This window comes from Niallia oryzisoli (genome assembly GCF_036670025.1).
Classification (GTDB): Bacteria; Bacillota; Bacilli; order Bacillales; family Cytobacillaceae; genus Bacillus_BD; species Bacillus_BD oryzisoli.
In genome coordinates, this window is the sequence record NZ_CP137640.1 from 1,280,857 (window position 1) to 1,742,229 (window position 461,373).

Below are 461,373 nucleotides of genomic sequence, written 5' to 3' on the forward strand. Positions count from 1 at the left end.
CCTTCTGCAGTTACCAAAACGATCAATTCTACATCGACCTAATAGAAAAGTAACGCATTAAAGCGGCGGGGGACAGTCCCCCGCTGCTTTAACGCATTGGGGGACTGTCCCCCAATGGTTTAACACTTTAATGCGGGGCTCCTGGATGGCTGAAGATGGCTAGTTTGGATAGGGTTTTGCCGATCCAGGGGATTCGGTTGAGTTCGTCTTTTTGCAGTAATCCTAGTAGAAGAGTAAACAGGGTATAGATTAGTGTGATTTCTATGGCGGTAAGCAAGACTTTAATTGCAAGCGGCTGTCCGGCAGGCAGATGCTGAATCATCCAGTAGCCGGCAGCACCGGAAATCCCCATAACAAAAAATGTTTTCAAATAGTCCCGTACATAGAAGGTAAAGGAAACCTTTTTCAAGACAGTCGCAAAGTGAAGCATGGTTACAAGTACGAAGCCGACGAGCAGTCCAATCGCAACACCGTAAATTCCGAAGGCCGTCTGGCTTGCCAGAGCAAAAATGACGGCTGTTTTCACAACAGCACCTATTAAACTGTTAATCATGGCTGCTCTCGCTAAATTGAGTGCTTGAAGAGTTGCCTGCAGCGGCCCCTGGTAATAATACAAAATGAAAAACGGCGCCATCAGTTTAATGAATCCTGAACCGCTTTCCGAACCGTATAAAACGCTCATTAACGGGTCGGCAAGTACATACAAAATAACAACAGCAAGTCCACCTGATAAAAAAACAAAACGAAGTGCCTGCTGTAATCGATATTCAACCAGTTTCATATTATTTTTTGAATGTGCTTCACTGATAGCAGGAACTAACGATGTGGCTAATGATTGGGTTACAAACGATGGAAGCATTAATAACGGGAGCGCAAATCCAGTTAAAGAACCATATTGTTCCGTGGCCGCCATGGCCGCCACTCCTGCCAAGGCAAGGCTGTGTGAAACAACAATTGGTTCAAAAAACCATGACAGCGATCCTATCATTCTACTGCCCATTGTTGGAACGGCAATGCTCATCAGCTCTTGAAACGTCTTTTTTCCGGATCTAACATAAGTGAAAAATTGTTTCCGAACCGGAAATTTTTTTTTCAATTTAAAGCTAGTTACAAGATAAAACAATGAGGCAAGCTCGCCAATCACGGCTGAAAACATGGCTCCTGCCGCAGCATACTCAATTCCGTAGGGAAGAAAAGTTTTTGTTAAAAAAGCAATTAACGCAATCCGGATAATTTGTTCAATCATTTGCGATAAGGCAACAGGTCTCATATTCTGTTTCCCTTGAAAGTAACCCCTGATAACGGATGAAATAGCGATAATCGGGACAACAGGAGCAATCGCTAATAGAGGATACAGCGTTCTTGAATCGGTTAAAAGCGTATCAGCCAATAACGGAGCTGTTATTAACAATATTGGTGTAAAAATAGCCGAAAGCGTAATAGTTGTGGCTAAGGACACGACCAGGATTTTTTTTACCTTTGCTTTGTCCCCGGCCGCTTCTGCCTCGGCAACATGTTTGGAAATCGCGACGGGAAGACCGAATTGCGTAATGGTAATGGCAAGAATAAAGGTCGGAACCGCCATCATATAAAGTCCAACACCTTCTGCTCCGATAAAGCGGGCAATAACAATGCGATTAATAAATCCTAATACCCGTGTAATAAGCCCTGCTACTAATAAGATCAGCGTCCCTTTTATAAACTTTGACATTGTATTCCCTACCTTCTCAAAAAAGGTTTTATCATATACAATTAACTATATGCACAGACATGGACAAAGCATGACTATGAATTCCAGATGAAATCGTGAGGAGGGGCTAATAATGGAAGTTAGCCATGAATATGATCGTTTTCGCAGCAAGGTTGGACCAGCATTGAAAAGTAAGCAGGAGGAATTTCTTCTTTTAGGGTATGAAGGTGTGTCAGAGGAAGAAATTTGGCAATTTTTAGTTAAGAAAAAGTGGAAAAAGGGAAATATTGAAATAAAGCTGTATGAAATGGTTCAAAGTATTCTTTCACTAAAAATTGGGGAATTTATGAATTATAGTGCTGTTGAGGCGTTAAGAGACGCAGAGTTTACACTTGATAATGAAGAAGAACTCTTAGAATTGTTAAAATAGTGTAAAAGTATCCGGCATTTGTTAATTCTTTATGTCTTAACACCGTATAAAATTGACAGTCCTTCAAAACTGTTTCATAATATTTTATTTGAAGGGATACCCCATTTTGGACAAAAAATGGGCTAGTTTTTTGAAGTGTGATCGCTGTAGTTGACGCTGCGATCAGCAGATTAGCTTTTTGTGATCTGCCGGCTTTAGATTTAAGGAGGAGCTATACATAATGGTAAAAAGAAGTCGGATTGTTGCCTTTTTAATTTTTATCGTTGTCATGGGCGCTGTAATGGGGGCAACAACAAAGGACATAGTCAGTAACATTAAGCTCGGGCTCGACCTTCAAGGCGGATTTGAAGTTCTTTATGAAGTAAAGCCAGCGAAAGAGGGCCAAAAGATTGACCAGAAAGCTCTTACCAGTACTGTAGAGGCGTTGGATCGTCGTGTTAACGTACTTGGTGTCAGTGAGCCGAACATCCAGATTGAAGGAGATAACCGGATTCGTGTTCAACTTGCTGGTGTTGAGGACCAAAACCAAGCACGGGAAATTCTATCTACAGAAGCCAATTTAACCTTTCGGGATGCCAATGACCGCGTTTTGATGGATGGTACCGACCTTGCTGAAGGCGGGGCCCAACAAACATTTGACGAGAATGGAAAACCGATTGTATCTCTAAAATTGAAAAGCGCAGAAAAGTTTAAAAATGTCACCCAAGAGATTGTCAATATGGGTGCACCAAATAACGTTTTAGCGATTTGGCTGGACTTTGAAGAAGGTGTAGATTCTTATAAAACAGAAATCACAAAGCCTGATCCGAAGTTTGTTTCTGCTCCAAGAGTAAGTGAAGTATTTAACCAGGATACTGTTTCCATCGTCGGCAGTTTTACTATCGAAGAAGCGAAAAGCCTGGCTGATATTTTAAATGCTGGGGCACTTCCTGTTAAGCTTGATGAAATCTATTCAACCTCGGTTGGTGCTCAATTTGGGGAACAAGCTTTACAAGAAACTGTTATTGCCGGCCTGCTCGGGGTAGCAGCTGTATTCCTCTTTATGATTCTGTATTATCGTTTGCCAGGTTTTGTTGCCACCATTACACTAACTGTGTATATGTTCATCACATTATTGATTTTTGATTGGATGAATGTGGTGCTGACGTTACCGGGTATTGCTGCTCTTATTCTCGGTGTCGGGACAGCTGTTGATGCGAATATCATTACGGCAGAACGGATTAGAGAAGAAATAAGAGTAGGAAAATCGATCAAATCAGCGTTTAAAGCAGGTAATACAAACTCTCTGTCAACGGTTACCGATGCAAACCTTACCCTCCTATTAGCTGCTGTTGTGCTGTTCTTTTATGGAACAGGTACGGTAAAAGGCTTTGCAACCAGTTTAATTATTGGTACATTAGGCAGCTTTATTACCAATGTATATTTATCAAGATGGCTGTTAGGATTGTTTGTTAATAGCGGTTTATATGATCGTAAGCCTGGTTGGTTTGGTGTGAAAAAAAGCGCGATCCATGATCTGAAGGATAATGTTGATACGCTCGACTTAACAACAAAATTTGATCGGTTTGATTTTGTAAAAGGGCGCAAAAAGTTCTTTGCTATTTCCGGTTCGCTGCTTGTTATTGGAATTATTGTTTTGGCGGTGCTTAAGCTAAATTTAGCGATTGATTTCACACAAGGAACACGTGTAGAAGTGTTAGCCAATAAGCCATTAACGACTGAAATGTTTGCGGCTGAATTGAAAAAGATGGACTTGCCTACAGATGACATTGTTATTTCAGGTGAAGATAAAAATATCGGGGTATCGCGGTTCAGTGATGTCCTTTCACAAAAGGAAATTGCTGATTTGAAATTACATTTGAAAGAGGCATTTGGTTCGGAACCGAATGTTAGCAGTGTTACACCGACAGTAGGAAAAGAGATTGCTAAAAACGCTCTAATTGGTTTATTGATTACGTCTCTTGGCTTAATCGTCTTTGTAACATTCCGTTTTGAATTACCAATGGCTGTATCGGCTGTCATTGCTTTATTATTTGCTGCATTCTTTATCATTCCGTTCTTTAGTATAACAAGAATGGAAGTTGACTTAACCTTTATTGCCGCATTATTAACGGTTGTTGGTTATGCGATAAATGATACAATTGTTACCTTCGACCGAATGAGGGAAAACATGCAGAAAAGACGCCGAATTAAAACGTTTGAGGATATTGTTGAAATTGCCAATACAAGCGTTCGTCAAACGCTCGGTCGATCTATTAATACTGTATTAATGGTAGTCCTTACAGTTGTAGCATTAATGATCTTTGGTAGTGAATCGATACGATCCTTCTCTGTCGCATTAACGATAGGACTGTTAGTTGGTACGTACTCTTCCATCTTCATTGCGGTTCCGCTTTGGGTTGAGTGGAAGAAGAGAGAATTGAAAAAGAAAGGTGTGATTAACACGTATAAAGAAAAACGTGTTCGCACCGACGAGCCTCAAGTATAATAAAAAAACTGCAGGATTTTTCCTGCGGTTTTTATTTTTATAATAGGTTAGCTTTGTATATTTTGCTAGTGGTCTAGCTCCAGTGCCTAGCCAATCCGTCAAGAAGGTTAAAGAACAACCTTCATGCCGGCTCGTCTTATGCTATGCCTGAGGCTGCGCAGGCGCTTCCGCTTTCCGTATTTTCCTTCGTTTCCCATTCAACCCATACTCTTTCATTGATTCCTTTTCCACTGTTTTGTATAATAAATGAGCTAAGGGGTGAACGTATGTTACAGTCAAAAACACGTTGGATTGTTCGATCTTCAAAAAAAGAAAAAGTCACCCAGCTGGTGGAAGAAATCAATGTGACGCCACTGGTTGCATCGCTACTTGTGAACAGAGGACTTGAAAATCCTGAGGAAGCAAGGGCTTTTTTATTTAGTGAAAAACAGGAATTCCATGATCCATTTCTCTTTTTGGATATGGACAAAGCCGTAAATAGAATTAAACAAGCGATAGAGGCAAACGAAGCGATCATGATTTTTGGCGATTATGACGCAGATGGTGTTACAAGTACAACAATTATGATGAAAACGCTACAGAAGCTTGGGGCAAATGTGCAATTTTACATACCAAATCGTTTCACGGAAGGGTATGGGCCTAATGAAGGTGCGTTCAGGTATGCACATGAAATCGGAATCGGTCTTATTATTACTGTTGATACAGGTATTGCCGCTCTTAATGAAGCAAGGGTAGCCAAAGAGCTTGGAATGGATTTAATTATTACAGATCACCATGAACCAGGACCGGAGCTGCCTGATGCCTTTGCGATTATTCATCCGAAAAGAGAAGGAAGTACGTATCCTTTTCAAGAGCTTTGCGGGGCCGGCGTTGCCTTTAAAATGGCCCATGCCTTATTAGGGGAGGTTCCTCAACAATTATTGCAGTTTGCTGCAATTGGCACGATTGCCGATCTTGTTCCCTTAAAGGATGAAAATAGACTTATTACCCAAAGGGGATTGAATATAATAAGAAATACGGATAGTGTTGGGTTAAAAGCTCTTTTTAAGCTTGCTAGTGTTGAACCGGATTCAACAAATGAGGAAACAATCGGCTTCAGCATTGCCCCGCGGATCAATGCTGCAGGGAGACTTGACAGTGCAGATCCAGCGGTTTATTTAATGCTTACAGATGATCCTTATGAGGCAGAAACTTTAGCGGAGGATATCGAGCAATTAAATAAAGATAGAAAAGAATTGGTTAACAGCATTACAGAAGAAGCTGTCCAGATGGTTGAACAACAATATCCAATTGAGGAGAACAGCTTTCTTATTGTCGGGAAGGAAGGCTGGAATGCGGGGGTCATCGGAATTGTCGCCTCAAGGCTTGTTGAAAAATACTACCGTCCGACTATTTGTTTAAGCTATGATCAGGAAAAGGGACTTGCGAAAGGCTCAGCTCGAAGTATTGCTGGGTTTGATCTATTTAAAAATTTGTCCACCTGCCGTGATATTTTACCACATTTTGGAGGGCACACTAGTGCTGCAGGTATGACGTTAAATATCAGTGATGTAGATGAGCTGCGGCGACGTATGAATCAGCTTGCCAATGAGCAGTTAACAGAAGAGGATTTAATCCCTATTACGTATATTGATACAGAGGTTTCTGTTCATGATATCCAGCTAAATTCCATTGAAGAAATGAATAAATTAGCACCATACGGAATGGAAAATCCCAAGCCTAAAGTGCTTATTAAAGAAGCAAATATTGGCAGTATTCGAAAGATCGGTTCGGAGCAAAATCATTTAAAATTGACTTTAGAGCATGAAGGAATTTCTTTAGACGGAGTGGGCTTCGGTCTCGGCGAAGTTTGTGATCATATTTCACCAGCTTCCAAGCTGTCTGTCATAGGGGAATTATCGATTAATGAATGGAATAATCGCAAAAAGCCGCAAATCTTTTTACAGGATCTTTCCGTCTCCTCATGGCAGCTCTTTGATTACCGTGGTGCCAAAAAGATACTAGGAATAGCAGACACCTTGCCGCCTGAAAAGACAAAATGGATTGTTTTCCGTCAGGAATATGCTTTAAGACTACAAAAATCAATTGACGATGCTGATGTTTTTTGTATTTCTTCAAACTCTGAAGCAGAAGAGATTCAGCTTGACCAGTGCCATGTTGTATTAGTTGACTTACCGCCTTCAAAGGAAATCCTTAACCGGCTGCTGTCAGGAAAAAAAGTGGCAAGAATTTATGCCCATTTATTCAAAGCAGAAAGTGACTTTTTCTCAACGATTCCAACTAGAGAGCATTTTAAATGGTTTTATGCGTTAATTGCTAAAAAAGGGCCATTTGATTTGAAACGAAATAGTGATGCCATTGCAAAGCATAAGGGATGGACAATAGAAACAATTGATTTTATGTCAAAGGTGTTTTTTGAACTCGATTTTGTTACAATGGAAAATGGACTGATTTCATTGAACAAGGGTTTAGTTAAGCGGGATTTAGCAGATTCCAGATCGTATCAGCAAAAACTGGCTCAATATGAGCTGGAAAAGGATTTGTTATATTCGTCGTTTCAACAGTTAAAAGACTGGTTTGATCAATTAATTCATGAAACGGTGAAATTTGAGGAGGCTTTATAAAAAATGGACTTAAAAAAATATATTACCGTCGTAGAGGATTGGCCTAAGCCTGGAATAAGCTTTAAAGATATTACGACTTTAATGGATAACGGCGAAGCATATAAATATGCAACAGATCAAATTGTTCAATATGCTCGTGATAAAGAAATTGATATTGTGGTAGGTCCTGAAGCCCGCGGTTTTATCATTGGCTGTCCTGTTGCGTATTCTCTTGGTGTTGGTTTTGCACCGGTTCGTAAAGAGGGGAAGCTGCCGCGTGAAACGGTTAAAGTTGACTATGGTTTAGAATACGGAAAGGATGTTCTTACGATTCATAAGGATGCGATTAAACCTGGTCAAAGAATCCTGATTACGGATGATTTGCTTGCAACTGGCGGAACGATCCTAGCTACGATTCAATTAGTTGAGCAGCTTGGCGGTATTGTGGCCGGTATCGCTTTTCTAATTGAGTTAAGTGATTTAGGCGGACGTGAAAAGTTAAAAAATCATGATATTCTTACATTGATGTCCTATTAGAGAGTGGGAGCGCTTACAGAATAAGCGCTCTTTTCCTATATTTGTATTCTTTATTTAATTAAACTGAAAAATAACATACATTCTCTTTACATCTCATCATTTTTTTTCGATAATAATAACAATCATTTTATTTTATACTTCATATTAGTTATAGATGGATTTTTAAATACATTTACTTAAAAAGGTGATTTTATGGCGAACGATCAAGTATTAACCGCCGAACAAGTCATCGATAGAACAAGGGGATATTTAGACGATGAGGATGTAGAGTTGGTTCGAAGGGCGTATGAATTTGCCAAACATGCACATCGTTTACAATACAGAAAATCAGGTGAGCCGTATATTATTCATCCAATCCAGGTCGCAGGAATCCTTGCAGACTTAGAAATGGATCCTTCTACGGTAGCAGCTGGCTTCCTCCACGACGTTGTTGAAGATACAGAAGCTTCTCTACAAGATATAAAAGAAGCCTTTAGCGATGAAGTGGCCATGCTCGTCGATGGTGTTACAAAGCTCGGTAAAATTAAATATAAATCTCACGAGGAACAACAGGCAGAGAATCATCGGAAGATGTTTGTGGCCATGGCACAAGATATTCGCGTTATTATGATTAAATTGGCAGATAGGCTTCATAATATGCGGACATTAAAGCATTTGCCAGCAGAAAAACAACGTCGTATTGCCAATGAAACATTGGAAATCTTTGCTCCATTAGCGAATCGACTGGGAATTTCTACGATCAAATGGGAGCTTGAAGATACTGCTTTACGGTATTTAAATCCGCAGCAATATTATCGTATTGTTAACCTTATGAAAAAGAAACGGGCGGAACGTGAGCAATATTTAGACGAAGTCATTGTGGAGCTGCAAAAGCACATGGAAGAGGTAGGCATTAAAGCGGAAATGTCCGGCCGTCCAAAGCATATTTACAGCATCTATCGTAAAATGGCCCGACAAAACAAACAATTTAATGAAATCTATGATTTACTAGCGATTCGGATTGTAGTCAATTCGATTAAAGACTGCTATGCTGTGTTAGGTATTATTCATACGTGCTGGAAACCAATGCCGGGCCGATTTAAAGATTATATTGCGATGCCGAAACCGAATATGTACCAATCATTGCATACAACGGTAATTGGTCCTAAGGGTGACCCGCTTGAAGTACAAATTCGTACCGTTGAGATGCATCGAATTGCTGAATTTGGGATTGCGGCACACTGGGCTTATAAAGAAGGAAAAACATTACAGGAAAATTCAACCTTTGAAGATAAATTGACATGGTTCCGTGAAATTCTTGAATTTCAGGACGATACAATAAATGCCGAAGAATTTATGGAGTCGTTGAAAGTTGACTTGTTTTCTGATATGGTATTTGTTTTTACGCCAAAGGGTGATGTCATTGAGCTCCCGGCGGGTTCGGTACCAATTGATTTTGCTTACCGAATTCATTCCGAAATTGGAAATAAAACAATCGGAGCGAAAGTGAATGGGAAGATGGTTACTCTCGATTATAAATTGAAAACGGGAGATATATTAGAAATTTTGACATCCAAACATTCCTATGGGCCAAGTCAGGATTGGTTGAAGCTTGCCCAAACATCACAGGCAAAGAATAAAATCAGGGCCTTCTTTAAGAAACAAAGAAGAGAAGAAAATATTATTAAAGGCCGTGAGCAGGTGGAAAAAGAAATCAAGCTTATGGAGTTTGATTTAAAGGAAATTTTAACACCTGAAAATGTTAAACGTGTCGTTGAAAAGTTTAATTTTTCCAATGAAGAGGATATGTATGCAGCAGTAGGCTATAATGGCATAACGGCTTTGCAGGTAGCCAATCGGTTAACGGAAAAATGGCGTAAAAAACGTGATCAGGAACAGGTGGCCAATCTTACTAATGCTGTTTCGGAATTAAAAACCTTTCCGACAAAGAAAAAACGGGAATCAGGTGTCCGCGTAGAAGGAATCGACAATCTATTAATTCGTCTTTCACGCTGCTGTAATCCAGTCCCTGGTGACGAAATTGTTGGCTTTATTACAAAGGGCAGAGGAGTTTCGGTTCATCGTAAGGATTGTCCAAATATCGTGACGGATGATGCCAAGGAAAGGCTCATACCGGTTGAATGGGAATCAGGTTTAAACGACAAGAAGGAATACAATGTGGAAATTGAAATTACTGGTTTTGACAGAAGAGGTCTTCTTAACGAAGTTCTTCAGGCTGTTAATGAATCAAAGACAGATATTTCAACGGTATCCGGCCGGACAGACCGCAATAAAATGGTGACGATTACGATGTCCATTTCTATCCACAATGTAAGCCATTTACAAAAAGTAGTAGACCGGATTAAGCAAATTCCTGATCTTTATGCTGTGCGAAGAATCATGAATTAAGGTGGAAAAGATGCGAGTTGTAGTACAAAGAAGTAAAGAAGCAAGTGTGACAGTAAATGAACAGGTTGTCGGGAAAATAGAAAACGGTCTCGTGTTGCTTGTTGGTGTTACACATCAGGATACAGAAGAAGATGCAGCTTATTTAGCTGATAAAATTGTAAACTTAAGAATTTTTGAAGATGAAAATAATAAAATGAATCTTTCCTTATTAGATAAGGGAGGAAGTATTTTATCGGTCTCGCAGTTTACTTTATATGGAGATTGCCGTAAAGGAAGAAGACCTAATTTTATGGATGCGGCAAAGCCGGACCATGCCTTAACGTTATATCTTCGTTTTAATGAGCTGTTAAAGGAAAAAGGAGTCCAGGTTGAAACAGGGGAGTTTGGTGCCATGATGGATGTTTCTCTTGTCAATGATGGTCCTGTGACATTAATTTTGGAAAGCTAAAAAAGAGAGCAAAGCTGCTCTCTTTTTTTGTTAATTTTCTTTAAAATATCTGGCAAGTCCTTCATAAATTCCTGTTGCTGCCGATTCCTGATATTGGTTTGATTGGACTTGTAATTCCTCACGTGGATTGCTTAAATATCCTAATTCAATTAAAACTGCTTTTTTATTATTTTCACGGATGACATAGTAGTCGCCAAAGCGAGTTCCGCGGTCTTTCATCTCGGTTTCATCAATAATGGCTGAGTGAATGTTGATGGCGAGTTCTTTTTGCCAAGGATAATAATAATAGGTTGTTAATCCTCGGACGCTTTCATTTTTACTGCTGTCATAATGGAGGCTGATAAAAGCATCTGCATTTTGCTCATTTGCCACGTTGACACGGTACGGCAGATTTAAATACTTGTCCCGCTGCCTTGTTAATGTGACATCTGCACCAGCTGCTTTTAGCTTGTCAAATAAATGGCGGGCGGTTTCTAATGTAAGTTCTTTTTCCAATGTACCTTTTGTACCTGTTGTCCCATCATCTTTTCCGCCATGGCCAGGATCGATCACGATTTTTTTGTTTTTTAAGTATTGTTCCCAATCTGTATTCGTCTCTTGATTGATTGTTGTTTCATTCATTTCTTTTTCATTTTCTTTTTCTTCTTCTTCGGCAGAAACAACCCAGCTGGCCACATAACCCATTTGTCCGTCTGATAATTGAATTTCATACCAGTCATTTTCAAAGCGATTCACTTTAAAAGTATCGCCTTTATTTGCCCGTACAAGAATGGTTGATTGTGTATTTGGATTTTTTCTTATATTGGTCCCGTTATGTAAAATCGTTAATGTTGAATTTTCCAGCGTTTGTTCAGTTCCATTACTTTGCTCTTCTTCGTCTGACGTTTGAATATATTCCTCTGAAACCCAACCAATTTGTTCAGCATATTGAATCTCAACCCAATTGTCACGCTCAGATAGAATGGTTACCACTGTACCTTGGTCAAGCTTACCAACAATTGCTGCATCTAATGATGGAGCAGTGCGGAAATTTAAGGAATTAACGTTTATAAGTCCTGTATTTGCTGACTTCTCATTTTCTTGTTTTTCGTCTGTGGTTGATGAGGAGTCCCCATCAATTTTTGCAATAAGGTAATTAGCGACCCAGCCTTTCTTATCATTATCCAGCAGTATTTGCGACCATTCATCTTCCTCTTTCACAATAGAATAAACCTCACCATTATTTAAGGTGGCCACAACTTCATATTCAAGGCCCGGACCACTTCTGACATTTAGATTATCCGCTCCGACCGTGATGGTTTTACCTGCCGCTTCTGTGATGGTTATCGCTTCAAACCATGGAAAACAGAGAGCGATGCAGATAAGAAAGATCAATTTCTTCTTTTGCAAATTCAGTTCCCTCCCTTTGTTCTATTCGGGATATATTCTGTGTTTTATTCCCTTTGTTTGTTGTTCCTTACAAACTGAACATTCCTGCATGAAAAATTACTTCTATTTTAACAGCCAATATCCCTTCTCTAGTATCGGATTATTTCAGTCTTTTTTTAGTTTTTTCTGAAGAAATTATCTCATTTTATGAAATTATAAAAGCTAATTTGGGAAAGCTATCTAAAGAAGTGAAATGACATACAAAAATAGAAACTTAGTAAGGGTGGATGACGATGCGGCACGGAGATAAGGGAATGTCAGCTCTTTCAGGGGACAACCAATTGAATGGTGTAGATTTTCATGATCTGACGCAAAAAGAACAGAATGCTCAAACAGTTGAATTCGCTTCTGAATTTGGGTTATCTCCACAGGATGTCAAAAAGTTAAAAAAGCAAATGGAAAGAAATTAACTACAACTATTGACAATTTTCGAGAAGCTTCGTAATATTATGTAGATAATGTGAATATTGCCGTAGACGAAGAAAAGTAATTTAGCCCCACATGAATAGAGAGGAAACACCGCAGGCTGAAAGTGTTTCTGCATGCTGACTAAATGAAGAACACTTCCGAGGCTTCGCGCTGAACGAGAAAAACTATTTCTTTAGTAGGTGATGAACGTATACAGGCGTTAACGGAAAAAGTGTGAAGTAATGCATACATATTGCTTCAAATTAGGGTGGTACCACGGGAATTTATGCTCTCGTCCCTTGTATAAATCATACAAGGAGACGGGAGCTTTTTTATTATAAAATTTTTTTGCAACAGCCTATTATAACATTTCACATATAGGTTTATTAATTTTGCATACAAGGAGGTTTCGTAGGTTTATGTCGATCCAGATACCTAGAGGAACTCAGGATATACTGCCGGGAGAAGTAGAAAAGTGGCAGTTAATCGAAAAAAAAGCACGTGAGCTTTGTGAGAAGTTTCAATACAGAGAAATTCGAACTCCAATATTTGAACACACTGAGCTGTTTACAAGAGGAGTCGGCGAAACAACAGATGTCGTTCAGAAGGAAATGTATACATTTGAGGACCGTGGTGGACGTAGTTTGACATTAAGGCCTGAAGGAACAGCCGCTGCGGTTCGTTCGTTTGTAGAGCATAAAATGTACGGTGATCCAAATCAGCCTGTTAAATTATATTATATGGGACCGATGTTCCGCTATGAAAGACCACAGGCAGGACGTTTTCGCCAGTTTGTTCAGTTTGGTGTTGAAGCCCTTGGAAGTAAAGATCCGGCCATTGATGCAGAAGTCATTGCACTGGCTATGTCCATCTATAACAGTCTAGGGCTTAGAAAATTAAAGCTGATTATTAACAGCCTTGGTGATAAAGAAAGCCGTCTGGCACACCGCAGTGCACTGATCCAGCATTTCGAGCCGCGAATCAGCGAGTTTTGCCGGGATTGTCAAAATCGTTTGGAAAAAAATCCAATGCGGATTCTTGATTGTAAGCAAGACCGTGATCATGAGCTTATGAAATCAGCTCCTTCTATCATTGATTATCTAAATGAAGAATCAAAAGAATACTTTGAGAAAGTTCAACAGTATTTGACTGATTTGAATATTCCTTTTACGGTTGATCCTAATCTTGTCAGGGGACTTGATTATTATAATCATACGGCATTTGAAATCATGAGTGATGCAGAAGGATTCGGTGCCATTACAACCCTATGCGGCGGCGGAAGGTACAATGGGCTGACAGAAGAGATCGGGGGTCCTGAAACACCGGGAATCGGTTTCGCCTTCAGTATTGAACGATTCATTGCTGCCTTAAAAGCAGAAGAAGTCGATCTTCCGCTTAACAAAGGAATTGATTGCTTCCTCGTTTCTTTAGGTGATGAAGCAAAGGACTATACCGTTGGGCTTTTGCAAAAGCTCCGTTTGGCAGGTTTTTCAGCCGAAAGGGATTATTTAGACCGAAAAATCAAAGCGCAAATGAAAGCAGCTGACCGCTTACATGCAAAGTTTGTTGCTATATTGGGTGATAACGAGCTAAAGGAAAAGCGGATTCTTGTAAAGAGAATGGAAACTGGGGAACAGTGGGAAATGGATTTAGAAAACTTTGTGGAGAAATTCCAAGAATTACAGTAATAGGAGGAAAAGGGAAAATGTTTGGAAGAACTTATTTTTGTGGCGAAGTGCCGGAAAGTGCAATTGGAGAAAAAGTAAACTTAAAGGGCTGGGTACAAAGACGCCGTGATCTTGGCGGAGTTATTTTTATCCATTTACGTGACCGGACTGGAATTGTACAAGTAGTATTTAATCCGGAAACTTCAAAGGAAGCATTGGAAGTTGCGGAAAAAGTCCGCAGTGAATATGTTGTTGATGTAGTAGGTACTGTTATTGCAAGGGATGAATCTACTTTTAACCCTAATTTAAGTACTGGTAAAATTGAAGTTCAAGTTGAACAAATGACGATTATTAATGAATCGAAGACACCGCCGTTTATGATTGAAGATGATGTGGAAGTTTCAGAGGATGTCCGCTTAAAATATCGTTATCTTGATTTAAGAAGACCGGTTATGTTTAATACTTTAAAAATGCGTCACCAAGTAACAAAAGTCATGCGTGATTTTCTAGACAGTGAAGGATTCCTTGATATTGAGACACCGATTTTAACAAAAAGTACTCCAGAGGGTGCGAGAGATTATCTTGTACCAAGCCGTGTCCATCCAGGCGAGTTTTATGCGCTGCCGCAGTCACCACAGCTTTTCAAGCAGATGTTAATGGTCAGCGGTGTTGAACGCTATTACCAAATTGCCCGCTGTTTCCGTGATGAGGATCTTCGTGCAGACCGTCAGCCTGAATTTACACAATTGGATATTGAGACGAGCTTCATGAGTGCTGAAGACATTCAAACCATGATTGAGAACATGATGCAAAGAATTATGAAGGAAGTAAAAGGAATTGATATCTCAGTACCATTCCCGCGTATTCCATATGATGAGGCAATGGGCAGCTATGGTTCAGATAAACCTGATACAAGATTTGAGCTAAAGCTTACAGATCTATCTGAAGTTTTTCAAAGCTCTAATTTTAAAGTTTTTGCCGGAGCTGTTTCAACAGGCGGACAGGTAAAAGCAATTAATGTTAAAAAGGGTGCTTCCAACTATTCAAGAAAAGATATTGATGGACTTACAGAATTTGCTGCAAGATATGGAGCAAAAGGACTTGCTTGGCTTAAAGCAGAAGACGACGGCTTGAAGGGTCCGATTGTTAAATTCTTTAGCGAAGAAGAATTAGCTGCGGTTAACCGTATTTTAGCAGTTGAAAAAGATGATTTAATTCTATTTGTTGCAGATAAGAAAAAAGTTGTAGCAGATGCTCTTGGTGCGCTGCGTGTTAAAATTGCCAAGGATCTAAATTTAATTGACGAAAGTAAATTCAACTTCCTTTGGGTTACAGATTGGCCATTACTTGAGTATGATGAAGACACCGGCCGTTATTCTGCAGCACACCATCCGTTTACGATGCCTGCTAGAGAAGATATTGATCTGCTTGAGAGTGAGCCAAGCAAGGTACGTGCTCAAGCCTACGATATTGTCTTAAACGGATATGAGCTTGGTGGTGGTTCACTAAGAATTTTTGAAAGAGATGTTCAAAATAAAATGTTCAAGGCTTTAGGTTTCACAGAGGAAGAAGCGAACGAGCAGTTTGGATTTTTACTTGATGCGTTTGACTATGGAACACCTCCGCATGGCGGAATTGCCTTAGGTCTAGACCGCATGGTGATGCTGTTAACGGGCAGAAATAATTTACGCGATACAATTGCATTCCCTAAAACTGCTAGCGCAAGCGATTTATTAACAAATGCACCTTCAGAAGTAAGTCCTGCACAATTGCTTGAATTACAGCTTGCATCAACAGTCATTAAATGACAAAAAGAGCTGTTTTCGTATTCTTGAATGCTTAAAAGCAATATGCTATCATAAAAATAAGAAAAGAGTCCTGATGTGTCCGATGTAAAACCTATCGTTTGACCGAACATTTTACCTTTGGGAGTTCGGAGTTTCCAATTAGCGTACATGCCTTACCTAAGGACTTACATTCGTAAAGTTCTTACTCGGGACTTACAATAACTGGAATAGAACACCCACCTGCTAAGTGCGGGTTCAAACAAAGGCTTAAAAGCGACGGCATAATTGGGGCTCTTCTCATACATATGAAGTAAAAACCATGTCTGATTGACGTGGTTTTTTTGATGAAATTTAGTCAATAATTCTTCTCAGCATACTTGTTATAAAAAGACAGTATGTTATAGTCTTAAACAGGAAATCTAAAAGTAATCGAAGTTGCAAATGGAGTTGGTATAATGTTACATCAATTTTCTCGTAATGAATTAGCAATTGGTAAAGAAGGGTTAGAAAAGCTAAAGAACAGTACTGTGGCCGTTCTTGGAATTGGCGGTGTCGGTTCCTTTTCTGCCGAAGCGCTTGCCCGTTCCGGAGTAGGCAAGCTAGTACTTATTGATAAAGATGTTGTTGATATTACAAATGTGAATCGTCAGGTCATCGCTTTACTTTCTACCGTTGGAAGACCTAAAGCAGAATTAATGAAAGAAAGGATAGCCGATATTAATCCCGATTGCGAAGTAATTGATTTGAAAATGTTCTATACAGAAGAAACATATGAAGAAATTTTTGCCTATAATCTTGATTTTGTCATCGATGCTTCTGATACTATATCTTATAAAATTCATTTAATGAAAGAATGTTTGAATAGAAACATCCCGATTATTTCAAGCATGGGTGCAGCGAATAAAATGGATCCAACCCGTTTCCAGATTGCTGATATTTCGAAGACACATACTGATCCAATCGCAAAAGTCATTCGGACAAGATTAAGAAAAGAAGGGATTAGAAAAGGAATTCCTGTTGTATTTTCAGATGAAAGTCCGATTGTCATCAGGGAGGATGTTCGAAAAGTGGTTGGAAAAGACGACGCAGAAATCCGCAAGGCAAAAATGCCGCCATCCTCCAATGCATTTGTTCCGTCCGTTGCAGGCCTTATCATGGCTAGTTACGTTGTTAGAGAGCTGCTGAGTGACATCAAAATCAGTACGGTAAAAGACGCTTAAATGGGGCGTCTTTTTTATGTGACCAATAATGATGACGTGGAAAATGGAATTAAGCTTTATGGCTGAAAAATGGTTTTTAACCTGTAGGCATTGGGAGGAGTTTATAATGACTGGAATTGTTAAGTTGAATAAAGTAACAAAGGTAATTAAAAACAGGACGATTATTGATTCTATCAGCTTTGAGGTACATAAGGGAGAAGTTTTCGGTTTTTTAGGACCAAATGGCGCGGGTAAGACAACGACCATTCGCATGATGGTTGGTCTAATCGGTATATCAGAAGGTGATATTGAAATCGCAGGCAAAAGTATTACAAACGATTTTGAACAGGCTGTAAGTCATATTGGAGCTATTATAGAAAACCCAGAAATGTATAAATTTCTTACAGGCTATCAGAATTTACTGCATTATGCCCGCATGTCAAACGGAATTAATAAAAAGAAAATATTTGAGATAGTTGAATTAGTTGGTTTGACTGAACGAATACATGATAAGGTAAAAACCTATTCCTTAGGAATGAGACAACGACTGGGCCTAGCCCAGTGTCTTTTACATGAACCGGATGTATTAATTCTTGATGAACCGACAAATGGCCTGGACCCCGCTGGAATAAGAGAGATTCGCGATCATCTTCGATATCTGGCCAAAGAAAAAAATATGGCTGTTATCGTATCGAGTCATTTGTTATTAGAAATGGAAATGATGTGTGACCGCATCGCGATCATTCAACATGGAAAGCTAATTGATGTCCAGCGAGTTCAAAATTTCTTGGAAGGTTCAGATCATGTTGTTGTCTTTGAAACGGCTGATTCAGTAAAAGCCATACAGGTTATTTCGGGCTCTTATCCTACCATTCATATAAAACAGTTGGAAAATGAAATCCATTTATTAATTTCAAAAGAACAGATACCCGGCATTGTTAGGTTGCTGGTTGAAAACCATATTGATATCTTTCGGGTTCAGGAAGTGACAAAAACATTAGAAGATCGCTTTTTGGAAATAACAAGAGAAAAGGCGGACCGTATTCATGTTTAATTTAATCAAAAATGAGTGGATGAAAATTTTCCAACAAAAAGGGACCTATGTCATGATTGGTCTCCTGCTCTTTATGGTTTTGGTAACAGGCGCATTTATTAAATACCAGGAACGCGGCGGATCTGTTCCGGATAATCAGAACTGGGAGCAGGGCTTGCTATTAGAAAATGACAGTATGAGGAAACAGCTAGAAGAGATGGGAGATGCGGTGCCGAAAAACACCATTCTTCCTTATGAAAGACAGATTGCTTTGAATGAATATAGAATTAAAAATCAGATTTCACCGAATGAAGAATATTCGCTTTGGAGCTTCGTAAATGACACTACATTTATGATTGAATTTGCAGGTTTGTTCACAATAATTATTGCGGCTGGAATTATTGCAAGTGAATTTAACTGGGGGACTATTAAGCTCCTTTTGATACGACCTATTAAACGTGCGAAAATACTGGCTGCTAAATTTATGACGGTTCTGTTATTTGGATTTTTAATGCTTTTCATCTTATTTAGTTTCTCAGCATTGTTAGGAGCGCTTTTATTCGGATTACCAGAACATCCAACCCCCTATTTAAACTACTATGAAGGGGTGGTTACAGAACAAAGCATGCCCTTGCATTTATTTATTATCTTTATTTTGCAATCTACAAGTATGTTTATGCTTTCAACAATGGCATTTATGATATCAGCGGTTTTCCGCAATAATTCACTTGCCATTGGATTATCGCTTTTTTTCATGTTTACAGGCAGACAGGCAACAGAATTAATTGCCTTGAAATTTTCATGGGCAAAATTTTTATTATTTGCTAACACTGATTTAATGCAATATTACACAGGCACACCGATGGTGGAAGGTATGTCACTTCCATTTTCAGTATTCATGTTACTGATTTATTTTATTCTATTTCTTTATTTAGCGTATATTGTTTTCAAAAAGCGTGATGTTTCTGCTTAACAAATGGGATTGTCCGTCTGAAAAGTACAAATAGCTTGAAAAGGTGCTTTGTAAGTGCCTGACACCATACTTTAGTCTATAATGAAAGCAGAAATGTACTGGGGGTTTTGGGATTGAATGGAGAACCGCTTGCCTTTCGAATGCGTCCGACTACAGTCGAAGAAGTAATCGGGCAAAAGGAGATAATCGGGAAAAATACAAGTTTATATAAAATGATTAAAAACGGTTATGTACCTTCGATGCTGTTATACGGGGAGCCTGGAATTGGGAAGACCTCACTTGCCTTTGCCATAGCAGGTACAACTAAGCTCCCTTTTGTGGCTTTAAACGCTACAACCTCGGGAAAAAAGGATGTAGAAGAGGTTGTTCAAGAAGCACGATTAACGGGAAAACTGATTCTCTTTTTAGATGAAATCCATCGGTTTAATAAAGCGCAGCAGGATTATCTTCTCCCGCACGTAGAGAATGGAACCATAGTCTTAATTGGGGCAACAACGGAAAATCCCTTTCATGATGTGAATCCGGCGATTCGCAGCCGCTGTGGGCAAATTCTGCAATTGACAAGACTTTCAAAGGAAGATATTAAAGAACTGATCAAAAGGGCATTAGCAGATGACCAAAGGGGACTTGGAAATCTATCGATTGACATTACGGATAAGCAGATCGAAGATATTGCTGAAGGCGCGGCAGGAGATGCCAGAAAATCACTTACGATGCTTGAATCCATCGTTTATTCCTCTGATATCATTGAGAATACATATAAGATTCAAAATGATACCATCGATAGAATGATCAAAAAAGCCGGTGTGTACGGAGATAAAAAAGGCTCTCACTATTATAATTTATTATCTAGTTTACAAAAAAGCATCCGTGGCAGTGATGTGAATGCAGCCCTCTATTACTTGGCTCATTTATTAGAAACGGGTGATTTAGTATCGGTTAATAGAAGATTGCTTGTGATTGCCTATGAGGATATCGGACTTGCCAATCCAGCTGTCGGCGGCCGTGTATTAGCGGCCGTAACAGCTTCTGAACGTCTAGGCATGCCGGAAGCGAGAATACCGCTGGCAGCGGCTGTTGTTGAAATGTGTTTATCCACTAAATCAAATTCTGCTTATAAAGCATTGGATGCAGCGATAGAAGGAATACGATCTGGAAAAGTAGGGGAAATACCTAAACATTTACGGGATGCCCATTATTCAGGTGCAAAGGTACTTGGGCATGTTGGTTATCAATATCCACATGACTATCCAATCGGAACCTTTGGCGGCTGGGTGAATCAGGAATATTTACCGTCTAATTTAAAAGGTACTAAATATTACCACCCGGTTGAAGCAGGGGAAGAAAAACGATTTGCTGCGATTTATGAAAGGCTGGAGGAATTTAAAAAAGGGAAATAGGCAGATCTGAAGGCGATCCTATCTGCCTCAGGCGAAAGCCTGCAAGTAACCCGGATATTATGATATAATAGATTAAGTTTATCTATATAGTATGTTTAATCCATCGGATTTTTTATTGATATGTATTTAGAAGAATTCATCCATATACTTATCCATCTTAACGAATTGAATTGAGAGAGGTGTTAAGAAATGAAAATTTCTACAAAGGGCCGCTACGGTTTGACAATTATGATTGAATTGGCCAAAAAATATGGTGATGGACCAGTATCGTTAAAATCGATTGCACAGGCAAATGATTTATCTGAACATTATTTAGAACAGTTGATTGCTCCGCTCAGGAACGCTGGTTTAGTAAAAAGTATCCGCGGTGCTTACGGGGGTTACATTTTAGCCGATGATCCGTCTAACATTACTTCAGGAGATATTATTCGTGTTCTCGAAGGACCGATTACACCTGTTGAAGGAATTGAGGATGAAGAACCGGTAAAACGGGCATTATGGATAAGAATAAGGGACGCAGTAAAAGATGTCCTTGATAATACGACGATTCAGGATTTAGCCAATCATAAAGATGAAGGTGAAATTGACTCCTATATGTTTTATATTTAATCCATAGCGGATCAAGATAAGAAGGTGAAAGATTTGGAACGGATTTATGTCGATCATGCGGCGACGACTCCCATGCATCCGGCAGTCATTGAAAAAATGACAGTAACGATGGCACAGTATTTCGGTAATCCCTCAAGTATTCATTCCTATGGCCGTGAAGCGCGGAAAATTGTTGATGAAGCAAGGCTTGGAATTGCCCGAAGCATTGGAGCCATGGAAACAGAGCTGATTTTTACAAGCGGCGGAACGGAAGCTGATAATAATGCTATTTTTGGAGCTGCTGAGGCGAATAAGGAAAAAGGTAAACATATTATTACAACAGCCATTGAACATCATGCTGTTTTACATGCTTGTGAAGAATTGGGAAAAAGAGGCTATGAGGTGACGTATTTACCTGTTGATGAAACTGGTGTAATATCGGTAAAGGATTTTCAAGATTCATTACGAGATGATACCATTCTCGTCACGATTATGTATGGGAATAATGAAGTAGGAACCATCCAGCCGATTGCCGAAATTGGTCAAATTCTTTCATCACATCAGGCTGTGTTTCATACCGATGCTGTCCAGGCTTACGGAATGGAAAAGATTGATGTCAATGAGCTGCAGGTGGATTTATTAAGCGCATCTGCTCATAAGATAAACGGACCGAAGGGTATTGGATTTCTTTATATAAAAAATGGAGTTAAGCTCGCTCCGCGTACTTTTGGTGGAGAGCAGGAAAGAAAGAGACGTGCAGGTACAGAGAATGTTCCAGCAATCATTGGTTTCTTTGAGGCTGTCAAACTGATGGAGGAGGACAGAGAAAATCGAAGAAATCAGTATAGACTATATAAAGAGACACTAATTGAAGTACTAAGAACAAATGATATTGAATGTACGATTAATGGAACACTTGAAACAGCATTACCGCATGTTCTAAACATCAGCTTTCCGGATACAAATGTAGAGGCGCTGCTTGTTAACCTTGATTTGGCTGGAATTGCTGCATCAAGCGGTTCTGCCTGTACTGCCGGTGCAGTAGAGCCTTCGCATGTTCTTGTTAGTATGTTTGGGAAAGAATCGGCTAAATTGACGAACTCAATTCGCTTTAGCTTTGGAATTTCAAACACTGTTGACCAAATCAAGAAGGTCGGCGGCGAAATGGCGAAAATCGTACAAAGATTAATGAATAAGTGAGGGAGAATTGTTGAAGGAACCAAAAGACACACGTGTAGTGGTTGGGATGTCAGGTGGTGTAGATTCATCTGTTGCGGCCCTATTGTTAAAGCAGCAGGGATATGATGTCATTGGAATTTTTATGAAAAACTGGGATGATACAGACGAGTTTGGGGTTTGTACAGCGACGGAGGATTATGAAGATGTCATTCGGGTCTGCAACCAAATTGGGATTCCTTACTATGCGGTAAATTTCGAAAAACAATACTGGGATAAGGTATTTACCTATTTTCTCGATGAATATAAAGCAGGAAGAACACCAAATCCTGATGTCATGTGCAATAAAGAAATAAAGTTTAAGGCCTTTTTAGAGCATGCGATGAACCTGGGAGCAGATTATTTAGCAACCGGCCATTATGCACGGGTAGAATATCGCGACGGAGAATATAAGATGCTCCGCGGTGTTGACGATAATAAAGATCAAACTTATTTTCTAAATCAATTAACGCAAGAACAGCTTTCAAAGGTGATGTTCCCAATAGGCGGGATTGAAAAAGCAAAGGTAAGAGAGATTGCAAAAGAAGCAGGACTGGCTACAGCAGCAAAAAAGGATAGTACAGGAATTTGCTTTATTGGGGAGCGAAATTTTAAAACATTCCTAAGTCAATATTTACCTGCTCAGCCCGGGAATATGGAAACCTTTGATGGAAAAGTAGTTGGAAAGCACGAAGGTCTAATGTACTATACAATCGGACAACGTCATGGACTTGGGATTGGCGGAGCAGGTGAACCTTGGTTTGCGATCGGTAAGGATTTAAAACGAAACGTTCTATATGTTGGACAAAGCTTTCATAATGAGAAACTATACTCAACGTCCATCATTGCAGCAAATGTAAGCTGGGTATCAAATAGAGAAAAGCCGGCAAGCTTTGAATGCACAGCAAAATTCCGATACCGCCAGCCTGATAATCAAGTCACAGTAGAATTATTAGATGATCAAAAGGTAAAAGTCGTGTTCAAGGAACCGATTCGTGCGGTTACACCTGGACAAGCAGTTGTTTTTTACAATGGTGATGAATGTCTTGGCGGCGCAACGATTGATGAAGTATTTAAACATGCTGAAAAACTCACATATGTAGGGTAATAAAAAAGCTCTCATAGAAGGTGTCAGGTATCTACAGGGTGACTGTGATGCATGGCACCTTTTTTGATGGTTCCAGTTCTTATCAAGTGATAAAGTATGCTATACTTTTTTATTGAACAAGACGAACGGAGTGAATAATTTGGATAAAAATCAGCTGGGAATTCAATATATGCAGGAAGGCAAATGGGAGGATGCGGCAAAGGTTTTCATGGAGGCAATTGAAGAGACTCCTAATGAACCAGTATCATATATAAACTTTGGTAATCTTCTCGCTGCTGTTGGAGAAACCGAAAGAGCGCTGCAATTTTTTCAAAAGGCGATTGAATTAGATGAAAATGCAGCTGCAGCCTATTACAGTGCAGGTAATGTCTATTACGAGAATGAGCAATTTGGAGAGGCAAAGTCAATGTTTGAAACAGCGATGAAAAGAGGCTTGGATTCATCCGATAACTTTTTTATGCTGGGCATGTCCCTGATCGCGTTGGAACAGCCGTTGATGGCTCTTCCCTATTTTCAAAGATGCACGGAATTAAATGAACAGGATGCTGAAGGGTTTTTTCAGTACGGCCTCTGTCTAGCAAATCAACAATATATAAATGAAGCGATTAAACAATTTGAAAAATGTATTGAGATTGATCAACAGCATGCAGATGCTTTTTATAATTTGGGTGTGGCATATGGTTTTCAGGAAAATGGCGAAAAAGCATTAGAAATGTTTGAAAAGGCCTTGCAAATCCAGCCGGATCATCTTTTAGCAGGAAACGGAAAACGTTTAATTGAAGAGGCTGGTCAATAATTGGACCGGTATGAAGTCAAAGATGGTTAGGGGGGAACTCAAAAGGTGGAAAAGCAAGACTCACTTGATTTATATGCTGAACAGGGAAAGTTTATCAAAGGGAAACCGATTGTAACAATTTTTCATAACGAACAAAATTTATACACGGTTCTCAGGATCAGAGTCGAAGAGACAAATGAAAATTATGATGATAAAGAAGCTGTTGTTACCGGCTATTTTCCGAAAATCCATGAACAGGAAGTTTATATTTTTTACGGAGAGATGAAGGAGCATCAAAAATTTGGCCTTCAGTTTCATGCCAGCCATTTTCGCAAAGACATACCGCAAACAAAACAAGGGGTTGTCAACTACCTTTCAAGTGAACTCTTTAAAGGGATTGGAAAGAAAACAGCTGAGAAAATCGTTGATACGCTTGGAGAAAATGCGATTACACGGATATTAAATCATCCTTCCCTCCTAGACCAAGTTCCCAAACTCCCGCCTGACAAAGCAAAGGACTTATATGACACACTGATGGAGCATCAAGGGCTTGAGCAGGCAATGATCGCATTAAACCAATATGGCTTCGGTCCTCAATTATCGATGAAAATCTATCAGGTTTACAAGGAATTAACGATAGAAGTTATCCAAACAAATCCGTATAAGCTGGTTGAAGATGTTGAGGGGATTGGCTTTGCTCGTGCTGATGAACTTGGTCACCAGCAAGGCATTACAGGTAGTCATCCAGACCGTATTAAAGCAGGCTGCCTTTATATATTAGAGCAGGAATGTATGCAAAACGGTCATGTGTTTGTTGATGCTGAGCACCTCTTAGTCAGTGTACAAAAGCTTCTTGAGGAAAATAAACGGAATCAAATTGAATTTGCCGATATAACCCGTGAACTATTGAAGCTAGAAGAAGAAGGAAAAATTATCGTCGAAAACAAAAGATTTTACTTGCCTTCCCTTTATTTTTCTGAAAAAGGACTTGTTACAAGTATTAAGAAGCTGCTCGAGCAAACGGAGTATGCTGATCAATTTCCTGAATCAGAGTTCTTGCTGGCACTTGGCAATTTAGAAGAACGAATTGGTGTACAGTACGCACCGACGCAAAAAGATGCGATTCAAACTGCTCTGATGTCTCCGTTGTTATTATTAACGGGAGGACCCGGGACTGGTAAAACGACTGTTATTAAGGGGATTGTGGAATTATACGCTGAGCTTCATGGCTGCTCACTTGATCCAAAGGATTACAAAAAAGAAGAGCCTTTTCCCTTTCTGCTGGCGGCGCCAACCGGTCGGGCAGCGAAACGGATGACAGAATCGACCGGACTTCCGGCAGTGACGATCCATCGATTGCTAGGGTGGAATGGTAGTGAGGGTTTTGATCATCATGAAGACAACCCGTTAGAAGGGAAAATTCTGATAGTCGATGAAACGTCAATGGTTGATATATGGCTTGCTAACCGGTTATTTAAAGCATTACCGGAGCATATCCAGGTCATACTTGTCGGCGATGAGGACCAGCTTCCTTCTGTCGGTCCGGGACAGGTATTACGGGACCTGCTTCAATCGAATGTGATTCCAACGATCAGATTAACGGATATTTATCGCCAGGCCGAAGGTTCCTCCATCATTGAGCTGGCTCATGAAATCAAAAAAGGAAAGCTGCCAAAAGATGTCAGCATGCAACAGGCGGATCGTTCCTTTTTTCGCTGTCATACCGGACAGATTGCTAATGTGATTGAAAAAGTTGTCTTAAATGCCAAGAAAAAAGGATACACGCCAAGAGATATTCAGGTATTGGCACCGATGTATAAAGGGCCTGCAGGAATTGACCGCTTGAACGAAATGCTTCAGGAAATTTTAAATGGAAATCCTGATGGTTCTCGCAAAGAACTGGTCTTTGGAAACACTAAGTATCGGGTCGGGGATAAAGTCCTTCAGCTTGTCAATCAACCCGATAAGCACGTTTTTAACGGTGATATGGGTGAAGTAGTGTCTGTTTTTTATGCAAAAGAAAATACGGAAAAGCAGGATATGGTTGTTGTTTCCTTTGAGGGTGTTGAAATAACCTACACAAGGCAGGATTTAAATCAAATTACGCTTGCATATTGCTGCTCGGTTCATAAATCACAGGGAAGCGAGTTCCCAATTGTCATTTTACCAATTGTAAAAAGTTATTATCGTATGCTGCAGCGAAATTTAATCTATACTGCCATTACAAGGAGCAAACAATTTTTAATCCTCTGCGGTGAAGAAGAAGCGCTGCGCCTTGGGGTTGAGCGGGCTGACGAACAGTCCCGGCAAACGACATTAGCTGAAAAACTGCAGGAAGAACTGCAAGAACTAAAACCAAAAGCAGGATCCATAGTGGAAGATCTTCAAACTGAGGAATTAACGTATGAAGAAATGATGATGAATGTTGATCCAATGATCGGAATGGAGAATGTTAACCCTTATCAATTTATGTAGGAAAAAGAGCATCCAGTGGTTGCTCTTTTTTGTTCCAATCATAAAATAACATTTCATTTTCTTCATGGAAAACGTTTCTTCTTATGATTTATTGATATCAGAACATAATATGAATGTTCGGGAGGGTGGGATTATCTTTGCGGACATTTTCATTATTAAAGGGACTTCCTGTGTTTGAACTAAAAACTGGTTCAAAAATAGGGGAAATATGTGACTTAAATATATCCAATGACGGTATGGTTAGAGCGTTACTGATTAAAAAAGGCGTTTTCTTAAAAAAAACATATAAAATCAATGTGAAGGATGTATCTTCTTTTGGCTTTGACGGGGTTATGATTGAAGACCGAAACATTCTGGAACCATTAACGGAACCAAAGGAATACACGTTTGAAAACCAGGGGCGATTGCTAGGCAGAATGATGATGACAAGTGAAGGAGAACGCCTTGGTTTCTTAGAAGATGTATATTTTTTGGAAGAAGCGGGAACGATTATAGGGTATGAATTATCGGATGGCTTCTTTTCAGACATCATGGAAGGAAAACGTGTAGTTAAAGCAGATAAACCGCCTGCGATTGGGAAGGATGCCATCATAGTGAATGTGAAATAACTGTGAGGTGTTCCTATGTTTAAATGTCCTAATTGTCAGAGTAAAGATATCGGTAAAATTGGTATAAACCAATATTACTGTTGGAATTGTTTTATTGAGCTAACTCTTTCAAACGGTTTGATCCTGACCCATCAGGTTGAAGAAGATGGTTCTTTAAGTTCACTTGATGATTTGTTTGATGAAGATGAACGTCGGTTTATCCTATAAAATTTGAGGTGAATCTAATGAATAAAGTGATAACTTCCATGCTTGCAGTGAGTGCTGGAGTAGCCGCTTATAATTATGTGCAAAAAAATAACCTCATTTCGAACCGGCAAATGCGGAAAATGAAAAAAAACCTAAAAACCTTATTCTAATCACAAGGGATAACCTCTAGAGGTTATCCCTTGTTCACATGTCTTAGGCATAGGTGGAAATTATTCAGTCAATAGGTATAAAAAATGTTTTTGCCTTCACAATAAGTAAAGGAGGCGATAAGCGTTGAATATCTCTTTAAAATGGTATTACCGTTTAGGTTTTTTGCTCCTTTTTATGATTGTGTTGTTTATTTTTATTAAATTACAGCCTATATGGCTTCCTATCCTTGAAGTAATCTTTAAGATTTTATTTCCGTTTATCGTTGCAGCATTTATAACCTATCTGCTTCATCCGATTATTGAAAGAATTCATGAGGGAGGATTTCATAGAGGGCTGGCTGTTTTTATTATCTATTTTCTTTTTTTTGGCGGCGTTGGTTTTGCCGTTTATAAAGGGCTCCCTGAATTTATCAAACAGCTGAAGGATCTAGCTGAGAGTGTTCCCGAGCTGACAAATCAATATATGAATTTTGTTGATTATATCCAAAAGAAAACAGCTGCCTGGCCCGACGGAATTCAACAAAGGGTTAATGAAGGAATTGTTTCAATTGAGCAAAGCCTTGCAGCTATCCTTACAAATGTGATTAATAGGATCCTTGAGCTTGTCAGTTCCTTTTTTACGATTGCCATTATTCCCTTTATTTCTTTTTATATGTTAAAGGATTATGCATTGATAAAAAGAGCAGTATGGTATTTAACACCAAGGAAATGGCGGCAGGGAGGAGTCTTATTACTAAGGGATATTGATAAATCCCTTGGCAGTTATATAAGGGGCCAGACACTTGTCTGTGTTGTGATTGGCACCATATCTTCTCTATTGTTTTGGTTTTTTCATATGAATTACCCTTTATTACTAGGGCTAATTATTGGAATTACAAATGTGATTCCGTATTTTGGTCCTGTTATCGGTGCGATTCCGGCTGTTATCATTGCCTCCATGATTTCAGTAAAAATGATGATCATTACCGTCTGTATTATTTTTTCAATGCAATTTTTAGAAGGAAATATTTTGTCACCGCTGATTGTTGGAAAAAGCTTGCATATGCATCCGCTTATCATTATGCTTGCCCTTTTTGCCGGTGGTGAAATTGGAGGAATTCCCGGCATGATTTTATCTGTTCCGATTCTTGCTGTTCTGAAGGTAGGTTTACTTCATACAAAAAAATACTTTGGTAAAAAGAATACAGTCGATCTTTTCAAACAAAAAGAAACGAGAGAAGAGGTATAAGAATCATTTCCTACGTTCAAATATTGACAAGCTTTTGAGAATATCGCATAATGCGTAATATAATCATACTTACATAAACGAACATGAAGAAGGAACGAGTATGTTATAGCCCATCTAAACGTGATCAACACAAAAGAGAGGAGCTTTCAAGGCTGAGAGAAGCTCTAGATGAAGAATAACAGAACGCTAATCCTGAATGCAGCTAATCACTGCCGTAATGCCGCGTTAAGGTGATATTGAGAGATGAATGGATTGTTTGTTTCATTCATAATCAGGGTGGTACCGCGAGTGAGCTTCTCGTCCCTGCTTAGGGAAGAGGGCTTTTTTTGTGCAAAAATTCAAACTTGTTCACTTTATGATAATAACAGGAGGTTTATAAATTGAGAAAACATACAGGTTCAGAAATTCGTCAGATGTTTTTAGAGTTTTTTAAGGAAAAAGGTCATGCAATAGAACCAAGTGCGTCGCTTGTTCCTCATGAAGATCCTTCATTATTATGGATCAACAGCGGTGTGGCAACATTAAAGAAATACTTTGATGGTCGTGTTGTTCCTGAAAATCCGCGTATTACAAATGCACAAAAGTCGATTCGAACAAATGATATTGAAAATGTTGGAAAAACTGCACGCCACCATACTTTTTTTGAAATGCTTGGTAACTTTTCAATTGGTGATTATTTTAAAGAAGAAGCCATTGAATGGGCTTGGGAGTTTCTAACAGATGAGAAATGGATTGGATTTGAAAAGGAAAAGCTTTCAGTTACGATTCATCCTGAAGATGTAGAAGCATTCGAACTTTGGAATCGTAAAATTGGGATTCCGGAAGAGCGGATTATTCGTTTAGAAGGGAACTTTTGGGATATCGGGGAAGGTCCGAGTGGTCCTAATACAGAAATCTTTTATGACCGCGGTCCTGAGTTTGGTAATGATCCACAAGATCCAGAGTTGTATCCTGGCGGAGAAAATGATCGTTATTTAGAAGTGTGGAATCTTGTGTTTTCTGAATTCAATCATAATCCAGATGGCACATACACACCGCTGCCAAAGAAAAATATTGATACAGGTATGGGACTTGAACGTATTACGTCACTCGTGCAAAATGTCGAAACAAACTTTGATACGGATTTATTTATCCCAATCATTCGAGCAACAGAGGAAATTTCAGGTGCACAATATGGAAAAGAGAAGGAAACAGATGTAGCTTTTAAGGTCATTGCTGACCATATCAGAACCGTTGCGTTTGCAATTGGTGATGGTGCGATTCCATCGAATGAAGGCCGGGGCTATGTTTTAAGACGCTTATTAAGAAGAGCTGTCCGTTATGCAAAACAAATTGGCATCAATCGTCCTTTTATGTTTGAGCTGGTGGCTGTTGTCGGTGAAATTATGGCAGATTTCTATCCAACGGTAAAAGAAAAACGTGCTTTTATTGAAAAAGTTATCAAAAACGAGGAAGAACGGTTCCATGAAACACTTCATGAAGGATTGGCCATCTTAGCTGAGGTGATCAAAAGGGAAAAAGAAAAGGGAAGCAGCAAAATTTCCGGTGCCGATGTATTCCGTCTATATGACACATATGGTTTCCCTGTTGAACTAACAGAAGAATATGCTGAAGAAGAAGGCATGACTGTAGATCATGAAGGTTTTGAAAATGAAATGGAACAGCAGCGTGAGCGTGCACGTTCTGCGCGTCAGGATGTTGATTCCATGCAGGTTCAAAGCGGGGTTTTAAGTGATATTAGGAACGAAAGTAAATTTGAAGGATATGAACAGCTTCAGTTAGAAGCAGCCGTGATCGTGTTGTTAAAGAACGGCCAGCTCACAGAAGAAGTTCAATCCGGTGATGAATTCCAATTTATCCTTGATCAAACGCCTTTCTATGCAGAAAGCGGCGGTCAAATTGCCGACAGAGGATACCTGACAGCAGCAGGAATTAAGGCTGACGTTCTTGATGTTCAAAAAGCACCGAATGGCCAGAACCTTCATCGTGCCGTTTTAACGGAGGGGACACTCAAAGTTAATACAAAGGTTCTGGCATCCGTCAATGAAGAGAATCGGGCAAAGGTCATCAAAAATCATACGGCGACACATCTGCTGCATCAGGCTCTTAAGGATGTGCTTGGCACACATGTTAATCAGGCTGGTTCATTGGTAGAGCCGGATCGATTGCGCTTTGACTTTTCTCATTTTGGCCAGGTGCAACCTGAAGAATTGGAAAAAGTAGAAGAAATCGTTAATGAGCAAATTTGGAAGAGTATTGAAGTTGATATAAGTTATAAAGGAATTAATGAAGCCAAAGCAATGGGAGCAATGGCGCTGTTTGGCGAAAAATACGGGGATATTGTCCGTGTCGTAAAAGTGGGCGATTTCAGTCTTGAGCTTTGCGGTGGCTGCCATGTTTCAAACACTTCCGTTATTGGATTATTTAAAATCGTATCAGAAAGTGGAATTGGTGCAGGAATACGCCGAATTGAGGCAGTAACAGGTGAAGGCGCCTATAGTCTCATGAATAATCAAATCAATCTATTAAAAGATGCAGCTGCAAAATTAAAAACTAATTTAAAAGAAGTGCCTGCCAGAATTGAAATTTTACAGCATGAAATGAAACAACTGCAGCGTGAAAATGAATCTTTAGCAACAAAATTGGGCAATATTGAAGCGGGAAGTCTTGTATCAAAAGTGAAGGATATTAATGGGGTCCCTGTATTAGTCGCAAAAGTTCAAGGAACAGATATGAATAATCTTCGTAATATGGCAGACGATTTGAAGCAAAAGCTTGGATCGGGAATTGTTGTTCTTGGCAGTCCGGCTGAAGGGAAGGTAAATTTAATTGCTGGAGTAACGAAGGATTTAATGGAAAAAGGTTTCCATGCTGGCAAATTAATTAAGGAAGTTGCCTCAAGATGTGGCGGAGGCGGCGGTGGTCGTCCGGATATGGCACAAGCAGGCGGTAAGGACCCGGCAAAATTAGATGCAGCCTTAGAATATGTAGAAGAATGGGTGAAATCCGTTTGATATTGTCAAAAAGTAGTGTAAAATATATACAACTACGATCATAATTGGTATATGGAAAGGTACTGGAATGAATGTGATTATGTTTGTTTTTTCCTCTACAAAAAGTGAGGTGTAAATAATGAGCTCATTTGATCAAACAATGAGATTCAATTTTCCTGAAGAACCGGTTGAACATAATGTCAAGGAAGTGCTTCTTCAAGTATATGAAGCATTACAGGAAAAAGGATATAATCCGATTAATCAAATTGTCGGTTACCTGTTATCCGGCGATCCCGCATATATTCCAAGACATCGCGATGCGCGGAATATGATACGTAAACTTGAACGGGATGAAATTATTGAAGAACTAATGAAATCCTATTTAAAAGAAAACAAAGCATAGGACATGCAGTAAAATCACTTTTCAATGTATCGTTTGTTTTAGCTTAGAAACTGACAAGGCTCTTTTGGAAGGATGAATGCCTTGTTTTATGAAAAATTGTACTTATAAATGGTAAAATGCTTTTTGAATAGGAAAATGGTATTCATCACATTTCTAATAGGAATAAGGATGTATCCATCATGTGAGGGAATATGTATGCGAATGATGGGCTTAGATGTTGGTTCTAAAACGGTTGGTGTAGCATTAAGTGATGCACTTGGCTGGACCGCACAAGGGTTGACAACAATAGCAATAAACGAAGCTGAAGGGGAATATGGCTTCAATGAAGTGGAAAAGATTATTAAAGAAAATGAAATTAGTACGATTGTCGTTGGATTGCCCAAGAATATGAATGGAACTATTGGCCCGCGTGGTGAAGCAAGTCAATTTTATGCTGATGAGCTAAATAAACGCTTTGGGATCCCAGTCATTCTTTGGGATGAAAGGCTGACAACCGTTGCAGCGGAGAGAGTGCTGCTCGAAGCAGATGTCAGCCGCAAAAAAAGAAAAAAAGTAATTGATAAAATGGCAGCTGCTATGATCCTTCAAGGATATTTAGATAGTATAAATTAATGAGGTGATAAATATGAACCACGGTGAAAATAATATTACAATAGTGGATGAGGAAGGAAACGAGCAGTTATGTGAAGTGCTTTTTACATTTGACTCTGAAGAGTTTGGTAAATCTTATGTTCTTTATTATCCAATTGGTGCAGATGACGATGACGAGGAAATTGAAATCCACGCATCTTCCTTTACGCCAAATGAAAACAATGAAGATGGCGAATTAATGCCAATTGAAACCGATGAAGAATGGGATTTAATCGAAGAAATGCTCAACACATTCATGGACGAGCAAGACGAAGAAGAATAAATTTTAAAAAACAGATCTGCCCATTCAGGTTGGTCTGTTTTTTTATTCGTAGAAGAAATGAACTTTTTTTACGGGCATTTAAAAATATAGTATAATAATTCGAGAAATATTTAAAACGAATGAACGGAGGGGGATGAATGAAGAAAAAGGAGAAAAGTGACGAAAATTCAAGTATGCTAAATGAACTATTGGAACGTCAAAATGAAGCAAAGGTAGTTCGTAAAGTAGTTGCAATTATATCCGTTTCTATTTTCTTAATTGCTATTGTTTTGTTCGGCGGAGGTTATTTATATATCCATTCTGCATTAAAGCCAGTAGATCCGGACAGTAAAGAAGAAATAAAGGTTGAAATTCCAATTGGTTCAGGTATTACGAATATTTCACAAATATTAGAGGATAACGGGATCATTAAAGACGCCCGTCTATTTAAATACTATGTGAAGTTTAAAAATGAATCCGGCTTTATGGCTGGTGAATACGTCATGACTCCTGCAATGACCTTGCCACAAATCGTGAATAGCTTAAAAACTGGCAAAGTCATGCAGAAAGCTGTATTTAAAATGACCATTCCTGAAGGTAAGAAACTGACTGAAATTGCGGAGATTATTGCTAAAAGTACAAATGATAAGCCTGAAGCTATATTAGCCACATTAAATGATCGAACTTTTATTGAAACTTTACAAGCTCAATATCCCGACTTATTAACGAATGAAATATTGGACCCGCAAATTAAATATCCGCTTGAAGGATATTTATTTCCAGCAACTTATCCATTTTACAGGAAAGATCCCACGATTGAAGAAATCATTCATGTGATGCTCACGAAAACAAAGTCAGTTGTAGATGAATATAGGATTGAAATGGAAGAGAAGCAATTGACTGTTCATCAGTTACTGACAATGGCTTCTTTGATTGAAGAAGAAGCGACCGAAAAAGTTGATAGAGATCAAATTTCAAGTGTGTTTTATAACCGAATTGATGCTAAAATGCCTTTACAAACTGACCCAACAGTACTATATGCCAAAGGGGAGCATCAGGAAAAGGTATATTACAGTGATCTAGAAATCGATGATCCGTATAATACGTATATACATCCAGGATTGACGCCAGGTCCGATTGCGAATGCCGGAATATCCTCAATTAAGGCGGCGTTGGAACCAGCTGATACTGACTTTTTATACTTCTTGGCAACACCTGGGGGTGATGTGTTATTCTCCAAAACACTTGCCGAGCATAACGAGAAAAAGGCAGAACATATTAAATAAAGGAAGTAGTTTCTAGTATAAAAATGTGAACGGGGAGTTAGTATTACTGGCATTTCCCGTTCATTTGTGATAAAATAGTTCAAGTGTTTTAAAAAACATTTTTTAAGTAGCGTCAACACAGTTATGCAGGTACTCCTGCTAATCGTTAAAATCCGAGTTCCTCGGTTAACGTCATCTCTGTGAAACGCTATTTTTTCTTGTTTCACAGATTGAGGTGGGAATAATATGAAAAACGATAAGTTACATGCCTATATAGAAAAATTAATTCCGGAACGTCCGGAATTTTTCATAAATATGGAGAACTACGCAGCTGAAAACAATGTCCCTATCATGGAATTAGCCGGCATGGAGGCAATGATCCAATTTCTTCGCATGGTCCAGCCGAAAAAGATTCTTGAGGTAGGTACAGCAATTGGCTATTCAGCATTGCGGATGGCTCATGCCCTTCCAAAAGCAGAGATTACTACAATTGAAAGGGACCAAGAGCGTGCAGCGTTAGCAAAACAGTATATTGAGCAGTTTGGGAAAAAAGAGCAAATACGTATTATTCTTGGAGATGCTCTTGAAGTTGAAGCGGATGTTGCTTCATTTGCTCCGTATGATGTGATTTTTATTGATGCCGCTAAAGGCCAGTACAAGCGGTTTTTTGAGTTGTATTCAGGCTATCTGACCGAGTCGGGGATCATTGTTACAGATAATGTTTTGTTTAAGGGCTTGGTTGCGGAAGAAATGATTGAAAGTAAACGAATAGCTAGTCTTGTAAAGAAGATCAAGCAATTCAATGAATGGCTGATGAATCATTCTGATTATCATACAGTTATTTTACCCGTTGGAGACGGTGTAGCAATTAGTAAGAAGAGGTGAAGAGCGTGAAAAAACCAGAATTACTCGTAACACCAGCAGATGTTAAGCAGATTCTTCCATTAATTGAAGCAGGAGCAGATGCATTTGTTATTGGTGAACAAAGATATGGACTGCGTTTAGCAGGAGAATTTTCCCGTGAGCAAGTAGAAGAGGCGATCCAAATTGCTCATGAAAAAGGTAAAAAAGTATATGTGGCGATGAATGCTTTATTTCACAATGAAAAAGTACCTGAACTTGCCGGCTATCTTCAGTTTTTACAAAATGCGGGCGCAGATGCTGCCATCTTTGGCGATCCGGCTGTATTAATGGCGGCAAGAGAAGCTGCTCCCGATCTAAAGCTTCACTGGAGTACGGAAACATTAGGAACGAATTGGTACACGTGTAACTATTGGGGACGTAAAGGTGCAAAAAGAGCCGTTCTAGCGAAGGAAATAAACCTAGATGCCATTCTGGAAATAAAAGAAAAGGCCGAGGTTGAAATTGAAGTCCAGGTTCATGGCATGCTTACGATGTTCCAATCGAAACGTTCACTCCTTGGCAATTACTTTGAGTATCAAGGAAAGCAAATGGAGATCGAAAATCACAAGCTGGAAAAAAATATGTTCCTGCATGATAAAGAACGTGAAAATAAATATCCTATTTTTGAGGATGAAAATGGAACACATATTATGAGTCCAAATGATATGTGTGTGATTGATGAATTACAGGATATGATCGAAGCAGGGGTAGATTCATTTAAGATCGATGGGATTCTTCATGACCCGGCCTATGTGGTAGAAGTAACGAAGCTGTACCGTCAGGCTATCGATACCTGTGCTGAGGATCCTGATGCATATGAGGATATAAAGACCGACTTGCTCGAGAAAATTGAAGAAATTCAACCGGCACACCGCCCGTTAGACACAGGCTTCTTCTTTAAAGAGACGGTTTATTAAACGAAAAGGCCGGCTAAGGACGCAACGTCCTGTTGCAACACCGGCACTCACACATCCTATACTTCGTGGAGCCGCCTTGCCCATGGACATTTTAAGACCCGAGTCTCTAGGCGGCGGAACTGGATCATATACAGCAGAAAATTAGAAAGGGGAATACTATGTCTATTACGAAACAGCCTATTTCACAAATAGTGAACGGTAAACGTATCATTGTTAAAAAACCGGAACTATTAGCACCTGCTGGTAATCTTGAAAAGTTAAAAATCGCCGTACACTACGGTGCGGATGCAGTGTTTATTGGAGGGCAGGAATACGGTCTTCGCTCTAACGCAGATAACTTTACCTTCGAAGAAATGAAGGAAGGCGTGGAATTTGCGAAAAAATATGGTGCTAAGATTTATGTAACAACGAATATTATTGCCCACAATGAAAATATCGACGGGCTTGAGGAATATATGCTTGGTTTAAAGGAAGCGGGAGTGCATGGCATTATTGTTGCGGACCCATTAATTATTGAAACGTGCCAGCGTTTAGCACCAGAAATTGAAGTGCATTTAAGTACACAGCAATCCTTATCAAACTGGAAGGCCGTTCAATTTTGGAAGGAAGAGGGTCTTCAGCGTGTGGTTCTAGCCCGTGAAACAAGTGCAGAAGAAATTCGCGAAATGAAAGAAAAGGTTGATATTGAAATTGAAACCTTTGTACACGGTGCTATGTGTATCGCTTATTCCGGACGCTGTACATTAAGTAACCATATGACAGCACGTGATTCCAATAGAGGCGGTTGTTGTCAATCCTGTCGTTGGGACTATGATCTTTATCAATTGAACAATGGTGAAGAAGTCGCTTTATTTAATGAAGAAGATGCACCATTTGCGATGAGTCCAAAAGATTTAAATTTAATTCAATCGATTCCAAAGATGATTGAGTTAGGTATTGACAGCTTGAAGGTTGAAGGACGAATGAAGTCGATTCACTATATTGCAACAGTTGTGAGTGTTTATCGTAAAGTCATTGATACTTACTGTGCTGACCCGGATCATTTTGTGATACAGGAAGAATGGCTTAAGGAATTAGAAAAATGTGCAAATAGGGAAACAGCTCCTGCATTTTTTGAAGGAGTTCCAGGGTATAAAGAGCAGATGTTTGGAAATCATAGCAAAAAGACAAGTTATGATTTTGCCGGACTTGTTTTAGACTATAATTCAGAAACAAGGATCGTGACATTGCAGCAGCGCAACCACTTCAAACCAGGCCAAGAGGTAGAATTCTTTGGACCTGAAATTGAGAATTTTACACAAGTAATTGATAAAATATGGGATGAAGATGGCAATGAGCTTGATGCTGCCCGTCATCCGCTGCAAATTGTTCAATTTAAAGTTGATAAGCCGGTATATCCAAATAATATGATGCGTAAAGAACTGTAAAAAGAATTATAAGAGAAACAGCCCTATTTTGAAGAAATTAAGCTAAAATAATTCAAACATTGTTGCATAAAAATCGTTTTTATGCAACAATAGCGTAAATAATTATTACCTTTTATTCATAAACAAAAAATGCGCGTTCTATTAAGGACGCGCATGTATATATTTTATTCACATAAAAGGTATGTGCACTTATTAACTTCATTCAGCATAAGTCTTCTAATTCTATAAGTGGGGATGAATGCAAAAAGATTGTTAATCTCACTGGGTTCAAAATTTGGCTGAATGAAGTTAAGCCTCCGGCGGATGCCTCGGATTTTTTAAAGGTAATTTATCGAGCGAGCTCGATAAAAATCCGGGCGCAAATTCGACGGGCGAATTTGATAATGGGATAACACAATCTAATGGGGGTTGTGAACACTAGAAGGAGTGAAAGGTTTTGGCAGTAGAAAAAGAATTTCCAATGACACAAGCTGGTAAAGAAAAGCTTGAGCAAGAGTTAGAACAATTGAAAACGGTTAAACGAAAAGAAGTAGTTGAAAGGATAAAAATTGCCCGCAGTTTCGGTGATTTATCCGAGAACTCTGAATATGATTCTGCAAAAGAAGAACAGGCATTTGTTGAAGGCCGTATTACGACAATTGAAAATATGATCCGTAATGCAAAAATTATTGGGGAAGACGAATTGAATAGTGATACTGTTCAATTAGGAAGCTCTGTTACCTTTATTGAACTTCCAGACGGTGACGAAGAGACCTATACAATCGTAGGAAGCGCTGAAGCAGATCCGTTTGAAGGAAAAATCTCAAACGATTCCCCGATTGCCAAAAGCTTACTTGGTCGTAAAGTAGGAGATCAAGTATCTGTTCAGACTCCTGGAGGAGAAATGAACGTAAAAATCGTTACAATTAAATAATTCTGAAAAAATTGTTTATAATGAACGCACCTCGTCAACACTTTTGACGAGGTGTTGTTTATTATGTGGAGAAGAAGAGCCATCATCATGGTATGTCTCTGCTTGCTTTGCTTTGCCTTATTAATTGGCCGGTTAATGCAATTGCAGCTTTTTGAGACTGAGCATTTTTCCAAGCATGGCATCAATTTATTAGAGGAAAGTGTTTCACAAAGATCACAGTCCATTGTGATTGATAGCGGCAGAGGGGGATTTCTGGATAAAAACGGAAAGGATTTAACGCATCAAAAAATACCTGTTCTCATTCTTTTTCCTTTTTTAGCAAAAATCGATTGGGATGTTCAAAAGGTTGCTTCGATTGTGGGAGTTTCCTCCGTTGAATTATTAAATGCAGTCGAAGAGGCGAAAGAGCCTTTTGCCTATGGAAATTCGGAACCTTTGCGTCTAACAAAAGCCCAAATGAAAAAAATTAATCAGCTGCAAATTCCTGGTGTGTTTGCGGTTGAGAAAAAATTTGCGAATGATGGCAATCCTGCTGCGCATGTTATTGGGATTACTGGTGAGAATGAAACATTACTCCGATCACGCTATCCGGATAAAAAAATCTCTCCTAAAACCTCGATTGGGTTAACAGGACTGCAGAAGAGTTTTGATGAATTTCTCTTACCTGAAGGAGAAGCGAAGCTTGTTTATCATGTGGATGCGAGCGGGGGCCCATTATTCGGTATTAATGTGAAATATGTTGAGCCTGCTAACCCTTTTTATCCGATTAATATTAGAACAACGCTTGATTCACAATTACAGGAGACAGCAGAAGAATTAGCGGATAAACATGGGATTAAAAAGGGCGGACTGGTTCTCTTGGATATCAAGACAAATTCCATTCTATCGATGGTGTCTCGTCCAAAAATCAATAAAAAGGATCCGTTTAATGAAAAAGTAAGCGGAACAGATAATCTGATGTTAAAGCAGCAAATAACAGGCTCTGTGTTTAAAACGGTTGTTGCAGCGGCAGCCATTGAGAATCGGCTGGATGATCCTGCAAGGCTGTTTGATTGCAGCAGGAAAATCAATGGGGATGTTGATCAACACTATCAATACGGTCAATTAAATATGACCGAGAGCTTTGCTAAAAGCTGTAATAATACATTTGCTACCTTAGCGAAGGAGCTGCAGGCAAAGAATCCGAATATCCTTGAGGAATATGCAAAGAAACTGTCATTTATTGGTTCATCAGGCTGGGAAGGGGATATTTATCATTATGAAGATTTTAAACAGCTTCCTAATGAAGACAATGGAAGGGTGTTTTTGTCTGAAGAAGCAAGAACAGATCAAAACTATGTAGGGCTGACCGGAATTGGACAGCATGAGGTCCGGGCAACGCCTCTTGCTGTTGCGAATATGATGGCGACGATAGCAAGGGGCGGTAAAAAGGAAATGGTCCGCGCAGCATCAGCTATTGAATATAAAAATGGGACATCTTTACTATCTTTTAAAGAGAAGGAACAGGAAGGGGAAAGAATTTCGTCATATACTGCAGCAAAACTACAAAGACTCTTACGAGAAGTGGTGACCCATGAAGAAGGAACGGGTCGATGGTTTCAGAACTTACCTTATGCGGTGGCTGGTAAATCTGGAACCGGTGAGACAGGAAAATTTATGGGTGATAAGCAGCTTCATAATAAATGGTTCGCAGGTTATTTTCCATATGAAAATCCCCATTATGCTCTCGTAGTCGTGAATTTTGATGTACTTGAAAATGAAGGAGGCGTGAACCTTCTTTTTGCAGATATGGTAAAATCAATTTATGAATATGATCAAAAAATACAAGAGTGAAACCTTTGGACCTTTTTTTCATTTTCATCCTATGATATAGTTGTAGCTGTTTTAAAGAGATATATCCAGCACTAGTTCCGGTCACGACTTGTTACATGATAGATAAAGCTTTTTTGGGAGAGGAGAATAAACAATGAAAGAGCCTTTTAATGACAAATCTCGTTCGCTGGTCCGATCGAAAAGACGAAAAACGAATCTTATTTTAAATAGTTTAATTATCATTGTTTTATTATTAATTATATTTGTTTCCGTTAGGATTTTCTTTGGAAATGATGAAACGGCTGGTGAGAAGAAGACCCTTGCAGGGGCAGACAGCAGCATCATTAAAGACCGTTCAGAAACTGTAAGTGTGGATAAAGAAGCAGATAAAGTGCGCGCGGGTGAAAATGAACAAGACCGTGAAAAAACAAGTGCTGAAGAAGATGAATCATCCGAGCAGAACAAAAAAGATAAGCAAACCGATGGGGACGAAGATCAAACAGAGAAAGATAAAGCTTCAGACGAAGAAAAAGACAAAGCGGATAAAGAAAAAGATAAAAAGGATGCTGAAGACCAGGAGGTTGTTACTGAAGGAGGCAGCGGCCCTGATGTAAATAAAACGATTGTAAATCCCGCCTGGGAACCTCTAGAGACATCACAAGCAAATCCAAATCCAAATGAATACGGCGGACAAAATTGGAATGAAATGGTTCAAGCGATTACGTATGCAACAGGTATTGATGAAAGCAATATGACGATTCTATTTCTAGGGAATAATGGTCCAAATAAATCAGTCGGTACAATACTTCAAAAGGACACAAAACAAAAATACCGCGTTTATATTGATTGGGTGGAAGGCTCCGGATGGCAGCCGACGTTGGTAGAAGAATTAAATGGATAAATTACAAAAAGATAGAGGGAGACTATTTCTCCCTCTATCTTTTTGTGTATTTATCTTATTTTGCTTTATAGTGAACAACAGCAGAGTAATAGGTTCTGCCATTTTCATCAACATGCATTTGATGGGAAACAGAATGAACCTTTAGTAAAATCGCTTTATTTACTTCGATTTGAGTATTCACTTTTTTCTCAAGCGTTTTAATGTCATGTGCTTCATAAAATTCAACTTTGTCTTCAATGAAATCAAGCTGGAAATTCATTAACATGCATCCTTTCTACTATATTTATTTTCATTCCTAATCAAATATAAAATTATACTATACTTAGCAGGTAAGGTGTATGTTTTGAAAACAAAGCAATTTGCTGTATACTTTTAAGAATGGAATCGTGTGTCATCATATCATGATACTGGATAATAAGAAGTGAAAGAGGTATTAGAATGAAAATAGCTATTATTGGAGCGATGGAAGAGGAAGTAACAATTCTAAGAGATAAAATTGAAGATCAAAGGGTTGAGGTCATCGCGGGATCTGAATTTACTTTTGGAGTTATGGATGGTGTTGAAGTGATATTACTTCGTTCAGGGATTGGAAAAGTAAATGCTGCTATGTCCACAACCATTTTACTTGAAAAATTCTCACCAGACTATGTGATTAATACAGGATCTGCTGGCGGGTATGATCCAAATTTAAATATTGGTGATATTGTGATCTCAACAGAGGTACGTCACCATGACGTCGATGTTACGGTGTTCGGATATGAATACGGACAAGTACCGCGCTTGCCAGCTGCTTTTGAGGCGGATAAGGAGCTTATTAAGATTGCACAAGAAGGGGCAAAAGAAATCAACGGGATTCAAACTGCCACAGGCCTAATTGCAACAGGAGATTCCTTTATGAATGATCCTGAACGGGTTGAATTTGTTCGTGGTAAGTTTTCTGATTTAAAGGCTGTAGAGATGGAAGCGGCAGCGATTGCACAAGTAGCCCATCAATTCGGTGTACCTTTCGTCATCATTCGTTCCCTGTCAGATATTGCTGGAAAAGAATCAAATATTTCCTTTGATCAGTTTTTAGAAAAGGCTGCTTTGAATTCAGCAAGCCTCGTCATAAACATGGTACATTTATTAAATAATAGATAATCGAATGTATTGATAAAAGGAGACCGACAACATGCAGTCTCCTTCGTTATTTCTAAAATTTACATCATCTATTTCTTGTCTCTATATGTTACAGTTATTTAGTAGTTAACTAGAATAATAAGCAGACAGAGCAGGTGATGATATGCAAAAGGCTAAAGAATATTATGAGAAAATGGTTGATTATAAACAGTACGCAAAAGTTTTGCTTGCGATCAGTGCTTTCTTTTATTTAGGTGTGTTAATCCCAACGCTGGAAAAAAATCAAATGGAAGTAATGCTGATGATGATCATCACGACTGTTTTTCTTGCGGGTGCTGTTTTGTTCTTACTGCGTTCAAAAAGCTATTATAAAAAACTGCTTGAAACGGAAGAAGGGCAGGATTTTTTAATAAAGAAATAATTTAACGTCCAAATACGGGCGTTTTTTTAATGTGATTAATTCCTTAAAAGCAAATCTACATGTGCTTTGTAAGGGCTTCCAAAATGTAACAAAACTTTCACAACGCTGACCGTTAAACGATTTTAAATGTGGTAAATTCAAACTATACAAACTTACCATCAGGAGTGTGAGAAATGTTTATTATGGTCATGTCTTTTATTATTGTCGGAGCAATTGGATGTATTATTTCTGCTGAAGTAAGTGCGGATTAAATGAAAAAGGCATTAACTGAAACTAGGGTTAATGCCTATTCCATTCTCTTTCGTTTTTCCTTTTCAGCACGGTAGAATTCGTGGAACATTTTCATAAGCGCCCTTTTTTCAATTCTAGAAACATAGCTTCTTGATATACCAAGCTCCTTCGCAATTTCTCTCTGTGTTTTTTCCTTTTGTAAATCAAGACCGAAGCGGCCGACAATTACTTCCTTTTCACGATCATCTAAAACATCGATATACTCTTTTACTTTTTCAAGCTCCATGTTTAACTGAATGGTATCAATGACATCCTCTGATTCAGATTTTAAAACATCAATAAGTGAAATTTCATTGCCTTCTTTATCCTGTCCAATTGGGTCATGGAGTGAGACATCCTTCTTCGTCTTTTTTAACGCCCGCAAATGCATTAGAATTTCATTTTCGATACATCTGGCAGCATAAGTTGCAAGTTTAGTTCCTTTGCCATCTGAGTAGCTTTCGATGGCTTTAATTAATCCAATCGTTCCAATGGAAATCAAATCCTCTGCATCTTCACCAGTATTTTCAAACTTCTTCACTATATGGGCAACTAATCGCAGGTTATGCTCTATCAGAATATTGCGGGCATTCGAATCGCCTTCTGCCATCAATTGTAAGTACTTTCTTTCATCAGCAGCAGATAGTGGTTGAGGAAAGGCGTTATTTTTAACATAGGAGACGAGAAAGACAATTTCCTTCAATAAATAAGCAATTGCAGTCATAATCCCGGACATGGCGCCACCTCCGCTTATTTAGGTATGAGACTAATGCCTGTAACAAATACTTATGTGATAGGAAGGGTTTATTTGTCTGTCCAGCCAAAATATTTTCAATTAGACCTGTACATTGGTCTTTTTTGTAGTGGTAAATGCCAGGTTAGATAGGGTCCATTGGAAATAAAAATGAAGCTCATACCGTTTCAGTACGAGCTTTTTATGATGGTTCAACGTTAATCTCTTAAAATCAATTACCTCAGTATTACATCTTTTTTAAACGGAAAGTACTAACCATAAGAAAAGAAAGAACAATGATCAAAAATAGAAAAAATTGTGGTGGCAAATAAGGGAGGGCTAAAAAGCTAAACGTTGCCAAGCAACCTGCAGCGGTAATCGGTAATCCGGTAAAATAGCTGTGATTATTAGAAATGTTAAAACGAGCAAGCCTAAATGCACCACAGGCAATATAAAATACAGTAAAGAAGGTACCAGGTGCACCGAATTCATATAAAATACCTTGATACAAAAGTAGTGCGGGAGCAACTCCAAATGATATAATATCACTCATAGAATCTAACTGTTCCCCAAGCTCCGACTCAATATTTAATTTTCTAGCTGTCATCCCATCAAAACGGTCTAAAAGCGCAGCGATAAAAATGAGCAGCAGACTTAGATGTAATTCGCCTCTAATAGTAGAAATAATGGCGAATCCGCCCAGTGTTAAATTGCCAAGCGTAAGGATATTGGCTGTTTGGGTTTTTAATTTTTTTATCGTCTGATCAAAGACATGTGATAAAAACATTCTCCTCACTCCTTTCACTTGAAATGGGAAAACACATCGTAAAGCTATTATATAATTGTAAAGTGTTTAGGGCTGTTAGTAAAGATTAAATGCGCTCTTTTGGAGGTTAAGATATTGATTCAAATCATCTATCGCTTATTGATTGAACTAACGAATAGAAAGACGACGTCGTTATGGCTGGCTAAATTTTCGAGGTCGAAAATGAGCAAGTTTTTGATTCCATCATTTTCAAGAGTGTATAAAATTAATCAGCTTGAAATGGAGAAACCAATCCATGAATATCAATCATTACATGAGTTTTTTACAAGAAAATTAAAAACAGATGCCCGGACGATTTTTCAAGAAAGATTGTCTGTGATCAGTCCTGTTGATGCTACAATTGAAGATATAGGTGAAGTGGCATTGAATCAGAGTATTTATGTTAAAGGAAAGGAATATTCAATTTCGGAGATGCTGGGCGGCACGGACAAAGCGCAAAAATATCTTAATGGAACTTATATCATTTTTTACTTGAGCCCTAGGGATTATCATCGGATACACAGTCCCATTTCTGGGAAAGTGATCGAGCAAAGAACAATCGGAACAAAATCCTATCCTGTTAATAAGTATGGCTTAAAATATGGAAAAAGACCGCTTTCGAAAAATTATCGTATTATCACCGAAATGTATTATAATGGTGTATCGATGGCATTGGTTAAGGTTGGGGCTATGTTTATTAACTCAATTGAAGTGTTGAACACAAATGATGAAGTTGAGAAAGGTTCTGAAATTGCCTACTTTTCCTTTGGTTCAACTGTTGTGCTTTTGTTTGAGGAGGATACCTTTACACCAGCTTTAAACAGTGTCCCGTGTCCGGCAAGAGTAGGTGAATGTATCGGTTATCTAAAACAGACTTCAAACCGGTAAAAAAGAAAAACCCCAATTAGGGGGATTGATTAAGAAGAAGATACTTTGGTTCTACTGTTAAGGGAGCGTCGGTGAATTTCCGCTTCAATTAAGCGGATAAAATCTGGACTTAAGTTTAATTCTATGGCTTTGTGATAGGATTCAATCAGCAGCTCATCTGATAATTTAAACATGTCAGAATTCACCTCCATTTTTCCTGCTAACGATGAAGAATTCATAAATCGTTCAGCAAGGTTTTCGGATATTAATAAAAAATATTATTTAGACGTTCTAACCGCTCCTGTATAAGTCATATAGTATAAGTTACATTGCTTGTATACATACTCTAACAGAATTTAATGTTAAGAACAATCGTTCTCTTATCCACATATGTAAGTGGATAACTTGTTATTAAGTTGTTAATAAATAGAAATAATACGCTTAAATAGCTGTTAAAATTGTGAATAAAGTTATCCACAATTTCACGTGCTGTTGAAAGGTGTCGAACAATTTTACTCATAACCGTCCATTTACATGAAAAAAATAGAAAATTTTTTTGAACAAATGTTTAAAATTGGTTATGATGGAACGGTGAAAAATGGGAAGCAGAGAGAATAACAACAAAGTATAAATAAAAGTATGATCAAATGGGTTATCGATAATGGGGTGTAAATTCGTGTTAAAGCAATTCTTGCCTAACCAGCATGTAAAAAGTATTCTGGATATTCACCCGGAAGACTTAATAAAAAGAGGGATTAAAGCTATTATTACCGATCTTGACAATACGCTTGTTGAATGGGACCGCCCGCAGGCAACACCAAATGTCATCAAATGGTTTGAAGAAATGAAAAAGCATAATATTAAAGTGACCATTGTATCAAATAATAATGAAACAAGGGTTAAGGCGTTTTCAGATCCGCTTAATATAAAGTTTATTTATCGTGCAAGAAAGCCGCTGGCAAAATCCTTTCATAAAGCGGCAGAATTAATGAATGTAAAAAAAGAAGAAACGGTCGTGATCGGTGACCAGCTGCTAACCGATGTTCTTGGTGGTAATTTGGGAGGTTTTCATACCATATTAGTTGTACCGGTTGCACAAACAGACGGGGTGGCAACAAAATTTAATCGATTAGTGGAAAGACAAATTTTAAACTGGTTTAGAAAAAAAGGCATGCTGCAATGGGAGGAATAAATCATTTGAGTGAACAATATTCATGTGTCGGATGCGGGGTGCAGATTCAAACGGAAAATCCAGTTGAATTAGGTTATACACCAGCATCCGCTTTACAAAAGGAACCAATTATTTGTCAACGATGTTTTCGTTTAAAACATTATAATGAAATACAGGATGTAAGTTTAACAGACGATGACTTTTTACGGATCTTAAATGAAATCGGTAAAAGTGATGCTTTGATTGTCAAAATCGTTGATATTTTTGATTTTAATGGAAGTTGGCTTCCTGGACTTCATCGTTTTACAGGTAAAAATAAAGTACTGTTGATTGGTAATAAAGTGGACCTGATTCCGAAATCAGTTAAGCCTAATAAATTGATTAACTGGATGAAGCATGAGGCAAAACAGCTTGGATTGCAGCCGGCAGAAGTGTTTTTAGTAAGTGCGGCAAAAGGGCTTTATATGAAAGAAGTTGCCCAAGCGATTGATGAATACAGAGAAGGTAAGAATGTTTATATTGTCGGCTGTACAAATGTCGGCAAATCGACGTTTATTAATCGTATTATTAAAGAAGTGACAGGCGAGGCTGATGTTATTACAACCTCACATTTTCCTGGGACAACACTTGATATTATTGAAATCCCACTTTCAGATGGACAAGTGTTAGTTGACACACCTGGAATCATCAATCACCATCAAATGGCCCATTTTGTGGACAAACGCGATTTGAAGGTGATAACACCTAAAAAAGAGATCAAACCAAAAGTGTATCAATTAAATGAAGGTCAAACCTTATTTTTTGGCGGACTAGGCCGTTTTGATTATATTAAAGGTGGACGCAGGTCATTTTCATGTCATTTTTCTAATGATTTAATGATTCACCGAACAAAAATAGAAAATGCTGATGATTTATATAAGAGACAAGCAGGTGAATTGTTAACACCGCCGAATAAAGATGAACTGGAATCATTTCCTGAGCTAGTTCGGCATGAGTTCACGGTTAAGGAAGGGAAGACAGATATTGTTTTTTCCGGACTTGGATGGGTTACGATACATGAGCCGGGAGCGGTAGTCGCAGCATACGTTCCAAAAGGGGTTCACGCGCTCATAAGAAAAGCTTTAATATAGAAAAAAGAGAAAGTTTTACGTTGGGGGAGAGGGTATTGTGAAAAAAATATACGGGGTAATTGGCGATCCAATCGCACATTCCATGTCACCAGTCATGCAAAATGATTGTTTTCAACGCAATGACATCAATGCAGAGTATTTTGCTTTTCATGTACTAAAAGAATCTCTATCTGATGCGGTTAAGGGGTTTAAGGCTATTCATTTATCTGGCTTTAATGTAACCATTCCACATAAAACGACGATTATGCCATTCTTAGACGAGATTGATCCGCTTGCACAAGCAATTGGAGCCGTGAATACGGTTGTAAACGATGATGGCAGATTTATTGGGTATAATACAGATGGAAGTGGTTTTTTAGAAGCCTTAAGGAAAGAAATTCCGTCTTTTATTGATAAAAATATGCTGTTAATCGGGGCTGGCGGAGCAGCGAGAGCGATTTACTATACGATGGCACATGAAGGTGTTCCGTCTATTGACATCGCAAACCGGACACCGGAAAAGGCTGAGTATCTCGTGCAAAATTGTCCGTATCCAGTAGAATCAACTGTCTTAAGTATACAAGGGGCAGAAGAAAATATAGCTAAATATGATTTAATCGTGCAAACAACTTCAATCGGAATGCATCCTAATGATGACCGTTCTCCAATATGTCTTGATGGCTTGAAAAAGGATGCATTTGTTAGTGATATCATTTATACACCGCTTGAAACAAAGTTATTGCAAGATGCGAAACAAAAGGGTGCTCGGACGCAAAACGGTGTTCCGATGTTTGCTTATCAGGGTGCACTTGCATTTGAAAAGTGGACTGGAGTTCTGCCGGATACCGAAAGAATGCAGTCGATCGTATTGAAACAATTGGGAGGAAAGTCATGTTAACAGGTAAACAAAAACGATTTTTGCGCTCTAAAGCTCATCATTTAAATCCAATCTTTCAAGTGGGAAAGGGCGGGGTAAATGAGAATATGATTAAGCAGATTCGTGAGGCTTTGGAGGCCCGTGAACTGTTAAAGGTAAGTGTTCTGCAAAATTGTGATGAGGATAGAGATGAAGTGGCAGAAGCGATTTCAAAGGGAGCGGATGCCGAGCTTGTACAAATCATTGGAAACACGATTGTTTTATATAAGGAGTCAATTGAAAATAAGCAGCTTATACTGCCATAAAAATATTTATTTGAGGATGATTTTCTCTGAAAAAAATAGGGATTTTAGGAGGCACATTTAATCCTCCTCATTTAGGCCATCTAATTATTGCAAATGAAGTACAATTACAATTAAATTTTGATGAAATATGGTTTATGCCGAATCAAGAACCGCCCCATAAAGAGACATTAAATGGAGTAAGCGGGCTTCATCGATCGGAAATGATTCAGCGAGCAATTGCCGGGAATCCGAATTTTAAACTGCAAACGATTGAACTTGAACGTCCCGGCAGGTCCTATACATTTGATACGATGAAGCTTTTAACACAAAGGTATGATCATCGCTTTTATTTCATTATTGGTGCCGACATGATCGAGTATTTGCCAAAATGGTATAAGATTGAGGAATTAGTTAAATTAGTTACTTTTGTTGGTGTTAACAGACCCGAATATGACAAACAAACGAATTATCCCATTATTTATGTGGATGTTCCGAATATAGAAATTTCATCTTTAATGATTAGAAATCGGGTAAAAGATAGAAAGAATATTCGTTACTTTGTTCGAGATTCGGTAATGGAATATATTGAGGAGAATCGGTTATATGGAACGTGAAGCAGCACTTGAGATTGTCCAAAAGCAGCTCACTCCCCATCGATATCAGCATACATTGGGTGTAATGGAGACTGCTGTTTTATTAGCAAAAAAATACGGGGTAGATGAAAAAAAAGCTGAGCTTGCTGCGATTTTTCATGATTATGCAAAATTTCGCGATAAAGAGGAAATGAAATCCATTATTGTTGAGCAAAAGATGGATCCAGAACTGCTTGAATATAACGGTGAGCTTTGGCATGCACCGGTAGGGGCTTACTTAGCAGAGAAAGAGGCGGGTGTGACAGATCCTGAAATTCTTGATGCAATTCGCTACCATACATCAGGACGTCCCAAAATGACAAAACTGGAAAAGGTTATCTATCTTGCTGATTATATTGAACCAGGAAGACATTTTCCAGGTGTAGAGGATGTAAGGGAAATAGCCAATCAAGATTTAAATCAAGCCTTAATCGAAGCGATTAAAAATACGATTGTTTTTTTAATGAAAAAAAATCAGCGTATTTTTCCTCTTACATTTCTTACTTATAATGATTTAGTCAAAAAGGAGGATTGATTCTATGAACGAACGTGAACTATTAGAGGTGGCTGTAAAAGCAGCCGATGATAAAAGAGCCGAGGATATTGTGGTTTTAAATATGAAAGGAATCTCGCTTGTAGCTGATTATTTTGTGATTTGTCATGGGAATTCAGATAAACAGGTTCAGGCGATTGCCAGAGAAATGAAGGAAAAAGTAGAGGAAAAGGGTTTATCCATTAAACGAGTCGAGGGCTTTGACGAAGCGAAATGGATTCTCGTTGATCTTGGTGATGTGGTTGCTCATATTTTCCATCGAGATGAAAGAAGCTACTATAATCTTGAACGTCTATGGGGAGATGCGCCAATTGAACAGATACAGAGTGAGCTCAATCAATGACATATGGAAAGTTTGCTTATCTTTATGATGAATTAATGAAGGATGTCCCTTATCAAGAATGGGTTCAATTTATTAACGGACAGGCCTTAATGTATGGAATAAAAGGAAAGAAACTGCTCGATTTAGCGTGTGGTACAGGAGAATTATCTATTAAGCTTGCAGAAGAAGGGTATGACGTTACAGGTGTTGACCTTTCTGCGGATATGCTTGCTGTTGCAAATGAAAAGGCTGTTCAAAAAGGTTTCTCACTGTTTTTTGTCGAGCAGGATATGGCACAGCTTGAAGAATTGGAACCATTTGATATGATCGGCATTTTTTGTGATTCACTCAATTATTTAGAAACAGAAGGGGAAGTTATTCAGACCTTTGAAAGGGTGCTTCAACATCTAAAGCCGGGAGGACTGTTTCTATTTGATGTTCATTCGATTTATAAAATAAATTCTTTATTTATTGATCAAACATACGCGTATAATGGAGAAGATGTAAGTTATATTTGGCAATGCTTTGAGGGAGAACATCCGAACAGTGTTGAACATGAATTAACTTTTTTTCAATTGGATCCTCATACGGATCAGTATAATCGATTCGATGAACTTCATATGCAGCGAACCTTCTCTATCGATCAATATGAAAAATGGCTATCAAAAATAGGCTTTGAACTTCTTAATATTTCAGCAGATTTTCACAATTCAAAGCCCAAAAAAGAGTCGGAAAGAATTTTCTTTACAGTAAGAAAACCGAATTCATTCTAATACAAAAAAGCTACCTGCGTGATTGGTGACGATCATGTTTAAATTTTGGCCGCAGATCTCGCAGGTACTTTTCTAATTCATTACAATTCCCTTCGAATAAATCATAAAATTAGAAGGGAATGCTCTTACTTTCGCGAATTATTTAATAGTGTATTGATTCCTTAATTCTGCTATGTCATCCTCAAATTTCAAATGTGTTGCCTGAAAGACGTGTTCAAACACATCACCTAGTTCATTTTCGAGGACTTTTATTCCTTCTCCTGTTATACCTCCTTTTACGCAAACCTTTTTCTGCAGTGTAGGCAATGTGTAGTGCCCTTGACGAAGTAATTCTCCCAGTCCAATTAACATTTCACTCGCCAAAATAGTTGCTTTATCTTGATCGATTTTTGTTTCATGCACAGCTGCCTGAATAAAACGCTGTGTTAAATAACTGAAAAAAGCGGGTCCACAACTGACAATATCTGAGGCAACTCGCGTAATATCCTCGGAAATCTCAATTGGTGTAGAAATATGATTAAAAAGTTCAATAATAGACTCTTTCCATACATGTGTGCATTTTTGTCCAAAGGATACTAATGTAACACCGGCAAGGGCCCTGTTTGTAATACTCGGTATGACTCTTGCAACTGAACAAGGAAGTACTGATTCCAGCTGTTCAACATTAATTGGGCTTGTAATGGAAATAACGCATTTTTCCTTTGTTAAATACGGTTGAAGCCTCTTTGTTACAGGATAAACATCATGTGGTTTTACGCAGATAAAAATTAAATTGCACATTTTCCCTATCTTTTCAATGTCCTTCGTTATTCGTATTTCCGGGTATTGTTGTTTAATGGAAAAAGCCTTTGAAATGGTTCTATTTGTAATCATTATGGAGGAAGGGGAAACGGCCTTTCCATCCACTAATGCTTCTGTTAAGATTCTCCCCATATTTCCTGTTCCAATGATCCCGACATCCATTGTACCACCCCTCCTTTACAGACCCACTCTCATATCATGCTATGTGTAAAGCCTTGGATTTATGCTTATTCAAAGAAACCATTATTTTTTATGCGGAAAGGAATGGTTGCCATGAAGGATTGGCTAAAAGAAAATAAAATGTATTTATTGATTGTCATGTTGGTGGTCATAACGGTTGGAATTTATTTTATCTTCCCTTCGGAAAAGGAACAATCCGAAAATGGGTTAAATGATGGTTGGATGCAAAGTAAAAATGATGATCTTTCAGAAGAAAAGGGGAATGATTCAGAAAAAGGCGAGACAAAGGTGGAACAGGAAAAAATTTTAATTGATGTAAAAGGTGCTGTAACCTCCCCTGGAGTATATGAAGCCTATTCTGGAGATCGTGTTCAAGATGTCATTAATCAAGCTGGGGGACTGATGGAAACAGCTGATCAAAAAAACGTTAATTTTGCGATGAGGGTTGTTGATGAAATGGTATTATATATACCTATGATAGGTGAAGATAATCAGGCGACAACGGAAGTACAAAGCAGTTTTACCACCGGTGGCGCAGCATCGGGAAAAACGCTTGTTAACCTTAATACAGCTTCCGATACTGAATTAGAAACATTACCTGGAGTAGGGCCGGCGAAAGCAGCCGCAATCATGGAGTATCGTGAAACAAATGGCCGTTTTCGTTCCATTGAGGAGTTAATGGAGATCAGTGGGATTGGCGAAAAAACGTTTGAAAAGCTTAAAGAGTATATCACCGTTAACTAGGATAGTACAAGTGAATCAGTCGTGATACAATTAAAGGACGATATATCGTTTTTTAAAGGAGAAGGACGTTCATGACAATGAAAAGAAAAAGCTGGGATGACTATTTTTTGGATATTGCAGAAGAGGTCGGGACACGCTCAACATGTCCAAGGCTTCATGTCGGATGTGTGATTGTTAAGGATAAACATATTGCATCTACAGGTTATAATGGCTCCATTCATGGTCATGATCACTGTGAAGATGTAGGTTGTTTAATTAACGAGCAGGGAAGATGTATCCGCACACTTCATGCAGAAGAAAATGCTGTTCTACATGCGGATAGAGTCCTGCTAAAAGGTGCAACGGCTTATGTAACACATGAACCGTGTGAAAAATGCGCTAAAACCCTTGCGCAGTCAGGAATAGCTAGAATTGTTTATAGAGATGCCTATCCAAATAAATGGAATGAAATTTTTTTAAAGGATATTGAAGTGGTACATTTGCCGAGAACGGAAATGTAGGTTTACTTGTTATGTACGGAGAGGAGTTGCTTATCTATATTTAAGGATCAAGGAATAAAGTAACCCGCTCCGTGTATCAGAGGAGTCCTGGTATATGAATAATAATGGAATATTTTATGCAGCTGCTGCCTTTTTAGGGATTATGGCTTCACTGCAGAGTCTCCCTATGTTAATGATTATATTTGGTTTGTATTTAATCTTTCTAATTAAAAACAAGAAGTATCGATTCGTACACATGACAGTTATTATTTGTTTATTTTTCGCCTTATTCATCAGAACAGAAATGGAACTTGCTAATAATAAATCCAATTTAACAGGAAAAGAACAACGTTTTGAACTCTTCTTTCATGAAATTGGAAAAATTGATGGTGATCGCCTGACGATAAGGGTGCTAGATCGGAAAAGATCAGAAACCCTCGTTGTAAAATATCGGATTCAATCAGAGAAAGAGAAACACATACTAACTCAAGAATTAACCCCCGGAATGGTCTGCTACGTAGAAGGACAACTTAAGGAGCCTTCTGTTTCTACAAATGAAAATGCCTTCGATTATAAAAACTATTTAAAGCAAAATCACATCTATTGGATTCTCGAGCCTGAACAATTAAGCTTAAATACATGTAGTAAGAATTCTACGTTATTAACTGCATTAAGAAAAATTCGTGCAGAGGGTATCCGGTATTTACAATCCAATTTTCCAGAGGAAACAGTACCATTAGCTGCGGCCCTGCTTTTCGGTACCAGTGACTTGCTTTCATCTGACACAATGGATCATTATCGGGACCTCGGTCTTGTCCATTTATTAGCTATTTCAGGTCTCCACATTGCGATTATTGTAGCAATTGTCAACTACTTGCTTCTCCGAATTGGAATTACGAGAGAAAAAAGCCTCTTACTTATAATCATTTGTCTACCTATCTATTGCATTTTAACAGGTGCTTCTCCTTCGGTTAACCGTTCTGTCCTAATGACCATGCTGATACTTATTGGAAAAAGATGGGGAAGAAACAATCATTTTAATCCATTGGATGTCATCAGTCTGACATTTCTTCTTTATCTGCTTGTTTCTCCATTCGCTATTTTTAACATTGGTTTTCAGCTCTCCTTTTTAGTGACCTTTACTTTACTTATTTCATCAGTATATATCCTGCAAAGGTACGAACATTCTGTTTCCCTTTTACTGTCTACTTCACTTCTTTCTATGGTTGTTACTGCTCCGCTGCTCTTGTATTTCTTTTTTGAGTTCTCGATTATTACCCTTCTTGTTAACCTGCTTTATATTCCCCTTTTTAATTTCATTTTACTCCCGTATGTATTATTTGGGTTTGTGCTCCATTTACTTTTCGGAAGCCTTGTGAACCCGTTGTTGATTCCTCTAAATAGCCTGATTTCATTTACGAGTCAAGTAACGGAGAAAATCTCCAGTCTGCCATGGAATACAATTATTTTAGGGCGTCCTGCTTTGCCGTTGCTTTTTTTATATGTTTGGGGTCTTTTCTTATTTTTTGTCCTGTGGGAAAAGGAAGTATCTTTAAAAAGGCAATTTCTGCTTTTTTTGCTGCCTTGTTTCCTCTTTTTTGGACAATTTGTCGTGACAAACTATTCCTCTTATGGGGAGGTAACTTTTTTGGATGTCGGGCAGGGAGATTCTATCTATATTAGGCTGCCATACGGTAAGGGGAATTATTTAATCGATACGGGAGGGAATCGGCCGTTTGAAAAAGAGCCATGGCAGGTAAGAGATGGTTTTGAAGTAGGAGAGGACACGGTCGTCCCTTTTTTAAAAAGTAAGGGAGTAACTACGATTGATAAGCTGATATTGACGCATGGTGATACAGACCATGCAGGCGGTGCAAAAGCGGTTATGAAAGAGCTGCAGGTTCATGAATTAGTACTGCCAGATGTAAAAGAAAAGAGCGAATTAGAGGCTGAACTGATACAAACAGCACTTCGAAAAAACACAGCAGTCCGGTATGCTCATGACGGTGACAGCTGGCAGGCAGGTGAAAACCATTTTTATATCCTTTCTCCAACGAAGAAAAGTACTATGAGCGCTAATAATGGTTCCCTTGTCTTGTATACAGTACTTGGTGATATTTCCTGGCTGTTTACGGGTGATCTTGAAAAGGAGGGAGAAGCGAGGCTGATTGAGAAATATCCCCAGTTGTCAGTGGATGTATTGAAGGTTGGTCATCATGGAAGCAAATCATCAACAACGGAGACATTTCTTGACCACATAACACCCAAAATAGCCGTCATTTCTGTAGGCGAGCAAAATTCCTTTCGCCACCCGCACCGTGACGTAATTGAAAGATTAGAAAAAAGAAAAATAATTATTGTAAGAACAGATCTAAATGGGGCCATAACATACACATTCAAAAAAGAGGCAGGCACCTTTTCTGTTCATCATCCATAGGATATACCATAATTAAAAGAGACTACAGAATGTAGTCTCTAAATTGGAAGCTATGTAAAATTAGGATCCAATAAATTGAATAACAGTTGCGATAATAAATAATGTTGCGAAAAATCCAAACGAAACAATAAAACCTACCCCAGAATCGACAGCATCATTACGTTTACTTTGTACATTTTGTTCAAATTCGTTCACAATTTTCCCCCCCTAATATTCTGATAATAGTATAAGCGATTGGAAAGAAAAAATCTACTCCTCAATGAATCCGCTTCCTTAACTGACAACAGTTGTCATTAATATATGAAATTCTTCAGGTCAAAATATAGATAACGTGATACCGTCAAGCATTTATGTTACCTAGGACGTAAATGACTGGCGTTTATTATAGATTTGGAATTGGTGCTTTCCTTTAGTGCCAATTCCTTGGATTACTTGTCAAATCCCCTCGTCTTCTTTACGATAGATATAAACGAAAGACGTATTTGATCGGAGCGAGGAAGATGATATTTGAATTATGGAAGTCAATAAAAAGAAAAGAGTTTGCTCTTGTTTATTTATTATTTGGGAAAGAGTCCTTTCTCATTAATGAAACAAGACAGCTTCTTATCAATCACGTGCTTCATGAAGACGAGGCGGAATTTAATTTATCCACTTATGACCTTAGTGAAACACCAGTTGAACTAGCAATTGAAGATGCTGAAACATTTCCATTTATGGGTGATAGAAAGCTGATTTTTTTACATAATCCGCAGTTTTTAACAGCTGAGAAGACAAAGGAAAAGGTTGAACATAATCTGGCAAGGCTTGAGGCATATATTAAAGAGCCTGCACCATATTCGATTGTTGTATTTGTAGCACCTTATGAAAAATTGGATGAACGAAAAAAGCTGACGAAAGAACTTAAGAAGAGCGCTGTTACGTTTGAAGCAAATAAATTATCCGAGGCTGAACTAAAAAATTGGATTCGTTCAAGAGCTGAATATAATGGAGTGACGATCGAGCCTGAGGCAATAGAACTGATGTTGACACTTGTCGGGACAAATTTATTTATGCTTACAAGCGAAATAGATAAGATCTCATTATACATCGGGAAAGGCTTAACCATTGATGCGAAGACGGTTGATCTCCTTGTTGCGCGTTCTTTAGAGCAGAATATCTTTACGTTAGTAGATAAAATAGTCTCGCGAAAAATTGAAGATGCTTTACGGATTTATTATGATCTATTAAAACTGAATGAAGAACCGATTAAAATTTTGGCTGTTATTACAAACCAATTCCGCTTGATTTATCAAGTAAAGGAATTGGCAAAACGGGGTTATGGACAAAAACAGATTGCCACTCATATTAAAATCCATCCTTTCCGCGTGAAACTGGCAGCAGGCCAGGCACAAAGGTTTTCTGAAGAAGAACTAACCCGGATTATGAAACAATTGGCGGAAGCGGATTACCAAATGAAAACAGGAAAAATGAATAAAGAATTGTTGATCGAATTGTTTTTGCTTAAGTTAAAATAATTGAAATAAAAAAGCTGTCCCCAAGGGGGAACAGCCTTTTTATTTCAATTATGCATTTAAAGAGTTCATCTTTTTCATTAAACGAGATTTCTTTCTCGCAGCAGCATTTTTATGGATAAGACCTTTAGCAGCTGCTTTGTCTAACTTACGTGCAGCATCTGCGTAAGTGCCTGTTGCTGCAGTAGCATCGTTATTCACAACTGCTGCTTCAACCTTTTTCACAGCAGTACGCATATCAGATTTAACCATATTGTTTTGCGCATTTCTTTTTTCAGTTGTTTTTACACGTTTGATTGCAGATTTAATATTTGGCATTCGGTTCACCTCCTAAGAAAAGCATCGAGATTATATGAACTCGATTTTACATTCAATAACCCATTTGCAACAAAAGATATTTTATCAAATACAGGTTAAGAATGCAATACTCCTAATATATTTTGCGATAGTTTCCTTCCTGCTAAATAATGTTATTGCCCAACTTTGAGTCATTAGTAAATGTATTTTGAATGATTTCCATTTTTTCGGTAAAGATAATAAATAAATGATTAGGGGGGATTGTTTTGAATGAATCTATTGATTTAAGTCAATATTCTGTTCGTACAGATCTTGCCATTGAAGCCAGGGAGATGGTCCTTAGTGAAAAAAATGTCAGTGAACAAGAGAATCTTTCCCAAATAAAAGGCGTTATTATTAAGGAAAAAGAAGAAAATGATATAAAAATTTCCCTTGTTGAGGTTACCGAGGAAGGCGAGAAGGTAATAGGTAAAAAAGAAGGAAAGTATTTAACAATCGAAGTGGTAGGAATTCGACAAAGTGATACGGAACTGCAAAAAAAGGTAGAGGAAGTTTTTGCAAGAGAATTCTCGCATTTTCTAAAGCAAAGCGGGATTAAGGAGGACGCCTCCTGTTTGATTGTTGGACTTGGTAACTGGAATGTTACACCTGATGCTTTAGGACCGCAGGTGTGTGAAAATGTTCTCGTTACAAGGCATCTCTATCAGCTCCAACCAGAAAGTGTGGAAGAGGGATTTCGCCCTGTTAGTGCTATTGCTCCAGGTGTTATGGGACTGACCGGGATCGAAACAAGCGATATTATTTTTGGTGTGGTGGAAAAGACGAAACCTGATTTTGTTATTGCCATTGATGCATTAGCATCAAGATCAATTGAAAGAGTGAATTCTACGATTCAAATCTCTGATACGGGTATCCATCCCGGATCAGGGGTAGGAAATAAACGTAAGGAGTTAAGTAAAGAAACGTTAGGAATTCCAACTTTTGCTATTGGTGTTCCCACCGTTGTAGATGCTGTATCGATTACAAGTGATACGATTGATTTTATTCTAAAACATTTTGGTAAAGAGCTCCGTGAAGGGAACCGTCCATCACGTGCATTAGCACCAGCGGGTATGACATTTGGAAAACGTAAGAAGCTGACAGAGGAAGATTTACCTGAGGAGCAGCAGCGAAAAACCTTTTTAGGAATGGTTGGAACATTGGAAGATGAAGAAAAGCGGAAATTAATCTATGAGGTATTGGCACCTCTAGGTCATAATCTGATGGTGACACCAAAAGAGGTGGATGTGTTTATTGAGGATATGGCTAACTTATTGGCAAATGGACTGAATGCCAGTCTACATAGCTCAATCGACCAAGGAAATGCAGGCTTCTATACGAGATAAAGGGTTTTCAGTTCTCAATATTAAACACCAACCGCCACAAAATGTGGCGGTTTTTAGTCAATTTTCAACACAAAATACTTCTGCTTTCATGGTGCTATCAAGCTGCAGCGCCTAGCCCCTCGAGGTCTTAAGCCGTGGCGACAAGAAGGTTAAAGAACAACCTTCATGTCACCCCGTCTTAAGCTTGTCGGGGCTGGACAAGGCGCTTCCGCTCATAAATTTTCGTTCTACCTTTTCTAGCAAGTACATATGAATTAGTAGACTTGCTTGGAAGAGGTGGAACAAGTGAAATTTGTAAAATCAGACCAGATGGTGGTTACCGTTAAAGGGACTAGTTTATTAAAAGTGATAATCGGCTTCGCAGGGTTTCTTCTATTGATTTTTGTGATTAGCGGTTTGTTAACGGCATTAAAACCAGAGTACCGGCCGGCATCATCATCTGTCCATTCTGCTGCAACGAATATAACAGGGGATATGCTCTATCATTTAATTGGCTGGGAAAATCATTATTTCTTGCAAGGATTACCGGATTCCAGTCCAACTCCCAAGCTAACTCAATACCTTTTCAAGCTTTCAACCAATGTGAACCTTGATGACCCTCGAAGTTTACTAGGAAGAGAACTTCCGGCCTTCTATTTATTTGATACAGAAATACTAGTAGCCGGTGAAGGTACTAATTATACAAATATGCCGATAGAATCAGGGCCGCCGCTCGAAGTACTGCAGGCTGAGAAGGAAGCTGCTTTGCAGAATACAGAAGGGATTGGCGGACAGTCCGGGAATGAACCGGATGCACCTCCTCATACCACCGGAGACAGGAAAGTAGTCTATGTGTACTTTACTCATAATCGCGAATCCTTTCTGCCGCACTTAAAAGGTGTTACAGACCCGAATTTGGCTTTTCATTCTCAATTAAATGTGACCAATATTGGGGATAAGCTTAAAGAAGAGCTGGAGGCAAGAGGAATTGGTACCGTGGTCGATAAAACAGACGTACAGGCAAATTTATCTAGTAAAGGGTTAACCTATGCACAATCCTATCAGGAATCTAGAGCCATTGTGGAGGCGGCTGTTACAGGGAACCGTGATTTAACGTATTTAATTGATATTCATCGAGATTCCCGCAGAAAAAAGGATACGACCATTGAGCTTAATGGAAAGTCGTATGCAAAGCTGGCTTTTATTATCGGCGGAGAACATGCAAATTACGAAAAAAATCGTGCTTTTGCTAATGAACTCCAAGGCATGCTTGATCAAAAATATAATGGTTTAAGCAGAGGCGTATTTACAAAAAAAGGTGCCGGAACAAATGGAAAGTTTAATCAGGACTTATCTGAGAAGGCTATTCTCGTAGAAATTGGCGGTGTCGATAATACCTTTGAGGAACTAAATAATTCAGCTGTAGTGTTGGCTGATGTCATTAGTGAATATTACTGGCAGGCAGAAAAGGTTGATGGATCGAATCAAAGTCCAGCAAATGAAGGCTAGAAAGAGAGTGACCGGTTATGAAAATGTTTATGCTAAAATCGATGCTGATAGCAGCTCTGATGTTTGTTTCCGTTTTATTCGGAATGCAGCAGGCTAATGTCGGAATCCAGCATATGAAGGGATATTCTAATGATCAATTCAAAGGAGCTTTTACACTTGAGGAAAGCGGTGACGGTGAATTAGAGGCATCCATTCTTGGAAATGATGTCTCTAGTCATGATTTAGAGCAAAAGAAAAAAGAGCTGGAAGAAATGAAAGCTTTTAATTTTTTCTCTTCATTAGGAAAAAGTCTAGCAGATGCTCTTTCACATGTAACGGAAAAAATCATTCAACTACTAACCGGTCTTATTACAGGTGAGAAATAATCAAGCGGAAACAATCAATTAATAGAGTGCAAGACCATCATTGAATCTTCGTTATCCTGCTGTTATAATCAAAAATAGTGTAAATGTGGAAGTATAGTAGGAGTGAACGATATGAACAGAGAAGATAGACTAAAAAGGCAAGAAAAAATTCGTAATTTTTCCATCATCGCTCATATCGACCATGGGAAATCGACATTAGCAGATCGAATTTTAGAAAAAACGAATGCACTAACGAAACGTGAAATGAAGGATCAGCTCCTTGATTCTATGGATTTGGAAAGAGAAAGAGGAATTACGATTAAACTAAATTCCGTCCAGCTTAAATACCAAGCAAAGGATGGAGAAATTTATACCTTTCATTTAATAGACACTCCTGGACATGTAGACTTTACTTATGAAGTGTCCCGCAGTCTTGCAGCATGTGAAGGTGCTGTGCTTGTAGTAGATGCAGCGCAGGGAATCGAAGCGCAAACGTTAGCAAATGTTTATTTAGCGCTAGATAATGATTTAGAAATTGTCCCGGTCATCAATAAAATTGATTTACCAAGTGCAGATCCTGAGCGGGTTAGACAGGAAATTGAAGATGTAATTGGACTTGATGCATCTGAGGCGGTACTAGCGTCTGCAAAAGCAGGCATTGGTATTGAAGAAATTCTTGAACAAATAGTAGAAAAAGTGCCTGCACCAAGTGGGGATCCAGAAGCTCCTCTAAAGGCACTTATTTTTGATTCTTTATATGATGCGTATCGTGGGGTTGTTGTTTATATTCGTGTCGTTGACGGTACTGTCAAAGTCGGCGACAAAATCAGAATGATGGCAACCAACAAAGAGTTTGAAGTAACAGAGGTTGGTGTTTACAATCCACGAGCGTGTGCTGTTGATGAATTGACAGTTGGTGATGTCGGATATTTGGCAGCCTCTATTAAAAATGTTGGTGACACTCGAGTCGGGGATACGATTACAAATGCAAAAAATGGGGCAACTGAGTCATTACCAGGGTACAGAAAGCTAAACCCAATGGTATATTGCGGATTATACCCGATCGATAATGCCCGCTTTAATGATTTGCGTGAAGCACTTGAAAAGCTTCAATTAAATGATTCAGCGCTTCAATTTGAACCGGAAACGTCACAGGCACTTGGCTTTGGATTCCGCTGTGGGTTTTTAGGACTCTTGCATATGGAAATTATTCAAGAACGGATTGAACGTGAGTTTAAAATTGACTTAATTACAACTGCTCCAAGTGTTATATACGAAGTGATTATGACAGACGGTTCAAATGTAAAGGTAAGTAATCCATCTGAAATGCCGGAGCCGCAAAAAATTGACAGAATTGAAGAGCCGTATGTTAAAGCTACCATGATGGCACCAAATGATTATGTTGGTACAATTATGGAACTTTGTCAAGGTAAGCGAGGCAACTTCATGAATATGGAGTATATGGATGAATCCCGTGTTGCTATCATCTATGAAATCCCGCTTTCTGAAATTGTTTATGATTTCTTTGATCAGCTAAAATCAAGTACAAAGGGATATGCTTCGTTTGATTATGAATTAATTGGCTATAAACCGTCTAAGCTTGTTAAAATGGACATCCTTTTAAATGGTGAAAAAGTTGATGCATTAAGCTTCATCGTTCATAAAGACTTTGCTTATGACCGTGGGAAGGTTATTGTCGAGAAGCTGAAGGAACTAATCCCGCGTCAGCAGTTTGAAGTACCGGTTCAAGCTGCAGTTGGACAGAAAATTATTGCCAGAACAAACATCAAATCAATTGGTAAAAACGTCCTGGCAAAATGTTATGGTGGAGATATTTCCCGTAAACGTAAGCTTTTAGAAAAGCAAAAAGAAGGGAAAAAACGCATGAAGCAAGTTGGATCTGTTGAAGTTCCGCAGGAGGCCTTTATGGCAGTACTGAAAATGGATGATGGTAACAATCCAAAGAAATAACTTCTTGCAAGGTTAAATAAACAGCATATACGGAAAAAGAGGTTAGCTGTTCTTCTCTAGGTTAAGAGCAGCTTAGCCTCTTTTTCATATGATATGGAGGGAACATTATGATTCATGCTGCCTATGTCCATATTCCTTTTTGTGAGCACATTTGTCATTATTGTGATTTTAATAAGGTATTTTTAAAAGGACAGCCTGTAGACGACTACTTATCAGCACTTGAAAAAGAAATAAAACTGACGCTATCAAAGACACCAACAAAGTCCTTAAATTCCATCTTTGTCGGCGGGGGAACTCCAACAGCTTTAAGCGAAAAACAGCTTGAAAGATTATGCAGTATGATTCAGCATCATTTACCTTTCACTAATGAAGCAGAATATACCTTTGAGGCTAATCCTGGCGATTTAACAGAGGATAAACTAAAGGTTCTTTTTGATTTAGGAGTAAATCGACTCAGTTTCGGTGTTCAGTCATTTAATGATGAGCTTCTCAAAAGGATAGGCAGGACTCATAAAGCTGAAGATGTATTTCGTTCAGTTGAAGCAGCAAAAAGAATTGGGTTCCATAATATTAGCATAGATTTAATATATGGATTACCAGGTCAAACAATTGAGGATTTTAATCAAACAATAGAGGCTTCATTTTTATTGGAAACAACCCACTTTTCAGGGTACTCGCTCATTATTGAACCAAAAACGATCTTTTATCAATTGCATAATAAAGGGAAGCTGCCGCTTCCTGATGAAGATGACGAAGCGGCAATGTATGACCTGCTAATGAATCAAATGGAGAAGCACGGATATCAGCAATATGAAATCAGTAACTTTTCGAAAAAGGGATACGAAAGCCGTCATAATTTAACCTATTGGAATAATGAGCATTACTATGGTTTTGGCGCAGGTGCTCATAGTTATATAAATGGGGTGCGCCGCTCCAATTACGGCCCATTAAAAAAATATATGACTCCACTTGAAAACCATCAATTTCCTATAATGGATGAGTCTAAATTAAGTGAAAAAGAAATGTGGGAAGAAGAAATGTTTCTTGGCTTACGAAAAATAAAAGGTGTTTCCATTGAGCACTTTATTGAAAAATTTGGTAAGAGCCCGCATGTCATTTTTGAAGATGTAATAAATGAATTGGTGAAGAAAGAATTAATTCTTGTAAAAGATGAATATATATCGCTAACAAAAAAAGGCTTATTTTTAGGGAATGAGGTATTTCAAGCGTTTTTATTAAATTAGAAGGTAAAAAAGCGATTTCATACATCATTTCATGGTTGTATTTATATTGACATTCTGGCCCTACATTTGATATTTTAATATTAGATTTAGCACTCGGTAATCATGAGTGCTAACAGAGGTGATGAATATGTTAACGGATCGACAGCTGCTTATTCTGCAAGTGATCGTTGATGATTTCATCCAATACGCCCAACCGGTTGGATCTAGAAGCTTGGCAAAAAAGGATGAGATATCTTTCAGTTCTGCCACAATCCGTAATGAAATGGCAGATTTAGAAGAACTGGGATTTATTGAAAAAACTCATACATCTTCCGGTAGAATACCGTCTGAACAAGGATATCGATATTATGTCGATCATTTACTTTCACCGCAGAAATTAAATTTTCAAGATATCCATAAAGTAAAGTCGATTTTTGCCGAACGCATATATGAAATGGAAAAAATCGTGCAAAAATCAGCGAAAATCTTATCTGATCTCACAAATTATACTGCTATTGTGCTTGGGCCTGCTGTAAGGGAAAATAAATTGCGTAGAATTCAAATTATACCATTGAACCAAGATACAGCAGTGGCCATTATTGTTACAGATACAGGTCATGTGGAAAATAAAATATTCCAATTACCTGAAGCGATGAATGCCAGTGATCTTGAGAAAACTGTGAATATTTTAAATGAGCGCTTGGCAGGAGTGCCGCTGGACAGCTTAAATAATAAATTGTTCAAGGAAGTCGCCGACCTGCTTCGCCAGCACATTGAAAACTATGATATTATGCTGAATATCATTGGTGATTCTCTTCAGGTTTCACATAATGAAAAGCTATTCTTCAGCGGGAAAACGAATATGTTAAGCCAGCCAGAGTTTCATGATATTGAGAAGGTTCGCAATCTGCTTGATTTAATTGAGCAGGAAACAGATTTTTATGACATTATTCGTAAGAACCCACGTGGAATTCATGTAAAAATCGGCCGTGAAAATGTAAACTCGGCTTTGGAGGATTGCAGCTTTATAACAGCTTCCTATTCTATCGGAAAAGAACAGTTGGGCTCCATTGCTATTCTTGGACCGACAAGAATGGAATATTCCAGGGTTATTAGTTTAATGCAATTATTATCCCATGACTTATCTGCCGTCTTAACTAAGCTGTATCAAATGAAATAGACGTGGAAATATTGTTAAGGGTGGAAGAAACCATTTCCATCCCTTTCAATATGTTATCCTATATAAATATTAAAGATAAATGCGCGTGACAAATTGTTCTCGCATATCATTTAAGGGAGGTGACAATGGTGTCAGAAAAAGAATTAAATCAAGAAGAATCAACTGTAAAAACTGCTGACAATTCAGCTGATGTTGAAGCAGTTGAAGAGGTTTTTGCTGAAGAGCCTCCGAAAGAAGAAGATAATAGTGAACAGCTTTTGCAAACAGAACTTGATGAACTGAAAAAGCAAAATGCTCAGTTGCAGACGAAACTGGAGGAAGCGGAAAATCGAATTCTTCGTATGCAAGCAGACTTTGAAAATGCTCGTCGCCGTGCAAGGCTTGATCTTGAGGCGAGTGAAAAATATAAAGCTCAAAGCTTGATAACTGATTTATTGCCTGCTATCGATAATTTCGAAAGAGCGCTTAGCATGGAAGCAGATAATGAACAGGCTAAATCGTTATTACAAGGGATGGAAATGGTCTACAGAAGTTTGCTTGATGCTCTTAAAAGTGCAGGTGCTGAGCATATAGAAGCGGTTGGAAAAGAGTTTGATCCTCACCTTCATCAAGCTGTTATGCAAGTGGAAGATGAAAACTTTGGTTCTAACATTGTAGTGGACGAATTTCAAAAAGGTTATATTTTAAAGGACAGGGTGATCCGTCCTTCAATGGTTAAAGTAAATCAGTAACCTACATATCGATTGGGAGGAAAGGAATATGAGCAAAATTATTGGTATTGACTTAGGTACAACAAACTCCTGTGTTGCCGTCATGGAGGGTGGAGAACCAAAAGTTATTCCAAATCCAGAAGGTAACCGGACTACACCATCTGTTGTGGCATTTAAAAATGGTGAACGTCAAGTTGGGGAAGTAGCTAAACGTCAGGCAATCACAAATCCAAATACAATTATTTCAATTAAACGTCATATGGGAACAAGTTTTAAGGTGGAAGTAGAAGGGAAAGAGTACAGTCCACAGGAAATCTCAGCTATTATCCTGCAAAATTTAAAAGCAACTGCAGAAGCTTATCTTGGTGAAGAAGTAACAAAAGCAGTTATTACCGTTCCTGCTTATTTTAATGATGCAGAACGTCAAGCAACAAAAGATGCTGGTAAAATTGCCGGCCTTGAAGTTGAACGTATTATTAACGAACCAACTGCTGCAGCACTAGCTTATGGTCTTGATAAGACAGATGAAGATCAAACAATCCTTGTTTTTGACTTAGGTGGCGGTACTTTCGACGTATCTATCCTTGAACTTGGTGACGGAGTATTCGAAGTAAAAGCGACTGCTGGTGACAACCGTCTTGGCGGTGACGACTTTGACCAAGTAATTATCGATTATTTAGTTGATCAATTCCGTAAGGAAAACGGTATCGATCTTTCAAAAGATAAAATGGCCGTACAGCGTTTGAAAGATGCTGCGGAAAAGGCGAAAAAAGATTTATCAGGTGTAACAAGCACACAAATCTCATTGCCATTCATTACAGCTGGTGAAGCAGGTCCATTACACTTGGAAGTAACGTTAACACGAGCTAAATTTGATGAGCTTACTGCACACCTTGTCGAACGTACAATGGGACCAACTCGTCAAGCACTAAGTGATGCGGGTCTTTCAACGTCAGAAATTGACAAAGTTATCCTTGTTGGTGGATCTACACGTATTCCTGCTGTGCAAGAAGCAATCAAGAAAGCAACAGGAAAAGAACCGCATAAAGGTGTAAACCCTGACGAAGTAGTAGCAATGGGTGCAGCTGTTCAGGGCGGTGTTATCACAGGTGATGTGAAGGATGTTGTACTACTTGATGTAACACCACTATCACTTGGTATCGAAACAATGGGCGGCGTGTTCACGAAGCTGATTGATCGAAATACAACCATTCCTACTTCAAAATCACAGGTATTCTCAACTGCTGCTGATAACCAAACAGCTGTTGATATCCATGTGTTACAAGGTGAACGTCCAATGGCTGCCGATAACAAAACGCTTGGACGTTTCCAATTAAGTGATATACCGCCAGCACCAAGAGGAATTCCGCAAATTGAAGTATCATTTGATATTGATAAAAACGGTATTGTTAATGTTCGTGCAAAAGACCTTGGTACAAATAAAGAACAAACCATTACGATTAAGTCTTCTACTGGTTTAACAGATGAAGAAATCGAAAAAATGGTTAAAGAAGCTGAGTTGAATGCTGAAGCTGATAAGAAGCGTAAAGAGGAAGTAGAGCTTCGCAACGAAGCAGATCAGCTTGTTTTCCAAACAGAAAAAACGTTAAAAGATCTTGAAGGTAAAGTAGACGAAGCAGAAGTTCAAAAAGCTAATACAGCTAAAGATGAACTAAAAGCTGCTATTGAGAAAAATGATCTTGATGAAATTCGTGCCAAGAAGGATGCCTTACAAGAGGTTGTTCAAAACCTTTCTGTAAAACTATATGAAGAAGCTGCAAAACAAGCTCAAGCTGCACAGGGAGCTGAGGGCGCAAACGGTCCTAAAGGCGATGATGTAGTAGATGCAGAATTCGAAGAAGTTAAAGACGATAAATAATTAGAAGACTCTCCCTAGCCGCCCTAGAACGGCTGGGAATAGGTCTGTTAACAAAAAAGCAAATTTTTAATATGATGAAATAAAAGTCAAAGTCAGGTCTCACTTGGCTTTGACTTTTATTTTACTCTAAAATTAATTGCGATAACCTATATAGAAATGCTACAATAATTTTTATGTGAAAACTCGGGGAGTGGCAATAATGGATAAAAGGGATTACTATGAGGTACTTGGCGTAAGCAAAAGTGCATCAAAGGATGAAATCAAAAAAGCATATCGAAAGCTTTCAAAACAATATCATCCGGATATTAACAAAGAACCAGATGCGGAAGAGAAATTTAAAGAAGTAAAAGAAGCATATGAAGTATTGAGTGATGATCAAAAACGCTCCCACTATGACCAGTTTGGTCATACCGATCCAAACCAAGGTTTTGGCGGCTTTGGCGGCGGTGGAGATTTCGGTGGTTTCGGCGGTTTTGAAGATATTTTCAGTACCTTCTTTGGCGGCGGAGGTACACGGCGCCGTGATCCGAATGCACCAAGACAGGGTGCAGATTTACAATATACAATGACGTTGGATTTTGAAGAGGCAGTATTCGGTAAAGAAACAGAAATTGATATTCCGCGCGAAGAAAATTGTGAAACATGTAATGGGACTGGTGCCAAAAAAGGAACACAGCCTGAAACATGTTCACATTGTCATGGAACGGGTCAATTAAATATTGAACAGAATACACCTTTTGGCAGAATTGTCAATCGCCGTGTATGTAATTATTGTCATGGTACAGGTAAAGAAATTAAGCACAAATGCTCAACCTGTGGCGGTACAGGGAAAGTGAAGAAACGCCGTAAGATTGCGATCAAAATTCCTGCAGGGATTGATGACGGCCAGCAATTACGCGTTTCTGGACAGGGTGAACCTGGTACTAACGGCGGCCCGGCAGGTGACTTATATGTTGTCTTCCAAATCCGATCACATGAGTTTTTTGAACGTGATGGGGATGATGTATATTGCGAAATGCCGATTACCTTTGCGCAGGCAGCACTTGGTGATGAAATTGAAGTGCCAACGCTGCATGGAAAAGTAAAGCTTAAAGTGCCTAGCGGGACACAGACAGGCACAAAGTTCCGTTTGCGGGGAAAAGGAGTACCGAATGTGCGTGGACGCGGCACAGGAGACCAGCATATCATTGTCAAGGTTATTACGCCAACGAAGTTAACTGAGAAGCAAAAGCAATTGCTGCAAGAATTTGCTGAAATCTCAGGAGGCGTGCCAAAAGATGATCAAGAGGAAGGCTTTTTTGGAAAAGTAAGAAGAGCGTTCAAGGGTGAATAACAATTAGGAGTTGGGTAGAGTTGAAATGGTCAGAAATCAGTATTCATACAACAAACGAAGCAATTGAACCGATTTCCAATATCCTGCATGAAGCAGGGGCTAGCGGTGTGGTCATAGAAGACCCAGTAGAACTTGTGAAAGAAAGGGAAGATCGATTCGGCGAAATCTACCAACTTAATCCGAAAGATTACCCGGAAGAAGGCGTTATTATTAAAGCTTATCTGCCGATAAACAGTTTTTTAGGCGAAACAGTTGAAGAAATCAAAGAGGCAATTAATAACCTGATCATTTACAATATTGATATCGGAAAAAATAGTGTTTCTCTTTCTGAGGTTCATGAAGAAGAATGGGCGACTGCTTGGAAAAAGTATTATCATCCGGTGAAAATTTCTAAACATTTTACGATTGTTCCGACATGGGAAGACTATACACCCGTAACTAGTGACGAGCTCATCATTGAATTGGACCCAGGTATGGCATTTGGTACAGGGACACATCCAACGACTGTAATGAGTATTCAAGCGTTAGAGCAGACAGTCAAAAAAGGTGACAAGGTTATTGATGTTGGTACCGGATCAGGTGTATTAAGTATTGCTGCCGCCCTGTTAGGAGCCCAAAAGGTAACTGCTTTAGACTTAGATGAAGTTGCAGTTCAATCGGCGAGATTAAATTTAAAGCTGAATAAAGTACAAGAGGTTGCAGAGGTTCAGCAAAATAATTTACTTGAAGGAATCGACATAAAAGCAGATGTGATTGTAGCCAATATTCTAGCTGAAGTGATTTTGCGCTTTACAGACGACGCTTATAAATGTGTAAAAGAGGGCGGCTATTTTATCACCGCCGGGATTATCCAACAAAAAAAGGACCAAGTGAAAAGTTCCATTGAAGAGGCCGGATTTGAAATAGAAGAAACTCTTTATATGGAGGACTGGGTCGCATTTATTGCCAAAAAAAAATAAAGGTACAGAAAAGGGCAAAGTGTTAATTTCCACACGCCCTTTTTAATTGTGATGCGGTAAGATAATCTAGTTGCGCAGGGGTTGACTTAGCCGCTTCCATTTTATTTAAGGGATGGTGCTTAGATGCAGCGTTATTTTGCTTCTTATTCTCCAGAAAATCATTGTTTTATTATTACGGGTGAGGATTGTCATCATATTTCCAAAGTAATGAGGATGAAAGAAAAGGATGAAATCCTCTGCGTCAGCGAAGATCAAAAAACAGCTGTTTGTTCAATTGCAGAAATTTCCACTGACCAAGTAATTGCTGACGTTATACAATGGAAGGAAGAGTCGGTTGAACTGCCTGTCCAAGTAACAATCGTGAGCGGCCTGCCTAAAGGGGATAAGTTTGAATGGATCATTCAAAAGGGAACCGAACTGGGTGCATCAAAGTTTATCCCTTTTACTGCAGATCGTTCTGTCGTAAAATGGGATGGTAAAAAAGCTGATAAAAAAATAATCAGATGGCAAAAAATTGCAAAAGAAGCTGCTGAGCAATCTCATCGAACGGTAATCCCCGAGATTACACAGCCTGTCAATCTATCGTCACTACTAAAATATGCAGAAGGTTATGATGTGAAATTAGTGGCCTATGAAGAAGAGGCAAGACTCGGGGAGGTAAAGGTACTTGTTTCTAGTTTAAACGAACTGGAAAAGGGGGGATCCTTACTTGTTCTATTTGGACCTGAAGGCGGTTTATCCACTGGGGAAGTCGAAAAACTGATTGCGGGCGGCTTTCGTCCTTGCGGGCTGGGACCAAGAATCTTACGGACGGAAACAGCTCCGTTGTACCTATTATCCGCAGTGTCATATCATTTAGAATTATTGAGGTGAATTATACATGCAGACAGTTGCATTTCATACACTTGGCTGTAAGGTAAACCACTATGAAACAGAAGCCATTTGGCAGTTATTTAAACAAGAAGGCTATGAACGCGTAGATTTCGAATCAAGATCAGATGTATATATTATTAATACATGTACAGTAACGAATACTGGAGATAAGAAAAGCCGACAAGTGATCCGCAGGGCCATCAGAAAAAATCCTGATGCTGTGATTTGTGTTACAGGCTGCTATGCACAAACGTCTCCGGCTGAAATTATGGCCATCCCTGGTGTAGACATCGTGATTGGAACACAGGACCGTGTGAAAATGCTTGACTATATTAACCAGTATAAAGAAGTACGTCAGCCGATTAATGCAGTAGGAAATATTATGAAAAGTCGTGTCTACGAAGAATTAGATGTGCCATCTTTTACGGATCGTACACGTGCATCATTGAAAATCCAAGAAGGCTGTAATAATTTCTGTACGTTCTGTATTATTCCATGGGCAAGAGGTTTAATGCGTTCACGTGATCCGAAGGAAGTTATTCATCAGGCCCAGCAGCTTGTTGATGCCGGCTATAAAGAGATCGTGTTAACCGGAATCCATACTGGCGGGTATGGGGCAGATTTAAAGGATTATAATCTCGCCATGCTGTTACGTGATTTAGAAGCAAATGTCAAAGGTTTAAAACGTCTTAGAATTTCTTCAATTGAGGCAAGCCAAATAACCGATGAAGTAATTGAAGTCATTAAGCAATCGAATGTAATTGTCAGACATTTGCATATTCCACTTCAATCTGGTTCAGATACAGTTTTAAAAAGAATGAGAAGAAAGTATACAATGGCTTCGTTTGCAGAAAGATTAAGAAAATTAAGGGTAATTATGCCTGACTTAGCTGTTACATCTGATGTAATTGTAGGTTTCCCAGGTGAAACGGAAGAGGAATTTATGGAGACCTATAATTTTATCAAGGAACATCAATTTTCTGAACTCCATGTCTTTCCGTATTCAAAACGGACAGGTACTCCTGCAGCTAGAATGGAAGACCAGGTTGATGAAGAAGTGAAAAACGAGCGTGTTCACCGTCTTATAGCCTTGTCTGATCAGTTGGCAAAGGAATACGCTTCTAAATTTGAAGGGCAAGTATTGGAAGTTATTCCTGAAGAGGAATTTAAAGAGGCAGCAGGTAATGGTTTATATGTCGGTTATACCGATAATTATTTAAAGGTTGTTTTCCCAGCTACAGAAGAGATGGTCGGAGAAATTGTAAAAGTTAAAATCGATAAAGCAGGCTATCCACACAATGAAGGGCAATTTGTCAGGGTCATTGAGAATTCTGAGCTGAAAAATGAGGCAGTATAATAGTTATCAGAAGAAAGTAATCGGGAAAACTGATAATTGAAATCGACTTTAGGGGCCTCCTAAAAGGGCCTAAATTTGATGAAAAATAAACAATCGATACAAGTCGAGACGAATTACAGTTGACCTTGTTTCTCTGATATATTATAATTGCAAAGTACATGGGATTTCCATGGATTGATGTAAGTGTGTTGTGCTCGGAGGGAGGGAAAGAGAATGTCTAAAACTGTCGTTCGTAAAAACGAATCGCTTGAAGATGCTCTTCGACGCTTCAAACGTACTGTTTCTAAATCAGGTACTATACAAGAAGCTAGAAAGCGCGAATTTTATGAAAAACCTAGCGTAAAACGTAAGAAGAAGTCTGAAGCTGCAAGAAAACGCAAGTTTTAAGAGAGGGTGTAATTCATGAATCTTCTCGAACGTTTAAATTCCGATATAAAACAGGCGATGAAAAATAAAGAAAAAGATAAGCTTACGACTATTCGTATGATAAAAGCTTCCATTCAAAATGAAGCTATCAAGCTAGGGTCTGAGCTGTCTGAAGAAGAAGAATTAACTGTCCTTTCACGTGAAGTTAAACAACGCAAGGACTCCCTCCATGAATTTGAAAAGGCTGGTCGTGAAGATCTCGCAGAAAAAATTCGTACTGAATTGCAGTACGTAGAATTATATATGCCTGAGCAGCTATCTGAAGAGGAAGTGACTGAAATTGTCAAACAAGCTATTTCAGAAACGGGTGCTTCATCAAAAGCAGAAATGGGAAAAGTGATGTCAGCGGTAATGCCGAAAGTAAAAGGCAAAGCAGATGGCTCACTTGTAAATAAACTTGTACAACAACACCTTTCATAACAAACAATTTACATTATGATGTTTAAAAGACTGCAGTTATCTGCAGTCTTTTTAATTGTTACAATACATATTAAGAATATGAAACTTTTATGAGTATAAATCGTAAATATCCTTAGGGTGTTTTGCTGGAGGGGGTGGAGTATGTTAAGACGTTTTGCTGGTTATATATGCAGCATACCTGTTTTTTATCTACTTTCTTTTCCAACAGGTGTTAGTGCTTCTATGATGAAAGGGGATGGTCAAACAAGTTATAGCTTTTTGGAACAGCTTGCCTTATTTATCACCCATCCAATTGTCATAACGATACTATTAACAATTGGATTTTTAGGATTTGTAGTTGAATTGTTTACACCAAGAATTGGTCTTCCTGGTATTGTTGGCACTTCTGCGTTTCTGTTGTTTTTTTATGGACATTTAGTGACCGGTTTGGCAAATGTTAGCGCGCTAATCTTATTTGCAGTTGGAATTGTTCTTATTTTATTAGAATTGGTTTTACCGGGGGGAATTATCGGGATTTTTGGATTTGGTGCGTTTCTGGCGAGTTTTTTTCTCGCGGGGGAGAATTTTGTCTATACCGGTATTTCCTTACTCATTGCATTCATGATTTCTATTCTAGCCTGTGTGGTTATGATAAAGGTGTATGATAAGAAAATGAAATTTTTTAAAAAGTTAATTCTAAATGATTCAACAAGTACAGAGCTTGGGTATGTTTCAAATAAAAATCGAACAGAACTTATTGGTGTCATTGGCACTGCATTAACCGACCTTCGTCCTTCAGGGACTGTTACGGTCGGAGATGAACGAATTGATGTGGTGTCTGAAGGCGGATTTATCACTAAAGGTTCACAGGTAAAGATTATAAAAGTTGAGGGCTCTAGAGTTGTCGTTAGGGAATTTGTGAAAAAAGAGAATGAATAAAGGAGGATTATTATGGCATTAACAGCAGGATCGGCCATTTTAATTGTAGCCGTTGTAATTGGGGTTATCTTATTGGCGGTGTTATTTACATTTGTTCCCGTTATGCTGTGGATTTCAGCTCTTGCTGCTGGAGTAAGAGTCAGTATTTTCACATTAATTGGGATGCGGTTAAGAAGAGTTATTCCAAGCCGGGTCATTAACCCATTAATTAAAGCCCATAAGGCTGGAATAAATGTAACAACTAATCAACTTGAGAGTCATTACTTAGCAGGCGGTAATGTTGACAGAGTGGTTAACGCTCTAATTGCGGCACACCGTGCGAATATTGAGCTTATGTTTGAACGTTGTGCAGCGATTGACTTAGCGGGCAGAGATGTATTAGAGGCGGTACAAATGAGTGTTAACCCGAAAGTTATTGAGACTCCGTTTATTGCCGGAATGGCGATGAATGGGATTGAAGTAAAAGCGAAGGCGAGAATAACGGTCCGGGCAAATATCGATCGACTTGTCGGAGGTGCAGGAGAAGAAACCATTATTGCCCGTGTAGGGGAAGGGGTTATTTCGACCATTGGTTCGTCGGAACATCATACGAAAGTATTGGAAAATCCTGATATGATATCGCAAACAGTCTTGGCAAAAGGTCTGGATTCCGGAACAGCATTTGAAATCTTATCGATTGATATTGCGGATGTTGATATCGGTAAAAACATTGGCGCACATCTGCAAATGGAGCAGGCTGATGCTGACAAAAATATTGCCCAGGCAAAAGCTGAAGAACGCCGGGCTATGGCGGTTGCGAAGGAGCAGGAAATGAGAGCCCGGGTTGAAGAGATGAGGGCTAAGGTTGTTGAATCTGAAGCAACTGTTCCACTTGCCATGGCAGAGGCGCTTCGTTCAGGTAATTTAGGGGTTATGGATTATATGAATCTGCAAAACATTACTGCTGATACGGATATGAGGGAATCAATCGGAAAGATGACAGGTCCTAAAGATAATCCTACTAAAAAGAAATAGGACTGGACTAGATGAAGCAGCAGAAAGGGGGTTTCTTCATTGGAAATACTCTTTGACAATCCTTTTATCGTCATCATCTTAATTGCAGTCATATTTTCTTTGTTTAAAAACAAGAAAAAAGCAGCTCAAGATCAAAAGCGAAATATGGGCTACCCAACGGCAAAGAAACCGGTAAGGTCAAGCAGTCCGTTTGATGAGATGAAAGATATCTTTAAGGAAGTTACACGAACTCTATCGGAAGAGAGTCAGACACCGATGAAAAAGAATGAAGAAATGCATCGGGAAAAAAATGAAAATGAGGCTCATCCATTAAAAGATACATTCAAGCAAAAGAATGTTGTGACGGAAAATAATAAAGGGATCACAACGGGAACACCGCACGTACCTGCCCCGCAGTCGATAAGCATGGAGAAAAAGGAGAATGGCATGAAAATTGATGAATCCACACTAGTGGATGCCGTTGTCTGGGCTGAAATATTGGGCCCGCCCCGTGCAAAGAATCCATATCAAAAACGTAAACCTGGAAGTTAGTCCTCTTAACAAAAAAAGGTGCTAGAACTCTGTTTCATTTCATACATATGAGATGAAAGGGGGTTCTTTTTTTATGGCGAAAAAGTGGGGACAATACCTCCGCAATTGGGTAACAAAGAATATGGAGCTTCCTCAGGATGTCATGATGGATTTACCCCGGATTACGATGATTGGACATATACATATCTATATTGAAAACCATCGTGGATTAATTACTTTTTCAGATAAAGAGCTTAGACTGCTTTTAAAACAAGGGCAGCTATTAATAAAAGGAAAAGCATTTGTCATCAAGGCAATCATGCCCGAAGAGATATTATTGGAAGGAAAAATAGATCAAGTCATTTATCTTCAAGAATAAAAGCGGAGGCGCAAATAAAGCGGGGGCACGTGTTTAGTGCCTCCTTTATCGCAAGTAAATTTTGGGGAGGACAGGCATGAAGAACCGATGGATCATTTTTTTTTCTGGAATTATCACGGTAAAGATAAGCGGAAAAGGCCTCGAACGATTACTAAATACATTAATTAGAAATGGTTTGTTTATCTGGCAGGTCAGGCGCCAAGGCGTTGAGTCGATTACGTTTAAAATGAAATTAAGTGATGTGAAGGAATTTAGAAAGTATATAAGAGGCAGCGGCTGTAAAGTAACATTCTATAAAAGAGAAGGTTTTCCTTTTCTCCTGAAAAGGCTGCTGCATAACAGCGGATTTCTTGCGGGTTCGATTCTGTTTGTACTTGTCATTTTACTTCTTTCTAATATGATCTGGGGCATACAAGTAAAAGGTGCGGATCCGGCGACCGAATACAAGATTCATAAAGAATTAGATAAAATGGGCGTCAAGGTCGGCAAGCTTCAATTTTTCGTTGATAATGTTGAATCCATTCAGCGCCAATTAACGGACAATGTTGAGGAAATTACATGGGTCGGCGTTGAATTACAAGGGACAACCTATCATCTTCAGGTAGTGGAGAAAAACGAGCCAAAACAACCAGAATACCTAAGCCCACAAAATCTAGTTGCGAATAAAAAAGCCGTTATTGTTGACATGTTCGTTGAAGAAGGGCAAGCAGTAGTAGACATTCATGATAGTGTTGAGGAAGGGCAGTTACTTGTTTCGGGATTAATTGGGAAGGAAGGTCAAAATGTACAAGTACCTGCAAAAGGGAAGGTTTGGGGAGAAACGTGGTACAGGTCCGATGTTGAGCTGCCATTAAAAAGTACCTTTCAGGTTTTCAACGGCAATGAGAAACGGAAATATTATCTTAAAATTGCCGACTTTAGAATTCCCATCTGGGGCTTTGGTAAAATAGAGTACAAAGAATATGAGACAGAATCAAATGAAAAGGCCATCCAATTTTTAAAATGGAAGCTTCCGCTTTCCTTTATTAATGAGACACATCGTGATAAAGAAGTAGAAACAAGAATTTATTCGAAGGAAGAGGCCTTTCAAGTTGCAAAAGAAATGGCAAAACTAGATATAAAAAATCGTTTATCAGAGGATTCGAAGATAAAGGGAGAAAAAATTTTGCACCAATCATTAGACAATGGTAAAGTATCCTTATCAATACATTTCCAAATTATCGAAAATATAGCAGAAGGACAACCAATTATCCAAGGAGAGTCAGAATGACAGAAGAGCTAAAAACCATGAATGTTCAATTAAAGAATTCTAATGAAGCAATTGCCTTAATCGGAAATGCGGATGCGAATCTTAAAGTAATAGAACAAGAACTCGATGTGTCCATCATTACAAGAGGTGAAACAGTTTATGTTTCCGGTGATCTTAAACATGTAGAGCTGGTAAGTAATATCCTCGAGGCATTATTGTATGTAATACGAAAAGGAATTAGTATTAGCCAGCGGGATGTTACATATGCGATACAAATGGCAGAAAAAGGTACGCTCGATTATTTTAAGGATTTATTTGAAGAAGAAATTGCGAAAAATGCAAAAGGTAAATCAATACGGGTAAAAACGCTCGGGCAGCGTCACTATATTTCAGCAATGAAGAAATTTGATCTTGTCTTTGGTATTGGACCTGCCGGGACAGGTAAAACGTATTTAGCTGTTGTTATGGCTGTCAATGCACTAAAAAGCGGACAAGTGAAAAGGATTATTTTAACACGGCCGGCAGTAGAGGCAGGTGAAAGCCTGGGATTTTTACCAGGTGATTTAAAAGAAAAAGTGGATCCTTATTTAAGACCATTATATGATGCTTTGCATGACGTTCTTGGAACAGAGCATACGCAAAGGTTAATGGAACGGGGGATTATTGAAATTGCCCCCCTTGCATACATGAGAGGTAGAACTCTTGATGATGCCTATGTGATTTTAGATGAAGCGCAAAATACAACAATGGCCCAAATGAAGATGTTCTTAACGCGTCTTGGGTTTGGTTCGAAAATGGTGATCACGGGTGATAAAACCCAGATTGATCTTCCTAAAGGTGTGACTTCAGGGTTAAAGACTGCCGAAGAAGTGCTTCATGATATATCCGCTCTGCAATTTATTTATCTTGAACAAAGTGATGTTGTTCGTCATCCGCTTGTAGCAAAGATCATTAAGGCATACGAGCACAAAGAATAAACCAGGTCTAATGCAAAAGATCGACTATTAAACATGCCGTTCGGATAACCGGACGGCTATTTTTTCCACTAAAAGGTAATAAAGTAACAAATACAGCTTATTATAGGATAATAATGGATAAAATGATTAATAATTCCATTGTTTATCCTATATGATTTTAGAAACAGGTGAAAGCGGAGTAAAAAACTGTTATCATTTTTACATATAGTCATAGATAATAATGGATATGGATGCAAAGGAGGAACAAAGAAAACAATGCAGCAACAATTAATCAAAGTCAGAAATTTATTGAATATGAAGTTTTTCCGGATCCTCTTGTTTGTATTACTTGGAGTTGTCCTTTACATATCTATGTACAGCAATGTTAAACCAGAGAAGTTAGATATTCGTTTATTTTCAATCGCAAATCAAACCATTCGCTCTCCTATCACCATTGAGGATAAAGAAAGTACCGAGGCGAAGAAAAAAGAAGCGGAAGAGCAAGTTCAAGATGTATATGTATTAAATAAGTCGATATCAGAAAATCGCATGGATCTTATTACATCGATATTTGATTCGGCTGTAGAAGTCAACAATGAAATAAAGAAAGAGCAGAAAGAAGGTCTGTATGATTCAGATAATCTGCCTTCTAAAGATGAGAAATTAAAAAGATTGAAGGAAAAACTGACGGCTGATGTGACGAAGGATATACCTGATTCGGTTCTAACCAGTCTTGTGGAATCTTCTAAAGATGAATTAATAATTGCAAGGGACCTTTCGATTACGGCGATCAATATGATTATGAATGATCGGATTCCTACACATGAAGTGGAAAATGCAAAGAAAAAGCTTGAAGAAGAATTAAAATATACTGATCTAAACCTTGAATTAAAAAACGCTGCCACCCAGCTCGGAAGATATGCAATCATTCCAAATGAATTCTATGACCCAGAAGCGACGGAAGAAATGCGTCAGCAGGCGGTAGAAAATGTAGAGCCGGTTAAAATACTGGAGGGGCAGATTATCGTTGAAGAAAACCAATTGATTAATCGAGATGTTTATCGCCAGCTTGATCTTGTTGGCATGCTTGATAATGATCGATCAATTGCACCTTTTCTTGGATTGGCTCTTCTTATTATGGTTTTCTTAACCGCATTATATTTTTATTTTTACAGTCATCTCGAGGAAAAAGAGGAACAAAAGCAAACGTATTTATTGCTATTCAGTATGATATTTTTATTGTCTATTTTTCTAATGAAGATGGTAAGTTTACTTCATGTTCTTGAATTTGCTGATATTGCGTTTATATTCCCTGCAGCCATGGGTGCTTTATTAATAAAAATATTAATTGATGAAAAGCTTGCCATCGTGGTCACGATTATTATGGCCATTTGTGGAAGTATTATGTTTAATGAAGGGGTAACAGGCTCGTTAAATGCGTCCATTGGCATCTATATTCTTTGCAGCTGCCTCGCAGGCATCATGTTTTTAAGCAACCAGCGGCGCTCGAATATCTTTAAGGCAGGTTTATTTGTTGCAGCTGCAAATGTAGTTGTCATATTATCGCTTGTATTTTTAAGAAATGGACAATACGACCTACAGGATTATATTGTAACGGTCGTAATCGGCTTGATCTCTGGTATTTTATCTGCCGTACTGACAATCGGTTTGCTCCCATTCTGTGAAGCGGGTTTTGGAATCTTGTCTACGATGCGGTTGATCGAGCTTTCGAATCCGAATCATCCCTTGTTAAAAAAAATCCTTACAGAAACACCGGGAACATACCATCACAGTGTCATGGTTGCTAATCTTGCTGAAAGTGCCTGTGAAACAATTGGTGCAAATGGTTTGCTTGCAAGGGTGGGTGCCTATTATCATGATATCGGTAAAACAAAAAGACCGCAGTTTTTTATTGAAAATCAGTTAAATATTGAAAATCCACATGACCGCATCCCGCCAAATATGAGTAAAAATATTATTATTGCCCATGCAACAGATGGTGCGGAAATGCTCAAACATCATCGAATGCCTAAGGAAATTGTTGATATTGCTGAACAGCATCACGGCACAACGCTATTAAAGTATTTCTATCATAAGGTAAAGCAAAGCGGTGCTGATGTAAATGAAGAAGAATATCGGTATCCGGGTCCGAAAGCACAGACAAAGGAATCAGCGATTGTTGGGATAGCTGATAGTGTTGAGGCTGCAGTACGCTCGATGTCACAGCCGACACCCGAACAAATTGAAGAACTCGTCAGAAAAATTATTTCTGATAGACTTCAGGATAACCAATTTAATGAATGTGATCTTACCCTGAAGGAATTGGATAAGGTCGCTAATGCATTATGTGAAACGCTAAAAGGGATCTTCCATTCTAGGATTGAATATCCCGAAATGACAAAGCAGAAGGTGAAGCATGCATGAGTATTATGATTGATTTTATTGATGAAACAAACGAACTGTCAGAAAAGGAACTTGAAATGATCGAGAGGCTGCTCTTTTTTGCAGCCGAAAAGGAAAATGTGGAGGAAAATAGTGAGTTGTCCGTTACTTTTGTAACGAACGATCGGATACAGGAAATTAACCGTGAGTATCGAGATAAGGATCGTCCAACGGATGTAATTTCATTTGCGATGGAGGAGCTTGGTGAAGGGGAAATTCCATTAGTCGGGGGCGATATGCCGCGAGTCTTAGGAGATATTATTATTTCAGTAGCAAAAGCGAAAGAACAGGCAGATGAATATGGACATTCTTTTATCAGGGAGCTTGGCTTTCTGGCAGTACATGGATTCCTGCATCTTTTAGGGTATGATCATGAGATAGAAGCTGATGAGAAAAAAATGTTCTCAAGGCAAAAGGAACTCTTAGATGAATTCGGACTTCAACGATAAACGAAGAGGGACTTTGGTACGGTCATTCGCTTTTGCCATTGAAGGAATCATCCATTCCTTAAAATATGAACGAAATATAAAAATTCATCTTGCCGTAGCATTGGCCGTTATAATACTTGGATTTTTATACCGTGTTTCGAGTTTTGAGTGGCTGGTGATTATTCTGGTAATAGGCGGAATGCTTTCATTTGAACTGATGAATACCGCGGTTGAAAGAGTAGTGGATCTTGTAACATCAGAGCATCATCCACTTGCAAAACAGGCAAAGGATATTGCTGCCGGAGCTGTGTTTATTTACGCTGCGATATCAGTTGTGGCAGGTTGCATCATTTTTTTACCGAAGATGTTATAACGCGGGCTTACTAACGAATGTTTCATTCGCAGCCTGCGTTTTTTTATGTATTAATAGTAAAGTATGATGGAAGCTTGTTTTTAGAAAATTCCAATTGTTTAACAGTGAAATCCTGATAAACGATGAAATTTTAAAATAAATAGGGTAAAATAATAAGAAGCGGTGGTCTTCAGAACTAAGGTTGATAATGGTGAAGATTGAAGAATTAATGGCAGAAGCAGAAACAATTAAGGATATGGTAATTACACAACCTCTCAATTTCCTTCATGAGCTGCGCTGTTAACAACTGAGTGGGTCAATTCAGCCAATATCGCAAGAAGAATCACTGTCAGGAGCATTATCTTCGGAGGACTTACATGAATAGAGAAACGAAAGAACAAGTATTTAAATCAGGATTTATATCCATCATTGGAAGACCAAATGTAGGAAAATCCACATTTATTAATCGGGTTATCGGTCAAAAAATTGCCATTATGAGTGATAAACCACAGACAACAAGAAACAAAGTACAAGGTGTTCTAACAACGAATGATACACAATACATTTTTATTGATACACCTGGAATCCATAAACCAAAGCATAAATTAGGCGATTTTATGATGAAGGTGGCTCAAAATACACTTAAAGAAGTCGACTTGATTCTTTTTATGGTAAATGCAGAGGAAGGATTTGGCCGCGGTGAGGAGTTTATATTGGAAAAGTTTCAATCCGTAAAAACTCCAATATTTTTGATTATTAATAAAATTGACCGCATTCATCCTGATAAGCTGTTAACAGTGATTGAATCATATAAGGAAAAATATCAATTTGCTGAGATTATTCCGATTTCAGCTCTTGAAGGAAATAATGTTGAAACATTATTAGAGCAGGTAAAGAATTATCTTCCTGAAGGCCCGATGTATTATCCGGCCGATCAAGTGACAGACCATCCGGAAAGATTTATTGTCGCTGAACTTATCAGGGAAAAGGCCTTGCATCTCACGAGAGAAGAGATTCCGCATTCTCTTGCGGTTGTCATTGATAAAATCGAAGGAAGACAGAATCAGGATCTGGTTCATGTAATGGCAACGATTATTGTTGAACGAGACTCGCAAAAGGGTATCATCATTGGGAAGCAAGGAAAAATGCTGAAGGAGATTGGAAAACGGGCAAGAGTGGATATCGAAAATTTACTTGGATCAAAAGTGTTTTTAGAATTATGGGTGAAAGTTCAAAAAGACTGGCGAAATAAAGCTTCACAGCTGCGTGACTATGGATTTAGAGAAGATGAATATTAAAAATGAGCCCTAACTAAATTATTAATCGATTGCTTGGAGTATTCTTCCTTTTGATTTACAAAATTTTCGTCTAATGATTCTAGGAAAGACAGGCAATTATAATTATAAGGATTGGAATTAATAAATAATAGCTAGTCCAACAATGGAAAGGTGGGTTTTCAATGTTAGATTTTACTTGGAAAGTTTTTTCGCAAACAGGTAATATTGACACATATCTTCTTTTTAAGGAATTAGAAAAGGAGAACCTAGAAATACCCGGAAGTCAGGACGATGAGCTAGTTGAATTAGATTTTCCAATTATGTAAGTTTGTCTCATTATTGGGATGGTGTACAAATGCTGCAAAAATGCGAAGGAATTGTCCTTCGAACAACTGATTATGGTGAAACAAATAAAATTGTGACACTTTATACACGTGAATGGGGAAAGATAGGCGTGATGGCAAACGGAGCCAAAAAACCAAAAAGTAGGCTGGCTGCCATCACCCAGCCCTTTACATATGGCTATTTTTTAGTACAGAATGGCCGCGGACTAGGAAGCCTGCAGCAAGGAGAAATGATTGCTTCTTTACGTTCCATTAAAGAGGATATTTTTCTGACTGCTTATGCTAGTTTCATAGTTGAATTAACGGATAAGTGCACGGATGAAAAGAAGACAAACCCATATTTATTTGAACTTTTGTACCAAGTCTTGAATTATATAAATGAAGGATACGATCCGGATATCATTAAGAATATTTATGAAATGAAAATGCTAAACAGTATAGGGTTATATCCAACCTTAAATCACTGTGCCATTTGCGGCAGCAAGGAAGGAAAGTTTTCCTTTTCAATCAGAGAAGGTGGAATTCTTTGTCACCGTTGTCTTGATAAGGATCCTTATCATCTTAAAATATCAGCTTCAACCGTGAAGCTGCTCTTAACTTTTTATTATCTGGACATAAGCCGCCTTGGTAATATCTCTGTTAAATCAGAAACAAAAATAGAACTAAAGAAAGTCATTGATAGTTATTATGACGAGTATTCCGGCTTATACCTCAAATCAAAAAAATTTCTTGATCAGCTTGACCATCTGAAAGTTGACAACTGATTGTGTTTCCGCTATGATTCATCTTAGAAAATCATTCATAAATTGGTTGCTGTGATGGAAAGGAGTACTTAACTCTCCTCTATTTAAGCGAATTCGGGACAGTGAAAGCCGAATATAGACAGTTAAGGAAGGGCATTCCTGAGCAACATTATGTGTCTTTGACACAAATTAAAGTGGCTTACCAAAGGTGAGCAAATAGGGTGGAACCGCGGGTTAAACTCTCGTCCCTATGCTAATTCCAGCATAGAGACGAGAGTTTTTTGTGTTGGGATAAATATCAATTATTTTTGGAGGTGTCCAATGAATATTCAAAACATGATATTAACGTTGCAAAAGCATTGGTCTGAACAAGGGTGCATTTTAATGCAGGCATATGATGTGGAAAAGGGAGCAGGAACAATGAGTCCATACACATTCCTGCGTGCAATTGGTCCGGAGCCATGGAATGTGGCATATGTGGAGCCATCACGCCGCCCGGCAGACGGTCGATATGGGGAAAACCCAAATCGTCTTTATCAGCATCATCAGTTTCAAGTGATTATGAAACCTTCACCCGACAATATTCAAGAACTTTATTTAGATTCTTTAAAAGCGCTTGGCATTGACCCTTTAAAGCATGACATCCGCTTTGTCGAAGATAACTGGGAAAACCCATCACTTGGATGTGCAGGACTAGGTTGGGAGGTTTGGCTTGATGGTATGGAAATTACGCAATTTACTTATTTCCAGCAAGTAGGAGGTCTAGATTGTAAACCTGTTTCTGTTGAAATCACCTATGGCATCGAACGGCTGGCATCCTACATACAGGATAAGGAAAATGTTTTCGACCTTGAATGGACAGATGGATTTACGGTTCGTGATATTTTTGGCCAGCCTGAATATGAACATTCAAAATATACATTTGAAACATCTGATCAAGAGATGTTATTTAACTTATTTAACATTTACGAAAAAGAAGCCCATCGGCAAATGGAAGAGGGACTTGTTCATCCGGCATATGATTATGTACTGAAATGCTCCCATACATTTAATTTGCTTGATGCAAGAGGTGCTATTTCTGTAACTGAAAGAACCGGTTATTTGGCACGCTGCCGCAGTCTCGCTCGTAAAATTGCTAAAACCTTTTATGAAGAACGTGAAAAGCTTGGTTTTCCAATCTTAAAGGCAAAGGAGGAAAATGGTCGTGACTAAAGATATTTTGCTTGAAATTGGTTTAGAGGAAATGCCTGCTCGTGTTGTGACAAATTCAATGAATCAGCTGGCAGAAAAAGTTCAATCATGGCTTGACACAAAACAAATTCAGTACCGAGAACTTAAAGCATTCTCAACACCGCGCCGTTTGACCGTTCTTGTCAAGGAAGTTGATGAGGCGCAAGCGGATATCCATGAGGAAGCAAAAGGTCCGGCAAAAAAAATTGCCCAAAATGAAGCAGGTGAATGGACAAAGGCTGCGATTGGATTCAGCCGAGGTCAAGGGATGACGGTTGAAGATATTTATTTCAAAGAAATAAATGGGGTAGAATATGCTCATGTCAAAAAATTTATCGAGGGGCAGGAGACGTTTACTTTACTGCCAGAATTAAAGGATATTATTTTGAGTCTAACCTTCCCAAAAAATATGCGTTGGGCAGACCATGATCTTCGTTATATTAGACCAATAAAATGGATAGCTGCGTTATTTGGTCAAGAGGTCATACCTTTTACGATCACTAATGTAGAAACAGCACGCCACAGTCAAGGGCACCGTTTTCTTGGTAATGAACTAGAATTTGCATCTCCTGCTGATTATGAGCAGGCAATGGCTCAGCAATATGTAGTAGCAGACCCTTTGAAACGGAAACAAACCATCCTTGACCAATTGAAAAAACTTGAAGAAGAAAATAACTGGGAGATTCCTGTCGATCCAGATCTGCTTGAAGAAGTGAATAATCTGGTGGAATATCCGACAACATTATATGGGAAATTCGAAGAAGAATTTTTAGAACTCCCAGAAGAAGTATTAATTACTTCGATGAAGGAGCATCAGCGTTATTTTCCAGTCAAATCTAAAACAGGTAAACTTCTTCCTTATTTTGTGACTGTTCGTAACGGTGGAGCAGAGTTTCTGGAAAACGTTGCTAGAGGGAATGAAAAAGTTCTTCGTGCAAGGCTTTCTGATGCAGCATTCTTTTACCGTGAAGATCAAAAAATGGAAATTGATCATGCTTTAAATAAATTGAAATCAATTGTTTACCATGATGAAATTGGTACTTTAGCGGAAAAGGTTACACGCGTGCGCCGCTTGACTAATATTCTAAGCGATAAGCTTGGGTTTAAGGCTGATCAAAAGACAAATGCTGATCGTGCTGCTGAAATCTGCAAGTTTGATTTAGTAACCAATATGGTATATGAATTCCCAGAATTACAAGGTTTTATGGGTGAGAAGTATGCTCGTCAAAAAGGGGAAACAGAAGCTGTCTCCGTTGCAATCAATGAGCATTATATGCCTCGTAACGCCGAGGATCATGTACCGTCAACGGAAGTAGGTGCGATGCTAGCGATTGCTGAAAAAGTGGACACGATTTCATCCTTTTTTGCTATCGGCTTAATTCCGAGCGGTTCACAGGATCCATATGCTTTAAGAAGACAGGCAACAGGGGTTGTTCAAATCCTGCTGCAAAAGAATTGGCAAATGGGTCTGGAAGAAATACTTTCACAATCACTCACATTACTTCAAGAAGACGGAGTATTAAAAGAAGGGCTTGAACACATCCAACAAGAATTGATCTCTTTCTTTAAGCTTCGGTTAAAACATTTGCTCCAGGAAAAAGGCATCCGCTATGATTTAATAGATGCTGTATTGGGCAATGACATTGGTGTAGTAAGCTCGCTTATTACTAGAGCCGAGGTCCTTGAAGAAAAGAGAACAGAACCTGATTTTAAAGAAAATATTGAAGCTTTAAGCAGGGTATTAAATATTGCTTCAAAGGCTGACGATATTGGTGAAATTCAAACACCTTTATTTGAAAATCAGGATGAACAAAAATTATATGAAAAATATTTGGCTGTAATAAAACAATTAGATAGCAGCATTTCAGAAGCTGAATATTTTGCTGCCCTTGTTTCATTAAGACCTGAGATTAACCAATACTTCGAGCATACAATGGTCATGGCTGAAGATGAGGCGGTCAAACAAAATCGTCTCAGTCAAATGGGAAAACTCTCTCAGCTTATTAAAAAGTTTGCCAATGTGAATGAAATAATCGTGAAGTAATAGATATTCTTGATCTTGACATATTAGGAAATGCAAAGTGAAGAGCCTATTAGGCTCTTCTATCTTTGTAAATATATTTATTGAACATAGCCTATAATGAGAAAATGATGTATTTACTTTTCATTTTTAGAAAAAAGTATATAATAATTATGTAATAGTATAACATTATTCTTGATCAACTGGGCATGATAGGTGGTGTGAACAATAGAACTTAATAAACGTCAAGAACAAATATTAGAAATTGTTAAAGAAAATGGTCCGATTACGGGAGAACATATTGCAGATCATTTAAATTTAACGAGAGCAACTTTAAGACCTGATCTGGCTATCTTAACTATGGCGGGTTATTTAGATGCAAGACCCCGAGTAGGTTATTTTTACACCGGCAAAACAGGTGTACAGCTTCTTACGGAGAATTTACAAAAGTTATTTGTAAAGGATTATCAATCTATTCCAGTCGTCATCAATGAGAATGTATCTGTCTATGATGCCATTGTAACGATGTTTTTAGAGGATGTAGGCACATTATTTGTCGTGGATCAGCATTCATTGCTGGTTGGCGTATTGTCGAGGAAGGATTTATTAAGGGCAAGTATCGGCAAGCAAGAATTATCAAGTCTGCCTGTTAATATCATTATGACTAGAATGCCCAATATTGCGATGTGCTTCCGTGATGATCTATTAATTGAAGTAGCGAAAACATTAATCGAAAGGCAAATTGATGCCATGCCAGTTGTGAAAGAAGTAGACAATGGTTTTGAAGTAATCGGAAGAGTTACGAAAACAAATATTGCCAAAGCTTTAGTTGCTTTAGCTGAGGATCGTTAGGTCATACTATACCTAACTGATATAAAAGAGGGGATGAAAAATGGATGAGCAAAATGCCGGTCATCTATGTGGTATCCGACTCAGTGGGGGAAACGGCTGAACTCGTCACAAAAGCTGCTCTAAGTCAATTTAACGGCAGTGATATCACAATTAAACGTTTTCCATTTGTGGAAGATGTATCAAACGTTGACGATGTCATCGCTTTAACCAAATCTGAAAATGGTATGATTGTTTTTACACTTGTCAGACCAGAAATTCGAAAATACATGCGAGAGGCTTCCGCAAAAGCAGAAATTGGGGCCTATGACATTTTTGGGCCTCTTATCGATCAGATACAAATAAAAACGGGAAAAACACCTTTATTTGAACCAGGTCTCATTCATAAGCTGGATGAAGAGTATTTTAAAAAAGTAGAAGCGATTGAGTTTGCGGTCAAATATGATGATGGCCGGGATCCTAGAGGGATTATGAAAGCAGATTTAGTACTTATTGGTGTATCAAGGACATCAAAGACTCCTTTATCACAATATTTAGCCCATAGAAGATTAAAAGTGGCTAACGTTCCCATTGTTCCAGAAGTTGACCCTCCTGATGAATTATTTAAAATTTCTCCAATGAAATGTTTTGGATTAAAGATTAGACCAGAAAAACTAAATGGAATTCGCAGAGAACGATTGCGGTCTTTAGGATTAAATGACAATGCGACATATGCTAATATGGATAGAATTAAGGATGAATTGCAATATTTTCAAAAACTAGTCGATCAAATTGGATGTCCTGTAATAGATGTCACAGATAAAGCGGTAGAAGAAACTGCCAATATTATTCATAATATGTATCAAAAAAATTATCTTCAAAAATAGCACATATTTTTATGTGCTATTTTTGAGTTTTTTTATAAAAAACTAATGCAATTATCATGCTCTTATACTATAATAAAAAATTGTGATAAAATATGTGACTTTTAGGTTTAGACTTTCACTTCAAGGAATAAACTATTTAGGGTGAGAAGTCAAGTCTGCTGTCTGAAAAAATTCGACAAGTTGTCTTCAGAAAAGTTATTTCTTGAAAGAAGGAATATGCGGAGTGATGTAGAATAATTAGTACATTAGGAAAATCAGTCATTTTTTTGACACTGAAATGATGATAAAACAATTTTTTAAAAGAATTATCGGAGATTTTGTCTAAAATTGCAGGAATTTAATAATTTTTGACGAATACCTCATAAAGTAAATGGAGGTGTTCACATGTCGGATCGAATTGCCGAAGAAAAGCTTAACCAGATTAGGCAGGCATCGGATATTGTGGATGTCATCAGCGAGTTTGTACAGTTAAAAAAACAGGGTCGAAATTATATAGGTCTATGTCCATTTCATAATGAAAATTCTCCATCATTTTCCGTTTCGGTTGATAAACAAGTTTATCATTGTTTTGGTTGTGGTGCAGGAGGTAATGTATTTTCTTTTTTAATGCAGATTGAAGGTCTTTCTTTTCAGGAAGCCGCAGTAAAACTTGCAAAAAATGCGAATATTGATCTTGGAACGAACATATCTACATTAAGCAAACCTAATCATCATTCCAATGAAGCAATGCAAATGATTGAAGCTCATAATTTATTACGTAAATTTTATCATCATTTGCTTGTAAATACAAAAGAGGGTCAGCATGCGCTGGAATATTTGCTCGAAAGAGGTTTTACGTCTGAGTCCATTGGAAAGTTTCAAATTGGTTATGCACTTGATTCATGGGATTTTGATTTTAAATTTTTAACCAATAAAAACTTTCAACCCGCATTGATGGAAAAGGCAGGACTGATTATTAAAAGGGAGCAGGATGGAAGTTATTTCGACCGGTTTAGAGATCGAATCATGTTTCCTATCTTTGACAGAAATGGAGAAACGATTGCTTTTTCCGGGAGATCTTTAGGGGCACATAAGCCTAAATATTTAAACAGTCCCGAGACAGCGATCTTTAATAAAAGTAAAATTTTATATAATTACCATCTGGCAAGGCCCACCATGAGAAAGCTGCAGCAAGCCATTTTATTTGAAGGGTTCGCAGACGTCATAGCTGCGGATCGATCTGGCGTTGAAAACGGTATAGCCACGATGGGAACATCATTAACAGAAGAACATGTTTCCATTCTAAAGAAAAATATTCAAACCGTAACCCTTTGCTATGACTCAGATTCCGCTGGGATTGAGGCTGCGTTCAGAGCGGGTAATATGCTTCATAATGCAAATTTACAGGTGAATGTAGCGATCATGCCAGATGGGATGGATCCTGATGAATACGTAAAAACCTACGGAGAAGAAAAATTTCGGAATGATATCATTCATTCAAGTATGACCTTAATGAGCTTTAAAATGCTCTATTACCGAAAAGGGAAAAATCTGCAAAATGAAGGAGATCGGCTCCTTTATATAGAAAAAGTATTACAGGAGGTCAGCCGTCTTGATAAGGCTGTTGAAAAAGATCTCTATATACGTCAGCTTGCAGATGAGTTTAATTTGTCTCTTGAAGCGTTAAAAGAGCAAGAAAGACAGTACTATTCTAAGAGTTCCCATCAAAAAGAGCATCATCCAAACAATAGTAATGCTATACCAAAACCGCCGGTAATTCCAAGGAATGTAGAGAGAATAAAACCTGCTTTCCATAATGCGGAAAGGTTTCTGATTGCACATATGCTGCGAAGTATTGATGTAACCTATAAGGTACAGGAACTGATGAAAGGAAATACCTTTAATATTGATGAACACCAGGCAATCATAACCTATTTATACGGTTTTTATGAACAAAATCATCAGCCTGATCTGAATGCATTTCTCGATTATATCAATGACGAGAAGCTGCGAAGAATTGTTGTTGATATTGAAATGATGCCAATAAATGAAGAAATTACTGATCAGGAATTAAATGATTATATCAAACAGGTGTTGAAATATCAAAAAATGTTAAAGATAAAGGAAAAAGAGGCTGAACTGAGAGAAGCAGACCGTCTTAAGGATATTACTAAGGCTGTTGCTCTTTTGGCAGAGATTCAACAAATTCGTAAAACTTTATAATGGTTTCATTGATTTTTGGAAGGAGGGGGACAAATGGCTGAAAAATCGGCTCGTTCAAAAGAGGTTGAATCAGAATTGACCCTAGAGCAGGTGAAAGAACAGTTAACATTATTAGGAAAAAAGACAGGTGTCCTTGCCTATGATGATATTGCAGAAAAATTGGCTACTTTTGAGTTAGATTCCCATCAAATGGATGAATTTTATGAACTCCTTGGTGACAATGGGGTTGAACTCGTTGGTGATAACGAGGAAGAAGATCCGAATATTAAGGATTTATCAAAAAATGAAGAAGAATTTGATTTAAATGATTTAAGTGTTCCCCCTGGAGTCAAAATAAATGACCCTGTACGTATGTATTTAAAGGAAATAGGCCGAGTAGATCTTTTATCCGCTGAGGAAGAGGTAAACTTAGCTTTAAGAATTGAACAGGGTGATGAAGAAGCGAAAAGACGTTTAGCCGAAGCAAATCTGCGTCTTGTTGTTAGTATTGCAAAACGATATGTCGGCCGTGGAATGCTGTTTTTAGATTTAATCCAAGAAGGAAATATGGGCTTAATTAAAGCAGTAGAGAAATTTGACTATCGAAAAGGATTTAAATTCAGTACGTATGCAACTTGGTGGATTAGGCAGGCTATAACAAGAGCCATTGCAGATCAGGCAAGAACAATCCGGATTCCAGTCCATATGGTAGAAACGATCAATAAACTTGTTCGTGTACAAAGGCAATTACTGCAAGACTTAGGACGTGAACCGACACCAGAGGAAATCGGTGAAGATATGGATCTGCCGCCGGAAAAAGTAAGAGAAATTTTAAAAATTGCTCAAGAGCCTGTTTCACTTGAAACACCGATCGGTGAAGAGGATGATTCACATCTTGGAGATTTCATTGAAGATCATGAGGCTACTTCTCCATCGGAACATGCTGCATATGAGTTGTTAAAAGAGCAGCTGGAAGATGTATTGGATACGTTGACAGATCGTGAAGAAAATGTTTTACGTCTTCGTTTTGGTCTTGACGATGGCCGTACACGCACACTAGAAGAAGTAGGTAAGGTATTTGGTGTAACACGTGAACGTATTCGTCAAATTGAAGCAAAAGCATTAAGAAAACTAAGACATCCAAGCAGAAGCAAAAGATTGAAAGACTTTTTAGAATAGGCTAGCCATAAAATAGTTTACTTCTTACAATAGAAGTGAACTATTTTTTTGCAATACTGACAATAGGATGTGAGCCGATGCAGGAAAGCAGGAAACAAATTATTATTAACGAAATTACATATTGGAAGAAGAATCGACTGCTTCCCGAACACTATTGTGATTTTTTGTTAGCCCTATACACAGAGGGAAATGGAGCACAGGAAAAAAATAAAAAATCACAATGGTTTAAAAAAGAATTATTATTGCTTCTATTTATCCCTATTATTATGGTTTTATTTTATTTTACTGAATTATCTCTCATTTTGCAATTGGTCTTCGCCATCATTTTAATATTAATTGGAATTTATCTAATATTCTATTTTAGGAAAACAGGGTTATTATTTCAAATTCCATTAATTGTGACCGCACTTATATTGTTATTTGTTTCTGTTAAAATAACGTTAACCTTATTTCCTGATACCTTAATCGTTCTTTATACCGTTTTAGGATTTAATTGTATCTTGTGGCTTGCAGGCGGCTGGAAGTTTAAACAACTGCATTTTACACTGTCAGGCATACTGGGGATTGTGTTTTTATGCATTTTTCTTTTTAGCAATAAATTCTTTTAAATCATTACATCCTTTTTTAAAACATAAAATTGAAATGGAGAGTATAAATTCATTGCATTTGGGGGGATGGTAATGAATTTTGATTTGACGTCCGAGCAGGCCATGATAAAAAAGATGATAAAGGAATTTGCAGATGAGGAGGTAGCGCCTGGTGCACTTGAAAGGGACCGGCAAAAAAAGTTTCCGCTTGACGTGTTTCAGAAATTATCAAAGCTTGGAATGATGGGACTGTCTTTTCCAGAAAAGTATGGCGGAGCAGGTGCTGATACAATTAGTTTTGCCATCGTGACAGAAGAACTAAGCCGTGCCTGCGGGTCAACGGGAATCACCTATTCAGCTCATATATCTTTAGGAGGCGCTCCTATTTTTTATTTTGGCACGGAGGAACAAAAACAAAAGTATCTGCTTCCGATATGTACAGGAGAAAGCTTCGGTGCATTTGGATTGACTGAGCCAGAAGCAGGCTCTGATGCGGGTGGAACCAAGACAAGTGCTATTGAACAGAATGGAGAATTTATTATTAATGGGTATAAATGCTTTATTACTAATGCAAGCTATGCCAAATTTGTAGCAATTACGGCAGTAACCGGAAAAAGTGATGCTAAAAAAGAAATAAGTGCAATCATTGTTCCAACAAATTCTCCTGGTTTTACCATCGTTGATTCTTATGAAAAAATGGGGCTGCATGCTTCGAATACAACCGAGCTCATCCTTGAGGACGTTCATGTAGCGACAGAACAGCTGCTTGGAAGAAAAGGGGAGGGCTTTAAGCAATTTTTAGCAACACTCGATGGCGGTCGGATTGGAATTGGGGCAATGGCTGTCGGCATTGCTCAGGCTGCATATGATAAAGCTTTAAGCTATGCAAAAGAAAGAAAGCAATTTGGGCAGTCTATAAGCTCATTTCAAGCCATCCAGTTTAAACTGGCAGAAATGGCTATGAAAATTGAATTAGCGCGGAACAGTGTTTATAAAGCAGCGTGGTTGAAGGATGCAGGCAGGCCATTTGCCAAAGAAGCGGCCATGTGTAAATTATATGCTTCAAAAATCTGCATGGAAGTCACAGACCAAGCAGTTCAAATCCATGGAGGTTATGGTTATATGAAGGATTATCATGTTGAAAGATATATGCGGGATGCAAAATTAACTGAAATAGGCGAAGGGACTTCAGAGATTCAGCATCTGGTGATTGCAAGGGCAATTGGCTGTTAAACAGTCCAAAAAGAATGTTTCTTCGCAACTGACTGCGAATCTTCATCCAATTGGATGAAGATTAGTTTTTTTTAGAAACTAAATGTGACAAAGTTTGATATAAGGGCTTTTACTTCTTAAGGATTTCGAGTAAAATAGGAATTGTTTAAATATATTAATTAGTTAAAAAGTTTCTACATAGGGGAGGGTATTGTTATGAAACGGAATCCGATTATACCTTTTGCGATTATTATGGTTGTCGGAGTATTAGCCATGTTTATTCTTTCATTCAAAGGCGTTGGAGATTCAAAAGAATTAGCAGCAGAGCTTGAAGGCGGCGGCGAGGCAAAAACAGAAGAAGTAGCTGCTAACCCGGAAGACATTTATAAGCAAAGCTGTGTAAGCTGTCACGGTGATCAATACCAAGGAGGAGTGGGGCCTTCCTTAAAAGGTGTTGGCGACAGACTATCTAAAGACCAAATCGCGGATGTTGTAACAAATGGTAGAGGTGCTATGCCTCCAGGCCTAGTACCAGCAGAAAAAGCCGGCGAAATGGCTGATTGGTTAGCGGGTCTTAAATAAGAAAACGTATTCAAAGAAAAGCGGAAGCGCCTTCGGAACATAAAGAACATGTTCCTGCAAAGAAATTTCAAGGAAGCTTTCCTTGGTGCTAAAGCAAAAAAAGCATAAGACAAGCCTGCTGGAAAGGTGTTCTTTACCTTTCTGGAAGGATTGGCTTATGACTCGAGGTACTAGGCGCTGTAGCTAGATAGTTACCTAATTTTACAAAAAATTTCTTGTCCTTTGCATATGCAAAGGACTTTTTTTATACTTAACAGGAAAGATATAATATATGTTCGTTGTAAAATGAATAAATGAAGGTTAAGTGGTGAAGGAATGAATAGCGAAAAATTATCATACCGTTTAGAAACTGTGACAAAATACATACCGCAAGATCATAGATTAGCCGATATAGGTTCTGATCATGCCTATCTGCCCTGCTATGCAGTTCAAAAAGGGATCGTACCATGGGCAGTGGCTGGAGAAGTAGTAGAAGGTCCCTATCAGTCAGCTAAAAGACAAGTTGATGAAGAAGGATTAACAGATAAGATCTCAGTACGAAAAGGAGACGGACTAGAGGTCATCGAACAGGAAGAGGTAGATTGTGTAACGATCGCAGGTATGGGAGGAGCACTGATTGCCAGTATCCTTGAAAAAGGGAAGGAAAAGTTAGCGCATGTTAAAAGGCTTATTCTTCAGCCGAATATTAGTGCTATTACGATCCGAACCTGGTTATTGGAGAATGGCTGGGGTCTGATAGCCGAAGAAATTATAGAGGAAGATGGGAAAATATACGAAATCCTTGTCGCTGAACAAGGTAATGAAAAGATGACCTATCAAAATCATCTTGAAAAAGGTTTATTGTTTGGTCCTTTTTTATTGCGGGAACATAATCCGGTTTTTCGAAAAAAATGGACAGCCGAGAAGAAAAACTGGTTAACCATAGTCAGTAAGCTTGAACAGGCTTCAGATACAGCAGAAAATAGGGAGAAGAAAGCGGAACTTATAAGAAAAATAGAGCTGGCAGAGGAGGTTTTAGAGCATGAAAAAGGTTAATGGTCATGAGATTATTCAATTATTTGAGGCATTTGCTCCAAAGCCATTAGCGATGGAGGGAGATAAAATAGGTTTGCAAATCGGCCGGTTAAACAAACCTGTTAGACGTGTTATGATCGCCCTTGATGTCCTTGAGGAAGTGGTGGATGAAGCAATTGAAAAAGAGGTTGACCTGATCATTGCTCACCATCCGCTGATTTATAGACCACTACAAAACATTACGACTGATAAACTTCCAGGCAGAATGATTGAAAAGCTGTTGAAACACGAAATTGCTGTATATGCTGCGCATACAAATCTTGATGTGGCAAAAGGCGGGGTAAACGATTTATTAGCAGAAGCACTGCAGTTGTCAAATACGCAAGTACTTGCTCCGACCTATGAAGTTAAGTTGAAAAAATTAGTTGTCTTTGTACCAAATCTGGATAGCGGCAAAGTGAAAGCTGCACTTGGTAATGCTGGAGCAGGAGCAATCGGAAACTATAGTCATTGTTTGTACACTTCATCAGGAATCGGTCAGTTTCTTCCAAATGAGACTGCCAATCCTCATATTGGACAAAATGGTGTACTTGAAGAAGTAAACGAAGAGAGAATTGAAACTATTTTTCCAGATTATTTGGAAAGAAAAGTAGTCCAGGCTATGCTTAAGGCGCATCCGTATGAGGAGGTTGCCTACGATATTTACCCGTTAGAAAACAAAGGAGAAATCCTCGGCCTTGGCAGAATTGGTGAAATAGAAGAAACAACATTAGGGGAATTTGCTCAGTTTGTAAAACAAGCCCTTGATGTGCCTGCGCTTCGTGTTGTTGGTGATTTATCAGCGAAAGTGAAAAAAATAGCAGTGCTTGGTGGAGATGGAAATAAGTATATTTCATCAGCGAAATTTAAAGGTGCTGATGTCTATATCACTGGTGATTTATACTATCATGTTGCACATGATGCGATGATGATGGGCTTAAATGTCATTGATCCCGGACACAATGTAGAGAAAGTAATGAAACAGGGTGTATCCCGTTATTTAACAAAGAAATGTCAGGAAAAAGGCTATGATGTATCTATTTTTCCGTCTGAGAAGGTCACTGAGCCCTTTCAGTTTATCTAATAGTAAAAAAAACGGCGGTATGGGTGGGTCCATATCGCCGCTTTTTTATCAATGATGCTAGTTTTGTTTTACTTTAGGTAAGATCTTATTTAACGGTATTTTATTTTCTTTTACCCAGGTAGAAGGATTTGCTGAGTCAAAGTTTTCTAAAAATGTAATGACTTCTTTTGTAATTGGAGTAGGTGTAGAGGCACCTGCTGTGACAGCCACTGTTTTTGCATCCATAATCCAATCAAGTTCAAGCTCAGTAATATCGGCAATGCGATAGGCCGTTGTATGGGCTATATCTTCTGAAACTTGAGCAAGACGATTCGAATTGTTGCTGCGCGGGTCTCCGACGACAATGAGGACATCGGCTTCTCCAGCTTGGTCAGCAACAGCTTCCTGTCTTATTTGTGTAGCAAGACAGATTTCATTAAGAAATTCTGCGTGAGGAAATTTTTCTTTTATTTTGTCCATCACATGTTTTACATCCCATTGACTCATGGTTGTCTGATTTGTCACAATAATTTTTTCTGCATCAAGAGTTAAACTCTCTACATCCTGTTCATTTTCAACTAAATGAACAATGTGGGGAGCAATTCCAACGGCTCCTTCCGGTTCAGGATGATTTCTTTTTCCAATATAAATTACAGTATAGCCTTCCTTTTCCTTTTGGCGGATTAAATCATGTGTTTTCGTTACATCCGGACAAGTGGCATCAATGGTGACAAGACCTTTTTGTTTGGCAAGTTCCCTTACTTCTGGTGAGACGCCGTGTGCCGTAAAAATGACTGTCCCGCTGTCTACTTTTTCAAGAATTTCCTTGCGGTTTTTACCGTCTAATGTAATGATGCCTTCTTCTTCAAATGCATCTGTAATATGTTTATTATGGACAATCATGCCCAGTATATAGATAGGGCGTGGTAATGATTTATCTAATGCTGCATTACGGGCTATTACCATAGCATCAACTACACCATAACAGTAACCGCGTGGAGCAATTTTTATTACGTTCATCTCCGATCCTCCCAGAAAGCTCTTTTTCATTCATTATAGTCAACAATAATAATTATAGCAAAACCAAAATCAAACAGTTAGTATAGGCAAAATAAAAAAGAATGCTGCAGCCAGCATTCTTATATATACAGTTTTGGTGTTGACGGCAATGGTGTACGATCGGCTGATTTCTCTTGCTTTTCCGTGTCTAAAGCCAAATCCATTTTATCTTCATGATCTTTAGTATCATGATCTTTAGTTGGTTTGGTTTTATTTGGTTCGGTTTCTGAATTTTCCGGGGCATCTTTTAATCCGCGATAAAGTTTCCATAATGCTGGAAGGTTTTTGACAATCGGACCGTATTGTTGAACAAGGGGGCCCACTTGTGAGGCAGTATTTAAGACCTTTTGTGTATTGGATAACACGCTAGTTAACGAAGAAGGGTTTGCCAGTGCTCTAAGAAATGACCCTCCGCCGCCAGCCTGCCCCGGACTCATTGCACTGAGTAAATTTCTACTACCGAGTATATTTCTACTACCGAGTAAATTTCTACCATTGACTCCAGCTTGTGTTCCTCTTCCAAGCAGTCTCGATAGTAATCCCCCTCCCCCTCTTTGCTGCATCTGTGGATACGTACCCATCATTGATCGAAAAGGCGGCCTACCGTAAGGATTAAAATTGTGGGGGGGCATCCCTGTTTGCATTGGAAAACGATATCTAGGCATCATATTGCAGTGCCTCCCTTCTGATCTTCATAACACGAAGATCCTTTCCATTTAGATAGTTCTTTAAAACCCTTATATCCTATTCAGGGATGCTGATTTTTGATTGGGATAAATGCGGAGTTGGAACTAGATAACTAATGGTGGTCATTCTTGTCGAAATTGATTATAATATAATGATGGTCATAATAGGCTATTTTGACAGCATTTTGGTAATAATGAATGATGATAGCCCTTAATTTAAAGGAGTTAAAAGATGAATGAGACAAAATTTGAGCGTTTCAACTTGAAACCGTTTATTATAGAAGCTGTAAAAGAACTTGGCTTTTATGAGCCGACTGAAATTCAAGAAAGAATTATCCCTACTGTATTAAAACATGAAAGTGCAATCGGTCAATCGCAAACAGGGACAGGTAAGACACATGCGTATGTACTGCCGGTTATTCATAGTATTGATCCGGCACGTCAGGAGGTTCAGGCCATTTTTACTGCACCGACAAGGGAATTGGCCTCACAAATCTATCAAGAAACATTAAAAATTGTTCAGCATAGTCCCGAGGGTCAGGAAATATCTGTCCGTTTATTCATTGGCGGTACGGATAAGCAGAGAACTATAGAAAAGTTAAAGACACAGCCGCAAATTGTTATTGGTACTCCAGGAAGAATTAGTGATTTAGTAAAAGAGCAGGCATTAGTTGTACATACTGCCACTATGCTTGTAATTGATGAAGCAGACATTATGCTTGATATGGGATTTCTCACGGATGTAGATTACATTGCTGCAAGGATGCCGCAGAATTTACAAATGCTGATTTTCTCTGCCACCATTCCGGAAAAGCTAAAGCCATTTATGAAGAAGTATTTGGAAAATCCAAAATATATTCATATTGAGCCAAAGCAGGTGACAGCTGCTAAAATTGAGCATTATTTGCTACCGGCAAGGCACCGCAATAAGCTTGTATTGGTTCATCAGGCATTGCTTCATTTTAATCCGTATTTAGCGATTGTTTTTACAAATACAAAGAAAAAAGCAGATGAGGTTGCGGATGGGTTAATGGCCAAAGGTTTAAAGGTAGGCCGAATTCATGGAGATTTAGCACCGCGTGAGCGGAAAAAAATGATGAAGCAAATTATGGATTTAGAGTATCAATACATCGTTGCGACTGATTTAGCAGCGCGCGGCATTGATATTCAAGGGATAAGCCATGTGATTAACTATGAGCTTCCGTCGGATCTTGACTTTTATATCCATCGGGTGGGAAGGACAGCTCGAGCCGGCTATTCCGGTATTGCTCTAACGATTTACGAGGATTCCGATGAGGATGCGCTAAACCGTTTAGAGAAAATGGGCATTGAATTTAAAAATGTAGATTTTCAACATAAAGAATGGGTTGAATTGGAAGACCGAAACAAGCGGAAAAAGCGAAAAAAGCAAGTGGATGAAATCGATTTAAAAGCAAAATCTCTATTCCAAAAGCCGAAAAAGGTAAAGCCTGGCTATAAAAAGAAAATCCAGCATGAAACAGAAAACTTTAAGAAGAGACAAAAGAGAATACAGAAGAAAAAGTAAGAGCAAGGGGAGAGCGAAATGTTAAAAATTGGTTCTCATGTATCAATGAGTGGAAAGAAGATGCTTTTGGCTGCGAGTGAAGAAGCTGTATCGTACGGCTCTAATACGTTTATGATCTATACTGGTGCACCGCAAAATACAAGAAGAAAAAAACTAGAAGACTTAAATATAGAAGCCGGGAGAAAACATATGGAGGAAAATGGCATACATGAAATTATTGTACATGCTCCATATATTATTAATATTGGGAATGCGGTAAATCCAGCTACATTCGAACTTGGTGTGAACTTTTTGCGGACAGAAATTGAGCGTACCGAGGCAATCGGGGCTGCTCAAATTGTTCTGCATCCGGGTGCTCACGTCAAGGAAGGAGCAGAAGTAGGAATTAAGAAAATCATCGAAGGCTTAAATGAAGTGCTAACGGGAAATGAAAACGTCCAAATTGCACTTGAAACAATGGCCGGAAAAGGCTCTGAGTGTGGCAGATCTTTTGAAGAATTAGCGATGATCATTGATGGGGTTACACATAATGATAAGCTTTCTATCTGTTTTGATACTTGCCATACGCATGATGCTGGCTATAACATTATTGAGGATTTTGATGGAGTATTGAACGATTTTGATCATATTATTGGAATTGATCGATTAAAGGTGCTTCATATTAATGACAGTAAAAATGAACAGGGGTCAAGAAAAGACCGTCATGAAAATATTGGTTATGGTCATATTGGCTTTAAAGCATTAAATTATGTTGTTCACCATCCTCAGTTAACAGAAGTACCAAAAATTCTCGAAACTCCATTTGTCGGTGATGATAAGGATAATAAAAAACCGCCATATAAGCATGAAATCGCGATGCTGCGGAATAAAACCTTCAATGAAAATTTACTCCGTGATATTGTAAATGAAGCCTAAAAAAAGCGGCCAGGCACGAGACTTCTTGTGCCTGGTCTTATTTATTTCATTAACTCTAACAGCAGACGATTTACTTCCTTGGCTGTCTCCACGCCCGCTGTTCTAGCAATTTCTTTAATAAGAATAGCTCGCTCTTTGTCATCAAATATATTCACTTGCCTGCCTCTTAAGTATTTAGCAATTTGGGCAGCTTGTGACTCGGATATTGAGATTTTAAATATATTTGCATATCTCAATAATTCCTCTTTTGTAATGGTATTTATTTTATGATTGATGATGTTAGCAAAAATCTTCATGTCATCACTCCTCTATTGATAAAATATGTTTAGCGTGAAGGAAGCGTGACAGCAAGATACTATGGAAAGTAAAGAGATTTCGGCTTTACTTTTAATCGCAGTTCTTGTATACTCTAAATCGGAATGATTTCGGAATTCGGGTGATGAAATTGAGTAAGGAGTTAATTATTCAGATTAGCGGACTTTCATACCGCTATGAAAAGGAATATGTTTTAGAGGATATAAATCTTTCTGTTCAAAAAGGTTCTTTTCTTGGAATTGTCGGGCCGAATGGTTCCGGAAAATCTACCTTGTTAAAGCTCATACTAGGGCTTTTAAAAACACAGCAAGGTGAGATTAAACTGTTTAATGAGGAGATCAGCCGGTTTAAAGAATGGGAGCGGATAGGCTTTGTTTCACAAAAAGCAAACTCATTCAATACAGGTTTCCCTGCTACTGTCTATGAAGTCGTTAAAAGCGGGTTGACGAAAAAAATCGGCTTATTTCATCATTTTAAAAAGGAAGATCAGCAAACCATTCTAGAAGCGGTCGATTCAGTAGGGCTTCTTCCTTTTTTAAAGCGAAATATCGGCGAACTGTCAGGAGGCCAGCAGCAGCGGGTGTTCATTGCCAGATCCCTTGTCAGCAAACCGGAACTCTTAATTCTAGATGAACCGACTGTTGGTGTTGATGCACAAAATGTCCGTTCTTTTTATGACATGCTCGGTGATTTAAATAAAAGGCTCGGTATTACCTTAATGCTGGTAACACATGATATTGGAACGATTACGGATAAAGTGACGCATGTAGCTTGTTTAAATAAACATCTGCATTTTCATGGCAATACTCATGAATTTGAAGAACAAAATAAAAATGGCTTGGCGGCATTTTATGGTTATGACCTCCATTTATTAACACATGAACATGCTCATGGACATGAACATGGAGGTAGATAGTCATGATTGCAGGTATGTTTCAATATGAATTTTTACAAAATGCCTTTCTTACGGGAATCATTATTGGCATTATTGCCCCGCTTATTGGTGTATTTGTTGTGGTCAGAAGGCTCTCATTAATTGCAGATGCTCTTAGCCATGTTACACTTGCGGGGATCGCAGCAAGTCTTTTGCTTGAAAAAAAGTTTTTGCCTGCCGGGTCCTTAAGCCCGATCTATATGGGAATGGTATTTTCCGTTGCAGGCTCTTTGTTTATTGAAAAGCTGAGAACGGTTTACAAGCAGTATCAAGAATTGGCTATACCGATTATTCTATCAGGCGGTATCGGGTTAAGTGTTATTTTTATTTCTCTTGCGGATGGGTTTAATACAGATCTTTTCAGTTATTTATTTGGAAGTGTTTCAGCGGTCAGCAGAGCTGATTTATGGCTGATCTTTATCATAAGCATATTTGTTGTTGCCATTATTTTTCTATTATACAAGGAATTATTTTTAATTTCTTTCGATGAGGAACATGCAAAAGCTTCTGGACTTCCAACGAAAGGACTGCATTTAATTTTTATTATTATGGTTGCGCTTGTAATAGCAGCATCGATGAGAGTGGTTGGAGTACTGCTTGTGTCAGCGCTGATGACTTTACCTGTTGCTGCAGCGATTCGCATCGCCAAAGGCTTTAAACAGACGATATTCTATTCCATTCTATTCGGTGAAATTTCGGTTGTAGGCGGATTATTCATCTCGTATTATCTTGACTTGGCTCCTGGTGGAACGATTGTTATGATCTCGATCATAATCTTGATTCTGTCCATTTTAGTAAAAAAGTGGATGGTATAAAGTATAGTATAAAGGGGGAGAAGCAGGATGAATGTTGATCAAGCGATGACGATATTGAAGGATAAGGGCTATAAGCATACAGGCAAAAGAGAAGAAATGCTCCAGTTATTTGCTGATCACAATAAATATTTAACAGCAAAGGATGTTTTGGATAAACTTAAAGATCAATATCCAAGTTTAAGCTTTGACACCATTTATCGTAATTTATCACTTTTTGTTGAATTAGGAATAGTTGAAATGACAGAGCTGTCAGGGGAAAAGCACTTTCGTCTAACCTGTTCCCATCATCATCATCATCACCATTTTATTTGTCTGGATTGTGGGAAAACGAAGGAAATTGAAACTTGCCCCATGAATATTCTTACAGATAATTTAAAAGGGTATGATATATCTGGTCATAAATTTGAAATATACGGCCGTTGTCCGGATTGTTTAGCAGGAGTCCAAGTGTAAAAAAAGGGTTTGTCCATGGGACAGCTCCTTTTTTTTATGTCTGAATAAACCAGTAGAGTCAAACATTGTTATAGTGAAAATGTTGTTTCAGTACACAATAATAAATGTCTTATCGATGAAATCCTGTTAAAGGGTAATTAGATGAGGCAGTCCAAGCTTTGAAAATGGACAACAAAGCATGAAGAGAGCGGGGGATCATAATGGCAGATCTAGACCCAAAAGATGTAGAGAAACAAAAAGAACAAAATGACGGCCAGCTGTATGGTGTAGATAATTTTGGAGAACAGAACTATCGGGAAGAAACAGCGGCTGAAATTGCAGCACCGACACCGATAAGGGTAAACCAGCGCACAAATGAGCAAAATAATGCTCAAACAAAAGAAGGCGGTACAGGCATTGGTTTAGCTGCAATTGCTCTGTCCATCTTATCATTGTTCGTGTTTCCGGTTCTATTTGGGGCTGTAGGTATTGTTCTTGGTTTTATTGCTCGTGCTAGAGGAGCAAAAACGGGTACTTGGGCGATTACCATTGGAGCTATTTCTCTTATTCTCGGGATGTTCATCCTCCCGTTTTTCTGATAAAGCGGTTAGCGCCTGATAATAAAAAAGAAGAAGCCTTATACAATTTGTACGAGGCTTCTTCTTTTATATCCAAATTACATTTTCTGCTCTAGTGCTTGTTTAGCAAAATATTCCTCTGCAATTTGATCGATTTCTTTTTTTAATTCCTCTACAAGTTCAGCTTCCGGAACCTTTCGGACAATTTCCCCTTTACGGAATAACAAACCTTCTCCGCGTGCGCCGGCGATACCGATATCAGCCTCACGAGCTTCTCCTGGACCGTTAACAGCACAGCCAAGAACAGCCACTTTAATCGGGGCTTTAATTTTTTGAATGTATTCTTCTACTTCATTTGCAATACTGATTAAATCAATCTCAATTCTTCCACAGGTTGGACAAGAAATAAGTGTTGCAGCATTTGAAGATAGACCAAATACTTTTAACAATTCTCTGGCAACTTTTACTTCTTCGACAGGATCGGCACTTAATGAAATTCGGAGTGTATTCCCAATCCCTTTGCTTAAAATTGCCCCTAACCCGGCAGCACTTTTGATTGTACCGGCGAATAATGTTCCTGATTCAGTAATACCAAGGTGAAGTGGGTAATTAAATGCTTTAGCCGCCTTTTCATAGGCTTCAATCGCTAGCGGAACATCGGATGCTTTCATTGACACGATAATATCATGAAAGTCTAAATCCTCGAGAATTTTGATATGATGGAGAGCACTCTCAACCATACCGTCAGCAGTAGGATAGCCGTATTTATCTAAAATTCTCTTTTCCAGTGAACCCGCATTTACTCCAATGCGAATTGGGATCCCTTTCGCTTTTGCTGCATTTACAACAGCTTCAACCTTTTCGCGTTTGCCGATATTACCAGGGTTGATACGGATCTTGTCTGCGCCGCCTTCAATGGCCTTTAAGGCAAGCTTGTAGTCAAAATGAATATCAACCACAAGAGGAATATGGATGCGTTTTTTTATTTCTGAAATGGCATTTGCTGCTCTTTCGTCTGGACATGCTACCCGTACAATTTGACAGCCTGCTTCTTCAAGCCGGTGAATTTGGGCCACTGTTGCTTCAACATCATGTGTTTTTGTTGTCGTCATACTTTGGATAAATAACTCATTACTTCCGCCGATCGTTAAGTTTCCAACTTTTACGGGCCGGGTTTTCGTTCGATGTATGATTTCACTCAATGGTGATTCGCTCCTTTAATAAATATTCATTCCTAAATAACATATTGGTTATGAATGGAGATTAGATTTTGAAAATAAAGTGTGGGGCTTTAAAAGATACCGCAGCCGCCACTCATTATTTTACAAGACTATTTTTATTGTAGCAATGAACATGGGAAATTGACAAGGAAGTTGATGGGAAGAATCTTTCCAGAACATGCTGATAAAGTTATTGTTCTTTCGGGTATGTTGGAAATTTATAGACCTTTCCTTGTTGAATCTCCTGGGGAGAAACACCATTGTTTAACTCTTTAAAATCAGCTATTACTTCTGTTATTGGCACTGAAATAGAATCATTAAGATGATTTTCAAGGATAGATATAACTGTGTCACCTGCACCCACTTTTTCTTCAAAGTAAGGCCGAGCTTCTTCCCGGCTCGATTCCGAATCTGTGCTCATTTTGGAAACAGCTGTTTCCTTTATCATATTTGCAGGAAGAGTACCTTGGCTTAAGTCATAGTAGACGGAATATAAGATAATAATGGCAATGATTACTCCGACTAACCGCTTCACATTTCTTCCTCCCAGCTATTATTTAATACCATTTGTATGCTTATCCAAGATCTAATAGAACAAATGTATCCGTTTAGGAAAATATACCTAAATTAATAAAATCCTTACTATTCTTTTACAAAAATTTAATAGTATTTTGTGATAATGAGGAAAGAAGAACTAGCAGGAGGTTATTTTGTGGGTAACAACATGAGAGGATTTCATAAATTAAATAGGTCCCCAATAAACTTTAAACGATTATATGATGACATATCATCTAAATTTACATTACAGACAAGATTGTTATTCGTTTTTCTAAGCCTATTAATCCTTACTGATTCAACAGTTTCATACATATCATATATAAAATCAAAAGAAACAACGATTTATTTAATGGAAGAACGTTTGAAGAAAGAGGTAACGAATGTTTATGATTTAGCACAGAGTTTAATGCTCTTATACGTAGGAGATAATGAGAAGTTTATTTCAGAAATGAATAGGATGATAAAAAAACATGAAGCAAGTCTTGCTAAGGATGGTCTGCACGGAGATTATTTTCTTATTACAGATAAGGGTGCAGAACCTTTCATGATTAGTCGCAATACCTCAATTAAATTTAACAAACAGACAATAAATTTAATTAATAATAAAAAAGACGGAATTATTCATGATAATGTAAATGGTGAGATGTACTCTATTTCTTTTAAGGAAGTACAGGAGTTAAAAGGAATATATACAATAGCCATTCCTCAAAAACAATATTTGCAAAACCTGAATGAAATGGCACGAGACATCATATTGGTTTCCGTTATTAGCGTAATTGTGACGTCGTTTATCATTATCTTATTAGTAAGGGGTCTAACTCTTCCGCTATCCAACCTGCGTGAAGTAATGAAAAAGGTGAGTGAAGGAAATTTAGAGAATCACGTTGAGGCGAAGACAACAATACCTGAGATTACATCACTTGTTAAGAGTTTTAATGCCATGATCTCTCAAATGCAGGGATTGTTAGTTAATATAGCTTCGACAACAAATGATTTAACGAAAACAGGTGAAAAACTTAAAGTAACATCTAGTGAAGTAATAGAAGAAAATGAACAATTATTTTCGGCGATTCGTATCGTTAAAGCAGGGGCAGAACAAACGGTAAGCAGTTCAGAGGATAGTATTGAAAAGTTTCAGAACATGAAAGAATCCACTAATCAAATATTTGACCGCATGAATAGGATGATTCAAAAAGCAGCAAGTATGAATGAAAGTGCAATGGAAGGAGACCGGAATATTGGTGAAATGGTACGTGCAATTGAAGGTTTTAAATTAGAGTTTAAAGATATCTCAGAAACCGTACGATCTGTTAAGGTTCATTCTAAATCTATTGCTAGTGTTGTTACCATAATTGAGCAAATAGCAGAGCAAACCAAACTATTAGCATTAAATGCTGCCATTGAGGCTGCAAGAGCTGGAGAAGCTGGAAAAGGCTTTGCAGTAGTGGCTCATGAGGTTAGAAAATTAGCTGATCAATCATCTTTAGCCACTAAGGAAATTTCAAAAACTATTGAGACAATGGAGGTAATTTCTTTTAAAGCAGCAAATGATTTTGATGAAATGTTAATTAATTTAGAATCAAAATTTATTACTGTAGAAGAAAGTAGAAAATCGTTTGATGTTTTAATGAGAGAAATTGAAGAGGTTAGTGGTATGATAGAAAACAGTCAAAAACAGCTTTCTTTACTAAATGAGACACTTCCGACAATGGAATCGGCTACAGAGAATTTTGTTTCTATTTCTCAGCAAACTTATGAAAGTTCAGAGCATATGTTAAATGCCTCAGAGCTGCAGCAGGCCAAAGTCAAAATGAATCAGGAAGAAGGAAATAGACTGATAGAGTTGTCAAATTTACTAAAAAGACTGACAAATGAATTCCAGTTTAATAGTTAAGTATGATATATATTATTGATTTTTCTGGGGCATGTAAGCTATACTTTGGATAATGTACAGAACTGGAAGAGGGGAGACAAGTGGCAAACAATTGGTCGGAGGAAAATCTTATCTCGATACGGGAAAGAGCTTACTTGCACCTGAAAGATCTTATTCTTGAAGGGGAATTAAAAACAGGAGATCGGTTAGTAGAAAGAGAATTGGCAGAAAAGTTAAATATTAGCCGTACACCAATACGTGAAGCTTTGTTTCGCTTAGAATCACTTGGCTTTGTAAAAACAGTTCCCCGAAAAGGTGTAATTGTTGCAGATATTACTGAAAAAGAAATACTAGAGGTATTTACCATTCTTTCTTCTTTAGAGGTCTTAGCGGCAAAATTAGCAGTACAAAAATTAGACGAAGAGACAAAACAGAGATTCCAAGCCAGTATCGAAAAAGTAGAAAACTACTTGAAAGATAACAACAGTACGGATTATTCTGCCCTACATAATGAATTGAATGACCTTTTATATCGTTCTGCTAAAAATACGAAGCTTTTTGAAATGTTAAGTGGATTATCAGATTATATTCGGGCTTTTGCTAAGACCGGATATCGTAAAGAAGGAAGACCAGAACAGTCCATGAAGGAACATATCGAAATTATGAAGGCGATCATAAATCAAGAAACAGAAATGGCGGAATATCTCACAAAAATCCATATTGAAAATTCTAAAAAAGCGTATATTGATGCAGTTAATCGTGATAAAAATGATTAACAAATAAAAAAGAAGAGTCTACCTCTTCTTTTTTTGTTTTGAAACATACGTTGGAAAAATATATGTAAGAAAATCTTCCAGGAAAACATACAGGTTATTCCTATTGTCGTATACTTAAAGAAATTAATTTTATGTATGACAAATTCTTTCATAAAAAGAAAAGGGTATAAGAATCACCTGGAGGGAGGGAGAGGTGACTCTCATACGTTAAAAAAATACTTAGTAAAAATAATATCAAATATAGGGTTTTGTGACAACAGATAATTTTCAAAATATTTAATTTATAAAATTTTCAAAATTGTTGTACAATACATTAATTTAATGATATATTATTTTCAATACGTCTATAGTGAAAAGGAGGATGGTCGATACATTTACAATAAATGTTGGGAGGAGCGTGAAATGGAAAGAGGGGGAATGGCAAATAGCCGATTTTCAAAGGATCTTATTTTTTATTATTGGTATACAAAATACGAAATGGTAAATACAAAAATAAAGATCTTTGAAAAGTAGTTAGCAATTATAAAATTTGACTTTGGAGGGAATATATGGAACTAACTTTAGCACATTGGTTGTATGTAGTGGTCACGGTTTCTGTTATATTGACAATGCTATTAAGAAAAGGCGTTGTTCTACCAACACTCATTGGAACTTTCATAGTTGCTGCAACTTACAATGGCAGTATAATCTCTGGCTTTCAAGCAGTTTTTAACGCTAATCTAGTAGCAGCTAAAGAGCTTTTTAATATATTCCTAATTATCTCAATCATGATTGCGCTACTTAATTCATTAAAAGACTTAGGAGCAGACAATAAAATGGTAGCTCCTTTACAGAAGATCATGGTGAATGGTCATGTATCCTATATCATTTTAATGGCGGTAACCTATATTATATCGCTCTTTTTCTGGCCAACTCCAGCTGTTCCGTTAGTCTGTGCTTTATTAGTACCGGCAGCAGTAAAGGCAGGTTTACCAGTTATGACTGCAGCAATGGTTGTTTGTATCTCTGGTCAAGGGATGGCCTTATCATCTGACTATATTATGCAGGTTGCTCCAATGATTAGTGCAAAGGCTGCAGGTATTGAAACAGCTGCAGTATCTGATAAAGTTTTAATTCTTTCTTTAATAACAGGATTCAGTGCACTTGTAATCGTTTACTTAAAAGAACGCAAAGGAATTAAATCAACTTCTAAGACAGAAGTTACGACTACGCAAGAAGGACAAGCCTTTTTGGATGCTGCAAATGAAATGGCTGCAACAATTGAAGATGGCCCGAAACTGACTAAAGATAAACAAAGATGGGGAAGCCTGTTTGCTGTTCTTGTACCGTTATCAATGCTGGCTATTATGATTTTTATGTTCCAAGCTAAAGTAAGCGGCGGTTCCGGGTTAGAAGGTGGAAATGGTGCTGCCTTAATCGGCGGGGTAGCCGTGATCCTATTGATTTTGGCTACCATTGCATTTAACCGCTTACATGCATTTGAAAAAATTAGTGAGCATTTGACAGAAGGATTTTTGTTTTCATTCAGAGCTATGGCACCTGTTATTCCAATCGCTGGTTATTTCTTTATGGGAAGCTCAGACTTTTCACCGGCTATCCTTTCCTTAGGTGAAAATGAGCCTGTACCTGGATTCCTTTTTGATTTGATTCAGGCAGGACAAGATTATATTCCGCAAAGTCCATTTATTGCTGGATTTGGGATATTAATAATTGGGTTAATTACTGGTATTGACGGATCAGGCTTTGCAGGACTGCCGTTGACAGGCGCTTTATCCGGTGCATTGGCGAACGGCGGAATTGATGCTGCCACACTTGCTGCTATTGGTCAAATGGGTTCTGTGTGGTCTGGCGGAGGTACAATTATTGCTTGGTCGTCACTTGTTGCAATTGCAGGATTTCTTCAGGTATCTCCAATGGAGCTGGCAAGAAAGAATTTTATTCCCGTCATAATTGGACTAAGTATTGCGACAGTGGCAGCGGTTCTAATATGGTAAAAAAAACAGGGATATTCCCTGTTTTTTTGCCATATTCAAGTATGCTTTTGGAAGAATGAATCATAAGGAAAAATAAAATTGAGGAAGTGAAGGGATGCAACAGATAAGAGTAGGATTAGTAGGAATTGGGCGATTAGGCACCTCTCTTGTTAAACAATGGGATCAAATGAAGAAAGCAATTGGTGTTTATCATCCAGATACATTAAAGCTTGACCAATTTTGCCAGTCATATGAAAATAGTTATCCGATTAATAAAAGGGAACTTGAGAACTTGGATGTTATCATTCTTGCTCTTTCTGCAGCAGGCATCATCCCTTTTATTTCATCTCTCTTGGCAGAGGATATATCTTTAGGAAATACTAAAATTGTGAATATGGCAACAGCCTTATCGACAATAGAGATATGTAAAAAGTTTCCTTTATTGAATGTTTATGGTGTTAAATATATGGGACACTCAAGGGATCTTTTGGAAAACGGTGATGGGCTTTTTATTTCAGAGACAAGTCTGCCTACACAAATCGAGGAATACTTTTCAAGCATTGGTAGAATTAAACTCGATACTGAGGAACGATTGATTGAAGTAAATACATTGGCAACTTATTATGCAGCAAAAGCTGCAATCGAATTGGAATCAATTTTTGCCAAAAAAGCCTTGGACCCGGAGTATGCTGCAAGAGCATTAACATCAATTGCCCCTGAAGTGATCCGTTCCTACAGTAACGGGACACTTGGACATTTTGCTAAGGAGATTGTAAAGGAATTGCAAGGCACAAAAGCAGAATAATTGGAGAGAGGCTATGATAAAAGAAAACCCGGAGAAAACAAAAATTTTTCTCCGGGTTTTTTGGCGAGTCAGATGAACATTTCCAAAATAATTAGATAAACCATCGCAAAACCTACATAAAGACCTGTAAAACCAAGATTCCAATTGGAAACTTTAAATGAACTTTCCTTAATGATGTTAGACATAAGTCCCATTGTTGCATTGTATGGTCCAACTAAGAATGAGCCTACAGCACCAATTAACATGGCAACGGTTACGATATAGGGTGAAATCCCAAGCACACTTGGATTAAGTGCACCTGCCACTAAAGAAAGACTAACTGCTGGATGAAGGCCTATAAAGGCAAGACCTATAGGTATCAAAGGCAGCAATAGTAAGAAGAATTCTGCACCCATAACATTTATCATGTTAAGAGTCTGCTCATTAATAAACTCATTTGTATGAGAGAATTGTATTGTTGAAATCAAAAAGCCGGCTGATAAGAAAATAAAAAATTGATCTTTCATACTGACTGTAAAGGATTTAAAATGATCAATCAGCTGCGTAAAAAAGTCACTGCCTCTCCTTAATAATAATGCCCAGATCAACGAAAATGGAATAACCAATAAAGATACAAGAATGATAAAAGAATAATCAAAGTATGCATCTAATGTCGATATGACAATGATAAATAGAACGATAGCGAGTAAAATCTGCAGAACCCTAAATGGGGAATCCTTAAGACTGCTCTCCTTCGCGGCAGCCAATTCAGGGGTAGTGACTGCTTCTTCGTCTTCTATTTTCTTCGTTGATTTTTGTCTGCCTAATAACCAATCCAATAATAGTCCAAATATGCTTAACGGTAAGACATATGGAAGAATGGAAAGCCAACTCACCTTTGTCATTCCAACAACAATCCCTACAATAGGAGTGACCGGAGCCCACAGCAATGGCATCGCAAATCCTCGTGTTATGGCCCTGCTCAAAAAGCGGTTTTCCTGTTTAATGGGAAAGCTCTCCAAAGCTGGTCTTATAGAATAATAAGCCATTGGCAGTGTTGCCAGATTCATAAAGATACTAAAGAAGTATGATATACCAGACGTTAACATATATAGTTTTCCAGTGGTTTTTACCTTTTTATGAATGACCGTTTTGATACTCTCACTATACTCACCTAGTTTAATGGGGATCCCTAAAATAGGTACCAATGAAAATAGTGTTAGTAAATCGAGCATAGAACCAAATGAAGAGATATAATGGGTCCAGTCTGCGCCGCTAGTCCAGAGCAAAAATAATCCCAGTAATAAAAAAATACTTCCTAATATTCTTACGAACCGTTTGACTATTCCAAGTGTACTTAGAACAATCACTAGACATAGTATAGATATATACGGGTTGATACCTAGTTGCGGGAGCAGAGTTGATAGTAAATAAAGCAGTATAGCGGATAAGAATAATAATCTTAACATGACATCACCCTAACCTTTTTAAAATGGATTCAATCGGTTTATGGTATACCAAACGTCTGATTTTTCGTTAATTATAAATAAAATAACCATAAATTTAGGTATTTGGTATACAATCTGTTTAAAACATTGTATAATCAAATTGTAGAAATAATAATGAATTTCCGGAGGTAAGAATTATGTTTAACTATCTATTTGGATCTCAGAAAGCCGTTGCAAAGACTGAAAAGAAATTAGCCATTCTTAGAAAATTATTAAAGTTTTAACATATATGCCTATTATAACCGTCACTCTTGCAGGACGGTTTATTTTTTTGTTTGTTTGGTTTAATATCTCCCTTTTTCTTAACAAAATATTAATCCCGGAGAGATATATACTCTCTCCGGGATTAATATGAAATAATCATCATACATTGGCATTTTCAGATTTGATTAATTTAGAATGCTGAGAATCCTCGCTATTACCAGAAGCTTTAACAATTTCATTTAATTCTTCACGTGCTTCTTCAATTGTTGGGAATGTTTCAAAAAATTTCACATGGATGTTGTTCACATATTCTTTGCCGTCGTATTTCTCATATAATTTGATTTTCGCATTGTCATCGACGATCTTAGCAATCGTGTAGGTAGCCTTCAGACTGTCAAAAAAGTAAAATTGGTACGATTCAATGATTTCTAGAGCATCGTTCTCCAGTACAGTTTGGAAAGTATCTTTGTTCGTCAGAACAGTATATTTTTCCATTCATCTATCACTCCCTTTAAAGAATAAATTGTATGTCGACTCTAAGTTGAAAGTGTTAACAGGTATTTTGTTGCAATTGGAATATTGTATACCAAATTGCTTGTTTATAAGTTTAAATCATGATAGAAAAATATTCAACATAATTTTCTAAATTTTTAAATAACATTATGTGCATGTTGTTTTTGCTTTTCTATAAATGTTTTAGTATAATTAATTTAGTTTTCGAAAAACTTAGAAAATACAGTAAAGGGGCGATTGTATGCCAAAGGTTATTCTTCATGTAGACGGAACAATTGTTGAACAAGAAGTGAAAGATAATGCTAACTTAGTAGTTTTAGCCGGAACACGTCAGTTTCCACAATTGAAATATGGTTGTGGGATGGGAAGATGTACAAAATGCGTATGCCAGGTTATTGATGGAGCTGATGGGGTAACACCACCGAATTGGAAGGAAGAGAAGATGCTTGGTGACAAATTAAATGAAGGCTATCGTTTAACATGTCAAATGACTGTACAGAAAAATATTGAAATTTCTCAGGAAAATATCAAAATAGATCCCCCTAAAAAGAAATTATCACCAACCATTTAGTCATATTTTTAAGGTATACAAAATACCTTATTGGAGATCAAGAAAAACGTATGCTAGAAAATTGACTTATGAATAAATTAAAAGCAGGTGATTATATGGCTTGTTATGATCTAACAGCTATGACATGGGAAGAAGTTAAGGAAGCATTACAAACTGTTACATTTGCAATTATCCCGATTGGTGCACATGAACAGCATGGTCCGCATATGGTTGAAAGCTGCGATGCCGTACTGGCGGATAGAATGGCAAAAAGACTAGGAGAAAGAATGTATCCCTATGCGCTTGTATCTCCAACGATAAATATGGGAGTTTCACAGCATCATTTAAATTTTCCTGGTACCATTTCACTGCAGCCTACTACATTGATTGCAATTCTTAGAGATATGATCACATCATTAAAACACCATGGGGTAGAAAAGTTTTTACTATTAAATTCGCATGGCGGTAATCAATCAACATTGAATGTAGCATCATTAATGCTGTCAGATGAATTAAATGTTGAAGTATATTATGCAAAAACAACTGCGTCTGCCAAAAATGCCATCGGCAGTCTGGTTGAGTCAAAACTATTTGGTCACAGCTGTGAACGTGAAGTATCAGAAGCATTATATTTAGCACCTGAACTCGTTCGCAAGGATAAAATAGTAAAAGGAGCTATCCAGGAAGAGGGCAGATGGAAGCAATTACGGCCAGGAAAAGCAATTCAAGGATTTTATGCCTATGAAGAAATGACGAAAAATGGGTGTATTGGTGACGCGACAAATGCCAGCTTAGAAATTGGAGAACAAATAGTAGAAGAAGCATTGGATAACTTAGCAAAGGAATTATATACGTTATTAAATATTGAGGTTGATGTATATAATTAACCTGCCTAATATAGAAATAATAAAAATTTTTAAAAAATTTAGAAAACACTATTTACAAATGGTTAAGCATAGTTTAATATCTAGTTAACGGTATACCAAATACCAAAATAAAAATAAAAGATAGACTACATAAATAACAAGATCATAACCCTTTTATTTTTAAAGTATTTGGTATACAAAATATCAAATGCCAAATTATAAAAATTTAAACTTGGTAAACAATTAAGGAGGAAATTATAATGACTAAATTATTATCAAAAGACGAGTTTCGTAAAGAATTAGAGGATGCTATTAAAGGTAATCACAGTCAAAAGGCTCCATTCACAGTTGCTTGGGCTGAAGGGAAATTAGAAAGAAAGCACTTTGCAAAATGGGCTGAAAACCACTATCACTATGTAGGACCTTTCGCAAACTACTTAGCTTATATCTATCATAATACTCCAGACATTCCTGAGTATGAGTCAGCAAAAGACTTCACATTACAAAATATGTATGAAGAAGAAATCGCTGCAGACCGTCATACAGACCTGCTAATCCGTTTTGCTGAAGCTTGTGGTACAACTCGTGAACGAGTTCAAGATCCGAAAAACATGGCAGCTACAACATTAGGTCTTCAAAGCTGGTGCTATTCAGTTGCTGCCCGTGAACACTTTGTTGTAGCAACTGCAGCGTTAGTTGTAGGATTAGAATCTCAAGTACCTGATATCTACCGTAAGCAAACTCCAGCACTACGTGAGCAATACGGATTCACAGATGAAGAAATCGAATTCTTTGACCTTCACATCGTATCTGATGAAATCCATGGTGAACGCGGTTATAAAATCGTTCTTGACCATGCTAACACACCAGAATTACAACAACGCTGTATCGAAATTGTACGTGTAGGTGCAAACATGAGAAGAATGTACATGGATGGTTTATGGAGAGAATATCTAGAGCAAGATCTTGGAAGTTTAGTAGAAACAAAGTAATAAAGTAATGACTATAGAAGGGGAGTACACCCTCCTCTTCTTGGCCGTCAAATATAATCTTGGAAAGCAAGATTTAACATGACGGCCCATTTTTTTAAGAAGGTTAAAAGATAAATTATAGGAAACAGGTGATAGAGTGCTTACAACAAAAGTAGAAACATATAGCAATTATATAAATGGTGAATGGACGGAATCTGTAAGTCAAAAAACATTTACCAATATCAATCCAGCTAATAAAGAAGAAATTGTGGGGATTTTTCAAGCCTCTAACGAAGAAGATGTAAAGCAGGCTATTGATGCAGCTATCGAAGCTTTTCCAGCTTGGGCTCAAACAGCTCCCTCTAAACGGGCAGCCATCTTGAATAAAGCTGCAGCTATCCTTGAAGAAAATGCTGACGCTCTTGCCAGCGAATTAACAAGAGAAGAAGGTAAGCATGTTAATGATGCAAAGAATGAAGTCATTCGCTCGGCACAAACATTACGGTTTTATGCGGTCGAAGGGCAAAGCTTTACAGGTGAAACCTTTCCAAATGATGATCCAAATATGAAAGTTTCAACTGAGAGAGAACCACTTGGAGTTATCAGTGTCATTACTCCTTGGAATTTTCCTATTTCGATTCCTTCTCGTAAGATCGCTCCAGCTTTAATCACAGGAAATACTGTTGTTTTTAAACCTTCATCAGATACCCCTCTAATAGCTGTACGCCTTGTTGAGGCATTACATAATGCAGGTATACCAAAAGGCGTTATTAATCTAGTAACAGGGAAGGCTTCTGATGTGGGAGATTTGTTAGTCACTCATCCAGCGATTAAGGCGGTAACGTTTACAGGTTCAACAGCAGCAGGTGAAGACATTCATCAAAAATCTTCCTTTACAACTAGAACACAGATGGAATTAGGCGGTAAAAACCCGATTATTGTCATGGATGATGCAGATGTTGAGCAGGCAGCAACTTTGACTGTTAATGGCGGATTTTCATTAACAGGTCAGGCATGTACCGGAACAAGCCGTGTTATTGTTATGAAGGAAGTAAAAGATGCTTATGTTGAAAAATTAATTGAAAAAACGAAAGCGTTAAAAATTGGCAATGGCTTTGAAAACGGTGTGAAAATTGGCCCGTTAGCAAATGAAAAGCAGCTGAAAAATGTATTGAATTATATTGAAATCGGCAAAGAAGACGGTGCAACTCTTTGTTTTGGCGGCGGGCAGCTGACAAATGGAGAGTATGAAAAAGGATATTTTGTCGAGCCGGCAATTTTTACAGATGTTCGTCCTAGCATGAGAATTGCAAAAGAAGAGATCTTCGGTCCAGTTATTGCGATTATTGAAGTAAATTCGTATGAAGAAGCTATTGAGGTAGCGAATGATGTGGAATACGGCTTATCTGCTTCCATCATTACAAATAATCTAAAAACAGCACATCAGTTCACAAAGGATATACAGGCTGGAACAGTTAAAGTAAATCGTACTACAACAGGAAATCTTATGAACGCTCCATTTGGCGGTTTGAAAAAATCAAGTACGTCAACATTCCGTGAATCAGGCAGAGTTGGATTGGAATTTTTCACACAAGTAAAAACAGTTTATGTTGGTTACTAATTAACAAAACAGATAGAGGAGAATATAAATGAAGACATCTTTAAAACTAGAGTTAGAAGAAGCAAAAGTAATGATTGAAGCAGCTAAACAGAAATCTGAAGAAATCAATGTATTAGAAACGATTGCGATTGTTGACGATGGCGGATATGTCATTGCTTTAGAAAGAATGAATGGTGCCCGTATTACAGGTCCGGAAATTGCGATCGCGAAGGCGTTTACTGCTGCTGGACATAAGCGTTCTACACATTTATTTAATAAAGAGCCAAATGGACCTGCATTGCCTGGTAATGAAGCATTTGGAATTCAGCATATGCTTGATGGAAAATTTGCCATTTTTGTCGGAGGCTTCCCAATCGTAGTAAACGGTGAAGTAGTGGGAGGAATCGGTATTAGCGGCGGAAATGGTGAACAAGATACTGCAGTAGGTACAGCTGCTTTAAAAGCTTTACAGGAGTTAGTTGCAAGTAAGGGCTATGAAGTCATTACGGATGCGGATATAAAGAAATAAGAATAGCTGGGACCTCATTCATTCTATCTTTTATGGTGAAATGAGGTCTTTATTAAATAGATCATTAGAATGATAGTCACTTATTTTAAGAAAAGAGGAGATTGAGGTTGAATCCTTACGTTGAATTAGCCATTGGATTTGCCCGTACAGGTGTTACGGGATATGGAGGAGGACCTTCAACAATCCCATTAATTGAATACGAGGCTGTAAAAAAATATAAATGGATGACAGAAGAGGAGTTTGGTGAAGTTTTGGCTTTAGCTAATACGTTACCAGGACCAATTGCTACAAAAATGGCCGCATATATCGGTTACAAAGTAAATGGAAGTCTTGGGGCGATTGTGGCCATTCTGACTCATATTTTGCCATCTATCATTGCATTAATTGGATTATTAGGTGTACTTTATTCATTTCGTCATTCTCCAATTGTTAGTGGTATGGTTCTAGGTGTTACCCCTGTCATTGGCTTTATGCTTGCTGAAATGGCTTATCGATTCTACGAAAAAGGTCATAAAGGCTTGGGATTGTCAAAAATGATTATCTTTACAATCATTTCCTTTGTCACTATGCAAATCATAGGCCTTCACCCGGGGATCCTTATTGCAGCTTTCTTACTATCTGCCTTTTTCATTGCGCGCCAGAAGAAAAAAGCCGTTCAGAAAACAGAGATTATTATTGAAAGAAAGGAAAAAAGCTTATGATATATTGGGATCTGTTTTGGTCATTCACCATCGCAAATTTATTGGGTTATGGCGGGGGTCCTGCAACGATACCGTTAATTCAAAATGAAGTAGTAAATAATTATGACTGGATGACAATGTCTGAATTTGGCGATTTGCTGGCCATTGCAAATGCCTTACCAGGTCCAATTGCAACAAAGCTTGCTGGTTTTATTGGATATGAGATTGGCGGAGTATTAGGATCCATTGTTGCACTTGCAGGCACAATTTTACCATCAGCAGTTGCCGTAGTTATTCTATTTAAGTTTGTCGATTTATTTAAAGATTCACCAGAAGTGAAACTGATGACAAAATCAGTTCAGCCTATTATTGCAGTGCTACTTGCAGTAATGGCCTATCAATTCTTTTTAACCGCTTTTGAAAACAGTGGAATTATTCATCTATTATTATTAACTGTGCTTAGCTTTTTAACATTAAGCAAGTGGAAGATTCATCCCTCTTTAGTGATTGTTGGAGCACTATTCTATGGTGGTGTGTTTCTATCATAAAGAGGAGTTGTTCAGCAGGTAAAAAGGAGGGGAGTGAATGGAAGCTCAATGGAAGGAAAACAACCTCCTTTCAGTTCGAGAACATGCCTATTTGTATCTAAAGGATTTAATTCTTGAAGGTACATACAAGGCTGGAGACAGGCTAATTGAAAGAGAGCTTGCTGCGAAGTTAAATATAAGCCGGACACCCATAAGGGAAGCACTATTTCGCTTAGAGTCTCAAGGGTATGTCAAAACGGTTCCAAGAAAAGGTGTTGTGGTATCTAATATCTCTAAAGAACAAGTAATTGAGGTGTTTACGATTTTATCTTCTTTAGAAGTACTTGCAGTAAAGTTAGCTGCGCAGCGAATGGATAAAAAAACCCAACAAGTCTTGGATTTAAAAGTTCAAGAGCTTATGGAAATTCAAGAAAAAAATGAAGATAATTTTAATCTTGAACATATTCAAATGAACCATTTGATTAATAAAGCTTCAAAAAGTCCGAAACTGTTTGAAATCCTCTCCGGTCTTATTGACTATATTCATATGTCTGCAAATATGGGATATGAAACGCCGGGTAGAAGAAAAGAATCTTTAAAAGAGCATATTAACATCATGACGGCATTGCGTAATCAAGAAGCAGAAATGGCAGAATATCTAATGAAAATTCATATAGAAAATTCAAAAAAAGCCTATATCATTTATATGGATCAATTAAAAGAAAGACTTAAAAAGTAGTTAAATCGTTCGGTCGAATATTTCGAAAATTCAAAGTAAGTATTTTAATTGATAAGTAGGAGGAAATGACATTATGCCAAAAATTAACTTTACGACAAGCAATAAGATAATTGAAGTACCAGAGAATTCCAGTGTTTTACGAATGTCCCTTCGTTATGATGGCGAGCTGCCAAATCGATGCGGGGGAGGAATTTGCGGTAACTGTGTTTGTAAAATTGAAGAAGGTGCTGAGTTTTTAGATCAAGTTAAAGTTCAGGAAAGACGAAAATTAGGTGATGAACTGCTGGAACAAGGATATCGTTTAGGCTGTCAGACGTTTGTAACGAATGGAGACATTAGTATTTCTTGGGATGAAGAAATAAGACAAACGGTTATAAAAAGAAAACCGGATAAATTGAAGGCAAAAGTACCTGCAGGAGAGTAAAAAAAGAAACTCATCCCAGATTCTATTTTTGGGGTGAGTTTCTTTTTAGCTTTTATCCATTATTTTTATTAGATGGGATTTCCTTGATAGCGAGCATTAGCATCATAATAGCCACAAACCAGTGGATGATAAAACCGTTTGGAACAATCGTCCGCAAGCTGTCCATGATAATAAAGAAAATAGTTGGTAGGGTTACACTGTAGGCTGCTAATCGGAATAATTGACTATAATGAATGGTTTTTCCGGTTAAGTTTCTTAAGGCCAGACCAAAGAGTGCAAGAACGGTTATTTCAATAAACTTCATGGCAGCTGACATAAGATAAATGACCGTCAAAGAAATGGGAATCACTAATGGTAAGATCGAATCTAATGAGTGAATCAGTGATAAAAGATCATCTCTTGTTACTGTAGTATCACCAAGCATGGAATACGGAAATGATTGTGTTTGACCGGTAATATTATAGGCAAATTCATTTTTTAAGAAATAAATCGTATTTTCGGAACGTGATACATCAGCTTGATCAAGAGTATCGGTACTGTCAAAAATAATTGTCATATCCCTATTATTTAAAGTAATAGGTGTATTTCGCTCCATGTTCAATTCACCATGTTCAATTGTAAATGATGGAACTTCACTTTCTATTGTATTTTGAATCGCGCCTAATCCTGTCGTAATAGAAGTACTAAAGTAGTAAAAGCTTGGCAGTACAGATAGCAGGGTTAGGAAAAAGACATATAAAATGGTTTTTCCAATCCCCTGTTTTCGAAAGGCTGCTATGTCTTTTGGCGAGTAAAGACTTACGAAAAGCTGTTTTAATATATTCATTTGGCACACCCCTACAAAAATTCACTTCCTATTGTAACCTTCTCCTACTAAATTGTACAATTTAATGAAAAAATGGGAAAATAATGAGATAAAATGGTCTCTTTAATCGTATACAAATAGCAAGTAAATATTTTGCAGGAGGTTATCGGGTGGATTATCTATATTGGGGATTAATTATCCTTTTATTTATTGTAGCATTTGTCGGGCTGATTTATCCTGTCATACCAAGTGTTTTATTCATATTTGCAGGTTTTCTCTTGTACGGATTTTTGTTTTCATTCGATGCTTTTAATTGGATGTTTTGGCTTATTCAAGTCCTGTTTGTGCTATTGCTGTTCGGGGCAGATTATATTGCCAATATGATTGGAGTTAAAAAATTCGGCGGGTCAAAAGCAGGGGTTTGGGGGAGTACGATTGGATTGCTAGTAGGACCTTTCATTATTCCGTTTTTTGGAATAATTCTTGGACCATTTATTGGTGCAATTATTGCAGAGCTGATTGTACATAAAACCAATATAAAAGAAGCGGTGAAAATAGGTTTTGGATCTGTTATAGGGTTTATCAGCAGTGTGGTAACGAAAGGAATAATCCAGCTTGTGATGATTCTATATTTTATCTGGGTCATATGACGAGGGTGTTTTTGTACACCCTCGTCTTATGTTTAAAATTAAATGGACTAGTTAATCCCGCAAATTTCTTTGCTGCAGTGCTGGCAATCTACTTCATGTCTTAAATAAGATATTTTTTTAACCGTAAATCGTTGATTCTCGTAAGTCAGTACATCCTTTTCACGGAGTTCCTTCAGCATTCTTTGAATGACCTCTCGTGTGCCAAATGTTAAATTGGCTAATTCTTGATGGGTAATGGGCAAATCAATCAGAATTCCGTTCTCAGTTACGATACCGTAGTTGTTGCATAATCGAATCAGAATAGAGTATAGACCGCCTTTTTTTCCATTCATGATTAAATCCTGACATTTTATCATTGATTTAATATATCGAACACTAAGCCAATTGGTTAAAGCACCTAATACATCCGGTTCTCTTAAAGCATATTCTTCGAGCTGGGATTTTTTTATCACCAGCATTTCGCAGTTTGATAATGTTTTTGCGAAAAAATGATAGGTAGGCTTTTTTTTGAATAATTCATACTCAATAATTAACTCTTCTCCGCTTAATATTTTAAGTATAAATTCCTTTCCTTTTACATGAACTCGTCCCACAGAAACGCTTCCATTTAATAATAAGTAAATATTCTCAACTTCTTCTTTTTCCTGAAATAAGTAGGAACCTGCAGAAAATCTTTGTAGCGGCTCTTTGTCAATAAAATACTGAATTAATAAACTATAAAGGGAAATGTTTAATTCCTTTACCTCAAACATGACTGCTACACCCCTTTTTTTATCTAATTTGATTAAATCAAAAAAACGGGTATGGTTCAATAAGTTATTGGAAAATAATAGGATGTATTATGTGGAAGATATGACTAATATCGTTGACAGCTTGCTGATGGGGCTATTCATGACATTTTTTCGAATTTTTGCCTAAAGAATATTATGGTTAAATAATATTGAAGGAGAAATCATTCTAATGAATAGAAAAAGAAGTTTGCGTTAAAAATGAATGCGTATTATTTGATTAAAATTAGATAAATTTGTTAATCTAATTATAGTGCTTTAGTGTTTATGAAATATTTTTGAATAAAAACTAAAGACAAATAAAAATAAGCGATATTTGGAGGAATTAATAATGGCATTCGAATTACCACAATTACCTTATGCATATGATGCTCTTGAGCCTCATATTGACAAAGAAACAATGAATATTCACCACACAAAACACCATAACACATATGTTACAAACTTAAATAATGCTTTGGAAGGAAACACTGAGCTTCTTTCTAAGTCTGTAGAAGAAGTTATTTCTAATTTAGATGCTGTTCCTGAAGCAGCTCGTACAGCTGTACGTAATAATGGCGGCGGTCATGCAAACCATTCTTTATTCTGGCAAATCCTTTCACCAAATGGCGGCGGGGAGCCAACTGGTGCACTTGCTGATGCAATTAACAGCAAATTTGGCAGCTATGAAAGCTTTAAAGATGAATTTGCTAAAGCAGCAACAACTCGTTTTGGTTCAGGCTGGGCTTGGCTTGTTGTAAACAATGGCAGCCTTGAAGTAACTAGCACACCAAACCAAGACTCTCCATTAATGGAAGGTAAAACTCCTCTTCTTGGACTTGATGTTTGGGAGCATGCTTACTACTTAAAATATCAAAACCGTCGTCCTGAATATATTAATGCATTCTTCAATGTTATTAATTGGGAAGAAGTTACAAAACGTTACGAAGCGGCAAAATAATAAAATGTTAATCTAATGTGGAAAGACCGGCAGAAAGAAAAATTCTGTTGGTCTTTCTTTGTTTTTTGCATAACACGAGCCATTTTGTAAAAACTACCCTTGAGATACAAAAGGGAGTTTTTCTATGAATACATTTAAAAAACATTTGATTGGTGATATCGACTTAACGAAGGATTTAACCCTTCTACTGCTCATTGGAGGCCTATATTCCTTGAGTGTAGCCTTGTCCAATACATTTGTGAATATCTTTCTCTGGAAGCAGACAGGAAAGCTGCTTGATATTGGATTATATAACTTGGCTGTAACAGTAGCGCAGCCATTTACATTTATTCTTGCCGGCAGATGGGCAAAAAAGATAGACAGAGTGATCGTGTTAAGGATCGGAGTCATCTTTCTCGCCCTTTTTTATTTAAGTGTTCTAGCATTTGGGGCATCGGCTTCAAAGTATTTATTGATTCTTGGTGCATTGCTGGGAATAGGGTATGGATTCTATTGGCTTGCCTTTAACGTGCTGACGTTTGAAATTACTGAGCCTGAAACGAGAGACTTTTTTAATGGCTTTCTTGGAATTCTTACATCTGCTGGTGGAATGATTGGACCGTTTGCAGCCGGATTTATCATTTCGAAGCTAGAAAAAGTCAGCGGCTATTCAATCGTTTTTGGAATTTCATTAGGTTTATTTGCTTTGGCTGTAGTTTTAAGCTTTTCATTAAAAAGAAGACCTGCTAATGGAAAGTATTACTTTAAAAGGATTTTATCAGAGCGTAAACATAATCTGAATTGGAAAATGGTTACGAATGCGCATTTTTTCCAAGGACTTCGTGAAGGCATATTTGCTTTTATGATTTCAGTGCTTGTCTTTCTATCAACCGGTACTGAAATGGCATTAGGTACATATGGTCTTATTAATTCGGGTGTGTCCTTTCTCGCTTATTTTGCTGTCTCAAGGTTAATAAAAAAAGAACTGCGTTTAAAATCCATTCTACTTGGAGGATTGACTTTGTACGCTTCGCTTTTTCTAATAGCCTTTGATGCTACATATACAAAATTACTGATTTATGCTGCTGTCATTGCGATAGCCTATCCGCTTCTGCTCGTACCATACCTTTCTATAACATATGATGTGATTGGAAGCGGATGGAAGGCTGCTGAGATGAGAATAGAGTACATAGTTGTTCGAGAGATCTTTCTTAATTCAGGAAGAATAGTTTCGATCCTGCTGTTTCTTTTTATGGTAAAGACGATGGATGCAAAAGAAGGTCTGCCTATACTCTTTCTTGCTTTAGGGGCAGGGCATACATTGATTTATTTGTTTATTAGGCGTGTTCGAATAAACTTGCCGCAAAGAAAACAAAAAGAGGCTTAAGACCTCTTTTTTTTATGTAGTTAGAATTAATTACCTCAAAAGATATAGGTTTTTTAGTGGTATTCTAATCGTTTTTCTTTTACTATATAGAATGATGAGTATGGATTAGTAGAGGAAGTGTGTTTCAGATTGAATAATAAAAAGAAGAAAAAGAAAAAGACCCAAGTACCCTTTCGGCTGAATATGCTATTTTTTTTCGTATTTTTACTTTTCTCTGTCTTAATCCTCCGTCTTGGAGTTGTTCAAATTGTCTACGGAGAGGATTATAAACGTGAAATTGAACGAACGGAGGATGTAACCGTTAATAATCCGGTTCCAAGGGGAAAAATGTTCGATACAAACGGAAAAATTGTCGTCGATAACGTGCCGGAAAATGCAATTACCTATACAAATAACGGAGCAAGTCAAAAGGAAATGCTCGAAGTCGCAGAAAGACTGGCTAAATTAATTCATAAAGACGCAGACAAAGTCACAGAAAGAGATATGAAAGATTATTGGATTGTACAAAATCCTAAAGAAGCGGAAAAAAAGGTTACTGAAAAAGAACTAGAACAACTGAAAGTAAAATATGAAGATGATGAATATGATAAGAAAGTTTATCAATTGACGCTTGATCGTATTACGGAAAAGGATTTAAATAGCCTGACAGAAGAAGACATTGAAATTATTGCGATTTACCGGGAATTTGTGAGCGGTTATAAATTTACGCCCCAAATTGTCAAAAATAAAGATGTCACACCAGAGGAGTTTGCCGTTGTAAGTGAAAATCTTCAGCTTCTTCCCGGTGTTGATACGACAACGGATTGGGAACGTTCCTATGCTTATAGTGATACATTACGCTCTGTTCTCGGAGGTGTGACAACATCTGATAAAGGTCTGCCGGCCGAGGAAATTGATTATTATCTTTCAAGAGACTACAGTCGAAATGACCGTGTCGGGACAAGTTATCTTGAAAAGCAATATGAAGATGTTCTGCACGGACAAAAAGCAAAAGTGAAAAATATCACTGATCAATCAGGTGAAATCGTTAGTACCGAAGTGATTTCAGAGGGTCAAAGAGGGAAAGACCTTGTCTTAACGATTGACATGGATTTACAGTTAGCAGTTGAAAAAATTATTGAAGAAGAGCTTTGGTCAGCGAAATCATACCCTGGAACCAATTTATTGGACCGCGCATATGTGGTGTTAATGGATCCAAATACAGGTGAAATTAAATCGTTGGCAGGGAAGAAAATTGTAAGAAATGCGGAGACAGGTAAAACTGAAATGCAGGATGATGCCCTCGGAACATTTACAACCACCTATAATGTTGGTTCTGCAGTGAAAGGGGCAACTGTATTAACAGGTTTTCAAACAGGTGTCATTACGCCGGGCTCAAGTTTTTATGATGCTCCGCTTTATATTGCCGGAACACCGCCGAAGAAATCTTGGAAAACCTTCGGTTCCATCAATGATGTCAACGCCTTAAAATATTCATCAAACGTTTATATGTTTCTTACAGCAATCAAAATAGGTGAAGGACGTTATGTTCCACATGGTTCTTTGCCGATAAATACAGAGGCCTTTAATACGATTCGTCAGCACTTTGCCCAATTTGGGCTTGGAGTTAGAACGGGGATTGATTTACCTGGTGAACAGAATGGGTTTAAGGGTACAAGTACATTACCAGGTCACTTAATGGACCTTTCTATTGGTCAATATGATACGTATTCAGCAATGCAGCTTGCCCAATATGTATCAACGATTGCAAACGGAGGCAGCCGCATGGAACCTCATATGGTACGCGAGATTCGTGAACCGCAGCTTGATAACGAGCTTGGAAAGATTGTGCAGGAAATCCAGCCAAAGGTATTAAACCGCTTGGATTTAGAAGATGGCTGGATTGATCGTGTCCAGCTTGGCTTTAAAAAAGTAATGCAGGAGTCGGGTGGAACGGCAAACGGCTTTTTCGGGGGGAAATCTTATTCACCTGCAGGTAAAACGGGAACTGCCGAGTCATTCTATGACGGTCCGCTAAAAAATTACAAGATGGCATCAGTAATGAACTTGAGCCTTGTCGGGTATGCACCGTCAGACAGCCCTGAGATTGCCATGTCTGTCATCGTTCCTTGGGCATATACGGGCGGGACTGATAATAGATCTAATTTGAAGATTGGTGAAAGAGTGATGGATGCCTATTTTGAATTAAAGGCACAGCGTGCTGCCGGAGTAACAATTGAGCAGGAAACTGAGTCAGAAACAAGCGAGGAAGCAGATCAAACAAATAATCAGTAATAAATCGTAAAAAAATCCTGCCAGATGGATGGCAGGATTTTTTTTGTGCAAAATAAGAAAGTATCTATCCGATCAGCAGGGAAGGATGCGACTTTCAAAAATTGAAGATTAAAAAGCAGTCCAACTTCGACAAATTTATACAAGTTTCTTCGAATTTACAAAAGCTTAACAATTCATTAAAACCTCATTTACAGAAAACCTTTAATGTATTACTTGTGAGACAAACAAAAAAACCAAGAACAATTAGGGGGAAATACAAAAATGAAAAGCTTTAAGTACATAGCGCTAACAGCTGCTATATCTGGTGCACTAGCATTAACAGCATGTGGTCCGCAAAACAGTGGAACAGAATCAGAAGGCAACAACAAGACAACTGAACAAGCAAGTGAAGGTAAACAATTTGAAGGTACTGTAAATGTTGATGGATCTTCAACTGTTTTCCCAATTATGGAGGCTGTTGCAGAAGAATATAATGTCGTTCAGCCTGGAATGAAAGTATCTGTTGCATCATCTGGTACTGGCGGCGGCTTTAAAGCGTTCATTGCAGGGGAAACTGATATCAGTAACGCATCCCGACCAATTAAAGATGAAGAAAAAGCCCAGCTCGAAGAAGCTGGAATTGAATATACTGAATTTGAAATCGCAAAAGATGGTTTATCAATCGTTGTAAATAAGGAAAACGACTGGGTTGATTCTTTAACAGTTGATGAGCTGAAGAAAATGTGGCTTGAAGATGGAACTGTAAAAAAATGGTCTGATATTCGTGAAGGCTGGCCTGAAGAAGAAATCAAATTCTACTCACCTGGTACTGATTCAGGAACATTTGATTACTTTGATGAAGTAATTTTAGAAGAAAAGCCGCTTGTTGAAAAAGCTACTCTTTCTGAAGACGATAATGTTCTTGTCCAAGGTGTTACAGGTGATAAAAATGCAATCGGCTACTTTGGCTATGCTTACTATGCTGAAAACAAAGATAAATTAAAGGTTGTTCCAATTGATGGCGGTAATGGACCTGTTGAACCTACAAATGAAACAGTTGAAAGCGGAGATTATGCACCATTATCACGTCCACTATACATCTATGTTAAAAATGAATCAGTGAAAAAAGAAGAAATTTATGATTTCGTTAAATTCACGTTAGAAAATGCTGGAGAACTTTCAGAAGATGTTGGTTATGTAAAGCTACCTTCATATGATGAAGCTTTATCAACACTAGAAGGTTTAAAATAAAGGATTTTTAAGATTTGCAATATCAAAAGATGTGAATCCGCTCGGTGATAATGGTTCCTATCCCGAGCGAATCACTTCTTGTTATTGTCCTGAGAAGCGTTTTTAAAGTGCTTCTCATATTGTCGTGTGGATGAAAGGGGTTTTCATTTTGGCTACTAAAGATAATCATGCGTTGTCTGTCCAAGAAATGATTGTGGAAAAAAGAAAAAAAAGAAAGGCATTTTCGATGGACAGAATTATGCCTGTTGTACTATTACTTACTGCCTGTGTATCGGTACTAACTACACTTGGTATTTTATTTACACTTTTATTCGAAACTTTTATTTTCTTTGATCGAGTACCAATTGGTGAATTTTTGACTGCACAAAAGTGGTATCCTTTCTCGAATCCAGGTTCATTTGGGGTTTTGCCTCTTATTTCTGGTACTTTAAAGGTTACGATTATTGCGGTTATCGTTGCTGTTCCAATCGGGCTTGCAACGGCCATCTATTTAAGTGAATATGCATCAGAGAGAGCACGCCGTATTATTAAACCAATAATGGAGGTTCTTGCTGGTGTTCCAACCATTGTATATGGGTTTTTTGCTTTAACGTTTGTAACACCTATTTTACGTGAAATATTTCCGTCACTAGAAATATTCAATGCTTTAAGCCCGGGGATTGTCATTGGGATTATGATAACTCCAACGATTGCCTCTCTTTCAGAGGATGCCATGTCTTCTGTACCACAGGCAATGCGAGAAGGAGCATTGGGGTTAGGATCAACTAAACTAGAAGTTGCTTTTAAAGTCGTACTTCCTGCAGCTATTTCTGGAATTGTCGCATCCATTGTATTAGGTGTTTCCCGTGCCATTGGCGAAACAATGATTGTTGCAGTTGCTGGCGGATCAACACCTAATTTAAGCTGGGACATTACAAGCTCCATTCAAACGATGACAGCTTATATTGTTCAGGTTAGCCAAGGGGATGCTGGTTACGGTACAACGATTTATTACAGTATTTATGCAGTTGGATTTACACTTTTCCTATTTACGTTAGTGATGAACCTGCTAGCTCAATATGTCTCTCGCCGTTTCAAGGAGGAATATTAAGATGAAGTTAGTCGACCATGAGATCGTTAAACAAAAAATGAAGACAAGAATTTATAAGAACGTAGTTTTCAAAGGAATATTTCTCCTTGCAACGCTGTTTGGATTACTTGTTTTAGGAATACTGTTATATCGAGTGATTTCACAAGGGGCAGGCTATTTAGATTGGCAATTTCTGAACAGCTTACCGTCAAGAAAGCCTGAAGAAGCCGGAATTTACACGGCCTTAAATGGAACGATATGGTTAATGTTTGTCGTTGCTCCTGTCTCTCTTATCCTAGGAGTTGGTACAGCGATTTATTTAGAGGAGTATGCGAAAAAGAATCGTTTTACAACGTTTATCCAAATTAATATTTCCAATCTTGCTGGTGTTCCTTCAATTGTATTTGGTTTATTAGGATTAACTATATTTGTCCGTGCACTTGCATTAGGAACAAGTGTATTATCAGCTGGATTGACAATGAGTTTATTGATACTCCCTGTCATTATTGTCGCTGCACAAGAAGCGGTACGTGCCGTTCCAAAACAACTTCGTGAGGCTTCCTATGGAATGGGGGCAACAAAATGGCAAACCATCGTTCGGGTTGTTATGCCTGCTGCTATTCCGGGAATTTTAACGGGTGCTATTTTGGCTTTGTCCCGTGCAATTGGTGAAACAGCTCCATTAGTTGTATTAGGACTGCCGCTTTTCCTTGCCTTTTTACCAAATTCATTTTTGGATACTTTAACTGTCTTACCGATGCAGATCTATAACTGGACGAGTCGCCCGCAGGTGGAGTTTCAGGCACTTGCTGCTGCAGCCATTCTCGTTTTATTGGTTTTATTAATAGTGATGAACTCAATTGCTGTCATAATACGTAATAAATTTCAAAAAAGAATGTAATTTTTTTAATGGATGAAGTAACAGGATGAAGGAGGATTTCATATGAATATTACGATTGAAAGAGCAGAGAACGCACCTGGTGTGAAGGAGGACAACAAGATTAAACAGGTTGTATATAAAACAAGTCAATTAAATCTATGGTACGGAGATAACCATGCGCTTAAAAATATTGATCTTGATATTATGGAAAATGAAGTAACAGCGATTATTGGTCCTTCAGGCTGCGGGAAATCAACCTATATTAAAACACTGAATCGAATGATCGAATTAATACCGATTGTCAGAACATCAGGAGAAATCAACTATCGGGGTCGAAATATTTTTGATAAAACATATGAAGTAGAAGAGTTACGGACAAAAGTAGGAATGGTGTTCCAAAAACCAAATCCATTTCCAAAATCAATCTATGAAAATGTAGCATATGGACCAAAGATTCATGGAATTCGTGACAAAAAAATTCTTGACCAAATTGTTGAAAAGAGCTTAAGAGGAGCAGCTATTTGGGATGAGGTTAAGGACCGTTTAAAAGAAAATGCATATGGTCTTTCCGGCGGTCAGCAGCAGCGTCTATGTATAGCCCGCTGTCTAGCGATTGAACCAGATGTCATTTTAATGGATGAACCGACTTCAGCACTTGACCCAATCTCTACGTTAAAGGTGGAGGAGCTGGTACAGGAATTGAAAAAGCAGTTTAGTATTATTATTGTGACACATAATATGCAGCAGGCTGCTCGTATTTCTGATAAAACGGCCTTTTTCTTAAATGGTGAAGTAGTTGAATTTGATGAAACTAATAAGATTTTCTCTACACCTTCTGATAAGCGGACGGAAGATTATATTACAGGTCGTTTTGGATAAGGATAGATGTACAGACGTTGCTTAAGGTCAGCTGCAACGTCTGTGTTTTCTTATTCATAGAAAAATTTTTAATAATTAACAGTCTATTACACACAATAAAAGTGATTGGATCGGGGGAGAAAGTGAAAGTGAAGGGAGCTAATGAAGTGGTAGTACGTGGGAAATTCGAGGATGATTTAAAAGAATTACAGAATAAGTTAGTTGAACTAGTAAAGTTTGCAGATAATGCTCTTGCGCTCTCTATTGAGGCATTGGAAACACACAATATTGATCTTGCTTTGGAAATCATGGATGATGATACAAAAGCTGATATTCTTTATGAGGAAATAAATGAATTTGCGATCCTGTTAATTACGAAGCAGCAGCCTGTCGCAATTGATTTACGCCGAATTATTATTGCGATTAAAATCGCAACGGATATTGAACGGATTGCTGATTTTGCCGTAAATATTGCCAAATCTACAATTAGAATTGGGCAGGAACAACATGTCAAACCAATTATCCATCTGAAAAAGATGTATGAAATCACAGCTGTTATGTTAAAGGAAGGTTTAGATGCCTATAAAGAAGAAAATACGCAGCTAGCAAAAAAAGTTGCTGAAATGGATGATGAAGTAGATTCATTATATGGTGAAACCATTCAGGAGTTACTAAAATTAAGCGGTGAAAAGCCAGAAAATCTTCCGCAGATTTCACAGTTGCTTTTTATTTGCCGTTTCTTAGAAAGAGCGGCCGATCATATTACAAATGTGGCGGAATATGTGTTTTACTTAGTAAAAGGCAAACATTATGACCTTAATAATTAAAAAAATTAGGAGCAGCTTTAGCTGCTCCTAATCTTTTATCGAGCTGTCATCTATTCTTCATTTGTCTCTGCTTTTGCTTTCTTTTGTAGTTCGTTATATTCTGCTGCTGGGATGATAACATATCCCGATTTTTCTAATAGAGCCTTGGCATTTTTGGTTGTGATGGACTGCTGCGATTCCTTCTGGAAAAAGGATACGGATCCGATTATGCAGACAGTCATAAATATTCCAAAGGCGAATGGTCGTACACTTTGTTTATTTCATAATTTTCGCTTCTCGAATCCATATTCCATTAATATTGCCTGTACTTCCTTAACTGGTAATGATGATTGCCTTGCAATCTGCTCAATGGGTGTCCCTTGCCCTGCCAGGGACTTTACTTGATTTTTAATGATTTCATGAACTGCTGTATGGTCTGATTCGATTTTTGAAAGAGAAGGTGATAGTTCAATATCATTTACAAGTAGTTCTTCTTCTAATATCTTTAATTTCTTTTTTATGTGATACATTTCTTGAAGCTGATGCATATTCAGCTGATCAATTTCTTCTCGTAGCTGTTTATAGGGATCCTTTAGAAAAAAAGACAGGAAAAATAGGAAAAGTGAGACAAAAAATAAACTAATTAATAATGTACTCATTCTATCACCTCTTTCTTATAGCTGCATAACCCTCATTTTAACATTATCTTTGACAAAATCCGACATTTTATTATTTGATTAATTGAAATATGGGTCTGTTGGAGCATTTTAACAAAACCGTTTGTTGTCGGCAGTCATAATATCTGATACCATTAAACAAAATAGTAATTATATTCTGATATTTAATGAATAAGTTCTTTTTTAAAAGAGGTGCGCCATGATAGAAGAAATAATGAAACTAAGAAAAGAAGGTCTTTCTTTTCGCAAAATAGCTGATGAATTAAATACAACAGTTGGAAAAGTACAGTATCAATGGAGAAAGTATCAAAAAAATGAACAAGCAAAAATTGCTGCACCAAGAAAACAACCTAAATTATTTATGAAAACTGCTCTTCAAACACGTTATTTAAATAAAGATAAACTGTGGTTTGAAGAAAAGGAACATCTTACATTATGGAGGTTGTCAGAGAATATATTGTTTGTGTTTTGGCGGTTATTTGATTTGAAAAAGGATCTTGTATCCAGCTATTTCAATAAGCCCTTAAACAGTTTTCAAAAGGTATTGAAGATATATGATGTTACCAATATATTATTTAATGGAAGTAATGCCCATTATACTCAAGAGGTGATGCTTTCCGAAGGACAAACTGTATCATTACTTAAGAAGCTTCGGCTGAATCGTTGTTACATTGTAGAATTAGGCATCCTAGTGTCAGGACATAAATTTTTTCCATTACTTCGTTCTAACCCTGTTCATATTCCTAAAGGTAGTGGGGATCAAGGGCAATTGGAGAATGAATCAGATAGAAAAGAAATAGATTCATTCCCGGAATGGATAGAGCATGTCAGTACGTATAGTTATTACGAAAGTATTTTAAATAAGGATGATATGTCATGAGTAACCCTTTTATACCTAGGACTGTTAATAATGATTTTTTATTTCAATATGATTTGAGTGAGAATCAAGAGACACAAGCTCGCCTAATTTCTATAACTGATACAATCATTCGGTTACTTACGGAGGAAGCCAAAGTGTTTACGAAGTTGATTCAAGAGTGGATGAAGTTATCAGCTTTGTTAACAAAACAGCCTGTTGCTGAAAGCTATGTTACCCATTGGCGGTGGATGAATTCTCTTTTGTCCGAAAGTATTGAGAGCACAATGGACAGAAATCGGGACTATGCAAGCCGGCAAAATGCTGATCCTAGTGCTGAGAGCGGGAGAGAAAAACCGGAACATCTAAAAATTCTGTTCTTATCATGGGAATTTCCCCCACATATCGTCGGCGGTTTATCACGTCATGTTCATGGTTTAACCAAAAGCTTAACTAAGAATGGTCATGAAATTCATGTAATTACTGCAGGCACAGACCATTTACCAGTGTTGGAAACAATGGATGGTGTGATCATTCATCGGGTAAAACCGCTGTGTGTAAATGAAAAGGACTTTCTTCTCTGGATAGGTGGATTAAATATCGCGATAGCAGAGAAAGCGGTTGCGCTGGCATCAGAAAAGTCTTTTGATTGTATTCATTCGCATGATTGGCTTGTCGGTGCGGCTGCCATTTCATTAAAGAAGCATCTGGCTCTTCCTTTAGTTACAACCATCCATGCTACTGAATATGGTCGAAATAACGGTATCTATACTGAGATGCAGCGATTTATTCATGAAAAGGAAAAGCAGCTTGTGGAACAATCTGATCAACTCATCGTTTGCAGTGATTTTATGAAAGAAGAAGTACATAAGCTTTTTAAACCAGCTAATCAAAAGATTGTAATCATTCCAAATGGAATTGATGATGAAATGGAAATAGGAAATGCACAAAGGGATTATTTAGCCGACATTGAAGTGGACCCTGACCAAAGGGTGATTTTTTCAATCGGGAGAATGGTGAAGGAAAAAGGATTTGATACGCTGATTGATGCAGCGGCTGTCTTAAAGGGAAAAGGAATACCTGTCCTTTTTATTATTGCCGGTAAAGGTCCGATGCTTGAGGTTTATCGTCGTAAAGTATGTGAGATGAACTTAACAGATACGGTACAATTTATTGGTTTTATTGAAGATGAAAAACGCAATCGATTGTTAGATCTTGCTGAAATGGCTGTTTTTCCAAGTTTGTATGAGCCATTTGGAATTGTGGCTTTAGAAGCGATGCAGGCTGGGAAGCCGACAATTGTATCGAATACGGGAGGATTAAAAGGCATCGTTCGGCATTTAGAGACAGGTATACTAATCGAACCAGCTAATAGCGATGATGTAGCTGCACAAATCACCCATCTATTAATGAATCCTGACTTAGCGAATGATATCGGCAGAAATGCGAAAAAGGCAGTCCAAAGTCAATTCAGCTGGAACGTGGCGGCAGAAGAAACAGGACAATTATATAATAAAGTATTCAATACCAGAAAACACCAATAATAAAGCTCCGGCTTTTTAAAATCACACTAGCATTTCCCAATGAAAAATGATATTATAGAAAAGTCGTATGAACGAACGAGCTTTATATAGTTTGGAGGGAAATTAACATGCGTGTAAATATTACGTTAGCTTGCACTGAGTGTGGAGACCGTAACTATATTTCAAAAAAGAATAAACGGAATAATCCAGATCGTCTTGAGCTGAAAAAATATTGCCCAAGAGAAAAGCGTACAACAACACATCGCGAAACAAAATAAGCAGCGGGATTTCCTGCTGCTTTTTTGTTATAATTTTACATATTTCTTCTCTGATGAGAAAGGAAGAAAAGTATGATTGAAAAGAATGTATTGCGTAAGGAAATCAAAAAAAAATTACAAGCGATACCAAAGTCACTTTATGAGCATTACTCCTATCAGATTGCGCAGTCGCTTTATCAGGATGCATTATGGAAGTCAGCTCACATGATCGGTATTACGATTTCCAATCCACCTGAAGTTGATACATATCAAATCATCCGTAAAGCATGGGATGAAGGCAAAACGATTGTTATTCCTAAATGTGAGCCAAAAGAAAAACGGATGGAATTTCGCATCTTAGAGCGTTTCAATCAGTTAGAGTCAGTATATTTTAGCTTGTTTGAGCCGATTGAAGCCAAAACAAAAAGAGTAGTTCCAAGTGAAATAGACCTGTTAATCGTACCGGGCCTTGCATTTACAAAAGACGGCTATCGATTAGGTGTGGGGGGAGGATACTATGATCGCTTCCTGCAGCTATATAAAGGAAAGACCTTGTCGCTTGCCTTTCAAGAGCAAATGGTAGACGGTCTGCCAACAGAGTCTCATGATCTCCCGGTCGAGAAAATCATAACGAATGAAGGGAGTCATTTTACTTCATGACGCTCGTTATTGTGTTAATCATTTTAGCAACAGTTATTTTAGGTTATTTCTCTAAATTATTAACCTTTTCGGGTACTGTTGCTGCATTTGTAGTCGGGTCTCTGATTACATTAGGTTTTGGAGCAAAAGGATTGGTTGTCCTCGGCTTGTTCTTTGGGAGTTCAAGTCTATGGTCCAAAGTAAAAAGTTCCAAGAAAGAAAGAGCAGAAGAGCTGCTTGTTAAAGGTTCGCAGCGGGATTGGCAGCAGGTAATCGCCAATGGGGGGCTTGCGGCAATATCGAGTGCTTTGTACTACTTTACGAATGAATTCTTTTGGTTAGTTGGATTTTGTATTTGCCTTGCCGCCTCTAATTCTGATACATGGGCATCTGAAATTGGTTCAATGAGCAAAGGAAGACCGGTTTGCGTTAAAACATTTAAACAAGTGGCCCGAGGAACCTCTGGTGCCGTCAGCCTTCTAGGTACATTTGCAGCAGCGGCAGGTTCCTTTTTAATTGCCTTCGGAGCGTTTACCCTTTTTCACTTGCAGGTGAATGAATTCCTATTTATTTTTATTCTCGGCTTTTGCGGGAATCTCATTGATACTTTACTTGGGGCGTTTGTTCAAGCGGGGTATCAATGCTCTCATTGCGGCTTAAAAACGGAAAAGAAAATCCACTGCGGGCAGCCGACAAAACTGATTAAAGGTTACACGATTTTGAATAATGATGTTGTTAATTTTCTCTCTGTCTTTTTTATTTTAATAATCAGTATGTTATTAGGGAAAGCGATTTAAGGTATTGATTGGCAGTTATTTTTTTTCTCTATTTCCATGGAATAATCGTCCGCCTTTTATCTCACAATAGTGAAAGGAGGGATGAAGATGGGTAGAATTTTATCAATAGTACTAATAGGAATGGGCGGATATTATTTATTTCAAAAACGTTTTCGAGTCATTAATGCCGTCCTCGGGAATTCGATGATGCGGAGATTTTTTGTCAGGTCGCTCATGAATATTCCCGCTATTCGAAATCGTATGATGGGTTCTGTATTTTCGCAGAGTCCAAAACCGATCTAAATAAATATTTTTAATAAGAATAAGACCCCTTTGGGTCTTTTTTTCGTATAAGGATTAAAGTAGAATCGCTTTACAAAGTGGTTACAAATTGCCTATAGTAAAATTAAACTAGTACAGGCAACAAAGAAAGAAGGGGGAAATTTGAGTTTTCAAGAAGAATTTATATTCTGGAGACTTGCGAATTACTTCATAAGTGAGCATGAATACAGAATTATCCAGCTTTCAAAAAGTCAAAAAGAGCTTTGGCTTGAGAAAATGGAAAATAAAAAAGCGCAGGTCATTCGGATATTGCATTATAATCTGGACTGGAGCAATTGGATGCAGCGGGATATTCAACATACCCTAGCAAATGGTGAAAGCATCCGCAAGCAGCTGCATAAAAGATCACTAGATGTTTTAAATATATATGTAACACCGTATCCGCCCGTTGATGATTATGAATATTATATTGGTAAGCCGTTGCTATATCCAAAGGGAGAAAAGACGGCAGTTACATCTCTTATTTGCGACCGGCAAAATCAAATGAAAGCAATCGAAGAAATGATGAATGAATCCATTCCAGTCATCTTGAAGGAAGAATATGAAGAACAAGACATTGCAGTTGAAAAACAAGCCGCTTTATCTACAGCAAGAAAAAAGGTCCTGTCTGAAAAAGAGTTATTTGAAAATGGAAAACCGCGTTTTACATATTTATTTATTGCTGTTCAAATTATTATGTTCTTGCTTATGGAGGCTGCAGGCGGGAGTACTGATTCATCCGTATTAATTCAATTTGGAGCTAAAGCCAATTGGCTGATATTGGAGGGAGAATGGTGGCGCCTTTTTACGCCAATCTTCTTACATATTGGTATTTTACACCTTGTGATGAATACCTTTGCTTTATATTATCTTGGATTAACAGTCGAAAGATTATTTGGAAACTGCCGTTTCTTGTTCATTTATTTATTTGCCGGTTTTTTCGGCTCGTTGGCGAGTCTCCTATTTAGTCAAAATATTTCAGCTGGAGCCAGCGGTGCGATATTCGGCTGTTTTGGTGCTCTTTTATATTTTGGAACGGCCTTTCCGAAACTGTTTTTTCGAACTATGGGGACGAATATCCTTGTTGTCATAGCCATTAATTTAGCTTTTGGCTTTTCAATGTCCGGAATTGATAATGCAGGTCATATCGGCGGTCTAATCGGTGGATTTCTTGCAGCGGCAATGGTTCATTTACCAAAGCAAAAAAGAATACTGGTTCAGGTATCTGCCTTTTTAGTCAGTTCAGCACTTATATTTGGTCTATTTCAGTATAGTATTGCTAACGAAGGTAAATTAATTGATGAGCAATCTGCACTTGTTATCGCGCAGGATTATGTTGAAAAGGAAGATTATGATAGAGCATATACGTTTTTACAAGAGTATGAAAGTCAAAATGAAAGCACAGCCAATACCCTTTTCCTTTTATCTTATATTGAGATAAAAACAGAGCGGATTGAAGAAGCGAAGCAGCACTTACACCAAGTCATTGAAATGAAATCAGATTTTCACGAGGCCCTTTATAATTTATCTCTTATTTATTTAAGCGAGAAGAATTATTTACTGGCAAAACAGTATGCTGAGGAAGCGCTAGACATCCAACCGAAAAATAATGAATATAATAAGCTGCTCACACAAATTAATGAGCTGGAATCTGCTGCCTCAGAATCATAGTTTCCCCGTTTTTCAACTCACTAATGACAAACAAATGTGATTGATCCTTTGCAATTAAAATTAAGGGGATGGTGCTGCCGCTTGGGTCTGCAGTAGTACCGTCCATCTTTTGTATACCAAGGAAATAATTTTTGTAAATTCCCTCCCATAAACGACCTAATATCTTTTTTGTTTCTCGTTCACTGAAACCTGGGAGTGATGAATCTTCAAATTGATACATATCCGTTAAAGGGAATATTGCGTAATGTTTTTGGTTAATGTTATAGGTTTTTTCAGCTTTTAAAAGGGAATGCTTTAAACGTTTCTCAATCATTTGATCAATCACATACTTCCATTCCTTTTCTTCCTTTCCGATTGGCTGGCGGAAGGAATGAAGCGGTGTGAATTTTGAATGAAGTACATATAACTCATCATGCGTCATTTTTTGTGTACTGGTAATTTTATCATTACTATGAATTTCAGCGTGGTGAAAGCTAATTGCCTGAAAATAGGCACTATTTTGCTCGGGGACTTTTTTCTCTAATTGAATTTTTTCCTCCTTTTGTTTCCACTCCATGCCGATTTTTTCCTTTAACCGTCCATTGACATACAATAGGCTTATATCCTGTCTTAAATAGGCTTTGCGATCTAGAACGGAACTGGCATTCCAAAGGATTGTATATCCATTATTGGTGTCACCTGTTAAGGCAAGGGATGTCACTGCTGATTGAAAGGATGCATCCCGGTCGGGTGGGAAATATGTAAAGCTTTCTTCTGTTTTGGCAGCATTATTAAGCACACTAATGGTGATGATCGTAAGGATAATCATTGCTAACAGGTGTATAATTTTATTCAAGCCGCTAGGCCTCCTTATCTATTTCAGCTTTTCTTAAGTTTAGACAGGTTGTCCGCTTCAAATATATTCGTAAGTCATTGGAAAGATGACAATATTCGAGAGTGAAATCTAGCGGTCTTTACATGCTTGAGAGGTCACTCTTTTTGCTTTATACTGATGCTATATTAATAAGATGGGGAATAGAATATGAAAACGATTTATGATATCCAACAATATTTAAAGAAGTTTGGTACGATTATTTATATTGGTGAACGGATTGCAGATCTTGAGCTGATGGAAGCAGAGATTCATGAACTATATCGCGCTCAATTAATGGATACACGTGATTATCAGTCAGCAGTACTGTTGTTACGGCATGAAATACAGCTGTTAAAGGAACAACATAAGAAATAGGCTTGGAGGCTGAATCGATGACGGAAAAATGGTTAGTTGGTGTTGATATTGGTGGCACTACAATAAAAATCGCTTTTATCAATGCTGATGGTGAAATCATAGAGAAATGGGAGATCCCAACTGATAATAGCAATGAAGGCAACAATATTATAGAAGATATTGCAAATAGCATTGAACAAAAACGGTCAGCCTTAGGCGTAGCTCTGCAGGACATAAAAGGTATCGGGGTTGGTGCTCCGGGACCGGCAAATCTTGAAACAGGTAGAATAGAGTATGCTACAAATTTAAGCTGGCCTGATGACTATCCATTAAAGGAATTGCTTGAAGCGAAAATAGATCTTCCGATTATGATTAATAACGATGCAAATTGTGCTGCGCTTGGTGAGATGTGGAAGGGAGCTGGGAATGGAGAAAGGGAGCTGGTATGTGTCACATTAGGTACAGGTGTCGGCGGAGGAATCATAACCCATGGTGAAATCGTCCAAGGTGTAAAAGGTGCTGCAGGGGAAATTGGCCATATTACTTCAATACCAAACGGCGGCGTACCTTGCAATTGCGGGAAAACAGGGTGCTTAGAAACGATTGCTTCTGCGACTGGAATCGTCCGTCTCGCCATGAATCATATCAATAAGGCAATGGTTGAAGAGGATGAGCTTTCAGGACTATATAAAGAAAACGGTAAAATTACAGCTAAAAATGTGTTTGACTTAGCGAGAAATGGTGACAAGGCAGCACAGGCAATTATTGCTGAAGTTTCTTTTCATTTAGGTTTTGCTTTAGCCAATATCGCTAATACATTAAATCCTAGTAAAATTGTTATCGGAGGTGGAGTATCAAAAGCAGGGGAAGTATTAATGACACCGGTGGAAAGTCATTTTAAAAAATACGCTTTTCCAAATGTGGCAAAATCAACTACATTAGTTTCTGCAATATTAGGGAATGATGCGGGTGTTATCGGGGCTGCATGGTTGATTAAATCCGTGGGGAATTGACAAGATTAGTCAATTCCCATTTTTTATAAATGATGGTGGGTATAATTCTATTACATTTACATATGTATGATGTGATGGAAAGGAGGAAAGCTGGTGAAGGTCAATATTCGTTCTGGTGATACATTATGGTACTATAGCAGCTTATTTATGATTCCATTGCCATTGATTATTGATTCCAATCCCAGCCTCAATGTTTCGCAATTGCAGGTTGGCCAGGAAATTCAGATTCCTGGTTTTACGAACCAACCCTATACTATTAAAAGGGGCGACTCTTTTTGGAGGCTGGCAACTGCGCGGAATATTTCATTAGATGCATTGCTGCTTTTAAATCAAAATATAAATCCGAGCAGTCTGCAGATTGGTCAAACAATCTATCTGCCTGCACGTGTAACAACTCCTACTATGAGACGTAATGTAAGATATGACTCTGCTCAATTAATAAAAGATATTCAAACGTTAAAAACACAATTCCCATTTATTCAGGTTCGAACCATTGGGAGGAGTGTGGAGGGAAAGCCTATTCAAGAAATCAGGCTTGGCAAAGGAACAAAAAAAGTCCATTTTGACGGTTCCTTTCATGCGAATGAATGGATTACCACCCCAATCTTAATGGCGTTATTAAATACATTTTTATTATCTTTGACGAATAATCAGCCTATTCGAGGACTTTTAACAAATCCCCTGTATCAGTCAGTAAATCTGTCAATTGTTCCAATGGTTAATCCTGATGGGGTTGACTTAGTTCTGAACGGACCGCCGCCGGCATTACGGGGAGAATTAATTGCTATGAATAACGGAAGTACTGATTTTAACGACTGGAAGGCAAATATAAGAGGAGTTGATTTAAATAATCAATTCCCGGCTAATTGGGAAATAGAGAAGGAGAGAAAGGAACCAAAAGCACCTGCACCAAGAGATTATCCTGGAGATGAACCGCTGACCGAGCCTGAAACAAAAGTGATGGCAGCATTAGCTAGAAACAGTCAGTTCGACCGGCTGCTTGCTTTCCACACACAGGGAAAGGAATTTTATTGGGGATATGAAGGGCTTGAGCCGCCTGAATCAAGGATTCTGGCAGCAGAGTTTGAGCGCGTTAGTGGATACAAAGCAGTCCAATTTATCGATAGTCATGCTGGTTATAAAGACTGGTTTATTCAAGAATTTCGAAAACCAGGGTTTACAATTGAACTAGGATCTGGGGTAAATCCGCTCCCATTGTCACAATTCAATGAAATTTATGAGGATGTACTTGGAATTTTCCTTGCCAGCCTGTATATTTAAAAAGATGGATTATTTGGTAATTTTTACTTAAATAAACGAAACTGATTCATTCATGAAATACCTCCATACTAAATGTGTTTATTCGTTTGCAAAACATATGGAGGTATTTTAATTTTTTAAAGTTAACGGTAAAGGTGGTGTGGAAAAAATATTGAAGAGGAAGGCCTTTTTTTTGTGTCTATTATTTGTTTCCACACTATTAGTCATTGGATGTGAAAAAAGAGATTCAAGTTCACAAGCGATAAAGAATAAGAAGCAGCCGGAAGATGAACAGTCTCATGTCACCATAGAGGATGTAAAAAACCATCTTCCTATTTTATTGAAAGAAGGGGAATTTGATAAGGTGTATGGCTGGATAAATAATGAGACCATCGTCTATACAACCAACATAGAGAATCGATCAAATATCTATGCATATCATTTGAAAACAGGGACAAGTACGTTACTATTAAAAGTGGAGTCTATGATTGATTCTGTTCATATCAGTCATTCAGGGAATTATCTATTGATTCGCTCCTCATCAGAAGCCTCTCCCGGCAAAATTACTGTCATAACAAATAAAGGCAAGGAAGTTTTCACTACAGTAATAAAAAATTCCTTTGATGCTGCAATTGAATGGAATCCATATGATGAAGATAAAGTACTGATTTCAAGCTTTACTGCTGATTGGCAGGACCGTACTTTTATGCTATCCATCAAAAATCAAAAAATGACTGAAATAGAAGTGCAAAATCCCTTTTCCTACTGGTTAAAGAAGGACAAACTCATCTCTTTAAATTTGGATCAGAAGGATCAATCGAATGTTACAGATGTAATCGTGAAGGACTTATCCACAGGAAATGAAACCAGTCTCTTGTCGGATGTTTTCGAATTGGATTCCTTTCAAAATAATTTACTTACAATTAAAGCTGATAGGGAACAATTAAATTACATAACCTATACTTTTTATGATCTTCAATTAAATCAGGTTGGTTCGCTAACCATGCCTGGCATAACTAGTTCTTTAGATTGGCTTATTCCTTATTATGATTTTAACGAGCAGAAGAGAACTTTTTTATCCTTTCAGCCATTAAAAAGTGGTGCTGCGGATTCCTATAAAGAAGGCTTTCAGTTGATTCAATATAGACTTGAAGACGACACAAAAACCGTTATGATAAATGGATTGGAAAATGAACCGATAAGCTGTAATCAAGAGGGAAACCTATGTTTATACGGCTACTACTTTGAAAAGCTGTTAGATATGAAAAATAAAAACATCATTCAGTTAGTTTCGAATGGTGAGTAAATGGAGTGTTGAAAAATGGCAATAATAGATGTAACAGTTATTCCAGTAGGTACGAAAACAGCAAGCGTTAGTGCCTATGTGGCAGATATTCATCGGGTATTAAAAAAATATGAAGAAACAGGAAAAATACGCTATCAATTAACACCGATGAACACCATTATTGAGGGCGATTTACCATTATTGTTTGAAGTGATTCAGGCGATGCATGAAGTTCCATTTGAAAAAGGTCTTGTCCGAGTGTGTACTAATATTCGCATAGATGATCGTCGTGATATTGAACGCAAAATGGAAGAAAAAGTAGAAAGAGTCCAAAATCTGTTGGAAAAGTAAGCATGGAAAGTCCTTGCGTGAAGAAAAAAAGCACCGCTGTATCGGTGCTTTTTGTTTTCCATATTAGTGTGTAGCAGGAAAACCACTATTAATAAGAGTCATAACAGCAAACCAGCCAAAGACAGCGAAGCTTCCAACTGCGAATAGTGCACCAAGCAGGTTTTTGTTTTTTAGTGAGCTAACGGAACCAATAGCAGCAAGAATTGATACTAATGCAAAAATAATGACAGTACCCATCAAAAAGCCCCCCTTTGTTTGAGTGTTTAGTTCATCAGCATTTGAAAAAATAAGCGCTTTCTTGTACTAGAATAATATGGAATACAAATGCAAACTTACTCCTAATATTTTATAATTTTTCTGAATGTTTGTCGAGGTGAAATAAAGGACTTTTCACAATAGTGCATCAATAGTATTTTCAAATAGTTAGTTTTTATTTCATATATAGTGTAAAATAATTTTTGAATCTATTTGAATAGGGGGAAATCGATTTATGGAATGGATACAAATGCCGCTTGGACCGATTCAGACAAATTGTTATGTGTTAATTAAGGAAGATTCAACATGTCTTATTGTTGATCCCGGCAACGAGGGGGATAAGCTGATTGGTTTTCTTCGCGAACGTAATTTAAAGCCGGAAGCCATCGTGCTGACACATGCTCATTATGACCATATTGGAGCTGTGGATAGTATTAGGGATGAATATCAAATTCCGGCTTATGTTCATGTTAATGAAAAGGAATGGCTGTCTACGCCATCTTTAAATTTAGGAAACGTCATCGCTCGTGATCCTGATTTTACATTTAGCGGTGAGCAGGAATTAACGATTGGTACATACACATTCGAGCTTTTTGAAACCCCGGGACATTCCCCTGGAAGTGTAACACTGTATTTCAAGGACGCAGGACTTGCATTAGTAGGTGATGCTTTATTTAATGGCAGCATCGGCCGAACAGATTTACCGGGCAGTAATCATCAGGATTTGATGAACAGTCTACATGAAAAAATATTACGCTTACCTGAAGAAACAACCGTTCTACCTGGGCATGGTCCTGTTACAACAATTGGAAAAGAGATGGATTCTAATCCTTTTCTGAACGGATTTTAAGAAAAAGAAAAACCCTTCTCTTTTGAGAAGGGTTTTTCTGGGGGATATTCGAATTCTAGTAATGGGAGGTTATTGTTAAACTACTACTACTAATATAAACAATATAATAAGTTTAACACCTTGTCAATAGTGTTAAATATGAATTAGGAGATATGATGCGTAAATTTCTTATCGATTATATTAACGAAAAACCATTGAAAATGATCTCGTATGATGAATACATAAATCTTGTCCTGTATCACCCTCGTTTCGGCTATTATATGAAAGAGTGCGAAAAAATTGGCCGGAGCGGTGACTTTATTACATCTAGTAATATTTCTAATATAATGGGCAGAACCTTTGCCAAATGGTTTGCCAGTCTAGTAAAAGAACGATCCATTACCCCCCATTTTTGTGAAATTGGAGCTGGAAATGGGCGGTTTGCCCAAGCATTTTTACAGGAGTGGTATGCTTCAGATTATCCGAAGCTTACCTATACGATTATCGAAAAAAGCCCTTATCATATTCAATTGCAAAAGGAAAAGTTCGAAAAGGAGTGGAATGTTCAGCACGTTGATGATTTTGCTAATCTGAAGGATTTTCAAGGAATGCTTTTTTCAAATGAGCTATTTGATGCACTGCCTGTACATGTCGTTACAAAACAGCAAGGCAGTTTGTTTGAAGTAATGATAGCCGCTGATAATGGAAAACTGATTGAAACAGTCTGCCCGCTTTCCAATCAAAAAATCTCTTTATTTATAAGGGAGCATAACGTAATGATTCCTGAGGGTCATCGAATCGAGATTCCGCTGCATATGGAGAAGATTTTTTCAGAGATGGAAAAGTCCTTTACTAAAGGGATGATTGTAACGATTGATTATGGCTATACAAACGAAGAATGGCAGGAACCAATCAGAAAAGATGGAAGCTTAAGGGGATATTACCAGCACAAGCTTATCCGGAATGTGCTTGAATATCCTGGTGAAATGGACATTACCAGTCATATTCATTGGGATGCACTCGTAAATATCAGCAAGAAGTTTGGCATTCGCACGATTGAAAAAAAACGTCAAGATGAGTTTCTGCTTTCGATTGGGATATTAGATCAGCTGGAAAGCCATCAGGATCCCAATCCGTTTTCAGAAGTGAATAAGCGAAACCGAGCGATCCGAAGTCTCATCATGCCATCTGGCATAAGCCCGTCCTTTGATGTATTAGTACAAATAAAAGCGTAGCCGGCTTGACCAGGGGCGACAAGCTTAAGCTGGGACGGGGAGAAGGTTGTTCTTTAACCTTCTCATCGTCACAGCTTAAGACCTTGAGCCCCTAGCCGGCGGAGCTGGATAAAATAAAAGCGTAGCCGGCTTGACCAGGGGCGACAAGCTTAAGCTGGGATGGGGAGAAGGTTGTTCTTTAACCTTCTCATCGTCACAACTTAAGACCTCGAGCCCCTAGCCGGCGGAGCTGGATAAAATAAAAGCGTAGCCGACTTGACTGGAGCTGAAGAAAAATGAAACGGTTACAAAATAAAAAAGCGATCCGAAGGGCCGCTTTTTTATTTTGGATACTTATTAATGTCCACCTGCACCAGGTATCATCATGAAGGTTGTCCAGTATGTAAAACCGATGAAAAAGACTGTTAAGTAAGCTCCAAAAATGTAAATATACATACGCTCAGTAAGTTTTAAATAGCTGAGAAGCAGAAAGAACCCTGTTTGACCGAAGAAGATTAAGGACGTCGTATACATATCTCCTAAATAAAACATAACTGCAAAAATGCCCGTCCAAAAGCCTAATACTCGATACATTCGTTCCAACTGTATCCCTCCCTTTGCTGTGAGTTTCATCACTATTATAATGAAGTATTCTGAAAAAGTAAATAACTCTTTATATTTAAAAAGAAATAAAGTAAAACTTTTCTGAACTTTTGCTATAATCGATCATAGATCTTTCTTGAAGCACTTAGAAAGAATAAAAAGGCAATCAAAAAAGATTGCCATTATTATTTATGTTGTGAGAAATTATCCAATAATATTGGCATTATAGCTGCATGCCTCACAGCCTGCAATTAAATTATCTTCTTCAACTAATTCAATTTCTTTAAATAAAGCCTCAAACATCCCTTTTAAAAATTGGGCATGCATTTGGCAGATATTTTCCATATGTTCTACAGCCACTTCTTTAAATGGACAGTTAAAGATTTGAAAATATACCTTTGTCTTATCTTCATTTGGTTGGAAATCCGGCGAAAGTCCAGCCAGTGAAGATGCATTTTGAATAATATTCAGCTTTTGATCAAAGGATAGATTATCAACACTTTGCATGTTTTTTGATAATTCCTGTTCAATTAATTCAAGACCAAATCGTTTTCCCGTTTCGTAGAGAGCCTTTTGTCCAGCCTCTCCTAGTGAAGCCATTGTCTCCATCGTAATTTTTGATAAAAGCTGATAGTCCCGGTATGGAAAATGAAGTTGAATAACATCATTTGATAGGCGGTAAAGTCTGCTTGGTCTTCCGCCCTTACCTGTTTTTTTCGTTTCAGAGACAAGCATGTTGACATCTTCCAGCTTTGTTAAATGAAGTCTGGCAACATTTGGGTGGATATTAAAGTTATCAGCAATTTCCTGTACTGTTACTTCTTGATGTCTTCTCGTAATATATTGATAAATATAGTAACGAGTTGGATCGGATAATACATTTGTAATTTTTAATGTTTGTTCCACAGAAGTTCACCTCTACTGCTTACTTTATTCTATTATAATACCCGCCGAAATAGGTTAACACTATATTCACTATAAGTTTAGAAAATGTTCACATTTAAATGGCCTGTAAATCTAATTATGAATAATTTGTGATAATGTAAAAATTTTTATGTAATAACATTATGATCGTGCAGGAGAAAACAAAAAAGAAAGCGAATCTTACAATTAGAAAAAAGAAAGGCGGTGTCTGCCATTGAGTTTAATTGAAAGGCTGGCTGACCGAATTATTACGGAAGCTGTTAGAAGCCACGCAACCGATGTCCACATTATCCCCCGAAGAAATGATACTCTCGTACAGCTAAGAATCTCAAACAGATTAATTCCCAAAATTCAACTTCCCAAAGAAGAATGTGACCGATTAATATCCCACTTTAAATTTACTGCATCAATGGATATTGGCGAAAGAAGAAGACCCCAAAGCGGTGCTTGTTCATTTATGATAGATGGACAAATGATTGGTCTTAGGTTATCAACCCTCCCGGCTAGTCAAAATGAAAGTCTGGTGATTCGAATTCTTCCTCAGCAAGAAACTGTACCTTCCTTTCAAATCTCACTGTTTCCTTCCATGACAAGAAAATTATTAGCTTTATTAAAACACTCCCACGGACTGATTATCCTAACCGGGCCGACCGGAAGCGGTAAAACCTCCACCTTATATGCCTTATTAAATGAAACCTCACATCTCTATAATCGAAATATCATCACATTAGAAGACCCGATTGAAAAGGAAAATGACTTAGTACTTCAGGTTCAGGTTAACGAAAAAGCTGGTGTTACATATACAACCGGTTTAAAGGCAATCCTGAGACATGATCCCGATATTATAATGGTTGGTGAGATTCGAGATGCTGAAACTGCTAAGATTGCTGTAAGGGCAGCTCTTACAGGACATTTAGTTTTGACAACGATGCATACGAGGGATTCGAAGGGAGCTATATACAGGCTTATTGAGTTTGGTGTTAACTGGCAGGAGATTGAGCAGACGCTAGTCGCAATAACAGCTCAGCGATTAGTGGAATTGACATGCCCATTTTGTTCCAGTCACTGCACACCATCCTGTTTTGGGTATGAACGTCCGAAAAGAGCAAGTGTATTTGAACTTTTGTCTGGAAGAGACTTAAGAGCGGCCTTGGGGGAGGCACGCGGAGAGGACAGTAAGTTCTGTTACAAAACATTACGGGAAGAAATTCGTAAAGGAATTGCTTTAGGATATATTAAGGAAAGTGAATTTGCTAGGTGGGTATTTACAGATGAAGCGGAGTAAATGGTCCTTTGAAGAGCAGGCAAGCTTTTTAAAAATGATAGGAGAGCTATTAATAAGGGGCTATCCGCTTGCAGAAGCGTTGGATTCAGTCACATATCATCTGCCGAAAAATCGAAAATTAGAGATTCTGGAATGTCATTACGGCTTGAAGGAAGGGAACCCATTTTATTTAATGCTGCAAAAACTGAATTTTAATGAACATGTCATTGGTTATGTATATTTTGCTGAACAACACGGCAGTTTAGCAATGGCTTTTCTTGAAGCAAGTAAAATGATGCAAAGAAGAGCAAAGGATTTTTCTAGGATAAAAAAACTCATTTCTTATCCACTTTTTCTCGTGTTAACGACAATCTTGTTATTCTTCTTTGTCCAGAAATATTTGCTGCCACAATTCTCTTCTTTATTTACCTCGATGAAATTAAAGGCGAATTTTTTTACAAAAGCCATTTATACTGCCGGTGAAGCCTTACCGCTTCTCGTTCTTCTCTTCATCCTCATTCTTATTCTCGCTTTGCTTTATTATTTTCTCGCATTCAAAAAACTGACATTGATTGAGCAGAAACAGCAAATCATGAGAATCCCCATTGCAGCAAGTCTGTTTCGGTTATTTTATTCCCATTATTTTTCTGTTCAATTAGGTTTTTTGCTTGAAGGAGGATTGTCAATAAATGAATCGCTATCATTGTTTGAACAAAATGAAGACCAGCCTTTTTATAGAGAGGTCGGAATGGAAATGGCAAGGCAATTAAAGACAGGAGAAAAATTAGAGGATATACTCAGTAACTATTGTTTTTTTGAGAGAGAATTAGCCTTAGTTGTTAAGCATGGACAGGATAATGGTAAGCTTCCCCAGGAGTTACTATTTTTTGCTGTTCAATGTATGAACAGTTTGGAGGATCGTGTAGAAAGCTTAATGAAAAAGATCCAGCCTGTGTTATACGGTTTCATTGGTTTATTAATCATTTCTATGTACTTAGCCGTTTTATTGCCAATGTTTCATTTAATGAATGAAATTTAACGCATTCGAGAGGAGATCTATCCTATGATGAAAAATCAAAAAGGCTTTACGTTAATTGAAATGATGATTGTGCTATTAGTGATCTCAATTTTACTCATGATTACGATACCAAATGTCACAAAAAATAATTCCAATATTAATGAAAAGGGCTGTGAAGCATACTTAAAAATGGTCCAAGGTCAAGTACAGGCATATAAATTGGAGAAAAGTACCTTTCCAACTGCGCAGCAGCTCTATGATGAAAAGTATATAGTAGATAAACAATGCCCGCTTGGAAAGGATGTTGTCATCTCATCCGACGGTGTCGTCTCTCTAGCTGGTCAATAAGACTATGAATAATCAACAAGGTTTTACATTAATAGAAATGCTACTCGTATTATCTATTTTTATCTTGATTTCTTCAATTTCATCCATTCTCTTACGTCCCCAATATTTATGGTATGAAAAGGAGCGTTTCTTTTCCCAATTTAAAGCAGATATACTCTATTCCCAGCAGTACGCGATTTCGCATCAAAAACAGCTATTGGTCTACATTTATCCAAAGGAGAAGCGGTATGTAGTTATAGAAAAATTAACAGATATATCGGTCATTGATCGTATAGTTCCTAAATCTATTGAAATTGAAAAAGGATCACTAGCAGTTCAAGGTGTTCCTCATATGACCTTTGAAATCTCTTCAAATGGAAAATTGAATCGATTCGGCACATTTTATTTTCTGGTCGATCGTGAGCGCTACAAAATTACCTTTCAAATTGGAGCGGGACGATTTTATGTGGTTAAAGAATAAGGGTTTTTATATGGCGGAGTTAATTATAAGTCTTTCTGGATGGATGATCATTTCAACTGGCTTTGTTCCGATGTACATTCAACTACATAATCAGCTGATCCAGTTGGAGGAGAAATCAGCAGCCTTGCATCTTTTTTATGAATATCTCCAAACAGTAACCGTTGAAGATGCCAACATGGAGAATATTGTCATGACAAAAGAGGATAAACCATTTTCAATAGAATGGTTAGGGGTTGACAAAAAGGAGGTAATGATACGCTATGAGGATGTATTTGGGAAAGTGGTCGAAATACGTGAAACCGTGCCATAATAATGGTTTTACATTCATTGAAATGATTTTTGCATTCTCCATCTTTCTTTTGATCGTTTCGTTATTTCCTTTAGTTTTCCAATTGTTATCGCAAAATGGTTTTGTAGAAGAAAGATTACAGCGGATGGAATGGGAAGTGTTTAGTGCACAAGTGAAACAAGAAGTACGGATGTGTGATAGTTTAAAAATTGAAAATAACCGAATGATGCTAAAAAAAGACAAAGAGAGCATTATGTATGAAAAATACGGAACATCGATTAGAAGAAAAGTAGATTTAAAGGGGCACGAAATCATGCTGCAAAACATCCAAACGGTAACATTTGAAGAAGTGATAAAAGGGGTGCGGATTTCTGTAGTCGATCAATATAACCAGGGTGAATCGATTACGGTTCGAACAGCCGTAGACGAGGAAGGATTATATGGTCCGTAACCAAAGCGGCTTTACGTATCCTCTAACTTTATGCATGCTGATTCTTTTTTCTACCATGTTGATGATTTATATGGAACAACTTGGCGTAGAAAAAAGAATGCTGACTGAAACGGAAACCGTATTAAAACAAGACTATTATTTAGTAAGTACACTGAACACATTAGAAGAATCTCTCGCAGCACAAGGGAAGACAGGCAGTACTGGTATCATTGAATTCTATGATGGGGAGGTACAGTACGTCATCACTGAACTTACTGATAGTCTTTGGGAAATCAAGGTTCATCTTCAGACAGGGATTGATAATCGTGAGTTCTTTGGTGCTGCTTATTATGATGCTGATTTAAAGAAAATCATTAAGTGGGTAGAAAAAAACTAAACAAAAGGGGCGAAATTCAATATTCTTGGTTTGAAAAAGAATGTTTCGGATATACTTACTCTTAGAAAAGCTTCAGATTCCAGTTGTCAAAACAATTGAAGCGAAAGTTCAAGTTCTGCTTTTTTAAGGCTTGAACAAGTTTTAAGAGGTGTATGTAAATGAAAACAAATGATTATGTAAAATATGTAACACAAACAGTTGTCCAATATATTGACCAGCCAAAGGATGAACGCAGGAAACTTCGCCAAGAAAAGAAGGATAAAAGAGCAACCTTTATGTACAGATGGTTTGGCATTATTCCATATGTATTAATGTTAAAGCTAAGAGAAAGAAAAGTACAAAAATCACAAAAAGTGCGAGAAGCAGACTGATCTGCTTCTCGTTGTTTGTCCGGATGATTGATTAGCTTTTAAGATAGAATATGCCGCCGTTAATGATCGAAATGTTGACTTTTGGTTCGTATTGTTCCTTTAATGCCTGCTTTTCAATTTCGTAGCTTTCCCCTTTCTCTTCAGAATCCTTGTAGAAATGCTCCAGCAAATTCAAATCTTCTTGCCATCTCTGTCTGGCGTCATCTGCCCATGTATGATTTTCAGCTTCTAAATTAGAAATAAGATAGTTTTCGATTCGCTTTAAACCGCTTTTGGGCATTATGAGCGGGGAAAGTGTAAATGAATAATCCGGTATTTTTGGTGTTAACTCAAGCTTTAGTAATTTATTGTGAAAATTTTCGCTTATTTGTCCGTTAATTAACTGCAAGCCGATTGATTGAAATACATCCTTTTTTCGATCACATTGATAGGAGACCTTTACATTCAAACAAATCCATGGCTTTAATGGTGTTTGTTGTCCAGTTATGGTCGGAACCTTCTCATACAGGCGGATAAAGCTTGCCAGTTTTTTTGTTGATTGAAATATTTGATGAAGCCGGGGCGAGCCAAAATGAATGGTTTCGCCTTTTAAATTGTCAGGTACTCGATTTGGATCTGTGATCAAGGTCAGGCACATCGGATTTGGTGCTCCACCGGTTTTTTCTAGGTAGTGCCAGTAAAAAGGACGATTCATGAGCTCTTTATCAAGGTCAATTGTTAATTGCACAGTCATATGCCCAGCTTGATTTTCTTTAATCTCACAATCGTTGGCAAGAAAATACCGCTCTAAAAATTTATGAATTTCCTGTTGCTGCATGCTGCACACCACCTTTCATCTCTTGAGCAAATTGAATCATAGAGGTAAGATTATCCATTTTTATTTTCATTTCGCCCTCCGATGATGAGTAGTTGAAAATATCAATTAGATGGTCCTCTACATTACCAAACTCTAGTCTTGATAAAATGTCGTCAAGTTCGCCGATTACTTTTTCGAAAAGATGAATTTTTTCATATAACAACTTCAGTACATGCTCTTCAACTGTGTTTTTAATCGCAAAGTTATAGATTTTTACATCCTTTTCTTGTCCGAGACGATGAATCCTACCAATCCGCTGCTCAAGTCTCATTGGATTCCAAGGCAGATCAAAGTTGATAATATGATGACAAAACTGCAGGTTGATTCCTTCTCCGCCGGCTTCTGTAGCAATCAGTACTTGGGCATTGTTTTTAAATAATTCTCTCATCCAGTCCTTCTTCCCTCGTTTAAAGCCGCCTCTAAATGGGACGGAGGTAATGCCGTGCTGCTTAAGAAACCATTGTAAATAAAGCTGTGTCGCCCGGTATTCTGTGAAAATAATGACCTTGTCATTGATCGCTTTAATCAGTTCAATGGCTTTTTCCGCTTTTGAATTTGACTGGACTTCTTCAACCTTTCTTATCAAGTACTGGATCTGTTCCTGAAAGGCTGGAGAAACATTTTCTTCTTTTTGCAGCATATTTTTCAAGGTAAAAAAGACGGCTTCTCTGCTGCTGCAGGCCTCTCTCTGTAAAGTCATAATGGAAAATTGACTTTTATTTATGGAGTTTCCGCCTAATAAACAGATAGCTTCATAGAGAGCCCTTTCTTGCTCTGAAAATTCAATCGGCACTGTTTCAACTATCCGTTTTGTCCATTCAATTCCAGTATCTGCACGTCGATTTCGAATCATTACTTTATTAACAAGTTCCTTTAAATGCTGATCATCATCTAATGAACGGGAATCCTTTTTATATTTCTCGTAAAAATCTGTTGCACTGCCAAGATGGCCTGGTTTCAATAATGAAACGAGGTTGAAAATTTCACTTATCCGATTTTGAATCGGAGTGGCCGTTAACAACAGACAAAATTTCTTCTTTAAATTCTGAACGAACTCATAGTTTTTTGTTTTATTATTCTTTAATTTGTGGGCTTCATCAATAATGATGAGATCATAATCCAACTCGTTAATAATTTCCCGGTGCGGGGAACGTTTCGCTGTATCAATTGATGAAATCACAACATCACATTGCTCCCAAACATAGCTTTTCCTTTGAGCAACCGCGGGAATATAAAATTTGTTATTCAGTTCCATGGCCCATTGAGAAACAAGGGAGGCAGGAACTAAAATCAGTACTTTTTTAACAAGACCCCTGATCATGTATTCTTTTAATATTAATCCTGCTTCAATAGTCTTTCCAAGACCAACTTCATCAGCTAAAATGGCTTTACCATTCATGTTTTCAACGACCTGTTTCGCGACTTCGAGTTGATGTGGAAGCGGTGTTAAATGGGATAAATGCTTTGGTGCGAGCAGCCCTTCAAATTCCGGTATGACGGTATGTTGTTCCACCTCAACAGCCAATTTATATAATTCCCAATTACCCCAGGGTCCGTCATGATTCATCCGGGTGATAAATTCATCTTGCCATGAATAATCAAACTCTATTTGCACCGTCATCGTTAACACTCCTCAAAAATGGTATTGCTGAAATCAGTTCGACATGGTAGGCTATGTATATAAATTGAAGGTTTAGAAATTTCCTATAGTAAAATTAATTTTAATTATGGATAGTATGACCAAGTTTAAAAATTTTATAAATGCGGATGATAATAAGGGGAGAGACTACGAATGTAGCGCCGAAGGAGCAAACATGGAAATGTGAATCTCTCAGGCAAAAGAACTCTTATTTGACGCATCTCTGGAGAGTGCTTATTCTAAAGCCGCCCAAGAGGAAAACCTTTACAGGTAAACTTTCAGGTTCCAGGACAGAGACCCCTCTATTTTCTTCATAGGGGAGGCTCTGTCTTTTTTTGTTTTTTAGTTAAAACAGGAAGATTTTATCTTTTACCCGAAAGTAATTGAATTTCCTATTATGATAAGAAAGATAATAATTATTGCTTTTAATAAACAGCGTTTTGAGGAAGGAGCATATAAAGATGGCTGAATTAAAACGAACACCTCTTTTTGATGTCTATAAAGAATATGGGGCGAAAACAATCGATTTCGGCGGATGGGAGCTACCGGTTCAATTTTCCAGCATTAAGGAAGAACATAAAGCTGTACGAACAAAAGCAGGTTTATTTGATGTTTCTCATATGGGTGAGATTACGGTCAAGGGACCTGGAAGTCTTAACTACTTACAAAAAATGATGACGAATGACATCAGTAAAATAAAAAATGGTACTGCTCAATATACAGCCATGTGTTATGAAAATGGCGGTACTGTGGATGATTTACTTGTATATAAGCTTGAAGAAAATGATTATTTGCTAGTTGTAAACGCTTCTAACATTGAAAAAGACTATAAATGGCTAGAGGATCATCTTGAAAATGATGTGACAGTTGAAAATATTTCAAATCAAATGGCTCAGCTTGCTTTGCAGGGACCACTTTCGGAAAAGATTCTCTCATCATTGATCTCCGATGTAAATTTATCTGAGATCCGACCGTTTGGTATTCAAAATAAGGTCATGATTTTGGGTAAACAGACGTTGATTTCGCGAACAGGTTATACCGGTGAAGATGGGTTTGAAATATATTGTAATTCTGAGGATGCACAAGAGCTATGGCGTGCTATTTTAGATGCCGGGAGTGAGTATGGTATTCTTCCAATTGGTTTAGGAGCACGTGATACACTTCGCTTTGAAGCAAAGCTTGCCTTATATGGTCAGGAGCTTTCTCCAGACATTACACCGCTCGAAGCAGGCATAGGTTTTGCCGTTAAACTGGATAAAGAAATTGATTTTATTGGCAAGGCTGCACTACAGAAGCAAAAGGAACAAGGAGTTCCGAGAAGGCTGGTTGGGATAGAAATGATCGATAGAGGGATTCCGCGCCATGGTTATCGAGTTTTTGCGGGTGAAAACGAAATCGGGATGATTACAACCGGTACACAGTCTCCTACATTAAAAAGAAATATTGGTCTCGCACTTTTACAAACAGATTACGGAAAACTTGACAATGAAGTATTGGTTGAAATTCGCGGAAAAAAATTAAAAGCAAAAATTGTGAAAACACCTTTCTATAAAAGAGCGAATTAACAAGTCTGGAGGAGAGAAGGATGAAGCATCGCTATTTACCAATGACAGATAAGGATAGAAAAGCAATGTTAGAAGCTGTTGGAGCGGCTTCTGTTGATGAATTGTTTAGTGATATACCTGAACAGGTTCGTTTTAAGGGAGAGTATCAAATTAAAAAGGCAAAGTCAGAATCAGCGCTCTTAAAAGAACTGACTCAATTAGCAGCTAAAAATGCTGATTTACGGACGAATACCTCGTTCCTTGGTGCCGGTGTTTATGATCATTATATTCCGGTCATTGTTGACCATGTGATCTCACGTTCTGAGTTTTATACTGCCTATACACCCTATCAGCCGGAAATTTCCCAAGGTGAATTGCAGGCCATTTTTGAATTTCAGACAATGATTTGCGAGTTAACCGGCATGGATGTGGCTAACTCTTCTATGTACGACGGCGGGACAGCATTGGCAGAAGCAGCTATGTTAGCTGCCGGTCATACGCGCCGCAAAAAGGTATTAGTTTCCAGCGCCGTACATCCAGAGTCAAAAGAGGTTTTGAATACTTATGCAAAAGGACAGAGACTTGAGGTAGTTGAAATTCCATATAAAAATGGAGTAACAGATGTGGCCGCTTTACAAGAATTAATGAATGAAGATGTAGCCGCTGTGATTGTCCAATACCCTAATTTCTTTGGCGGTATTGAACCATTAAAAGAAATCGAGCAACTGACACATAAAGAGAAATCATTGCTTGTTGTTTCAAGTAGTCCGCTTGCATTAGGAATATTAACACCACCTGGTCAATTTGGTGCTGACATTGTTGTTGGCGATACACAGGTGTTTGGCATCCCGACTGCTTTTGGCGGACCTCACTGCGGATATTTTGCTGTAACGAGTAAGCTTATGAGGAAAATTCCTGGGCGCTTAGTTGGGCAAACGGTGGATGAAGAAGGCCGCCGGGGCTTTGTCTTGACTTTACAGGCACGTGAGCAGCATATCCGCCGTGATAAAGCAACATCCAATATATGCTCTAATCAGGCACTGAATGCTTTGGCATCGTCGGTTGCAATGACAGCTCTTGGAAAAAAAGGAATAAGAGAAATGGCTGCAGCTAATATTCAAAAAGCAAACTATGCTAAAAATATGCTGAAGGCACAAGGAGCAGAGATTGTATTTGAAGTCCCGACATTTAATGAATTTGTCGTGAAATTTTCAAAGCCGGTTAAGGAAGTGAACCAGCAGCTGTTAGCTAAAAACATCATTGGCGGTTATGATTTGGGTCGTGATTTCCCTGAGTTGGCTAATCATATGCTGGTTGCCGTTACGGAGTTGAGAACAAAGGATGAAATTGATACTTTTGTGACAGAATTGGGGGATTATCATGAATAAACAAGATCAACCGTTAATTTTTGAAAGCAGTACACCCGGTAGAATTGGTTATAGTCTTCCTGAATTCGATGTTCCGGAGGTTGAATTACAGGAATTAATACCAGAAGGTTATATTCGCGCAAATGAGCCGGAGCTGCCAGAAGTTTCAGAGCTGGATATTATGCGTCACTATACAGCGTTATCAAGAAGAAACCATGGTCTTGATTCAGGCTTCTATCCGCTTGGATCTTGTACGATGAAATATAATCCAAAAATAAATGAGTCCGTTGCCCGTATGAATGGGTTTGCTCATGTACATCCATTGCAAGACGAAACTTCAGTTCAAGGGGCACTAGAGCTGATGTATGATCTACAGGAGCATCTTGTTGAAATTACCGGTATGGATGCCGTAACACTACAATCAGCGGCAGGAGCCCACGGTGAATGGACTGGGCTAATGTTGATTCGTGCTTTTCATGAAGCCAATGGGGATTTTGGTCGTGTAAAAGTGATTGTTCCTGATTCAGCACATGGAACAAATCCTGCTTCTGCGGTCGTGGCAGGATTTGAAACGGTGACAGTTAAATCTAATGATGAGGGACTTGTTGATTTAGATGATTTAAGAAGAGTGGTAGGGGACGATACAGCAGCACTGATGCTGACAAATCCAAATACACTTGGTTTATTTGAAGAAAACATTGTTGAAATGGCCGATATTGTGCATAGTGCCGGTGGAAAGCTTTATTATGACGGAGCAAACTTAAATGCTGTCTTATCAAAAGCACGCCCTGGCGATATGGGCTTTGATGTTGTTCATTTAAACCTGCATAAAACATTTACAGGGCCGCATGGCGGTGGTGGTCCGGGTTCAGGTCCTGTCGGTGTTAAGCAAGAGCTAATTCCGTTTTTACCAAAGCCGGTGGTTACAAAGGCAGGAGAGCAATATGTGCTTGATTATGATCGACCGCAATCTATTGGCCGCGTAAAGCCTTACTATGGAAATTTCGGAATTAATGTCCGGGCTTACACGTATATTCGTTCAATGGGTCCCGATGGATTAAAAGCTGTTACAGAAAATGCAGTGTTGAATGCGAATTATATGATGAGGAGATTAGCTCCATACTATGATCTTCCATATGATAAGCATTGTAAGCATGAGTTTGTCTTAAGCGGCAGACGTCAGAAGAAGCTGGGTGTACGTACTCTTGATATCGCTAAACGTCTCTTAGATTTCGGCTACCATCCGCCGACGATTTATTTCCCTCTCAATGTTGAGGAATGTATTATGATTGAGCCGACAGAAACTGAATCAAAAGAAACGTTAGACAGTTTCATTGATGCAATGATTCAAATCGCAAAGGAAGCAGAAACCACCCCTGAAATTGTCCAGGAGGCACCGCATACTACTGTTATCAGCAGATTAGATGAAACATTAGCTGCTCGTAAGCCGGTCCTTCGTTATCAGAAAGAAGAGTAAATAATTTAAGGCTGACTCTTTAAACCAGAGTCAGCCTTATTTATGGTTATATAGTAATTGATTATTTTGTTTTGATTCTTCCAGTCCATTTTTTAAATCCGCCCTGTAGATGGGAAAGATCTTTATAGCCCTTTTTGTACAGTAATTGGGCTGCACGAGCACTTCTTGTCCCATTTTGGCAATAAAGATATACTGGCTTGTCCGGACGTAATTCTTTCAAACGCATTTTTAGTTGTGAAAGAGGAATATTTCTAGCACCTAATATATGGCCATTATCAAATTCATTTGGCTCACGCACATCAATTAATTGTGCTTTTCGGTACCCTTCACGGAACTGCTCCTCCGTTAATGTTTTTAATATCTTGCGCTGCTGAAGCCAATTGTAGCCGATATAAATAAGAGTAGCAGCAATAAGAATGAGTAGGACATAGATTGTATCCAAAGTGTTATCTCCTTTCAAGCTAAGCTATGCAATATATCTCACACTAACGGGCAGTATATCCACTCTAATGATAGGAAAAGTGGAAGATAACTGCCCGTAATAGGTTTGATAAAGGTTTTAACTTATTGTATAAGGCAGTATAATTCTACCCCATCCATAAAAGTTTCTTTTATCATTATATAGTTGTTTCATTATCCTAGTAAAGGAGAATACAAAAAAATTTAACATACAATTCCCTTTGTTTTTAATGGTAATTTTGTTAGACTAAATAGGTTGAAAAAAAGATAGAATGGTGGCGAACTATGGAGGAAGTATGGAGATTTATTGATTCAGGCAATGAATCTGCCTCTTTTAATATGGCGCTTGATGAGGCATTGCTTGAATGGAACAGCAAAGGTGAAATCCCTCCGGTCATTCGATTTTATGGTTGGAATCCAGCAACTCTTTCTATTGGATATTTTCAAAAAGTCGAGAAGGAAATAAATATAGAAGCAGTAAGAGAGCAAAAACTCGGTTTTGTACGTCGTCCGACAGGCGGCAGGGGTGTACTGCACGAGCATGAGCTTACTTATAGTGTAATCGTACCCGAATCACACCCGAAAATGCCGCATTCCGTTACGGAGGCTTACCGGGTTATTTCGGAGGGGATTTTAAAAGGATTCCATCATCTTGGATTAGAGGCTTATTTTGCGGTGCCGAAAACTTCGGAAGAACGTGATTCATTAAAAAATCCTCGGTCTGCTGTATGTTTTGATGCACCAAGCTGGTATGAGCTTGTTGTCGAAGGCCGAAAAGTCGCCGGCAGTGCACAAACAAGACAGCGGGGAGTAATTCTTCAGCATGGTTCGATTTTGCTTGACCTGGATGAAGATAAACTGTTTAGTCTGTTTAAATACCCAAATGATCGTGTGAAGGAACGGATGCAGAAAGCATTTAAAAGCAAGGCTGTGGCAATAAATGATATAAGTCCTGTGCGAATTACACTTGAAGAGGCAAAGAAAGCTTTTAAAGCAGGTTTTGCAGAGGGGTTAAATATTTGTCTCGAGCCATACGAACTGACTGAAGCTGAAATGAATTATGTGAAAAAAATTGCTTCTGAGCGCTATGAAAATGATGAGTGGAATTTTATGAGATAGGGAGGGACCTGCGTACTTGCAAGTCCCTCTTAAGTGGTAAAAAAAGGTATTTGTGGATTCCTTTTCATCAAAGAAGTGCAAGTCTTGAATTAAGGCGAAATTTATCGTATTTAGGCAGTAATTTAACTAAAACTCTATTATTCTCTCTTTTCTCTTTTGTTTTGTGTTTGACAAAATAAGTGTGACTTGACCTAAAATCAATATGTTGTGGCATTGAAAATATTTATGACACTATATATTGATTTTGTAAGTGTCGTATGATAAGTTTAGAGTACTTTGTAATAATAATGCTAACAAGAGATTCAATTGGTTGATAGCAACTAGAACTAACATTGAATCTATTTTTAAGGAGTTGTATATATGTCTGTTGCCCTTGGAAAGAAAATGAATTTGGATGCAGAACGATTAAACAAAGACATTGAACTTTTTCCGCAAGTTCATCCAGTTACCCCGGATATGAAAATTACACACAAAGGGGTCTCCCGTCTTGTCATGCTTGATCGTTATACGTTCAAGGATACCGAGAAGATTACATTAGCTAGTGGAGACTTTGTTGTCCTCACCATTAAAGAAGATCCTAAATTTCCTGCACGTGGTCTAGGCTATATTCTTGATATTGATTGGGAAAAGAAAATGGCCCGAGTATTGGTAGAAGAAGAATTCAGAGGGGTTCTTGATGATTCTGAAGAGGCAAAGACAGGAATTATCAGACGTCCATTAGATGTGATTGAGAAGCCTCTAGAAGTCTATTACGAGCAAATTGCGAAGCGTAACGCAACAGGGCTAGCTTCAGTTGAAAAAACAGAAGAAAAACAAAAAGAATGGTTTGAAAAGTTTTATAACGAATTAGTGAACTTAAACTTCATTCCGGCAGGCCGTGTGTTATACGGAGCGGGTGCTGGAACAGATGTGACGTATTTTAACTGCTACGTTATGCCATTTGTTCAAGATTCACGCGGCGGTATTTCAGAACACCGTACGAAGGTAATGGAAATCATGAGCCGCGGCGGTGGTGTAGGAACAAATGGTTCAACCCTTAGACCACGCAACACGCTGGCAAAAGGTGTAAACGGCAAATCCTCCGGTTCTGTATCATGGTTAGATGATATTGCGAAATTGACTCATTTAGTTGAGCAAGGCGGGTCACGTAGAGGGGCCCAAATGATCATGCTGGCGGACTGGCATCCAGACATTATGGAATTTATTATCTCGAAAATGCAAAACCCGCGCATTTTACGTTTCTTAATTGAAAATAGTGAAGATGAGAAAATTAAGAAGCTAGCAAAAGACAAACTTAAATTTACCCGCTTAACAGAGCAGGAAAAAGCAATGTATCAAGGAATTATCAATTATAAAAATATTCCTGGTTACGGTGGTTTCAGTGAAAGCATTATTGCATATGCAGAAGAAACACTAGCAGAGGGCGGAACCTACTCCGTTAATAATCCTGAGTTCTTAACAGGAGCAAATATCTCTGTATGTTTGACGAAGGAATTCATGGAAGCTGTTGAAAACGATACTGAATATGAGCTTCGTTTCCCTGATACGGAAAGCTACAACGCTGAAGAAATGAAAATCTACAATGAACAATGGCATAAAGTAGGCGATGTTCGCGAGTGGGAAAAGCTTGGTCATAAAGTTCGTACTTATAAAAAGATCAAGGCAAAAGAGCTTTGGAATCTAATCAATATCTGTGCAACCTACTCTGCAGAGCCAGGCATTTTCTTCATTGATAATGCTAATGATATGACAAATGCACAAGCCTATGGTCAAAAAGTAGTTGCAACAAATCCGTGTGGTAGAGTAGCTTAGTTTGCCTCACGTTAAAAATTGCGGAATAAAGCGGGAAGGCTGAGATGCTAATCCGAACCGAAGGCTGACAGTAAAATGTTAGTCAGGGGCAACGCATAGGTGGTGAACCTCTAATTTAGAGAATATAATCCACCCACGAGGCCGCAACATTTCGTTTAAAGGAAATGAAAATATATGCTGATCTTGCAGGAATTCAACTGTAAGAACTAGAGGATAAAAAGCCTCTAGGATAACAATAATGGAACAACCTCTTGCGCCATATTCTGTTTGTAACCTTGCAGCGGTTAACCTAGCAGAAATGGCTGATAAAGAAACAAAAAAGGTTAACTTTGAAAAGTTAAAAAGAACAGTTGAAGTAGGCGTACGCATGCAGGACAACGTTATCGATGCGACACCATATTTCCTAGAAGAAAATAAAAAGCAAGCACTAGGTGAACGCCGTGTTGGACTTGGTGTCATGGGTCTACATGACTTGCTGATTTACTGTGAAACAGAATATGGTTCTGAAGCAGGAAACAAGCTTGTTGATGAAGTATTTGAGACGATTGCCACAACAGCTTATCGTGCGTCAGTTGAGCTTGCCAAAGAAAAAGGCAGCTTCCCATTCTTAACTAGCGAAAAAGAAGATGAAACTAATCGTTTACGTCAAGCGTTCATTGATACAGGCTATATGAAGAAAATGCCTGAAGACATCAGAGAGTCTATTCTAGAGCACGGAATTCGTAATTCTCACTTACTAACTGTTGCACCTAAATAATTTGGGCTTTTATGTGGTGACACATAATCGAAACCTCTTTAATTGCTGGGACACCCTAAAGCTGTTTCAACCACAACGTAATTGGTGACAATAAGCGTGATGGTTCGAAAATGAAACAGATATAACAATGGGCAATCAGCAGGCAAGTTATCTTATTTAGTAGGAATAAGATAAAAGCTTCAACGACTAGAGCGGCAGCTCGTACCTCGCAAGCGATTGGCGAGGGAAATAGGAGGGCACTCTCCTGAGTGTTTGATATAGTCTATCCTTGTGTGAAAGCACAAGCAGCTTATAAAGCGGTATAAAGAGTAGCGTCTTTATATGAATAAAAGAGACAGGATCTACTGGTACAATGGTGGGAGTTTCAACAGGACTTGAACCTTACTTCTCCTTCTCATATTTCAGAAGCGGAAGATTGGGTAAATTTATTGAAGTAAAAGCGGATATTGTTCAGGACTATTTAGCGGAGCACCCTGAAGCAGATCAGGATAATCTGCCACATTGGTTCGTCACAGCCATGGAGCTTGATCCAGAAGCACATGCTGATGTACAATGTGTCATCCAGCGCTGGATTGACAGTTCTATCAGTAAAACGGTTAATGCACCAAAAGGATATAGCGTTGAACAAGTAGAAAAAGTTTACGAGCGTTTATACCGTGGCGGTGCAAAAGGTGGAACAGTATATGTAGACGGTTCCCGTGATGCACAAGTGCTAACATTAAAAGCAGAAGAAAATACCTTCGAGCATACACATGAACATAAAAAAGATAAGCCAAAGCAGCATGTTGTATTACTTGATACAATCAATGACTTGCGCTCAACATCTGTAACGATTGGATCAGAGGTTGGCGATACTTGTCCAGTCTGCCGCCAAGGTACAGTAGAAGAAATCGGCGGCTGTAACACTTGTACAAACTGTAATGCACAATTAAAGTGCGGTTTATAATATGATTTAATATGAAAAAGGGCGGAAATAATCCGTCCTTTTTCTTTTTTTAATTGTCCATGGTACTATCCATACCAACTCCAGATTAAAGATATATTAATAAATTCACAAATAGGAGTGGCTGATATGTATATAGATGGTGTCTTTTCTGGAGGAGGTATTAGGGGAATTGCATTAATTGGTGCGATCGAAGAAATTGAAAAAAGAGGATACCAATTCGCCCGGGTTGCCGGTGCAAGTGCGGGAGCGATTATTGCCGCACTTACCGCAGCGGGGTATAAAAGCAAAGAAATATTTACCCTTATTGATGATATGGACTTAACCATGCTGCTAGATGAACGTAAATCCTTTCTCCCATTTTCCTTAACCAAATGGGTTGCATTATATTGGACACTTGGATTATATAAAGGCGATGCACTTGAAGAATGGCTGGAAGAGATGTTAGCAAGAAAAGGATTAAGAACGTTTTCCGACTTACCGCATCAGAAATTACGAATCGTTGCCTCTGATATAACAAATGGCCGGCTTATGGTTATTCCTGATGACTTAAATCAATACGGCCTTGACCCTAAATCCTTTTCAATTGCGAGGGCCGTCCGCATGAGCTGCAGTATCCCTTATTTTTTCGAACCCGTACGATTAAAGGTCGACAGGGAAACCATTATTATCGTAGACGGCGGTGTATTAAGTAATTTCCCGATCTGGCTTTTTGAGAATGAACATAATCAAAGAGAACGGCCGATTATTGGGATCAAGCTTAGTCCCAAAACGGATGAAATGCCGAAAAACAAAATTGAAAATGCAATCCAGCTATTCAAAGCGCTGTTCGAAACGATGAAGGATGCGCATGATGCACGCCATATATCGAGTAAACAAGAAAAAGACATTATCTTTATTCCTTCTACCGGCGTTTTTGCTACCGAATTTGCTTTAACAGATGAAATGAAGCAAGAGCTTTTCGAGCAGGGGAGAGAATGTGCGATTAAATTTTTCAACTCTTGGAAATATGATCGAAGGTTTAAAGTTTTGTAGAACACAAAAAAACCAAGTCTCAAAAGAATGAGGCTCGGTTTTTCTTTTTCCCTTTTTTACCTTCAATTACTGTCAACTTAGGGTTAGAGTGATTTTTTCTGGCCCTCAATTTTTTGATGGATGTTAAATTGTTTGTTTTTTTCTTTTGCTGACTAGGTTCCTTCTGGTTATGTCTTTTAACTGATCTTTTTGCAGCTTTAACAAAGGCTCGTTGCTCACGTTTAGCAGGGCTTGGTTTGTAAAAGCGCCTTATCAGAAAGAAAATGACAGCTCCAATCACGAGCATGACAGCGATTCCTTGGAAAAAACCGGCAGGATTTGTATAGAGTTTTGATGCCACCCCAATGACCGCCAAAATAATTAACCCGAAAACAATAGAAAACGAAATCCGATTTTTCAAGAAAGCCACCTCCCTATGAGCATGATGAGCATTTTTTCCAATTTTTAAACACATTTTATATAGAAAACACAATATTTATACTAATAATTCTGATTTATTTGGTTATCTCCTTATTATATAAGAATATTCGGAATAAACAACTAAAAATCCTTTAAAAAAATGAAGTTTTAATCCATTTTTTTGAGGTATATCAAAAGAGATAAAAGCAAAGATTCATAATATATATGATATTAATAAATCAGGGGTTTGTGAGTAGATTAAACCTATTTTCTAACTATATTTTACATCAAAATTTCTAAAACTGCCATTATCTGCTTTGATTCAAAATTATTTCTAATTACATCTATAGGATTCGAAGAAAATAATATATAAGTATAATAAAAGTCTTTATATCATGGATATTTTATTCCCAAAAGATGTAAGGATTACAGTGTATGGGACATACTAATGATGGAGGTGTTATCAATGGCTGAAGAAAAATTAGCAAGAGAGGAAATGAAAGAAAAACCAATGTCGTTTATGACCCTTGTTGTTTTAACAGGCTTAATTGGCGGTATTTTTTTTGGTTGTTTAGCATATTTGGCGTACATCTTTAATTTTACTGAAATCCCGCCGCGTGTCCTATTAGAACCTTGGGCATTAGGAGACTGGAAAAGGGGTTGGCTGGGTACGGTCATTGCCATTATATTGATTGGCGTTATTTCGATTGTTGCAGCACTTCTTTATTACGCTACGTTGAGAAAGTTCAACAATATGTGGGCGGGAATTGCTTATGGACTAGTGCTATTTCTCCTTGTCTTTTTTGTGTTAAATCCCATTTTTCCTGGGATTCGTCCGTTTAATCAAATTGATTTAAACACAATTATTACTTCTATATGTTTGTATGTTTTATTCGGTTTATTTGTAGGCTATACGATTTCCTATGAGGAAAATGAAATTAAGAGCAGTAAAAAGGAAGAAGAGGCAACGACAACTTAATCCTTCCATATTGTGAAAGAAACACCTTATGGTAAAATGTTTATAGTAAAAATAACAATGAGGGTGTCCTTTAAGATGTCCGGCATCCACGCCTGCATTTTAAGACACCTTCGTACGTTAAAGGAGAGGATCAATTGGAAAAATTAGAAAAGCTCCGTGCCGCGATTGAAATTCAAGGATTAGACGGCATATTAATTACCAGCACCTATAACAGGCGTTATGTTTCTAATTTTACTGGGACTGCTGGCGTTGTATTGATAAGTCTTGATAGAGCTATTTTTATTACCGATTTTCGTTATGTTGTGCAAGCGTCAAAGCAGTGTGAGGGCTTTGAGATTGTCCAGCAGAAGAAAAGTATCCCTGAGGAAATAGCAAGCCAGGCAGCTTCACTGGGGATTAAAAAGCTTGGATTTGAACAAGACTATGTTACATACTCGGATTTTAAAGTATATGAATCAGTGATTCAGGCTGAGTTGTTGCCGGTTTCAGGTATAATAGAAAAATTACGCTTGATTAAGACGGAAGCAGAGATTAAGATATTAAAGGAAGCAGCCGAGATTGCGGATGCAGCATTTACTCATATTTTACAATTTATTCATCCAGGAGTTTCTGAGCTTGAGGTTTCGAATGAATTGGAGTTCTTTATGAGAAAAGCAGGCGCTACGTCATCTTCTTTTGATACTATTGTCGCTTCAGGTTATCGTTCTGCCCTTCCACACGGTGTGGCATCAGATAAAATTATTGAAACAGGTGATCTTGTTACATTAGATTTTGGTGCTTATTATCATGGATATGTCTCGGATATTACACGTACAATAGCAGTTGGAGAACCTGAAGCTAAATTAAAGGAAATATATGATATTGTTTTAAAAGCACAAAAACGTGGTGTTGCTGGTATAAAGCCGGGAATGAGCGGAAAAGAAGCAGATGCTTTAACAAGGGATTATATTACGAAAAAAGGATACGGAGAGTATTTTGGTCATTCCACCGGCCATGGAATCGGATTGGAAGTGCATGAAGGTCCCGCTCTGTCGTTAAAGTCAGATCTAATTCTTGAACCGAATATGGTCGTGACGGTTGAACCGGGAATATATATTCCTGGATTAGGCGGTGTCCGGATTGAAGACGATACCGTTATCACATCAAAAGGGAATGAAACGCTGACCCATTCAGAAAAAGAACTCATTGTACTTTAACTTCATTCAGCAGAACTTCCCCATTTCAATAAGTGTGGGGTATCTGCGAATAGGCTATCTAATTCAGTATGGGTTCACTCCCTGCTGAATGAAGTTAAGCCTCCGGCGGATGCCTCGGATTTTTTAGATGAAATTTATCGAGCAAGCTCGATAAAAATCCGGGCGCAAATTCGCGGGGGCGAATTTGATTATTTAGGAGGATTTTTTTATATGATTTCAGTTAACGATTTTCGTACAGGCTTAACGATTGAAGTAGACGGAGGAATCTGGCGTGTCCTTGATTTCCAACACGTTAAACCAGGTAAAGGTGCAGCGTTTGTTCGTTCAAAGCTTCGTAATTTACGTACAGGGGCTATCCAGGAAAAAACGTTCCGTGCAGGTGAAAAAGTAGCTAGAGCACAAATTGATAACCGTAGAATGCAGTACCTATATGCAAATGGTGATCAACATGTATTCATGGACCAAGAGTCATATGACCAAATTGAGTTATCAGCTGCAGCAATTGACTATGAATTAAAATTCTTAAAAGAAAACATGGAAGTACACATTATGTTATACCAAGGTGAGACTCTCGGTGTTGAACTTCCAAACACAGTTGAATTAGAAGTAACGGAAACCGAACCAGGAATTAAAGGTGATACTGCTTCAGGCGGTACAAAGCCTGCAACACTTGAAACAGGTCTTACTGTACAAGTACCGTTCTTTGTTAACCAAGGAGATCGATTAATCATCAACACAACTGATGGAAGCTATGTTTCAAGAGCTTAATCATATTTAAATAGAAGAACACAAAAAGCAACGGCCTAAAAAGGCTGTTGCTTTTTTTATGTTCTTCAAAATAAAAATGTTTTCTCCTTCTCCCTAAAAAAAGAACTCTTATAAAACAAGGTCATATTGCGGCCAAGCAGGCATACATTTTAATGAGTGCCATTCATTCAAGAAAAAGAGGAGGAAAGTCAAAGTGGAAGCAGTTCTATCCTTTTTACCTAAAAATATCTCCAATCAAATAAAGCAAATCCCTCCTTTCGAAATGAAAGAAATTGAAGAAATTCGTGTCCGGGTTAATCGGCCTTTGGAAATATCCGCAAGAGGTACTGCGCGGTTCTTTTCCTATATTGTCCAGCCGGACGATGCTGTTCATTTACTAAATAAAATTAGTCATTTCTCCTTATATGCCCTCGAAGAGGAACTAAAACGCGGGTTTATTACCATTGAGGGAGGCCATCGGGTTGGACTGGCAGGTAAGGTTGTGCTTGAATCAGGCAGAGTAAAAGCGATTAAAGATATTTCATCCTTTAATATTCGGATTGCGAATGAAAAGATTGGTATTGCTGACAAGCTAATAAAAGACATCTATACAGGGAACTGGCTTCATACCATGATTATTGGTCCTCCGCAAACAGGCAAAACAACGATGTTAAGGGATATTGCCCGCATCATTTCTAGCGGTGATGCAAATGGCAGGTTTAAAGCATCGAAGGTCGGAATTGTCGATGAACGTTCGGAGATCGCCGGATGTGTTGCAGGGATTCCGCAAATGTCCTTTGGACCCAGGGTTGATGTGTTGGACGCTTGTCCGAAAGCAGAGGGAATGATGATGATGATCCGCTCAATGAGTCCAGATGTACTCATTGTGGATGAGATTGGCAGGAAAGAGGATACAGAAGCCATTCTAGAGGCAGTTAATGCCGGGATCAAGCTTATGATGACGACACATGGTGACTCATTTGATGAGATTAAGAAACGTCCAACGTTAAAAGCCATTTTACAAGAAGGGATATTTCAACGCTTTATAATCCTAAGTCGAAATGACGGACCTGGCACCATTACAAGTATTATGGATCAAGATGGCAGGGAGTTAAGGTCAAAAGTGAGAGTGAACTGATGTGATAAAAATAATCGGTGCGATCTTGATTATTTTTGCAACGACTTGGACAGGGTTTGAAGCGGCTAAACAATTATCGGAAAGACCCAGGCAGCTTCGCGTTTTAAAAACAGCATTGCAATCATTAGAGGCAGAAATTATGTATGGCCATACTCCTCTTCATGAGGCTTCAAAGAGATTAGCAGCACAGCTCCCAGGCCCATTAAATCAATTTTTTTCGAGATTTGCTCATAAATTGACTGAATCAGAAACGATTGTCCGAGATGCCTGGGAAGGAAGCTTGAAGGAGGTTTGGGGTCAAACAGCATTTAAGAAAAATGAATTTGAAATTATGAAGCAATTTGGAGAAACGCTCGGGCGACATGATCGGATCTCCCAGCAGAAACAAATTTTGCTCACTTTGACCCACCTGGAAAGAGAAGAAAGTGAAGCACGCGAAAAACAAACCAGGTATGAAAAAATGGTCAAAAGTATTGGATTTCTAGCAGGTCTATTACTAAGCATTTTATTAATGTAGCTAATGAGGGGGAAATACGATGGGTCTTGAGGTTGATATTATTTTTAAAATTGCCGGGGTTGGGATTGTCGTTGCTTTTTTACACACAATCCTTGACCAGGTTGGAAAAAAGGAATATGCCCAATGGGTTACATTGTTTGGTTTTATCTACATTTTATTTATGGTTGCATCGATTGTGGACGATCTTTTTCAAAAAATTAAATCGGTCTTTCTATTTCAAGGATAGAGGGGGGATCTGCGATTGAGATTTTTCAAATAATTGGAATTGCGCTTGTAGCCACCTTCCTTGCTTTAATTATAAAAGAACAGAAACCGAATATTGCTTTTTTACTGATTGTTTTTACTGGATGTGCGATTTTCTTATTTTTAGTCGATCAAATTTATGCGATTATCTCCATGATCGAGAAGATGGCCCTCAATGCTGGAGTCAATTCTATCTATGTAGAAACGATATTAAAAATTATCGGAATCGCTTATATTGCAGAATTTGCCTCCCAAATCTCGAAGGATGCCGGGCAAGGGTCAATTGCTTCAAAAATCGAGCTGGGAGGAAAGATTTTGATATTAGCAATGGCGATCCCGATTTTGACAGTATTGGTTGAAACCATCATTAGTTTGATCCCGAATTAATTTACTGCTTAAGAGAGAAATGAATGTCACCACTGTTTTCTTTGGAGGTTGAGCGTATAGGAACCCCAAGCATTTCTTGAGAGGTGAAAGCAATGAAGCAGCGGTTATCTATTATTCTCCTATTCTATGTTGTCGCGTCCTTTCTCCTCATCCCTAGTGTACAAGCATCACCACAGGAAGAGAATCCAATGGTAGAGTCAGGAATTCAGGACATGGTTGATACCCAATTGGAATCATTAAATTTGGATGAATTGAAAGGCTTTTGGGAGGACATTATGGATGAGTACGGAGGATTTTTGCCAGAAAGTCAAAAAGGAAGTCTTTATGATTTCGTAAAAGGTGAAAAAGAATTTTCATTTAAAGAATGGTTCAACGGTGCTTTGAAATATACATTTCATGAGTTTCTTGCTAATGGAAAGCTTCTTGGAACTCTTGTGATGCTGACTGTTTTTAGTATGTTTTTACAGTCATTACAAAATGCTTTTGAAAGTGGGACCATCAGTAAAGTAGCCTATGCCGTTATTTTCATGGTGTTAGTCATCATAGCTTTGAACAGCTTTCATGTCGCAGTTACCTATGCACTCGAGGCAATTCAGACGATGACCAGTTTTATTATGGCTTTAATCCCTTTGTTACTTGCATTAATTGCTGCTTCAGGGGGGCTTGTATCCGCGGCCTTTTTTCACCCAATTATCTTGTTTTTAATGAATATGAGCGGAGTCTTTATTCAATATATTGTATTGCCATTATTATTTCTTGCAACGCTATTAAGTGTTGTCAGTGCCTTAAGTGATCAGTACAAAGTAACACAGTTGGCCAACCTGCTGCGAAATGGAAGCATTGCCCTCTTAGGTTTATTTTTCACGATATTTCTTGGGGTCATTTCTGTCCAAGGTGCTTCCGCAGCCGTTACAGACGGCATTGCTCTAAGGACCGCAAAATTTATCACCGGCAATTTTATTCCGGTCATTGGCAGGATGTTTACTGATGCAACAGATACAGTACTGAGTGCTTCCGTATTATTAAAAAATACAGTTGGAATAGCCGGTGTTGCGATTTTACTGATTATTGTTGCTTTTCCAGCCTTAAAGATATTGATCGTTGCGCTTATTTATCAATTTGCTGCAGCGATCCTGCAGCCACTAGGCGGGGGCCCTATCATTAAGTGTCTCGATATTATCGGGAAAAGCATCATTTATGTGTTTGCCGCTCTTTCAATTGTATCCCTTATGTTCTTTTTAAGTATTACAGTGATTGTTGCTGCCGGGAATTTAACCATTATGGTTAGGTAGGGAGGTGCTGCATGGAATTTATTAAAGAATGGGTAACGAATATTATTTTATTTGTACTATTTGCCATGATGATTGACATGCTGCTCCCAAATTCGAAGTTTCAAAAATATACGAAAATGGTTATTGGTTTATTGTTAATTGCGATCATTTTAACACCTATTTTTAAATTAATCTCACAGGACTTCGAGGCAACGATGGCTTCCATCCCGGAATGGGAAGATACGGGTGAGAACAATATAAAAAATTTAATAGATTCACAGAAAAATGAAATACAAGCCTCACAAGATGCATATATTTTAAAACAAATGGCTGTCCAGTTGAAAGAGGACGCAGAGGAGGAGTTGATGGATCAACACGGGTTAGTGATTACAGATCTTAATTTATTAGTAGATGAAGATGATCAACGCCCTTTCCCTGAGAATCTACAAAAGGTAGTCATACAGCTGCAGGAACCAAGTGAAGCAACAGAAGCAATTGAAGCGGTGAAAACTGTGGAAATTAATACAGATGAACCGCCTGTACCGAAAACAAAAGCAGAAAATAACAAAAAAATAATCCGGCTCCTTTCAGAAAAATGGAGTATTGATGACAAATTAATTGAGCTTCAGATAGAAAGGGGGGGCAAGTCAGCGGAATGAAACAGGAAAAAGGACCTTTCTCATGGTTGAAAAAGCAGTTCTCAAAAGAAGAACAGGGTGAGAATAAAAAGGGAAAGTATCCCTATTTAGTTCTGGTTGTTTTATTTGGTGCAGGCATCATGCTTGTTGGAAATTTTTTTATAAACGATGGAACAACACGAAAGGAATTGCCGGCGTTTAATAACAATGAAGAGCAAAAAGAGGACGTTGAAACATTTGGTCAAAGCAAATCAGCTAGTAATAGTATGATAGAAGAATATGAACAAGCCTATGAGACTCGAATAAAAGAGGCTTTAGATGCGATTGTTGGTGTCAGTGATGTTACCGTTGTCGTTAACGTAGACTCAACAGAGGAGAAGGTTCTAGAAACAAATACTAAAACACAGACACAGGTGACAGATGAAACGGATCGTGAAGGCGGGAAGAGAAAAGTGGAGGATACTTCAACGGATGAACAGCTTGTCATCATCCAGGATGGTGAAAAGGAAGTTCCGATTGTAATAGAAACGAAAAAACCGGAGATTCGCGGTGTCCTTGTGGTTGCAAAAGGTGCTGAGAATATCCAAGTGAAAAAATGGATCAAAGAGGCTGTAACGAGGTCACTGGACGTGCCGGAACATCGGGTGTCAGTGTTACCGAAAAAGACGAAGGGGGATTCGTAAATGTTATTAAAGAAACAAACGGTATGGTTATTAACAATGCTAAGCTTAGTGGTAGTCTTATCCGTCTATTATCTCACATCACCAGAGCAGCAGCAGAATGAATTAGCGGCCATTGAGGAGAAGAAGAGTACGGAGGAGACAAATAAGAATAATGCAGACGATGCAGTTTCCAGTGGTGCAAAAGAGGATGCTGAAATTATCACAAATGCTGCCGGTGATGAGGCATTTGAAACACTTCGTATGCAGCTGCAGGATGAACGCAGTCAAATGAAAGAAGATTTAACGAAAAGAATTGCTTCCACTGATCTCCCAGTTGAGGACCGCAGCGAGGCAAAAGAGCAAATGGATGAGTTAAATGAGATTGCACAGAAGGAATTATTGCTTGAAACCTTAATTAAATCGATGAATTATGAAGATGTTCTTGTCCGTGCTGATGGTGATCAAGTAAATATTACAGTTAAAGCTGAAAAACAATCGAGAGCAGAAGCAAATAAAATCATTCAAACAGTTAGAAGTGAATTGGGTCCTCTTCATGCTGTTGTCGAGTTTCAAACGGCTAAATAACTAATTTATGGAAAAGAGGGAAAGTATAGAACTTTCCCTCTTTTTTGAATTTTTTAGAGGAAGTTGGCAATAAATGTCGAAAATAAAGTGAAGACCATAAAATGTTGTTTTTTTATCAGCTCTTATCGTATGATATTAGTATCTGGTTACATATGGCTGCTTAAGAAATTTATGGTCTGCCTAAAATGGGCGATAATTAAAACAGGGGGCATTTTAACATGTTAAAGGTGCAAGAAATCAGAGAATTAATCAAACTAATTGATCACTCTAAGATTGAGGAATTTAGTTTTGAACACGATGGCTCCAAAATTAAAATGAAAAAGAATACGGGCGGGTCAGTTAGCGTAGTTAAAACGATAGAACAATCTGTAGAAAAACCAGTAGCAGAGGTTGTGCAAAAGCCTGTTGTTCAAGAAGTACCGGTTGAAAAAACGGTAGCAGTACAAACACAAGCTCAACCGGAAGCAGAAGTTGAAGCTGCAACTGATTTACATAAAATTACGTCACCAATGGTAGGTACCTTCTATGAATCACCAACACCTGATGCAGATGCTTATGTAAAAATAGGTTCAAAGGTCTCAAAAGATTCGATTGTTTGTATTGTTGAAGCCATGAAGTTATTTAATGAAATTGAAGCAGAAGTGGAAGGCGAAATTGTAGAAGTACTAGTGAAAAATGGACAGTTGGTAGAATTTGGTCAACCGTTGTTCCTAGTGAAGCCTGAATAAGGAGTTGCACAAAAATTATGATAAAGAAATTGTTGATTGCAAACCGAGGAGAAATAGCGGTAAGAATTATTCGTGCTTGTCGTGAACTAGGGATCGAATCAGTAGCTGTCTATTCGGAAGCGGATAAAGAAGCACTGCATGTTCAACTGGCGGACGAAGCCTATTGTATTGGACCGACTCCCTCAAAAGACAGTTATCTTAATGTGACGAACATTATTAGTGTTGCGAATAAAACCGGCTGTGATGCCATTCATCCCGGATATGGATTTTTAGCAGAAAATGCGGATTTTGCTGAATTATGCCGTGATTGTAATATTATCTTTGTTGGACCAACCCCAGAAGCCATTTCTAAAATGGGGACAAAAGATGTTGCCCGTGAAACAATGAGAGAAGCGGGTGTTCCAATCGTTCCTGGTTCTCAAGGAATAATCAATACGGTTGATGAAGCAATTGAACTTGCCAATCAAATTGAGTATCCTGTGATTATAAAAGCGACTGCCGGCGGAGGCGGAAAAGGTATCCGCGTTGCACGTAATGAAAACGAGTTAGTCAAGGGTATCAACATAACACAGCAAGAAGCTATGACTGCTTTCGGAAACCCTGGTGTTTACCTTGAAAAATATATAGAAGATTTTCGGCACGTAGAAATACAGGTATTAGCTGATAATTATGGAAATGTGATTCATTTAGGTGAAAGAGACTGCTCCATTCAAAGAAGACTGCAAAAGCTCCTTGAAGAAACTCCATCACCAGCATTAGATGGAGAAATTCGTGAAGAAATGGGAAATGCAGCGAAAAAAGCTGCAAAGGCAGTTGATTATACAGGTGCAGGCACGGTAGAATTTATTTATGATTACCGCAATCGCAGGTTTTATTTTATGGAGATGAATACACGAATTCAGGTAGAGCATCCCGTTACTGAAATGGTAACTGGTACGGATTTAATTAGGGAACAAATTTTAGTAGCTTCCGGTGAAAAGTTAAGTCTAACGCAAGAAGATGTGGAATTTAATGGATGGTCTATAGAATGCCGGGTGAATGCAGAAAACCCTGAAAAGAACTTTATGCCTTCACCAGGGAAGATTAATATGTATCTAGCACCTGGTGGATTAGGTGTACGTGTTGATTCAGCAGCCTATCCAGGGTATTCGATTCCTCCGTACTATGATTCAATGATTGCAAAAGTTATCACATATGGAAAAACTCGCGAGGAAGCCATTGCCAGAATGAAACGAGCTTTGAGTGAATTTGTAATCGAAGGCGTTCATACGACGATTCCATTCCATCTTAAATTGCTAAACCATGAAAATTTCGTGAACGGCGAGTTTAATACAAAGTTCTTGGAATTACATGATGTGATGAAATCAGTGTAATAATAGGAGGTACCATTATGAGCGTAAACAACATTCTAGAAATGAGTCCAGGCAGCAATAATCTTGGTAAAGTGGAAATAGCGCCTGAGGTTATCGAAGTAATCGCCGGTATCGCTGCATCTGAAGTCGAAGGTGTAGCACAAATGAGAGGCAATTTTGCTTCTGGAGTCGTGGAACGTCTAGGAAAAAAGAATCATGGAAAAGGTGTCAAGGTCGAATTGCTTGAAGAAGGAATCAAAGTGGATGTATACTGTGTAATGAAATTTGGTGTTTCCATTCCAAGTGTTGCACAAGGTATCCAAGATAATATTCGTCAGGCTTTATTAGATATGACTGCCTTAGAAACAGTAGAGATAAATGTTCATGTGGTAGGAATCCAGTTTGAAAATAGTAACCAAGAAACTGAAATAGAAGACGAAATGTAATCAGAAATACCAAAGACATGATGTCTTTGGTATTTTTTTATTTATAACTTCCGGATAGAAGTGCGAATACGTTCCAGATATGCTATTATCGTGTTATGCAAAAATGGATATGATAGTGAGTCATAATAAACAGAGAGTACTTAAGTGTTTACACATTACATACTAAAGGAGTTACAGATCGTAATGAAAAGAAGAACAGCTAGAGAAAAGGCTTTACAGGCAATCTTTCAAATTGAAATGAGTCAACCAACAATTGATGATGCATTGGAACATGTACTCGAAGGAGAGCCAAACGATCCCTATTTGATCAAACTTGTGAACGGTGTTGTGGATCACATGAAAGAAATAAATGATGTCATTTCTAAACATTTAGAGAAATGGTCACTTGACCGCCTAGCTAATGTTGATCGCAATATATTAAGATTAGCGGTTTATGAATTGCTTTATTGTCAAGATGATGTGCCGGCAAATGTTATAATGGATGAGGCAATTGAAATTGCGAAAATCTATGGTGATGAGCAATCAAGTAAGTTCATCAACGGAGTACTTTCAAAAGTGAAAAGCTCTTTTTAAGTCCAGCTAAGCGCATTTCAGATAAGGAGTTAGAAAGATGGAGCAGCGTTTTTTAACGGTTACGGCGTTAACTAAATATATAAAAAGAAAATTTGATGCTGACCCCCATCTTCAAGATGTGTATGTAAAAGGGGAAATATCAAATTATAAGCAGCATTCCAGCGGGCATATGTATTTTACGTTAAAGGATGAGAAAGCCAGAATTTTGGCTGTTATGTTTTCGAGTGCGAACAGAAAGTTGAAATATTCACCTGAAAATGGAATGAAGGTATTGATACGCGGCAATGTGACCGTGTTTGAGTCGGGCGGACAATACCAAATCTATGTTAAGGAAATGCAGCCGGATGGCATTGGTGATCTTTATTTAGCTTTTGAACAGCTGAAAGAAAAGCTTGCGAAAGAAGGGCTGTTTGCCCAAGAACATAAAAAAAGCCTGCCAAAGTTTCCAAATACAGTCGGTGTCGTTACTTCCCCAACAGGTGCTGCGATTCGAGATATCATAACGACAATTAAAAGACGTTACCCTATTGCAAAAGTATTGATCTTTCCTGCTTTAGTCCAAGGTGAACAGGCTGCCCCTTCGATTGTATCAGCCATTAAACAGGCGAATGACAGTGGAAACCAAGTAGATGTTTTAATTATTGGACGAGGCGGCGGTTCTATAGAGGAATTATGGGCATTCAATGAAGAAGTGGTAGCAAGAGCTATATATGATTCGAAGGTTCCCATTATATCTGCAGTTGGTCATGAAACGGATTTTACCATTGCGGATTTTGTTGCCGATCTCAGAGCGCCGACTCCAACCGGTGCAGCCGAATTGGCTGTTCCGCATGTTGATGAATGGGTTGAAAGGGTCCTGACAAGACAAACCCGTTTAATTCGCGCAATCAAAGAGAAGCTAAGCCGCCAAAGCAGCAAGCTTGAACGTATTGAGAAGTCATATGCTTTTCGATACCCGCAAAGGCTGTATGAGCAGAAACTAGAGCAGCTGGACAAAAGGACAGAAGAGCTGGTATACAATTCCCAAAAGCTATTTTCTGTCAAAAGCGCTCAGCTGGAGCAAGTGGAAAGAAGGCTGACTCGAAATCATCCTGATGCAAAACTGCAGGAAGCAACGATACAGTATGAAAAATCCATTAAATCATTAACAAAGGCGATGATGTCAATTCTCTCCAAAAAAGAGGCTGATTTTTCAAATTTAGTGTCGACGCTGGAAGCTTTAAGTCCATTAAGAATAATGGACCGCGGCTACAGCCTTGCTTATAGTGATGATGGCAAGCTGTTAAAAAGCACAAAGCAGGTACAGATAAATGAAACAGTTCGGATCAAACTGTCAGATGGGACGCTAACGTGCAGCGTGACTGACAAAGAGGAGTGAAGTAGATGGCTGAGGAAAAAACAATAACGTTTGAAGAGGCAATGGAACAATTAGAAACGATAGTAGAGAGACTTGAAGAAGGCGATGTCCCGTTAGAAGAAGCCATTTCTATTTATAAAAAAGGAATGGAATTATCAAAGCTATGTCATGATAAGCTGAAAAACGTTGAAGAGCAGCTGACACAAATCTTGACAGCAGATGGTCATAAAGAAAACTTTTCTATTCAAGAGGAGGAGTAAGTGTTGGCAAGCCTACATTTGGATACTTTTTCTACTAAATATAAACAACTGCTTGAAGATCAATTACGAAAAAGTATTGATCGACTAGAGGCTCCCGAGGTCCTTAAGGATGCGATGCATTATTCACTTGAAGCGGGTGGAAAAAGAATAAGACCGCTATTGCTTTTTGCAACTCTTCATGCTTTTCAAAAAGATCCAGAGATTGGCTTGAATGCTGCGGCAGCGATTGAGATGGTTCATACCTATTCATTAATACATGATGATTTACCAAGTATGGATAATGATGATCTAAGAAGAGGGAAGCCAACAAATCATAAAGTTTTCGGTGAGGCGAATGCGATCCTCGCTGGTGATGCTCTCTTGACATATAGTTTTCAACTTATGGCAGAAACACCGGATGTTCCAGCGGATGCGAAGCTGGCTTTAGTTCAGCTTTTAGCGCAAAGTTCTGGTGCAGAAGGAATGGTTGCTGGACAAGTAGCAGATATGCTTGGGGAAGAAAAGGAATTGAATCTTGCAGAACTGGAATATATTCACATTCATAAAACCGGTAAAATGCTTACAGGCAGCGTATTAGCCGGTGCAATTTTATCTTCTGTCAGTGAAGAGGAATGGGAATGTCTCGAGCGTTTTTCCCATCATTTAGGTCTGGCGTTTCAAATTCGTGATGATCTTCTTGATATTGATGGAGATGAAGAGCTAATCGGAAAACCGGTAGGAAGTGATGTAGGGAACCATAAAACGACCTATCCATCCTTGCTTGGCATAAAAGGAGCTCAGGATGAACTTTGGAAGCAGATTGAGTTGGCAAAGGATTACTTATTGAAAATAAATAAAGATACACAATTACTACAGGAAATTACAGATTTAGTAGAAAATAGAAAGTATTAACATAATCGTTCTTACATTAGGTTAATGTGAATTTTACGAGAGAATACCGTTATCACTTTATATGTGCTAGCGGTTATTTTTTCAATATTAGGCGGGAACTATACGCTTTTTACGAAAATCGTTTGGAAAATCCGTTCTGATAATGTAATCTAATGTTATATCGAAATAACTGAACTGACTTGGACGTCATATCCTTTTTTGATTCGGGAAAAAGGTTCGACATGGTTTATGAAATAAATTGAAATGAAAGTGAGTGATCCACAAAATGGATCTATTAGATATTAAAGACCCCTCGTTTCTTAAGAAACTTTCTATTAAAGAATTGGAGGAACTAAGTAAGGAAATACGCCAATTTTTAATTAGTAAGCTTTCTGTAACTGGCGGTCATATTGGCCCGAATCTTGGAGTGGTCGAATTAACCATTGCACTCCATAAAACGTTTAACAGTCCTAAGGACAAATTGATTTGGGATGTTGGACATCAATCATATGTCCATAAAATATTAACAGGCAGGGCAAAGGATTTTGATTCATTACGCCAATATAATGGGCTGAGTGGATTCCCAAAAATGGCTGAAAGTGAGCATGATGTTTGGGAAACGGGTCATAGTTCAACCTCTTTATCGGCTGCCATGGGTATGGCAATCGCACGTGATATAAAAAAAGAGAAATCTTTTATAGTTCCGATTATTGGAGATGGGGCGCTTACAGGTGGTATGGCCTTAGAAGCCTTAAATCATATCGGCGATGAAAAGAAAAATATGATTGTGATTTTGAATGATAACGAAATGTCCATTGCTCCCAATGTCGGTGCGCTTCATAGTGTACTCGGGCGGCTTCGTACTGCTGGAAAGTATCAGTGGGCGAAGGACGAACTCGAAATGCTGCTGAAGAAAATTCCTGCAGTAGGCGGAAAACTAGCATCAACGGCGGAACGCGTAAAGGATAGTTTAAAATATTTATTAGTTTCTGGTGTCTTTTTTGAAGAATTAGGCTTTACGTATTTGGGCCCTGTTGACGGACATAATTATGAAGATTTATTCGATAATCTTAACTATGCCAAGAAAACAGAGGGACCTATTTTACTTCATGTCCTGACTAAAAAAGGAAAAGGGTATGATCCTGCAGAAAGTGACCGTACGGGTAATTGGCATGGTACAGGACCTTACAAAATTGAAACAGGTGATTTTCTTAAACCGGTTAACTCTCCGCCAGCTTGGAGTAAAGTTATTAGTGAAACAGTAAGAAGAATAGCAAGAGAAGATGAGAGAATTGTTGCGATAACACCTGCTATGCCGGTTGGATCGAAACTGGAGGGATTTGCATCTGAGTTCCCAGACCGGATGTTTGATGTGGGAATTGCAGAACAGCATGCGGCGACAGTCGCGGCAGGTCTGGCAACGCAAAAGATGAAACCATTTTTGGCCATTTATTCGACATTCTTACAAAGAGCGTATGATCAAGTGGTCCATGATATCTGCCGTCAAAATCTAAATGTATTTATTGGAATTGATCGTGCTGGACTTGTTGGAGCGGATGGTGAAACCCATCACGGAGTATTTGATATCGCTTTTTTACGACATCTGCCAAATATCGTAATCATGTCTCCTAAGGATGAAAATGAAGGTCAGCATATGGTTTATACCGCACTCCAATATGATGCTGGTCCGATTGCCTTAAGATTTCCGCGTGGAAATGGTCTTGGTGTCCCAATGGATGAGACATTTAAGGAGATTCCAATTGGATCTTGGGAAGTATTAAAGGAAGGCCATGATGCCGCCATTCTAACCTTTGGAACGACAATCCCGATGGCAATGGAAGCTGCTGCCCGATTAGAGAAGCAGGGAAGTTCAGTTAAAGTTATCAATGCTCGCTTTATTAAGCCGTTAGATAATAAATTATTAACTTCCATTCTTCAATTAAATATCCCGATTTTGACGATTGAAGAGGCAGTACTGCAAGGTGGATTTGGAAGTGCCGTGCTGGAATTTGTTCATGACAATGGATTTCATGATACAGAAATCTGCCGTATGGGTATCCCTGACCAATTTATTGAACATGGAAGCGTCAAAATTTTATGGGAAGAAATTGGCTTAACAACAGAAGAAGTAGTTAAGAAAATTAATACGATGGTTATAAAAAAACAAAAAAGGGCATGAAAAATGAAAAGTAAGAAAGAACGTGTAGATGTTTTATTGGTCGACCAAGGCTTGTTTGAAACAAGAGAAAAAGCCAAAAGAGCCGTTATGGCGGGAATTGTCTATTGTGAAGAAACACGTCTAGACAAACCTGGAGAAAAAATTTCCGCAGACTCTAAGCTTACTGTGAAAGGTAAAACACTCCCCTATGTCTCGAGGGGCGGTCTCAAATTAGAAAAGGCATTACAGGTCTTTGAGGTAGATATTAAAGATAAAATTTTGCTTGATATCGGTGCTTCAACAGGAGGGTTCACCGATTGTGCCCTCCAAAATGGAGCAGCTATGTCCTATGCAGTAGATGTCGGTTATAATCAATTGGCATGGAAGCTTAGGCAGGATGAACGGGTTGTTGTCATGGAAAGGACGAATTTTCGTTATGTTACTCCAAGTGACTTTCCTTTAGGAATGCCGAACTTTGCCTCTATAGACGTTTCATTTATTTCCTTAAAGCTGATACTACCTGTTCTAAAAACATTGTTAGTTCCTGGCAGTGATGTGGTGGCACTAGTCAAGCCGCAGTTTGAGGCAGGTAGAGAGCAGGTTGGTAAAAAAGGGATTGTCAGAGATCCAAAAGTCCATGAAAGTGTCATTGGATCGATGATCGATTTCTCCCTCCAGTTAGGCTTTGATGTTAAAAACCTATCCTTTTCTCCAATAACTGGGGGAGAGGGAAACATCGAATTTTTGCTACACGTATGTTGGTCTGGTCAAAAGGAGCAGGGAGAAAATGAATTAAAGATAACTCCCATGGATGTTGTCGAAAATGCACATACCAAATTAAAAACGAAAGAAAAACAAGAGAATGAATAATTATTCATTCTCTTTATTGAGAAAGAAGACAAAATCAGCTAAGATAAGAGGGATAGATTGAACGGGAACGGTACAAGAGGTGAGAGAATGACTAAAGGCCAACGACATATTAAAATTCGCGAGATCATAACAAATAATGATATTGAGACACAGGACGACTTAGTCGCAGCGCTTAAAAATGCAGGATATAATGTGACACAAGCAACCGTTTCACGGGATATTAAAGAACTTCATTTAATAAAGGTTCCTTTAACCGATGGACGTTATAAATATAGTCTTCCTGCTGATCGGCGATTTGATCCGCTGCAAAAATTAAAAAGAAATTTAATTGATGCCTTTGTTCGAATTGATTCAGCCAGTCATCTTCTAGTTATGAAAACTCTGCCGGGTAATGCTATGGCTATTGCAGCTTTAATAGATCATCTCGAATGGGATGAAATATTAGGAACCGTAAGTGGAGATGACACGATATTAATTATTTGCCGAACCGAAGAAGATACAGAAACCATTTCAAATCGTTTTCTTGAATTGCTTTAACTTCATTCAGCAGACCTGGGATTTGATAAGTGCTGTAATGTGAGATAGTTATCTATTTTAGAGTGGAGTTCAAACATTGGCTGAATGAAGTTAAGCCTCCGGCGGATGCCACGGATTTTTAAAGGAAATTTATCGAGCAAGCTCGATAAAATCCGGGCGCAAATTCACCAAGGCGAATTTGATTAATGATTTGGATGAAAGAGGTGGAAGACTTGCTAAGTGAATTATCGATTAGAAACTTTGCTATTATTGAAGCTCTTTCTATTTCATTTGAAAAAGGTTTGACCGTATTAACAGGGGAAACAGGTGCAGGCAAATCCATTATTATTGATGCTATTAATTTACTTGTTGGCGGAAGAGGTTCTTCTGATTTTGTCCGGCATGGTGAAGCCCGTGCCGAAATTGAAGGGCTTTTTCAAATTGAGAAAGCCGCACATCCTGTACATACGAAAGCAAGTGAATTAGGGATTGAGATTGAAGATGAGATGATTGTTTTAAGACGTGAAATTTCAAAAAGCGGTAAAAGTGTTTGCAGAATAAATGGTAAACTGGTTACCATTTCAACACTGCGTGAAATTGGCAGCACATTAGTTGATATTCATGGACAGCATGAGCACCAGGAATTGATGGATGAATCCAGACATCTGTCACTCTTAGATCAATATGGAAAAAACAAAATCGCTTCTGCATTAGAGGAATATAGTAATATTTATCATGCCTATGAGCAAACGATCAGGAAATTAAAAAGTTTAAATGAAAATGAACAACAAATGGCCCATCGTCTTGATTTAATACAGTTTCAGCTTTCCGAAATCCAGCAGGCAAATTTGCAATTAAATGAAGATGAAGCGCTCTGGGAAGAGAAAAAACGTCTTTCGAATTTTGAGCGTATTTACGAGGCTGTTCATGCCAGCTATAATGCCCTCCAAGGCGAACAAAAAGGGCTGGACTGGATTAGTCTTGTCATGAGTCAGATGGAAGAAGCAGCTGCTCTAAACCCGGAGTATCAAGGTCTTGCTGAATCGATCGCAAATAGTTATTATTTATTGGAAGATGCAGCAAAATCAATGAGATCGGAGCTAGACCATCTCGAATTCGACCCCGAACGATTAAGTATCATTGAAGACAGATTGAATGAAATTAATCAGCTGAAACGAAAATACGGAAATTCAATTCAAGCCATTTTAGAATATGGGGCAAAAATTGAAGAAGAATTAGAAAAACTGCAAAATAAAGAAACACATATTGAGCAGCTGCAAAAAGAACTTCAATCCTTAAAAAAGGATTTAATGGTTGAAGGAAATGAACTAAGTAATTTACGAAAGAAGTTTGCCAAAAAGCTAACTGATTCCATTCATGCTGAATTAAAAGAGTTGTATATGCAAAAAACCGTTTTTGAAGTACGCTTTGAAGGCGGGGAAAAATTTATTTCAAAAGCCGGATTGGATCATGTAGAATTTTATCTTTCTACAAATCCAGGTGAACCATTAAAGCCTTTATCAAAAATCGCCTCAGGTGGTGAGCTCTCTCGAATCATGCTCGCCTTAAAGAGTATTTTCTCCAAACATCAAGAGGTTACCTCCATTATTTTTGATGAAGTTGACACGGGAGTTAGCGGAAGGGTAGCACAAGCTATCGCCGAGAAAATTCATCATGTGTCTATCGATTCCCAGGTTCTTTGTATTTCTCATTTACCGCAGGTAGCTGCGATGGCGGATACCCACTTATATATTGCGAAAGAAATGCAGGACGGCCGTACAAAAACAAAGGTTACACCGCTTAGCGAGGAAGAAAAAATTAAAGAAATTGGCCGTATGATTTCAGGTGCAGAAATCACAGATTTAACAAAGGAACATGCAAAGGAATTACTGTTATTAGCACATAATAGTAAAGTTCTCCAATAAACTACGGAAGCCGATTGGCTTCCGTGTTTTTTTGTATTTTGAGGTCTCTTTTTTTTTATACTGCGATTTATTTCCTATGTGTACATTTTTTTTATTGACGGCTCGGTTATAAATGTGCTATTTGCAGGCAAAATTAATGATGTAGCCATTAAGACGGGTTGGACTAGAAGCGAGGAGAGTGAATGTTTTGAGGAAAGACTTCTATAGAAAACTAATTGGTGGAATTCTCCTTGTTTCATTAATTGCTATATGTTTTATGAAACCAGTTCAGGAATATCTTCATATTCCAAATCATATAACGCTATTTGAAGGTCAAAAGCTTGATTTATCTAAAGCGGTTCCAGTATCCGCTTTATCTTCGGATAATTCTATTGTTGCCCTTAGTCAAGATCATCAATCAGTCTCATTGCAGGCAAAAGAACAAGGGAAAAGTGAAATGTTTTTGGAACTTGCGGGTTTTCCGGTAAAAAAGGTTGATGTCAATGTTCTAAAGGATTTTAAAGTAATTCCTGGAGGCCAGTCAATCGGAGTAAAATTAAATACAATTGGTGTCCTCGTTGTCGGACACCATCAAGTGTCAACAGAGGAAGGAAAGGTATCGCCGGGTGAATTAGCTGGTATACAAGTAGGCGATATTATTACAGAAATAAATGGACAGAAAATCGAAAAAATGTCTGATGTGGCTCCCTTTGTTCAAGAAGCAGGGCAAAAAAAGGAGCCTCTAAAAATAATGCTTACAAGGGAAAATGGGAAGGTTGAAGCCGAGCTAATGCCGCAAAAAGAGAAAGGGGAAGAAAATTATAAGCTTGGATTGTATATTCGTGATTCCGCTGCAGGAATTGGTACGATGACCTTCTATCATCCACAATCGAAAAAATATGGCGCATTAGGTCATGTCATTTCCGATATGGATACAAAAAAGCCGATTGTTGTTGATGATGGGCAGATCGTAAAATCCACTGTCACTTCAATTGAAAAAGGCAGCAATGGGAATCCAGGGGAAAAATTAGCGCGTTTTTCATCTGATAAAGAAGTAATTGGAAATATCGAAAGAAACAGTCCATATGGTATTTTCGGCGAGTTAAATCATGGCATAAAAAATGGAATTATGGATGAGCCGCTTCCGATTGCTTTATCACATCAAGTAAAAGAGGGTCCGGCGCAAATATTAACAGTAGTTGAAGATGATGAAGTAAAGTTATTCGATATTGAGATTGTTAGTACAATTCCGCAAAAATTCCCGGCAACAAAGGGGATGGTCATTAAGGTAACCGATCAAGAATTGCTTGGGAAGACTGGTGGAATTGTTCAAGGAATGAGCGGCAGTCCAATCATACAAGATGGAAAGTTAATTGGGGCAGTTACACATGTATTTGTTAATGATCCAACCTCGGGATATGGTGTTCATTTGGAATGGATGCTAAATGAGGCAGGAATCGATATTTACGAGAAGCAGCAGGAAAAGGCTTCATAAAACAAAAAAGCGGAAGCGCCTGCTCAGCCTCAGGTATAGCATAGGACGAGCCGTCAAGAAGGTTGCTCTTTAACCTTATTGACGGATTGGCTAGACCAAAGAGGGGCTAGGCGCTGGAGCTAGATTAAACGAAAAGGCGGGTGTCTTCCCGCCTTTTTTACCGTAAAATAAAGATTTTTCGACAAATTCACAAGAAAGCATCAAATTAAGTCGAAAACGTGAGAAAACAAAAGAAAAATAATGATTTTAATGATTTATTTAGAAAAAATAAAAAATGAAAAGGATTTTCGGTTGCATTGTCGAATTTCTCATTTAGAATATAAATATATACAAAAAACATAATGCTTTCGAACAAAGACGTTTTTCTTGCACGTTTAATATGGGATAATGAGAAATAAGGGATTAGGAGGAAACAAATAGTGAAAAAAATAAATGTATGTGTAGTTGATGATAATCGCGAACTAGTTAATTTGTTAGAGGAATTTATTGATTCTCAAGAAGATATGGAAGTAGCTGGTGTAGCTCATAATGGTCAAGATTGCCTTGATATGCTTGAAAATATAACGCCGGATGTTCTGGTTCTTGATATTATTATGCCGCACCTAGACGGACTTGCTGTGCTTGGGAAATTACGTGAAATGGATAAACAGCCTACTCCAAATGTTATTATGCTAACAGCATTTGGTCAGGAAGATGTGACGAAAAAAGCAGTGGAATTAGGTGCTTCTTATTTTATTTTAAAGCCATTTGATATGGAGCATTTAGCCAGCCATATTCGTCAAGTAAGCGGAAAGTCCACTTCCGTGTTAAGAAAACCAGCAACCGGAGGCTATCGGACTCAAACAGAAGCGAAGCCAAAAAATCTGGATGCAAGTATTACAAGTATTATTCATGAGATCGGCGTACCTGCGCACATTAAAGGATATATGTATTTAAGAGAAGCCATTTCCATGGTATATAATGATATTGAATTATTAGGCTCGATCACAAAAGTTTTATATCCAGATATTGCAAAAAAATATAATACAACTGCAAGCAGGGTTGAGCGTGCCATCCGCCATGCTATTGAAGTAGCTTGGAGCAGAGGTAATATTGAATCTATTTCTTCTTTATTCGGCTACACAGTCTCTATGACAAAAGCAAAGCCAACCAATAGTGAGTTCATTGCCATGGTTGCGGATAAGCTGCGCCTGGAGCATCGAGCTTCTTGAAAGGGCTAGAATTATGATTTGAAAAAAGGTCTGATTTCATTTAATCCGGATATATATACAATACCGGAATGAATGAAATTAGACCTTTTATTTAGGAATCGGTTAAATAGAAAAGTCCTTTATTGGAGGGAATCTATAATGACATTAATTTTCGCTCATAGAGGTTATTCTGCACTGTATCCAGAAAATACGATGCTTGCCTTTAAACAAGCAGAGCAAGCAGGTGCTGATGGAATTGAACTTGATGTCCAATTATCGAAGGATGGAGAAGTGGTGGTTATTCATGACGAAAGCGTGGATCGGACAACAAATGGCAGGGGCTATGTGAAGGATCTTTCTTATAGTGATTTAAAAAGACTGGATGCCGGTTTTAGGGTAAAAACGAATCTAAAAAAGGAGCCTATTCCTTCACTGCGGGACGTTTTGGAATGGTTAACAGGAAACAAAATGATCTGTAATATCGAACTGAAGAATGGAATATTTCCTTATCAGGGGATGGAGGAGAAGGTGATCGAACTCATTCGTGAGTACAAGCTGGAAAAACGAATAGTCCTCTCTTCTTTTAATCATTATAGTATTGTCCATTGTTATCGTATGGCACCAGAAATAGAAACAGCTCCACTGATGGGACAAGTCGTGTATATGCCGTGGGTGTATGCTGAATCCATTCGTGCAAAGGGAATACACCCAAAGTATAAAACGCTGAAAGATGAAGTGATTCTGCAATCAGAACAATATGGAATTTCCGTTCGACCTTATACTGTAAATAAAGAAAAAAATATGGCCCATCTTATTAAATTAGGCTGCTCTGCTATCATAACGGATGATCCAGTTAGAGCACTGCGAGTCAGACATAGACTAGAAAAAGAATCGAAATAAAGCAAAGTTAAAAGAGACCATTCCAAAAATAAAAGGCGCAGCTTCAGAAATGGTTGAAGTTTTCGCCTTTTGAAAGGTCTCTTATTTTATGTTTTCATCTTTTTTATTATTTGTTTGAAAACGGGATTGTACCTTATTTCTCTTGCGATCCCTGTGCAGGATAAAACCTGCAATAAACCAAATTCCGATGAGAAACATTAATATGCCGGCAAGAAATTGCAGCCATAGAAAAGGAAAAGGCTGATGCAGGATGTTAAAGACCATGTCTCTCATTAGCTTTACGCCAATTGCCGCAATAATTCCAGGAATTAATAGTATTACCAGTGCTACGATTCTGTTCATAACGAAATAATCCCTTCATTCACTTGTATATAAAAATCATAAATCATTGAGGCGATTTGTCAAGAACAATGGTTAACATTACAATAGGAATATGAAAGAATTTTCATAATAATAATTTTGTAAGAAAAAAATTGCATAGAAAGGAAGTAAATATGCAAACAGTCATGATAGTTGGAGCTGGAAGAGGCGGTTTGGCAATCTTGCAAATTATTCAAGAATCAGCGGCACTTACAATAGAGGCAGTAATCGATGTAAATCCGGAAGCGCCAGGATTGAAATGGGCCCGTCAAAAAGGGTTAAGAACGGATGGGGATTGGCGTTCCTTTAAGGACAAGAAAATCGATATGATTATTGAAGTTACAGGTAACAATGAGGTTTCTACCAATTTGCGAAGTGCTTTTGGTAAAGAAACGGTATTAATACCAGGAAGTGTTGCTTTTTTACTCGTTAAACTGTTTAAAGATAAAGAAAGACTTATAAAAAAAATACAGAATGAAACGTATAAGTATAACCTAATTTTCAATTCAACGAATGATGGCATGGTTGTCATTGATCATGATGAGAATATCATCCTTCTTAATAAAAGCGCTGAAAATATGATTGGAAAATCAAAGGATGAAGCTGTCGGAAAGCATATTAGACAGGTGATTCCGTCAAGCTTGCTGCCGCGTGTTATGCGGACAAGAAAGGTTGAAACCAATCAGGAGGTACTGTTAGACAATGGCCTAAAAATTATTTCTACGAGAATACCGATAATTGATGAACATGGGCTTTTAATAGGAGCAGTGGCTGTGTTTAAAGAAATAACAGAAGCGGTACACTTGGCAGAGCAAATAACTGATCTTAAAGAATTTCAAACAAAGCTAGAAGCTATTTTTCATTCCAGTAATGAAGCCATTTCCGTTGTTGATGAACATGGGGTTGGGATGATGATCAATCCAGCCTATTCAAGAATTACAGGATTAAAGGAAGAAGAAGTGATTGGAAAACCGGCAACAATCGATATTGTTGAAGGTGAAAGTGTACATATGAAGGTTCTAAAAACGCGGAGAGAGGTACGAGGAGTGCCGATGAGAGTAGGACCCTATAAAAAAGAGGTAATTGTAAATGGGGCCCCTATTATTGTTGATGGAAAATTAAAAGGCAGTGTTGGTGTGATCCATGATGTGTCGGAAATTAAAAATTTAAATAGGGAGCTGCACCGGGCAAGGCAAATAATCCGTAAGCTGGAAGCAAAATATTCGTTTGAAGACATTGTCGGAGCTTCCGAAGTTATGCAGATTGCACTTGAACAGGCAAAATTGGCTGCAAAAACACCTGCAACGATATTGCTTCGCGGAGAGTCCGGAACTGGGAAGGAATTGTTTGCTCATGCAATCCATAATGCCAGTGACCGAAAATACAATAAGTTCATTCGTGTAAACTGCGCTGCTTTGAATGAATCCTTGCTTGAAAGCGAGTTATTTGGTTATGAAGAAGGTGCCTTTACCGGCGCGAAACGCGGCGGGAAAAGGGGGCTTTTTGAAGAAGCGGATAATGGCAGTATCTTTCTCGATGAAATTGGGGAATTAACAATCAGTACGCAAGTGAAATTATTAAGAGTTCTTCAGGAAAACGAAATTATCCGGGTGGGAGGGACAAAACCGATTTCCTTAAATGTCCGTGTCATCGCCGCAACTAATGTCAATTTGGAAAAGGGAATGGTAAACGGGGCATTTCGAGAGGACTTATTTTATCGATTAAATCAAATGCCGATTCATATTCCAGCCCTAAGAATGCGTAAAGAGGATGTCGAGGTTTTAACTTCACGCTTAATCGAAAAAATCAATCAAGAATATGGCCGTAATATCGAAGGTCTGACTGATCAGGCATTAGCCCGACTCAAGGCTTATGATTGGCCTGGCAATGTCCGGGAACTGGATAATATTTTGCGGAGGGCGATTATTTTCATGAATTATAATGAATCGCTGATCGATGCGGATCATCTATTAGATCTTCATACCGCATTACCGATGAAAGAAAATGAGGAGGACGTTTTAATCTTAAAGGGTTCATTAGCGTCTATGGTAGAGGAGTATGAAAAAAAGATTATTACCATGGTTCTTAATAAACACGGTGGTAACAAAACTTTGACTGCAAAAGAACTTGGCTTATCGCTTAGAAACTTATATTACAAGCTGGAAAAGTTAAAAATTGCAAATATTAGCATGCAATAAATTTCATATATGTGCAAATAATTTCATAGCTTTCTATAGAAGAATGGACTTGTACAGGATGTGCTGACGTCTACGTTCGCCATAGGACGTGGCGGTTTTTAGTAGACGTTCCGCCTCCTGTTTTTTATTGGCACGATTCTTGCATGTTAATAATATATCCACTCTTTTTGAGGATAATGCTTTTTTCGAAAGACGCTGGCTGCTTCAGGAAAGTGAAAAAGAACATGTTTGAAGCGGGCTGGGAGGTAAATATATAATGTATCCTTGGGGTGAACAGCATGGAATTATTCGAAACCTTGGCAAGATATGATTACGAACAGCTCATATTTTGTCAGGATCATACCTCAGGCTTAAAGGCAATTATAGCCATCCATGATACAACATTAGGGCCAGCTTTAGGAGGAGCCCGCATGTGGACATATGCTTCCGAAGAGGAAGCAATCGAAGACGCGCTCAGACTTGCCCGCGGAATGACATATAAAAATGCTGCTGCCGGATTAAATCTTGGCGGTGGAAAAACAGTCATTATTGGTGATCCGCGCAAGGATAAGAGTGAAGCCTTGTTTCGTGCATTTGGCCGATATGTTCAAGGCTTAAACGGCAGGTATATTACGGCAGAGGATGTAGGAACAACTGTTGCCGATATGGATATGATTCATGAGGAAACAGATTATGTAACAGGGATATCTCCAGAGTTTGGATCATCGGGGAACCCATCCCCGGTAACGGCATTTGGGGTATATCGGGGAATGAAAGCAGCAGCAAAGGAAGCCTTTGGCTCGGATTCACTTGAGGGCAAGGTTGTGGCTGTTCAAGGGATAGGCAATGTCGCATATGCACTATGCCGGTATTTGTATGAGGAAGGGGCAAAGCTTATTGTAACAGACATCAATCAGGAAGCAGTCCAACGAGCTGTCCAAGATTTCAACGCCAAAGCACATGACCCTAAAGATATTTATTCCGTGGAATGTGATATTTTTTCTCCATGTGCTTTAGGAGCCACCTTAAATGATCTGACAATACCAAGGCTAAAGGCAAAGGTGATTGCCGGCTCTGCGAATAATCAATTAAAGGAGCCTAGGCATGGTGACATGCTTCATGAAAAGGGAATTGTCTATGCGCCTGATTATGTCATAAATGCAGGCGGGGTCATTAACGTTGCGGATGAACTGTACGGATATAATCGAGATCGTGCGATGAAAAAAGTGGAGACGACAATTTATCATAATATTGAAAAAGTGATTTCGATCTCGAAGCGTGATCAGATTCCAACCTATAAGGCTGCAGATATATTGGCAGAGGAAAGAATGAAAAAAATAAGAAATTCACGAACTCAATTTCTGCAAAACGGGCATCATCTTTTAAGTAGGCGCTGGAGTTAGACCACTAATGTGAGGGACGGAAGGCAATCTTCTATCCCTCAAGATGATACATAACCAAATCGTAATGGATGAGTCAGCATAACCAATCATTTGGAGGCGGGTATATTGCGTGAACATAAACATCGTATCTTGATCATTAATCCTGGTTCAACTGGCACGAAGATAGCTGTATTTGAAAATGAAATCTCCATTTGGGAGAAAAATATCAAACATGATATTGAAGCAACGGAGTCTTATTCAAATATTATCGAACAATTTGATTTTCGCAAAGACATCATTCTAAAGACCTTGCATAATGAAGGGATCAATCTCTCAAAGCTTGAAGCGGTGTGTGCCCGCGGAGGATTACTTCGTCCGATTGAGGGGGGGACTTATGAGGTGAACAACAGGATGCTGTCTGATTTAAGACAAGGTTATTCGGGGGAGCATGCCTCAAACCTCGGCGGGCTGCTTGCTTACGATATTGCTTCCGGACTCAATATTCCAGCGTTCATTGTGGATCCGGTTGTGGTTGATGAGTTAGATGAAATAGCAAGAATATCGGGTTTGCCGATGATTGAACGAAAAAGTATTTTTCATGCTTTGAATCAAAAAGCAGTAGCACACCGTGTTGCAAAAGAATTGAACAGTCATTATGAAGACATCAATTTAATTGTAGCCCACATGGGTGGAGGAATCACGATAGGAGCACACAAACATGGAAGAGTGATCGATGTCAATAATGGGCTGCTTGGAGAAGGGCCATTCTGTCCTGAACGTGCCGGTGCTGTCCCAGTCGGTGATATCGTTGATTTGTGTTTTTCAGGGGAATTCTCCAAGGAAGAAATAATGAAATTGCTTGTAGGTAAAGGGGGATTGATTGGCTACTTAGGAACAAATGATCCAGATGAAATAGAAGAGAGGATTACAGCTGGAGATAAAAAAGCAGGTTTAGTCTATTCTGCGATGGCTTATCAAATCTCTAAAGAAATTGGCGCAGCCAGTGTGGTAATGTCCGGGAATGTTGAGGGGATTATCCTAACTGGTGAATTAGCTTCAAAAAAGAAATTTGTGAAAGAAATCAGTGATCGTGTCTGTTGGATTGCTGATGTATTTGTACACCCCGGTGAAAATGAACTGCTTGCATTAGCTGAAGGAGCGTTAAGGGTTCTGCGAGGCGAAGAAATGGCAAAAGAATATATGGGTAAAACAGAAAGTTTGCTAAACAAGTAAAGGAGGTTTTTCTTTGGCTCAAGATTATGACATTGTAATACTTGGAGGCGGGCCTGGAGGCTATGTGGCTGCGATCCGGGCAGCCCAGCTGGGTTTTAAAACGGCAATTGTGGAAAGAGATAAATTAGGCGGTACCTGCCTGCATAAAGGCTGTATTCCTACCAAAGCGTTATTAAGGAGTGCTGAAGTTTACAGAACGACTAAGAGTAGTGAAGAATTTGGGGTCTTAACAAATGAAGTGAGCTTGAATCTAAGTAAAGTACAGGAGCGAAAAGAAAAGATTGTGTCACAGCTTCACAATGGAGTACAGCATTTAATGAAAAAAGGGAAGATCGATATCTATAATGGGATCGGACGTATATTAGGTCCATCTATTTTCTCGCCATTGCCGGGAACTATTTCAGTTGAAATGAATAATGGCGCAGAAAATGAAATGCTGGTTCCGAAAAATCTCATTGTTGCCACTGGTTCAAGGCCAAAGGCTCTACCTGGTTTAGAAGCGGATGGTCATTTCGTTATGACATCTGATGAAGCATTGGAAATGGAAGAATTACCAAAATCCATTTTAATTATTGGCGGAGGTGTCATTGGCGTTGAATGGGCATCTATGCTTTCTGACTTTGATGTTGATGTAACCATTTTGGAGTTTGCTGATAGGTTAATCCCTACTGAGGACAAAGAGATATCAAAGGAAATGCAACGTTTATTGAAAAAGAGAGGCGTTAAAATCGTAACAACTGCAAAAGTGCTACCAGATACATTTAGGAAAGGCAAGGGTATAACGATTTCAGCCGAGGTGAAGGGGGAGATTAAGGAATACTCCGCTGAGAAGCTGCTGATTTCAGTGGGCAGACAGGCAAATATTGAGGGAATTGGTTTGGAAAATACGGATATTCAAATGGATAAAGGCTTTATTAAAACAAATGATTACTTTCAAACAAATGAATCACATATTTACGCAATTGGTGATTGTATAGGCGGCCTTCAGCTTGCTCATGTTGCTTCCCATGAAGGAATATCAGCTGTTGAACATATAGCAAACCAACAACCTCATCCAATGAACTATACGCTTATCCCCTCCTGTATTTACAGTTATCCCGAAGTAGCGAAGGTTGGTTTAACAGAAGAAGAAGCAATAAAACAAGGATATCAAATAAAAACAGGTAAGTTTTCTTTTCGAGCAATAGGAAAGGCATTGGTTTTTGGAGAAGCTGATGGATTTGTCAAAATGATTGTAGATGAATCTACGAATGATTTACTTGGAGTTCATATGATCGGCCCACATGTAACAGAATTAATTTCAGAAGCTGGTCTTGCCCGCGTTCTTGATGCGACGCCATGGGAAATCGCGCAGACGATTCATCCGCATCCGAGCTTGTCCGAGGCTGTCGGAGAAGCAGCGATGCTTATAGAAGGAAAAGCAATTCATGGGTAAATCCTTCTGCCTTAAAAGCGGCAGGTGATTCTTCATTAAAGAATTCAGGAGGTTTTTTTATGGTGGAAAGCCGTCACAGTTCATTAGGATTAAGTGATGACACTGTATTGGAAATGTATGAGACAATGCTCTTGGCACGAAAAATTGATGAACGAATGTGGTTATTAAATAGAGCAGGGAAAATACCGTTTGTTATATCTTGTCAGGGGCAAGAAGCAGCACAGGTAGGAGCTGCGTTTGCCCTTGACCGTAAAAATGATTATGTTCTTCCTTATTACCGGGATGTAGGAGTTGTCCTTGCATTTGGAATGACAGCAAAAGATATTATGCTGTCGGGATTTGCAAAGGCGGAGGACCCAAACTCTGGCGGACGGCAGATGCCAGGGCATTTCGGTCAACGGAAAAATAGAATTGTTACTGGATCATCGCCGGTGACAACCCAGGTTCCACATGCGGTGGGGATAGCCCTTGCCGCAAGAATGTCTGGAGAAAATAGTGTTTCATTCGTTAGCTTTGGTGAAGGGTCATCAAACCAGGGTGACTTTCATGAAGGAGCTAATTTTGCAGGTGTTCACAAACTTCCGGTTATTTTTATGTGTGAAAACAATAAATACGCTATTTCTGTTCCGATCAATAAGCAGCTTGGCTGCGAAAAGGTATCTGACCGCGCGATTGGTTATGGGATGCCCGGATATACGGTTGATGGCAATGATCCGCTTGCAGTCTATGAAGCAGTAAAAAAAGCGGCAGATAGAGGAAGAAGAGGCGAAGGACCAACGCTTATTGAGACGATTTCATACCGTCTTACACCGCATTCCTCTGATGATGATGACAGAAGCTATCGCACGCAGGAGGAAGTAGAAGAAGCGAAAACACAAGATCCGCTTGCTTCCTTTTTGCTCTATTTAAAGGAAAACGGTGTTCTTGATGAAACAAAGGAAAAGGAAATAAATGACCGAGTGACATTACTTGTCGATGAAGCAACTGAGTATGCTGAACAAGCGCCATATGCTGACCCTGAACAAGTATATGATTACGTATATGCGAAAGAATAAGGGGGATAAAGATGGCAATCATCTCTTATATTGAGGCCGTAACAATGGCTATTCGTGAAGAAATGGAAAGAGATAAAAGAGTATTTGTTTTAGGTGAGGATGTTGGAAAAAAAGGCGGTGTTTTTAAAGCAACGCAAGGTTTGTATGAGCAATTTGGTGAACAAAGAGTGATCGATACTCCTTTAGCCGAATCCGCCATTGCAGGAGTTGGCATTGGAGCTGCGATGTACGGTATGAGACCGATTGCAGAAATGCAATTTGCTGATTTTATTATGCCCGCAGTCAATCAAATTATTTCAGAGGCAGCAAGAATCCGCTACAGATCTAATAATGACTGGAGCTGCCCTATCGTGATTCGAGCACCATACGGCGGAGGTGTTCATGGTGCTTTGTATCACTCCCAATCAGTCGAAGCTGTATTTGCTAATCAACCCGGTTTGAAAATTGTTATGCCGTCAACTCCTTATGATGTAAAAGGTCTGCTTAAAGCGGCCATTCGTGATGAAGATCCTGTGCTGTTTTTTGAACATAAGCGGGCCTATCGGTTAATAAAAGGAGAAGTACCGGAAGATGATTATGTCCTTCCAATCGGGAAAGCGGATGTGAAGCGGGAGGGAGAGGATATCACTGTCATCACCTATGGACTTTGTGTACATTTTGCCCTCCAGGCTGCAGAAAAATTAGCGGCGGATGGTATTTCCACTCATATTTTAGATTTACGGACCGTTTATCCGCTTGATCAAGAGGCAATTGTGGAAGCTGCCTCGAAAACAGGAAAAGTCCTGCTTGTGACCGAGGATAACAAAGAAGGCAGTATCATAAGCGAGGTTTCAGCGATTATTGCCGAGCATTGCTTATTTGAATTAGATGCACCGATCAAAAGACTGGCAGCTCCCGATGTGCCGGCCGTTGCGTATGCACCACCAATGGAAAAGCATTTTATGATCAACCCGGAAAAGATAGAAAAAGCCATGCGTGAACTGGCTGAGTTTTAAAGAGAAAGGAGGAACCTAAGTGACAATTGAAAAAATTATCATGCCACAGTTAGGGGAAAGTGTAACGGAAGGAACGCTTACGAAATGGATTATTTCTGTCGGTGACCGGGTCAAAAAATATGATCCACTTGCTGAAATTATGACAGACAAGGTGAATGCTGAAGTTCCGTCTTCTTTTACAGGCATCGTTAAAGAGTTAATGGTTGGTGAGGGTGATACATTACCTGTCGGTGCAGCGATTTGTGTGATTGAAACGGAAACAGAGTCAGTAATGGAAGAGAACGAAAAGCCTGCTGAAGACCGGAACAGGGTAGAGCAGAAGGTCAGTTTTTATCATGAAGGGAGAAAAGAGCCCGCCGGAAAACTCCGATATTCTCCCGCAGTTTTAAAGTTATCACAGGAGTATGGGATTGATTTAAAACGGGTCAAGGGAACAGGTGCAGGTGGGCGGATAACTAGGAAGGATCTCCTGCAGTTATTGGCGTCAGGTCAGAAAGACCAGCATGAAACGGTTCAGCCAGAGGCACCGGTGCCCCATTCAGTTGCAACAGTTTCGATAGGTCATGATACTCCAGTGCAAAAAAATAGTGCTGCAACAGCTCCGTCTGGAGATATTGAAATCCCGGTTACAGGATTACGGAAGACAATTGCGGCAAACATGGTAAAAAGCAAGCATGAAATTCCTCACGCCTGGATGATGGTTGAAGCAGATGTCACAAATCTGGTTGCATACCGCAATGAAATAAAAGAAGAATTTTACCAAAAAGAAGGCTTTAATTTAACCTTTTTTGCTTTCGTTGTAAAAGCTGTTGCACAAGGCTTAAAGGAATTTCCACAAATGAATGCCACATGGGCTGGAGATAAAATTATCCGTAAAAAAGAGATAAATCTATCGATTGCCGTAGCGACCGAGGATGCGCTTTTTGTTCCTGTCATTAAACGTGCAGACGAAAAAACGATTAAAGGGATTGCCCGCGAAATTTCTGAGCTTGCTAAAAAGGTCCGCAACGGTACGACAAAGGTTGAAGATTTTCAGGGCGGTACCTTTACGGTTAATAACACAGGTTCAATTGGCTCGGTTCAATCGATGGGTATCATTAATTATCCACAGGCAGCAATCCTGCAGGTAGAATCCATTATAAAACGTCCTGTTGTGATGAATCAGAATATGATTGCAGTTCGAGATATGATGAATTTATGTCTTTCACTTGACCACCGTATTCTTGATGGATTTATTTGCGGAAAGTTCATGAATAGAGTGAAAGAAATCCTTGAAAATACCACTAAAGATAATACTCCAATATACTAATAAACAATAATCCAAAACGCTGCTAATTCTAGCAGCGTTTTTTCTATTCATTCCACATGTTTCCAGAATAGTGATTGCGTGTTTAACAATTGTATAATAAAATAATGAATAGAAAGATAATTTCTAATTTTATAACTTTTTCTATAGATTGGGGGGAAGGCTGCTGAACTTTGGCGGCATGAAATGAGTCTAAAAGAGATGATGGATTATTCATTTTCACAGCAAACGTATGAAGCTTGGAAACAAAAGGCCGAAGAAACATTAAAGGGAAAAAGTATAGAATCTTTATCAAGAAGAACATATGAAAACATTCAATTAAAACCTCTTTATACAAAAGAGGATGTAAATGAAAAAACATTATCAGCATTTCCTGGCAGCGGTGATTTTCGCCGTGGAAGCAGTGCGTTGGGCTATATCGGAGAGTCTTGGAAAATTGCTCAGCGAATTGACACGGAAAGTGCAGAAAACTTTAAAGAAAGACTAAAGACAAGTTTCGAAAAAGGACAGACAGCTATTGCATTTACACCTTCCGTATCGATTTTAAAGGAATTACCTGAGCTCTTAACAGACTATTATCAATCCTATCCGTTAAGTGTAAATGGCGCTTTTTTACAAAATGAGATGATTTATGGGCTTGCAGCTTTACGAAACTCCGAAAAAATATCCGGTTATGTTGGGAAGGATCCTGTTTCACTATATGCGAAACAAGGAGGAAGAAAGGAATCCTTGGAATCCGTTTATGATCGTTTGTTTGAAACGATTCAAACAGCTTCATCGGCTTGCCCTCTATTGAAAACGCTTTTAGTAGACACGACTGTTTATCACAATGGGGGAGCAAATGCTGTTCAGGAATTGGCCATTGCCCTTTCAACAGCCGTCTACCATATTGAACAGCTAAAGAAAAGAGGGATGGACGTAAAGGATATTCTTAAAAATATAGTATTTCATTTTTCAATAGGCAGTAACTTCTTTATGGAAATCTCTAAACTCAGGGCAGCCAGAAGTTTATGGAGTAAAATTGTTGAAGCATACAACGCTTCGCCTAGTCTTGAGGGACAGATGGTTATTTCAGCTGATACATCGTGGTACACAAAAACAGCTTACGATCCATATGTGAACTTATTGCGGGCAAGCAACGAGGCTTTTGCGGCTGTACTTGGGGGCATCCAGTACCTGCATGTCAGCCCATATAATGAGCCTGAGGGTGAGGCAACATCATTTTCAGATCGCATTGCCCGTAATACTCAGTTGATTCTTAGGGATGAAGCACGTTTAAGTACCGTTATCGACCCAGCAGGAGGTTCTTGGTATATAGAATCTTTAACAAATCAGTTAATTGAACAGGCCTGGTCCCATTTCCTAGAAATCGACGAAAAAGGCGGTATTTTAACTGCCTTACAATCGAATTGGCTGCAGGAACAAATCAAAGAAGTGGCCAAAAAGCGGCAAAAGGATATCTTTACCCGCAAACAGTCCATTGTTGGAACAAATAATTATGCAAATTTAGAAGAAACACCGCTAAACGTTGAATTATCCTTAGGTGAAAAATCAATGCATTCAGATGTATTTCCTGTACATGAGGCCCGCTTAGCAGAGCCATATGAAAAGCTCCGCAAAAGGGCAGAAAAATTAACCAAAGAAAAATCAGCTCCTGCAGTTGGACTGATCTGCCTTGGTAAATTAAAAAATCATAAGGCTAGGGCAGACTTTATCAGCGGCTTCTTAGCTCCAGGAGGAATTAAAACAGAAAGAAGCCAGGCATTTGAAGGAATCAATGATGCGGTGAATTTTGTTCACGAAACACAGCTTCATGCTTTTGTCCTTTGCGGGTCAGATGATGACTATAAAGCTTTTGGTACGGAAACTGTACAGGCAATTAAAGCAGGCTTCCCTCATGTCAAGCTTTATTTAGCCGGGCTGCCGGATGAAGCTGAGCAAAAAGCTTTACTAGATAATGGAATCTCTCAGTTTATTCACCTAAAAAGTAATTGCTATGAAATAGCTGCATCCTTTTTAGATGAATTGGAGGTGGAGTAATCGATGACACAAAAGCCAGATTTTAAAAAGATAACAATTGAGACAACTAAAACATCTGAAGAGGACTGGAAAAAGAAAGCAGAAAGTGAAATTTCCGCTTCAATTGAAGAACTTCTTTTTGAAACAAATGAACATATCAGCACAAAGGCTTTATATACTGGAAAGGATCAGACAGAGCTTAAGCATCTGGGAGATTTGCCAGGACTTCCTCCATATACAAGAGGACCCTATCCAACTATGTATGTAAACCGGCCATGGACAGTACGTCAGTATGCAGGCTTTTCGACCGCTGAGGAAAGTAACGCATTCTACCGCCGGAATTTAGCGATGGGGCAAAAAGGTCTTTCTGTTGCTTTTGACCTTGCTACCCATCGGGGTTATGACTCAGATCATGCCCGTGTAGTAGGAGATGTTGGAAAGGCTGGTGTGGCTATTGATTCAATCGTTGATATGAAGACATTATTTGACGGAATTCCATTAGATCAAATGTCGGTATCGATGACAATGAATGGGGCCGTACTGCCTATTATGGCCTTTTATATCGTAACAGCTGAAGAGCAGGGAGTTTCACAGGAAAAGCTGTCCGGTACGATTCAAAATGATATTTTAAAAGAATACATGGTTCGTAATACGTATATTTATCCACCGGAAATGTCGATGCGGATCATTGCCGATATTTTTGAATACACATCTAAATACATGCCTAAATTTAACAGCATCAGTATTTCCGGCTATCATATGCAGGAAGCCGGAGCACCTGCTGATATTGAACTAGCCTATACGCTTGCTGATGGACTTGAATATGTAAGAACAGGCCTAAAGGCCGGTATTGATATTGACTCATTTGCACCAAGACTATCATTCTTCTGGGCAATCGGGATGAACTACTTTATGGAAGTAGCAAAAATGCGGGCAGCCCGCCGTATTTGGGCAAAAATGATGCAAACGTTTGAGCCGAAAAACAGTAAATCATTGGCTTTACGTACGCATTCACAGACATCAGGTTGGAGTTTAACGGAGCAGGATCCGTTTAATAATGTGATTCGTACATTAATTGAAGCTCATGCAGCTGCAATGGGACATACACAGTCGCTGCATACAAATGCACTTGATGAAGCGATTGCCCTTCCGACAGACTTCTCGGCAAGAATTGCCCGTAATACACAGCTTTATTTACAAGAAGAATCTGGGATTACAAATGTTATTGATCCATGGGGTGGTTCTTACTATGTTGAAGCCTTGACAGATCAATTAATGAAGCGTGCTTGGGAGCATATCGAAGAGATTGAGAATCTTGGCGGAATGGCAAAAGCGATTGAAACTGGTCTGCCGAAAATGCGTATTGAAGAAGCTGCTGCAAGAAGACAAGCTCAAATAGATTCTGGAAAAGAAACAATTGTAGGGGTTAATAAATACCGTCTGGAAAAAGAAGAACCAATAGAGATTCTTGAAGTGGATAATACGGCAGTTCGACTAAAGCAAATTGAAAAATTAAACCAATTAAAAGCTTCACGTGATGAAGAGAAAGTACAAGAGGCATTAGCAGCAATCGAAAAAGCCTGTGAAACGAACGAAGGAAATCTTCTGGACCTTGCCGTACAAGCAGCACGTGTACGGGCTACATTAGGTGAAATTTCCTATGCTATCGAAAAAGTATCCGGACGTCACAAAGCTACGATTCGTTCTATTAGCGGTGTCTATAGTTCAGCCTTTTCTAACGAAGAAGAAATTGAAGCGGTTAAAAAGCTGACAGATGAATTTCTTGAAAATGAAGGCCGCCGTCCGCGGATTTTAATTGCTAAGATGGGACAGGATGGTCATGACCGCGGAGCAAAGGTGATAGCAACTGCTTTTGCCGATTTAGGCTTTGATGTTGATATCGGTCCTTTATTCCAGACACCGGAAGAAACTGCGCTGCAAGCTGTTGAAAACGATGTCCATGCCATTGGTATGAGCTCGCTTGCAGCAGGTCATAAAACATTGCTCCCGCAGCTTGTAGCTGAATTAAAGAAACTTGGTCGCGAAGATATCGTTGTCGTTGTCGGCGGTGTGATTCCGGCACAAGATTACGAATACTTATATGAACATGGAGCTTCTGCTATTTTTGGACCAGGAACGGTTATTCCGGTTTCTGCCCAGAAGGTTGTCCGAGCTATTTATGAAAGACTCGGTTATGAGGAAGTGAAAGCATAAATGTCTGAAGAAAAAAGGCCTGAATGGACGAATCAAGATGAGCCTGATAAATTTTCAACGTATATTCGAAAAGGGGTGGAAACCACCCCTCAAGCTGGCCTTGTTAAAAATAGTACGTTTCGAAAAATGAAGGTTGGGGATGAAATTACCTGTGACCAGTTAGCGACAGGAATACTTAATGGTGACCGTACGATGCTTGCTCGCTCCATTACGCTGATTGAAAGCAACGCTGAGCACCACTTTCAAAAGTCGCAAACGCTTCTGCAGCAGCTTTTACACCATACAGGTAAGTCTATTCGCATCGGGATTACAGGGGTGCCAGGAGCAGGAAAAAGTACTTTTATTGAAGCTTTTGGGATGTTTTTATGTAATCTTGGGCTGAAGGTTGCAGTTTTAGCAGTAGATCCCAGCTCAAGCAGAAGCGGCGGCAGTATTCTTGGTGATAAAACACGCATGGAGCAGCTGGCGCGTAATCCAAGAGCCTTTATTCGCCCTTCTCCTTCAGAAGGAAAACTTGGCGGGGTTCATCGCAAAACGAAAGAAACGATGCTATTATGTGAGGCATTTGGCTTTGATGTCATCTTAATTGAGACAGTTGGGGTAGGTCAAAGTGAAGTCATTGTCCGCGATATGGTAGACTTTTTTATGCTAATTGTGTTAACTGGTGCAGGTGATGAATTACAAGGCATGAAAAAAGGGATTATGGAGCTTGCTGATGCGATTGTTGTCAATAAGGCGGATGGAGAAAATAAAGCTTCTGCATTAAAGACAAAAAAAGAATATAATCAAATTTTGCATTTTCTTCAGCCTGCTACAAAGGGCTGGGAAACAAAAGCCTATACTTGCTCAAGTTTATTAGAAAATGGCATTAAGGAAATATGGGATGTCATAAAAGATTTTGAATCCACCACGAAACAGTCTGGAGTATTTGCTGACCGAAGAAGGTCGCAAACAAAAGAATGGATGAAAAGTATGATTATCGATCAGCTTCAGAACAGTTTTTTTCATAATCAAGAAATCAAAGAGCTGCTTCCAAAAGTTGAAAATCAAGTAATCTCAGGTAATAAAACAGTGACCTCAGCTGTAGAGGAATTATTTAAACAGTATTATAAATCGTTAACATAGGCTGTGTTAATGCATAATGTTGATTTTTTAGCAGGTTGATTGTAGTGGTAGGCACGAAGACTCCTTGAAAATTCTACCGAATTTTCTCGTGCGTGGGCGGATTCGAAGAAGTAATTCAATGTCCTGCGGGAGAAGCGAGAAAGAAGAGACCCCGCTGAAACAAAGTGTCGAGGAGGCTCGGCTGTCGCCCTAAGGTGCGCGAAGTGCCTGGAACGAAAATCAACAACCATGTTTAACGGATATTTAAAAAGCATCTCATTTGTACTTAACATATTCATATTGTTATGATGTAAATATGACAAATATGAAAATAAGGAGAGTTCAAATGAATATTGATTTTAACTTGTTTATGAACGATCATGTTCGCCAAGCACGGCAGGAAATTGCCGCAGCGGGATATACAGAATTAAAAACGCCTGAGGCAGTGGAAGAGGCGTTTGCAAAAAAGGGAACAACCTTGGTCATGATTAATTCAGTTTGTGGCTGTGCAGGTGGGATTGCCCGTCCAGTAGCAAGTCATGCTATTCATTACGATAAGCGTCCAGATCAATTAGTCACTGTTTTTGCCGGTCAAGATAAAGAGGCTACTGAAAAGGCCCGATCTTATTTTACTGGATTTCCGCCATCCTCACCGTCATTTGCTCTTTTAAAAGATGGAAAAATCCAAACAATGATCGAACGTCATGAAATCGAAGGCCATGAACCTGCGGCTGTTATGCAAAAGCTACAAGAAGCATTTGATAAGTATTGCGAAGAAATGTAAATAAAAGGATGCAATAGTTTGGGGGCGCACTAAGAAAATCACCACGTGCGCCTCTTTTTTATTACTTTATTTACAATATTAAAATATTATTTTAAAATAAATTTTTGTTGCATATGTGAGATTATGTGTTAAAATTCACTTATGTGTTAAAATTCACTTATGTGAATAATTATTAGTTGGATATTAATTTGTAAACTATACATTAAAGGCTAATAATATAAATAAGTTTAATGAAAAAAAGGAGGAAATCATTTTGAAGAAAATAATCTCAATGTTATTGATGGGCATGTTGATTATCGGTATACTTGCTGCCTGTGGCGGTGCTGGTGAAGAATCAGCTAACGAGAGTGACAATAAAGATGCAAAGGTATTAAAAATGGCAACATCTGGCGATTATGCGCCGTTTGAATATATTGATACGGCAAAAGGCGAAGAAATTATTGGTCTTGATATTGATATTGCAAAAGCGATTACGGAAAAGCTAGGCTATGAATTAGAGGTCCAGGATATGGATTTCGGCGGACTTATTTCTGCATTACAAAATGGACAAGCTGATTTTGTTATGGCTGCGATGTCTGCTACTGATGAGCGTAAAGAAAGTGTGGACTTTAGTGATACGTACTACACTTCAAAACACATCATTGTATCGAAAAAAGACAGCGGCATAAAAAGTGTTGATGATTTGAAAGGGAAAAAAGTTGGTGCTCAGCTAGGCTCAATTCAAGAAGAAAAGGCAAAAGAACTTGCAGAAAGTACTGGTTTTACTTATGAAAGTCGTAATCGTATTCCAGAGTTAATCCAAGAAATTCTAGCAGGACGTTTAGATGCAGCGATTATTGAAGATACTGTTGCAAAAGGATATTTGAAAGAAACAAAAGATATTCAAGGGGTTACAATTGAAGATGCTGATGGTGGATATGCAATTGCCTTTCCAAAAGATAGTGAATTAACAGAAGCATTTAATAAAGAATTAAAAGCAATGATCGAAAATGGTGAAGTTGACAAAATTGTTAAGAAATGGTTTGACACAGAGAAGTAAGAAATATGAGAAAAAACGTTCAGGAAAAGAATCGTTTTCTGAACGTTTTTTCTGTCGTTCTACCTACATTTGAGAGGAATGATTTTACATGAATTTAGATTTTTCATCCGTTCTCCCGTCGTTCCCCTTTATACTAAAAGGCCTTGGGGTTACACTCCAAATTGCTTTGTTTGCCGGGGTGTTAGGGTTCGTATGCGGTATCATATTATCGTTATTTAAAATTAGTAAGATTAAGTTTTTAGGCTGGATTGCAGATGTCTATACATCTATTTTTCGCGGTACACCGCTTGTTTTACAGTTAATGATTATTTATTTTGGGTCACCTCAAGTGATCGGCTACCAAATTGACCCATTTACAGCGGCAGTTGTATCTTTTGCCTTGAATTCAACTGCCTATATTTCAGAAATCATTCGCGCTGGTATTCTTGCTGTTGATAAAGGTCAAAGTGAAGCGGCAATGGCATTAGGCGTTCCTTATCGCTCGATGATGCTGAACATTGTTTTACCGCAGGCGATTAAAAATATTTTACCATCATTAATGAATGAGTTTATCACGCTGACAAAGGAATCCGCGATCGTAACCACAATTGGGGTCATGGATGTAATGCGCCGGGCCTATCAGGTTGGAGCAGATAAATTTCGCTTTATTGAACCTCTTCTTCTAGCGGGAATTACTTATTATGTAATTGTAATGGCGTTAACACTGATTGGAAAGCTTGTCGAAAGGAGAATGAGAAAAAGTGATTAAGGTTGAAGGATTAACGAAGAATTTCGGCAAACTTGAAGTATTAAAAGGCATTTCAACTACCATTAAAGAGGGCGAAGTTGTTGCGATTATCGGTCCGTCTGGATCGGGTAAATCAACATTTCTTCGTTGTTTAAATTTACTTGAAGAACCTACTGGCGGTCATATTTTTATTGGTGGAGAAGATATAACCAATAAGAAAACAAATATTATGAAGATTAGACAAAACGTTGGCATGGTGTTTCAGCATTTCCACTTATTTCCCCATAAAACTGTCATGGAGAATTTAACCTATGCGCCAATGAAGGTAAAGCGGATATCAAAGCAGGAAGCGGAAAAAAAGGGTATGGCTTTATTAGAAAAGGTAGGGTTAGCCGAAAAAGCCAATGTTTATCCGAATCGTTTGTCAGGAGGCCAAAAACAACGGGTAGCCATCGCTCGTGCTTTAGCGATGGAGCCAGAAGTCATGTTGTTTGATGAGCCGACCTCTGCGCTTGACCCTGAAATGGTTAAAGAAGTATTGGATGTTATGAAGTCACTAGCTGAGTCAGGAATGACAATGGCTATTGTTACACATGAAATGGGATTTGCCAAAGAAGTAGCAGACCGTGTTCTCTTTTTAGAAGGCGGTGTCCTGGCAGAGGATGCAGCACCAGAAGAATTCTTTTCAAATCCAAAAAGTCAGCGGGCAAAGGATTTCCTTGATAAGATTCTATAATAATTATGGTAAAAGGTGGTCGAAAAGATCACCTTTTTTAATTATGGAGGAAATGATTCGTGGTAAACTGAAAGAAATATGTAAGAACAGGGAGTTGAACATGAAATTTCGTATTGGCTACCGAACGATAAAATCAGCTGTTGGTGCAACTGTATCCATCATGCTTGCCCAGTATTTAGGATTCCAAAATTTTGTTTCTGCCGGAATTATTACGATTCTATGTATTCAAATAACAAAGAAAAAATCCCTGCGGGCATCATGGGACCGGATTCTAGCATGTTTGACAGCTATTATTTTTTCCATTATTTTTTTTGAAGCCATTTCCTACCATCCACTTGTGATTGGTTTGTTATTATTATTTTTTATTCCCACTGTTGTCATGCTGAAGGCAAGTGAAGGCATTGTCTCGAGTACGGTTATTATTTTGCATTTTTTCTCCCAAGGAGAGGTCTCCTTTGCTTTTGTCTTAAATGAATTAGCTATTATTATAATTGGAATCGGCGTTGCTTTATTGGCAAATCTATACATGCCAAGCCTTGATTCTCAGGTCGAGGAAATTCAAAAGAAGATAGAGAATAATTTTAAAAGGATTTTCCTTGAAATCGCAAAATACTTGCGTGTGGGTGATAGTAATTGGGATGGGAAGGAAATTTCAGAAACCATTCATCTAATTGATGATGCCAAAACGCTGTCATTTCGAGTACTGGAAAACCAATTTATACATAATGAAGAAGATGATTTATATTATATGTATTTTACAATTAGAGAAAAACAATTTGAAATCATCGAAAGAGTGCTGCCGATTGTAACGTCAATTTCACACACTGTAGAGCAGGGGAAAATGATTGCAGATTTTATAGAGGAGCTGGCGGAGCATATCCATGCCGGCAATACCGCAGATATTTATTTAGATAAGCTTAATGAAATGCATAAGGTATTTGAAAATATGGAGCTTCCCAAAACAAGGAAAGAATTTGAGGTTCGGGCAGCACTTCTTCACTTTGTCAAAGAAATGGAGCAATACCTGCTTATTAAACGGAATTTTAGAGGTATAAAAAAACAATAGGATTATATCAGTAAAATAAAGGGAATTGTCGAATGATGACAATTCCCTTTTCCTTTATTAAAAAAACATCGCTACCCCGGCAAGTAATGTTGATGCTAGCATGGCAAAGAGCATTAAATAAACAAGTATCTTTTGTGTCTTTTTTCTTTTTTTGGACAAGGCATGATCCCTCCATCATTCTCTGTTTCATAGGTTATTATCCTACTTTATTTTACTAGGAAAAAAATTATTGGACAACTATGCAAAAAAAGAAGGATTTTGAAAAAAAGATATCGAATTTTAAGATTATTGTAGTATTTTTTTATAATTGTAGTATATTTAAATTATTGTGTATATTCAATTATTGGGGATGGGGTAAAAAATGATTAAAAAGGTAGATCACATTGGCATTGCTGTGAGCTCTATTGAAGAGGCATTACCTTTGTATACGGAAGTGCTGAAATTAGAGCTGCTTGGCACGGAAGTAGTTGAGAATCAAAAGGTTAAGGTAGCATTCATTAAAGCTGGTAACGTCAAGCTTGAACTCTTAGAGCCTACCAGCGAAGAAAGTGCGATTGCTAAGTTTATTGCTAAACGTGGACAAGGAATCCATCATGTTGCACTAGGGGTTGAATCAATCGAAGAGAGAATTCAAGACATGCAAAAGAATGGTATCAAAATGATAGATGAAGAGCCTAGAATTGGTGCCGGTGGAGCGAGTGTTGCTTTCATGCATCCAAAGTCAACCGGAAGTGTTCTTTACGAATTATGTGAAAAGAAAGGAAGCCAACAACATGATTGATATATATGATAAAATTCATGATTTATATGACCGTAAACGGGAAGTAGAACTAGGCGGTGGTGATGAGCGGATTGAAAAGCAGCACGAAAAGGGAAAATTAACCGCTCGTGAACGTATCGATCTTTTAGTCGATCCAGGTACATTTGTTGAATTTAATCCATTTATTGAGCATAATTGTAACGATTTTGGACTTGATCAGCAAAAAAGTCCTGGTGATGGTGTTGTAACAGGCTATGGAAAGGTTAACGGGCGCCCCATTTATTTGTTTGCCCAAGATTTCACCGTTTTTGGCGGTGCACTAGGGGAAATGCATGCGAAAAAAATTGCTACTGTTATGGACTTAGCTGTAAAAAATGGTGCCCCTTTTGTTGGTTTGAATGATTCGGGCGGCGCAAGAATCCAAGAAGGTGTTGTTTCGCTTGATGGTTATGGGCAAATCTTTTATCGGAATTCGATTTACTCAGGAGTCATCCCGCAAATATCTGTTATTATGGGGCCATGTGCAGGCGGTGCTGTTTATTCTCCGGCAATTACGGATTTTGTTTTCATGGTTGAAAAGACAAGCCAAATGTTTATTACAGGTCCAAAGGTAATTGAGACGGTTACAGGTGAAAAAATTTCGTCAGAAAATCTCGGGGGAGCAAAGGTCCATAACTCGATAAGCGGTAACGCTCATTTCCGCGGCGAATCTGAAGAAGTTGTCATTGAACAGGTTCGCAGACTGTTAAGCTACTTGCCGCAAAATAATGAAGAAAAACCACCTGTACTTCAGTATGATGAAGAGGATGATTATCGTCCAGATTTAACAGATGCTATTCCATTCGATACCCTTCGTCCATATGATGTCAGAAAGGTAATTGAACAGGTCGTGGATGACAATTCATTTATGGAAGTCCAACAGGATTTTGCGAAAAATATTGTGATAGGTCTTGCACGTATTAAAGGGGAATCTGTCGGACTTGTATGTAATCAGCCTAAATTTATGGCAGGCGGACTTGACATCGACTCATCTGATAAAGCAGCCAGATTTATACGTTTTTGCGATTCCTTTAATATTCCGATTATTACGTTTGAAGACGTGACTGGATTTTTCCCTGGTATTAAACAGGAGCATGGCGGAATTATTCGTCATGGTGCTAAAATCCTCTATGCTTATTCAGAGGCAACGGTTCCAAAGTTAACGGTTATTTTGCGAAAAGCATATGGCGGTGCCTATGTAGCTTTAAATAGTAAATCAATTGGCGCCGATCTTGTTTATGCTTGGCCTAATGCTGAAATTGCTGTTATGGGACCACAAGGTGCTGCTAATATCATATTTGCAAAAGAAATTAGTCAAAGTCCAAATCCAGAAGAAACACGTGCCCAAAAAATTGAAGAATACCGTCAAAAGTTTGCAAATCCATATGTTGCAGCAAGTAAAGGGATGGTTGATGATGTCATTGACCCGCGTGAAACAAGGATTAAGATTGTCCAGGCTCTAGAAATGCTTAAAAATAAAAAGGAATCACGACCAAATAAAAAGCATGGAAATATTCCACTATAAAAACAAACTATATTTTTTGCAAAAGATCGGTGTTATAACCGATCTTTTTGTGTATCAACTCTATTATTATATCATTAAATATAAATTTATTGCATGTATAAGTCAGAAATAAACGATGAGTATCCATCTATTTGATGGCAAATAATCATAGATGTATACTATTAAGAGCAAATAGAAGATTTGGAGGTAATCATGCAGATGATTAATCAAGAGCGTTTATTAAATGAATTTCTAGAACTGGTTCAAATTGACTCTGAAACCAAGTATGAAACAGAGATTGCAAAAGTATTAAAACAAAAGTTCAGCGATTTAGGCGTTGATGTATTTGAGGATGATACGACAGCAGTGACCGGACACGGTGCAGGCAATCTTATTTGTACTCTGCCGGGGACAAAAGATGGAGTAGACCCGATTTATTTTACCTGCCACATGGATACAGTTGTACCTGCAAAAGGGGTAAAGCCTTCTATTAAGGATGGCTATGTCATAACTGATGGAACAACCATTCTTGGTGCAGACGATAAAACGGGTATATCCGTTATGCTTGAAACCGTTAGAGTACTAAAAGAACAAAATATTCCTCATGGTGATATTCAGTTCATTATTACGGTTGGTGAGGAATCTGGTCTTGTTGGTGCTAAAGCACTTGATCGCTCATTGGTAAAAGCAAAATATGGTTATGCCCTTGATAGTGATGGAAAAGTCGGAAATATTATTGTGGCAGCACCTACACAAGCACATATTAAAGCAACAATTCTTGGTAAAACTGCCCATGCCGGGGTTGCACCTGAAAAAGGAGTTTCAGCGATTACCATTGCAGCAAAGGCGATTTCAAGAATGCCTTTAGGCCGTATAGATGAAGAGACAACAGCAAATATCGGGCGCTTTGCCGGCGGACAGCAAACCAATATTGTCTGTGATCATGTTGATATTTTAGCGGAAGCCCGTTCATTAATCCCTGAAAAAATGGAAGCCCAGGTGCAAAAAATGAAGGATGCATTTGAAAGTGCCGCAAATGAGATGGGTGGCAAGGCGGAGATAGAAGTACAGGTTATGTACCCTGGCTTTAAATTTTCAGATGGGGATCATGTAGTGGAGGTAGCAAAAAAAGCAGCTGCTAAAATCGGACGCAGCTGTGAGTTATTACATAGCGGAGGCGGAAGTGATGCAAACGTAATTGCCGGCTTTGGCATTCCAACGGTCAACCTAGCTGTAGGATATGAAGAAATTCATACAACTAATGAGCGTATGCCTATTGAAGAACTTTATAAATTAGCAGAAATGACTATTTCGATTATTGATGAGGTAACCGGGCAGTAAAATAAAACTAGCTGCTCATGCTTTAATTCGATAAGTGTCATAAAACTTTCATAAATTTCACTAGTTCTTCAATATGGAACAAGAGCGGATTCGTTATGATAGGTGTAGTTATCTATTTGTTTACGGAAAGGGATGCTAGTATGCCAAAATTACTTTACATTACTGCTAATCCAAAAAAAGACGTTAGTCAATCAAAGGGAGCACAAATTGGTGAGGTATTTTTAGAAACCTTTCAAAAGGAACGCCCTGATGTTGAAATTGAAAGAATGCATTTGTATGACATGAACATTACAAGAATCGATACAGATTTATTATATGCACGTGCGAAAACGTCATTTATGGGTAATACGGTTGATCAGTTGACAGAGGATGAAAGAGAAAAGTTTAAAAGGATGCATGCTCTTGCCGATCGTTTTATTGCTGCTGATTATTATGTTTTTGTGACACCGATTTGGAATTTAGGTGCACCTGGGATTTTAAAGGATTTCATGGATAATATGTTCTTAAATAAAAAAACGTTCATTACTACGGAGGAGGGTCCAAAAGGGTTATTAACCGGAAGAAAAGCGATACACATCCAGACCCGCGGCGGTCTTTATTCAACAGGACCGATGGTAGAGTTTGAAATGGGAGATCAATATGTTCGAAAAGCTCTTGCCTTCCTAGGTATTGATGTAATGGATACGATTGTCGCAGAGGGCTTAGATCATTTTCCAAAGCAGATTCCTGAAATCATGGAAAAGGCGAAGCAACAAGCAAGAGAAGCTGCCAAAGAAATGGCTGGCAGTACCGTTTCAGCGTCGTCATAACAAGTAGAAGGCCTGCAGTGCTGTGGGTCTTTTGCCTTTTTTCATGCTAAAATAAGAGAAAAAAATCTTATCATTCATCTCCGGGGTCTATTCCCGGAGCTTATCTGAGGTTGTAGTGGCATATGAAAGAAATGTATCCGAAAAAGGGAAGAGTTATTTTACATGTTGATATGAATAGCTTCTATGCATCTGTTGAGATGGCCTTTGATCCTTCATTAAAGGGGAAGCCGCTCGCAATCGCGGGGAATCCTAAAGAACGAAGAGGGATCATCGTTACGTGCAGCTACGAAGCGAGGAAATATGGTGTAAAAACAACGATGCCGATTTGGGAAGCAAAAAAGCTTTGTCCACAGTTGATTGTGATGAGTCCTAATTTTGAACGGTACCGAGCTGCTTCCCATGGAATGTTTGATATATTACATGAATATTCAGAGCTTGTTGAGCCTGTTTCAATTGACGAGGGCTATGTTGATATCACAGATAGTTATGAATTAGGGTCGCCTTTAGAAATAGCGGAAAGAATTCAGAAGCAAATTCTTTCGCAGCTGGATCTACCATGCAGCATCGGTGTTGCTCCTAATCGTTTCCTTGCAAAAATGGCTTCCGATATGAAAAAACCACTGGGGATTACGGTATTACGGAAACGGGATGTGGAAAAAGTGCTATGGCCGCTTCCTGTTGTTGAAATGCATGGAGTCGGGAAGAAAACAGCTGAAAAACTAAATACAATCGATGTTTTTACAATAAAAGATTTGGCAATGGCAAATGATATTCAACTGAAGGCACTCTTAGGAATCAATGGTCTCCGTTTAAAGGAAAGGGCCAACGGAATTGATGACAGACCTATTGACCCTGAAGCAGCAAATGAATTTAAAAGTGTCGGGAATTCGACTACTTTGCCTAGTGATATTGCGAATCAGCACCAGCTCCTTTTGGTCTTGGAAAGTCTAGCGGAAAAAGTGGCAGCCCGGATGAAGCGCAAAAAAGTTATGGCTGCTTCTATCGGTATTACAATCCGCTATAAGGATCGAAAGACGATTACGAGAAGTAAAAAACTGTTAAACCCTGTCAGCCAAAAAGAAGAGATCTATGCAGAAAGCAAGCAGCTCTTTTTAAAAAATTGGAATGGAGATTCTATCCGCCTTCTTGGTGTAACCGGCGCTGATTTAATTGAAAAAGAGCAAGCCGTAAAGCAGCTCGATTTTTTTTCTTATGAGAGGGAGGCCAAAAAGGAGCCTTTACTGGAAACCGTTGAAAGGCTGCGGCTTAAATACGGTAAAGGAATTATTGATCGTGCAGTTGAAAAGGCTCCTATAAAGGACAGTAAGGAAAATATTACTTCGGAAACGAGCTTTAGTAAGGATTTCCTCGATTTCTTTTCTGACGAATAATGAATGACTAATTCTCTAGAAAATTGACACACTAAAAGTAGATGTAATATTTGCAAAAGAATGCGGATATTGCTAAAGTAAAATGGTCTTTTTTAAGGATGCATTTTTTGGTAGAAGGGATGTAAAAAGATGACAAAACAACAGTTTGGAGTAGTTGGCATGGCGGTTATGGGAAAAAACCTAGCCATGAACATTGAGTCAAGAGGTTATTCTGTTTCCATTTACAATCGTTCAAGTGAAAAAACAGATGAAGTTCTTGCTGAAACAAAGGGGAAAAATTTCAAGGGTACATACTCAATTGAAGAATTCGTACAGTCGCTTGAAACTCCGCGCAAAATTATGTTAATGGTTAAAGCCGGTGCTCCGACAGATGCTACAATTGAACAGCTTATTCCTCATTTAGATAAAGGAGATATCCTAATCGATGGAGGAAATACATTTTTCGTTGATACCCAGCGCCGCAACAAAAAGCTGAGTGATCTCGGTATTCATTTTATTGGAACAGGTGTTTCAGGCGGTGAAGAAGGAGCGTTAAAAGGACCTTCCATCATGCCTGGCGGTCAAAAAGAGGCCTATGATCTTGTGGCGCCAATTTTTAAGGATATTTCGGCAAAGGTAAACGGAGATCCTTGTACGACATATATTGGGCCGGATGGAGCAGGCCATTACGTTAAAATGGTTCATAACGGCATTGAATATGGAGATATGCAGCTTATTTGTGAAGCATATTTCTTACTGAAAAATGTGCTTGGACTTAACGCCGGGGAGCTTCATGAAGTATTTGCCGAATGGAATAAAGGCGAGCTTGATAGTTACTTAATTGAAATTACAAAAGATATTTTTACAAAAATCGATGATGAAACAGGCAAACCGCTCGTCGATATGATTTTAGATACTGCTGGTCAAAAAGGTACAGGGAAGTGGACAAGCCAAAATGCACTTGATTTAGGTGTACCGCTGCCGGTTATTACGGAATCTGTATTTGCCCGCTTCATTTCTGCTATGAAGGAAGAACGAGTAGCAGCGAGCAAGCTGTTAAGTGGTCCGGAGGCAAAAACGTTTACCGGTGATAAACAAGCATTCATTGAATCTGTTCGTAAGGCTCTTTATATGAGCAAAATATGTTCATATGCGCAAGGGTTTGCGCAAATGAGAGCAGCCTCTGAAGAGTATGATTGGAATCTTCAGTACGGAGAAATTGCGATGATTTTCCGCGGCGGATGTATTATTCGGGCTCAATTTTTACAAAAAATTAAAGATGCCTATGATCGTGAACCAGGTCTTAAAAATCTATTGCTTGACCCTTACTTTAAGGAAATTGTGGAAAGCTATCAGCATGCATTACGCGAAACTATTTCATTTGCTGTTCAGTACGGAATTCCAGTTCCATGTTTCTCATCAGCTTTAGCTTATTATGATAGCTATCGCACGGCTACATTGCCTGCTAACTTACTTCAGGCACAACGCGACTATTTTGGTGCTCATACATATGAAAGAATAGATCGCGAAGGAATTTTTCATACAAATTGGCTGGAATAAACGGCAAAAAAGAACCTCTTTGCGAAAGCAAAGAGGTTCTTTTTTGATCATATATTGATTATTGACAGGATTCTACATCCAAATTATCGATTGGCCACCAGAAAAGACCGTCTTTTGCAAGAAGTACATCACTTTCTTTTGGACCTGCTGATCCTGATTCATAATTCGGGAAATGTGCCTGTGTCTTTTGCCAATGCTGTGATATATTATCAACAAAACTCCACGAAAGGGCAACTTCATCCCAATGTGTAAAATTTGTCGCATCACCGCGCATGCAGTCATATAACAGTTTTTCATAAGCTTCCGGTGTATTGATGCCATCAATTCCTGTATTGGCATAGCTTAGCTTAACAGGTGTCGCATTCATGTGATTACCCGTTTTCTGAGCGTTCAGATGCAGGGTGATTCCTTCTTCAGGCTGGATATGAATAACGAGCAGGTTTGGATTTAAGGTTTGTTCCGTTTTATAATATAAATTCATAGGGATGTCCTTAAATTGAACAACAATTTTAGTTGATTTTGATTTCATCCGTTTCCCTGTTCGAATGTAGAACGGGACTCCTGCCCACCGGAAATTATCGATCAAGAGCTTGCCGGCTACGAAGGTCTCTGTATTTGACTGTGGATCCACCATGTGTTCGTTACGGTAGCCAGGAACCTTTTCACCATTATTGATTCCTTCTCCGTATTGGCCGCGGACAAAATATTTATCAACTTTATCGTCCTTTACAGTCCGCATGGCACGCAGTACCTTTACCTTTTCAGAACGAATTTCTTCCGTATTAAGTTTAATCGGAGGTTCCATCGCTAAGAGGGCAACCATCTGCAGCATATGGTTTTGTACCATGTCACGCAGTGCACCGCTGTTTTCATAATAACGTCCGCGCTCTTCCACACCCAATGTTTCACTTGAAGTGACTTGGATATTGGATATATAGCGGTTATTCCAAAGTGGCTCAAATATCGCATTTGCAAAGCGAATGACCTCAATATTTCTAACCATTTCTTTTCCAAGATAATGGTCGATTCGATATATTTCATCCTCAGAAAAAGCTGTACGGATTTGATTATTTAATTCTTTAGCTGACTGCAAGTCATGACCAAAAGGCTTTTCGATGACTAAACGTTTAAACCCTTTAACGTCGGTAAGACCGTCTTCGTTTAAATGAGTAGCTATGGTTCCGAAAAATTCGGGAGCCATCGCTAAATAGAAAATGCGATTGCCATTTGTTTGATATTGTTCATCCAATCGTACAGCCATTTCTCTTAAATAACCATATGAAACAGAATCTGTCACATCATGTGAATGGTAATAAAAATGAGAAGCAAATTCATCTATATTACTATTTCCATTCGATGCAGCTGACTGCACAGACTTTTTTACATTTTCCTGGAATTGTTCATTGGAAAGTTCTCTCCTGGCAACACCAATGACGGCAAAGTTCTCGGAAAGATTCCCTTTTTCAAATAACCGGTACAGCGAAGGGAAAAGCTTTCTATTGGCTAAATCACCTGTGGCACCAAAAATCATGATCAAAGCTGATGGTTTTTCGTTATGTTTCACGATTTGTAAAACCTCTCTTCATTAAAATTGACATCTATTTTAGGGTTTGCTTTTATTTAATAAGAAATTCAATCCGAAAAATATGTCTAATAATGCTAAAATTTTATCGATTTATGTAAAAATACGCAAATACTTTGTTCTTATTATCTGTTGATTGACTGGAATATAAGCTTTCATTATTTTTTATGCAATAAAATTTGGCTATAATAATGTAAAGATGGATTGGAGAAAGGAGCTTATCGGTGGAATTATTTTTTCTTGGAACGGGAGCAGGAGTACCTGCAAAGCTTAGAAATGTAACAGCTATTGCGTTAAAATTATTGGAGGAGCGAGGCACAATTTGGCTGTTTGATTGCGGGGAAGCAACTCAGCATCAAATTTTACATACATCAATCAAACCTTCTAGAATTGAAAATATTTTTATTACTCATTTACATGGGGATCATTTATATGGACTTCCAGGTCTACTGGCAAGTCGTTCCTTTCAAGGCGGTGAGTCAAAAGTGACGGTCTATGGACCTCCAGGCTTAAAAAGCTATGTAGAGACAAGCTTAAGTGTAAGTGGAACTTATTTGCGATATCCGCTTGATATAGTTGAAATCAACGAAGGCGTCTTATTTGAAGATGATCAATTTATCGTAGAAGCACGAAAGCTTGAACACGGAATCCCCTCATATGGTTTTCGAATCGTGGAAAAGGATCGTCCGGGGACTTTATTAGTGGATAAATTACAAGAGGCTGGAATCAAGCCGGGCCCTATCTATAAAAAAATAAAAGAGGGTGAATCTGTAACCCTTGAAGATGGAACGACTCTAGCAGCGGATGATTTTGTAGGTCCAAAACAAAAGGGCAGAGTAGTTACGATATTAGGGGATACAAGGATGTGTGAAGCGGCCCAAAACCTTGCAAATGAAGCAGATTTATTAGTTCATGAAGCTACCTTTGCAAATGGGGAAGAGGCTTTAGCTTTTGACTATTATCATTCCACGACCAGCCAAGCAGCGGAAATTGCCTTGCGTGCCAATGTTAAAAAGCTATGTATTACCCACATTAGCTCACGATACGATCGACAGGCTGCCGAAGGGTTATTGGCTGAATCCTGCCGGATATTCCCAGATACAGAGATTGCGGCTGATTTTAAAAGTATCAGCATTCCCCGTTAAAAGAACGAAAAAAGTTTATTAATATAATTATAAATGACTGTTTTCAAAAAAACTTTATTGACATTATTGTAGTAATTCACGTATAATTCCAATTATGTTTTATTATCATAATATAATTTTGAAACGATGAAGAGTGTTTAATAAGCCATATTTCCCTGTATTGAAGAGAGTCAGCGGCTGGTGGAAGCTGATACAAAGATTATGGTGAATTTCAGCTTGGAGTTTCTTTCTTTTACATAGATTTGTATTAGAAACGGATGGTTCCGTTATCCCATTGAGTGGAAAGTCAATGCTTTCAAAAAGGGTGGTACCGCGTGTTCTTCACGTCCCTTTTTACTGTATTGGCTTTTTTTATTTTAGCAATTATAAAATATTTTCTATCTATCTTTAGAATCTGGAGGAAACAACATTGGAACAGAAAGAACAGTGGTCGTCAAAAATCGGCTTTATCCTGGCGTCGGCCGGCTCAGCAATTGGACTTGGTGCTATTTGGAAGCTGCCGTATGTAACGGGAATGAGCGGAGGGGGAGCCTTTATTCTTTTATTTGTCATTCTCTCACTATTAATTGGGTTTCCGCTTTTACTCGCTGAATTTATCATTGGCCGCAGTACGCAGAAGGAAGCGATATCGGCATACAAACAGATTGCACCTGGTTCAAAATGGCATTGGATTGGTTATCTCGGTGTTGTTACTTGTTTTATTTTATTATCATTCTACAGTGTTATTGGTGGATGGATTATTCAATATATTGTTTTTGGTCTTACAGGACAAGTCGGTGGAGGGAATGTAGACTACGAAACACTCTTTACTCAATCTGTAACAAGCCCGGTTCTTTCTGTCGGGGCACAGGCGCTATTCATGATCATCACGATTATTGTTGTCGGAAAGGGTATCCAAACAGGAATTGAAAAAGCCAGTAAATTTATGATGCCTGCTCTTTTTATTTTATTTATCGTTTTAATTATTCGTTCCTTGACACTTGAAAATGCCATAGAAGGTGTATCGTTTCTTCTCAATCCAGATTTCAGTAAGTTAAATTCAGAAAGTATCTTATTTGCGCTTGGGCAGTCATTCTTTTTATTAAGTGTAGGGGTTTCAGTCATGGTGACGTACAGCTCTTATCTTCCAAAAGGGGAAAGCATCATTCAGCCGGCATTTTCGGTCGTTGCGATGAATTTATTTATTTCCATTTTTGCAGGTCTTGCGATTTTTCCGGCCGTTTTCTCGTTAGGATTTGAACCGGCTGCAGGTCCAGGATTACTGTTCATTGTTCTGCCGTCCGTATTTGAAAAAATGGTTTTTGGTACAATCTTTTTATTGATATTCCTAATTTTGTTTTTGTTTGCCACGCTCACATCTGCGTTTTCCTTACTGGAGATTGTTGTTGCCTCTGTTTCAAAAGGAAAAGGCGGACGAAACCGGCTTTCCTGGATGATTGGGAGTCTCGTCTTTATGGTTGGTATCCCATCGTCATTATCATTTGGTGTTTGGTCTGACTTTTCGCTCTTTGGAAAAAGTATCTTTGATGCAGCGGACTATCTTGTCAGTAATATCTTAATGCCGATTGGTGCCTTGTTAATCTCAATCTTTGTTTCCTATCGGATGAAAAAAAGTGTATTAAAGAGTGAACTGATTCAAAAGTCAAAATATAGTCTTCTGTTTGAAGTCTGGTATTTTTTATTACGTTATGTTGTACCAATCGTCATTATTGTCGTATTTCTTGACGTTACAAATATCATTTAAAAAAAGGTGGACATAACTGTCCACCTTTTCTTGATTAACTAGCTCCAGTGCCTAGCCCCTCGAGGTCACAAGCCAATCCGTCAAGAAGGTTAAAGAACAACCTTCCTGCCGGCTCGTCTTTGCTTGTCAGGGCTGGACAAGGCACTTCCGCCTTTAATTAACGCTGATTTCGTCTTTGTTTCCAGCCTCTTTCGTACTGAACAGGTCCTTCAATATCAACACCGAGTTCCAGTGCAGCTTTTCTTGGCCAATATGGATCACGCAGCAATTCCCGTGCCAGTAAAATAAGATCAGCGCGTTCGCTTTGGAGAATTTCTTCCGCTTGCAGCCCGGATGTAATAAGGCCGACTGCCCCGGTAGGAATCTCAGCCCCATGTTTTATTTTTTCTGCTAACGGCACTTGATAACCGGGATAAATGTTGATTTTTGCCGGCACAATCGCACCAGAACTTACATCGATTAAGTCGACACCCTGTTCTTTCATCCAGCGGCTGTAAATGACATAATCCTCGACAGTCAAACCTTCCGGATGGTATTCATTTGCTGATACGCGGACAAATAAAGGTCCATCCCAAACCGATTTCACGGCCTCAATGACTTCTTTTAGGAAGCGATAGCGATTTTCCGGACTTCCGCCATATTCATCATTGCGGTGATTAGACAGTGGTGATAAAAATTGATTAATCAAATATCCGTGGGCACCATGGATTTCAATCACATCAAAACCAGCTTTTTTCGCGCGCTCTGCTGCCTTTTTAAATGCAGCAACTGTAAGATGAATATCATCTGTTGTCATTTCTTTTGGTGTTTTGCTTTTTGCATCAAAAGGAATTGCTGAAGGAGCGAGGATTTCTCCGTCGAGTTCTGCTTTACGTCCTGCATGTCCTAACTGTATACCACACTTGGCGCCACTCTCTTTGATTAGGGTTGTAAGCTGTAAAAGACCTTCGATATGCTCGTCATTCCAAATACCTAAGTCATATGGCGAGATACGACCTTCCTGGGAAACGGCTGTTGCTTCTTGAATGAGCAGGCCTGTTTGCCCGACTGCTCTGCTTATGTAATGAGTGTAATGCCATGGGGTTACCTTTCCATCTTGTTCGGTACATGAATACATACACATAGGTGCCATGACAATCCTATTTTTCAACGTGACATTTTTAATTGTATAGGGTGAAAATAGCTTTGTTTCTTCCATTATGACAGCTAGCCTCCTTTTTTTCTTTCATTGATAAGTATAACAGGATTGAACATGAAAAGATAAGCAGGAGGCTCGTTTTGGCTTTACTCTGGATTGATTGTCATATAGTATCGTGAATAGAGGTGACCAGGATTGACAAATAAAAGACTAAATAATAAAAATATTGTGATTACGGGTGCTTCCAGCGGGATTGGGCTTTCGATTGCCTCCCTGTGTGCCGAAAACGGAGCAAATTTAGTTCTGCTCGCCAGAAGACTCGACCAGCTGGAAAAAATAAAGCAAGATTTAGAGGGACGTTATTCGGTCAATGTACAAGTATATAAACTCGATGTGTCAGATACAAAGGAAGTCAAAGCTGTTTTTTCCAAGCTTTTGGGTGAACTGTCAACCATTGATGTGCTTGTGAATAACGCAGGATATGGTATTTTTCGGGCAGCACATGAAGTTGAAATGGGTGATGTAAAAGGGATGTTTGATGTAAATGTTGTCGGGTTAATTGCTTGTACAACGATGGTTCTGCCGTTAATGAGGCAGCAAAGAAAAGGCCATATCATTAACATTGCCTCACAGGCCGGAAAAATCGCTACACCGAAATCAAGCGTGTATTCAGCGACTAAGCATGCTGTTCTTGGATATACAAATAGCCTGCGGATGGAGCTGTCAGATTTTAATGTGTCTGTAACGGCTGTGAATCCAGGTCCGATTGAAACAAATTTCTTTTCGATTGCTGATGAAGAGGGGACTTACGTAAAAAGTGTCAAAAGATATATGTTAACACCTGATTTTGTGGCAAGGAAGGTCGTTGACAGGATGCTGACGAAAACAAGGGAAATCAATTTACCCCGTTGGATGAATGCCGGCAGCATCCTGTTTGCACTTTTTCCAGGCCTGTTTGAACGGGCAGGGAAAAAGGTGTTAAATAAAAAATAAAATGATAAAAAGTGATGACTAGAATGTCATCACTTTTTAAATTTAATTAAATTATTGCTTTTTTATTGATTGTACTCTCCCGATTTGTCCATTTGTAAGTCTTACTTTAATCCCATGTGGATGATAGCTTGATTTTGTTAAGATATCTTTTACAATACCGCTAGTAAGTTTTCCGGTTTTTTGATCCGCTTTAAGGACTATATCAACTGTTGTTCCAGGCAGGATATCTTTTCTGTTTTGTCCATTCATTTTTTAACATCCTTCATTTTATGATCCGACAGACAATAATTTCTTCGTCTGTATGGTATAGATACGATATAGGAGGAAAGCCAGTAATGATAAGATTATACCTGAAATATATGGTAAGCCGATTGCCATATTGAAAAGCCAGCCCCCAAGCGGCGGTCCGGCAATTCTTCCTAGTGAATCGAAGGAAGAAAGCAATCCTGTTGTACTTCCATGACCTGCTAAGGATGTTTTTGTCAAAAGAGCGGAAACGCTTGGGCGGATGATCCCGTTCCCAATCCCAAATATTGTAAGATAAATAGCAGCCGTTGTGAAGCTGTCAACTAATAAAATTAACCCGAAGCCAATGGCGGAAACAATAATTCCGAGTTGAATGACGAAGCCTTCGCCAAAGCTCTTCGTCATTCTTCCGACCATTCCGCCTTGGATAAAGGCTGAAGCTAAACCCATAATCATAAAAATATAGCCTAACTCTACAGCTCCTAATCCTGCTTTTTCGGCTGCAAAATAAGCGAAGGTTGCCTCCAGTCCCGATAACGATAAGGAAATAAATAATTGCAAAAAATATAAAATAGATTGTGAACCGTTTAAAGCTTGCCTTAGAGAAGACTTTTCGTTTTTCTTTTGACCTCTGTTTTCTTTAGGCAATGACTCCTTCAATACAAACAAAACAAGCAAAAAGGTCAATAATGAGGAAATTCCCGCGATGTAAAAAGGCATATGTAAGCTCATTTTTGAAAAAACGCCGCCAAGTGCAGGCCCAAAAACAAACCCTAGTCCTGTAGCGGCACCAACAACTCCCATTCCTTTTCCACGATCTTCAGCAGATGTAATATCGGCGACATATGCCATGACGGTCGGCATATTGGCAGCGGATAAGATTCCTCCGATGACTCTAGCCGCAAATAACATCCAAAGTGCTGATGATAGACCCATTAAGAAAAAGGAAAGCGCCAGACCCAAAATTCCTATCATTATAACCGGCTTTCGGCCAATCCGGTCAGAGACTCGTCCCCATACAGGTGCAAAAAGTAGCTGCATTAACGAATATACAGCCATTAACAAACCTAATTCAAATGGGGATGCCCCGATATTTTCTGCATAAAAAGGAAGGACAGGGATAATGATTCCGAATCCTACCATAACGAGAAACATAACAGCAAAAAGAATCGGCAGTGCTCTTTTTGTTTCTAACATATTTTTCACTCCATTTCCCGATAATTATAATGATTATATATATGAATAGTCAATTTTCACTATGAGCTGTAAGGAAAATTTTTCATCGCAATAACAAGAATATTGAAATAATATTTTAGGACTACAATAGCTAATGTTATTATGGTAATCTAATAATGTTGTAACGTACTAAAGTATTATTATATTTGGATAAAGGTGGTTTATGATTATATGAAGCGTATAGCATTATTTTTGTTTGTAATCGCGTCTGTTTTTGCAATTCTTGTCGGATGCTCCAACTCAGATTCCGATTCTAAATCTGAAACAAATGATAAAGATAAATTAATCATTGGAATTGATGATACATTTGCTCCGTTAGGATTCCGTGATGAAAATAATGAAATTGTCGGTTTTGATATTGATATGGCAAAGGCTGCTGCTGAAAAAATGGGTGTCGAGGTTGAAATTCAACCCATTGACTGGAAAACAAAAGAAAATGAATTAAACAGCGGCCGAATTGATTTGATTTGGAATGGATATACCATTACTGATGAGCGTAAAGAAAAGGTCCTTTTCACAAAGCCTTATTTAAAGAATTCCCAAGTAGTGGTGACACTAGCTGACTCGAAATTGGCGAAACTGGATGATTTAGAAGGGAAAGTTGTTGGGATCCAAGCGTTATCTTCTGCTGGTGATGCTTTAAATGCAAATCCGGTAAAGGATAAAATTAAAGAACTGACTGAATTTGATACGAATGTTCTTGCTTTAACAGATTTAAAGGCAGGCCGTGTTGATGCAGTTGTTATTGATGAGGTTGTTATTGATTATTTCATGACAAAAGAGAAAGATACATTTAAACTTCTTGATGAATCACTTGCACCTGAAGAATATGCTGTCGGCGTGAAAAAAGGAAATGAAGAGCTGTTGGACAAACTTCAGGCGGCATTAGATGAAATGAATGAAGACGGTACCGCAGCAGAAATTTCTAAAAAGTGGTTTGGTGAAGATAAGGTACTAAAATAAAAGTCAGACAGAACAAATATATAGCAAAAAGGCTGTCCAGGACAGCCTCTTTTGTTTTTGGAGGAATCCATTCATGTCAGGAGAATATCTAATCACAATACTAAAGCCTATGCTTGAAGGTGCACAGGCAACTATTCTATTGTTTTTTATCGCTATTGTGTTGTCAATTCCGTTAGGCTTTCTACTTACATTAGCTGTTAAAAGCAGCATAAAGCCAATTTCATGGCTTGCGCAGGCTTATATTTATGTCATGCGCGGAACCCCGCTTTTACTGCAATTATTGGTTATTACCTTTGGGCTTCCCATGATTCCAGTTGTCGGAGAATATTTAATTCTTGACCGCTTTGTTGCAGCAAGCCTGGGATTTATTTTAAATTATGCTGCTTATTTTGCTGAAATTTTCCGCGGCGGACTTCTATCGATTGATAAAGGTCAATATGAAGCAGCGAAAGTATTAGGTTTTAATAAATGGCAGACTACAACAAGGATCATTCTGCCACAAATGTTTCGTATTGCCCTGCCTGCAGTTGCAAATGAATCCGTTACACTCGTGAAAGATACTGCACTGCTTTATGCCGTTGCTGTACCGGAATTGTTACACTTTGCTCAGACTGCCGTGAATCGTGATTTTACGATTTTGCCTTTCTTTGTCGCGGGTATCATCTATCTGATCATGACTCTCTTATTAACGAGTGTTTTTAAATTGCTCGAAAAACGGTATAGATTTGAATAAGAAGGAGTTGAGAATGTGGCTATCATTGAAGTTTCTGACCTCAAAAAATCATATGGAAATCTCGAGGTATTAAAACGGATTTCCTTTGATGTAAACAAAAAAGATGTGGTTGCTGTGATAGGTCCGTCCGGTTCAGGAAAAAGCACCATGCTGCGGAGTTTGGTTCATCTTGAAGAAATCAACGGCGGAAGCATTTGTGTATCCGGTGATTATTTGGTTAAAGATGGCATATATGCCAAGCCGCAGGACATCAAGACCATTACATCAAAAATGGGCATGGTGTTTCAGCATTTTAATCTTTTTCCACATCTTACGGTGAAGGAAAACCTAGAACTTGCTCCTAAATTAGTGAAAAAGGAGAATCTGTCTGTTATTGGAAAGAGAAGCATGGAATTGATGGAGAAAATTGGACTAACAGAGCGGGCAAATGCCTATCCTGCCAATCTCTCTGGAGGACAAAAGCAGCGTGTCGCGATTGCACGTGCGCTTATGATGAATCCCGATATCCTGCTTTTTGATGAGCCTACTTCTGCATTGGATCCAGAATTGACAGGTGAAGTACTGCAGGTTATGAAGGACCTTGCGAAAGAGCATATGACAATGATTGTTGTTACACATGAAATGGAATTTGCCAAAGAGGTGGCTACCCATGCCATTTTTATGGATAATGGCGAAATTGTTGAATCCGGTCATCCGGAAGAATTGTTTATAAATCCAAAGCATGAGCGGACAAAAGCCTTTTTAAATCGCAGTTTGAAATAATTTTCCTAAACATCCCATTCGGTTATTGCCTATTGGGATGTTTTTACTTTTAGAGCAATTAAAGCCTGATAGGTTCCTGCTGTATGACAGGTTAAGGTTTTGATAACACTATTCTTGAAACCAAATTTACGCTTGGTTTCCGGATTTGTATTTGATCATTATATTGATAACGTAAATTTGGTAAAAAAATTATTAATAAATATGTTAAATTTTTAACAATATCATGTATAATAGAGAAGGCATAATTACATAGAGCGTAAATTGTAAAGAACTTTTATCACAGTTGAGGCTTTATGGATGGTAAAATTCTTAAAGTGACACAAAAAAATCAAAATTAATACTTTTGCAAAGGGGAATCGAACATGGCAGAAACAAATACATTGGAAAAGATTGAACAGGAATCTCAACTTTTGTCTGCTGGACAAGGAAAGAGTGACATTCTTGATCAACTTTTAAAACCTGAGGTTCAAGAATCTTTAACAGTATTGGTGGAACAGCTTCCAAAGCTAACTGAACTTGTTAATGTTTTAACAAAGTCTTATGACGTTGCCCAGTCACTTGCTACTGATGAAGTCTTAAAAAATGATACAGTAGGAGCCATTAAGGAAATTGCTGAACCTGTAACAGCAACGGTAAAAAGTGTAGCTGCTACAGCGATTGAAGCAAAAGACCGTGCTGATGAAAGCAGTGAAGTGATTGGTCTTTTTGGGCTTTTGAAAATGCTCAAAGATCCACAAGCACAAAAATTATTCCGTTTCATTCATGCATTCCTTGAAATTTCATCTGAACAAAAAAATCGTAAATAATCTTTCGAAATAGTTAAGGACGGTGGAAATACATGTCAAAACATATTGTTATCTTAGGAGCAGGGTATGGCGGACTTTTATCTGCATTAACTGTTCGTAAGTACTTAAATAGCCAAGAAGCATTTGTAACAGTGGTTAATCAATATCCTACACATCAAATCATTACCGAGCTGCACCGTCTTGCAGGCGGTACAACAAGTGAAGGTTCTGTCGCTCTTCCTTTAGATAAGCTGCTAAAAGGCAAGGATATCGACCTGAAGATTGCAAAGGTTGAACGTTTTTCTGTAGATGACAAAAAGGTTTTCCTTTCAGACGGTTCAACTTTAACATATGATGCTCTTGTTGTCGCATTAGGTAGTAAAACTGCTTATTTCGGAATTCCTGGACTTGAAGAAAACAGCATGGTGTTAAAATCTGTGGATGATGCGAATCAAATTCGAAACCATATCGAAGACCGTATTCGTGAATACGCGAAAACGAAAAATGAAGCAGATGCTACGATTTTAATCGGCGGCGGCGGCTTAACAGGTATTGAATTAGTTGGTGAGCTTGCAGATAACCTTCCGAAGATTGCAAAAGGCTATGGCATAAATCCGAAGGATATCAAATTAAAACTTGTTGAAGCAGGTCCGAAGGTTCTTCCTGTATTACCGGATCATTTAATTGAACGTGCAGTTGAAAGCCTAGAAGCACGCGGCGTAGAATTTTTAACAGGACTTCCTGTTACGAACGTTCAAGGTAACGTCATTGATCTAAAGGATGGTAGTAAAATCACTGCCAATACTTTCGTATGGACCGGCGGTGTCCAGGCACTTCCAATTGTTGCTGAATCAGGACTTGAAGTAGACCGCGGTAAAGCAACTGTTAATGAATTTTTGCAGGCAACTTCCCATAAAGATGTATTTGTTGTAGGTGACTCAGCAGTGGCATTCCCTCCAGAAGGTGGACGTCCATACGCGCCAACTGCACAAAATGCTTGGCAGATGGGTGAGCTTGTTGGATACAACTTATATGCATACTTAATGGATAAATCATTTGAAGTATTTGCTCCAATTAACTCAGGTACACTTGCCAGCCTTGGACGTAAGGATGCTGTTGCAGAAATAGGAGGAAACTCAACTCCGCTTAAGGGCCTTCCTGCATCTTTAATGAAAGAAGCAAGTAATGTTCGTTATTTGTCACATATTAAAGGTCTTTTCACCTTAGCTTATTAATAGCGAAAAAAACCGCCTTAACGTTTTATCTTCGTTAAGACGGTTTTTTTGTTTTCTTTTTCACCTGAATCGGGAATATTTTGACGTTTTTTAGGTAAGGCTTAAGTCTTATAGTAAATTAAAGCTTGGGGTACCTTTATATATTTGAATTCCCTGTTAAAATATAATTGAAAGCAGTAATAGTTTTGAATGGTTTTCTTGTAACTGTAAGAATAACTCATTCAATTCTGCTCAATATATAGGGACCCGAGGTGAGTACGGACCATGGAAAGAAAAGTTTATTTAGTTTTTACCGATACTGGCACACTTTTTACCAGAATGATAAAGTGTTATACGAAAAAGCCATACAACCATGCTTCTCTTTCCTTTGATCCTCGCTTTTCAGAACTGTATAGTTTTGGCAGAAGAAGACCAAAAAACCCCTTCTCAGGAGGGTTTGTCAAGGAAAGTATTCACACCGGTTTATTAAAGCAAGCGAAATGTGCTATTTATTGCTGTACGATTACCGAAAGTCAATTTCAAAAAATGAATCACTTTATCCATCAAATCGATTCACAAAAGGAACTTTACCGATACAATTTACTCGGTTTGTTTGCCATTGCGCTAAATAAAGAAATTAATCGCGAGTATGCTTTCTTTTGCTCACAATTTGTTTTTACCGTATTAAAGGAGGCGCATGTGATCGAGTTATCAAAGCACCCTTCACATGTAACGCCGCATGACCTTCAGCAAATCCCTCTTTTTCAATTAGTCTATCAAGGTGATTTCGCAGATTATAAAAATGCTTCAGATATAGTTTGCAGTAAAGAACGTAGAATTAACCGAACGGATTTAATCAGGCTCTTAAGGAAAAAACTTAGAATGCCAACACTTCCTTTGTAATGGAATAGGCCTTGCAGCTGTATTTATTGAGGTTCCCAAATAGGACTTGGGAACTTTTTTATTGACGTCTGCTTTATTGTCGTATATTATAAAATTCTTTTGAACTGGTAACTGGTAATTTTCTTTTATTTATAGTTGTAATAGTTTGAATGATGAAAATTCTTATGAAAGAGGTGTTATTCATGTCAGCGGATCAACGTAAGAAGCTAATTGTTTTAATGATTAATATGTTTATTGCGATTGGAAGCTTTGGGATTGTCATTCCCATATTACCCGCTTATTTAGAGTCCATTAACCAAGGAGGGACTGCTGCGGGATTAATGATTGCAATCTTTGCCGGTGCCCAGCTTGTATGCTCCCCGATTTCGGGAAAATGGTCGGATCAATATGGTCGTAGAAAAATGATTATATTTGGACTTATCGGTCTAACGCTTTCAAGTTTTATTTTCTATGGTTTCGACTCTATCTGGTGGCTGTATGCCTCTCGTGTCATTGGAGGCATTGGCTGTGCTTTCCTTGTTCCGGCTATTTTTGCCTATGTAGCAGATATTACAACGATAGACCAAAGGGCAAAAGGCAACAGCTTTGTATCTGCGGCGATGTCGCTTGGGATTGTCATTGGACCTGGAATTGGCGGCTTCCTTGCCGATTTTGGTATAAAAATGCCGCTTTTAATCTCGGCTCTAGTATCACTTGTCGCCGTTATCTTTTCTATTATTGTCCTAAAAGAAAGTCAAATCGTTCAACCTGGAGCCGTCGACATTCCAACAGAGGAATCGATGGTTAAGAAGATGGTACGTTCAGTGAAAATGCCTTACTTTATTCCGCTCATTATAACTCTTTCTATGAGCTTCGGCTTAATGGCATATGAATCGGTGCTGGGTCTTTTCGTTGATCATCAGTACGGTGCATCACCGCAGGATATTGCTATTATGGTTACATCTACCGGTATCATCTCTGTGATCGTTCAGCTCTTTGTTGTTGACCGCATTGTCAGCCGTTACGGGGAAGGGGCTGTGCTGAATATTTTCTTGGGAGTAGCGACAATTGGTTTTCTTCTTTCCTTAGTTGCTTCAAGCTATATACTGTTCTTTGGGATTACACTGTTAATCTTTCTGGCTACTTCCATCCTGCGTCCTGTGTTAAATACGTTGATCTCAAAGCTCGCTGGTAATGAACAAGGCTTTGCGATGGGGATGAATAATGCCTATATGAGCATTGGGAATGTGTTAGGACCAACGCTTGCGGGGATTTTGTATGATGTTGAAATCAGCTATCCATTCATTCTTGGGCTTATTTTATTAGTATTGACGCTTGCAACTACGATTGTCTGGCAAAAACGTTCCTTTAATCAAAAGTCGGTTATCGGGACAAAATGATTGCTTCTAAATAGAAGAGGAACCTTTAAGCGCCAGCTTAAGGGTTCCTCTTTTTTATGTTGTAAAAATTCCCATTGAATAAGAACGCATATTCGCTTACAATAATGAATAGAATAATATAGAACAGATGTTCTAAAAAAGTAATTGGCGGAGGATGCGGTTATGGTGGATTACAGTAAAATGCCGCAGCAGCAAATCTTATGCATTGATATGAAAAGCTTTTATGCCAGCTGTTCTGCTGTTATGGAGGGTCTTGATCCGCTTGACTGCTATTTAGTGGTAGTGGGTGATAAAGAACGGGAAGGTAGTATCGTTCTTGCGGCCTCGCCGCGAATGAAAAAGGAGTATGGGATTAAAACAGGGACACGAAAGTTCGATATTCCTGATGATCCGCGGATCACGGTAGTAGAGCCGAGGATGGCCACCTATGTTAGAATTTCGATGGAAATTATCCGTGTCTTTAACCGCTATGTACCAAAAGAAGCGATTCATGCTTATAGTGTGGATGAAAGCTTCTTAAAGGTGGACGGAGCTGCTAAGCTGTGGGGAGACGCAGTGACCATTGCAGAAAAAATCAGAGAGGATATTAGACGGGAATTCCAGCTTCCCTGTGCTGTGGGCATCGGCCCGAACATGCTGATGGCAAAGCTTTGTCTTGATTTGGAGGCAAAGAAACATGGGGTAGCCGAGTGGAAGTATGAAGATATTCCAGCCAAGCTTTGGCCGCTTTCCCCGCTTCGCGATATGTGGGGGATTGGGCGTCGATTAGAGAAGACATTGAATGGAATGGGGATTTTTACCGTTGGTCAGCTTGCCCATTATGATTTACAAAAACTTGAGAAGAAGTTTGGCATTATGGGAAACCAGCTTTACCATCATGCATGGGGAATTGATTTGTCTGAAATGGGTGCTCCAATTATGGAGGGACAGGTTAGTTTTGGTAAAGGCCAAGTGTTAATGCGTGATTATAAAGAGGAGGAAGAAATTAAGCATGTGATTTTGGAAATCTGTGAAGAGGTGGCGAAGCGAGCGCGGACACATCGTAAAGCAGGAAGAACGATTAGCTTTGGGGTCAGCTACAGTCAGGATGAATTCGGCGGCGGTTTTTATCGTTCAAGGACGATTGAACATCCGACAAATGTAACGATGGAGATATACCGTGTCTGCCTTGAACTTTTTCATGAGCATTATGAAGGGAAAACAGTAAGGAAAATTACGCTGGCTCTTAGTAAATTGTCCGATGATGTCAGCTTTCAATTTGATTTATTTGATTTAAATGGCTGGAAAAAGCATGAGCTTGGCTATACAGTTGATAAAATCCGCAATCGGTTCGGCTCGGATGCCCTCTTGCGTGCCGTGTCATATACAGCTGCCGGTACTGCCAGACAGCGGGCAAAGCTCGTTGGCGGGCACAAAAAGTAAAGAATCACTTCGGTGAAATGAAAAGGAGGGATAGGTATGATACGTGATCGCGGTCGTATAAAATGGGTTTCGATGATGCTGCCTGAGCATGTCAAGGTTTTAAGGGAATGGGCAGAAGAGGACTCGTATGAAACGAAAAAAGAGCTAGATGAGCAGCAACTAGAAATAATGAATGAAATTATTGCAGAGGCAATGGAATATGGCCGGAAGGTGACAATTATTCACTTTCGCAATCGGAAATATGAATTGTTAGTCGGTCATATTCATAGTTGGGATCGTTTGAACGGCCGGCTTCATGTCGTAGACCGTTTTGGAGCGGAGCATCGAATTGAACTGCAAAATATCATGGATGTGCAGCGCGCGGGCTAATGATGCTGGAAATAACTGCAATGATTTGAATGGTAGAACGAAGAGCACCTTAAATATAAGGAGGTGTTAGCATGCCAAGAGGAAAAGAACTAGAGCAGCTTCCAATGGCCAACACCAGTGCTCCGTCGATCGGTGATGACAAGAGTAAATTTAATCGCACCAATTTAAGTGGAATGACAAGAGAAGCAAGACCGGCACCAAGCATGGCGGGTCGGGAAGCAAGAGAAACCAGGTAAAGACGCCTGATTGTTAAAAATGGAAGAATGCGTATGAAAGAAGTATATCAATACGGTCGGCTTTCCGGAAGTATGCTACAATCATCATATGCTACTTCAAGAGGGGAGCCGTGAAAGAAATGGAAATAACGATAACAGAGCAAGCAGCAGAGAAAATATCACAGTACCGGGAAGGAAAACAAGGCTTGTTAAAGCTGAAATATGATGCCGAAGAATGCGGCTGTGTCATGTGCGGCGTGACAAACTTATGGCTCGTAAATCAATTGGAAGATGATGACTATGCAATTGAAACGAAACATGGCAGGATCTATGTCGAGAAATCAAAAGAAGTGTTTCTTGATGATGTCCTGACGATTGACTTTCATGAAGCAGCGAACTGCTTTCAATTGAAAAGTCCAAATCAATATCTGAACCCAAGAATGAGTTTAATCGACAAGACAGAATCGCATAAAGAGGGATAGACCCTCTTTATTTGTTTTTTTTGCGGAATACAAACTCGAGTAGGAATCCATCAACAGCAGCTTCATAGGCTTCCTTGTTCTCGTTTAAGGATTGGGCATGTGCGCCGTTTTCAGCGAGAAACAGCTTTTTAGGTCCTTTCTTTTTCTCATATAGCGCTTCCGTCATGGAAGGAAGGATATAGGAATCTTTTTTGCTGTGAATAAACAGAATCGGTTTCTTAATCTGATGAATGACAGAAATAGGGGAAATATCACGAAGTGAATATCTATCCCGCATTCGTAAGAAAACGTCAGCTATCGGAAGAAGCGGCTTCGGTGTCAGCTTCATTTCCGTTTTCAGTAAGTAAGAAAGCTGTTCTTTAAAATCAGAAAAGGAACAATCAGAAATATAAAAATCAGCTCCATCCTCCACCATTCCCGCGTATAAAAGCATGGTGGCAGCCCCCATGGATTCCCCGTGGATTCCTAGCAGTAAATCAGGCCCCTTCTCTTTTTTTAGCCAATTAACAACCGCTTTTAAGTCGAATTTTTCATAATAGCCATAACTAGTTGTCTTTCCGCCAGATTCACCATGTCGGCGATGATCATAAATGACGGCATTAAAACCTCTTTCAAGGAAAAGATTCATATACTTAACCGAATTGATTTTATTCTCTGTAACACCGTGGGAAATAATAATATAGTGGTTAGCAGGGTGCGGCTCGACAAGAATCATTTTTAATTCGTATCCGAAAGGGGAGGGGATGGTTTCTTCTCTTTTGCGTAAATACTGGAAATCATCAGGATTAAAACGTCCTGCTTCTCTTTCGCGGGTCAAAATAGAATAATCGTCTTTTTTCTTGATATACATAATTCGGTTAGTAAAATAGACACCAAAAGATGTAAGGAATAGAATGAACGAAAAAAGAATCCGAAACAGTTTTCTTATTCTTTTCATTTTCATGCCTCCGAGCTTTATTTTCATGTTTTGGAAAAACTGGATGCATGTTCATTGTAACACCTGGAAAAAGGTAAAACAAAAAAACCGCTTTGAGAGCGGCTTTACTTTACTGTTTAGCATTTTGTCTTTTAGTCGGATGAATAGCAGTTTCCAAATCTTCTGCAGCAATGGTCTGCTTCACTGTATCCGCATTAGGCTTCCCTTTTTGGCTGTACCCCTTATCACGTTTCTGACTCAATTAAATCCATCTCCTAACATAAATAGAATACACCTATTAACATGGTTAAGTGTGGCCTAAATTATTCAGCAGTAAATAGAGACAGTAGAAGGCGCGCTCAAATTTTAACTGTAGCAGGAAAAAAGTTTTTTTGTTTTGCAAACTATCACGCGGATCAACTTCAATAATCGTAACTTTTTTTGGTAAGCGAAGTGTCATTTTTTTTCCTCCACATCATAATCTCAATTTAGAAGGCAAAATTTTTAAAACAAAATAGATTAAGCCAATTTATGAAAGTATGAAATGCATGATGCATAAAGAAGGCTGCCGGCAATACGATGGTGTGTGGAGGTTGAGGAATGAAGAGAATTTGTTCATCATTTAAGGAAGCGGTTGCAGAGATTAGTAATGGAGCAACATTGATGGTAGGTGGTTTTGGTCTTTGTGGTATCCCGGAAAATCTAATTTTGACATTGGTTGAAAAGAACGTAAAGGATTTAACGATCATATCCAATAACTGCGGGGTGGATGACTGGGGTTTAGGGCTGCTTCTTAAAAATCGGCAAATCAAAAAAATGATTGGATCCTATGTTGGCGAAAATAAAGAGTTTGAGAGACAGGTGCTTGCTGGAGAACTGGATGTAGAGCTATTACCGCAGGGTACGCTGGCTGAAAAAATCAGGGCTGGGGGAGCGGGAATTCCAGCCTTCTACACCCCGGCCGGTGTCGGGACTCAAATTGCCCAGGGGAAGGAAGTTCGAACCTATTACGGGAAGGAATATTTGCTGGAAGAGGCATTAATGGCAGATTTTAGTATTATACGGGCGTGGAAGGGGGATAAGCTGGGAAACCTTGTCTACCATAAAACAGCCCGAAATTTTAATCCGATGATGGCAGCGGCAGGCCGGATTACGATTGCTGAAGTGGAAACACTTGTCGATGCGGGCGAGCTTGAGGCAGACCAAATTCATACACCTGGCATCTATGTGCAGGCGATTGTCGAAGGAAGGCAACAAAAGCGGATTGAGCGATTACGGATAAAGTAAGAGACGTGACAAAAAGCATAACAACATAAGGAGTGGTAGAATGCAGTATCTAGAATAAAGAAAGAGAGGAGAAAAGTATGACAAGTGGAAAGGAAAGTGTACGGGAAAGGATTGCGCGTCGGGCCGAAAAAGAAATTGAAACCGGTTTCTATGTTAACCTAGGGATTGGAATGCCGACACTAGTAGCAAATTTTATAAATGAAAAGAAATTAGTGGTTTTGCAATCTGAAAATGGTCTCTTAGGTATCGGACCGTACCCAGATGAAGAGGAGGTTGACGCCGATTTAATTAATGCCGGGAAAGAAACGGTGACCGCGATAAAAGGAGCAGCTTATTTCGATAGTGCAGAATCCTTTTCGATGATCCGGGGTGGTCATATCGATATTGCGATTCTCGGGGGGATGGAAGTTTCTGAAGCGGGTGACCTGGCAAACTGGATGATTCCGGGAAAAATGATTAAAGGAATGGGAGGGGCAATGGATCTTGTCCACGGTGCGAAAAAAGTAATTGTTATTATGGAGCATACAAACAAAAGGGGCGAAGCGAAAATATTAAAAAAATGCAGTCTTCCATTAACGGGAAAACAGGTGGTCAATCGGATTATCACGGACCGGGCCGTTCTCGATGTCACACCGCTTGGTTTGAAGCTGGTTGAAGTAGCAAAAGGCTATATGGTTGAGGATATTATTCAATCAACTGAAGCAGCGTTACTGATTGATGACTCGGTCATTATAAACGCTTATTAGCGTTTATGATGCTATTTTGCCGTTTCTTCCAGGCAGAGTCATGGTATAATATGGTCATCATCAAAAAAAGGGGATTTTGCCATGAAAAAACGACAAGAGAAAAAAGCACAAGCACAAGAAAAACCGGTTACCCTTGGTGATCTCCTGAACGCTGACCTGGTGAAAGAACTAAAAGACAGGAAAAAAGTGCTAGAAAATCAAGAGGAGCAAAAACGGTTAGCAATGGAGGAACAAAAACGGGAAGAGCGAAGATTGAAAGAAAAAAATAAATCGTTTGAAGAACTGTTAAATGAAAGTGAATTTAATTGGAAAGATTATAAATAGCAGGTTAAGAAGAAAAGAGCAGGCCTTACGATAAAAGGCCTGCTCTTTTCTTTTTTTAATGCATCCGTTTAACGATGTACTGCGTATCGATTTTGTTTTGTATGCTGCCTGATGAAATCTATTTCAGCAGCTGTCAGTTCTTTGCTGGTAACAGCACGAATATTTTCTTGTAACTGCCGGGCAGAGCTGGCCCCGACAATAACAGAAGCAACGGAAGGTTGGGCTAAGTTATATTGAAGAGCTATTTCATTGAATGGACGGTCAAATTGCTCCTTTAATAAGGAAAGTACCTCTTGTAGTTCAGTTAATGAATAATCCAAGTAGCCATGTTCTTTTACCGACGGTGATGCTTGTGCAAGCATTTTATCGCTTAAGAGTCCCTTTGCAAGTGAGCCGCGGCAAACAACGCTTATTTGATGTTTGTGCAATAGGGAAAGAGCTTCCTCCTCAGGTCTTCTGTCTAAAAGACTGTACTGCATCATGACTGAAGAAATATTCGCTTTTGCAGTATATTCACGAATCACATTTGGACGAATGGAAGAGATCCCGTAATAACGGATGAGCCCTTCCTGCTTTAATTCTTCAAAAGCCTCAATGGTTTCGTCAATTGGATCTTCAATTGTCCCGCCATGGAGCTGATACAAATCGATATACTCAGTATTCAGCCTTGTTAGACTTTCTTTGACAGCTTCTTTTATGTACTCTTTTGATGGGTCCCAGCGCCAGCCATCCTTTACATCATTCCAGCGGTTTCCTACTTTTGTAGCAATAATCACTTGATCACGAACGGATTTGAGTGTAGTGCCGATGATTTTTTCATTTTCACCAAAATCATATAAATCAGCGGTGTCAAAGTAATTTATTCCTTCCTCAAAAGCTGTTCGTAAGATTGTCTCCGCCTTCTTTGCCTCAGTACCTAATGACATGCAGCCTAATCCGAGTGTTGTAACGAATAAATCAGATTTACCTAATTGTCTTTTCTGCAACATAAACACCTCCAACCTAGTTATATCATATTTTTTTCATCCAAATAGAGTATGATAAAATATAGGTGGTGCTAAATTTGAAATAGAACAGGGGTTTTTAAACATGAGTCTCCTAGAAGAAAAGACGTTGTCAACAGAAAAAATATTTTCCGGTAAGGTCATCGATCTACAGGTGGATGAAGTAAAACTGCCAAATGGGAAAACGGCCAAACGGGAATTAATTAAACATCCTGGGGCTGTCGCGATTATTGCTGTAACAGCGGAAAATAAGATTGTCATGGTTGAGCAATTCCGCAAAGCACTTGAAAAAACGATTATTGAAATTCCTGCCGGAAAGCTGGAAAAAGGGGAGAAGCCTGCAGACTGTGCGAGGCGGGAATTAGAGGAAGAAACCGGATATGATTGTGAAAGCATGGTACTATTAAATTCTTTCTACACTTCTCCGGGATTTGCCGATGAAATTGTCCATGTATATTTAGCAAAGGGCTTAAAGAAGAAAGAAAATGCTGCAGGCCTTGATGAAGATGAATTTGTGAATTTAATGGAATTAAGCCTAGACGAAGCACAGCAGGCAATAAAGGAGAAACGAATTTGTGATGCAAAAACGGTTTTTGCCGTACAATACATACAACTGCAAGAGGTGTTGAAAAGCTAGATGAATCACTATTATACTGATCTGCATATTCATATAGGCCGGACCAAAAGCGGCAGAGCAGTGAAAATTACTGGAGCGAAGAGCTTAACTTTTTCCAATATTATTGCGCATGCAAGGGATAAAAAGGGTCTAAATATGATTGGGATTATCGACTGCCATTCACCGGAAGTGATTTTGGAAATGGAAGAGCATATGGAAACAGGGGAATTAATCGAGTTATCTGGCGGGGGACTAAGCTACGGCGGTTTAACGATTATTCCGGGGTCTGAACTGGAAATCTATGATGAAAACTGCCGCGGACCGATTCATGTCCTATGTTTTTTTGCCGATATGACAGCATTGAAACAATTTTCTGACTGGCTTAAGAATCATCTTAAAAATATTCATCTCAGCTCACAGCGGATTTATGTAAGCGGAAAAGAATTGCAGCATAAGGTAAAGGAGCTGGGCGGATTGTTTATCCCGGCCCATGTGTTCACACCATTTAAAAGTCTGTATGGCAAAGGCGTCCAAGAATCATTGACAGAAGTGTTTGATCCCGAATTGATAGATGCCATAGAGCTTGGATTAAGTTCTGATACATATATGGCAGATGGCATTAAAGAGCTTCATTCCTATACATTTTTATCGAATTCGGATGCACATTCCCTTGGGAAAATTGCCCGTGAATATCAAACAATTGCCATGAATGAGCCGACTTTTCAAGAATTAAAGAAGGCATTGTCCAATCAGGAGGACCGGGCAATAGTGGCCAACTATGGATTAGATCCATTGCTGGGTAAGTACCACCAAACAGCCTGTGAAAAATGTCAGCACCATTTTGATCCAAATGTAGGGAAATGTGAAAACTGCGGTCATCATAAGTATGTCAAAGGAGTAGCTGACCGAATTGCTGAGCTTTCATCAGAAATTAAAAATAGATGTAAACGCCCGCCCTATATCCATCAAATACCACTTGAGTTCATCCCGGGACTTGGACCAAAAATGAGGGAAAAACTATTAGATCATTTTGGAACAGAAATGGCGATTTTACATGAAGTATCCTATGAACATTTACAGCAGGTTGTCCCGGCTGTAATGGCTGAACGAATTGTTGCCGCCCGGGAAGGGTCATTGCAGCTTGCAGCAGGCGGTGCTGGAAAATATGGCAAGGTGATATAGAGTCCAAGGAAGCAAGCATCTTTCGGCTTTGTAGCAGAAAGATGCCCGCTCTAGTAAATTTCACTAGTTTTCGTCATAGATTAAACCCTCCTCTCATACAATGTAGTAATTGATTGGCAGGAGGAAGAGCAAATAATGAAGAAAAAAATGTACCAGAACGTTGTCGTTACACACTTACGCGAGCATTCCTCAATCTATCTCTTTGTAATTGTTTTATTTTTAATGGGAGTCATTTTTGGTGCTATTGTCGTCAACAGTTTAAGCTTTAGTCAAAAGGAAGACCTGTATTATTATTTGTCGCAATTTTTTGGACAAGTTTCAAATGGGAAAATAGCAACATCAAATGATTTATTCCTGCAGAGCTTTATGCATAACAGTAAGTATATCGGTTTGATTGGACTCTTAGGTATTTCGATCATCGGGCTGCCTATTATTTTGATCCTATTATTTATAAAAGGGATGGTCGTTGGGTTTACAGTTGGTTTTCTCGTCAATCAGATGGGCTGGAACGGCTTTCTTCTTTCATTTGTTTCAGTGCTTCCACAGAATTTTCTCATTATCCCTGTGTTTATTGTCACTGCAACGGCGGCGGTGACCATCTCATTGAAAATGATTAAACGGCAGTTTATGAAGAAAATAAGTGAACCAATCATACCAATGTTAGGAAAATACGTGCTGTTTTTTTTAGCGGCGGGCTTACTACTTGCTGTTGCGGCAGGGATCGAGGCTTATTTATCCCCTTCATTAATGAAGTCTGTCATCGATTCAGTGCAATAAAGTATAATAGTTTATATTTAATATTATATTGTAACTAATTTTGGATATAGATTATAATCATTTTAGTTTGATTCAGAGTCCTCATCTGCTATAATGAGAAAGAACGTGGCGAGGAGGGACCTTCCATATGGAAACTAGAATAGAGAGAATTAAGAAGCAGTTGCACTCATCAAGCTATAAATTGACACCACAACGTGAAGCGACCGTTTGTGTTTTATTGGAACACGAAGAAGACCATTTAAGTGCTGAAGATGTTTACCTCCTAGTAAAAGAAAAGTCGCCTGAGATTGGTTTAGCAACTGTTTATCGTACGCTAGAACTGCTTACAGAATTAAAAATAGTAGATAAAATTAACTTTGGCGATGGTGTTTCTCGTTACGATCTTCGTACAGAGGGAGCAGCGCATTTTCATCATCACCTCGTTTGTATCGAATGTGGCTCGGTAGATGAAATCCAGCAGGATTTATTGGATGATGTAGAGGAATTGGTCGAACGTGATTGGAAATTTAAGATTAAAGATCACCGCCTTACGTTCCACGGAATTTGCTATCGTTGTCAGGAAAAAAAACAACAAAAATAAAAGTGAAACCTTTTCTATTCTAGTTAATAGAAGAGGTTTTTGTTTTTGCCGCATCGTTAAATCATTTCATGAAAAGATGTATAAAACCTGTCCAACATGGCATATGTATGAATATGAATATTTTCGTCATAAGAAATATATATTTTTATAAGCTATTGTTGGAGGAAGAACATGAAATCTTGGTTTAAAATGCTGTTTAGAACATTGAAGGTATTTGTCTTATTTACAGGATGCACAATCCTTTTTTATTATGCTATTATGTGGTTAAATGAGGAATATGCAGATTACCATCGCTATGATGAGCCAAAGGGATCTGCCATAAAAGTAACCACAGTAGAAGGAAATAATCATTCAAACTGGTTTGATCGGTTAATTTTGTTTTATTTAAATGGGGAGTAATGTATAAATGGAAGATCAATTAAAGGATTTTACCCATTTTTTAATTGTTGAAAAAGGTCTCGCGCAAAATACGATTGTTTCATATGAACGTGATTTAAAGAGTTACATGCAATATATTCACAAAGTAGAGCAACTGGCCAGTTTTAATGATGTCCAGCGAGTCCATATTGTCCACTTTTTAGGACATTTGAAGGAACAGGGAAAATCATCAAGGACATTAGCACGACATGTTGCCTCTATTAGAGCCTTTCATCAATTTCTACTTCGTGAAAAAGTAAGCGACCATGATCCTTCTGTTCATATTGAAACTCCTCAATTGGAGCGGTCGCTTCCAAAGGTATTGAGCCTGCAAGAGGTTGAGATCCTGCTCGATTCTCCAGATGTCAGTAATCATTATGGCATAAGAGATAAGGCGATGTTGGAATTATTGTATGCAACAGGAATTCGTGTCAGCGAGTTAATTGGATTACAAATGGAAGATGTCCATTTAACAATGGGATTTGTTCGATGCATTGGGAAAGGGAATAAGGAACGAATTATTCCGGTTGGAAAAACTGCCATTGAAGCTTTAGATCGCTACATAGAGAAGGGAAGACCCCATTTTATTTCAAAAAAACAGCGTGATAATGCTTTATTTTTGAATCATCATGGCAAGCAATTAACGCGACAGGGCTTTTGGAAAATCTTAAAAAAGATTGTACACGAAGCAGGCATAGAGAAAGAATTGACACCGCATACGTTAAGACATTCATTTGCCACCCATTTATTGGAAAATGGGGCTGATATTCGTGCTGTTCAAGAAATGCTTGGTCATGCCGATATATCAACAACGCAAATTTACACTCATGTAACTAAAACGAGGTTAAAGGATGTTTACAGTCAATTCCACCCACGTGCTTAATAGACTAAGAGATTTTTGTAAATTTCGGAAAGCTGCCAGTCGAAATGGCGGCTTTTTCTTTTATGGATGAATAGCTTTTTAAAGGTTATGGAAAGGTTATTGCCGGCAAAAAAGGGAATCCTAGAAGTGCCATGCCTATGAAAAATAGGTTCAGATTCAGATAAGGAATAGTTAAGCATAAGGAGGTAATAGAATGACTATGGCTTCATTTAAATATAAGCGCGTTTTTTTAATTGTGATGGACTCGGTGGGAATTGGCGAGGCACCGGATGCAGAGCAGTTTGGTGATAAGGGATCACATACATTAGGTCATATTGCTGAGAAAATGAATGGCTTGAAAATGCCAAACATGGAAAAGCTTGGCCTCGGGTCTATTGAAGAAATAAAAGGGATCAAAAAGGTAGAGGCACCTTTAGCCTTTTATACGAAAATGCAGGAAGCATCGAGCGGAAAAGATACAATGACAGGGCACTGGGAAATTATGGGTCTTCGTATTGAAACGCCATTTCGTGTATTTCCAAACGGTTTTCCTCCAGAATTAATTACAGAGCTGGAGGAAAAGACAGGAAGGAAAATCATAGGAAACAAGCCTGCAAGTGGAACGGAAATACTCGTAGAGCTGGGCGAAGAGCATATGAAGACTGGTGCACTAATCGTATATACATCAGCAGACTCTGTTCTGCAAATTGCTGCTCATGAAGAAATTGTTCCGCTTGAAGAGTTATATAGAATCTGCAAGATAGCAAGAGAGCTGACTCTTGATGAAAAGTATATGGTCGGCCGGGTCATTGCTAGACCGTTTGTAGGACAGCCGGGAGATTTTAAGAGAACAGCGAACCGTCACGATTATGCATTAAAGCCGTTTGGGCGAACCGTTATGAATGAGTTAAAGGATGCAGGTCTTGATGTAATTGCGATCGGAAAAATAAATGATATATACGATGGCGAGGGAGTAACGAAGCATTTCCGTACTGTTTCCAATATGGATGGTATGGATAAACTACTACAGTCCTTCGCAATGGATTTTACCGGTTTGAGTTTTGTTAACCTTGTCGATTTTGATGCCCTCTTTGGTCATCGTCGGGATCCAATTGGTTATGGAAAAGCGCTCGAAGAATTTGATCTTCGCCTCTCAGAAGTTTTATCAAAGATGCGTGAGGATGATTTGCTTATTATAACAGCTGATCATGGCAATGACCCAATCCATGCGGGAACAGATCATACCCGTGAATATGTTCCGCTTCTTGTTTACAATAAGGGAATGAATTTGGGAAAAGAACTGTCATTACGAGAAACCTTTGCAGATATTGGGGCAACCATTGCAGAAAATTTCTCTGTAAACATGCCACAATTCGGAAAGAGTTTTTACAAAGAGATAATATAAATCACTGCAAAGTGCAAAGGAATAAATTTCCTTTGCTTTTTTTTATGCTCTGAGCACAAAATATTTCCACCATTTTACCGGTGCTGTATAAATTTGGTTTTTATGGAAAAAATAAAATTTATAGAAAGAATGGAGGTTTTGTGATGAAACGACTTGTTTCTATTTTGCTTGCATTTATGATGTTAACAGCGATTGCCGTACCGTTTGCTTCGGCGGAAGAAAGCGGTGTTCAATTAGCAGAAAATGTAAAGTCAGCTATCTTAATAGAACGTGATACAGGCAAGGTATTATATGAGAAAAATAGTAATGAGCAGTTGCCGCCCGCTAGTATGACGAAGATAATGACGATGCTATTGATCATGGAGGCGTTGGATGAGGGAAAGCTTGATATGGATGAGAAAGTTCGTGCGAGTGAGTATGCAGCATCCATGGGCGGTTCGCAAATCTTTTTAGAGCCTGGCGAGGAAATGACTGTTGAAGAAATGTTAAAGGGAATTGCTATCGGCTCTGGTAATGATGCATCTGTTGCAATGGCTGAACGAATTGCCGGGTCAGAAGAAGCTTTTGTTGACATGATGAACAAAAAAGCAAAAGAACTAGGCTTGAAAAAAACGACGTTTAAAAATACAACCGGTCTGCCTGTTGAGGATCATCTCAGTACTGCCCATGATATGGCTATAATGGCAAAAGAATTACTGAAGTATGAAAATATCACAAAATTCACAGGTACTTATGAGGCGTATTTGCGCGAAAATACGGATAAGAAATTCTGGCTTGTTAATACAAATAAGCTTGTTCGTTTTTATCCGGGTGTAGACGGGTTAAAAACAGGCTTTACAAGAGAGGCCATGTATTGTTTAACAGCTACAGCTGAAAAAGATGGAATGCGGGTTATTGCCGTTGTGTTTGGTGCCCCTACCTCTAAAGATCGAAATGCACAAGTAACAAAAATGCTTGATTATGCTTTTAATCAATATAGAACACATCCAATATTCGAAAGAAATCATGTAATGGGAACAGCCAAAGTTAGTAAAGGACAAAAGAAGAAAGTAGAAATGGTAACAAGTGAGTCTATTTCTTTATTAACAAAAAAAGGTGAAACGATTGAGGATGTAAAGCAAAAGGTAAGCTTGAAAAAGGATTTAAAGGCTCCGATAAAGAAAGGCGACCAAATTGGCACGCTGACAATCAAGAAAAATGGTGAAACATTGGTGAAAAGTCCACTTCTGGCAAAAGAAGAGATTAAAGAAGCGGGCTGGTGGGACTTATTCAAGCGTTCTCTAGGCATATTTACGAAGAGTGAGTAAGCCTATGCCCTGATTCGTGTACATGCCTTTAACTGAAGGTTGTCGAAATCATAAAAGATGCATACTTTTTTTAGCGAATAGTCACTAGTTTTGTTTTGGTGAAGGAAATTAAGACGGATACATCGAAATTGACTCACTAGGAAAGAGCACATGAATAAGGGGGCTAACGAGTAGTGAGTCTGAACATTGGATTGGAAGTAAAACAAGACGTCTTATGTATTCGATTGTCCGGAGAGCTGGATCATCATAGTGCAGATGAACTCCGAAAACAAGCAGTTAGCGCAATAGAAGAATACGATATCCGCCATATTATTTTAAATTTAGAACACTTGTCTTTTATGGATAGCTCAGGACTGGGTGTCATACTGGGGCGTTATAAACAAATTAAACAGCTGCATGGAGAGATGGTCGTATGTGCAATCTCCCCATCTGTTCAAAGATTATTTGATATGTCAGGCTTATTTAAAATTATTCGGCTTGAGCCTACTGAAGATAATGCTTTGCAAAGATTGGGGGTTGCCTAAACATGAAAAATATGATGCAGCTTCAATTTAGTGCACTTAGCCAAAATGAATCATTTGCCCGTGTCACAGTGGCATCATTTGTTGCTCAATTGGATCCAACGATGGATGAATTGACAGAAATTAAAACAGTCGTATCTGAAGCTGTAACAAATGCCATTATTCATGGATATGAGAGTGATCCGAATGGGATCGTCTATATTTCTGTTTCTCTTGAAGATGGTTATGTGGAGTTAATGATTAAGGATGAAGGCATTGGAATACCGGATGTAGAAGAGGCCCGTCAGCCCCTTTTTACTACAAAGCCTGAATTAGAAAGGTCTGGAATGGGGTTTACGATTATGGAAAATTTTATGGATGACATCGAAGTTAAATCGCACCCAGGTAAAGGTACCGAGATCCGATTAAGGAAGCATTTATCAACAAGCAAAATGCTATGTAATTAAGGAGTCTTGCCTATGGATGTGGAGGTTAAATCAGAAAAGAATCAACCTTATTTAAAAGACCATGAAGTTAAGGAATTGATCAAAAAGAGCCAGGATGGTGACCAAAGTGCAAGGGACGTGATCGTACAGAAAAATATGCGGCTTGTCTGGTCTGTTGTCCAACGCTTTTTAAATCGAGGCTATGAACCGGATGATCTCTTTCAAATTGGTTGTATTGGTTTGTTGAAATCAGTAGATAAATTTGATTTATCGTATGATGTAAAATTCTCTACCTATGCCGTCCCTATGATTATTGGAGAAATTCAGCGTTTTATTCGTGATGACGGTACCGTTAAAGTAAGCCGTTCATTGAAGGAAATGGGGAATAAAATTCGTAAGGCAAAAGATGAATTATCCAAAACATTTGGCCGTGTACCGACAGTAAATGAGATATCTGAGTATTTGTCAATCCCAACAGAAGATATAATCATGGCTCAAGAAGCAAGCCGTACACCTTCCTCCATTCATGAAACCGTATATGAGAATGATGGTGACCCTATTACACTACTTGATCAAATTGATGATGGTAATGAAGGAAAATGGTTTGATAAAATCGCTCTAAAAGAGGCTATTCAAGAGCTTGAGGAGCGTGAACGGCTCATTGTTTATTTGCGTTATTATAAAGATCAAACGCAATCGGAAGTTGCGGTAAGACTAGGAATTTCACAGGTACAGGTTTCAAGGCTGGAAAAGAAAATTTTACAGCAAATGAAAGACCGTATGGATATATAGCTCCATGCGGTTTTTTTTGTGTGCAATTTTTACTTTGAAAGGAGTCTAGTCTGAACTTTTCATTTGATATCCATTTTTTGGAGTTCATGAGGATTAATTTGTAAGAAATACTAATGAGTAAAGGAAATTGCTGTGTGGGATGTGAGTGAGTTGGAAAAAACGGTGTATATTCGGCTTCGTAACCGTGTATTTGTTCGACCTCATGAGAAAGTTTATTTGAAAGATATTGCGCAGATCATTGCCGAAGATGTGCTGCATAAGCAGTTAAGTCAACTCCTTATTTACAGCATATCGGATCAAGACCGTAATATTATCATTATTGATGTTATGCAGGTAATTGCCAAAATAGCTCAATTTGATTCTTCTATTGATGTTCAAGTGTTAGGACCATCGCAAACGATTGTGGAGGTTGTTGATCGGAAAAAGAAAGTGTCTCCAATTTTATTTATATTAACCTGGTTTTTGCTATTCTTTGGTTCGATGCTTACTATTATGAATTTCCATGAGGATGTAAGCATGCAAACAGTACATCAAAAACTTTATAAAATGATGACAGGTCAGGATAATGAAAAACCTCTTATGTTTCAAATCCCTTATTCGATTGGATTAGGCCTGGGAATGATCATATTCTTTAATCATGTCTTTAAGAAAAGGCTAAACGAGGAGCCAAGCCCACTCGAAGTTGAGATGTTTAACTATCAGCAGGATCTCGATCAATACGTCATTATGCATGAAAATAAGGAGAGTATGAAGAAGCTTCATGATCATTAAACTGTTGTTTATTATATTTATTGGCTTTGCAGGAGGTCTATCGGTAGGTGCCGGATATGTTGCCTTTTTAACAGTTCTTGGGATCATACCGAGACTTACACAATTAACGAAAACGATGAAATTGATTCAAATGTATGAATGGAGTGTCGTCATTGGTGCAGTTGCAGGTACATTAGCGGTATTACAAAACCCACATTTTCACTTTTTCCCTTTCATTTTAATCATTTTTGGTCTTGCCGGGGGAATCTTTGTGGGGATGATGGCAGGAGCATTAACAGAAGTGCTTAATGTCTGGCCTATTTTGGCGAAACGCATAGGTGTAGACGATAAAATTGCAATTTTATTGATGGCGCTTGTGTTTGGAAAAATATTGGGTTCTTTATTTCATTGGATATATTTTGTTGATCAATAGCATCCACACTTTACCCGAAAGGACATCAAAACATGGATGGTGCAAAACGGCGAGTCATTTTAATAACAGATGGAGATAAGTTTGCTCGTAAGTCACTTGAAATTGTAGCAAAGGAAATTGGCGGCCGATGTCTATCTATTTCAAATGGAAATCCAACAGTATTGGATGGTCCTGTTATTGTAAAACAAATCAAAAAAGCAGCGTATGATCCTGTCCTAGTAATGTTTGATGACAGTGGTTTTATTGGTGAGGGCGCTGGGGAAAAGGCAATGAAGTATGTTGCGACCCACAAAGATATTGAGGTACTTGGAATTATTGCTGTTGCTTCGAACCCAAAGCATGAAGAATGGACGAAGGTTGACCTATGCATTGATCGTGAGGGAGAATTAACAGCCAATGGAATAGATAAATATGGCATACAAGAATTGGAAGTGGGGAAACTTTACGGAGACACTGTGTATTGTCTTGATGAACTTAATGTTCCACTCATTGTTGGAATTGGAGATATTGGAAAAATGGCTGGAAAGGATCACTTTGAAAAGGGCTCTCCAATAACCCGAAAAGCGGTAGAACTAATTTTGGAAAGGAGTGGTTTTAATGGGAACAGAAAAAAAGGAGAAAAAACCGATTCCTGATTCGGTACTGGAAATTGAGAATTATATGAAGGAACGCGTTGGACTTGGGAAAAGCTTTGACTTAGGGGTTAGAAAATTAAAGATATTGCAAAAGGATGTTCATTTTTATTATGTAAATGGTTTGTGTGATACAAGTTTTATAATTGAAATTGTTGAGCAGCTCGTAGAAATGAATGATAATGAAAAGCCTTCAACAAATCTATTCGATATTGTTGAAAATCGGCTTGTGCACCAGTCTGTTTCACAGATTAAGACAATGGATGAATTAGTAGACCAAGTACTTTCCGGATTAATTGTAGTTGTTGTAGATGGTTTTGAAAAAGGACTTGTAGTAGATGTTCGCTCCTATCCAGGCCGCACCCCAACGGAGCCTGATACGGAAAAAGTAGTTCGCGGGTCTAGGGACGGTTACGTTGAAAATATTATTATTAATACAGCTTTAACAAGAAGAAGAATAAGAGATGAGCGCTTGCGGTTTGAAATCATGCGGGTCGGTGAAAGAGGAAAAACAGATATTGCGATAGGGTATATTGAGGGAGTAGCAGACCAAAATCTGGTTGAAATCATTAGAAAGGAACTTCAAGCCATTAAAATAGATGGACTGACAATGGCAGATAAAACAGTTGAGGAGTTTTTATTAAAGCAAGGCTATAATCCGTATCCGCTTGTCCGTTATACAGAGCGTGCAGATGTAGCAGCAACCCATATCCTGGAAGGTCATGTTATTATCTATGTTGATACATCTCCAAGTGTAATTATTACACCAACAACTGTTTTTCATCATATGCAGCATGCAGAGGAATATCGTCAATCACCTGGTGTTGGGACATTTGTCCGCTGGGTAAGGTTTATAGGGATTTCTTCATCACTTTTTCTATTACCTTTATGGTTCTTATTTATTTTAGAACCACAGCTTTTACCTGAAAAGATATCGTTTATTGGACCAAACAAGTTAACAAACATTCCTGTTGTGGGACAGATCTTTTTGGCTGATATTGGAATTGAATTTTTAAGGATGGCAGCTATTCATACACCAACAGCTTTGTCAAATGCGATGGGTCTTGTCGCAGCGGTGTTAATTGGACAAATTGCCATTGATGTCGGTTTATTTGTCCCGGAAGTGATTTTATACATAGCGGTAGTAGCGATCGGGAATTTTGCAACACCAAGCTATGAACTGAGTATAGCCAACAAACTTGTTCGTCTATTTCTACTTATTTTAGTGGCTATCTTCCATACTCCTGGTTTAATCGTTGGGGTCACCATCTATATTATCCTGTTAGTGGGAATTCGCTCATTTAATACACCATATTTATGGCCTTTACTGCCTTTTCATCCGAAGGCATTTATGCAAATATTAGTCCGCCGAGCAATACCCGGTTCACAAATCAGACCAAGTATTATTAAAACAAAAAATCGTATCAGACAGCCGCGCCAGTAAAACAGAAGCAGTGATGCTTCTGTTTTCTAGTTCGTACTATGGAATGACTTATTATAGGTAGAGTTATTAGATTATTTAACATATTGCGATTTAAACTATGTTATGATAAAGTATTTTTTAAAATAGTGTGGGTTGTATATAAATAGGAACGCTTATTGATACAGCTAAGTTATAGGAACGAGGGACGGTTATGTACTATTATGGAACCACCGCAGTAAATGATAAAGGACATTTAGAAATAGGCGGCGTTGATACAGTAGAATTAGTGAAGGAATTTGGTACGCCGGTTTATGTATATGATGTAGCATTAATTCGTCAAAGAGCCAGAAGCTTTCGTGAAGCATTTGCAACTAATGGGATCAATGCCCAGGTTTCATTTGCAAGCAAGGCATTTTCCACAGTAGCGATGGTTCAATTAGCAGAAGAAGAAGGACTATCATTAGACGTTGTATCAGGAGGAGAATTGTATACAGCAGCTGCTGCTGATTTTCCAATGGAGCGAGTACATTTTCATGGAAATAATAAAAGCAGAGAAGAATTAGAAATGGCTTTACAATATAAAATTGGCTATGTTGTTGTTGACAATTTTTACGAATTGGAAATGCTTGAAGATTTGTGTGCTGAGAAAAAACAACAAATGGATGTTGTGTTAAGGGTAACACCTGGAATCGAAGCACATACACATGATTATATATTAACTGGACAGGAAGATTCGAAATTCGGCTTCGGTCTGCAAAATGGACAAACAGAAGAAGCTTTACGTAAAGTATTACAATCATCATGGTTAACAGCGGCCGGTATTCATTGTCATATTGGTTCGCAAATATTTGAAACAACCGGCTTTACACTTGCCGTCCAAAAAATATTTGAGAAGCTGAATGAATGGAAAACGACTGTTTCTTTTGAACCGGCCATTTTAAATCTAGGCGGTGGTTTTGGTATTCGCTATACAGGTGAAGATGATCCAAAACCTGCTGCAGATTATGTGGTTGAAATTATTACTGAAGTGAAAAAACAGGCGAAAAACTATGGCATGGATGTTCCAGAGATTGGAATAGAACCTGGCAGATCGTTAGTCGGGGATGCTGGGATCACGTTGTATAAAATCGGTTCGAGAAAAGAAGTGCCAAATGTACGTAAATATTTAGCGGTAGATGGCGGGATGACTGATAATATCAGACCTGCACTCTATCAAGCCAAATATGAGGCGGTATTAGCTAATAAACCGCTTGAAAAGCCGACAGAAGTTGTTTCAATCGCCGGTAAATGCTGTGAATCAGGTGATATGCTGATTTGGGATTTGCCATTGCCGGAAACAGATGACCAGGATATATTGGCTGTTTTTTGCACAGGTGCATATGGTTATTCAATGGCAAACAATTATAACCGAATTCCAAGACCGCCTGTAGTCTTTGTGGAAAATGGAAAAGCAACATTAGTTGTTAAAAGAGAAACGTACGAAGATCTAGTAAGGCTTGATCTGTCTTTAAATGAAAAAATAAAAGCTAAGCATCTGTAAAGGATGCTTAGCTTTTATTTTTTGTCCGGTTAAATCACAACGCTAGTTTTAGGTTCTATTTAGAGAAAAGGGCTTTTATGGCATCGATAATATTGATAAAAAATTGTTTTAGCTTTTCTAGAAAACCTTGTCCTTCTTCGCTTTCAAGATAATTTGTTAGTTTATCTTTAGCAACAGTCAATTGATCGCCAACTTGATTCCAGTCAATATTCAATTCCTTTAACTTGTTAAAAAGATCTAGTAAGCTTTGGAATTGCGCATCCGTTAACGTAATTCCCAGTTCCTTGGCCGCATTCTCAATAATTGTTCTTAAGTCTGCCTCTGTTTTTGGCGGGTTATTTGCCATTTCCTCTTTGATTTTAGTGATTAGAGCTGTGGCATTTTCGGTTCCAATTTCGTCACCTAATTCCGCGGATTTGACCATTTCTTCATTTGCAGCCTGTTTCACATCTTCTGGAATGGTCTTTTCTGCCGACACTTCATAAGCTTTAATAATTCCTGTTAAGGCGGCAGTTCCTGATACCTCAAACGGAGCAGTGATATAGATTTTTGCATCTTTAACTCCTGCCGTAATAAGGGCGTTGATGTACATCTCATCTGTTACCCAATTTATATTATTTGTTTTAACTTCTAGGCCTGAATTTTTTTCAGCAACTGTGATAGCAGATGAAGATATAGCCCGTGTTCCTATAAGTGATTTGGATACATAGTTTCCTAAATATTGATGTTCCTCTGCATTCGAGACGGTAATAATTTGCGCGTTATCGGGTGCATTCATTTCTGATAATAGCGTATTTTTCTGTTCTTCAGTTAAATTTTCCCCTAGGGTGATAATCATATCACCTACCGCAGCATCAGCAAATCCACGAAGTGGAAAAATGAGCAAGAATAATAATACTAGACTTGCAGCCTTTAAGTTTTTCATGATATCTTCTCCTTGTTTTGATTAACGGTTCCATTTAAGATGAATCAGAAAACAATTTCATCTTTACGTGATTTTAAAATAAAAGTACCTATTAGTAGGATAACCAGTTTATTTTCACGCAACACAATCATACGAAACTTTTAGTTGAAAGAAAAGGAATTGATGAACATTGTTTTCTTATTGTAAGAAAAAAATCAAGAGTATAGATTGTTTTAATGGAAACGTAATATTTCAAGCACGATTAGTGATTGAAAGATGAAGTTAAATTATGTATGATATTATAGTATAAAATAATTCATGTATATATCGTACTTGGGAAGTAGTTTAAAAATCTTTTGAAATGGTAAAACTAGATTTAATGTTTTATTAATGAGGGATTAATGATGCTAATTCGTTATAAAAAAACTTTTGAAAAAATTGCTATGGGCTTACTGTCTTTTATGCCAAATGAAAAAGACTTAAAAAAACTGCAGCAAACCATTAAACACTATGAATTAGATGAGAATTGGCAATTGTTTTTATGGAAGGAAGAAGAAGATATTATTGGTCTGCTAGGCGGAATCTGGATTGACGAAGATAACATGATCATTCATCATATCTCAGTGAATCCATCACATCGTAGGCAAGGAATCGGTAAGAATATGGTGAAGGCTGTAAAGGAATTATATCCAGATAAGCATATTACAGCAAATGAAGAAACGAAGGAATTTTTTCATAAATGTGATTAAAAGAAGGTAGTGACATATGCTCACTGCCTTCTATTTGTTTTTTGTTGTTTGGCTTTATTACGCTCTTCAATTACAGTTGAACGGTCTCGTTCTTTATGACGGTGCACAATTTGGATATTGGTTAAGTCACTTTCTATCAGCCATTTCATGTTTAATTCCTGGGATCGTGATTTGCAACTTTCCAGTAATAGGTTTGAATGGATAGGAAGATTCATGCTTTGATAATTATTTCTTTTCTCTATCGAAGTGATGCGTGCTGTGATTTGTTTCAGGAGTGAGCACGGATGAAGTCCAAGATTTTGGATCAATACTTCATTAGAAGATATAATTTTTAGGGCTTTTTGCAGCGTTCTAAGCGCACCATTAAAATTGCCTCGTCTATGATGATAATTTGCTACAGCCAGCTGAATGAGGCCAACCCATACAGAATTCTTGTTATTACTGTCAACTTTCTTCCAATATTCTTCTAATATTTCATGGCATTCAAAATAATCTCGGTCACCATGAAAATGCACTAAAAAATCTATATATTCCTGTGGATATGTCATTTGTTCTGCCTCCCCTTGATTAATAGTGTAACATAGGTTTTTCTTAACAACTTACCCTTTTTTTTTCTAAGAAATGTATCCTTTAATAGGGCTCATATACAAATGGGCATTGTTTGAAATTACTATTGGATTCATTCTATGTATCCTCTATACTAATTATTAGCTTATCGCATGATATGGTTAAATCATTGCCCTTAGATAGTTTAACAACTTAAGTGAAACAACAATAATGAAAAGTATTGGTGGAACGTATGCAATATAATGTAAAAATTGATGCATTTGAAGGACCGCTTGATTTACTCTTGCATCTGATCAATCATCTTGAAATAGATATATATGATATTCCGGTTGCTGAAATCACTGAGCAATATTTAATCTACATTCATACAATGAAGGAATTACAACTTGATATTGCGAGTGAATTTTTAGTCATGGCAGCCACATTATTAGAAATTAAAAGTAAAATGCTTCTTCCCAACCATAATCAAGCTGGCTTGGACGATGAATTAGCAGTGGAAATGGAAGAAGATCCCCGTGAAGAACTTGTGGAACGTTTGATAGAATATAGAAAGTATAAGGAAGTGGCGGATGACTTAAAATCTCTGGAGCAAGAGCGTGGCTTGATATTTACTAAGCCTCCAAGTGATTTAACAGAGTACGCAAAGGATATTGAAATTGAAAAAAAGCCCGACTTAAATGTATCTTTGTATGATATGCTTGGAGCCCTGCAAAAGCTCCTGCGACGCAAAAGACTACAAAAACCTTTGCTCACGAAAGTGGCCCGTCAGGAGATTCCGATTGAACAAAGAATGAAAGAAATTATCAGAGACTTAAAAAACACGAAGGGCCGAAAACGGTTTGATGATTTATTTTCGATTCTAACCAAAGAGCATATTGTCGTGACTTTTTTGGCAGTTTTAGAGTTAATGAAGTTAAATGAGATCATAGTCGAGCAGGATAAAAATTTCGCTGAAATCTTTGTCATGCAGCGAAAGGAGCAGTGAATGATGGAATTAATTAATTGGAAGGGAATCATTGAAAGTCTATTGTTTGCAGCTGGTGACGAAGGACTGACGCTAAAACAGATATCGCAAGTTCTTGAAATTGATGAATTACTGGCAGAGCAAGTGTTACATGATTTGATAACGGAATACAATGAAAATGAAAACCGGGGCATTACGCTTGTTCAACTTGCAGGAACCTTTCAATTGGCAACGAAGAAGGAGTACTCGCTTTATTTGAAAAAGCTGGTTGAGTCTCCGCACACAACAGCATTGTCACAAGCTGCCCTTGAAACATTGGCGATTATTGCTTACAAACAACCAATTACAAGAATTGAAATTGAGGAGATTCGGGGTGTTAAAACAGAAAGACCCCTTCAGACACTTGTTGCAAAGGCTTTAATAAAAGAGGTTGGGAGGGCAGAAGGCGCAGGAAGGGCATATTTATATGGGACGACAAAGGAATTTCTCGATCACTTTGGCTTAAAAAGTATCGAAGAGCTTCCTCCTCTTCCTGAAAAAGTTGATGATGACAACGTCCAAGAGGAAGCTGATTTGTTCTTCGAACGATTTGAGGATCTGTGATTTCTTGTTTTTTTAACCTTTTTTATGGAATGTATGATAAAATAAGATGAAAATTATTTATTTTCCCATTATTCATTATTTTACATAAAATATCTTTCTATTACGGAAAGATAAGGAGGAATGGTTACTTTGCTCATCAAAGGCTGTACTGGATATGAATTGCAAAAGGAGAAGCCAAATACCTCAGAAGATTTTTTCAACCGCAGTGAATTAGTGATTGAAGAAAACGGAAAAGAACGGGTTTTTCGTGTTCTATATCTGCGCTATTTTGAAGAAAATCTTCAAGAATTTACACCGTTTGAACAAAATCCAATTTTTAAAGCTGGAACGAGAGAAGTTGAGTTAAAGGATATTGTTGCTTTAGCTTGTTTTATTAAACATCCTGAATATCGGAACCGGAAGCGGGTTTATATTAAAGAGTCAGCTGAGTTCTCCTATAGCCTTGAAGGATTAAACGTTGACAAACTGATAAGTTTTTTTCAAGATTTAGAGGTAGGTAAATCAAGTGTTCTTCGGTCTCCACTCGAATATATTAAGTAATAAGAAAGACTTTTAATAGAGGTGAATTCATTGGGAAATACACTTGTACAGTCTCAAATGATAGACGTGCAGAAATTTCTTGAAGCAACAATCGTTGAATTTGAATCTTTTTTAAACGAAGCAACACTAAGCGGCATGATCCGAGAAAAAGAAGGCAATGTTGAATACTATAAAAATATTTTATCTAATTTACGTAAACTGCTTGTATTTTGTGAAGAAGGTTTGGAGGCATGCGGGATAATTGTAAAAAATGAACCATTCGCAAAAGCAGCAGCAGAAAAAACACTTTATCGCATTTATCACCAATGCATTGAAGAATTTTTTGCACCTAAAAGTGATGCCTGGTTTGAGGATAGTCGTTCTGCTTATACAGGGAAAAATTCAATTAAATTCAGACAGGACACACCTGACAGTATAAAAACAGTATTTGGAAATTTAGAAGGCCCCTTCCAAAAAATCCGCGAAGAGCTGGAATATTACGAAACAGACTACCGTACGAAAATGATTCAATCAAATTAAAATAACGAAAGCGTCACGACTGTATTACAGAGAAAAGGAAACCATCGGCAAAGGTGGTTTCCTTTTTTTTTTATTTCTTAGCTGTCTTGATTAAAAAGAAATCAGGTAATAATCCCACTTTCGATTCATAGGATAGTCACGGAGCAGATATAAGGAAATGGGGGATGGCTGTGGGGCAATTCAATGAATATATTCAGAATGTGTTGAAATGGAATGGCGATTTAAAACAATTTTTAGAATCAGAGCAGGTTGAAAGAGATGCTGAAATTTGGAGCCGTTTAGATAAATTTACAGAAATAATGGGAGATATTTCGAGTAATAACCTGAGTCAAGAGGAGTTTGAGAAGATTCATCATGAAGTGGAGGAACTTCATCAAGAAATGGAGCAATACTTTATTAATCGTCAGGAGCTTGGAATGGTCTATATGAATGAACCATTTGTTGAAGCTGGAAACCATACACTGCCGCCACTGCCATATGCCTATAATGCTCTCGAGCCCTATATTTCTGAAGAAATTATGAAATTGCACCATACGAAACATCACCAATCATATGTTGATGGCTTAAACAAAGCGGAAAAAAGTCTTGAAATGGCAAGGAAAAGTAGTGATTTTTCTCTGGTAAAGCATTGGTCAAGGGAGTTAGCTTTTCATGGATCCGGACATTATCTCCATACAATCTTTTGGCATAATATGAGCCCAAAAGGTGGCGGTAAACCAAAGGGAGCCTTATTGAAGGAGATTGAAAAATATTTTGGCAGTTTTGAAGCGTTCAAGAAACATTTTAGTGAAGCGGCAAAACAAGTAGAAGGGGTTGGCTGGGCCCTCTTAGTGTGGTCTCCAAGGTCCCGGCATTTAGAGATCCTTCAATCGGAAAGACATATGCTCTTAACGCAGTGGGATACGATTCCGTTACTTGTCTTAGATGTATGGGAGCATGCATACTATCTTCAATATAAAAATAACAGAGCAGATTACGTAGAGAAGTGGTGGAATATTGTCAGCTGGAAAAATGTTGAGGAACGTTTCACAAAAGCAAAAGAACTAAAATGGAAGCCTTTCTGAATATATGACAAAAAAGAGCCCAGCAATGTCTGACTTCATGTTTGGGCTCTTTTTTGTCATATAAGAGGACTTGCCCTGCATAGACTTGTACTAACGATTAAGGAGAAGAGGGATTGTGGAATGAAATTGTTAAAAATCGTACTCATTTTGATCCTTGTCACCTCAACCATCTCACTGTACCATCCCTTAAAAACGGAAGCTTCTGCTAACGCCAGTGCTAGCAGCGCTGTTTTGATGGAACAACAGTCTGGTAGGGTTTTATATGAAAAGAAGGCACATCAAGTTAGTAGGATTGCCAGTATTACGAAAATCATGACAGCCATTTTAGCCATTGAATCAGGAAAATTGAATGAATCTGTAACGGTCAGCGAAAAGGCGGTAAGGGCAGAAGGGTCTTCTATATATTTGAAACCGGGAGAAAAAATAAAGCTGGAGGATCTTGTTTACGGACTAATGCTTAGGTCTGGAAATGACGCAGCGGTGGCCATTGCTGAACATGTTGGCGGGAGCCTCGATGGTTTCGTCTATTTAATGAATCAAAAGGCAGCGGAAATTGGGATGGAGAACACCCATTTTGCAAATCCCCATGGCCTGGATGACCATGAGGATCATTATTCAACCGCTTATGATATGGCTTTGTTAACGAGATATGCGATGTCAAATGATACATATAAAAAGATTTCGGGAACAAAAGTTCATCGAGCGCCAAATCCAACAGAAAGCTGGGACAGGGTATGGAAAAACAAAAATCGGCTCCTTACTGAATTATATGAGTATACTACAGGAGGCAAGACAGGTTATACAAAACGGGCAAAAAGAACACTTGTATCAACAGCATCAAAAGACGGACTTGATTTAATTGCCGTCACATTAAATGGACCGGATGATTGGAATGATCATATCAACATGTATGAAAATGGATTTCAACATTATGAGCTTGTGACTGTTCTGAAGGAAGGAACCGTAAAAGAAATAGATGATCCATTCTACAAGAAAAAGGTTTATGTAAAGCAGGATTTTCTCTATCCGGTGACTGCAGAAGAGCGTAAACAGTTTAAGATAGAATATAAGCTCCAGAAACCAAAAAAAGAATGGCGTGAAAAAGAGAATGAACCGGATGTTGTTGGCAAAACCATCATCTATTTTGATCATAAACCGATAGAAGAGATAAATCTTTACTTTAGACAGTCAAAAACGAAAGAGAAACGATCCTTTTTTGATTCTGTCCGCAAACTATTTCTTATTCATATTGGTGTGAGATCAGATGGTTAATATCATATGGATTTTACTAACGCTGATTGGAATCGTATTTGCCATGGTAAATGGAACGATGGAAGAAGTGAATGAAGCCATTTTTAAAGGCGCATCAGAAGCCGTTACGCTTTGCATAGGATTAATCAGCGTATTAGTTTTCTGGCTTGGTATTATGAGAATTGCTGAAGAAGCAGGGCTGCTGGAAAAACTGTCACTTTTATTCCGTCCAATTGTAAATAAAATATTTCCAGAGGTGCCTAAAGACCATCCAGCAATGGGCTATATTCTATCGAATATGATGGCTAATCTATTTGGGCTTGGTAATGCTGCAACACCACTCGGGATTAAAGCCATGGAGGAATTAAAGAAATTAAACGGCGGTAAGAATGAAGCAAGCAGATCAATGGTTACATTTCTTGCTGTCAACACGTCGAGTATTACATTAATTCCAACAACAGTTATAGCCATTCGAATGAATTATGATGCTGCTTCACCAACAGATATTGTCGGTCCAACTTTACTTGCCACATGCTTCTCTGCTGTGGGGGCTATTTTGATTGACCGCTGGTTTTATTATCGAAGATCCCGGAAGCGAAAAGGATGATGAAAGATGGAAATAGTGTCGCTAATATCCTTATGGTTTATTCCCATTTTGATCGGCTTTATTCTTCTCTACGGAACATTTAAACGGGTGCCAACCTACGAAAGCTTTGTTGAAGGCGGGAAAGAAGGCATAAAAATTGCGGTTTCCATTATTCCGTTTTTGGTTGGCATGCTTGTAGCCATATCAATCTTTCGTGCCTCCGGAGCGCTTGAATATTTTATGAACTTAGTCCGCCCTTTTTTAGAAGCGATTGGTGTACCGGCAGAAATTGCACCGTTGGCGATTATCCGTCCTATTTCCGGGAATGCTGCTCTTGGGATGACAAGTGATCTCATAGCGGCCCATGGCCCGGATTCATTTATTGGCAGATTAGCAGCCGTTTTGCAGGGAAGTACTGATACTACCTTCTATGTGTTAACGGTATATTTTGGGGCAGTCGGGATAAAAAAAATGGGTGATGCTCTAAAAGTCGGACTACTCGCCGATTTAGTCGGAATCATTGCAGCTATTCTTGTTGTTATTCTAGTATTTTAAAAAAAGCATTGACGCTAATTAATCATAAAATTAGTGTCAGTGTTTTTTTATATTGGCTATGTTAAAGATATGTTTAGTTTTGGCACTTGTTGATTGCAGTGGAAGGCACGAAAACTCCTCGAAAATATAAAAAATGTCGTATTGTCTGTATTATTTATCACTTTTATTTTGAAAAAATAACATATTGTGGCATAATTCAAGATGAAAGATTTGAAATACGATGGAAGTTATGTATTAGAGGTGACTAGATGGAAAGACTGCAAAAAGTAATTGCTCATGCTGGTATTGCATCAAGAAGAAAAGCAGAAGAAATGATTCTTGATGGAAAAGTTAAAGTAAATGGGAAAATAGTAAAAGAGTTAGGAATAAAGGTATCCTCATCTGATCGAATAGAAGTTGAGGGAATACCAGTAGAAAAGGAAGAGCCGGTTTATTTTCTTTTTTATAAACCACGCGGAGTGATTTCCAGTGTTCATGATGAGAAGGGGAGAAAAGCAGTTACAGATTACTTCCCGCAGATCAAACAACGGATTTATCCAGTGGGTAGGCTTGATTACGATACATCAGGATTGTTATTGCTGACAAATGATGGAGAATTCGCTAACCTATTGATGCATCCAAGAAATGAGATTGAAAAAGAATATATTGCAAAAATTAAAGGGATTCCATCAAAGGAGCAGGTAAGAAGCCTGGAAAAAGGGATCATGCTAGAAGATGGTAAAACGGCACCAGCACGTGCCAAAATGCTTTCACTTGATAAAAGGAAAGGAACTTCGATTGTTCAATTAACCATTCACGAAGGAAGAAACAGACAGGTGCGCAGAATGTTTGAGGCGATCGACTGTCCGGTCATGAAGCTTCGTCGGGAAAGGTATGCTTTTTTGACACTGCATGGACTGAAAGCAGGAGAGGCAAGAGAGTTGACTGCGCATGAAGTAAAACAGCTCCGCGTGATGGCAGAAAATTCATAGAAGTGTCACAATTGGTTTTCTTACAAAAACAACATGGGGATGTTGAAAATGGTATAATAGTGTCAAACTACGCAATTTTCTGATATTATACTAGTAAAGCATGTATCATTCTAGAAAAGGAAAGTTGTTTGGGGAGGGGGAAACATAATGAAGAAACGGCGCTTATGGATAAGAACGGTTATTCTATCCTTGTTGGTTTTAGCTGTCGGATATTCATTATATGCAAACGCTACAAAAGATAAAGTACAAAAAGTAGAAATCGGCGAGAAAGCCCCAGATTTTGAACTTGTTGATCTGAATGGTGAAAAACACCGTCTATCAGATTACGAAGGACAAGGTGTATTTTTGAACTTCTGGGGAACATTCTGCAAGCCATGTGAGGAAGAGTTTCCTTATATTGATCATCAGTATCAGCAATTTAAAGGTCAAGGTGTGCAGGTGTTGGCTGTAAATGTGGGAGAAACAGAATTTGCTGTCAATCAATTTATGAAGCGTCTTAACTTAACTTTTCCGACCGTCATTGATAAAACAGGAGATGTTCAAACTGCATATGGAATTAACCCTTTACCGATTACCTTCCTAATTGACAAAGATGGTAAAGTAGTAAAATCTCATACAGGTCAATTGACTGAAGCGATGGTAAAAGAATTTATGGAACAAATACAGCCATGAGCATGGGGAGTTTTATTATATGAATGAGGTAAAGTGTGATTGTGGGCACGTCAATCCACACGGAACAATATTGTGTGAGGCGTGCGGAAAAGTACTTAATGAATTGGAGACAGACCAACAGCTGCTGGATATGAGGTATGAGGGAAGCGCACGGCGTTCACAGACCTATAATAAGACTATCATTGATAAGATTTGGAATTTTTTCTCATCTGTTAAAGTAGGCGTAGCCTTGATTGTTGTGACTCTTATTGCTTCAGCACTTGGAACTCTTTTTCCACAGGAGATGTATATACCTCCGACCATTCCAGCTGCTGAATATTACAAGGATCAATATGGAACAATCGGTCAGCTATATTATGAACTTGGATTTCATAATTTATACAGTTCTTGGTGGTATTTATTATTAATTGCTTCTATAGGAGTTTCACTTGTTATTTGTTCATTAGACCGCGTCGTACCACTATATCGGGCATTAAAAAAACAAAATGTAACAAGACATGAAGGCTTTTTAAAGCGTCAGCGCTTGTTCGGTATTTCAAAGGCCGGCCGCTCAGAGGAAACGTTTAATCAAATAAAAGAAAAATTACAGTCGAAGCGTTACCATGTAAGAGAAGAAAATGGAAATATCCTTGCTGAAAAAGGCCGGTTCTCCAGATGGGGTCCATACGTTAACCATATTGGTCTTATTATCTTTTTGATTGGAGGAATGCTTCGTTTTGTACCGGGAATGTATGTTGATAAAGTTCTCTGGCTCCGCGAAGGGGAGACGAAGGTTATACCGGAAACCAAGGGCGAGTACTATTTAAAAAATGATCAATTTGTTCTTGAAGTGTACGATTCCAAGAAGGATGGGGAAGTATTCGATGCTGCCCTTGAACAATCAGGCATGGTTCCTAAAAATTATCAGTCAAATGTAACCTTATATAAAAAGAAAGGCAACTCCATTCCGGGAGAAACACCTGAGCTTGAAAAAGTGAAAGATGAACAGATTCGAGTAAATGAGCCATTGAAATTTGAAAAATTTGCTGTCTATCAATCTGAATATAAGCTGAATCAGTTAGAGAAAATGACATTTGCTTTAACAAATAAAGCGACAAATGAAGAATATGGCACCTTGACGATTGATTTATTACATCCTGAAGAAAAATATGTTCTTTCAGAAGGGTATTCCGTTGAAATGTTAAGTTATTTTCCTGATTTTCAATTTAATGAAGATGGAGAACCTTCAACAAAGTCAAGTGTCCCAAATAATCCTGGTTTTGTTTTTAAAATGGTTACACCTGATAAACCGGAAGGAGAAGTTAGTTTTGTCGCAATCCGCCAGAACATTGAACCTTTTGGTGATAATCAATATAAAATGTCCTTTAAGGGAATTGAAACCCTAAATGTTTCCGGGTTGACGATTAGAAAGGATTTAACGCTTTGGATTCTTGCACTAGGCGGTGCCATTTTTATGATTGGTGTTATACAGGGTGCCTATTGGAACCATCGCCGTATTTGGATTCGGAAAGAAGGCGGTGAAATATGGGTAGCCGGACATACAAATAAAAATTGGTACGGACTTAAAAAGGAAATTGCAGCCGTGTTAGAAGGAACTGGTATTTCAGAGCCTGATGATCAACTAGATAAAGAAAAGAACGGTTAAGGGGGAAATAGGTTGGTTAACCTAAGTAGTAATTTATTATATACAGCTTTCGTTCTCTATTTAGTTGCTCTAGTTTTTTTTGGAGGGGCGATTAGGGACAAGCGAAGTCTGCAAGAAAAGAACAGCTTAAATCGTTGGGCAAAAATAGGAATTGGTGTTACAATCATCGGCTTTGTAGCACAGCTGGGGTATTTTATTACGCGTTGGATTGCATCTGGACATGCGCCCGTAAGTAATTTGTTTGAATTTACAACCTTTTTTGGTATGGCACTTATCGGTGCATTCATTGTCATCTTTTTTATTTATAAAACTCCATTACTCGGTTTATTTACTTTGCCGATAGGTATTCTCATAATAGCTTATGCTAGTATGTTTAACAAAAATATTACACCGTTAATTCCTTCGCTGCAGAGTGATTGGCTGCATATTCATGTGACGACTGCAGCTTTGGGAGAAGCGATTTTAGCAATTAGTTTTGCGGCTGGGTTAATTTATCTTGTTAAACATGTTGATCAGTCAAAAAGGAGCAAAAGTACTTTTTGGCTAGAAATGGTTATGCTTGGATTAATTTGTATTATTGGTTTTATATCTGTGACAACTTCATTTTCGGTTATAGATTATAAGGCAGGCTTCAATTGGATTGATAAGGGCGGTGCTGAAGCAGAAGTGGAATATACAATGCCGGCACTTGTTGGACCGCATGAAGGGGAGCTTGTAACAGAAGGTAAATTCGAACCGCTTCTAAATATGCCGGCCATCATCGATGCGAAGAAACTAAATACAGTCATATGGTCAGTTGCTGCAGGTTTTCTATTATACGGTATCCTTCGCCTGATCTTTCGAAAACGTATTGGAGCGCTGTTAAAGCCGCTTGTAAAAAACATAAATTCTGATCTTGTTGATGAAATCAGCTATCGGTCCGTCCTAATCGGGTTCCCTGTATTTACATTAGGAGCTTTAATATTTGCTATGATTTGGGCTCAGATTGCCTGGACACGTTTTTGGGGTTGGGATCCAAAAGAAGTTTGGGCATTGATCACCTGGCTGTTTTATGCGGCGTTTTTACATTTACGTCTTTCAAAGGGTTGGCATGGTCATAAATCAGCCTGGTTGGCAGTGATCGGATTTGTAATTATTATGTTTAACCTAGTTGCTGTCAATTTAGTAATTGTGGGCTTACACTCATACGCAGGTTCATAATAAACCAAACAATTAGCCTCACTTACTAAGTGCAGGCTTTTTTTTAAAAAGAAATATATTGTGCCTTAAATCATAGATAAAGCCCGTTTCTTTATGTACAATATACTTGCTAGGAGGGTATTCTTTTGGATAAAAATGTGAAAATATTAGTTGTAGATGATGAAGAAAGAATCAGACGCTTATTAAAGATGTATTTAGAAAGAGAAAATTATGAAATTGAAGAAGCGGAAGATGGGAATGAAGCTTTGTCAAAGGCATTGGCAAATGATTATGATGTGATCCTTCTTGATTTGATGATGCCAGGTAAGGATGGAATTGAGGTTTGCCGAGAATTGCGTGAAAAGAAAAGCACCCCTGTCATTATGCTAACCGCAAAAGGTGAGGAAGTAAACAGAGTCCAAGGCTTTGAAGTAGGTACAGACGATTATATCGTAAAACCATTTAGCCCCCGTGAAGTTGTTTTACGGGTGAAGGCATTGTTAAGACGATCGGTCAAAACAAACTATATTCAAACAGAACCTGTTACAAAAGATATCATTGTTTTTCAGCATTTAACAATCGATAATGATGCCCATCGAGTCATTGCGAATGGACAAGAAGTCAGCTTGACACCTAAAGAATATGAGCTGCTCTTTTTCCTTGCAAAATCCCCTGATAAAGTTTTTGACCGTGAACAATTATTAAAAGAAGTATGGCATTATGAATTTTTTGGCGATTTACGTACTGTCGATACACATGTAAAGCGTTTACGTGAAAAATTAAATAAAGTTTCAGAACAGGCAGCTAAAATGATTATTACTGTCTGGGGTGTTGGTTATAAATTTGAGGTAACAAATGAATGATGTTTTGGCGGAGTGTAGTTGTTAAGCTTTGGTTTACCATTCTTTTACTCGTTTCGTTTATTCTTTTTATCGTTTCCATAATGATTATGGAATTTTTACAAAACTATTCATCATCGCAAAATGAAGAAAATCTCGTCAATAATGCTGAAAAAGTTGCAGAAATTGTTGAAAAATATGATCTTCCCACTGCGTTGGACTTTTCATGGGAATTAATTGACGACGTAACAAATGCTACAATAGTCCTGAGTCCTAAGGAGTATTATTCTTCACCTAAAAAGGAAAATACAGTAAAACTTCCTGTTACATATTTTTTTGACGATAACGAATTAGCTCAGGTAATGAAGGATAAGGAAACAAAAAGTATCGTTACATCTTTTTCTGATAGCGTGAAAAAGGGAGATGAAACACAACTTGTCATTATAGGTGTTCCATTAAATCGCCAAGATGGTCAAAATGGAGCTGTATATATTTATCAATCAGTTGAAGTAGGAGAAGAAACAGCAAGAGAAACAACTAAATTTATTTTACTTGCTGCAGGAGTAGCAATTATTTTAACAACCTTTTTTGCTTTCTTCTTATCAACTAGAATAAACGCGCCGTTAAGGAAGATGAAACAGGCTGCATTTGAGGTTGCAAGGGGAAAATTTGATACAAAAGTCCCTATTTTAACCCGTGATGAAATTGGGGAATTAGCGACTGCTTTTAACCAGATGGGCAGACAGCTACAATTCAACCTAAACGCTTTAAGTCAAGAAAAGGAACTCTTGTCCAGTATTTTAAGCGGGATGGTAGATGGTGTCATCACTTTTAATCGTGATGGTACAATATTGATGACCAATCCTCCAGCTGAATTATTTTTACAAAGCTGGTATTTTGAAAAGAAAAATCAGGAAAATAGTACTGGTGCAGTGCCGACAAAAGTAATGGAAATGTTTGAATTAGCGGTAAGTACAGAAAAAGAGCAGATAGGAGAAATTACTCTGCAAGGGCGCTATTGGGTCATGATTTTGAGCCCGCTGTACAGCCATAAGAATATTCGTGGCGCTGTTGCCGTTGTGAGAGATATGACGGAAGAACGTACACTGGATAAAATGAGAAGTGATTTTATCGCTAATGTATCCCATGAACTAAGGACTCCGATTGCGATGATGCAGGGCTACAGCGAAGCTATTGTTGATGATATTGCAGAATCTCATGAAGAGAAAAGGGAAATGGCTAAGATTATTTATGATGAATCACTGCGAATGGGCAGACTTGTAAATGAATTGCTGGATTTGGCCAGAATGGAATCTGGGTATTTTAACCTAATGATCGATCAGGTAGAAATAGGACCGTTCTTGGATAAGATCAAACGAAAGTTTCAAGGTTTGGCAAGGGATAAGAATATTTCCTTATTATTTGATAGAGACAATGGTGAAGATATCTTCCAATTTGATTCGGATCGAATTGAGCAGGTGTTAACGAATTTAATCGATAATGCGATTCGTCATACTCCCGAAGGTGGGGGAGTTGTGATTGTTGAACGTAGTGATGAAAGAGGGCTGCATATTGAAGTAAAAGATAATGGAGCCGGTATCCCAGAAGAAGATTTGCCATTTGTTTTTGAACGATTCTATAAGGCTGACAAAGCAAGAACACGCGGTCGTTCTGGTACAGGACTTGGGCTTGCTATCGCAAAAAATATTATTGAAGCACACCATGGCCATATTACTGTACAAAGTATTCTCGGGAAAGGGACAACTTTTTCGTTTCATATTCCACGAAATGCGAGAAAAAGCTAAAAATTTGCCGATTGATCTTGATTCACAAGAAACATGAAGGAAGGATTTTTATCCTTCCTTATTTTTATGGACTTTTAAATCATAGTGAGAGACGGGTTTTCTATTTCATTAAACTTGATTGCGAAATAATCAAGTTTTTTTGTATAAAAAATTCCTTTTCGCAGCATTCTAATAGATGTGTTTTTGCATGCACACAACCATTTGGGTCCCATATACCCTGAAGAGGAAATAAAAAGGAGTGACACATATACGTAGTTCTAAATCCAGCAAGACTAACATAGTGTGAAAAGAGGTACAAGAACAAGGAGGAAAAGAATTGCGAGAATACATAAAGCGTTTTTTGATTGCTGGAATAATGGCTGTGTGTGTTAGTTTATTATTCTTTGGAATTAAACACGCGGAAGCTGCCAGTAGCATAAACGAGATGACAGCCGATTGGATGTGGCCGTCTGCTGGAGTCATTACCGATTCTTTTGGTACTAGACAGGGACAACATATGGGGATTGATATTGCATCATCCCCTGGTACTTCTATCTATGCAGTTGATAACGGCTTGGTCTCTAAGTCGTACTATTCAGATACATATGGAAATGTTGTGTTTATCAAGCATAATGATAACTTTGAGACAGTATATGCGCATTTACAGGAAAGAACAGTACAAGAGGGGACAAGGGTGAAGCGAGGCGATTGTATAGGAAAAATGGGCAGTACCGGCGATTCATCTGGTGTACATCTCCATTTTGAAGTGCACAAGTCACATTGGACGGTAGATAAAAAAAATGCCCTTAATCCTATGCTGGCATTAGGGGAGGTAAAGATTGGACAAGCAGTTGCTGCAGCCCCAAAGGATCAGCAGGTAATTGAAACGGCTGGGCATTTAATGGATGAAACAAAAGCTACATATGTCGTTAAAGCTGGTGATACATTATATTCAATAGCTAAAAAAACAAACATAAGCGTTACAGCATTAAAGGCAAAAAATGGTTTAATAAATGACCTTATTATTCCACAGCAAAAGTTAATCCTGAAATAAATAAAAAAGAACAAAAGGACAAGCTGTCTTTTTGTTCTTTTTTATGTTGAAGCCTAAAGCCTTTTTAGGAGATTTTTGTCGGAAAAGTGGCAGAGAAAAAGTTTTATTTAAGGATTTTCTACTGAGTTATTCACAAGGAAGTGATCTTTCAGTATAATTAATCTGTAAAAACAAAATAAGATCTGTCTTCGGGGCAGGGTGAAATTCCCGACCGGCGGTGATGAGAACAGACTCTAAGCCCGTGAGCCTGATTTTTAGGCAGGATTTGGTGCAATTCCAAAGCCGACAGTAAAGTCTGGATGGGAGAAGATGGAGGTTTGGCAGCATTCAAAAATTTTTTTTAATATTTGAATGTTTATTAGGCATACCTTCGTACAAAATTCTCCCTCAAGTGATTCTGCTTGAGGTTTTTTAATGGGATTTTTTGCGGGTATCAATAGGCTAAACCTACTTCTTTGGAGATGATGGATCCAAAAGAAGGAGAGAGAAAAATGGTTAAAGGACAGAACAAAGTAAGAGCATTAGTATCAATAGCTATGTTAAGCAGCATAGCATACGTTTTAATGTTGGTGAATTTTCCAATTCCGCCATTTCCAAACTTTTTAAAAATTGATTTTAGTGATCTTCCTGCGTTAATTGGCGCCTTAATTTTTGGACCAATGGCAGCTATATTAGTGGAATTGTTAAAAAATATTCTCGATTACTTCATGACAGGAAGTGAAACCGGTGTCCCTGTCGGACATATAGCAAATTTTATTGCAGGGCTTCTTTATATCCTGCCAACCTATTATATCTATAATAAAATCAAAACAAAAAAGGGCATGTCATTTGCTTTAATCGTTGGATCTATTTTAATGTCAGTGATTATGAGTGTACTAAACTATTATATTATATTGCCGGCGTATACTTATTTCCTTAATTTTCCTGCTATGAGTGCAGCTGAAATACGTCAATATATTGTTGCAGGTATTTTGCCGTTTAATTTAATCAAAGGCTTGGCCATGTCGCTTGTGTTTATGATTCTGTTTACAAAAATGGGTACATGGCTGAAAAAACAAGCTTCTTATAATGAGTATAAAATTAATGAGTATAAAATGAAAAAAATATAAAGGATAAAAGCACCCATATGGGTGCTTTTATCCTTTATATTTGAAATCTTTGTCAGATTAAATCACTGTCAAAAAAAAGCCCCCTAGCAAGAGGGAGCTTATTATTTTAAAAATTATTCAAATTTAGTTGCATCTCCGTCAAATGGCTCGTCAGCAACTTTGATTGAATCTGTAGGACAGCCATCAAAAGCATCCATCATATCATCAATTAAAACATCAGGAATTTCGACAGTTCCTTGGTTCTCATCAAGTGTTACAAATGCAATACCTTCATCATCATAATCATAAATGTCAGGTGCTGCTGCCCCACATGCTCCACATGCGATACATGTTTCTTTGTCTACGATAGTATATTTTGCCATTAAAAAAACCTCCCAAAAAATATAAACTTTTTATTGTTATCGTCTTAACGAAAATATTTCAACGATAAACTCTTTTCAATCCCTATTGTAAAGCTGTATGAAAAACTTTTCAATAGAAAAAATATTGAGAATACCATTTAAGCTTTTTTATTATGAAAAACATGGAACATATATTATAATAACTAGTTCCACTGTTTCATGATATGATGAAAAAGAATAGGATTCTGTGATTTGTGTTACAAAATCTTCAAATTTTGACAAAAAAGAAACTGCATGGTGATAAAATGAATCTAACCTTTAATCAACTAATGATCTTATATTGTTTACATAAACTACAGGGTGAACGAACGATCTATTCCATTTATCATTTAATACAGGGTAAAAAATCCTCGCAGACGATTCAGGATGCTCATTTATTTCATTTAACCCCTTTTTTTCAAACAGATACGAATATGAGCAGACTATCATTGGAAAAAACAGTTACCATATTGTCTAAAGAACAGCTAATTGTTGAAAAAACTGACCTGCATTATGCTGTCACATCGAAAGGGGAGCAAGAGCTCTCGAAAATGCTGGCGGAAACACCGATTCCGATTCATTTAAATGGATGGAAATATCAACGAACAGCCGCTTTGTTTTGGGAAAGATTGTCCCTAGCTGTTCAAGTTATTTCGCATTTAAAAAAACGAGAATCGAAATATATCCCTGTTCAAAGAAAAGCAGAACCCCTTTTGTGGATGAGACAATTTCTTAAACAAAACAGGTTGAGCAGAGATGCACTCGGATTACAGTTGTACCAAGAATTGGTTTCTTTACTTGAAAGCGATTCTTCTATTGAGCCTGATTATATTGTGATAAGACTGAGTGGATATCAATCCTTTGGTTTAACAGAATCCCAAGCAGCAAAACACTTCCGAATGGACTTATCCTATTACCATTATCTTTTTTTAAGTATGCTCCATTACATAACTGGGTATATTGAAAAAAATCCAAGTCAATTCCCAATTTTACATGCTTTTCTGGATAAACAACAAAAGCATAACTTAACGAATTCAACGGAAAAAACCTATGCTTTATTAAAACAAGGAAATTCCGTTACTGATATTATGACCATTCGCGGCTTAAAAAAAAGCACAATTGAAGATCATCTTGTTGAATTAGCATTAAATATTGAAGAGTTTTCAATTAATCCGTATGTATCAATTGAAAAACAGGAATTAATCAAGAAAGCGGCAAAAGAAAGGCAAACAAAGCAGCTTAAACAGATTCGAAGCCTTGTTTCAAATGCGGATTACTTTGAAATTAGACTTGTATTAGCAAAGTATGGTGAAGAATTATGATGCTGGAAAAGTATTTAACTCATTATTTCGAATATACCTCCTTTCGTCCAGGACAAAAGGAAGTGATTACCTCTATTCTTGATGGATTTCATACGATGGCGATGTTACCGACCGGTACAGGTAAATCACTTTGTTATCAGCTGCCTGGTTATTTGCTGGATGGTCATGTCCTTGTTATTTCCCCGCTATTATCTTTGATGCAGGATCAAGTTGAGCAGATGAAAATGAATGGCGAAAAACGTGTGGTGGCGATTAACTCTTTTCTTTCCGGAGGAGAAAGAAAAAGAGTCTTTAATCAGTTGGATCAATATAAATTTATTTTTGTATCACCTGAAACATTAGCTAATAATAAAATCATTGACATCCTTAAACGTTTAAACATTTCTTTATTTGTAGTAGATGAAGCACATTGTATTTCGCAGTGGGGATATGATTTTCGTCCCGACTATAGCAAGCTTGGTAATGTCCGGAAACAATTAGGGCAGCCGCTGACATTAGCCTTAACGGCTACAGCAACAAAACGAGTTATACAGGACATTATTCAAACGCTGGAGCTTGAGCATTGTAAAAAGGTGCTTTCTTCAGTTGACAGGCCCAATATTGCTTTAGCCGTCCAAAAAATTGACAGTCATCATGAAAAATGGGATGTGCTCTATGATTATGTATCAAAATTTGATAAACCGGGTATTGTTTATTTTTCAAGCAAGAAAATGGCGGAAGAAGCAGTTGAGTTATTACAGAATAAGGGCATCCCACGAGTGATGGCCTATCATGGCGGAATGGATCAAGAGTCTAGAATTTTGATCCAGCAGCAATTTCTTCATGATCAACTTGATATTATCTGTGCGACAAGTGCTTTCGGTATGGGCATTAACAAAGAAAATATTCGTTTTGTTATTCATTTTCATATGCCGCAGCAAATGGAATCGTACTTACAAGAAATAGGGCGGGCAGGAAGAGATGGAAGGTCAAGTATTGCTGTGCTCCTATATGCTGCAGGTGACGAGCAACTCGCGTATCAACTGGCAGAGTCGGAAATGCCTTCTCCGGAACAGCTTGATTGGATAGCGAAAGTGTTGAAAACATCAAGCGATCTTTCCTATTATCAGATACCTTTTCAAGATGAACTGCAACGAATGGGTGGATTTACAGAGATTCAATGGCGGATGTTATGTGATTACTTATTGCGGATTGAAGGAACGGAAGATGACGTGAACAAGGTTTTTGGTCATTACAAAAAAGAGTTGGATAATAGGAGGACATTAAAACGGGAAAAAATTGCTTTTATGACAAACTGGAGCAATTCTAAAAGCTGTAGAAGAGAAAAGATCCTTGAATATTTTGGCGAGGGACCGGCGGGACAAAGGCCTGAAAACTGTTGTGATATTTGTGGACTGGATTGGAGTAAATTTGATAAATCTCCGACTCTTACCAAGAATAATGGCGAATTTAGTTGGAAACAACGGTTAGCTGATATATTATTAAACTAATAGAAATTTTTTTAACCAAACCTTAATATTAAAATACTAATGTAACATGACGTGCATAAGTGAGCTGAAATGATGAAAAAAAAGTATCGTGACCTTATTCATGAGGTGACTGACGAGCAATTATACCATTCTTTATACTTAACACAGATTTTCCTTTTCCTGGTATCATTTATTTTAGGTATATATTTATTTGACAGCTTTTCTGCCTTTTTCGAGTTATTTAGATGGAAGGATCCAAATATATTGTTTGTTGGAGGAACAGCCGGCCTCGCTGTATTTTCCTTAGACCTTATTTTGATGAAAATATTGCCAGATAAATATTATGATGATGGTGGATTAAATCGCCGGATTTTCCAGGGTCGGTCATTAATACAGGTGGCATTCATAGCTCTTATTGTTTCGATTAGTGAAGAAATATTATTTCGCGGGGTCATTCAAACCCATTTTGGTTTGTTTGTCTCAAGTCTCATTTTTGCTTTTGTACATTACCGATATTTATTTAATTGGTTTTTATTTGTAAATGTAACCGTGTTAAGTTTTTTAATCGGCTATATTTATTTACATACTGAAAATATTCTTGTAACGATTACAATGCATTTTTTAATTGATTTTTTACTAGGGTGTGTCATCAAGTACAAATTTGCAAAGAAACAAACTGAACAGGAAGGGACATTCGATGAATAAAGAGGATCCATACAGAGATCAAGTAGAAAGACGTCGGCAAAGGATTACACCGGCAAATTTTGAAGAGGGACAAGTTGTCGAAAGAGAGGAACTGCCGCCGAGAAGCCGGGTTCATCAGCAAAAAAGGAAAAAAAATAAATGGAAGTTAAAATATCCAATCATTCGTTTGCTAGTGCTTTTCTTTATTCTCCTGCCGATTACTATCTTTAGTATCTATTCTACAATTGCAAAGAATAAAATTGGGGATTCAGAGCCTGCTGTTGGGGAATCGACAGATGGTTTTGAAGTTATTGATATAGAGGATTCTAAAGATACAAATACCATCATTGAGGATCCTGCTGAAGAAAAAGATAACAGTCAAAAAATCGAAGAGGATACTGAGGAAGAATCCGATGCAACAGAAAATGAACAAAATGCTGGAGAAATTGATGAAGGTCTCAAACAACAGGATATGGACGTGCCGTCAACAGATGTTTCTTCCTTGTTAGATGAGAGCAAAAACAGCTCAAATCATTCTGTACCAAAAGATACTGTCTATCATACCGTTAAACCAGGTGAAACGATCTTCAGAATTTCAATGAAATATTATCAATCGAAAGCAGGTATTGAAACAATAAAAGAAACGAATGGTCTTTCCACTAATGAGATCAGAGTAGGTCAAGTGTTGATTATTCCATTTAATAAGTAAAATTGGTTTTTGTTCATATATCCCCGGACAAGTTCATAAATTGTTATGGGAAGGCGGGGGATAGTATGGAATCACCAATTATGATGCTTGATGAAAGAACGGATCAAGCAACAAGAAAGATGCTGCAAAAGGTGGTTGAACGTAAGCAGAAATTCGATCGGTTAACACGGTTACATTTAATGGTGATGTGGAGTACAATTTTTATTACGTTTGTTTATTTTGTTTATCTGTATTTCACGACGATTAAGCCCTATTCATATTCTTTTGCTGCGCTTTTTTCAAATTTTGTCAATCATTCAAGTAATTTATTCATGCTAATGGTGATATTCGGCTTATTTGGTTTAATGAATGTGTACCGGCAAAAACGGGATAAAGCAGAAAAGGAATTTCATGCCTTGCGCTGTGAAATCATTGATAAAAGTAAGGATTTATGGAAAAAGGAAGATGAATGGAAAAACCGTCACCTTGTTTTTGAAATGATGAAAAAGAATTATGATGTTAATTTATATCATGAAAACAAATAAGAGCAGGTACCTGCTCTTATTTGTTTTCATATATTGAATAAATGCTAGAAAATTTTCTTTTGATTGCGCTCATCTTTCAGGATTTCTACCGCTTCACGAAAACGCTGGGAATGAACGATTTCTCTTTCTCTTAAAAAGCGGAGACTATCATTTATATCAGGATCATCACTCATATTGATAAGCCATTGATAGGTGGCTCTTGCTTTTTCCTCAGCTGCAATATCTTCATAGAGATCGGCGATTGGATCACCTTTCGCTTGTATATACGTAGCAGTCCAAGGTACACCTGCCGCATTATGATAAAATAGTGCTTTATCGTGGTTGGCATAGTGGCCGTCAAGACCGGCTGCTTTCATTTGCTCTGGGGTGGCATCTTTCGTTAATTTATAGACCATTGTTGCGATCATCTCTAAATGGGCAAATTCTTCGGTACCAATATCGGTTAAAAGACCGACAACTTTATCCGGTATCGTATAGCGTTGGTTTAAATAGCGCAGAGCAGCAGCTAATTCACCGTCAGCCCCGCCATATTGCTCGATTAAAAACTTCGCTAACATCGGATTACATGTACTGACGCGGACAGGATATTGTAATTTTTTTTCGTAAATCCACATTCTGTTTGATTCCTCCTTTTTACGAGGTTTACATTCAAGGCAAGCCCTCTCCGCATCCTAGAAAGTCGAGCTGCGACGCCTAGCCGCTCGAGGTCTTAAGCTGTGTCGATGAGAAGGTGAAGGACAACCTTCTCCCCGACCCATCTTAAGCTTGTCGCGGCTGGGCAAGGCGTCTCCGCATCCTAGAATAGTCGAGCTGCGAGTGCTAGGAACTCGAGTCATAAGCCAATCGCTTCTGAAGGCAAAAACCGGCCTTCAAAAGCGCTCGTCTTATGCTTGTCGTTCCTGAGCGAGCCCTCTCCGCATCCTAGACTTGCCATGGCCACGGTGGATCGTCCCAGTTCCAGGGGCATCCGGAATAGCTGTTTCCAAATTGCTGCAAGGGTCCATACTTACTTTCAATGATTTTTTTTAGTCTCTTACGTTCGGCCGCACATTGATTAAATTGATTAATGGCTTCCACATCATCATTATGAGTATCTAAATAGAGTGTCAGCTCTACGAGAACAAAATCAACTGTTTGAAGTTGTTCAAGTAACTGATAATATTCCGGAGGGAGCTGTTTCATTCTCTGAAGCCTCCCTTCGCCATTTCATACGGGCTGTAGTAGGGGTCGTAGAAAGCCTTCCAAAGTGTTCCTGCCCTTAAAGCTTCCATAGGAGAAAATTGTTCCAGATTAGGCGGCTGGAATCCTATATATAGGTGTGGAGGAGTAGAATATCTTTTTGTTTTAATTGGTTTACAAGGGTCAAACGGACTTATATATGGATGATAAAACTTGGTGTTAGTAAACACACAATCCCTCCTTCGTATGCGTCTTTAAATCATATGAAGGAAAACTTTTTCTATGTTCACTTTTTATTGGTCTAGTTCTAATCTGTTTTTTTATCCTTTTGGTCATTTATGGTATGATTTCTAAAGATTGATTGAATATATTTGGGGGATGTATGGACATTTTTATTGTGTTATTAGTAGGATTTTTGTTAGGGGTATGTTTGCTGCTCTTTATGTATAAAGAGGCATTTTCTAATAGAGTGATCTATCATCATTTAACATTCACTTCTTTTCCAAAAAGTTTTGGTAAATTGAACCTTTTCTTTATTTCTGATATCCACCGACGGCGGATATCGGGAAAAATAATCGAACAAGTACAAGGAAAGGTAGATCTCGTTATTATCGGCGGAGATATTACGGAAAAGGGTGTTCCGATGGAGCGAGTAAAGAATAATCTTCTTCAGTTAAAAAAACTTGGAAAGGTTCTATTTGTTTGGGGTAATAATGATTATGAAGTAGATGTCCCGCGTTTAGAATCGTTGTTTTTAAGTCTTGAAATAGAAGTGCTCGTCAATCGTTCTATTTCCTTTGAATCTCGGCAAGGAGAGCGTTTTTTTATTTTAGGTGTTGATGATTTAAGCACAAATCAGGCTGATATTGATCAAGCGCTAATGAAAACGGATCACAATTGCTTTAAAATATTAGTTAGTCATAATCCAGAAATCAGCAGGAAACTTCGTTCAGACCATGGAATCAGCCTCATGTTATCCGGACATACACATGGAGGACAGATTCATTTATTGGGTTTCAGTCCTTATGAGAAAGGAAAATTAATAACAGAGCACGAGCGGACAATATTGATTAGTAATGGCTATGGGACAACAGGAGTCCCCCTCCGATTAGGTGCTAAAGCAGAAACACATCTATTGACCATTGAACATGGTCGTAACTAATCCATTGTGGAAAAGTTCTTTTAACGTGTTGAATAATATTATTTTGCAGCTAATGTAGACGACTCACAAATAGAGTGTTTTTTCATACACTACATTAAGAGTTTGTTCACGGTAGGGGGCATAATCATGCGCTTAGAACGATTGAATGCAAATAAAATTAAAATATTTTTATCTCTGGATGACTTATTTGACAGAGGTTTAACGAAAGATGATATATGGAAAGATTCATTAAAGTGGCATCAGCTTTTTCACGATATGCTTGAGGAGGCTAGTGAAACCCTTGATGTAGATATACATGGGTCTGTTGCGGTAGAAATTTTCTCCATGCAGGCACAAGGGATGGTCATGATTGTAACCGTGGAAGAACAAGAGGAAGAGATCTTTGGCGAAAGCTTTATTGATATGCAAGTTACAATGGAGGGGAATGTTGAAATTCTGTTTGAAATAGAAGATTTTGAGCATGTTATTCAATTGGCCAAACGATTAGCAGCTATTGGTTTTTCGGGTGGAACATTATATTCAATGAACAATGCTTATTATTTTTTAATTGATAATGTTTGTTCGGACATTCAGACTCAAATTGTAGCGATAATCGCTGAATATGGTAATCCATCTTTTAGAAGTATCCATGTTATTCAGGAATATGGAAAAACGATCATGAAGGAAAATGCTGTAAGTCAAATTATGACATATTTTCATTAAAAAACTTCCAATTAAGGGGGTTTTTGCTTACATGCTAACGATGTTAATCTGTAAAAAAATCCCCCGTCTTAGTATCTGGTTAATATCAGAAAGTGGGGGATTTATCGTATGGTCTTTAGTACATAGGTAGAATGGTATTTTAAAGATTCGTAAAATTTTAAATATATAAAACTTTATCCTTGCATAAACGATGCAAAGATTATACTATTTTTTTAAGATAACAACAATTGCTTGCTTTTTAGGGGGTTCACAAATGGCAGCCGATGATAATAGTAAAGAAAATAAGATAAATGAAGAGAAACATGATATATTAAAATCCACGCAAACCGTCATTCATAAAGCTCTTGAGAAGCTTGGGTATCCTGAAGAAGTCTTTGAGCTGCTGAAAGAACCGATTCGTATGATGACTGTCAAGATACCGGTGCGTATGGATGATGGATCAACGAAAATCTTTACAGGCTATCGGGCCCAGCATAATGATGCAGTAGGTCCTACAAAAGGCGGTATTCGATTTCATCCCAATGTATCAGAAAATGAAGTAAAGGCACTTTCCATTTGGATGAGCTTAAAATGTGGGATTGTTGATTTACCTTATGGCGGAGGAAAAGGTGGAATTGTGTGTGATCCCCGGGATATGTCATTTCGGGAATTAGAACGTCTGAGCCGCGGCTATGTAAGGGCAATCAGTCAGATTGTCGGTCCGACTAAAGATATCCCGGCACCGGATGTATTTACGAATTCGCAAATTATGGCGTGGATGATGGATGAATACAGTCGGATTGACGAATTTAATTCACCTGGATTTATCACAGGTAAACCACTTGTTCTAGGAGGGTCACATGGGCGTGAATCTGCTACGGCTAAAGGAGTAACTATTTGCATTCGTGAAGCAGCCAAGAAAAAGGGGATTGATTTAAATGGTGCCCGTGTGATAGTTCAAGGCTTTGGAAATGCCGGCAGTTTTCTAGCGAAATTTATGAATGATACGGGTGCAAAAGTAATTGGGATATCAGATGCATACGGGGCCCTTTATGATCCGGATGGACTTGATATTGATTATTTACTTGACCGAAGAGATAGTTTTGGCACAGTAACGAAGCTGTTTAACCACACGATTACTAATCAGGAACTGCTGGAACAGGATTGTGATATTCTTGTTCCTGCAGCGATAGAAAACCAAATTACGGAAAAGAATGCGAACAATATCCATGCGAAAATTGTTGTGGAAGCTGCTAACGGGCCAACTACTCTAGAAGCAACAGAAATATTAACGAATAGAGGAATTCTTCTTGTTCCAGATGTCTTGGCATCATCCGGGGGTGTGACAGTATCGTACTTTGAATGGGTCCAAAATAATCAGGGCTATTATTGGACAGAAGAAGAAGTGGCTGAAAGATTAGAAAAAGTAATGGTAAAAGCATTTAATTATATATATGAAACAGCTCAAAATCGCCGGGTTGATATGAGGCTTGCAGCCTACATGGTTGGTGTACGAAAAATGGCCGAAGCATCAAGATACCGCGGCTGGGTATAATAAATATTATCATATTGAAACTTTCAATAAAAACTCCTATCATAGTATAGTTAGGAGTTTTTTATTTTATTGCCATATTATTTATCGAGAAGCTTGTTTAGGAGTGAACAAAGGATGAGACAGGAAGAGGTCATTATTATTGGCGGCGGTCCATGTGGATTGGCTGCAGCCATTGCATTACAAGAAGTAGGGATCACACCACTGGTGATAGAAAAAGGGAATATCGTAAATGCCATTTATCATTACCCAACACACCAAACCTTTTTTAGCTCTAGTGATAAATTAGAAATTGGTGATGTTGCTTTTATAACAGAAACACGTAAAGCAAACCGAAGTCAGGCTCTTGCTTATTATCGGGAAGTTGTCAAAAGAAAAAATATACGCGTAAATGCCTTTGAAAAAGTACTAGAGGTGAAAAAGAATACTTCCGGCTATATTGTATCAACTAGTAATGATCAATACGAAACTGCATCCGTTGTGATTGCAACCGGTTATTATGATCATCCTAATTATTTAGATGTACCGGGCGAAGAATTGCCAAAGGTTTTCCACTATTTTAAAGAAGCACACCCATACTTTGATAAAGACGTCGTTGTTATTGGATTAAAGAATTCGGGTGTCGATGCAACACTTGAACTTGTGAAAGCTGGGGCAAGAGTAACTGTATTGTATCGCGGCAGCGAATATTCACCAAAGATTAAACCATGGATTTTGCCGGAATTTGAGGGTCATGTCCGAAATGGGCGAATCGAAATGGTGTGGGAGGCAGCTGTATCAGAAATAAAAGAAGATTCATTGACATATGTAAAAGATGGCAATGAGTATACCATTAAAAATGATTTCGTCTTTGCAATGACAGGCTACCATCCTGATAAAGACTTTCTTAAAAAGATAGGCGTGAAAATAGATTCAGAAACAGGTCGTCCTTACTATAATGAAGAAACAATGGAAACAAATGTAGAAGGGATTTTTATCGCTGGCGTGATTGCTGCTGGAAATGAGGCAAATGAGATTTTTATTGAAAATGGCCGTTTCCATGGTGGGAAAATTGCTAATGCCTTAAAGAATATAAAGTCCCAATCGTTGTCATAAAGCACTGAAAAAGGTCCTTTTAAGAAAGGACCTTTTTCAGCTAAAGCTGTGTTATTGGAACATTTGCTCAATCTTTTTGAAATCATTTGTTGCTGCTAATGCAATCAATAATTTAATCCTTGCTTTTTGACCATTTAAGCCATTTGAAAAAATAACGCCAAGCTGTTTTAAATGGGCGCCTCCGCCTTCATAGGAATAGTTATCTTCGGCAATTCCATTAAAGCAGAGAGAAACAAGAACGATCGGAATATTTGCATCCACTAAGGCTGTTATTCCATCAATGGCTGCAGGTGGAAGATTCCCTTGTCCAAGAGCTTCGATGACAATTCCGTCATAATGAAGCTCTTTTATCGCATAAAATAGCGAGGAGTCCGTTCCTGCATGGGCTTTCAATAACGCTACTCGATTTGAAATATGATCAATCTGATAATATTCCAGTTCTAATGGGGAATGGTGAAAAATAATCCCTCTTTTTGTGACAATGCCAATAGGACCGTATTGTGGACTTTGAAAGGTGGAAACATTGCTCGTATGAAATGTTAGATACATTCATTTATGAATAAATTAACACGGTCTTGGAGTTAGCCTATCCCCAGCAAAATTATAACTAATCGTAAATCTTTGTTAAGATAATAAAAGTAGAATATCCTGTTATAAAAAAAGGGTGATATCAGTGAAAAAAGTGATTTTAATAACAACTGGTGGAACAATAGCAAGTAAACCGAATGCAAGTTCAGGGAAATTAGCTTCCGGCGCTTTAACGGGTGAAGAACTTGCTGATTTATGTAATCTTCCGAAAGATATAGAGGTGGTTGTAGAATCTGCATTTCAAAAGGCAAGCATGCATCTAACTTTCGAAGATTTGACTAAATTGAAGAATCTCATCGAACATTATTTTAAAGACAAAAGTGTGGATGGTATTGTAGTTACCCATGGTACAGATACTCTTGAGGAGACTGCCTATTTCTTAGATTTAACCGTGGGTGACGAAAGGACAGTAGTTGTTACTGGCTCACAGCGTTCTATTGATGATGCAGGTAGCGATGTATATATAAATATGAGACATGCTATTTATACTGCATGTGAAGAAGACCTTCGAGGTTCTGGAACGGTAGTTGTCTTTAATGAGCGTATCTTTGCAGCTAAGTATGTCAAGAAAGAGCACGCATCTAATATCCAAGGATTTAACGCATTTGGCTTTGGATATCTTGGTATTATTGATAACGATAAAGTACAAATATTTCAGAAACCTATTAAACATGAGTATTATAAAATGCAAAACCCTATTCCTACAGTGGATTTAATTAAATGTTATTTAGAGGCAGATGGAAAGTTTATTAAAGCAGCTAGAGAGTGTGGAGTAAAAGGAATTGTTTTAGAGGGTGTAGGGAGAGGGCAAGTTGCGCCTAAAATGATGGAGGAAATTGAAAAAGCTATTGAAGCTGGTATAACAATTGTGATCACTACTAGCTCCGAAGAAGGGGCAGTTTACCCAACATATGACTATTATGGAAGTACATATGATCTTTGTAACAAAGGAGTCATCCTTGGTGGTGACTATGATTCAAAAAAAGCAAGAATTAAATTAGCAGTATTACTTTCATCAAATGAAAATGAATTTAAATTTATATAGTCTAGAAAATAAAAAGCCCTTATCAGAGGGCTTTTTATTTTTGGAACTAATATGTAAAACGTTTACTTTATTTAAAAAAGAGTGATAAGTACAGTATTGAGATATAGGGCGTAAGAGAGTTTAGTAATTGAGGATAATGGTGTTTAGGACATAAGAGTAATGGATGAATTGGTGAATAAGATTTGGATTTATCTACTTGCAAATTGTGTGGTAATAAGATTAAATATTTTGTTTTAGGTTAAAGATGATTGGCTATTTACAACGCTTTTTGTACTTTATTAATTCCTTCAAAGTGTATTTTTGAGACATTACTCGTATGTGTTTTTGTAACGTTGCTTGCTGTAGGAATTTCATCATTTAATACAACAAGTACACCTTTATTCTTTGCATCTTCACTGGAGGCTACTCGAAACGATGAGATAACGTTATATAAGCCATCTGAACCAATTTCGTTACTTGATCGCATTGCCCCGGTAACAATGATTGGAAATGAAGTATCGGTTGTTAAATCAAGAAAATAAGCTGTTTCCTCCAGTGTATCAGTTCCGTGGGTAATAACAACCCCATCGATCCCCTGCTTGCTATACTCTTCAATCATAGTTTTTAAAGTTAGCATTTCTTTAATGGTAATATGTGGAGAGGGCAATTGAAACGGTTCTTCAATGATCAGCTCCCCTAGGTCGGTCAATTCTTTTGTGTGCTGTGTAATTGGGTTATGATCGGTTGGTTTTACAGTTCCTGTTTCATCCTCGCTCATTGAAATCGTACCACAAGTGTGAATGATTAAGATTTTTTTAGACATAAAAAAAGCCTCCAAATAATGATCGTGTAAACTTCCAGAAAGAAGAAGAAAAAGATTTTTATTATTTACAAAATATTCCTGTTGCAGCAAATAGGTCATTTTCAATATGAACATATCATGGTAGGATTAAAGAAAATAGATTGAAAAGAGGACGGCTAATGCTGGGAATACTATCAGCCGGGATTGCACCTGGTTTAGCCTTATTATGTTACTTTTATTTAAAAGATCGTTTTGGTGTTGAACCTATCTCAATGGTGATCAGAACATTTTTATTCGGTTCACTTCTTGTGTTTCCCATCATGTTTATTCAGTATGTACTGGATACGGAAAATATTATACATTCTAGTTTAGCTGATGCATTTCTATCAACAAGCTTACTTGAAGAATTCTTTAAATGGTTTATTGTTTACTACACGGCGTTTCTTCATTTCCATTTCGATGAACCATATGATGGGATCGTGTATGGAGCATCTGTTTCTCTTGGCTTTGCAACCACAGAAAATATTTTGTACTTGGTGGCAAACGGGCTTGAGTTTGCACTTGGCCGTGCGCTTCTTCCTGTTTCGAGCCATGCTCTATTCGGTGTTATTATGGGGTATTATTTAGGAAAAGGGAAGTTTTCTTCCTCCTCAAATTTTAAATGGCTCGTCTTATCCTTTCTGATTCCCTTTCTCTTACATGGAATCTATGATTATATTCTCATTTCGCAAACAAACTGGGTTTATATCATGCTGCCGTTTATGATTTTTCTTTGGTGGCTCGGATTACGGAAAGTAAAAAAGGCCCATACGTTAAGTGCCCAATATGCAGAGATGCAAAAAGCCTTTCATTCTTGTGAATGAAAGGCTTTTTAGTTGTGCTGGTAATTTTATTGTATAAAAAACCAATTAATACAAAAAATACGACTAATATGAGAATGATTTACAACTGGGGGTAGTAGAACCATGAAAAGAATAATATTACAATCAAAACTCATTGTCCTTTTCTCTATATTCTTATTCATTGTCCCAACTCAAGACAGAGTGAATGCTTTTTCCAATCAAGTCATTCAACAAGGCGCTGTTGGTGATGATGTAATTGAGCTCCAATCCCGTCTTCAATATTTAGGTTTTTATAACGGAGAAATTGATGGTGTCTTCGGTTGGGGTACATATTGGGCATTACGGAATTTTCAATATGAGTTTGGCCTGCCGATTGATGGATTAGCAGGGACGGATACAAAAAATAAACTCGCAAAAGCTTCCAAATACAATGAGCAATTTGTAAAAAATCAAATCAATAAAGGAAATAAATTTACACATTATGGAGGAACAGATTTAAATAAACAAAAACAACCGGCCGCGAAGGCGCCTGCTGGAGGCAATCAACAAAATCAAGCACCGGCAAAGCCAGCTCCCAAGGCACAGCCAAACACACCAGCTCCGCAAGGGAATAATAAGCCGACCGCAGCAAATGTTCCAAATGGTTTTTCGCAAAATGATATTCAATTAATGGCAAATGCTGTATATGGCGAATCAAGAGGAGAGCCATACGTCGGGCAGGTGGCCGTTGCTGCGGTCATTTTGAACCGGGTAAACAGTGCATCGTTCCCAAATACTGTTTCCGGCGTTATTTTTGAACCACGTGCCTTTACAGCTGTTGCAGATGGACAAATCTGGCTTACACCTAACGAAACAGCTAAAAAGGCTGTACTTGATGCTATAAATGGCTGGGATCCGACAGGTGATGCAATTTATTATTTTAATCCTGATACGGCGACAAGCGGATGGATTTGGACACGGCCGCAAATTAAACAGATCGGTAAGCATATATTCTGCAAATAAAGAGGTGAGTACATTGTTTAGAGGAATTCTGATCGCAGTATTGTCATTAGGTGTTGCAGGTACAGCATTATGGGGTTATCAGGAACATCGGGAAAAAAACGCTGTATTACTCAATGCAGAAAATAACTATCAAAGAGCTTTTCATGATTTATCCTATCAAGTAGATTTATTGCATGATAAAATAGGTACCACGCTGGCAATGAATTCACGTGAGTCTTTATCACCGGCACTTGCAGAGGTTTGGAAAATTACGTCTCAAGCCCATAATGATGTCGGACAGCTGCCATTAACTTTGCTTCCCTTTAATAAAACGGAAGAGTTTTTAGCGAAAATTGGTGATTTTAGCTATCAGGCGACGATTCGAGACCTTGATAAGGAACCGTTAAGCGACGAAGAGTACAAAGCGTTGAAAGAGCTGTACGGCCAAGCAGAAGAGATTCAAAACGAATTAAGGAATGTACAGCATATGGCGTTAAAAAATAACCTGCGCTGGATGGATGTAGAGCTTGCGTTAGCAACAGGAAAAGAATCAGCTGATAATACGATTATTGATGGATTTAAAACAGTCGAAAAAGCGGTAGACAGCTATGGAGAGACAGACTTTGGGCCAGCCTTTGTCAATCTGCAAAAAGATGATGCAGGGTTTAATAATTTAGCAGGCAAAAGTATTTCTAAAGAGGAAGCCGTGAAAATTGCTAATAAATATGCCGGCTTAGGAAAAGATGTAGAAGTAAATGTAACCAAAAATGGTGATGGATCCGATTATGAGTTTTACAGTGTCTCGATTGAAGATAAAAAAACAAATCAAATAGCAAATATGGATATAACCAAAAAAGGCGGTTATCCAATCTGGTACATCCTGTCACGAGATGTTACTGAACAAAAAATCAGCTTAAATGATGCAAGTAATAAAGCTTTGCAGTTTCTAAAGGATAATGGGTTTAAAGACTTAGAAATGTTTGAAAGTACCCAATACGACAATATTGGTGTCTTTACCTTTGTGAAAACTGAAAACGGAGTAAGGATCTATCCTGAGTCTGTTAAAATGAAGATAGCGCTTGATAATGGCCAAATAGTTGGTTTTTCCGAAGAAGATTATTTAAAATCGGTAAATGATAAGCGGAAAATAGCTAATCCATCGCTTACACTTGAAGAAGCAAAAAAGAAAATCAATCCACAAGTGAAAATAATGGACGATGGTTTAGCTGTCATTATGAATGATATGAATAAAGAAGTACTATGCTATGAATTTATGGGAACACTTGACCAGGACACCTATCGAATTTTTATTAATGCTGAATCGGGAATAGAAGAGAAAGTGGAGAAGATGAAAAATGCTGAACAGATTTATGAAAAGGTAGTTTAGAATCAGAACAAACTGCTGCGTGCTTCATTCCAATTTTTTGCATGAGTGAAAAGCAAAAAATGAATGGACACGCAGATTTTTTTTGTTTTGGCTTTAGTTTGAAACGTATTCTTTTCTTGCATCAACATATTTGTACATGGCATAATTTACATATTGGAGAGTGCCTGAAGAAAAGAGAGATCATATGCTAACAATAGGAAACTCACTCATTTTAGAACCTAAATATGCTAAACAAACGGAAAAGTACAAATGCAGATTAGTTGAGCGAAAGGATAATATTCTTTATATTGATTATCCAATAAATATGAAGACAAATCGGACAACTTTTTTAGTTGATGGAACCCAACTTCGGGTTTCATTTGTTGAAGGAAAGTCAGGGTATCTTTTTGAAACAGAAATACTCGGAAGAATGGTTCAGGGAATTCCCATGATGATGTTAGTTTATCCGGGTGATGACCATGTGATCAAAATTCAAAGAAGGGAATTTGTACGCATTGAGACGTCTGTAGATGTTGCTGTTCATCCACTAAAAAATGAGTTTCAACCCTTTACAACAATTACGGAAGATATCAGTGCAGGAGGATCATTGGTCGTTTTGAATCACTCCTTCAATATGAAACCCGGGATGAGTATCAGGTCGGTGTTTGTACTACCAATGCAAAATGGCGATACACATTACATGGATTTGGTAAGTAAAGTAATCAGGGTTATGAAAAAGACTGGTACGAATCAGAATTTATTTTCAATCCTGTTTACGGATGTAACGCCTCAGCAAAGACAACAGCTGCTAAGGTTTACTTTTGACCGGCAATTAGCTTTAAAGAAAAAAGGAATTGAGCTTGGGGAATATTAGCACTTTATTTATCCCATAATAGAAATATATCTATAATATGGGGTTGTATAAAGATGAAAATAGTTGAAAGATTGCTATTAAAATTGATTATTATTCAATTTGTTTTCTTGCTGTTGACGCAAGTTTTTTTTCATAAGCTGAATTCATTTCCAGAGCTGCAGCAGCTGGCACAATATGAAGGTGTATCAGAAAATGATTTAACCGAGTTTTTAGAGACTTTTTCAAGTAAGTAAATTGCAGGGGCTTCCCTGCTTTTTTGAATTCCCGAACAAAATTCCTAAGATAACACCGTATTATCTTCATATGGTAAAATAGAATAGTTAAGGGGAAAAGAGAAGTGACTCATTGGATCATGAAAGTAAATATTTTTGAACTTAGATGATTGTCTAACTAAGCATATAGGAGGAAATATGAAAGATAAAATATCAATCGCCATAGATGGCCCTGCTGCAGCCGGTAAAAGCACTGTTGCAAAAAGAGTAGCTGAAAACCTGTCATACATTTATATTGATACTGGAGCGATGTATAGAGCTATAACCTATAAGGCGATTCTTCAACAGGCAGATCTCGAAAATGAGATTGAATTGAGCCGGATATTAGCTGAAACAAAAATAGAATTGATACCAGAAAAGGGCGGCCAGTCCATTTATTTAGATGGGGTAAATGTTACAAATGAAATTAGAACACCAAAGGTGACCAATTCTGTTTCAATCGTCGCACGTCATTTGTTAGTAAGAAGCGAATTAACAAAAAGGCAGCAAAGCCTTGCAGCTAACGGTGGCGTCGTAATGGATGGGCGTGATATAGGTACACATGTTTTACCAAATGCAGAGGTAAAGGTATTCTTATTGGCATCGGTTGAGGAACGGGCAAATAGACGTCACGCCGAAAATCTTTTAAAAGGCTACCCATCGGATCTAAAAAAACTTCAAGAAGAAATAGAGCAACGGGACAAGCTTGATTCTGAGAGGGAAATTGCACCACTAAAGAAGGCTGATGATGCAATAGAGATAGATACAACCGCTTTAGAGATTGAACAGGTTGTTGAAAAGATCATGGAACTGGTAAAAGAAAGGATAAGATAGAGTTGAATTTGTATCCATTGGGTCGCAGTATTTGTAATTTTATTTTGTTTCCAATATATCAATTTAAAGTCATTGGCAAAGAAAATGTTCCTAAAGATGGCGGGGTTTTGCTTTGTTGTAACCATATTCATAATTTTGATCCAGAAGTGATTGGTATAACATCACCAAGGCCGATCCATTTTATGGCAAAGGAAGAACTGTTTTCAGTACCCGTACTTGGTAAAATCCTCCCGCATATCAATGCTTTTCCTGTTAAAAGAGGGTTTAGTGACCGGGGAGCACTGAGAAAAGGATTAGAAGTATTAAACGATGGGAAGGTTTTAGGATTGTTTCCTGAAGGGACGAGAAGTAAAACAGGGGAATTGGGTAAAGGACTAGCCGGGGCAGGGTTCTTCGCGCTTCGTTCAAATGCCCATATAGTTCCTTGTGCGATTATAGGACCGTACAAGCCTTTTAAAAGGTTGAAAGTTGTTTATGGAAAACCGATTCCTATGGATGAATACAGACAGAATAAAGCTTCAGTTGAACAAGTGACAGAAGCCATTATGAATGAAATTAAACATCTTATTACAGCCCATACGTAATTCGTCTTGCTTGACAAAAAGAGTCATTTATAAGAAGTTTATACAAAGAGATTTTTTTTTTGAAAATTCTTTCGATGGGATTTTTGTACTTCATTTGGATCATAGTGACAAATGAAATAATCATTTTATAAAAGCAAGTTCTGCGGACTAAGGAGGAATACATATGTCAGAGGAAATGAATAATGTAGATGTTAAGAATTTTGAGGTTGGAGATACTGTTCGTGGTATCGTAACAAAAGTGGAAGAAAAACAAGTTATAGTGGAAATTCCGGAAAGTAAACTCGATGGAATTATTCCTATCAGTGAATTATCAAGCCTTCACATTGAAAAGGCCAGTGATGTAGTTGCACAAGGCGATAACCTTGACTTAGAGGTATTAAAAGTTGAAGAAGAGGCACTAATTCTATCTAAACGAAAAGTTGATGCCGAAAAAGCCTGGGATCAGCTTGTTGAAAGATTTGAAAAAGGGGAAACATTTGAAGCAGAAATTAAAGATGTTGTTAAAGGCGGATTAGTGGTTGACCTTGGGGTTCGCGGCTTCGTACCAGCTTCTTTAGTAGAATCTCATTTTGTAGAAGATTTCTCTGATTATAAAGGAAGAACGCTCACATTTAAAATCGTTGAGCTTGATAAAGATAAGAACCGTATCATTCTTTCACACCGTGCTGTTTTAGAGGAAGAGAAAGGCAAACAAAAGAAACAGTTATTAGGTTCACTCAGTGCAGGTCAAGTGTTAGAAGGAACTGTACAAAGGATTACAGATTTCGGCGCATTTGTTGATATTGGCGGTATTGATGGACTTGTTCATATTTCACAATTATCCTATCAACATGTTGAAAAACCATCAGATGTAGTTGAGGAAGGGCAAAAAGTTCAAGTTAAAGTATTAAGTGTAGATCAGGACAATGAAAGAATTTCATTATCGATCAAAGAGACACTGCCTGGACCTTGGACAAATATTGCCGAAAAGGCACCACGAGGAGCCGTTTTAGACGGTGAAGTAAAACGCCTTGTTTCATATGGTGCATTCGTTGAGGTATTTCCTGGTGTTGAAGGACTTGTTCATATTTCGCAAATCTCTCATAAGCATATCGGTTCACCGCATGAAGTATTGAGCGATGGAGAAAAAATAAAAGTAAAAGTTCTTGATGTCAACGAAGCGGATCAACGTTTGTCCTTAAGTATAAAGGAATTGGAAGAAAACGTGCCGGAAGTCACTGATTATGAGCTTCCTGAAGAATCAAAAGGTTTCCAATTAGGTGATATGATTGGTGATCAATTAAAGAATCTTAAAAAATAATGGTGATATAAATTGTCCAGATCAAAAAGAAAATGGGAGCATATTCAGTATGCTCTCACAACAGGCCAGGATAGAGTAACCGGTTTGGATGACATTGTTTTTATTCACCAAAGTCTGCCTGATACAGGGGTCAATCATATTTCATTGGATACTACAATTGGCGAACTTTCTGTAAGTTCGCCAATTTTTATCAATGCGATGACAGGCGGCGGCGGGGAAAGAACAATGCGAATTAATCGAGATCTGGCAGCTGCAGCTAAAGAATTCGGAATGGTTATGGCTGTTGGATCTCAAATGTCTGCATTGAAAAATACTGACGAGGAAAAGACCTACAAAATTGTTCGCAGGGTAAATCCGAACGGTATCATTATCGGCAATCTTGGCAGTGAAGCAACGGTTGAACATGCTAAAAGAGCCGTTGATATGATTGAGGCAAATATGCTTCAAATTCATTTAAATGTCATCCAGGAGCTGACTATGCCAGAAGGAGAACGGGATTTTACAAATGCCCTTAAGCGAATAGAAGCCATTGTGAATGGTCTTGACCGGCCGGTAATTGTGAAGGAAGTTGGGTTTGGCATGAATCAAGCGGTCGTAAATAAGCTTGCCTCGATTGGAGTAAAGGCTGTTGATGTCGGCGGGTACGGCGGGACAAACTTTGCCAAAATTGAAAATGAACGAAGACAACGATTACTCAGCTTTTTTAATGAATGGGGAATTCCTACCGCCGCCGCACTTGCTGAGGCAAAAAATAGTGGAACCTCGATTGACATCATCAGCTCGGGTGGAATCCAAACCAGTCTTGATATTGCTAAATCGATTGCTCTTGGTGCGAATCTCGTCGGAATTGCAGGTTATTTCCTGAAAATATTAGTTAAGGATGGGCTTGGAGGATTAATCGAAGAAATCAAGCTTCTCCACGAGGAACTGTCACTAATTATGACAGCACTTGGAGCAGGAACAATTTTAGATTTACAAAGTGCACCAATTGTTATTAGTGGCAGAACCCATCACTGGCTGCAGGAACGCGGTATTGATACAAAAAAATATAGTCAAAGATGTATAAAGAAATAAAGCTCCCATTTGGGAGCTTATTTCTTTATACATCTTTATTGTCGTTCAATCTTCTTGCCTCTTCAGGACTTTGTAATTTAGTTGCTCCAGGATAGTGGAGTGCTTGATCTCTGTCAGACTCAACACGGCGACTGTTCTTTAGCTTTTTCTCTTGACGGTCTCTACCCATAATCTCTTGACACCTCCTCTCTTTAACATGGTACATGTACACAAGATTATGCATACATATGGCAACTTTTCGAGATAGTTAACAGGGAAATTGAAAGCGGAAACGATTAAAGTCCATTAACTTTAGCCATAATGGAAAGGATAGGGGGTGCATAAATAATGGATGGTTTTTTATTTTATTGGCTTTTTTGGTTTGGATGGATCATTACTACCTTTTTTTATCCAAAAACGCATCCTATCCGTCTGCTTCTTTCAGCATGGATTTTAACCGCCATTGCATTATCAACTACTTCTATAACATTATGGGGTTTTGAAATAAATGGGACAGGTATATTTATTGCGGTGTCTGTCTACATATCTGCAGCTCAATTGACGGCAAAAAAATTGATTTACTTTATGTTATCTTCCTTTATTGTCATGTTAACATCTGTTTGTTTTCTTTTATTTGAACTGTTTGATCCGATCTGGATTTTGATAAAAAGGGACTGGCTTTTAGCCATTCTTGTTTCTTGCATAGCGCTCCTTCTGTATTCTGACAAAAAGCAAAGGATACTTGTGATGCTGCTCGGTATGATTCAAGGTGAAATCCTTTATTCTTTTATCTTAACGAGATATTCATTTTCCTATCCTGTTGCATCATTATATGCTCTTGATCCTTTGGCATTGGCCGCCGCCATATTAGTTTGCTGGAACACCCTAGAATTTTTTGTAAGTTATTTTGAAAAGAATCTGCATTCTATCGAAAAGGAGAAAGAAAAACTAACATGAATGAATATACGTACCCGATCATATTGGGAATGACCGTGGGAACACTGACGAGACTTTATATGCTTCGAACAGATTATCGCCAATATCCGACCTATTTGCACGGAAAGATTATCCATATCGCGCTAGGTTTTATTGCGGCCGGATTGGGAACGGTTGCAGTACCATCGATCATGGAGGAGGATTTTACAGCTATTACCTTTTTGACCTTAGCTGCTTCACAGTTCCGTGATGTTCGTAATATGGAGCGCAATACGTTGACTGAATTAGACAGCTATGAAATGGTTCCGCGTGGAAAGACTTATATTGAAGGGATTGCGATTGCTTTTGAAAGCCGCAATTATTTAGTGATATTTACATCGTTATTTTCTACCTTGGGCTATTTAGTTTTTAATATTTGGGTTGGTTTAATCATTGCCCTGATCTCGCTTTTGATAGCAAAAAAATTAATGGCCGGCAGTAAAATTAAGGATATTGTTGATATTACTTATGTAGAACCGAGATTCGACGGGCCGGGATTGTATGTAGATAACATCTATATTATGAATATCGGTTTACCTGCACGGCAAGAGGAAGTCCTTCGATATGGAATGGGTTTTATATTAAAACCGAAAAATTTCAATTCAAGATCTACCATTGCTAATTTAGGGCAGAGACAAGCAATACTTCATGATGTCTCAACCGCGATGGGAGTGTATAGGGATTCAGGTACGCCAGCATTAGTTCCACTTGCAAAACGAGATTTAGATGATGGGCGTGTCGCCGTATTTGTCCTGCCGCAGGAAAAGGATATTCAAAGAGCGATTGATGTTATCGGTGCTGTTCCAACATTGGAAAACGCCATTCGCATGCCAAATGAGAGAAGAGTGGAAACGGAAGGAAGTAATACGAAATGAATATTGAAAAATATATTTTGGCGGTGGTTACAACAAACCCGAAAAGAGTACCAAGCGGTGCAACCGTGTTTGTGTGTGATAATAAAGAAGACATGGATAATTATGCAGTAAATCTGGAAGCGATTCTGGATGGAATTGCACATGCTATAACAGATGAAGTCTATATAATTGTGAAGCATTGATATTACGCTTTTCCTTTGATAAACTAGTTAAGTTAAGCCTGTCTGATTACTGGAAATATATTCCGATACATAAAATAGGAGTTTAACATATAGAGGAGGGTGATATTTATGGTAAAACCTGTTATTGCCATAGTGGGACGTCCAAACGTTGGAAAATCGACCATTTTTAATCGAATCGTCGGTGAGCGAATCTCGATTGTTGAAGATATTCCTGGTGTGACACGAGATAGAATATACAGCTCTGCAGAGTGGTTAAATCATGATTTTAATATTATTGATACAGGTGGTATTGATATCGGAGATGAGCCCTTTTTAGAACAAATTCGTCAACAGGCGGAAATAGCAATTGATGAAGCTGATGTGATTATCTTTTTGACCAATGGAAGAGAAGGGGTTACCTCTGCTGATGAAGAGGTTGCGAAAATTCTCTATAAAGCGAAAAAGCCTGTTGTCTTAGCTGTGAATAAAATTGACAATCCAGAAATGCGAGATCAAATTTATGATTTTTACGCATTAGGCTTTGGGGAACCATTCCCTATTTCCGGTTCGCATGGATTAGGTTTGGGAGATTTATTGGATGAGGCTGCTAAGCATTTTCCGCAAAGAGACACAAAGGATTATGAAGATGACGTTACCTGTTTTTCATTAATTGGCCGTCCGAATGTTGGAAAGTCCTCACTTGTTAATGCGATATTGGGAGAAGAGCGTGTGATTGTCAGTGATATCTCTGGAACTACAAGGGATGCTATTGATTCCTATGTAACCTATAACGGACAGAAATATGTCATTATTGATACCGCGGGGATGAGGAAAAAAGGAAAGGTTTATGAAACAACAGAAAAATACAGTGTGTTACGAGCCTTACGTGCCATCGAACGCTCCGATGTTGTTCTTGTCGTGATCAATGCCGAGGAAGGGATTATTGAGCAAGATAAAAAAATTGCCGGTTATGCTCATGAAGCAGGACGGGCTGTTGTTATTGTTGTAAATAAATGGGATGCAGTTGAAAAAGACGAAAAAACAATGAAAGAATTCGAACGGAAAATTCGTGAGCATTTTCTTTTCTTGGATTATGCACCGATTGTTTTCTTATCAGCAAAGACGAAAAAACGCATTCATACGTTAATTCCGATGATTGATTTAGCAAGTGAAAATCATGCCCGCAGAGTAGAAACAAGTGTGCTTAATGATGTCATTATGGATGCAGTTGCAATGAACCCAACGCCTACAGATAAAGGGAAGCGTTTGAAAATTTATTATACAACCCAGGTTGCGGTAAAGCCGCCAACGTTTGTCGTATTTGTAAATGAACCTGAATTACTGCACTTTTCTTATGAACGCTTCTTGGAAAATCGAATCAGGGATGCATTTGGTTTTGAAGGAACACCGATCAAGATTTTTCCTCGGGAAAGAAAGTAAACTATCCAAAAGGTTGTGAGCATATGCAGCGTATACATGAAAAAGTAGCCGTTATTGGAGCGGGGAGCTGGGGCACTGCTTTAGCAATGGTGCTGGCTGATAACGGACATGAAGTACGGTTATGGGGTCATAAGCCTAATCAAATCGAAGAAATTAATACACTACATACAAATAAAAAATATCTTCCAGAAGTGGTGTTACAGGATTCTATTGTAGGTTATTTCTCCTTGAAGGAAGTTCTATTTGGAATTAAAATCATGGTGCTTGCAGTTCCTACGAAAGCAGTGCGTGAGGTGCTTCGTAATATAAGAGAAATACGGAGCGAACCGTTAACAATCGTTCATGTAAGTAAAGGGATCGAGCCGGATACATTACTGCGAATTTCAGAAATGATTGAAGAGGAAATGCCACAGCACTTAATTAAGCATATTGTGGTGTTATCCGGTCCGAGTCATGCGGAAGAAGTAAGTGTAAGGCAGCCTACAACAGTTACGGTGTCATCAAAGGATATAGAGGCAGCGGAACAAATTCAGGATCTGTTTATTAATCAACATTTTCGTGTCTATACGAACCCGGATATTATCGGAGTTGAAATAGGCGGCGCATTGAAAAATATCATTGCGCTTGCAGCAGGAATTTCAGATGGTCTCGGCTATGGCGACAACGCCAAAGCTGCGTTAATGACAAGGGGGCTTGCTGAAATATCCCGGCTTGGAACAAAAATGGGAGCAAGTCCCTTGACCTTTTCCGGTCTGACTGGGATAGGAGATTTGATTGTTACTTGTACAAGTGTACACTCACGAAATTGGCGTGCTGGAAATCTGTTAGGGAAAGGCAATAACCTTCAGGAAGTTCTAGATAATATGGGAATGGTTGTAGAAGGTGTGCGGACAACAAAAGCAGCATGGCAGTTAGCGCAAAAATACGAGGTGAAAATGCCAATAACAAATGCTCTTTATGATGTATTATTTAACAGTGTTGACGCTAAGGATGCTGTTGATGCATTAATGGCAAGAGTGAGAACACATGAAATGGAAGACTTAACAAATGTTCTTGTAGGGCGTTCACAGGATGAATCATAATATTTTTCTTTTTTTAGGCATTCGACGATGCATTTTTCTTTAACTAGAATAAAATGCAAACGAAGCAACCTAGTGTATTGAACAAGCGTGAATGGATTATTTAGTCATTGTTGAGCCGGCATAAAGAATTTGCCCCAATTCTTTATGTCGGTCTTTTTGTCTTTTTCTATGGAAATTACAGAAAAAACTAAAAATATACAAAAATAATTCTTTCTTGTGATATAATACTTCTCGAATAAAGGAGTGGATAAGATGTCACCTGCATTAATGAAGATGTGGATTTCGCTTGCTTCGATGGGGTTTATGTTTATTGCAATTGTTTTAATTTTTCTAAGCCGTTATAAATTTAAACAAGGTGTTTTAAAGGCAATTTTTGCTGTATTTGCTTACATGTTATTAGTGTTATCGGGCTTTATTATGTTTTTAGTTGTATTTAGTGGGCCGACCGATGCTTAAAGTTCATAGATTTAAAGGATTGATATGATGAAAAAAAGTTTACTAGTATTATTATGGGGTTTATTGGTCATGACCATTCTTTCCGGATGTATGTATCCTGAGGAAAAACTTGTTGAAAATCAAATACCTTATGAGGATCAAGTCCAATCTGTACAAGAGGCCGTAATGAAATTTAAAGAAGATAACGGGGGAATTTTACCGATAAAAAATTCTGAAGAGACAACCCCTATTTATCAAAAATACTTAATTGATTTTAAGAAGCTTGCCCCAAAATATATGGCAGAACCGCCGGGAAATGCATTTGAAAGCGGCGGTGTATTTCAATACGTTATTGTTAATGCAGAAAAGGATCCAACAGTAAAAATTTTTGATTTAAGAATATCTGAAATGATCAGTGAATTGAAGATGCGAATTAAAGTGCAGGGCTATCCGCCATATAAGGACAAATTGGCAGATGGTATATTCACTCTTGATTATGAAAAGCTTGGGTATGAGGAGGAACCTTTTATCGTCAGTCCTTATACAAATAAAAGACTGCCATTTGTTATAAATGGTCAAGCTGAGATTTTTGTGGATTATCGTAAAGATTTAGCTGAGGTTTTAAAAAAGGGAGAAGCTGATTACCGGACAGGTGATGATATTCGAGATATACTGCTTGTGGATTCGGTGTTCGTTCCAGCATACTCCTTACCATATACACTAGACGGCGAAACGAGAGAGCCTTTCTTTTTATTAACGAATTAGTCATAACCCTTCTTTTACAAAATATATTGTAGGAGAAGGGTATTTTTATTCCCTCATGATAAAACCAACAGAAAAAAGTCGCCTAATTATTTCAGAAATGAACGTATCCTTTACTGCTATGTGAAAGCAAAAACTTCTTCTTTTTAGAGGAATGAGTCAATAAGAAGACAGGAATACTAGTAAATTTCATAGCAAGGAGGTTAAAAAATATAAAACTGTCATAACGATGTAGGACAACATCATAAATATATATTGTCATAAAATAATTAATAGGATAATAACTATCCACTAACGCAGGGATTCGGGAGGGGATCACTTGGAAAAGGTAGATATTTTTAAAGATATTGCCGAGAGAACGGGCGGTGATATATATTTTGGAGTGGTAGGCGCAGTTCGTACAGGAAAATCCACTTTTATTAAAAAGTTTATGGAATTGGTTGTATTACCAAACATGAATAATGAAGCCGAACGCGCTCGTACCCAAGATGAGTTACCTCAAAGTGCAGCCGGGAAAACCATTATGACAACAGAGCCGAAATTTGTTCCAAATCAGGCTGCTACCGTTCATGTTGGAGAAGGATTAGACGTAAATATCCGCTTGGTTGACTGTGTTGGTTATACAGTACCAGGGGCTAAGGGCTATGAAGATGAAAATGGTCCCCGCATGATAACAACCCCATGGTATGAGGAACCGATCCCATTCCATGAAGCCGCTGAAATTGGTACTAGAAAGGTAATCCAAGAACATTCTACTATAGGTGTTGTGATTACTACAGATGGAACAATAGGCGAAATTCCGCGCAGTAATTATATTGAAGCGGAAGAGCGGGTTATAAATGAACTTAAAGAGGTAGGAAAACCGTTTATCATGGTTATCAATAGTGTTCAGCCACATCATCCAAACACAGAGGCTTTGCGCGAAGAACTTTCTGAGAAATACGATATACCAGTTCTGGCGATGAGTGTGGAAGGGATGAGAGAGTCAGATGTTTTAAATGTTATGAGAGAAGCCTTGTATGAATTCCCAGTCCTTGAAGTAAATGTGAATCTTCCGAGCTGGGTTATGGTATTACGCGAAAATCATTGGTTACGTGAAAGCTACCAGGAAGCTGTGAAAGAAACGGTAAAGGATATCAAACGACTTCGCGATGTCGATCGAGTGGTACATCATTTTAGTGATTTTGAATTTATTGATCGAGCAAGTCTTGCAGGAATTGAAATGGGCCAGGGAATTGCCGAAATTGATCTGTATGCACCTGATGATCTCTATGATGATATCTTAAAAGAAATAGTCGGTGTTGAGATCCGTGGAAAAGATCATTTACTTGAATTGATGCAGGATTTTGCCCATGCGAAAGCTGAATATGATGTTGTGTCAGAGGCATTGAAAATGGTTAAACAAACAGGCTATGGTATAGCTGCACCTTCACTTGCGGATATGAGTTTGGATGAACCGGAAATCATCCGTCAAGGATCGCGATTTGGTGTAAGGTTAAAGGCAGTTGCTCCGTCTATCCATATGATTAAAGTAGATGTAGAAAGCGAATTTGCTCCAATCATTGGGACAGAAAAACAAAGTGAAGAACTAGTCAGATACTTAATGCAGGATTTTGAAGATGATCCACTGTCCATTTGGAGTTCAGATATATTTGGCAGAAGTTTAAGTTCGATTGTAAGAGAAGGGATTCAAGCAAAGTTATCATTAATGCCTGAAAATGCCCGTTATAAATTAAAAGAAACACTTGAACGAATTATAAATGAAGGCTCAGGCGGATTAATTGCCATTATCCTGTAGGGACTCTCTTTTTAGAGAGTTCTTTTTTTTATTTTGCATTAATACGGTCAGATAAAAGGTTTGTCTAAGCCTTTTAGTGGCTATACTTTTTTAAATGAGGCAAAATTATTCATAAAGAATTTTCGGTAAATTGACATAAAAGGTAAAGAGTATGAGCATGATAAGAATTTTTCTTGCTAACAGTATATGATTATGATAACCTTTTATCAGAATTACTATTATTCATGCTAAGCCCTTGTAAATAAAGGTTTTTTTGCCAAAAACAGTTGAAAAATTCTATTCGTTGTTTTAAGATTATGCTTGTTATGAAAAAAAGGCAACAACGTATAGAAATGGCATATTTTGTTTACAAATGTATGTAAGAAGCAATTTAGAAAGTTTAGGTATCTTGGGAGGAGGTGACTGGCATGAACAAAACAGAACTTATTAACGCAGTTGCTGAAGCAAGCGAGCTTTCAAAAAAGGATGCTACTAAAGCAGTTGATGCCGTTTTTGATTCTATCTTAAATGCTTTAAAAGATGGAGATAAAGTACAATTAATTGGTTTTGGAAACTTTGAGGTGCGTGAGCGTGCTGCTCGTAAAGGACGTAATCCTCAAACTGGTGATGAAATCGAAATTGCTGCAAGCAAAGTTCCTGCATTTAAACCAGGTAAAGCGCTTAAAGATGCAGTTAAATAATTACATAAAGTGCTTATAAAGAACCGCGAGAGATTCGCGGTTCTTTATATGAAATGACCCATTTTATAAAATAATCGACCCACCTGCCATCATTTCTATATGTAATGATCATCTTGTATCGTTTATCCCCCTTATTTTTCCCCTAATAAAACAAAATAAGTATGTTAATATAAAAAGTAAAGATTGAGTAAAATTCTCATATTAAGATTTGTGTGCTTTTGTAAGGTTAAAACCATTTGTAACGGGTACACAGGTTAGTTTTTAGATAGAATTTAGGAGGAACAACAAATGTCAAATGTCAATCGTACCCAAATAGAGGAAGCGGTACGTTTAATACTAGAAGCAATTGGAGAAGACCCAAACCGAGAAGGTTTGATTGATACACCGAAAAGGGTAGCAAAGATGTACGAAGAAGTGTTTAGCGGGCTGGATCAAGACCCGAAGGAGTATTTTGAAACGATTTTTGGTGAAGATCATGAAGAATTGGTATTAGTGAAGGATATTCCTTTTTATTCGATGTGTGAACACCATCTAGTTCCATTTTTCGGAAAGGCACATGTTGCATACATACCGCGAAATGGAAAAGTTACTGGACTAAGCAAGCTTGCCCGGGCAGTAGAAGCGGTTGCAAAAAGACCGCAACTGCAGGAAAGAATTACGTCAACCATTGCAGACAGTATCTATGAAACACTAGAACCTTATGGAGTAATGGTTGTAATTGAAGCAGAACATATGTGTATGACGATGCGTGGGGTTAAAAAACCAGGATCGAAAACGGTCACATCAGCTGTAAGAGGAACATTTTTAAATGATGCTGCCGCAAGAGCAGAAGTTCTTTCATTGATAAAAGACTAAGCGGATAGAGGGTTAAATTGTATAAATTAAAAGGATTGGAATAGCTTAAACTAATAAATACTAATTTTGGAGAGGCGTGAAAACCGATGGATGAAAAAAAACCTTCAGTTAATGACTATGTAGTCATAAAAGCAAAGCAAGACGGAGTTAATGTTATTGGACTGACAAGGGGTACCGATACAAGATTTCATCATTCGGAAAAACTGGATAAAGGGGAAGTGATGATTGCGCAGTTTACAGAGCACACTTCCGCAATTAAAGTTCGTGGCGAAGCGTTGATAAAAACCTCTTATGGTGATATAGAAAGTGAAGCCAGAAATAATCATACTGACAAATAAAAACTGTTTTTAGTCGATAGGCAGGCTCAAATTCATCTTACATAAATGTCTTTAAGTATGCCAAAATCTTTACATTTATGATATAATTGTGTCTGCTTATTGCTTTTTTGTTATTTAAAATTTTAATTAAAAATAGCTACAGGACAACCTGGAATGATATGTTGGGGAAATAAGGGTGATAGGATTGCGTGAAATAGTAGAAAAATTAACTTATACAAAAGATAGGATCGAAAAATACGTTTTCCATCCTTATTTACGTGAATATATAATTCCGCCTGTGATTGATGAGGATAAGATGGTTATTCTCATTTCAATCGTAGACCAACTCGATCTTTCCCCGCATGAAAAAGACATATATGTATTGGCGATTATGTTAATGCATGTTGCATTGGATACACATGATCAAGTAACGAACACCCTTGTAGACGAAAAAAATATGAAGATTAGGCAGTTAACAGTTCTTGCCGGTGATTATTATTCTGGTTTATACTATAAATTTTTAGCAAGTATTGAGGACGTTAAGGTTATTAAAGCTTTATCTGAAGGTGTTAAAAAGATAAATGAACATAAGGTGTTCATTTATCATAAAGATCAAGATGATCTACATACGATCATGAATAGTGTGAAGATGATAGAGTTTTCCTTAATAGAACAATTAATCACCTATTTCGGGGTAACAGAATGGTATGAAAGTGCATCGAATTGGCTGCTTGTAAAACGTCTCCTTAAGGAAAAAAAATGTTTTGAAAAAACAGGTTCATCAGTTCTATTCGACGCCTTAGATAGATTCTTTGCAAAAGATCAGAAGAAAAATATAAATGAACAAAAACAGGATGTACTGCAACTATATGACAGCTATATTGGCTATTCAATTCAGTTAATGACAAAAGGAATGAATAAAATTCAACCTTTCAATACTTTATACGAAGAACGAATGATGAAAATGATCAAGGATTATTCTCCGAGAGAAAAATCATTTGTGGAAGAAGGGTAATGACATGCAACAAACAAAAGAAGAAAAGGTTCATCATGTTTTCGAGAAGATCTCTAATCATTATGATAAAATGAATTCGGTAATAAGTTTTAAACAGCATGTTAAATGGCGCACTGACATTATGAATAGGATGAAGGTGCAAAAAGGCTCGAAAGCACTGGATGTTTGTTGTGGAACGGCAGATTGGACAATCGCTATTGCTGAAGCTGTCGGCCCCGAAGGAGAAGTGATTGGTCTTGACTTTAGCCAGAATATGCTCAAGGTAGGCAAAGAGAAGGTTAGGCATTTAAAGCAGGTTGAACTTGTTCACGGGAATGCAATGGAGCTGCCTTTTCCTGATAATTCTTTTGACTATGTGACAATCGGCTTCGGGTTAAGAAATGTACCTGATGTTATGCAGGTATTAAAGGAAATGCATCGGGTAGTGAAACCTGGAGGAATGGTTGTATGTCTGGAGACTTCACAACCAACATTATTTGGTTTTAAGCAAATATATTATTTTTACTTCCGCTTTATTATGCCGTTATTTGGAAAGCTATTTGCAAAAAGCTATCAGGAGTATTCTTGGCTCCAGGAATCCGCACGAAGTTTCCCTGGAATGAAAGAGCTTGCAAATATGTTTAGAAAAGCGGGATTGGTTGATGTTACCTTTAAGTCGTATACGGGCGGAGTAGCTGCTGTCCATTTTGGGAAAAAACAAAATAAATAGATGTTTCTGTTTGCCAATGATCTAGCTCCAGGTGTTTGTTTGTCGTTTTATCATAAGCCGAAAAGGCAGGCTCCTTGTGCTACTGATTAGCAGACAGGGTTACAGCAAGGTGGATACGGATATGAAATTTAAAATGATGTATTCATTTTTAAATTCTGATATTGATATCGTTGAAGAAGCATTAGAGGAAGCTGTATATGCAGATTCCGCTTTGCTTCAAGAAGCTTCTCTGCATTTATTACAGGCAGGGGGGAAACGAATTCGGCCTCTCTTTGTTCTATTAGCAGCAAAGTTTGGGTCGTATGATATTCACACAATTAAAAAAGTAGCGGTTGCGCTTGAATTAATCCATGCGGCATCATTAATACATGATGATGTTATTGATGATGCCGAGATACGTAGAGGAAAGCTGACAGTAAAGGCCAAATGGGATAATCGAATCGCAATGTATACAGGTGATTATATATTTGCCCGCTCTCTTGAATTAATGACAGAAATTGAAAAGGCAGAGGCACACAAAATTTTAGCTGATACGATGGTGGAATTAGTAATTGGTGAAATTGAACAAATAAAGGATAAGTACCGTTTTGACCAGAACTTGAAAGATTATTTACGCAGGATAAAAAGAAAAACGGCACTCCTTATTTCGACAAGCTGTGAACTCGGTTCAATATGTGCTGATGTTGAAAAAAGTCTTCAAAAGAAGCTAAAGAGATTTGGCTACTATGTTGGAATGTCATATCAAATTATTGATGATATTCTGGATTTCACAGCTACAGAAAAAGAATTAGGAAAGCCATCTGGCAGTGATTTGCTGCAAGGAAATATAACACTTCCTGTATTATTTGCAATGGAGGATACATCCATTCGGAAAGAGATTACGAAAGTTCATGAAAATATGCCGCGAAATGAAATGGATCAAATTATTAACTTGATTATTCGCTCAGGCGCTATTGAAAGAGCCAGACAGGTTAGTAACCAATACCTTGAAAAGGCTTTATCATTAGTAGAAGAATTTCCACAAAATCAAGCGAAAACGGCGTTGAGAAGTATTGCAAAGTACATTGGTAAGCGGAAATATTAATAAGTTGCGAATATTTTAAAAAAATGATATTATTTCCATGGATTGTCTTATTTGAGAAATCTCGAAAGGATATCTACTATACATACTGTAATAGGGGATGAGTTCATGGAAAAAACATTTTTAATGGTAAAACCTGACGGGGTACAACGTAATTTAATTGGAGAAATTGTTTCTCGTTTTGAAAGAAAGGGTTTTCAGCTAGTTGGCGGAAAATTAATGAGTATCTCCAAAGAATTAGCTGAGGAGCACTATGGTGAACATAAAGAACGCCCATTTTTTGGAGAACTAGTTGATTTCATTACATCTGGACCTGTATTTGCAATGGTATGGGAAGGTGAGAATGTAATCGCAACAGCACGTCAAATGATGGGTTCAACCAATCCGAAAGATGCTGCACCTGGAACAATCCGTGGGGACTTCGGTGTTACAGTTGGCAAAAATGTCATTCATGGATCTGATTCACCAGAAAGCGCAGTACGTGAAATTGGTATTTTCTTTAACGAAAATGAGCTTGTTGAATATAAGAAATTAACGAATGAATGGATTTACTAAAAACACTTGCTTAAGCAAGTGTTTTTTTTTGTAACCGTGTCCAAATACAACTTTTTTAGACAATTTAAACAAAATAGTCTTCAATTTCTGCTTTTTCCGCTATACTAAGGTTATCCTAGAAGAGGAGTATGTCTATGTCCGGCGATTATGAACAATTTACCTATCAAATAAAAATGAAAACGGGAATTGATCTTGCCCTCTATAAAGAAGCGCAAATGAAAAGAAGATTAACCTCGTTGTATGAAAAAAAAGGATACGGCTCTTTTAAGGAATATTTTTCTGCCATAAATCGTGATCACACACTATTTAATGAATTTCTTGATCGCATCACGATAAATGTTTCAGAATTTTACCGTAATTATAAGAGATGGGAGGTATTAGAAAAAACGATCCTGCCAAAAGTCTTGAAAAGGACAAAAAGACCGAGAGTTTGGAGTGCAGCTTGTTCATCAGGTGAAGAGCCTTATACACTAGCCATGATAATGGCAAAATATCTGCCTTTATCTGAAGTGAAAATTCTAGCAACAGACATTGATGAAAATGTACACTCAAGGGCGAAGCTTGGGATCTATCCAGAGCGGTCACTGCAGGAGGCACCAGAAGATATAAAAAGGAAATATTTCATTAAAGAAGGCGGCTTCTATAAAGTGGCAGATGAGATAAAACGGACTGTTTCGTTTAAAACTCACAATTTATTAGCGGATCCATTTGGCACCTCTTATGATTTGATAATCTGCCGTAATGTACTGATTTATTTCACGGAGGAAGCAAAGGAGCTTCTTTATCATAAATTTGCTAAAAGTTTAAATCCAGAAGGCATACTCTTTGTGGGAAGTACGGAACAAATCTTTAATGCTGGTCAATATGGATTTGAAGTTGAGGATACCTTTTTTTATAAAAAGAGTCTTTAAATAATTTATCTGGAATAATATTAATGAGCTTAATAAATCAGTTAAAGGAATAATTTATCAAATTAATTTTTAAAAACTTACTATTCTAATTTTTGCATGTATGTTATATTGATACATAATCCTTTAACGAGTTGAAGGGAGAAAGAGGAAAATGAGATATTTAACAGCTGGGGAATCACATGGACCCCAATTAACAACAATTATTGAAGGTTTACCTGCGGGAATGCCTCTATTGCAAGAAGATATTAATGTTCAACTAGCTAGGAGACAAAAAGGTCATGGCCGTGGTCGAAGAATGCAGATTGAAACAGATACCGCCCAGATTACAAGCGGTGTAAGACATGGTTTAACCCTCGGTTCACCGGTTGCTCTTGTTGTTGAGAACAATGACTGGAAACATTGGACAAAAATTATGGGTGCAGACCCAATAGATGGGGACGCGGATGAAGTGAAAAGAAAAGTAACGCGCCCACGACCTGGACATGCTGATTTAAATGGTGCCTTAAAATACGGGCATCGTGATATGAGAAATGTATTAGAACGTTCCTCTGCAAGAGAAACAACGATAAGAGTCGCTGCAGGAGCAGTGGCGAAAAAGCTGCTGTCCTTACTTGGCATTGAAGTTGCCTCCCATGTTGTTGAAATTGGCGGAGTCAAATCTTCCGTTTCAACATATGAATCAATCCAAAGTTTAAGAGAAATAACTGAAAATTCTCCGGTTCGCTGTCTTGATTCAGCTGCGGAAAAAGAAATGATGAAAGCCATTGATACAGCGAAGGAAAACGGCGATTCAATTGGCGGAATTGTTGAGGTTATTGTAGAAGGCATGCCGCCAGGTGTTGGCAGCTATGTACACTATGATCGTAAGCTTGATGCAAAACTTGCAGCAGCTATATGCTCCATCAATGCTTTTAAAGGCGTTGAGTTTGGTATTGGATTTGAAGCAGCACACAAACCAGGTAGTGAAGTACACGATGAAATTGCTTGGGATGAAGAAAAAGGTTATTACCGGAAAACGAATAGACTAGGCGGTCTTGAAGGCGGAATGACAACAGGTATGCCGCTTGTTATCAGAGGTGTGATGAAACCAATCCCAACCCTGTATAAACCGCTGCAAAGTGTTGATATTGACTCAAAGGAGCCGTTTACTGCAAGTGTTGAGCGATCTGATAGTTGTGCGGTGCCGGCAGCTTCCGTCGTGGCAGAAAACGTAGTTGCATGGGAAATTGCTCAAGCAATTCTGGAGCAATTTTCTAGTGACCGCTTTGATACATTAAAAGAAAACGTTGCCGAGCAGCGCAAATTTGCGAGGGAATTTTAATGATTGAACATGTAGTGAAGACGTCATTTAAAGCGTATCCTGTCTACATTGGTGAGGGTGTCATTGGGCAGCTGCCCATTTTTATTAAAGAAAAGCAGGCAGGAGTCACAAAAATCCTCATCATTACAGATGAGATTGTAGGGGGGCTTTACCTCGCTCCGATTCTCCAAATTCTTTCTGCATTTCCGGTTGAAGTGGTGAAAGTACCGGGCGGAGAAAAGGCCAAAACATTTGAAGTCTATTATGACTGTCAGACTGCTGCCCTACAGTATAAACTTGATCGAAAGTCACTTATTGTTGCTCTTGGCGGTGGTGCGGTTGGAGATTTATCCGGTTTTGTTGCCGCAACTTTTATGAGAGGTATCCCTTTTATTCAAATCCCAACCACTATTTTAGCTCATGATAGTGCTGTTGGCGGTAAAGTAGCGATTAATCATCCAGAGGGGAAAAATATGATTGGTTCGTTTTACCAGCCAGAAGCAGTCATATATGATACCAATTTTTTAAAAAGCCTGCCTTTAAGTGAGAGACGTTCAGGCTTTGCTGAAGTTATTAAACATAGTCTTATTTCTGATGTATCTTTTTATCAATGGCTAAAAAGTAACATTTCCTCCTTAGAAAGCATCAGAGAGGATGAAATGGTCCAATTTTTAGCTAAAGGAATTGAAATTAAAAGTGCAATCGTAGCCGAGGATGAAAAGGAAAACGGTATACGGGCCTATTTGAACTTTGGACATACTCTGGGACATGCAATAGAAGCTGAAATGGGCTATGGAAAAATGACACATGGTGAAGCAGTACTGATTGGCATGCTGTTTGCTTTACAATTAAGTAAGAAATATGCTGGTCTTGAATTTGACATCGAGACCTTAACTGAATGGGTTCAGCAGCTTGGCTATCAAACAAAGATGCCAGAAGGTTTGTCAGATGAGAAGTTAGTTGAACGAATGAAGGGTGATAAAAAATCAGTAGGTCAACGGATTAGATTTGTGCTGCTGAATGAGATTGGATCACCTGAACTTTATGAGTTATCAGATAAAGAAATCCTTTGTGAATTAAACCATTTTAAATAAAGAGGGGAGAATATAGGTGATCCGCGGAGTTAGAGGCGCAATTACAGTCTTAGAAAATACGGAAAATGAAATTATGCAGGCAACATCGAGATTGCTACATAAAATGATTGAAAAAAACGAGATTGCGCCTGAGAACGTTGCATCTGTATTTATCTCCGTTACAGATGATATTACAGAAGCTTTTCCGGCTAAAGTGTTACGTTCGAAAGAAGGCTGGGGTTTCGTGCCGGTTATGTGCATGAAGGAAATTACGGTTTCGAATGCACTAGAGAAATGTATTCGTGTGATGATGCATGTGAACACGGCAAAAAGCCAGCAGGAAATAAATCATATCTATTTAGAAAATGCAATGATTTTAAGACCCGATTTAGCCAATAGTAAATAATCATCATTGAATGAGGTGTATGCTTTTATGAAATGGAAAGAACAATTGTTATCATTAGCTCCTTATAAACCAGGCAGACCTATTGAATCTGTAAAAAAAGAGTACGGCCTTGAAAAGGTTGTAAAATTGGCATCAAATGAGAATCCATTCGGTACCTCACCAAAAGTTGTTGCTGCTTTACAATCAGCCTTGTCATCGTTTGCCATTTATCCTGATGGCTATGCTACAACTTTACGTACTGCAGTTGCAGAGTTTTTAAAAATGGACGAAGAACAGCTTATTTTCGGGAACGGTGCTGATAATTTAATCCAGATAATTTCCCGTGCGTTTTTAGAGCCAGGAAAAAACACGGTAATGGCAAGTCCGTCCTTCTCTCAATATAAGCACAATGCTATTATAGACGGAGCAGAGATTAGGGAAATTCCGTTAATTGATGGTGAACATGACCTTGATGCTATGCTAGAGGCAATTGATGAAAATACTGCAGTAGTATGGGTATGCAGTCCCAATAATCCAACAGGCGTCTACATAACAAAAGAGAAAATCACTTCCTTCCTTAATAAGGTACCGAAAGAAACAGTGGTTGTCATTGATGACGCCTACCATGATTATGTTGTAGCAGATGATTTTTATGATGCCGTTGAATTTGTAAATGAGTACAATAATTTAATCGTCTTAAGAACATTCTCTAAAATATACGGAATTGCTAGTTTACGTGTTGGCTACGGCGTGGCTCATCAAGATATTATTCGCGTATTAGAACCTGCGAGAGAGCCTTTCAATGTCAATACATTGGGACAAATTGCAGCTGTAGCGGCACTTAATGATCAGGGATATGTGAATGAGTGCAGACGGAAAAATCGCGAAGGCATGGCACAGTTTGAACAATTTTGTGCCGAACACCAATTGCACTATTTCCCGTCGCAGGCTAACTTCATTTTAATTGATTTTGGTACAAGCGGAGATGAGGTGTTCCAATATCTGCTCCAGAAAGGATATATTGTTCGTTCTGGTAATGCATTGGGTTATACTACATCAGTAAGAGTTACAGTGGGATCTGAAGAGGAAAACAACGGTGTGATAGATGCAATGAAGCAATATTTACAAGAAGTGAGCGTTAGTAAAAATTAAATCGGTTAGGTTAACAATGCGAAGGATAAGGGGATGATCCGGTTTGAAAGGCCGTGTATTTGTGATTGGCTTGGGCCTTATTGGCGGTTCTCTCGCATTGTCTATAAAAAGGCAGCATAAAGACTGCCATATTACAGGGTATGACATCAATGACGAACAGGGGAAATTAGCAAAAATGCTGGGTGTTGCTGACGATATAGCAGGCAGCATTGAAGAAGGAGCAAAGGATGCTGATTTAATATTAATCACAACACCTGTACAAGTGACTGAGAGAATGTTGGAACTACTTGCAGAACTTCCGTTAAAGGAAACGGTATTAATTAGTGATGCGGGGAGTACAAAAGCCGAGATTGTTAAGAAAGCTCAAAAATTAACTGACAAAGGTATAGCTTTTATCGGGGGACATCCAATGGCTGGTTCTCATAAAAGCGGAGTATCTGCTGCTAGGGAATTACTTTTTGAAAATGCTTTTTATCTTTTAACCCCCCAGCAGCATATTGAAGCGGGAAAGATTGATCTGTTGAAGCAGTGGCTGAAAGGAACAAAAGCCAAATTTATTGTAATATCGCCGGAAGAACACGATTATTTAACAGGGGTTATAAGTCATTTTCCGCATATTATTGCTGCATCTTTAGTCCATCAGGCTGAAAAAACAAGTCAGGAACAAAGTTTGGTTACCCGGCTGGCAGCGGGAGGCTTTCGAGATATTACGAGGATAGCTTCAAGCAGTCCGACGATGTGGAGAGATATCCTCTTGCATAATAAAGAAACCTTGCTTCAGCTGCTGTCAGCTTGGCAGCTGGAAATGGAAGAGGTTGCTGCGATGCTCAAAGAGCAGGATGGAGAAAAAATCTACCAATATTTTGAAAAAGCCAAGACGTTCAGGGACGAACTGCCGCAAAAGCAAATGGGAGCTATCCCTGCTTTTTATGATTTATTCGTTGATGTACCTGATTACCCAGGGGTTGTATCAGAAATAACCGGTTACCTGGCTAAAGAAGAAATCAGTATCACGAATATTCAAATTAGAGAAACACGGGAAGATATTATTGGAGTGCTAGTCATAAGTTTTCAAACAGAGTATGATCGTCTTCGTGCGAAAAAATGTATTGAGCACTACACTAGCTTTGAAACTTCAACTGGTCCATAAATTTCGATCAAGATAAAAGAGGGGGAAAAGATGGGTAGACATACGTTAAAAACAAATATTGCATCACTTAAGGGAGATATTCTGGTCCCTGGTGATAAATCTATTTCCCATCGTTCCGTTATGTTTGGTGCTGTGGCAGAAGGAGTTACGACTGTTACAGGTTTTTTAATGGGTGACGATTGTTTAAGTACCGTGTCGTGTTTTAGACAGTTGGGCGTGGAAATTGAACATAAAGATGATCAAATGGTGATACATGGAAAAGGCTGGGATGGGCTAAAAGAGCCTAAAGATGTGTTGAATGTTGGAAATTCTGGTACAACCATCCGGCTTTTGATGGGAATTTTAGCTGGCCGTCCTTTTCATGCCAACCTTATTGGTGATGAATCAATTGGCAGAAGACCGATGACAAGAGTAACAAAGCCTCTTGCTAGTATGGGAGCAAAAATAGATGGGAGACAACAGGGCGAATATACCCCATTAAGCATACGCGGCGGAGGAATTTCCGGTATTAACTATCATGCGCCAGTAGCAAGTGCCCAGGTAAAGTCATCTATTTTACTTGCTGGCCTTCAGGCTGACGGATTAACAACGGTGGTAGAACCGGAAAAATCTCGGGACCATACAGAGCGCATGATCAGGAAGTTTGGCGGTACAGTAGAAGAGGATGGATTGTCTGTTTCTGTCCGAGGCGGGCAAACGTTAAAAGGAACCAATGTCAAGGTACCAGGTGATATTTCTTCTGCAGCCTTTTTCCTTGTGGCGGGTGCTATTGTTCCAAACAGCTGTATAACGTTAAAGAATGTTGGCTTAAATCCGACTAGAACAGGTATTATTGATGTCATGATGGAAATGGGCGCCGATATTACCATTGATGTGACAGATGAAGATCACTTTGAACCTGTAGGGGACATTACGATCAAAACATCTCAATTAAAAGGTACGACAATCGGGGGCGAATTGATTCCGCGCTTGATTGATGAGCTGCCGATCATTGCTTTGCTTGCTACACAGGCAGAGGGTGAAACGATTATACGGGACGCACATGAATTAAAAGTGAAGGAAACCAATCGGATCGATACAGTAGTACATGAATTGTCAACGCTCTCCGCAGAAATTAAGGCAACCGATGACGGAATGATCATCCATGGAAAAAGCAAGTTAACCGGCGGTGTTGTTTCAAGCCATGGGGATCACCGTATTGGCATGATGTTAGCGGTAGCTGCACTTATTTGTAACGAGGGAGTAAGTCTTGAACAAAAAGAGGCAATCTCCGTTTCATATCCACAATTTTTTGCGGACTTAGAAAAGTTAATGTGAATCAAAAAATAAAAAACTGCATCTATTGCAGTTTTTTTATTTTATTTTTGCAGGCTTTTGATGAATATTTTCCGACTTATTTTCATAATTTGTCATATGACAGTATAGAGGTAAGCTAATGGCGTATATAATTGAAATTATCAAGATGTTAAAAATGGACAACTTGTCTGAAAAAGCCTTATCATTAAAAATAGAAGATAGGCAAATTTAGCTGCTTTTAATGAACAACCAAGCGGATTTTAGCGCTTTTTAAATGGAAAGGGTCTTAAATATGGAATCAATTAATAAAATAATTACACAATTAGAAAATGGGCTTCATGAAGAGGCTTTAAGAGGCTATGAACAAATATTAAAGTCAGGATCGAATGAAGAGAGATTTCTATTAGGGGAAGAACTTTTTCATTACGGGTTTCTTGAGGAAGCAAAGAATTTGTTCAAGCGCTTGCTGGAAATTTATCCGGAAGAAGGTGAGATTCTTATACTACTATCAGAAACGTTAATCGAACTTGGAGAAGAGGAAGAGGCGATTCTGGAGCTGGAAAAAATAAATGAGCATGATCAAAGCTACCCTGAATCCCTTGTTTTACTTGCCGATTTATACCAAATGGAAGGTCTATACGAAGTGAGTGAGCAAAAGCTGCTAAAAGCGAAGAACATCCTGCCGGACGAAGTGATTATTGATTTTGCACTTGGGGAGCTTTATACAGAAGAAGGAAAATTTGTCCAAGCCATCAGGTGTTACGAACGTGTACTAGAAACGGAGAACGAAATAGCCGGTGTCGATGTTAACCAGAGAATGGCTGATGCCATAAGTGCGGGAGGAGCCTTTGAAGATGCGCTTCCCTATTATGAAAAAGCCTTAGACAATAAATTAGAGATTAATACGCTTTTCAACTATGGATTTACTGCCTTACAAGCCGGCTTCAATGGCAAAGCAATTGAGAAATTTCTTGAACTAAAAGAACTAGATCCTGAATATTATTCATTATATATGAATTTAGCACGTGCCTATGAAAGAGAAGAGAACCCGGAAAAAGGCTATCAAATTCTAAAAGAAGGAATTCAATATGATGAGTTTAATAAAGATTTATATTTCTATGCCGGTAAATTGGCATTAAAGATTGGAAAAGAAGACGAAGCGGAAAAAATGTTCCGGGATGCATTAACGCTCGATCCAGAGCTGACAGAAGCTGCCTTAACATTAAATAAACTGTTGCTTCATCAGGAAAGATGGGAAGATGTCCTTGAGATTGTCAATCTAATGGAAGCGGGTGGTGAAGTTGAGACAAGACTTTTTTGGGATGCAGCTGTAGCACATCAAAATTTGGAAAATTATTCACAGGCATTAAACAGCTATGAAAACGCATATAATTTCTATAAAGACACGATAGACTTTTTAGTTGATTATGGTTATTTCTTAATTGAAGAAGGAAAAAGAGAGCGGGCCGTCGAAATTTTTAATAGGTTAGTGAATAAGGATCCGAGCAATTTAGAGTACCAAGACGTGTGGCAAAGACTAACAGATGATGTTTGATAATTTTGATAAAATTTGCTGAAAGCAGAGGAGGGAATCACACATGAACGCCCCTGTATCTGTCAATGAGAAAAAGGAATTTATTCGTTGGTTTCTCAATCATTATCAATTAAAGAGACGTGAGTGTGTCTGGATCCTGAACTATTTAATGAGTCATGACCAGCTCATGGAAAAGGTACACTTTGTTGAACAGGCTCAATTTTGCCCGCGGGGAATTGTCATGTCAACTCATTGTGTAGATGACGTACCATTTCGTTTCTATAAGGAAAATGTAATGACAACAGATGCGGAAAAATCATTTCATGATATTCGCTTAAATCGCGAGGAAGACATTTTTATTCAACTCAATTTTCATGCTTCCTTCCAAGCTCCGCAATTTGCGGCTGTTCTAGAAGAGAATCCATATATGCCAAAGAATCTACAAATAAGTGATAAAGAGCGCCTGATGGCAGAAGAATTCCTATCTTCGAGTATTAGAAGATTTCAGAAAGAAAAGCTATTCCAACAGATTGACGAGGCCCTAGACAATAATGATAGAGAGGCCTTTAAAATGTTAACTGAACAGCTAAAAAGATTTAATATGTAGATAGTCCGGACCTGTATTAAGCAGGTCTTTTATTTTTGTCCGAAAACAATGCCACATGTTGAAATCAGTTATGGTATGGCAGCCTAGACTTTTTTTAACAAAATGTTAGAATAGTAAGAAATGGGAAGATATGGAGTGAGGAGAATGAAATGGACCAGCGAAGATATTGATATGTATATAAAGGCAAAGGAGTATGTTGACACAATTGTTTTGCCGTTATATCCAATCGCACTAGATGATCAAATCAAAAAGTCAGCTGAAATGACTGAATTTATTAGCCTGTTAACAGTCCAATTAGAAAGGCAGTTTACAGGAAGATTAATTATGCTGCCGGGATTTAATTATTTAAAGTCAACAAATCATGAAGATGTACTAAATGACCTATTAACATGGGAAAAGGAATTTCTTGATAAAGGCTTTAAACATATTGTCTATTTGACCTCTGACAGTGACTGGAAATTGGAAGAAGCAAAAATGTCCGGGTCCCTTATCTGGCTTCCGACGATCCCGCTTCAGCAAATGGATCAGCAATACCGGAATACTATTTTGAAAGATCAACTAAAACAGCTTATTACTTTATTTATACAGAAATGGGAAAAACAAGAATAACAGAGATAAAATTCAATTTTATATTTTCTGATTATATTGACCTTACAGAAATATTGATATATTATTGGTATGTCCTAGTATGAAAATTGCGTTAATTTAAAATTGTTTTAAAGGGGGGGAGAAATATGAGCAAAAATCATGTATCTAGACGTCAGTTCCTAAGTTATACATTAACAGGTGTGGGTGGATTTATGGCTGCAGGAATGCTAATGCCAATGGTGCGTTTTGCTGTTGATCCGGTTCTAAAGCATAAGGGTGGCAGCGATTTCATTGCAACACCACAGAAGGTTAGTGAGATTACTAATGTCCCTACACGTGTAGACTTCTCATTTAATCAGAAGGATGCCTGGTATGAGTCAGAGGTAACAAATTCAGCTTGGGTTTTTAAAGACGAAAAAGGCGAGATTGTTGCCCTTTCTCCAGTATGTAAACATTTAGGCTGTACGGTTGACTGGAATACGGACAAGGCTAATCCTGATCAATTTTATTGTCCTTGCCATGGCGGACGTTATACCAAAGACGGTACAAATATTCCAGGCACACCGCCAACGGCACCATTGGATGTGTTTCCGCTACAGGAAAAAGATGGCTACCTTTATTTAGGTAAAGCTGAACCGCGAAAGGGGGCGTAATCAGTGTTAAACAAAATTTATGATTGGGTAGATGAACGTTTAGACATTACGCCTTTGTGGCGGGATATTGCTGATCATGAAGTTCCAGAGCATGTAAATCCAGCTCATCATTTTTCAGCATTTGTCTACTGTTTTGGGGGATTAACTTTCTTTATAACCGTTATTCAGATTTTATCTGGTATGTTCTTAACAATGTATTATGTTCCAGATATTAAAAATGCTTGGGAATCAGTCTATTATTTACAAAATGAAGTTGCATTTGGACAAATTGTCAGAGGGATGCATCACTGGGGCGCTAGCTTAGTTATCGTCATGATGTTCTTACATACATTGCGTGTTTTCTTCCAAGGTGCATACAAAAAACCTCGTGAGTTAAACTGGATTGTTGGTGTTTTAATATTCTTTGTAATGCTTGGTCTTGGTCTTACGGGTTATTTATTACCTTGGGATATGAAAGCGCTATTTGCTACAAAGGTAACGATTCAAATCGTTGAATCTGTACCATTTATCGGTGATTACTTAAAAATCTTATTAGCCGGAAGTTCTGACATTGTTGGTGCGCAAACCATTTCCCGTTTCTTTGCGATTCATGTATTCTTCCTGCCTGCAGCATTATTTGGCCTAATGGCAGCTCACTTTTTGATGATTCGTAAACAAGGTATTTCAGGTCCATTGTAATAATTCACATGTTTTTATTAACACTTAAAAGGAGGGAGACTATTCATGCATCGTGGAAAAGGAATGAAGTTCGTGGGCGATTCGCGTGTGCCTGCGAAGGAACACAGAAAACCGAATATTCCAAAAGATTATTCGGAATATCCTGGTAAAACAGAAGCTTTCTGGCCAAACTTTTTATTAAAAGAATGGATGGTTGGTGCAGTTTTTCTTATCGGCTTCTTATGTTTAACAGTTGCGCATCCGTCTCCGTTAGAAAAAATTGCCGATCCTAGTGACACTGGATATATTCCGATGCCAGACTGGTACTTCTTATTCTTATATCAATTATTAAAATATAGCTATGCATCTGGTCCTTATAACTTAATAGGTGCACTTGTTATCCCAGGCTTAGCATTTGGTGCCTTATTGTTAGCACCTTTTATCGATCGCGGGCCACAAAGGCGTCCATCAAAACGTCCATTAGCAACAGGGTTTATGCTCTTGGCACTTGCAGGTATTACGTATCTTACCTGGGAGTCAGTTGCTACTCATGACTGGGAGGCCGCTGCAGAGCAAGGAAAGATCGTAGCAGAAGCTGATATTGATACGGCATCTGAAGGATATCAAATCTTTGAAGCAAATGGCTGTGTTAGCTGTCACGGAAACCAACTTGAAGGTGGCGCTGCTGCTCCTGCTTTAATTGATACCGGATTATCTCCTGAAGAAGTTGCTGATATCGCTAAAAACGGTTCTGCAAGTGGAAAAATGCCTCCAGGCATGTTTAAAGGTACTGATGAAGAATTAGCTAAATTAGCAGAGTTTATTTCAAACGTTAAAAGTAAATAAGAGAGTCGTGAAAAAGCCGGCGAATTTTCGTCGGCTTTTTCACGACTCTCTTTTTATCATACAGCTACAGCCTATGTTAAGATAGATAAGTGTAATTTATGGAAAGAGATGAGGGGAAAATATGAAATGGATCTATCCAATCTTAGGAAATCGTCAGTTTTTATGGTTATTATTGGTAATTAATATTCTCGGGACGGTGTATGGATATTATTGGTATGGCTGGCAATTGGCAGAAACACCAGGAAAATTTCTCCTATTTGTTCCTGATAGCCCGACAGCTAGCTTATTTTTTGTTATTGTCCTTATAGCCTTCTTATTGGGGAAAAATTGGCCTTTAATCGAAGCATTGGCAGTTGTAACGCTTTTTAAATATGGGGTTTGGGCTGTTGTGATGAATTTTCTTGTTTATTTTGTGGGCGGGGAGCTTAATTTTACGGCTTGGATGCTTATTTTTTCCCATGCAGGCATGGCAGTGCAAGGTCTGTTATATGCACCTTTTTATCGTATTAAGGCTTGGCATTTAGTGATAACTGGAATTTGGACGTTGCATAATGATGTCATTGACTATGTATTCTTTATGCTTCCTCGTTATAGTATGCTTGATCAATTCATACCTGAGATTGGCTATTTCACATTTTGGCTTAGTGTTTTTTCTTTGCTTATAGCTTATTGGGTAGGGGTGAGAAAAAATCATTATGAATTAAAGATCTAAAATGATATGGTCTAACCTTGTCCTACTTCTCATACATTGTTACTAATGAGGGGGGACAAGCATGAAATCCAAGCTATGGATTGTAATCTTTTTATGTTTTCTTTTATTAGCTACAAATGCTTCAGCTAATGATGATTCGTCGCCAATCGATCAGCTTAACGCTTTGTCTGATGAGGCGCTTCAATTAACAAAGTCACAAAGATATGAGGATGCTAAAAAGATATTAGAAACTTTTTCCGATAAATTTTCGTCTGTCACGATTAAAGAAAGCACGTTCACGATGGATGAACTGCGAATCGTTACCATTGCTCATAACGAAGCGGTCGAAGCAACAACCAATGTTTCGATGAACCCTGATGAAAGAATTAATCGGGTGACAAAATTCCGATTAGTCATTGATGCCATTTCATCGACAAAGCACCCTCTTTGGACAAAAATGGAAGAACCAATATTAGCTATTTTTGATGATGTAAAAGAAGCGGCTTTTAATGGCGATCAAGAAGCTTTTCACAAAAGTCTTAATTCTTTTTTATCATTATATGAAGTGATTAATCCAAGTATGAAGCTCGATGTTTCACCAGAGCGTTTTCAAAAACTTGATACGAGAATTAATTTTATTGATCACTACAGGCAGGATATTTTGACGCAGCAGAATTCAATGAAAGAGCTGCTTATTCTTGAAACGGACTTGCAAAGTATTTTTGATCTAGAAACAGATGAAACTGATCCGTCATTATGGTGGGTGATTATTTCGACGGGAAGTATCATCATTGTTACATTATCCTATGTAGGATGGAGAAAATATGTAGGTGAAAAGGAAAAAAGAAAAAATCGTTCCAGATAAGTTCAGAAAATAGGAAAAAGCTCCATTCGTTCCTTAAAAACAGCTTATTGTTTGACACCGAATCAGTAGAAAACTTACAATAATAATAGTTATATGTTGAATGGAGGAACAAAAAATTGTTTTTAATTTATTTTGCGATTATTATCATCATTCCGATATGGGCGCAAATCCGGGTGAAAAAAACTTATTCCAAATACTCACATGTGGCTTCGTCATCTCAATTAAGAGGTGCTGAAGTGGCAAGGAAAATTCTTGATGAAAATGGACTTTACAATGTAAATATTGAAGAGGTCCGCGGTACGCTATCCGATCACTATGATCCAAGATCGAAAACCGTCCGGCTTTCTTCGGAAAATTATCATGGCCATTCAGTAGCTGCAGCAGCCGTCGCAGCTCACGAGGTTGGTCATGCCATCCAAGATAAGGAAGCATACAGTTTCTTACGCTTACGTCATAGTTTAGTTCCAGTGGCGAATATTGGTTCTAACTTTTCTTGGATTTTAATTATTATTGGTATGCTGCTAGGGATGAGTAACTTTGTTTTACTAGGAATTATTTTTATGGCTGCAGCTGTTTTATTCCAGCTTGTAACACTTCCAGTTGAATTTAATGCATCGAGCCGTGCAATGGATCAATGCGTAGCACTTGGAGTGATCCGTAATGATGAAGAACGGGAAACAAGAAAAGTGTTAAGTGCAGCTGCTTTGACATACGTGGCGGCGGCGGCAATTGCTGTATTAGAATTAGTTCGTTTAATTCTCGTTTATACAGGAATGCAAAATGACGATTAATAAGAAAAGGATTTAGACCTGAGTCTAAATCCTTTTCTTATGATTAATGCACGATTGGCTTTTTATTTTCGTCTAATGTAAATCCTTCACCAATGACGTCATGGACAATGCTGACGGATACGAATGCATGAGGATCTACTTCCATAATGACGCTTTTTAGACGAACAATTTCATTTTTTGCAACCACGCAGTATAGAACTTCCCGGTCTTGTTTTGTATAGGAACCATAGCCTTTCAAAACGGTGACACCTCTGCCCATTTCCTGCAGTATCTTATTTGCTATCTCTTCATTTTGCCCGGAGATTATCATTGCTCCTCTTGCTGAGTATGCCCCTTCTTGCATAAAATCAATGACTCTTGCCGAGATAAAGACCAAAACAAGTGTATACATAGCTTCGTGATAATCCAAATAAAAGATTAATGATAAGGTGATGACAACGGCATCAAAGATAAACATCGTTTTGCCCATACTCCAGCCAATATACTTATGTACAAGGCGTGCAATAATGTCAACTCCGCCCGTGGTGCCGCCAAAGCGAAAGATAATCCCAAGTCCGACACCAATAGACACCCCGGCAAACAAGGCTGCCAAAGTCATATCATCCTTTAGCGGCATATTGATCTGGTATCTTTGAAAAATCCAGAGAAATACAGAAACAGCTACTGTTCCAATGATTGTATAGAGTAAAGAATTTCGTCCAAGAATTTTCCAGCCAATAAAAAACAAGGGGATATTTAGAATTAAATTTACGTATGAAGGATCCCAAGCGAAAAGAAAATAAAGTAAAAGTGTTATACCAGTAAAACCGCCTTCTGCTAAATTATTTTGCATATTAAAATGAACAATACCGAATGAATATACACAAGCACCTAAGAGAATAAACAGAGTATTTTTTATTTTGATGTCAACAAACATATTGTTTCCTCCGCTTCCAAATTCGACCTTAAAACGATTATAATTATATAAGAAAAGTATTTCGGGAACAAATACATGAAAGTTTTGAAAAAAAGAAAAACATTTGTCAAAACGGTTCAGTTTAGCTAACATGAAAGAAGAGTCAAATATTCATGCATCGTAGAGGTGATTTTTTTGTCAAATGATAAAACAATGAAAGACCTGCAAAAGGAAGTAGATGCCTATATCAGTCAATTTAAGGAGGGATATTTCAGTCCCCTGGCCATGACAGCCCGGCTGACAGAAGAATTAGGCGAATTAGCCAGAGAGGTCAATCATTTTTATGGTGAGAAACCGAAAAAAAAATCTGAAGAAGAAAACACGGTTGAAGAAGAGCTTGGAGATTTATTATTTGTCCTAATTTGTTTTGCAAATTCCTTACATATCGATCTTGAAGAAGCCCATAATCGGGTGATGAATAAATTTAATACAAGGGACAAAGACCGCTGGACAAGAATTAACGAATAGGAAAGAGGAGAATGGTATGGAAAAAATAAAAGTCATTATTGCGGGGCCTCGTGGCAGAATGGGATCTGAAGCAGTAAAATTGGTTGAAAGAACAGAGAAATTTGAGTTAGTTGCTGTCGTTGATCATAAGCATGGGGGCAAGCTTTTAACAGAATTAGAAGGAGTTTCAACATTGCCGGTGCCAGTTTTCGCTGACATAACCACCTGTTTAACTGAAGTGAAGGCAGATGTTCTCATTGATTTAACAACACCAGAAGTAGGGATGCATCATACGAAAACGGCATTGGAATTTGGTGTCCGGCCTGTTGTAGGAACAACTGGATTTACACAAGAGAATCTAGCGGAACTTGAGAATCTTTGCCGGGAAAAAGAAACGGGTTGTATTATTGCACCGAACTTTGCATTAGGTGCTGTGTTAATGATGAAATTTTCACAACTGGCAGGGAGATATTTCCAAGATGTCGAGATTATTGAATTGCACCATGATAAGAAGCTTGACGCGCCTTCTGGAACTGCGGTAAAAACAGCTGAAATGATTGCCCAAGTAAGAGCGGAAAAATCACAGGGACATCCCGATGAGAAAGAAACACTTCCGGGTGCAAGAGGAGCAGATTTTTCAGGCATGCATATCCATTCTGTCCGTTTACCAGGGTTAATTGCTCATCAACAGGTTATGTTTGGTGCAGAAGGACAAACTTTGACGATCCGCCATGATTCCTATGACCGGGTTTCATTTATGTCGGGTGTAAAACTAGCAGTTGATACGGTTATGAATCTTCATACACTTGTATATGGATTAGAAAACATAATTGAGTAAAGCGAGGAAAACATAATGAATATTGCATTAATCGCCCATGATAAGAAAAAGGATGATATGATTCGTTTTACAACAGCTTATCAATTGATTCTACAGGAGCACACATTATTTGCCACCGGAACAACGGGGCAAAAAATAATGGATGCAACAGGATTGTCTGTTCATCGATTCCAGTCGGGGCCATTTGGCGGGGACCAGGAAATTGGAGCCATGATAGCAAACAATAAAATGGATATGGTTTTCTTCTTCAGGGATCCGTTAACTGCGCAGCCCCATGAGCCGGATGTAACAGCGTTAATTCGTCTATGCGATGTTTATGCTGTACCACTTGCTACGAATATGGGTACAGGAGAGGTGTTAGTCAGGGGGCTGGAAAGAAATGATCTTTCCTGGCGCAATATTGTCAGAGGCCATGCACCTATCACTGAATAGGTAGTAGCCCAATATCATTACTGTTTTAAAATTTTACATAATGAATAAAACTATTATTAAAAGCCGACAGTGACCTGAGGAATAATGAGGAGAAAAGGTAGATGAAAACAAAACTAAAAATTGGCATTACCTGTTACCCGACTGTTGGTGGTTCAGGAGTTATTGCAACAGAACTTGGCAAAATGCTGGCGGAAAAAGGTCATAGCATCCATTTTATTTCATCCAGTTTGCCTTTTAGACTGAAAAAAATGTACCATAATATTTACTATCATCAAGTAGAAGTGAACCAATACTCTGTGTTTCAATATCCGCCATATGATATCGCGCTTGCAAGTAAAATGGCAGAAGTCATAAAGAGAGAAAAATTGGATTTACTTCATGTACATTATGCTATCCCACATGCTGTATGTGCGATATTAGCAAAACAAATGTCAGGAAGAGATATAAAAATTGTTACAACACTACATGGAACAGATATTACAGTCCTTGGTTATGATGCATCGTTAACAGATGCGATTCGATTCGGTATTGAGGAATCTGATGCGGTTACAGCCGTGTCACATTCATTGATTACTGAAACCTATGATCTAGTGAAACCAAACAAAAAAATTCTTCCGGTCTATAATTTTATTGATGAACGAGTATATCATAAAATTCCTACCTGTCACTTAAAAGAAGAATATGAAATAAATGCCCATGAGAAGGTTGTTATTCATGTTTCAAATTTCCGTAGTGTAAAACGTGTTCCAGATGTTGTAAGAGCATTTGCTAAAATGGCTGCCCAAATACCTGCTAAACTATTGCTGGTAGGAGATGGACCAGAATTTTCAAAAGTCAGCCAGCTTGTTGAGAAATTAGAAATTCAGGATCATGTTTTATTCCTTGGTAAGCAGGATAACCTTGAGGAATTATATTCCATTAGTGATTTAATGCTCCTTTTATCTGAAAAAGAAAGCTTTGGACTTGTAGCACTCGAAGCAATGGCCTGCGGGGTGCCATGCATTGGGACAAATATTGGCGGTATTCCTGAAGTGATTCAGGACGGGGTTAATGGTTTTCTATGCGATTTAGGAGATATCGAACAAGTAGCAGGGAAAGCGGTGCAACTCTTAACGGATGAAGAAAGACATAGACAATTTTCACAGCAATCTATTCAAATAGTGAATGAACAATTTCGCGCTGAAAAGATCGTTGAACAATATGAACATATTTATTATCAACTATTGAAAAGTGGTGAAGTGGGATGATGCCGATTTTTACAAGAGCCATCCCTCTTTTTGAAAGAATTGAAAAAGCTGGTTTTGAGGCCTATTTTGTGGGCGGCTGTGTTCGTGATTACATACTTGGTAAAGAAATTGCTGATGTCGATATTGCTACATCCGCTACACCGCAGGAAGTGCAAAAAATTTTTCCGAAAACAATTGATGTGGGCATTGAACATGGAACAGTTGTTGTTATATGGGAAAAAGAAACGTATGAGCTTACAACCTTTCGTACAGATGGAGAATATAGCGATTTTCGCAGACCCAGCGATGTTACCTTTATTCGAAATCTTAAAGAAGACCTAAAACGGCGGGATTTTACGATGAATAGTATTGCTATGGACAAGGAAGGTCATTTGGTTGACCCGTTTCATGGTCAAAAAGCCATTGAACAAAGGGTCATTGAAACGGTCGGTTCAGCCTCAGAGCGTTTTCATGAAGATGCATTAAGAATGATGAGAGCAGTCCGTTTTGTCAGCCAATTATCCTTTTCAATTGAACCGGTAACGTTTCTCGCCTTAACGGAAAATGCTTACCTGTTAGAAAAAATTGCTACGGAACGGAAAACGGCGGAGTTCGAGAAATTACTTCAGGGTGAAAACCGAAAGGCTGCCATTCAGCTTTTACTTGATTCAGGTTTGTTTCAATATTTACCGGGCCTGCGATTTCAGGAAAAAGCACTGGCTCAATTGTTAAAGTTTGAGATTGAGCAGCTCTCAATCATTGAAATGTGGTCATTTCTAATCTTTTTAATGGGAATTCAAACCGATGAAGCGGAAAGGTTTCTTAGACGATGGAAGCTTCCGGTCAAAAAGATAAAACAGGTTAAATCGACAGCAGGCTGGCTCCAATATCGGGTTCATTCACCATGGAATACGGAAAGCTTATATGAGGCAGGCCTTCAGTTTGTTGTGCCTGTAGAAAGGCTTTTTAATATTTGTAACCATCAGCATCTATTACAATCTATTTCTGATGTACGTGAGCGCCACGAAAATCTAATTATTAAAGAACGTCAGGAACTTAATGTAAGTGGTCATGACTTAATCAAATGGAGCGGTCAAAATGGCGGTCCATGGGTTAGGGACAAGCTTGCACTTATAGAGAAAGCGGTATTGAACGGCGAAGTTGCTAATAAAAGAGAATCAATAAGGGAGTGGCTGTTAAAGTGCAATCAGAGTTAAGAAAACGATTGCTTGATGCTTTTACTAATAGCGGTGAAGATTTTTTGTCCGGACAGTATTTAGCAGAGTTGATCGGCTGTTCAAGAACGGCAGTTTGGAAGCATATTGAAGAACTCCGGAAAGAAGGATTTGAGCTTGAAGCAGTAAGAAGAAAAGGATATAGAATTGTGAAAGTACCTGAAAAAATTACGGCAAATGAAGTTCGGCTCGGACTCATGACAAAACGGCTTGGTCAAAATATTCATTATGAGGAAAGCGTAGATTCAACACAAAAAATCGCTTTGCAGCTGAGCCTTGACGGAGCTCCTGAAGGTACTGTTGTGATTGCTGAAGAACAAACAAGAGGGCGGGGCAGAATGGCACGTGCTTGGTTTTCGCCAAAGTACACAGGTGTTTGGATGAGTGTGATTCTTCGCCCTAATCTATTGCCGCAAAAGGCACCGCAATTAACATTGGTTACAGCTGTGGCTGTTGTACAGGCGATTGAGGAATTAACCTCAATAAAGCCGGAAATTAAATGGCCCAATGATATTCTTATTAATGGCAAAAAAATTACTGGAATTTTGACGGAGCTGCAGGCAGAAAGTGATCGCATTAATTCCGTTATCATTGGTATCGGGATGAACGTCAATCAGGAGTTAGAGGCATATCCGGAAGAACTTTTGACGATTGCCACTTCATTAAGAATTGAATCGGGAAATAGGTTAAATCGTGCTGAATTAATCCGTTTGGTATTAGCAAAACTTGAACATCTATATGACCTGTATTTACAGGAAGGTTTTCAACCAATCAAATTATTATGGGAAAGCTATGCCGTTAGTATTGGGAAGATGATCACAGCCAGAATGGTGCAGGGTGATTTATATGGAAAAGCGCTGGGAATTACAGGCGATGGCGTGTTGATGCTTGAGGACGAAGCAGGAAAAGTCCATTTCGTTTATTCTGCTGATATTGAGTTACAATGACAATGAATGACAAATTATTGCGAAAATTGTATATTGTTATAGCCAAAAATTATTACTATCTGTTATAATCTCTCTTATGGGCGGTATCATTGTTGTGAACTGCACCAATGCACGATTGTTGAATCAATAATTGTATCTGCCTAGATCCAAAAAATGGACCGGGACAGAGGGATTAAACACGTAATGAACTTTCAAAATCCTTCTGCTTTGTAGAAGGATTTTTTTGGCTAATCAGAACCGTTTACGTTTTTTCTGATTTGTCCGCGTTATTTGTTGCAAGCGTGTTTTGCCTCTTCCTAACAGGAGGAATGGAAATGAAGCAAACAACTGATTTTTTAAAAATGAAGAAAAATGGTGAAGCAATTGCGATGATCACGGCTTATGATTATCCATCGGCAAAGCATGCGGAGCAAGCCGAAGCGGATGTCATTCTTGTTGGTGATTCTTTGGGAATGGTTGTATTAGGATACGACTCAACGATACCTGTTACTGTAGAGGATATGATTCACCACACAAAAGCGGTTAAAAGAGGTGCAAAGGATACATTCACGATCGTTGATCTTCCATTTGCCAGCTATCATTTATCGATAAGAGATACCATTATGACAAGTACAAAAATCATGCAGGAAAGCGGTGCAAATGCAGTTAAGCTTGAAGGTGCTGACGGTGTACTTGGACATATTAAAGCCTTGACACAGGCTGGAATTCCTGTTTGTTCTCATCTTGGTTTAACTCCGCAATCTGTCGGCGTTTTAGGCGGCTATAAGGTTCAAGGGAAAAGTGCTGAAGCAGCTGGAAAATTGATTGAGGACGCTAAAAAATGTGAAGAAGCGGGCGCTTTCATGATCGTACTTGAATGCGTGCCAAAACAATTAGCAACTAAAATTAGCAGTCTGCTTTCTATACCAACCATTGGAATTGGTGCTGGAGACGGAACGGATGGACAAGTCCTTGTATATCATGATGTAGCCGGCTATGGCGTTGAGCGGGTGGCGAAATTCGTTAAACAGTACTGCTCCATTGACGGCATCGCTGTAGAAGGGTTAAAACAGTATGTAGCTGAAGTAAAGTCCCGGGAATTTCCTGCAGAAAAACACAGTTACACAATGGCAGAAGAAGAGTTGCAGACTCTTTATGGTGGCAAATGATGAGAGTTATTACAACAGTTTCTGAATTAAAGTCAGCCATTAAGGCTGAGAAGGCACAGCATAAAACAATTGGATTTGTACCGACAATGGGTTATCTCCATGAAGGACATCGAGCTTTATTAAAAAGAGCACGACAGGAAAATCAAATGGTTGTTCTCAGTGTGTTTGTCAATCCAATTCAATTTGGTCCAAATGAAGACTTTGAGGCATACCCAAGAGATTTTGAACAAGATCAAAAAACAGCGTCGGAAGAGGGCGTAGATATCATTTTTCATCCGTCTGTTTCGGAGATGTACCCGCATGAGCTATCTGTCGGCATGACGGTTAACAAAAGGACAGATGTCTTATGCGGCGAATCTCGTCCAGGTCATTTCGACGGAGTTGCAACCGTATTAACGAAACTTTTTCATCTTGTTCAGCCTGATAGAGCTTATTTTGGAAAGAAGGATGCACAGCAAGTAGCCGTTGTAGATGGACTTGTGAATGACTTTAATTTCCCTTTACAAATTGTACCAGTGGATACGGTCAGGGAACAGGACGGATTGGCGAAAAGCTCGCGAAATGTTTATTTAACCGAAAAGGAACGTCTGGAAGCTCCAATACTTTACAAGAGTCTTTTAATGGCTGTTGAAATGATTAAATCAGGTGAAGTGAATCCGGAACGTATCATACAAGAAATCACAGACAAGATTCATACCGAAACGTCGGGCCAGATTGATTATGTTAGTATTTTAGCCTACCCGAATCTTGAAAAAATAGACGTGGTAGAAGGAAACTATATCATTGCTCTAGCTGTTAAATTTTCAAAAGCTCGTTTAATAGATAATGTTATTATAGTAGAAGAATAGGAGGAAACAGAATGTTTCGCACCATGATGAATGGGAAAATCCATCGTGCAACTGTAACAGAAGCAAATTTAAATTACGTTGGAAGTATCACCATTGATACAGATATTATCGATGCTGTCGGGATAATTGCTAATGAAAAGGTGCAAATCGTCAATAACAATAACGGTGCACGTTTAGAAACCTATGTAATTCCCGGTCAGAGAGGCTCGGGAACGATTTGCTTAAATGGTGCTGCAGCACGTTTAGTACAGCCGGGAGATACCGTTATTATTATTTCTTATGCTTTAGTACATGAAGACAAAATCGCAGATCATTATCCGAAGGTGGCAATTATGGGTGAAGGCAATCGGATCAAAGAAATAATCCATGCAGAACCTGAAATGACCATTATGTAAATTTGTTAGCTGACTCTTTTCGGGGTCAGCTTTTCCTATGTACTGGGTAATTTTTGGTTAGACAATTCTGTAACACTCTTTTCGGGAGAGGTCATGCATGAAAGTCTTTTTCTTTTTGTAAAAATATGATACGGTTTAACAATAAAAAAAGTGTAGTCCACATTCTAGTTTGATTAGGGAACGGAATGGTTGAGGTGTAATGAAATGAGTAATAAATATGTAGTAATTGATCTGGAAACAACCGGGAATTCAGTGAAAAAAGGAGATCGAATCATTCAATTTGCAGCAGTTGTGATTGAAAATAATACAATTGTAGATCAATTTTCTTCCCTGCTGAATCCTGGACAGCCTATTCCAGTGTTTATTGAAGAGTTAACGGGACTAACAGATGAGATGGTGAAAGATGCCCCGGAATTTGCCGAAATTGCTCCAAAAGTAGTCGAGATGCTGGAGGGAGCTTTTTTTGTCGCGCATAATGTGTTATTTGATTTATCCTTTTTGCAGGAAGAATTAATTATGGCAGGTTTCGAAGGCTTTTATGGTCCTGTTCTTGATACGGTTGAAATGGCCCGCATCCTTTTTCCTTCTAGTGACAGCTATAAATTATCAGATCTTGCGATTCAAGAAGGTCTGAGTCATGACAGGCCCCATCAAGCCGATAGTGACGCATATGTAACAGGTGAACTTCTACTCATCTTATTTGAGCTGCTACGATGTCTTCCATTAAAAACGATCAAGCAGCTTTATCATCTGTCTGGTGGTCTAAAGAGCGATTTGATTGATATATTGGAAGAACTTATAATGGAAAAGGAAAAGAGAATTGATGATCTGCCTTATTTCCTTGAAGAATATCGCGGGATTTGTATTAAGAAATCCCCTGTAGATAACGAACTGAAGGAGCGGGATGAAAAATTTTATCCGTTACATGAATCTGAGAAAGAAAATCTGTTAAAAAGGGCATTTCCGGATTTTGAAATAAGAAAAGGCCAGCTTAAAATGATGGATATTGTTCATCATTCCTTTCAGCATGAGCTGCATGCGATGATCGAAGCGGGAACGGGTGTAGGAAAATCACTTGCTTATTTATTACCTGCTCTTTACACGGCGCTCAACAGTCAAGAGCCTGTCATTATTAGTACTTTTACGACTCAGCTTCAGGAACAGCTGTTACAAAAAGATATTCCATTGCTGGCAAAGGCTGTTGCGTTTCCTTTTCATACAGTATTAATAAAAGGAAAGAGTCATTATATCAATATTGAAAAGTTTGTTAAAATTCTTCGTGAAGATGACGATAATTACGATACTACTTTAACGAAAATGCAAATATTAGTGTGGTTGACCCAAACCAATACAGGTGACCGTGACGAGCTTAATTTATCAAGCGGCGGAAGATTATTCTGGCATCGAGTCAAACATGATGACAGTTTACGAAGCTCAAGGGAAAATCGGGATTTCTATTTGAATATGCGCCGAAAAGCGCAAAAAGCGGATCTTATCATTACGAATCACAGCTTGCTGCTGTCTGACCTTGTCGCCGATAAACCGCAGCTCCCAGAGTCTAACTGTATTATTATTGATGAAGGGCATCATTTTGAAAAGGTTGCCGGGAAATACTTTGGCAGTAAAATTGATTTTGCTTCAACTCGTTATCTTCTCCATCAAATGGGCTTATCTGAGCAGAAAATGCTCGCCTATAAAATAGAAAAATTATTGCAAGCCTACTCTGTAAATCAGGATGGTTTGCCTCATTTGTTTGAATTAAATGGAATAATGTCCGAGTTGCTTTATGCAATGGACGAGTTATTTACCATTCTTGCCATGATCGCCAAAAAAAGTGTGAAAAATAAAGTTCAAGGAAAAATCAGCTGTCCTTTATATTTCGATATGACGAAGGAAACAAAAGCGTTTCGTGCAAAAGCGGAGCAATTCTTATTCCTGCTAACGGATTTCGCAAGAGGGGTATCGGCCCGTATTGAACGGTTGAAGAAAGTGAATCAAAAGGACATCTTGAAAAATTCAGTTGTGCACGAAGCAGCTACATGGCTGAATGATTGCGAGAAATTGAAGCAGTGTATTCGGAAAATTATCCATCAAAATCTTTCTGAAGACATCTCATGGATCGAAATGGATACCCGTTCCTGGCAAAATAGAACGACCTTATATTCACAGCCGATTTCTGTTTCAAATCAACTTAAGGAATTATTATTCAAACAAAAAAAGAGTGTCATCGTTACCTCAGCTACTTTAGCAGTAAAAGGGTCATTTAAATATGCAGCAAATGCTCTTGGTTTGCAAACGGAGCCATGCCATTATGAGCAGCTTCAATCACCTTTTGATTTTGAAAAACAAGTGCAGCTCGTCATCGCGAATGATCTGCCAGAAGTAAACTCCGTCTCGCTTCAGGATTATGTAGCTGCGATCGGATCCCATATTATTTCCATTGCGGAAGCAACAAAAGGCCGGTTGTTGATTTTGTTTACCTCATATGAGATGCTTCGTAAAACATATGAACTGATAAAAGAAAGTGGTTTTTTACAGGAATATACGATGTTGGCACAAGGAATTACAGGTGGAAGCAGAACAAGGCTTGTGAAAAATTTCCAGCGTTTTGACAAAGCGATTCTCCTTGGAACAAGTAGTTTTTGGGAAGGCATCGATATACCAGGCGAAGACCTTTCTTGTCTGATTATGGTCAGATTGCCTTTCACACCTCCTGATGACCCGCTTACAGAGGCAAAATGTGATAATGTCAAAAGGCTTGGCGGTAATCCATTTTATGATTATTCTCTGCCAGAAGCTGTACTGAGGTTTAAGCAGGGTTTCGGCCGGCTCATTCGAACAAAAAATGATAGAGGCATTATGATCATATTTGATCACCGTATTATTTCTACACAATATGGTAAAACTTTTCTTGATTCTTTACCTGGGGTAAAAGCAAAAGAAATGGATATTGATCAAACGATCAATCTCATTCACGATTGGCTGTAATGAATAAGGAACTGCCATAAGAAAATTTCACAAAAAAAGGCTGCGTTATGCAGCCTAAAATGGACGGTTTGAACTAGAATAAATTTAATGAAAAATTGAACTAATTTAGCTGTTTGCTGTTATAATAATTCATAAGGCTATCCTGTTTCATTATTTTAACCTTCATAAAGTGACGATATAAGTAGTAAATTATGTCGAGGATGAGGAGGAGTTTCCATAGTGGAGAGGAAGCTGTACATAAAAAGAAAGGATACGCTGTCGTAATCCCATTCGGCACTTTCGTTTGATAAAGAGTGATAACATGAAAAAGTGGTTAGTCAGTTTAAGTTTATTGATTGTCATAGCATTTGCAGCGACCGCGGTTATTTATTTAAATGCGGTTAAACCTGTTAAGCAGGCTGAGGAAAAAGCTGTTCATCAGGCACTGGAGGAAACAGCTTTAACTGAAGTGGATCAATTTAGCCTATATCACGGTGAAGAGACCTTTTATGTCGTTCAGGGAGAAGACAAGAAAGGCACAAAGCTAATTGCCTGGATCCCTGAAAAAAAAGGAAAGGTGATTGTTAAGAAATCATCTGATGGAATTACACGAGATCAGGCTGTAAAAAAAGTATTAGCAGAAATGGATTCTGGCGATATCATTTCTGTTAAGCTTGGCATGGAGAATGGAATTCCACTCTGGGAAATTCATTCACAAACAAAAGAAAATTTGTTGAATTATCATTCCATTGTTTTCGAAACAGGTGAATGGCTGAAAAAAATTGAAAATTTATAATGGGAAAATCTGTTATTAAGCAGATCATATATATTCATGATAGAAGGAGCAGGAAGACAAATATGGAAGCGAAACTGGCAGGAAGAGTGAAATCATTAACTCCATCAACAACATTAGCGATAACAGCAAAAGCAAAAGAACTTAAAACAGCGGGTCATGATGTAATTGGACTCGGTGCCGGCGAACCTGATTTTAATACTCCACAGCATATCATTGATGCGGCTGTTAGATCAATGAATGAAGGGCACACAAAATATACTCCTTCTGCAGGATTACCTGCCTTAAAAGAAGAGATTGCTAAAAAATTCAAAAGAGATCAGGGAATAGATTATGATGTGACAGAAATAATGGTTGGCAGCGGTGCCAAACATGCTCTTTATACCTTATTTCAAGTCCTTATTGATGACGGTGATGAGGTGGTTATTCCGACGCCATACTGGGTAAGCTATCCTGAGCAAGTGAAGCTGGCTGGAGGCGTACCTGTTTATGTTGAAGGGTATGAGCACAATCAATTTAAAATAACACCTGAACAGCTTGCAGGAGTGATTACGAATAAAACAAAAGCCGTTATTATCAATTCTCCAAGTAACCCAACAGGTATGATCTATTCAAAAGAAGAACTAGAAGCGCTAGGCGAACTTTGTTTAGCGAAAGATGTTCTGATTATTTCAGATGAAATTTATGAAAAATTGATTTATGGCGGTAACCAACATATTTCTATCGCCCAAATATCTCCTGAGTTAAAAGACCAAACCATTATTATTAACGGGGTTTCTAAGTCACATTCAATGACAGGCTGGAGAATAGGCTATGCAGCAGGAAATAAAGAAATTATTAAAGCGATGACGAACCTTGCTAGTCATAGTACATCCAATCCAACAACAACAGCTCAATATGGTGCCATTGCGGCTTACAGCGGACCGCAAGATGATGTTGAAATGATGCGTAAAGCATTTGAAGATCGTTTAAATACCATTTATGATCAACTAGTGCAAATTCCAGGGATAACATGTATTAAACCACAAGGTGCTTTTTATCTTTTCCCTAATGCGAAAAAAGCAGCGGAACTAACCGGCTTTAATAATGTTGATGAATTTGCAGCTGCCTTACTCGAGGATGCAAAGGTAGCTGTCGTTCCAGGTTCAGGCTTTGGTTCACCTGAAAATATCCGTTTATCTTATGCGACTTCTCTTGAGTTATTGGAGCAGGCTGTTTCTCGTATAAAAGAATTTGTCGAAAAGAATTCAAAATAAGCTTGCTTATGCTACGATATCTTAAAGAGGCGGAAAACCTTGAGTTTTTCGCCTTTTTGACGTTTTACCTAATGATATTCTTCGATTTGCTTGTCATTGTCCGGAAAGGTATAATTAAATTATGATACATAGTTGATTTTTATAGTTTCTGGAGGGAACAATAAACGTGATTAAAACAACAATCGCTGAAGTTTATAAATATGTTGATCAGGAAGTTAAAATTGGTGTTTGGGTAGCAAACAAACGTTCAAGTGGAAAAATTGCTTTCCTGCAGCTGCGTGACGGAACCGGTTTTATGCAAGGGGTAATTACAAAGGCTGATGTACCTGAAGAAGTATTCCAAACAGCCAAAACGATTACACAGGAGTCCTCATTATATGTAACGGGTGTTGTATGTAAGGACGAACGGTCCCCGTTTGGCTATGAACTCCATGTGAATGGAATTGAAGTGCTCCATCACTCTGTTGATTATCCAATCACACCAAAGGAACATGGAACAGAATTTCTAATGGACCACCGTCATTTATGGCTTCGTTCCAAACGACAGCATGCTGTTATGAAAATACGAAATGAAATTATCCGCGCAACCTATGAATTTTTCAATCAAAACGGTTTTGTAAAAGTTGATCCGCCAATTTTAACAGGAAGTGCTCCGGAAGGGACTACAGAATTATTTGCTACAAAGTATTTTGAAGAAGATGCTTATTTATCGCAAAGCGGACAATTGTATATGGAAGCAGCTGCGATGGCATTAGGAAAGGTATTTTCATTTGGCCCGACTTTTAGAGCTGAAAAGTCAAAAACGCGCCGCCATTTAATTGAGTTTTGGATGATTGAACCTGAAATGGCCTTTTGCGAATTTGATGAAAATTTGAAGGTTCAAGAAGAATATGTTTCCTATATCGTGCAGTCTGTTTTGAAGAATTGTCACCTTGAATTAACGACTCTTGGCCGCGATATAAGTAATCTTGAAAAAATAACGGCTCCGTTCCCACGAATTACATATGATGATGCCCTTGCTCTGTTACATGAAAAGGGTTTTGATGATATAAATTGGGGGGATGATTTTGGAGCACCGCATGAAACGGCCATTGCGGAAAGCTTTGATAAACCTGTTTTTATCACACATTATCCAACATCCTTAAAACCATTTTATATGCAGCCGGATCCAAACAGGGAAGAGGTTGTGCTATGTGCCGATTTAATTGCACCGGAAGGTTACGGGGAGATTATTGGCGGTTCACAGCGTGTACATGATGCCCAGTTGCTGAAAAGACGATTGGAGGAGCATCAATTAGATTTAAATGCATATAAATGGTATTTAGAACTTCGCCAATATGGATCTGTACCCCATTCGGGTTTTGGACTTGGTCTTGAAAGAACCGTTGCATGGATAAGCGGTGTTGAACATGTTCGTGAAACGATACCATTCCCACGTCTATTAAACCGTCTATACCCATAAAATAGTAGTAATGCTAAACAAAAAATCCGCAAACGTTCATGCGGGTTTTTTGTTTATGTTTCGCTCTCTGAATTTGGCAAGTCTGCCTTTCATTCACCTTACTTACAAAAATACTTCATGTTATACTAATAAGGAGGTGTTCAAAAAATGAGTAAAACGAATTTGTTAAATTGGTTTAAAGAAGGTCAGATTACCATTCCCACTGTCCTTTTTTCACAATATAAAGCAATGAAATTAGATGAATACGAACTTGTCTTATTGCTGCAAATGATTTCATATCTAGAAAAAGGAAATGAATTTCCTACCCCTGCTGAACTCTCTTCCGCGATGACGATTTCTGTTTCAGAATGTTCGGATCTATTACGCAGGCTCATTCAAAAGGGATTTATCGAAATACAAGATGGTTTTACCAGTGACGGAATCCGCTATGAAAAGTATTCAATTGAGCCATTATGGGAAAAATGTATTGATCATTTTTTATTACAGCAAAAACGAGAAGAAGCAAATGCTATTCAACAAGAAGAAACTGATCTTTATACTTGTTTTGAAAAGGAATTCGGCAGACCGTTATCACCTTTTGAATGTGAGACACTTGCCATGTGGCTGGATGATGACCATCATGATGCGGTTATCATTAAATCTGCCCTACGGGAAGCGGTCATTTCAGGTAAGTTAAATTTCCGTTATATTGATCGGATTCTTTTTGAATGGAAGAAAAATGGGATAAAAACGATTGAGCAGGCAAAAAGCTACGGACAGAAGTTCAGGCAGTATCAGCATAAAAATAAGCCAAAAGAACCTGCTAAAAACACAGGCTCACTTCCATTCTATAACTGGCTGGAAAATTAATGTGGTCAAGGTTTACTTGAAATAAAATGAGAAGATGGACGTGAATAGGAGAGAAAGGGTAAAAAAATGTTAAATAAGAGTCAAATTCGATTTTGTTTAGATAAAATGGGAGAAATGTTTCCTGATGCCCATTGTGAATTGAATCATTCCAATCCGTTTGAATTAGTCATTGCCGTTGCTTTATCTGCTCAGTGTACGGATGTACTAGTCAATAAAGTAACGAAAGGGCTGTTTGAAAAGTATAAAACACCAGAGGATTACATAAATGTTCCTCTTGAAGAGCTGGAGCAGGATATTCGCTCGATTGGTCTGTACCGTAATAAAGCGAAAAATATCCAAAAGCTTTGTAAAATGCTAATTGAAGACTATCAGGGCGTTGTGCCCAGAGACCGTGATGAATTGGTCAATCTTCCTGGTGTCGGCAGAAAAACAGCGAATGTCGTTGTATCTGTTGCTTTTGGTATCCCGGCAATTGCAGTTGATACACATGTTGAACGAGTTAGTAAACGTCTTGGTTTTTGTCGTTATAAAGATTCCGTTCTGGAAGTAGAAAAGACGTTAATGAAAAAAGTCCCGCAAGAAGAGTGGTCTTTGACGCATCATCGCATGATTTTCTTTGGGAGATATCATTGTAAAGCACAAAATCCGAGGTGTCCTTCATGCCCTTTATTAGAGTTGTGTCGCGAAGGAAAGAAACGAATGAAGGGGAAGGAGACGATAGCATGAATAGTGAGTCTATTTCGTTTCCCGGAGAATGGTCCAACTTCTTATTAGATAGAGAAATCCTCTGGAAGGAAGCATTTGAGCAAGAATTTCATGCAAATATCCCTTTCCTATATGATGCTGCATATTTCCATGGATATGAAACCCTTAAACCATGGGAAATATCAGCTAGAACGGTTCCTGCGATTCTTGCGATTTGGAGCAGCGTAAAAGCTGAGTTACATGAAAAGTTCTCGCTCCGTGATCAAGCAGCAGCCATAGAGCCGATGAAAAAAGGGATCGGACTGTTTCTTGAAATTCTTTACTGGTCCAATCAATCGCCGGTGCTGTGGAAATTAAATAAAACGGTGCTGCTGGATAGTAAACCGGTAAATTGGGAAGAAAGACTTAATTTTATCGTAACCTATCTAAACAAATACCATTCCTATATTCAGCTAACAGAGCTTTTTTCGGAAATGGAGAAATTATTTATAAAACACAAGATCATGAGCCAAGCAAAAAAAGCGTCTAAAAGCTGATTGGCAAGCTTTTAGACGCTTTTTCAATATATTTCTTTCCTTACTGAACTGGGGCGGCTGGATTATTATTTTGGGTGCCCGGTGGCTGCTGTTCTATCGGTACATCGACATCCTCAGCAGCATCATCTGGTGATTCAGGGGTTTGGCCAGGATTAGTTGGATTATTCCCGTTCCCATTCCCGTTCCCGTTCCCGTTCCCGTTCCCGTTCCCATTCCCATTGTTATTTCCATTATTTCCATTGCCCTGATTCCCATTATTGTTATTGCCAGGGTTTCCATAATCGTTTTCAGGAGTATTTCCATTGTTATCCTCGTTGTTTTCACCATCGATATCTTCTGGATTTTCTTCTTCGTCTGTACCAGGAATGGTGACACTTGTTGTGGCAGGGTTACTTTGTTGATTATCCTTAATAGCGATTATCTTGAAAGTATACGTTCCACCAGGCTCTGGATTAGACATCCTTAATCCAGTCTCCGATGTAGTGCTTAAAGATTGTTCAGCACCGCCATTAAGTGATACAGAGACTTTATATTGTGAAGCTTCGTCACCTGCTGACCAGGATAAGACAATTTCATTTGTTTCTTGGTCATAAACGGCATAAGCACCAGAAGGACCAGCTAATTTTTTGTATTTTGTTGACACAGCGCTCGGAGCGTTTCCTTTTACTGCATACTCATTAATAACTTGACTGTCAGGCGTATAATCGCTGGCAAGCTTAGCAGGTCTGGAGCCTTTTTCCACCCTTACTTTTTGTACTGTTTTTGGAACTGTAAAATCTGCTGTTTTTTTGTCTTCTGACACATATTCCATTAAGTTACTAAAAATTTTCATTGCTATTTGTTGATCTTTACCTGGAAGAATGGCATTTTTTCGCTCTTCATAGCCGGTCCAAATGGCTGCCGTATAATTTGTTGTATAGCCGACAAACCATGCATCAGGTACGGCACCGTTTGAAGTAATGCCATATTTTTTCATCTCATCATTTGAATAGTTGGTTGTTCCAGTTTTCCCGGCTACAGGCAGTCCCGGTACATTTGCTCGTTGACCTGTACCATATGAGGACGTTACAACACTTTTTAGCATATCGCTGATCATAAAGGCAGTATAATCATTCATGACAGCTTCCGTTTTTGGTGCCATATTGATTTTCGTACCGTCACGGAATTCAATTTCCTTAACTGAATGTGGCTCTGTATAGTAACCGTTATTCCCGAATGCACTATAGGCTCCGGCCATCTGCACGGTAGTGACACCATTTTTCAGACCGCCGATTGCATTCGATTCAACCATTTCCTCAAGGTTAAGACCGAGGTCATTAGCAAATTCGTGTGCCCGCTCTAAACCTACTTCTTGTAAGGCTTTTAATGCAGGAACATTTCTTGATCTTGCCAAAGCTTCCCGCATCGATAAAGCCCCTAAATGCTTATGGTCCCAGTTATTGATCGTTTGACCAGTGGAATATTTATAAGGCTCATCTACAATGGTTTCATATGTACCCCATTTTAAATATTCAATAGCAGGAGCATAATCAAGAACTGGTTTGATCGTTGACCCTGGTTGCCGTGGAACAGAGGTTGCATAATTTAAGCCAAAATCAATATCCTTATTACGATTACCGCCAAGGGCACGAATTTCTCCAGTTTTCGTATCTAACAAGGTAATCCCAGCCTGGAACTTTTCATCAGGGAATGGGACAATTTCGTTTTCATACATGATTTGATCGACATAGTCCTGTGCTTTTGTATCAAGTGTGGTATAAATTTTTAGTCCATCTGTGTATACATTTAATTCAGGATATTTGTCTTCGATTTCTTTTATCGCTTGACCAATAAAGCCGTCATACGGGATATCACCTTGCTGAGTACGCTCTTCTTCTTTGACAAGCGAAGCAGTGATCGAAGCTGCTTGGGCTTCCTTCATTTCACTTTCAGAAATATAGCCATGCTGGTGCATTAAAGAAAGTACAACATTTCGTCGTTTTTCTGCTCTATCCGGATGCTTAAACGGGTTATAATTGTTTGGGCTTTGTGGCATTCCTGCCAGCATGGCCGCTTCAGGAAGTGTTAATTCACTTAAGTCTTTACCGAAATAGACTTGTGAGGCAGTCCCAATCCCCGTCGTTCTTTCCGACATAAATACCTTGTTAACATATAACTCGAAAATCTCTTCTTTCGTATATTTACGTTCTAATTGAATGGATAACCAAGCTTCTTGGGCCTTCCGTGATATGGTTTTGTCAGCAGTTAAAAAGTAGTTTTTGACTACCTGCTGAGTAATCGTACTTGCTCCCTCAGCTCCAAAACCTTGTGTAAAGTTAGCAATTACTGCAGCACCTAAACGAATCGGATCGACTCCGTGATGTTTGAAAAAACGTGAGTCTTCTGTAGCGATAACGGCATCTCTTACGAGTGGTGGAATATCCTCATATTCAACATATTCCAGTCTTTGTGTCCCAACTTCAGTGACCAGTTTCCCGTCTGTATCGTAAATTTCTGAAGGGATTGCTGCTTTTAATGTATCTGAATCAAGCTTTGGTGCGTCTTTTACCATGAAAGCAAAAGTAGCTGCTCCGCCAATAATACCAATAATACCGAGGGCAACCAGGATAAGAAAAATTTTCTTAAATATGGATCCTGTTGATCCTTTAGGCTTTTTCTTGCCTTTTTGATTGCTTTTGGCAGCTTCTTGTTGTTTTCGACGCTCCTCCCTTGATTGATATTTTTCAGTCATACTCATTCCTTCCTTTCTTATGAACCAAGGTGTAAAACACTTCATCTATCAATGCTTGACTATAAATGATAAAGACGATTGATGACTTTAATATAATCAATTCTTGGCTGAAAACCAAGCGGAATTAGGCATCCAAGGTTTTCAATTTCTTTTTTTGTAATCGATTTTCTTCCTCCATCAAGCATTCTCTGCCAAAAAAACAAGAGATGCTCTGCTTCAAGAAAATAAACTTCATCTGTTAATGAAAAACGTAGTAATACAAAGCAAATAGCACCGTGTTTTATTACTTGTTTCATATGTACAATTTGATGTTCATGAAAGTTTTTAAGAGGAAAAGAAGTTTCAAGTTTCGTTTCCTTTGCTTCAAAATCAATATATTTGCCTTTATATACACCATTGTAATCTGTTGTTGATGCTTGTTTAAAGTAGGCCTCTTTTATGACTGCGGCACTTCTTTTAGGGTAGTTTACATCTACAATTTGAACGGGTGTAGGCTTTTTATGAATGACAGCAAGTCCTTGTTCTAAATAGTATTGATTTGTTTCATTAATATCCTCCTCTAATGTCATTCCCCTTTTTCCGTAGGACCATTTTTTTTCCTTTTGCTTTTGTGCAGCTGTTTCTGCAGCACAAGCCACATAGCGCCTGCCATTCGGATAATGGAAAGTCATTATATTCACCTCACATGCTACTATTTATAATAACAAATATCTGCACGTTCATGTTGAATAAAAAGAATCATTTAACAAACGATATAAATAGAATAAATGGCAGAAGAGCCCTATGCTGCCGCTCTTTACGATCAAATGTACGAGGTTGTGAATAGGATAATGATACTAAAGCCGGTATCACAAACATTATCAACGAATGACATGCTGCTTGTGCAAAGTATTAGAAGCGAGACAAATGCCTTTAACATGGATAATATTTCTCGTACTGATGCCTATTTTCGCTTTTATAAGCAACATCCGGAAATTCATTGGGCTTTTTTAGCATCAATGGTCTCGCGAAATGCGGGATGGAATATGTGTGATCTTGAAGGAATGTACTTCCCAAAACTATTAAATAAAGAAAAGAGAGAAACGCTTTTTCAAACGTATGAGAAAGCCAATTGGCTTATCTTTCACGATGCCTTTCCGCAGTTATTGCTTTATCATTATTCGAAGAAATGTAATAGGGCGATGTTTCATTTATTAAAACATTTTCATGTTTCATCATTTATGGAAAGAGAATGGAATTATTTCTGGCAGCATAGAGAGTATCGGAGGCTTCTCATTTCATTAATTGTAAATGAACAGCATGTGATTCATATACCAGTTATTTGTCATCCTTATATACAAAAAAAGGTCTTTCGAACATCTATGTTTTTATTCCAAGATTGGTTTCATTTTAGTTCAGTCCTGTTGCCAACCTGTGATGGCGATGTGTATGGGGCAAGTGTAAATGGATTTAGGAATGTTCATAAACGGATAGATCTTGGCAAGCGCATTGCTTCCATTCTATTTGATGAGCAGCTTTATCCGTCCTTTTATCAGTTTGCCGCTAAAACTGTTCACACAGGTTCAAGATATGACTACGAGTGTTATTTTATGAAGAATAAAAGCAGGGATACCCCGTTTTTGCGGGCGGTTTATCCAATTATTATGCCTGATCAACATCGGATGATGGAGAGGAAAGACTGGTCAATTGGAACTAAAACGAGAAGTTCATGGTATGAAACACCGACACATCATCACCCGATTTTGTTAAATGAATGGTTTTTGCACAAGCAGAAGCAAATTCAAAGGATCTCATTATTAAAGCAATTGATAACGGATGAATACTGATAAAAAGCAAGGGAGCCCTTGCTTTTTGTTTTGTTATGTTGAAGGACGATCAGGTCCTTCAAGTTTTTTGTCGCCGTAACCTGGTTTCGTTTCGTTTAGCTTCTTGGGTTGAACCTTATTTTGTTTTTCTTTTTGACCCATGGTAAACACCTCCACTACTAGTTTGTTCAAAGGAAATGGTTTCATTCTTCTTGATTTGTCGAATGGAGAATTGAAAAGGAAAATTTTTTCTACCTTTGCCGAATGATAACTAGTTTTGTCAAGCGGGAAGGAAGTAAAAAAGATAAGGAGAATTACTATTATGACAAAGTTCAAAGGGAGGCAGATTGAAAATGAAAACAACTGTTATTGGAAGAGAAGAACTAATTGACATGTTTGAAAATATCAATAATCAGCTGGAGCAATTGGAGAATTCAATTAAGACCAATATGTCACAACAACAGCAAGAATGGCAAAGAAAACAGGAACAACGAATTGATATCTGTGGCAAACAGTTGGAATCACTAGAAAAGAAAATGACCTCCACTAAAGAACGTCAGGAGCATTCTAAAAAAACAACATTACAGTTAACGTTAAGTTATTAGTATATAGGAAAGGGATTAATAGATGATTATGAATGGATTGAAGAAACAAAAAAGGGAAGTTCCTGCATTTGAGAACTTCCTTTTTAGCTAACCGTTATGTTTTCGGTACTTATTTCGTTGTTTTATTTTGAGAAAGCATTTGTAAGTTAGATATATAAAGGAGTTTTCATTATTTTTTGAGGTTAATGAATAAGAGAATTATTAATGAATATGTCAGGGAATTTTGCTCCTAATTTTTCAAGTTCACGAACAAGATCTCTATATTCAATGATCGAGATTTTATTTTGCACATATTCTTTCTTCGTAAAGTCCAACAATTCATTCACATCATCCGTTAAATAATCACGAATCTGAAGAAACTTTAATTTTAGTTCGTGAATAGTCATGCCAATTCCTCCTTCTCCATTTACCTTATTTTAACATGGAACAAGAATTGTTTACCGTTTTTAAAATATTTAGACTTCCGACAGAAACTCCCATCAATAGACACTTTTTTAAACCAATTCCATTAAAGTTCAAAATAGACACTGTCACCATCTAGGCATTTATATCATATATTTAAGATATAAAACGAGTTGATAAGGAGGGATACTGCCCATGTATGGTCCGAGGTTGAGATACGGTCAATATTTTGGATATCATTCTATGCCTGAAACGCGACAACATCCGTACCCCATTTTACAAGGAATGAATGGGATGCAGCCTGCAGCTGATTATCCTTATATGAATTCTTATCCGATTCAGGGAAGCCCTTATTTTTATCCTTCATTCCAAGGGTCTTCGGGATATAATCAACAAGCGCCGACCCAAGCATCCTATACTCAAAACGTTTTTCACAATCCATTGCAGGCAAAAGAAGAATCTTATGCGCAAATGCAGCAGCCAGTACAGCCAAACGGTTATCCCTACATGAATCCTTACCCAAAGGGGTCTTTTCTTGCTAAGCCGACATCAGGTATGAAATCGGTTTTAAATTCATTTAAGTCACAGGATGGATCATTAGATATCAATAAAATGGTGGATACAGCAGGACAAATGATGAATGCCGTTAGTCAGGTTTCGTCAGTTGTAAAAGGATTCGGTGGAATGTTTAAAGCTTAATAAAATAAGAAAGGAAAACGGTCTGTAAAGAGACCGTTTTTATTTTGTATTTTTATGTTGTTTTGTGCTTTTTAACAAGGACTTTAATCACAAGTTTTCACAAATTGTTCGAAAACTACCGCGTTAATCGTGAAAGGTTTGTGACAATTGAATAAGCTGTGATTTATATCACGGGTGCAGGAAGCTAAGGAAGGTAAACTGATTAAGAATTTAGTGAGAGAGGGGATTTGTAAACATGTTTTGTTACCAATGTGAACAAACACCTACAGGGGGATGTAAAGTAATTGGTGTTTGTGGAAAAGATGAAACCATTGCCAGCTTACAGGATACAATTATTTTCGGTTTGAAGGGAATTGCCGCTTATCGGACACATGCTAATCAATTAGGCTACACAGATCCATTTGTAGATGCTACAACCCACGAAGCATTGTACATGACATTGACAAATTCAAATTTTAATGTTCAAGAGCATATCGAGATGGCCATGAAGGTCGGCAGGTCTGCTGTTCGCATGATGGAAGTACTTGATGAAGCACATACAAAACTACTTGGTGTTCCGGAACCTGTACGTGTTTCACAAAACAAGATCGAAGGAAAATGTATTGTTGTTACAGGACATAATTTATTTGCTCTTGAGCAATTGTTAAAGCAAACAGAAGGAAAAGGAATTAATATTTATACACACTCAGAGATGCTCCCGGCACATGGCTATCCAGAATTGAAAAAGTATTCTCATTTAAAAGGAAATATCGGGAAAGCATGGTATGACCAACGTCGATTATTTGAAAAGTTCCCAGGTGCTATTTTGGCAACGACAAACTGTGTGATGCCAATTAAAGGAACTTACGCTGACCGTATGTTTTCTTATGAAGTGGCTGGTCTAGAAAATGTCCAGAAGATTGTGAATGATGATTTCAGCCCATTGATTAACCGTGCTTTAGAGCTTCCGGAGGCAAATATTGAGTCTGATGAAACATTACTTACCGGTTTCCATCATGAAACAGTTCTTGGTTTGGCACCAGAAGTTATTGCAGCGGTTAAGGAAGGAAAAATCAAGCGTTTCTTCGTCATTGCCGGTTGTGATGCTCCTGGAAAAGGCGGCGAATACTATCGTGAATTAGCTACTTCCCTGCCTCCGGAAACAGTCATCTTAACAACCTCATGCGGAAAATTCCGCTTTAATGATGTTGATTATGGCACAGTCCCTGGTACAGATATTCCGCGTTATATTGATTTAGGGCAATGTAATAACTCAGGTTCAACAATAAAAATTGCCAAAGCCCTTGCTGATGCGTTTGAATGTGAAATAAATGAACTGCCTGTAAGTATTGTTTTATCGTGGTTTGAACAAAAGGCTGTCGCTATTTTACTTGGATTATTCAGCCTTGGCATTCAAGATATTCGTATTGGGCCTAAACCGCCTGAATTTATTTCAGAAGGGGTTATGAATGTCCTGCAGCAAACCTTTAATTTAAAATTAATCGGAACTGCTGAGGAAGATATGAAAGAAATGCTGCAATTAAACTAATGCAAAAAAGAGAGTACCCCGTACTCTCTTTTTTTAGCTGATAGAGCTTATTTATGAAAAAAGTTCCTCTGCTAAAATATTTGCATCAAACAATAAATCACTGTCAGAGTCAGTTTCGATCAGGTTTTCTTTTTTGAGTTTTGTCAATGTACGGCTGACAGTTTCTCTTGTTGTTCCAATCATATTAGCCAAGTCTCGATTTGTAAATTCTCCTTTCAGAAGAATCCTGCCATCGTCTAACTTTTGTCCATGCTCTCTTCCAAGCCTTATTAACAGCTTAATAATTTGCTGGTATGTATTATTTAGAATTTGTGATTCTAATCGTTCCTGCAAATCAACAATTTTTTCACCTAATACTTTAAAAACCTTAATACACAGCTCCGGGTTATCGATTAAAACTCTTTCAAATTGGCTAATCGGTACAACTACCAGGATGGCATTTTCCTGTACTTCAGAAAACGCAGGGTAGCCGCCTTTACGGAAAAAGCCTACATGGGGAAACATATCTCCCTTTTTTAAAATCGAAACGATTTGTTCTTTTCCATTGACATCTGTTTTGTATATTTTTACCTTGCCGTCATATATAAAATAAACGTTTTCTAGAGGTTCATCCTGCAAAAAAACATGACTTCCTTTATTCCACTCTCTAGAAATAGAGATTTCTACAATTTTATCAATTTCCGGCTTGTCTAGTTCGCGAAACAAGGAAAATTCAGATAAAACCTTTTCAATTTGTTCTTTGTTCATGCTGACACCTCGGGTTACATTTCTTATTACCATTGTAACAAAAAAGACAAAAAACTTCTTATACTCTTGTATAGGATTGAAAAATAAATAATCTAAAGGATAGCTCTTTTGTAACGAACGTTTATTCGGTAAAATAGAAGTTATGAGGTGAGAATGAATGAATCTTCGAAAAAGCTTGCAAGAAATAGTTAATCACTTAAAAAGAACAGATACCTATAAAGAAAATATTGTCCATTGGCAGACAATCGAGGCAAAGGAAGCAAAGACTGTCGATTTTCCCGACTTGATTCATCCTTCTCTAAGAGCGGCGTTACAGAAGCGGGGTATCCATACATTATATACTCATCAAAGAGAAGCCTATGAATCTGTAATGGAACATAAAAGCATCGTTGCTGTTACACCTACTGCTTCGGGGAAAACGTTATGCTATAACCTTCCCGTTCTGGAAACCATCATTCGAAACCCGAATGCCAGGGCATTATATATGTTTCCAACAAAGGCACTTGCTCAAGATCAAAAAAGTGAGATGAATGAATTAATTCAAGAAGCAGGCCTGTCGATTAACAGCTATACGTATGATGGTGATACTCCGGCAAACATTCGGCAAAAGGTAAGGAAGGCGGGTCATATTGTGATCACGAATCCGGATATGCTTCATTCTGCGATTTTGCCGCATCATACCAAATGGGTATCCCTTTTTGAAAATTTACAATATGTCATTATCGATGAGCTTCATATATACAGAGGTGTTTTTGGCAGCCACGTGGCCAATGTGATCAGACGACTAAAAAGAATATGTCATTATTACGGCAGTGATCCTGTATTTATTTGTACGTCTGCAACGATTGCCAATCCGCTTGAACTGGCTGAGACATTAACAGAAAAACCAATGGTATTGATTGATAATAATGGGGCACCTAGCGGTGTAAAACACTTTCTATTTTATAACCCTCCCATTGTTAATAAGCCGCTTAATATTCGCAGAAGCGCTACATTAGAGGTACGGAAGCTGGCTTCCGAATTATTGAAAAATAAAATTCAAACGATTATTTTTGCCCGCAGCAGAGTCAGAGTTGAGATCCTATTAACCTACTTAAAGGAGCTTGTAAAGTATCAGCTTGGACCAAAAGCAATCAGGGGATATCGAGGAGGTTATTTGCCGACTGAACGCCGTGAAATTGAAAATGGTTTACGTTCAGGAGACATATACGGAGTTGTGAGTACAAATGCTTTAGAGCTTGGCGTTGACATTGGACAGCTTCAGGTATGTATCATGACGGGCTATCCAGGGACGATTGCAAGTGCTTGGCAGCAGGCTGGCAGAGCCGGAAGACGGCACGGCGAATCACTCGTTATATTGGTTGCCAGCTCCAGTCCCTTAGATCAATATATCATCGGGCATCCGGAATATTTTTTCAATCGCAGCCCGGAAAGTGCCAGAATCAATCCGGATAATTTAATTATCTTAATTGACCATCTGAAATGCGCTGCCTATGAGCTGCCGTTTAAAGAAGGGGAAGAGTTTGGTCACGTTGAAACAGCTGAGATCCTTGAATATTTAACCGAGGAACGGATTTTGTATAAAAATGGTGATAAATGGTATTGGATGAATGATTCTTTTCCGGCCCATAATATTTCATTGCGCTCCGCTTCACAGGAAAATGTGGTGATTATTGATATATCTGAAACGGCAAAGGCAAGAGTTATTGGTGAAATGGACCGTTTTTCAGCGATGACGCTGCTGCATGAAGAAGCGATATATTTGCATCAAGGTATTCAATACCAGGTTGAAACACTTGACTGGGAGGAAAAAAAGGCATTCGTCAGGGAAGTAGCAGTTGATTACTATACGGATGCAAATCTGGCCGTTGAATTAAAGGTACTAGAAGTGGATAGGCTTCGCAGCAATGATCAGTTAGAAATAGGCTATGGGGATGTAAGTGTTTTGGCGATGGCGACAATTTTTAAGAAGATTAAATTTGAGACACATGAAAATATTGGTTCAGGTCCAATCTCGCTTCCAGAAGAGGAATTGCATACGAGTTCAGCGTGGATTTCTTTAAATAAAGAACGTTCAGGCCTTAGCGAGGAAAGGATCGACCAAGGATTAATTGGTATGGCCCACGCACTAAAACATATAGCCCCGTTGTTTGTGATGTGTGATTCCCAGGATATCCATGTGGTACCACAGGTTAAAGCAGCACATAATGAAAAACCGACGATCTTTTTCTACGATCGTTATCCAGGCGGAATCGGGTTAAGTGATAAAATCTATCAAGGTATTGAATCGATTTTATTTGAAACGAAGAAAATGGTTGAAAATTGTCCATGTGAAGAAGGATGTCCTTCCTGTATTGGTATGGATGCACAAACGGAGTCGGTAAAACATGATACAATAAAGCTGCTATCTTTATTTCAAACATTAACGCATTTCTAGGTGAACAATTATGTCGATTAAAAATAAAATAAACCGTTTAAAATCCCACCTGAGTATAGAAAAAGATAAACCAAAAACAGAAATTCCAGTAGCTTTGCCGGCAGTCAGAAGAGATGAAATTCCTTTCATGGATAGTTGGCAGCAATTTGGAGTGACACCATATTATACTGATCATGATTACTGTTTGGTCAGGGAAGTAAAGTATCCGCTTGAAACTAAACATGGAAAGTACTGCTTTGGTGACTATTTGCATGCAGTAGCTGCATGGAATAGCAGCAGTCTCAATCATCCGCTGTCTGCCAAAGGACATGAGCCAGAAGATTTATTTTTCTTTGACACTGAAACGACAGGACTCGGCGGTGGTACAGGAAATACGATTTTTTTGCTTGGTCATGCTAGTATTACCGGTAAGGAAGTCGTGTTAAAACAGCATATTCTTCCACAGCCTGGTTCAGAAGTGCCGTTATATATGAGTTTTTTAGAAAGTGTCGATTATGCAAAAATGGTAACCTATAATGGTAAGGCTTTTGATTGGCCGCAAGTAAAAACAAGACATACACTGATAAGAGAGCATGTCCCTAAGCTTCCTCCATTTGGTCATTTTGATCTATATCATGCGGCAAGAAGAATCTGGAAGCATCGGCTTGAGAGTGTTAAGCTTTCGATTGTTGAAAAAGAAATATTAGCCTTTGAAAGAATCGATGATGTGCCAGGCTTTTTAGCACCGATGATTTATTTTGACTTTGTTGAACGAAAAGATCCGGAAGGGATGAAAGGCATACTTGAGCATAATGAAATGGATATTTTATCGCTCATTACATTGTATACTCATCTTTCCTTTCAGCTTTTAGGCATCGATCAAACACAGACAGAGAGGGAAAGCTTTGAAGTCGGACGCTGGTTTTCCTATCTTGGAGAAACAAAAGCGGCAGAACAGGTATTTACAAAACTTTCTGCTGGAAACGAAGCAGAAGCAGTAAAGGCTAAGCATGCGCTTGCTTTTCAAGCAAAAAAGAACAAGAATTGGCAGGCTGCTGTTAAGCTATGGTTAGAAGTTGAAAGTTATGGGGAACCTCTTGTACAAGTAGAAGCTTGTATTGAGTTAGCCAAACTATTTGAACATCGGTTCAAAAATGTGGACAAAGCCATTCTTTATACAGAAAAAGCACTGAACATTCATGAAGGACAAACTGTTCGTCTTCAGGATGAATTAATCAAAAGATTAAGCCGCTTGAAGAGGAAAAAGTAATGACCTGATTAATTGTGTCTAAAAAATGTCATTTAACTTTTTTTCGTCCAAATAGTTCGATTAACAGTTGTTTGTCGTCCCGCTAGCGAGTAAAATAATAAATTGTTGAGTCAAAAGAAATCTATAGTGAGGCGGGAAACAGTGTATAAAGCTATTTTGTATCTCTTTTTTGTCGTTATTGGTTTAACTGCCCTTATTTTTACGAGCTTTAAAGATAATTTTTATGCTCTATTTTGAAGAAACAATTTAGGGTAGACAAATTTAGGTATATTCCTTAGTACAAGATACCTCCAATTATCATAGTTTATTAATGTAAAGTAACCTATGATGAAAGGAGAAAATATAATGTATTGCAGACCGACAAGAGTTTTACCTGCTATTGTTTGTCCGACAAAATGCTGTGTAAATCAAACTGGTGAAAATATCATCGTTCCAGTTGTTCATCCTTCGCATACAACAAATATTAACCACACAAATTTTCAATATCAACATCATTTCCCTCATACACAGTCCTTTGTGAATGAGGTGACAAAAACTGACATTGGCCCAGTACCAGGTCCGCCGCCTCCACCAACTCCAGGCTTTGGACCAATGGGATATCCTGGTGTTCGGCCTCCTGGATTTGGACCAAGACCTGGATTTTTCAGATAGTTAAAGAAAACAAGGGCTATTATTGCCCTTGTTTTTTCTTCATGTGAGGATAATATCATTGAATGGAACATATACTCCGAAGGGAAAGGTGGGGAGGACTTGGTTAAGGTTGCGGCAATATCAGGATATAAGCCCTTTGAACTTGGTATTTTTAAATTGAATCATCCAGCCGTTCCATACATAAAAAAAGCGATTCGCAATTCTCTAAAGGAATTGCTTGATGAAGGTCTTGAATGGGTATTGATATCTGGCCAGCTTGGTACAGAACTATGGGCTGCAGAAGTGGTATATGATCTGAGGGAAACAGAGGATGCTGATATAAAATTGGCTTTTATTACACCTTTTCTTGAACAAGAGGCATCATGGAGTGAGTCAAACAAAGAGTGGTATGAATCCATTCAAATGGAAGCAGATTTTATTGACTCAGTCTCTCATCGGCCATATGAAAAGCCATGGCAATTCCGATTGAAAAATCAATTTTTTATTGAAAAAAGTGATATACTGCTGCTTTTTTATGATCCGGAAAAAATAGGAAGTCCTAAGTTTATCTATGATACGGCAAAACGTTATCAAGAAAATCATGAATATGAGATCCGGACCATTCAATTCTATGATCTTCAAGTCCTAGCAGAAGAAGAAGAATGGAACCAAGCTGATTTTTAACAGGATTAGTCCAACACTTAGTAAAGAAAAATTGACAAATTCGCGTATTTTTGAAAAAATATAGATTACATGGGCTATTGTTGAGGTGAGAATGATGCTTGCGGATAAAGTGAAACTAACGGCAAAGGATATATTGGAGAAAGAATTTAAAACAGCGATGAGGGGTTATAAACCTGAAGACGTAGATAAGTTTCTTGATCTAATTATAAAGGATTATGAAACCTTTCATCAAGAAATTGAAGAACTACAGCAGGAAAACATGCGTTTGAGAAAACAAGTCGAAGAGGCTTCGAAGCGTCCGACAACACAAACGGCTGGTACAACGAATTTTGATATTTTAAAACGGTTATCCAATCTAGAAAAACATGTATTTGGAAGTAAATTGTACGAATAACTGTAATTGCTATTGTGATTAACTTTGAGATTGATTATAATGTAATTTGTGATCATTAATAGCGTTCGGGTAATCGCTGTATGTTCATCATGCAGAGGAAAGTCCATGCTCGCACAGACTGAGATGTCTGTAGTGTTCGTGCCTGGCGAAGTCATAAGCCAGGGCAGCCGAATGAATCGGTTGACGGCAGGGAAAATACCTAAGTCCAATGAGATATGGTATGAATACCTTGAAGGTGCCACAGTGACGTAGCCTTTTTAGAAATGAAAAGGGTGGAACGAGGTAAACCCCGCGAGCGAGAAACCCAAATTATGGTAGGGGCACTTTCTCGGAGGAAATGAACGAAGAGAAGGACAGATGATGATTCATCTGTAGATAGATGATTACCGCCTGAGTACAAGACTAAGGGTCGTTTGCAGTACAAAGGAACAAAACATGGCTTACAGAACGTTATTAATGTCTGATTAAAGATATAAAAGCTCTCCTGTAAAAGGAGAGCTTTTTTATGATTAATGGTCTTAGAGTAGTTTCATCAACATCGGTTTTGGGTTACACTGAAAAATAGAGTAAAACTTAGATACATAAAGTTGGTTGGATACAATAAAGTGATTGATAAGGGTGAAAACATGGCAAACTATGATTTAATTGCGACTTCTGCAATGGGACTTGAAGCTATTGTCGCAAAGGAAGTACGGTCATTAGGATTTGACTGTCAAGTTGAAAATGGCCGCATCACGTTTAATGGTGATGAAAGAGCAATCGCAAAAAGCAATCTTTGGCTGCGTACAGCAGATCGTATTAGACTTAAGGTCGGGGAATTTAAAGCCACAAGTTTCGATGAATTATTTGAAAAAACGAAGGCATTACCATGGGAGAAATTTCTGCCGGAAAATGCAGAGTTTCCTGTGTCCGGGAAATCTGTTAAATCGAAGCTTTTTAGTGTCTCTGATTGCCAGGCCATTGTTAAAAAGGCCATTGTAGATAGGTTGAAGCATCATTATAAGAAGAACGGCTGGTTTGAAGAAAACGGTCCGCTTTTTAAAATTGAAGTTGCTTTACATAAGGATATTGCCTTAATAACCATTGATACGAGCGGAAGCGGGCTTCATAAAAGGGGCTATCGAGTGGGACAAGGGGAAGCCCCTTTAAAAGAAACGTTAGCTGCCGCCTTAGTACTGTTGACAAATTGGACGCCGGATCGTCCATTAGTCGATCCATTTTGCGGTTCTGGGACGATTCCTATTGAAGCCGCGCTAATAGGACAAAATATTGCTCCTGGATTTAATCGTGAATTTGTTTCAGAAAGCTGGAATTGGATCGATCAGAAGATTTGGGATGAAGCGCGAGTAGAGGTAGAAGATCTTGCAAATTATGATCAGCCATTAGATATCACTGGCACAGATATTGATCATCGTCTCGTTAATATTGCCAAGGAAAATGCCTTTGAAGCAGGTCTTGGTGATTTGATTACCTTCAAACAAATGCGTGTCCAAGATTTCACCACCCAAAAGGAGTATGGTGTGCTGGTAGGAAATCCACCATATGGAGAGCGATTAGGCGAAAAAGCAGCGGTTCAAAAAATGTATCGGGAAATGGGGCAGGCTTTTGCTGATCTAGATACATGGTCTATTTATATGTTGACATCTGAAGAAGAATTTGAAACTTATTATGGTAAAAAGGCAACGAAAAAACGAAAGCTCTTCAATGGATTTATCCGGACTGATTATTATCAATATTGGGGTAAAAGACCACTTCGTGAAAAGTAAGCAGCCAGCTGTAAAATAATAGAAGAAATGATCATATAGATGCCGTTCCATTCTTGTCCAATCTGAGTAATATGTACTATACAGGATTACTAGAAAAGATAGAATGGAGGGAATCATATGTATGAATTTTTAAATTTAGTTGTTATCCCGCTTATTATTGGAATGGTTGAGATTATCAAAAAGGCAGGCTTACCGGTCCGGTTTGCGCCAATCGTAGCGGTAGCAATTGGATTGTTTTTTGGTATCTTCTATTTAGATACATTAAAAGAAGGTATCATAGTCGGTCTCATGGTAGGATTATCAGCATCCGGCCTATATAGTGGCAGTAAAAATATTCGTAATGGTAATGGCTACGAAAAGTTAAACGATAAAAAGTAATGGCTTTCTGTTTTAAGAAAAACATGTATTTCAGGTTCGCGGTTTGTTATAATAAGACAGTTGTGAAAAAGCGTCTTTCATTGAAAGACGCTTTCGCTTTTCATTACAAAAGGCGCTTTCGCTTTTCTAATTTGGAGGAATGACTTTGAAGAATCGGATACCTTTTGAACTATCAAAAACTGAATCTTTTTTTGAGAAATTAGGCGAATGGATCGGGGATGTTTTCTACGACCATCTACCGGAAGCAGGTTTTGAATTAAGAGATGAACAAGTTTATATGGCATTTCAGCTGGAAAAAGCATTTAAAGATAAAAAAGTTATGTTTGCCGAAGCGGGAGTTGGAACGGGAAAAACAATCGTATACCTTTTATATGCAATCTGCTATGCAAGGTATACAAATCAACCGGCTATTATCGCTTGTGCAGATGAAACATTAATTGAACAGCTTGTCAAAAAAGAGGGGGATATTGCTAAGCTTGAAAAAGCATTATCTTTACATATCGATGTCAGACTTGCAAAATCAAGGGATCAATACCTTTGCTTGAATAAGCTGGACAAACTAATCATAGGCAGTGATGATGAGGCTTTCTCGATGGTGCATGAACGGCTCCCTCATTTTATTCATGGAAATCAATCCATGCAATCATTTGAAAAGTATGGTGACCGTAAAGATTATCCCGAGCTAACGGATGAACAATGGGCAAAAATCGGCTGGGATTCTCTTGAGGACTGTTTCACTTGTGAAAACAGACATCGCTGCGGACAAACCTTGCATCGAGACTGGTATCGCAAGGCAAATGATTTAATTATTTGTTCTCATGACTTTTATATGGAGCATATTTGGACAAAAGAATCACGGAAACGTGAAGGACAATTAGCGCTCCTGCCTGAGCACTCTTGTGTTGTGTTTGACGAAGGGCATTTATTGGAATTTGCAAGCCAAAAAGCATTAACGTACCGGTTCAGCGAACGGGTTCTTGAAATCCTTTTAACGAAGCTGATGGCAAATGATGTAAGGGAAAACACGCTTTACACGATTGAGGACCTGCTCGTGCAAAATGAACAATTTTTTTATCAGTTAAAACAGTCTGCTTTCATGAATGAAGGATCTGATAAGCTGACAATCGAAAAGAATGCTGCGATCAGATCACACGGCAAACAATTGCTAACACTTATTAATACACTTGAGGAAGAACTCGTGTTAGAAAGCGAAATGTATACAATAAATGAGTATGAATTAAAAATTGTTGAGGAATATCTTGAGCAAATTTCCTTTTCATTATCATTATTTCTTAAGGAGATGAATGGCATTACCTGGCTGGAGGACAACGATGGGGAACGAACATTAGTCATTATGCCTAGGCTTGTACAGGAAATCATGAAAGAAGAAGTATTTTCCATAAAAAAACCATATGTTTTCTCTTCAGCAACTCTTTCTGAAAATAAGTCATACGATTATATCGCCCATTCATTAGGGATTGAGGATTATCTTTCCTGTCAGGTGGCCTCTCCATTTAATTATGAAGAGAAAATGAAAATCCAAATGCCTGCATTTTCCTCTCAGGATATATCAAAAAAATGTGGCTATGCGTTTGAACAAATCGTGCATACGAATGGGCAGGCACTTGTTTTATTCTCCAGCCAAACGGATTTAATTGCATTTAAACAGTTTTGTCATGGAAAACGGTTATCTTTTCCGATTTATTTTGAAGGAGATGCCGAAATCAGCACACTCGTTTCACAATTTCAAAATGAAAAGGAGTCAGTGCTTTGTTCCGTGCATCTATGGGAAGGACTGGATATACCTGGACCATCTTTAGAGAATGTCATCATTTTTTCTTTGCCATTCCCACCAAATGATCCTGTGTTTACGGCAAAGAGGAATGCCGTTACAGATCCGTTTTCTGAAGTGGATTTACCGTATATGCTTCTCCGGCTCCGTCAAGGAATCGGACGTTTAATTCGAACACATGAAGACAAAGGGATCGTTCATATTTTAATTAACAAAGAAGAGGATAGACAAGTCATTGAAGCGGTACTTTCGATTTTACCGGCAGAGGTATCAAGTGATCGGAAGGCACCGAGCAAAGGCTGATCAACCAAATGAAAGACAACAGCTGCTGCTGTTGTCTTTTCACATAAGATTAATTTTCTAGTAATCCGAATATGATAAAATGGTGGAAGGTTTAAAAAGGAGGGAAAGCTGTGGTTCAAACGATTTTACAAGAGGAAAAGAAGTTTCTCGAATATGTAAAAAAAATCAGTGCCTACAATGAAGCACTTGGTTTAATCTATTGGGATATGCGCACAGGTGCACCAAAACAGGGAGTACAGCAGCGTTCAGAAGTTGTTGGGATTCTCTCATCAGAAGTCTATCAACTATCTGTATCTGAAGAAATGGCCGGATACATAACAAACTTATCCAGTGAACAAGCACAAACGGTTATTTCAGAGAAAACGCAGAAATTAGTAAAAGAATGTAAAAAGGAATATGATTTAAAACAAAAGATTCCGGCAGAGGAATACAAAGAATATGTCATCCTCCTATCACAAGCAGAATCTATTTGGGAGGAAGCAAGGGAAAAAGCGGATTTTTCATTGTTTCAGCCATATTTAGAAAAAATCGTCGAGACAAATAAACGTTTTATTCGTTATTGGGGATTTAAAGAGCATCCATATAATACATTGCTTGATTTATATGAACCGGGAATGACGGTGGATGTTTTAGATCGGGTATTCGGTGAATTAAGAGCGAAAATCGTTCCGCTTGCGGAAAAAATTGCCCGCTCTGAACATAAACCTGAAACAGGCTTTTTATTTCAATCATTTCCAAAAGAGAAACAGCGTCTTTTCAGCCTCGATATTTTAAAGCAAATGGGCTATAACTTTGAAGCCGGACGACTTGATGAAACCGTGCACCCGTTTGCCACCGGCTTAAATAAAGGGGACGTTCGAATTACAACAAGGTATGATGAAGCAGATTTTCGAATGGCTGTTTTTGGTACAATTCATGAGGGAGGTCATGCACTTTATGAACAAAATATTTCATCAGAATTAATCGGTACACCGCTGTGCACGGGTACCTCCATGGGCATCCATGAATCACAATCTTTATTTTATGAAAACTTTGTCGGCCGACATCTTTCATTTTGGAAGAACAATTACACCCTTCTCAAGAAATATAGCAGTGGTCAGTTTGATGATGTTGGAATCGATACTTTTTATCGGGCAATCAATGAATCAAAGCCATCACTCATTCGCATTGAAGCAGATGAATTGACATATCCGCTCCATATTATGATTCGCTATGAAATTGAAAAAGGATTATTTAATGATGAAATGGAAGTGAAGGACCTTCCGCAGATTTGGAATGCCAAATATGAAGAATATTTAGGTGTCACCCCTAAGAATGATGGCGAAGGGGTGCTGCAAGATGTACATTGGGCCGGTGGAAGCTTTGGTTATTTTCCTTCCTATGCATTAGGGTATATGTATGCTGCTCAATTTAAACAGGCAATGCTAAAGGATTTACCTCATTTTGATCAATTATTAGAGCAGGGAAATCTTTTGCCAATTAAGGAATGGCTCAAGCTTCATATTCATCAATATGGAAAGCTAAAGGAGCCGCTTGAAATTCTGCATGCCGCCACTGGAGAAGGTTTAAATGCAAATTATTTAATTCAATATCTAACAGATAAATACAGCCAAGTTTATCAATTAAATTAGGTAAGGATATTTGAACTGGAACAAATTAAAAAGAGCTCTGCTTAAAAGTGCAGGGCTCTTTTCAATCTATTCATTACCACAGTTTATATCCCTGTGAACCTGGTGGTGAATTTTGGATCATATCGATAAATGGAATGGTATAAGCAAAGATAATAAGCAGTGCAGTGATACCAATCCATAATTTCCAGTTTTCAAAGACAAGCGGAGTTTTTTCCGCGTGACTGTCAACTTCTGCCACAGGAAATTCCTGCTCGCCTTTCGGTGCGAAGAAAGCAAGATTGATGAAGATATAAAGCATAAGAATAATTGAGATAAACAGGATGGAACCGCCCACAGCCTGTGCTATCTGATAAGGAATCCACTCTGCAGCCTGTGCAGCACCGCCATATTCTGAAAAGGATGAACGGCGTGGAGCACCTAAAAGTCCTGCGGCGTGCATAGCCAATGACATAAATGTCATTCCAATGGCCCAAAGTACCCCTTGAGTGATCGCTAATTTATTGATCGCTTTTGTTAACGTCCGCCCTGTAATATGTGGAACAAGCCAATAGGAGATGCCAAAGAAAGTTAATACCACAGCAGTAGCTAATGTTAAATGGAAGTGACCTGTTACCCAAATGGTATTGTGAACCACTTGGTTGATTTGGTGTGACGCATTAACAAGACCGCCGGCACCAGCAGGGATAAAAGCGAGCATTCCAATAAACGGAACGGTAAAACGAGCATCGCCCCATGGAAGCATTTTTAACCATCCAAACAGACATTTCGCACCAATCGAACGTCCATGACTTTCAAAGGTAGCAAACAATGAGAACGCTGTCATTAATGATGGGATAACAACTAAAAATGTTAAGATAACCTGTAAAAACTTCCAAGCCGGATCAATTCCTGGTTCCATTAGTTGGTGGTGGAACCCAACTGGGATTGAAAATAATAAGAATAAGATGAATGACATCCGTGCAAGTGAATCAGAGAAAATTTTCGCTCCGATAACCTTTGGAATAACAACATACCATGCCATATAAGCAGGCAGCAGCCAGAAATATACAAGCGGGTGACCGAAATACCAAAATAGTGTCCGGGTAACCAGAATATTGACTGTATCAATTAAACCTAGTGACCATGGTAATAATTGTATAATCATGGAGGCGGCTACTCCAAGGGTTGCGACCATCCACATAATCGTATTTACAAGAGACATGAAGGTTAACAATGGACTTGGTTTTCCTGGATTCGCTTTTCTCCATCTCTTATAAGCCATAATAATGGCTCCGCCGCCAAACCAGCTACCAATCACAACCAATGTTAAACCAAAATAAAATAAGAAGTGTGCTTTCAGTGGTGCATAGAAAGTATATAGAACAGATGCTTTATTAAGCAGGATCATGGCAGCTGCCATTACGGTTCCAATTGTCATTGTCCAGTATCCAATCCAGCCGGCACGCCGCTGACCGTTTGATAATGTACCAGAAGTTCGACTTACTGCAGCCAGCATAAATCCTTGAATAAAGAATGTAGTCAGTACAAGTCCAAGAACAACACCATGAACCGTTAATACCTGGTAGTAGGTAATAGGGGCTGGTAATTCAAGTTTTCCTGTCCGGACAAGAACCTGTAATAAACCGGCAAGACCGCCTATCAATAAAGCAGTAAATGCCACATAAAAATGGGCCATAGCAAGTCTTCCGTCACGCCGATCAATTTTTACTATTGAAGAAGGACTTTTTATTGTTGAAGGACTAATCATTTTTTAACCACCTCAATTTTCGATGTCATCATGTGATGTCCGACTCCACAATATTCATTACACAGGATTAAGTACTCTCCAGCTTTATCAAATGTAGTCGTATATTCACTGATATAGCCAGGCTCAAGCATCATGTTAATATTGGTTCCGGCCACTTGAAAACCGTGTACGACATCTTTTGTGGTAGCCATAATTTTAACTTTCGCACCATAAGGTACCTCAACGGATGCAGGATTATATGAAAAGGCAGAGGCGACAAAGACTAATTCATAATCCCAATCTTTTCCTTCGACTTTTTTCAGACCGGGTTCATTAAACGGCTTCGTTGTATCCACTTTTGCCGGATCGATCGTAACTAAACAGCTTGGCGGCTGATTTCCCAAATAGAATGCGCTAACCCCTAAGACCGTTAAGAAGACAAGCAGTGCGCCTATACCAAATGTAAGCCAAGCTTTTTCAAACTTATGCATATGCATATAAAACCCCCCTCAATTTCTTAAAAACGACCTAGAAATACAAAGTAAACGCTTACCCATACTGAAACAAGAAAGAAACCAAGTAAGAAAACAGAAGCTAAAGTTCCTTTTAAAGAAGAGCTATCCTCTACATTTGTTTTTGACGTTTTTGTGTCCAATTGATGAAGTGCCATCTGTTAAGTCCCTCCTTTCGGAATAGTGGAAATTGATAAATGATTACAAATTCATAATACTCGACAATTGAGAAAATTCTACATCGTTTTACATAGTTCACAAAATGTTCATTCGTTACATTTGCACCATGCTCATAGTGTAAAACTGATGTTAAGGTGATTTTTATCACATTTTTTAGTAGGGAAATGTGAATGAAATGTGAAGTCCTGGAAGCTGCAGAACGTGAATAAAAAATAAGCCGGACTGCAGTGATCACCAACGAGGCATCACTGTGCATAAACACGAACATTAATGGGATATTATATAGGATAATTCGTAATTTATCTTGAATTATGACAAATTGATGATATAATTGTTACTAGTTTCATAATAGTCACTCATATAATCACAGGAATAGGGCCTGTAAGTTTCTACCAGACTACCGTAAATAGTCTGACTATGAGTGAGCAATTGTCGTCATGAATTCGTTCAAGGCTTTAATTTGAAATGCTTAAGATGCCTGAAGACATTGCTTCACTCATTACCAATGGGATGTGATGCAATGTTCTTCAGGCTTTTTTTATGTCTGAAATATTCCCAGACAACATAGAGGAGGAAACATCATAATGGAATTACTAAAGGAAAAAATTGCGCAGAATGGGATTGTGTTATCCAATTCGGTGCTAAAGGTTGATTCATTTCTAAATCATCAAATTGACCCGTTACTCATGTTGGAGATCGGAAAGGAATTTGTCAACCGCTTCGCGGATAAGGGGATAACGAAGATATTAACACTTGAATCATCCGGAATTGCTCCATCCGTGATGGCCGGTCTGCAAATGAACGTGCCTGTTATTTTTGCAAGAAAAAGAAAATCAATGACCCTTATCGATGATTTATTAACATCAACAGTCCGTTCATTTACGAAAAATGAAACGAATGAAATTTCTATATCAAATAAATATATAACTGAAAATGATTGTGTATTGATTATCGATGATTTCCTTGCCAACGGACAGGCAGCCATTGGGTTAATTGATCTCGTAAACCAGGCAAAAGCGCAGATTGCCGGAATAGGAATTGTGATTGAAAAAGCATTCCAAGATGGCGGACAACTGCTGCGCGACAAAGGATATCCTGTTGAATCATTGGCTCGAATTGCTTCATTAGAAGAGGGAAATGTATCATTTGTAACGGAAAGCATAACGGAGGTGAGCAAATGAAACAACATCCATTAAAATTAACCTCTTTAGGCATTCAACATGTATTGGCGATGTATGCCGGTGCAGTTATTGTTCCATTAATCATCGGCGGTGCTATCGGGTTGACTGTAGAGCAGTTAACATACCTCGTTTCCATTGATATCTTTATGTGTGGAATTGCCACCTTGCTCCAAGTGATGAGCAACCGGTTCTTTGGCATCGGCTTGCCGGTTGTCTTAGGATGTACATTTACGGCAGTAGCTCCGATTATTTCAATCGGCAATCAACATGGCATTTCGGCGATTTATGGAGCCATCATTGTTTCAGGTTTGTTTGTCATTATCGTAGCTAAATCGTTTGGTAAATTGGTTAAGTTTTTTCCTCCGGTTGTAACAGGTTGTGTTGTGACAATTATTGGAATTACTCTGATTCCTGTAGCCATGAATAATGTTGCAGGAGGTCAGGGGAGCCCCGACTTTGGAAGCCTGTCAAATATCGGACTGGCATTCGGAACATTATTGATCATCATTCTGATCAACCGCTTTTTCAACGGCTTTATTCGCTCAATTAGTATTTTGCTCGGAATTGTAATGGGAACACTTGCAGCGTATTTTATGGGGAAAGTAGATTTTACAGCAGTTGGAGAAGCTTCATGGTTTCATATGATTCAACCATTCTACTTCGGTACGCCAACTTTTGAACTCTCATCCATTATCACGATGATTTTAGTTGCATTGGTTGGTCTTGTTGAAGCAACAGGTGTTTATTTTGCCCTTGGCGATATTTGTGAAAAAGAATTAAAAGAAAAGGACTTAGCTAAAGGATATCGTGCAGAAGGAATGGCTATTATTCTAGGAGGTTTGTTTAACTCCTTCCCTTATACCACCTTTTCACAAAATGTTGGTCTTATACAGTTAACAGGTGTAAAAGAGAAAAGAGTAATTATTGTGATGAGCTTTATGCTGATGGGACTTGGCTTGCTGCCAAAAATCGGTGCGTTGACAACTGTCATCCCTGCCGCTGTTTTAGGCGGCGCAATGATCGCCATGTTTGGCATGGTGCTTGCCAACGGAATAAAAATGTTAAGCAAAGTGGACTTTTCGTCACAAGAAAATCTCCTGATTATTGCCTGCTCTGTCGGGTTGGGTATGGGTGTTACAGCTGTTCCAGGACTGTTTGCACAAATGCCTGACAGCATCCGAATTCTAACGGAAAATGGAATTGTTGCGGGCAGTTTGACAGCAATCATCATGAATATTGTATTTAATGAGTTAAAAAAGGAGAAACCTGCACCTATGATGGTAAAGGAAAAAAGTATTTCTTAATGATCTAGATAGGATAGCGAAATATAAAAACTCCTAACTATTTAGGGGTTTTTATATTGAAATAACAGAAAGTGCTATTCTATTATATTTTATTCTTGCTCGATCATTAACAGGATAATCATGTTACCTGCGCCGTTGACAGTAATGGGTAAGCGAAATGCTCTTTCAAAGCCGTAAATTTTTGTTTGTCCGACAAGAACAGTTGGAGGAGTAATGTCCATCTCAAAACCTTGTTGTGAGATGAAGGTGGATAATTTTCCGGCAATCATGTTTCCAAGTTCACCGGCAAAGGATTCTAACATTTCACCTTGAACGGTCATGCCGAACATTCCTTCGCCGATTTTGCTTAGTGTTTCCTCGTTCCCATCGATAATCAACCTGCCTCGAATATCGCCGGTCATGCCAATGAGTACACCGATGCAGTGTTGGGTATAAGGCTGTGTAAACAACGAGGGTTTTTCCATAGATATCTCAAATGGAACTACTTCTTTAACGGCATCAATTGTTCCCTGTAAGATTTCGGCTGCAAGCTCTGTCAATGGCATATCTCATTCCTCCAACATTCGGTCAACTAATCATAATTTTAGCATAATTTTTTAGGGAATGAATGTAATTTTACGAAAATATTACTATTTTATTGCGAAATTTAGTCATAAAGGATGATCAAAAGGTGGAAAAAATTGTTGAATGATGAACCAAAGGAAATCATTTATAATATAACTGTAAGTGCACAACATTAAAATCCTTCAAAACTTTTCTTCCCTGTGTTTTTCACGGGGATTTTTTTTTTATATACCCATCGTTTTCTGCCTTGTCACTCCTTAACCCAGCTGCAAAAAGGTATATCTATCCCATAAATGGAGAAAGTAATAGCATATAACCAAATGATGGGAGAAAAAGAAATGCCGGCAATTTTATCCATTGGTGATGCTTTTCCGCCCTTTGTTTTACAACAAGAAGAAATCATGCATTTTTCAAAGCGGCTTTTTTCTGAATCTTTTCAGGATATAGAACGATTGTTACATGTTTTTCCGCACGGGCAGGTACAGAAAAGGTATTTCGTAAAAGACTTAGACTGGTATCAACAAGACCATACCTTTGTTGAAAAAAATAATGCCTTTATCAAATCTGCAATCGAACTAGGTTCTGAAGCGATCACAAATTGTTTACATAATGATACGTTTTTAAAAAGACAGATCGCTTGCGAGGAAATTGATGCAATCTTTCTGATCACGAGTACAGGTATTGCAACACCAAGCATTGAAGCCCGAATTATGAATATTCTTCCATTCTCAGAAAAAACGAAAAGAATCCCTCTTTGGGGATTGGGATGTGCCGGTGGTGCAGCGGGATTGTCACGTGCATTTGAATACTGTAAAGCATACCCAGAGGCAAAGGTATTGGTTTTGGCCATCGAGCTTTGCAGCTTAACTTTCCAGCGGCACGATCATTCAAAGAGTAATTTGATCGGTACATCGCTGTTTGGAGATGGGGTCGTGTGTGTCCTTGTGGCGGGTGATGAAGTAGAAACAGAGACCATTTGTTCACTTGCGTCCATACCTAAAATATTGGCGACCCAGTCTACAACGATGAGGAATTCCCTAGATGTAATGGGGTGGGAAGTGAAAAATGACGGACTATATGTCGTTTTTTCCAAAGATATCCCAGCTATTGTGGAAAAGTGGCTAAAGCCAATCGTCGGGCAATTTTTGCGTGAGCACCATCTGACGATAGAGAGCATGGATCACTTTATTGCCCATCCTGGAGGGAAAAAGGTTTTGGATGCCTATGTAAAGGCGTTACAGTTGGAACCGTCTATGGTTGATAGCTCGTTTCATGTGTTAAAAAACTATGGAAATATATCATCTGCAACCGTTCTTCTTGTTTTAAAAGCTTTTTTACAAAAAGCAAGTGCAAATGAATGGGGACTATGCACGTCATTAGGTCCTGGATTTAGCTCTGAATTATTGTTAATAAGGTGGGAATAATAGCGATGAGCTTTTATGTATTTATCATTCTCATAATCTTACAGCGTCTATGTGAAGTGGTTGTAGCAAAACGTAATGAAAAGTGGATGAAAAAAAGAGGGGCAATAGAATTCGGTCAGGCACACTATCGAATCATCGTGTTTATCCATGCAATGTTTTTTATTATCTTGTTTTTGGAAGTAAAGGCTTGGCAGACAGAATTATCTCCTGTCTGGCCTTTATTACTTAGTTTATTTATACTTACTCAATTCCTGAGAATCTGGTCTATTACGTCTTTGGGGAAATATTGGAACACAAAAATTATCATCCTGTCCGGGGCTCCTATTGTGGAAAAAGGACCCTATCGTTTTTTCAAACACCCTAATTATTTGGTCGTAGCCCTTGAGTTTATAATCATCCCGTTTATGTTTCAGGCTTATTTTACGGCATTTTTATTTACGGTTTTGAATGTAATGATCCTGTTTGTCCGAATTCAAACAGAGGAAAAAGCGTTATATGAACTGACTGAATACCCTATTTCCTCGTGGATTAAATGGAGACTAGGTCTGAAAAATCCCAATAAAGTATAATCCTTTTCGATTTCTTATTGAAAAGGATTATCATTCGTGATATTATTTAACTGTAAATGAGAGTTATTATCACTACGAGGATGGTGTTAATGGATGACAGCCGTTTTTATAGCAGTTACTGTTGGTGTTTATTCTTTTGTATTAAAGCATGTGCTAAATAATGTATCGAAGCCGCATCCAGTTCAAAAATAACTTCTGTTTTTTAGTCTGTTTAGGAAACGCTTTCAGACAAGCTGTAAAGAAGGGAGTTAATCTATGATTGTTGGAAACGCTTGATAAAGCCGAGTATTCTATAAATAGAAGCTCGGCTTTATTTGTTTTTCATCATTCATTAGGCTTTCGATGTATATTAATTATCGGTACTGTATTTATATAATAATAGATCATAATAGTTCATATGAATAAAGTGTGCTTAATCTATTCCCAAATACTTTTTTTAGTAGGAAATATACGTAAAATCGTTTAAAATAGTTAGTATATTGAAAAAATGAGGGGTAGTCATTCATGGTCAAAATTGAGATACAAACGGACGCAGCACAGTTAAGGGGACAAATTGCTGCGTTGTATGAAATGTTTCAAAAACAAGAAAATGTTCAGTCAGCTGAACGGGCAAAGGATTTAGCTCTTAAGCTTGAAAAACAGGAGTATTCGATTGCTTTTTGCGGTCATTTCTCTGCAGGAAAATCAAGTATGATTAACCGAATCATGGGAGAGAACCTATTGCCTTCAAGCCCGATTCCGACAAGTGCGAACCTTGTTAAAATTAAGTCTGGCGATGATTATGCTAAGGTATACTTCAAGGAAGACAGGCCGCTTATTTATCCGGCTCCATATGATTACGAACAGGTAAAATCATATTGCAAGGATGGAGACCAAATACAATCAATTGAAATCAGTTATTCAAAAACCTCCATTCCTAAGGATACCATCATTATGGATACACCTGGGATTGATTCTACTGATGATGCGCACCGTATTGCGACAGAATCTGCTTTGCATTTGGCCGATTTGGTTTTTTATGTGATGGATTACAATCATGTTCAAAGTGAATTGAATTTCCTGTTTACAAAGGAACTCACAGAAGCTGGTAAAGAAGTATATTTAGTGATTAACCAGATTGATAAGCATCGTGATGAGGAATTAAGTTTCACGGCGTTTCAGGAAAGTGTAAAGAACTCGTTTGCCTCATGGGGTGTGGAACCAGCACAAATCTTCTATACTTCTTTAAAGAAAGCGAACCACCCGCATAATCAATTTCCTGCTTTAAGAAAGTTTATTGAGGAAAAGGTAGCTAGCCGCCTGGTGGCTCTGCCTGAATCGGTCTTCCAATCGCTAACGAAATTAAGTGAAGAGCATCGCTTATTTTTAAAGGAAAAAGATGAGGAAGTGATTCACGAACTTAATGAGCGTTTAGCGCCCTTGTCAGACGAGGAAAGGAAAAGCCTTGCGGATAAAGCTGCTGGATTAAACACTCAGTTGCATGCATTAAGCAATTCTTTACAACAGAAAGAGAAGAAGCTATATGATGAGATTGACAGTGTTTTAGATAATGCCTATATTATGCCTTTCCAAACCCGTGATTTAGCGGAGCAATATTTGGCGGCAAGACAGCCTGAATTCAAAGTCGGTTTGTTTTTTTCAAAACAAAAAACAGAGCAAGAGCGAAGCTTGAGGCTCGATCGATTCTTTGCAGATTTCACTGAAAAAGTGACATCACAAATTGATTGGCATATGAAAGAATTATTTGTGAAGCAGTTGAAAGAGAATGAAATTGAAGATGACGAGCTTTTGTCTGCTGTTCAGAATTTCAAGGTTGATTTTGATAAAGACCTCCTCATTTCTACGGTTAAGGAGGGTGCACGACTGTCCGGTGATTATGTCTTGACGTACACAAGAGACGTGACAAATGAAATAAAAAGGAAAACAAAAGAGCAGCTGGCTCCATACCGGTCCGCTTATTTAACAAAGCTACAGGAAAAACAAGCTGTTCAGAAACGAAAGCTTGAAGAGCAATTCTCAACTATTACTGCTTATTACGATGCCTACAAAAATATTGCCGAAATTGAAGAAAAACAGCTGCTGGCAAATATTCAAATGGAACAGGTATTAACAGGACATTTTAATCAAGATGATTATAAAGAGCTTGCAGGGAAGTTGGCTGTAGATCATACCGATGAAGCGTTGGTCATTTATGCTGACAGCCAAGAGAATAACCGAACAGAGGTAGAAAAAGAAAAAAAATCCCGTTCCGTTCGTTCCGTTGTCACTAGTGAACAAACCAATCAAACTGAATTGGAAGCACTTATTCCAAGCTTAAAGTTTGCTGCAAGACAGGTGCATAATGTACCAGGATTTAAAAAGCTGGCAGAAGAGCTGGGTCAAAAAGCAGAAAGGCTTGAGCATCAATCATTCACGGTTGCTTTATTTGGCGCCTTCAGTGCGGGGAAATCTTCGTTTGCTAATGCGCTCTTAGGGGAAAGACTGCTGCCGGTATCACCAAATCCAACAACAGCTGCGATTAATAAAATTATGCCGGTTGACGGGGAACATCCTCATGGAACGGTACTGGTAAAGCTAAAAGCCCTCCAAACATTAATGGATGATGTAAATCGATCATTGACAGCGTTCGGCACACAGGCAGACACGCTTCCAGATGCTGTGACAAGTGCCCAATCAGTCATTGAAAATCATGGTAATGTTGATGCCTATGAGAAAATGCATTTAGCCTTTTTGCAAGCATTCGTACGTGGAATTGGAACTTATCAGGATCAGCTGGGCGAGACGATTCAAACTGATCTGGATCATTTTTCTGGGTTTGTTGCAAATGAAGAACAGTCCTGCTTAGTAGAGTGGATCGAAGTGTATTTTGAATGTGAATTAACGAAAAAAGGGATTACATTAGTGGACACTCCTGGAGCTGATTCTATCAATGCGCGTCATACTGGCGTTGCTTTTGAATATATCAAAAATTCCGATGCGATTTTGTTTGTTACCTATTATAATCATGCTTTTTCGAAAGCAGATCGTGAATTTTTGATTCAATTAGGACGTGTGAAAGACACGTTTGCACTTGATAAAATGTTCTTCATTGTTAACGCGATTGATTTAGCCCATGATGAAGAAGAAATGAATGCCGTCCTTGATTATGTGGAAGATCAGCTTGTCGCATATGGTATCAGACAGCCTCATTTGTATCCTATTTCAAGTCTTATGTCATTGAAAGAAAAACTGGCAGGCAGTTTAACAGAGCAATCTGGCATCCGCTTATTTGAAGAACGATTCTATTCCTTTATTGAGCATGATTTAAGAGGGATTGCCGTAAATTCAGCAAAATTAGAAATGGAGCGGGTTTTAACACAACTCCAAAGCTTTATTCATTCTGCTGAAGAGGATCAAGATACAAAGGCGCAAAAACGGATCCAGCTCGAGGCAGAAAAAGCACAAATAAGGGAACTGATTCAAACGCAGCAGACGGACTTTTTACAGAAAAGATTGGTTCAGGAAGCAGACGAGCTTGTCTTTTATATTAAGCAGCGCGTATTTTTAAGGTTCAGTGACTTTTTAAAGGAAGCCTTTAATCCTGCACTATTAAAGGATGATGGAAGAAACCTGAAAAAGGCACTTCAAACAGCACTTGATGGATTTCTAGCGGACTTTGGCTATGATTTTGCTCAGGAGCTGCGCGCAACCACTCTGCGCATAGAGGCTTTCATCCGAAAGAATCTCTCTCAGGCTGAGCGCTCAATCATTTCGGGGATACAGGAGCATAACTCGGAGCTTTCACTTAGCACTTATGAGATGAACCGCTTGGAAGGGATTGATTTTGAAACGGCATTCGTGGCACTTGATCCACAGCGTTTTAAAACAGCATTAGCTTATTTTAAAAATCCAAAATCATTTTTTGAGAAAAATGAACGGAAGCTGTTAGGAGATGAATTAGAAGCGAACCTCCAAGAGCCGGCTGACGATTATTTGGCAGAAGGCAAGGAGCGTTTAAAACAGCATTATGGAGAACAACTTGAAACAGAGTTTCAGATTCTGCTTACGTATTTAACGGAACAAGTTGAAGAATACTACCAAGGAGTACTTGCTTCGATATCAAATGAAATTCCAATTGATGAGTTACGGGCAATTGAGAAAAGATTGCTGCAAAATGCCGAGAAAGTACAATAATTTCAGAACGGACCTATTTATTCTCTGTCTGACACTAGAGGAGTAAGAGATGATTAAATCTTGGTTAAAGGAAATGGAAGCAGAATACAGGATTGAGATTCTATTCGCCTCTGAAACAGGCAGCAGGGCATGGGGCGGGGCAACCGTTCATTCTGATTATGATGTCCGTTTCATATATAAGCACCATGATGTAAGAAGTTATTTATCATTAAGAAAGGCGCAGGAAACGATGGATTTTCCTGCGCCTTATGATGCCCAGGGGTGGGATATTTATAAAGCATTTCATTTACTGCAAAAATCGAACCCCGGATTGTGTGAATGGGCTTTTTCTCCCATTCTGTATCATGACTGTCAAAACTTTTCTAGTAAACTACGGAGGTTTGTTACGGAAAGTTACTCCCTAATTTCATTGTTTCACCATTACATTCATTTAATGGACCGCAATTTGAAGGATATTCGCGGCAAGGCTTTTACGGAAAAAAGGCAGAAGCAATTCATTCAGGCTGTGCGTGCCTTTCTGCTGGCGAAGGCGATCATTTTAGAGCAAAAAGTGCCTGTAATGGCACTTTATAGTTCTTTTTCGTCTTCTTTTCCAAAAGATTGCACTATCGTTTCTTTTTATCAACAGCTAATGGAAGCAAAGCAAAGCGGTGAGTTGGTTTCTTATGCAGATATAGAGGATGCAATATTCATGATGGAGCAGGAAAGGCCATTATTACTTGAACTTTCCTATGGACTATCGAAAGGGAAATCGATAGAAAATGAACTGAACCAATGGATATGGGAGCTTTTACATTTGTGAGAGAGTAAAATATGACAGCAAGAAATAGGGGTGTGGGTATGGATTATGAGATTACACTAGCAGAAGATGAAATAGAAATCGAATCTGTCTATCAAATCATGCAGGATGCATTTAGGGAATATAATAAATATGACACGCCTTCAAGTGCTATGACTGAAAAATTATCAACATTACAGGATTCGATTCATACTGGAGCAGAACAAGCAGTAATTGGATATATGAATGGAAAGCCAGTCGGATCACTCCGATTTAAAGATATGGACGAAGTGTCCTTGTATTTTTTCAGGCTCTCTGTCATTCCTGAAGCAAGGGGAAAAGGAATCGCTAAAAAAATGATTGAGTGGCTGGCAGAATATGCCCGTGCAAGCCAAAAGGATAAAATTATGTGCCGAGTTCGCAAAGATACTCCACATAATATCCGCTTCTACCAATCAAATAATTTTGATATAGCAAAGGAAGAAACGATCATTAATAAAGATGGTAACGTTGTTGATACGGTTATGATGGAGAAAGGGACGAAAGTATTTGTATAACCGCATGACAGAAAGTGTCAGTCAATATGATTTGACACTTTTTTATTGCCAAAATAACGATGCGTTTTTCCTCATTCAGCCAATCTTCCAGATGATTACCAGCACATTCGATCCACCTTAATGCTATAATTAGGTTTACGTTAGTGAATTGATAGGAGTGTGAAAGGATTGACGATTAATAATAATAAACCATCATTCATGCTTGTTGACGGAATGGCACTCTTGTTCCGGGCCTTTTTTGCAACAGCTGTTACAGGACAGTATATGATTAATTCAAAAGGAATTCCCACTAATGCTGTCAACGGGTTTGTGAAGCACTTTTTTACTGCGGTCTCATCCTTTAAACCAAGCCATGTAGCAGTGTGCTGGGACATGGGAAGTAAAACCTTCCGCAATGAGATCTTCGAGGATTATAAAGGTAATCGTTCAGAAGCACCGGTTGAACTAATTCCCCAGTTTGATCTAGTAAAAGAAGTAGTCGAAGCCTTTGATGTTCCAAACATTGGGATGAAGGGGTTTGAGGCAGATGACTGTATCGGAACGATTGCCAGTCAGGCAAAAGATGAAGCAAATGTCTTAATTCTTACAGGCGATCAGGATATTTTGCAGCTGATAGATGATCATATTTCGGTTATTTTGTTAAAAAAGGGTTTTGGAAACTATCTTGTTCATAATAAAGAGACATTCTTTGCAGAAAAAGGAATTATGCCGAAGCAAATGATTGATTTAAAGGCTTTTATGGGTGACCCAAGTGATAATTATCCAGGTGTAAAAGGAATCGGTGAAAAAACAGCTTTAAAGCTGCTGCAGCAATATGACCATGTAGACGGAGTCGTAGCAAATTTAAATCAATTATCAAAGTCCCAGAAGACAAAGATTGAGAACGATCTTGACATGCTATATTTAAGCAAAAAGCTAGCTGAAATTAAATGTGACGTTCCCATTCAATATGAACTTGATAAAGCGAAATTCGCTCTAAATCTAGAAAAGGTTCAGGCTAAATTTAATGAAGTGGAAATGAAAGGTCTTCACCGCTTTATCGATTTCGAAACTGAAATAGCTAATTAAAGAGCATAGGAAGGAAAGACAGACAATGTTGTCTGTCTTTTTTGAATGGGTTTCATTTATATTTTTGTATTTGACTTTTTCGCTCTATTTTCCAGCTTGCTTTTTGGTTCTTCAGCAAATTCAGCATCCTGACCGTATCCTTGTGGATTGACGCCAGGTGCTTTTGTGCCGTGGTTTGAACGCCTTTTTTGACCCATCTCATTCACCTCCATTACTATTATTTCCAACTAGAATAATTCAACTCATCCTTCTTCACACTAATAAGAGTGAGGTGAAAGGATTTGAACAAAGGTGTATATATTGCGTTAATCAGTATTGGCTTGGCACAAGCCTTGAAAATTCCGATACATTTTGTGAAAACAAGGAAATGGAAACCGGATTTAATATTTCAAACAGGCGGCATGCCAAGCTCTCATTCGGCTGGAGTTTCATCCCTGACAACTTATATTGCCTTAAAAAGAGGACTTCCAACGATCGACTTTGCCCTCTCCATGATTTATGGGCTAATTGTCATGTACGACGCTCAAGGAATCCGGCGCCAAACGGGTGAATTAACGATAAAGGTTAACGATATGGGTGAATTAATAGATAAGGCCCAACACAATAAAAAGGTGCAATTTGAGGAAAAATCACCGAAAAAACTAAAGGAAATGCTTGGTCATCAACCGGAAGAAGTCATAGGTGGAGCGATTCTTGGTATCATAACAGGAACACTAGGACATTTAATGACAAAAAAATGATAGAAATTTGTCTAAAATTGAAGTATTATGGAATAAGGGAAAATGTTAGGGAGAGGGATGGGATACAATTTGAAAACAGTAGCACAATATGTCGATTTTCTTAAAAGTAAAGGATTTCATTTGCGAGAGGATGCAATTGGCTTCATCCATTTTGGAAAACAGTATACAAAAGCAACGGATGAGCTGACAAACACGGCAATTGAGCTTACATTAAAAGCGCAAAAAGAGTTCGATGGCAGTTACTATATTTCGTTATTAGAAATGCTTGTAAAAAATAAAATCAGTACACGCGGAGCTGCTATTCGTTTCTTAAAAGAGCGAGAATTAATGGCTATTTCATAGTAAATAAGTAGCTTGTTTTATCTTTACCCATAGAAAAGACGTGCCAATTTTTGGCACGTCTTTTCTCCATCACTTCTTATTCAGCTTGATGAATGGCCCTTCTTGCCAGTTCATCAGCGTTTTTGTTCTCACGGCTTGGGATCCATTTAAGAAAAAATAAATCAAATTCGTTTGTGAGAGTAAGTGCTTTTTCAAGTAAAGGGGCGAACGTTTTATTTTTGATAAATTCCTTTTCAATGGCCCGATTAACGAGTTCGGAGTCGGTACGGAACGAGACAGTTTTATAGCCTTTTTCAATACAAATTTCTAAAGCGGCGATAAATGCATGAAATTCAGCTTCATGGTTACTCATTACCGGTAATGGAATGCTGATGCGTTCAACTTGACCGTTCGCTTTAATAAATATACCTGCACCGCTTGGCCCAGGATTCCCGGCGCTGGCGCCGTCAAAATAAGCTTCTATCATCATAAAACCCCCAACCTGACAACATTCAGACAAAAATATTGATAAATTCACCTTTTATGGCATTTCCTAGCTTAAGACAGTATAAACTAATTAACAAAATCATGAAAGAACAAAGATCAATAAACAATGATTTATTATACATAACGAAGGACTTACATAGCCTTGAAAAGAATCATGAGAAGGGGATGGATTCACTATGAAGTACAAAATAGAATGGGTATATAAATTAAAGGGAAAAGAAGGGATATATTTTACATCTGATTGGCTCGACTCGGAGTTAGCGATTTCTGGAGGCGAGGACATTGAAAAATCGGGTAAAGCCAGTGAGTTGACTTTTTTCGATGAAATGGGTCAGTCTTGGAGTTTAAAGGAAATGAAAAAGTTAACCATCGAGATTGAAGAAGATCCTCATGAAGTAATGGTATATTTTGACGGAGGATTTAATATCCATACATCACAGGCAGGCCTTGGAGCAGTGATTTATTTTAGACAAGGTAAAAAGAAATTTCGCTTACGAGCAAATGAACTTATTGATGAAATGGATTCCAATAATGAAGCAGAATATGCTGCACTTTACTATGCCTTAAATTTATTGGAGGAGCTTGGCGTACATCAGGTTCCATGTGATTTTAAGGGGGATTCACAAGGTGTGCTAAAACAGCTTGAAGGTGAGTGGCCGTGCTATGAAGAGCAATTAAATCGCTGGCTGGACCGCATCGAAGAGAAAATAAAATTCTTAGGATTGAAGCCGCGATATCAGCCGATCCCGCGAAGTGAAAATAAAGAAGCAGATAAGCTTGCTTCACAGGCGTTGGAAGGAAAAGCGATCTTTAGTAAAATGCAATTAATCTGAACAGGCAAAACGAAGGGTGGTGGATAGATGAAGCGGAAGGAAATTATTAATGAAGCCGAAGCTATTATGAATACCTACTGTAACGGTTGTTTTTTGTATAAACAGAATCGCAAAGATAAAGGAAGAAACTTTGCTCATCGCTTCTGTATTTCAACTTGTACAGTAGGCGAAAAAATCAGGCAGTGCGGCGAAAAGCTCACGCAAGAAATGAACCAAAATAAAAAAGGCTGACAAAAAGTCAGCCTTATTAGAATTCATTATTTATTATATAATTACAGTTTTACAACGTTGGAAGCTTGAGGTCCGCGGTTTCCTTCAACGATTTCAAAAGAAACTTCTTGGCCTTCTTCTAAAGATTTGAAACCGTCACCTTGAATAGCTGTGAAGTGTACGAATACATCATCTCCGCCTTCAACTTCGATAAAACCAAATCCTTTTTCGTTATTGAACCATTTTACTTTACCGTTTTGCATGTTTACATTTCCTCCTAAGCCTTTCAAGACGTGCGAGCGTCTAAAAAAATAAATATTATCATTTGCACAAAATATAATGGCTAAATCTAGTGATAGCGGAAATATATTCTGATAAATGATGTCTATAATATACATGAATAAACGCTTTCAGTCAAGGTTTACGTGCATAATTTCCAAAATATCAACTAGTAAATTGAGCAGGAAATACAATGTTAATTCAAATAATTCTATATGCAAATTTCCAAAATTACTGCTAGAATATGAATATAGATTATCATTCCATTCTCCGGTTCATGTTAAGACAATACTGCCGCGCTTCTTCCTATTAGATCTTTCCTTGTTTTTCCTCATTTATATAAATCTTAGCCTTTACGTATGATCCGTTTAATGTATAAAATAAAGTTTGCTCGCCTTTACATTTACGGTTTTATAAGGAGCATAACAAAATGAAATTAATTATTGCTGAAAAGCCCGACCAAGGAACAACCTTGGCTTCTATTTTTAAACATAAAAAACAAAATGGATATATTGAAATATTCCCAAATGACATCTTTCAAAAAGGTGCTTATGTTACATGGGCAATCGGTCATTTATGTCAATTAGTTAATCCTGAAAAATATGTACCAGAATGGAAAAAATGGTCGCTCTCTACTTTACCGATGATTCCAGAGCAGTTTCAATATGAGGTAACAAAGGATAAAATAAAGCAATTCAATATTATTAAAAGCCTAATTTCTAATCCGGATATCACCGAAGTAATACATGCAGGAGATGCGGGGCGTGAAGGTGAACTTATTGTCAGGAATATTCTCCGATTAACAAAAGCACGCTTGCCGATGAAAAGATTATGGATATCCTCTCTAACCCCAAAATCCATAAGAGAAGGCTTTCAGTCTTTGTTATCTGAATCGGATACAAGAAATTTATATTATGAAGCCTATACAAGGGCTTGTGCCGATTGGGTTGTAGGTATGAATGCATCTAGATTATACAGTCTTTTACTTCAACAAAAAGGTTTCTCAGATGTATTTTCTGTTGGAAGGGTGCAGACACCAACACTTGCTCTTATTGTTAAACGTGAGCGGGAAATTGAGGATTTTGTATCTGAACCGTTTTGGGAGGTATTAGCGGACTTTAAAATGGACGGAAAGAAGTACAAGGGAAAATGGGAGCAAGACGGAGAATCTAGAATTAAACATCAGGAAATGGCTGAAAAAATTGCACGATTTTGTGAGGAGAAGCCGGCAGAGGTAATAGATGTCCAAGCTGAGCGAAAAGATTATTTGCCGCCGCTATTATACAATTTATCGGCTCTGCAGGCTGATGCAAACCGTTTATATAAATTCCCGCCCAAAAAGACACTGGATACGTTACAAAAGCTTTATCAAAAAGGGATTCTGTCGTATCCACGTTCAGATTCTCGTCATGTTACTGAGGGAGAAGCAGAAATGTTTCCGGAAATATTGAAAAAAATTGCTCATATTCCGCAATATGCTGACTTTTTCCCATTACCGAATGAGTCCATCCTAACGAATAAACGTTTTGTAAATGAAAAAAAGGTAACTGATCACTATGCCATTATACCGACGGAACAAGTTCCTAATCCGACATCATTAAGTGCGGATGAACAAAAGCTATATGATATCGTTGTCAAAAGCCTCATTGCCGCGCATTATGAAAAATCTATTGCTGAATATACAACCGTCACTACCCTTGTGGATGGACGGGCTACTTTCCTTTCTAAAGGAAAGGTTCAACTTCAGGAAGGGTGGAGAAAGGTAATACCCCCTAATGAGAAAGAGCGGGACCCTGTGCTTCCTAGTTTAGAAAAGGGAGAACAAGGAAGTGTTCAGAAGGTGACAGTGAAAGAAAGTAAAACACAGCCACCCAAGCGATACACCGAGGGACAATTAATTACATTGATGAAGACAGCTGGTAAACATATGGAGGATAAAGAGCTTGAGAAAGTATTAATGAAAACGGAGGGGCTGGGAACGGAAGCTACCCGTGCCGGTATCATAACGATGTTGAAGGATCGGAAGTATATAGAGATTAAGAAAAATCTCGTTTATGCAACCGCGAAAGCAAAAATATTGATTACAGCTGTCGGTAATGAAATATTAGCCTCACCTGAAATGACGGCAAAATGGGAACAGCGGCTGAAAGAAATATCAGAGGGAGCAGCCTCGCCTAAGCATTTTATGGAACTTACGAATAAGATGATTTCCCACCTGATTTCAATTACTGTAATTGAATCAAATAACTGGAGCTTTGATGATGAAATAATAGAGTCTTTTGTACCAAGGCAGTTTAAAAAATCTGCTCCTGCTAAACTTGGTACTTGTAAACTATGCGGCGGAAATGTAATTGATAAAGGCAGTTTTTATGGATGTTCAAACTACCAAAAAAACGGCTGTCAGTTTACCATTTCCAAGAAAATAAAAGGAAAAGCGATTACCCAAAAGCAATTAAAAAAGCTGCTGCTTGAAGGTTCGACCGAGGTTATTGAAGGGTTTAAAGGTAAGGAAAAAGAGTTTTCCGCCCAAATAAAATGGGATGAGCAGCAAAAAAAAATTCAATTTGTTTTTTCGTGATAAAAGCTAAAGTTTGATGGCCGATTCGTTTGGCCATCAAACTTTTTTCATTTAATCCGTGTCCTTACTTACATCAATTGTTGGATGCATAAAGGGGCTTGCCTGAGGAGGCTTTAGGTTTTCGAGAATCTCTTTATTTTCAGCTGTGTTCCAGCCAATATCATTCGTGGGATGAACCCATTCACTCCCGGCCATGATTGCGGGATCTGTTTCCTCGCTCCAATTTTCTAAAGGGGAATTTTTTGAATTGTATTTACTATCACCAATCGTCACTCCAAAGGAATTAACAAATGGAGGTTGCATGTCAATTCCTGTATTTTTGAAACTTGGAGCATTTATTTGATGCGGAAGTGTTTGATCAATATCGATTCGTTGTTTTTTTTTCAATTCTATCATCCTTTTTTCTTTATTTTCGACTGTTAACCTTTATTTATGTACTGAAAATAAAGGAAGCATCTGTATTGAATGAAATCTATAGAGGAGTAGAAAATATCCTTATTGTTACGTATGGATTAAAAGCGTACGTAACTTGATAAACATTGAGGAGGATATATAAATGGCAAAACGAAAAGCGGAATATAATGCAGCTGTTAAACATAGCAAAACACCAAGAAAAAATCGCCAAGAAACAGAGTTTTCTGCTGAGTTTAGTCATGGTGAAAATCCTGTTAAAGGGGCCAACCGTAACTCAAAACAAGGCCGTGAGGGGAGAGGGTAAATCGTGCCATTAAATCATACGACACCGATTAACAAAACACCCCAAAATCAAGGGAAAACAGTATCAAATGTTGAATTTGGAATGGAATTTGGCGATATGAATGCAAGTAAACAATATGAAATCCCGTTTATGACAAATAAAGAGCAGGTTAAGAAAAGAAAATAATTAAAACAAAATAGAGGGTGCTGCTAAAACCAGCACCCTCTATTATTCATCGAGCAGAAGGGGATTCCAATGAAATTAGTGTAGGAACATCACTTTTTGGATTGAAATAAACGAATAACATATGTGGTTCCCGTTCAATTTTCCCACTGCTTAAATATTGATCGATATTAAATGTAACAGGCTCTAATATCGTATGTTTGAATAAATCCTTTTCTTCAAGTTCAAGACCGCCAAGACGTGACGGATTTTCAATGATTTCCTGATAGAACTGAGACCTTTCAGTTTTTGAAAGGACAGGCTCCCACCATGGTTTTCTTGGTTTATATTTATGCTTTGCCAGATAATCGTATTTCATCAAATCATTCACGATTTCCTTATCCATAATTCCATACGTTTGGAGAAATTCATCAAGTCGTTTAAACAAGTCCTCTAATTGATGTCCAATCTTTGACCAGCCCTGTGATTCCCAATAGCCTCCAAACTCTTGGAAAAAATCAAACGGTGACGGAAAAACGGTGCCGACAAGATATTCAATTGTATGGTCCATCCGATGATCATTCCAGTATTTCTCAAGTACATCTTCGACTTGCTTGATCCGGATGATGTCATCAAACGAAAGGACACGATTGCCAAGGATTTCATATGGTGAATGATCACTATAAATATATTCATATTCTTCGGCCTGGATTCGCAACCCGGTGCCGCGCAGCATTTTTAAAAAGCCCAGCTGCAATTCTTCCGGACGAAAGGCAAACACATCATTAAAGGTTTTTCGAAATGAATCATAATCCTCTTCAGGCAAACCGGCAATTAAATCAAGATGCTGATCGATTTTTCCACCTTCCTTGACTAGGGTAACCGTTCTTGCCAACTTAGCAAAATTTTGTTTCCTTTTAACAAGTTCATTTGTATAGTCATTTGTTGACTGGACACCAATTTCAAAACGGAACAGATTAGGAGGAGCTTCTTTATTTAAAAACTCAATTACCTCCGGGCGCATAATATCGGCCGTAATTTCAAATTGAAACACGGTACCAGGTACATGCTCATCAATTAAAAAGCGAAACATATCCATGGCATAGCTTCGGCTGATATTGAAGGTACGGTCAACAAATTTTATGGTTTTCGCTCCATTCTTCAGTAAATAACGGATGTCTTCTTTTATTTGTTCGCGATCAAAATAACGTACTCCGACTTCAATCGAAGATAAACAAAATTGGCAGCTAAATGGGCAGCCGCGGCTTGTTTCAATATAGGTGATCCGTTTACCGAGGTGGGGGAGATCTTCCTCAAATCTGTATGGTGACGGAAGTTCACGTAAATCAATCTTATGTAACGGATGGTTGATATGTACTTGTTCCTGCAAACGGTAGGCGATACCAGGGACCGCTTCAAATCGTTTCTCATTCATTAGTTCACCGAGCAATGTCTTAAAGGTCTCTTCTCCTTCACCGATAATAATGAAATCAAATTCCGGTACATTTTTCATCCATTCTTGAACATCATAGGACACTTCAGGTCCGCCGGTCATGATTACAATGGAGGGATCTATTTTTTTAATCATCTTGATTACTTTAATGGTTTCTTCTATGTTCCAAATATAGCAGCTAAATCCGATGACATGAGGTTTTTTTCGAATAAGATCCGTTACAATATTCATGATTGGATCTTTTATTGTATATTCTGCTAGTTCCACTTCATACTCTGGATGTGCATAGGCCTTTAAATAACGAATCGCTAAATTCGTATGGATGTACTTTGCATTTAACGTAGCACAAATAATATTCATTCCATTTTAACTCCTTCGGTAATTCTATAATCTGTATGACCATTGTATCTGAAAATCAGCAAAAAACGAAATTTTTCTGGAAGTCCGTACACAATATAGCCAACAATCCAAAGCCAAAAAAAGCTCATCCGAAAAATCGGAAGAGCTTTTTTACTTTTTTCGTCTCTTAGTGGTGATTCAAGCGTTTATTTTTATAAAACCTCATAATCCACCAAAGCTTTAGCAGCATTTCTTTTGTTTTTGACACTTTTAATTCTATGAGCGGCTGGGCAAACGATGTAATGGTTTTACTAGAAAGAATCAAGGTTAATAACAACGAAATGCATGCAAGTAATAGAAAGCTTTCAATATCTGAAAAATAATCTTTGACATCGCTCACGCGGAATAACCGGATGAAAAATCCGTGTAATAAATATACATAAAGGGAATTTCTACCAAAGTTGGTGAAAAAGTAACGTTTATTAGGCACGAGCGCGAAAAAACTTGCCATCATGATCAAACATAACCCATAAACACAAAGCCGGATAAACATAGCGGTAATCGAATCAACGCCCATTTCTGCATATGGTTTTGATCCTAATAACCATTCATAATCCAAGTTCGGAAAAAGGTAAAAACCTGTAAAGATCATAAGAAAAACCATGCAGGCCGTAATTTTAAATTTAACATGTAACAATTGATAGAAATGTTCCTTTTTCAAATAGTAGCCTAGTAAAAACAACGGGAAAAACACAAAAGTTCGTGACAGGCTCAAATAATTGGAAATCGAATCGGCAAATCCAATCAATAGAGCAATGAGCAACGTAACTGTTAACGAATACTTCCAATGAAACCTAGCAAATCCATACAGCATAACATTCCAGAAAAATAAACTGATTAAAAACCACAGTGACCAGTGTGGATCAAGCGGATTAATTGTTAACTCTGGTTCTTGATAAAGATAATAGTAAAATAAAGAATAAATCGTTTGAAAAACAAGATAAGGCAAGATCAACTTTTTTGCAATTTTGATCACATAGCCTTTTTTTCTAAATCCTTTCGCAAAGAATCCGGATACTAGGATAAATGCCGGCATATGGAAGGTATAAATCACTTTATATAATGAATAAATGATCTCGTTTTCATGGATGAATGTTCTAAGCAGATGGCCAAATACAACAAACACAATCAAAATAAACTTGGCATTATCAAAATAAAATTCACGCTGTTTCATAAAGTCTATCAATCCCCCATTTAGGTAATTCAAATTGAATTTTTTTACCCTCATCCATAATAGACCAAATGACAAAAAAATATAATCCCTAAGGTAAGACTAAACAAATTTTCTCATACAGTGGCGAAAAAAACTATCAAAACAGCTATTTGTAACAAATTTATAAACTCCACTAAAAAACTGTCATATAATAATAATTTCCATGTTATACAATAATGGAATTGTAGTAAGCTTTCCTGTTGTTAATATTTTATAAAAATTTTTAAGCTGTTACACATTATTATTTTTGAATAATGCTTGATATTTGTCACAGCTAATGAAGAAGAAATTGAAAGAAGCTGGCAAATTCTTAAGGCAAAACACGAAAACCCACTTTTATGATGCTAAATAAGAAAAAAGTCGAGATTCAAGTGTACTTGTACACTGTTTCTCGACTTTTTTTAGATGGATTGCGATAAGTGGGGGAATTCTTTTTAGGTTATGAGGTAACTGCTATTCTTGACCATAACAACATATATTTTAGATTTCTTTTTCTTTTAATTTCACCTCTTTGCCGACGGTTTTTGCGAAAAGAAGATTGATATTGATATATGAGTTGATCTAATTCTTGGCTGCATTTAATGGTATCATTATTTGTTAGACCTTTTTCTTGAGCTAAATCTATCATCTTTTCTCTTTTCTTTTGAATTTCAGCCAATATGGTCTTTTTCTTGTCTTGCAACGAACTTCCTCCTGCCCGAACAAATTCTCTTTTTTAGTTATGGATAAACTACCCTTGTTGAATTATTACAATAATTTTCAATATTGTAAATAGAATCGCAATATTAGACATTTTTTTCAAAGAAAAAAAGTTTCGACATAGATAAAGGAATACGTAATGATATGAAGTTCATTTTTGTGCTTGTGATAAACATTACTACAATGATAAATCATATGGATTATATTTTTATTACATAGTAAAAAAAGAAATTTCGACAATGAAAGGGGATTACATCATGGAAGGATGCATGAGTTCATTAATGGGGAATGGGCCGGTTGAGTTTAGCAAAGGCTTTGAAAAGTTATTGGAAGAGCATGCCAGTCTTAGGGAGCAATTAGATGAACTTCTTAAAACAGTTCAAATACTTGATAAAAAAACAGAAAAAGAAGCAATATTTGCTCAATTAATTCAAAGAGTCAGTGCCTTTTCTCAAGAGCTTGAAGCACATTCAGAAAAAGAAGAGACCGTTCTTTTTCCAATGCTTGAGACTTATATCGGAAAAAGCGGAGGGCAGATTGCTGTAATGGAATATGAGCATGAGCAGGCAAAGGGTTTGATTCAATCCTTTTTATCAAAAGCAGCTGATGGTGTCTCCGACAATGAAATGGTAACTCTTTCAAAGCCTGTTATTGAGGTTTATTCATTATTAATGTCTCATTTTATGAAAGAAGAAAATGTGTTATTTCCAATGGGAAAAAGATTTTTCAGTGAAAGTGAAAAAGAAGAACTATTTGTTAAAGTAGCGAAGTAACCTTGTTATAAACAGAAAAAAGCCGAAGAGAATGTTGACAATTTCTTCGGCTTTTTTCTGTTTATGCGTTTTCGTCACGTTCCATATGGGGGTATTCTTCTTTCACCGGAAGGGATATGGTTACTGTAGTACCTCTATTTATTTTGCTATCGATTGTGATTGTGCCGCCGAATGAATCAATGATTCTTTTGCAGACAACCAGACCAAGGCCGGTACCGGTTTCTTTTGATGTATAGAAGGGTTTGAATAACTTTTTCATATCTCTCGGAGAAATACCGATTCCGGTATCTGAAATCAAAAGATGGCATTCGTTGGAAAAAAGTTTTAGATTAATCGTTAATTTTCCATCTGATTTCATTGACTCAATAGCATTTTTGCATATATTTAACATAACCTGTTTCATTTGGTCCTTTGAACAATGAACGAAGATCGGATCTTCAGGTTCAATAAATAAGCATTCATGATGATTCCGCATCGCTTCAAATTGAATGAGCGGTCTTAATTCTGATACGATTTCGTTTATATTGAAGAAATCGGTCTTTATGACGGATGGTTTTCCGAGAATCAAAAACTCACTTACGATTTGATTAATCCGATTTATTTCTTGATCAATAACAGTAAAATACGATTGATCCTTTTCTGATGTATATTTTTCACCTAATAATTGAACAAGACCCTTTATGCCTGTTAGAGGATTACGAATCTCATGTGCCATGCTTGCAGCGAATGTTCCTACTAATTCCAGCTTATGAAGGTCATTTGCTTTTTTTTGCTGTGCTGCATGTCTTCTCTGCAGAAAATAATAGGTTAATAGATAAACAATATGACATAAAATTAAAATGATTAAGGAGAAATTAATTATTTTCCAGTGTAGCTGCTTGTAGTCGGCAGCCTGGAGCTTCACATGAATTTCCCATGGAATTCTTTCAATTGGCAGGATAAAGTATTTATTTTCCTTCTTATTCTTATTACCATTAACATGCAAAATGGTTTTTCCAGCGGAATTTGTAATGAAAAATTGATCTTCAGGGGTTAACATTTCAGTTATATTTTGAATGTATCCCACTTTTAAGAAGGCGACAATAATAAACATGAGCTCTTGATTCTCATCTAGAACAGGTTTGGCAATTCCGACGACCTCCTGTCCGTTTGTTAACTTTTCACTTTGATCCGAAATAATCGTATCTTTAGTGTGAATGACTTCTTGAATATAACTCTGAGTCGATAGATTATCTTCCTTTAAAAGTAAAGTATTTCCGGCTAACGCAGTTCCTTTTGAATCTAATAAATAAATCCCGCCATAACGAGGGTCCGCCTGATTCGTTTTGTATAGGATTGCTTCCATTTGCTGGGGCATATCTTGTATCGAAGCGGCAGTTACTGAGAGCATATCCATGATTGTAACGGCCTCGCTGATTAACGTATTCCAGTGCTTTTCATGAATTTCTGCAACCCATTTTGCATGCTGGATTCTAGCCGTTTCATCATTTTTTATTGCGTCTTTTGCATAAAAATAGGTTGTACAAATGATCGGCAAGATCACAATCATTATGTATAATAATGTTAGAATCATTTTTTTTTTCATATGCTGTAGGCTCCAAATGTTGATTCTTAAATATTATATCAAAATATTAATTAAGTATCGATACAGAATTAAAAGTTACATTTTACCTAATATACTTTTAGGAAAAATTGACATAGAATATAGATTTTTTTATAATTAAAATTTAAAGGGTTGTTTATATATGTTATTAACTCTACACCATTACTATTATTATAATAAAAGGATTGGTTAAGCTATGGGGACTGAAAATGATCAATCATTAAAATTATTTATTGTTCTTTCGCGGGCATACCGGGCAGTGAACGAACACGTAAATAAACGAATTCAACGTTATGGATTGAATCCAACGGAATTTGCCGTATTAGAATTGCTTTATCATAAAGGAGATCAGCCGTTGCAGCAAATCGGCGGTAAAATACTACTGGCAAGTGGAAGTATGACTTACGTAATTGATAAACTGGAGAAAAAGGAATATATTGTCCGGGTGGCTTGTGCAGAGGATAGAAGGGTTACGTTTGCTCGTATTACGGAACGAGGAAAAAAACTAATTGAACAGGTGTTTCCTTCCCATCGAAATGAAATCGAACGAATTATGTCAGTACTTACCAGTGAAGAGCAGGAAACGGCCATAAACTTAATGAAAAAAATTGGACTGTCACTTAAAGAGTATTAATGAATGGAAGTTCGTAGTCAAATGAAAAGCATAGGCATACAAGAAAGGAGTCACGAATCTGTGACTCCTTTCTTGTTAATTATTATTTTTCCTTAATGATAATTTGTTCATCTAGAAGAACAGCTTCAAGCTCTACTTTTGATTGACTATGATCGATAATATAGTCGGCTAGTTTATCTTCTAATGTTTCTTGAATGATTCGTCGTAAAGGACGTGCACCAAAGGTTTTATTATAGCCAAGTTCAACAAGTTTTTCTTTCACCGCTGTTGATACAGTTAGTGAAAATTGTTGTTCCTTTAAGTTTTCATTCAATTCTCCAAGCATGAGGTCAATAATTTGCAGCAGATGGTTTTTTTCTAATGATTTGAATTCAATAATACTATCAAATCGGTTTAAAAATTCCGGTTTAAAGTAATTGCCTAGTGATTGCAGAATATTAGATTCTTTTATTGCATTATTTTTATCAAATCCAACTTCAATTTTTCTATCACCTACACCGGCATTACTTGTCATAATGATGACAGATTCTTTGAAGCTTACTGTTCTGCCTTGGCTGTCTGTTAGACGGCCGTCTTCAAGTATTTGCAGAAACATATGAAGTACATCAGGGTGTGCCTTTTCAATTTCATCCAGCAAGATGATTGAATATGGATTACGGCGTATTTTTTCAGTTAACTGTCCTGCTTCTTCATGACCAACATAGCCTGGAGGTGATCCAATAATTTTTGAAACACTATGTTTTTCCATATACTCACTCATATCAAGTCTGATCATGGCGTCTTTTGTTCCAAATAATTCTTCAGCTAATGTTTTTGCCAGTTCGGTTTTTCCGACACCAGTAGGTCCGACAAATAGGAATGATCCGATTGGACGGTGTTTTGATTTTAAACCAGCGCGGCTGCGTCTTATGGCTTTTGCGACTTTTTTAACAGCTTCCTCTTGACCGATGACTTTTCTAGCGAGATTCTGTTGTAATTCTTTTATTCTTACCTGCTCATCAGCATGTAATTTTCCAACTGGTATGCCAGTTTTCTTTTCAACGATTTCTTGAATATGCTGAACATCTACGATTGGACGTTCCTCGTCACCAGATGTGTTCAAAGCCTTTTCTAATTGTTTTTCTTCTTCACGAAGCTTAGCTGCTTTTTCATATTCTTCTGCTTTTAGCACAGCTTCTTTTTCACCTGCAATTTCCTTTAATCGTTTTTCAATTTCCACTGTAGAAGTGTAGCTTGAAGATAGGTTCATTTTTGAACCCGCTTCATCAAGTAAGTCAATGGCTTTATCAGGTAAAAAGCGATCTTGGATATAGCGATGTGACAGGTTAACACATGCCTCCAAGGCCTCTTTTGTATAGGTTACGTTATGGAAGGCCTCATATTTAGGTTGTAGACCTGTTAAAATTTCGATCGCTGCTGCAACAGTTGGTTCAGCTACTTGTACGGGCTGGAACCGGCGTTCTAGGGCAGCATCTTTTTCGATTTGCCGATATTCCTTTAAGGTTGTGGCACCGACAACCTGCAGTTCCCCACGGGCAAGAGCAGGTTTTAAGATATTTCCTGCGTCCATTGAGCCTTCTGCTGAACCGGCTCCCACAAGCAGATGAATCTCGTCTATAAATAGAATAATATTTTTGCGTTTTTGTAAATCACTGATTAATTGCTTCATTCGTTCTTCAAATTGGCCGCGTATGCCTGTATTAGCTACAAGTGAAGCAACATCTAATAAATAAACTTGTTTGTTTTTTAATTTAGCAGGAACAGACCCTTCCTCGATCTTCAAGGCAAGACCTTCAGCAATAGCTGTTTTCCCTACTCCTGGCTCACCAATTAATACCGGGTTATTTTTATTTCGGCGGTTTAGAATCTCAATCACTCTGTTAATTTCTTCATCACGGCCAATAACAGGATCTATTAAGCCTGCTTTTGCCATCTGGTTTAAATTACGGCCGAATTGATCGAGAAAGCCTTCTTTTAAAGATGTAGGTTGATTTTGAAAGATTTGATTATCGTGTGCTGATTGCTGCTGCATTTTATGAAATAGTTCCTCGATTGGAAGTTCATTAAAACTATTGAATGGGCCAAAGTTTGGTCCGAAATTTGCTGCTAACTTTTGTTTTTTGGCATCATAGCAAGTCTGGCAGAGATGTATCTGCTTTTCCTTTCCGTTCAATACAAGTCTCATATTGATATTTGCGTTACGTTCTTCGCAATTTTGACAAAGCATAAACATTCTCCTTTCAATCTTTGGTTTTGACTTTGACTATCTTTGACCTTTCGGTACTTTGATTATACTCTGACCTTTTTTGACTTTCAAGTGGTTTGCCAAAAAAAGTGTTGATTTTTGTCAATCCAATATTAGGAATTTGTTATGAATGGAGCCTGCCAACTAGCATCAGGTCCACATGCTTTTTTATAAAAGCTCGTCATAGTTTGTCCTTTCCATCATATAGTGAAGGAAGGGAGGGAGGCATTTGAAAACAAATTGGGGTGCCGCTGTCCAAATTGCTGCTGTTTATGTTGGAACGGTAGTAGGAGCGGGCTTTGCAACGGGAAGAGAAATTGTTGAGTTTTTCTCCAGATTTGGTTTTATCGGATTAATTGGAATGTGTATGTCCGGTTATATCCTTATCTTTTTAGGCTCTAAATTAATGGTCATTTCTGCTCGGATTAATGCGGTTTCCTATGAAGAATTTAATGAATATTTGTTTGGTAAGTCGATAGCGAAAGTCATTAATTTATTATTATTGCTCATGCTGCTGGGCGTATGTGCCGTAATGCTCTCAGGGGCTGGTGCCGTATTTGAAGAACAGCTTGGATTATCAAAGACACTTGGTGTTGCGATTACGATTATTTTATCCATTATCGTCATGACCGTAGGAATCAAAGGTTTATTTGCGGTAAATACGTTTGTTGTACCCATGATGATTTTATTCAGTTTCATTTTAATGATATTTTCATTACAGATTCCTAATTTTATGGAACAACTTTTATATATTCCATATGTAAAGGATGGCTGGTCAGCGGTTGCTTCGCCATTTTTATATACAGCTTTAAATTTATCACTTGCCCAAGCAGTACTCGTCCCAGTAGCGGCGGAAGTAAAAGATGAACGTACCATTAAATGGGGAGGAATACTTGGCGGTGCTGCCTTAACAGCAATCCTAATCGCTGGCCACTTTACATTGATCATGCTGCCGAATTTCTCTTCTTATGAAATCCCTATGGCCATTATAATGAAAAACTTAATTCCGAGTTTACATTGGATATTTGTCTTGATTATTTATGGGGAAATCTTTACGTCAGTAATTGGAAATGTTTTCGGCTTAGAAAAACAATTGAAGCAATATATGCCGTTTCCGAAAATGGTCATTGTTGCGGGAATTTTTTTTGTGTCATACTTGTTGAGCCTAATTGAATATAGCCGCCTTCTTTCCTATTTATATCCTTTGTTTGGCTACGTCAGTTTATTGTTTATCATCTTATTGTGGATGAAGCCTGATCATGATCAGGAAAAAGAATGAGGGTGTCAATGGGACACCCTCAAAATCATCAATTTTTGTTTAATCTGCTGCCTTTCCAACTTGAATGGTTTTTGCCATTTTTAGCAGTGCATCGCGGTGGTCTGATTGTTCCGTTGTAAATAAGGTCAATTTAACGATAGCTTCCTTTTGTTCAATTAAATAGGCTGTTACCATTTTTCCATCGTTTGCTGCTTCAAGAACTGTTGCGTTCTTTAGAATATCATCAGCTGGAGGAGTAATAGTTTTAACCTCTTTATTGACCACTTTAAGCTGTGCTAATGTATTTTCTTTTAAAGCATTAAGATCAGTGTCGAGCGGTAATAGTTCAATCCTCATAAACACATGGTCATCCTCTTTTAGAAAAAGCGAGTCTTTATTAGGCTCCTCAGCGGTTAATTCATAGGAGGGCAGGATGTAAATGGAGTAATCTTGGTTATCGCTTTTTGTTAATACAGCTGTTTCCTCTTTTGTTACTCCATTTAATGTATAGGACAGTGTTTGATTCCCCGGAAGCTGATCCTCTGTTTCAATCTCATATTGCTTTGATTCTTCCTGTTTTAGGTTTTGCGTATCTTTTTCTTCTGCAGGGTCGGATTGGCTGGTAATTTCATTTTTGCTTTCTGAACCAGTACTTGTCCCACATGCAGATAATAAAAGGGCGAGAAATCCTATTATGATGAAATGACCTAATCGATGCATATGTATGTTCCTCCCTAAATATGTAGATATTTCATTAACGGAATGGATAAAGGATAAATATTAAAATATCAAAGGTTAAATGAGATACGACCACTAATGAAAGACTTTTTTTCCACGCATAAAGTGCTCCCCAAAATATGCCGGCAAAAAGTGCAGCTAAAATATGGATAAAAATACCTGAATAGATCTGAACAGAAGCGTATAATACAGAAGCTAACAGGATGCTGTATTTAACACTCATAAATTTTGACAGTCTTTTTTGCATAAATCCGCGCCAAAATAGCTCTTCCCCTGGAACAATAAAGAGTAAGAGAACGATATAGTGCCAAATTTGTTTCGGAGCAAAGCTTGAATAGAGTCGTGAAATTTCTTGTTTAAATGGTAAATGAAAAAACTGAATAAAGAAGTTTCCTGTCCAAAAAAGGGCAAAGAGAATCAGTCCAGTGAGAATTCCATATAGGGTATATGAAAAAAAAGCTGCCTCTTGGTCAGATTTTTCATTCAGGATTGAAAAACTCATTAAGATTAACATTGTTGCAGTAAACATATACCAAAATATGGCTTTGTCTTGAAATGTTATATACATAAAAAAGTGGGCGATGATTAAACCGAATAAGATGCGGTAATCAATAGTAAATTTTCTCACTTCAAAGCTCCTTTCTTTTTAACATCCATTATTTTACCAAAAATAATGATGGGTGGGTAGAAAAGGGAAGGAAAGAGTCCTTCTTTCTATCCAAATAGTTTTTTTGATAAAAATGATTTGAAAAGCGAAAGATAATTGTAACAACAGCGAATAAAACGTTGTTGGAAAATGAAAAAAGGGGAGTTTTAAATGACAAGGGCAAAGCGGGAGAAAGAAAGAGCATGGACAGTACGAAAGCAAGATCAAAATCCTCATGGTAAAGTAAAATCATTTAAAGAGCTTGCAAATAAAGGGAAGGAATCTTAAACGATTCTGCAGTGTATAAACAGCTAAGGAACTAATTCATCCCCCAGCTAGGATAGGATAGCTATACTCTTAGCTGGAGGAAAATCGGACAGAAGATAAATGAAAATGTTTTCATTTTAATGTAAAAAAAATTTAATACACCTTAGCCAATTGATTCTTTAACAATCTTATAATTTTTATGATTTACGACTGTTCTTGCATCTAATTCTAAATTTCGAAAGTTTTTCATATAAGTTAAGTCAACAATTACGGAATTTTCATTTACCTTTTCAACGATTCCTTGTAATCCCTCTCTGAATTCAATGACATTGCCAACCTCTGCAATTCTCAAATCGCAATCTCTCCTTCATTTGCAAATTTACTACCTATTTTGCCTTACTTTTCATTATTCGTAAAGGATTTTTATTCCTATTTCATTGATTTTATCTAAATAAATTTCTATGATAATTAATGTTTGACATTACTAGTTAATTTTTTAAATTAAAATTTGGAGTGAATTTGATGAATGCTGAAGAGGTTACACGTATTTTAACTGAATTACAAAACGGAGAGCTTCAGGAGTATTTGGTTAAAAAGGAAGATTTTCTTGATTTTCGACAGGTTCTTGTGAAACGGGAGGACTTTAAACATTTTCGTGGTATTGCCCAAAGAGGCGGTGATGTTTTATATCAATATTTACAAGAAGCTAGAAGCTAATATTCTTGATTGCCATAGAATGGCATTAAATGCAGTAAAGATAAGAAGCTAGCAGCTCATGAAGAAAAATGTAAACGGTTTAAAAATTGAAAATTAGAACATGTATTAAAAAGCTTTATCGGCCATGTTGAACATGCTATCCTACTGAAGGAGATGTTCAGTATCGTACGTTCATGTCAAAGTAGGGAATACATAATTTTACATGAGTAAAATCAATCTGGTGAATAACACTAAATTAAGAGATTTACTAGTATTTTTGCTCTGTAGCGGGAAGAAATATTAAAATCCTTTACTATTCAAAAAATAGTACCATTACCATTCGCCTGACATCTTAAATTTTCTTTTAAGAAGGAGTTTGATTTTATATGCTTGAAAAACAATTTAAAGTGACTGCTGAAACGGGGATTCACGCACGTCCAGCTACTATGCTGGTGCAGACTGCGAGTAGATTTGATTCGGAAATTCATCTTGAATATAAAGGGAAAAAGGTCAATTTAAAATCGATTATGGGTGTTATGTCCTTAGGAATTGGTAAAGGGGCAGACATCACCATCACTGTGGATGGCAAAGACGAGGAAGCAGCTTTAAACTCGATAGTTGAAACTTTACATAAAGAGGAGTTGGCAGAATAATGAGTAGTTTAAAAGGCATTGCTGCTTCAAGCGGGATCGCAATTGCGAAAGCATATCGTTTAGTTGAACCGGATCTTTCATTTGAAAAGAAAGTGATCACTGACGATGTTCAAGAAATCAAACGTTTGCAGGATGCAATTGCCACATCGAAGACAGAACTTGAGGCTATTCGTGAAAAAGCAAATGCGGAACTTGGGGCAGATAAAGCGGCCATTTTTGAAGCACATTTGTTGATTGCAAATGATCCGGAATTAATCACGCCGATTGAAGATAAAATTAAATCGGAAAAAGTAAACGCTGAGCATGCCTTAAAAGAAGTTACGGATATGTTTATTACCATGTTCGAACAAATGGATAATGAATATATGAAGGAAAGAGCAGCAGATATTCGTGACGTTAGAAAACGAATGCTTTCTCACCTGCTGGGTGTAAAGATTGTTAATCCGAGCATGATTTCAGAAGAAGCTATTATTGTCGCAGAAGATTTAACTCCATCCGATACAGCGCAGCTTAACCGTAAATATGTTAAAGCATTCACGACTAATATTGGCGGGCGCACTTCACACTCTGCTATTATGGCTCGTTCCATGGAAATTCCAGCAGTTGTAGGAACAAAAACGGCAACAAAGGACATTCATAATGGCGATATGATCATTGTGGATGGTCTAAAAGGTGAGGTCCATATTAATCCTAGTGCAGATGTGATTGAACAATATAAACAAGAGCAGATTCGTTACGAAGAGCAAAAAGCAGAATGGGCAAAGCTATTACACGAAAATACAGTTTCAGCTGATGGCGAACATGTAGAATTGGCTGCAAATATCGGAACACCAAATGATCTTGAGGGTGTTATTAATAATGGCGGTGAAGGAATTGGTTTATACCGAACCGAGTTCCTTTACATGGGTAGAAATGAGCTGCCATCAGAGGAAGAGCAATTTGAATCTTATAAGACTGTACTTGAAGGAATGCAGGGAAAACCAGTTGTCGTTCGAACACTTGATATTGGCGGCGATAAGGAACTGCCATACCTTGATTTACCAAAGGAAATGAATCCATTCCTTGGATTCCGTGCGATTCGTCTTTGTCTAGAAGAACAAGATCTTTTCAGAACGCAGCTGCGTGCCTTATTAAGGGCAAGCACCTTTGGAAATTTAAAAATTATGTTCCCAATGATTGCCAATCTTGATGAATTTAGGGCTGCAAAATCGATTCTAGAAGAAGAAAAGCAAAAGCTTACTAATGAAGGTGTAACAGTATCAGATAACATTGAGCTTGGTATTATGGTAGAAATTCCTTCTACAGCTGTAATGGCAGACCAATTTGCAAAAGAAGTGGATTTCTTCAGTATTGGAACGAATGATTTAATCCAATACACAATGGCTGCAGACAGAATGAATGAACGAGTTTCGTACTTATATCAGCCATACAGTCCGGCTATTTTAAGATTAGTTAAAATGGTGATTGACGCTGCACATAAAGAAGGGAAATGGGCCGGTATGTGCGGTGAAATGGCGGGCGATGAAACAGCCATTCCATTATTACTTGGTTTAGGTCTTGATGAGTTTTCAATGAGTGCAACATCCATTCTAAAAGCACGTTCACAGATTCTTCGCCTTTCCAAGCAAGAAATGGAAGACCTTGCCCAAAAGGCTTTACAAATGAGCACAACAAATGAAGTAATTGAGGCAGTGAAAGCGGCTGTCGAAAAATAATACTTTTATTCTGTATAGTTGAAAAATATTTTTTAACAACATCTAACCGACTGGGCATCTCAGTCGGTTCTTTTGTCTTGAAAATGGTATGATAAAAATAGAAATATATTGGTTGAAAAGGAGAGATCAATAATGCTTACACCAGAAAATACAAGGATAGGCTTCATTGGAACTGGCGTGATGGGAAAAAGTATGGCTGGACATCTTTTAGACTCAGGTTATCCAGTGATCGTTTACAACCGAACAAAGGAAAAAGCAGAGGAACTATTAGAAAAAGGAGCCGCCTGGGCTGAATCACCAAAAGAAATTGCAGAAAAGGCAAACGTCATTTTTACGATAGTAGGATATCCGCAAGATGTAGAGCGCGTTTACTTAGGTGAAGAAGGAATTGTGACAAATGGAAGACCCGATACATATGTGATTGATATGACCACCTCGACCCCTACATTGGCAGAAAAAATTTATCATGTGGCAAAAGAAAAGGGGATACATGCTGTAGATGCTCCTGTTTCCGGAGGGGATGTCGGTGCAAAGGAAGCAAGGCTATCGATCATGGTCGGCGGCGATAAAGAAGTATATGAAACATTAGAGCCGCTTTTCAAACTTCTTGGTAAAAATATTGTTTATCAAGGGAAGGCGGGGGCCGGGCAGCATACAAAAATGTGTAATCAAATTGCGATTGCATCAAATATGATTGGGGTCTGTGAGGCGATTGTTTATGCAGAAAAAGCAGGACTTGACCCGGAGAAGGTGCTAACAAGCATTACATCCGGCGCGGCAGGAAGCTGGTCTTTATCTAATCTGGCTCCTAGGATGATCAAAGGAAATTTCGAACCAGGGTTTTTTATCAAGCATTTTATTAAAGATATGACAATAGCACTCGAAGAGGCCGAAGCAATGGGAATGGAGACACCTGGGCTTGATTTGGCTAAACGAATGTATGATTCGCTTGCGCAAAATGGAGAGGAAAACAGCGGTACCCAAGCACTATATAAATATTGGCAGCAGTAGCATTGCATAAAGGAAAGCCTGTGAATCAAAACTAACCTTGTATGATACAAGGAGGTTTTATAAAATGGCAAAGAAAAATAAAAAGAATGATCCGCAGCAAAAAAACAAAAAGGGTTTTGATTCAGCAGTAATAAATCAAGAGTTTGCCCATGAATTCGGCAGTACAGATACAAATAAGATTCATAAAGATAAAGCAAAGAAGGAAAAGGCTTCAAAAAATGCTGGCAAATATAAAGGCGGTTTGTAGGTGAAACAAACGGCTTCATAGGTTGAATAAAGGGAAAAAAGTGCAAGCATTACGCCTGCACTTTTTTTACATAAGCTTCAATTCTGTTTAAACCTTCTTCCAATGTCTCCATTGAACAAGCAAAAGACAATCTGAAGTATCCCTCTCCGTAGTTTGAAAAGGCACTGCCTGGTACAACGGCTACTCTTTCCTCTTTTACTAAGTTAAGGCAGAAGTCAAATGAAGAAACATTATTGACTGGTAATTTAACGAAAAAATAAAAAGCGCCGTCAGGTTTTTGAACATCTAGACCCATATTGATTAAGCGGTTATACACATAATTTCTCCGCTCCAAATAGGCCTCTTTCATCGGAAGGGCATCATTTATTCCTTCTGTTAAAGCCTCTAACGCCGCCATTTGTGAAATAGAAGTGGCACATGTAACATTATATTGATGAACCTTTAGAATATGCTTAGCGATTGTTTCCGGCGCAAATAAAAGGCCGATTCTCCATCCTGTCATCGCGTGTGACTTTGATAATCCGTTTATGACAATCGTTTTATCCCGTAGAAAAGAAGCAATCGATACATGCTCTTGGTCATATACAAGTTCACTGTATATTTCATCTGCTAAAATAAAAATATCTTTTTCAGCAAGCAGTTCAGCAATACTCATTAATTCTTCCTTGCTTAAACTAACCCCGGTAGGATTAGAAGGATATGGCAGGACAATGCATCTTGTCCGATCGGATATGTATGATTCAATGACTTCTCTTGTAAAGCGAAATCCGTTCTCTCGAATATCAGCATAAACAGGCGTTGCACCACAAAGCTTAATAATTGGTTCGTAGCCTGGGTATACGGGTCCCGGCAGGATGACTTCAGATTCTTCGTCCAATATCGTACGAAACGCAATATCAATCGCTTCACTTGCACCAACAGTGACAATGACTTCAGAGCCTGCACTGTATTCCAGGTCGTATTTTGATTTCATATACTGCGAAGCAGCTTTACGAAGTTTGATGTCTCCTGCATTATGAGTATACGATGTGAAATCGCCATCAATTGCTTTTTTTCCTGCCACCTTCACATGTAATGGTGTTGGAAAATCAGGCTGACCAATTGTTAAGGATATCATTCCTTCGGTTCCGGCTACCATATTAAAGAATTTTCGAATCCCGGAAATTTCTATTTCTTTTACTTTACGATTAATTAAATGCTCCACAAGTTCAACCTCCTAAAGATAAATTTATTGTAACGTAATTATTTCATATATTAAATAGCCTGCGAAATAATGTTAGTTATTGAATTTTATTTAAAATCATCAATCGAAATAAAAAGAATTTACTGAACTAATGGTATAATTTAATGGAATAAATCATAACAAACTTCAAGGGGGGGTAATGGGATGGAGACAACCAATGAAGTGTATTCTTATGAAGAAAAAAAGGAGTATGGGGGCTTTTGGATCCGTGTTGCTGCTTATCTGATTGATTCGATCATCATAGGCATTCCGTTGAGCATTATTTCGATTCTTATTTTACTAGTCTTTTTTGGAACTTCTGATATCACGTATTTGATCATGGCAGATCCAACATATATGGAATCAGGTATGACTGATGAGGAAGCAATGTCTTTTTTAGCCACTTATTTTGGTTCAATCATTGTAACTTCTATTGTTAGTGTCATCATAGCAGTTGCTTATTTTGCCGGTCTTCATGCTTCGAAATGGCAAGCAACCATTGGAAAAAAAGCCGTAGGCCTAAAGGTTACAGATCTAAATGGAAACCGCATTTCATTTTGGCGTGGTTTAGGAAGATATTTGGCCATGTCCTTTCTTTCAGGCATCCTGTTTATCGGTTACATTATGGTAGGTTTGACTGAGAAAAAACAAGGCCTGCATGATTTAATTGCCGGAACAGTTGTCTTAAAAAAATAAAATATAATAGGTTTGCAAAAGATACATCTGATACTTGATCAGATGTATTTTTTTGTAACGAAATGTATTAAAAATTATCCAAATATAACTTGTTATCATGTTATATTTAAGGTAATAGATTGAATAAATTGCGATAGGTAGGTTACAGCTATGGAAAATAATAAAGGGATTTTGCTCGAAAGTGGAACAAATGAACTAGAAATTGTAGAATTTGGTATCGGTCCAAATAAATTTGGGATTAACGTCATAAAGGTAAGAGAAATCATTAATCCAGTATCTGTCACGAAAGTTCCCCATGCACATAACCATGTTCAAGGGATTATTGAACTGCGCGGAGAGGTTTTGCCAGTTGTAGATGTGGCAAAAGCAATCGGATTTCCTCCATCGGAAACACCGGAAAAGGACAAATTTATTGTAACCGAATTTAACAAGCAAAAAATTGTGTTTCATGTTCACAGTGTATCTCAAATACATCGTATTTCTTGGAATCAAATTGAAAAGCCATCTGAAATGTATCAAGGGTCTGAAAGCCAAATTATCGGTGTAATAAAGCTAAACGGAGAGATGATCCTGCTTTTAGACTTTGAAAAAATTGTCGTTGAAATTAATCCAAATACAGGGATTAATGTTGAAAGACTTAAAAAGCTTGGTGATCGTGAACGTTCCAATAAGCATTTAGTTGTTGCTGAAGATTCGCCGCTTTTACGAAAGCTGATCCAAGATACATTAGAGGAAGCGGGCTATCATAATCTTGAGTTTTTTGAAAACGGCAAGGATGCATTTACCTATCTTGAAACGATTGCAAAAAGCGGGAAGGTAGTTGAAAGGGAGGTTCAGCTTGTTATCACCGATATTGAAATGCCGCAAATGGATGGCCACCATTTAACGAAAAAGGTGAAGGAACATTGTGATTTGTCAAAACTTCCTGTTATCATTTTCTCATCGCTTATAACAGATGACCTGAGGCATAAAGGACAAATCGTCGGAGCAGATGCACAAGTCAGTAAGCCGGAAATAGCTGAACTCGTACAATTAATCGATCAATTTGCCTTATAATCAGAAACCAGAAGATACTAAGAAAAGAAGGGACTGCTCATAAGTGAAGTCCCTTCTTTTCTTAGTGAATTTTTAAGTTATAAGGAGACAAACCTTGCATAACCAATGTATGCATAGAAGTGGAAGAATTAAAAGTAGCTTTCTCCAAGCTTCTTAAATATCGGTTTGTTATATTTCTTTCTTGCAGGCAACGACTTATTTTCATTTTCTTTAAGACCAGTATAAGTGCAAAGAATTTTTTTGGCTTGGGTTAAAGAAAGTGAAGCTTTTGGATTTCGCACCTGTTTGTCCAACTTGCCCAGATGTGGGAGTTCAGTAAAATCACTCTTTGAAGGCGGGAGGTGAAACGTATAGTTTTCACAAGCAATTAATACATCTGACTGCTGCTGGCTGTATTTTGGATTATTTGAAAAATGCAGACCGACCTTTTTTGCTTTACCTTCCTTTATCAGCTTGTGTAGCGCTGTGTATTTAAGTTTATATAAAAATTTTGGGTTTGGGGCAGTTTTTGCATGACGATTTATAATGAAGATCGCTTGTGCGAGGGTTTTAATTGTTGGATTCAGTTGAGGTTCTGTTGGGTAATCCCTATTTGTGGACAATGTGATGTCTCCTTTCCGTATATTGAGGGTATAGCCTTGTTCATAAATGTAGTTTATCATATTGTCAAGGAAAATAAAATTTATTTATTGTAGTTTATTATAACCCTTTTAGCAATAAAAGAAAATAAATTCTCAAAAAATTTGCTTAGTTAAATGAAAGATGGAGACAGATCCTACGTGCTCGTTACTGAATGATCACACGGGTGCCATTAGGAACCTGTTTGGCTAGATCTAGGATATCGTGATTATGCATACGAACACAGCCATGGGAAACAGCCTTTCCAATGGAGGAGGGGTCATTTGTTCCGTAGATGCCGTAACCTGCTTTTGAAAGGGAAAGCCACATGACTCCGAAAGGTCCGCCGGGATTTGGCTGGCGGTTCACAACAACAAATGATCCGCTAGGTGTTCTTGTCAGCATTTTTCCTATCGCAATCGGGTATGTTCTGAGCAGTCTATTGTTTAAGAAAAGCTGTAAGGTTCTGTTCTGTTTTGAAATGACAATTCGATAGGGAATTTGATTTGGATTTGGTAAGCCTGGGATTTGGATGGATTGACCAATAGAGATGGTGCTATTTTGATTCTTAATAAGGGGATTCGCTCTTAACAGTTCTCTAATGGAGACTCGATAGTCTCTTGAGATCGAAGATAAGGTTTCGCCTTGTTTAACAATATGAATCATTTATACCCCTCCTTAACCTTTGATTATGGTTATTCTTATGAATGTGGGGAGCATAAGTTACTTTTTTCTTTTAAAATGATGATTTTTATGTTTATCATACTATTGAAGTAACAAACAATGGTCTTTTGAAGGTTCGGTAACATTTAGTACATAACAGGAAGGAGAATGGGGATGACGGAAAAAAAATGGGCCGTAATCGATATTGGCTCTAATACAATACGGCTTGTTATTTATGCAAAAAGTCATAGCGGCAGTTATAAGGAAGCAGAAAATATAAAAACAGTCGCGAGATTAAATCAGTATCTAAATCAAGAAAATGAATTGCGTACAGAAGGAATTACTCTTTTGATTGAAATCTTGCAAGGTTTTAAAGAAATCCTTGCCTTTCATAAAATTACAAATATTCATTGTGTAGCGACAGCAACTGTCAGACAATCAAAAAATCAAGGAGAAATCCGAGCGCTTGTGAAAGAACAAACGGGTTTTGATATGAATATATTATCAGAAAAAGAGGAGGCATTTTTTGGTTACTATGCTGTCTCAAATTCCACTCCAATTGATACCGGTATTACCGTTGATATGGGGGGAGGTAGTACAGAAATTACCTATTTTGAAAACAGAAAATTAATTCATTTCCACAGTTTTCCGTTTGGGGTTGTCTCTTTAAAAAAGCAATTTATTAAAAGTGATCCTGTTACAGTTCAGGAAAGAAAAAGACTGGCTGAATTTATCCAGGCTTCTTTTGAACAGCTTCCATGGTTAAGGAATTTACAGGTTCCGGTTATTGCCATTGGCGGGAGTGCAAGGAATATTGCTCAAATTGATCAAACCTTTAAAAAATACCCGCTTGCAGGGATCCATCAATATGTCATGAGTTTTTCCGACCTGCAAAAAATACAAATGTATCTAGGACAGCTTACGATTGAACAATTGGAAAAGGTAGAAGGTCTTTCAAAGGATCGTGCCGATATTATCATACCTGCATTAGAAGTATTCGTTGGACTTTGTGAATTTAGCCAATCTTATTCTTTTATGTTCAGTAAAAAAGGTTTAAGAGATGGGATTTCTATGAAAACAAATATGACTGATGAAGCACTTTTGACCACCGATCAAATCATCAATGATAGTGTGGCAGAATTATTAATTGATTATGGCGTTGACAGGGGCCATGCAAGTCACCGTGCAAAGCTTGCTGAGACATTATTTGAAGAAATAGGCACCTATTATCCATGCGAGAATAAAAAAACGTTAAGCAAATTTGTAAAAAAAGGGGCAGGACTTTATTATCTTGGACAGTATATTGATGACGATTCCAGCAGCCAGCATACCTTTTATTTATTAGCCAATCAATCCATTAATGGCCTTTTACACAAAGACCGCTTGAAACTGGCATATATCGCTTCGTTTAAAAATAAAACATTATTAAAACAGTATTTTGCTCCGTTTTCCGATTGGTTTACGAAAAAGGAAATGGAGGATATCCGCATGGCTGGAGCAGTTGTAAAGCTGGCTACGGCACTCGATGCATCGAAAAGAGGAATCGTGACAAAAATTCATTTTGAAAAAACCACAGCCGATACATTTCAATTGTTGATTTTTTGTAAAGGGAATCCTTTTGTGGAACAATATGAAACGGAAAAACATATTCGTCAGTTAGAAAAGGTTCTCCATAAAGCAATACAATTGAAATTTATTCAGAGTGAATGAGCATTGATAAGCTATTTCGCTCGGGCGTAACAAACCGCATTTACAATAATGTAACAATAAAAATACATATTTTTGATATTCTATATATGTCGAATATTGTAAAAAAAGGTGTGGGTTAATTGGATTATAGTCGTTTTAGTCATCCATCAAATTATAATAACCGGGAAATCAGCTGGCTTGCTTTTAACGAGCGGGTTCTGCAGGAAGTTTTAGATAAACGCAATCCATTATTAGAAAGAATTAAATTTTCGGCTATATTCAGCTCCAATTTGGATGAGTTTTTTATGGTTCGTGTTGCAGGCTTAAAGGACCAAGTCAAAGTGGGGTTTATGAAACCTGAGAATAAAGCTGGGATGACACCAAAGGAGCAGCTGGAAAAAATATCAGAAAGAGCGCATTATCTTGTTAAACTTCAGGATGAAACTTTTCAACAACAAATTCTTTTCGAATTAAAAGCAGAAAATATTCATTTATTAAAGGTTGATGAATTGACCGCAGCTCAAAAAAAATACCTTGAACTGTATTTTAATGAACAAATCTTCCCTGTATTAACACCAATGGCGGTTGATGCATATCGCCCATTTCCCATGCTATTAAACAAAAGTATCAATATTGCAGTTTCTATAGAGATGGAAAACAGTACTGAAAATCAGCTCAAACAGCAGCTTGCGATTGTACAAGTTCCATCTTTATTAGAGCGCTTTATTGAAGTGCCATTTATTGACGGCACGACTTGTTTTGTCCTGCTTGAAGATATTATTTGTTATTTTATTTCCAAGCTATTCAATGGTTATAGAATCTTGTCCGTTACGCAATTTAGAATAACCAGGAACGCCGATTTGGAAATACACGAGGAAGGGGCCAGAGACCTTCTCCAGGTTATTGAAAAAGAACTAAAAAAACGAAAATGGGGAGCTGCTGTCCGTCTTGAAGTAAAGGAAAAAGAGTTAGATCGACAAATTTTAGCTTATTTACTTGATGAACTAGAAATTGAAGAGGACGATGTCTATTATATATCAGGTCCATTGGACAAAACCTTCTTGTTTTCTTTTTATAAAGTATTTGCTTTCAGAAGAAATGATCTCACTTATGAGCCCTTCATTCCGGTACCATCTTTAGAAATCGACGCGAATAAAGATATGTTTCAAAATGCTTTAGATCATGATATGCTCCTGCACCATCCATATGAATCGTTTCAGCCGATTCTTGATTTTGTATCAGGAGCAGCTGATGACCCGGATGTTCTTGCCATAAAGCAGACGTTATATCGAGTGAGCGGAGATTCTCCCGTCATTGAAGCGTTAAAGCGCGCTGCCGAAAATGGAAAGCAAGTCACTGTTTTAGTTGAATTAAAAGCAAGATTTGATGAAGAAAATAATGTCCAATGGGCGAAGGAGCTGGAGAAGGCAGGATGTCATGTTATTTATGGTATGACACACCTTAAAACACATAGTAAAATCACCTTAGTTGTGAGAAGAAAGAATGGTATGATCGAGCGGTTTGTTCATCTTGGTACTGGGAATTATAATGATCAAACCGCGAAAGTTTATACGGATTTTGGTTACATTACCACAAATCGAAAATTCGGTATTGATGCAACTAATTTCTTTAATTATTTAAGCGGGTATACACAAAAACCGGTTTACCATCATCTTGTTGTTGCACCACATGATATTAGAGGAGAATTTATTCTATTAATTGATCAGGAAATCGAATACCATAAACAATTTAATAATGGGCATATTATCGCGAAAATGAATTCTCTTACGGATAAAAAAATCATCATGAAACTGTATGAGGCATCGTTTGCAGGCGTTAAGATTGAACTAATTATCCGGGGAATCTGCTGTCTGAAGCCGGGAATTGAAAACGTTAGTGAGAATATTCGTGTAATAAGTATTGTTGGAAGATTTTTAGAGCATAGCAGAATTTACTTCTTCAATCATAATGGAGAAGAAAAAATCTATTTATCATCTGCTGATATGATGACAAGGAATATGGAAAAACGAGTTGAGATCTTGTTTCCTATTTTTGAAGACAAATTAAAGAAAAAATTAAAGCATTTACTTTCACTTCAACTGTCGGATAATCTAAAAGCACGGGAACAGGACAGCGAAGGTGTTTATCACTATATTCAAAAAGGAGAAAATGAACCTAATATTGACAGTCAGGCAATTCTAATAGAAAGTTCCAAATTTATTATTGAAGAGGTTGAAGAATAACTTTTCGAGGAGAATTCTAGTTAGCTATATGAGAATCAAAAAGAGCAGCACATACACGGGCTGCTCTTTTAAATTGGATTTTTCCAGCAAATGTAATTAATTTGCTTGTTTCAGTGTAAATAATGTGAGTTCAGGTTTTGATAAAAAACGGAAAGGCAGTCTGGTCGTTCCCAGGCCTCTATTCACATATAAAGTTAACGGGGTTTGTGCATGGCCGAGTTCATAAAAACCCTCGTAGTAAAGCTCACTGTATGGAGGAGTAATCAATGCGCCGATAAAAGGAATTTTAACTTGTCCACCGTGACTGTGTCCGCTTAGCTGTAAATGAATTCCTTTATCTATTGCTAATTCTGCGATATCAGGTTCATGTGCAAGGAGAATTTTGTATGTGTCAGGGGGTAAATTTACCGTAGCATTTGCCAAATCAGGCTTTCCAAGCATTGCATCATCAAGCCCAATCAAATGAATTCGGCTGTCATCAAGTAATTTAATTTCTTGAGCAGCATTTTGTAACAAAATAAACCCGCTTTTGTCCATAATATTTTTATAAATATCTGTTCCATAACCGCCATGATCATGATTTCCATAAATAGCAAATTTCCCAAAAGGTGCATTGATTTTTGATAGGCTAGGAATAATTTGATCACTATTTGGATACTTATTAGGTTCGTCCATTAAATCACCAGTGAAAAATACCATATCAGGCTGCAACCGATTAATACGGTCAACTAATTTATCGAGTTGCTTGATTGTATATTGAAAACCAAGATGTGTATCACTAAATTGAACGATTTTAAAGTTATTAAAGCTTTTCGGGATGAGGGAATGTTTGATTGTATAGCGGTTGATATCAAGCAATCGAGGCTCTATTTCTCTAGCATAGTAATAACCGCCTGCACCTGTTGCAAATAAGGTTAAGAGGGACCCTATCGTTTTCTTAATAAACTTTCTTCGTGACATTTTTTTTGACATATTGTTATCCAACCTATCATTGAAAGTACCTTATTATATACTATCAAACGATCTTTACTATTAGAAGCCATTTGCGAAAATATATGACTTTTTTCTAATGTTTGTCATTCGAAAATATGTTTTTATTTTGGGTAACTAACATTCGGAAAAATAAAGTATGGTATAATTGTTCATTATCCACGAGGAGGTTCAATATGGACGCATTGGATATCTTAACCGACTTAGACCATTGCTTTCCGTATTTTCAGCCGGTATTTAGCGCAGATGAACATCGCGTCATTGGTTATGAAATATTAGGTAGATATAACGGTAATGGTCAATTAATTAGTCTTGGGACATTTTTTCAAGACAAAAGTATTCCAGATGAATACCGGTTAGAAGTCGATAATGCCGTTCTGACTAAGGCATTAGAGCTTGCAACTGGATTAGATCCTGACGTACTGCTTTTTGTAAACAGAGATGCGGATCTACTGATTCATGACAGCGGGGAGGAATTTTTACAATTCCTGCAGCAGTTTCAAGAGAAGGGGATCAGTTTAAATAGGATTGTATTAGAAATATCTATGGATGAACCAAAAGACGAAATGGATCATTTATTAAATTATTATCGAACATTTGGCATAAAGATCGCCATTGATAAATTGGGAGATGAAAGCAGTCATTTAGATCGAATTGGTCAGTTAAAGCCAGATATTGTAAAAGTTGATTTAATGCCTTTACGCTCAATGAATCCGCCGCCTGCCTATCAGGATACATTATATTCGCTCTCAATTCTTGCTAGAAAAATTGGAGCAACCCTGTTGTTTAAAAATATCGAAATGGTTTATCAGCTTCAATTTGCCTGGCAGCATGGCGGAAGATACTATCAAGGTTTTTATTTAGAGAAACCAATAGCGGAATTTATACCAAGAGATATATTGAAAGAAAAATTAAAGGCTGAATTTCATGAATTTATCATTTATGAAAAGAAAAAGTTGGAAAAAGTTTTTGAGGTTACCGAAACCTTTCAAACAAAACTTCAAGAAATATTAAGTAAACATCGTAGGTCAATTAGCTTTGAAGAATTATTGAAATCACTTGGTACAGATTTAGATCAAGTCGCATTAAGAATGTATATTTGTGATGAGGATGGCTTTCAAATTTCACCAAATATGTTTAAAAAAGAAAGTAAATGGGAATTGCAGCCGGAATATTTGCAAAAAAATTGGAGCTGGAGACCGTATTTTTTAGAAAACATGATTAGAATGCGTAATGATAAAAGGGGAATTTTGTCTGATTTATACTGTGATATTGAAACAGGCGAAACAACGAGAACGTTTTCCTATCCGTTAAACGCACATGAATATTTATTTATCGATTTAAGTTATGACTTTCTTTATAATCATGATAGTTTACTTTAGCTATAGACAGCTTTTTTGCTTATTTATGTCGAAAAAACATCAATTTAAAGTGCTTTTGTAAAAAAAACTCGATTTTTCTTCATGTTTTACTTGTGTAATGAGTTCACTTTATTTTATGCTGTTTATATTGGCTAAATCATTTTCGTACAGGAAAATTTAGACTTTATATTTGTGGTTTAGAAATAAGTCAAATGAGAAACCTAGTAGTAAGATATTTGGCTTTTGTTGAAAGGAGAGGGAGCATGTCACAGCTTCAAGGTATAATTTCAAGGTTAAAAAACCTGCAGGAACAATCAAATAATGGAGAACCTTCACAACGTTTTTTTGAGGTGAACGGTGAACGGAAATGTCAAGTAACGTATCAACCGAAAACAGAGACCTTTGAGTTGGAGGTTTATTTCGATAAGGAAAAGCCAAAAAGATACCAATTTGACAATATTGATATGATTACGATTGAAATCTTTGATTTAATTCAATAATAATGTTACATAAGGAACCAGAATGGTTCCTTTTTTGCAGGTGATCTGTATCACTGTATAAGATGGCTGCAGTTGGTCTTTATCCTTCTCCTTCAATGCAAAATGGGCTGGGTAAAAGAAGCGAAAAATTGTAAACTGTGTTACAATATATTTTATGAAATTACTATTTAGGGAGTTTTCAGCTATGATCAATCTTGGCGATGAGTTTTTAAATATTAATATCCGCGATTTAATGATTCCAGCTGAGCGGGTAGCTCATGTTCAAGTAGGAAATAGTCTGGAGCATGCTCTTTTGGTATTAACAAAAAGTGGCTACACGGCAATACCTGTCCTTGATCCTCATTATAAGCTACATGGACTTATATCCACCCCGATTATTATGGAATCGATTCTTGGGCTCGAAAGAATTGAATATGAAAAATTGGAACAAAGCCGGGTCGAGCAGGTGATGAATAAAAATGTTCCACATCTGCAAATTGATGCTTCCATCCAAAATACGATTTGCTTACTGGTGGACCATCCTTTTTTATGTGTGGAAAATGAAGATGGGTTGTTTGAAGGAATCTTAACAAGAAGAGCTGTATTACATTTGTTAAATGATGGCCTTCAACCTGATACCAATTGAGGGAGGATGTCAAAAGACATCCTCTAATTTTTTCCTATTGATAAGATCACGATTGTGTAACAGATAGAAAGGGTTGTTTTAATGGAGAAAGCGCTAACAAAAGGGCAATCGAGAAAGAAAACTAATCGTCCGATTGTTCTTGCCTCTATTATGCTTGCCATGTTTTTAGGTGCAATTGAGGGAACGATTGTTTCAACAGCCATGCCGGCTATTGTTGGAGAATTGGGTGGTTTTTCTTTATATGGCTGGGTATTTTCTGTTTATTTATTAATGAATGCTGTGACCGTATTAATTTATGGCAAGCTTTCTGATTTATTTGGTAGGAAACCTATTATATTAATCGGAATTATGATTTTTTTAATTGGTTCCATTTTATGCGGGTTTGCTGAATCAATGACAATGCTTATTATCTTTCGCTTTATCCAAGGGCTGGGAGCAGGAGCTATTACACCAATTGCCACTACCATTGTGGGTGATATCTATACAAAGGAAGAAAGAGCGAATATTCAAGGCTATCTTTCGAGTGTTTGGGGAATTTCAGCTATTGTTGGACCGGCACTGGGTGGGCTTCTCGTTGAGTATGTGAGCTGGAGATTTGTTTTTTGGCTCAATATTCCGCTTGGGATTTTAGCGAGTATTGGTATTGGAGTATTTTTACATGAACATGTGACAAGGAAGAAACATCGAATTGACTATCGAGGGGCAGTATTGATGATGATTTCAGTTTCCTGTCTCATGTTTGTCCTTGTAGAAGGAGGAACAGGCTGGGCGTGGATGTCTTTTGAATCCATAAGTTTACTAGCGGTCAGTGTGATCACCTTTATTTTTTTCTATTTTCAAGAAAAGAGAGCAGAAGAACCGATTATGCCTTTTTCAATCTGGAAGGAACGGCCCATTTTTATCGCAAATATGACGTCGTTAACAACAGGTATTATGTTGATCGGGATTTCAAGTTTTCTGCCGACATTTGTTCAAGGTGTTATGGAGCAGTCTCCTATTGTTGCAGGTTTTACGCTGACAACCATGTCAATTGGCTGGCCGATTGCTTCGACATTTGCAGGTTCACTGCTGTTAAAGATTGGTTTTAGAACAACTTCCCTTTTTGGTGGTGCAGCCTTAGTACTAGGGAGTATTCTGTTTATTACATTAACCCCTCATGCTGGTCCAATTTGGGCTGCTGTCGGTTCTTTCTTTATCGGAATTGGAATGGGATTAACAACGACGACATTTATTGTTACGATTCAGAGCACTGTAAGTTGGGAACAAAGGGGAATTGCGACTGCCTCCAATTCATTTATGCGAAATTTAGGAAACACTATTGGTGCTGCACTGCTTGGAGGTATTTTAAACAGCCAAATATTACGTTATTTTAAGGAGAATGGTCAGGATCTAACGACGGACCTTTCGGTAGACTCCATTAATATTCTACTTAATGAAAAAGACAGAAATATGCTGCCTGACAGTCTTCTTCAATTCCTTCAAGATAGTTTAACGTATTCCCTGCATATTGTGTATTACGTTGTCCTATTGATTGCCGTTATTAGTTTTGTTCTTATTTTATTATTGCCTCGTGAGAAAAAGGTCTGATCGATGAAAATTTCCACAAATATCTTCTCATACTTTTATTATGTTTTTTTCAAACTAATGAAAGTGAGGAGATGATAACATTGAAAAAATTAGTAATTTTTTTACTAACTGTGTTATTTAGTATGAGTATCATACCGCGGGAATCCAATGCTCAATCAATTACCATGTATAAAGAACCGCCATTTGAGCACTATAAAATTTCAAGCGGAGATACCTTTTGGTTCATTGCGAAACGTTATGGACTAGATTACAAAAGATTGATGCAATTGAATCCTAACGCGGATCCATATAATTTGCAAATCGGAAGTGTGATCCGCTTAAAAGAAAGTGCTGCTTCTGCTAGTACCTTTGAGGATGAAGTGTTCCGTTTAGTGAATGCTGAACGAACAAAACAGGGATTGCGTTCGCTCCAGCATCGTGCTGATGTAAAAAATGTTGCTGAGAAGAAAGCAATGGATATGATTAACAGTAACTATTTCTCTCATAACAGTCCAAACTATGGCAGCCCATTTGAGATGCTTAAGACTTTTGGTATAACTTATCGGTCCGCTGGAGAAAACATTGCGAAAGGTCAAAGGTCACCTCAAGAAGTCATGAATGCATGGATGAATTCGTCTGGACATCGTGCTAATATTCTAAATCCAAGCTATAATGCAATTGGTGTGGGCTACTATAACGGTGCTTGGGTTCAATTATTTATCCAATCATAATAATTATGCTGACAAAGCGTGAGTATACGCTCTCGCGCTTGTCAGCATTTTTTAATCGGTATAGCAGATAGTGTACAGTTTTTTTGCTTGTTTTCAATGCTTTTGTTTGATAAAGTAATTTTTAGCAATATCTTTATAATATAAATCGGGGGTAATGGTAATGAACATGATGGATGCAAATGAAATCATCAGTTTTATTCAAAACAGTAAAAAATCAACACCAGTAAAAGTATACATAAAAGGTAATTTAGAAGGTATTGAATTTGGCTCTAATAGTAAATCATTTATTGCTGGAAATAGTGGTGTTGTTTTTGGGGAATGGGCTGAAATCAGCGAAGTAATCGAAAATCATAAAGACAAAATTGAAGATTATGTCATTGAAAATGACCGCAGAAATTCAGCGATTCCATTATTAGATATGAAAAATATTAATGCAAGAATTGAGCCAGGTGCCATCATTCGTGATCAAGTAGAGATTGGGAACAATGCTGTTATCATGATGGGTGCTTCTATCAATATTGGTGCAGTAATCGGCGAAGGCACGATGATTGATATGAACGCTGTTCTTGGTGGACGAGCAACTGTTGGGAAGAATTGTCACATTGGTGCCGGCACTGTATTAGCAGGAGTAATTGAGCCGCCATCAGCTAAACCGGTTATCGTAGAAGATGACGTTGTAATCGGAGCAAATTGCGTTGTGCTTGAAGGAGTTACAATTGGAAAAGGTGCAGTGGTTGCAGCAGGTGCAATCGTCATTGATGATGTTCCTCCGTACACTGTGGTGGCAGGTACACCGGCACGTGTTATTAAAGAAATAGATGAAAAAACAAAATCAAAAACAGAAATTAAACAAGAGCTTCGTCAACTGTAATTTAGGACTAAGCGTGGACGATATTAGTCCACGCTTTCTTTACAGAATTATGCCCTCTAAACAAGAAAGGAAGGTGTCATTATATGAGTTCGTTTGTTAAAATTCGACGTGATCTTCATCAAATTCCGGAGCTTGGCTTTCAAGAGTTTAAAACTCAACGTTATGTCTTATCCTATTTGCAAACTTTACCGGAAGCAAGGTTAGAAATCAAACTATGGGAAACAGGAATCTTTGTTAAGGTAAAAGGTACAGAGCCGAAAAAAATCATAGGATACCGAACTGATATAGACGGCTTACCAATTGTAGAAGAGACTGGCCTAGAATTTCATTCAAAGCATGCAACAGAAATGCATGCCTGTGGTCACGATTTCCATATGTCGATTGCGCTTGGAGTATTGACGCACTTTGTTCATCATCCAATAAAAGATGATTTACTTTTTATTTTTCAACCTGCTGAAGAAGGACCGGGCGGTGCTGAGCCGATGTTAAAAACGGATATTATGAAGGAATGGATGCCTGATATGATTTTAGCCCTTCATATTGCACCTGAATATCCGGTTGGTTCGATAGCGATAAGAGAAGGACTGTTATTTGCTAACACATCTGAATTATTTATTGACTTGAAGGGTAAAGGAGGACATGCGGCTTATCCTCATCAAACAAATGACATGATTATTGCTGCGTGTTCTTTAGTGACACAGCTTCAAAGCATTATCTCCAGAAATGTCGACCCGCTAGATAGTGCAGTTATAACAATAGGTAAAATAACAAGTGGAACTGTGCAAAATATTATTGCTGAAAAAGCTAGACTTGAAGGAACCATTCGCACTCTGTCTGTTGAGTCAATGGATAAAGTGAAAAAACGGATTGAAGAAATCGTTAAAGGAATTGAAGTTGGGTATCAATGTGAAACGAAAATTGATTTTGGTGCCATGTATTATCAAGTTTATAATGAAGCGAAGCTGACAAAAGAATTTATGGAGTTCGTAGATCGTAACACAGACGTAAAGGTCATTGAATGTAATGAAGCTATGACCGGCGAAGATTTTGGTTATATGTTAAAAGAAATACCAGGTTTTATGTTTTGGCTTGGTGTTGAATCAGAATATGGCCTCCACCATTCAAAGCTTAATCCAAACGAACAAGCCATTGATACAGCGATCAATATGATTTGTCAATACATCGAATATAAAGGAAATGCTTGATAGATGTTAAACCGGGGTAACCGGTTTTTTTAGTATTCTTAAATTGAGTTAATAGGATACATATAGTTAACGGTATTTATGCTAAAATATGAAGAGCATATTTTGTATTACGGAGGAATGAATGGTGAAAAAGGAATTTGCAGTCATCGGCTTAGGTCGTTTTGGAGGAAGTATTTGCCGTACGTTTGCAGAGCAAGGAATGGAAGTAATGGCGATTGATAATAATGAAGATCGGGTTAATGAGTATTCGGCCATTGCTTCACATGCTGTTGTAGGTGATTCAACCGATGAAAAGGTATTAAAAAGCCTGGGGATTCGTAACTTTGACCATGTTATTGTCGCAATTGGCGACAACATTCAAGCGAGTATATTAACAACGATCATATTAAAAGAACTTGGTGTGAAAAATATTACCGTAAAAGCGCAAAATGATTATCATGAAAAGGTATTGCTGAAGATTGGCGCTGACCATGTGGTTCATCCGGAACGGGATATGGGAAGAAGAATCGCAAATAATATGATTTCTAATAGTGTCCTTGACTATTTGGAGCTCTCTGATGAGCATAGCATCGTTGAGATTGTTGCCAGTGAAAAGATTGATGGCCACTCGATTCTTAACTTGGACATTCGTGCTCAGTATGGAATTAATATTGTTGCGATCAAAAGAACGAATGAAATTATTGTTTCTCCGCAAGCAAATGAGATTATCCATGAAAAAGATATTCTTATTGTCATTGGTGCAGATGCAGATATTAATCGTTTTGAGAAAAAAGTCTTATAGAAAAAGAAGCGCCATTTGGTGCTTCTTTTTCTATAAGCTGTGATGAAAAGCTTAAGCTTTACACTTCCATTATGATAGGCAATATCATTGGACGGCGCTTTGTTTTCTCATATAAATACGGTGCAAGTGTATCGGTAATTTCATTTTTAATTTCTGACCACTGCGTTGTACGTCTTTCCATCACTTTATTTAAGTGTTTTGTAATCAGGCTTTGTGCGTCATTGATTAAATCGCCTGATTCCCTCATATAGACAAAACCGCGAGAAATAATATCAGGTCCAGCCGCAATTTTGAAATCTCTCATATTGATGCTGACGACTACGACAACAAGACCTTCTTCGGAAAGGATTCGTCGATCACGCAGAACAATATTGCCGATATCGCCAATGCCGCTTCCATCAATATAAACATTCCCTGAAGGAACTTTACCAGCTACTCGAGCCTGATCTTCACTAAGGGCGAGAACTTCACCGTTATCCATAATAAAACAGTTTTCTTCATCAACGCCGCAGTCTACAGCTAATTTCGCATGCATAATCTGCATACGGTATTCACCGTGAATTGGCATGAAAAACTTTGGTTTAATGAGTCTGAGCATTAATTTTTGTTCTTCTTGTCCGCCATGGCCGGATGTGTGAATATCACTCAGTTTACCATGGATTACTTCTGCTCCTGCTCTAAAAAGCATATTAATTGTCCGGCTGACACTTATTGTATTACCAGGAATCGGAGATGAAGAAAATACAACTGTATCACCTGGGATAATTTGAATTTGACGGTGTGTACCATTTGCAATTCTTGATAATGCTGCCATTGGTTCCCCTTGACTTCCGGTACATAGGATGGTAACCCTATCGGCAGGGAGGCGGTTAATTGTCTGTGCATCGATAAAGGTATCCTTGGGTGCACGAATATAACCAAGTTCTAATCCTATATTGATAGCTGCCTCCATACTGCGTCCAAATACCGCGATTTTTCGGCCGTTTGCAACCGCTGCTTCTGTTACTTGCTGTAAGCGGTGTATATTTGAAGCAAAAGTAGCGAAGATGATGCGACCTTGTACTTTTCTAAAAATATCGTGGATTGTATCGCCTACGCGTCTTTCAGACATGGTGAAATTAGGTATTTCACTATTTGTACTGTCAGATAATAAGCAAAGGACACCTTCTTTTCCTATTTCAGCCATTTTAGTTAAATTTGCCGGCTCACCAACTGGAGTAAAGTCAAATTTGAAATCCCCTGTATGAACAATTTGTCCTGGAGGGGTTTTGACTACGATTCCAAATGAATCAGGGATGCTATGCGTAGTACGAAAAAATGTAACCGATGTTTTTCGGAATTTTATAATGTCATCTTCTTTGATTTCATGCAGCTTGGCTTGCCTTAAAAGACCGTGTTCTTCTAATTTATTCCGCAACAATCCTAAAGCTAATTTACCGCCGTAAATCGGAATATTGACTTGGCGCAATAAGTAAGGAATACCGCCAATATGGTCCTCGTGTCCGTGTGTGATAAAAAGACCTTTAATTTTTTCTTCGTTTTTAACTAAGTAAGTATAATCCGGTATAACATAGTCAATTCCGAGCAATTCATCCTCAGGGAATTTAATTCCAGCATCGATTAGAATAATTTCATCCTGAAATTGCACTGCATACGTATTTTTACCGATTTCCCCTAGACCTCCCAGGGCAAATACAGCCGTTTGATCATTTTTTACAAATTTCATTATTTATATCTCCAATACTTTAAAATCTTCAATCTGTTTTTCGTATTCTAAGAATGCTCCATCAATAGGAGTTACCAATTCAATGTTGTATGGATAGTCTTTTAATTTTCGACGAATATCCCTTACGGATTCACCTTCAACATAGATTGATTTTGTATTCTCACGAACTGGTACTTGGTTTTTAGATTCTTGGAAAAAAACCTTAAAAATCACAATAATCACTCCTTAATCCCTTTTTCTTTTTTAATCATTTATTTTTATAGCTCCGTTAAGCATGGTTGTAGATTTCCGTTTCAGGCACTTCGCGCACCTTAGGGCGACCCGGAGAGTGCACGACAATTTGTTTCAGCGGGATCTCTTATTTCCCGCTTCTCCCGCAGGACATTGAATTACTTCCTTGAAACTGCCCACGCACGAGAAAATTCGGTAGAATTTTCGAGGAGTCTACGTGCCTTCCACTACAATCAATCTGTGACCAAAATCAAATTATGCTTTAACACAGCCATTTTTATAAAAAAACAATCATAATAAATGTTTTTTCATTTTCTTCATTCAGTATAGCCTTCTGTTGATCATAAGTTAAGTTCCGGACTTTGGCGGTGTACGTCACTTTTGCTGTTGGAAAAAAATAAGGAAGGAGCCCTTCGTAAGAATGAAGGGCTCAAATAAATCAGGCAATTGATTTTTTTCGCAACATATCGTTCCACTGTTTTAAAAGCTTTTTTTTCAGCTTCTTTAACATTGTGGCTCATCTCCTTATTTCTATTTTAAACAATCCTAGTCCAAAGTAAAGCAGAAATGGGGTGTTTATAAAGATTATTCTTGTTTTTAGTTATATTATTTGTTTAAAAACCTGAATTTTTTCATGGAGAAACATGGAATTTATCTGCACATGATGTGAACCGGGATTATATAAGGGCATAGAGTGTGAAGGAGAATTTTTTAATGTATCTAATTAAGCTCCAAAAAAATAAAGATAAAGGACAGCATGCTGCCCTTTAAGATTTGTGGTTAGCGTCCGATTTTTATAGCGTTTTCAGGTTCTTTCATCGGATTTGATTTATCAATATGATCATAAAACATGATGCCGTTCAAATGGTCAATCTCATGTTGAAAAACGATGGCAGGAAGGCCCTTTAAGCGAAGTTTAACTTCATTCCCGTCTGCATTATACCCTTTAATAGTTATTCTTGCATGTCTTGGTACGTACCCTGGATGAGGATCGTCAACGGATAAGCATCCCTCACCAGCAGCAAGAAAAGACTTTTCAACTGAATGACTGATAATCCTCGGATTTATTAGGGCATAGCTGTATAACCTCTCGTTTTCATCTGTAACATGCACGGCAATCATCCTTTTTGATACGTTAATTTGCGGTGCAGCCAATCCGACTCCTGGCCGTAAGCCGTATTTAGAAGATATTTCAGGATTTTGGCTATTTTGAACATACTCTAATAGCTCAGTTAAAATTTTATTATCTTCTTCAGACGCGGGTAAAGAAACCTCGGCTGCTACTTTTCTTAATGTAGGATGTCCATCCCGGATAATATCATCCATTGTCAGCATATTAAAACACTTCCTTCTAAAAATTCATGTAGTCCAATTTTAACAAAGATACAATGAAAAGTTAATAAAAATGAAGTGGCATGAATATATGAGAAATATAGTAAAAAAATAAATGGAAGTACTCTCATAACAATGGTGAGGCAATGTTAACACTATGTTTATACAGTAAAATGAATAGAACAGACAGATAATGAAGAAGATTTTTTTATAAGTATTATTATTTAGCAGTATTTACTTTATTGAAATAATATGTCGCAAGAACTAATTTTTATACACTTACTTTGCTATAACAGATGTCTGTTATGGTTAATGTTATATAGTACAGATGTGAATTACGAATGAAACAGTTTGATAAATATTGAGCAATCATTATTTGCGATTCTTGAAAAACTTTAATCAAATTCATTGACTCTAACCACTTTTATAAGTAAACTAATAGTTGCAGTTTGAAATGTGTATCATTTTTTTGTGAAAATAGACTGATACAGAAAAAGGTGATTATGGTATTTGTTATAGAGAATCATAATTACATACAACTGAGAAAGACAGCATAGGTATTATCAATCAATGAAAGAATATACTTTTCATCTTTATTAATGGAAAGTATAAGTTATATTAAGAAAGTTTTTTTAAACAGAAAAGCTATGAATAATTGATTTTTGGATACTCTATTAACGTCTAAAAGAAACGAAAGGATGACTGGGATGGCTTCTAATACAAAGAATGTACAACTTGATGCAAAAGCTCAAGTTGAGAAAATTGCTGAGCAGTTTCAAATGTTTCAGATTTTAAATGAAGAGGGCCAGGTTGTGAATGAAGCAGCAATGCCTGATCTAACAGATGATCAATTACAAGAATTAATGCGTCGCATGGTCTATACAAGAATTCTTGACCAACGCTCCATTTCATTAAATAGACAAGGTCGTTTAGGTTTTTATGCTCCGACTGCAGGACAAGAAGCATCACAACTTGCTTCCCATTTTGCACTTGAAAAAGAGGATTATGTTCTGCCGGGATATCGTGATGTTCCGCAAATTATATGGCATGGCTTACCTTTATACCAAGCCTTTCTATGGTCACGAGGACATTTTGAAGGCGGACAAATTCCAGAAGGTGTTAATGTATATATTCCACAAATTATTATTGGGGCTCAGTATGTGCAAACAGCGGGTGTTGCTCTGGGCTTAAAGAAACGTGGACAAAAAGCTGTTGCAATTACATATACAGGTGACGGCGGAACCTCTCAAGGTGATTTCTATGAAGGAATCAACTTTGCAGGTGCATTTAAAGCACCGGCTATCTTTATTGTTCAAAACAATCAATTTGCGATCTCAACTCCACGTGAAAAGCAAACGGCAGCACATACACTTGCACAAAAGGCAGTTGCAGCTGGTATTCCAGGAATTTTAGTTGATGGAATGGATCCGTTAGCTGTCTATGCTGCAGTTAGCCAGGCTCGTGAACGTGCTATAAATGGAGAAGGTCCAACTTTAATTGAGACATTAACATATCGTTATGGTCCACATACAATGGCAGGCGACGATCCAACACGTTATCGTACTTCTGATCTTGATAATGAATGGGAGAAGAAAGATCCCCTTGTTCGTTTCCGTAAATTCCTTGAAGCGAAAGGTTTATGGAGTGAGGAAAAAGAAAATGAAGTAATTGAACAAGCGAAAGATGAGATTAAAGAAGCGATTAAGAAAGCTGATGCTGCTCCAAAACAAAAGGTAACGGATTTAATGTCTATAATGTATGAAGAAATGCCACATCACTTAAAAGAACAATATGAAATTTATCAAGCAAAGGAGTCGAAATAAGCCATGGCGCAAATGACAATGATTCAAGCAATCACGGATGCGTTACGTACAGAACTGCGCAATGATCCAAATGTATTAATTTTTGGAGAAGACGTTGGCGTAAATGGCGGTGTGTTCCGTGCTACTGATGGACTTCAACAGGAATTTGGTGAAGATCGTGTATTTGATACACCGCTTGCTGAGTCAGGAATTGGCGGTTTAGCATTCGGATTAAGTTTACAAGGCTTCCGTTCTGTGCCAGAAATTCAATTTTTTGGATTTGTTTTTGAAGTATTTGATCAAATTGCAGGACAATTAGCTCGTTTACGCTACCGTACTGGTGGTAAATACCATGCGCCTGTTACCATTCGCGCTCCATTTGGAGGCGGGGTACATACACCAGATATGCATGCGGATAGTTTAGAAGGTTTGATGGCACAAACACCTGGATTAAAGGTAGTTATTCCTTCTACACCATATGATGCAAAAGGATTGTTAATTTCGGCGATCCGTGATAATGATCCGGTTGTCTTCTTAGAACATATGAAATTGTATCGTTCTTTCCGTCAGGAAGTTCCTGAAGAAGAATATACAATTCCATTAGGAAAAGCAGAAGTAAAGCGTGAAGGTACTGATGTATCAATTATTACTTATGGTGCAATGGTACATGAATCATTAAAAGCAGCAGAAGAACTTGAAAAGGAAGGATATTCTGCTGAAGTAATTGATTTGCGTACAGTCAGCCCGATTGATATTGATACAATCATTGCTTCGGTCGAAAAGACGGGTCGTGCCATTGTTGTGCAAGAAGCTCAAAAACAAGCGGGTATTGCAGCGAATGTTGTGGCAGAAATTAATGATCGTGCTATTCTTAGTCTTGAAGCGCCGGTGTTGCGCGTTGCGGCTCCTGATACAGTATTTCCATTCCCGCAGGCAGAATCTGTGTGGCTGCCAAACTTTAAAGATGTAATTGAAACAGCCAAAAAAGTTTTAACGTTTTAATTAACGGAGAAGTACTTTTAATATAAAAAAATGAAAACTCATTAGACATGATTAAAAAATCTAGTTCCTAGGTCGGAAAGTTATTAAAAACTTTCTGATTGAATGGACATGATGATACAGGAGGAATTTCCAATGTCTTTTCAATTTAAAATGCCTGATATTGGTGAAGGTATCCATGAAGGTGAAATAGTTAAATGGTTTGTAAAGCCAGGGGATAAGGTCCAAGAAGATGATGTATTATGTGAAGTTCAAAATGATAAAGCAGTTGTTGAAATTCCATCTCCAGTAGAAGGAACGGTCGAAGAAGTATTGGTAGGGGAAGGAACCGTTGCGACAGTTGGACAGGTGCTAATCAAATTTGATGCACCAGGATATGAAAATTTACAATTTAAAGGCGATGAAGCCGAGGAACAGCCAAAAGCTGAAGAAGTGAAAAAGGAAGAAGAACCTAAAGCTGAAGCTGCTGAAAGTACAGCTGTACAAGCGGATCCGAACCACCATGTAGTAGCAATGCCTTCAGTGCGTAAATATGCCCGTGAAAAAGGCGTCGATATTCGTTTAGTTTCTGGAAGCGGAAAGAACGGACGTATTATAAAAGAAGATATTGATGCATTTATCAATGGCGTCGCACCTGCAGCCGTAACAAATCAGGCAGCAGAGGCAGCTGTAGATAATGATGCAGGAACAGCTGCTGCTCAAGCACCAGTTATTCCTCAAGGACAATATCCTGAAACTCGTGAAAAGATGAGCGGAATCCGCAAAGCGATTGCGAAGGCAATGGTCAATTCTAAACATACTGCACCACACGTTACTTTAATGGACGAAGTGGATGTAACGAAACTTGTTGCTCACCGTAAAAAATTCAAAGAAGTGGCAGCAAATAAAGGAATTAAATTAACTTTCTTACCTTATGTTGTTAAAGCATTAACCAGTGCTTTACGTGAATTCCCAGCACTTAATACATCTCTTGATGATGCTAATAATGAAATCATTCATAAGCATTATTTTAATATCGGAATTGCTGCTGACACAGAAAAAGGGTTGTTAGTACCAGTAGTGAAAGATGCTGACCGCAAATCTATTTTCAATATTTCAAATGAAATTAATGAGTTAGCTGTAAAAGCTCGTGACGGTAAGCTTGCACCAGATGAAATGAAGGGTGCTTCTTGTACTATTTCTAATATTGGATCTGCTGGCGGACAATGGTTTACTCCTGTCATCAATCATCCGGAAGTAGCTATTCTTGGTATCGGCAGAATAGCTGAAAAACCAGTTGTTAAGGACGGAGAAATTGTGGCAGCTCCAGTATTATCTTTATCTTTAAGCTTTGACCACCGTATGATCGATGGTGCAACTGCACAGAATGCCTTAAATCATATTAAACGATTACTAAATGACCCAGAACTTTTGTTAATGGAGGCGTAATAAATGGTTGTCGGAGATTTTCCAATTGAAACAGATACTATAGTAATTGGAGCAGGTCCTGGAGGGTACGTCGCTGCTATTCGTGCAGCGCAGCTAGGGCAAAAAGTAACGATTGTCGAAAAGAACGTGGTAGGCGGGGTGTGCCTAAATGTTGGCTGTATTCCTTCCAAAGCATTAATCGCGGCAGGGCATCGTTATGAAACAGCAAAACATTCAGCTGACTATGGTATTAGCGCTGAAAATGTAACAGTTGACTTTTCAAAGGTTCAACAATGGAAAGCTAGCGTTGTTAAAAAGCTGACAGGCGGAGTAGAAGGACTGTTAAAAGGAAATAAAGTAGAAATCGCATATGGTGAAGCTTATTTTGTTGACAGTAATTCCTTACGTGTAATTGGTGAGAAATCTTCTCAAACATATAATTTCAAAAACGCAATTATTGCAACCGGCTCACGACCAATTGAATTACCTGCCTTTAAATATTCTAAGCGCGTATTAAACTCTACAGGTGCATTAGCACTAGAAGAGATCCCTGAGAAGATTGTTGTCATCGGTGGGGGAGTCATCGGCTTAGAATTGGGCGGTGCGTATGCAAACTTTGGTACACAAGTAACTGTCATCGAAGGTGCTGATGACATTTTGCTTGGATTTGAAAAGCAAATGTCTTCACTTGTTAAGCGTAATATGAAGGGTAAAGGTGTAGAATTCTATACGAAAGCAAGTGCTAAAGGTGTTGAGGAAACAGAGAATGGTGTTGTTGTAACATTTGAAGTAAACGGCGAGGAAAAGAAAGTTGAAGCTGATTATTTATTTGTGATGGTTGGCCGTCGTCCAAATACAGATGAAATGGGTCTTGATCAAGCCGGTGTAAAGATGAGTGAAAGAGGCATTATTGAAATCGACAAGCAATGCCGTACGAATATCAGTAATATTTATGCGATTGGTGATATTGTTCCTGGACCTCAGCTTGCCCATAAGGCATCATATGAAGCGAAAATTGCTGCAGAGGCGATCGCGGGACACGCATCTGAAATTGACTATTTAGGAATCCCTGCCGTTGTGTTCTCAGAACCTGAACTAGCTTCTGTTGGTTATACAGAAAAACAGGCAAAAGACGAAGGTCTTGATATTGTAGCAGCGAAATTCCCATTCGCAGCAAATGGACGTGCGTTATCACTGGACAGCACGGACGGATTTATGAAACTTATTACAAGAAAAGAAGATGGGATTGTAATTGGAGCGCAAATTGCAGGTGCCAGTGCGTCTGATATGATTTCAGAGCTTGGGTTAGCTATTGAAGCAGGAATGACTGCAGAAGATATTGCGATGACCATCCATGCTCATCCTACACTAGGTGAAATTACAATGGAAACGGCGGAAGTTGCTTTAGGCAGCCCGATCCATATATTGAAGTAAAGTAAAAAGCTGGCTCGTTTTTGAGTCAGCTTTTTTTAATGTATATGTTTAAAATTGTTGATTACGACGAACCGGATAAAACTTTAGCGATTGGTGCAATAATTTCCTCTACGGTCGCTTTTCCTTCAATTTCTACAATTACCCGATTTCGATAATATACAAGCAAGGCAGGGCACTGGTCAATTTCGAATATACTATCATAATCATCTATTTCAGAAGCCGATAGAATCTTCATATTTTTCATTTGTTCTGGGTAATCCTTTTTCAGCTCGATAATTGCATCATAATAGGAAACCTCTTGTTCTAAAGCCTCATCATCAGAAAAAAATACAATCTGTTTAGTATTGTTATCGACAGTAAATAAATGTTGCGGCTCTTTTCTGTCACACGACATGATCAGTAACAGACTAAAGGCCATTAAAAGAAGTGGTTTTCCTTTCATTTAACCAATGCCTCGCTTTACAATATAAATCAATAACTTTTCTTTTGAGAATATAGTAGTAATATGATACCATACATAATTGCCATTATCTGTATAGTTATTTAATTGTTACAAAAATGAAAAATAAGTAAGTGGGGCTTTACATATATTTACTGTATAAAATGGTTACGGTAATGGTGGTGTTATATGCGGATTTATACGGTTATAATCATACAGTTCATGATTTGGAGTGGTTTTACATTTATTGAATGGCTTTCAACGTTAGATTGGTACATATACAAAATTATGATGTTTTTTATCTTTTTCTATTTAGCTATTGTGATTGGTAATCAATTTATTCATTCAACAAGAAAAACGATGTTTGTTACTGTTTTTAGTTTAAGCTTATATAGTTTTATTCATATTGTAATGCTAAGCTTATGGTAAAAAAAGCGTGTCATTAGACATGCTTTTTTACCATCGTGCTTACTCATATCGTTGGGGTTATTTTCTTTTATAATAATACATGATACGGCCGTTAAATAAATGAAGTTCGCCCTGCAGCTTATTCGCTAGGAATTTGCCTAATTCATTTGCTTTTCCTTTATCTCCATATGTAGATTGGTTCGTAAGTGCCAGCTGTATTATTGTTTGGGGTGCTTCATTGGCATCAGCCGCTAATGTCTGTTCCTCGTCAATACTTAATTTAATAGAATGGTAGCGATCTTGTTTAGCTGCTAAATAGAGCTGACGTTTGTTATCGTTCGTTTCATCTTGCATTTCATAAGGAAATGCGGCCTGACCATACGGCCAATCAAGCTGCTCTCCCGTTTTAGTTGTAATTTCTTTATAATACTCAAGCATTTCTTTTAACTCATCAATGGTCATTGTTTGTTTTACTGAAGCCGGAACAAGCTTAATATACGCCTTATTCATTTCTATCCCCATCCTTTTGATGAACTATTATCCGTAAATAAAAAATGTATATATCCTACCTAATTTATTCTAACATTGTTTGAAAATTTATGACAATTTTCAAAACATTTTCATAACGAATTGCATAAACTGCATATATTAAAATATAATAATATTCTAAAGAAAGAACTTTAGGGAGGAGAAATGAAAATGGAACTATTTGAAAAATTATACGATGAAGATGAGAAGGTAAAAGTTCGTTTTGTAGGTTTTACAACTGAAATTGCCCGTTATGACTTTGGGATAGTGTATACGAACTTATTTTTTGGCAAGCCTTTAGTAGTGTGTATGCAAACTGGCCGTTCAACACTCCTCGACCCCCTAGACCTTGAAGATATTGAATACCTGCAGTCGATATTTAAAATAGAAGATCGAAAACAAGCTGAAGAATTAGCTGACTTTTTTGCGGAACAATTACCAGGTTTAGCATATGAACCAGAATATTATTGAGAATAAATTTGATTCTATAAGATATAACGTTATTGTCATTTGAACAGTATGTTCCTGTGACAATAACGTTTTTTATTTAAATCAGCTAATATCAATAAATGTGTTATACAATTTGGGGTTGATTTTTCAAAAGTGCTATATTATTATAAGTTTAAAGATAATAAAACGCTTACTTATAGAATAATTAAATACAAGGGAGATGAAATAATGGGTACTATTGTTTGTCAAGAATGCAATTCAACCATTGATTACTTTGAGGATGAAAAGGTATCGGTTCTTTACTCCTCGAATTGCAATTGTGGAAAACACGATCATAAAGAAGAAAAATAATGAAAAAAAGCATGCGTTCGCATGCTTTTTTTTGTTTATGTGAAAAAGGCCGACTTCAGCCTTTTCATTATCTAATTGCCCGATGTTCTTTTATAACGCGAAGCATTCGGAAGTCGAAATCCTCCGGTCCTTGAACAGGAAGTCCTGCATCTCTGTTCTTTTTAATATAAAGTAAATTTTCTTCGGTAATAATTTCACCTGGAATAAAAATAGGAATACCAGGGGGATAGACCATAATAAATTCAGCAATTACCCTGCCCTCAGATTCATCGAATGGAATAAGCTCCGTTTCAGAATAAAATGCATCTCTTGGAGAAACAGCTAAAACCGGTATTTCCGGAAGGAGTACTTTGGTTTCAACTTTTTCAGCAAGCTCATGGCGCTCTTCTGATAAATGTCTTAAAGCAGTAATCAAAATATCTGCTTCCCGCTCTGTGTCTCCAGGAGTAATAATGCAAAGAATATTATACAAGTCAGACATTTCCACTTCGATATGATAATTTTTCCGTAACCATTTCTCGACATCATATCCTGTTAAGCCGAGGTTTTTAACAGAAATAATTAGTTTAGTTGGATCATAATCATAAGCAGCTTCGGATTCCAATATTTCTTCTCCAACACAGTAAATATGTTCGATTTCATTTACTTGTTTTCGAATCAAGTTAGCTAACTTGATGGCACGTTCTACGATTTCTCGTCCATTTGTCGCCAATTCCTTCCGCGCTACATCCAATGATGCCAACAGTAAATAGGAGGTAGATGTTGTTGTCAACATACTTAAAATGGTTTGAACCCGTTTATAGGAAACTCGTTTTCCTCTAACATTAAGAATGGAGCTTTGCGTCATCGATCCGCCTAGTTTATGAACACTTGTTGCAGCCATATCTGCACCCGCCTGCATGGCAGATAAAGGAAGCTCATCATGAAAATGGATATGTACTCCATGTGCTTCGTCTACCAATACAGGAATATCATAAGAATGGGCAAGATCAACAATTGATTTTAGATCAGCAGAAATTCCAAAATATGTTGGATTAATGACTAGTAATGCTTTTGCATCCGGATATTCATCCAGTGCTTTTTTTACTGAATCAATTGTTATCCCATGAGATATTCCCAGTTCTTTATCAATTTCAGGGTGAATAAAGATCGGAATCGCCCCTGAAAGGATGACAGCAGACATGATGGATTTATGGACATTTCGTGGAACAATAATTTTATCTCCAGGGCCACAAACAGACATAATCATGGCAATTATAGCTCCACTAGTCCCCTGTACAGAAAAAAACGTGTGATCTGCCCCAAAAGCTTCAGCTGCTAAATCCTGTGCTTCTTTAATTATTCCTTTTGGCTGATGTAAATCATCAAGAGGACCAATATTTATTAAATCTATTGACAAGGCATTATCGCCGACAAATTCACGAAATTCAGGTGCCATTCCCCTTCCCTTTTTATGTCCAGGTATATGGAATTGAATGGGATTCTTTTTTGCGTGTTCAATTAAGCCGCTAAATAACGGAGTATGTTGTTGAGACAATTTATTACCACACCCTTTTATTAAAATACTTTTTGTCTAGAAAAGAGTTCTAGTACTAAGTTGAAGTCATAAAACATATGAATTATAGCACTATTAACATTCTTTGCAAAGATAAATTTTTATCGTATACATTCGATTGCCTATCTTTAGTTTCTAAATAATAAAGGAAATTAAACATGAAAAGGGAACATTTAAACTGGAATGTTTGAAAAAATACAGTGGGAATGCTATTAATGAAGATATCTTAATGAAAATGGAAGGTAAGGGATCATTATATGGAATATCAATATCCAATAAATCATGATTGGTCAACTGTCGAAATCATCGATGTTATTCGTTTCTTTGAAACGATTGAATCTGCATATGAAAAGGGAGTCAATCGAGAACAACTGCTCGAGGTCTACAGGAGGTTTAAAGAAATCGTACCAAGTAAAGCACAGGAAAAGAAGCTGGATGCTGAGTTCGAAGCCGTGAGCGGTTATTCTTCCTATCGAACCATTAAAAAGGGAAAAGAATCAGAATCTGGTTCAATTATTAGAATGCATTCTTAATTTGCTGCATATAATGAACAACAAACATTATCCTCCTAAATGAACATAATTTAGGAGGATTTGTTTCACAACCGTCTTATGTGAGGAAAAAGTATTGCCTATTGGACCAGTTTGTATAATGGTAAAACTTGTGTAAACACATTTTGGATCTGGTCAATCATCTGCTGTCCTGACATGTTAATGGCTTCTTTTCTAGGGATTTGATAACCGCATAGGATTTCGGCCTTTTTAATCGTTTGTAAACGGACAAACATGTCTTGCAGCTCATCTTTATTCAGATCGGCATGTTTAAAAACATCAGGTTTCATGTGGTCAATCGACCAAACAAAATTATTAGGTATTTCATGGTGTATTTCGTTAACTTTTGCTTGAAGAATTTTTCCGTATTCTGCTTTTTGAGGAGCTTCATAAATCATGGCAAACCAAATAAAGACATGTGACCCCCATAATCCAATCTGAAAATGTGGTAACATCTTATAACCTCTTGAATTGTTGGCAAATGCTACCCATGTATCGTTTGGTGGATGTACCTTTCGACGTGCATGCTTCGCAACATGTGCAAACATTTCGTTACCAGTCATTGCGGATAATGTGGGAGCGAAGTGTTCTCCAAGTGCATCTAGCTTTGGACGGATATGTGTTATTAATGCATCCATACGATTCTCTAATCCATCTATAGAAAAAACTTCAAAATCTGATTCTGTAAATCCTGAGAATGACATGTAAATAACCTCCTGGTCGTACTTGAAAAATATTGTATCACAAACATCTGGTTACAAGAAGAAAGTTGATTTTAGAATAGGCGAGTGTGCAAATTTGTTGCAAGAATAATAAGAACCACATAATATAATAATACAAATAATCAGATTTCTATTAATTGAAAAAATAAATTTGGAAGGGGTGTACTGTCAATGAAACAAGTGATGAATTCAGTGAAAAAGAAAGCGATAGAAAAGGAAAGAAAAGCTGTTTTAAGGTTAGAAATGGATTATGAACTGGCTGTGTTGTTTGAGGCAATGGGAGAAAATAATGAAAATAAGAAAAAAGAAAGTAAAGAAAGGCTTGAAATAATTAGACAGGAACTTCTTACGTTAAAAGCTCTGTGAAAAGAAAAAGGAGAAAGAGATAAAAAATGAAGAAAATATTTTTTATTTAGAAACGAACTCTGGTAGTCAAAAAGAGTTCGTTTTTTATGTTTGGTCATACTAATAATTGGTTCTTACAAATAAAATAGCTTAAAATAATTAGAGTGTCTTAATTCATTTCCTAAATCTGTTAATGGTGGAGGTAGAGAATGACAAATTGGTCTGATATTGATATAAACGCAAAATGCTGGATCAAAGAAGCTGCGCAAATTATAAAGAATTCATTTAGTCAAACATTGGACATTCAAACAAAGTCTAATCGTAATGATTTAGTTACGGAAATTGATAAAAAAATTGAACAGTTTTTTATTGGAAAAATCCGCAGGAATTATCCTGGGCATAAAATCATCGGTGAAGAAGGTTTTGGTGATTCGTTAGAGACAACGGCAGGAATCATCTGGATAATTGATCCGATTGATGGAACAATGAACTTTGTACACATGCAGCGAAACTTTGCTATTTCCATTGGCATATATGAAAACGGTGTCGGGATGATTGGGTTGATCTATGATGTTGTAAGAGATGAATTATATCATGCCATCAAGGATAATGGAGTATACATGAATAACCTCCCGTTAAACCGATTGGAGGAAGTGAAACTATCTGAAAGCATTATCGGAATGAATGCATCATGGGTTACGGAAAATAAAAGGATTGACCCAGCTATTCTTGCACCCCTCGTAAAAAATGTTAGAGGAACAAGGTCTTATGGATGTGCAGCACTTGAATTTGCTTATGTGGCTGCTGGCAGACTTGACGCCTATATTTCATTACGGTTATCACCGTGGGATTTTGCTGCTGGCAAAATTCTAATTGAAGAACTGGGAGGGGTTGTAACCGATTTAAGAGGTAAACCACTTAATTTGTTGGAACAATGCTCAATATTTATTGCCAAACCTGGTCTTCATCATGAAATATTACATAATTATTTGCATAAAGGGGACTGGTAAAAATAAAAATGAGGGAAGGGGATTAAAGAATCCCGTTTTCCCTCATTTTTTTCTTGTTCATAAAGCCCAATCCCATTACAAGAATTAGCATGACGATACACCCTAAAATTCCAACAATACTTCTTTCCGCAACAGCAATACCAATCCCAGCCATGCATGCCGCTGCAAGAAATGCTAATAATAAAGATAACCATTTGATTTTTTTCATGATTATACCCCCGGTAAAAAAGAAATAATATAAAAGATTTCAAACCATTTAAAAAACTTTAAGAACATTTTACACAAAAAATTATTTCTTTGCCACTCTATTGTGTTATAATGTTTCAGTTAAGTTTCGGTTCATCCGGATAATCTATAGTTATCCTTAAAATAAATTGGAAACTGTTTCACCTTATGATAGGTAGGAGGAAATTTTTTGAAAACCAGAGAAGATATTCGTAATATAGCGATCATTGCCCACGTAGACCATGGTAAAACTACGTTGGTTGATCAATTGTTGAAGCAAGCAGGTACATTCCGTTCAAATGAGCATGTAGAAGAAAGAGCTATGGATTCAAATGATATTGAGAGAGAGCGCGGAATTACGATATTGGCTAAAAATACGGCCATTCAGTATAAAGATACAAGAATTAATATTCTTGATACGCCAGGACACGCAGATTTTGGCGGCGAAGTAGAGCGGATCATGAAAATGGTCGACGGTGTTCTATTAGTTGTTGATGCATACGAAGGCTGTATGCCGCAGACACGCTTCGTTCTAAAGAAGGCATTGGAGCAAAATTTAACACCAATTGTTGTCGTGAATAAAATTGACCGTGATTTTGCCCGTCCGGCAGAAGTTGTTGATGAAGTAATTGATTTGTTTATCGAACTAGGTGCAAACGAAGATCAACTTGAGTTCCCGGTAATCTATGCTTCTGGAATTAATGGAACAGCAAGTCGTGATCCTGAAAAACAAGACGAAAACATGGAAGTGCTTTATGATACGATTATAGATCATATTCCTGCTCCAATTGATAATCGTGACGAGCCGCTTCAATTTCAAGTTGCATTGCTAGACTATAATGACTTTGTAGGTAGAATTGGTATTGGCCGTGTTTTCCGCGGTACGATAAAAGTTGGTCAGTCGGTTGCATTAATGAAATTAGATGGCTCGGTTAAACAATTTAGAGTAACAAAGCTAATGGGCTTCTTTGGCTTAAAACGATTAGAAATTGAAGAAGCATATTCTGGTGATTTAATTGCAGTTTCCGGTATGGAAGACATCAATGTTGGTGAAACGGTATGTCCTGTTGAACATCAAGAAGCATTGCCGATTTTAAGAATAGATGAGCCAACCTTACAAATGGAGTTTGTTGTGAACAATAGTCCATTCGCCGGTCGTGAAGGTAAGTATGTGACTTCACGAAAAATTGAAGAAAGACTGCGTGAACAACTTCATACAGATGTAAGTTTACGTGTTGATAACACGGATTCTCCAGATGCATGGATTGTCTCTGGCCGTGGAGAGCTGCATTTGTCCATCTTGATTGAAAATATGCGTCGAGAAGGCTATGAACTGCAGGTATCAAAGCCGGAAGTTATTGTTAGGGTTATTGATGGTGTCCGCTGTGAACCGGTTGAACGAGTACAAATTGATGTACCTGAAGAACATACAGGTGCTGTTATGGAATCAATGGGTGCGCGTAAAGGTGAAATGCTCGATATGATTAACAATGGAAGCGGTCAAGTTCGCCTAATCTTTAATGTACCAGCAAGGGGCTTGATCGGATATTCTACTGAATTTTTAACCTTAACTCGTGGATATGGAATTATGAACCATTCCTTTGACAGCTACCAGCCTATGCAGCCAGGTCAAGTCGGCGGCAGACGTCAAGGTGTTCTTGTTTCAATGGAAAATGGCAAAGCCACTACTTATGGAATTATGGGAGTAGAGGACCGTGGTGTAATCTTTGTTGATGCCGGAACAGAAATCTATGAAGGCATGATTGTCGGTGAACATAATCGTGAAAACGATCTTACTGTTAACATTACAAAAATGAAACAACAGACAAATGTTCGTTCTGCAACGAAAGATCAAACAAATACAATGAAAAGACCTCGTATTTTGACGTTGGAAGAATCATTGGAATACTTAAACGAAGACGAGTATTGTGAGGTTACTCCAGAATCGATTCGTTTACGTAAGAAGATTCTTAATAAGAATGAACGCGAAAAAGCCGCGAAAAAGAAAAAAGGCGCTGAAGTTCAGGCGTAAACATCATATTTATCAAAAAGGAGACACTTTGTCTCCTTTTTGTTTTGTATTGAAAAAATTTGAATCGGGTTATTAAGCTGCATGTATTATTTTAAGATTGTTGAACGGTTTCTACAAAAATAGTATAGTAGTCTTAAGATTAGGAGTTTTGAAAAAAAGGGGACAAGACTGTATGGATATAACAGAAAAATTATCTTTTTTTGCTGCATTATATAAAGTGAATGTAAATTCTGATCTTGGAATGTGGCTGTTGTATATTACAATCTTACTTTTAAGTATTATTGTTTTTAAGCTTGGCTTTGCCCAAAAGTTGCCGTTACTGAAATCAGTTATCATTTATTTATTCTTAATTTTCGGCTGTACATTTTTAACGTTTCTCGCCATTTTTCTTCCCGTTGCAGAAGGTCTTGTAGTAGCTGCGCTGATTCTTATTATCTATAAAATACGGCTTCGCAGACATAAAAATGCATAATATTTAGTTGATTAGGAGTTTTGTTAATGAAAAAAGTTCTAGATGCGATTTATAATTGGCTGACTATTAAGGTGGTTATCGATGAAAGACCTGAAGATCAGGCAGCAGCTGAAACCGAAACATTGTTTAGGACAATTTTAACGGAAGATCTAGGGGTATCTGAGATTCAGGTAACAAAGGAAAGTGATTTTTATTATATAACCTATGTAAAAGATGGGGTACAGCAAAATACTCGTTTTCCTATTGAATTAATCGAAGTAATGCTTAATCAAATTAATGAGAGTCCGGAAAGATATCAAAACTTTCCTGAATAACCTGCACAAAAGACGCCGCAAAACGCGGCGTCTTTTGTGTTTAGTTTTAAAGGTTATTTTTTATCCCCAATCGTCGTCCTGTTTTTTACTTCGGTAAAGATGAAAATTACCAGTAGCTATTCTTTTCTCTGTTTTTTCAGTAATGCGATTTGTACATGTTTTACACATATACGTATAAATTGGTCTATTTCTTAGTCGCTTAGCTTGAAAGGAATTGTCTTCAATTGATTCAATTTTATCGCAAATGACACATTTTACTCTCATTTTATACACCCTTTTGATTAAGTTAATTACCATTAAACATTGAATTATGTTAATTATATAATATGTTTTTATTCGTTACGAATTTTTGTGATTAAAATGTTCAAATAGGGTGTGAAATCGTTGAAAGTAAGGTAATTTAATAATATGATGATGGTAATAAAAAGGGGGATTATGATGGCAAATCAAGTAGAACCAGAACTAACGAAACCATTATTGGATTTTCTACAAAAAGAACGCTTTGTGCTACTATCAACAACTGATTATGAGACTGGTGCTCCAAATGTTAGTGCTATTTCCTGGCTATTGGCAAAGGACGAAAAAACGATTTTGTTTGCAGTTGATAACCGCTCACGAATTGTTACAAATATTAAGCAAAATCCTAAAATTGTCATCAATGTGATTGCAAATGAATCGACATATTCCATAAGCGGCAGTACGCAAATTAAGCAGGAAAAAATGGAGGAAGTTCCGTTAAAGTTGGCATTGATTCATATGGATATAGAAGAAGTAAGAGATGTTATGTTTTATGGTTCTAAAATTACCGTGGCGCCCCAATACGATAAAACCTATGATCTTGAGGCAGCCAAAAGATTAGACAACCAGGTAATGGGAGCGTTAAAAAAAGCTTAGTCCAGACTAAGCTTTTTTTATGCCTTATATTAGCTGATTCAATTCATCATTATTTTTGATGATTGGATTGTTCTTCTTGTTTTTGATCAAGATTATGTTCTTCGTCTTTATTTAGCTTATTATTTGATTCATTTAATGTGTTTTTCGGCTTTGGATCTGTTAAATCAGCTGGAACTTCAGGCATAAGCCGGCCAGAAATATCTGCAAGTTCGTTCATTATCCCTTGTATCGGTTCTCCATTTTGAATATCTTCGGCAATTTCCTTCAAACGTGCATTTATATCCGGGTCCGCAACAACAATCGCTCTTGCTCCATTTGGATCATTCTTAAGGCTCTCTGCTACAGTATATTTAATAGAACCAACTTCAGAACGGTCTAAATTTTTGTTAACATCAATGCCTACAATGGCATATCTCCCAAGTACAATAGCGGTGGCATCGTTAACGTTTGGAACATTTGCAGCAAGATCCACTAAATGTTTTGAAATCTCTTGCCCTGTCTGTTTATCAACCTCCTGAATGGTGCTGTTTTTTACATTGATGGTTTGCTGCTTGTTTTCTTGTGCTTGATCATTTCCTCCACATCCAGATAGGATGAAACAACTGAATAGAAGCAATAAGTATACCTTCAATTCAGGAACACCTCCTTAAATATGACAACAAATTTTGAGTGCGAGGAATTATTTCAATTATTATTGAAATGATTACTAGTTATTGTGCAAAATATCTTCTATCTTTATACAAAAAAACATATATTTTACCAAAGAACTAACTGTCCTAGGTTTAGTACATGTATGAAGGGGTGTGGCATCCTGAGAAGGAATCGACTTTCATTACAGGCTCTGTGAAACAGTAATAGTAGTACTTGCGTATTGGGTGAACAAAATGCTCAAAAACAACATATTATAGAAGACAAAAAACACAAAAAGTTTGCCAAAAGAAAAAAAGGGAGCGCATCACAGCAAATAGAACGCATAGGAGCAGGAGGCATCGGGTTGAGTAAAATATACGTGTTAGATACGAATGTATTACTGCAAGATCCCTATTCTATTTTTTCCTTTGAAGAAAATGAGGTCATTATTCCAGCAGTTGTATTGGAAGAAGTTGATTCAAAGAAACGATATATGGATGAAATTGGGAGGAATGCACGTCAAGTAGCGAGAATGATTGATGGTCTTAGGGAAACCGGGAAACTACATGAAGGAATTACGTTAGAAAATGGTGGTGAAATTCGCATAGAACTTAATCATCGTTCATTTCACCAACTTCAAGAAATATTTATCGAAAAAACAAATGACAATCGCATATTGGCTGTAGCAAAAAATTTATCGCTTGAAGAGGAAACAAAGGAAAATGGAAAGCAAGTCATTCTCGTAAGCAAGGACGCTTTAGTCAGAGTAAAGGCAGATGCAATTGGATTATTATCGGAAGACTTCCTGAGCGATCGCGTAGTAGAAAATGACCATATTTATACAGGTTATATAAATGTTTTTATTGACACAGAATTATTAAATCGATTTTATGAAAAGGGAGAGCTGTTATTAAGCGATATAGCGAATCACCCATTTTATCCCAATCAATTTATTCTACTAAAAGATGCGCTGGGTTCTTCGTCTTCAGCCATTGGAATGGTTGACCAGAACGCACATAAAGTAAAAAAATTAGTTTTTGATCATGATCATATTTGGGGCATCAAACCGCGAAATGTGCAGCAAACGATGGCGGTTGAGCTGTTGCTCCGCAATGATTTACCCCTTGTAACATTAATTGGGAAGGCAGGGACCGGAAAAACATTACTTGCTTTAGCTGCAGGTTTGATGCAGACAGAGGACTTTGGAGATTACAAAAAATTGCTGGTTGCCAGACCAATCGTACCGGTTGGCAAAGATCTGGGCTTTCTTCCAGGAGAGAAACAAGAGAAACTGAGACCATGGATGCAGCCGATATATGATAATCTTGAATATTTATTTAATGCCAAAAAACCAGGGGAACTAGAGGCGATTCTTGCAGGTATGGGTTCGATAGAAGTGGAGGCATTAACGTATATAAGGGGGAGAAGTATTCCTGATCAATATATTATTATTGATGAAGCACAAAACCTGACTAAACATGAAGTTAAAACGATTCTTACGAGGGTTGGGGAAGGCAGTAAGATTGTTTTAATGGGAGACCCGGAACAAATTGACCATCCGTATTTAGATGCGTATAATAACGGCCTTACATATGTGGTCGAAAGGTTCAAGGATCAAAAAATTGCCGGTCATGTGAAATTGGTTAAAGGTGAACGATCAGGAATTGCCCAACTGGCAGCAGATATACTATAAGTTTCAAAAAAATAAAAGGAGATCAAGCATTTGCTTCTTCTCCTTTTATTTCTATTTCACCTTACTCTGAATTTACTCAATTCTAAAACCTTTGATTTGTTTTATCGGCTCATTTTTACTTTCTTTATTAAGATACACATGAACTGGCCCATCTTCGGTCAGTGGTTTTCCGTTTGCTGAAAAGCCTAATATGATATCTTTTGCCTTTTCAATAGGCAGAGTATATTCTTGTTCGGCACTTTCAATGATGACTATTTTCGCATCATCAAATGGCTCGGCATTGTCTAGGAAGGGTTGAAAACGAATTCCGAAGCTGCCAGTTATCAATGTTTCTTTTATAAATTTTTTTTCCGGTTTATTAGCAACTGGGATCTGGGCTCCTTCAATAATCTCACGATCCCAATGCTTGGATATTGATTTTGTGTATTCTTCTAATTCATTCGTCTCTTTCTCTTGTTGATCAAAATATGTATCCAAATCAAGCTTTCGCTCATCAAATATCCAAACCGTTGGATCAAGTGTAATCGAAAATTTGACTTTTCCCTTAATTAAGATAATTCTCTCCATAGTTTTCACCTCATTGATTCATGTTGTAGTAGGGTTATGATTCGAATTTAATTAATACACAAATTATACTCTAAAAATATATAACTGTCATGAAAAACCGGACCCTAATCACTTTAGAATCTAGGCGCTCCTGTATTTGGATAGAATGCCTTGCATTTTTGAAATCAAAAGTATAAAATTTAAAAGATAGGATAATCGCTTTCACTACAGGGGGGATCAACTTTGGCTTCTGAAATGGCTATTGATCACAAAGAAAAAGCAAATGAATTATTAAAAGCAGATGCTGATAAAATATTAAGGCTGATTAAAGTACAAATGGATAATCTGACAATGCCACAATGCCCTCTCTATGAAGATGTTTTGGACACGCAGATGTTTGGCTTATCGCGTGAAATAGACTTTGCGGTTCGACTTGGGCTTATTGATGAAAATGAAGGTAAAAATCTCTTAGATGAGCTGGAAAAGGAACTGTTACTTTTGCATGATTCATCCATAAAAAAATAAGTGTTAAACTCAAACAATGGGAAATCTTGTTTGAGTTTTTTTATCTGAATAACTAGTTCTATAGTATGGGGTATAGTGAAAAATGCTAAAAACACCGACAAAAGATGACAAAGTTATCAAAAAAATTCAAAATGATTATTGCGTGAGCGCCTTATAACTAGTATGATATAAAAAATACAATTTACTTTCAAAAGTGAACATTTTCTCTCTCTAATATGCAGGATATTTGATAGTATAGTAGAATAAATAATACAACTTTGAAGATGAGGGAAGAGGATGGATGTTTAAAAAAATCTTAAAATCGTATGATTATTCGTTAATTGTTGTTTTAACGATGTTAGTTATATTTGGGTTAATCATGGTGTACAGTGCCAGTATGGTCTCAGCTGTTCAGCGTTACGACGTAGCGAGTGACTACTTTTATCAAAGGCAAAAGCTTAATCTCGTCGTTTCAGCGCTGATATTTATTTTTACAGCATTAATTCCGTACAAGATGCTGCAAAGTAATAAAATTCTTGTTCCTATGGTTTTTTTATCCCTCTTTGGTCTTGGTGCTCTTTTTATTTTCGGTCATGTGGCAGGTAATGCTCAAAGCTGGTTTAAAATTGGAGCCTCAAGCCTTCAACCTTCAGAATTTGTCAAATTATGTGTTATTATTTATTTATCTGCTGTATATGCTAAGAAACAGTCATATATAAACGAATTTAATAAAGGGGTTGTTCCTCCTTTAGCCTATTTAGTGCTTGTCGTCGTTTTTGTTGCGATCCAGCCTGACGTTGGAACAGCAGCAATCATTTTTTTAATTGCAGCGACGATTATCTTTTCTTCCGGAATGAGCTTACGTAATGTGAGCAAGCTGGTTGGAATAGGATTATTGGTCTCAATCCCGCTGCTTTTCATGATAAGTGGTTTTCTATTTTCTGATGTCCGTGTCGGACGATTTCTCGCTTATCAAGATCCGTTTAAAGATGCGCAGGGGATCGGATGGCAGCTTGCCAATTCCTATATGGCAGTTGGTTCTGGAGGGCTAAAAGGCTTAGGGCTCGGACAAAGCATTCAAAAACTGGGTTATCTGCCTGAATCACATACGGATTTTATAATGGCTGTTATTGCAGAGGAATTGGGGATTTTTGGTGTTGGGTTTGTCTTATTATGCTTAGGGTATATTGTATTAAGAGGAATTTTTATTGGGATCAAATGTAAAGATCCTTTTGGAAGTCTGTTAGCGATTGGGATATCCTCGATGATAGGTATTCAATCCTTCATCAATCTTGGAGGAATCTCTGGAATCATTCCTCTAACAGGTGTACCGCTGCCATTTGTCAGCTATGGCGGATCATCGCTCTTGCAATTATCGATCGCCATGGGCATTCTGTTGAATATATCTATGTTTGTGAATTATGAGCAAAATTATAAAAATAAGGAAGAACATTCGAAGCCGGGGAAGACCAAAAAAACTACTGGACAAGCTTTTTCATTTCGGAAATAGGCGTGGGGATTTAATCCCCCGCGCTTTATAATATAGGTTTGGTTAATGATGTTTTTCAAATAAACGGTATATGGGATTATTTTTCTTATTATTTGTCTCCCAGTTAAACTATCTTTTATTTTCGAAAGATTCATTAATTAAAGCCAAAATATTTAGATAGATGAGGTGTTTTATGTGAGCAGACGCATCAACAAAGTGTTAGTTGCGAATAGAGGGGAAATTGCCATCCGCGTTTTTAGGGCGTGTACTGAATTAAATATTCGCACTGTTGCGATTTATTCGAATGAGGATTCTAATTCATTACATCGTTATAAAGCGGATGAGGCCTACTTAGTAGGAGAAGGAAAAAAGCCAATTGACGCTTATCTTGATATTGAAGGAATTATCGAAATTGCAAAGGATAGTGATGTAGATGCGATCCATCCAGGATATGGTTTCCTCTCTGAAAATATCCATTTTGCAAGAAGATGTGAAGAAGAAGGAATTATATTTATCGGCCCTAAATCCGAACATTTAGATATGTTTGGTGACAAGGTTAAAGCAAGAGAGCAGGCAATCAAAGCTAATATTCCCGTTATTCCTGGCTCTGATGGTCCAGTGAACAGCTTAGAGGATGTAAGAAACTTCGGAGAATCATACGGGTTTCCAATTATCATTAAAGCGTCCTTAGGCGGAGGCGGACGTGGTATGAGGATTGTAAACGGAATCAATGAAGTGGAAGAAGCTTATAATCGTGCGAAGTCAGAAGCAAAAGCTGCTTTTGGAAATGATGAAGTGTATGTTGAGAAATATATTAATCGTCCAAAGCACATTGAAGTGCAAATCATTGGTGACTCAGAAGGGAACATCGTTCATTTATATGAAAGAGACTGTTCAATACAACGACGTCATCAAAAGGTTGTTGAAGTGGCACCAAGTGTTTCGCTTTCAAAAGAACTTCGTCAAGATATCTGTGAAGCAGCAGTCAGCTTAATGAAAAATGTAAACTATTTAAACGCTGGAACTGTTGAATTTTTAGTTGCTGGCGATGAATTTTATTTTATTGAGGTTAACCCTCGCGTACAAGTTGAGCATACAATTACAGAAATGATTACTGGAATTGATATTGTTCAAACACAAATTCTAGTTGCTGAAGGTTATGATCTTTTTGGAGAAAAGGTTGGTATACCGCAGCAAGAGAATATTACAACACATGGTTTTGCCATTCAATCACGTGTAACAACAGAAGATCCGTTAAATAATTTTATGCCGGATGCTGGAAGGATTATGGCATACCGTTCTGGCGGAGGTTTTGGTGTCCGTTTAGATGCTGGTAATGCATACCAAGGCTCAGTCATTACACCATTTTACGATTCATTGCTTGTGAAGGTAACAACACATGCACATACATTTGATCAGGCTGCATCAAAAATGATCCGCAATTTACACGAGTTTCGTATTCGAGGCATTAAAACCAATATTCCATTTTTAATCAATGTGGTCAAACATGAAAAATTCATTACTGGAGATTATGACACATCATTTATTGATGAGACTCCAGAACTATTTATTTTTCCAAAACGAAAAGACCGCGGAACAAAATTGCTGAACTATATTGGAACCGTATCAATTAATGGCTTCCCAGGTATTGAGAAAAAGAAAAGACCTATTTTTGAAAAGCCAAGAGTTCCTAAAATCGCGCATAGTCTCGACGTGCAAAATGGAACAAAACAAATTTTGGATGAGCAAGGTGCAGATGGACTTGTTAAATGGGTGAAGGATCGCAAGGAAGTATTATTGACTGATACAACTTTCCGTGATGCACATCAGTCATTGTTAGCGACAAGAATTCGTACAAATGACTTTAAACATATAGCTGAGCCTACTGCCAAATTACTGCCTGAGCTTTTCTCAATGGAAATGTGGGGAGGGGCAACATTTGACGTTGCCTATCGTTTCTTAAAAGAAGATCCATGGGATCGTTTGTTAACATTAAGAAAACAAATTCCGAATGTGATGTTCCAAATGCTGTTACGATCAGCAAATGCAGTCGGTTATAAAAATTACCCTGATAACGTCATTCGTGAATTTGTTGAAAAGTCAGCCTATGCCGGCATCGATGTATTCCGTATTTTTGACAGTTTAAACTGGGTAAAAGGGATGGAAGTAGCGATTGATGCGGTAAGACAATCAGGAAAAATAGCTGAAGCTGCTGTTTGTTATACTGGGGACATTACGGATCCAACAAGAAGTAAATATGATATTCAATATTACAAAAATATTGCTAAAGAACTTGAGGCCCAAGGTGCTCATATTTTAGCGATTAAAGATATGGCTGGTTTATTAAAACCTGAAGCGGCTTATCAATTAATTTCTGAATTGAAAGCCACGATTGATATTCCAATTCATCTGCACACGCATGATACGAGCGGAAATGGAATTTATACGTACTCACGAGCAATTGATGCCGGTGTTGATATCGTCGATGTGGCAATCAGCTCTATGGCAGGCTTAACATCACAGCCAAGTGCGAATACATTGTTCTACGCGCTGCAAGGAAATGAACGTCAGCCTGATGTAAAAGTAGAAGCTTTAGAGAGCCTTTCACATTATTGGGAAGATGTACGAAAGTATTACCGTGATTTTGAATCAGGCATGGTTGCTCCACATACTGAAGTGTACCAGCACGAAATGCCGGGCGGACAATACAGTAATTTACAACAGCAAGCGAAAGGTGTTGGTCTTGGTGACCAATGGGATGATGTAAAGAGAATGTATGCCCGTGTAAATCAAATGTTTGGTGACATTGTAAAGGTAACTCCTTCTTCAAAGGTTGTTGGTGACATGGCTTTATTCATGGTTCAAAACAACTTAACGGAAGAGGATGTTTTAACAAAAGGTGATACAATTGATTTCCCTGACTCTGTTGTTGAGTTATTTATGGGATATTTAGGTCAGCCTCATGGAGGATTCCCGAAAGAATTGCAAAAAGTTATTCTAAAAGGGAAGGATCCTATTACCGTTCGTCCTGGTGAATTGCTAGAACCAGTTGATTTTAAAGCATTAAGGGATGAATTGTATCAGGAGCTTGGCCGAGAAGTAACTGCTCATGATGTGATTGCCTATGCACTGTATCCAAAAGTTTTCTTAGAATATGCTAAAACGGTTCAACTTTATGGAGACCTTTCCGTTCTTGATACGCCAACATTCCTGTATGGGCTTCGTCTGGGAGAAGAAATTCAGGTTGAAATTGAAACAGGTAAAACGCTTATTGTGAAGCTGGTATCTGTTGGACAACCACAGGCAGATGGTACAAGAACAGTTTATTTTGAGTTAAACGGACAATCTCGTGAGGTTGCTGTAAAAGATGAAAGCATTAAATCAACGATCCAAACCAAAGTGAAGGCTGATCCAAAAAATCCAAATCATATATCTGCAACAATGCCTGGAACTGTAGTAAAAGTGCTTGTTGAAAAAGGTGAGAGTGTGGAAAAAGGTGATCACTTAATGATTACTGAGGCAATGAAAATGGAAACAACTGTTCAAGCTCCATTTTCAGGAGTCGTTAAAGATATTTATGCACAAAGTGGAGAAGCAATTCAAACAGGGGATCTACTCATTGAATTGGCAAAATAAAGCTAAAAAAAAGAGTTACAGCCAAGCTGTAACTCTTTTTTTTATTTCACTGTTATGATAGGTGAAGTTGGAGATTGATTTTCATCTGCTGTTTGATTTTTCTTAATCTGAAGGGCAGTTACATTGAGGTTGCTTCTGTATGCCAAGAGGATAAAATAACTCAACATCCCAAACAAACAGGAAATGAAAAAGGCATGTGCTAATGCGATATACAAATTACCTCGTAAGAAAACAATGAAAGCACCGGCTGTGACCTGTAATGAGACTAGAATGAAAGAAATGATCCAGCCCCAATATATGATCTTTTCATGACGATAATGTTTTATTGCTAAAAACGTAATGTAAGCAATCCAGACAAAAATGAAACCTGCTGCTGCACGGTGACCCATTTGCACCCATTCATACATATTGGTTGGAAGTCCAGGCTGGTCATTAAGACATAGAGGCCAGTCCCGGCAAACAAGACTTGCATTCACATGGCGTACAAGTGCACCAGTGTAGACAACGATAAAACTATACAGTGACACACCAATGATATGTTTTTTCATTCGTTTGTCGAGAATAAGTTTCTCAGCTTTAAATTTTTTATCTACTTCAAATATGAGTAGCGTCAAAAGAAAAACGGTTGAAAAAGAAACCAATGAAATTCCAAAATGAGCTGCCAAAATAAAATCAGATTGTCCCCAAATGACGGCTGCCGCACCGATAAGTCCTTGCAAAATTAGAAATAGTAATGAAGTGATAATGAGAAATTTGGTTTCTCTAATATGGCCGATAGCCCGCCATGTCATAACCGAAAGAATGATAAGCATAATTCCAACTGATCCAGAGACCATGCGGTGAGCCAGTTCAATAATTAGTTCAATGGTAATTTCATCAGGGATGAGCTGTCCATTACAAAGTGGCCACGAGCGGCCGCATCCCATTCCAGATTCTGTTTTTGTTACCAATGCTCCGCCTAAAAGTATGAAGAGCATCCCGATTGTCGTTAATACTGAAAACCACTTGAGAGAACGATGCAATTTTTTCACCTACTTAGAAAAAGTTCTTATTATTGCTATAGTAATACATTAATGGATATAATAAAATAAATACACAAAATAATATTACTATTCTAACCATAGCGAATTATTGCTAAATTACAATAAAAACACTATTTATTTTACATAATAATTGTAACAAATGATGATATGGTAAATAAATTGTATTTTTTACTGATATTAACATGAAAACAGTTGAAACTTACAAGATTGTTTGTTAGAAATATAGATAAGAGAGAAAATTTAGAAGATAAAATGTTTAATAAAAATTCAAAAATAATCTTAATTTCCTTCATTATGGCACTAAAATAACAATAATGGAAATAAAATATACTTGCAAGACACACTTTTTTCATAATTTATTCAAAAAAAGTTCACAAAAATCGTCGAAAGTGTGATTTAATATACTGAAGAGAGGCATAATGATTTAATATTCAGTTAACATTATAGCGTCATTAATAATAGTACATATTAATATATTTATTCATTCATTTATGATTTCCATGCTGTCTATCTGATTTAATGATGTAAGGAAGCAGCATAAGCGGGGGATATGGTTGAAGTACTTGTATAACGGAAAAGGGGAGGAAGTAGTATGTCTGGTTCTAGAACCATTTCAGAAGCTGTTATGACAAGCGAAGATGACAGCATAAAAGCAAAGATACCAGAGACAACTGCATGGAAGGATTTTCTCGCACTAATAAAGATTGGTATAGTCAATTCGAATTTAATTACAACTTTTACTGGCATATGGCTTGCACTTACAGTGACTGATAAACGATTCTTTGATAATCTGGACATGATATTTTTTGCATTATTAGGTTCAGCGCTTATCATGGCAGGGTCCTGCACTCTTAATAACTACATAGATCGTGATATTGACCATTTGATGGAGAGAACAAAAGCAAGACCAACTGTAACAGGGAAAATGAATCCGATAAAGGTTGCCTTAATAGGATTGCTATTTATTTTATTTGGATTATTGTTACTTCTGTGCACGACCGTTTCAGCGGCTGTTATTGGCTTGGTAGGGGTTTTCAGCTACGTTGTTGTTTATTCGATGTGGTCCAAGCGTAAGCATGTATCAAATACAGTAGTAGGCAGTGTTTCCGGTGCAGTACCGCCGTTAATTGGCTGGGCTGCGGTTGATCCAAATCTTGACATCATGGCATGGATGTTATTTCTGATTATGTTTGCGTGGCAGCCGCCTCATTTTTATGCCTTGGCAATGAGACGTGTGGAAGAATATCGAGCAGCGAGTATTCCAATGCTTCCAGTTATAAAGGGATTCAAAGAAACTAAACGGCATATCTATTTATGGGTGATTGCTTTGTTACCGCTTCCGTTTTTTATGACTGAATTAGGAATACCATTTGTTGTATTAGCAACTGTGTTAAATGTTGGCTGGATTATAACAGGAATATATGCCAATCGGTTTAAGAATGATATGAAGTGGGCAAAATTAATGTTTGTGTATTCATTACAATATTTAACCATTATGTTTGTTTCGATGGTTATTGTGACATTTATATAGTCTTATAACAAATGAAAACCTAGTACATCATTTCTTTATTGATGACACATACATCATGAATTTCAAAAAAGGGCGTCACTCAGGAAAAGGGGATGAGTGGCGTTTCCTTTAGGATTTGGTAGGAAATTCTTTCTTCTAATGGAAAAAACAAGACAGAAAGAATTTATCCATATTTTTATAGCACTATTTAATGTAAGAAATTTTTCACGAAAGAGGGGTATGTATACGCTATGAAGAGGCTATCAAAATGGCGTCTAATTCCGTTATTGTCGGTACTGGCGCTTGTGCTTTCAGGTTGTGGTGAGCCGTTTCTATCCACACTGCAACCAGCAGGGGAAGTTGCAGAAAAACAGTATAATCTAATGTTATTAAGTACTGCAATTATGGTGGGAGTTATTGTTGTTGTTGTCCTAATTTTCTTATTGGTGATTTTGAAATTTAGACGTAAAGATGACAGAATTCCAAAGCAAGTCGAGGGAAGTCATAAATTAGAAATCATGTGGACTACTATTCCGATTATCTTGCTATTGATCTTGGCTGTTCCTACAGTTGCTGCAACATTTCACCTTGGTGATGTTGATGAAATGGACAAGAAAGATACAGATGCGCTTGTCGTAAATGTCCGTGCAAATCTGTATTGGTGGGAGTTTGAATATCCAAACGACAAAATTGTTACTAGTCAAGAGTTAGTCGTACCAACAGATGAAAAAGTATATTTTAATTTAAAGGCTTCAGATGTAAAGCATGCATTTTGGATTCCGGCAGCCGGAGGAAAAATGGATACGAATACAGATAATGTGAACAAGTTCTGGCTGGAATTTGACAGTCAAAAGGCTGAGGAAGCGAAAAATATTTTTTATGGAAAATGTGCAGAACTTTGTGGTCCTTCACATGCATTAATGGACTTTAAAGTGAAGGCGGTTTCGCGGGCAGAATTTGACGCATGGGTTAAGGATATGCAAAGTGTAACAGAGCCAAAACAAGCGACAACTGATCTAGCACAGCAAGGTCAAGAAATCTATAACAACAGCTGTATTGGCTGTCACGCTGTCACACCTTCAAATGCTACACCTGAAGCTGCAAGGATGGCACCGAACTTAACAAACTTTGGGGATCGTACAAAAATCGCCGGTATTCTTGATCATAATGAAGAAAACCTTAAGAAGTGGATTCAAGATCCCGAGAGTATTAAGCCAGGAAATAAAATGACTGGTGCCTATGGCAAGTTGTCAGATCAAGAGCTTGATGCATTGACTGAATATTTGATGAGTTTGAAAATTCAGGATTAATTTGAAATAGAACGTGTTAAGGGGAGGTAAAACTGTGAGTAGCTACGCTCAGAAACAAGGGGTAGGAGCCTTTTTATGGGACTATTTAACAACTGTCGACCATAAAAAAATCGCACACCTTTATTTTATTGCCGGTGCACTGTTTTTCGTTATCGGTGGTCTAGAAGCTATGATGATTCGTATCCAGCTTATGGAGCCAAATAACGATTTTGTCAGTGCTGGATTATTTAATGAAATTATTACGATGCATGGAACAACAATGATTTTTCTTGCGGCAACACCATTATTATTTGCCTTTATGAATGCGATTGTACCGCTTCAAATTGGTGCCCGTGATGTTGCATTTCCATTTATAAACTCATTGGGATTTTGGCTGTTTCTTTTTGGCGGTATCTTTTTAAATCTTTCTTGGTTCCTTGGCGGGGCACCTGATGCAGGCTGGACGTCATATGCATCATTGTCACTTGAATCACCGGGACATGGGATTGATTTTTATACGATTGGCTTACAAATATCTGGATTTGGTACATTGATGTCAGGGATTAACTTCCTTGTAACGATCATCAATATGAGAGCTCCTGGTATGACATTTATGAGGATGCCTCTGTTCACTTGGACTACGTTTGTGGCATCAACACTTATTGTGTTTGCTTTCACTCCGCTTGCAGTCGGTTTATTCTTATTAACATTTGACCGCTTGTTTGGAGCTAATTTCTTTGATGTAGCCGGTGGCGGTAATACGATCATTTATGAACATATTTTCTGGATCTTTGGTCACCCAGAGGTTTATATTTTAATATTACCTGCTTTTGGAATTTTCTCTGAAATTTTCGCGACCTTTTCAAGGAAACGTTTGTTTGGTTATTCATCAATGGTTTTTGCAACTGTTTTAATTGGATTCTTCGGATTCATGGTATGGGCTCACCATATGTTTACAACTGGTCTCGGGCCGATTGCAAATGCGATATTTGCAGTTGCAACAATGGCAATCGCCGTGCCGACTGGTATTAAAATCTTTAACTGGCTTTTTACGATGTGGGGCGGAAGTGTTAAATTTACAACACCGATGTTGTATGCTGTTGCTTTTATCCCATCGTTCGTAATGGGTGGTGTAACAGGTGTCATGCAGGCTGCAGCACCGCTTGATTATCAGCTGCATGATAGTTACTTTATTGTTGCCCATTTCCACTATGTAATTGTCGGCGGGGTTGTTTTAGCGTTATTAGCTGGAACGCATTTCTATTGGCCTAAAATGTTCGGTACAATGCTGAATGAAAAATTAGGTAAAGTATCATTTTGGTTATTCTTAATTGGTTTCCATTTAACATTCTTTATTCAACATTTCCTTGGTTTAATGGGTATGCCTAGACGTGTATTTACATTCCTTCCAAACCAAGGCTGGGAAACGGCTAACTTAATCAGTTCAATCGGTGCATTCGTTATGGCGGCTGCCGTTATTATTTTAGTAATTAACGTTATTGCCACAGTGGTTAAGAATGAAAAGGTTGGTAATGATCCTTGGGAAGATGGACGTACGTTAGAGTGGGCAATTGCTTCTCCGCCGCCATTTTATAATTTTAAACAAACACCGCTTGTACGTGGTTTGGATCCATATTGGATTGAAAAAATGGATGGTAAAAAGAATTTAACACCAGCAGAGCCGCTTGGAGATATTCATATGCCAAATTCATCTTTTACACCATTTATGATCAGCTTTGGTTTGTTTATTGCAGCATTTGGTGCAATGTACCAGTACGACATCAAAACAGATGATGTTTTTGCTAATCCAGCTGCGATCGGTGTCTTTATTGCCGGCTTGGCAATTACCTTTGGATCCATGATGTTCCGCTCTACAAAGGATGATCATGGTTACCATATTCATAAAGAAGACTTAATTGATGATCTGGATAAAGGGGGGAAGGCATAATGCAACTGGAGGAAAAATGGACAGCTGAAACATGGCCGGCTTCACCTGAGAGACAAACCCTTGAAGCGAAGAATAAATTTACTGGTTTTTGGATATTCTTAGGGGGCGAGACCGTACTTTTTGCCACCCTGTTTGCAACATATCTTGCATTAAAGGATAAGGTGCCTAGTACTGAGCATGCATTGGCAAAAGATATGTTTGAGTTACCCTTAGTATTTGCTACAACGATGATTCTATTAACAAGTTCTTTAACAAGTGTATACGCTATGTACCATATGAAGAACTTTCAGTTTAAAAAAATGATGCTGTGGTTAGGAGTTACCGTTCTTTTAGGAGCATCCTTTCTTACTCTTGAAATTTATGAGTTTAATCATTATGTACATGAATTTCATCATACATTTACCAGCAGTGCTTTTGGATCAGCTTTCTATACGCTTACAGGCTTCCATGGGGCCCACGTTGCCTTTGGTCTGTGCTGGATTTTGACATTAATGATCAGAAATGCAAAACGTGGATTAAACCTTTACAATGCTCCAAAATTTTATACAGCCAGTCTTTATTGGCACTTCATTGACGTTGTATGGGTGTTTATCTTCACAGTTGTATATTTAATGGGAATGGTGGGATAATCTGATGAGCAATGAACAACTAAACTCAGTTAACCCTAATGATATCAAGTATCGTCGTAAAAAGAATGCGGAGGAAATGAAGCATCAGGTCATTACATTTGCCCTTATGATTTTCCTTACGCTCGTTTCATTTGTTGCTGTTGGATACGATGGTTTTAGCAGTTGGTTTACAATTCCATTTATTCTATTGCTTGCCGGTGTTCAGGTAGCTTATCAGCTTTATTATTTTATGCATATGAGCCACAAGGGTCATGAGATGCCGGCGCTGTTTATGTTTAGCGGTGTATTTGTCGCCCTCATTACTGTGATTGCGTTCATGACAATTATTTGGTGGTAATACTAAAAAGGAAATCAGCTTGGCTGATTTCCTTTTTATACATTTTCAATAAGCGACAATATTTGAGTGTGTATTATTAAAATAGTATAATTAGTGTTAATAGTTTGAATATGGGTAAGCAAATTATGTTCATCCATCCTTATAAAAAGAGGTGAAAGATTTTGTCGCTTGATATTTTCGGTTTTAGGGCTTTATGGAGTCCATTTTTCTTTATATTTGTGCTATTAGTAACGGCTGGTTATTTTTTATTAACAACAAAATATAACCATGTGTTTAAAGAGAGTAAACCACTTACGAAATCACAGACGATCCTTTTCGTGCTGGTAATGGTATTGATTTACTTTGTTAAAGGGTCTCCACTTGACTTAATGGGACATTTAATGTTCTATGCCCATATGATTCAAATGTCTGTATTATTATTTATTATTCCGCCAATACTTATCACGGCAATACCCGTTTGGCTTTGGGAGAAAATATTGTCAATGCCTATTATAAAGACTGTTTTTGCGTTTTTTACGAGACCGATTATAGCACTTGTTCTTTTTAATGTTACGTTTTCTTTATACCATATTCCGTTCATTTTCGATCTGATCAAAACAACGATGCTGCTTCATGAAACATACACAGGTCTATTATTTTTGTTAGCCCTCTTTATGTGGTGGCCACTTGTTAATAAAATTGATAAAAACCGTAGTATTGTTGGCTTAAAGAAGGTTGCCTATATCTTTGCCAGCGGTGCATTGATACTACCTGCTTGTGCCTTGATTATATTTAATGATAGTCCCATGTATGCAGCATATTCTGATCCAAAGCTATGGGCAAAAGCGTTAACGCTTTGTGTCCCACAGTCAACATTAGCTTCGTTAGATTTAAGCGGTCCGGAAATGTTTACTTCGTTATCGCTTGTTCATGACCAGCAGCTTGGTGGTGTGTTGATGAAAATTATTCAAGAAATAGTCTATGGTATTGTTTTGGCACGTGTATTCTTTGAATGGTATCAAAAAGATCAAGAGGAAACAGATGCAGAGAAGTTAAAGGCGTATCACCCACAGCCTGTTGAATGAGATTTTTTATTTTAGGTGCTGCTCAATAAGGAGAGCACCTTTTTAATACAGTCAAGTAAATTCATCACTAATATATAGATAAAACACTAATAAATTAGTAATGTTTCGTGAACGAATTCTGATTATTATTGAAAAATACTTCCTGCTCGACTAAAATAATAGATAAATAGAAGTAACTGACACATACATATACAGTAAATCTAAAAAGTCGAGAGGACGTTACTATATGGAATATTCATTGCCAATTTTACCTACAATTAGTACCTCATTTATTGTGCTCAGTGCAATAATGGTTGCTATTGGCTGGAATCTAATACGAAAACGGAAAATTGATGCCCATCGAAAGGCTATGTTATGGGCTGCTATTTTCGCGATTGTGTTTTTCTTGATTTATGCAAGCAGAACGATTTTTGTTGGTAATACTAGCTTTGGCGGGCCGGACCACCTGAAAATTTACTATACGATTTTTTTAGTTTTTCATATTACTTTGGCAACAGTTGGAGCTGTAATGGGAATCATATCAATTATTACGGGGTTGAAAAATAATCTTGCAAAGCATCGAAAATTAGGACCAGTCACAAGTATAATTTGGTTTTTTACCGCAATTACAGGTGTTGCCGTATATTTATTACTTTACGTTTTTTACCATGGCGGGGAAACAACCTCTGTTATTAAAGCCATATTAGGTTTTTAATTATGCACCGCAAGCATTGCGGTGTTTTTTGTAATAAAAAAGGCGCTAAATGATGCGCCTTTTCGTAATTAACAGTGTAATATTAGGGTATTTATCTTACTTGGCAAAATGAGCGATTTCTGATTTGAGCTCCGTTAAAATCTTTTCACATTGGGCTGCTAATGATTTTGGGAAACTTTCCCCTTCGCCATACTCAACTCCGTGTGGATAATAATACTTTCCTAGTAATGGAGTCATAAGTTGAATAAGAGCTTTGCCTGCACCAACGTCACCTTCTACTGCATATCCCTGAATACGTAAATAAAAGATGCCTTCTTTTAATTCAAATTTTCGATCGTATGTAACTCTTTCATAATCCCATTGTCCTTCTCGAACTAAGCCATATTCAAGCATACAATCATCTAAACGGCTTAATTCAGCTTTCAACCCTGTGAAACCTTTGTTTTCAAACTTCATTTTTGTCCCCTCCAAGCAAAACGTTATTGTCGAAAAATTATCGTATTGTTTCCAAAAATCTAATTATACTCAAATTTAATAATAGTGCAAAAAAGGCTAAGTTTCAATCGGTTATCGTGAGGAAATTTAGATTTTGCATAATAAATAATGATGAGGAAAGACTAACAAATGGTTAGTCACTTAATTTTTCATCATCATTAAATATAAAATTGGAGGGAACATGAAATGGAAAAAATTCGTGAAATTATGACCGATGATATTGAATGCTGTTCTTTATTAGATAATATGTATGAAGTGGCGTTAAAAATGAAGGAATTAAATGTTGGGGCCATTCCAATTGTGGATCAGGAAAAGCTTGTTGGGATGATTACGGACAGAGATATAGCGGTTCGTGGTGTGGCTGAAAAGAACCCTGGCTCTACAAAGGTTGAAAAAATAATGAGTGATCAACTAGTTACAGTAACTCCTGATACATCCTCAAAAGAAGCGGCAAAATTGATGGCTGATCATCAAATCCGCCGTTTGCCTGTTGTAGAAGGCGATAAGCTTGTTGGTATTGTGAGTCTTGGTGATTTTGCCATCCGAAAATTAACGGATGAACAAGCAGGTCAGGCTCTTTCAGATATTTCGGAACAAACAAATCATATCCAACATTAAGGTGCCTGCGGGTACCTTTTTTAGCATATTGTGAATAGGAAATATTTTATCGAAATCTCTAGACTATTATAATAATTTACACTTTCTTTATAATGCTATAATCGCATTAAGTATTTACAGATTTATTATATAATATAATATAAGCGAACGCTTCCGCTGTGAAAGGGGGTTTATCTCTGAAAACGATTATTAGAGTAATAGCTGTTATTATAATTTTTACAGTAGTTGGTTTTTTTATAAATATTAGTGAAGATCACGAAGATGGGTTAACGAATCAAAATCGTTCGTCTACTGACACAGCGCAATCTACTCAAGGTACTCTACCTGAAGAAGGTGCTGCTACTATCCAAACAGAAGGACTGATTAACCTGATAGGTAAATCGTCAAAAGAGCTGGAAGCGGATCTGGGAAAACCGGTAAGGGTGGATTTATCTGCATATGGCTACAAATGGTGGATATATCATATTAATACGGATAAATATGTTCAAGTGGGTGTAGAAGCAGATAAAGTTGTTACTATTTTTGCAATAGGAAAGGATGTTAATATAAGGCCATTTTATATTGGACAGCCTGTAAGTGAGATTTATGCCGGTTATACGATTGAAACCATTTTTAATCTGAATTACAAAGATACTACATATCAATTTGAGCTATCTGAGGAAGACATTAATTCGCGGCCGCTTATTCGATTAGGAAATGTTTTTGTGCAATTATATATTGATAAATTTTCTGGTAAATTATCGAGTGTTCGGTTGATGGATATTCCAACTCTTATTAAACTTCGCCCGTTTGAGCTGGCCAACAAGGAATTGAAAGCGGCCAAGAATAATGTGGAAGTAGATCCCGAAGAGTTAGCCAAGGATAATGAAAGACAAGTGTTTGATTTAATTAATACTGTAAGAATGCGTTTCGATTTAAAACCATTATTATGGGATGATAACGCCGCAATGATTGCCTATGAACAAAGTGTGAATATGTCTGAAAACAATGGTGGTTCACAGCCGTCCATTCAACCTGAAGAACTGTTGGAGCGTCTAAAAGCGGTTGAATCCAATATTCAAACGGCAGAAGTAATTGTGGCTTCAGATTATTTGGATGCTCCTGCAGTAGTCGAAGGGTTGCTGAATAGTATAGCGCACCGGGAAAAGATTTTAAATAAAGATTATTCCCATACTGGAATCGGTGTTTATAAAACATACTATACGCAGAATCTGTTGCAAGTGTTGAAATAGGTTGAGGCAAAAAGGGTTGAGCGTATCGACCCTTTTTTAGTCTGAAAATGGTTATTGATACTATTGTGGAAGCCATTTTGTTATTCACCAAATCTATCTATACACATATCGTAATATAGGCAATTGTATAGGTTGAGGTGAAACAACGTGGCAGAGAAAAGGCTTCATCCATCGATCGAAGAATTTAAAGCGTTTGTGAAAAAAAACCCACAAGTTCTTGAAGAGGTAAGGATTGGAAAAGCGACACTGCAAGAATTGTATGAGGACTGGTACTTGTTGGGTGAGAATGATGCAAAGTGGGATCAGATTGGTTCTAAATCTGGTCAAACTGAAAAGGAAGTAAAAGGAGATTGGTTTACAAATGTTTTAGGCGCGTTTAAAAAAATGGACCCGGAGCAGTTGCAGCATAATATTAATCATTTAAGCCAGGCTCTCGGGGCTGTACAAGGGGTGCTGTCTCAGTTCCAAAACGGTTCCAATAAAAGCAAACCAAGTTCACCAAATCAAAAGCCGAACCATCCATTTTTATTTAGAAAAGACTAACCAATTAGGGAGCTTGTTATGAGAAAAGATGTCTATAATTATTTGGAACAGAACAAGGAATTACAGTCATTTTTGCGAGAACAACCGATATGGTATCGAAAATTAACCCGGGATCCCAGTCAGCTTCAAACGATGGAAATTGCTTCATTACACTATTATAAAAAAACGATTCCCCATCAGGTTGAAAAGATTTCTTACGGTGTTCAAATGGCTTCTATGATGATAAGTATGTTTCAAGCAATGAATAACCAATCTTAAAAAGGAGGGCAGCCTCCTTTTTTATTTTAAAAAATATGGCAAATAAGAATCGAGTAAAAGACCGTTAATTAGCAAACAATACGATTAGCAATAAGCAAACAAACATTTGTTTCATTCCGAAAACAAATGTAAGGAGTGATAGAATTTTGAAAAAAATATACGTTTTAATCCTATTGTTGTCCTTAAATTTATTAACGGGCTGTCAAAAGGATATACCTGAGCCGGAAGCTAAGGAAAATTCCTTCTCCTTCACCAGGAAAGTACAAGCTTCAGGTTTCAACCTGAATGAAAAGGATCCTTTTATCGTCAAGTACCATGTAAAGGGGAATGATGTCTATATCGAATGCGTTGCAAGCAGTGTTTCGTTTCGAAATAATGATGCAAAAATCATTTTGTCAATTGATGGTAAAGAGTCAGCTGAATATCGACAGGCGGCTTTTATTATTAAAGGGCTTCCAACGGGAGCACACCAGCTTAAATTAGAGCTTAGAAAACAACATGAACAAGCTGCTGTCGCAACAAAAGTAATGAACATTTCTATAAAATAACCAAATGAATACTCCTTTATTTGATGATCAATTAACATCTACTTCGTTTTCATTGCGTTTCATGTTAAAATATGAATCGGAGGTGAGCTTTATATGCTTGCTACAATGGAAAGAGTAATGATATTAGAAAATGCCGAAGAACTAGCGAAAATGATTTTGCAATCGGAAATAGCTAATCGTTATCGTACATGCATAGATAAAATAAAAAACAATCAGGAAACTCAGCGGAAAATTCGTGAGTTCGTTAAGGTAAAAGAACAATATGAGGAAGTTCAGCGTTTTGGGAAATATCATCCAGATTATAAAACAGTGATGAAAACGGTTAGGAACTCTAAACGTGAAATGGACCTGGATATTAATATTGCTGAATTTCGTAAAGCCGAAAATGATTTACAAGGGATACTCGATGAAGTAAGTGTTTTAATCGGACGATCTGTTTCCGAGCATATTAAAGTTCCTTCAGGAAATCCTTATTTTGATTCACTATCAAGCTGTGGAGGGGGCTGCGGCTCCGGAGGAAGCTGCGGCTGTTCAGCTTAAAATATAAAAATCGGATTTATCCCCCTAAAGATAAATCCGATTTTTTTCTTAGCAGGAATATGGTTTCGTTGAAAAGATTGCATGAAATGTGCTAGACTGAAATAAGAAACGGTATCGAGGGGAAATGCTATGTTAAGTCAACGACAAGGACTTATTGTTTGGCTGCATTCATTAAAACAAGCAAAGATGCTTAGAAGGTTTGGAAATGTCCATTATGTTTCAAAAAGATTAAAATATGTCGTTTTATATTGTAATGCAGATGAGATAGAAGAACTAATGGCTAAGTTGAAATCTTACTCCTTTATTAAAAAAGTAGAGCCTTCGCAAAAGCCATTTGTTAAAATTGAGTTTGAAAATTCCAAACCCGATAAAGCGAAGGAATACGATTATAAAATGGGAATTTAAGAGCAAAAGAAACATAAACAGGGGTCTGAACCCACAAAAAAGCTCCAAGCTAGGAGCGCTTGTGGACTCAGACCTTTTTTGTTCTGTTTCTTATGCTTTGTTATAGGGGAGATATCGTTCCAATGCATAGAAAGTCAATCATACTTTTGTTTTTCCTCTTAACGATTACTTCTGGTTTGCTGTTATGGCAATGGAGAAGTTATTCCGAATCTACTAAGGAAAACCATGAAAAAAAATTCGAACAGGTTAGACAGCATATTAAAATTGAAACTGCTGAGAGAGAACTGAAAATTACACAAACAATAACAGGTTTAATGAAGGATAAGGAGTATCAGCTTGTCAGACCTGATAAACTCTTTCGCTGGCAATGCGGCTGTACATCATATAATCCGGATTCTAATACGATTCTTACAGCTAAAGGTGAAGTGCGTTTTACATTTGTCATTCCCATACCAGATGAATCTGCCTTTTTATTAACGGACTGGACTGCTAATATTCAAGATGTCAAAATCATGGAAACAGCTATTGATATTGCGGAGAAGGGTAAAAGAGGCAGTACATGGATTGCAGGTATTCCTCAAACGGGATATGAACAATTATCATTCATTGATTTCTACTCCTTTAAAGGAAAAGGGGGAACTCCTTCATTATATTGGCAGCAAGACCCGCTTGAAAAAAAATCGTTAAATAAATCCTTATTCATTTTTACTGATCCCACACTCGCTAAGAATGCTGATTTTAAAAGCCTTACTGGAATTAAACCAAATGAATACATTGCTGTTATCTTTACCGATGCTGTAATACCAATGATGGGGCAAGGGATTAAAGTTGTATCACTGGGAAGTCGGTTTGAGATCATTGAGCGGGAAATCATCTATTCTTACTATAAAGAAAAACTGAAGCAGCTTGACAATCAAGAATATTGGATCGTTGATTTTTTAACAGCCTTAACGGCAGGTACAACGCCAATGGTCAAGAAAAGTGAAATAATGTTAGCGGAGTTATCACAGCATTTAACAGAAGATGAACGAAGATTGTTTGTCCAAGTTGTTCAACAAAAGAAAAAATTAATCGATTTTCAAATGCTTGACCAAATACTTGGAGATATTAAGGGATTAAAAACTTCTTTTTTCTCAATAAACAAGGATGAAAAAAGCGAATTTATTTCATTATTATTTATGGACGCAAGGAAATTCATTATTAATGGTAACAAGACAAATATTAAGATTGTTTACAGTAATGATAAAGTCCTTTTTCCTTTTATTGAAACATTGAAAGCTATGGGCTTTGAAGTCGAAACAGATGGCAGTACCTTTTATGCAAAAAATAAAAATGAACAATACACTTTTTTCTTGGATCAGCCAATATTTCAAAGGAATGGGACTGATTTTGGCTTGCTTGAAAATCCATTGTATGTTGATAATAATCAGGTTTATATAAAAAATAAATTACTGCAATCGATTTTCCAGGTTACAATCAAAGAAAATCAGCAAGCAATTATGCTTGATGACGTCTCTTTATGAAAAAACAAAAAAAAACCCTGCAACAATGCAGGGTCCTTCTATATCCAATTAAGGATAGAAGGTAAAGGGAGAGGAGAAACCGGAGGAAGAACTTATGGGGAAACGTAAGTCTTCTCCGCGGTTGGCAACAACATCCTCGAATGATGTTGTTACTAGTATTATTTCCACAATTAGGATTGCTATACGTTCAAATTGATTCTTTTTTCAAAAATCTATTGAATGTTGTGATTGGCTATTTTGTTTCTGTATGTTAGGATAAAAAAGTGAATTAAATCAAAAATGCTGTGGTGATAGGATGAGAGTGGTTTCAGGCAGCCGCAAAGGGATAGCATTAAAAGCTGTTCCTGGTAATTCAACTAGGCCAACAACTGATAAAGTAAAAGAAGCAATATTTAATATGATTGGACCTTATTTTGATGGGGGAAAAGGTCTTGACTTATTTGCCGGCAGCGGTGGTCTTGGTATTGAAGCATTGAGCAGAGGATTGGATCAGGTAATTTTTGTTGACCGCGATGGGAAAGCGATTCAAACCGTTCGGGACAATATACATAAATGTGGACTAGAACAGCAGGTTGAGATCTATCGTAATGAAGCGGAAAGAGCCGTTAAAGCGGTTTCTAAGCGAAATCTTGCCTTTCGTTATATTTTTCTTGACCCGCCATATAAGAAACAACAACTCGAAAAGCTTTTAAACATGATAAGTGAGCAAAATTTGTTAGAGAATGACGGTGCAATTATTTGTGAACATAGTTCCGATATTGAATTGCCCCAAACGGTAGGCAACTTCACAAAATACAAACAGGAAAAGTACGGCATAATTGCTGTTTCCGTTTATGGTTATGGGAGAGAATAGGGGGATATCATGGAGAGAATTGCAATTTGTCCAGGTAGTTTTGATCCGGTGACAAATGGACACATAGATATTATTACAAGAGGTGCGCGTATATTTGATAAACTATATGTAGTTGTATTGAATAATGAATCGAAGCACCCCTTATTTACGGTAGAGGAAAGAGTTTATCTATTAAAAGAAGCAACAAAAGGGATTCCTAAAGTGGAAGTAGATTCATATGGCGGTCTTTTGGTTGACTATGCTAAAAAGGTTGGCGCAATTGCCAATATTCGAGGTTTACGTGCAGTATCTGATTTCGAATATGAGATGTCAATTACTGCAATGAATCGCTTATTAGATCAGCAACTAGAAACATTTTTTATCATGACAAGAAATCAATACTCCTTTTTGAGCTCAAGTATTGTTAAGGAAGTTGCACGTCATGGAGCGGATATTTCAGAGCTTGTACCAGAAGTAGTTGCAAATGCTTTGAGAGATAAAAATAAATAATAAGAGTAAAAAAAGACGAGTACAGATTTAGTGCTCGTCTTTAGCTGTTTTTTGTAAAAACCATTCTTTTTGCATAGATGATAACATACAGTGCAAGCATGCAAATGGTGATCAGAGAACCCCATTCAGCCCAGTGTGTCATATTCGTAAAGATTAGAGATCCTTCGTCAAGAAAACTAACAGGTATTGTGTTGGAAGGCTGTTCATGGCCGTAAAAACGCTCATAAACCGGCTTCCAAAGGAGAAAAGTATAGAAAGCGGCAATAAAACCATGGATAATTCTCGCAAAGAAAAACGGTTTAAAATTGATATCTGTTTGCGCAAGAATACTGGCAACTTGAGCTTGAACACTAAAGCCGCAGAAGCCAAGGATAAGGCTCGTGATGATTGCTTGTTCCATTAAAGTAGCTTCTTGAATTTTGCTGATAAGCTGACTTCCTAAGGTGATTTCAAATAATCCTGAAATGAAGGGAATACTTAATTCTGCCGGTAATTGAAATAACAACAAGACAGCTTTAAAGGCTTCTGCAAAAAAAGCTGTAATTTGAAGATGAAATAAGAGTTTGTTAATAACTGAGAATAAAATAATAAAGCCGCCAATCATCAGCAATGTTTGAACAGATGACATGACTGCATCCCCGAGGAGTTTTCCGATCGGACGATTGTCTTTAATTCTCGTTTTATGGAGGGCAGACAAAGCAGTTCTGAATGAACTTAGCTTTCTTGTTGATTCACTTTTTATTTCCTTATTTCCATAAAATCGCATGATGAGACCAACAGTTATATTACCTAGATAATGAGCTAATGCGAGGATGATTCCGAGCTTTGCATTATGAAAAAAGCCAACAGAAACTGCACCGAAAATAAACAACGGGTTAGAGGAATTAGTAAATGAGACAAGACGTTCTGCCTCTGTTTTTGTTATTTGTCCTTCCTGTCTTAAGCGTGCTGTTAATTTGGCACCTGCAGGATAACCGGATGCCATACCCATTGCTAATGCAAACCCTCCTACACCTGGAACGCGAAATAACGGCCTCATGAAGGGTTCTAATATAATGCCAATAAATTTTACAACACCGAATCCGATTAACATCTCAGATACAATAAAAAAAGGCAGAAGTGAAGGAAATACAATTTGAAGCCACATATCCAATCCTCGAATGGATGCAGAAACTGATTCTTGAGGAAAGGCTATAAGGGATAACGCCATAAAAGATGCAGTAGAGGCTAAAAAAATGGTTTTTAATTTGGAACGAAGCACTTGCTTTTCCTCCCTCAAGTTTAACGAATTGTTCAACAGATTCAATCAATGATAAAATAGCGTTGAATAACATTCTATTCGGTCTTGTCCTCATATAATTCAATATACTCATAGAAGAACAAAATAGACCATTAGATTCTATACGTCGATTGCGGAGGGGATTTTTTTGGGTCGACCCAAAATTGGTTTGGCGCTTGGTTCGGGAGGAGCACGGGGATTTGCTCATCTTGGTGTAATTAAAGTGTTGGTTGAAAATGGAGTTCCGATCGATTTTATCGCGGGGAGCAGCATGGGTTCACTCGTAGCTTGTTTTTATGGAGCAGGCATTGAAATGAATCGTCTTTATAAACTGTCTACGGCATTTAAGAGAAAATATTATTTAGATTTTACCGTTCCGAAAATGGGTTTTATTGCAGGGAATCGAGTCAAAGAACTCATTCGTGTTTTTACAAAAGGGAAGCGTCTGGAAGAACTGATGATACCGGTATCCGTTGTAGCAACTGATCTCATGACAGGTGAGAAGGTTGTCTTTCAAGAAGGCCCTATTGCTGAGGCAGTCAGGGCTAGCATATCAATACCTGGTATTTTTGTTCCGGAAAAACAAAACGGACGTCTTCTCGTTGACGGCGGTGTAGTGGACCGTGTACCCGTATCGGTTGTAAAAGAGATGGGAGCAGATATTGTAATTGCTGTAGACGTTTCTCGTGTAAAAACAAATGCTGATATTTCAACCATCTATGATGTGATTATGCAAAGTCTTGATATTATGCAGATGGAGTTGGTAGAGTACAGACAGATAGCTTCTGATATAATGATTAAACCCCGTGTGGAAGAATACAGTTCTAGAGCTTTTACAAATATTGATGAAATGATCCTAAAGGGGGAAGAGGAAGCAAGAAAACATCTTAAAGAAATTAAAAGACTCATGGATGATTGGGAGGAGCAGCATAAGGAATGAAAAAAACAATAATCATACGTGTCCTTCTTGTATTCGCCATATTTTTGCTTGCTTCGTCTTTTTATTATCTGCCTTATTATGTTTCCAAGCCGGGTATGGCAAAGGAGCTAGAACCAATTATTGAGGTAGAAGACGGATATGATGAAGTAGGTAATTTTATGCTTACTACCGTTAGAATGGGCAGAGCGAATATTTATTCCTACATAACGGCAAAATTAATGGATTATGTAGAACTTTACCCCATGGAAGATATAAGAGTGGAGAACGAAACGGATGAAGAATATAATATCCGTCAATTGCACTTAATGGATTCCTCAAAAACAGCAGCAATTGAAGTTGCCTATAAAAAAGCAGGTGTTCCAGTGGACTATCGTTATAACGGGGTTTATGTACTGCATGTTGTTCCTGGAATGCCGGCCGAGGGAAAATTAAAAGCAGCAGATCGTATTTTTAAAGTAGATGACATTGAATTTAACAACTCCGAAGAGTTTATTAAATATGTAAGCAGTTTAAAAGCAGGTGACCAAATTTCACTGGCATATGAAAGAAACAACAAAATCCATCATGTGAGCATGAATGTGGAGGCTTTCAAAGATGCTGATAATAAAGAGAAAGTAGGAATCGGGATCGGGCTAGTTGACGATAAAGAAATAATAGTAAAACCAGCTGTAAAGGTTAAGACCGATGAAATAGGCGGTCCTTCTGCCGGGTTTATGTTCTCGCTTGAAATTTATAACCAATTAACGGAACTTGATTTAACGAAAGGCTATGAAATTGCAGGTACCGGAACGATTGCAACTGATGGAACGGTCGGTAAAATTGGCGGTATCGAGCAAAAGGTAATCGCGGCTGATCATGCAGGTGCAGATATTTTTCTTGCCCCGAATGAAAATGGCGCAAAGGACTCTAATTATCAGGCTGCCGTGCTAACAGCAAAGGATATTGGAACAGACATGAAAATTATTCCAATTAATAGCTTTGATGAAGCGGTCGATTATTTAGAAAAGCTAAAGCAAAAAAAATAAAGCGATCAAATCGCTTTATTTTTTTTGTCATTAATATCGTTTTGAATATAAATAGGCTGTTGCATAAATTCCAACTCAATTGCTTTTTGTCTGTATTTTTCCGGTAACCCCATCGCATAAATCCTCGATGCTCTCGTATCGGTTTGTATTTGCTGGTTAGTAAAGGATGAACGCTTTGAAATAATGGGAATCGGACAATCCTTTTTTAATTGATTTAAATACGAACGACCGGTCTCAGTCATACCAAGCAATCGTAAATAGGATACGTTGCCATCTAGTACGTTCATTTCCTTTTTAGTAGAATGTGTCAAAATATGGGTTAACGTTCGTTGCAAACGTGTCCAGGTATAGCGTTTTGTTTTTAACTCTTCCATAAAATGAGGAAATGTTTCACATTTTATAGCAAGAGAAAGCAGACGGTTTTCGATTCCTTCCTCGATTTCATAAATCTCTTTTAACTCAGTATTATTTAATTGCAGCAGATTGAGCTTAAGATAGGACCAATACATATTCCAATCATGAAAAGTACCGTAGTTTTGGCGATATTGCCGTAATGCTTCATATGTATGAATGGGAACATATGATTTAATCTGAGAAATATCACCCTTTTGTGAAAACAGTGCTTTTCGAATGCTTGTTGCACTGGCAATCGAAGCAGAAGAAAAATGCTGATCATGATAATTTGCGCTTTTCCTGGCGATGGTCACCATTTTTCCTGGATAGTCACTGATTTCCGCTGCTTTAACATACTGAAAGCCGAGTATATTATTGGGTAAGCTGAGGTCGATTACATTTCCTTCAGGCTCTAAAGTTTGGAATGCCAATGACAAAGCTTTTGGATAGCTGTATCCTTTATTGATAAATTGTTTGATCACTCGGTTATAGGTTTCTTTATGTTTTTCGATAAAGTGATAGGTTTGATAAAAGTCTTCGATTTGGCCTGATTCACTGCCAAAGCAAATGAACTCACAGCCGGCTGCTCCTAATAAGGAAACGGCACCTGCAGCAAATGTATCGGCTTTTTGGACAGCGAATGAGTAGGGGAGCTCAAAGACAAGGTCTATCCCTCCCTTCAGTGCCATTTCAGTCCGAGCCCATTTAGAGACGATTGCGGGTTCGCCTCTTTGTAAAAAGTTTCCACTCATTGCCGCAATGACGACGTCAGCGCCAGTTTCTTTTTTCGCACATTCAATATGATAGGCATGACCATGATGGAAGGGGTTATATTCAACAACGACTCCAACTGCTTTCATTTTTAACCTCCGTCATTTTTATAAAGAATTTTTTACCATTTTAATCTAAATTGTGGTATCAAACAACTTATTGGGGTAAACTAGAGACATTGTGTATAAATCTTACATAATAGCTGTTTTTACTGTAAAGAAATAATATTGACAAATAATTATATGAAAGCTATAATTACCTTTGTTGCCTTGGGGTGATTCGTATGAAATGGACTTTAAGTCAGTTACAGAAACATCGAAGTAAGGAATTTCCAATAGATGAAATGGTTCATGCTGATGAAATAATGAAAATCGATTCATCGATCCGAAAGGTATCGCCAATGCATATTACAGGCTATGCTGATATTAGTTCATCAAAAGTGACGTTTCATTTAAGGATAAACGGTTATTTAATTCTTCCTTGTTCTCGTACGTTAGTTGATGTGAATTATCCAATTAATGTTGAAACAACAGAAACATTCCTTCTACATGGCTATGAGTATGAAACGGATGAAGAGGTACATCAAGTAAAAAATGATGTAATTGACATAATGCCGATTATTCATGAAATATTATTGCTTGAAGTTCCACTACAGGTTTTTTGTGAAGATAGCAATGAAGAAGGTGCTCCTCAATCTGGTAAAGATTGGGAAGTTATTCATGAGCATGATAAGAAAGACAAAATTGACCCTCGTCTAGCTGGGCTTGCTAAATTTTTTGATCAAGACGATCAAACTTCTGATACATAATCAGAAGGGGAAAAGAAGCGGTTGAAGACAATAGATGATAGGTCTTCATAACTTTCTTAATACTCTTTAAGGAGGTGGGAATAATGGCTGTACCTTTTAGAAGAACATCAAAAACTGCGAAAAGAAAGCGTCGTACACATTTTAAATTACAGGTGCCAGGTATGACAGAATGCCCAAATTGTGGTGAAATGAAACTTGCTCACCGCGTATGTAAAGCATGTGGAACATACAAAGGCAAAGAAGTAGTTAACGACTAATTTTCAAGTTGAATGAAAGCACAAGAACGAATAGGTTCTTGTGCTTTTGTTATTTCCGCTAATAATATAAACTAGAAAGTGAATCTAAGAAGATAAATAATAGCCGATGTAAGGAGGAGAAAAATGTATGGAGCCATATTTGATTCGTAAACATTCGGACGGACTTCTAGTATTTACAATTAATAGAGCTGAAAAACGCAATGCAGTGAATGATGAAATCATGAATGGATTAGAAGAAGCTGTAGCGCTTGCCCATGAAAAAGATGTTAAGGCATTTGTTATAACTGGTGCCGGGGAAAAAGCTTTCTGCTCCGGCGGGGACTTAACTGTTTTTCATCAATTACATACTGAACAAGAGGCATATGGAATGCTTTCGAAGATGTCACATATTTTAACGAAGATATTTTTATTACCAAAGCCGACGATTGCCTTGATGAATGGGACTGCAGTTGGGGGAGGCTGTGAAGTGGCAGCTGCCTGCGACTTTCGGATTGCTAGAAAAGGAATTAAGGCAGGTTTTATTCAGGGTACCTTAGCTATTACGACTGGCTGGGGCGGTGGTACGATGATCCTTGAAAAATTACCGCCTGCAAAGGGCTTGAAAATGTTATTGGAAGCCGGCCTCTATTATACCGAAGAATTACAGGAGCTTGGATTTGTTGATTATGTGTACGAAGGTGACCCTGAGGAAGGGCTGCAAACCTTTGTTCAACAAATGCTTAAGCTTGAACCGAATGTGACTGCAGCCTATAAGGAGATCCTAATCAGAAGATGGAAGGATGCCGGAGTGAGTGAAAAGATTGAAGCCGAAGTAAGGCGTTGTGCGGAATTATGGGAACATGATGCACATCATAAACAAGTAGAAAAATTTCTAAATAAAAAGTAAAGTTCAAGAAATCACTGAAAACTGGTATGATATCAGTCTATCTTTTCTAGTAGAAGCATATGTATGATAAAAAACACTAGGAGGGATTTTCGGATGTCAACTACACGACAGGATGCTTGGACACAAGATGAGGATTTGCTTCTTGCTGAGGTTGTACTTCGTCATATTCGAGATGGTGGCACGCAGCTTCAAGCTTTTGAGGAGGTAGGAAAAAGACTGTCGAGAACAGCAGCGGCATGTGGCTTTCGCTGGAATTCTTCCATCAGAAAACAGTATAAATCGGGTATTGAACTGGCAAAAAAGCAACGCAAAGATGCCAAAAGAAGTCCTATCGCAAAAAATGATGTCAAGCCTGAGGTGATGGAACCTTCCAATAATCCTTCTGTAAAGACAGATGAAACATCCCCGACGGCAGTAAAGGAAATAACGATTGATGAATTAATAGTTTATTTGAACAAACTATATGATCGAGCACAAAATTCAATTGACTATCAAGAAAGTCTTTCGATTTATGAAGAAAAAATGAAAAAACTTGAACAGAAAATCCAGGATATTACGGCAGAAAATAATCGCTTATCAAAAGAACTTTACGCAATGGAGCACGATTATAAAGCTTTAATTGAAATAATGGAAAGAGCAAGGAAAATGGTTGTGTTAAAAGAAGAAGAATTTGCGCAGAAGGTTCGCTTTCAAATGGATAAAAACGGAAATCTAGAAAAACTGGATAAATAAAAAAACAAGCGGACAATGCCTTGTCTGCTTGTTTTTTTAATTTATGCTTTTGCTTCCTTTACTCCTTCTGGATACCAAATAAGCGGGTTTTCTCCTAAATCTCTTTCCATTTCATAGTTGACTGATTGAAACCCCATTTTTTCCCAAAAACTTCTTGATTTTATTCTTGGATTGGTTTTAATTGGCATCCCGTAGCCTTTAGCAAATTCCACAAGAGCTGTACCATAGCCCCTGCCTTGATATTCTGGAAGGACTTCAAGCTTCCAAATTTCTAAATAGTCCACCGGGGGATCAAAATAACGATTATTCTTCGCGTTTACTTGATATACGCTCATTCTGGCAACCAGCTTGTCGCCAAAATAAATCCCGTAAAAAGGTGATTCGCTGTCATTCTCAATAATATTTGCCTCTAAATCCTCGCTCATAGAGAGCTCCTGTATCCCATATTCTTTAAATTTCTTAAATTCTTCCAGTGTTTTGTAATTAACTTTTAGTTTAATAATTTCGATTGACAATTGATCCATCCCCTTTATGTCGCAAAAATTGCATGTTGAACGATTAAAGTGAATACGTATAGTAATAAACTCTTCGATGAAATCAAATAAATTGTTTATAAATATTATTATATACTATTTATTTAAAAAATTCTGCTTTATATAAAGAAAACGGTTACAAAAATTCCGAGCTTATGTTTAACTCTAAGGAGGAATGAACGATGAAAGAAATAAAAGCAATGATGGCGGGAACGGTCTTGATGATTCCTGTGAGCAAAGGGGAGAGGATCTCAGCTGGGCAGGAAGTAATCATTTTGGAATCAATGAAAATGGCCATACCCATTGAAAGTAGTGAAGCAGGCGTGGTAGAGGAAGTCTTGGTTGGAGTGGGTGATTTTGTTAATGATGGGGATATACTAGTGGTTTTAAAATAAATTATTTAAATTTTAGTTGAAAAGGAGGAGGAATATGTCTTCCATCGAAACATTAATTGAGATGTTGCAGAAGAGAAAACAAAAGATTGAAACTGGCGGTCAAAAAAAATACCATGAAAAGCTGTCATTACAAAAAAAGCTTTTTGTTCGTAAACGACTTGAATTATTGTTTGATCATGGACAATATGAAGAGGATGGCGGATTTGCCAATTGCCTTGACGGTGAACTTCCAGCTGATGGTGTAGTGACGGCAATTGGACGGATTAATGGTCAGACTGTATGTGTAATGGCAAATGATTCAACTGTAAAAGCCGGCTCATGGGGTGCCCGTACAGTTGAGAAAATTATTCGAATTCAAGAAACAGCCGAGAAAATGAAAGTGCCGCTTATTTATTTAGTTGACTCAGCCGGGGCTAGAATTACGGATCAATTAGAGATGTTTCCGAATCGAAGAGGAGCAGGGCGGATATTTTATAATCAAGTTAAGTTGTCGGGAATGATTCCACAAGTCTGCTTATTATTTGGTCCATCAGCAGCCGGTGGTGCGTATATCCCAGCTTTTTGTGATCTTGTCATTATGGTTGATCAGAATGCTTCCATGTATTTAGGTTCTCCAAGAATGGCTGAAATGGTGATTGGTGAAAAGGTTAGTTTAGAGGAAATGGGCGGGGCAAGGATGCATTGCACGGTAAGTGGCTGCGGCGATGTGTTAGCCGTAAGCGAAGAAGAAGCCATTAACCTGGCAAAGCAATATTTATGTTATTTTCCTGCAAACTTTCAAGAAAAGCCTCCGAATTCAACAGGGAAAGATCCTATAGAAGGGCACAGCTTAGAAAAGATCATCCCAATAAATCAAAATATCCCATTTGATATGTATGAATGTATTGAATCGCTTATTGACAAAGGAAGTTTTTTTGAACTAAAAAAACTTTTTGCACAAGAATTGATTACCGGATTGGCAAGAATCAATGGGAAAGTAGTAGGGGTTATCGCTAATCAGCCGAAAGTAAAAGGCGGCGTGTTGTTTGTTGATTCTGCCGATAAAGGAGCCAGATTTATCACTCTATGTGATGCATTTCATATTCCACTCCTATTTTTAACGGATGTTCCAGGCTTTATGATTGGGACAAAAGTAGAAAGAGCTGGTATTATTCGTCATGGAGCAAAATTAATTGCAGCGATGAGCTCGGCGACTGTACCTAAAATATCGGTTATCATTCGTAAAGCATATGGTGCTGGGCTTTATGCAATGGCTGGACCAGCGTTTGAACCAGATTGCTGTGTCGCTTTGCCAACTGCCCAAATTGCTGTTATGGGATCAGAAGCTGCAGTTAATGCGGTTTATTCAAATAAAATAAATGAAATAAAGGATCCAAAGGAAAAACGTGCTTTTATGCTTGAGAAGCAGAAGGAATATCAAGAAGCCATTGATATTTATAAATTAGCAGCCGAACTTATTATTGATGATATTGTTGCTCCTCGCGATTTAAGAGCTTTCCTTATCTCACGTTTTTCATTATATGAAACAAAGGAAATGGTTTTTAGTACCAGGAAACATCCTGTATATCCTGTTTAATAAAACATCTGTTACCGATTTATTGGTAACGGATGTTTTTTATTTATTTCATCTCCTATACGATGGATAGTAAATCCTTTATAATATTGAGGAGTAAAGTTCTTTTGATCTACTTGAAAGAGGCTTAGAAAGGGAATGGAAAATGAAAATCGGAATTATTGGCGGAGGCTCAATCGGTTTATTGTTTGCTTATTATTTACATAGGAATCATTCTGTCTGTTTATATGTACGTTCAAAGGAACAGGCTGAACAATTGCAGGAAAAGGGATTATTTCTAGCATGCGGCAAAGAGGAAAAGCAAGTTTCGCTGGATGTAAAATTAGCATCAGAATGGCTTGGTGAAGAAGAAGCAACTTTTATTGCCGTCAAACAATACCATTTGGCGGATTTAATAGAACAGCTTAGGGCTTTTAACAAGCCGGATAAGGTCCTGTTATTTTTGCAAAATGGGATGGGACATATTAAAATGCTGCGAAATTTATTTGGGGAAATATATGTTGGAACGGTTGAACATGGTGCCTTGAAAACAAGCGCAAATCGGGTCATTCATACGGGTATTGGCCTGACTAGGCTGGCTCCTTTTCGTCATTCCTTCACAGAGCATCAGGATTTTTCACATAAGATACATAGTGTAGATTTTCCTTTTCTTATAGAAGAAGATTATGAAAAAATGCTTATGAAAAAGCTCGTTGTTAATGCTGTGATTAATCCTTTAACGGCGATTTTGCAAGTTGAAAATGGCGAGCTCATCCATAATCCTCATTTTTTTCAAATGGTGAAAATGATGTTTACCGAAATTGAAAAAAGTTTATTACTCCAAAATAGTGAGGACTACTTTCAAAACGTTATTGCTGTCTGTGAAAAAACAGCACCTAATCAGTCCTCTATGCTTCGTGACTTATTAGAAAATCGCCCGACAGAAATTGATGCGATACTCGGGTTTATTTTAGAGAAAGCAGCAGAAAGAGAAATAAACA

At 37.9% G+C, this 461,373-nt stretch carries 482 protein-coding genes, 2 other RNA genes, 5 pseudogenes, 3 riboswitches and 3 other annotated features (2 of these 495 cut by a window edge); of the genes and pseudogenes, 401 read left to right on the top strand and 88 right to left on the bottom strand.

Annotation, left to right across the window (positions count from 1 at the left end; translation table 11 throughout):
- A protein-coding gene (locus tag R4Z09_RS06370) for a DUF421 domain-containing protein (protein ID WP_338451501.1) crosses the window boundary here: on the top strand, window positions 1-53 show its end. It extends 592 nt beyond the left edge of the window; 53 of the gene's 645 nt are visible here — the last part of the coding sequence; its start codon lies off the left edge, out of view; the stop codon is at window positions 51-53.
- Between the two features lie 74 nt (window positions 54-127).
- On the opposite strand, the gene spoVB is transcribed toward R4Z09_RS06370, so the two are convergent.
- Window positions 128-1,711 (bottom strand): stage V sporulation protein B, encoded by a 1,584-nt coding sequence (spoVB, locus tag R4Z09_RS06375; RefSeq protein WP_338451502.1) that lies wholly within the window; start codon window positions 1,709-1,711, stop codon window positions 128-130.
- Window positions 1,712-1,823: 112 nt separating this feature from the next.
- On the opposite strand from spoVB, the gene R4Z09_RS06380 reads away from it, so the two are divergent.
- From R4Z09_RS06380 to dtd, 6 genes are all read left to right on the top strand, one after another.
- Window positions 1,824-2,120: a post-transcriptional regulator gene (locus tag R4Z09_RS06380; RefSeq protein WP_338451503.1), complete on the top strand. Its 297-nt coding sequence runs from the start codon at window positions 1,824-1,826 to the stop codon at window positions 2,118-2,120.
- Window positions 2,121-2,340: 220 nt separating this feature from the next.
- Window positions 2,341-4,608, top strand: coding sequence for a protein translocase subunit SecDF (gene secDF / locus R4Z09_RS06385; RefSeq protein WP_338451504.1), 2,268 nt, complete (start codon window positions 2,341-2,343; stop codon window positions 4,606-4,608).
- A gap of 266 nt (window positions 4,609-4,874) precedes the next feature.
- The gene (recJ, locus tag R4Z09_RS06390) at window positions 4,875-7,232 is read left to right on the top strand and encodes a single-stranded-DNA-specific exonuclease RecJ (protein ID WP_338451505.1); all 2,358 of its coding nucleotides are present in this window, start codon (window positions 4,875-4,877) and stop codon (window positions 7,230-7,232) included.
- A 3-nt stretch (window positions 7,233-7,235) separates the two neighbouring features.
- Window positions 7,236-7,748, top strand: coding sequence for an adenine phosphoribosyltransferase (locus R4Z09_RS06395; protein WP_338451506.1), 513 nt, complete (start codon window positions 7,236-7,238; stop codon window positions 7,746-7,748).
- Window positions 7,749-7,940: 192 nt separating this feature from the next.
- Window positions 7,941-10,136: a bifunctional (p)ppGpp synthetase/guanosine-3',5'-bis(diphosphate) 3'-pyrophosphohydrolase gene (locus R4Z09_RS06400; protein ID WP_338451507.1), complete on the top strand. Its 2,196-nt coding sequence runs from the start codon at window positions 7,941-7,943 to the stop codon at window positions 10,134-10,136.
- 10 nt (window positions 10,137-10,146) lie between these two features.
- Window positions 10,147-10,584 carry a D-aminoacyl-tRNA deacylase gene (gene dtd, locus R4Z09_RS06405; RefSeq protein WP_338451508.1) on the top strand — a complete coding sequence of 146 codons (438 nt, stop codon included), beginning with the start codon at window positions 10,147-10,149 and terminating at the stop codon, window positions 10,582-10,584.
- Between the two features lie 30 nt (window positions 10,585-10,614).
- On the opposite strand, the gene R4Z09_RS06410 is transcribed toward dtd, so the two are convergent.
- A complete protein-coding gene (locus R4Z09_RS06410) occupies window positions 10,615-11,973 on the bottom strand; it encodes an N-acetylmuramoyl-L-alanine amidase (RefSeq protein ID WP_338451509.1) in 1,359 nt (452 codons plus the stop codon).
- 272 nt (window positions 11,974-12,245) lie between these two features.
- Here R4Z09_RS06410 and R4Z09_RS06415 point away from each other — a divergent pair, with 272 nt between their 5' ends.
- The 28 genes from R4Z09_RS06415 to R4Z09_RS06550 all read left to right on the top strand — a co-directional run bounded on the left by R4Z09_RS06415 (window position 12,246) and on the right by R4Z09_RS06550 (window position 41,258).
- Entirely contained in the window at window positions 12,246-12,422 is a 177-nt protein-coding gene (locus R4Z09_RS06415; protein WP_338451510.1) for a hypothetical protein, read from the top strand.
- Between the two features lie 54 nt (window positions 12,423-12,476).
- Window positions 12,477-12,723: a binding site (T-box leader), on the top strand.
- Between the two features lie 116 nt (window positions 12,724-12,839).
- A complete protein-coding gene (gene hisS / locus R4Z09_RS06420; protein WP_338451511.1) occupies window positions 12,840-14,108 on the top strand; it encodes a histidine--tRNA ligase in 1,269 nt (422 codons plus the stop codon).
- Between the two features lie 17 nt (window positions 14,109-14,125).
- Window positions 14,126-15,895, top strand: coding sequence for an aspartate--tRNA ligase (gene aspS, locus R4Z09_RS06425; RefSeq protein ID WP_338451512.1), 1,770 nt, complete (start codon window positions 14,126-14,128; stop codon window positions 15,893-15,895).
- Between the two features lie 64 nt (window positions 15,896-15,959).
- Window positions 15,960-16,170: non-coding RNA, 6S RNA (gene ssrS / locus R4Z09_RS06430), on the top strand.
- Between the two features lie 159 nt (window positions 16,171-16,329).
- Window positions 16,330-17,094, top strand: coding sequence for a tRNA threonylcarbamoyladenosine dehydratase (locus R4Z09_RS06435; protein ID WP_338451513.1), 765 nt, complete (start codon window positions 16,330-16,332; stop codon window positions 17,092-17,094).
- A gap of 106 nt (window positions 17,095-17,200) precedes the next feature.
- Window positions 17,201-18,127: an ABC transporter ATP-binding protein gene (locus R4Z09_RS06440; protein WP_338451514.1), complete on the top strand. Its 927-nt coding sequence runs from the start codon at window positions 17,201-17,203 to the stop codon at window positions 18,125-18,127.
- Entirely contained in the window at window positions 18,120-19,079 is a 960-nt protein-coding gene (locus R4Z09_RS06445; protein WP_338451515.1) for an ABC transporter permease, read from the top strand. The genes R4Z09_RS06440 and R4Z09_RS06445 overlap by 8 nt, the downstream gene beginning before the upstream one ends.
- Window positions 19,080-19,192: 113 nt before the next feature.
- Window positions 19,193-20,479: a replication-associated recombination protein A gene (locus R4Z09_RS06450; protein ID WP_338451516.1), complete on the top strand. Its 1,287-nt coding sequence runs from the start codon at window positions 19,193-19,195 to the stop codon at window positions 20,477-20,479.
- A 189-nt stretch (window positions 20,480-20,668) separates the two neighbouring features.
- On the top strand, window positions 20,669-21,088 hold the full coding sequence (cymR, locus tag R4Z09_RS06455) for a cysteine metabolism transcriptional regulator CymR (protein ID WP_338451517.1): 420 nt from the start codon (window positions 20,669-20,671) through the stop codon (window positions 21,086-21,088).
- A 33-nt stretch (window positions 21,089-21,121) separates the two neighbouring features.
- The gene (locus R4Z09_RS06460) at window positions 21,122-22,267 is read left to right on the top strand and encodes a cysteine desulfurase family protein (protein WP_338451518.1); all 1,146 of its coding nucleotides are present in this window, start codon (window positions 21,122-21,124) and stop codon (window positions 22,265-22,267) included.
- Window positions 22,268-22,274: 7 nt separating this feature from the next.
- Window positions 22,275-23,390, top strand: coding sequence for a tRNA 2-thiouridine(34) synthase MnmA (gene mnmA / locus R4Z09_RS06465; protein ID WP_338451519.1), 1,116 nt, complete (start codon window positions 22,275-22,277; stop codon window positions 23,388-23,390).
- A 139-nt stretch (window positions 23,391-23,529) separates the two neighbouring features.
- Window positions 23,530-24,186 (top strand): tetratricopeptide repeat protein, encoded by a 657-nt coding sequence (locus R4Z09_RS06470; protein WP_338451520.1) that lies wholly within the window; start codon window positions 23,530-23,532, stop codon window positions 24,184-24,186.
- 45 nt (window positions 24,187-24,231) lie between these two features.
- Entirely contained in the window at window positions 24,232-26,640 is a 2,409-nt protein-coding gene (locus tag R4Z09_RS06475) for an ATP-dependent RecD-like DNA helicase (RefSeq protein WP_338451521.1), read from the top strand.
- Between the two features lie 137 nt (window positions 26,641-26,777).
- Window positions 26,778-27,248, top strand: a complete 471-nt coding sequence (locus tag R4Z09_RS06480; protein ID WP_338451522.1) for a PRC-barrel domain-containing protein — start codon at window positions 26,778-26,780, stop codon at window positions 27,246-27,248.
- Window positions 27,249-27,263: 15 nt separating this feature from the next.
- Entirely contained in the window at window positions 27,264-27,455 is a 192-nt protein-coding gene (locus tag R4Z09_RS06485; protein WP_338451523.1) for a hypothetical protein, read from the top strand.
- 17 nt (window positions 27,456-27,472) lie between these two features.
- Window positions 27,473-27,604 (top strand): YrzQ family protein, encoded by a 132-nt coding sequence (locus R4Z09_RS06490; protein ID WP_338451524.1) that lies wholly within the window; start codon window positions 27,473-27,475, stop codon window positions 27,602-27,604.
- Between the two features lie 124 nt (window positions 27,605-27,728).
- On the top strand, window positions 27,729-28,832 hold the full coding sequence (locus R4Z09_RS06495) for an AI-2E family transporter (protein WP_338451525.1): 1,104 nt from the start codon (window positions 27,729-27,731) through the stop codon (window positions 28,830-28,832).
- Window positions 28,833-29,245: 413 nt separating this feature from the next.
- Window positions 29,246-31,846, top strand: coding sequence for an alanine--tRNA ligase (gene alaS / locus R4Z09_RS06500; RefSeq protein WP_422392291.1), 2,601 nt, complete (start codon window positions 29,246-29,248; stop codon window positions 31,844-31,846).
- A 118-nt stretch (window positions 31,847-31,964) separates the two neighbouring features.
- The gene (locus R4Z09_RS06505) at window positions 31,965-32,228 is read left to right on the top strand and encodes an IreB family regulatory phosphoprotein (protein ID WP_338451527.1); all 264 of its coding nucleotides are present in this window, start codon (window positions 31,965-31,967) and stop codon (window positions 32,226-32,228) included.
- A gap of 195 nt (window positions 32,229-32,423) precedes the next feature.
- Entirely contained in the window at window positions 32,424-32,840 is a 417-nt protein-coding gene (gene ruvX / locus R4Z09_RS06510; RefSeq protein WP_338451528.1) for a Holliday junction resolvase RuvX, read from the top strand.
- Window positions 32,841-32,853: 13 nt separating this feature from the next.
- Entirely contained in the window at window positions 32,854-33,141 is a 288-nt protein-coding gene (locus R4Z09_RS06515) for a DUF1292 domain-containing protein (protein ID WP_338451529.1), read from the top strand.
- Between the two features lie 137 nt (window positions 33,142-33,278).
- A complete protein-coding gene (mltG, locus tag R4Z09_RS06520; protein ID WP_338451530.1) occupies window positions 33,279-34,406 on the top strand; it encodes an endolytic transglycosylase MltG in 1,128 nt (375 codons plus the stop codon).
- A gap of 225 nt (window positions 34,407-34,631) precedes the next feature.
- Window positions 34,632-35,270: an O-methyltransferase gene (locus tag R4Z09_RS06525; RefSeq protein WP_338451531.1), complete on the top strand. Its 639-nt coding sequence runs from the start codon at window positions 34,632-34,634 to the stop codon at window positions 35,268-35,270.
- Window positions 35,271-35,275: 5 nt separating this feature from the next.
- Window positions 35,276-36,205, top strand: coding sequence for a peptidase U32 family protein (locus R4Z09_RS06530; protein ID WP_338451532.1), 930 nt, complete (start codon window positions 35,276-35,278; stop codon window positions 36,203-36,205).
- Between the two features lie 158 nt (window positions 36,206-36,363).
- Window positions 36,364-37,632: a U32 family peptidase gene (locus R4Z09_RS06535; RefSeq protein ID WP_338451533.1), complete on the top strand. Its 1,269-nt coding sequence runs from the start codon at window positions 36,364-36,366 to the stop codon at window positions 37,630-37,632.
- A gap of 436 nt (window positions 37,633-38,068) precedes the next feature.
- On the top strand, window positions 38,069-38,545 hold the full coding sequence (greA, locus tag R4Z09_RS06540) for a transcription elongation factor GreA (RefSeq protein ID WP_338451534.1): 477 nt from the start codon (window positions 38,069-38,071) through the stop codon (window positions 38,543-38,545).
- Between the two features lie 63 nt (window positions 38,546-38,608).
- The gene (locus tag R4Z09_RS06545; protein ID WP_338451535.1) at window positions 38,609-40,378 is read left to right on the top strand and encodes a peptidoglycan D,D-transpeptidase FtsI family protein; all 1,770 of its coding nucleotides are present in this window, start codon (window positions 38,609-38,611) and stop codon (window positions 40,376-40,378) included.
- Window positions 40,379-40,511: 133 nt separating this feature from the next.
- Window positions 40,512-41,258: a YrrS family protein gene (locus tag R4Z09_RS06550; protein WP_338451536.1), complete on the top strand. Its 747-nt coding sequence runs from the start codon at window positions 40,512-40,514 to the stop codon at window positions 41,256-41,258.
- 55 nt (window positions 41,259-41,313) lie between these two features.
- Here the strand turns inward: R4Z09_RS06550 and R4Z09_RS06555 are convergent, their stop codons facing one another.
- On the bottom strand, window positions 41,314-41,517 hold the full coding sequence (locus R4Z09_RS06555) for a YrzA family protein (RefSeq protein ID WP_338451537.1): 204 nt from the start codon (window positions 41,515-41,517) through the stop codon (window positions 41,314-41,316).
- 179 nt (window positions 41,518-41,696) lie between these two features.
- Here R4Z09_RS06555 and mtnN point away from each other — a divergent pair, with 179 nt between their 5' ends.
- Both mtnN and R4Z09_RS06565 read left to right on the top strand, forming a co-directional pair.
- Window positions 41,697-42,398: a 5'-methylthioadenosine/S-adenosylhomocysteine nucleosidase gene (gene mtnN, locus R4Z09_RS06560; protein WP_338451538.1), complete on the top strand. Its 702-nt coding sequence runs from the start codon at window positions 41,697-41,699 to the stop codon at window positions 42,396-42,398.
- A 142-nt stretch (window positions 42,399-42,540) separates the two neighbouring features.
- Window positions 42,541-42,798 carry a YrhC family protein gene (locus tag R4Z09_RS06565; RefSeq protein ID WP_338451539.1) on the top strand — a complete coding sequence of 86 codons (258 nt, stop codon included), beginning with the start codon at window positions 42,541-42,543 and terminating at the stop codon, window positions 42,796-42,798.
- 286 nt (window positions 42,799-43,084) lie between these two features.
- Here R4Z09_RS06565 and sigK read toward each other — a convergent pair whose 3' ends face one another.
- Together sigK and pssA are read right to left on the bottom strand one after the other, a co-directional pair.
- The gene (gene sigK / locus R4Z09_RS06570; RefSeq protein ID WP_338451540.1) at window positions 43,085-43,804 is read right to left on the bottom strand and encodes an RNA polymerase sporulation sigma factor SigK; all 720 of its coding nucleotides are present in this window, start codon (window positions 43,802-43,804) and stop codon (window positions 43,085-43,087) included.
- A 244-nt stretch (window positions 43,805-44,048) separates the two neighbouring features.
- Entirely contained in the window at window positions 44,049-44,588 is a 540-nt protein-coding gene (gene pssA / locus R4Z09_RS06575; protein ID WP_338451541.1) for a CDP-diacylglycerol--serine O-phosphatidyltransferase, read from the bottom strand.
- A 114-nt stretch (window positions 44,589-44,702) separates the two neighbouring features.
- On the opposite strand from pssA, the gene R4Z09_RS06580 reads away from it, so the two are divergent.
- Window positions 44,703-45,494 carry a phosphatidylserine decarboxylase gene (locus R4Z09_RS06580; protein WP_338451542.1) on the top strand — a complete coding sequence of 264 codons (792 nt, stop codon included), beginning with the start codon at window positions 44,703-44,705 and terminating at the stop codon, window positions 45,492-45,494.
- 29 nt (window positions 45,495-45,523) lie between these two features.
- Here the strand turns inward: R4Z09_RS06580 and R4Z09_RS06585 are convergent, their stop codons facing one another.
- A complete protein-coding gene (locus tag R4Z09_RS06585) occupies window positions 45,524-45,667 on the bottom strand; it encodes a sporulation histidine kinase inhibitor Sda (protein WP_338453213.1) in 144 nt (47 codons plus the stop codon).
- Window positions 45,668-46,149: 482 nt separating this feature from the next.
- On the opposite strand from R4Z09_RS06585, the gene R4Z09_RS06590 reads away from it, so the two are divergent.
- From R4Z09_RS06590 to R4Z09_RS06625, 8 genes are read left to right on the top strand one after another with little or no spacing between them, the layout of a single operon-like run.
- Window positions 46,150-46,665: a YqeG family HAD IIIA-type phosphatase gene (locus R4Z09_RS06590; RefSeq protein ID WP_338451543.1), complete on the top strand. Its 516-nt coding sequence runs from the start codon at window positions 46,150-46,152 to the stop codon at window positions 46,663-46,665.
- Complete coding sequence (gene yqeH, locus R4Z09_RS06595; RefSeq protein WP_422392250.1) at window positions 46,653-47,774, top strand: ribosome biogenesis GTPase YqeH; 1,122 nt, start codon at window positions 46,653-46,655, stop codon at window positions 47,772-47,774. Before R4Z09_RS06590 ends, yqeH begins: the two co-directional genes overlap by 13 nt.
- Before the next feature lie 37 nt (window positions 47,775-47,811).
- The gene (aroE, locus tag R4Z09_RS06600) at window positions 47,812-48,651 is read left to right on the top strand and encodes a shikimate dehydrogenase (protein ID WP_338451545.1); all 840 of its coding nucleotides are present in this window, start codon (window positions 47,812-47,814) and stop codon (window positions 48,649-48,651) included.
- Entirely contained in the window at window positions 48,645-48,935 is a 291-nt protein-coding gene (gene yhbY, locus R4Z09_RS06605) for a ribosome assembly RNA-binding protein YhbY (protein ID WP_338451546.1), read from the top strand. Before aroE ends, yhbY begins: the two co-directional genes overlap by 7 nt.
- 26 nt (window positions 48,936-48,961) lie before the next feature.
- On the top strand, window positions 48,962-49,528 hold the full coding sequence (locus R4Z09_RS06610) for a nicotinate-nucleotide adenylyltransferase (RefSeq protein ID WP_338453214.1): 567 nt from the start codon (window positions 48,962-48,964) through the stop codon (window positions 49,526-49,528).
- Complete coding sequence (yqeK, locus tag R4Z09_RS06615) at window positions 49,518-50,081, top strand: bis(5'-nucleosyl)-tetraphosphatase (symmetrical) YqeK (RefSeq protein ID WP_338451547.1); 564 nt, start codon at window positions 49,518-49,520, stop codon at window positions 50,079-50,081. The genes R4Z09_RS06610 and yqeK overlap by 11 nt, the downstream gene beginning before the upstream one ends.
- Before the next feature lie 4 nt (window positions 50,082-50,085).
- A complete protein-coding gene (gene rsfS / locus R4Z09_RS06620; RefSeq protein WP_338451548.1) occupies window positions 50,086-50,442 on the top strand; it encodes a ribosome silencing factor in 357 nt (118 codons plus the stop codon).
- Window positions 50,439-51,194: a class I SAM-dependent methyltransferase gene (locus R4Z09_RS06625; RefSeq protein ID WP_338451549.1), complete on the top strand. Its 756-nt coding sequence runs from the start codon at window positions 50,439-50,441 to the stop codon at window positions 51,192-51,194. The genes rsfS and R4Z09_RS06625 overlap by 4 nt, the downstream gene beginning before the upstream one ends.
- A 138-nt stretch (window positions 51,195-51,332) precedes the next feature.
- On the opposite strand, the gene comER is transcribed toward R4Z09_RS06625, so the two are convergent.
- Window positions 51,333-52,157: a late competence protein ComER gene (gene comER / locus R4Z09_RS06630; protein ID WP_338451550.1), complete on the bottom strand. Its 825-nt coding sequence runs from the start codon at window positions 52,155-52,157 to the stop codon at window positions 51,333-51,335.
- Window positions 52,158-52,268: 111 nt separating this feature from the next.
- On the opposite strand from comER, the gene R4Z09_RS06635 reads away from it, so the two are divergent.
- The 3 genes from R4Z09_RS06635 (at window position 52,269) to R4Z09_RS06645 (ending at window position 55,835) form a co-directional block, all read left to right on the top strand.
- Window positions 52,269-52,919: a helix-hairpin-helix domain-containing protein gene (locus R4Z09_RS06635; protein WP_338451551.1), complete on the top strand. Its 651-nt coding sequence runs from the start codon at window positions 52,269-52,271 to the stop codon at window positions 52,917-52,919.
- A gap of 71 nt (window positions 52,920-52,990) precedes the next feature.
- Window positions 52,991-53,419 carry a cytidine/deoxycytidylate deaminase family protein gene (locus R4Z09_RS06640; protein WP_338451552.1) on the top strand — a complete coding sequence of 143 codons (429 nt, stop codon included), beginning with the start codon at window positions 52,991-52,993 and terminating at the stop codon, window positions 53,417-53,419.
- A gap of 94 nt (window positions 53,420-53,513) precedes the next feature.
- Window positions 53,514-55,835, top strand: coding sequence for a DNA internalization-related competence protein ComEC/Rec2 (locus R4Z09_RS06645; RefSeq protein ID WP_338451553.1), 2,322 nt, complete (start codon window positions 53,514-53,516; stop codon window positions 55,833-55,835).
- 60 nt (window positions 55,836-55,895) lie between these two features.
- Here the strand turns inward: R4Z09_RS06645 and R4Z09_RS06650 are convergent, their stop codons facing one another.
- Window positions 55,896-56,030, bottom strand: a complete 135-nt coding sequence (locus R4Z09_RS06650; protein ID WP_338451554.1) for a YqzM family protein — start codon at window positions 56,028-56,030, stop codon at window positions 55,896-55,898.
- A 305-nt stretch (window positions 56,031-56,335) separates the two neighbouring features.
- On the opposite strand from R4Z09_RS06650, the gene holA reads away from it, so the two are divergent.
- On the top strand, window positions 56,336-57,349 hold the full coding sequence (holA, locus tag R4Z09_RS06655; RefSeq protein ID WP_338451555.1) for a DNA polymerase III subunit delta: 1,014 nt from the start codon (window positions 56,336-56,338) through the stop codon (window positions 57,347-57,349).
- Between the two features lie 48 nt (window positions 57,350-57,397).
- Here the strand turns inward: holA and rpsT are convergent, their stop codons facing one another.
- Window positions 57,398-57,664: a 30S ribosomal protein S20 gene (gene rpsT / locus R4Z09_RS06660; protein ID WP_338451556.1), complete on the bottom strand. Its 267-nt coding sequence runs from the start codon at window positions 57,662-57,664 to the stop codon at window positions 57,398-57,400.
- A gap of 245 nt (window positions 57,665-57,909) precedes the next feature.
- Between rpsT and gpr the strand changes: the two genes are divergently transcribed.
- The 37 genes from gpr to R4Z09_RS06845 all read left to right on the top strand — a co-directional run bounded on the left by gpr (window position 57,910) and on the right by R4Z09_RS06845 (window position 96,646).
- Entirely contained in the window at window positions 57,910-59,028 is a 1,119-nt protein-coding gene (gene gpr, locus R4Z09_RS06665; protein ID WP_338451557.1) for a GPR endopeptidase, read from the top strand.
- Window positions 59,029-59,313: 285 nt separating this feature from the next.
- Window positions 59,314-60,516, top strand: a complete 1,203-nt coding sequence (gene spoIIP / locus R4Z09_RS06670) for a stage II sporulation protein P (RefSeq protein WP_338451558.1) — start codon at window positions 59,314-59,316, stop codon at window positions 60,514-60,516.
- 17 nt (window positions 60,517-60,533) lie between these two features.
- Entirely contained in the window at window positions 60,534-60,881 is a 348-nt protein-coding gene (locus tag R4Z09_RS06675; RefSeq protein ID WP_338451559.1) for a YqxA family protein, read from the top strand.
- 111 nt (window positions 60,882-60,992) lie between these two features.
- The gene (gene lepA / locus R4Z09_RS06680; protein WP_338451560.1) at window positions 60,993-62,831 is read left to right on the top strand and encodes a translation elongation factor 4; all 1,839 of its coding nucleotides are present in this window, start codon (window positions 60,993-60,995) and stop codon (window positions 62,829-62,831) included.
- Window positions 62,832-62,938: 107 nt separating this feature from the next.
- Window positions 62,939-64,075 carry a radical SAM family heme chaperone HemW gene (hemW, locus tag R4Z09_RS06685; protein WP_338451561.1) on the top strand — a complete coding sequence of 379 codons (1,137 nt, stop codon included), beginning with the start codon at window positions 62,939-62,941 and terminating at the stop codon, window positions 64,073-64,075.
- A gap of 127 nt (window positions 64,076-64,202) precedes the next feature.
- Complete coding sequence (gene hrcA, locus R4Z09_RS06690; RefSeq protein WP_338451562.1) at window positions 64,203-65,234, top strand: heat-inducible transcriptional repressor HrcA; 1,032 nt, start codon at window positions 64,203-64,205, stop codon at window positions 65,232-65,234.
- A 125-nt stretch (window positions 65,235-65,359) separates the two neighbouring features.
- Complete coding sequence (gene grpE / locus R4Z09_RS06695; RefSeq protein WP_338451563.1) at window positions 65,360-65,965, top strand: nucleotide exchange factor GrpE; 606 nt, start codon at window positions 65,360-65,362, stop codon at window positions 65,963-65,965.
- Window positions 65,966-65,993: 28 nt separating this feature from the next.
- Entirely contained in the window at window positions 65,994-67,823 is a 1,830-nt protein-coding gene (dnaK, locus tag R4Z09_RS06700) for a molecular chaperone DnaK (protein WP_338451564.1), read from the top strand.
- 199 nt (window positions 67,824-68,022) lie between these two features.
- Window positions 68,023-69,156, top strand: coding sequence for a molecular chaperone DnaJ (gene dnaJ / locus R4Z09_RS06705; RefSeq protein WP_338451565.1), 1,134 nt, complete (start codon window positions 68,023-68,025; stop codon window positions 69,154-69,156).
- Window positions 69,157-69,176: 20 nt separating this feature from the next.
- A complete protein-coding gene (gene prmA, locus R4Z09_RS06710) occupies window positions 69,177-70,115 on the top strand; it encodes a 50S ribosomal protein L11 methyltransferase (protein WP_338451566.1) in 939 nt (312 codons plus the stop codon).
- Between the two features lie 123 nt (window positions 70,116-70,238).
- Window positions 70,239-70,988, top strand: coding sequence for a 16S rRNA (uracil(1498)-N(3))-methyltransferase (locus tag R4Z09_RS06715; RefSeq protein WP_338451567.1), 750 nt, complete (start codon window positions 70,239-70,241; stop codon window positions 70,986-70,988).
- A gap of 7 nt (window positions 70,989-70,995) precedes the next feature.
- Entirely contained in the window at window positions 70,996-72,345 is a 1,350-nt protein-coding gene (gene mtaB, locus R4Z09_RS06720) for a tRNA (N(6)-L-threonylcarbamoyladenosine(37)-C(2))-methylthiotransferase MtaB (protein WP_338451568.1), read from the top strand.
- A gap of 213 nt (window positions 72,346-72,558) precedes the next feature.
- Window positions 72,559-72,732: a 30S ribosomal protein S21 gene (gene rpsU, locus R4Z09_RS06725; RefSeq protein ID WP_015595024.1), complete on the top strand. Its 174-nt coding sequence runs from the start codon at window positions 72,559-72,561 to the stop codon at window positions 72,730-72,732.
- A 15-nt stretch (window positions 72,733-72,747) separates the two neighbouring features.
- On the top strand, window positions 72,748-73,191 hold the full coding sequence (locus R4Z09_RS06730; RefSeq protein ID WP_338451569.1) for a GatB/YqeY domain-containing protein: 444 nt from the start codon (window positions 72,748-72,750) through the stop codon (window positions 73,189-73,191).
- Window positions 73,192-73,332: 141 nt separating this feature from the next.
- Entirely contained in the window at window positions 73,333-74,109 is a 777-nt protein-coding gene (locus R4Z09_RS06735; protein WP_338451570.1) for an NfeD family protein, read from the top strand.
- A 12-nt stretch (window positions 74,110-74,121) separates the two neighbouring features.
- Window positions 74,122-75,123, top strand: a complete 1,002-nt coding sequence (floA, locus tag R4Z09_RS06740; protein ID WP_338451571.1) for a flotillin-like protein FloA — start codon at window positions 74,122-74,124, stop codon at window positions 75,121-75,123.
- 39 nt (window positions 75,124-75,162) lie between these two features.
- On the top strand, window positions 75,163-75,654 hold the full coding sequence (locus tag R4Z09_RS06745) for a hypothetical protein (RefSeq protein ID WP_338451572.1): 492 nt from the start codon (window positions 75,163-75,165) through the stop codon (window positions 75,652-75,654).
- Window positions 75,655-75,727: 73 nt separating this feature from the next.
- The gene (yqfC, locus tag R4Z09_RS06750; protein WP_338451573.1) at window positions 75,728-76,012 is read left to right on the top strand and encodes a sporulation protein YqfC; all 285 of its coding nucleotides are present in this window, start codon (window positions 75,728-75,730) and stop codon (window positions 76,010-76,012) included.
- Between the two features lie 76 nt (window positions 76,013-76,088).
- Complete coding sequence (gene yqfD, locus R4Z09_RS06755) at window positions 76,089-77,282, top strand: sporulation protein YqfD (RefSeq protein ID WP_338451574.1); 1,194 nt, start codon at window positions 76,089-76,091, stop codon at window positions 77,280-77,282.
- Window positions 77,279-78,238: a PhoH family protein gene (locus R4Z09_RS06760; RefSeq protein WP_338451575.1), complete on the top strand. Its 960-nt coding sequence runs from the start codon at window positions 77,279-77,281 to the stop codon at window positions 78,236-78,238. The genes yqfD and R4Z09_RS06760 overlap by 4 nt, the downstream gene beginning before the upstream one ends.
- A 255-nt stretch (window positions 78,239-78,493) precedes the next feature.
- Complete coding sequence (locus tag R4Z09_RS06765) at window positions 78,494-80,641, top strand: HD family phosphohydrolase (RefSeq protein WP_338451576.1); 2,148 nt, start codon at window positions 78,494-78,496, stop codon at window positions 80,639-80,641.
- The gene (gene ybeY, locus R4Z09_RS06770) at window positions 80,638-81,108 is read left to right on the top strand and encodes an rRNA maturation RNase YbeY (protein WP_338451577.1); all 471 of its coding nucleotides are present in this window, start codon (window positions 80,638-80,640) and stop codon (window positions 81,106-81,108) included. Before R4Z09_RS06765 ends, ybeY begins: the two co-directional genes overlap by 4 nt.
- Entirely contained in the window at window positions 81,086-81,460 is a 375-nt protein-coding gene (locus R4Z09_RS06775) for a diacylglycerol kinase family protein (RefSeq protein WP_338451578.1), read from the top strand. Before ybeY ends, R4Z09_RS06775 begins: the two co-directional genes overlap by 23 nt.
- Before the next feature lie 356 nt (window positions 81,461-81,816).
- Entirely contained in the window at window positions 81,817-82,737 is a 921-nt protein-coding gene (gene era / locus R4Z09_RS06780; RefSeq protein WP_338451579.1) for a GTPase Era, read from the top strand.
- Between the two features lie 161 nt (window positions 82,738-82,898).
- Window positions 82,899-83,042, top strand: a complete 144-nt coding sequence (locus R4Z09_RS06785; protein ID WP_338451580.1) for a YqzL family protein — start codon at window positions 82,899-82,901, stop codon at window positions 83,040-83,042.
- 29 nt (window positions 83,043-83,071) lie between these two features.
- Window positions 83,072-83,824, top strand: a complete 753-nt coding sequence (recO, locus tag R4Z09_RS06790) for a DNA repair protein RecO (RefSeq protein ID WP_338451581.1) — start codon at window positions 83,072-83,074, stop codon at window positions 83,822-83,824.
- Window positions 83,825-83,866: 42 nt separating this feature from the next.
- Window positions 83,867-84,056: a binding site (T-box leader), on the top strand.
- Window positions 84,057-84,124: 68 nt separating this feature from the next.
- Window positions 84,125-85,015, top strand: a complete 891-nt coding sequence (glyQ, locus tag R4Z09_RS06795; RefSeq protein WP_338451582.1) for a glycine--tRNA ligase subunit alpha — start codon at window positions 84,125-84,127, stop codon at window positions 85,013-85,015.
- Window positions 85,002-87,077, top strand: coding sequence for a glycine--tRNA ligase subunit beta (gene glyS / locus R4Z09_RS06800; RefSeq protein ID WP_338451583.1), 2,076 nt, complete (start codon window positions 85,002-85,004; stop codon window positions 87,075-87,077). The genes glyQ and glyS overlap by 14 nt, the downstream gene beginning before the upstream one ends.
- A 204-nt stretch (window positions 87,078-87,281) precedes the next feature.
- Window positions 87,282-87,905, top strand: a complete 624-nt coding sequence (locus R4Z09_RS06805) for a helix-turn-helix transcriptional regulator (RefSeq protein ID WP_338453215.1) — start codon at window positions 87,282-87,284, stop codon at window positions 87,903-87,905.
- A gap of 44 nt (window positions 87,906-87,949) precedes the next feature.
- Entirely contained in the window at window positions 87,950-88,768 is an 819-nt protein-coding gene (locus R4Z09_RS06810) for a pyruvate, water dikinase regulatory protein (RefSeq protein WP_338451584.1), read from the top strand.
- A 384-nt stretch (window positions 88,769-89,152) separates the two neighbouring features.
- Window positions 89,153-90,970 carry a DNA primase gene (dnaG, locus tag R4Z09_RS06815; protein WP_338451585.1) on the top strand — a complete coding sequence of 606 codons (1,818 nt, stop codon included), beginning with the start codon at window positions 89,153-89,155 and terminating at the stop codon, window positions 90,968-90,970.
- A 33-nt stretch (window positions 90,971-91,003) separates the two neighbouring features.
- On the top strand, window positions 91,004-92,128 hold the full coding sequence (rpoD, locus tag R4Z09_RS06820) for an RNA polymerase sigma factor RpoD (protein ID WP_338451586.1): 1,125 nt from the start codon (window positions 91,004-91,006) through the stop codon (window positions 92,126-92,128).
- Window positions 92,129-92,205: 77 nt separating this feature from the next.
- Window positions 92,206-92,736, top strand: a complete 531-nt coding sequence (locus R4Z09_RS06825; RefSeq protein ID WP_338451587.1) for a hypothetical protein — start codon at window positions 92,206-92,208, stop codon at window positions 92,734-92,736.
- A 72-nt stretch (window positions 92,737-92,808) separates the two neighbouring features.
- Window positions 92,809-93,948: an acyl-CoA dehydrogenase family protein gene (locus R4Z09_RS06830; protein WP_338451588.1), complete on the top strand. Its 1,140-nt coding sequence runs from the start codon at window positions 92,809-92,811 to the stop codon at window positions 93,946-93,948.
- Between the two features lie 195 nt (window positions 93,949-94,143).
- A complete protein-coding gene (cccA, locus tag R4Z09_RS06835) occupies window positions 94,144-94,509 on the top strand; it encodes a cytochrome c550 (RefSeq protein WP_338451589.1) in 366 nt (121 codons plus the stop codon).
- A gap of 315 nt (window positions 94,510-94,824) precedes the next feature.
- Entirely contained in the window at window positions 94,825-95,544 is a 720-nt protein-coding gene (locus tag R4Z09_RS06840) for a tRNA (adenine(22)-N(1))-methyltransferase TrmK (RefSeq protein WP_338451590.1), read from the top strand.
- On the top strand, window positions 95,531-96,646 hold the full coding sequence (locus R4Z09_RS06845; protein WP_338451591.1) for a Nif3-like dinuclear metal center hexameric protein: 1,116 nt from the start codon (window positions 95,531-95,533) through the stop codon (window positions 96,644-96,646). Before R4Z09_RS06840 ends, R4Z09_RS06845 begins: the two co-directional genes overlap by 14 nt.
- Before the next feature lie 57 nt (window positions 96,647-96,703).
- Here R4Z09_RS06845 and R4Z09_RS06850 read toward each other — a convergent pair whose 3' ends face one another.
- Both R4Z09_RS06850 and vrrA read right to left on the bottom strand, forming a co-directional pair.
- Window positions 96,704-97,645, bottom strand: coding sequence for a 4-hydroxy-3-methylbut-2-enyl diphosphate reductase (locus tag R4Z09_RS06850; RefSeq protein WP_338451592.1), 942 nt, complete (start codon window positions 97,643-97,645; stop codon window positions 96,704-96,706).
- 119 nt (window positions 97,646-97,764) lie between these two features.
- Window positions 97,765-98,352, bottom strand: a complete 588-nt coding sequence (gene vrrA / locus R4Z09_RS06855; protein WP_338451593.1) for a VrrA/YqfQ family protein — start codon at window positions 98,350-98,352, stop codon at window positions 97,765-97,767.
- Between the two features lie 250 nt (window positions 98,353-98,602).
- On the opposite strand from vrrA, the gene R4Z09_RS06860 reads away from it, so the two are divergent.
- Both R4Z09_RS06860 and R4Z09_RS06865 read left to right on the top strand, forming a co-directional pair.
- Window positions 98,603-99,916: a DEAD/DEAH box helicase gene (locus R4Z09_RS06860; RefSeq protein WP_338451594.1), complete on the top strand. Its 1,314-nt coding sequence runs from the start codon at window positions 98,603-98,605 to the stop codon at window positions 99,914-99,916.
- 18 nt (window positions 99,917-99,934) lie between these two features.
- A complete protein-coding gene (locus R4Z09_RS06865; protein ID WP_338451595.1) occupies window positions 99,935-100,831 on the top strand; it encodes a deoxyribonuclease IV in 897 nt (298 codons plus the stop codon).
- A gap of 41 nt (window positions 100,832-100,872) precedes the next feature.
- Here the strand turns inward: R4Z09_RS06865 and R4Z09_RS06870 are convergent, their stop codons facing one another.
- Window positions 100,873-101,127: a DUF2624 domain-containing protein gene (locus R4Z09_RS06870; RefSeq protein WP_338451596.1), complete on the bottom strand. Its 255-nt coding sequence runs from the start codon at window positions 101,125-101,127 to the stop codon at window positions 100,873-100,875.
- Window positions 101,128-101,276: 149 nt separating this feature from the next.
- Here R4Z09_RS06870 and R4Z09_RS06875 point away from each other — a divergent pair, with 149 nt between their 5' ends.
- From R4Z09_RS06875 to R4Z09_RS06890, 4 genes are all read left to right on the top strand, one after another.
- Window positions 101,277-102,062 carry a metal ABC transporter ATP-binding protein gene (locus R4Z09_RS06875; protein WP_338451597.1) on the top strand — a complete coding sequence of 262 codons (786 nt, stop codon included), beginning with the start codon at window positions 101,277-101,279 and terminating at the stop codon, window positions 102,060-102,062.
- A gap of 2 nt (window positions 102,063-102,064) precedes the next feature.
- Window positions 102,065-102,895, top strand: a complete 831-nt coding sequence (locus tag R4Z09_RS06880) for a metal ABC transporter permease (RefSeq protein WP_338451598.1) — start codon at window positions 102,065-102,067, stop codon at window positions 102,893-102,895.
- Window positions 102,896-102,922: 27 nt separating this feature from the next.
- A complete protein-coding gene (locus R4Z09_RS06885; RefSeq protein ID WP_338451599.1) occupies window positions 102,923-103,348 on the top strand; it encodes a Fur family transcriptional regulator in 426 nt (141 codons plus the stop codon).
- 200 nt (window positions 103,349-103,548) lie between these two features.
- Window positions 103,549-103,926: a DUF308 domain-containing protein gene (locus R4Z09_RS06890; RefSeq protein ID WP_338451600.1), complete on the top strand. Its 378-nt coding sequence runs from the start codon at window positions 103,549-103,551 to the stop codon at window positions 103,924-103,926.
- Between the two features lie 77 nt (window positions 103,927-104,003).
- Here the strand turns inward: R4Z09_RS06890 and ispG are convergent, their stop codons facing one another.
- Window positions 104,004-105,098: a flavodoxin-dependent (E)-4-hydroxy-3-methylbut-2-enyl-diphosphate synthase gene (ispG, locus tag R4Z09_RS06895; RefSeq protein WP_338453216.1), complete on the bottom strand. Its 1,095-nt coding sequence runs from the start codon at window positions 105,096-105,098 to the stop codon at window positions 104,004-104,006.
- 217 nt (window positions 105,099-105,315) lie between these two features.
- Window positions 105,316-105,660, bottom strand: a complete 345-nt coding sequence (locus R4Z09_RS06900; RefSeq protein ID WP_338451601.1) for a hypothetical protein — start codon at window positions 105,658-105,660, stop codon at window positions 105,316-105,318.
- 177 nt (window positions 105,661-105,837) lie between these two features.
- Here R4Z09_RS06900 and R4Z09_RS06905 point away from each other — a divergent pair, with 177 nt between their 5' ends.
- From R4Z09_RS06905 to R4Z09_RS06920, 4 genes are all read left to right on the top strand, one after another.
- Window positions 105,838-107,577, top strand: coding sequence for a methyl-accepting chemotaxis protein (locus R4Z09_RS06905; RefSeq protein WP_338451602.1), 1,740 nt, complete (start codon window positions 105,838-105,840; stop codon window positions 107,575-107,577).
- Window positions 107,578-107,657: 80 nt separating this feature from the next.
- Entirely contained in the window at window positions 107,658-108,332 is a 675-nt protein-coding gene (locus tag R4Z09_RS06910; RefSeq protein ID WP_338451603.1) for a GntR family transcriptional regulator, read from the top strand.
- A 548-nt stretch (window positions 108,333-108,880) separates the two neighbouring features.
- On the top strand, window positions 108,881-110,326 hold the full coding sequence (locus tag R4Z09_RS06915; RefSeq protein WP_338451604.1) for a hypothetical protein: 1,446 nt from the start codon (window positions 108,881-108,883) through the stop codon (window positions 110,324-110,326).
- Between the two features lie 94 nt (window positions 110,327-110,420).
- Complete coding sequence (locus tag R4Z09_RS06920; protein WP_338451605.1) at window positions 110,421-111,110, top strand: NAD(P)-binding domain-containing protein; 690 nt, start codon at window positions 110,421-110,423, stop codon at window positions 111,108-111,110.
- Window positions 111,111-111,178: 68 nt separating this feature from the next.
- Here R4Z09_RS06920 and R4Z09_RS06925 read toward each other — a convergent pair whose 3' ends face one another.
- Both R4Z09_RS06925 and R4Z09_RS06930 read right to left on the bottom strand, forming a co-directional pair.
- On the bottom strand, window positions 111,179-112,558 hold the full coding sequence (locus tag R4Z09_RS06925; protein ID WP_338451606.1) for a hypothetical protein: 1,380 nt from the start codon (window positions 112,556-112,558) through the stop codon (window positions 111,179-111,181).
- 402 nt (window positions 112,559-112,960) lie between these two features.
- A complete protein-coding gene (locus R4Z09_RS06930) occupies window positions 112,961-113,296 on the bottom strand; it encodes a hypothetical protein (protein WP_338451607.1) in 336 nt (111 codons plus the stop codon).
- Window positions 113,297-113,555: 259 nt separating this feature from the next.
- Between R4Z09_RS06930 and R4Z09_RS06935 the strand changes: the two genes are divergently transcribed.
- The 9 genes from R4Z09_RS06935 (at window position 113,556) to R4Z09_RS06975 (ending at window position 120,200) form a co-directional block, all read left to right on the top strand.
- Window positions 113,556-113,885 (top strand): 2Fe-2S iron-sulfur cluster-binding protein, encoded by a 330-nt coding sequence (locus R4Z09_RS06935; protein ID WP_338451608.1) that lies wholly within the window; start codon window positions 113,556-113,558, stop codon window positions 113,883-113,885.
- Window positions 113,886-113,953: 68 nt separating this feature from the next.
- Entirely contained in the window at window positions 113,954-114,751 is a 798-nt protein-coding gene (locus R4Z09_RS06940; protein ID WP_338451609.1) for a creatininase family protein, read from the top strand.
- 239 nt (window positions 114,752-114,990) lie between these two features.
- The gene (locus R4Z09_RS06945; RefSeq protein ID WP_338451610.1) at window positions 114,991-115,722 is read left to right on the top strand and encodes an iron-containing redox enzyme family protein; all 732 of its coding nucleotides are present in this window, start codon (window positions 114,991-114,993) and stop codon (window positions 115,720-115,722) included.
- Window positions 115,723-115,858: 136 nt separating this feature from the next.
- A complete protein-coding gene (locus R4Z09_RS06950) occupies window positions 115,859-117,322 on the top strand; it encodes an aldehyde dehydrogenase family protein (RefSeq protein ID WP_338451611.1) in 1,464 nt (487 codons plus the stop codon).
- Between the two features lie 28 nt (window positions 117,323-117,350).
- Window positions 117,351-117,830, top strand: coding sequence for a heme-binding protein (locus R4Z09_RS06955; protein ID WP_338451612.1), 480 nt, complete (start codon window positions 117,351-117,353; stop codon window positions 117,828-117,830).
- 107 nt (window positions 117,831-117,937) lie between these two features.
- Window positions 117,938-118,531, top strand: a complete 594-nt coding sequence (locus R4Z09_RS06960; RefSeq protein ID WP_338451613.1) for a chromate transporter — start codon at window positions 117,938-117,940, stop codon at window positions 118,529-118,531.
- Window positions 118,528-119,058 carry a chromate transporter gene (locus tag R4Z09_RS06965; protein WP_338451614.1) on the top strand — a complete coding sequence of 177 codons (531 nt, stop codon included), beginning with the start codon at window positions 118,528-118,530 and terminating at the stop codon, window positions 119,056-119,058. Before R4Z09_RS06960 ends, R4Z09_RS06965 begins: the two co-directional genes overlap by 4 nt.
- Before the next feature lie 37 nt (window positions 119,059-119,095).
- Entirely contained in the window at window positions 119,096-119,776 is a 681-nt protein-coding gene (locus tag R4Z09_RS06970; RefSeq protein WP_338451615.1) for a GntR family transcriptional regulator, read from the top strand.
- Window positions 119,777-119,849: 73 nt separating this feature from the next.
- The gene (locus tag R4Z09_RS06975) at window positions 119,850-120,200 is read left to right on the top strand and encodes a 2Fe-2S iron-sulfur cluster-binding protein (RefSeq protein ID WP_338451616.1); all 351 of its coding nucleotides are present in this window, start codon (window positions 119,850-119,852) and stop codon (window positions 120,198-120,200) included.
- Between the two features lie 52 nt (window positions 120,201-120,252).
- Here the strand turns inward: R4Z09_RS06975 and R4Z09_RS06980 are convergent, their stop codons facing one another.
- Window positions 120,253-121,026, bottom strand: a complete 774-nt coding sequence (locus tag R4Z09_RS06980) for a DUF1189 domain-containing protein (protein ID WP_338451617.1) — start codon at window positions 121,024-121,026, stop codon at window positions 120,253-120,255.
- 149 nt (window positions 121,027-121,175) lie between these two features.
- Here R4Z09_RS06980 and R4Z09_RS06985 point away from each other — a divergent pair, with 149 nt between their 5' ends.
- Window positions 121,176-121,655 (top strand): DUF456 domain-containing protein, encoded by a 480-nt coding sequence (locus tag R4Z09_RS06985; RefSeq protein WP_338451618.1) that lies wholly within the window; start codon window positions 121,176-121,178, stop codon window positions 121,653-121,655.
- Between the two features lie 47 nt (window positions 121,656-121,702).
- Here R4Z09_RS06985 and R4Z09_RS06990 read toward each other — a convergent pair whose 3' ends face one another.
- Entirely contained in the window at window positions 121,703-122,407 is a 705-nt protein-coding gene (locus R4Z09_RS06990; RefSeq protein ID WP_338451619.1) for a Crp/Fnr family transcriptional regulator, read from the bottom strand.
- A 367-nt stretch (window positions 122,408-122,774) separates the two neighbouring features.
- Between R4Z09_RS06990 and R4Z09_RS06995 the strand changes: the two genes are divergently transcribed.
- The 8 genes from R4Z09_RS06995 (at window position 122,775) to phoU (ending at window position 131,887) form a co-directional block, all read left to right on the top strand.
- On the top strand, window positions 122,775-123,383 hold the full coding sequence (locus tag R4Z09_RS06995) for a superoxide dismutase (RefSeq protein WP_338451620.1): 609 nt from the start codon (window positions 122,775-122,777) through the stop codon (window positions 123,381-123,383).
- Window positions 123,384-123,507: 124 nt separating this feature from the next.
- Window positions 123,508-124,749, top strand: coding sequence for an MFS transporter (locus tag R4Z09_RS07000; RefSeq protein ID WP_338451621.1), 1,242 nt, complete (start codon window positions 123,508-123,510; stop codon window positions 124,747-124,749).
- A 183-nt stretch (window positions 124,750-124,932) separates the two neighbouring features.
- A complete protein-coding gene (locus R4Z09_RS07005; protein ID WP_338453217.1) occupies window positions 124,933-127,023 on the top strand; it encodes a penicillin-binding protein 2 in 2,091 nt (696 codons plus the stop codon).
- A gap of 261 nt (window positions 127,024-127,284) precedes the next feature.
- A complete protein-coding gene (locus R4Z09_RS07010; protein ID WP_338451622.1) occupies window positions 127,285-128,253 on the top strand; it encodes a PstS family phosphate ABC transporter substrate-binding protein in 969 nt (322 codons plus the stop codon).
- 145 nt (window positions 128,254-128,398) lie between these two features.
- Window positions 128,399-129,343, top strand: a complete 945-nt coding sequence (gene pstC, locus R4Z09_RS07015) for a phosphate ABC transporter permease subunit PstC (protein WP_422392292.1) — start codon at window positions 128,399-128,401, stop codon at window positions 129,341-129,343.
- 1 nt (window position 129,344) lies between these two features.
- A complete protein-coding gene (gene pstA, locus R4Z09_RS07020) occupies window positions 129,345-130,223 on the top strand; it encodes a phosphate ABC transporter permease PstA (protein WP_338451624.1) in 879 nt (292 codons plus the stop codon).
- 42 nt (window positions 130,224-130,265) lie between these two features.
- A complete protein-coding gene (gene pstB / locus R4Z09_RS07025; RefSeq protein WP_338451625.1) occupies window positions 130,266-131,081 on the top strand; it encodes a phosphate ABC transporter ATP-binding protein PstB in 816 nt (271 codons plus the stop codon).
- Between the two features lie 146 nt (window positions 131,082-131,227).
- On the top strand, window positions 131,228-131,887 hold the full coding sequence (gene phoU, locus R4Z09_RS07030) for a phosphate signaling complex protein PhoU (RefSeq protein WP_338453218.1): 660 nt from the start codon (window positions 131,228-131,230) through the stop codon (window positions 131,885-131,887).
- A gap of 50 nt (window positions 131,888-131,937) precedes the next feature.
- Here the strand turns inward: phoU and R4Z09_RS07035 are convergent, their stop codons facing one another.
- Together R4Z09_RS07035 and R4Z09_RS07040 are read right to left on the bottom strand one after the other, a co-directional pair.
- Entirely contained in the window at window positions 131,938-132,108 is a 171-nt protein-coding gene (locus tag R4Z09_RS07035) for a hypothetical protein (RefSeq protein WP_338451626.1), read from the bottom strand.
- A gap of 39 nt (window positions 132,109-132,147) precedes the next feature.
- The gene (locus tag R4Z09_RS07040; protein WP_338451627.1) at window positions 132,148-132,525 is read right to left on the bottom strand and encodes a hypothetical protein; all 378 of its coding nucleotides are present in this window, start codon (window positions 132,523-132,525) and stop codon (window positions 132,148-132,150) included.
- 217 nt (window positions 132,526-132,742) lie between these two features.
- On the opposite strand from R4Z09_RS07040, the gene R4Z09_RS07045 reads away from it, so the two are divergent.
- From R4Z09_RS07045 to R4Z09_RS07075, 7 genes are all read left to right on the top strand, one after another.
- Window positions 132,743-133,423, top strand: a complete 681-nt coding sequence (locus R4Z09_RS07045) for a DUF4912 domain-containing protein (protein ID WP_338451628.1) — start codon at window positions 132,743-132,745, stop codon at window positions 133,421-133,423.
- Window positions 133,420-134,943: a glycosyltransferase family 4 protein gene (locus tag R4Z09_RS07050; RefSeq protein ID WP_338451629.1), complete on the top strand. Its 1,524-nt coding sequence runs from the start codon at window positions 133,420-133,422 to the stop codon at window positions 134,941-134,943. Before R4Z09_RS07045 ends, R4Z09_RS07050 begins: the two co-directional genes overlap by 4 nt.
- Window positions 134,944-135,050: 107 nt before the next feature.
- Complete coding sequence (gene rpmG / locus R4Z09_RS07055) at window positions 135,051-135,200, top strand: 50S ribosomal protein L33 (RefSeq protein WP_150439945.1); 150 nt, start codon at window positions 135,051-135,053, stop codon at window positions 135,198-135,200.
- Between the two features lie 72 nt (window positions 135,201-135,272).
- The gene (locus R4Z09_RS07060; protein ID WP_338451630.1) at window positions 135,273-135,839 is read left to right on the top strand and encodes a 5-formyltetrahydrofolate cyclo-ligase; all 567 of its coding nucleotides are present in this window, start codon (window positions 135,273-135,275) and stop codon (window positions 135,837-135,839) included.
- Entirely contained in the window at window positions 135,836-136,615 is a 780-nt protein-coding gene (locus tag R4Z09_RS07065; RefSeq protein WP_338451631.1) for a DUF92 domain-containing protein, read from the top strand. The genes R4Z09_RS07060 and R4Z09_RS07065 overlap by 4 nt, the downstream gene beginning before the upstream one ends.
- Before the next feature lie 87 nt (window positions 136,616-136,702).
- Complete coding sequence (locus R4Z09_RS07070; protein ID WP_338451632.1) at window positions 136,703-136,897, top strand: hypothetical protein; 195 nt, start codon at window positions 136,703-136,705, stop codon at window positions 136,895-136,897.
- A 141-nt stretch (window positions 136,898-137,038) separates the two neighbouring features.
- Window positions 137,039-138,586, top strand: a complete 1,548-nt coding sequence (locus R4Z09_RS07075) for a rhomboid family intramembrane serine protease (RefSeq protein WP_338451633.1) — start codon at window positions 137,039-137,041, stop codon at window positions 138,584-138,586.
- Here the strand turns inward: R4Z09_RS07075 and R4Z09_RS07080 are convergent.
- Window positions 138,552-139,421 carry a hypothetical protein gene (locus R4Z09_RS07080; protein ID WP_338451634.1) on the bottom strand — a complete coding sequence of 290 codons (870 nt, stop codon included), beginning with the start codon at window positions 139,419-139,421 and terminating at the stop codon, window positions 138,552-138,554. The two genes, R4Z09_RS07075 and R4Z09_RS07080, sit on opposite strands and share 35 nt — an antisense overlap.
- Window positions 139,422-139,607: 186 nt before the next feature.
- Between R4Z09_RS07080 and R4Z09_RS07085 the strand changes: the two genes are divergently transcribed.
- The 5 genes from R4Z09_RS07085 (at window position 139,608) to R4Z09_RS07105 (ending at window position 143,702) form a co-directional block, all read left to right on the top strand.
- A complete protein-coding gene (locus R4Z09_RS07085; protein WP_338451635.1) occupies window positions 139,608-139,814 on the top strand; it encodes a YqgQ family protein in 207 nt (68 codons plus the stop codon).
- A 17-nt stretch (window positions 139,815-139,831) separates the two neighbouring features.
- Window positions 139,832-140,806 carry an ROK family glucokinase gene (locus tag R4Z09_RS07090; protein WP_338451636.1) on the top strand — a complete coding sequence of 325 codons (975 nt, stop codon included), beginning with the start codon at window positions 139,832-139,834 and terminating at the stop codon, window positions 140,804-140,806.
- A 93-nt stretch (window positions 140,807-140,899) separates the two neighbouring features.
- On the top strand, window positions 140,900-142,087 hold the full coding sequence (locus R4Z09_RS07095; protein WP_338451637.1) for a M14 family metallopeptidase: 1,188 nt from the start codon (window positions 140,900-140,902) through the stop codon (window positions 142,085-142,087).
- 172 nt (window positions 142,088-142,259) lie between these two features.
- Window positions 142,260-143,372 carry a hypothetical protein gene (locus tag R4Z09_RS07100; RefSeq protein ID WP_338451638.1) on the top strand — a complete coding sequence of 371 codons (1,113 nt, stop codon included), beginning with the start codon at window positions 142,260-142,262 and terminating at the stop codon, window positions 143,370-143,372.
- A 15-nt stretch (window positions 143,373-143,387) separates the two neighbouring features.
- Window positions 143,388-143,702, top strand: coding sequence for an MTH1187 family thiamine-binding protein (locus R4Z09_RS07105; RefSeq protein ID WP_338451639.1), 315 nt, complete (start codon window positions 143,388-143,390; stop codon window positions 143,700-143,702).
- Between the two features lie 63 nt (window positions 143,703-143,765).
- Here R4Z09_RS07105 and R4Z09_RS07110 read toward each other — a convergent pair whose 3' ends face one another.
- Window positions 143,766-143,939: a DUF2759 domain-containing protein gene (locus tag R4Z09_RS07110; RefSeq protein ID WP_338451640.1), complete on the bottom strand. Its 174-nt coding sequence runs from the start codon at window positions 143,937-143,939 to the stop codon at window positions 143,766-143,768.
- Between the two features lie 253 nt (window positions 143,940-144,192).
- Here R4Z09_RS07110 and R4Z09_RS07115 point away from each other — a divergent pair, with 253 nt between their 5' ends.
- Together R4Z09_RS07115 and R4Z09_RS07120 are read left to right on the top strand one after the other, a co-directional pair.
- On the top strand, window positions 144,193-144,807 hold the full coding sequence (locus R4Z09_RS07115) for an MBL fold metallo-hydrolase (protein WP_338451641.1): 615 nt from the start codon (window positions 144,193-144,195) through the stop codon (window positions 144,805-144,807).
- A 152-nt stretch (window positions 144,808-144,959) separates the two neighbouring features.
- Window positions 144,960-146,021, top strand: coding sequence for a class I SAM-dependent methyltransferase (locus R4Z09_RS07120; RefSeq protein ID WP_338451642.1), 1,062 nt, complete (start codon window positions 144,960-144,962; stop codon window positions 146,019-146,021).
- Window positions 146,022-146,357: 336 nt separating this feature from the next.
- On the opposite strand, the gene R4Z09_RS07125 is transcribed toward R4Z09_RS07120, so the two are convergent.
- The gene (locus R4Z09_RS07125) at window positions 146,358-146,603 is read right to left on the bottom strand and encodes a DUF2626 domain-containing protein (protein WP_338451643.1); all 246 of its coding nucleotides are present in this window, start codon (window positions 146,601-146,603) and stop codon (window positions 146,358-146,360) included.
- 204 nt (window positions 146,604-146,807) lie between these two features.
- A complete protein-coding gene (locus R4Z09_RS07130; protein WP_338451644.1) occupies window positions 146,808-147,509 on the bottom strand; it encodes a helix-turn-helix transcriptional regulator in 702 nt (233 codons plus the stop codon).
- A gap of 232 nt (window positions 147,510-147,741) precedes the next feature.
- Here R4Z09_RS07130 and comGA point away from each other — a divergent pair, with 232 nt between their 5' ends.
- The 8 genes from comGA to R4Z09_RS07170 all read left to right on the top strand — a co-directional run bounded on the left by comGA (window position 147,742) and on the right by R4Z09_RS07170 (window position 152,104).
- The gene (gene comGA / locus R4Z09_RS07135; RefSeq protein ID WP_338451645.1) at window positions 147,742-148,812 is read left to right on the top strand and encodes a competence type IV pilus ATPase ComGA; all 1,071 of its coding nucleotides are present in this window, start codon (window positions 147,742-147,744) and stop codon (window positions 148,810-148,812) included.
- Window positions 148,799-149,830, top strand: coding sequence for a competence type IV pilus assembly protein ComGB (gene comGB / locus R4Z09_RS07140; protein ID WP_338451646.1), 1,032 nt, complete (start codon window positions 148,799-148,801; stop codon window positions 149,828-149,830). The genes comGA and comGB overlap by 14 nt, the downstream gene beginning before the upstream one ends.
- A gap of 27 nt (window positions 149,831-149,857) precedes the next feature.
- Window positions 149,858-150,157, top strand: a complete 300-nt coding sequence (gene comGC, locus R4Z09_RS07145; protein WP_338453219.1) for a competence type IV pilus major pilin ComGC — start codon at window positions 149,858-149,860, stop codon at window positions 150,155-150,157.
- A gap of 4 nt (window positions 150,158-150,161) precedes the next feature.
- Window positions 150,162-150,617: a competence type IV pilus minor pilin ComGD gene (comGD, locus tag R4Z09_RS07150; protein WP_338451647.1), complete on the top strand. Its 456-nt coding sequence runs from the start codon at window positions 150,162-150,164 to the stop codon at window positions 150,615-150,617.
- Window positions 150,618-150,627: 10 nt separating this feature from the next.
- Entirely contained in the window at window positions 150,628-150,927 is a 300-nt protein-coding gene (locus tag R4Z09_RS07155) for a hypothetical protein (RefSeq protein WP_338451648.1), read from the top strand.
- The gene (gene comGF / locus R4Z09_RS07160) at window positions 150,911-151,357 is read left to right on the top strand and encodes a competence type IV pilus minor pilin ComGF (protein WP_338451649.1); all 447 of its coding nucleotides are present in this window, start codon (window positions 150,911-150,913) and stop codon (window positions 151,355-151,357) included. The genes R4Z09_RS07155 and comGF overlap by 17 nt, the downstream gene beginning before the upstream one ends.
- The gene (gene comGG / locus R4Z09_RS07165) at window positions 151,347-151,733 is read left to right on the top strand and encodes a competence type IV pilus minor pilin ComGG (RefSeq protein ID WP_338451650.1); all 387 of its coding nucleotides are present in this window, start codon (window positions 151,347-151,349) and stop codon (window positions 151,731-151,733) included. Before comGF ends, comGG begins: the two co-directional genes overlap by 11 nt.
- A gap of 158 nt (window positions 151,734-151,891) precedes the next feature.
- Window positions 151,892-152,104: a YqzE family protein gene (locus R4Z09_RS07170; protein WP_338451651.1), complete on the top strand. Its 213-nt coding sequence runs from the start codon at window positions 151,892-151,894 to the stop codon at window positions 152,102-152,104.
- A gap of 31 nt (window positions 152,105-152,135) precedes the next feature.
- On the opposite strand, the gene R4Z09_RS07175 is transcribed toward R4Z09_RS07170, so the two are convergent.
- On the bottom strand, window positions 152,136-152,921 hold the full coding sequence (locus tag R4Z09_RS07175; protein WP_338451652.1) for a YqhG family protein: 786 nt from the start codon (window positions 152,919-152,921) through the stop codon (window positions 152,136-152,138).
- Window positions 152,899-154,581, bottom strand: coding sequence for a DEAD/DEAH box helicase (locus R4Z09_RS07180; protein ID WP_338451653.1), 1,683 nt, complete (start codon window positions 154,579-154,581; stop codon window positions 152,899-152,901). The genes R4Z09_RS07175 and R4Z09_RS07180 overlap by 23 nt, the downstream gene beginning before the upstream one ends.
- Window positions 154,582-154,727: 146 nt before the next feature.
- Window positions 154,728-154,817, top strand: a riboswitch (glycine riboswitch).
- 243 nt (window positions 154,818-155,060) lie between these two features.
- Here R4Z09_RS07180 and gcvT point away from each other — a divergent pair.
- The 3 genes from gcvT to gcvPB are packed head-to-tail and all read left to right on the top strand — an operon-like array spanning window position 155,061 to window position 158,987.
- Window positions 155,061-156,164 carry a glycine cleavage system aminomethyltransferase GcvT gene (gcvT, locus tag R4Z09_RS07185; RefSeq protein ID WP_338451654.1) on the top strand — a complete coding sequence of 368 codons (1,104 nt, stop codon included), beginning with the start codon at window positions 155,061-155,063 and terminating at the stop codon, window positions 156,162-156,164.
- A 20-nt stretch (window positions 156,165-156,184) separates the two neighbouring features.
- Entirely contained in the window at window positions 156,185-157,531 is a 1,347-nt protein-coding gene (gene gcvPA, locus R4Z09_RS07190) for an aminomethyl-transferring glycine dehydrogenase subunit GcvPA (RefSeq protein ID WP_338451655.1), read from the top strand.
- Complete coding sequence (gene gcvPB / locus R4Z09_RS07195; protein ID WP_338451656.1) at window positions 157,524-158,987, top strand: aminomethyl-transferring glycine dehydrogenase subunit GcvPB; 1,464 nt, start codon at window positions 157,524-157,526, stop codon at window positions 158,985-158,987. Before gcvPA ends, gcvPB begins: the two co-directional genes overlap by 8 nt.
- A 61-nt stretch (window positions 158,988-159,048) precedes the next feature.
- Here the strand turns inward: gcvPB and R4Z09_RS07200 are convergent, their stop codons facing one another.
- Window positions 159,049-159,429 carry a rhodanese-like domain-containing protein gene (locus R4Z09_RS07200; RefSeq protein WP_338451657.1) on the bottom strand — a complete coding sequence of 127 codons (381 nt, stop codon included), beginning with the start codon at window positions 159,427-159,429 and terminating at the stop codon, window positions 159,049-159,051.
- Between the two features lie 302 nt (window positions 159,430-159,731).
- Here R4Z09_RS07200 and R4Z09_RS07205 point away from each other — a divergent pair, with 302 nt between their 5' ends.
- From R4Z09_RS07205 to R4Z09_RS07225, 5 genes and pseudogenes are all read left to right on the top strand, one after another.
- Window positions 159,732-160,565: a biotin/lipoate A/B protein ligase family protein gene (locus tag R4Z09_RS07205; RefSeq protein ID WP_338451659.1), complete on the top strand. Its 834-nt coding sequence runs from the start codon at window positions 159,732-159,734 to the stop codon at window positions 160,563-160,565.
- 360 nt (window positions 160,566-160,925) lie between these two features.
- Window positions 160,926-162,365 (top strand): annotated as a pseudogene (locus R4Z09_RS07210) (vitamin B12-dependent ribonucleotide reductase); the annotation flags it as partial.
- A gap of 253 nt (window positions 162,366-162,618) precedes the next feature.
- Window positions 162,619-163,128, top strand: a pseudogene (locus R4Z09_RS07215) (ribonucleotide-diphosphate reductase subunit alpha); the annotation flags it as partial.
- Window positions 163,129-163,468: 340 nt separating this feature from the next.
- Window positions 163,469-164,080: pseudogene (locus tag R4Z09_RS07220) on the top strand (ribonucleotide-diphosphate reductase subunit alpha); the annotation flags it as partial.
- A 126-nt stretch (window positions 164,081-164,206) separates the two neighbouring features.
- Complete coding sequence (locus R4Z09_RS07225; protein ID WP_338451660.1) at window positions 164,207-165,112, top strand: patatin-like phospholipase family protein; 906 nt, start codon at window positions 164,207-164,209, stop codon at window positions 165,110-165,112.
- A gap of 19 nt (window positions 165,113-165,131) precedes the next feature.
- On the opposite strand, the gene R4Z09_RS07230 is transcribed toward R4Z09_RS07225, so the two are convergent.
- A complete protein-coding gene (locus R4Z09_RS07230; protein WP_338451661.1) occupies window positions 165,132-165,521 on the bottom strand; it encodes an SA1362 family protein in 390 nt (129 codons plus the stop codon).
- A 456-nt stretch (window positions 165,522-165,977) separates the two neighbouring features.
- Here R4Z09_RS07230 and R4Z09_RS07235 point away from each other — a divergent pair, with 456 nt between their 5' ends.
- From R4Z09_RS07235 to R4Z09_RS07355, 25 genes are all read left to right on the top strand, one after another.
- Complete coding sequence (locus R4Z09_RS07235) at window positions 165,978-166,490, top strand: YqhR family membrane protein (RefSeq protein WP_338451662.1); 513 nt, start codon at window positions 165,978-165,980, stop codon at window positions 166,488-166,490.
- 134 nt (window positions 166,491-166,624) lie between these two features.
- Window positions 166,625-167,686 (top strand): Xaa-Pro peptidase family protein, encoded by a 1,062-nt coding sequence (locus R4Z09_RS07240; protein ID WP_338451663.1) that lies wholly within the window; start codon window positions 166,625-166,627, stop codon window positions 167,684-167,686.
- 210 nt (window positions 167,687-167,896) lie between these two features.
- Entirely contained in the window at window positions 167,897-168,454 is a 558-nt protein-coding gene (gene efp, locus R4Z09_RS07245) for an elongation factor P (RefSeq protein WP_338451664.1), read from the top strand.
- Window positions 168,455-168,647: 193 nt separating this feature from the next.
- Window positions 168,648-169,571 (top strand): stage III sporulation protein AA, encoded by a 924-nt coding sequence (gene spoIIIAA, locus R4Z09_RS07250; protein ID WP_338451665.1) that lies wholly within the window; start codon window positions 168,648-168,650, stop codon window positions 169,569-169,571.
- Window position 169,572: 1 nt separating this feature from the next.
- Window positions 169,573-170,088 (top strand): stage III sporulation protein SpoIIIAB, encoded by a 516-nt coding sequence (gene spoIIIAB / locus R4Z09_RS07255; protein WP_338451666.1) that lies wholly within the window; start codon window positions 169,573-169,575, stop codon window positions 170,086-170,088.
- 19 nt (window positions 170,089-170,107) lie between these two features.
- Complete coding sequence (spoIIIAC, locus tag R4Z09_RS07260) at window positions 170,108-170,314, top strand: stage III sporulation protein AC (protein WP_009794945.1); 207 nt, start codon at window positions 170,108-170,110, stop codon at window positions 170,312-170,314.
- Between the two features lie 20 nt (window positions 170,315-170,334).
- Window positions 170,335-170,718: a stage III sporulation protein AD gene (gene spoIIIAD / locus R4Z09_RS07265; RefSeq protein ID WP_338453220.1), complete on the top strand. Its 384-nt coding sequence runs from the start codon at window positions 170,335-170,337 to the stop codon at window positions 170,716-170,718.
- Between the two features lie 92 nt (window positions 170,719-170,810).
- Window positions 170,811-172,010, top strand: coding sequence for a stage III sporulation protein AE (spoIIIAE, locus tag R4Z09_RS07270; RefSeq protein ID WP_338451667.1), 1,200 nt, complete (start codon window positions 170,811-170,813; stop codon window positions 172,008-172,010).
- 11 nt (window positions 172,011-172,021) lie between these two features.
- A complete protein-coding gene (spoIIIAF, locus tag R4Z09_RS07275; protein ID WP_338451668.1) occupies window positions 172,022-172,648 on the top strand; it encodes a stage III sporulation protein AF in 627 nt (208 codons plus the stop codon).
- Window positions 172,645-173,310 (top strand): stage III sporulation protein AG, encoded by a 666-nt coding sequence (gene spoIIIAG / locus R4Z09_RS07280; RefSeq protein WP_338451669.1) that lies wholly within the window; start codon window positions 172,645-172,647, stop codon window positions 173,308-173,310. The genes spoIIIAF and spoIIIAG overlap by 4 nt, the downstream gene beginning before the upstream one ends.
- A complete protein-coding gene (locus R4Z09_RS07285) occupies window positions 173,311-173,874 on the top strand; it encodes a SpoIIIAH-like family protein (protein WP_338451670.1) in 564 nt (187 codons plus the stop codon).
- A 218-nt stretch (window positions 173,875-174,092) separates the two neighbouring features.
- Window positions 174,093-174,602 carry an acetyl-CoA carboxylase biotin carboxyl carrier protein gene (gene accB, locus R4Z09_RS07290; RefSeq protein WP_338451671.1) on the top strand — a complete coding sequence of 170 codons (510 nt, stop codon included), beginning with the start codon at window positions 174,093-174,095 and terminating at the stop codon, window positions 174,600-174,602.
- 17 nt (window positions 174,603-174,619) lie between these two features.
- Window positions 174,620-175,975: an acetyl-CoA carboxylase biotin carboxylase subunit gene (accC, locus tag R4Z09_RS07295; RefSeq protein WP_338451672.1), complete on the top strand. Its 1,356-nt coding sequence runs from the start codon at window positions 174,620-174,622 to the stop codon at window positions 175,973-175,975.
- Between the two features lie 17 nt (window positions 175,976-175,992).
- Window positions 175,993-176,400, top strand: a complete 408-nt coding sequence (locus R4Z09_RS07300; RefSeq protein WP_338451673.1) for an Asp23/Gls24 family envelope stress response protein — start codon at window positions 175,993-175,995, stop codon at window positions 176,398-176,400.
- 183 nt (window positions 176,401-176,583) lie between these two features.
- Window positions 176,584-176,973, top strand: coding sequence for a transcription antitermination factor NusB (nusB, locus tag R4Z09_RS07305; RefSeq protein WP_338451674.1), 390 nt, complete (start codon window positions 176,584-176,586; stop codon window positions 176,971-176,973).
- Between the two features lie 37 nt (window positions 176,974-177,010).
- Entirely contained in the window at window positions 177,011-178,351 is a 1,341-nt protein-coding gene (xseA, locus tag R4Z09_RS07310; protein WP_338451675.1) for an exodeoxyribonuclease VII large subunit, read from the top strand.
- 5 nt (window positions 178,352-178,356) lie between these two features.
- The gene (locus R4Z09_RS07315) at window positions 178,357-178,590 is read left to right on the top strand and encodes an exodeoxyribonuclease VII small subunit (RefSeq protein ID WP_338451676.1); all 234 of its coding nucleotides are present in this window, start codon (window positions 178,357-178,359) and stop codon (window positions 178,588-178,590) included.
- 3 nt (window positions 178,591-178,593) lie between these two features.
- Window positions 178,594-179,481 carry a polyprenyl synthetase family protein gene (locus tag R4Z09_RS07320; RefSeq protein WP_338451677.1) on the top strand — a complete coding sequence of 296 codons (888 nt, stop codon included), beginning with the start codon at window positions 178,594-178,596 and terminating at the stop codon, window positions 179,479-179,481.
- 265 nt (window positions 179,482-179,746) lie between these two features.
- A complete protein-coding gene (gene dxs, locus R4Z09_RS07325) occupies window positions 179,747-181,639 on the top strand; it encodes a 1-deoxy-D-xylulose-5-phosphate synthase (RefSeq protein WP_338451678.1) in 1,893 nt (630 codons plus the stop codon).
- 3 nt (window positions 181,640-181,642) lie between these two features.
- Window positions 181,643-182,488 (top strand): TlyA family RNA methyltransferase, encoded by an 846-nt coding sequence (locus R4Z09_RS07330; RefSeq protein ID WP_338451679.1) that lies wholly within the window; start codon window positions 181,643-181,645, stop codon window positions 182,486-182,488.
- An 87-nt stretch (window positions 182,489-182,575) separates the two neighbouring features.
- Complete coding sequence (gene ahrC, locus R4Z09_RS07335; RefSeq protein ID WP_338451680.1) at window positions 182,576-183,025, top strand: transcriptional regulator AhrC/ArgR; 450 nt, start codon at window positions 182,576-182,578, stop codon at window positions 183,023-183,025.
- 212 nt (window positions 183,026-183,237) lie between these two features.
- The gene (recN, locus tag R4Z09_RS07340) at window positions 183,238-184,929 is read left to right on the top strand and encodes a DNA repair protein RecN (protein WP_338453221.1); all 1,692 of its coding nucleotides are present in this window, start codon (window positions 183,238-183,240) and stop codon (window positions 184,927-184,929) included.
- Window positions 184,930-185,116: 187 nt separating this feature from the next.
- Complete coding sequence (gene spoIVB / locus R4Z09_RS07345) at window positions 185,117-186,403, top strand: SpoIVB peptidase (protein WP_338451681.1); 1,287 nt, start codon at window positions 185,117-185,119, stop codon at window positions 186,401-186,403.
- Window positions 186,404-186,822: 419 nt separating this feature from the next.
- Entirely contained in the window at window positions 186,823-187,614 is a 792-nt protein-coding gene (gene spo0A, locus R4Z09_RS07350; RefSeq protein ID WP_338451682.1) for a sporulation transcription factor Spo0A, read from the top strand.
- Window positions 187,615-187,752: 138 nt separating this feature from the next.
- Window positions 187,753-188,493, top strand: a complete 741-nt coding sequence (locus R4Z09_RS07355) for a glycerophosphodiester phosphodiesterase (RefSeq protein ID WP_338451683.1) — start codon at window positions 187,753-187,755, stop codon at window positions 188,491-188,493.
- 81 nt (window positions 188,494-188,574) lie between these two features.
- Here R4Z09_RS07355 and R4Z09_RS07360 read toward each other — a convergent pair whose 3' ends face one another.
- Window positions 188,575-188,835: a DUF2627 domain-containing protein gene (locus R4Z09_RS07360; RefSeq protein ID WP_338451684.1), complete on the bottom strand. Its 261-nt coding sequence runs from the start codon at window positions 188,833-188,835 to the stop codon at window positions 188,575-188,577.
- A 152-nt stretch (window positions 188,836-188,987) separates the two neighbouring features.
- Here R4Z09_RS07360 and R4Z09_RS07365 point away from each other — a divergent pair, with 152 nt between their 5' ends.
- The 15 genes from R4Z09_RS07365 to R4Z09_RS07435 all read left to right on the top strand — a co-directional run bounded on the left by R4Z09_RS07365 (window position 188,988) and on the right by R4Z09_RS07435 (window position 208,125).
- Entirely contained in the window at window positions 188,988-191,051 is a 2,064-nt protein-coding gene (locus R4Z09_RS07365) for a sigma-54-dependent Fis family transcriptional regulator (RefSeq protein WP_338451685.1), read from the top strand.
- Window positions 191,052-191,329: 278 nt separating this feature from the next.
- Window positions 191,330-192,433: a branched-chain amino acid dehydrogenase gene (bcd, locus tag R4Z09_RS07370; RefSeq protein WP_338451686.1), complete on the top strand. Its 1,104-nt coding sequence runs from the start codon at window positions 191,330-191,332 to the stop codon at window positions 192,431-192,433.
- Window positions 192,434-192,538: 105 nt separating this feature from the next.
- On the top strand, window positions 192,539-193,645 hold the full coding sequence (buk, locus tag R4Z09_RS07375; protein WP_338451687.1) for a butyrate kinase: 1,107 nt from the start codon (window positions 192,539-192,541) through the stop codon (window positions 193,643-193,645).
- A 13-nt stretch (window positions 193,646-193,658) separates the two neighbouring features.
- Entirely contained in the window at window positions 193,659-195,080 is a 1,422-nt protein-coding gene (lpdA, locus tag R4Z09_RS07380) for a dihydrolipoyl dehydrogenase (RefSeq protein WP_338451688.1), read from the top strand.
- A 59-nt stretch (window positions 195,081-195,139) separates the two neighbouring features.
- Complete coding sequence (locus R4Z09_RS07385; RefSeq protein WP_338451689.1) at window positions 195,140-196,135, top strand: thiamine pyrophosphate-dependent dehydrogenase E1 component subunit alpha; 996 nt, start codon at window positions 195,140-195,142, stop codon at window positions 196,133-196,135.
- Window positions 196,136-196,146: 11 nt separating this feature from the next.
- A complete protein-coding gene (locus tag R4Z09_RS07390; RefSeq protein WP_338451690.1) occupies window positions 196,147-197,130 on the top strand; it encodes an alpha-ketoacid dehydrogenase subunit beta in 984 nt (327 codons plus the stop codon).
- Window positions 197,131-197,149: 19 nt separating this feature from the next.
- Window positions 197,150-198,439, top strand: coding sequence for a dihydrolipoamide acetyltransferase family protein (locus R4Z09_RS07395; RefSeq protein ID WP_338451691.1), 1,290 nt, complete (start codon window positions 197,150-197,152; stop codon window positions 198,437-198,439).
- Between the two features lie 183 nt (window positions 198,440-198,622).
- Window positions 198,623-200,476, top strand: coding sequence for a methylmalonyl-CoA mutase subunit beta (locus R4Z09_RS07400; RefSeq protein WP_338451692.1), 1,854 nt, complete (start codon window positions 198,623-198,625; stop codon window positions 200,474-200,476).
- 3 nt (window positions 200,477-200,479) lie between these two features.
- Window positions 200,480-202,669 carry a methylmalonyl-CoA mutase gene (gene scpA / locus R4Z09_RS07405; RefSeq protein WP_338451693.1) on the top strand — a complete coding sequence of 730 codons (2,190 nt, stop codon included), beginning with the start codon at window positions 200,480-200,482 and terminating at the stop codon, window positions 202,667-202,669.
- Window positions 202,670-203,794, top strand: coding sequence for a methylmalonyl Co-A mutase-associated GTPase MeaB (gene meaB / locus R4Z09_RS07410; protein WP_338451694.1), 1,125 nt, complete (start codon window positions 202,670-202,672; stop codon window positions 203,792-203,794).
- A gap of 325 nt (window positions 203,795-204,119) precedes the next feature.
- Window positions 204,120-204,557, top strand: coding sequence for a BrxA/BrxB family bacilliredoxin (locus tag R4Z09_RS07415; protein ID WP_338451695.1), 438 nt, complete (start codon window positions 204,120-204,122; stop codon window positions 204,555-204,557).
- 253 nt (window positions 204,558-204,810) lie between these two features.
- The gene (locus tag R4Z09_RS07420) at window positions 204,811-205,596 is read left to right on the top strand and encodes a transporter substrate-binding domain-containing protein (protein WP_338451696.1); all 786 of its coding nucleotides are present in this window, start codon (window positions 204,811-204,813) and stop codon (window positions 205,594-205,596) included.
- Window positions 205,597-205,684: 88 nt separating this feature from the next.
- Window positions 205,685-206,344, top strand: coding sequence for an amino acid ABC transporter permease (locus R4Z09_RS07425; RefSeq protein WP_338451697.1), 660 nt, complete (start codon window positions 205,685-205,687; stop codon window positions 206,342-206,344).
- Window positions 206,337-207,059 (top strand): amino acid ABC transporter ATP-binding protein, encoded by a 723-nt coding sequence (locus tag R4Z09_RS07430; RefSeq protein WP_338451698.1) that lies wholly within the window; start codon window positions 206,337-206,339, stop codon window positions 207,057-207,059. The genes R4Z09_RS07425 and R4Z09_RS07430 overlap by 8 nt, the downstream gene beginning before the upstream one ends.
- 100 nt (window positions 207,060-207,159) lie before the next feature.
- The gene (locus R4Z09_RS07435) at window positions 207,160-208,125 is read left to right on the top strand and encodes an aromatic acid exporter family protein (protein WP_338451699.1); all 966 of its coding nucleotides are present in this window, start codon (window positions 207,160-207,162) and stop codon (window positions 208,123-208,125) included.
- A gap of 57 nt (window positions 208,126-208,182) precedes the next feature.
- Here R4Z09_RS07435 and prli42 read toward each other — a convergent pair whose 3' ends face one another.
- Window positions 208,183-208,284: a stressosome-associated protein Prli42 gene (gene prli42, locus R4Z09_RS07440; protein ID WP_338451700.1), complete on the bottom strand. Its 102-nt coding sequence runs from the start codon at window positions 208,282-208,284 to the stop codon at window positions 208,183-208,185.
- 202 nt (window positions 208,285-208,486) lie between these two features.
- Here prli42 and mce point away from each other — a divergent pair, with 202 nt between their 5' ends.
- The 6 genes from mce to gndA all read left to right on the top strand — a co-directional run bounded on the left by mce (window position 208,487) and on the right by gndA (window position 215,508).
- Window positions 208,487-208,906, top strand: coding sequence for a methylmalonyl-CoA epimerase (gene mce / locus R4Z09_RS07445; RefSeq protein ID WP_338451701.1), 420 nt, complete (start codon window positions 208,487-208,489; stop codon window positions 208,904-208,906).
- A complete protein-coding gene (locus R4Z09_RS07450) occupies window positions 208,899-210,449 on the top strand; it encodes an acyl-CoA carboxylase subunit beta (protein ID WP_338451702.1) in 1,551 nt (516 codons plus the stop codon). The genes mce and R4Z09_RS07450 overlap by 8 nt, the downstream gene beginning before the upstream one ends.
- A 198-nt stretch (window positions 210,450-210,647) precedes the next feature.
- Window positions 210,648-211,769 carry a tripeptidase T gene (locus R4Z09_RS07455; protein ID WP_338453222.1) on the top strand — a complete coding sequence of 374 codons (1,122 nt, stop codon included), beginning with the start codon at window positions 210,648-210,650 and terminating at the stop codon, window positions 211,767-211,769.
- Between the two features lie 140 nt (window positions 211,770-211,909).
- On the top strand, window positions 211,910-212,578 hold the full coding sequence (locus tag R4Z09_RS07460; RefSeq protein ID WP_338451703.1) for an FMN-dependent NADH-azoreductase: 669 nt from the start codon (window positions 211,910-211,912) through the stop codon (window positions 212,576-212,578).
- A 122-nt stretch (window positions 212,579-212,700) separates the two neighbouring features.
- Window positions 212,701-213,969 (top strand): DNA polymerase IV, encoded by a 1,269-nt coding sequence (locus R4Z09_RS07465; protein ID WP_338451704.1) that lies wholly within the window; start codon window positions 212,701-212,703, stop codon window positions 213,967-213,969.
- 129 nt (window positions 213,970-214,098) lie between these two features.
- Window positions 214,099-215,508, top strand: a complete 1,410-nt coding sequence (gene gndA, locus R4Z09_RS07470; protein WP_338451705.1) for an NADP-dependent phosphogluconate dehydrogenase — start codon at window positions 214,099-214,101, stop codon at window positions 215,506-215,508.
- A gap of 58 nt (window positions 215,509-215,566) precedes the next feature.
- On the opposite strand, the gene zwf is transcribed toward gndA, so the two are convergent.
- Window positions 215,567-217,072 (bottom strand): glucose-6-phosphate dehydrogenase, encoded by a 1,506-nt coding sequence (zwf, locus tag R4Z09_RS07475; protein ID WP_338451706.1) that lies wholly within the window; start codon window positions 217,070-217,072, stop codon window positions 215,567-215,569.
- A 242-nt stretch (window positions 217,073-217,314) separates the two neighbouring features.
- On the opposite strand from zwf, the gene rnz reads away from it, so the two are divergent.
- Complete coding sequence (gene rnz, locus R4Z09_RS07480) at window positions 217,315-218,235, top strand: ribonuclease Z (protein ID WP_338451707.1); 921 nt, start codon at window positions 217,315-217,317, stop codon at window positions 218,233-218,235.
- Between the two features lie 117 nt (window positions 218,236-218,352).
- Window positions 218,353-218,569: a binding site (T-box leader), on the top strand.
- Between the two features lie 75 nt (window positions 218,570-218,644).
- Window positions 218,645-219,979, top strand: coding sequence for a sodium-dependent transporter (locus tag R4Z09_RS07485; protein WP_338451708.1), 1,335 nt, complete (start codon window positions 218,645-218,647; stop codon window positions 219,977-219,979).
- 157 nt (window positions 219,980-220,136) lie between these two features.
- On the opposite strand, the gene namA is transcribed toward R4Z09_RS07485, so the two are convergent.
- Window positions 220,137-221,177 carry an NADPH dehydrogenase NamA gene (gene namA / locus R4Z09_RS07490; RefSeq protein ID WP_338451709.1) on the bottom strand — a complete coding sequence of 347 codons (1,041 nt, stop codon included), beginning with the start codon at window positions 221,175-221,177 and terminating at the stop codon, window positions 220,137-220,139.
- Window positions 221,178-221,312: 135 nt separating this feature from the next.
- Here namA and R4Z09_RS07495 point away from each other — a divergent pair, with 135 nt between their 5' ends.
- Window positions 221,313-222,110, top strand: coding sequence for an SDR family oxidoreductase (locus R4Z09_RS07495; RefSeq protein WP_338451710.1), 798 nt, complete (start codon window positions 221,313-221,315; stop codon window positions 222,108-222,110).
- A gap of 51 nt (window positions 222,111-222,161) precedes the next feature.
- On the opposite strand, the gene R4Z09_RS07500 is transcribed toward R4Z09_RS07495, so the two are convergent.
- Both R4Z09_RS07500 and R4Z09_RS07505 read right to left on the bottom strand, forming a co-directional pair.
- Window positions 222,162-222,359 (bottom strand): YwbE family protein, encoded by a 198-nt coding sequence (locus tag R4Z09_RS07500; RefSeq protein ID WP_338451711.1) that lies wholly within the window; start codon window positions 222,357-222,359, stop codon window positions 222,162-222,164.
- Between the two features lie 18 nt (window positions 222,360-222,377).
- Window positions 222,378-223,553 carry an MFS transporter gene (locus R4Z09_RS07505; RefSeq protein ID WP_338451712.1) on the bottom strand — a complete coding sequence of 392 codons (1,176 nt, stop codon included), beginning with the start codon at window positions 223,551-223,553 and terminating at the stop codon, window positions 222,378-222,380.
- Between the two features lie 210 nt (window positions 223,554-223,763).
- Here R4Z09_RS07505 and R4Z09_RS07510 point away from each other — a divergent pair, with 210 nt between their 5' ends.
- The 11 genes from R4Z09_RS07510 to R4Z09_RS07560 all read left to right on the top strand — a co-directional run bounded on the left by R4Z09_RS07510 (window position 223,764) and on the right by R4Z09_RS07560 (window position 232,819).
- A complete protein-coding gene (locus R4Z09_RS07510) occupies window positions 223,764-224,555 on the top strand; it encodes an amino acid ABC transporter substrate-binding protein (protein ID WP_338451713.1) in 792 nt (263 codons plus the stop codon).
- Window positions 224,556-224,628: 73 nt separating this feature from the next.
- Window positions 224,629-225,288 (top strand): amino acid ABC transporter permease, encoded by a 660-nt coding sequence (locus R4Z09_RS07515; RefSeq protein WP_338451714.1) that lies wholly within the window; start codon window positions 224,629-224,631, stop codon window positions 225,286-225,288.
- A 15-nt stretch (window positions 225,289-225,303) separates the two neighbouring features.
- A complete protein-coding gene (locus R4Z09_RS07520) occupies window positions 225,304-226,050 on the top strand; it encodes an amino acid ABC transporter ATP-binding protein (RefSeq protein ID WP_338451715.1) in 747 nt (248 codons plus the stop codon).
- A gap of 362 nt (window positions 226,051-226,412) precedes the next feature.
- Window positions 226,413-226,856, top strand: coding sequence for a DUF1641 domain-containing protein (locus R4Z09_RS07525; RefSeq protein ID WP_338451716.1), 444 nt, complete (start codon window positions 226,413-226,415; stop codon window positions 226,854-226,856).
- A 32-nt stretch (window positions 226,857-226,888) separates the two neighbouring features.
- The gene (locus tag R4Z09_RS07530; protein WP_338451717.1) at window positions 226,889-228,070 is read left to right on the top strand and encodes an NAD(P)/FAD-dependent oxidoreductase; all 1,182 of its coding nucleotides are present in this window, start codon (window positions 226,889-226,891) and stop codon (window positions 228,068-228,070) included.
- Between the two features lie 264 nt (window positions 228,071-228,334).
- Complete coding sequence (locus R4Z09_RS07535) at window positions 228,335-228,952, top strand: hypothetical protein (RefSeq protein ID WP_338451718.1); 618 nt, start codon at window positions 228,335-228,337, stop codon at window positions 228,950-228,952.
- Between the two features lie 182 nt (window positions 228,953-229,134).
- On the top strand, window positions 229,135-230,331 hold the full coding sequence (locus tag R4Z09_RS07540; RefSeq protein WP_338451719.1) for an MFS transporter: 1,197 nt from the start codon (window positions 229,135-229,137) through the stop codon (window positions 230,329-230,331).
- Between the two features lie 162 nt (window positions 230,332-230,493).
- Window positions 230,494-231,753, top strand: coding sequence for a DNA polymerase thumb domain-containing protein (locus tag R4Z09_RS07545; RefSeq protein WP_338451720.1), 1,260 nt, complete (start codon window positions 230,494-230,496; stop codon window positions 231,751-231,753).
- Between the two features lie 36 nt (window positions 231,754-231,789).
- The gene (locus R4Z09_RS07550; protein WP_338451721.1) at window positions 231,790-232,122 is read left to right on the top strand and encodes a YolD-like family protein; all 333 of its coding nucleotides are present in this window, start codon (window positions 231,790-231,792) and stop codon (window positions 232,120-232,122) included.
- 71 nt (window positions 232,123-232,193) lie between these two features.
- A complete protein-coding gene (locus tag R4Z09_RS07555; protein WP_338451722.1) occupies window positions 232,194-232,358 on the top strand; it encodes a hypothetical protein in 165 nt (54 codons plus the stop codon).
- Window positions 232,359-232,477: 119 nt separating this feature from the next.
- On the top strand, window positions 232,478-232,819 hold the full coding sequence (locus tag R4Z09_RS07560) for an iron-sulfur cluster biosynthesis family protein (RefSeq protein WP_338453223.1): 342 nt from the start codon (window positions 232,478-232,480) through the stop codon (window positions 232,817-232,819).
- A 7-nt stretch (window positions 232,820-232,826) separates the two neighbouring features.
- Here R4Z09_RS07560 and R4Z09_RS07565 read toward each other — a convergent pair whose 3' ends face one another.
- The 3 genes from R4Z09_RS07565 to R4Z09_RS07575 all read right to left on the bottom strand — a co-directional run bounded on the left by R4Z09_RS07565 (window position 232,827) and on the right by R4Z09_RS07575 (window position 234,195).
- The gene (locus R4Z09_RS07565; RefSeq protein ID WP_338453224.1) at window positions 232,827-233,747 is read right to left on the bottom strand and encodes an alpha/beta hydrolase; all 921 of its coding nucleotides are present in this window, start codon (window positions 233,745-233,747) and stop codon (window positions 232,827-232,829) included.
- Between the two features lie 118 nt (window positions 233,748-233,865).
- Window positions 233,866-233,997 (bottom strand): hypothetical protein, encoded by a 132-nt coding sequence (locus tag R4Z09_RS07570; RefSeq protein ID WP_338451723.1) that lies wholly within the window; start codon window positions 233,995-233,997, stop codon window positions 233,866-233,868.
- Between the two features lie 45 nt (window positions 233,998-234,042).
- Window positions 234,043-234,195 (bottom strand): hypothetical protein, encoded by a 153-nt coding sequence (locus R4Z09_RS07575; RefSeq protein WP_338451724.1) that lies wholly within the window; start codon window positions 234,193-234,195, stop codon window positions 234,043-234,045.
- A 140-nt stretch (window positions 234,196-234,335) separates the two neighbouring features.
- On the opposite strand from R4Z09_RS07575, the gene R4Z09_RS07580 reads away from it, so the two are divergent.
- From R4Z09_RS07580 to R4Z09_RS07590, 3 genes are all read left to right on the top strand, one after another.
- On the top strand, window positions 234,336-235,022 hold the full coding sequence (locus tag R4Z09_RS07580; RefSeq protein ID WP_338451725.1) for a CoA transferase subunit A: 687 nt from the start codon (window positions 234,336-234,338) through the stop codon (window positions 235,020-235,022).
- A gap of 77 nt (window positions 235,023-235,099) precedes the next feature.
- Complete coding sequence (locus tag R4Z09_RS07585; RefSeq protein ID WP_338451726.1) at window positions 235,100-235,768, top strand: 3-oxoacid CoA-transferase subunit B; 669 nt, start codon at window positions 235,100-235,102, stop codon at window positions 235,766-235,768.
- Window positions 235,769-235,849: 81 nt separating this feature from the next.
- Window positions 235,850-236,092, top strand: a complete 243-nt coding sequence (locus R4Z09_RS07590) for a YqkE family protein (RefSeq protein ID WP_338451727.1) — start codon at window positions 235,850-235,852, stop codon at window positions 236,090-236,092.
- Between the two features lie 68 nt (window positions 236,093-236,160).
- On the opposite strand, the gene R4Z09_RS07595 is transcribed toward R4Z09_RS07590, so the two are convergent.
- The gene (locus R4Z09_RS07595; RefSeq protein WP_338453225.1) at window positions 236,161-237,078 is read right to left on the bottom strand and encodes an aldo/keto reductase; all 918 of its coding nucleotides are present in this window, start codon (window positions 237,076-237,078) and stop codon (window positions 236,161-236,163) included.
- A 103-nt stretch (window positions 237,079-237,181) separates the two neighbouring features.
- Between R4Z09_RS07595 and R4Z09_RS07600 the strand changes: the two genes are divergently transcribed.
- The 16 genes from R4Z09_RS07600 to lysA all read left to right on the top strand — a co-directional run bounded on the left by R4Z09_RS07600 (window position 237,182) and on the right by lysA (window position 250,758).
- Window positions 237,182-237,733, top strand: a complete 552-nt coding sequence (locus R4Z09_RS07600; RefSeq protein ID WP_338451728.1) for an NUDIX hydrolase — start codon at window positions 237,182-237,184, stop codon at window positions 237,731-237,733.
- Complete coding sequence (locus R4Z09_RS07605) at window positions 237,734-238,894, top strand: endonuclease Q family protein (protein ID WP_338451729.1); 1,161 nt, start codon at window positions 237,734-237,736, stop codon at window positions 238,892-238,894.
- Window positions 238,895-239,029: 135 nt separating this feature from the next.
- Window positions 239,030-239,671, top strand: coding sequence for a stage II sporulation protein M (gene spoIIM, locus R4Z09_RS07610; protein ID WP_338451730.1), 642 nt, complete (start codon window positions 239,030-239,032; stop codon window positions 239,669-239,671).
- 127 nt (window positions 239,672-239,798) lie between these two features.
- Window positions 239,799-240,251, top strand: coding sequence for a Fur family transcriptional regulator (locus tag R4Z09_RS07615; protein WP_338451731.1), 453 nt, complete (start codon window positions 239,799-239,801; stop codon window positions 240,249-240,251).
- 171 nt (window positions 240,252-240,422) lie between these two features.
- The gene (locus R4Z09_RS07620) at window positions 240,423-240,650 is read left to right on the top strand and encodes a YqzK family protein (RefSeq protein WP_338451732.1); all 228 of its coding nucleotides are present in this window, start codon (window positions 240,423-240,425) and stop codon (window positions 240,648-240,650) included.
- A 7-nt stretch (window positions 240,651-240,657) separates the two neighbouring features.
- Window positions 240,658-241,551: a site-specific tyrosine recombinase XerD gene (xerD, locus tag R4Z09_RS07625; protein ID WP_338451733.1), complete on the top strand. Its 894-nt coding sequence runs from the start codon at window positions 240,658-240,660 to the stop codon at window positions 241,549-241,551.
- 199 nt (window positions 241,552-241,750) lie between these two features.
- Window positions 241,751-242,935: a phosphopentomutase gene (gene deoB, locus R4Z09_RS07630; RefSeq protein WP_338453226.1), complete on the top strand. Its 1,185-nt coding sequence runs from the start codon at window positions 241,751-241,753 to the stop codon at window positions 242,933-242,935.
- Between the two features lie 143 nt (window positions 242,936-243,078).
- Window positions 243,079-244,242: a D-alanyl-D-alanine carboxypeptidase family protein gene (locus tag R4Z09_RS07635; protein ID WP_338451734.1), complete on the top strand. Its 1,164-nt coding sequence runs from the start codon at window positions 243,079-243,081 to the stop codon at window positions 244,240-244,242.
- Between the two features lie 173 nt (window positions 244,243-244,415).
- Window positions 244,416-244,766 (top strand): anti-sigma F factor antagonist, encoded by a 351-nt coding sequence (gene spoIIAA, locus R4Z09_RS07640; RefSeq protein WP_338451735.1) that lies wholly within the window; start codon window positions 244,416-244,418, stop codon window positions 244,764-244,766.
- A 2-nt stretch (window positions 244,767-244,768) separates the two neighbouring features.
- Window positions 244,769-245,209, top strand: coding sequence for an anti-sigma F factor (spoIIAB, locus tag R4Z09_RS07645; RefSeq protein WP_338451736.1), 441 nt, complete (start codon window positions 244,769-244,771; stop codon window positions 245,207-245,209).
- 12 nt (window positions 245,210-245,221) lie between these two features.
- On the top strand, window positions 245,222-245,980 hold the full coding sequence (sigF, locus tag R4Z09_RS07650; RefSeq protein ID WP_338451737.1) for an RNA polymerase sporulation sigma factor SigF: 759 nt from the start codon (window positions 245,222-245,224) through the stop codon (window positions 245,978-245,980).
- Window positions 245,981-246,130: 150 nt separating this feature from the next.
- Window positions 246,131-246,751: a stage V sporulation protein AA gene (locus R4Z09_RS07655; RefSeq protein ID WP_338451738.1), complete on the top strand. Its 621-nt coding sequence runs from the start codon at window positions 246,131-246,133 to the stop codon at window positions 246,749-246,751.
- Entirely contained in the window at window positions 246,741-247,163 is a 423-nt protein-coding gene (locus R4Z09_RS07660) for a stage V sporulation protein AB (RefSeq protein WP_338451739.1), read from the top strand. The genes R4Z09_RS07655 and R4Z09_RS07660 overlap by 11 nt, the downstream gene beginning before the upstream one ends.
- Window positions 247,164-247,195: 32 nt before the next feature.
- A complete protein-coding gene (locus R4Z09_RS07665) occupies window positions 247,196-247,798 on the top strand; it encodes a stage V sporulation protein AE (protein ID WP_338451740.1) in 603 nt (200 codons plus the stop codon).
- Window positions 247,761-249,239 (top strand): spore germination protein, encoded by a 1,479-nt coding sequence (locus tag R4Z09_RS07670; RefSeq protein WP_338451741.1) that lies wholly within the window; start codon window positions 247,761-247,763, stop codon window positions 249,237-249,239. The genes R4Z09_RS07665 and R4Z09_RS07670 overlap by 38 nt, the downstream gene beginning before the upstream one ends.
- Window positions 249,240-249,429: 190 nt before the next feature.
- Window positions 249,430-250,758, top strand: coding sequence for a diaminopimelate decarboxylase (lysA, locus tag R4Z09_RS07675; RefSeq protein WP_338451742.1), 1,329 nt, complete (start codon window positions 249,430-249,432; stop codon window positions 250,756-250,758).
- 55 nt (window positions 250,759-250,813) lie between these two features.
- Here the strand turns inward: lysA and R4Z09_RS07680 are convergent, their stop codons facing one another.
- Window positions 250,814-251,683 carry a DUF1002 domain-containing protein gene (locus tag R4Z09_RS07680; protein WP_338451743.1) on the bottom strand — a complete coding sequence of 290 codons (870 nt, stop codon included), beginning with the start codon at window positions 251,681-251,683 and terminating at the stop codon, window positions 250,814-250,816.
- Window positions 251,684-252,066: 383 nt separating this feature from the next.
- Between R4Z09_RS07680 and R4Z09_RS07685 the strand changes: the two genes are divergently transcribed.
- Window positions 252,067-252,411, top strand: coding sequence for a GNAT family N-acetyltransferase (locus R4Z09_RS07685; RefSeq protein WP_338453227.1), 345 nt, complete (start codon window positions 252,067-252,069; stop codon window positions 252,409-252,411).
- A 20-nt stretch (window positions 252,412-252,431) separates the two neighbouring features.
- Here R4Z09_RS07685 and R4Z09_RS07690 read toward each other — a convergent pair whose 3' ends face one another.
- Window positions 252,432-252,959: a DUF309 domain-containing protein gene (locus R4Z09_RS07690; RefSeq protein ID WP_338451744.1), complete on the bottom strand. Its 528-nt coding sequence runs from the start codon at window positions 252,957-252,959 to the stop codon at window positions 252,432-252,434.
- Between the two features lie 251 nt (window positions 252,960-253,210).
- Between R4Z09_RS07690 and R4Z09_RS07695 the strand changes: the two genes are divergently transcribed.
- From R4Z09_RS07695 to R4Z09_RS07770, 16 genes are all read left to right on the top strand, one after another.
- Entirely contained in the window at window positions 253,211-253,963 is a 753-nt protein-coding gene (locus R4Z09_RS07695) for a segregation/condensation protein A (protein ID WP_338451745.1), read from the top strand.
- Window positions 253,964-253,966: 3 nt separating this feature from the next.
- Window positions 253,967-254,545, top strand: a complete 579-nt coding sequence (gene scpB, locus R4Z09_RS07700; RefSeq protein ID WP_338453228.1) for an SMC-Scp complex subunit ScpB — start codon at window positions 253,967-253,969, stop codon at window positions 254,543-254,545.
- 120 nt (window positions 254,546-254,665) lie between these two features.
- A complete protein-coding gene (locus R4Z09_RS07705; protein WP_338451746.1) occupies window positions 254,666-255,085 on the top strand; it encodes a hypothetical protein in 420 nt (139 codons plus the stop codon).
- Between the two features lie 30 nt (window positions 255,086-255,115).
- Window positions 255,116-255,604, top strand: a complete 489-nt coding sequence (locus R4Z09_RS07710) for a YpuI family protein (protein ID WP_338451747.1) — start codon at window positions 255,116-255,118, stop codon at window positions 255,602-255,604.
- Window positions 255,605-255,774: 170 nt separating this feature from the next.
- Window positions 255,775-256,668 (top strand): superoxide dismutase, encoded by an 894-nt coding sequence (locus R4Z09_RS07715; protein ID WP_338451748.1) that lies wholly within the window; start codon window positions 255,775-255,777, stop codon window positions 256,666-256,668.
- A 120-nt stretch (window positions 256,669-256,788) separates the two neighbouring features.
- Entirely contained in the window at window positions 256,789-257,940 is a 1,152-nt protein-coding gene (locus R4Z09_RS07720; protein ID WP_338451749.1) for a D-alanyl-D-alanine carboxypeptidase family protein, read from the top strand.
- Window positions 257,933-258,526, top strand: coding sequence for a nucleoside recognition domain-containing protein (locus R4Z09_RS07725; RefSeq protein WP_338451750.1), 594 nt, complete (start codon window positions 257,933-257,935; stop codon window positions 258,524-258,526). Before R4Z09_RS07720 ends, R4Z09_RS07725 begins: the two co-directional genes overlap by 8 nt.
- Before the next feature lie 6 nt (window positions 258,527-258,532).
- Window positions 258,533-259,060 carry a spore maturation protein gene (locus R4Z09_RS07730; protein ID WP_338451751.1) on the top strand — a complete coding sequence of 176 codons (528 nt, stop codon included), beginning with the start codon at window positions 258,533-258,535 and terminating at the stop codon, window positions 259,058-259,060.
- Window positions 259,061-259,308: 248 nt separating this feature from the next.
- Window positions 259,309-260,031 carry a pseudouridine synthase gene (locus R4Z09_RS07735; RefSeq protein WP_338451752.1) on the top strand — a complete coding sequence of 241 codons (723 nt, stop codon included), beginning with the start codon at window positions 259,309-259,311 and terminating at the stop codon, window positions 260,029-260,031.
- Window positions 260,032-260,178: 147 nt separating this feature from the next.
- Window positions 260,179-260,703 (top strand): thiol-disulfide oxidoreductase ResA, encoded by a 525-nt coding sequence (resA, locus tag R4Z09_RS07740; protein ID WP_338451753.1) that lies wholly within the window; start codon window positions 260,179-260,181, stop codon window positions 260,701-260,703.
- Window positions 260,704-260,722: 19 nt separating this feature from the next.
- A complete protein-coding gene (gene resB, locus R4Z09_RS07745) occupies window positions 260,723-262,348 on the top strand; it encodes a cytochrome c biogenesis protein ResB (protein WP_338451754.1) in 1,626 nt (541 codons plus the stop codon).
- 12 nt (window positions 262,349-262,360) lie between these two features.
- Window positions 262,361-263,548 (top strand): c-type cytochrome biogenesis protein CcsB, encoded by a 1,188-nt coding sequence (ccsB, locus tag R4Z09_RS07750; RefSeq protein WP_338451755.1) that lies wholly within the window; start codon window positions 262,361-262,363, stop codon window positions 263,546-263,548.
- Window positions 263,549-263,673: 125 nt separating this feature from the next.
- On the top strand, window positions 263,674-264,390 hold the full coding sequence (locus R4Z09_RS07755) for a response regulator transcription factor (protein ID WP_338451756.1): 717 nt from the start codon (window positions 263,674-263,676) through the stop codon (window positions 264,388-264,390).
- Window positions 264,387-266,171, top strand: a complete 1,785-nt coding sequence (locus R4Z09_RS07760) for an ATP-binding protein (RefSeq protein ID WP_338451757.1) — start codon at window positions 264,387-264,389, stop codon at window positions 266,169-266,171. The genes R4Z09_RS07755 and R4Z09_RS07760 overlap by 4 nt, the downstream gene beginning before the upstream one ends.
- Window positions 266,172-266,487: 316 nt before the next feature.
- Window positions 266,488-267,204: a M23 family metallopeptidase gene (locus R4Z09_RS07765; protein WP_338451758.1), complete on the top strand. Its 717-nt coding sequence runs from the start codon at window positions 266,488-266,490 to the stop codon at window positions 267,202-267,204.
- Between the two features lie 180 nt (window positions 267,205-267,384).
- Window positions 267,385-267,519: riboswitch (FMN riboswitch) on the top strand.
- A gap of 176 nt (window positions 267,520-267,695) precedes the next feature.
- On the top strand, window positions 267,696-268,313 hold the full coding sequence (locus R4Z09_RS07770) for an ECF transporter S component (RefSeq protein ID WP_338451759.1): 618 nt from the start codon (window positions 267,696-267,698) through the stop codon (window positions 268,311-268,313).
- A gap of 113 nt (window positions 268,314-268,426) precedes the next feature.
- Here R4Z09_RS07770 and R4Z09_RS07775 read toward each other — a convergent pair whose 3' ends face one another.
- Window positions 268,427-268,675 (bottom strand): ferredoxin, encoded by a 249-nt coding sequence (locus R4Z09_RS07775; RefSeq protein WP_338451760.1) that lies wholly within the window; start codon window positions 268,673-268,675, stop codon window positions 268,427-268,429.
- Window positions 268,676-268,908: 233 nt separating this feature from the next.
- On the opposite strand from R4Z09_RS07775, the gene R4Z09_RS07780 reads away from it, so the two are divergent.
- From R4Z09_RS07780 to R4Z09_RS07800, 5 genes are all read left to right on the top strand, one after another.
- Complete coding sequence (locus R4Z09_RS07780) at window positions 268,909-270,015, top strand: helix-turn-helix domain-containing protein (RefSeq protein ID WP_338451761.1); 1,107 nt, start codon at window positions 268,909-268,911, stop codon at window positions 270,013-270,015.
- Window positions 270,012-271,505 (top strand): ATP-dependent DNA helicase RecQ, encoded by a 1,494-nt coding sequence (locus R4Z09_RS07785; protein WP_338451762.1) that lies wholly within the window; start codon window positions 270,012-270,014, stop codon window positions 271,503-271,505. The genes R4Z09_RS07780 and R4Z09_RS07785 overlap by 4 nt, the downstream gene beginning before the upstream one ends.
- A gap of 69 nt (window positions 271,506-271,574) precedes the next feature.
- Window positions 271,575-272,189: a CPBP family intramembrane glutamic endopeptidase gene (locus R4Z09_RS07790; RefSeq protein ID WP_422392251.1), complete on the top strand. Its 615-nt coding sequence runs from the start codon at window positions 271,575-271,577 to the stop codon at window positions 272,187-272,189.
- The gene (locus tag R4Z09_RS07795) at window positions 272,182-272,877 is read left to right on the top strand and encodes a LysM peptidoglycan-binding domain-containing protein (RefSeq protein ID WP_338451763.1); all 696 of its coding nucleotides are present in this window, start codon (window positions 272,182-272,184) and stop codon (window positions 272,875-272,877) included. Before R4Z09_RS07790 ends, R4Z09_RS07795 begins: the two co-directional genes overlap by 8 nt.
- Window positions 272,878-272,942: 65 nt before the next feature.
- Window positions 272,943-273,401 (top strand): YpbF family protein, encoded by a 459-nt coding sequence (locus R4Z09_RS07800; RefSeq protein ID WP_338451764.1) that lies wholly within the window; start codon window positions 272,943-272,945, stop codon window positions 273,399-273,401.
- Window positions 273,402-273,445: 44 nt separating this feature from the next.
- Here the strand turns inward: R4Z09_RS07800 and cotJC are convergent, their stop codons facing one another.
- The 3 genes from cotJC to R4Z09_RS07815 all read right to left on the bottom strand — a co-directional run bounded on the left by cotJC (window position 273,446) and on the right by R4Z09_RS07815 (window position 274,810).
- Window positions 273,446-274,015 (bottom strand): spore coat protein CotJC, encoded by a 570-nt coding sequence (gene cotJC, locus R4Z09_RS07805; RefSeq protein ID WP_338451765.1) that lies wholly within the window; start codon window positions 274,013-274,015, stop codon window positions 273,446-273,448.
- A gap of 307 nt (window positions 274,016-274,322) precedes the next feature.
- Window positions 274,323-274,583, bottom strand: coding sequence for a spore coat protein CotJB (locus R4Z09_RS07810; RefSeq protein WP_338451766.1), 261 nt, complete (start codon window positions 274,581-274,583; stop codon window positions 274,323-274,325).
- Complete coding sequence (locus R4Z09_RS07815) at window positions 274,580-274,810, bottom strand: spore coat associated protein CotJA (protein WP_338451767.1); 231 nt, start codon at window positions 274,808-274,810, stop codon at window positions 274,580-274,582. The genes R4Z09_RS07810 and R4Z09_RS07815 overlap by 4 nt, the downstream gene beginning before the upstream one ends.
- 152 nt (window positions 274,811-274,962) lie before the next feature.
- Here R4Z09_RS07815 and R4Z09_RS07820 point away from each other — a divergent pair, with 152 nt between their 5' ends.
- The 4 genes from R4Z09_RS07820 (at window position 274,963) to R4Z09_RS07835 (ending at window position 279,070) form a co-directional block, all read left to right on the top strand.
- The gene (locus R4Z09_RS07820) at window positions 274,963-275,742 is read left to right on the top strand and encodes a metallophosphoesterase (RefSeq protein WP_338451768.1); all 780 of its coding nucleotides are present in this window, start codon (window positions 274,963-274,965) and stop codon (window positions 275,740-275,742) included.
- Between the two features lie 126 nt (window positions 275,743-275,868).
- Complete coding sequence (locus R4Z09_RS07825; protein ID WP_338451769.1) at window positions 275,869-276,444, top strand: genetic competence negative regulator; 576 nt, start codon at window positions 275,869-275,871, stop codon at window positions 276,442-276,444.
- 253 nt (window positions 276,445-276,697) lie between these two features.
- Entirely contained in the window at window positions 276,698-277,978 is a 1,281-nt protein-coding gene (locus R4Z09_RS07830; RefSeq protein WP_338451770.1) for a Glu/Leu/Phe/Val dehydrogenase, read from the top strand.
- 114 nt (window positions 277,979-278,092) lie between these two features.
- Window positions 278,093-279,070 (top strand): YpdA family putative bacillithiol disulfide reductase, encoded by a 978-nt coding sequence (locus R4Z09_RS07835; RefSeq protein WP_338451771.1) that lies wholly within the window; start codon window positions 278,093-278,095, stop codon window positions 279,068-279,070.
- A 51-nt stretch (window positions 279,071-279,121) separates the two neighbouring features.
- Here the strand turns inward: R4Z09_RS07835 and R4Z09_RS07840 are convergent.
- Window positions 279,122-279,604: pseudogene (locus R4Z09_RS07840) on the bottom strand (asparaginase); the annotation flags it as partial.
- A 139-nt stretch (window positions 279,605-279,743) separates the two neighbouring features.
- On the opposite strand from R4Z09_RS07840, the gene R4Z09_RS07845 reads away from it, so the two are divergent.
- Window positions 279,744-280,703, top strand: a complete 960-nt coding sequence (locus R4Z09_RS07845) for an asparaginase (protein ID WP_422392252.1) — start codon at window positions 279,744-279,746, stop codon at window positions 280,701-280,703.
- A 301-nt stretch (window positions 280,704-281,004) separates the two neighbouring features.
- On the opposite strand, the pseudogene R4Z09_RS07850 reads toward R4Z09_RS07845, so the two are convergent.
- A pseudogene (locus R4Z09_RS07850) lies at window positions 281,005-281,505 on the bottom strand (asparaginase); the annotation flags it as partial.
- Between the two features lie 158 nt (window positions 281,506-281,663).
- Here R4Z09_RS07850 and prsW point away from each other — a divergent pair.
- The 9 genes from prsW (at window position 281,664) to fni (ending at window position 289,590) form a co-directional block, all read left to right on the top strand.
- Window positions 281,664-282,347, top strand: coding sequence for a glutamic-type intramembrane protease PrsW (prsW, locus tag R4Z09_RS07855; RefSeq protein ID WP_338451772.1), 684 nt, complete (start codon window positions 281,664-281,666; stop codon window positions 282,345-282,347).
- A 102-nt stretch (window positions 282,348-282,449) separates the two neighbouring features.
- Window positions 282,450-283,328 (top strand): spore cortex-lytic enzyme, encoded by an 879-nt coding sequence (sleB, locus tag R4Z09_RS07860; protein ID WP_338451773.1) that lies wholly within the window; start codon window positions 282,450-282,452, stop codon window positions 283,326-283,328.
- A gap of 13 nt (window positions 283,329-283,341) precedes the next feature.
- Window positions 283,342-284,694, top strand: a complete 1,353-nt coding sequence (ypeB, locus tag R4Z09_RS07865) for a germination protein YpeB (RefSeq protein WP_338451774.1) — start codon at window positions 283,342-283,344, stop codon at window positions 284,692-284,694.
- Between the two features lie 184 nt (window positions 284,695-284,878).
- A complete protein-coding gene (locus R4Z09_RS07870; RefSeq protein ID WP_338451775.1) occupies window positions 284,879-285,547 on the top strand; it encodes a flagellar brake protein in 669 nt (222 codons plus the stop codon).
- Between the two features lie 53 nt (window positions 285,548-285,600).
- Complete coding sequence (locus R4Z09_RS07875) at window positions 285,601-285,780, top strand: YpfB family protein (protein ID WP_338451776.1); 180 nt, start codon at window positions 285,601-285,603, stop codon at window positions 285,778-285,780.
- Window positions 285,781-285,957: 177 nt separating this feature from the next.
- Window positions 285,958-286,632, top strand: a complete 675-nt coding sequence (gene cmk, locus R4Z09_RS07880) for a (d)CMP kinase (RefSeq protein ID WP_338451777.1) — start codon at window positions 285,958-285,960, stop codon at window positions 286,630-286,632.
- 2 nt (window positions 286,633-286,634) lie between these two features.
- Complete coding sequence (locus R4Z09_RS07885; RefSeq protein WP_338451778.1) at window positions 286,635-287,216, top strand: lysophospholipid acyltransferase family protein; 582 nt, start codon at window positions 286,635-286,637, stop codon at window positions 287,214-287,216.
- A gap of 163 nt (window positions 287,217-287,379) precedes the next feature.
- Window positions 287,380-288,516: a 30S ribosomal protein S1 gene (gene rpsA / locus R4Z09_RS07890; protein WP_338451779.1), complete on the top strand. Its 1,137-nt coding sequence runs from the start codon at window positions 287,380-287,382 to the stop codon at window positions 288,514-288,516.
- Window positions 288,517-288,528: 12 nt separating this feature from the next.
- Window positions 288,529-289,590: a type 2 isopentenyl-diphosphate Delta-isomerase gene (gene fni, locus R4Z09_RS07895; protein WP_338451780.1), complete on the top strand. Its 1,062-nt coding sequence runs from the start codon at window positions 288,529-288,531 to the stop codon at window positions 289,588-289,590.
- 25 nt (window positions 289,591-289,615) lie between these two features.
- On the opposite strand, the gene R4Z09_RS07900 is transcribed toward fni, so the two are convergent.
- Window positions 289,616-289,759, bottom strand: a complete 144-nt coding sequence (locus R4Z09_RS07900; RefSeq protein WP_338451781.1) for a YpzI family protein — start codon at window positions 289,757-289,759, stop codon at window positions 289,616-289,618.
- 158 nt (window positions 289,760-289,917) lie between these two features.
- On the opposite strand from R4Z09_RS07900, the gene R4Z09_RS07905 reads away from it, so the two are divergent.
- The 31 genes from R4Z09_RS07905 (at window position 289,918) to R4Z09_RS08055 (ending at window position 316,808) form a co-directional block, all read left to right on the top strand.
- Window positions 289,918-290,526 carry a YphA family membrane protein gene (locus R4Z09_RS07905; RefSeq protein WP_338451782.1) on the top strand — a complete coding sequence of 203 codons (609 nt, stop codon included), beginning with the start codon at window positions 289,918-289,920 and terminating at the stop codon, window positions 290,524-290,526.
- Window positions 290,523-291,419, top strand: coding sequence for a YIEGIA family protein (locus R4Z09_RS07910; RefSeq protein WP_338451783.1), 897 nt, complete (start codon window positions 290,523-290,525; stop codon window positions 291,417-291,419). The genes R4Z09_RS07905 and R4Z09_RS07910 overlap by 4 nt, the downstream gene beginning before the upstream one ends.
- Window positions 291,416-291,601, top strand: coding sequence for a capping complex subunit for YIEGIA (locus tag R4Z09_RS07915; RefSeq protein ID WP_338451784.1), 186 nt, complete (start codon window positions 291,416-291,418; stop codon window positions 291,599-291,601). Before R4Z09_RS07910 ends, R4Z09_RS07915 begins: the two co-directional genes overlap by 4 nt.
- A 108-nt stretch (window positions 291,602-291,709) precedes the next feature.
- Window positions 291,710-293,020 carry a ribosome biogenesis GTPase Der gene (gene der, locus R4Z09_RS07920; RefSeq protein WP_338451785.1) on the top strand — a complete coding sequence of 437 codons (1,311 nt, stop codon included), beginning with the start codon at window positions 291,710-291,712 and terminating at the stop codon, window positions 293,018-293,020.
- 23 nt (window positions 293,021-293,043) lie between these two features.
- Entirely contained in the window at window positions 293,044-294,102 is a 1,059-nt protein-coding gene (locus R4Z09_RS07925) for an NAD(P)H-dependent glycerol-3-phosphate dehydrogenase (protein ID WP_338451786.1), read from the top strand.
- 252 nt (window positions 294,103-294,354) lie between these two features.
- Complete coding sequence (locus R4Z09_RS07930) at window positions 294,355-294,558, top strand: DUF2768 domain-containing protein (RefSeq protein ID WP_338451787.1); 204 nt, start codon at window positions 294,355-294,357, stop codon at window positions 294,556-294,558.
- Between the two features lie 27 nt (window positions 294,559-294,585).
- Window positions 294,586-295,302: a hypothetical protein gene (locus R4Z09_RS07935; protein WP_338451788.1), complete on the top strand. Its 717-nt coding sequence runs from the start codon at window positions 294,586-294,588 to the stop codon at window positions 295,300-295,302.
- A gap of 316 nt (window positions 295,303-295,618) precedes the next feature.
- A complete protein-coding gene (gene spoIVA, locus R4Z09_RS07940; protein ID WP_338451789.1) occupies window positions 295,619-297,097 on the top strand; it encodes a stage IV sporulation protein A in 1,479 nt (492 codons plus the stop codon).
- 407 nt (window positions 297,098-297,504) lie between these two features.
- Entirely contained in the window at window positions 297,505-297,777 is a 273-nt protein-coding gene (locus R4Z09_RS07945) for an HU family DNA-binding protein (protein WP_071395596.1), read from the top strand.
- Between the two features lie 288 nt (window positions 297,778-298,065).
- Window positions 298,066-298,632: a GTP cyclohydrolase I FolE gene (gene folE / locus R4Z09_RS07950; protein WP_338451790.1), complete on the top strand. Its 567-nt coding sequence runs from the start codon at window positions 298,066-298,068 to the stop codon at window positions 298,630-298,632.
- A gap of 86 nt (window positions 298,633-298,718) precedes the next feature.
- Window positions 298,719-298,970: a trp RNA-binding attenuation protein MtrB gene (gene mtrB / locus R4Z09_RS07955; RefSeq protein ID WP_338451791.1), complete on the top strand. Its 252-nt coding sequence runs from the start codon at window positions 298,719-298,721 to the stop codon at window positions 298,968-298,970.
- Between the two features lie 184 nt (window positions 298,971-299,154).
- Window positions 299,155-299,964 (top strand): heptaprenyl diphosphate synthase component 1, encoded by an 810-nt coding sequence (locus tag R4Z09_RS07960; protein ID WP_338451792.1) that lies wholly within the window; start codon window positions 299,155-299,157, stop codon window positions 299,962-299,964.
- Window positions 299,965-299,968: 4 nt separating this feature from the next.
- Window positions 299,969-300,673, top strand: a complete 705-nt coding sequence (locus R4Z09_RS07965; RefSeq protein WP_338451793.1) for a demethylmenaquinone methyltransferase — start codon at window positions 299,969-299,971, stop codon at window positions 300,671-300,673.
- Between the two features lie 121 nt (window positions 300,674-300,794).
- Window positions 300,795-301,757: a heptaprenyl diphosphate synthase component II gene (gene hepT / locus R4Z09_RS07970; RefSeq protein WP_338451794.1), complete on the top strand. Its 963-nt coding sequence runs from the start codon at window positions 300,795-300,797 to the stop codon at window positions 301,755-301,757.
- Between the two features lie 105 nt (window positions 301,758-301,862).
- Window positions 301,863-302,309, top strand: a complete 447-nt coding sequence (gene ndk, locus R4Z09_RS07975) for a nucleoside-diphosphate kinase (protein WP_338451795.1) — start codon at window positions 301,863-301,865, stop codon at window positions 302,307-302,309.
- Window positions 302,310-302,443: 134 nt separating this feature from the next.
- Window positions 302,444-303,220 (top strand): protein-glutamate O-methyltransferase CheR, encoded by a 777-nt coding sequence (locus R4Z09_RS07980; protein ID WP_338451796.1) that lies wholly within the window; start codon window positions 302,444-302,446, stop codon window positions 303,218-303,220.
- Between the two features lie 151 nt (window positions 303,221-303,371).
- Window positions 303,372-304,541 (top strand): chorismate synthase, encoded by a 1,170-nt coding sequence (gene aroC / locus R4Z09_RS07985; protein WP_338451797.1) that lies wholly within the window; start codon window positions 303,372-303,374, stop codon window positions 304,539-304,541.
- Window positions 304,541-305,614: a 3-dehydroquinate synthase gene (gene aroB, locus R4Z09_RS07990; protein ID WP_338451798.1), complete on the top strand. Its 1,074-nt coding sequence runs from the start codon at window positions 304,541-304,543 to the stop codon at window positions 305,612-305,614. The genes aroC and aroB overlap by 1 nt, the downstream gene beginning before the upstream one ends.
- A gap of 16 nt (window positions 305,615-305,630) precedes the next feature.
- On the top strand, window positions 305,631-305,999 hold the full coding sequence (gene aroH / locus R4Z09_RS07995) for a chorismate mutase (RefSeq protein WP_338451799.1): 369 nt from the start codon (window positions 305,631-305,633) through the stop codon (window positions 305,997-305,999).
- A gap of 27 nt (window positions 306,000-306,026) precedes the next feature.
- Window positions 306,027-307,130: a histidinol-phosphate transaminase gene (gene hisC, locus R4Z09_RS08000; protein ID WP_338451800.1), complete on the top strand. Its 1,104-nt coding sequence runs from the start codon at window positions 306,027-306,029 to the stop codon at window positions 307,128-307,130.
- A 43-nt stretch (window positions 307,131-307,173) separates the two neighbouring features.
- Window positions 307,174-308,280, top strand: coding sequence for a prephenate dehydrogenase (locus R4Z09_RS08005; RefSeq protein WP_338451801.1), 1,107 nt, complete (start codon window positions 307,174-307,176; stop codon window positions 308,278-308,280).
- Between the two features lie 30 nt (window positions 308,281-308,310).
- Window positions 308,311-309,597, top strand: a complete 1,287-nt coding sequence (gene aroA / locus R4Z09_RS08010; protein WP_338451802.1) for a 3-phosphoshikimate 1-carboxyvinyltransferase — start codon at window positions 308,311-308,313, stop codon at window positions 309,595-309,597.
- Between the two features lie 271 nt (window positions 309,598-309,868).
- Window positions 309,869-311,131, top strand: a complete 1,263-nt coding sequence (locus tag R4Z09_RS08015) for a tetratricopeptide repeat protein (RefSeq protein ID WP_338451803.1) — start codon at window positions 309,869-309,871, stop codon at window positions 311,129-311,131.
- 43 nt (window positions 311,132-311,174) lie between these two features.
- The gene (locus R4Z09_RS08020; protein ID WP_338451804.1) at window positions 311,175-311,717 is read left to right on the top strand and encodes a ReoY family proteolytic degradation factor; all 543 of its coding nucleotides are present in this window, start codon (window positions 311,175-311,177) and stop codon (window positions 311,715-311,717) included.
- 144 nt (window positions 311,718-311,861) lie between these two features.
- Window positions 311,862-312,326: a YpiF family protein gene (locus tag R4Z09_RS08025; protein WP_338451805.1), complete on the top strand. Its 465-nt coding sequence runs from the start codon at window positions 311,862-311,864 to the stop codon at window positions 312,324-312,326.
- A gap of 125 nt (window positions 312,327-312,451) precedes the next feature.
- Window positions 312,452-312,958, top strand: a complete 507-nt coding sequence (locus R4Z09_RS08030) for a ubiquinol-cytochrome c reductase iron-sulfur subunit (RefSeq protein ID WP_338451806.1) — start codon at window positions 312,452-312,454, stop codon at window positions 312,956-312,958.
- A 3-nt stretch (window positions 312,959-312,961) separates the two neighbouring features.
- Window positions 312,962-313,636: a menaquinol-cytochrome c reductase cytochrome b subunit gene (gene qcrB, locus R4Z09_RS08035; RefSeq protein ID WP_338451807.1), complete on the top strand. Its 675-nt coding sequence runs from the start codon at window positions 312,962-312,964 to the stop codon at window positions 313,634-313,636.
- A gap of 45 nt (window positions 313,637-313,681) precedes the next feature.
- Complete coding sequence (locus R4Z09_RS08040) at window positions 313,682-314,461, top strand: menaquinol-cytochrome c reductase cytochrome b/c subunit (protein WP_338451808.1); 780 nt, start codon at window positions 313,682-313,684, stop codon at window positions 314,459-314,461.
- A 121-nt stretch (window positions 314,462-314,582) separates the two neighbouring features.
- Window positions 314,583-315,173 (top strand): DUF1405 domain-containing protein, encoded by a 591-nt coding sequence (locus R4Z09_RS08045; RefSeq protein ID WP_338451809.1) that lies wholly within the window; start codon window positions 314,583-314,585, stop codon window positions 315,171-315,173.
- A 61-nt stretch (window positions 315,174-315,234) separates the two neighbouring features.
- Entirely contained in the window at window positions 315,235-316,017 is a 783-nt protein-coding gene (ypjB, locus tag R4Z09_RS08050; RefSeq protein WP_338451810.1) for a sporulation protein YpjB, read from the top strand.
- A gap of 116 nt (window positions 316,018-316,133) precedes the next feature.
- Entirely contained in the window at window positions 316,134-316,808 is a 675-nt protein-coding gene (locus R4Z09_RS08055) for a zinc metallopeptidase (protein WP_338451811.1), read from the top strand.
- A gap of 43 nt (window positions 316,809-316,851) precedes the next feature.
- Here the strand turns inward: R4Z09_RS08055 and R4Z09_RS08060 are convergent, their stop codons facing one another.
- Window positions 316,852-317,724, bottom strand: coding sequence for a YitT family protein (locus R4Z09_RS08060; protein ID WP_338451812.1), 873 nt, complete (start codon window positions 317,722-317,724; stop codon window positions 316,852-316,854).
- Window positions 317,725-317,916: 192 nt separating this feature from the next.
- Here R4Z09_RS08060 and R4Z09_RS08065 point away from each other — a divergent pair, with 192 nt between their 5' ends.
- The 16 genes from R4Z09_RS08065 to R4Z09_RS08140 all read left to right on the top strand — a co-directional run bounded on the left by R4Z09_RS08065 (window position 317,917) and on the right by R4Z09_RS08140 (window position 333,847).
- Complete coding sequence (locus R4Z09_RS08065) at window positions 317,917-318,231, top strand: nucleotide pyrophosphohydrolase (protein WP_338453231.1); 315 nt, start codon at window positions 317,917-317,919, stop codon at window positions 318,229-318,231.
- Between the two features lie 16 nt (window positions 318,232-318,247).
- Entirely contained in the window at window positions 318,248-319,048 is an 801-nt protein-coding gene (dapB, locus tag R4Z09_RS08070; protein WP_338451813.1) for a 4-hydroxy-tetrahydrodipicolinate reductase, read from the top strand.
- A 15-nt stretch (window positions 319,049-319,063) separates the two neighbouring features.
- Complete coding sequence (gene mgsA, locus R4Z09_RS08075) at window positions 319,064-319,480, top strand: methylglyoxal synthase (protein ID WP_338451814.1); 417 nt, start codon at window positions 319,064-319,066, stop codon at window positions 319,478-319,480.
- A 101-nt stretch (window positions 319,481-319,581) separates the two neighbouring features.
- Entirely contained in the window at window positions 319,582-320,727 is a 1,146-nt protein-coding gene (gene bshA / locus R4Z09_RS08080; RefSeq protein WP_338451815.1) for an N-acetyl-alpha-D-glucosaminyl L-malate synthase BshA, read from the top strand.
- Window positions 320,724-321,923 carry a CCA tRNA nucleotidyltransferase gene (locus R4Z09_RS08085; protein ID WP_338451816.1) on the top strand — a complete coding sequence of 400 codons (1,200 nt, stop codon included), beginning with the start codon at window positions 320,724-320,726 and terminating at the stop codon, window positions 321,921-321,923. Before bshA ends, R4Z09_RS08085 begins: the two co-directional genes overlap by 4 nt.
- Window positions 321,908-322,888, top strand: a complete 981-nt coding sequence (locus tag R4Z09_RS08090) for a biotin--[acetyl-CoA-carboxylase] ligase (RefSeq protein WP_338451817.1) — start codon at window positions 321,908-321,910, stop codon at window positions 322,886-322,888. The genes R4Z09_RS08085 and R4Z09_RS08090 overlap by 16 nt, the downstream gene beginning before the upstream one ends.
- Window positions 322,889-323,202: 314 nt before the next feature.
- Window positions 323,203-324,036, top strand: coding sequence for a 3-methyl-2-oxobutanoate hydroxymethyltransferase (gene panB / locus R4Z09_RS08095; protein ID WP_338451818.1), 834 nt, complete (start codon window positions 323,203-323,205; stop codon window positions 324,034-324,036).
- Entirely contained in the window at window positions 324,036-324,884 is an 849-nt protein-coding gene (gene panC, locus R4Z09_RS08100; RefSeq protein WP_338451819.1) for a pantoate--beta-alanine ligase, read from the top strand. The genes panB and panC overlap by 1 nt, the downstream gene beginning before the upstream one ends.
- 11 nt (window positions 324,885-324,895) lie before the next feature.
- Window positions 324,896-325,279, top strand: coding sequence for an aspartate 1-decarboxylase (panD, locus tag R4Z09_RS08105; protein WP_338451820.1), 384 nt, complete (start codon window positions 324,896-324,898; stop codon window positions 325,277-325,279).
- A 204-nt stretch (window positions 325,280-325,483) separates the two neighbouring features.
- Window positions 325,484-328,267, top strand: a complete 2,784-nt coding sequence (gene dinG / locus R4Z09_RS08110; RefSeq protein ID WP_338451821.1) for an ATP-dependent DNA helicase DinG — start codon at window positions 325,484-325,486, stop codon at window positions 328,265-328,267.
- A 301-nt stretch (window positions 328,268-328,568) separates the two neighbouring features.
- Window positions 328,569-329,042 carry a DUF5590 domain-containing protein gene (locus R4Z09_RS08115; protein WP_338451822.1) on the top strand — a complete coding sequence of 158 codons (474 nt, stop codon included), beginning with the start codon at window positions 328,569-328,571 and terminating at the stop codon, window positions 329,040-329,042.
- A gap of 62 nt (window positions 329,043-329,104) precedes the next feature.
- Window positions 329,105-330,295, top strand: a complete 1,191-nt coding sequence (locus R4Z09_RS08120) for a pyridoxal phosphate-dependent aminotransferase (protein WP_338451823.1) — start codon at window positions 329,105-329,107, stop codon at window positions 330,293-330,295.
- Between the two features lie 166 nt (window positions 330,296-330,461).
- A complete protein-coding gene (asnS, locus tag R4Z09_RS08125; RefSeq protein WP_338451824.1) occupies window positions 330,462-331,757 on the top strand; it encodes an asparagine--tRNA ligase in 1,296 nt (431 codons plus the stop codon).
- A 147-nt stretch (window positions 331,758-331,904) separates the two neighbouring features.
- Window positions 331,905-332,606, top strand: a complete 702-nt coding sequence (locus tag R4Z09_RS08130; protein WP_338451825.1) for a DnaD domain-containing protein — start codon at window positions 331,905-331,907, stop codon at window positions 332,604-332,606.
- A 66-nt stretch (window positions 332,607-332,672) separates the two neighbouring features.
- Entirely contained in the window at window positions 332,673-333,332 is a 660-nt protein-coding gene (gene nth, locus R4Z09_RS08135; protein WP_338451826.1) for an endonuclease III, read from the top strand.
- Window positions 333,329-333,847 carry a YpoC family protein gene (locus R4Z09_RS08140; protein ID WP_338451827.1) on the top strand — a complete coding sequence of 173 codons (519 nt, stop codon included), beginning with the start codon at window positions 333,329-333,331 and terminating at the stop codon, window positions 333,845-333,847. The genes nth and R4Z09_RS08140 overlap by 4 nt, the downstream gene beginning before the upstream one ends.
- Before the next feature lie 40 nt (window positions 333,848-333,887).
- Here the strand turns inward: R4Z09_RS08140 and R4Z09_RS08145 are convergent, their stop codons facing one another.
- Complete coding sequence (locus tag R4Z09_RS08145) at window positions 333,888-336,578, bottom strand: PBP1A family penicillin-binding protein (protein WP_338451828.1); 2,691 nt, start codon at window positions 336,576-336,578, stop codon at window positions 333,888-333,890.
- Between the two features lie 59 nt (window positions 336,579-336,637).
- A complete protein-coding gene (gene recU / locus R4Z09_RS08150) occupies window positions 336,638-337,249 on the bottom strand; it encodes a Holliday junction resolvase RecU (RefSeq protein ID WP_338451829.1) in 612 nt (203 codons plus the stop codon).
- A 159-nt stretch (window positions 337,250-337,408) separates the two neighbouring features.
- On the opposite strand from recU, the gene R4Z09_RS08155 reads away from it, so the two are divergent.
- Together R4Z09_RS08155 and R4Z09_RS08160 are read left to right on the top strand one after the other, a co-directional pair.
- Complete coding sequence (locus R4Z09_RS08155) at window positions 337,409-338,404, top strand: DUF2515 domain-containing protein (protein ID WP_338451830.1); 996 nt, start codon at window positions 337,409-337,411, stop codon at window positions 338,402-338,404.
- Between the two features lie 332 nt (window positions 338,405-338,736).
- Complete coding sequence (locus R4Z09_RS08160) at window positions 338,737-338,988, top strand: hypothetical protein (RefSeq protein ID WP_338451831.1); 252 nt, start codon at window positions 338,737-338,739, stop codon at window positions 338,986-338,988.
- 182 nt (window positions 338,989-339,170) lie between these two features.
- Here the strand turns inward: R4Z09_RS08160 and yppF are convergent, their stop codons facing one another.
- Window positions 339,171-339,374, bottom strand: coding sequence for a YppF family protein (yppF, locus tag R4Z09_RS08165; RefSeq protein WP_338451832.1), 204 nt, complete (start codon window positions 339,372-339,374; stop codon window positions 339,171-339,173).
- A gap of 211 nt (window positions 339,375-339,585) precedes the next feature.
- Between yppF and R4Z09_RS08170 the strand changes: the two genes are divergently transcribed.
- Together R4Z09_RS08170 and hcp are read left to right on the top strand one after the other, a co-directional pair.
- Complete coding sequence (locus R4Z09_RS08170) at window positions 339,586-340,089, top strand: YppG family protein (protein WP_338451833.1); 504 nt, start codon at window positions 339,586-339,588, stop codon at window positions 340,087-340,089.
- 235 nt (window positions 340,090-340,324) lie between these two features.
- Window positions 340,325-341,617: a hydroxylamine reductase gene (gene hcp / locus R4Z09_RS08175; protein WP_338451834.1), complete on the top strand. Its 1,293-nt coding sequence runs from the start codon at window positions 340,325-340,327 to the stop codon at window positions 341,615-341,617.
- A 51-nt stretch (window positions 341,618-341,668) separates the two neighbouring features.
- Here the strand turns inward: hcp and R4Z09_RS08180 are convergent, their stop codons facing one another.
- Complete coding sequence (locus tag R4Z09_RS08180; protein ID WP_338451835.1) at window positions 341,669-342,364, bottom strand: Crp/Fnr family transcriptional regulator; 696 nt, start codon at window positions 342,362-342,364, stop codon at window positions 341,669-341,671.
- 157 nt (window positions 342,365-342,521) lie between these two features.
- Here R4Z09_RS08180 and R4Z09_RS08185 point away from each other — a divergent pair, with 157 nt between their 5' ends.
- From R4Z09_RS08185 to R4Z09_RS08230, 10 genes are all read left to right on the top strand, one after another.
- Window positions 342,522-344,801, top strand: a complete 2,280-nt coding sequence (locus R4Z09_RS08185) for a DEAD/DEAH box helicase (protein WP_338451836.1) — start codon at window positions 342,522-342,524, stop codon at window positions 344,799-344,801.
- Window positions 344,802-344,811: 10 nt separating this feature from the next.
- Complete coding sequence (locus tag R4Z09_RS08190; protein ID WP_338451837.1) at window positions 344,812-346,050, top strand: ribonuclease H-like domain-containing protein; 1,239 nt, start codon at window positions 344,812-344,814, stop codon at window positions 346,048-346,050.
- A 345-nt stretch (window positions 346,051-346,395) separates the two neighbouring features.
- Window positions 346,396-346,701, top strand: a complete 306-nt coding sequence (locus R4Z09_RS08195; RefSeq protein ID WP_338451838.1) for a CotD family spore coat protein — start codon at window positions 346,396-346,398, stop codon at window positions 346,699-346,701.
- A gap of 99 nt (window positions 346,702-346,800) precedes the next feature.
- Window positions 346,801-347,364, top strand: coding sequence for a DUF1273 domain-containing protein (locus R4Z09_RS08200; protein WP_338451839.1), 564 nt, complete (start codon window positions 346,801-346,803; stop codon window positions 347,362-347,364).
- Between the two features lie 94 nt (window positions 347,365-347,458).
- On the top strand, window positions 347,459-347,758 hold the full coding sequence (gene gpsB / locus R4Z09_RS08205; RefSeq protein WP_338453232.1) for a cell division regulator GpsB: 300 nt from the start codon (window positions 347,459-347,461) through the stop codon (window positions 347,756-347,758).
- 61 nt (window positions 347,759-347,819) lie between these two features.
- Window positions 347,820-348,206: RNase P RNA component class B (gene rnpB, locus R4Z09_RS08210), an RNA gene on the top strand.
- Window positions 348,207-348,384: 178 nt separating this feature from the next.
- Window positions 348,385-349,524, top strand: a complete 1,140-nt coding sequence (locus R4Z09_RS08215) for a class I SAM-dependent RNA methyltransferase (protein WP_338451840.1) — start codon at window positions 348,385-348,387, stop codon at window positions 349,522-349,524.
- A 117-nt stretch (window positions 349,525-349,641) separates the two neighbouring features.
- Window positions 349,642-349,902: a hypothetical protein gene (locus tag R4Z09_RS08220; RefSeq protein ID WP_338451841.1), complete on the top strand. Its 261-nt coding sequence runs from the start codon at window positions 349,642-349,644 to the stop codon at window positions 349,900-349,902.
- A 145-nt stretch (window positions 349,903-350,047) separates the two neighbouring features.
- Window positions 350,048-351,997, top strand: a complete 1,950-nt coding sequence (locus R4Z09_RS08225; protein WP_422392253.1) for an ATP-dependent DNA helicase — start codon at window positions 350,048-350,050, stop codon at window positions 351,995-351,997.
- Between the two features lie 110 nt (window positions 351,998-352,107).
- The gene (locus R4Z09_RS08230; protein WP_338451843.1) at window positions 352,108-353,628 is read left to right on the top strand and encodes a carboxypeptidase M32; all 1,521 of its coding nucleotides are present in this window, start codon (window positions 352,108-352,110) and stop codon (window positions 353,626-353,628) included.
- Window positions 353,629-353,701: 73 nt separating this feature from the next.
- Here the strand turns inward: R4Z09_RS08230 and R4Z09_RS08235 are convergent, their stop codons facing one another.
- The 3 genes from R4Z09_RS08235 to R4Z09_RS08245 are packed head-to-tail and all read right to left on the bottom strand — an operon-like array spanning window position 353,702 to window position 356,024.
- Window positions 353,702-355,375: a b(o/a)3-type cytochrome-c oxidase subunit 1 gene (locus R4Z09_RS08235; protein WP_338451844.1), complete on the bottom strand. Its 1,674-nt coding sequence runs from the start codon at window positions 355,373-355,375 to the stop codon at window positions 353,702-353,704.
- Window positions 355,372-355,851 (bottom strand): cytochrome c oxidase subunit II, encoded by a 480-nt coding sequence (locus tag R4Z09_RS08240; protein WP_338451845.1) that lies wholly within the window; start codon window positions 355,849-355,851, stop codon window positions 355,372-355,374. The genes R4Z09_RS08235 and R4Z09_RS08240 overlap by 4 nt, the downstream gene beginning before the upstream one ends.
- Window positions 355,852-355,871: 20 nt before the next feature.
- On the bottom strand, window positions 355,872-356,024 hold the full coding sequence (locus tag R4Z09_RS08245; RefSeq protein WP_338451846.1) for a cytochrome c oxidase subunit 2A: 153 nt from the start codon (window positions 356,022-356,024) through the stop codon (window positions 355,872-355,874).
- A gap of 358 nt (window positions 356,025-356,382) precedes the next feature.
- Window positions 356,383-356,484: riboswitch (purine riboswitch) on the top strand.
- Window positions 356,485-356,630: 146 nt separating this feature from the next.
- Here R4Z09_RS08245 and R4Z09_RS08250 point away from each other — a divergent pair.
- Window positions 356,631-357,227, top strand: a complete 597-nt coding sequence (locus tag R4Z09_RS08250; protein ID WP_338451847.1) for a xanthine phosphoribosyltransferase — start codon at window positions 356,631-356,633, stop codon at window positions 357,225-357,227.
- The gene (locus tag R4Z09_RS08255; RefSeq protein ID WP_338451848.1) at window positions 357,224-358,531 is read left to right on the top strand and encodes a nucleobase:cation symporter-2 family protein; all 1,308 of its coding nucleotides are present in this window, start codon (window positions 357,224-357,226) and stop codon (window positions 358,529-358,531) included. Before R4Z09_RS08250 ends, R4Z09_RS08255 begins: the two co-directional genes overlap by 4 nt.
- Window positions 358,532-358,620: 89 nt before the next feature.
- Here the strand turns inward: R4Z09_RS08255 and R4Z09_RS08260 are convergent, their stop codons facing one another.
- Window positions 358,621-359,076, bottom strand: a complete 456-nt coding sequence (locus R4Z09_RS08260; protein ID WP_338451849.1) for a chemotaxis protein CheX — start codon at window positions 359,074-359,076, stop codon at window positions 358,621-358,623.
- Between the two features lie 357 nt (window positions 359,077-359,433).
- Here R4Z09_RS08260 and R4Z09_RS08265 point away from each other — a divergent pair, with 357 nt between their 5' ends.
- The 6 genes from R4Z09_RS08265 to R4Z09_RS08290 all read left to right on the top strand — a co-directional run bounded on the left by R4Z09_RS08265 (window position 359,434) and on the right by R4Z09_RS08290 (window position 367,664).
- Entirely contained in the window at window positions 359,434-360,519 is a 1,086-nt protein-coding gene (locus R4Z09_RS08265; protein ID WP_338451850.1) for a type III polyketide synthase, read from the top strand.
- 5 nt (window positions 360,520-360,524) lie between these two features.
- A complete protein-coding gene (locus R4Z09_RS08270; RefSeq protein ID WP_338451851.1) occupies window positions 360,525-361,088 on the top strand; it encodes an isoprenylcysteine carboxyl methyltransferase family protein in 564 nt (187 codons plus the stop codon).
- 504 nt (window positions 361,089-361,592) lie between these two features.
- Window positions 361,593-365,261, top strand: coding sequence for a dynamin family protein (locus R4Z09_RS08275; RefSeq protein ID WP_338451852.1), 3,669 nt, complete (start codon window positions 361,593-361,595; stop codon window positions 365,259-365,261).
- 49 nt (window positions 365,262-365,310) lie between these two features.
- Window positions 365,311-366,063 (top strand): nucleotidyltransferase domain-containing protein, encoded by a 753-nt coding sequence (locus tag R4Z09_RS08280; RefSeq protein ID WP_338451853.1) that lies wholly within the window; start codon window positions 365,311-365,313, stop codon window positions 366,061-366,063.
- 38 nt (window positions 366,064-366,101) lie between these two features.
- The gene (locus tag R4Z09_RS08285) at window positions 366,102-366,596 is read left to right on the top strand and encodes a GNAT family N-acetyltransferase (protein WP_338451854.1); all 495 of its coding nucleotides are present in this window, start codon (window positions 366,102-366,104) and stop codon (window positions 366,594-366,596) included.
- A gap of 174 nt (window positions 366,597-366,770) precedes the next feature.
- On the top strand, window positions 366,771-367,664 hold the full coding sequence (locus tag R4Z09_RS08290; RefSeq protein ID WP_338453233.1) for a 5'-3' exonuclease: 894 nt from the start codon (window positions 366,771-366,773) through the stop codon (window positions 367,662-367,664).
- Between the two features lie 56 nt (window positions 367,665-367,720).
- Here R4Z09_RS08290 and sspL read toward each other — a convergent pair whose 3' ends face one another.
- Window positions 367,721-367,861 (bottom strand): small, acid-soluble spore protein L, encoded by a 141-nt coding sequence (gene sspL, locus R4Z09_RS08295; RefSeq protein WP_338451855.1) that lies wholly within the window; start codon window positions 367,859-367,861, stop codon window positions 367,721-367,723.
- Window positions 367,862-367,945: 84 nt separating this feature from the next.
- Between sspL and R4Z09_RS08300 the strand changes: the two genes are divergently transcribed.
- The gene (locus R4Z09_RS08300; protein WP_338451856.1) at window positions 367,946-368,404 is read left to right on the top strand and encodes a divergent PAP2 family protein; all 459 of its coding nucleotides are present in this window, start codon (window positions 367,946-367,948) and stop codon (window positions 368,402-368,404) included.
- Window positions 368,405-368,473: 69 nt separating this feature from the next.
- Complete coding sequence (locus R4Z09_RS08305; RefSeq protein ID WP_338451857.1) at window positions 368,474-368,746, top strand: DUF6123 family protein; 273 nt, start codon at window positions 368,474-368,476, stop codon at window positions 368,744-368,746.
- A 76-nt stretch (window positions 368,747-368,822) separates the two neighbouring features.
- On the opposite strand, the gene R4Z09_RS08310 is transcribed toward R4Z09_RS08305, so the two are convergent.
- Window positions 368,823-369,212, bottom strand: coding sequence for a reverse transcriptase-like protein (locus tag R4Z09_RS08310; protein WP_338451858.1), 390 nt, complete (start codon window positions 369,210-369,212; stop codon window positions 368,823-368,825).
- Between the two features lie 196 nt (window positions 369,213-369,408).
- Between R4Z09_RS08310 and R4Z09_RS08315 the strand changes: the two genes are divergently transcribed.
- Window positions 369,409-370,065: a reverse transcriptase-like protein gene (locus R4Z09_RS08315; protein ID WP_338451859.1), complete on the top strand. Its 657-nt coding sequence runs from the start codon at window positions 369,409-369,411 to the stop codon at window positions 370,063-370,065.
- Window positions 370,066-370,092: 27 nt separating this feature from the next.
- Window positions 370,093-370,296: a zinc-finger domain-containing protein gene (locus tag R4Z09_RS08320; protein ID WP_338451860.1), complete on the top strand. Its 204-nt coding sequence runs from the start codon at window positions 370,093-370,095 to the stop codon at window positions 370,294-370,296.
- Window positions 370,297-370,337: 41 nt separating this feature from the next.
- Here R4Z09_RS08320 and cspD read toward each other — a convergent pair whose 3' ends face one another.
- Window positions 370,338-370,538: a cold-shock protein CspD gene (gene cspD, locus R4Z09_RS08325; protein ID WP_019155915.1), complete on the bottom strand. Its 201-nt coding sequence runs from the start codon at window positions 370,536-370,538 to the stop codon at window positions 370,338-370,340.
- A 446-nt stretch (window positions 370,539-370,984) separates the two neighbouring features.
- On the opposite strand from cspD, the gene R4Z09_RS08330 reads away from it, so the two are divergent.
- Entirely contained in the window at window positions 370,985-373,132 is a 2,148-nt protein-coding gene (locus R4Z09_RS08330) for a DNA topoisomerase III (protein WP_338451861.1), read from the top strand.
- Between the two features lie 51 nt (window positions 373,133-373,183).
- Here the strand turns inward: R4Z09_RS08330 and R4Z09_RS08335 are convergent, their stop codons facing one another.
- Window positions 373,184-373,528 (bottom strand): DUF3905 domain-containing protein, encoded by a 345-nt coding sequence (locus tag R4Z09_RS08335; RefSeq protein WP_338451862.1) that lies wholly within the window; start codon window positions 373,526-373,528, stop codon window positions 373,184-373,186.
- 160 nt (window positions 373,529-373,688) lie between these two features.
- On the opposite strand from R4Z09_RS08335, the gene R4Z09_RS08340 reads away from it, so the two are divergent.
- Together R4Z09_RS08340 and R4Z09_RS08345 are read left to right on the top strand one after the other, a co-directional pair.
- Window positions 373,689-373,850: a hypothetical protein gene (locus R4Z09_RS08340; protein WP_338451863.1), complete on the top strand. Its 162-nt coding sequence runs from the start codon at window positions 373,689-373,691 to the stop codon at window positions 373,848-373,850.
- A 3-nt stretch (window positions 373,851-373,853) separates the two neighbouring features.
- A complete protein-coding gene (locus R4Z09_RS08345; protein WP_338451864.1) occupies window positions 373,854-374,015 on the top strand; it encodes a hypothetical protein in 162 nt (53 codons plus the stop codon).
- A 46-nt stretch (window positions 374,016-374,061) separates the two neighbouring features.
- Here R4Z09_RS08345 and R4Z09_RS08350 read toward each other — a convergent pair whose 3' ends face one another.
- The 3 genes from R4Z09_RS08350 to R4Z09_RS08360 form a co-directional block, all read right to left on the bottom strand.
- Complete coding sequence (locus R4Z09_RS08350) at window positions 374,062-375,804, bottom strand: B12-binding domain-containing radical SAM protein (protein WP_338451865.1); 1,743 nt, start codon at window positions 375,802-375,804, stop codon at window positions 374,062-374,064.
- Between the two features lie 166 nt (window positions 375,805-375,970).
- Window positions 375,971-377,017, bottom strand: coding sequence for an acyltransferase family protein (locus R4Z09_RS08355; RefSeq protein ID WP_338451866.1), 1,047 nt, complete (start codon window positions 377,015-377,017; stop codon window positions 375,971-375,973).
- A 478-nt stretch (window positions 377,018-377,495) separates the two neighbouring features.
- Window positions 377,496-377,738, bottom strand: coding sequence for an aspartyl-phosphate phosphatase Spo0E family protein (locus R4Z09_RS08360; protein ID WP_338451867.1), 243 nt, complete (start codon window positions 377,736-377,738; stop codon window positions 377,496-377,498).
- Window positions 377,739-378,012: 274 nt separating this feature from the next.
- Here R4Z09_RS08360 and R4Z09_RS08365 point away from each other — a divergent pair, with 274 nt between their 5' ends.
- Entirely contained in the window at window positions 378,013-378,528 is a 516-nt protein-coding gene (locus tag R4Z09_RS08365) for a hemerythrin domain-containing protein (RefSeq protein ID WP_338451868.1), read from the top strand.
- A gap of 61 nt (window positions 378,529-378,589) precedes the next feature.
- Here R4Z09_RS08365 and R4Z09_RS08370 read toward each other — a convergent pair whose 3' ends face one another.
- Complete coding sequence (locus R4Z09_RS08370; protein ID WP_338451869.1) at window positions 378,590-380,113, bottom strand: ATP-binding protein; 1,524 nt, start codon at window positions 380,111-380,113, stop codon at window positions 378,590-378,592.
- A 214-nt stretch (window positions 380,114-380,327) separates the two neighbouring features.
- On the opposite strand from R4Z09_RS08370, the gene R4Z09_RS08375 reads away from it, so the two are divergent.
- Window positions 380,328-380,765, top strand: a complete 438-nt coding sequence (locus R4Z09_RS08375; RefSeq protein ID WP_338451870.1) for a MarR family transcriptional regulator — start codon at window positions 380,328-380,330, stop codon at window positions 380,763-380,765.
- Between the two features lie 82 nt (window positions 380,766-380,847).
- On the opposite strand, the gene R4Z09_RS08380 is transcribed toward R4Z09_RS08375, so the two are convergent.
- Window positions 380,848-382,992 carry an ATP-dependent Clp protease ATP-binding subunit gene (locus R4Z09_RS08380; protein WP_338451871.1) on the bottom strand — a complete coding sequence of 715 codons (2,145 nt, stop codon included), beginning with the start codon at window positions 382,990-382,992 and terminating at the stop codon, window positions 380,848-380,850.
- Window positions 382,993-383,239: 247 nt separating this feature from the next.
- Here R4Z09_RS08380 and R4Z09_RS08385 point away from each other — a divergent pair, with 247 nt between their 5' ends.
- Window positions 383,240-384,289 carry a hypothetical protein gene (locus tag R4Z09_RS08385; protein ID WP_338451872.1) on the top strand — a complete coding sequence of 350 codons (1,050 nt, stop codon included), beginning with the start codon at window positions 383,240-383,242 and terminating at the stop codon, window positions 384,287-384,289.
- Between the two features lie 39 nt (window positions 384,290-384,328).
- Here the strand turns inward: R4Z09_RS08385 and R4Z09_RS08390 are convergent, their stop codons facing one another.
- Together R4Z09_RS08390 and R4Z09_RS08395 are read right to left on the bottom strand one after the other, a co-directional pair.
- Window positions 384,329-384,988, bottom strand: coding sequence for a hypothetical protein (locus tag R4Z09_RS08390; RefSeq protein ID WP_338451873.1), 660 nt, complete (start codon window positions 384,986-384,988; stop codon window positions 384,329-384,331).
- 34 nt (window positions 384,989-385,022) lie between these two features.
- Complete coding sequence (locus tag R4Z09_RS08395; protein ID WP_338451874.1) at window positions 385,023-385,634, bottom strand: type II CAAX endopeptidase family protein; 612 nt, start codon at window positions 385,632-385,634, stop codon at window positions 385,023-385,025.
- A 189-nt stretch (window positions 385,635-385,823) separates the two neighbouring features.
- Between R4Z09_RS08395 and R4Z09_RS08400 the strand changes: the two genes are divergently transcribed.
- Window positions 385,824-385,940, top strand: coding sequence for a DUF6254 family protein (locus R4Z09_RS08400; protein WP_338451875.1), 117 nt, complete (start codon window positions 385,824-385,826; stop codon window positions 385,938-385,940).
- A gap of 142 nt (window positions 385,941-386,082) precedes the next feature.
- On the opposite strand, the gene R4Z09_RS08405 is transcribed toward R4Z09_RS08400, so the two are convergent.
- Window positions 386,083-386,271, bottom strand: a complete 189-nt coding sequence (locus tag R4Z09_RS08405) for a YkvS family protein (RefSeq protein ID WP_338451876.1) — start codon at window positions 386,269-386,271, stop codon at window positions 386,083-386,085.
- 170 nt (window positions 386,272-386,441) lie between these two features.
- On the opposite strand from R4Z09_RS08405, the gene R4Z09_RS08410 reads away from it, so the two are divergent.
- From R4Z09_RS08410 to R4Z09_RS08430, 5 genes are all read left to right on the top strand, one after another.
- Complete coding sequence (locus R4Z09_RS08410; RefSeq protein ID WP_338451877.1) at window positions 386,442-386,636, top strand: hypothetical protein; 195 nt, start codon at window positions 386,442-386,444, stop codon at window positions 386,634-386,636.
- Window positions 386,637-387,001: 365 nt separating this feature from the next.
- Window positions 387,002-387,268, top strand: coding sequence for a phosphocarrier protein HPr (locus R4Z09_RS08415; protein WP_338451878.1), 267 nt, complete (start codon window positions 387,002-387,004; stop codon window positions 387,266-387,268).
- Entirely contained in the window at window positions 387,268-388,983 is a 1,716-nt protein-coding gene (gene ptsP / locus R4Z09_RS08420; RefSeq protein ID WP_338451879.1) for a phosphoenolpyruvate--protein phosphotransferase, read from the top strand. Before R4Z09_RS08415 ends, ptsP begins: the two co-directional genes overlap by 1 nt.
- 108 nt (window positions 388,984-389,091) lie before the next feature.
- Window positions 389,092-389,994 carry an NAD(P)-dependent oxidoreductase gene (locus R4Z09_RS08425; protein ID WP_338451880.1) on the top strand — a complete coding sequence of 301 codons (903 nt, stop codon included), beginning with the start codon at window positions 389,092-389,094 and terminating at the stop codon, window positions 389,992-389,994.
- A 64-nt stretch (window positions 389,995-390,058) separates the two neighbouring features.
- A complete protein-coding gene (locus R4Z09_RS08430; protein WP_150439701.1) occupies window positions 390,059-390,241 on the top strand; it encodes a hypothetical protein in 183 nt (60 codons plus the stop codon).
- Window positions 390,242-390,290: 49 nt separating this feature from the next.
- Here the strand turns inward: R4Z09_RS08430 and R4Z09_RS08435 are convergent, their stop codons facing one another.
- Window positions 390,291-391,445: an aminotransferase A gene (locus R4Z09_RS08435; RefSeq protein WP_338451881.1), complete on the bottom strand. Its 1,155-nt coding sequence runs from the start codon at window positions 391,443-391,445 to the stop codon at window positions 390,291-390,293.
- A gap of 183 nt (window positions 391,446-391,628) precedes the next feature.
- Between R4Z09_RS08435 and R4Z09_RS08440 the strand changes: the two genes are divergently transcribed.
- Window positions 391,629-392,159: an RDD family protein gene (locus tag R4Z09_RS08440; RefSeq protein ID WP_338451882.1), complete on the top strand. Its 531-nt coding sequence runs from the start codon at window positions 391,629-391,631 to the stop codon at window positions 392,157-392,159.
- A gap of 150 nt (window positions 392,160-392,309) precedes the next feature.
- Window positions 392,310-393,215, top strand: a complete 906-nt coding sequence (locus R4Z09_RS08445) for a chemotaxis protein (RefSeq protein WP_338451883.1) — start codon at window positions 392,310-392,312, stop codon at window positions 393,213-393,215.
- Between the two features lie 128 nt (window positions 393,216-393,343).
- On the opposite strand, the gene R4Z09_RS08450 is transcribed toward R4Z09_RS08445, so the two are convergent.
- Window positions 393,344-393,817, bottom strand: a complete 474-nt coding sequence (locus R4Z09_RS08450; RefSeq protein WP_338451884.1) for a YkyB family protein — start codon at window positions 393,815-393,817, stop codon at window positions 393,344-393,346.
- A 184-nt stretch (window positions 393,818-394,001) separates the two neighbouring features.
- Window positions 394,002-394,499 (bottom strand): L,D-transpeptidase family protein, encoded by a 498-nt coding sequence (locus R4Z09_RS08455; protein WP_338451885.1) that lies wholly within the window; start codon window positions 394,497-394,499, stop codon window positions 394,002-394,004.
- A 171-nt stretch (window positions 394,500-394,670) separates the two neighbouring features.
- On the opposite strand from R4Z09_RS08455, the gene R4Z09_RS08460 reads away from it, so the two are divergent.
- Together R4Z09_RS08460 and R4Z09_RS08465 are read left to right on the top strand one after the other, a co-directional pair.
- Window positions 394,671-396,206, top strand: coding sequence for a Ppx/GppA family phosphatase (locus tag R4Z09_RS08460; RefSeq protein ID WP_338451886.1), 1,536 nt, complete (start codon window positions 394,671-394,673; stop codon window positions 396,204-396,206).
- A gap of 119 nt (window positions 396,207-396,325) precedes the next feature.
- On the top strand, window positions 396,326-398,428 hold the full coding sequence (locus R4Z09_RS08465) for an RNA degradosome polyphosphate kinase (RefSeq protein ID WP_338451887.1): 2,103 nt from the start codon (window positions 396,326-396,328) through the stop codon (window positions 398,426-398,428).
- 96 nt (window positions 398,429-398,524) lie between these two features.
- Here the strand turns inward: R4Z09_RS08465 and R4Z09_RS08470 are convergent, their stop codons facing one another.
- The gene (locus R4Z09_RS08470; RefSeq protein WP_338451888.1) at window positions 398,525-399,400 is read right to left on the bottom strand and encodes a metallophosphoesterase; all 876 of its coding nucleotides are present in this window, start codon (window positions 399,398-399,400) and stop codon (window positions 398,525-398,527) included.
- 194 nt (window positions 399,401-399,594) lie between these two features.
- On the opposite strand from R4Z09_RS08470, the gene R4Z09_RS08475 reads away from it, so the two are divergent.
- The 8 genes from R4Z09_RS08475 (at window position 399,595) to R4Z09_RS08510 (ending at window position 407,058) form a co-directional block, all read left to right on the top strand.
- Window positions 399,595-400,800 (top strand): EAL domain-containing protein, encoded by a 1,206-nt coding sequence (locus R4Z09_RS08475; RefSeq protein ID WP_338451889.1) that lies wholly within the window; start codon window positions 399,595-399,597, stop codon window positions 400,798-400,800.
- A gap of 242 nt (window positions 400,801-401,042) precedes the next feature.
- A complete protein-coding gene (locus R4Z09_RS08480) occupies window positions 401,043-401,279 on the top strand; it encodes a YkuJ family protein (RefSeq protein ID WP_150439691.1) in 237 nt (78 codons plus the stop codon).
- A 184-nt stretch (window positions 401,280-401,463) separates the two neighbouring features.
- On the top strand, window positions 401,464-401,904 hold the full coding sequence (gene cbpB / locus R4Z09_RS08485) for a cyclic-di-AMP-binding protein CbpB (RefSeq protein ID WP_338451890.1): 441 nt from the start codon (window positions 401,464-401,466) through the stop codon (window positions 401,902-401,904).
- A gap of 81 nt (window positions 401,905-401,985) precedes the next feature.
- Window positions 401,986-403,491 carry an MDR family MFS transporter gene (locus R4Z09_RS08490; RefSeq protein ID WP_338451891.1) on the top strand — a complete coding sequence of 502 codons (1,506 nt, stop codon included), beginning with the start codon at window positions 401,986-401,988 and terminating at the stop codon, window positions 403,489-403,491.
- Between the two features lie 71 nt (window positions 403,492-403,562).
- Complete coding sequence (locus tag R4Z09_RS08495) at window positions 403,563-404,201, top strand: CAP domain-containing protein (protein WP_338451892.1); 639 nt, start codon at window positions 403,563-403,565, stop codon at window positions 404,199-404,201.
- A 160-nt stretch (window positions 404,202-404,361) separates the two neighbouring features.
- The gene (dapD, locus tag R4Z09_RS08500; RefSeq protein WP_338451893.1) at window positions 404,362-405,072 is read left to right on the top strand and encodes a 2,3,4,5-tetrahydropyridine-2,6-dicarboxylate N-acetyltransferase; all 711 of its coding nucleotides are present in this window, start codon (window positions 404,362-404,364) and stop codon (window positions 405,070-405,072) included.
- An 83-nt stretch (window positions 405,073-405,155) separates the two neighbouring features.
- Window positions 405,156-406,277: an N-acetyldiaminopimelate deacetylase gene (locus tag R4Z09_RS08505; protein WP_338451894.1), complete on the top strand. Its 1,122-nt coding sequence runs from the start codon at window positions 405,156-405,158 to the stop codon at window positions 406,275-406,277.
- A gap of 121 nt (window positions 406,278-406,398) precedes the next feature.
- Complete coding sequence (locus tag R4Z09_RS08510; RefSeq protein ID WP_338451895.1) at window positions 406,399-407,058, top strand: TrkA family potassium uptake protein; 660 nt, start codon at window positions 406,399-406,401, stop codon at window positions 407,056-407,058.
- A gap of 58 nt (window positions 407,059-407,116) precedes the next feature.
- On the opposite strand, the gene rnjA is transcribed toward R4Z09_RS08510, so the two are convergent.
- The 3 genes from rnjA to def form a co-directional block, all read right to left on the bottom strand.
- Window positions 407,117-408,784: a ribonuclease J1 gene (gene rnjA / locus R4Z09_RS08515; RefSeq protein WP_338451896.1), complete on the bottom strand. Its 1,668-nt coding sequence runs from the start codon at window positions 408,782-408,784 to the stop codon at window positions 407,117-407,119.
- Between the two features lie 3 nt (window positions 408,785-408,787).
- On the bottom strand, window positions 408,788-408,997 hold the full coding sequence (locus R4Z09_RS08520; protein WP_338451897.1) for a DNA-dependent RNA polymerase subunit epsilon: 210 nt from the start codon (window positions 408,995-408,997) through the stop codon (window positions 408,788-408,790).
- Between the two features lie 798 nt (window positions 408,998-409,795).
- Window positions 409,796-410,350 (bottom strand): peptide deformylase, encoded by a 555-nt coding sequence (gene def / locus R4Z09_RS08525; RefSeq protein ID WP_338451898.1) that lies wholly within the window; start codon window positions 410,348-410,350, stop codon window positions 409,796-409,798.
- A gap of 704 nt (window positions 410,351-411,054) precedes the next feature.
- Between def and pdhA the strand changes: the two genes are divergently transcribed.
- The 4 genes from pdhA (at window position 411,055) to lpdA (R4Z09_RS08545) (ending at window position 415,989) form a co-directional block, all read left to right on the top strand.
- The gene (gene pdhA / locus R4Z09_RS08530; RefSeq protein WP_338451899.1) at window positions 411,055-412,170 is read left to right on the top strand and encodes a pyruvate dehydrogenase (acetyl-transferring) E1 component subunit alpha; all 1,116 of its coding nucleotides are present in this window, start codon (window positions 411,055-411,057) and stop codon (window positions 412,168-412,170) included.
- 3 nt (window positions 412,171-412,173) lie between these two features.
- Window positions 412,174-413,151 carry an alpha-ketoacid dehydrogenase subunit beta gene (locus R4Z09_RS08535; protein WP_338451900.1) on the top strand — a complete coding sequence of 326 codons (978 nt, stop codon included), beginning with the start codon at window positions 412,174-412,176 and terminating at the stop codon, window positions 413,149-413,151.
- A 132-nt stretch (window positions 413,152-413,283) separates the two neighbouring features.
- Complete coding sequence (locus R4Z09_RS08540) at window positions 413,284-414,576, top strand: dihydrolipoamide acetyltransferase family protein (protein WP_338451901.1); 1,293 nt, start codon at window positions 413,284-413,286, stop codon at window positions 414,574-414,576.
- 3 nt (window positions 414,577-414,579) lie between these two features.
- A complete protein-coding gene (gene lpdA, locus R4Z09_RS08545) occupies window positions 414,580-415,989 on the top strand; it encodes a dihydrolipoyl dehydrogenase (protein WP_338451902.1) in 1,410 nt (469 codons plus the stop codon).
- Window positions 415,990-416,050: 61 nt separating this feature from the next.
- On the opposite strand, the gene R4Z09_RS08550 is transcribed toward lpdA (R4Z09_RS08545), so the two are convergent.
- On the bottom strand, window positions 416,051-416,431 hold the full coding sequence (locus R4Z09_RS08550; protein WP_338451903.1) for a small peptidoglycan-associated lipoprotein: 381 nt from the start codon (window positions 416,429-416,431) through the stop codon (window positions 416,051-416,053).
- A gap of 186 nt (window positions 416,432-416,617) precedes the next feature.
- On the opposite strand from R4Z09_RS08550, the gene R4Z09_RS08555 reads away from it, so the two are divergent.
- The gene (locus R4Z09_RS08555) at window positions 416,618-416,857 is read left to right on the top strand and encodes a hypothetical protein (RefSeq protein ID WP_338451904.1); all 240 of its coding nucleotides are present in this window, start codon (window positions 416,618-416,620) and stop codon (window positions 416,855-416,857) included.
- 57 nt (window positions 416,858-416,914) lie between these two features.
- On the opposite strand, the gene R4Z09_RS08560 is transcribed toward R4Z09_RS08555, so the two are convergent.
- Window positions 416,915-417,346 (bottom strand): DUF1885 family protein, encoded by a 432-nt coding sequence (locus R4Z09_RS08560; RefSeq protein ID WP_338451905.1) that lies wholly within the window; start codon window positions 417,344-417,346, stop codon window positions 416,915-416,917.
- Between the two features lie 189 nt (window positions 417,347-417,535).
- Between R4Z09_RS08560 and R4Z09_RS08565 the strand changes: the two genes are divergently transcribed.
- Both R4Z09_RS08565 and R4Z09_RS08570 read left to right on the top strand, forming a co-directional pair.
- On the top strand, window positions 417,536-417,835 hold the full coding sequence (locus tag R4Z09_RS08565) for a DUF3055 domain-containing protein (protein ID WP_338451906.1): 300 nt from the start codon (window positions 417,536-417,538) through the stop codon (window positions 417,833-417,835).
- A 207-nt stretch (window positions 417,836-418,042) separates the two neighbouring features.
- The gene (locus R4Z09_RS08570; protein WP_338451907.1) at window positions 418,043-418,165 is read left to right on the top strand and encodes a GapA-binding peptide SR1P; all 123 of its coding nucleotides are present in this window, start codon (window positions 418,043-418,045) and stop codon (window positions 418,163-418,165) included.
- A 67-nt stretch (window positions 418,166-418,232) separates the two neighbouring features.
- On the opposite strand, the gene R4Z09_RS08575 is transcribed toward R4Z09_RS08570, so the two are convergent.
- Window positions 418,233-419,702 (bottom strand): aminotransferase class I/II-fold pyridoxal phosphate-dependent enzyme, encoded by a 1,470-nt coding sequence (locus tag R4Z09_RS08575; RefSeq protein ID WP_338451908.1) that lies wholly within the window; start codon window positions 419,700-419,702, stop codon window positions 418,233-418,235.
- A 275-nt stretch (window positions 419,703-419,977) separates the two neighbouring features.
- Here R4Z09_RS08575 and R4Z09_RS08580 point away from each other — a divergent pair, with 275 nt between their 5' ends.
- Window positions 419,978-420,253 carry a UPF0223 family protein gene (locus R4Z09_RS08580; RefSeq protein ID WP_338451909.1) on the top strand — a complete coding sequence of 92 codons (276 nt, stop codon included), beginning with the start codon at window positions 419,978-419,980 and terminating at the stop codon, window positions 420,251-420,253.
- A gap of 98 nt (window positions 420,254-420,351) precedes the next feature.
- On the opposite strand, the gene R4Z09_RS08585 is transcribed toward R4Z09_RS08580, so the two are convergent.
- Window positions 420,352-420,975 (bottom strand): DUF1054 domain-containing protein, encoded by a 624-nt coding sequence (locus R4Z09_RS08585; protein ID WP_338451910.1) that lies wholly within the window; start codon window positions 420,973-420,975, stop codon window positions 420,352-420,354.
- A gap of 189 nt (window positions 420,976-421,164) precedes the next feature.
- On the opposite strand from R4Z09_RS08585, the gene R4Z09_RS08590 reads away from it, so the two are divergent.
- Both R4Z09_RS08590 and R4Z09_RS08595 read left to right on the top strand, forming a co-directional pair.
- Window positions 421,165-421,359, top strand: coding sequence for a hypothetical protein (locus R4Z09_RS08590; RefSeq protein WP_338451911.1), 195 nt, complete (start codon window positions 421,165-421,167; stop codon window positions 421,357-421,359).
- Window positions 421,360-421,547: 188 nt separating this feature from the next.
- On the top strand, window positions 421,548-422,348 hold the full coding sequence (locus tag R4Z09_RS08595; protein WP_338451912.1) for an inositol monophosphatase family protein: 801 nt from the start codon (window positions 421,548-421,550) through the stop codon (window positions 422,346-422,348).
- A gap of 22 nt (window positions 422,349-422,370) precedes the next feature.
- Here R4Z09_RS08595 and R4Z09_RS08600 read toward each other — a convergent pair whose 3' ends face one another.
- Window positions 422,371-422,556, bottom strand: coding sequence for a YlaF family protein (locus R4Z09_RS08600; protein ID WP_338451913.1), 186 nt, complete (start codon window positions 422,554-422,556; stop codon window positions 422,371-422,373).
- Between the two features lie 207 nt (window positions 422,557-422,763).
- Here R4Z09_RS08600 and typA point away from each other — a divergent pair, with 207 nt between their 5' ends.
- The 3 genes from typA (at window position 422,764) to R4Z09_RS08615 (ending at window position 425,391) form a co-directional block, all read left to right on the top strand.
- Window positions 422,764-424,605 carry a translational GTPase TypA gene (typA, locus tag R4Z09_RS08605; RefSeq protein WP_338451914.1) on the top strand — a complete coding sequence of 614 codons (1,842 nt, stop codon included), beginning with the start codon at window positions 422,764-422,766 and terminating at the stop codon, window positions 424,603-424,605.
- 172 nt (window positions 424,606-424,777) lie between these two features.
- Complete coding sequence (locus R4Z09_RS08610) at window positions 424,778-425,077, top strand: YlaH-like family protein (RefSeq protein WP_338451915.1); 300 nt, start codon at window positions 424,778-424,780, stop codon at window positions 425,075-425,077.
- Window positions 425,078-425,103: 26 nt separating this feature from the next.
- Window positions 425,104-425,391, top strand: a complete 288-nt coding sequence (locus R4Z09_RS08615) for a hypothetical protein (protein ID WP_338451916.1) — start codon at window positions 425,104-425,106, stop codon at window positions 425,389-425,391.
- Between the two features lie 60 nt (window positions 425,392-425,451).
- On the opposite strand, the gene R4Z09_RS08620 is transcribed toward R4Z09_RS08615, so the two are convergent.
- On the bottom strand, window positions 425,452-425,655 hold the full coding sequence (locus R4Z09_RS08620) for a YlaI family protein (RefSeq protein WP_338451917.1): 204 nt from the start codon (window positions 425,653-425,655) through the stop codon (window positions 425,452-425,454).
- Between the two features lie 174 nt (window positions 425,656-425,829).
- Between R4Z09_RS08620 and R4Z09_RS08625 the strand changes: the two genes are divergently transcribed.
- Window positions 425,830-426,285, top strand: a complete 456-nt coding sequence (locus tag R4Z09_RS08625) for a pyridoxamine 5'-phosphate oxidase family protein (RefSeq protein WP_338451918.1) — start codon at window positions 425,830-425,832, stop codon at window positions 426,283-426,285.
- 49 nt (window positions 426,286-426,334) lie between these two features.
- Here R4Z09_RS08625 and R4Z09_RS08630 read toward each other — a convergent pair whose 3' ends face one another.
- The gene (locus R4Z09_RS08630; RefSeq protein ID WP_338451919.1) at window positions 426,335-426,916 is read right to left on the bottom strand and encodes a YhcN/YlaJ family sporulation lipoprotein; all 582 of its coding nucleotides are present in this window, start codon (window positions 426,914-426,916) and stop codon (window positions 426,335-426,337) included.
- A gap of 363 nt (window positions 426,917-427,279) precedes the next feature.
- Between R4Z09_RS08630 and R4Z09_RS08635 the strand changes: the two genes are divergently transcribed.
- On the top strand, window positions 427,280-428,608 hold the full coding sequence (locus tag R4Z09_RS08635; RefSeq protein WP_338451920.1) for a PhoH family protein: 1,329 nt from the start codon (window positions 427,280-427,282) through the stop codon (window positions 428,606-428,608).
- Between the two features lie 72 nt (window positions 428,609-428,680).
- On the opposite strand, the gene R4Z09_RS08640 is transcribed toward R4Z09_RS08635, so the two are convergent.
- Window positions 428,681-429,175 (bottom strand): peptidyl-prolyl cis-trans isomerase, encoded by a 495-nt coding sequence (locus R4Z09_RS08640; RefSeq protein ID WP_338451921.1) that lies wholly within the window; start codon window positions 429,173-429,175, stop codon window positions 428,681-428,683.
- Between the two features lie 222 nt (window positions 429,176-429,397).
- On the opposite strand from R4Z09_RS08640, the gene R4Z09_RS08645 reads away from it, so the two are divergent.
- The 3 genes from R4Z09_RS08645 to pyc all read left to right on the top strand — a co-directional run bounded on the left by R4Z09_RS08645 (window position 429,398) and on the right by pyc (window position 434,783).
- The gene (locus R4Z09_RS08645) at window positions 429,398-429,679 is read left to right on the top strand and encodes a YlaN family protein (protein WP_338451922.1); all 282 of its coding nucleotides are present in this window, start codon (window positions 429,398-429,400) and stop codon (window positions 429,677-429,679) included.
- Between the two features lie 280 nt (window positions 429,680-429,959).
- Window positions 429,960-431,168, top strand: coding sequence for an FtsW/RodA/SpoVE family cell cycle protein (locus R4Z09_RS08650; RefSeq protein ID WP_338451923.1), 1,209 nt, complete (start codon window positions 429,960-429,962; stop codon window positions 431,166-431,168).
- A 174-nt stretch (window positions 431,169-431,342) separates the two neighbouring features.
- A complete protein-coding gene (gene pyc, locus R4Z09_RS08655) occupies window positions 431,343-434,783 on the top strand; it encodes a pyruvate carboxylase (RefSeq protein ID WP_338451924.1) in 3,441 nt (1,146 codons plus the stop codon).
- Window positions 434,784-434,824: 41 nt separating this feature from the next.
- Here pyc and R4Z09_RS08660 read toward each other — a convergent pair whose 3' ends face one another.
- Window positions 434,825-435,805: a heme A synthase gene (locus tag R4Z09_RS08660; protein WP_338451925.1), complete on the bottom strand. Its 981-nt coding sequence runs from the start codon at window positions 435,803-435,805 to the stop codon at window positions 434,825-434,827.
- Window positions 435,806-436,418: 613 nt separating this feature from the next.
- Here R4Z09_RS08660 and cyoE point away from each other — a divergent pair.
- From cyoE to R4Z09_RS08695, 7 genes are all read left to right on the top strand, one after another.
- Window positions 436,419-437,357, top strand: coding sequence for a heme o synthase (cyoE, locus tag R4Z09_RS08665; protein WP_338451926.1), 939 nt, complete (start codon window positions 436,419-436,421; stop codon window positions 437,355-437,357).
- Window positions 437,358-437,587: 230 nt separating this feature from the next.
- Window positions 437,588-438,646, top strand: a complete 1,059-nt coding sequence (gene coxB, locus R4Z09_RS08670; protein WP_338451927.1) for a cytochrome c oxidase subunit II — start codon at window positions 437,588-437,590, stop codon at window positions 438,644-438,646.
- A 34-nt stretch (window positions 438,647-438,680) separates the two neighbouring features.
- Window positions 438,681-440,573 (top strand): cytochrome c oxidase subunit I, encoded by a 1,893-nt coding sequence (gene ctaD / locus R4Z09_RS08675; protein WP_338451928.1) that lies wholly within the window; start codon window positions 438,681-438,683, stop codon window positions 440,571-440,573.
- Window positions 440,573-441,202 (top strand): cytochrome (ubi)quinol oxidase subunit III, encoded by a 630-nt coding sequence (locus R4Z09_RS08680; RefSeq protein ID WP_338451929.1) that lies wholly within the window; start codon window positions 440,573-440,575, stop codon window positions 441,200-441,202. The genes ctaD and R4Z09_RS08680 overlap by 1 nt, the downstream gene beginning before the upstream one ends.
- Window positions 441,203-441,206: 4 nt before the next feature.
- The gene (ctaF, locus tag R4Z09_RS08685; protein WP_338451930.1) at window positions 441,207-441,539 is read left to right on the top strand and encodes a cytochrome c oxidase subunit IVB; all 333 of its coding nucleotides are present in this window, start codon (window positions 441,207-441,209) and stop codon (window positions 441,537-441,539) included.
- Window positions 441,540-441,700: 161 nt separating this feature from the next.
- The gene (gene ctaG / locus R4Z09_RS08690; RefSeq protein ID WP_338451931.1) at window positions 441,701-442,603 is read left to right on the top strand and encodes a cytochrome c oxidase assembly factor CtaG; all 903 of its coding nucleotides are present in this window, start codon (window positions 441,701-441,703) and stop codon (window positions 442,601-442,603) included.
- 226 nt (window positions 442,604-442,829) lie between these two features.
- A complete protein-coding gene (locus R4Z09_RS08695) occupies window positions 442,830-443,297 on the top strand; it encodes a DUF420 domain-containing protein (RefSeq protein ID WP_338451932.1) in 468 nt (155 codons plus the stop codon).
- A gap of 96 nt (window positions 443,298-443,393) precedes the next feature.
- Here the strand turns inward: R4Z09_RS08695 and R4Z09_RS08700 are convergent, their stop codons facing one another.
- Window positions 443,394-443,753, bottom strand: a complete 360-nt coding sequence (locus tag R4Z09_RS08700) for a YugN family protein (protein ID WP_338451933.1) — start codon at window positions 443,751-443,753, stop codon at window positions 443,394-443,396.
- A 225-nt stretch (window positions 443,754-443,978) separates the two neighbouring features.
- On the opposite strand from R4Z09_RS08700, the gene R4Z09_RS08705 reads away from it, so the two are divergent.
- From R4Z09_RS08705 to coaD, 10 genes are all read left to right on the top strand, one after another.
- Entirely contained in the window at window positions 443,979-444,410 is a 432-nt protein-coding gene (locus R4Z09_RS08705) for a CBS domain-containing protein (RefSeq protein ID WP_338451934.1), read from the top strand.
- A 158-nt stretch (window positions 444,411-444,568) separates the two neighbouring features.
- Complete coding sequence (locus R4Z09_RS08710; protein WP_338451935.1) at window positions 444,569-445,642, top strand: CAP domain-containing protein; 1,074 nt, start codon at window positions 444,569-444,571, stop codon at window positions 445,640-445,642.
- A gap of 147 nt (window positions 445,643-445,789) precedes the next feature.
- Window positions 445,790-446,185, top strand: coding sequence for a YlbD family protein (gene ylbD, locus R4Z09_RS08715; RefSeq protein ID WP_338451936.1), 396 nt, complete (start codon window positions 445,790-445,792; stop codon window positions 446,183-446,185).
- 18 nt (window positions 446,186-446,203) lie between these two features.
- A complete protein-coding gene (locus tag R4Z09_RS08720; protein ID WP_338451937.1) occupies window positions 446,204-446,443 on the top strand; it encodes a YlbE-like family protein in 240 nt (79 codons plus the stop codon).
- 146 nt (window positions 446,444-446,589) lie between these two features.
- A complete protein-coding gene (locus R4Z09_RS08725) occupies window positions 446,590-446,991 on the top strand; it encodes a hypothetical protein (RefSeq protein WP_338451938.1) in 402 nt (133 codons plus the stop codon).
- Between the two features lie 93 nt (window positions 446,992-447,084).
- Window positions 447,085-447,531 carry a YlbF family regulator gene (locus tag R4Z09_RS08730; protein ID WP_338451939.1) on the top strand — a complete coding sequence of 149 codons (447 nt, stop codon included), beginning with the start codon at window positions 447,085-447,087 and terminating at the stop codon, window positions 447,529-447,531.
- Window positions 447,532-447,660: 129 nt separating this feature from the next.
- Window positions 447,661-447,936, top strand: coding sequence for a YlbG family protein (locus tag R4Z09_RS08735; protein ID WP_338451940.1), 276 nt, complete (start codon window positions 447,661-447,663; stop codon window positions 447,934-447,936).
- 122 nt (window positions 447,937-448,058) lie between these two features.
- Window positions 448,059-449,459, top strand: a complete 1,401-nt coding sequence (locus tag R4Z09_RS08740) for a stalk domain-containing protein (RefSeq protein WP_338451941.1) — start codon at window positions 448,059-448,061, stop codon at window positions 449,457-449,459.
- Window positions 449,460-449,754: 295 nt separating this feature from the next.
- The gene (gene rsmD, locus R4Z09_RS08745; protein WP_338451942.1) at window positions 449,755-450,312 is read left to right on the top strand and encodes a 16S rRNA (guanine(966)-N(2))-methyltransferase RsmD; all 558 of its coding nucleotides are present in this window, start codon (window positions 449,755-449,757) and stop codon (window positions 450,310-450,312) included.
- A gap of 9 nt (window positions 450,313-450,321) precedes the next feature.
- Window positions 450,322-450,801 carry a pantetheine-phosphate adenylyltransferase gene (gene coaD / locus R4Z09_RS08750; RefSeq protein ID WP_338451943.1) on the top strand — a complete coding sequence of 160 codons (480 nt, stop codon included), beginning with the start codon at window positions 450,322-450,324 and terminating at the stop codon, window positions 450,799-450,801.
- A gap of 40 nt (window positions 450,802-450,841) precedes the next feature.
- Here coaD and ylbJ read toward each other — a convergent pair whose 3' ends face one another.
- Window positions 450,842-452,062 (bottom strand): sporulation integral membrane protein YlbJ, encoded by a 1,221-nt coding sequence (ylbJ, locus tag R4Z09_RS08755; protein ID WP_338451944.1) that lies wholly within the window; start codon window positions 452,060-452,062, stop codon window positions 450,842-450,844.
- 166 nt (window positions 452,063-452,228) lie between these two features.
- Between ylbJ and R4Z09_RS08760 the strand changes: the two genes are divergently transcribed.
- Complete coding sequence (locus tag R4Z09_RS08760) at window positions 452,229-453,020, top strand: patatin-like phospholipase family protein (RefSeq protein WP_338451945.1); 792 nt, start codon at window positions 452,229-452,231, stop codon at window positions 453,018-453,020.
- Window positions 453,017-454,045: a SepM family pheromone-processing serine protease gene (locus tag R4Z09_RS08765; RefSeq protein ID WP_338451946.1), complete on the top strand. Its 1,029-nt coding sequence runs from the start codon at window positions 453,017-453,019 to the stop codon at window positions 454,043-454,045. Before R4Z09_RS08760 ends, R4Z09_RS08765 begins: the two co-directional genes overlap by 4 nt.
- 5 nt (window positions 454,046-454,050) lie before the next feature.
- Here the strand turns inward: R4Z09_RS08765 and R4Z09_RS08770 are convergent, their stop codons facing one another.
- Window positions 454,051-455,298 (bottom strand): nucleotidyltransferase, encoded by a 1,248-nt coding sequence (locus R4Z09_RS08770; protein ID WP_338451947.1) that lies wholly within the window; start codon window positions 455,296-455,298, stop codon window positions 454,051-454,053.
- 194 nt (window positions 455,299-455,492) lie between these two features.
- Here R4Z09_RS08770 and R4Z09_RS08775 point away from each other — a divergent pair, with 194 nt between their 5' ends.
- From R4Z09_RS08775 to R4Z09_RS08790, 4 genes are all read left to right on the top strand, one after another.
- Window positions 455,493-456,017, top strand: coding sequence for a DUF177 domain-containing protein (locus R4Z09_RS08775; protein WP_338451948.1), 525 nt, complete (start codon window positions 455,493-455,495; stop codon window positions 456,015-456,017).
- Between the two features lie 83 nt (window positions 456,018-456,100).
- Window positions 456,101-456,274: a 50S ribosomal protein L32 gene (gene rpmF, locus R4Z09_RS08780; protein ID WP_071395445.1), complete on the top strand. Its 174-nt coding sequence runs from the start codon at window positions 456,101-456,103 to the stop codon at window positions 456,272-456,274.
- Between the two features lie 127 nt (window positions 456,275-456,401).
- Complete coding sequence (locus tag R4Z09_RS08785; RefSeq protein WP_338451949.1) at window positions 456,402-457,160, top strand: enoyl-CoA hydratase/isomerase family protein; 759 nt, start codon at window positions 456,402-456,404, stop codon at window positions 457,158-457,160.
- A gap of 93 nt (window positions 457,161-457,253) precedes the next feature.
- Window positions 457,254-457,892 carry an RsfA family transcriptional regulator gene (locus R4Z09_RS08790; protein ID WP_338451950.1) on the top strand — a complete coding sequence of 213 codons (639 nt, stop codon included), beginning with the start codon at window positions 457,254-457,256 and terminating at the stop codon, window positions 457,890-457,892.
- Between the two features lie 41 nt (window positions 457,893-457,933).
- Here the strand turns inward: R4Z09_RS08790 and R4Z09_RS08795 are convergent, their stop codons facing one another.
- On the bottom strand, window positions 457,934-458,407 hold the full coding sequence (locus R4Z09_RS08795; RefSeq protein ID WP_338451951.1) for an N-acetyltransferase: 474 nt from the start codon (window positions 458,405-458,407) through the stop codon (window positions 457,934-457,936).
- A 200-nt stretch (window positions 458,408-458,607) separates the two neighbouring features.
- Between R4Z09_RS08795 and R4Z09_RS08800 the strand changes: the two genes are divergently transcribed.
- The 3 genes from R4Z09_RS08800 to R4Z09_RS08810 form a co-directional block, all read left to right on the top strand.
- Complete coding sequence (locus R4Z09_RS08800; RefSeq protein WP_338451952.1) at window positions 458,608-458,820, top strand: biotin/lipoyl-containing protein; 213 nt, start codon at window positions 458,608-458,610, stop codon at window positions 458,818-458,820.
- A 34-nt stretch (window positions 458,821-458,854) separates the two neighbouring features.
- On the top strand, window positions 458,855-460,396 hold the full coding sequence (locus R4Z09_RS08805) for an acyl-CoA carboxylase subunit beta (RefSeq protein ID WP_338451953.1): 1,542 nt from the start codon (window positions 458,855-458,857) through the stop codon (window positions 460,394-460,396).
- 142 nt (window positions 460,397-460,538) lie between these two features.
- Window positions 460,539-461,373 carry the 5' portion of a 2-dehydropantoate 2-reductase gene (locus R4Z09_RS08810; RefSeq protein ID WP_338451954.1) on the top strand. 62 nt of this gene lie beyond the right edge of the window, so the window shows 835 of its 897 coding nt (coding positions 1-835); the start codon lies at window positions 460,539-460,541; its stop codon lies off the right edge, out of view.

Coding starts and splice junctions, on each gene's coding strand:
- spoIIIAE (WP_338451667.1), top strand. CDS start 170,811: ATGAAGCAGCGGTTATCTATTATTCTCCTATTCTATGTTGTCGCGTCC.
- R4Z09_RS07005 (WP_338453217.1), top strand. CDS start 124,933: ATGCTATTTTTTTTCGTATTTTTACTTTTCTCTGTCTTAATCCTCCGT.
- R4Z09_RS07090 (WP_338451636.1), top strand. CDS start 139,832: ATGACGGAAAAATGGTTAGTTGGTGTTGATATTGGTGGCACTACAATA.
- R4Z09_RS08430 (WP_150439701.1), top strand. CDS start 390,059: ATGGCAAAGAAAAATAAAAAGAATGATCCGCAGCAAAAAAACAAAAAG.
- R4Z09_RS07685 (WP_338453227.1), top strand. CDS start 252,067: ATGCTAATTCGTTATAAAAAAACTTTTGAAAAAATTGCTATGGGCTTA.
- R4Z09_RS07680 (WP_338451743.1), bottom strand. CDS start 251,683: ATGAAAAACTTAAAGGCTGCAAGTCTAGTATTATTATTCTTGCTCATT.
- spoVB (WP_338451502.1), bottom strand. CDS start 1,711: ATGTCAAAGTTTATAAAAGGGACGCTGATCTTATTAGTAGCAGGGCTT.
- comER (WP_338451550.1), bottom strand. CDS start 52,157: ATGGATGTCGGGATCATTGGAACAGGAAATATGGGGAGAATCTTAACA.
- R4Z09_RS08580 (WP_338451909.1), top strand. CDS start 419,978: ATGGAATATCAATATCCAATAAATCATGATTGGTCAACTGTCGAAATC.
- rpsU (WP_015595024.1), top strand. CDS start 72,559: ATGTCTAAAACTGTCGTTCGTAAAAACGAATCGCTTGAAGATGCTCTT.
- spoIIAB (WP_338451736.1), top strand. CDS start 244,769: ATGAAAAATATGATGCAGCTTCAATTTAGTGCACTTAGCCAAAATGAA.
- mltG (WP_338451530.1), top strand. CDS start 33,279: ATGAAGAAAAAGGAGAAAAGTGACGAAAATTCAAGTATGCTAAATGAA.
- gcvT (WP_338451654.1), top strand. CDS start 155,061: ATGGCTGAATTAAAACGAACACCTCTTTTTGATGTCTATAAAGAATAT.
- R4Z09_RS07010 (WP_338451622.1), top strand. CDS start 127,285: ATGAAAAGCTTTAAGTACATAGCGCTAACAGCTGCTATATCTGGTGCA.
- R4Z09_RS07355 (WP_338451683.1), top strand. CDS start 187,753: ATGACATTAATTTTCGCTCATAGAGGTTATTCTGCACTGTATCCAGAA.
- bshA (WP_338451815.1), top strand. CDS start 319,582: ATGAAAACAAAACTAAAAATTGGCATTACCTGTTACCCGACTGTTGGT.
- R4Z09_RS08380 (WP_338451871.1), bottom strand. CDS start 382,992: ATGCTTTGTCAAAATTGCGAAGAACGTAACGCAAATATCAATATGAGA.
- gndA (WP_338451705.1), top strand. CDS start 214,099: ATGACAAAACAACAGTTTGGAGTAGTTGGCATGGCGGTTATGGGAAAA.
- R4Z09_RS08720 (WP_338451937.1), top strand. CDS start 446,204: ATGAGAAAAGATGTCTATAATTATTTGGAACAGAACAAGGAATTACAG.
- comGD (WP_338451647.1), top strand. CDS start 150,162: ATGAATAATCAACAAGGTTTTACATTAATAGAAATGCTACTCGTATTA.
- R4Z09_RS08595 (WP_338451912.1), top strand. CDS start 421,548: ATGACAAATTGGTCTGATATTGATATAAACGCAAAATGCTGGATCAAA.
- R4Z09_RS08365 (WP_338451868.1), top strand. CDS start 378,013: ATGGAAGGATGCATGAGTTCATTAATGGGGAATGGGCCGGTTGAGTTT.
- R4Z09_RS06635 (WP_338451551.1), top strand. CDS start 52,269: ATGAAGGATTGGCTAAAAGAAAATAAAATGTATTTATTGATTGTCATG.
- R4Z09_RS08240 (WP_338451845.1), bottom strand. CDS start 355,851: ATGCATATGCATAAGTTTGAAAAAGCTTGGCTTACATTTGGTATAGGC.
- comGB (WP_338451646.1), top strand. CDS start 148,799: ATGAAGCGGAGTAAATGGTCCTTTGAAGAGCAGGCAAGCTTTTTAAAA.
- comGG (WP_338451650.1), top strand. CDS start 151,347: ATGGTCCGTAACCAAAGCGGCTTTACGTATCCTCTAACTTTATGCATG.
- R4Z09_RS07785 (WP_338451762.1), top strand. CDS start 270,012: ATGATGCTGGAAAAGTATTTAACTCATTATTTCGAATATACCTCCTTT.
- R4Z09_RS08505 (WP_338451894.1), top strand. CDS start 405,156: ATGAGTTCGTTTGTTAAAATTCGACGTGATCTTCATCAAATTCCGGAG.
- R4Z09_RS08640 (WP_338451921.1), bottom strand. CDS start 429,175: ATGGAGAGAATTATCTTAATTAAGGGAAAAGTCAAATTTTCGATTACA.
- sigF (WP_338451737.1), top strand. CDS start 245,222: ATGGATGTGGAGGTTAAATCAGAAAAGAATCAACCTTATTTAAAAGAC.
- alaS (WP_422392291.1), top strand. CDS start 29,246: ATGTTTTTAGAGTTTTTTAAGGAAAAAGGTCATGCAATAGAACCAAGT.
- rsfS (WP_338451548.1), top strand. CDS start 50,086: ATGAACGAACGTGAACTATTAGAGGTGGCTGTAAAAGCAGCCGATGAT.
- coaD (WP_338451943.1), top strand. CDS start 450,322: ATGGAGAGAATTGCAATTTGTCCAGGTAGTTTTGATCCGGTGACAAAT.
- R4Z09_RS07580 (WP_338451725.1), top strand. CDS start 234,336: ATGAAGAGAATTTGTTCATCATTTAAGGAAGCGGTTGCAGAGATTAGT.
- R4Z09_RS07040 (WP_338451627.1), bottom strand. CDS start 132,525: ATGAGTACATTATTAATTAGTTTATTTTTTGTCTCACTTTTCCTATTT.
- R4Z09_RS07390 (WP_338451690.1), top strand. CDS start 196,147: ATGGCAATCATCTCTTATATTGAGGCCGTAACAATGGCTATTCGTGAA.
- R4Z09_RS06810 (WP_338451584.1), top strand. CDS start 87,950: ATGAGCAAAATGCCGGTCATCTATGTGGTATCCGACTCAGTGGGGGAA.
- R4Z09_RS08370 (WP_338451869.1), bottom strand. CDS start 380,113: ATGAAAAAAAAAATGATTCTAACATTATTATACATAATGATTGTGATC.
- cotJC (WP_338451765.1), bottom strand. CDS start 274,015: ATGTGGATTTACGAAAAAAAATTACAATATCCTGTCCGCGTCAGTACA.
- hrcA (WP_338451562.1), top strand. CDS start 64,203: ATGTTAACGGATCGACAGCTGCTTATTCTGCAAGTGATCGTTGATGAT.
- R4Z09_RS08130 (WP_338451825.1), top strand. CDS start 331,905: ATGAGTAAAACGAATTTGTTAAATTGGTTTAAAGAAGGTCAGATTACC.
- gpsB (WP_338453232.1), top strand. CDS start 347,459: ATGCTTGCGGATAAAGTGAAACTAACGGCAAAGGATATATTGGAGAAA.
- dinG (WP_338451821.1), top strand. CDS start 325,484: ATGAGTAATAAATATGTAGTAATTGATCTGGAAACAACCGGGAATTCA.
- R4Z09_RS07775 (WP_338451760.1), bottom strand. CDS start 268,675: ATGGCAAAATATACTATCGTAGACAAAGAAACATGTATCGCATGTGGA.
- hepT (WP_338451794.1), top strand. CDS start 300,795: ATGAAATTTAAAATGATGTATTCATTTTTAAATTCTGATATTGATATC.
- nth (WP_338451826.1), top strand. CDS start 332,673: ATGTTAAATAAGAGTCAAATTCGATTTTGTTTAGATAAAATGGGAGAA.
- spoIIIAC (WP_009794945.1), top strand. CDS start 170,108: ATGGGTCTTGAGGTTGATATTATTTTTAAAATTGCCGGGGTTGGGATT.
- R4Z09_RS07660 (WP_338451739.1), top strand. CDS start 246,741: ATGATCATTAAACTGTTGTTTATTATATTTATTGGCTTTGCAGGAGGT.
- R4Z09_RS08375 (WP_338451870.1), top strand. CDS start 380,328: ATGGGGACTGAAAATGATCAATCATTAAAATTATTTATTGTTCTTTCG.
- yqfD (WP_338451574.1), top strand. CDS start 76,089: ATGAAGAACCGATGGATCATTTTTTTTTCTGGAATTATCACGGTAAAG.
- xseA (WP_338451675.1), top strand. CDS start 177,011: ATGGAGCAGCGTTTTTTAACGGTTACGGCGTTAACTAAATATATAAAA.
- R4Z09_RS08790 (WP_338451950.1), top strand. CDS start 457,254: ATGTCAACTACACGACAGGATGCTTGGACACAAGATGAGGATTTGCTT.
- R4Z09_RS06550 (WP_338451536.1), top strand. CDS start 40,512: ATGAAAGAGCCTTTTAATGACAAATCTCGTTCGCTGGTCCGATCGAAA.
- panB (WP_338451818.1), top strand. CDS start 323,203: ATGAAGCAAACAACTGATTTTTTAAAAATGAAGAAAAATGGTGAAGCA.
- hisS (WP_338451511.1), top strand. CDS start 12,840: ATGTCGATCCAGATACCTAGAGGAACTCAGGATATACTGCCGGGAGAA.
- nusB (WP_338451674.1), top strand. CDS start 176,584: ATGAAAAGAAGAACAGCTAGAGAAAAGGCTTTACAGGCAATCTTTCAA.
- R4Z09_RS08565 (WP_338451906.1), top strand. CDS start 417,536: ATGGAACTATTTGAAAAATTATACGATGAAGATGAGAAGGTAAAAGTT.
- ahrC (WP_338451680.1), top strand. CDS start 182,576: ATGACTAAAGGCCAACGACATATTAAAATTCGCGAGATCATAACAAAT.
- R4Z09_RS07935 (WP_338451788.1), top strand. CDS start 294,586: ATGAAAAAAAGTTTACTAGTATTATTATGGGGTTTATTGGTCATGACC.
- panC (WP_338451819.1), top strand. CDS start 324,036: ATGAGAGTTATTACAACAGTTTCTGAATTAAAGTCAGCCATTAAGGCT.
- glyS (WP_338451583.1), top strand. CDS start 85,002: ATGGTCGTGACTAAAGATATTTTGCTTGAAATTGGTTTAGAGGAAATG.
- R4Z09_RS07435 (WP_338451699.1), top strand. CDS start 207,160: ATGAAATTTCGTATTGGCTACCGAACGATAAAATCAGCTGTTGGTGCA.
- R4Z09_RS06675 (WP_338451559.1), top strand. CDS start 60,534: ATGAAAATGTTTATGCTAAAATCGATGCTGATAGCAGCTCTGATGTTT.
- aroC (WP_338451797.1), top strand. CDS start 303,372: ATGAGATATTTAACAGCTGGGGAATCACATGGACCCCAATTAACAACA.
- R4Z09_RS08415 (WP_338451878.1), top strand. CDS start 387,002: ATGCTTGAAAAACAATTTAAAGTGACTGCTGAAACGGGGATTCACGCA.
- R4Z09_RS07560 (WP_338453223.1), top strand. CDS start 232,478: ATGGAAATAACGATAACAGAGCAAGCAGCAGAGAAAATATCACAGTAC.
- era (WP_338451579.1), top strand. CDS start 81,817: ATGAATAGAGAAACGAAAGAACAAGTATTTAAATCAGGATTTATATCC.
- R4Z09_RS07795 (WP_338451763.1), top strand. CDS start 272,182: ATGAATAAAGAGGATCCATACAGAGATCAAGTAGAAAGACGTCGGCAA.
- R4Z09_RS06880 (WP_338451598.1), top strand. CDS start 102,065: ATGATTGCAGGTATGTTTCAATATGAATTTTTACAAAATGCCTTTCTT.
- dapD (WP_338451893.1), top strand. CDS start 404,362: ATGAACATGATGGATGCAAATGAAATCATCAGTTTTATTCAAAACAGT.
- R4Z09_RS07535 (WP_338451718.1), top strand. CDS start 228,335: ATGGAAAGAAAAGTTTATTTAGTTTTTACCGATACTGGCACACTTTTT.
- R4Z09_RS07070 (WP_338451632.1), top strand. CDS start 136,703: ATGGGTAGAATTTTATCAATAGTACTAATAGGAATGGGCGGATATTAT.
- R4Z09_RS07510 (WP_338451713.1), top strand. CDS start 223,764: ATGAAGCGTATAGCATTATTTTTGTTTGTAATCGCGTCTGTTTTTGCA.
- hcp (WP_338451834.1), top strand. CDS start 340,325: ATGTTTTGTTACCAATGTGAACAAACACCTACAGGGGGATGTAAAGTA.
- R4Z09_RS08180 (WP_338451835.1), bottom strand. CDS start 342,364: ATGAACAAAGAACAAATTGAAAAGGTTTTATCTGAATTTTCCTTGTTT.
- yqfC (WP_338451573.1), top strand. CDS start 75,728: ATGGCGAAAAAGTGGGGACAATACCTCCGCAATTGGGTAACAAAGAAT.
- R4Z09_RS07615 (WP_338451731.1), top strand. CDS start 239,799: ATGGAAACTAGAATAGAGAGAATTAAGAAGCAGTTGCACTCATCAAGC.
- R4Z09_RS07515 (WP_338451714.1), top strand. CDS start 224,629: ATGTCAGGAGAATATCTAATCACAATACTAAAGCCTATGCTTGAAGGT.
- holA (WP_338451555.1), top strand. CDS start 56,336: ATGATATTTGAATTATGGAAGTCAATAAAAAGAAAAGAGTTTGCTCTT.
- R4Z09_RS06850 (WP_338451592.1), bottom strand. CDS start 97,645: ATGAACGTAATAAAAATTGCTCCACGCGGTTACTGTTATGGTGTAGTT.
- R4Z09_RS07105 (WP_338451639.1), top strand. CDS start 143,388: ATGGCAATAATAGATGTAACAGTTATTCCAGTAGGTACGAAAACAGCA.
- R4Z09_RS08570 (WP_338451907.1), top strand. CDS start 418,043: ATGGGTACTATTGTTTGTCAAGAATGCAATTCAACCATTGATTACTTT.
- dnaK (WP_338451564.1), top strand. CDS start 65,994: ATGAGCAAAATTATTGGTATTGACTTAGGTACAACAAACTCCTGTGTT.
- R4Z09_RS07705 (WP_338451746.1), top strand. CDS start 254,666: ATGGTTACTTTGCTCATCAAAGGCTGTACTGGATATGAATTGCAAAAG.
- R4Z09_RS07300 (WP_338451673.1), top strand. CDS start 175,993: ATGAGCGTAAACAACATTCTAGAAATGAGTCCAGGCAGCAATAATCTT.
- R4Z09_RS08195 (WP_338451838.1), top strand. CDS start 346,396: ATGTATTGCAGACCGACAAGAGTTTTACCTGCTATTGTTTGTCCGACA.
- cymR (WP_338451517.1), top strand. CDS start 20,669: ATGAAAATTTCTACAAAGGGCCGCTACGGTTTGACAATTATGATTGAA.
- R4Z09_RS07085 (WP_338451635.1), top strand. CDS start 139,608: ATGAAAACGATTTATGATATCCAACAATATTTAAAGAAGTTTGGTACG.
- R4Z09_RS06990 (WP_338451619.1), bottom strand. CDS start 122,407: ATGTTTGAGGTAAAGGAATTAAACATTTCCCTTTATAGTTTATTAATT.
- R4Z09_RS07045 (WP_338451628.1), top strand. CDS start 132,743: ATGATAGAAGAAATAATGAAACTAAGAAAAGAAGGTCTTTCTTTTCGC.
- R4Z09_RS06625 (WP_338451549.1), top strand. CDS start 50,439: ATGACATATGGAAAGTTTGCTTATCTTTATGATGAATTAATGAAGGAT.
- scpB (WP_338453228.1), top strand. CDS start 253,967: ATGGAATTAATTAATTGGAAGGGAATCATTGAAAGTCTATTGTTTGCA.
- R4Z09_RS08555 (WP_338451904.1), top strand. CDS start 416,618: ATGCGGATTTATACGGTTATAATCATACAGTTCATGATTTGGAGTGGT.
- R4Z09_RS07500 (WP_338451711.1), bottom strand. CDS start 222,359: ATGAATGGACAAAACAGAAAAGATATCCTGCCTGGAACAACAGTTGAT.
- R4Z09_RS06380 (WP_338451503.1), top strand. CDS start 1,824: ATGGAAGTTAGCCATGAATATGATCGTTTTCGCAGCAAGGTTGGACCA.
- R4Z09_RS08480 (WP_150439691.1), top strand. CDS start 401,043: ATGTCACAGCTTCAAGGTATAATTTCAAGGTTAAAAAACCTGCAGGAA.
- namA (WP_338451709.1), bottom strand. CDS start 221,177: ATGGAAGAAACAAAGCTATTTTCACCCTATACAATTAAAAATGTCACG.
- R4Z09_RS07155 (WP_338451648.1), top strand. CDS start 150,628: ATGGCGGAGTTAATTATAAGTCTTTCTGGATGGATGATCATTTCAACT.
- R4Z09_RS08060 (WP_338451812.1), bottom strand. CDS start 317,724: ATGTTTGTTGACATCAAAATAAAAAATACTCTGTTTATTCTCTTAGGT.
- R4Z09_RS07065 (WP_338451631.1), top strand. CDS start 135,836: ATGACGCTCGTTATTGTGTTAATCATTTTAGCAACAGTTATTTTAGGT.
- dxs (WP_338451678.1), top strand. CDS start 179,747: ATGGATCTATTAGATATTAAAGACCCCTCGTTTCTTAAGAAACTTTCT.
- R4Z09_RS08695 (WP_338451932.1), top strand. CDS start 442,830: ATGGAATATTCATTGCCAATTTTACCTACAATTAGTACCTCATTTATT.
- R4Z09_RS08310 (WP_338451858.1), bottom strand. CDS start 369,212: ATGATAGAAGCTTATTTTGACGGCGCCAGCGCCGGGAATCCTGGGCCA.
- R4Z09_RS07770 (WP_338451759.1), top strand. CDS start 267,696: ATGGTTAAAGGACAGAACAAAGTAAGAGCATTAGTATCAATAGCTATG.
- cccA (WP_338451589.1), top strand. CDS start 94,144: ATGAAACGGAATCCGATTATACCTTTTGCGATTATTATGGTTGTCGGA.
- R4Z09_RS07965 (WP_338451793.1), top strand. CDS start 299,969: ATGCAACAAACAAAAGAAGAAAAGGTTCATCATGTTTTCGAGAAGATC.
- R4Z09_RS06515 (WP_338451529.1), top strand. CDS start 32,854: ATGAACCACGGTGAAAATAATATTACAATAGTGGATGAGGAAGGAAAC.
- R4Z09_RS07980 (WP_338451796.1), top strand. CDS start 302,444: ATGTCCGGCGATTATGAACAATTTACCTATCAAATAAAAATGAAAACG.
- R4Z09_RS08030 (WP_338451806.1), top strand. CDS start 312,452: ATGAGCAAAAATCATGTATCTAGACGTCAGTTCCTAAGTTATACATTA.
- R4Z09_RS07315 (WP_338451676.1), top strand. CDS start 178,357: ATGGCTGAGGAAAAAACAATAACGTTTGAAGAGGCAATGGAACAATTA.
- R4Z09_RS07665 (WP_338451740.1), top strand. CDS start 247,196: ATGGATGGTGCAAAACGGCGAGTCATTTTAATAACAGATGGAGATAAG.
- R4Z09_RS08160 (WP_338451831.1), top strand. CDS start 338,737: ATGAAAACAACTGTTATTGGAAGAGAAGAACTAATTGACATGTTTGAA.
- R4Z09_RS06505 (WP_338451527.1), top strand. CDS start 31,965: ATGAGCTCATTTGATCAAACAATGAGATTCAATTTTCCTGAAGAACCG.
- R4Z09_RS08350 (WP_338451865.1), bottom strand. CDS start 375,804: ATGAATATTATTTGTGCTACGTTAAATGCAAAGTACATCCATACGAAT.
- R4Z09_RS06525 (WP_338451531.1), top strand. CDS start 34,632: ATGAAAAACGATAAGTTACATGCCTATATAGAAAAATTAATTCCGGAA.
- R4Z09_RS08620 (WP_338451917.1), bottom strand. CDS start 425,655: ATGAGAGTAAAATGTGTCATTTGCGATAAAATTGAATCAATTGAAGAC.
- R4Z09_RS08170 (WP_338451833.1), top strand. CDS start 339,586: ATGTATGGTCCGAGGTTGAGATACGGTCAATATTTTGGATATCATTCT.
- R4Z09_RS07180 (WP_338451653.1), bottom strand. CDS start 154,581: ATGACGGTGCAAATAGAGTTTGATTATTCATGGCAAGATGAATTTATC.
- R4Z09_RS08245 (WP_338451846.1), bottom strand. CDS start 356,024: ATGGCACTTCATCAATTGGACACAAAAACGTCAAAAACAAATGTAGAG.
- xerD (WP_338451733.1), top strand. CDS start 240,658: ATGGAAGATCAATTAAAGGATTTTACCCATTTTTTAATTGTTGAAAAA.
- aspS (WP_338451512.1), top strand. CDS start 14,126: ATGTTTGGAAGAACTTATTTTTGTGGCGAAGTGCCGGAAAGTGCAATT.
- R4Z09_RS08455 (WP_338451885.1), bottom strand. CDS start 394,499: ATGATTCATATTGTTAAACAAGGCGAAACCTTATCTTCGATCTCAAGA.
- R4Z09_RS08275 (WP_338451852.1), top strand. CDS start 361,593: ATGGTCAAAATTGAGATACAAACGGACGCAGCACAGTTAAGGGGACAA.
- R4Z09_RS08610 (WP_338451915.1), top strand. CDS start 424,778: ATGGATATAACAGAAAAATTATCTTTTTTTGCTGCATTATATAAAGTG.
- R4Z09_RS06730 (WP_338451569.1), top strand. CDS start 72,748: ATGAATCTTCTCGAACGTTTAAATTCCGATATAAAACAGGCGATGAAA.
- yqeH (WP_422392250.1), top strand. CDS start 46,653: ATGGGAGGAATAAATCATTTGAGTGAACAATATTCATGTGTCGGATGC.
- sleB (WP_338451773.1), top strand. CDS start 282,450: ATGAAAAGAATAATATTACAATCAAAACTCATTGTCCTTTTCTCTATA.
- lepA (WP_338451560.1), top strand. CDS start 60,993: ATGAACAGAGAAGATAGACTAAAAAGGCAAGAAAAAATTCGTAATTTT.
- R4Z09_RS07110 (WP_338451640.1), bottom strand. CDS start 143,939: ATGGGTACTGTCATTATTTTTGCATTAGTATCAATTCTTGCTGCTATT.
- R4Z09_RS08775 (WP_338451948.1), top strand. CDS start 455,493: ATGAAATGGACTTTAAGTCAGTTACAGAAACATCGAAGTAAGGAATTT.
- resA (WP_338451753.1), top strand. CDS start 260,179: ATGAAGAAACGGCGCTTATGGATAAGAACGGTTATTCTATCCTTGTTG.
- R4Z09_RS07115 (WP_338451641.1), top strand. CDS start 144,193: ATGGAATGGATACAAATGCCGCTTGGACCGATTCAGACAAATTGTTAT.
- R4Z09_RS06965 (WP_338451614.1), top strand. CDS start 118,528: ATGATATATTGGGATCTGTTTTGGTCATTCACCATCGCAAATTTATTG.
- R4Z09_RS07915 (WP_338451784.1), top strand. CDS start 291,416: ATGAATATTGAAAAATATATTTTGGCGGTGGTTACAACAAACCCGAAA.
- comGC (WP_338453219.1), top strand. CDS start 149,858: ATGAAAAATCAAAAAGGCTTTACGTTAATTGAAATGATGATTGTGCTA.
- der (WP_338451785.1), top strand. CDS start 291,710: ATGGTAAAACCTGTTATTGCCATAGTGGGACGTCCAAACGTTGGAAAA.
- dtd (WP_338451508.1), top strand. CDS start 10,147: ATGCGAGTTGTAGTACAAAGAAGTAAAGAAGCAAGTGTGACAGTAAAT.
- R4Z09_RS08590 (WP_338451911.1), top strand. CDS start 421,165: ATGAAACAAGTGATGAATTCAGTGAAAAAGAAAGCGATAGAAAAGGAA.
- R4Z09_RS08390 (WP_338451873.1), bottom strand. CDS start 384,988: ATGCATCGATTAGGTCATTTCATCATAATAGGATTTCTCGCCCTTTTA.
- R4Z09_RS08740 (WP_338451941.1), top strand. CDS start 448,059: ATGCATAGAAAGTCAATCATACTTTTGTTTTTCCTCTTAACGATTACT.
- mtaB (WP_338451568.1), top strand. CDS start 70,996: ATGCAGACAGTTGCATTTCATACACTTGGCTGTAAGGTAAACCACTAT.
- R4Z09_RS07465 (WP_338451704.1), top strand. CDS start 212,701: ATGAAAGAAATGTATCCGAAAAAGGGAAGAGTTATTTTACATGTTGAT.
- R4Z09_RS08235 (WP_338451844.1), bottom strand. CDS start 355,375: ATGATTAGTCCTTCAACAATAAAAAGTCCTTCTTCAATAGTAAAAATT.
- R4Z09_RS08770 (WP_338451947.1), bottom strand. CDS start 455,298: ATGAAAGCAGTTGGAGTCGTTGTTGAATATAACCCCTTCCATCATGGT.
- R4Z09_RS07060 (WP_338451630.1), top strand. CDS start 135,273: ATGATTGAAAAGAATGTATTGCGTAAGGAAATCAAAAAAAAATTACAA.
- R4Z09_RS08800 (WP_338451952.1), top strand. CDS start 458,608: ATGAAAGAAATAAAAGCAATGATGGCGGGAACGGTCTTGATGATTCCT.
- R4Z09_RS06945 (WP_338451610.1), top strand. CDS start 114,991: ATGACTAAATTATTATCAAAAGACGAGTTTCGTAAAGAATTAGAGGAT.
- ctaF (WP_338451930.1), top strand. CDS start 441,207: ATGAGCAATGAACAACTAAACTCAGTTAACCCTAATGATATCAAGTAT.
- R4Z09_RS08490 (WP_338451891.1), top strand. CDS start 401,986: ATGGAGAAAGCGCTAACAAAAGGGCAATCGAGAAAGAAAACTAATCGT.
- rpmG (WP_150439945.1), top strand. CDS start 135,051: ATGCGTGTAAATATTACGTTAGCTTGCACTGAGTGTGGAGACCGTAAC.
- R4Z09_RS07830 (WP_338451770.1), top strand. CDS start 276,698: ATGGCAGCCGATGATAATAGTAAAGAAAATAAGATAAATGAAGAGAAA.
- R4Z09_RS07925 (WP_338451786.1), top strand. CDS start 293,044: ATGCAGCGTATACATGAAAAAGTAGCCGTTATTGGAGCGGGGAGCTGG.
- R4Z09_RS08680 (WP_338451929.1), top strand. CDS start 440,573: ATGCAACTGGAGGAAAAATGGACAGCTGAAACATGGCCGGCTTCACCT.
- R4Z09_RS07460 (WP_338451703.1), top strand. CDS start 211,910: ATGCCAAAATTACTTTACATTACTGCTAATCCAAAAAAAGACGTTAGT.
- prsW (WP_338451772.1), top strand. CDS start 281,664: ATGCTGGGAATACTATCAGCCGGGATTGCACCTGGTTTAGCCTTATTA.
- mce (WP_338451701.1), top strand. CDS start 208,487: ATGATTAAAAAGGTAGATCACATTGGCATTGCTGTGAGCTCTATTGAA.
- R4Z09_RS08250 (WP_338451847.1), top strand. CDS start 356,631: ATGGAATTACTAAAGGAAAAAATTGCGCAGAATGGGATTGTGTTATCC.
- R4Z09_RS08145 (WP_338451828.1), bottom strand. CDS start 336,578: ATGACTGAAAAATATCAATCAAGGGAGGAGCGTCGAAAACAACAAGAA.
- sspL (WP_338451855.1), bottom strand. CDS start 367,861: ATGGGTCAAAAAAGGCGTTCAAACCACGGCACAAAAGCACCTGGCGTC.
- R4Z09_RS07810 (WP_338451766.1), bottom strand. CDS start 274,583: ATGAAACAGCTCCCTCCGGAATATTATCAGTTACTTGAACAACTTCAA.
- R4Z09_RS08270 (WP_338451851.1), top strand. CDS start 360,525: ATGAGCTTTTATGTATTTATCATTCTCATAATCTTACAGCGTCTATGT.
- pssA (WP_338451541.1), bottom strand. CDS start 44,588: ATGTTTTTATCACATGTCTTTGATCAGACGATAAAAAAATTAAAAACC.
- R4Z09_RS08470 (WP_338451888.1), bottom strand. CDS start 399,400: ATGTCAAAAAAAATGTCACGAAGAAAGTTTATTAAGAAAACGATAGGG.
- lpdA (WP_338451902.1), top strand. CDS start 414,580: ATGGTTGTCGGAGATTTTCCAATTGAAACAGATACTATAGTAATTGGA.
- R4Z09_RS07505 (WP_338451712.1), bottom strand. CDS start 223,553: ATGTTAGAAACAAAAAGAGCACTGCCGATTCTTTTTGCTGTTATGTTT.
- R4Z09_RS06565 (WP_338451539.1), top strand. CDS start 42,541: ATGCAAAAGGCTAAAGAATATTATGAGAAAATGGTTGATTATAAACAG.
- spoIIM (WP_338451730.1), top strand. CDS start 239,030: ATGAAGAAAAAAATGTACCAGAACGTTGTCGTTACACACTTACGCGAG.
- R4Z09_RS07605 (WP_338451729.1), top strand. CDS start 237,734: ATGAATCACTATTATACTGATCTGCATATTCATATAGGCCGGACCAAA.
- R4Z09_RS08255 (WP_338451848.1), top strand. CDS start 357,224: ATGAAACAACATCCATTAAAATTAACCTCTTTAGGCATTCAACATGTA.
- R4Z09_RS08020 (WP_338451804.1), top strand. CDS start 311,175: ATGAACGCCCCTGTATCTGTCAATGAGAAAAAGGAATTTATTCGTTGG.
- R4Z09_RS06555 (WP_338451537.1), bottom strand. CDS start 41,517: ATGAATTTCCAGCTTGATTTCATTGAAGACAAAGTTGAATTTTATGAA.
- R4Z09_RS07225 (WP_338451660.1), top strand. CDS start 164,207: ATGTATATAGATGGTGTCTTTTCTGGAGGAGGTATTAGGGGAATTGCA.
- R4Z09_RS06860 (WP_338451594.1), top strand. CDS start 98,603: ATGAATGAGACAAAATTTGAGCGTTTCAACTTGAAACCGTTTATTATA.
- R4Z09_RS06845 (WP_338451591.1), top strand. CDS start 95,531: ATGAAAAAGGTTAATGGTCATGAGATTATTCAATTATTTGAGGCATTT.
- R4Z09_RS06535 (WP_338451533.1), top strand. CDS start 36,364: ATGTCTATTACGAAACAGCCTATTTCACAAATAGTGAACGGTAAACGT.
- R4Z09_RS06890 (WP_338451600.1), top strand. CDS start 103,549: ATGGCAGATCTAGACCCAAAAGATGTAGAGAAACAAAAAGAACAAAAT.
- R4Z09_RS06485 (WP_338451523.1), top strand. CDS start 27,264: ATGTTTAAATGTCCTAATTGTCAGAGTAAAGATATCGGTAAAATTGGT.
- R4Z09_RS08585 (WP_338451910.1), bottom strand. CDS start 420,975: ATGTCATTCTCAGGATTTACAGAATCAGATTTTGAAGTTTTTTCTATA.
- R4Z09_RS08475 (WP_338451889.1), top strand. CDS start 399,595: ATGGACGCATTGGATATCTTAACCGACTTAGACCATTGCTTTCCGTAT.
- R4Z09_RS06840 (WP_338451590.1), top strand. CDS start 94,825: ATGAATAGCGAAAAATTATCATACCGTTTAGAAACTGTGACAAAATAC.
- R4Z09_RS07585 (WP_338451726.1), top strand. CDS start 235,100: ATGACAAGTGGAAAGGAAAGTGTACGGGAAAGGATTGCGCGTCGGGCC.
- R4Z09_RS08285 (WP_338451854.1), top strand. CDS start 366,102: ATGGATTATGAGATTACACTAGCAGAAGATGAAATAGAAATCGAATCT.
- mgsA (WP_338451814.1), top strand. CDS start 319,064: ATGAATATTGCATTAATCGCCCATGATAAGAAAAAGGATGATATGATT.
- R4Z09_RS07670 (WP_338451741.1), top strand. CDS start 247,761: ATGGGAACAGAAAAAAAGGAGAAAAAACCGATTCCTGATTCGGTACTG.
- R4Z09_RS07790 (WP_422392251.1), top strand. CDS start 271,575: ATGATGAAAAAAAAGTATCGTGACCTTATTCATGAGGTGACTGACGAG.
- secDF (WP_338451504.1), top strand. CDS start 2,341: ATGGTAAAAAGAAGTCGGATTGTTGCCTTTTTAATTTTTATCGTTGTC.
- R4Z09_RS07120 (WP_338451642.1), top strand. CDS start 144,960: ATGATGCGTAAATTTCTTATCGATTATATTAACGAAAAACCATTGAAA.
- R4Z09_RS06940 (WP_338451609.1), top strand. CDS start 113,954: ATGAATAAATTAAAAGCAGGTGATTATATGGCTTGTTATGATCTAACA.
- R4Z09_RS06930 (WP_338451607.1), bottom strand. CDS start 113,296: ATGGAAAAATATACTGTTCTGACGAACAAAGATACTTTCCAAACTGTA.
- R4Z09_RS08220 (WP_338451841.1), top strand. CDS start 349,642: ATGTATGAATTTTTAAATTTAGTTGTTATCCCGCTTATTATTGGAATG.
- R4Z09_RS08115 (WP_338451822.1), top strand. CDS start 328,569: ATGAAAAAGTGGTTAGTCAGTTTAAGTTTATTGATTGTCATAGCATTT.
- R4Z09_RS08085 (WP_338451816.1), top strand. CDS start 320,724: ATGATGCCGATTTTTACAAGAGCCATCCCTCTTTTTGAAAGAATTGAA.
- R4Z09_RS07205 (WP_338451659.1), top strand. CDS start 159,732: ATGGAGGAAGTATGGAGATTTATTGATTCAGGCAATGAATCTGCCTCT.
- R4Z09_RS07400 (WP_338451692.1), top strand. CDS start 198,623: ATGAGTCTAAAAGAGATGATGGATTATTCATTTTCACAGCAAACGTAT.
- R4Z09_RS08540 (WP_338451901.1), top strand. CDS start 413,284: ATGTCTTTTCAATTTAAAATGCCTGATATTGGTGAAGGTATCCATGAA.
- R4Z09_RS07385 (WP_338451689.1), top strand. CDS start 195,140: ATGGTGGAAAGCCGTCACAGTTCATTAGGATTAAGTGATGACACTGTA.
- dapB (WP_338451813.1), top strand. CDS start 318,248: ATGGAAAAAATAAAAGTCATTATTGCGGGGCCTCGTGGCAGAATGGGA.
- ruvX (WP_338451528.1), top strand. CDS start 32,424: ATGCGAATGATGGGCTTAGATGTTGGTTCTAAAACGGTTGGTGTAGCA.
- R4Z09_RS07870 (WP_338451775.1), top strand. CDS start 284,879: ATGCTAACAATAGGAAACTCACTCATTTTAGAACCTAAATATGCTAAA.
- R4Z09_RS08040 (WP_338451808.1), top strand. CDS start 313,682: ATGCATCGTGGAAAAGGAATGAAGTTCGTGGGCGATTCGCGTGTGCCT.
- yhbY (WP_338451546.1), top strand. CDS start 48,645: ATGTTAACAGGTAAACAAAAACGATTTTTGCGCTCTAAAGCTCATCAT.
- R4Z09_RS07175 (WP_338451652.1), bottom strand. CDS start 152,921: ATGCAGCAACAGGAAATTCATAAATTTTTAGAGCGGTATTTTCTTGCC.
- R4Z09_RS07455 (WP_338453222.1), top strand. CDS start 210,648: ATGATTAATCAAGAGCGTTTATTAAATGAATTTCTAGAACTGGTTCAA.
- efp (WP_338451664.1), top strand. CDS start 167,897: ATGATTTCAGTTAACGATTTTCGTACAGGCTTAACGATTGAAGTAGAC.
- gcvPA (WP_338451655.1), top strand. CDS start 156,185: ATGAAGCATCGCTATTTACCAATGACAGATAAGGATAGAAAAGCAATG.
- R4Z09_RS06585 (WP_338453213.1), bottom strand. CDS start 45,667: ATGTTTAAATTATCAGATGAGCTGCTGATTGAATCCTATCACAAAGCC.
- R4Z09_RS06440 (WP_338451514.1), top strand. CDS start 17,201: ATGACTGGAATTGTTAAGTTGAATAAAGTAACAAAGGTAATTAAAAAC.
- R4Z09_RS08400 (WP_338451875.1), top strand. CDS start 385,824: ATGACAAGGGCAAAGCGGGAGAAAGAAAGAGCATGGACAGTACGAAAG.
- R4Z09_RS08185 (WP_338451836.1), top strand. CDS start 342,522: ATGAATCTTCGAAAAAGCTTGCAAGAAATAGTTAATCACTTAAAAAGA.
- R4Z09_RS08280 (WP_338451853.1), top strand. CDS start 365,311: ATGATTAAATCTTGGTTAAAGGAAATGGAAGCAGAATACAGGATTGAG.
- R4Z09_RS08805 (WP_338451953.1), top strand. CDS start 458,855: ATGTCTTCCATCGAAACATTAATTGAGATGTTGCAGAAGAGAAAACAA.
- R4Z09_RS08785 (WP_338451949.1), top strand. CDS start 456,402: ATGGAGCCATATTTGATTCGTAAACATTCGGACGGACTTCTAGTATTT.
- resB (WP_338451754.1), top strand. CDS start 260,723: ATGAATGAGGTAAAGTGTGATTGTGGGCACGTCAATCCACACGGAACA.
- R4Z09_RS07575 (WP_338451724.1), bottom strand. CDS start 234,195: ATGACACTTCGCTTACCAAAAAAAGTTACGATTATTGAAGTTGATCCG.
- R4Z09_RS06885 (WP_338451599.1), top strand. CDS start 102,923: ATGAATGTTGATCAAGCGATGACGATATTGAAGGATAAGGGCTATAAG.
- pdhA (WP_338451899.1), top strand. CDS start 411,055: ATGGCTTCTAATACAAAGAATGTACAACTTGATGCAAAAGCTCAAGTT.
- recU (WP_338451829.1), bottom strand. CDS start 337,249: ATGACTTTCCATTATCCGAATGGCAGGCGCTATGTGGCTTGTGCTGCA.
- dnaG (WP_338451585.1), top strand. CDS start 89,153: ATGTCGGATCGAATTGCCGAAGAAAAGCTTAACCAGATTAGGCAGGCA.
- R4Z09_RS07330 (WP_338451679.1), top strand. CDS start 181,643: ATGAAAAGTAAGAAAGAACGTGTAGATGTTTTATTGGTCGACCAAGGC.
- R4Z09_RS07600 (WP_338451728.1), top strand. CDS start 237,182: ATGAGTCTCCTAGAAGAAAAGACGTTGTCAACAGAAAAAATATTTTCC.
- R4Z09_RS08335 (WP_338451862.1), bottom strand. CDS start 373,528: ATGATAGAATTGAAAAAAAAACAACGAATCGATATTGATCAAACACTT.
- R4Z09_RS07550 (WP_338451721.1), top strand. CDS start 231,790: ATGATACGTGATCGCGGTCGTATAAAATGGGTTTCGATGATGCTGCCT.
- gcvPB (WP_338451656.1), top strand. CDS start 157,524: ATGAATAAACAAGATCAACCGTTAATTTTTGAAAGCAGTACACCCGGT.
- sigK (WP_338451540.1), bottom strand. CDS start 43,804: ATGTCCGGGATTATGACTGCAATTGCTTATTTATTGAAGGAAATTGTC.
- accB (WP_338451671.1), top strand. CDS start 174,093: ATGTTAAAGGTGCAAGAAATCAGAGAATTAATCAAACTAATTGATCAC.
- R4Z09_RS07930 (WP_338451787.1), top strand. CDS start 294,355: ATGTCACCTGCATTAATGAAGATGTGGATTTCGCTTGCTTCGATGGGG.
- R4Z09_RS07910 (WP_338451783.1), top strand. CDS start 290,523: ATGAATGAATATACGTACCCGATCATATTGGGAATGACCGTGGGAACA.
- R4Z09_RS06415 (WP_338451510.1), top strand. CDS start 12,246: ATGCGGCACGGAGATAAGGGAATGTCAGCTCTTTCAGGGGACAACCAA.
- R4Z09_RS07695 (WP_338451745.1), top strand. CDS start 253,211: ATGCAATATAATGTAAAAATTGATGCATTTGAAGGACCGCTTGATTTA.
- R4Z09_RS07800 (WP_338451764.1), top strand. CDS start 272,943: ATGGAATCACCAATTATGATGCTTGATGAAAGAACGGATCAAGCAACA.
- R4Z09_RS06825 (WP_338451587.1), top strand. CDS start 92,206: ATGCAGGAAAGCAGGAAACAAATTATTATTAACGAAATTACATATTGG.
- R4Z09_RS08260 (WP_338451849.1), bottom strand. CDS start 359,076: ATGCCATTGACAGAGCTTGCAGCCGAAATCTTACAGGGAACAATTGAT.
- R4Z09_RS06975 (WP_338451616.1), top strand. CDS start 119,850: ATGCCAAAAATTAACTTTACGACAAGCAATAAGATAATTGAAGTACCA.
- R4Z09_RS08120 (WP_338451823.1), top strand. CDS start 329,105: ATGGAAGCGAAACTGGCAGGAAGAGTGAAATCATTAACTCCATCAACA.
- recO (WP_338451581.1), top strand. CDS start 83,072: ATGCTGCAAAAATGCGAAGGAATTGTCCTTCGAACAACTGATTATGGT.
- ndk (WP_338451795.1), top strand. CDS start 301,863: ATGGAAAAAACATTTTTAATGGTAAAACCTGACGGGGTACAACGTAAT.
- hemW (WP_338451561.1), top strand. CDS start 62,939: ATGATTCATGCTGCCTATGTCCATATTCCTTTTTGTGAGCACATTTGT.
- R4Z09_RS07545 (WP_338451720.1), top strand. CDS start 230,494: ATGGTGGATTACAGTAAAATGCCGCAGCAGCAAATCTTATGCATTGAT.
- panD (WP_338451820.1), top strand. CDS start 324,896: ATGTTTCGCACCATGATGAATGGGAAAATCCATCGTGCAACTGTAACA.
- R4Z09_RS08765 (WP_338451946.1), top strand. CDS start 453,017: ATGAAAAAAACAATAATCATACGTGTCCTTCTTGTATTCGCCATATTT.
- R4Z09_RS08705 (WP_338451934.1), top strand. CDS start 443,979: ATGGAAAAAATTCGTGAAATTATGACCGATGATATTGAATGCTGTTCT.
- pstB (WP_338451625.1), top strand. CDS start 130,266: ATGAATATTACGATTGAAAGAGCAGAGAACGCACCTGGTGTGAAGGAG.
- recJ (WP_338451505.1), top strand. CDS start 4,875: ATGTTACAGTCAAAAACACGTTGGATTGTTCGATCTTCAAAAAAAGAA.
- R4Z09_RS07360 (WP_338451684.1), bottom strand. CDS start 188,835: ATGAACAGAATCGTAGCACTGGTAATACTATTAATTCCTGGAATTATT.
- R4Z09_RS08535 (WP_338451900.1), top strand. CDS start 412,174: ATGGCGCAAATGACAATGATTCAAGCAATCACGGATGCGTTACGTACA.
- R4Z09_RS06935 (WP_338451608.1), top strand. CDS start 113,556: ATGCCAAAGGTTATTCTTCATGTAGACGGAACAATTGTTGAACAAGAA.
- R4Z09_RS08140 (WP_338451827.1), top strand. CDS start 333,329: ATGAATAGTGAGTCTATTTCGTTTCCCGGAGAATGGTCCAACTTCTTA.
- R4Z09_RS06925 (WP_338451606.1), bottom strand. CDS start 112,558: ATGTTAAGATTATTATTCTTATCCGCTATACTGCTTTATTTACTATCA.
- R4Z09_RS08650 (WP_338451923.1), top strand. CDS start 429,960: ATGTTTAAAAAAATCTTAAAATCGTATGATTATTCGTTAATTGTTGTT.
- R4Z09_RS07000 (WP_338451621.1), top strand. CDS start 123,508: ATGAATACATTTAAAAAACATTTGATTGGTGATATCGACTTAACGAAG.
- bcd (WP_338451686.1), top strand. CDS start 191,330: ATGGAATTATTCGAAACCTTGGCAAGATATGATTACGAACAGCTCATA.
- R4Z09_RS07875 (WP_338451776.1), top strand. CDS start 285,601: ATGAAAATAGTTGAAAGATTGCTATTAAAATTGATTATTATTCAATTT.
- vrrA (WP_338451593.1), bottom strand. CDS start 98,352: ATGATGCCTAGATATCGTTTTCCAATGCAAACAGGGATGCCCCCCCAC.
- R4Z09_RS08600 (WP_338451913.1), bottom strand. CDS start 422,556: ATGAAAAAAATCAAATGGTTATCTTTATTATTAGCATTTCTTGCAGCG.
- R4Z09_RS07835 (WP_338451771.1), top strand. CDS start 278,093: ATGAGACAGGAAGAGGTCATTATTATTGGCGGCGGTCCATGTGGATTG.
- R4Z09_RS06920 (WP_338451605.1), top strand. CDS start 110,421: ATGCAACAGATAAGAGTAGGATTAGTAGGAATTGGGCGATTAGGCACC.
- accC (WP_338451672.1), top strand. CDS start 174,620: ATGATAAAGAAATTGTTGATTGCAAACCGAGGAGAAATAGCGGTAAGA.
- R4Z09_RS06865 (WP_338451595.1), top strand. CDS start 99,935: ATGTTAAAAATTGGTTCTCATGTATCAATGAGTGGAAAGAAGATGCTT.
- rpmF (WP_071395445.1), top strand. CDS start 456,101: ATGGCTGTACCTTTTAGAAGAACATCAAAAACTGCGAAAAGAAAGCGT.
- R4Z09_RS08495 (WP_338451892.1), top strand. CDS start 403,563: ATGATAACATTGAAAAAATTAGTAATTTTTTTACTAACTGTGTTATTT.
- R4Z09_RS08445 (WP_338451883.1), top strand. CDS start 392,310: ATGGAAAATAATAAAGGGATTTTGCTCGAAAGTGGAACAAATGAACTA.
- floA (WP_338451571.1), top strand. CDS start 74,122: ATGGCATTAACAGCAGGATCGGCCATTTTAATTGTAGCCGTTGTAATT.
- R4Z09_RS08315 (WP_338451859.1), top strand. CDS start 369,409: ATGAAGTACAAAATAGAATGGGTATATAAATTAAAGGGAAAAGAAGGG.
- deoB (WP_338453226.1), top strand. CDS start 241,751: ATGGCTTCATTTAAATATAAGCGCGTTTTTTTAATTGTGATGGACTCG.
- mtnN (WP_338451538.1), top strand. CDS start 41,697: ATGAAAATAGCTATTATTGGAGCGATGGAAGAGGAAGTAACAATTCTA.
- ybeY (WP_338451577.1), top strand. CDS start 80,638: ATGAGTATTATGATTGATTTTATTGATGAAACAAACGAACTGTCAGAA.
- dnaJ (WP_338451565.1), top strand. CDS start 68,023: ATGGATAAAAGGGATTACTATGAGGTACTTGGCGTAAGCAAAAGTGCA.
- R4Z09_RS08560 (WP_338451905.1), bottom strand. CDS start 417,346: ATGAATAAGGCGTATATTAAGCTTGTTCCGGCTTCAGTAAAACAAACA.
- R4Z09_RS07690 (WP_338451744.1), bottom strand. CDS start 252,959: ATGACATATCCACAGGAATATATAGATTTTTTAGTGCATTTTCATGGT.
- R4Z09_RS08615 (WP_338451916.1), top strand. CDS start 425,104: ATGAAAAAAGTTCTAGATGCGATTTATAATTGGCTGACTATTAAGGTG.
- R4Z09_RS08625 (WP_338451918.1), top strand. CDS start 425,830: ATGGCAAATCAAGTAGAACCAGAACTAACGAAACCATTATTGGATTTT.
- R4Z09_RS06395 (WP_338451506.1), top strand. CDS start 7,236: ATGGACTTAAAAAAATATATTACCGTCGTAGAGGATTGGCCTAAGCCT.
- R4Z09_RS08510 (WP_338451895.1), top strand. CDS start 406,399: ATGGTGAAAAAGGAATTTGCAGTCATCGGCTTAGGTCGTTTTGGAGGA.
- R4Z09_RS06980 (WP_338451617.1), bottom strand. CDS start 121,026: ATGAATATATTAAAACAGCTTTTCGTAAGTCTTTACTCGCCAAAAGAC.
- R4Z09_RS07620 (WP_338451732.1), top strand. CDS start 240,423: ATGAAATCTTGGTTTAAAATGCTGTTTAGAACATTGAAGGTATTTGTC.
- R4Z09_RS07760 (WP_338451757.1), top strand. CDS start 264,387: ATGATGTTTTGGCGGAGTGTAGTTGTTAAGCTTTGGTTTACCATTCTT.
- R4Z09_RS06775 (WP_338451578.1), top strand. CDS start 81,086: ATGAATTCGGACTTCAACGATAAACGAAGAGGGACTTTGGTACGGTCA.
- R4Z09_RS06545 (WP_338451535.1), top strand. CDS start 38,609: ATGTGGAGAAGAAGAGCCATCATCATGGTATGTCTCTGCTTGCTTTGC.
- R4Z09_RS07050 (WP_338451629.1), top strand. CDS start 133,420: ATGAGTAACCCTTTTATACCTAGGACTGTTAATAATGATTTTTTATTT.
- aroA (WP_338451802.1), top strand. CDS start 308,311: ATGGGTAGACATACGTTAAAAACAAATATTGCATCACTTAAGGGAGAT.
- R4Z09_RS07730 (WP_338451751.1), top strand. CDS start 258,533: ATGGAAATAGTGTCGCTAATATCCTTATGGTTTATTCCCATTTTGATC.
- R4Z09_RS06640 (WP_338451552.1), top strand. CDS start 52,991: ATGACAATGAAAAGAAAAAGCTGGGATGACTATTTTTTGGATATTGCA.
- cbpB (WP_338451890.1), top strand. CDS start 401,464: ATGATCAATCTTGGCGATGAGTTTTTAAATATTAATATCCGCGATTTA.
- R4Z09_RS08730 (WP_338451939.1), top strand. CDS start 447,085: ATGCTTGCTACAATGGAAAGAGTAATGATATTAGAAAATGCCGAAGAA.
- cyoE (WP_338451926.1), top strand. CDS start 436,419: ATGTCTGGTTCTAGAACCATTTCAGAAGCTGTTATGACAAGCGAAGAT.
- R4Z09_RS06915 (WP_338451604.1), top strand. CDS start 108,881: ATGGAACTAACTTTAGCACATTGGTTGTATGTAGTGGTCACGGTTTCT.
- ypjB (WP_338451810.1), top strand. CDS start 315,235: ATGAAATCCAAGCTATGGATTGTAATCTTTTTATGTTTTCTTTTATTA.
- R4Z09_RS07530 (WP_338451717.1), top strand. CDS start 226,889: ATGTCAAAACATATTGTTATCTTAGGAGCAGGGTATGGCGGACTTTTA.
- scpA (WP_338451693.1), top strand. CDS start 200,480: ATGACACAAAAGCCAGATTTTAAAAAGATAACAATTGAGACAACTAAA.
- R4Z09_RS08340 (WP_338451863.1), top strand. CDS start 373,689: ATGGCAAAACGAAAAGCGGAATATAATGCAGCTGTTAAACATAGCAAA.
- R4Z09_RS08265 (WP_338451850.1), top strand. CDS start 359,434: ATGCCGGCAATTTTATCCATTGGTGATGCTTTTCCGCCCTTTGTTTTA.
- R4Z09_RS06955 (WP_338451612.1), top strand. CDS start 117,351: ATGAAGACATCTTTAAAACTAGAGTTAGAAGAAGCAAAAGTAATGATT.
- R4Z09_RS08410 (WP_338451877.1), top strand. CDS start 386,442: ATGAATGCTGAAGAGGTTACACGTATTTTAACTGAATTACAAAACGGA.
- R4Z09_RS07540 (WP_338451719.1), top strand. CDS start 229,135: ATGTCAGCGGATCAACGTAAGAAGCTAATTGTTTTAATGATTAATATG.
- R4Z09_RS06870 (WP_338451596.1), bottom strand. CDS start 101,127: ATGAAGATTTTTGCTAACATCATCAATCATAAAATAAATACCATTACA.
- R4Z09_RS07170 (WP_338451651.1), top strand. CDS start 151,892: ATGAAAACAAATGATTATGTAAAATATGTAACACAAACAGTTGTCCAA.
- rpsT (WP_338451556.1), bottom strand. CDS start 57,664: ATGCCAAATATTAAATCTGCAATCAAACGTGTAAAAACAACTGAAAAA.
- R4Z09_RS07525 (WP_338451716.1), top strand. CDS start 226,413: ATGGCAGAAACAAATACATTGGAAAAGATTGAACAGGAATCTCAACTT.
- R4Z09_RS08155 (WP_338451830.1), top strand. CDS start 337,409: ATGATACTAAAGCCGGTATCACAAACATTATCAACGAATGACATGCTG.
- meaB (WP_338451694.1), top strand. CDS start 202,670: ATGTCTGAAGAAAAAAGGCCTGAATGGACGAATCAAGATGAGCCTGAT.
- R4Z09_RS07820 (WP_338451768.1), top strand. CDS start 274,963: ATGGACATTTTTATTGTGTTATTAGTAGGATTTTTGTTAGGGGTATGT.
- glyQ (WP_338451582.1), top strand. CDS start 84,125: ATGAATATTCAAAACATGATATTAACGTTGCAAAAGCATTGGTCTGAA.
- grpE (WP_338451563.1), top strand. CDS start 65,360: ATGGTGTCAGAAAAAGAATTAAATCAAGAAGAATCAACTGTAAAAACT.
- R4Z09_RS08700 (WP_338451933.1), bottom strand. CDS start 443,753: ATGAAGTTTGAAAACAAAGGTTTCACAGGGTTGAAAGCTGAATTAAGC.
- R4Z09_RS06765 (WP_338451576.1), top strand. CDS start 78,494: ATGCAGCAACAATTAATCAAAGTCAGAAATTTATTGAATATGAAGTTT.
- R4Z09_RS06490 (WP_338451524.1), top strand. CDS start 27,473: ATGAATAAAGTGATAACTTCCATGCTTGCAGTGAGTGCTGGAGTAGCC.
- R4Z09_RS06435 (WP_338451513.1), top strand. CDS start 16,330: ATGTTACATCAATTTTCTCGTAATGAATTAGCAATTGGTAAAGAAGGG.
- mtrB (WP_338451791.1), top strand. CDS start 298,719: ATGGATGAAAAAAAACCTTCAGTTAATGACTATGTAGTCATAAAAGCA.
- R4Z09_RS08190 (WP_338451837.1), top strand. CDS start 344,812: ATGTCGATTAAAAATAAAATAAACCGTTTAAAATCCCACCTGAGTATA.
- cspD (WP_019155915.1), bottom strand. CDS start 370,538: ATGCAAAACGGTAAAGTAAAATGGTTCAATAACGAAAAAGGATTTGGT.
- def (WP_338451898.1), bottom strand. CDS start 410,350: ATGCTGACAATGGATGATATTATCCGGGATGGACATCCTACATTAAGA.
- R4Z09_RS07365 (WP_338451685.1), top strand. CDS start 188,988: ATGCAAACAGTCATGATAGTTGGAGCTGGAAGAGGCGGTTTGGCAATC.
- R4Z09_RS08355 (WP_338451866.1), bottom strand. CDS start 377,017: ATGAAACAGCGTGAATTTTATTTTGATAATGCCAAGTTTATTTTGATT.
- R4Z09_RS08015 (WP_338451803.1), top strand. CDS start 309,869: ATGGAATCAATTAATAAAATAATTACACAATTAGAAAATGGGCTTCAT.
- yqeK (WP_338451547.1), top strand. CDS start 49,518: ATGGAACGTGAAGCAGCACTTGAGATTGTCCAAAAGCAGCTCACTCCC.
- R4Z09_RS08025 (WP_338451805.1), top strand. CDS start 311,862: ATGAAATGGACCAGCGAAGATATTGATATGTATATAAAGGCAAAGGAG.
- R4Z09_RS07825 (WP_338451769.1), top strand. CDS start 275,869: ATGCGCTTAGAACGATTGAATGCAAATAAAATTAAAATATTTTTATCT.
- rpsA (WP_338451779.1), top strand. CDS start 287,380: ATGTCAGAGGAAATGAATAATGTAGATGTTAAGAATTTTGAGGTTGGA.
- R4Z09_RS08735 (WP_338451940.1), top strand. CDS start 447,661: ATGTTAAGTCAACGACAAGGACTTATTGTTTGGCTGCATTCATTAAAA.
- R4Z09_RS06400 (WP_338451507.1), top strand. CDS start 7,941: ATGGCGAACGATCAAGTATTAACCGCCGAACAAGTCATCGATAGAACA.
- rnjA (WP_338451896.1), bottom strand. CDS start 408,784: ATGAAATTTGTAAAAAATGATCAAACGGCTGTATTTGCCCTGGGAGGT.
- R4Z09_RS07725 (WP_338451750.1), top strand. CDS start 257,933: ATGGTTAATATCATATGGATTTTACTAACGCTGATTGGAATCGTATTT.
- R4Z09_RS06735 (WP_338451570.1), top strand. CDS start 73,333: ATGTTAAGACGTTTTGCTGGTTATATATGCAGCATACCTGTTTTTTAT.
- R4Z09_RS07415 (WP_338451695.1), top strand. CDS start 204,120: ATGAATATTGATTTTAACTTGTTTATGAACGATCATGTTCGCCAAGCA.
- ptsP (WP_338451879.1), top strand. CDS start 387,268: ATGAGTAGTTTAAAAGGCATTGCTGCTTCAAGCGGGATCGCAATTGCG.
- R4Z09_RS08320 (WP_338451860.1), top strand. CDS start 370,093: ATGAAGCGGAAGGAAATTATTAATGAAGCCGAAGCTATTATGAATACC.
- R4Z09_RS07945 (WP_071395596.1), top strand. CDS start 297,505: ATGAACAAAACAGAACTTATTAACGCAGTTGCTGAAGCAAGCGAGCTT.
- R4Z09_RS07720 (WP_338451749.1), top strand. CDS start 256,789: ATGAAATTGTTAAAAATCGTACTCATTTTGATCCTTGTCACCTCAACC.
- pstA (WP_338451624.1), top strand. CDS start 129,345: ATGAAGTTAGTCGACCATGAGATCGTTAAACAAAAAATGAAGACAAGA.
- R4Z09_RS06970 (WP_338451615.1), top strand. CDS start 119,096: ATGGAAGCTCAATGGAAGGAAAACAACCTCCTTTCAGTTCGAGAACAT.
- R4Z09_RS06995 (WP_338451620.1), top strand. CDS start 122,775: ATGGCATTCGAATTACCACAATTACCTTATGCATATGATGCTCTTGAG.
- R4Z09_RS08550 (WP_338451903.1), bottom strand. CDS start 416,431: ATGAAAGGAAAACCACTTCTTTTAATGGCCTTTAGTCTGTTACTGATC.
- yppF (WP_338451832.1), bottom strand. CDS start 339,374: ATGACTATTCACGAACTAAAATTAAAGTTTCTTCAGATTCGTGATTAT.
- coxB (WP_338451927.1), top strand. CDS start 437,588: ATGAAGAGGCTATCAAAATGGCGTCTAATTCCGTTATTGTCGGTACTG.
- R4Z09_RS08215 (WP_338451840.1), top strand. CDS start 348,385: ATGGCAAACTATGATTTAATTGCGACTTCTGCAATGGGACTTGAAGCT.
- R4Z09_RS08440 (WP_338451882.1), top strand. CDS start 391,629: ATGGAGACAACCAATGAAGTGTATTCTTATGAAGAAAAAAAGGAGTAT.
- R4Z09_RS06785 (WP_338451580.1), top strand. CDS start 82,899: ATGTTAGATTTTACTTGGAAAGTTTTTTCGCAAACAGGTAATATTGAC.
- R4Z09_RS06445 (WP_338451515.1), top strand. CDS start 18,120: ATGTTTAATTTAATCAAAAATGAGTGGATGAAAATTTTCCAACAAAAA.
- R4Z09_RS08045 (WP_338451809.1), top strand. CDS start 314,583: ATGAAATGGATCTATCCAATCTTAGGAAATCGTCAGTTTTTATGGTTA.
- cmk (WP_338451777.1), top strand. CDS start 285,958: ATGAAAGATAAAATATCAATCGCCATAGATGGCCCTGCTGCAGCCGGT.
- R4Z09_RS07450 (WP_338451702.1), top strand. CDS start 208,899: ATGATTGATATATATGATAAAATTCATGATTTATATGACCGTAAACGG.
- lysA (WP_338451742.1), top strand. CDS start 249,430: ATGTACTATTATGGAACCACCGCAGTAAATGATAAAGGACATTTAGAA.
- R4Z09_RS07590 (WP_338451727.1), top strand. CDS start 235,850: ATGAAAAAACGACAAGAGAAAAAAGCACAAGCACAAGAAAAACCGGTT.
- R4Z09_RS07555 (WP_338451722.1), top strand. CDS start 232,194: ATGCCAAGAGGAAAAGAACTAGAGCAGCTTCCAATGGCCAACACCAGT.
- R4Z09_RS08460 (WP_338451886.1), top strand. CDS start 394,671: ATGACGGAAAAAAAATGGGCCGTAATCGATATTGGCTCTAATACAATA.
- R4Z09_RS08330 (WP_338451861.1), top strand. CDS start 370,985: ATGAAATTAATTATTGCTGAAAAGCCCGACCAAGGAACAACCTTGGCT.
- R4Z09_RS06760 (WP_338451575.1), top strand. CDS start 77,279: ATGACAGAAGAGCTAAAAACCATGAATGTTCAATTAAAGAATTCTAAT.
- R4Z09_RS07035 (WP_338451626.1), bottom strand. CDS start 132,108: ATGACTGTCTGCATAATCGGATCCGTATCCTTTTTCCAGAAGGAATCG.
- R4Z09_RS07905 (WP_338451782.1), top strand. CDS start 289,918: ATGGATGGTTTTTTATTTTATTGGCTTTTTTGGTTTGGATGGATCATT.
- aroB (WP_338451798.1), top strand. CDS start 304,541: ATGATTGAACATGTAGTGAAGACGTCATTTAAAGCGTATCCTGTCTAC.
- R4Z09_RS08065 (WP_338453231.1), top strand. CDS start 317,917: ATGAAAGACCTGCAAAAGGAAGTAGATGCCTATATCAGTCAATTTAAG.
- rsmD (WP_338451942.1), top strand. CDS start 449,755: ATGAGAGTGGTTTCAGGCAGCCGCAAAGGGATAGCATTAAAAGCTGTT.
- R4Z09_RS07285 (WP_338451670.1), top strand. CDS start 173,311: ATGTTATTAAAGAAACAAACGGTATGGTTATTAACAATGCTAAGCTTA.
- R4Z09_RS07635 (WP_338451734.1), top strand. CDS start 243,079: ATGAAACGACTTGTTTCTATTTTGCTTGCATTTATGATGTTAACAGCG.
- R4Z09_RS07235 (WP_338451662.1), top strand. CDS start 165,978: ATGGCTGAAGAAAAATTAGCAAGAGAGGAAATGAAAGAAAAACCAATG.
- R4Z09_RS07900 (WP_338451781.1), bottom strand. CDS start 289,759: ATGGGTAGAGACCGTCAAGAGAAAAAGCTAAAGAACAGTCGCCGTGTT.
- spoIIIAG (WP_338451669.1), top strand. CDS start 172,645: ATGAAACAGGAAAAAGGACCTTTCTCATGGTTGAAAAAGCAGTTCTCA.
- R4Z09_RS07425 (WP_338451697.1), top strand. CDS start 205,685: ATGAATTTAGATTTTTCATCCGTTCTCCCGTCGTTCCCCTTTATACTA.
- R4Z09_RS06830 (WP_338451588.1), top strand. CDS start 92,809: ATGAATTTTGATTTGACGTCCGAGCAGGCCATGATAAAAAAGATGATA.
- rpoD (WP_338451586.1), top strand. CDS start 91,004: ATGGCTGAAAAATCGGCTCGTTCAAAAGAGGTTGAATCAGAATTGACC.
- folE (WP_338451790.1), top strand. CDS start 298,066: ATGTCAAATGTCAATCGTACCCAAATAGAGGAAGCGGTACGTTTAATA.
- hisC (WP_338451800.1), top strand. CDS start 306,027: ATGAAATGGAAAGAACAATTGTTATCATTAGCTCCTTATAAACCAGGC.
- R4Z09_RS06715 (WP_338451567.1), top strand. CDS start 70,239: ATGCAGCGTTATTTTGCTTCTTATTCTCCAGAAAATCATTGTTTTATT.
- R4Z09_RS07735 (WP_338451752.1), top strand. CDS start 259,309: ATGGAAAGACTGCAAAAAGTAATTGCTCATGCTGGTATTGCATCAAGA.
- spoIIIAF (WP_338451668.1), top strand. CDS start 172,022: ATGGAATTTATTAAAGAATGGGTAACGAATATTATTTTATTTGTACTA.
- R4Z09_RS06645 (WP_338451553.1), top strand. CDS start 53,514: ATGAATAATAATGGAATATTTTATGCAGCTGCTGCCTTTTTAGGGATT.